300 protein-coding genes, 2 tRNA genes and 8 pseudogenes are annotated in these 350684 nt (G+C 37.8%); 182 read left to right on the forward strand and 128 right to left on the reverse strand.

Features of this window, described 5'->3' with window-relative positions:
- The 3 genes from Q360_RS0106850 to Q360_RS0106860 all read right to left on the reverse strand — a co-directional run.
- Positions 1 to 511, reverse strand: a 511-nt coding sequence (locus tag Q360_RS0106850) for a flavodoxin (protein WP_036195376.1), incomplete at its 3' end; no start/stop codon positions are given.
- A gap of 32 nt (positions 512 to 543) precedes the next feature.
- Positions 544 to 1239, reverse strand: coding sequence for a class I SAM-dependent methyltransferase (locus Q360_RS22650; protein ID WP_051554615.1), 696 nt, complete (start codon positions 1237 to 1239; stop codon positions 544 to 546).
- 2 nt (positions 1240 to 1241) lie between these two features.
- The gene (locus Q360_RS0106860; RefSeq protein WP_027076427.1) at positions 1242 to 1589 is read right to left on the reverse strand and encodes a hypothetical protein; all 348 of its coding nucleotides are present in this window, start codon (positions 1587 to 1589) and stop codon (positions 1242 to 1244) included.
- 442 nt (positions 1590 to 2031) lie between these two features.
- Between Q360_RS0106860 and Q360_RS0106865 the strand changes: the two genes are divergently transcribed.
- The 3 genes from Q360_RS0106865 to Q360_RS0106875 all read left to right on the forward strand — a co-directional run bounded on the left by Q360_RS0106865 (position 2032) and on the right by Q360_RS0106875 (position 4130).
- The gene (locus tag Q360_RS0106865) at positions 2032 to 2385 is read left to right on the forward strand and encodes a DUF6686 family protein (RefSeq protein WP_027076428.1); all 354 of its coding nucleotides are present in this window, start codon (positions 2032 to 2034) and stop codon (positions 2383 to 2385) included.
- A 399-nt stretch (positions 2386 to 2784) separates the two neighbouring features.
- A complete protein-coding gene (locus tag Q360_RS0106870; RefSeq protein WP_156950038.1) occupies positions 2785 to 3510 on the forward strand; it encodes a hypothetical protein in 726 nt (241 codons plus the stop codon).
- Between the two features lie 152 nt (positions 3511 to 3662).
- On the forward strand, positions 3663 to 4130 hold the full coding sequence (locus Q360_RS0106875) for a Fur family transcriptional regulator (protein ID WP_027076430.1): 468 nt from the start codon (positions 3663 to 3665) through the stop codon (positions 4128 to 4130).
- Between the two features lie 682 nt (positions 4131 to 4812).
- Here the strand turns inward: Q360_RS0106875 and Q360_RS0106880 are convergent.
- Together Q360_RS0106880 and Q360_RS0106885 are read right to left on the reverse strand one after the other, a co-directional pair.
- Positions 4813 to 4889, reverse strand: a tRNA-Ala gene (locus tag Q360_RS0106880).
- Between the two features lie 51 nt (positions 4890 to 4940).
- Positions 4941 to 5738, reverse strand: a complete 798-nt coding sequence (locus Q360_RS0106885) for a universal stress protein (protein WP_027076431.1) — start codon at positions 5736 to 5738, stop codon at positions 4941 to 4943.
- 52 nt (positions 5739 to 5790) lie between these two features.
- Between Q360_RS0106885 and Q360_RS0106890 the strand changes: the two genes are divergently transcribed.
- The 6 genes from Q360_RS0106890 to Q360_RS0106920 all read left to right on the forward strand — a co-directional run bounded on the left by Q360_RS0106890 (position 5791) and on the right by Q360_RS0106920 (position 12003).
- Positions 5791 to 6291 (forward strand): GNAT family N-acetyltransferase, encoded by a 501-nt coding sequence (locus Q360_RS0106890; protein ID WP_027076432.1) that lies wholly within the window; start codon positions 5791 to 5793, stop codon positions 6289 to 6291.
- A gap of 9 nt (positions 6292 to 6300) precedes the next feature.
- Positions 6301 to 7629 (forward strand): MATE family efflux transporter, encoded by a 1329-nt coding sequence (locus tag Q360_RS0106895; protein ID WP_027076433.1) that lies wholly within the window; start codon positions 6301 to 6303, stop codon positions 7627 to 7629.
- 230 nt (positions 7630 to 7859) lie between these two features.
- Positions 7860 to 8627: an enoyl-CoA hydratase/isomerase family protein gene (locus tag Q360_RS0106900; RefSeq protein ID WP_027076434.1), complete on the forward strand. Its 768-nt coding sequence runs from the start codon at positions 7860 to 7862 to the stop codon at positions 8625 to 8627.
- A gap of 716 nt (positions 8628 to 9343) precedes the next feature.
- Entirely contained in the window at positions 9344 to 10666 is a 1323-nt protein-coding gene (locus Q360_RS0106910) for a PHP domain-containing protein (RefSeq protein WP_245603208.1), read from the forward strand.
- A 74-nt stretch (positions 10667 to 10740) separates the two neighbouring features.
- Positions 10741 to 11190, forward strand: a complete 450-nt coding sequence (locus tag Q360_RS0106915; protein WP_027076437.1) for a 6-pyruvoyl trahydropterin synthase family protein — start codon at positions 10741 to 10743, stop codon at positions 11188 to 11190.
- Between the two features lie 42 nt (positions 11191 to 11232).
- Positions 11233 to 12003: a UDP-2,3-diacylglucosamine diphosphatase gene (locus Q360_RS0106920; RefSeq protein WP_211251585.1), complete on the forward strand. Its 771-nt coding sequence runs from the start codon at positions 11233 to 11235 to the stop codon at positions 12001 to 12003.
- A gap of 126 nt (positions 12004 to 12129) precedes the next feature.
- Here the strand turns inward: Q360_RS0106920 and Q360_RS0106925 are convergent, their stop codons facing one another.
- The 6 genes from Q360_RS0106925 to Q360_RS0106960 form a co-directional block, all read right to left on the reverse strand.
- Positions 12130 to 12819, reverse strand: coding sequence for a DsbA family oxidoreductase (locus Q360_RS0106925; RefSeq protein WP_036195378.1), 690 nt, complete (start codon positions 12817 to 12819; stop codon positions 12130 to 12132).
- Positions 12820 to 13059: 240 nt separating this feature from the next.
- Positions 13060 to 13539 carry a c-type cytochrome gene (locus tag Q360_RS0106930; protein ID WP_027076440.1) on the reverse strand — a complete coding sequence of 160 codons (480 nt, stop codon included), beginning with the start codon at positions 13537 to 13539 and terminating at the stop codon, positions 13060 to 13062.
- Between the two features lie 341 nt (positions 13540 to 13880).
- Positions 13881 to 15152 carry an MFS transporter gene (locus tag Q360_RS0106935; protein WP_027076441.1) on the reverse strand — a complete coding sequence of 424 codons (1272 nt, stop codon included), beginning with the start codon at positions 15150 to 15152 and terminating at the stop codon, positions 13881 to 13883.
- Complete coding sequence (locus tag Q360_RS26950; protein ID WP_262493211.1) at positions 15149 to 15277, reverse strand: VOC family protein; 129 nt, start codon at positions 15275 to 15277, stop codon at positions 15149 to 15151. The genes Q360_RS0106935 and Q360_RS26950 overlap by 4 nt, the downstream gene beginning before the upstream one ends.
- Before the next feature lie 258 nt (positions 15278 to 15535).
- Positions 15536 to 17224, reverse strand: a complete 1689-nt coding sequence (gene recJ / locus Q360_RS0106950; protein ID WP_027076442.1) for a single-stranded-DNA-specific exonuclease RecJ — start codon at positions 17222 to 17224, stop codon at positions 15536 to 15538.
- 488 nt (positions 17225 to 17712) lie between these two features.
- Positions 17713 to 18141, reverse strand: a complete 429-nt coding sequence (locus Q360_RS0106960) for an OsmC family protein (protein ID WP_027076444.1) — start codon at positions 18139 to 18141, stop codon at positions 17713 to 17715.
- A 118-nt stretch (positions 18142 to 18259) separates the two neighbouring features.
- Here Q360_RS0106960 and Q360_RS0106965 point away from each other — a divergent pair, with 118 nt between their 5' ends.
- A complete protein-coding gene (locus Q360_RS0106965) occupies positions 18260 to 18862 on the forward strand; it encodes a carboxymuconolactone decarboxylase family protein (RefSeq protein ID WP_027076445.1) in 603 nt (200 codons plus the stop codon).
- A gap of 83 nt (positions 18863 to 18945) precedes the next feature.
- Here Q360_RS0106965 and Q360_RS0106970 read toward each other — a convergent pair whose 3' ends face one another.
- The 5 genes from Q360_RS0106970 to Q360_RS0106990 form a co-directional block, all read right to left on the reverse strand.
- Complete coding sequence (locus Q360_RS0106970) at positions 18946 to 19518, reverse strand: uracil-DNA glycosylase family protein (RefSeq protein ID WP_027076446.1); 573 nt, start codon at positions 19516 to 19518, stop codon at positions 18946 to 18948.
- 79 nt (positions 19519 to 19597) lie between these two features.
- Positions 19598 to 20725 carry a DUF819 family protein gene (locus tag Q360_RS0106975; RefSeq protein WP_027076447.1) on the reverse strand — a complete coding sequence of 376 codons (1128 nt, stop codon included), beginning with the start codon at positions 20723 to 20725 and terminating at the stop codon, positions 19598 to 19600.
- Positions 20725 to 21762, reverse strand: coding sequence for a succinylglutamate desuccinylase/aspartoacylase family protein (locus Q360_RS0106980; RefSeq protein ID WP_027076448.1), 1038 nt, complete (start codon positions 21760 to 21762; stop codon positions 20725 to 20727). Before Q360_RS0106980 ends, Q360_RS0106975 begins: the two co-directional genes overlap by 1 nt.
- Positions 21763 to 21793: 31 nt before the next feature.
- Positions 21794 to 22465: a 16S rRNA (cytidine(1402)-2'-O)-methyltransferase gene (gene rsmI, locus Q360_RS0106985; RefSeq protein WP_027076449.1), complete on the reverse strand. Its 672-nt coding sequence runs from the start codon at positions 22463 to 22465 to the stop codon at positions 21794 to 21796.
- A 110-nt stretch (positions 22466 to 22575) separates the two neighbouring features.
- Positions 22576 to 23256, reverse strand: coding sequence for a hypothetical protein (locus Q360_RS0106990; RefSeq protein WP_027076450.1), 681 nt, complete (start codon positions 23254 to 23256; stop codon positions 22576 to 22578).
- Between the two features lie 192 nt (positions 23257 to 23448).
- Between Q360_RS0106990 and Q360_RS0106995 the strand changes: the two genes are divergently transcribed.
- The 7 genes from Q360_RS0106995 to arfB all read left to right on the forward strand — a co-directional run bounded on the left by Q360_RS0106995 (position 23449) and on the right by arfB (position 30918).
- Positions 23449 to 24087 (forward strand): thymidine kinase, encoded by a 639-nt coding sequence (locus Q360_RS0106995; RefSeq protein ID WP_027076451.1) that lies wholly within the window; start codon positions 23449 to 23451, stop codon positions 24085 to 24087.
- Positions 24080 to 25186: an alanine racemase gene (alr, locus tag Q360_RS0107000; RefSeq protein WP_027076452.1), complete on the forward strand. Its 1107-nt coding sequence runs from the start codon at positions 24080 to 24082 to the stop codon at positions 25184 to 25186. The genes Q360_RS0106995 and alr overlap by 8 nt, the downstream gene beginning before the upstream one ends.
- Positions 25187 to 25270: 84 nt before the next feature.
- Positions 25271 to 25678 (forward strand): large conductance mechanosensitive channel protein MscL, encoded by a 408-nt coding sequence (gene mscL, locus Q360_RS0107005; protein WP_027076453.1) that lies wholly within the window; start codon positions 25271 to 25273, stop codon positions 25676 to 25678.
- A 301-nt stretch (positions 25679 to 25979) separates the two neighbouring features.
- Complete coding sequence (locus Q360_RS0107010; RefSeq protein WP_027076454.1) at positions 25980 to 26969, forward strand: aspartate-semialdehyde dehydrogenase; 990 nt, start codon at positions 25980 to 25982, stop codon at positions 26967 to 26969.
- A 92-nt stretch (positions 26970 to 27061) separates the two neighbouring features.
- A complete protein-coding gene (locus Q360_RS0107015; RefSeq protein WP_027076455.1) occupies positions 27062 to 29218 on the forward strand; it encodes a prolyl oligopeptidase family serine peptidase in 2157 nt (718 codons plus the stop codon).
- A gap of 79 nt (positions 29219 to 29297) precedes the next feature.
- Positions 29298 to 30272 carry an ABC transporter ATP-binding protein gene (locus tag Q360_RS0107020; RefSeq protein WP_027076456.1) on the forward strand — a complete coding sequence of 325 codons (975 nt, stop codon included), beginning with the start codon at positions 29298 to 29300 and terminating at the stop codon, positions 30270 to 30272.
- 241 nt (positions 30273 to 30513) lie between these two features.
- Entirely contained in the window at positions 30514 to 30918 is a 405-nt protein-coding gene (gene arfB / locus Q360_RS0107025) for an alternative ribosome rescue aminoacyl-tRNA hydrolase ArfB (RefSeq protein WP_027076457.1), read from the forward strand.
- Between the two features lie 77 nt (positions 30919 to 30995).
- Here arfB and Q360_RS27390 read toward each other — a convergent pair whose 3' ends face one another.
- From Q360_RS27390 to pdxA, 11 genes are all read right to left on the reverse strand, one after another.
- A complete protein-coding gene (locus tag Q360_RS27390) occupies positions 30996 to 31124 on the reverse strand; it encodes a SnoaL-like domain-containing protein (protein ID WP_394331941.1) in 129 nt (42 codons plus the stop codon).
- A 12-nt stretch (positions 31125 to 31136) separates the two neighbouring features.
- A complete protein-coding gene (locus Q360_RS25680) occupies positions 31137 to 31277 on the reverse strand; it encodes a hypothetical protein (RefSeq protein ID WP_156950039.1) in 141 nt (46 codons plus the stop codon).
- A 100-nt stretch (positions 31278 to 31377) separates the two neighbouring features.
- On the reverse strand, positions 31378 to 31848 hold the full coding sequence (locus tag Q360_RS26110; RefSeq protein ID WP_036195381.1) for a GreA/GreB family elongation factor: 471 nt from the start codon (positions 31846 to 31848) through the stop codon (positions 31378 to 31380).
- Complete coding sequence (locus tag Q360_RS0107040) at positions 31838 to 32461, reverse strand: hypothetical protein (protein ID WP_027076459.1); 624 nt, start codon at positions 32459 to 32461, stop codon at positions 31838 to 31840. Before Q360_RS0107040 ends, Q360_RS26110 begins: the two co-directional genes overlap by 11 nt.
- 164 nt (positions 32462 to 32625) lie before the next feature.
- On the reverse strand, positions 32626 to 33741 hold the full coding sequence (locus Q360_RS0107045; protein WP_027076460.1) for an NAD(P)/FAD-dependent oxidoreductase: 1116 nt from the start codon (positions 33739 to 33741) through the stop codon (positions 32626 to 32628).
- Between the two features lie 160 nt (positions 33742 to 33901).
- Positions 33902 to 35254: an acetyl-CoA carboxylase biotin carboxylase subunit gene (gene accC, locus Q360_RS0107050; RefSeq protein WP_027076461.1), complete on the reverse strand. Its 1353-nt coding sequence runs from the start codon at positions 35252 to 35254 to the stop codon at positions 33902 to 33904.
- A gap of 92 nt (positions 35255 to 35346) precedes the next feature.
- The gene (accB, locus tag Q360_RS0107055) at positions 35347 to 35832 is read right to left on the reverse strand and encodes an acetyl-CoA carboxylase biotin carboxyl carrier protein (RefSeq protein ID WP_027076462.1); all 486 of its coding nucleotides are present in this window, start codon (positions 35830 to 35832) and stop codon (positions 35347 to 35349) included.
- Between the two features lie 34 nt (positions 35833 to 35866).
- A complete protein-coding gene (locus Q360_RS0107060) occupies positions 35867 to 36859 on the reverse strand; it encodes a beta-ketoacyl-ACP synthase III (protein ID WP_027076463.1) in 993 nt (330 codons plus the stop codon).
- A gap of 235 nt (positions 36860 to 37094) precedes the next feature.
- Complete coding sequence (rpmF, locus tag Q360_RS0107065; RefSeq protein WP_027076464.1) at positions 37095 to 37292, reverse strand: 50S ribosomal protein L32; 198 nt, start codon at positions 37290 to 37292, stop codon at positions 37095 to 37097.
- 9 nt (positions 37293 to 37301) lie between these two features.
- Complete coding sequence (locus tag Q360_RS0107070) at positions 37302 to 37832, reverse strand: YceD family protein (RefSeq protein WP_027076465.1); 531 nt, start codon at positions 37830 to 37832, stop codon at positions 37302 to 37304.
- A 124-nt stretch (positions 37833 to 37956) separates the two neighbouring features.
- Positions 37957 to 39003, reverse strand: a complete 1047-nt coding sequence (pdxA, locus tag Q360_RS0107075; protein WP_027076466.1) for a 4-hydroxythreonine-4-phosphate dehydrogenase PdxA — start codon at positions 39001 to 39003, stop codon at positions 37957 to 37959.
- Between the two features lie 60 nt (positions 39004 to 39063).
- Between pdxA and Q360_RS0107080 the strand changes: the two genes are divergently transcribed.
- Positions 39064 to 39654, forward strand: coding sequence for a riboflavin synthase (locus Q360_RS0107080; protein ID WP_027076467.1), 591 nt, complete (start codon positions 39064 to 39066; stop codon positions 39652 to 39654).
- A gap of 177 nt (positions 39655 to 39831) precedes the next feature.
- On the opposite strand, the gene Q360_RS0107085 is transcribed toward Q360_RS0107080, so the two are convergent.
- The 6 genes and pseudogenes from Q360_RS0107085 to Q360_RS0107105 form a co-directional block, all read right to left on the reverse strand.
- Positions 39832 to 41028 (reverse strand): hypothetical protein, encoded by a 1197-nt coding sequence (locus Q360_RS0107085; protein WP_027076468.1) that lies wholly within the window; start codon positions 41026 to 41028, stop codon positions 39832 to 39834.
- Positions 41025 to 41861 carry a type 1 glutamine amidotransferase gene (locus tag Q360_RS0107090; protein WP_027076469.1) on the reverse strand — a complete coding sequence of 279 codons (837 nt, stop codon included), beginning with the start codon at positions 41859 to 41861 and terminating at the stop codon, positions 41025 to 41027. The genes Q360_RS0107085 and Q360_RS0107090 overlap by 4 nt, the downstream gene beginning before the upstream one ends.
- A 61-nt stretch (positions 41862 to 41922) precedes the next feature.
- A complete protein-coding gene (locus tag Q360_RS22665) occupies positions 41923 to 42867 on the reverse strand; it encodes a carboxylate-amine ligase (RefSeq protein WP_316931504.1) in 945 nt (314 codons plus the stop codon).
- Between the two features lie 2 nt (positions 42868 to 42869).
- Positions 42870 to 43019: a hypothetical protein gene (locus Q360_RS27110; protein ID WP_316931505.1), complete on the reverse strand. Its 150-nt coding sequence runs from the start codon at positions 43017 to 43019 to the stop codon at positions 42870 to 42872.
- 222 nt (positions 43020 to 43241) lie between these two features.
- Positions 43242 to 44156, reverse strand: a pseudogene (locus tag Q360_RS22670) (ATP-grasp domain-containing protein); the annotation flags it as partial.
- A 130-nt stretch (positions 44157 to 44286) separates the two neighbouring features.
- On the reverse strand, positions 44287 to 44943 hold the full coding sequence (locus Q360_RS0107105; RefSeq protein ID WP_051554616.1) for an alpha/beta hydrolase-fold protein: 657 nt from the start codon (positions 44941 to 44943) through the stop codon (positions 44287 to 44289).
- 201 nt (positions 44944 to 45144) lie between these two features.
- Here Q360_RS0107105 and Q360_RS22675 point away from each other — a divergent pair, with 201 nt between their 5' ends.
- Complete coding sequence (locus tag Q360_RS22675; protein ID WP_211251586.1) at positions 45145 to 45900, forward strand: alpha/beta hydrolase; 756 nt, start codon at positions 45145 to 45147, stop codon at positions 45898 to 45900.
- A 9-nt stretch (positions 45901 to 45909) separates the two neighbouring features.
- On the opposite strand, the gene Q360_RS0107115 is transcribed toward Q360_RS22675, so the two are convergent.
- The 5 genes from Q360_RS0107115 to Q360_RS0107135 all read right to left on the reverse strand — a co-directional run bounded on the left by Q360_RS0107115 (position 45910) and on the right by Q360_RS0107135 (position 50434).
- Positions 45910 to 46278 carry a DUF2237 family protein gene (locus Q360_RS0107115; RefSeq protein WP_027076471.1) on the reverse strand — a complete coding sequence of 123 codons (369 nt, stop codon included), beginning with the start codon at positions 46276 to 46278 and terminating at the stop codon, positions 45910 to 45912.
- Positions 46251 to 46859, reverse strand: a complete 609-nt coding sequence (locus tag Q360_RS0107120; protein WP_027076472.1) for a hypothetical protein — start codon at positions 46857 to 46859, stop codon at positions 46251 to 46253. The genes Q360_RS0107115 and Q360_RS0107120 overlap by 28 nt, the downstream gene beginning before the upstream one ends.
- Before the next feature lie 21 nt (positions 46860 to 46880).
- Complete coding sequence (locus tag Q360_RS0107125) at positions 46881 to 47447, reverse strand: hypothetical protein (protein WP_027076473.1); 567 nt, start codon at positions 47445 to 47447, stop codon at positions 46881 to 46883.
- 2 nt (positions 47448 to 47449) lie between these two features.
- Positions 47450 to 48535: an acyltransferase family protein gene (locus Q360_RS0107130; RefSeq protein WP_027076474.1), complete on the reverse strand. Its 1086-nt coding sequence runs from the start codon at positions 48533 to 48535 to the stop codon at positions 47450 to 47452.
- A 90-nt stretch (positions 48536 to 48625) separates the two neighbouring features.
- Positions 48626 to 50434: a sodium:solute symporter family protein gene (locus Q360_RS0107135; protein ID WP_036195388.1), complete on the reverse strand. Its 1809-nt coding sequence runs from the start codon at positions 50432 to 50434 to the stop codon at positions 48626 to 48628.
- Between the two features lie 93 nt (positions 50435 to 50527).
- Here Q360_RS0107135 and Q360_RS0107140 point away from each other — a divergent pair, with 93 nt between their 5' ends.
- From Q360_RS0107140 to Q360_RS0107170, 6 genes are all read left to right on the forward strand, one after another.
- Positions 50528 to 51265: a sulfite exporter TauE/SafE family protein gene (locus Q360_RS0107140; protein WP_084273386.1), complete on the forward strand. Its 738-nt coding sequence runs from the start codon at positions 50528 to 50530 to the stop codon at positions 51263 to 51265.
- A 94-nt stretch (positions 51266 to 51359) separates the two neighbouring features.
- Positions 51360 to 51551, forward strand: a complete 192-nt coding sequence (locus tag Q360_RS0107145; protein WP_027076477.1) for a hypothetical protein — start codon at positions 51360 to 51362, stop codon at positions 51549 to 51551.
- Positions 51552 to 52219: 668 nt separating this feature from the next.
- A complete protein-coding gene (locus tag Q360_RS0107155; RefSeq protein ID WP_245603209.1) occupies positions 52220 to 52606 on the forward strand; it encodes a thioredoxin family protein in 387 nt (128 codons plus the stop codon).
- On the forward strand, positions 52606 to 53589 hold the full coding sequence (locus Q360_RS0107160) for an FAD:protein FMN transferase (RefSeq protein WP_027076479.1): 984 nt from the start codon (positions 52606 to 52608) through the stop codon (positions 53587 to 53589). The genes Q360_RS0107155 and Q360_RS0107160 overlap by 1 nt, the downstream gene beginning before the upstream one ends.
- Positions 53586 to 53798 carry a DUF4266 domain-containing protein gene (locus tag Q360_RS0107165; protein WP_027076480.1) on the forward strand — a complete coding sequence of 71 codons (213 nt, stop codon included), beginning with the start codon at positions 53586 to 53588 and terminating at the stop codon, positions 53796 to 53798. The genes Q360_RS0107160 and Q360_RS0107165 overlap by 4 nt, the downstream gene beginning before the upstream one ends.
- A gap of 71 nt (positions 53799 to 53869) precedes the next feature.
- Positions 53870 to 55195 carry a DUF3570 domain-containing protein gene (locus Q360_RS0107170; protein ID WP_036195391.1) on the forward strand — a complete coding sequence of 442 codons (1326 nt, stop codon included), beginning with the start codon at positions 53870 to 53872 and terminating at the stop codon, positions 55193 to 55195.
- A 31-nt stretch (positions 55196 to 55226) separates the two neighbouring features.
- Here the strand turns inward: Q360_RS0107170 and Q360_RS0107175 are convergent, their stop codons facing one another.
- Positions 55227 to 55460, reverse strand: coding sequence for a hypothetical protein (locus Q360_RS0107175; RefSeq protein WP_027076482.1), 234 nt, complete (start codon positions 55458 to 55460; stop codon positions 55227 to 55229).
- A gap of 333 nt (positions 55461 to 55793) precedes the next feature.
- On the opposite strand from Q360_RS0107175, the gene Q360_RS0107180 reads away from it, so the two are divergent.
- From Q360_RS0107180 to Q360_RS0107190, 3 genes are all read left to right on the forward strand, one after another.
- Positions 55794 to 57305, forward strand: coding sequence for a sulfatase (locus Q360_RS0107180; protein WP_245603210.1), 1512 nt, complete (start codon positions 55794 to 55796; stop codon positions 57303 to 57305).
- 112 nt (positions 57306 to 57417) lie between these two features.
- On the forward strand, positions 57418 to 58143 hold the full coding sequence (locus tag Q360_RS0107185; RefSeq protein ID WP_027076484.1) for an SGNH/GDSL hydrolase family protein: 726 nt from the start codon (positions 57418 to 57420) through the stop codon (positions 58141 to 58143).
- A 62-nt stretch (positions 58144 to 58205) separates the two neighbouring features.
- Positions 58206 to 58682, forward strand: coding sequence for a GAF domain-containing protein (locus tag Q360_RS0107190; protein WP_051554618.1), 477 nt, complete (start codon positions 58206 to 58208; stop codon positions 58680 to 58682).
- A 67-nt stretch (positions 58683 to 58749) separates the two neighbouring features.
- On the opposite strand, the gene Q360_RS0107195 is transcribed toward Q360_RS0107190, so the two are convergent.
- Positions 58750 to 59838, reverse strand: a complete 1089-nt coding sequence (locus Q360_RS0107195; RefSeq protein ID WP_027076486.1) for a sulfatase-like hydrolase/transferase — start codon at positions 59836 to 59838, stop codon at positions 58750 to 58752.
- Between the two features lie 324 nt (positions 59839 to 60162).
- On the opposite strand from Q360_RS0107195, the gene Q360_RS0107200 reads away from it, so the two are divergent.
- Positions 60163 to 61191: a 3-keto-disaccharide hydrolase gene (locus tag Q360_RS0107200; protein WP_027076487.1), complete on the forward strand. Its 1029-nt coding sequence runs from the start codon at positions 60163 to 60165 to the stop codon at positions 61189 to 61191.
- Positions 61192 to 61277: 86 nt separating this feature from the next.
- Here Q360_RS0107200 and dusB read toward each other — a convergent pair whose 3' ends face one another.
- The 3 genes from dusB to Q360_RS0107215 all read right to left on the reverse strand — a co-directional run bounded on the left by dusB (position 61278) and on the right by Q360_RS0107215 (position 65325).
- Positions 61278 to 62294, reverse strand: a complete 1017-nt coding sequence (dusB, locus tag Q360_RS0107205; protein ID WP_027076488.1) for a tRNA dihydrouridine synthase DusB — start codon at positions 62292 to 62294, stop codon at positions 61278 to 61280.
- 179 nt (positions 62295 to 62473) lie between these two features.
- Complete coding sequence (locus Q360_RS0107210) at positions 62474 to 63883, reverse strand: purple acid phosphatase family protein (protein ID WP_051554619.1); 1410 nt, start codon at positions 63881 to 63883, stop codon at positions 62474 to 62476.
- Positions 63884 to 64098: 215 nt separating this feature from the next.
- Positions 64099 to 65325: a M28 family peptidase gene (locus tag Q360_RS0107215; protein ID WP_027076490.1), complete on the reverse strand. Its 1227-nt coding sequence runs from the start codon at positions 65323 to 65325 to the stop codon at positions 64099 to 64101.
- A 51-nt stretch (positions 65326 to 65376) separates the two neighbouring features.
- Here Q360_RS0107215 and Q360_RS22680 point away from each other — a divergent pair.
- A pseudogene (locus Q360_RS22680) lies at positions 65377 to 66477 on the forward strand (TolB family protein).
- A gap of 30 nt (positions 66478 to 66507) precedes the next feature.
- On the opposite strand, the gene Q360_RS0107225 reads toward Q360_RS22680, so the two are convergent.
- Together Q360_RS0107225 and Q360_RS0107230 are read right to left on the reverse strand one after the other, a co-directional pair.
- Entirely contained in the window at positions 66508 to 68913 is a 2406-nt protein-coding gene (locus tag Q360_RS0107225) for an outer membrane beta-barrel family protein (protein ID WP_027076491.1), read from the reverse strand.
- An 85-nt stretch (positions 68914 to 68998) separates the two neighbouring features.
- Positions 68999 to 71407, reverse strand: a complete 2409-nt coding sequence (locus Q360_RS0107230) for an outer membrane beta-barrel protein (RefSeq protein WP_051554620.1) — start codon at positions 71405 to 71407, stop codon at positions 68999 to 69001.
- A 215-nt stretch (positions 71408 to 71622) separates the two neighbouring features.
- Between Q360_RS0107230 and lepA the strand changes: the two genes are divergently transcribed.
- Entirely contained in the window at positions 71623 to 73419 is a 1797-nt protein-coding gene (gene lepA / locus Q360_RS0107235; RefSeq protein ID WP_027076493.1) for a translation elongation factor 4, read from the forward strand.
- A 71-nt stretch (positions 73420 to 73490) separates the two neighbouring features.
- Here the strand turns inward: lepA and Q360_RS0107240 are convergent, their stop codons facing one another.
- The 3 genes from Q360_RS0107240 to Q360_RS0107250 all read right to left on the reverse strand — a co-directional run bounded on the left by Q360_RS0107240 (position 73491) and on the right by Q360_RS0107250 (position 78143).
- Positions 73491 to 73787 carry a hypothetical protein gene (locus Q360_RS0107240; RefSeq protein ID WP_027076494.1) on the reverse strand — a complete coding sequence of 99 codons (297 nt, stop codon included), beginning with the start codon at positions 73785 to 73787 and terminating at the stop codon, positions 73491 to 73493.
- Positions 73788 to 74017: 230 nt separating this feature from the next.
- Positions 74018 to 75877: a cation:proton antiporter gene (locus Q360_RS22685; protein WP_051554621.1), complete on the reverse strand. Its 1860-nt coding sequence runs from the start codon at positions 75875 to 75877 to the stop codon at positions 74018 to 74020.
- A 64-nt stretch (positions 75878 to 75941) separates the two neighbouring features.
- Positions 75942 to 78143 carry an amino acid permease gene (locus tag Q360_RS0107250; protein WP_027076495.1) on the reverse strand — a complete coding sequence of 734 codons (2202 nt, stop codon included), beginning with the start codon at positions 78141 to 78143 and terminating at the stop codon, positions 75942 to 75944.
- Between the two features lie 107 nt (positions 78144 to 78250).
- On the opposite strand from Q360_RS0107250, the gene Q360_RS0107255 reads away from it, so the two are divergent.
- From Q360_RS0107255 to Q360_RS0107280, 6 genes are all read left to right on the forward strand, one after another.
- Entirely contained in the window at positions 78251 to 79111 is an 861-nt protein-coding gene (locus Q360_RS0107255) for an MBL fold metallo-hydrolase (RefSeq protein ID WP_027076496.1), read from the forward strand.
- A gap of 91 nt (positions 79112 to 79202) precedes the next feature.
- Complete coding sequence (locus Q360_RS0107260; RefSeq protein ID WP_027076497.1) at positions 79203 to 80834, forward strand: S8 family peptidase; 1632 nt, start codon at positions 79203 to 79205, stop codon at positions 80832 to 80834.
- A gap of 19 nt (positions 80835 to 80853) precedes the next feature.
- Complete coding sequence (locus Q360_RS0107265; protein ID WP_394331940.1) at positions 80854 to 82710, forward strand: M1 family metallopeptidase; 1857 nt, start codon at positions 80854 to 80856, stop codon at positions 82708 to 82710.
- Positions 82711 to 82863: 153 nt separating this feature from the next.
- Entirely contained in the window at positions 82864 to 83241 is a 378-nt protein-coding gene (locus Q360_RS0107270; protein WP_027076499.1) for a ribonuclease P protein component, read from the forward strand.
- A 72-nt stretch (positions 83242 to 83313) separates the two neighbouring features.
- The gene (locus tag Q360_RS0107275) at positions 83314 to 84942 is read left to right on the forward strand and encodes a S41 family peptidase (protein ID WP_027076500.1); all 1629 of its coding nucleotides are present in this window, start codon (positions 83314 to 83316) and stop codon (positions 84940 to 84942) included.
- Between the two features lie 123 nt (positions 84943 to 85065).
- On the forward strand, positions 85066 to 87186 hold the full coding sequence (locus Q360_RS0107280; RefSeq protein ID WP_036195398.1) for a glycoside hydrolase family 20 zincin-like fold domain-containing protein: 2121 nt from the start codon (positions 85066 to 85068) through the stop codon (positions 87184 to 87186).
- 167 nt (positions 87187 to 87353) lie between these two features.
- Here Q360_RS0107280 and Q360_RS0107285 read toward each other — a convergent pair whose 3' ends face one another.
- Positions 87354 to 88460, reverse strand: a complete 1107-nt coding sequence (locus Q360_RS0107285; RefSeq protein WP_027076502.1) for an acyltransferase family protein — start codon at positions 88458 to 88460, stop codon at positions 87354 to 87356.
- 377 nt (positions 88461 to 88837) lie between these two features.
- Here Q360_RS0107285 and Q360_RS0107290 point away from each other — a divergent pair, with 377 nt between their 5' ends.
- The 7 genes from Q360_RS0107290 to Q360_RS0107320 all read left to right on the forward strand — a co-directional run bounded on the left by Q360_RS0107290 (position 88838) and on the right by Q360_RS0107320 (position 95657).
- The gene (locus Q360_RS0107290) at positions 88838 to 89935 is read left to right on the forward strand and encodes an SGNH/GDSL hydrolase family protein (protein ID WP_027076503.1); all 1098 of its coding nucleotides are present in this window, start codon (positions 88838 to 88840) and stop codon (positions 89933 to 89935) included.
- A 156-nt stretch (positions 89936 to 90091) separates the two neighbouring features.
- Positions 90092 to 91594 carry a S10 family peptidase gene (locus Q360_RS0107295; RefSeq protein WP_036195401.1) on the forward strand — a complete coding sequence of 501 codons (1503 nt, stop codon included), beginning with the start codon at positions 90092 to 90094 and terminating at the stop codon, positions 91592 to 91594.
- Positions 91594 to 92559, forward strand: a complete 966-nt coding sequence (locus Q360_RS22690) for an MBL fold metallo-hydrolase (RefSeq protein ID WP_084273389.1) — start codon at positions 91594 to 91596, stop codon at positions 92557 to 92559. Before Q360_RS0107295 ends, Q360_RS22690 begins: the two co-directional genes overlap by 1 nt.
- 348 nt (positions 92560 to 92907) lie before the next feature.
- On the forward strand, positions 92908 to 93099 hold the full coding sequence (locus tag Q360_RS0107305; protein ID WP_027076505.1) for a hypothetical protein: 192 nt from the start codon (positions 92908 to 92910) through the stop codon (positions 93097 to 93099).
- 35 nt (positions 93100 to 93134) lie between these two features.
- Positions 93135 to 93845 carry a hypothetical protein gene (locus Q360_RS0107310; RefSeq protein ID WP_027076506.1) on the forward strand — a complete coding sequence of 237 codons (711 nt, stop codon included), beginning with the start codon at positions 93135 to 93137 and terminating at the stop codon, positions 93843 to 93845.
- A 525-nt stretch (positions 93846 to 94370) separates the two neighbouring features.
- Positions 94371 to 94547 carry a hypothetical protein gene (locus Q360_RS0107315; RefSeq protein WP_156950041.1) on the forward strand — a complete coding sequence of 59 codons (177 nt, stop codon included), beginning with the start codon at positions 94371 to 94373 and terminating at the stop codon, positions 94545 to 94547.
- A gap of 618 nt (positions 94548 to 95165) precedes the next feature.
- Complete coding sequence (locus Q360_RS0107320; protein ID WP_027076508.1) at positions 95166 to 95657, forward strand: hypothetical protein; 492 nt, start codon at positions 95166 to 95168, stop codon at positions 95655 to 95657.
- 483 nt (positions 95658 to 96140) lie between these two features.
- Here Q360_RS0107320 and Q360_RS0107325 read toward each other — a convergent pair whose 3' ends face one another.
- Positions 96141 to 97322: an SH3 domain-containing C40 family peptidase gene (locus tag Q360_RS0107325; RefSeq protein WP_027076509.1), complete on the reverse strand. Its 1182-nt coding sequence runs from the start codon at positions 97320 to 97322 to the stop codon at positions 96141 to 96143.
- Positions 97323 to 97415: 93 nt separating this feature from the next.
- On the opposite strand from Q360_RS0107325, the gene dcm reads away from it, so the two are divergent.
- From dcm to Q360_RS0107335, 3 genes are all read left to right on the forward strand, one after another.
- Positions 97416 to 98642 (forward strand): DNA (cytosine-5-)-methyltransferase, encoded by a 1227-nt coding sequence (gene dcm / locus Q360_RS0107330; protein WP_156950042.1) that lies wholly within the window; start codon positions 97416 to 97418, stop codon positions 98640 to 98642.
- Positions 98643 to 98646: 4 nt separating this feature from the next.
- Positions 98647 to 98769, forward strand: coding sequence for a hypothetical protein (locus tag Q360_RS26955; protein ID WP_262493212.1), 123 nt, complete (start codon positions 98647 to 98649; stop codon positions 98767 to 98769).
- Between the two features lie 771 nt (positions 98770 to 99540).
- On the forward strand, positions 99541 to 99915 hold the full coding sequence (locus Q360_RS0107335; RefSeq protein WP_027076511.1) for a hypothetical protein: 375 nt from the start codon (positions 99541 to 99543) through the stop codon (positions 99913 to 99915).
- 26 nt (positions 99916 to 99941) lie between these two features.
- Here the strand turns inward: Q360_RS0107335 and Q360_RS0107340 are convergent, their stop codons facing one another.
- The 3 genes and pseudogenes from Q360_RS0107340 to Q360_RS0107350 form a co-directional block, all read right to left on the reverse strand.
- The gene (locus Q360_RS0107340) at positions 99942 to 100388 is read right to left on the reverse strand and encodes a GNAT family N-acetyltransferase (RefSeq protein WP_027076512.1); all 447 of its coding nucleotides are present in this window, start codon (positions 100386 to 100388) and stop codon (positions 99942 to 99944) included.
- A 2-nt stretch (positions 100389 to 100390) separates the two neighbouring features.
- Positions 100391 to 101232, reverse strand: a pseudogene (locus Q360_RS22695) (cation diffusion facilitator family transporter).
- Between the two features lie 477 nt (positions 101233 to 101709).
- Positions 101710 to 102141 (reverse strand): RpiB/LacA/LacB family sugar-phosphate isomerase, encoded by a 432-nt coding sequence (locus tag Q360_RS0107350; RefSeq protein WP_027076513.1) that lies wholly within the window; start codon positions 102139 to 102141, stop codon positions 101710 to 101712.
- Between the two features lie 626 nt (positions 102142 to 102767).
- On the opposite strand from Q360_RS0107350, the gene rnr reads away from it, so the two are divergent.
- From rnr to Q360_RS0107365, 3 genes are all read left to right on the forward strand, one after another.
- Positions 102768 to 104951, forward strand: coding sequence for a ribonuclease R (gene rnr / locus Q360_RS0107355; RefSeq protein WP_027076514.1), 2184 nt, complete (start codon positions 102768 to 102770; stop codon positions 104949 to 104951).
- A 101-nt stretch (positions 104952 to 105052) separates the two neighbouring features.
- Positions 105053 to 105730 carry a head GIN domain-containing protein gene (locus Q360_RS0107360; RefSeq protein WP_027076515.1) on the forward strand — a complete coding sequence of 226 codons (678 nt, stop codon included), beginning with the start codon at positions 105053 to 105055 and terminating at the stop codon, positions 105728 to 105730.
- 6 nt (positions 105731 to 105736) lie between these two features.
- Positions 105737 to 106414, forward strand: a complete 678-nt coding sequence (locus tag Q360_RS0107365) for a LysE family translocator (RefSeq protein ID WP_027076516.1) — start codon at positions 105737 to 105739, stop codon at positions 106412 to 106414.
- Between the two features lie 47 nt (positions 106415 to 106461).
- On the opposite strand, the gene Q360_RS0107370 is transcribed toward Q360_RS0107365, so the two are convergent.
- The 5 genes from Q360_RS0107370 to Q360_RS0107390 form a co-directional block, all read right to left on the reverse strand.
- Complete coding sequence (locus Q360_RS0107370) at positions 106462 to 106968, reverse strand: OmpH family outer membrane protein (RefSeq protein ID WP_027076517.1); 507 nt, start codon at positions 106966 to 106968, stop codon at positions 106462 to 106464.
- 259 nt (positions 106969 to 107227) lie between these two features.
- A complete protein-coding gene (locus Q360_RS0107375; protein ID WP_027076518.1) occupies positions 107228 to 108055 on the reverse strand; it encodes a class I SAM-dependent methyltransferase in 828 nt (275 codons plus the stop codon).
- A gap of 211 nt (positions 108056 to 108266) precedes the next feature.
- Positions 108267 to 110135 (reverse strand): tRNA uridine-5-carboxymethylaminomethyl(34) synthesis enzyme MnmG, encoded by a 1869-nt coding sequence (mnmG, locus tag Q360_RS0107380; protein WP_027076519.1) that lies wholly within the window; start codon positions 110133 to 110135, stop codon positions 108267 to 108269.
- Between the two features lie 5 nt (positions 110136 to 110140).
- A complete protein-coding gene (gene ybeY / locus Q360_RS0107385; protein WP_027076520.1) occupies positions 110141 to 110560 on the reverse strand; it encodes an rRNA maturation RNase YbeY in 420 nt (139 codons plus the stop codon).
- The gene (locus tag Q360_RS0107390) at positions 110553 to 114011 is read right to left on the reverse strand and encodes a DUF4175 family protein (protein WP_027076521.1); all 3459 of its coding nucleotides are present in this window, start codon (positions 114009 to 114011) and stop codon (positions 110553 to 110555) included. The genes ybeY and Q360_RS0107390 overlap by 8 nt, the downstream gene beginning before the upstream one ends.
- 72 nt (positions 114012 to 114083) lie before the next feature.
- Here Q360_RS0107390 and Q360_RS26540 point away from each other — a divergent pair, with 72 nt between their 5' ends.
- From Q360_RS26540 to gltX, 3 genes are all read left to right on the forward strand, one after another.
- The gene (locus Q360_RS26540) at positions 114084 to 114257 is read left to right on the forward strand and encodes a hypothetical protein (protein WP_245603212.1); all 174 of its coding nucleotides are present in this window, start codon (positions 114084 to 114086) and stop codon (positions 114255 to 114257) included.
- A gap of 119 nt (positions 114258 to 114376) precedes the next feature.
- Positions 114377 to 114622 (forward strand): fatty acid desaturase family protein, encoded by a 246-nt coding sequence (locus Q360_RS26545; RefSeq protein ID WP_245603213.1) that lies wholly within the window; start codon positions 114377 to 114379, stop codon positions 114620 to 114622.
- A gap of 571 nt (positions 114623 to 115193) precedes the next feature.
- A complete protein-coding gene (gltX, locus tag Q360_RS0107410) occupies positions 115194 to 116708 on the forward strand; it encodes a glutamate--tRNA ligase (protein WP_027076524.1) in 1515 nt (504 codons plus the stop codon).
- Positions 116709 to 117376: 668 nt separating this feature from the next.
- Here the strand turns inward: gltX and Q360_RS24585 are convergent.
- The 7 genes from Q360_RS24585 to Q360_RS24590 form a co-directional block, all read right to left on the reverse strand.
- On the reverse strand, positions 117377 to 117607 hold the full coding sequence (locus Q360_RS24585) for a hypothetical protein (RefSeq protein WP_156950043.1): 231 nt from the start codon (positions 117605 to 117607) through the stop codon (positions 117377 to 117379).
- Between the two features lie 209 nt (positions 117608 to 117816).
- A complete protein-coding gene (locus Q360_RS25695) occupies positions 117817 to 117954 on the reverse strand; it encodes a hypothetical protein (RefSeq protein ID WP_156950044.1) in 138 nt (45 codons plus the stop codon).
- A gap of 96 nt (positions 117955 to 118050) precedes the next feature.
- Positions 118051 to 118344, reverse strand: a complete 294-nt coding sequence (locus tag Q360_RS26550; RefSeq protein ID WP_245603214.1) for a DUF418 domain-containing protein — start codon at positions 118342 to 118344, stop codon at positions 118051 to 118053.
- 24 nt (positions 118345 to 118368) lie between these two features.
- Positions 118369 to 119133, reverse strand: coding sequence for a DUF5009 domain-containing protein (locus Q360_RS26555; RefSeq protein ID WP_245603215.1), 765 nt, complete (start codon positions 119131 to 119133; stop codon positions 118369 to 118371).
- A 188-nt stretch (positions 119134 to 119321) separates the two neighbouring features.
- Positions 119322 to 120275, reverse strand: a complete 954-nt coding sequence (gene rlmF / locus Q360_RS0107430) for a 23S rRNA (adenine(1618)-N(6))-methyltransferase RlmF (RefSeq protein ID WP_027076526.1) — start codon at positions 120273 to 120275, stop codon at positions 119322 to 119324.
- Positions 120265 to 121227, reverse strand: coding sequence for a tRNA dihydrouridine synthase (locus Q360_RS0107435; RefSeq protein ID WP_027076527.1), 963 nt, complete (start codon positions 121225 to 121227; stop codon positions 120265 to 120267). The genes rlmF and Q360_RS0107435 overlap by 11 nt, the downstream gene beginning before the upstream one ends.
- Positions 121228 to 121446: 219 nt before the next feature.
- Positions 121447 to 122730: a DUF6090 family protein gene (locus Q360_RS24590; protein WP_156950045.1), complete on the reverse strand. Its 1284-nt coding sequence runs from the start codon at positions 122728 to 122730 to the stop codon at positions 121447 to 121449.
- 239 nt (positions 122731 to 122969) lie between these two features.
- On the opposite strand from Q360_RS24590, the gene Q360_RS0107445 reads away from it, so the two are divergent.
- The gene (locus Q360_RS0107445) at positions 122970 to 123899 is read left to right on the forward strand and encodes an SPFH domain-containing protein (RefSeq protein ID WP_027076528.1); all 930 of its coding nucleotides are present in this window, start codon (positions 122970 to 122972) and stop codon (positions 123897 to 123899) included.
- Positions 123900 to 124174: 275 nt separating this feature from the next.
- On the opposite strand, the gene Q360_RS0107450 is transcribed toward Q360_RS0107445, so the two are convergent.
- Positions 124175 to 125863: a glutamine--tRNA ligase/YqeY domain fusion protein gene (locus tag Q360_RS0107450; RefSeq protein ID WP_027076529.1), complete on the reverse strand. Its 1689-nt coding sequence runs from the start codon at positions 125861 to 125863 to the stop codon at positions 124175 to 124177.
- A 223-nt stretch (positions 125864 to 126086) separates the two neighbouring features.
- Here Q360_RS0107450 and Q360_RS0107455 point away from each other — a divergent pair, with 223 nt between their 5' ends.
- The 6 genes from Q360_RS0107455 to Q360_RS0107485 all read left to right on the forward strand — a co-directional run bounded on the left by Q360_RS0107455 (position 126087) and on the right by Q360_RS0107485 (position 147599).
- Entirely contained in the window at positions 126087 to 128333 is a 2247-nt protein-coding gene (locus Q360_RS0107455) for a T9SS type B sorting domain-containing protein (protein WP_051554625.1), read from the forward strand.
- Positions 128334 to 128340: 7 nt separating this feature from the next.
- Positions 128341 to 130419: a PorP/SprF family type IX secretion system membrane protein gene (locus Q360_RS0107460; protein WP_027076531.1), complete on the forward strand. Its 2079-nt coding sequence runs from the start codon at positions 128341 to 128343 to the stop codon at positions 130417 to 130419.
- 1083 nt (positions 130420 to 131502) lie between these two features.
- Positions 131503 to 146109, forward strand: a complete 14607-nt coding sequence (locus tag Q360_RS22720) for a T9SS type B sorting domain-containing protein (protein ID WP_036195406.1) — start codon at positions 131503 to 131505, stop codon at positions 146107 to 146109.
- Between the two features lie 17 nt (positions 146110 to 146126).
- Complete coding sequence (locus Q360_RS0107475) at positions 146127 to 147071, forward strand: PorP/SprF family type IX secretion system membrane protein (protein ID WP_027076532.1); 945 nt, start codon at positions 146127 to 146129, stop codon at positions 147069 to 147071.
- 45 nt (positions 147072 to 147116) lie between these two features.
- On the forward strand, positions 147117 to 147473 hold the full coding sequence (gene folB, locus Q360_RS0107480; RefSeq protein WP_027076533.1) for a dihydroneopterin aldolase: 357 nt from the start codon (positions 147117 to 147119) through the stop codon (positions 147471 to 147473).
- Between the two features lie 55 nt (positions 147474 to 147528).
- Positions 147529 to 147599: transfer RNA gene (locus Q360_RS0107485), tRNA-Cys, on the forward strand.
- 205 nt (positions 147600 to 147804) lie between these two features.
- Here the strand turns inward: Q360_RS0107485 and Q360_RS0107490 are convergent.
- Complete coding sequence (locus Q360_RS0107490) at positions 147805 to 148203, reverse strand: hypothetical protein (RefSeq protein WP_027076534.1); 399 nt, start codon at positions 148201 to 148203, stop codon at positions 147805 to 147807.
- Positions 148204 to 148225: 22 nt separating this feature from the next.
- Positions 148226 to 149404, reverse strand: a complete 1179-nt coding sequence (locus Q360_RS0107495) for a DNA polymerase III subunit (RefSeq protein WP_027076535.1) — start codon at positions 149402 to 149404, stop codon at positions 148226 to 148228.
- Between the two features lie 128 nt (positions 149405 to 149532).
- On the opposite strand from Q360_RS0107495, the gene Q360_RS0107500 reads away from it, so the two are divergent.
- The 3 genes from Q360_RS0107500 to Q360_RS0107510 all read left to right on the forward strand — a co-directional run bounded on the left by Q360_RS0107500 (position 149533) and on the right by Q360_RS0107510 (position 153485).
- On the forward strand, positions 149533 to 150726 hold the full coding sequence (locus Q360_RS0107500; protein WP_027076536.1) for a phosphoglycerate kinase: 1194 nt from the start codon (positions 149533 to 149535) through the stop codon (positions 150724 to 150726).
- Between the two features lie 116 nt (positions 150727 to 150842).
- Positions 150843 to 152480: a LysM peptidoglycan-binding domain-containing protein gene (locus tag Q360_RS0107505; RefSeq protein ID WP_027076537.1), complete on the forward strand. Its 1638-nt coding sequence runs from the start codon at positions 150843 to 150845 to the stop codon at positions 152478 to 152480.
- A gap of 15 nt (positions 152481 to 152495) precedes the next feature.
- Positions 152496 to 153485 carry a DUF4837 family protein gene (locus tag Q360_RS0107510; RefSeq protein WP_027076538.1) on the forward strand — a complete coding sequence of 330 codons (990 nt, stop codon included), beginning with the start codon at positions 152496 to 152498 and terminating at the stop codon, positions 153483 to 153485.
- Between the two features lie 69 nt (positions 153486 to 153554).
- On the opposite strand, the gene Q360_RS26115 is transcribed toward Q360_RS0107510, so the two are convergent.
- From Q360_RS26115 to tatA, 3 genes are all read right to left on the reverse strand, one after another.
- Positions 153555 to 153731, reverse strand: coding sequence for a DUF6747 family protein (locus Q360_RS26115; protein WP_169734637.1), 177 nt, complete (start codon positions 153729 to 153731; stop codon positions 153555 to 153557).
- 309 nt (positions 153732 to 154040) lie between these two features.
- Positions 154041 to 156473: an OmpA family protein gene (locus tag Q360_RS0107525; protein WP_027076540.1), complete on the reverse strand. Its 2433-nt coding sequence runs from the start codon at positions 156471 to 156473 to the stop codon at positions 154041 to 154043.
- 397 nt (positions 156474 to 156870) lie between these two features.
- On the reverse strand, positions 156871 to 157056 hold the full coding sequence (gene tatA, locus Q360_RS0107530) for a twin-arginine translocase TatA/TatE family subunit (RefSeq protein ID WP_027076541.1): 186 nt from the start codon (positions 157054 to 157056) through the stop codon (positions 156871 to 156873).
- Between the two features lie 204 nt (positions 157057 to 157260).
- On the opposite strand from tatA, the gene Q360_RS0107535 reads away from it, so the two are divergent.
- The 27 genes and pseudogenes from Q360_RS0107535 (at position 157261) to purD (ending at position 184108) form a co-directional block, all read left to right on the forward strand.
- The gene (locus Q360_RS0107535) at positions 157261 to 158130 is read left to right on the forward strand and encodes a M23 family metallopeptidase (protein WP_027076542.1); all 870 of its coding nucleotides are present in this window, start codon (positions 157261 to 157263) and stop codon (positions 158128 to 158130) included.
- Positions 158131 to 158135: 5 nt separating this feature from the next.
- The gene (locus Q360_RS0107540; protein ID WP_027076543.1) at positions 158136 to 159635 is read left to right on the forward strand and encodes a GH3 auxin-responsive promoter family protein; all 1500 of its coding nucleotides are present in this window, start codon (positions 158136 to 158138) and stop codon (positions 159633 to 159635) included.
- A 55-nt stretch (positions 159636 to 159690) separates the two neighbouring features.
- Entirely contained in the window at positions 159691 to 161373 is a 1683-nt protein-coding gene (locus tag Q360_RS0107545; RefSeq protein ID WP_027076544.1) for a DUF6909 family protein, read from the forward strand.
- 4 nt (positions 161374 to 161377) lie between these two features.
- Complete coding sequence (locus Q360_RS0107550) at positions 161378 to 162373, forward strand: hypothetical protein (RefSeq protein ID WP_027076545.1); 996 nt, start codon at positions 161378 to 161380, stop codon at positions 162371 to 162373.
- An 8-nt stretch (positions 162374 to 162381) separates the two neighbouring features.
- Positions 162382 to 163401, forward strand: coding sequence for a dTDP-glucose 4,6-dehydratase (gene rfbB / locus Q360_RS0107555; RefSeq protein WP_156950046.1), 1020 nt, complete (start codon positions 162382 to 162384; stop codon positions 163399 to 163401).
- Positions 163398 to 164255 carry a glucose-1-phosphate thymidylyltransferase RfbA gene (gene rfbA / locus Q360_RS0107560; protein WP_027076547.1) on the forward strand — a complete coding sequence of 286 codons (858 nt, stop codon included), beginning with the start codon at positions 163398 to 163400 and terminating at the stop codon, positions 164253 to 164255. The genes rfbB and rfbA overlap by 4 nt, the downstream gene beginning before the upstream one ends.
- A 286-nt stretch (positions 164256 to 164541) precedes the next feature.
- On the forward strand, positions 164542 to 165555 hold the full coding sequence (gene pseB, locus Q360_RS0107565; RefSeq protein ID WP_027076548.1) for a UDP-N-acetylglucosamine 4,6-dehydratase (inverting): 1014 nt from the start codon (positions 164542 to 164544) through the stop codon (positions 165553 to 165555).
- Between the two features lie 2 nt (positions 165556 to 165557).
- Complete coding sequence (gene pseC, locus Q360_RS0107570; RefSeq protein WP_027076549.1) at positions 165558 to 166706, forward strand: UDP-4-amino-4,6-dideoxy-N-acetyl-beta-L-altrosamine transaminase; 1149 nt, start codon at positions 165558 to 165560, stop codon at positions 166704 to 166706.
- A gap of 108 nt (positions 166707 to 166814) precedes the next feature.
- On the forward strand, positions 166815 to 167096 hold the full coding sequence (locus Q360_RS0107575) for a hypothetical protein (protein WP_027076550.1): 282 nt from the start codon (positions 166815 to 166817) through the stop codon (positions 167094 to 167096).
- On the forward strand, positions 167080 to 167931 hold the full coding sequence (locus Q360_RS22725; protein ID WP_051554626.1) for an aldo/keto reductase: 852 nt from the start codon (positions 167080 to 167082) through the stop codon (positions 167929 to 167931). Before Q360_RS0107575 ends, Q360_RS22725 begins: the two co-directional genes overlap by 17 nt.
- On the forward strand, positions 167924 to 168718 hold the full coding sequence (locus Q360_RS0107585) for an SDR family NAD(P)-dependent oxidoreductase (RefSeq protein ID WP_027076551.1): 795 nt from the start codon (positions 167924 to 167926) through the stop codon (positions 168716 to 168718). Before Q360_RS22725 ends, Q360_RS0107585 begins: the two co-directional genes overlap by 8 nt.
- Before the next feature lie 4 nt (positions 168719 to 168722).
- On the forward strand, positions 168723 to 169547 hold the full coding sequence (locus Q360_RS0107590) for a cytidylyltransferase domain-containing protein (RefSeq protein ID WP_169734638.1): 825 nt from the start codon (positions 168723 to 168725) through the stop codon (positions 169545 to 169547).
- Between the two features lie 84 nt (positions 169548 to 169631).
- The gene (locus Q360_RS0107595) at positions 169632 to 170456 is read left to right on the forward strand and encodes an aldolase/citrate lyase family protein (protein ID WP_027076553.1); all 825 of its coding nucleotides are present in this window, start codon (positions 169632 to 169634) and stop codon (positions 170454 to 170456) included.
- An 8-nt stretch (positions 170457 to 170464) separates the two neighbouring features.
- On the forward strand, positions 170465 to 170920 hold the full coding sequence (locus Q360_RS0107600; protein ID WP_027076554.1) for a MaoC family dehydratase: 456 nt from the start codon (positions 170465 to 170467) through the stop codon (positions 170918 to 170920).
- A gap of 5 nt (positions 170921 to 170925) precedes the next feature.
- Positions 170926 to 171810, forward strand: coding sequence for an HpcH/HpaI aldolase/citrate lyase family protein (locus tag Q360_RS0107605; RefSeq protein ID WP_027076555.1), 885 nt, complete (start codon positions 170926 to 170928; stop codon positions 171808 to 171810).
- Entirely contained in the window at positions 171810 to 172466 is a 657-nt protein-coding gene (locus Q360_RS0107610) for a PglD-related sugar-binding protein (protein ID WP_027076556.1), read from the forward strand. The genes Q360_RS0107605 and Q360_RS0107610 overlap by 1 nt, the downstream gene beginning before the upstream one ends.
- 6 nt (positions 172467 to 172472) lie before the next feature.
- Positions 172473 to 173477, forward strand: coding sequence for a hypothetical protein (locus Q360_RS0107615; RefSeq protein WP_027076557.1), 1005 nt, complete (start codon positions 172473 to 172475; stop codon positions 173475 to 173477).
- Position 173478: 1 nt separating this feature from the next.
- Positions 173479 to 174489, forward strand: a complete 1011-nt coding sequence (pseI, locus tag Q360_RS0107620; RefSeq protein WP_027076558.1) for a pseudaminic acid synthase — start codon at positions 173479 to 173481, stop codon at positions 174487 to 174489.
- The gene (locus tag Q360_RS0107625; RefSeq protein ID WP_027076559.1) at positions 174483 to 175727 is read left to right on the forward strand and encodes a lipopolysaccharide biosynthesis protein; all 1245 of its coding nucleotides are present in this window, start codon (positions 174483 to 174485) and stop codon (positions 175725 to 175727) included. Before pseI ends, Q360_RS0107625 begins: the two co-directional genes overlap by 7 nt.
- On the forward strand, positions 175718 to 176740 hold the full coding sequence (locus Q360_RS0107630) for a polysialyltransferase family glycosyltransferase (protein ID WP_027076560.1): 1023 nt from the start codon (positions 175718 to 175720) through the stop codon (positions 176738 to 176740). Before Q360_RS0107625 ends, Q360_RS0107630 begins: the two co-directional genes overlap by 10 nt.
- A 403-nt stretch (positions 176741 to 177143) precedes the next feature.
- Positions 177144 to 177869, forward strand: a complete 726-nt coding sequence (locus Q360_RS25700) for an O-antigen ligase family protein (protein WP_156950049.1) — start codon at positions 177144 to 177146, stop codon at positions 177867 to 177869.
- The gene (locus tag Q360_RS0107640; RefSeq protein WP_027076562.1) at positions 177870 to 179150 is read left to right on the forward strand and encodes an O-antigen ligase family protein; all 1281 of its coding nucleotides are present in this window, start codon (positions 177870 to 177872) and stop codon (positions 179148 to 179150) included.
- A gap of 257 nt (positions 179151 to 179407) precedes the next feature.
- On the forward strand, positions 179408 to 179647 hold the full coding sequence (locus Q360_RS25705; RefSeq protein WP_156950050.1) for a hypothetical protein: 240 nt from the start codon (positions 179408 to 179410) through the stop codon (positions 179645 to 179647).
- Positions 179634 to 180371 (forward strand): WecB/TagA/CpsF family glycosyltransferase, encoded by a 738-nt coding sequence (locus Q360_RS22730; protein WP_051554627.1) that lies wholly within the window; start codon positions 179634 to 179636, stop codon positions 180369 to 180371. The genes Q360_RS25705 and Q360_RS22730 overlap by 14 nt, the downstream gene beginning before the upstream one ends.
- Before the next feature lie 85 nt (positions 180372 to 180456).
- Positions 180457 to 181809, forward strand: coding sequence for an exopolysaccharide biosynthesis polyprenyl glycosylphosphotransferase (locus Q360_RS0107655; protein ID WP_027076564.1), 1353 nt, complete (start codon positions 180457 to 180459; stop codon positions 181807 to 181809).
- A 6-nt stretch (positions 181810 to 181815) separates the two neighbouring features.
- A pseudogene (locus Q360_RS22735) lies at positions 181816 to 182788 on the forward strand (GDP-mannose 4,6-dehydratase).
- 48 nt (positions 182789 to 182836) lie between these two features.
- The gene (gene purD, locus Q360_RS0107665; protein WP_027076565.1) at positions 182837 to 184108 is read left to right on the forward strand and encodes a phosphoribosylamine--glycine ligase; all 1272 of its coding nucleotides are present in this window, start codon (positions 182837 to 182839) and stop codon (positions 184106 to 184108) included.
- 89 nt (positions 184109 to 184197) lie between these two features.
- Here the strand turns inward: purD and Q360_RS0107670 are convergent, their stop codons facing one another.
- Entirely contained in the window at positions 184198 to 184419 is a 222-nt protein-coding gene (locus Q360_RS0107670; RefSeq protein ID WP_027076566.1) for a DUF6341 family protein, read from the reverse strand.
- A gap of 41 nt (positions 184420 to 184460) precedes the next feature.
- Here Q360_RS0107670 and Q360_RS0107675 point away from each other — a divergent pair, with 41 nt between their 5' ends.
- The 3 genes from Q360_RS0107675 to Q360_RS0107685 all read left to right on the forward strand — a co-directional run bounded on the left by Q360_RS0107675 (position 184461) and on the right by Q360_RS0107685 (position 187202).
- Positions 184461 to 185399 (forward strand): DUF6427 family protein, encoded by a 939-nt coding sequence (locus tag Q360_RS0107675; protein WP_027076567.1) that lies wholly within the window; start codon positions 184461 to 184463, stop codon positions 185397 to 185399.
- A 30-nt stretch (positions 185400 to 185429) separates the two neighbouring features.
- Positions 185430 to 186041 (forward strand): DUF4254 domain-containing protein, encoded by a 612-nt coding sequence (locus Q360_RS0107680; RefSeq protein ID WP_027076568.1) that lies wholly within the window; start codon positions 185430 to 185432, stop codon positions 186039 to 186041.
- 63 nt (positions 186042 to 186104) lie between these two features.
- Positions 186105 to 187202 (forward strand): glycosyltransferase family 9 protein, encoded by a 1098-nt coding sequence (locus Q360_RS0107685; protein WP_051554628.1) that lies wholly within the window; start codon positions 186105 to 186107, stop codon positions 187200 to 187202.
- Here Q360_RS0107685 and Q360_RS0107690 read toward each other — a convergent pair.
- From Q360_RS0107690 to Q360_RS0107720, 8 genes and pseudogenes are all read right to left on the reverse strand, one after another.
- Positions 187192 to 187809 (reverse strand): TetR/AcrR family transcriptional regulator, encoded by a 618-nt coding sequence (locus tag Q360_RS0107690; RefSeq protein ID WP_027076570.1) that lies wholly within the window; start codon positions 187807 to 187809, stop codon positions 187192 to 187194. The genes Q360_RS0107685 and Q360_RS0107690 overlap by 11 nt on opposite strands.
- A 282-nt stretch (positions 187810 to 188091) precedes the next feature.
- The gene (gene arsS, locus Q360_RS0107695; RefSeq protein WP_027076571.1) at positions 188092 to 189147 is read right to left on the reverse strand and encodes an arsenosugar biosynthesis radical SAM (seleno)protein ArsS; all 1056 of its coding nucleotides are present in this window, start codon (positions 189145 to 189147) and stop codon (positions 188092 to 188094) included.
- A 117-nt stretch (positions 189148 to 189264) separates the two neighbouring features.
- On the reverse strand, positions 189265 to 189600 hold the full coding sequence (locus Q360_RS25160) for an arsenosugar biosynthesis-associated peroxidase-like protein (RefSeq protein ID WP_047417834.1): 336 nt from the start codon (positions 189598 to 189600) through the stop codon (positions 189265 to 189267).
- Positions 189601 to 189834: 234 nt separating this feature from the next.
- Positions 189835 to 190470: pseudogene (locus Q360_RS22740) on the reverse strand (metallophosphoesterase family protein); the annotation flags it as partial.
- The gene (locus Q360_RS0107705) at positions 190455 to 191792 is read right to left on the reverse strand and encodes an SLC5/6 family protein (RefSeq protein ID WP_027076572.1); all 1338 of its coding nucleotides are present in this window, start codon (positions 191790 to 191792) and stop codon (positions 190455 to 190457) included. The gene Q360_RS0107705 and the pseudogene Q360_RS22740, both read right to left, overlap by 16 nt.
- 13 nt (positions 191793 to 191805) lie before the next feature.
- Positions 191806 to 193407, reverse strand: a complete 1602-nt coding sequence (locus tag Q360_RS0107710; RefSeq protein WP_084273390.1) for a SusD/RagB family nutrient-binding outer membrane lipoprotein — start codon at positions 193405 to 193407, stop codon at positions 191806 to 191808.
- 11 nt (positions 193408 to 193418) lie between these two features.
- Entirely contained in the window at positions 193419 to 196622 is a 3204-nt protein-coding gene (locus tag Q360_RS0107715; RefSeq protein WP_027076574.1) for a SusC/RagA family TonB-linked outer membrane protein, read from the reverse strand.
- A 57-nt stretch (positions 196623 to 196679) separates the two neighbouring features.
- Positions 196680 to 197369: a TIGR04282 family arsenosugar biosynthesis glycosyltransferase gene (locus Q360_RS0107720; protein WP_027076575.1), complete on the reverse strand. Its 690-nt coding sequence runs from the start codon at positions 197367 to 197369 to the stop codon at positions 196680 to 196682.
- 325 nt (positions 197370 to 197694) lie between these two features.
- On the opposite strand from Q360_RS0107720, the gene Q360_RS0107725 reads away from it, so the two are divergent.
- A complete protein-coding gene (locus Q360_RS0107725; protein WP_027076576.1) occupies positions 197695 to 198480 on the forward strand; it encodes a patatin-like phospholipase family protein in 786 nt (261 codons plus the stop codon).
- Positions 198481 to 198503: 23 nt separating this feature from the next.
- On the opposite strand, the gene Q360_RS0107730 is transcribed toward Q360_RS0107725, so the two are convergent.
- Positions 198504 to 199550, reverse strand: coding sequence for a ferredoxin--NADP reductase (locus Q360_RS0107730; RefSeq protein ID WP_027076577.1), 1047 nt, complete (start codon positions 199548 to 199550; stop codon positions 198504 to 198506).
- Positions 199551 to 199689: 139 nt separating this feature from the next.
- Here Q360_RS0107730 and Q360_RS0107735 point away from each other — a divergent pair, with 139 nt between their 5' ends.
- The 23 genes from Q360_RS0107735 to Q360_RS25710 all read left to right on the forward strand — a co-directional run bounded on the left by Q360_RS0107735 (position 199690) and on the right by Q360_RS25710 (position 220300).
- A complete protein-coding gene (locus Q360_RS0107735) occupies positions 199690 to 201159 on the forward strand; it encodes a DUF5687 family protein (RefSeq protein WP_027076578.1) in 1470 nt (489 codons plus the stop codon).
- Between the two features lie 64 nt (positions 201160 to 201223).
- On the forward strand, positions 201224 to 201919 hold the full coding sequence (locus tag Q360_RS0107740) for an ABC transporter ATP-binding protein (RefSeq protein WP_027076579.1): 696 nt from the start codon (positions 201224 to 201226) through the stop codon (positions 201917 to 201919).
- Positions 201920 to 202024: 105 nt separating this feature from the next.
- On the forward strand, positions 202025 to 202273 hold the full coding sequence (locus tag Q360_RS0107745; protein WP_027076580.1) for a hypothetical protein: 249 nt from the start codon (positions 202025 to 202027) through the stop codon (positions 202271 to 202273).
- Between the two features lie 582 nt (positions 202274 to 202855).
- Positions 202856 to 205408, forward strand: coding sequence for a type IX secretion system periplasmic lipoprotein PorW/SprE (gene porW, locus Q360_RS0107750; protein ID WP_027076581.1), 2553 nt, complete (start codon positions 202856 to 202858; stop codon positions 205406 to 205408).
- A 4-nt stretch (positions 205409 to 205412) separates the two neighbouring features.
- Entirely contained in the window at positions 205413 to 205838 is a 426-nt protein-coding gene (locus tag Q360_RS0107755) for a bactofilin family protein (RefSeq protein ID WP_027076582.1), read from the forward strand.
- On the forward strand, positions 205816 to 206040 hold the full coding sequence (locus Q360_RS0107760) for an AtpZ/AtpI family protein (protein ID WP_027076583.1): 225 nt from the start codon (positions 205816 to 205818) through the stop codon (positions 206038 to 206040). The genes Q360_RS0107755 and Q360_RS0107760 overlap by 23 nt, the downstream gene beginning before the upstream one ends.
- A 15-nt stretch (positions 206041 to 206055) precedes the next feature.
- On the forward strand, positions 206056 to 206445 hold the full coding sequence (locus Q360_RS27395; protein ID WP_394331942.1) for a DUF6168 family protein: 390 nt from the start codon (positions 206056 to 206058) through the stop codon (positions 206443 to 206445).
- A 78-nt stretch (positions 206446 to 206523) separates the two neighbouring features.
- The gene (atpB, locus tag Q360_RS0107770; RefSeq protein ID WP_036195479.1) at positions 206524 to 207702 is read left to right on the forward strand and encodes a F0F1 ATP synthase subunit A; all 1179 of its coding nucleotides are present in this window, start codon (positions 206524 to 206526) and stop codon (positions 207700 to 207702) included.
- A gap of 32 nt (positions 207703 to 207734) precedes the next feature.
- The gene (atpE, locus tag Q360_RS0107775) at positions 207735 to 207923 is read left to right on the forward strand and encodes an ATP synthase F0 subunit C (RefSeq protein ID WP_027076586.1); all 189 of its coding nucleotides are present in this window, start codon (positions 207735 to 207737) and stop codon (positions 207921 to 207923) included.
- Positions 207924 to 208010: 87 nt separating this feature from the next.
- Positions 208011 to 208511 carry a F0F1 ATP synthase subunit B gene (locus tag Q360_RS0107780; protein ID WP_027076587.1) on the forward strand — a complete coding sequence of 167 codons (501 nt, stop codon included), beginning with the start codon at positions 208011 to 208013 and terminating at the stop codon, positions 208509 to 208511.
- 6 nt (positions 208512 to 208517) lie between these two features.
- Entirely contained in the window at positions 208518 to 209057 is a 540-nt protein-coding gene (gene atpH, locus Q360_RS0107785; RefSeq protein ID WP_027076588.1) for an ATP synthase F1 subunit delta, read from the forward strand.
- A gap of 61 nt (positions 209058 to 209118) precedes the next feature.
- Positions 209119 to 210699 (forward strand): F0F1 ATP synthase subunit alpha, encoded by a 1581-nt coding sequence (atpA, locus tag Q360_RS0107790; RefSeq protein WP_027076589.1) that lies wholly within the window; start codon positions 209119 to 209121, stop codon positions 210697 to 210699.
- A gap of 75 nt (positions 210700 to 210774) precedes the next feature.
- On the forward strand, positions 210775 to 211635 hold the full coding sequence (gene atpG / locus Q360_RS0107795; protein WP_027076590.1) for an ATP synthase F1 subunit gamma: 861 nt from the start codon (positions 210775 to 210777) through the stop codon (positions 211633 to 211635).
- A 134-nt stretch (positions 211636 to 211769) separates the two neighbouring features.
- The gene (locus tag Q360_RS22745; RefSeq protein WP_084273392.1) at positions 211770 to 213023 is read left to right on the forward strand and encodes a TCR/Tet family MFS transporter; all 1254 of its coding nucleotides are present in this window, start codon (positions 211770 to 211772) and stop codon (positions 213021 to 213023) included.
- 115 nt (positions 213024 to 213138) lie between these two features.
- Complete coding sequence (locus Q360_RS0107805; protein ID WP_027076591.1) at positions 213139 to 213984, forward strand: alpha/beta fold hydrolase; 846 nt, start codon at positions 213139 to 213141, stop codon at positions 213982 to 213984.
- Positions 213984 to 214478: an RNA polymerase sigma factor gene (locus Q360_RS0107810; protein WP_027076592.1), complete on the forward strand. Its 495-nt coding sequence runs from the start codon at positions 213984 to 213986 to the stop codon at positions 214476 to 214478. Before Q360_RS0107805 ends, Q360_RS0107810 begins: the two co-directional genes overlap by 1 nt.
- On the forward strand, positions 214471 to 215034 hold the full coding sequence (locus Q360_RS0107815; protein ID WP_027076593.1) for a hypothetical protein: 564 nt from the start codon (positions 214471 to 214473) through the stop codon (positions 215032 to 215034). Before Q360_RS0107810 ends, Q360_RS0107815 begins: the two co-directional genes overlap by 8 nt.
- A 167-nt stretch (positions 215035 to 215201) precedes the next feature.
- A complete protein-coding gene (locus tag Q360_RS0107820; RefSeq protein ID WP_027076594.1) occupies positions 215202 to 216659 on the forward strand; it encodes a lipopolysaccharide biosynthesis protein in 1458 nt (485 codons plus the stop codon).
- A complete protein-coding gene (dut, locus tag Q360_RS0107825) occupies positions 216660 to 217094 on the forward strand; it encodes a dUTP diphosphatase (protein WP_027076595.1) in 435 nt (144 codons plus the stop codon).
- Positions 217095 to 217132: 38 nt separating this feature from the next.
- Positions 217133 to 218074: a tetratricopeptide repeat protein gene (locus tag Q360_RS0107830; protein WP_027076596.1), complete on the forward strand. Its 942-nt coding sequence runs from the start codon at positions 217133 to 217135 to the stop codon at positions 218072 to 218074.
- A gap of 2 nt (positions 218075 to 218076) precedes the next feature.
- Positions 218077 to 218862, forward strand: a complete 786-nt coding sequence (locus tag Q360_RS0107835; protein ID WP_036195421.1) for a DUF4292 domain-containing protein — start codon at positions 218077 to 218079, stop codon at positions 218860 to 218862.
- Between the two features lies 1 nt (position 218863).
- Entirely contained in the window at positions 218864 to 220099 is a 1236-nt protein-coding gene (locus Q360_RS0107840) for a murein hydrolase activator EnvC family protein (RefSeq protein WP_027076598.1), read from the forward strand.
- 9 nt (positions 220100 to 220108) lie between these two features.
- The gene (locus Q360_RS25710) at positions 220109 to 220300 is read left to right on the forward strand and encodes a hypothetical protein (RefSeq protein ID WP_156950051.1); all 192 of its coding nucleotides are present in this window, start codon (positions 220109 to 220111) and stop codon (positions 220298 to 220300) included.
- 624 nt (positions 220301 to 220924) lie between these two features.
- Here the strand turns inward: Q360_RS25710 and Q360_RS0107845 are convergent.
- Both Q360_RS0107845 and Q360_RS0107850 read right to left on the reverse strand, forming a co-directional pair.
- Positions 220925 to 221440 (reverse strand): acyl-CoA thioesterase, encoded by a 516-nt coding sequence (locus Q360_RS0107845; RefSeq protein ID WP_027076599.1) that lies wholly within the window; start codon positions 221438 to 221440, stop codon positions 220925 to 220927.
- 155 nt (positions 221441 to 221595) lie between these two features.
- Positions 221596 to 222555, reverse strand: coding sequence for an HU domain-containing protein (locus tag Q360_RS0107850; protein WP_027076600.1), 960 nt, complete (start codon positions 222553 to 222555; stop codon positions 221596 to 221598).
- Between the two features lie 87 nt (positions 222556 to 222642).
- Here Q360_RS0107850 and dprA point away from each other — a divergent pair, with 87 nt between their 5' ends.
- The gene (gene dprA, locus Q360_RS0107855) at positions 222643 to 223764 is read left to right on the forward strand and encodes a DNA-processing protein DprA (RefSeq protein WP_245603216.1); all 1122 of its coding nucleotides are present in this window, start codon (positions 222643 to 222645) and stop codon (positions 223762 to 223764) included.
- 370 nt (positions 223765 to 224134) lie between these two features.
- On the opposite strand, the gene Q360_RS0107860 is transcribed toward dprA, so the two are convergent.
- Positions 224135 to 224398: a hypothetical protein gene (locus Q360_RS0107860; RefSeq protein WP_027076602.1), complete on the reverse strand. Its 264-nt coding sequence runs from the start codon at positions 224396 to 224398 to the stop codon at positions 224135 to 224137.
- 535 nt (positions 224399 to 224933) lie between these two features.
- Here Q360_RS0107860 and Q360_RS0107865 point away from each other — a divergent pair.
- A complete protein-coding gene (locus Q360_RS0107865; protein ID WP_084273393.1) occupies positions 224934 to 225692 on the forward strand; it encodes an FKBP-type peptidyl-prolyl cis-trans isomerase in 759 nt (252 codons plus the stop codon).
- 6 nt (positions 225693 to 225698) lie between these two features.
- Here Q360_RS0107865 and trpS read toward each other — a convergent pair whose 3' ends face one another.
- The gene (gene trpS, locus Q360_RS0107870) at positions 225699 to 226667 is read right to left on the reverse strand and encodes a tryptophan--tRNA ligase (RefSeq protein WP_027076604.1); all 969 of its coding nucleotides are present in this window, start codon (positions 226665 to 226667) and stop codon (positions 225699 to 225701) included.
- 71 nt (positions 226668 to 226738) lie between these two features.
- On the opposite strand from trpS, the gene Q360_RS0107875 reads away from it, so the two are divergent.
- Complete coding sequence (locus Q360_RS0107875; RefSeq protein ID WP_027076605.1) at positions 226739 to 227485, forward strand: lysophospholipid acyltransferase family protein; 747 nt, start codon at positions 226739 to 226741, stop codon at positions 227483 to 227485.
- Here the strand turns inward: Q360_RS0107875 and Q360_RS24595 are convergent.
- The 4 genes from Q360_RS24595 to recA all read right to left on the reverse strand — a co-directional run bounded on the left by Q360_RS24595 (position 227475) and on the right by recA (position 231214).
- Complete coding sequence (locus Q360_RS24595; protein WP_051554629.1) at positions 227475 to 229079, reverse strand: outer membrane beta-barrel protein; 1605 nt, start codon at positions 229077 to 229079, stop codon at positions 227475 to 227477. The genes Q360_RS0107875 and Q360_RS24595 overlap by 11 nt on opposite strands.
- Positions 229080 to 229115: 36 nt before the next feature.
- Positions 229116 to 229679: an RNA polymerase sigma factor gene (locus tag Q360_RS0107885; protein WP_027076606.1), complete on the reverse strand. Its 564-nt coding sequence runs from the start codon at positions 229677 to 229679 to the stop codon at positions 229116 to 229118.
- A gap of 23 nt (positions 229680 to 229702) precedes the next feature.
- A complete protein-coding gene (locus Q360_RS0107890) occupies positions 229703 to 230122 on the reverse strand; it encodes a hypothetical protein (protein ID WP_245603217.1) in 420 nt (139 codons plus the stop codon).
- 84 nt (positions 230123 to 230206) lie between these two features.
- Positions 230207 to 231214, reverse strand: coding sequence for a recombinase RecA (gene recA, locus Q360_RS0107895; RefSeq protein ID WP_027076608.1), 1008 nt, complete (start codon positions 231212 to 231214; stop codon positions 230207 to 230209).
- Between the two features lie 617 nt (positions 231215 to 231831).
- Between recA and trhO the strand changes: the two genes are divergently transcribed.
- The 8 genes from trhO (at position 231832) to Q360_RS0107940 (ending at position 240872) form a co-directional block, all read left to right on the forward strand.
- On the forward strand, positions 231832 to 232863 hold the full coding sequence (gene trhO, locus Q360_RS0107900) for an oxygen-dependent tRNA uridine(34) hydroxylase TrhO (protein WP_027076609.1): 1032 nt from the start codon (positions 231832 to 231834) through the stop codon (positions 232861 to 232863).
- Between the two features lie 346 nt (positions 232864 to 233209).
- A complete protein-coding gene (locus Q360_RS22755) occupies positions 233210 to 234469 on the forward strand; it encodes a PSP1 domain-containing protein (protein ID WP_084273394.1) in 1260 nt (419 codons plus the stop codon).
- Positions 234462 to 234947 (forward strand): gliding motility lipoprotein GldH, encoded by a 486-nt coding sequence (locus tag Q360_RS0107910; protein ID WP_027076610.1) that lies wholly within the window; start codon positions 234462 to 234464, stop codon positions 234945 to 234947. The genes Q360_RS22755 and Q360_RS0107910 overlap by 8 nt, the downstream gene beginning before the upstream one ends.
- 4 nt (positions 234948 to 234951) lie before the next feature.
- A complete protein-coding gene (locus tag Q360_RS0107915; protein WP_027076611.1) occupies positions 234952 to 237294 on the forward strand; it encodes a penicillin-binding protein 1A in 2343 nt (780 codons plus the stop codon).
- Between the two features lie 125 nt (positions 237295 to 237419).
- Positions 237420 to 238121, forward strand: coding sequence for a CoA transferase subunit A (locus tag Q360_RS0107920; RefSeq protein ID WP_027076612.1), 702 nt, complete (start codon positions 237420 to 237422; stop codon positions 238119 to 238121).
- A gap of 3 nt (positions 238122 to 238124) precedes the next feature.
- On the forward strand, positions 238125 to 238781 hold the full coding sequence (locus Q360_RS0107925; protein ID WP_027076613.1) for a 3-oxoacid CoA-transferase subunit B: 657 nt from the start codon (positions 238125 to 238127) through the stop codon (positions 238779 to 238781).
- A gap of 395 nt (positions 238782 to 239176) precedes the next feature.
- Positions 239177 to 239707, forward strand: a complete 531-nt coding sequence (locus Q360_RS0107935) for a GNAT family N-acetyltransferase (RefSeq protein ID WP_027076614.1) — start codon at positions 239177 to 239179, stop codon at positions 239705 to 239707.
- A gap of 13 nt (positions 239708 to 239720) precedes the next feature.
- Positions 239721 to 240872: a serine hydrolase domain-containing protein gene (locus Q360_RS0107940; RefSeq protein ID WP_027076615.1), complete on the forward strand. Its 1152-nt coding sequence runs from the start codon at positions 239721 to 239723 to the stop codon at positions 240870 to 240872.
- Here the strand turns inward: Q360_RS0107940 and Q360_RS0107945 are convergent.
- From Q360_RS0107945 to Q360_RS0107960, 4 genes are all read right to left on the reverse strand, one after another.
- Positions 240869 to 242011 carry a methionine aminotransferase gene (locus Q360_RS0107945; RefSeq protein WP_027076616.1) on the reverse strand — a complete coding sequence of 381 codons (1143 nt, stop codon included), beginning with the start codon at positions 242009 to 242011 and terminating at the stop codon, positions 240869 to 240871. The genes Q360_RS0107940 and Q360_RS0107945 overlap by 4 nt on opposite strands.
- A 184-nt stretch (positions 242012 to 242195) precedes the next feature.
- A complete protein-coding gene (locus Q360_RS0107950; RefSeq protein WP_027076617.1) occupies positions 242196 to 242942 on the reverse strand; it encodes a succinate dehydrogenase/fumarate reductase iron-sulfur subunit in 747 nt (248 codons plus the stop codon).
- A gap of 54 nt (positions 242943 to 242996) precedes the next feature.
- Positions 242997 to 245000: a fumarate reductase/succinate dehydrogenase flavoprotein subunit gene (locus Q360_RS0107955; protein WP_027076618.1), complete on the reverse strand. Its 2004-nt coding sequence runs from the start codon at positions 244998 to 245000 to the stop codon at positions 242997 to 242999.
- A 2-nt stretch (positions 245001 to 245002) separates the two neighbouring features.
- Positions 245003 to 245671, reverse strand: a complete 669-nt coding sequence (locus Q360_RS0107960) for a succinate dehydrogenase cytochrome b subunit (protein WP_027076619.1) — start codon at positions 245669 to 245671, stop codon at positions 245003 to 245005.
- Between the two features lie 584 nt (positions 245672 to 246255).
- Between Q360_RS0107960 and Q360_RS25165 the strand changes: the two genes are divergently transcribed.
- Positions 246256 to 246495, forward strand: a complete 240-nt coding sequence (locus Q360_RS25165; RefSeq protein WP_027076620.1) for a M14 family metallopeptidase — start codon at positions 246256 to 246258, stop codon at positions 246493 to 246495.
- Between the two features lie 500 nt (positions 246496 to 246995).
- Here the strand turns inward: Q360_RS25165 and Q360_RS0107975 are convergent, their stop codons facing one another.
- The 5 genes from Q360_RS0107975 to Q360_RS0107995 all read right to left on the reverse strand — a co-directional run bounded on the left by Q360_RS0107975 (position 246996) and on the right by Q360_RS0107995 (position 252375).
- Complete coding sequence (locus Q360_RS0107975) at positions 246996 to 247424, reverse strand: hypothetical protein (protein WP_027076621.1); 429 nt, start codon at positions 247422 to 247424, stop codon at positions 246996 to 246998.
- A gap of 372 nt (positions 247425 to 247796) precedes the next feature.
- Positions 247797 to 248003, reverse strand: coding sequence for a hypothetical protein (locus tag Q360_RS0107980; protein ID WP_027076622.1), 207 nt, complete (start codon positions 248001 to 248003; stop codon positions 247797 to 247799).
- Positions 248003 to 248389: a DUF2721 domain-containing protein gene (locus Q360_RS0107985; protein ID WP_027076623.1), complete on the reverse strand. Its 387-nt coding sequence runs from the start codon at positions 248387 to 248389 to the stop codon at positions 248003 to 248005. Before Q360_RS0107985 ends, Q360_RS0107980 begins: the two co-directional genes overlap by 1 nt.
- Positions 248390 to 248531: 142 nt before the next feature.
- A complete protein-coding gene (locus tag Q360_RS0107990; protein WP_027076624.1) occupies positions 248532 to 249497 on the reverse strand; it encodes a ThuA domain-containing protein in 966 nt (321 codons plus the stop codon).
- 7 nt (positions 249498 to 249504) lie between these two features.
- A complete protein-coding gene (locus Q360_RS0107995; RefSeq protein ID WP_027076625.1) occupies positions 249505 to 252375 on the reverse strand; it encodes a glycosyl hydrolase in 2871 nt (956 codons plus the stop codon).
- A 231-nt stretch (positions 252376 to 252606) separates the two neighbouring features.
- Here Q360_RS0107995 and Q360_RS26560 point away from each other — a divergent pair, with 231 nt between their 5' ends.
- Both Q360_RS26560 and Q360_RS22770 read left to right on the forward strand, forming a co-directional pair.
- Positions 252607 to 252750 (forward strand): hypothetical protein, encoded by a 144-nt coding sequence (locus Q360_RS26560; protein ID WP_245603218.1) that lies wholly within the window; start codon positions 252607 to 252609, stop codon positions 252748 to 252750.
- A gap of 188 nt (positions 252751 to 252938) precedes the next feature.
- The gene (locus Q360_RS22770) at positions 252939 to 253517 is read left to right on the forward strand and encodes a peptidylprolyl isomerase (protein ID WP_036195427.1); all 579 of its coding nucleotides are present in this window, start codon (positions 252939 to 252941) and stop codon (positions 253515 to 253517) included.
- Here the strand turns inward: Q360_RS22770 and Q360_RS0108010 are convergent.
- Genes Q360_RS0108010 through Q360_RS0108020 form a run of 3 tightly spaced genes read right to left on the reverse strand, consistent with a single transcriptional unit; the run spans position 253514 to position 259914 of the window.
- A complete protein-coding gene (locus tag Q360_RS0108010) occupies positions 253514 to 255238 on the reverse strand; it encodes a M28 family peptidase (RefSeq protein ID WP_027076626.1) in 1725 nt (574 codons plus the stop codon). The genes Q360_RS22770 and Q360_RS0108010 overlap by 4 nt on opposite strands.
- A gap of 46 nt (positions 255239 to 255284) precedes the next feature.
- Complete coding sequence (locus Q360_RS0108015) at positions 255285 to 256736, reverse strand: M20/M25/M40 family metallo-hydrolase (RefSeq protein ID WP_027076627.1); 1452 nt, start codon at positions 256734 to 256736, stop codon at positions 255285 to 255287.
- A gap of 16 nt (positions 256737 to 256752) precedes the next feature.
- Positions 256753 to 259914: a WD40/YVTN/BNR-like repeat-containing protein gene (locus Q360_RS0108020; protein WP_027076628.1), complete on the reverse strand. Its 3162-nt coding sequence runs from the start codon at positions 259912 to 259914 to the stop codon at positions 256753 to 256755.
- Positions 259915 to 260065: 151 nt separating this feature from the next.
- Between Q360_RS0108020 and Q360_RS0108025 the strand changes: the two genes are divergently transcribed.
- Positions 260066 to 261358: an aminopeptidase P family protein gene (locus tag Q360_RS0108025; protein ID WP_027076629.1), complete on the forward strand. Its 1293-nt coding sequence runs from the start codon at positions 260066 to 260068 to the stop codon at positions 261356 to 261358.
- A 44-nt stretch (positions 261359 to 261402) separates the two neighbouring features.
- On the forward strand, positions 261403 to 262173 hold the full coding sequence (locus tag Q360_RS0108030; protein ID WP_027076630.1) for an exodeoxyribonuclease III: 771 nt from the start codon (positions 261403 to 261405) through the stop codon (positions 262171 to 262173).
- A 261-nt stretch (positions 262174 to 262434) separates the two neighbouring features.
- Here Q360_RS0108030 and brnQ read toward each other — a convergent pair whose 3' ends face one another.
- Positions 262435 to 263706 carry a branched-chain amino acid transport system II carrier protein gene (gene brnQ / locus Q360_RS0108040; protein WP_027076631.1) on the reverse strand — a complete coding sequence of 424 codons (1272 nt, stop codon included), beginning with the start codon at positions 263704 to 263706 and terminating at the stop codon, positions 262435 to 262437.
- 256 nt (positions 263707 to 263962) lie between these two features.
- On the opposite strand from brnQ, the gene Q360_RS25170 reads away from it, so the two are divergent.
- Complete coding sequence (locus tag Q360_RS25170; protein ID WP_084273395.1) at positions 263963 to 264181, forward strand: hypothetical protein; 219 nt, start codon at positions 263963 to 263965, stop codon at positions 264179 to 264181.
- A 155-nt stretch (positions 264182 to 264336) separates the two neighbouring features.
- Here the strand turns inward: Q360_RS25170 and thiL are convergent, their stop codons facing one another.
- Positions 264337 to 265386 (reverse strand): thiamine-phosphate kinase, encoded by a 1050-nt coding sequence (gene thiL / locus Q360_RS0108045; RefSeq protein ID WP_027076632.1) that lies wholly within the window; start codon positions 265384 to 265386, stop codon positions 264337 to 264339.
- A gap of 95 nt (positions 265387 to 265481) precedes the next feature.
- On the reverse strand, positions 265482 to 266939 hold the full coding sequence (locus Q360_RS0108050; RefSeq protein ID WP_027076633.1) for a Gfo/Idh/MocA family protein: 1458 nt from the start codon (positions 266937 to 266939) through the stop codon (positions 265482 to 265484).
- Positions 266940 to 267158: 219 nt separating this feature from the next.
- On the opposite strand from Q360_RS0108050, the gene Q360_RS0108055 reads away from it, so the two are divergent.
- From Q360_RS0108055 to Q360_RS0108120, 14 genes are all read left to right on the forward strand, one after another.
- Positions 267159 to 268313 carry a choice-of-anchor B family protein gene (locus tag Q360_RS0108055; protein WP_245603219.1) on the forward strand — a complete coding sequence of 385 codons (1155 nt, stop codon included), beginning with the start codon at positions 267159 to 267161 and terminating at the stop codon, positions 268311 to 268313.
- 3 nt (positions 268314 to 268316) lie between these two features.
- Positions 268317 to 269660, forward strand: coding sequence for a hypothetical protein (locus Q360_RS0108060; protein ID WP_027076635.1), 1344 nt, complete (start codon positions 268317 to 268319; stop codon positions 269658 to 269660).
- Positions 269661 to 269785: 125 nt separating this feature from the next.
- The gene (locus tag Q360_RS0108065; RefSeq protein WP_027076636.1) at positions 269786 to 270115 is read left to right on the forward strand and encodes a HesB/IscA family protein; all 330 of its coding nucleotides are present in this window, start codon (positions 269786 to 269788) and stop codon (positions 270113 to 270115) included.
- Between the two features lie 116 nt (positions 270116 to 270231).
- Positions 270232 to 271677, forward strand: a complete 1446-nt coding sequence (gene sufB, locus Q360_RS0108070) for a Fe-S cluster assembly protein SufB (protein WP_027076637.1) — start codon at positions 270232 to 270234, stop codon at positions 271675 to 271677.
- Between the two features lie 49 nt (positions 271678 to 271726).
- Positions 271727 to 272599: an N-acyl homoserine lactonase family protein gene (locus tag Q360_RS0108075; protein ID WP_027076638.1), complete on the forward strand. Its 873-nt coding sequence runs from the start codon at positions 271727 to 271729 to the stop codon at positions 272597 to 272599.
- 6 nt (positions 272600 to 272605) lie between these two features.
- Positions 272606 to 273358, forward strand: coding sequence for a Fe-S cluster assembly ATPase SufC (sufC, locus tag Q360_RS0108080; protein WP_027076639.1), 753 nt, complete (start codon positions 272606 to 272608; stop codon positions 273356 to 273358).
- Positions 273359 to 273461: 103 nt separating this feature from the next.
- A complete protein-coding gene (gene sufD / locus Q360_RS0108085; RefSeq protein ID WP_027076640.1) occupies positions 273462 to 274778 on the forward strand; it encodes a Fe-S cluster assembly protein SufD in 1317 nt (438 codons plus the stop codon).
- A 58-nt stretch (positions 274779 to 274836) separates the two neighbouring features.
- Positions 274837 to 275448, forward strand: coding sequence for a porin family protein (locus Q360_RS0108090; RefSeq protein WP_169734639.1), 612 nt, complete (start codon positions 274837 to 274839; stop codon positions 275446 to 275448).
- 145 nt (positions 275449 to 275593) lie between these two features.
- Positions 275594 to 276172: a TonB-dependent receptor domain-containing protein gene (locus Q360_RS0108095; protein ID WP_027076642.1), complete on the forward strand. Its 579-nt coding sequence runs from the start codon at positions 275594 to 275596 to the stop codon at positions 276170 to 276172.
- A 112-nt stretch (positions 276173 to 276284) separates the two neighbouring features.
- Positions 276285 to 277499 carry an aminotransferase class V-fold PLP-dependent enzyme gene (locus tag Q360_RS0108100; RefSeq protein ID WP_027076643.1) on the forward strand — a complete coding sequence of 405 codons (1215 nt, stop codon included), beginning with the start codon at positions 276285 to 276287 and terminating at the stop codon, positions 277497 to 277499.
- Between the two features lie 73 nt (positions 277500 to 277572).
- Positions 277573 to 277995: a SufE family protein gene (locus tag Q360_RS0108105; protein ID WP_027076644.1), complete on the forward strand. Its 423-nt coding sequence runs from the start codon at positions 277573 to 277575 to the stop codon at positions 277993 to 277995.
- Positions 277996 to 277998: 3 nt separating this feature from the next.
- A complete protein-coding gene (locus tag Q360_RS0108110; RefSeq protein WP_027076645.1) occupies positions 277999 to 278331 on the forward strand; it encodes an SUF system Fe-S cluster assembly protein in 333 nt (110 codons plus the stop codon).
- Between the two features lie 76 nt (positions 278332 to 278407).
- Complete coding sequence (locus tag Q360_RS0108115; RefSeq protein WP_027076646.1) at positions 278408 to 278914, forward strand: DUF2480 family protein; 507 nt, start codon at positions 278408 to 278410, stop codon at positions 278912 to 278914.
- A gap of 70 nt (positions 278915 to 278984) precedes the next feature.
- Positions 278985 to 279905, forward strand: coding sequence for a DUF3078 domain-containing protein (locus tag Q360_RS0108120; protein WP_027076647.1), 921 nt, complete (start codon positions 278985 to 278987; stop codon positions 279903 to 279905).
- A 259-nt stretch (positions 279906 to 280164) separates the two neighbouring features.
- Here the strand turns inward: Q360_RS0108120 and hflX are convergent, their stop codons facing one another.
- On the reverse strand, positions 280165 to 281376 hold the full coding sequence (hflX, locus tag Q360_RS0108125; RefSeq protein ID WP_027076648.1) for a GTPase HflX: 1212 nt from the start codon (positions 281374 to 281376) through the stop codon (positions 280165 to 280167).
- Positions 281377 to 281429: 53 nt separating this feature from the next.
- Here hflX and Q360_RS0108130 point away from each other — a divergent pair, with 53 nt between their 5' ends.
- From Q360_RS0108130 to Q360_RS0108165, 7 genes are all read left to right on the forward strand, one after another.
- The gene (locus tag Q360_RS0108130; protein ID WP_245603220.1) at positions 281430 to 282431 is read left to right on the forward strand and encodes an endonuclease/exonuclease/phosphatase family protein; all 1002 of its coding nucleotides are present in this window, start codon (positions 281430 to 281432) and stop codon (positions 282429 to 282431) included.
- A gap of 182 nt (positions 282432 to 282613) precedes the next feature.
- On the forward strand, positions 282614 to 284812 hold the full coding sequence (locus Q360_RS0108135; RefSeq protein WP_027076650.1) for a S8 family serine peptidase: 2199 nt from the start codon (positions 282614 to 282616) through the stop codon (positions 284810 to 284812).
- Between the two features lie 228 nt (positions 284813 to 285040).
- The gene (gene katG / locus Q360_RS0108140) at positions 285041 to 287287 is read left to right on the forward strand and encodes a catalase/peroxidase HPI (RefSeq protein ID WP_027076651.1); all 2247 of its coding nucleotides are present in this window, start codon (positions 285041 to 285043) and stop codon (positions 287285 to 287287) included.
- A 271-nt stretch (positions 287288 to 287558) separates the two neighbouring features.
- On the forward strand, positions 287559 to 290381 hold the full coding sequence (locus tag Q360_RS0108145; protein ID WP_027076652.1) for a glycosyl hydrolase: 2823 nt from the start codon (positions 287559 to 287561) through the stop codon (positions 290379 to 290381).
- A 227-nt stretch (positions 290382 to 290608) separates the two neighbouring features.
- Positions 290609 to 291331 carry a hypothetical protein gene (locus Q360_RS0108150; RefSeq protein ID WP_027076653.1) on the forward strand — a complete coding sequence of 241 codons (723 nt, stop codon included), beginning with the start codon at positions 290609 to 290611 and terminating at the stop codon, positions 291329 to 291331.
- A gap of 517 nt (positions 291332 to 291848) precedes the next feature.
- Positions 291849 to 294164 (forward strand): PAS domain S-box protein, encoded by a 2316-nt coding sequence (locus Q360_RS24600; RefSeq protein ID WP_051554630.1) that lies wholly within the window; start codon positions 291849 to 291851, stop codon positions 294162 to 294164.
- A gap of 38 nt (positions 294165 to 294202) precedes the next feature.
- Positions 294203 to 295303 carry a hybrid sensor histidine kinase/response regulator gene (locus Q360_RS0108165; protein WP_027076655.1) on the forward strand — a complete coding sequence of 367 codons (1101 nt, stop codon included), beginning with the start codon at positions 294203 to 294205 and terminating at the stop codon, positions 295301 to 295303.
- Between the two features lie 753 nt (positions 295304 to 296056).
- Here the strand turns inward: Q360_RS0108165 and Q360_RS27400 are convergent.
- Positions 296057 to 296395: a transposase gene (locus Q360_RS27400; RefSeq protein WP_084273396.1), complete on the reverse strand. Its 339-nt coding sequence runs from the start codon at positions 296393 to 296395 to the stop codon at positions 296057 to 296059.
- Between the two features lie 325 nt (positions 296396 to 296720).
- On the opposite strand from Q360_RS27400, the gene Q360_RS0108175 reads away from it, so the two are divergent.
- The 9 genes from Q360_RS0108175 (at position 296721) to Q360_RS0108215 (ending at position 308468) form a co-directional block, all read left to right on the forward strand.
- Positions 296721 to 298565, forward strand: coding sequence for a DUF3857 domain-containing protein (locus Q360_RS0108175; RefSeq protein ID WP_156950052.1), 1845 nt, complete (start codon positions 296721 to 296723; stop codon positions 298563 to 298565).
- Positions 298562 to 300523, forward strand: a complete 1962-nt coding sequence (locus Q360_RS0108180) for a DUF3857 domain-containing protein (protein ID WP_027076658.1) — start codon at positions 298562 to 298564, stop codon at positions 300521 to 300523. Before Q360_RS0108175 ends, Q360_RS0108180 begins: the two co-directional genes overlap by 4 nt.
- A gap of 294 nt (positions 300524 to 300817) precedes the next feature.
- Entirely contained in the window at positions 300818 to 303610 is a 2793-nt protein-coding gene (locus Q360_RS0108185; protein WP_027076659.1) for a S9 family peptidase, read from the forward strand.
- Between the two features lie 242 nt (positions 303611 to 303852).
- Positions 303853 to 304572 (forward strand): DUF6090 family protein, encoded by a 720-nt coding sequence (locus Q360_RS24605; RefSeq protein ID WP_051554631.1) that lies wholly within the window; start codon positions 303853 to 303855, stop codon positions 304570 to 304572.
- 195 nt (positions 304573 to 304767) lie between these two features.
- Positions 304768 to 305112, forward strand: a complete 345-nt coding sequence (locus Q360_RS0108195) for a transposase (protein WP_027076660.1) — start codon at positions 304768 to 304770, stop codon at positions 305110 to 305112.
- A 219-nt stretch (positions 305113 to 305331) separates the two neighbouring features.
- On the forward strand, positions 305332 to 305994 hold the full coding sequence (locus Q360_RS0108200; protein ID WP_051554632.1) for an IS3 family transposase: 663 nt from the start codon (positions 305332 to 305334) through the stop codon (positions 305992 to 305994).
- A 114-nt stretch (positions 305995 to 306108) separates the two neighbouring features.
- Positions 306109 to 307425, forward strand: a complete 1317-nt coding sequence (locus Q360_RS0108205) for an amidohydrolase (protein WP_027076662.1) — start codon at positions 306109 to 306111, stop codon at positions 307423 to 307425.
- Positions 307426 to 307548: 123 nt separating this feature from the next.
- Complete coding sequence (locus Q360_RS0108210) at positions 307549 to 307986, forward strand: DUF3010 family protein (RefSeq protein ID WP_156950053.1); 438 nt, start codon at positions 307549 to 307551, stop codon at positions 307984 to 307986.
- A 194-nt stretch (positions 307987 to 308180) separates the two neighbouring features.
- Positions 308181 to 308468, forward strand: a complete 288-nt coding sequence (locus Q360_RS0108215) for a hypothetical protein (protein ID WP_027076664.1) — start codon at positions 308181 to 308183, stop codon at positions 308466 to 308468.
- Positions 308469 to 308790: 322 nt separating this feature from the next.
- On the opposite strand, the pseudogene miaE reads toward Q360_RS0108215, so the two are convergent.
- Positions 308791 to 309327 (reverse strand): annotated as a pseudogene (gene miaE, locus Q360_RS22785) (tRNA isopentenyl-2-thiomethyl-A-37 hydroxylase MiaE); the annotation flags it as partial.
- Between the two features lie 416 nt (positions 309328 to 309743).
- Here miaE and Q360_RS0108225 point away from each other — a divergent pair.
- Positions 309744 to 310901: a DUF3095 family protein gene (locus Q360_RS0108225; protein WP_027076665.1), complete on the forward strand. Its 1158-nt coding sequence runs from the start codon at positions 309744 to 309746 to the stop codon at positions 310899 to 310901.
- Positions 310902 to 311089: 188 nt separating this feature from the next.
- On the opposite strand, the gene Q360_RS0108230 is transcribed toward Q360_RS0108225, so the two are convergent.
- From Q360_RS0108230 to Q360_RS0108255, 6 genes and pseudogenes are all read right to left on the reverse strand, one after another.
- The gene (locus tag Q360_RS0108230) at positions 311090 to 311323 is read right to left on the reverse strand and encodes a hypothetical protein (protein WP_027076666.1); all 234 of its coding nucleotides are present in this window, start codon (positions 311321 to 311323) and stop codon (positions 311090 to 311092) included.
- A gap of 25 nt (positions 311324 to 311348) precedes the next feature.
- A complete protein-coding gene (locus Q360_RS25715) occupies positions 311349 to 311498 on the reverse strand; it encodes a hypothetical protein (protein ID WP_156950054.1) in 150 nt (49 codons plus the stop codon).
- Between the two features lie 512 nt (positions 311499 to 312010).
- Entirely contained in the window at positions 312011 to 313867 is a 1857-nt protein-coding gene (locus Q360_RS25720; protein WP_051554634.1) for a sigma 54-interacting transcriptional regulator, read from the reverse strand.
- A 120-nt stretch (positions 313868 to 313987) separates the two neighbouring features.
- Positions 313988 to 314320, reverse strand: a pseudogene (locus tag Q360_RS27405) (hypothetical protein); the annotation flags it as partial.
- 3 nt (positions 314321 to 314323) lie between these two features.
- Complete coding sequence (locus tag Q360_RS25725; protein WP_027076667.1) at positions 314324 to 314626, reverse strand: PAS domain-containing protein; 303 nt, start codon at positions 314624 to 314626, stop codon at positions 314324 to 314326.
- A gap of 866 nt (positions 314627 to 315492) precedes the next feature.
- The gene (locus Q360_RS0108255; RefSeq protein ID WP_027076668.1) at positions 315493 to 316029 is read right to left on the reverse strand and encodes a DinB family protein; all 537 of its coding nucleotides are present in this window, start codon (positions 316027 to 316029) and stop codon (positions 315493 to 315495) included.
- A 289-nt stretch (positions 316030 to 316318) separates the two neighbouring features.
- Between Q360_RS0108255 and Q360_RS0108260 the strand changes: the two genes are divergently transcribed.
- The 5 genes from Q360_RS0108260 (at position 316319) to Q360_RS0108280 (ending at position 321607) form a co-directional block, all read left to right on the forward strand.
- Complete coding sequence (locus tag Q360_RS0108260; protein ID WP_036195435.1) at positions 316319 to 317164, forward strand: alpha/beta hydrolase; 846 nt, start codon at positions 316319 to 316321, stop codon at positions 317162 to 317164.
- A gap of 34 nt (positions 317165 to 317198) precedes the next feature.
- Positions 317199 to 318311 (forward strand): adenylate/guanylate cyclase domain-containing protein, encoded by a 1113-nt coding sequence (locus Q360_RS0108265; RefSeq protein ID WP_027076670.1) that lies wholly within the window; start codon positions 317199 to 317201, stop codon positions 318309 to 318311.
- 117 nt (positions 318312 to 318428) lie between these two features.
- On the forward strand, positions 318429 to 319151 hold the full coding sequence (locus Q360_RS0108270) for a sialate O-acetylesterase (RefSeq protein ID WP_027076671.1): 723 nt from the start codon (positions 318429 to 318431) through the stop codon (positions 319149 to 319151).
- A gap of 49 nt (positions 319152 to 319200) precedes the next feature.
- Complete coding sequence (locus Q360_RS0108275) at positions 319201 to 319653, forward strand: cytochrome c oxidase assembly factor Coa1 family protein (protein WP_027076672.1); 453 nt, start codon at positions 319201 to 319203, stop codon at positions 319651 to 319653.
- Positions 319654 to 319879: 226 nt separating this feature from the next.
- The gene (locus Q360_RS0108280; RefSeq protein ID WP_027076673.1) at positions 319880 to 321607 is read left to right on the forward strand and encodes an amidohydrolase; all 1728 of its coding nucleotides are present in this window, start codon (positions 319880 to 319882) and stop codon (positions 321605 to 321607) included.
- A gap of 160 nt (positions 321608 to 321767) precedes the next feature.
- Here the strand turns inward: Q360_RS0108280 and Q360_RS22795 are convergent, their stop codons facing one another.
- From Q360_RS22795 to Q360_RS0108310, 6 genes are all read right to left on the reverse strand, one after another.
- The gene (locus tag Q360_RS22795; RefSeq protein ID WP_245603221.1) at positions 321768 to 322217 is read right to left on the reverse strand and encodes a 2OG-Fe(II) oxygenase; all 450 of its coding nucleotides are present in this window, start codon (positions 322215 to 322217) and stop codon (positions 321768 to 321770) included.
- Positions 322218 to 322393: 176 nt separating this feature from the next.
- Entirely contained in the window at positions 322394 to 323944 is a 1551-nt protein-coding gene (locus Q360_RS0108290; RefSeq protein WP_036195437.1) for a hypothetical protein, read from the reverse strand.
- 18 nt (positions 323945 to 323962) lie between these two features.
- Positions 323963 to 324745, reverse strand: a complete 783-nt coding sequence (locus Q360_RS0108295) for an enoyl-CoA hydratase/isomerase family protein (RefSeq protein ID WP_027076675.1) — start codon at positions 324743 to 324745, stop codon at positions 323963 to 323965.
- Positions 324746 to 324765: 20 nt separating this feature from the next.
- A complete protein-coding gene (locus Q360_RS0108300) occupies positions 324766 to 326181 on the reverse strand; it encodes a sensor histidine kinase (RefSeq protein ID WP_027076676.1) in 1416 nt (471 codons plus the stop codon).
- Between the two features lie 226 nt (positions 326182 to 326407).
- Positions 326408 to 327397 carry a porphobilinogen synthase gene (hemB, locus tag Q360_RS0108305; RefSeq protein WP_027076677.1) on the reverse strand — a complete coding sequence of 330 codons (990 nt, stop codon included), beginning with the start codon at positions 327395 to 327397 and terminating at the stop codon, positions 326408 to 326410.
- A gap of 175 nt (positions 327398 to 327572) precedes the next feature.
- The gene (locus Q360_RS0108310) at positions 327573 to 327950 is read right to left on the reverse strand and encodes a DUF1801 domain-containing protein (protein WP_156950055.1); all 378 of its coding nucleotides are present in this window, start codon (positions 327948 to 327950) and stop codon (positions 327573 to 327575) included.
- 461 nt (positions 327951 to 328411) lie between these two features.
- On the opposite strand from Q360_RS0108310, the pseudogene Q360_RS22800 reads away from it, so the two are divergent.
- The 6 genes and pseudogenes from Q360_RS22800 to Q360_RS26585 all read left to right on the forward strand — a co-directional run bounded on the left by Q360_RS22800 (position 328412) and on the right by Q360_RS26585 (position 332714).
- Positions 328412 to 329002 (forward strand): annotated as a pseudogene (locus Q360_RS22800) (ATP-binding cassette domain-containing protein).
- A 221-nt stretch (positions 329003 to 329223) separates the two neighbouring features.
- Complete coding sequence (locus Q360_RS26565; RefSeq protein WP_245603222.1) at positions 329224 to 329541, forward strand: hypothetical protein; 318 nt, start codon at positions 329224 to 329226, stop codon at positions 329539 to 329541.
- A gap of 474 nt (positions 329542 to 330015) precedes the next feature.
- A complete protein-coding gene (locus Q360_RS26570) occupies positions 330016 to 331044 on the forward strand; it encodes an ABC transporter permease (protein ID WP_245603223.1) in 1029 nt (342 codons plus the stop codon).
- A gap of 57 nt (positions 331045 to 331101) precedes the next feature.
- Entirely contained in the window at positions 331102 to 331335 is a 234-nt protein-coding gene (locus Q360_RS26575) for a hypothetical protein (protein WP_027076684.1), read from the forward strand.
- Between the two features lie 35 nt (positions 331336 to 331370).
- Positions 331371 to 331928 carry a hypothetical protein gene (locus Q360_RS26580; RefSeq protein ID WP_027076685.1) on the forward strand — a complete coding sequence of 186 codons (558 nt, stop codon included), beginning with the start codon at positions 331371 to 331373 and terminating at the stop codon, positions 331926 to 331928.
- Between the two features lie 174 nt (positions 331929 to 332102).
- Entirely contained in the window at positions 332103 to 332714 is a 612-nt protein-coding gene (locus Q360_RS26585) for a hypothetical protein (RefSeq protein ID WP_245603224.1), read from the forward strand.
- Between the two features lie 161 nt (positions 332715 to 332875).
- On the opposite strand, the gene Q360_RS0108360 is transcribed toward Q360_RS26585, so the two are convergent.
- The 6 genes from Q360_RS0108360 to Q360_RS0108385 all read right to left on the reverse strand — a co-directional run bounded on the left by Q360_RS0108360 (position 332876) and on the right by Q360_RS0108385 (position 338720).
- Positions 332876 to 333664: a PhzF family phenazine biosynthesis protein gene (locus tag Q360_RS0108360; RefSeq protein WP_027076687.1), complete on the reverse strand. Its 789-nt coding sequence runs from the start codon at positions 333662 to 333664 to the stop codon at positions 332876 to 332878.
- 26 nt (positions 333665 to 333690) lie between these two features.
- Positions 333691 to 333840 (reverse strand): hypothetical protein, encoded by a 150-nt coding sequence (locus Q360_RS26120; protein WP_169734640.1) that lies wholly within the window; start codon positions 333838 to 333840, stop codon positions 333691 to 333693.
- 11 nt (positions 333841 to 333851) lie between these two features.
- Complete coding sequence (gene hemF / locus Q360_RS0108370; RefSeq protein WP_027076688.1) at positions 333852 to 334754, reverse strand: oxygen-dependent coproporphyrinogen oxidase; 903 nt, start codon at positions 334752 to 334754, stop codon at positions 333852 to 333854.
- Between the two features lie 123 nt (positions 334755 to 334877).
- Entirely contained in the window at positions 334878 to 337589 is a 2712-nt protein-coding gene (locus Q360_RS22810) for a M16 family metallopeptidase (RefSeq protein WP_051554636.1), read from the reverse strand.
- Between the two features lie 85 nt (positions 337590 to 337674).
- The gene (locus Q360_RS22815) at positions 337675 to 338181 is read right to left on the reverse strand and encodes a DUF6973 domain-containing protein (protein ID WP_051554637.1); all 507 of its coding nucleotides are present in this window, start codon (positions 338179 to 338181) and stop codon (positions 337675 to 337677) included.
- On the reverse strand, positions 338178 to 338720 hold the full coding sequence (locus tag Q360_RS0108385) for a GNAT family N-acetyltransferase (protein WP_027076689.1): 543 nt from the start codon (positions 338718 to 338720) through the stop codon (positions 338178 to 338180). Before Q360_RS0108385 ends, Q360_RS22815 begins: the two co-directional genes overlap by 4 nt.
- A 970-nt stretch (positions 338721 to 339690) precedes the next feature.
- Between Q360_RS0108385 and Q360_RS0108390 the strand changes: the two genes are divergently transcribed.
- Both Q360_RS0108390 and Q360_RS0108395 read left to right on the forward strand, forming a co-directional pair.
- The gene (locus tag Q360_RS0108390; protein ID WP_156950056.1) at positions 339691 to 340722 is read left to right on the forward strand and encodes a hypothetical protein; all 1032 of its coding nucleotides are present in this window, start codon (positions 339691 to 339693) and stop codon (positions 340720 to 340722) included.
- Positions 340723 to 340769: 47 nt separating this feature from the next.
- Positions 340770 to 342416, forward strand: coding sequence for a hypothetical protein (locus Q360_RS0108395; protein ID WP_156950057.1), 1647 nt, complete (start codon positions 340770 to 340772; stop codon positions 342414 to 342416).
- Positions 342417 to 343551: 1135 nt separating this feature from the next.
- On the opposite strand, the gene hemE is transcribed toward Q360_RS0108395, so the two are convergent.
- The 3 genes from hemE to hemA all read right to left on the reverse strand — a co-directional run bounded on the left by hemE (position 343552) and on the right by hemA (position 347527).
- Positions 343552 to 344580, reverse strand: coding sequence for a uroporphyrinogen decarboxylase (hemE, locus tag Q360_RS0108410; protein WP_027076692.1), 1029 nt, complete (start codon positions 344578 to 344580; stop codon positions 343552 to 343554).
- A gap of 113 nt (positions 344581 to 344693) precedes the next feature.
- Positions 344694 to 346274: a hydroxymethylbilane synthase gene (hemC, locus tag Q360_RS0108415; protein WP_027076693.1), complete on the reverse strand. Its 1581-nt coding sequence runs from the start codon at positions 346272 to 346274 to the stop codon at positions 344694 to 344696.
- 2 nt (positions 346275 to 346276) lie between these two features.
- Positions 346277 to 347527, reverse strand: coding sequence for a glutamyl-tRNA reductase (gene hemA / locus Q360_RS0108420; protein WP_027076694.1), 1251 nt, complete (start codon positions 347525 to 347527; stop codon positions 346277 to 346279).
- A gap of 192 nt (positions 347528 to 347719) precedes the next feature.
- Here hemA and Q360_RS0108425 point away from each other — a divergent pair, with 192 nt between their 5' ends.
- The 4 genes from Q360_RS0108425 to Q360_RS27115 all read left to right on the forward strand — a co-directional run.
- Positions 347720 to 348607 carry a helix-turn-helix domain-containing protein gene (locus Q360_RS0108425; protein ID WP_036195442.1) on the forward strand — a complete coding sequence of 296 codons (888 nt, stop codon included), beginning with the start codon at positions 347720 to 347722 and terminating at the stop codon, positions 348605 to 348607.
- Between the two features lie 156 nt (positions 348608 to 348763).
- Positions 348764 to 348967: a fibronectin type III domain-containing protein gene (locus tag Q360_RS27410; RefSeq protein ID WP_394331943.1), complete on the forward strand. Its 204-nt coding sequence runs from the start codon at positions 348764 to 348766 to the stop codon at positions 348965 to 348967.
- Between the two features lie 516 nt (positions 348968 to 349483).
- Positions 349484 to 349657: a hypothetical protein gene (locus Q360_RS25730; RefSeq protein WP_156950059.1), complete on the forward strand. Its 174-nt coding sequence runs from the start codon at positions 349484 to 349486 to the stop codon at positions 349655 to 349657.
- A gap of 424 nt (positions 349658 to 350081) precedes the next feature.
- Positions 350082 to 350684 (forward strand): fibronectin type III domain-containing protein (locus Q360_RS27115; protein ID WP_027076698.1); only part of this gene is annotated, 603 nt, incomplete at its 3' end.

Raw genomic sequence — 350684 nt, forward strand, 5'->3', positions numbered from 1 at the left:
CTGTGTGTAGCTGTTTCGTCCATCTGTTGATACGTTCTTCAGAAGCATGTGATTCGTTATCCTCGTCCAAGGCGAGGCCATAAAAAGTATCTTGGTCTACCGATGCCTTGGAAGCTGAAAAGTCATAGTCTTCAGATGGCCAATGCCCAATTATTCTCCCTCCGTTTTTAAGAACAAATTCAGCAAGCATACCTACACCATCGATAAAGTAATCGTCGTAACCGAATTGATCACCCAGACCGAAGATTGCAATAATTTTATTTGTGAAATCAACGGTTTTGAAATCCTCAAAAAAGTCCTCCCAGTCACTTTGCAAATCTCCGTCGTACCAAGTGGATAAACCCAAAATGATAAAGTCGTATTGTTCAAAGTAAGAAGTGTCGATTTTTGAAACCGCTTGTACATCAATCTCCCAAAATTCACATTTCTGAACTATAGCGTGCGTAATCTCCTCAGTAGCACCGGTATCACTTCCATACACTAGCCCAATTTTAGTTCTATCGATTTCCATATCCTTCTATCTTGGTCTGTTAAACATAATGATTAGGAATCCTCCTTTTCTGATTTGTACTTTGCCACTTTTTGAAGGGTAGCCACTAAAAATGGTCTATTTACCACTACACCAGTCTTGTCCTTTACATCCTCGTTTCTTGTCTGAATGTCCAGGCTTTTAAAATGCTGTTCTGAAACTAGATTAGCGAATTTGGCAATATCGTATAGGCCAAAAGATTCATCTACGAACGGCTTGTCTTTCATAAACGATCCCTCGACAAAAGTTACAACACAAATACCATCTGGTTTTAACACCCTATAGATTTCACATAAAAAAGCTTTGGGGTCCTGCCAAAAATAAATAGTGTTTACCGTCAAAATCCGATCAAAGAAATTATGTACATATGGTATCTTGATTCCATCGTATCTTAAAAACAAGGCTATTCTATCGCTTACGGACTTACAATTGATTTTGTTAGCTTCATCCACCATTACTTGAGAAATTTCCAATCCAAAGTAACGTAGGTTTGCTGCTTGCCTAAAGAGAACATTTAGATGGGTACAACTACCAGGGCCTATTTCCAGTATTCTATTCTTGTCTTTAATCCGTAGCGCAGTAATAGAGTCAATAATCATCCCCTTATTACTTTCATACATAATACTACCTAGGTCTTTACCTGCCTCCCCTTTTGGACAGCGTAATTGTTCTGCGAGATTTAGGATTGCAGTATTGGAGGGTACTACCATTGCTAAGAATCCTTTGATGTTACATTATTCTCCTTTAACGTGGCATCCATATTCAACGCAAATTGAGTACCCTTTATTAAATCCTCCATCCTGTGTAAAATTGGTTCGTCAACTTTCAGGCAGATATCGACCAATGGATTCTTACACCAAATCTTATCACATTTTCCACCACATTCAGAACAACCACACGGCCCATGCGATTTTTGAACAATACCCAATAAATATACCAAATCAGCTCTTGACATAAAAAGGCCAACAGTATCTACTACCAATTGCATTTCACATTCTGGATTCTGACTGTTATTTATACGATATGTTGCACCGTAATCATTCTTGTAAATAAGATCCATGAAATTATATTTATTTTATTTCCACATAAAAATACTACTATTTATATTTAATCTAAATAAATTTAATACTTTTAACATGTACTATTTTAATAATGAAATAGCCATACATCTTTAATCTATGCTTTCACAGTAGGTCTACTGACATTGGCTCGCTGGTTGAAGCGGTTTTTCATAAAAGATGGTATTACTTAAGTTGAGTTAGTTTGGGGAGTGGCATGGCGCATTACATGCCACTCTCTTTTTAATCTGGCGGTAAAAGTTTCTTACACTATTAAATGAAGTTCTGTAATCGGGCAATTTAACAGTATAATTGGTTTTTTACTTAGTGACTTGGCCATCTTAAAAATCACCTTTTGCAAAGGGAGATTCTTACTTAATAGTAGCAATATATTCAGATAAGGGAAGGAAAATTATAATAATATAAACTTATAAAACTAAGAGCATGTGCCATAAAGTATGTACGTTATCTAAAAATAAAGATGGGCAACTTACCTATTGTTCTACATGTGATATCTACCATCTATATTTCAATAATATCTACCTAGAATTTAAACAGTCCGAAATGGAATGCTTTAAAAAATTCATTACACATATTAATATCGAATACTGGGAATCCTCAAACGATCGTGTGCTGCAAAAACGCAAGATACCCATACAGACCATGCAACAAAACCTAGCCATGGTGTTCAATAGACGGGAACTTTATTCTCTCAAGGCGATTTTATTTGAAACTAACGATAAAATAGATGCCCCAATTAGTTTATCGGAAATCGATTATGTACAGTATTTGAATTGAAGCAGCCGCACTACTATAGAATTAAAATAGACACATTAAGCAACCTTATGAAGATATTAACGGCAATTTATTTCTCTAAGGAGAGGGTTCGAAGAACAATTGGGCTCCTCCGTACATGACAATTAGTAATGAATAGAGATTGACATTTAAAAAACGATACTGATGTGCTAAAGAACTAGCCGCAAGTGATAGACTGTAGGTTCATAATATTAAAATTCATAGTGTTTTACAGCGATGCTTAACGTGAAATTTGGTTTTGTTTCATCAACTGCGAAGAGGGAACGAGGTCACTCGCCTAACCTGATGAAGTAGAAGTGTTAAACTAGTGTCAATTCACATTTACTCTGATTTTACGGAATGATACTTGATATTATCACAATAAGATTAAAGGCTTATAACATGAAAAAAATTCTCTTTCTTACAACCCTCTTTGCTGTAGTAATCGGTAATGCCAAAGAGCTAGAGGAAGACACTTTAACCGTTCCAACAGAAACATGGAGTGTTGGGGGTAATCTTACATTTAACACCTTTAAGAATATTGCGGGCAACCAACCATTAATCAGTGAAAACAAAACCGTAATCTTTGCCGTTTTACCAAATATCGGACTTACGATTGCTAAAAATACTATCCTCGGCCTAAGATTTAGGTACAGCTTTCAAAACACCGAAAACTCGTTTATAGCGCAATCTACGATCAATAATGCGAATTCTACAGTAACAAATACCTTAGCTATAGCACCTTATGTTACACGCTTTTTTCCCGTTGGCAAAAAGTTAGCTTTCTATCTTCAGGGAGAATCAAACTACGCTAACGCAGTTAGCGATAGGACCGACCAAAACACAGGTCAGCCTATTGGTCAGCAAACGTCCAACAATTATTCGATTGGTATTCGCCCAAGTATCACTTACTATATATCAACAGATTTCGCTTTAGAAACGGGGATAGATTTTCATGAGTATTCACATACGGATTCTGAAACTGGAGACGCCAATAATTTACTACTTGGAACTGGAGAAATGAATGGCTTTAGTTTTAATCTGAATCCGTCTAAACGCCTTTTTGGCTTTCCTTTTATTTTTAATTTACCTCTAATCTCAAAAAAATATGAATTCAAAAATTTGTAAGCTCACGAGCAAATCACATGAACTTAATTACCCACAAAAAGGAAGGGAATAAAAAAGCCCAAACAACAGCGGTAAGTTTATTTTATTTACATGGTGAAACTGTTCATTAAAAAAGAATTTACAAAAAAATATAATTTTATAAAAAAAGTTTTATGGCTTGTATAAGTAGTTTTAATATTATTAAGGGAGTATTTACTGCATTTCTAGAAGAAAACGGACACCGAAAAACACCAGAAAGGTATGCTATCTTAGAAGAGATTTATAGTCTTGATGAACATTTGGATATTGATTCCCTTTATGTTCATATGAAGAACAATAATTTTAGGGTTAGCCGAGCGACACTTTATAACACTATGGATTTATTTTTAGAGAGTGGTCTAGTTCGAAAACATCAATTTGGCGGTAAACATGCACAGTATGAAAAGTCCTTTTTTGATAGAAAGCACGACCATATTATTCTTACCGACACGGGAGAAGTACTCGAATTCTGTGATCCACGAATAGAATCGATAAAGAAAACGATTGAGGAAATTTTTGATATTACAATCGATAACCATTCGCTCTATTTCTATGGCACCAAAAATCAGAATACCGAAGCAGATAACAAACAGGCTAGTTGAGTAAAATAGGTTGGTTTTTTTTAGACACTTGTTAATCCTAAAAAAGTAGTCTGATATAATCAACACTAACTTTAAATAAAGTCTTGACCTAATATTTGGAATAACAAATAGAGTATCTAAAAACCCAAGTATCGCTCTAATGTTTAGTTAAACCTATTTCAACTTAATTGATCTAGTACATTTAAGCCCACCTTTATCTGGACTTTTCAAACCAAAGACAAGTAAACTTGCTTTTTACAGAATACATCTTCCGTAAAAGTTAATATTTTTCAAGTGACCTAAAAGGCTAAGAAATAATTACTTTAAATTATGCTTATAGGTTTTACCATTAGTTGCGAAGTGCCCTCTTAACGTTATTCGATTTCCTTCTATCATCTTTATTCTACGGTTAGCAATAATAAAAAATTTAAGTACTCTTAAAAAATCTGAAGCGAGCAATAGCTTTCCTAAAGAGCAGGTTTTTTCATGACTAGTTATCATTTTTTTATATAACCACCTTATTGAGCACCCGAAATTTAAAATATTCGAAGGATTCCAAGTGTTAGTTTTGGCACCGATAATTATCTAAAAAGGCTTAATTGGTTTTAATGCAGATAGACTTGAATAATACAAGAAATACTTAAAATCAGTGTGTAATGCTAAAATAAAAAAGCTTCCAATTTCTTGAAAGCCCTGCTATCCTTGGTGGAGAATACCGGAGTCGAACCGGTGACCTCTTGCCTGCCAGGCAAGCGCTCTAGCCAGCTGAGCTAATCCCCCCTTTTTGGCTTGAACAAAGAAAATGCTTTTTAGCAAGCTATCAAAGTAATCTTAATCTTTCTTAACGCTTAAAATTAATACAGGAACCGAAGCGGAAAACTCTGATTTTAAAATCGTGCTCTTCTCCCATAATTTTTTAAAGAATCCTCTTTTTCGCCTAAAAACACATAATAAATCTGGCTGTTTCGATTCAAAATGTTGCAAAACACCTTGGTAAGTAGTGGCATTCTCCGTGATACTTAACTCAGAACTAATATCCATTAATGCAGTATCTACTTTAAGGTCGTCATCTGTGTAACCCGGCGTTTTTACCAATAGTACATTTACTTTGCATCTGTGTTTACTGGCAATATGTACCAAAGGGTCCAATATCCTTTTTCGTTTCAATATACCCGACTTAAACGCCACCAATACATTTTTAAAACTTGCGTATTTTGTCCCTTTGGGTACAACCAACGCAGGGATGTCGGTTCGTTTAATAATACCACCCGATGTAGCGCCCAAATACAGTTCCTCTTGAATATCATGGCTGCGAGGCGCTAGAATTATAAGATCTATTCCCATCTCTTTATTCACATCATTTAGGCCATCTACCAATTCCCCATTATAGGTAACCACTTTAATCTCGACGTTTTTCTTTTCTATTTTAGCGATGACGCCTTTTAAACGCTCCTTGCCTCTTTCTGCGATTTTTTCTGTAACATTAGCCAAGGTGCCTGCCTTAGAGACTGCACTAAATACTTCCATTACATAAATACGAGCTCCGAAATCCGAAGCGAAATCTACTGCATATTGCAGGGTTTCGTGTGCGTCCGAAGAGGTGCCGACAGGAACAAGAATATTAGTCATAGTTGGTTTATTGATTATTACTCTAAATTTACAATTAAATTGAATTCAATTTATGATTGAACCTGCAAAGATATGCGAAATTCCAGATATTCTTAAACTATGTGATGCATGCCGCTTACTTATGGAAACCAAGGGTATTTATCAGTGGACCACGGAATATCCAAATGAAAAGCAATTTATAAACGATATTAAACGCAAGGAATTGTATGTGCTAAAGCAAAATGATAGGCTAGTCGGATGTATTGTATTATCCATTGTAATAGATGCCGAATACATTCCAGTTAAATGGTTAACTGATAATGGCAACCATCTCTACATACACCGTTTGGCTGTACATCCCAACTATCAAGGAAAGGGGTTTGCACAACAATTAATAAACTTTGGGGAAAATCACGCCCGCAGCAACCAGTTTACTTCGGTCCGATTAGATACCTTTAGCCAAAACAAACGCAATCAACGCTTCTACGAGCAAAGGGGCTACCAAAAATTAGCCGATATCTATTTCTCCAATCAAAGCGAACATCCGTTTCATTGTTATGAATTGGTACTATAACAACTATTCTTGAGCACGACAATCAATTTTAAAAGTATAAATAAGCTTGCAGTTCCTGCCACTATTGCTGGAATTGCCGAGCCGATATTATCTATAACCGACACGGCCATCGTTGGAAATATTCCTGTAAACGGATTAGAATCTTTGGCCGCTGCAGGTATTGTAGGGTCTTTTTTGTCCATGCTCATTTGGATTCTAGGTCAGACCCGAAGTGCTATTTCAGCAATTATATCCCAATACTTGGGTGCTGGTAAATTAAACGAAATAAAAAATCTTCCTGCACAAGCTATTTATTTAAATATTGGACTAAGTATCTTAATTCTCTTATCCACTATTTTTATCATTGAAGAGATTTTTGAATTACTAAACGCATCCGGGAAAATTTTACAGTATTGTATTAGCTACTACAGTATAAGGGTTTGGGGCTTTCCGTTAACCTTGTTCGTGTTTGCAGTCATGGGTATTTTTAGAGGACTTCAAAACACTTATTGGCCTATGGTCATCGCCATTGTCGGTGCCGTTTTGAATGTTGTTTTAGATTTTATGCTAGTTTTTGGCATAGAAGGATGGATAGCGCCCATGTACTTGGAGGGTGCTGCCTATGCCAGTTTAATCGCACAAGGAGTAATGGCGGTTATGGCCTTTATTCTGCTAGTCACCAAAACCAATATCAGTCTTAAGCTAACCTTTCCTGTGCACAAAGAGCTAGGAAGGTTGGTTGTGATGAGCCTAAACCTTTTTGTCCGGGCTATAGCCTTAAATACAGCTTTAATACTTGCAGTTAGAGAAGCTGCCGCAATGGGTGATAAATATATCGGCGCACATACGATTGCCATAAATATCTGGCTTTTCTCTGCCTTTTTTATTGATGGGTATGGCGCAGCCGGAAACATCATGGGCGGAAGACTGTTAGGGTCAAAAGACTATAATGGTTTATGGAAACTCTCCAAAAAAATTATAATTTACGGCAGTTGCGTCAGCCTTGTGCTTATGGTTTTAGCATTTGCTTTTTATTATCCTATTGGTTCGCTTTTCTCAAAAGAAACTATAGTTCTCGAAGCCTTTTATGGCATCTTTTTTATAGTAATACTTGGACTCCCCATAAATACCGTAGCTTTTGTTTTGGATGGATTGTTTAAAGGAATGGGTGAAATGCGCTATCTTAGAAATACCCTTCTGACCGCAACCTTCCTCGGTTTTGTGCCGATGCTCTTTTTTGCAAAGTATATGGATTGGAGCCTTACGGGAATATGGATAGCCTTTTCTGTTTGGATGCTTATTAGAGGTGGTGCGCTGGTATGGAAATTCAGAAGGAAGTTTAGACCATTACTTTCGTAATGGTATTTTAAACACGTAGCAGTCTGGGCGCAGTCTAATGCTTTAGGAGTTCCTTGTACATCTATACGCGCTTAATCTGTCCTGATAATTGCCTTATAAAAGTGTATACCCTTTTGGGGGGCCACAACAGTACAATGAAATAGATTGATTCTTACCTCGCAATGACGTACTTAGTTTTTAACTTTGTACTTTAAATAGACATCGAGTATCCAACATCAAACGCTAAAAACATGACAACTGACAGACCCAACGGCAGTCTTTACACCAAAATAGAAAGCCGAATCGCAACGGTGGAGTTTGGCCATCCGGCAAGTAATTCTTTTACTTTAGCACTTCTTAATAGGTTAACAGCGGAATTGGACAAACTTTCCAATAATGACGAAGTTACCATGATCGTTCTAAAATCCGAAGGAGAAAAAGCCTTTTGCGCAGGGGCTTCTTTTGATGAATTGATACAGGTGTCCAACTTGGAACAGGGCGAAATTTTCTTTAGCGGCTTTGCCAACGTTATCAATGCAATGCGCCGTTGTAAAAAAGTGATTCTAGGTCGTATTCAGGGGAAAACCGTGGGCGGCGGTGTAGGATTGGCTTCTGCATGTGATTATGTGTTTGCGGTAGAAAGCGCTTCTATAAAATTATCAGAAGTTTCTATTGGTATCGCACCATTGGTTATTGCTCCAGCAGTGGAACGTAAAATAGGTGCCGCTGCACTATCAGAATTGTCCCTAGCTCCTACTGAATGGAAAAATGCGTATTGGGCTAAGGAAAAAGGACTCTACGCTAAAGTCTTTGAAGGGATTGATGCGCTGGACAAAGAAATCGAATTTTTCACACAAAAACTTTCTACCTATAATCCATCTGCCTTATTCGAATGGAAAAAAGCACTTTGGAACAATACCGACCACTGGGATACGCTGTTACCAGAAAGAGCTAAAATTACAGGTAGCTTGGTCCTATCTGAGTTTACAAGAAACGCACTTTCCAAGTTCAAAAAATAGGCTTGCCATTAACAACCAACAAAAAACAGAAGCTGCCTGCTCATACTAAAAAAGGGTTTGATACCGTTTGAACATTAAATTACTGAACAGTACCATGGATATTTTAAATTTTCTAAATAGCGATCTTATATTACCAATACTTGCTCTTATTATCATTGTTATTTATGCAGGTGGTAGAATAAGGAATAAGAAGCGTTACAAACGTTAACTACAAATGCATAGGAGAAAAATGCAGGTTTGGATACTATTTTATTCCGTTTTGTTTGCGCTAGGTTCTGTTCTAGCCTATGTAGCGTGACCATATTACCAAAAAAAGCCAAGACTTATTGAATTAAGGGGAACGAACTCCTGCAGACATGGTAGCCCATAAAATAGCTCAAGGAAAAAATGGAACCTTGTACGCACCCATATTCGAATTTAAAAACCGTTCTCAAGAACTACGCAACTTCACCAGTAGTCTAAATAGTAAGCCAGCTCGGTATGAAATGGACGAAAAGGTAAAAATTATTTACGATAGCCGGAATCCATATCAGCTAATGGTTCTTTCTTTCTGGGTATTGTATCGTTGGTGCGTTATCTTACTTAGGATGGCAAGACCACTTTTAATTATAGGCGGAGCATGCTTGCTCTTTATAAATCGGTAAAATTATTGAGCCTTGCCAGAGAAGGGTCTATTCACCCGCAATTAACATACTAATTACCCGTACGCTAAACCCGTGTTACATTATTACACTATTGTGGGTACTGCAATAGTTATGTTCTACAACAAAATACTATTTAAAAGTCCTACCTTTAAGGATGAATTATATTTAATCGAACCCATGAAAATCCTTAACATAAAAAATACGCTTGGTTTACTGCTATTGACGGTAGCCATAAGTTGTGGCGAAACCAAGCCCGAAACACAAACGGAGACCGCTCAAAATTGGTATAAGGGAAACCTGCATACCCATTCCTATTGGAGTGACGGAGACGAATTTCCGGAAGTAATTCTAGATTGGTACAAGTCCCGCGAGTATCAATTTATGGCCTTATCTGACCACAACACCATTGCTGACGGTGAAAAATGGGTGACTATTCGGGAGGATTCAATTTATAAAAATTCTTTTCAAAACTATCTTAGGGCCTATGGTCCAGATTGGGTAGAATATAAAATAGACTCAGGAAAAACTTTAGTAAAGTTGAAAGCTTATGAAGAATACCGGGATAAACTAGAAGAGAAAGGAGCCTTCCTAGTAATCAGGTCAGAAGAAATCACTGACAAATATGAAGACAAGCCCATTCATATGAATGCGACTAACATTCAAGAAAAAATAGAACCTATGGGTGGTGCGAACGTTGCAGAGGTGATGCAAAATAATATAAATCAAGTTCTTGAACAGCGGAAGAGAACCGGTGTTCCTATGATACCGCACATCAATCACCCTAACTTTCATTACAGTATTACCCTTGATGATATGATTTCATTAAAGGGGGAACGTTTTTTTGAAGTATACAATGGGCATCCCGCTGTTCATAATATGGGTGACTCCACGCGTATCTCTACTGAAGAAATGTGGGACCTTATCAATATATCCTATTTGAAAAACGACAAACCTTTGATGTATGGGCTTGCAACAGACGATTCGCACCATTATCACAATAAAGGAAAATCATGGAGTAATGCAGGAAGAGGTTGGGTAATGGTGCAAGCAGATACACTCTCTGCTGTAAGTTTAATTAATTCATTAGAATCAGGAAATTTTTACTCCAGCACCGGTGTCGAACTTAAAACCTTGACCTACCAGAACAATACAATTTCTGTTGAGATTGAACCAGAGCTTGGTGTTACCTATGAAATAAGCTTTATTGGATGTAAAAAAGGCCAAACCCAGACTGAAACGTTGAGCGTAGTAAATGAATCCGTAGCAGCGTTTGAAATTACGGAAGATTTGCTTTTTGCAAGATGTAAGGTTACATCCTCCAAGTTGCAAGAAAACCCTATAGAAAATATACGATATGAAATGGCTTGGTCTCAACCGGTAACACCCACCGAATAAAACAGCAGATCAACACAGGTAAATTATCAATTTCGTTTTAAAGAATCCCTACCTTTACGGCTCAATAGTTGATTATGAGCAATATTCGAATTACCAAACAATTTAGTTTTGAAACCGGTCACGCCCTGTATGGATATGACGGAAAATGCCGTAATGTACACGGACATAGCTATAAACTTTCTGTAACGGTAATTGGGCAACCTATCACCGATACTTCCCATGTGAAATTGGGAATGGTCATAGATTTTACTGATTTGAAAAAAATTGTAAAGGAAGAAATTGTAGACAAGTTCGACCACTCCACCGTATTCAATAAAAACACGCCGCATATAGAACTGGCAAAAGAACTTACCAATCGCGGCCACAGTGTTATCCTAGCAGATTACCAGCCTACAAGCGAAAATATGGTGATTGATTTTTCAGCAAAGATAATCGCTAGATTACCAAAGAACATCAAGTTACATTCTTTAAGGCTTCAGGAAACGGAAACCTCATTTGCCGAGTGGTACGGCAGCGATAACTAAGTGCCATAATCACCAAAAGGGGAATTATTATCTTTACTACTGATGACAACCATTACGCTACCAAAAGGAAAAAAAGTATATTTCTCCAGTGACAATCACTTGGGTGCACCTACTATGGAGCAAAGTTTTCCTCGTGAGAAAAAGTTTGTGGCTTGGTTGGATGAAATCAAAAAAGATGCAGGTGCGATTTTTTTGCTCGGCGACCTATTTGATTTTTGGATAGATTATAAAACCGTAGTCCCCAAAGGGTTTACAAGGACCTTAGGTAAACTAGCCGAAATTTCAGATTCCGGAATACCCATTTATTTCTTTGTAGGCAACCATGATCTATGGATGAACGGTTATTTTGAAGAAGAACTCAATATTCCTGTATTTCATAAGCCACAGCAATATACGATAAACGGCACCTCTTTTTTTATTGGTCATGGCGATGGTCTTGGTCCAGAGGACAATGGCTACAAACGAATGAAAAAAGTGTTTACCAATCCGTTTTGCACCTGGCTGTTCCGTTGGTTACATCCAGATATTGGTGTTCGGCTGGCACAATACCTATCCGTTAAGAATAAGCTTATTTCAGGCGACGAAGACGCAAAATTTTTAGGTGAGGATAAAGAATGGTTAGTGCAGTATTGCAAACGCAAACTAGATACCCAACACTACAATCATTTTATTTTTGGTCATAGACATCTTCCCTTGGAAATAAAACTTACCGAAACATCTAGATACACGAATCTGGGTGACTGGATAAATTACTACACCTATGCCGTTTTTGATGGAGAACAACTACGTCTAGAAACCTTTAAAACAGATTAAAATACTATTTAATTAAAGAACAAATACCTTACCTCTCGAATGTCTTGCCCTATTTGTTAATGCTTTGAACCAAAAAATAAATAAAATATTGGTGTCTAAAAGTGAGGGGGTCACGAGCGAAATGTACTAACAATCCTCGCCATCAATACCACAGTTTTCTCCATTTTCAAAAACACGCACTGGAGCAACTTGCTGGAATGCTTCTAGAAAAACGGAACTAGACTGTGCTCCACTAATACCGTGTTTATTATTGATAATAAAAAAAGGTACGCCCGAAACACCTAGTTTTTGGTAGTGAGCAATTTCTTGCTTTACTATATAAGCAATATTATCATCCCCAATAATACCTTGTGTTTTTTCGGAATCCCAACCAAATTCAGTCATTATCGTAGTTAAAATTTCCACATTATTCAAGTGTAAGTTTTCTGTAAAATAAGCAAATAAGAAGCGTTCTTTTAGTTGCTCCTTAAACCCTTCTTCCCCTGCTACATGCAACAATTGGTGCAAAGGCAAGGTATTTACCGCTAACCATTGTTTTCCAAAATCAAAATCGATACCCAGTTCTGCGCCAACCTGTGCAATACGGTCGGTCATAGTCTTAGTTTGTTCTAAGTCACCAAATTTAGAAGTAAGATACACATCTCGGTCATACCCTGAAGCAGGAATAGTGGGGTCTAATTGAAACGGATGCCATGTAACTTCCACAGGCGCACCCTTCCATTGCGCCAAAGCGGCTTCTAATCTTCGTTTTCCAATATAGCACCAAGGGCAAGCCACATCGGAGACTACAGCTATCGTTATAGGTTCTTGTTGCATTTTTTTAATTTATCTTTTAGTCTGGTCTTTATTTGAAAACTAACAGGTAAAGGAAAAGATAGGTTTACTTCAATGTAATATGGAAGTCCAAGCAAAAAATATGTAGGATGGAATGATAGTGCCTATGTTCTTATGTTTAACATATGTTGGGGAATAAAAATTTATTCAGTGTGGCTACTTGTTAAAAAAAGAACCCCTTCAAACTGATTGAAAGGGTTCTTATACATCTATAATATGTACTTATATCGTTCGTAGATACTCAGCAACGTTTCTTGTTTCTTCCTCACTGAGGTTTTGATTGAGCATAATTGCGTTATTGTATTCTTTAAGGAGGGCTTTTGCAATTGGATCCTTCTTCAGCATTCCATCAGGATTTATAATCATGTTCAGTACCCATTCCGGACTTCTGCGGTCGTACACTCCTTTAAGAGCTGGTCCTATCATACGCTGTTCGGCCATGTGACAAGCCGTGCATATCGCTTGGAATTTCGCTTGGCCTGCACTTGCCATTTCCGTATTAATTTCGTTATCAAAAGTTACAGATGTAAAGGGGCCTACTCCTTTGTTATCCATATCCACAGGAACACCCGCAGAAGCTACTTCTTTTTTTACTTCTTTTTTGGCACGGTTCATTTCAAAACCATTCTTTTTTTCTTCCTTCTTTTCTCCACAGCTGAGCATTAAGGCACCTAGGGCTACTAACGTAAATAATTTTCGCATTTTTTACTTAATTTTATTCGTTTTTTTTTTAACTAGATAGTAAGATACGAATTTTTATGATTGAGGATGTTTAAAACATTGTTGTAATACGCTTTAAAATTTACTGATTCACCACAAGTTCTATCCTAAATCTCTTTAGTTGCTACAACACCAGAATAGATTACTCAAAATCATAGGCTCAGCTATTTGTTTTGATATAGTAGAGTACTACAATAATCACTGTGACTCAACTATCACTAATAAATGCGTTAAAAACCAATTATTCCCCTTCAAAACCGTGCATATATGCGGTGAGACTTATCCTAAGCTTGAGCACTTGGTAAACTAAGGCAAGCGATTGGTTAGCTCTCTGCCTCATGGTCCTCCACATCCTTGGTCAAATCCAAACGTCTAAACGTAGGAGAAACAAATGCAGTAATACCTACGGTTAACAAAGTCATGGTTCCCCCGAATACCACTGCTGTCACGGTTCCCATAAGCTTTGCTGTCACACCACTTTCAAAAGCGCCTAGTTCATTGGAAGACCCCACGAACATCGAATTTACAGAGGCTACCCTACCCCGCATATTATCCGGAGTCTTTAACTGGAGGATAGTTTGGCGAATAATCATGGAAACGCCATCCACAGCACCACTCAAAAACAAAGCGATGACAGATAGCCAAAAATAAGTAGAGAGTCCGAACACAATAATACACACTCCAAAACCAGCTATAGCCCAAAGTAATTTTTTACCCGCTTTTTTATGTAGTGGAAAGCGTGTAGCACCCAACATAGTAATGGCTGCTCCAACAGCAGGAGCTGCACGTAAAACACCAAAGCCCTCTGAACCTACTTGAAGAATATCTTGCGCAAAAATAGGTAACAAAGCTACTGCTCCCCCAAAAAGCACGGCAATCATATCCAACGTCAACGCTCCAAAAACCGCCTTTGTTTTGAACACAAAATTTAGTCCTTCCCTTAAGCTTTCAAAAACGGGCTCCCCAATTTTGGGATTTAGAATGGGTTTTTTGTCGATTTGAAACAACAACAATAAAGCCATTACCGAAAACCCAACAATAACACACATAGACCAATGCACCCCAATAAAGCTAATAGAAAATCCTGCCAGGGCCGGACCTAATACTGAGGCCATTTGCCATGTAGAACTACTCCATGTAGCTGCGTTAGGATATATTTTTTTGGGAACGAGGAGTGCTACTAAAGAAAATATCGTTGGGCCCAAGAAGGCGCGGACCAATCCGCCCAAGAAAACTAAACCATAAATCCCATACAATATACTTCTGGTGTCCCATTCGTTTTCCAATCCGGGCCAGCTCAATAAAAATAAGCCTAGACTAATGACTGAAAACCCAAGGATACATTTAATCAACAGCGTACGTTTTTCCTTTTGATCTACAATATGGCCAGCAAATAATGCCATCCCTACAGCAGGAATTACTTCCATTAAACCTATAATCCCTAATGAAAGCGGGTCTTTGGTCATCGTATACACCTGCCATTCTATGACAATGAACTGCATGGACCAAGCAAAGACCATGGCAAAGCGCACCCCTAAAAATATATTGAATTCCTTAAAGCGTAATGCTGCGTAAGGGTCTATTGTGTTGCTCATGTACTATTTGGTATTTCTATTCTATTTTCTTCCGGATCAATAACAATACGTTCATAATAGCCATTACCAAGAATTCTAGCGTTTCCGACAACCATAAATCTGCCATTTCCCAGCTTTTCGGTCAACTTATTTACATTTTTTTTGTTCTACGGATACCGCAAAATGACTAGTCCCTAAATATTCTTTTGACCTGTTTCCAATGGTGTGAATCTCTGGTTTTTACATCAAGTCTAACCTGAGGTCATCATCAAAAGATAGGAAGTAGAATGAAAAATTCTATATATCATTATCATATTTTTGCCCTGAAGTTCCATCAAACAAATCGGCATAAAAACGAGGTATCAACTCCAAATCGGATATCCAAATGGCCAAATGCTCTATCTTCATTTTATATCCTTTAATTTTAATTGAAGGCTCACGTTCCCTTTCCATTCGTTCTCATCAATAGAAAATACCGCGTTAAACGGTTTTCTACTCGTTACCAAGGGTAATTTATCCCCTAGATTAAAGCCAATACCTCCAATTTTATAGCTGTCATTTTGTGTTACCGCAAATTTTAAATGTGCTGCATCTTGACCTACGCCTTTAGCATAACCTGTTTCTACTAGATTTTCAGACATAAATGTTGGACTCATATTTCCAGGTCCAAAGGGTGCAAACTGGCGTAGGATACGCATCAGCTTTGGATTAATATCCTTTAATTCTATAATAGCATCTATGCTAATCTCCGGCACCAGCAACTGAGGGTCTATAGATTCCTTAACTACTTTTTCAAACTGATGTTTAAAGTTGTTGTACTGACTTTCCAATAAAGTAAGACCCGCTGCATATTTATGTCCCCCAAATTGTTCTATATAATCAGAACAGCCTTCCAAAGCATTGTACACATCAAAACCTTTTACTGACCTAGCTGATGCAGCCAACTTATCTCCGCTTTTTGTAAATACTAACGTTGGTCTGTAATACGTTTCGGTTAATCTGGAAGCTACAATACCAATAACACCCTTGTGCCATGTATCTTTATATACCACTGTCGTGAAACCTTCTTCTTCACGGTTTTCCTGTATCTGAACCAAAGCCTCTTGAGTAATTTCCTGGTCTAATCCCCTACGGTCCGTATTAAACGTTTCTATTTCAGCAGCGAATTTTGTAGCCTGTTGCATGTCGGTTTCCGTAAGCAAGTTTACTGCATGCTGACCGTGTTTCATCCGTCCTGCTGCATTAATTCGAGGAGCTATTATGAACACTACATCAGTAATGGTCAGAGATGCTTTATTTACTTGGTCTATAATCGCTTTAAATCCTATTCTTGGCGCTTCATTGATAACCTGTAAGCCATAAAAAGCCAATATTCGATTCTCTCCAGTTATCGGAACAATATCAGCCCCAATTGCAGTTGCCACTAAATCAAGATATTGTGTTTGATCGTAGATGGTCTCCCCTTTTCGAGAACCCAAAGCCTGTATCAATTTAAAACCCACACCACACCCGCATAATTCATCGTACGGATACTCGCAATCTGCCCTTTTGGGGTCTAAAACAGCAACGGCATCTGGAAGTTTATCACCCGGTCTGTGGTGGTCACAAATGATAAAATCAATCCCTTTTTCCTTCGCATAGGCGACCTTATCAATCGCCTTTACACCGCAATCCAATGCTATAATTAGAGAAAAATTATTATCCTCCGCAAAATCAATTCCGGTGTACGAAACCCCATAGCCCTCTCCATACCGATCCGGAATATAAGTGGCCACATTAGGATAGTAACTTAATAAATAGGAAGACACTAATGAAACTGCCGTAGTGCCATCTACGTCATAATCTCCAAAAACTAACATATTTTCGTTGTTGGCAATGGCAGTTTCGATTCTGCTCACGGCAATGTCCATATCCATCATCAAAAATGGGTCATGTAAGTCTTCTAATTGTGGCCTAAAGAAATTCTTTGCCTCTTCGTAAGTAGAAATACCCCGCTGTAATAATAATTGTGCAATCAAATGATTGACCTTCAAGGCTTTCGCCAACTGGTCAATTTGTTCTGTTTCGGGTTTTGGTTTTATGGTCCAACGCATGGATAAAGTTCAAGTGTCAAGTTCAAAGCTTCATGCCATGGGCATTATTCAAGTTTAAAAAGTACTTAACGACTTTCGCTTGCGCTTCAAGAATATGAAGTTATTATTTTTTTTCTTTATGATTATCGTAATTATCATGGTTAATTATTCAACTTCATCTAAGAGTATTCTATTTTTTCACAACAACCGCAATCTACTTTACGCAGTGTTTTTAAGTTCACTATTGATTCTTTTAGTTCTTTAAGACGATTCCTGCTTTGTTGATATAATTGCTAGCAGAGCCAGCTCCTTGGGGCTCTCCAAAGATTAAAGTAGCACTTCAAGTTAGCTTTAAAGTTGATTTCCAAAGTACAATCCAGTCATGTCTGAGCGTAGATTTTCAAAAAACAGGGCTGCGTCAGCAGCAAGCTGAACGAACCTATCTTCCAAGTCATACTTTTTACTCGCCATTTTAGTAGTGTTCTGCACTTAGCCTTTACACTTGCGCTTTATTTCTTATGGAATACCGTTTTTATCTCCAATTCTGCAAACCTGCGGAACATTTCAATTACTCCACAATACTTATCCACGGAAAGGTCTACGGCACGTTGTAGCTTTTCTTCGTTTAGATTGGCACCATGGAAATGGTATTCTATAGCAACTTTATCATAATACTTAGGATGCTCATCAGTCAAGTTAGCAATAGTTTCGATTTGGAAATCATCTACTTCCAGTTTCATTTTTTTAATTAACATAGCTACGTCTAGTCCTGAGCAACCAGCGAGTCCAGAGAGCATTAAGGCCTTTGGTCGAAAACCGCTGCCTTCTCCTCCATCTTCGGGACCAACATCTATGTTTACGGTGTGCCCAGATGGATTTGTAGTTTCGAAGGCCATCCCACCTTTCCATTTCGTTGTAATATGATTTGTTGTCGCCATAATTTTTGTGTTTCTTGTAAAGGATAAAAGTACAACATTTTGATAGCTGTTAAAAGGCTGGGGGGTACCCCAAATTATAAATTCGCACTTCTTATTTTTAACTTCTAAATTTTAATAAATGCCCTTAGTAAAACCACTTGATGCAAGTCACAGTTCTGAAACAGCCGAATTAGCAAAATTCTTTAATGAGACCTTGGGTTTCTGTCCAAATTCGGTGCTTACCATGCAACACCGACCGGCTATTTCAAAAGCATTTATAAACCTCAATAAGGCAGTAATGGCGAATGAGGGCAGAGTAACATCGGCATTAAAAAGGATGATAGCATGGGTTAGTAGTAACGCCACCGGATGCCGCTATTGCCAGGCACATGCCATCCGAGCTGCGGAACGTTATGGTGCAGCACAAGAACAACTAGATAATATTTGGGAATACAGAACCCACGCAGCCTTCTCTGAAGCAGAACGCGCCGCTCTAGACTTTTCTTTACAGGCTTCCCAAGTGCCGAATGGCGTGGATGCTGAAATAAAGCAAAGATTATATCAACATTGGAACGAAGGGGAAGTTGTAGAGATGTTAGGTGTTATCGCTCTTTTTGGCTACCTGAACCGTTGGAACGACTCTATGGGGACTTCTATAGAAGAGGATGCTGTTGATAGTGGTAATCAATATTTAGGAAAACATGGATGGGAGAAAGGGAAGCATGATGGGTCTGTTTATTAGATGTAAGATTTTAGGTTTGAGAAAAGAGATAATGAACTTCAAAAAAGGAAAAAGGCCGCCACCCTTGAATTTTACTGTGTGTCCTATTGAAGAACTACGCCTATCAATTCCATTAATTCAGGAACCACATCCGCTTCAAACCAAGGATTCTTACCACGCCAAAAATGATTAATGGGCGATGGATGCGGCAATGGAAAGTACTTTGGAAGAAAATCCGGGTAATTAGCCACATTTTCAGTCAAGTTCTTTTTAGCCTTTCCTCCTAAATATTTGTCTTGGGCATATTTCCCTATCAGCAGTATCAATTTCACGTTTTTAAATTCTTCTAAAACTAAGGGATGCCATAAGGGAGCACATTCTTTCCTGGGTGGCAAATCACCTGTTTTTGCTTTCCCTGGATAACAAAAACCCATAGGCAATACGGCAAAATTGTCAGGATTATAAAATTGTTCCTCCGATACTCCTAACCATTCTCGTAATTTTCTACCGCTAGGGTCGTCCCATGCCCTGTTGTGAATATGAGCCATTTTTCCTGGTGCCTGACTTACCAATATAATCTTTGAATTTTTAGTGCCCAAAATAATAGGTCTGGGCGGCAAAGGCAAATATGCTTTACAGACTTGACAACTTTGTATTTCTGCTAGTAGCTTTTGCATACCAAACTTTTAAACTTCATTCATATGACTGCATTACCCCAGCGATGCATGGCAAAAGCTAAAACATCGTAATACCAAATTATAAGATAACCTTTTTCAATAAGTAGATAGTCAACATACCCCAAAAGGTTCCTGTGGCCGTACTCAAAATAGCCAATACGATGGCGTGTGGCATCCATTTTTTATTATACGCTGCGGTTACGGCTGGGGCGGTAGCTATACCCCCAACATTGGCCATACTGGCAATGGGTACCCAAGCCATATTCACATTAAGGATTTTAGCAACGGCCATCATGAAAATAAAATGCCCTCCTAACCAAATAATTAAAAAGCCTAAAAATTGGAGGTTGAAACCAATTGTTGCCAATTGTAATTTTAAGCCCAAAACCGCCATAACAACGATAATCAAAATACCACCTGCCTTTAATGCAAAAGCATAGTTCCATTTGGGCAGCAAATTACAAAGTACTAAACCGACTAAGGATAATAACACAACTTTTAGAATAAAGCTGTCCAATAGCGCATTAAACAAAACGACTATTCCCAAAAGTATCAGTACCGTTAAGACAGGATGCAGGCGTTTACCCGTTATTTGTCTTAGGTCTTCTGGCAGTCCTACGTCTGTTATCTTTAAAACTTTGTTTAGCCAAGAACTTTTTTTTATGCCTTGGAACATGAGAATGGTCCAAACATTTACCAATAGATTGTCCATAACCAAAACGGTTAAAAATATATTTTCCGGACACTCCACTAATTCCTTCAACACCAATTGGCTTGTACTTCCTCCGATCCAACTGCCTACAATAGGGGGTACTCCCATCCAGTATTGCTCCCCAACCAAAATATCAGCAACTAATGTACTGTCTGTAAAAACCCAAATAAACACTACAGGGAAAACAGCAATGAAGCAAGATCCAGCTACAAAAACTAATATTGGGTTTACTCCAATAGACCTTAGTTGTCCTAAAGAGAGACTGCTCATAACGGCAATGATAGCCAAGGGAATAAAATAATCCTTACTGAACTCATGGATGTTCGCCTGGGCATAATCTACATTAAAAATATAGGAAATAATAGCAGGAATAATATAGGCCAAAAGAATTGCAGGAACCCAATCGAAAACCGATTTGACGTAGGTGTTTTCCCATTTGTCTAGATAGTAAACGGCAACTACCGTACATATTGCTATGAGCCAGGGAGTTACCATTAGTTCAAGATGCCAAAATGAACAATTCGTGAACCTGAAATGGCTATGGGGTTGGTGCTTTTTCCAACAATAATACCATCTTCAGGCGCCTTATATGTAGACACAACGTTTCCAAAAGAGTTTCTGACTAGCGCCATAGTGTCGTTCTTTTTTAGTTTTTGGTTTAGTGTTACTAGAACATCCAAGTAGCCTCCTTTATCCGTGTATACCCAATACGATTTTGAGCATATAGCTATCTTTTTAGCTAACTGGGCATCGCCTTTTAGCAATCCAAGATGCACCATCAGGTTTTGAATCCCGTCTACCCCTCTTTTGGTCATTTCTTTTTGATATACTTGTGGATTTCCATATTCAACAGTAATGGATTTAACTCCTTTTTGTATGGCAAAGGCCCTCATTGTGAGTCCGGAGGCAAAACCAAAACTGGCCTTACCCTTGTTGGAAACGATAATATCTGGTAATATAGCACGAAGCATACCCGCCAAGGTATCGTTTTGCATATCTCCCCTGCCATACAAACTATTTGTTCTGCCAAAACTAGCGGTGTGTAAATCTACATGATAATCTAAAAAAGGAATTATTTTCTGACCAATTTGGTATGCCATTTGCTCAGATTTGTTGCCATTGGCCTTTCCTGGAAAAACGCGGTTCAAATCTACTCCATCAATGAACTCCCGCTGGTTATTGGCTATAGACAATGGATTCAGTCCAGGAATAGCGATTACGGTTCCTTGAAAGTTCTGCGGTTCTAATTTCTCAAAAAGTTGATGTATTATGTCAATTCCGTTCAGTTCATTGCCGTGGATAGCAGCTGTAAGACCTAGAATAGGTCTTTCTGAAATTCCCTTGATAACCACAACAGGAATTTTTATAGGGTTTGATAGATGGTCTTCGCCAAGGCTTAGCCAGAAACTATGTTTTCTTCCATTTTCTAGACCAGCTAGGTCCAATTGCTCCACTATTGGAACATTGGCCTCTTGTGAAAAAAGAGTTGCAGCAATAAAAAAGGGTGCTAACGAGACAAAAAGATGCTTCATAACAAATGCGTTTGTTCGCTAAATATACTCTTTATTTCTTTCCGCCAACCACGATAACAATTTCTCCTTTAGGTGGTTTTTCGGTGTAGTGTTTTAGTACTTCTTCAGCAGTGCCTCGAACGGTTTCTTCGTATAATTTGGTTAATTCACGAGAGACAGATACTTGACGGTCAGCTCCAAAATATTCCACAAAATGGGCAAGCGTTTTCAAGAGTTTATGCGGGGATTCGTAAAAAATGATGGTTCGGGTTTCCTCGGACAATACTTTAAAACGGGTCTGTCTTCCCTTTTTTACAGGCAAAAAGCCTTCAAAAACAAACTTATCGTTGGGGAGGCCGCTATTGACCAAGGCAGGTACAAATGCGGTAGCTCCTGGTAAACATTCTACTTCAATATCATGTTCCAAACATGCCCGCGTCAGTAAAAATCCAGGATCGGAAATTGCAGGAGTTCCTGCATCGGAAATTAACGCTATGGTGTCTCCGTTCTGTAAGCGTTTTATAATACCCTCTACCGATCTATGCTCGTTGTGCATATGATGACTGTACATTTGAGTACCTATTTCAAAATGGTGTAACAATTTACCACTGGTTCGAGTGTCTTCGGCAAGAATTAAATCTACCTCCTTTAAAATTCGAATAGCCCTTAGGGTCATGTCCTCTAAGTTTCCAATCGGTGTTGGTACCAAATACAATTTTCCCATAACAAGCTAATCAAGTAGTCGTTCCAAAAGTAATAAATACAAAGTTTGTTGATAAAAAATAAGACCCAGCAAAAAGCCAGGTCTTATTTTTAAGTATTGTATTGTTTCGCTTATGCAAACCTTCGTGCTATCAATTCCATAAATCGGAGTTCAAACTCTTCTTTACCCTCCCAGTTTTTATAGTCGGGCTTTACCATATTAGCAATAAAAGCAACAGACCGTTCCTCCGTATCTATAGTGCTTAATTGCGATAGCACACGATTATAATCCTCGGTACTCTCATTAAATAAATGTTTAACAAAAGCCAATCTGTTATTTAAATCTACCTTAAGTTCCTTGTTAGAAAGTCGATCATTTAACGATTTTGGCACCGCTATCTTTTTTTTATCCATCGGCATGAACATTTCCGTATCGTTCTTCATTACGTCTGGTTGCCCCATAAACTCATTCAATACGGCATCCAAACTTTCGGAACTGGGCATCTCGGAAACCATATCCTTTATGGTATCCATCCCAGGAATAATAATATCCTCTTGATGTGGATTACTTTCCGGGATTGCGGAGTTGGCACTCAATACCGCATTGGCCATTTGTTCAAATTTTTCAGCAATAACGTTTTTAGAGACATCCACTTGGATGTCGTTCAACTCTTCCTCTATAAATTTGAGTACAGCCAGTTTTTCATACAAGCCTTTTGCTGCTTCATACAACGCAGGAATATCGTTCATGTCCCTAGACGTAATTATGTCGGTAGACATTCTAATCAGTTCTTCTTTTAACTTCTGTTTCATCTGCTACTTTTTATTTCTATCCAAACCATTATGGGGAACATCAATGTACCGTTTTAACTGGTCTGTTTTATTTAATATCAACAGCCTTCATGGAAATGATACATCTACTTATTACGATATCTTTTTTTTAATAATTTTATCGTTATATAACCCAGAACGGAAAAACCGCTTATTTTTGTTTAAAATTACAAAATGTTTCTCGAAAATACTGTTAACCACAAAGAACAGTTCGGCTGGATAGAAGTAATAGCTGGATCTATGTTTTCCGGTAAGACCGAGGAGCTTATTCGTCGTCTAAAGCGCGCGCAGTTTGCAAAGTTAAAGATTGAAATCTTTAAACCTATGGTAGATACGCGTTATAACGACGAGATGGTGGTGTCACACGATGACAACGAAATACGATCCACACCCGTCCCCGCAGCCGCAAATATTCGAATTTTAGCAGATACATGCGACGTAATAGGTATTGACGAGGCACAATTTTTCGATGATGAAATCGTAACTGTTTGTAACGATTTAGCCAATAAGGGCATACGTGTTATTGTTGCTGGTTTGGATATGGATTTTAAAGGAAACCCTTTTGGTCCCATGCCCGCACTAATGGCAACTGCAGAATATGTAACAAAGGTACATGCCATCTGTACCCGAACTGGTAACTTGGCCAACTACAGCTTTAGAAAATCCAGTAACGATAAATTGGTCATGCTCGGGGAAACAGAGGAATACGAACCTCTGAGTAGAGGGGCGTTTTACAAAGCAATGTTAAAAGAACGTGTTAAAACGATAGACGTAAAATCTGAAGAAATAAACACCAAAGGTTCCAATGGCTAAGGCAAGAGAAACGGTCCTTGAACTAGACCTAAAGGCCTTGGCCCACAATTATCATTATCTGCGGGCTAAACTACAACCAGAAACCAAATTTCTGTCCGTTGTAAAAGCTTTTGCATACGGAAGCGACACGCAAGTTATTGCAAAGAAACTTGAAGAACTGGGAACGGATTACTTCGCTGTTGCCTACACAAATGAAGGTGTAGCCTTACGGGATGCGGGGATTACAAAGCCTATTCTAGTGCTACATCCCCAAGAAGTGAGTTTCGATAGCATTATCGAACGATGTCTAGAACCAAGTATTTACTCTAAAAACATTTTAAACGAGTTTTTAAAGACAGCTAAAAAGCATCGCCAAAACAACTATCCAGTGCATCTTAAATTTAACACTGGACTGAATAGATTAGGCTTTCGAAAAGAAGATGTAGCACATATAGCGGCCATTCTCCATGCTAATAATGAGATTAAGGCAATATCGGTGTTTTCACATTTAGCAGCCTCCGAAGACCATTCGGAAAAGGAGTTTACCCAAGACCAAATTAGCCTCTTCCATACCATTGCGGAACAATTAGATATTTTATTACAATATCGCCCTTTTCGACATGTATTAAATACGTCAGGAATACTAAATTATTCTGATGCCCAGTATGATATGGTACGGAGTGGCATTGCCCTTTATGGCTATGGAAACGAAGCCAAAATAGACCGAGAATTAAAACCTGTAGCACGTCTAAAGACCATTATATCACAAATTCACCAGCTAAAACCAAACGAAAGTGTGGGGTATAATAGAAGCTTTGCCGCAAGTGGTCCTAAGGTTACCGCAACACTCCCTTTAGGTCATGCAGATGGTATTGGAAGACACTATGGCAACGGTAAGACTTTTGTAAGTGTCCATGGAAAAAAAGCCCCTATTATCGGTAACGTATGTATGGATATGATTATGATCGATATTACGGATATCGAGTGTAACGAAGGTGATGAAGTTATTATTTTTGGCTCTGAATTGTCTGCTCAAGAATTCGCAGAAACTGCCAATACTATCTCCTATGAGCTGTTAACAGGTATTTCCCAAAGGGTTAAACGTCACATCATTTCTTGAATGCTAAATTAACATTATATTAAGAAGTATTTTTTTTACTACATTGCGATAGGTAATATTAACCATTCGTAAAAACACTAAATCATGTTAAAAGAATTCAAAAATTTTATAATGACAGGGAATGTCATTGATCTTGCTGTTGCCGTAATCCTTGCAGGCGCTGTAGGATTAGTAGTTAAAGGTTTTGTCGCCGATATTATGATGCCTATCATTGGTCACTTTTCAGGCGGTATAAACTTTGCCGATATGAAAGTGATATTAGACGAAGCCGTTGTAACAGCAGATGGAATAATTTCACAGCCAGAGAATGCAATTATGTACGGTAATTGGGTGAACGCAATTATTAATTTAATTATAGTTGGGTCTATATTATTCCTAATCGTTAAGGTCTATAACAAATCAAAAGCGCCTGTAGTAACCGCACCAGCTGCACCAGCAGGCCCTACAGCAGAAGAATTACTTACTGAAATCAGAGATTCCTTGAAAAAATGAGTTGAATGAATATTTCCTGAAATCATTCAGGACATACCGCTGCACGTGCAGTTTAACCTTAAAACCGTCCATAGTTGTTTCGCTAACACTATTGACGGTTCTTTTTTTAATATGATATCCTTTGGTTTAAAATAAATGATTTGTTGCATATTCCTAATTTCAACTCTTTCTTCTCATTCCTTAAAACAATAACAAACTGATATTTATAACAAATTGTTATATTTTTAATATTCCTGATTTGATTTTATGGTCCTACCAAGGGAATGGCGTATTTTTGCTACTTAAATTTAAGTAACAACAAATGAAAGTAGCAGTAGTTGGTGCCACAGGTATGGTAGGCGAGATAATGCTCAAAGTTTTAGCAGAACGTAATTTTCCCGCCACTGAGTTATTACTGGTAGCATCGGAACGGTCTATAGGTAAAACCTTATCCTATAAAAATACGGAACAAACGATTATAGGGTTGGCAGATGCGGTAGCGCAAAAACCGAAAATTGCTATATTTTCTGCTGGTGGGGACACGTCTTTGGAATGGGCTCCAAAATTTGCCGATGTAGGTACTACGGTAATTGACAATTCATCAGCCTGGCGCATGGACCCTGATAAAAAATTAGTGGTTCCAGAAATCAACGCGCATGAATTGACAACTTCGGACAAAATCATAGCAAATCCAAATTGTTCCACCATACAATTGGTTATGGCTTTGGCTCCTTTGCATAAAAAATATAAGATGAAACGGGTGGTGGTCTCTACCTACCAGTCCGTATCGGGTAGCGGTGTAAAAGCAGTAAAACAATTGGAGAACGAAATAGCAGGTATTAAAGGGGAAATGGCCTATCCTTACCCAATCGGAAGGAACGCCTTGCCTCATTGTGATGTTTTTATGGAAAACGGATATACCAAAGAAGAAATGAAACTGGCTCGTGAGCCCCAAAAAATACTAGGTGACCGTTCTTTTTCTATTTCGGCAACGGCAGTACGTATTCCTACAGCTGGTGGGCATTCAGAATCCGTGAACGTAGAGTTTCTGAACGACTTTGAACTAAACGAAGTCCGCCGTATCTTAAATGACACCCCCGGCGTAACCGTTCAGGACAATCCGGTTACAAATACATACCCTATGCCCATTTATGCGCACGATAAGGATGAGGTTTTCGTAGGGCGTATACGCAGAGACGAAACCCAACGCAATACTTTGAATATGTGGATTGTTGCCGATAACCTAAGAAAGGGAGCGGCGACAAACGCTGTTCAGATTGCGGAATATTTAGTGGCCCATAAACTAGTATAAGTTAAAGCTAGTAAGAATGTTAAAACCTTCAAAACAGAAACGTTTTGAAGGTTTTTTTATGGTAGTTTTATACAGATTATTATCTATTTACCATGAAAAAACCAATACTATGCCTAGTCGCACTAATTATACTTGCCGCTTGTAAGACCGAAACTAAAAGAGAACCTATCCCCGTGAACTATCCCACTACCGCAAAAGTTGATACTATTAACACCTATTTCGGAACCGATATACCAGACCCGTATCGCTGGTTAGAAGACGACCGAAGCCCCGAAACAGAGGCTTGGGTAAGTGAACAAAACAAAACTACTTTTGGCTATTTGGAGAACATTCCTTTTAGAAACGATCTTAAAAATCGTTTGGAGAAACTATGGAATTATGAGAAATTAGGTTCTCCGTTTAAGGAAGGTGATTACACTTATTTCTCTAAGAATAATGGTCTACAAAACCAATACGTAGTTTACAGAAAGAAGGGCGATGCAGAAGCCGAGGTCTTCTTAGATCCAAATACTTTTTCCGAGGATGGCACTACCTCCTTGGCCGGACTCAGTTTCACCAAAGATGGTTCCCTAGCCGCTTACTTAATATCGGAAGGTGGAAGCGATTGGCGAAAGGCGTTGATTATAGATACTGACTCTCGTGAAATTATCGAAGATACCTTAGTGGATATCAAATTCAGTGGCCTTTCTTGGAAAGGAAACGACGGTTTCTACTATTCTAGCTACGACAAACCTGAAGGAAGTGAACTTTCTGCTAAAACGGACCAGCACAAAATATATTACCATAAGCTGGGCACTGCACAGAAAGACGATGCCTTAATTTATGGTGGAATTCCCCTCGAAAAGCATAGATATATAAGGGCAAGCGTATCGGAAGATAATCGCTACCTTCATATTTCTGCCTCTGTTTCCACCTCTGGAAACAAGTTGTTTATTCGTGATTTAGAAGATCCTAACGGATTGTTGGTTCCCATCGTGGAGGATACTGAATCTGATGTTTCTATTATCGAAAATGTTGGTTCTAAATTATATATTTTGACCAACAGAGATGCTCCTAACCAAAAAATAGTAACCGTAGATGCAAATAATCCTAGTCATGAAAATTGGGTCGACTTTATTCCCGAAACAGAAAACGTATTAAGTCCTAATACCGGTGGTGGTTACTTTTTTACAGAATACATGGTAGATGCTATATCTAAAGTATTCCAATATAATTACGATGGAAAATTGGTGCGCGAGGTGAAATTACCTGGTCTAGGCACTGCAAGTGGTTTTGGAGGTAAAAAAGAGGATAAAGAATTTTATTACTCTTTTACTAATTATAATACACCAGGTTCTTCCTACATATATAATGTAGAAACCGGAACCTCGGAACAGTATTGGAAGCCTGAAATCGACTTCAGTCCAACCGATTATGAATCTACGCAGGTGTTCTATGCTTCTAAGGACGGTACTAAAGTTCCAATGATCATTACGCACAAAAAAGGCTTGGAGCTCAATGGTAAAAACCCGACTATTCTATATGGTTACGGCGGATTTAATGTCAGCCTTACCCCTTCCTTTAGTATCGTTAATGCCGTATGGATGGAGCAAGGTGGTGTGTACGCCGTTCCAAATCTTAGAGGTGGTGGAGAATATGGAAAAGAATGGCACGATGCCGGTATTAAAACAAAAAAGCAGAATGTTTTCGATGATTTTATTGCTGCTGCAGAATATCTAATCGACAAGAAGTACACTTCTAAGGAATATTTAGCCATTCGTGGTGGTTCTAATGGGGGATTACTGGTTGGCGCCACAATGACACAAAGACCAGGCTTAATGCAAGTAGCCTTGCCAGCGGTTGGTGTTTTGGATATGTTACGCTATCACACATTCACGGCAGGGGCAGGTTGGGCATACGATTATGGAACTTCTGAGGATAATTCAAAAATGTTCAATTATATTAAAGGATATTCCCCTGTTCACAATGTAAACGCAGGCACTTCCTACCCCGCTACATTAGTTACTACTGGTGATCATGACGATCGTGTAGTTCCTGCCCATAGTTTTAAGTTTGTAGCGGAATTACAGGAAAAACAGGCCGGAGACAAACCTACCTTAATACGTATTGAAACCAATGCGGGCCATGGAGCAGGAACACCGGTTAGCAAGACGATTGAGCAATATGCAGATATTTATGGTTTTACCCTATACAATATGGGGTATAATGAATTGCCGAATCAATCGGTTTTAAAGGAATTCAAGGAATAAAACCACACATCAATAAATTATATAAAAATCCGTTCTTGTTTAGGGCGGATTTTTAATGTACTGTATCCAAATTACGACTATGCTTAAAGTAGAAAATGTTTCTTATGCCTATGATAAAGGTCTTGTCTTGGAAAATATTAACCTTACCGTACAGCAAGGGGAACATATAGCCCTGATAGGAGAAAGCGGCTGTGGAAAAAGCACTTTGCTCAAAATTATTTACGGACTACTAGACTTAAAACAGGGTGCTGTTTTCTGGAAAGATGAAGCTGTTCTGGGGCCTGCGTATCATTTAGTTCCAGGAGCGCCGTTCATGAAATATTTATCCCAAGATTTTGATTTGATGCCATTTATTACTGTCAGAGAAAATATAGCTCAGTATCTCTCTGTTTTTTATCCCAAAGAACTACAGGCACGGACACAGGAGCTGCTTGAAATGATAGCGCTAACTGACTTTGCCAACAAAAAAGTAAAGACACTAAGTGGCGGACAACAACAGCGTGTGGCCTTGGCCAGGGTATTGGCACAGAAGCCAGAAGTATTACTCTTGGATGAACCATTTGGGCATATCGACAACTTTCTTAAAAATAGTCTTCGTAGAAACATCTTTAAATACGCCAAAGACAATAAGATTACCTGTATCGTGGCTACCCATGACCATAACGATGTACTTCCATTTATGGATCGAATGATAGTACTACGAGATACCGGTAAAACTGCAGAAGGACATCCTATGGAACTCTATACCAATCCCAGAAATCTGTATATAGCGTCATTGTTTGGCGAGGCGAATAGCATCCCCATGTCCCAATTGAAATCCTACGCCCATTCGGACCAGACGATTATCGTGTATGCGCATGAACTCAAGGTTTCAAATTCCTCAGGATTACCAATTACGGTAAAAGAAAATTATCCAATGGGAAGTTACTACCTAACTAGAGGAGCACTATCCGATGGAGACTTAGTGCTTTTTCATCACCCAACAGCGCTGGAGTTTGGTAAGAAGGTATACCTAAACATCTCCTTAGAAACCATTAACCAAAGAATAGGGTAACTAGTACCATACAATGGTATCTTCTTTACTGATTTTAGAAGCGGTTCATTAAAAATATTAGCCTTTGCACAATACGTAGCTACTTATATCTTGCAAGGGTTCTAATCTGGATTTTTATACCATCAAAAAAATAATTAGTACTAACCTTGATCGTATTTACACCACTAATATTACCACTATTCATAGGCTAGTCAGATAACCCATTATATTTACTTTCGTTATTTTTACTCAAATTAGTGTTTTGAATCGTGAGGCAATTTTATCGGAATTTCAATTTAAGGCTATTCGTAGCAGCGGACCCGGCGGTCAACACGCAAATAAGGTGTCTTCCAAAGTAGAGGTGACTTTTGATATTATTACATCCAAAGGGCTTACAGAAAGAGAAAAAAGCCGACTTCTTTTAAAACTCAAGTCGAAAATATCGAAAAACAGTTGGCTACTATTGCAGTGTGATGAATCAAGAAGTCAGCATACAAACAAATCCATAGTTATTAAGCGTTTGCTCAAACTAATTGAACAAGCACTCGTTATACCTAAAAAAAGGAGACCCTCTAAACCGTCTAGGTCCTACGTAGAAAAAAGGTTGAAGTCTAAAAAGAAGGACGCACTTAAAAAGGAGAATCGAAGCAAACCCAGTCTGGAGTAAAGTATAGAATTAAAGCCCTACTGCGGAGACACTTAGTAAAAGAACTGTGCTTTTTTAATTTGCCCGTTCGCTACTTCCTACACACATAATTCGTCCATTTGTACACGCCCTCTCTGCTTAAAAGTCACACCACTTGTCAGAGGAACTACAAAATGATTTCCGGCCACCACAGGATTTCCCGCACTACCACCGTGCATTACTTGAATAACACTTTGCCACTAGTTAAAACCTTCTAAAATATTCGATTTACATTTGACAATCTGTACGCTACCTACCCAGCCGTCCATTTCCATACTTACTGCATCATCGGCGTACATATTGTAAGCTTCTGGATTCCTCCTATCCTTACAAAGTCGCACTAATTTTTAAGTTACTTCTTCTGTTGTCATGATGTTATGTATTGTTTCGATTGTTAAAAGGTACAAAAAAGGTATCGAACCTAAGTTAAATACATGATAATCAAATGATTATAAGTAATTTATTTTCTTTGGATTGAAAAGTAAAACTATCACCTATCTGCTTACCCATCACTAACTTTCCAATTGGGGTAGCTGGAGAAATACAAAACACCTTCTGATTCTCATAGGCACATTCTCCTGCGGATATTGCGATAAAATATGTACTTGTAGTGGTCTTTACCATGGTGCCCAAGCCAACACTAGCAGAAGTAACATTTGCGGGTACTTTATGTAATAAGGCTTGTATTATTTCCGCATCGGCAAGTTGGATGCCTAGCTTTTCCCGTTCCAATTGTAGCATGGCTCTACCCGTTTCATGCTTGTCACCTGCACTACTTTTGGTTTCGGAAGTGAGAGCGTCAGAAATTTCTTTGGCTTGGCTGTTTAAACGACCTAGCCGTTCAGTTACAAATGTCTGGCAATGTTTAAAGGCAGCTTCTTTAAGCTCGCGAAGTTGGTCGTTATTCCTCAAGATGATAAAGATCGGCCATTTTGTAAATTAGGAAGTTGACTATTTGCGCGTTGGTTTCTCCATGTGTTTTCATATTAGAAACCGCATCTCGGTTTTCAGCTTTAAAATAATCCAAATCTCCAGATTTATTCTCGCTAAAAATATTCCAGGATTTGAGTCCACCCAGCATCGCCTTATGCGCCTTGTACTTTTTGGAAACCATTTCCTTTCTCTTTTTAAACTGCTTATCTAAACCAGATACAGTGCTTTTCTCCTGCTCTTCTAGCATTTTGTACTCAGAAGATATACGTACATCTGCCTTTTCTGCCTCTGTAATTATCTTAAAGTAAGCCCTTGAAACCAAGGACTGATAGTCTTTTTCAAATAACCTATTACCCTTAATAGCAAGCGGTTCATCGACCACTACCATTTCATTATCCGCACTAGCATACAGTTCCTGTTTCTGAGCTTGCTTTTCCAACGATTTCTGCCACGCCTCGGATTTTACCATTTCCCTCCAAATTTTATTATATTCTCGCTGATAAGAGGTTTGAGTAATTGAGCACCCAAGAACAGCGGACAACAATAAACCTAATAAAGCATATGCCTTATACTTTTCAAAACCTTTTTTCATATAGTGTTCAGCTATGTGTATACCATCTTGTAGCGGACTACAAAAGCAAGGTTAAGCGTGTGCTAAATTATCTAAGGTGAAGATTCTGTGGGGACATCAATATAAAAATAATATTTGATTGTATACAATTCTATTGGACTATTTTTAAAAAATTAACGTTGTGCCTATTCAAAAGTAACGGCCAACTGCCTTCCTACAGAAGTTCCAATTGCAATACCCATACCTCCCAAGCGAACACCGCAAGCCACATTATTGGATAATAGTTTAACTATTGGCTTCTTTTGCTTGCCTACCCCCATGACTCCACTCCATGCATAATCTATTTCAAAAGGAGTATCCGATAAAATAACCTCTTTTAGCAAATCGGCTAGTTTGTTCTGAACTAGTTTGGTAGTCCCGAACTCGATAGTTTCCTCCGATTCAAAATCAAGATTTCGTCCACCGCCCAACAAAATTCTATTATCGATATTTCTAAAATAATAATATCCTTCCTGCACATGGAAAGTGCCTTTAATAGCAAGGTTCTTAATCGGTTTCGTAATAATTACCTGTGCCCTTGCAGGCTTTACTTTTTCCCTTATAAGGTCACTCGAAAATCCATTAACGGCAATACATAGCTTTTTGGAAGAAAACGAAAAGGCATTAGTTTCTATGGCTACAACATCCGGATTATCTTGAAAGGATTTTACCGTAACTCCGTTTAAAATCGTAATTCCTTCAGATTGTACCTTTTTCAAAAGGCCCTGCATCATCTTTCCAGTATCTATTTGCCCTTCAAAACCATGAGAAATATAGTTTTGCTCAATACCCTTGAACTTAAAACTATTCTGTGAAAGTTTAAAAGCATCGGAACCAAAAACAGGATATAATAGTTCGTTCGCGATGTCGAGCTCTGAAATACATTTCTCATACAAGGCTTTATCGGCGTTCAAAAAAAGCTCGTGACCTCCATGCAACTGTAAATCTAATATAGAGTCTCCTAAAATTTCTCGTAAAGTATTTATGCCATCCCATCGGTTTTGCACCAATTTCAGCACTTCTTCCTGTGAATGGGTTTTTAAATCAGATAGTATTTCAGAAATGCTTCCAAAGCAAGCGAAACCAGCGTTTTTGGTGCTGGCGCCTTGAGGCATAAGCCCTTTTTCTAATACTACTATTTTAGCCTTGGGATGCTTTTTTTTCAGTTGCAGGGCGCAATTAAGCCCTACAATACCGCTGCCAACTACCGTAAAATCGATGTTGGAAAGCCAAGTTTTATATTCCCAGTAGCTTAAATTCATAGTTAATGGTATAGATACTGTCCTAAACGATTTAAGGATGGTAGAAGTAACCTTATTTGTCCTTTTCGATGCTCTACAAGAGTTGCCGTTCAAAACCAAATTTTTCCCTTTGCTCAGTTAGAACATAAAAAACCTCCGACTATAAAGCCGGAGGTTTATATTATTCCTTTGGTTCTGAATCCATCACAAAATCATTCATGAAGGCTGTGGTGTAATTTCCAGCCAAATAATCTGGATGGTCCATCAGTTGCCTATGGAAAGGTATCGTAGTTTTTATTCCCTCGATTACAAATTCGTCCAAAGCACGTTTCATCTTGTTAATGGCCTCTTCGCGTGTCTGCGCAGTAGTAATTAACTTAGCAATCATGGAATCATAGTTTGGCGGAATGCTATACCCGCTATACACATGAGTGTCCATACGTATTCCATGGCCTCCAGGCGTATGCAAAGTGGTTATTCTTCCTGGCGAAGGTCTAAAGTTATTATACGGGTCCTCGGCGTTGATTCTACATTCAATTGAATGGAGTTTGGGATAGTAGTTCTTGCCCGAAATTGGTACTCCTGCTGCCACTAAAATCTGTTCCCTAATCAAGTCATAATCTATAACCTGTTCGGTGATAGGGTGCTCTACCTGAATACGAGTATTCATTTCCATAAAATAGAACTTCCGGTGCTTGTCTACCAAAAACTCTACGGTACCTGCACCTTCGTATTGTATGAATTCTGCAGCTTTTACAGCGGCATCTCCCATGGCTTCTCGAAGCTTATCCGTCATAAAAGGGGAAGGCGTTTCCTCGGTCAATTTTTGATGCCTTCTTTGTATTGAACAATCCCGCTCAGATAGGTGACAGGCTTTTCCATATTGGTCGCCCACAACTTGAATCTCTATATGCCTTGGCTCTTCGATAAGCTTTTCCATATACATGCCTCCGTTTCCGAAAGCCGCAGTTGCTTCCTGCACCGCACTTTCAAAAAGCTCCCGCATCTCCTCTTCCTTCCAAACAGCACGCATTCCTTTTCCACCTCCACCCGCGGTAGCTTTTATCATTACAGGGTAGCCCATTTTCTTAGCAATTTTTATAGCATCTGCAACATCTTTCAACAAACCTTCGGAGCCAGGAACACAAGGAACGCCAGCTTTTTTCATTGTAATTTTAGCCGTAGCTTTATCTCCCATCCGATCGATTTGGTCGCCAGAAGCACCAATGAATTTAATCTCGTGCTCGGCGCATATTCTTGAGAACTTGGAATTTTCGGATAAGAATCCATATCCTGGATGTATGGCGTCTGCATTGGTAATCTCAGCAGCAGCTATAATATTAGGTATTTTAAGGTAGGATTCGCTACTTGCTGCGGGGCCAATACAAACGGCCTCATCTGCAAAACGTACATGCAGGCTTTCTTCATCTGCCTTGGAATATACCGCAACGGTCTTGATGCCCATTTCCTTGCAGGTTCGTATAACACGTAGTGCAATTTCTCCTCTATTAGCTATAAGTATTTTTTTAAACATAGTATTTTAGTTTAAGAGTTTATGGTTTCGACGTTCATTGGTTTAAAGGCCTTAGGGCTCAACCATAAACTGTAAAACTTCTAAACTTAAAATTATGATGGGTCTACCAAGAATAAAGGCTGGTCAAATTCTACTGGTGAAGAATCATCTACCAATACCTTAACGATTTTCCCGGAAACTTCAGATTCTATATCGTTAAATAATTTCATAGCTTCGATTACACATAACACATCACCAGTTGAAATCGTATCGCCGACCTCAACAAACAACGGTTTATCCGGTGCCGATTTTCTATAAAATGTTCCAATAATAGGAGACTTAATCATAATATATTTAGCATCGTCATTAGCATCTGTTTCACTCGCAGGAACAGCAGCTGCAGCCGGCGTTTCTAACGGAACAGTTCCATGCATCATGGGTGCTTGTGGCATAGGCATTGACTGCACGTAAGTGGGCTCGTTAGAACTAAGACTTCCGGTACGAATAGTTATCTTAATATCATCTGTTTCTAGCTTTACTTCACTTGCGCCAGATTTGGCTACGAACTTAATCAGGCTTTGTATTTCTTTAATATCCATAATGTAAAATATGTTTAGATGGTCGTTTAATATATTAGTAGGCCCATTTTAAATAAATAGAGCCCCATGTAAATCCCCCGCCAAAAGCAGCAAATACAAGGTTATCTCCTTTTTTTAGTTGCTTTTCGTAATCATACAACAATAAAGGTAAGGTTCCAGAAGTTGTGTTCCCGTAACGCTGAATGTTCATCATTACTCTAGAGTGGTCCACGCCCATTCTGTTTGCCGTAGCATCTATAATTCGCTTATTGGCTTGGTGTGGCACCAACCAAGTCACATCAGAACTGATTAAATTGTTCTGCTCCATTATGCGTTCTGCAGCTTGTGCCATATTGGACACAGCAAATTTAAATACCGTTTTACCCTCCTGAAATATATAGTGCTTTTTATTGTTTACGGATTCTACCGTAGCGGGCATAATAGAGCCCCCACCTTCCATACCCAAAAACTGCCTTCCTGAGCCGTCTGCGCGTAAATATTCGTCCTGCAAACCCAATCCTTCTGTATTCGGCTCAAAAAGTGCAGCGCCAGCACCATCACCAAAAATAATACACGTAGTACGGTCTGTATAATCCAAAATCGAGGACATTTTGTCCGCGCCAATTAACAATACTTTTTTATAGCGACCACTTTCTATGTAGGAAGCTACGGTTGACATTCCAAAAAGGAAACTAGAACAAGCAGCCAACAAATCATAAGCGAAGGCATTTTTTGCGCCAATTTCTGAAGCTACAAAGGCGGCAGTAGATGCCACCGTGCTGTCTGGCGTGGCGGTTGCTACAATAACCAAGTCTATTTCAGTAGGATCTAAATTCCGTTTTTCGATAAGGTCATTGGCCGCTTTAATGGCTAAATAAGAAGTGCCTTCTCCCTCTTCCTTTTTAAGGACTCTTCTTTCCTTTATTCCTGTTCTACTGGTAATCCACTCATCATTAGTGTCTACCATGTCCTCAAGCATTTTATTGGTGAGGACAAATTGGGGAACATATCCACCTACAGCGGTAATAGCTGCTGTTATTTTGGTCATATTTTAATTGCTTTTGTATAAAAACCGTTCAAAAACACGTCAAAATTTGTGAAAATTAAGGTTTTTCGGTGACTTTTGACATATAACACGTCGGTTTTTAAAAAAATACTGTAGGTGGAAATAAGATTAAGCAAACGTGCGCATTACAATCTCCGACCTTTAGCAATACTATAAAACGAAAAAAAACTCCCTACCTTTATTAAAGGTGGGAGTTATCCGTTTTGTAGTAAGCGTTTTACGCTTCTACCTCTTCTGTCTTGTCAACAAGAACTTGACCTCTATAATAGAGCTTACCTTCATGCCAGTGTGCTCTGTGGTACAGGTGCATTTCTCCTGTTGTGGAGTCGGTAGCCAAAGTTGGGGCAACCGCTTTGTAATGAGTTCTTCTCTTATCTCTCCTAGTTCTGGAAATTTTTCTTTTAGGATGTGCCATTATAAAACTTTATTTATCCGTTAATAGTTTTTTCAATTCGTCCCATCGTGGGTCGTTTTCTGATGTATTCTCTTCTTTTTCCTTTGGCTGAAGCTCTTGCAACTTCTCTAATACTTCCGATTTTAAAGTACCGTCCTCAATGCCTGGATGTACTCTTTTCTGAGGCACTGCCAATACCGACATTTCATAAATAAACTGCGCAACATTCAACTCGTGCTCACCGTGGGGCAGGATAACGATTTCACCATCCTCATCGTTATATTCATCTCCAAATTTAGCGATTATCCTCAACTCTGAAACTATAGGTTGGTCGTAAGGTTCACTTGTAATGTCACAATTTACATTTACGGTTCCAGAAGCGTCAAAATCAAGCTCCATCATCGTAGATGTCTTATTTAAAAGCACCCCTACATTGATTTTGCAATCGTTAAAATCATCGTATTCAAAAGAATCAAAGAACGTATTATCAATTTCAAAATTAAAGTTGTGCTTTCCTTGTTTCAATCCAGAGAAAGGAATATTATACTCCTTTTGCTTCATTGTGTACAACTTAAATTATAAATATATGCCTTAAAAGGCGGACGCAAAGATACTATTATTTTGACAATTGCCAATAGTTATGAACTATTTATCTTTATAACTTTTAGGCTAAAAAACTACACTGTTAGCGATTCATTCGCTGCTTTTTTAGAACATTTTCTGTAAGCCCACGATACTCCATTCTACTCTTAAAAATATGTATGCCAGTAAATACTGCTTCTTTAAAAGAACTAGGGTCCGCTTTACCCTGCCCTGCTATTTCATAGGCCGTGCCATGGTCTGGGGACGTTCTTACCTTGTCCAAACCAGCGGTAAAATTAACGCCTTTACCAAAAGACAAGGTCTTAAAAGGAATTAACCCTTGATCATGGTACGCTGCCAAAATTGCATCAAATTTCTTATACCCATCGGATCCAAAAAAACTATCTGCAGAATAGGGTCCATATACTAAATGACCATTATTGGCCATTTCCTTAATAACTGGCTTCAACACTTCATCATCCTCTTTTCCAATTACACCATTATCACCACTATGTGGATTTATACCCAAAAGCGCAATCCTAGGTCTGCGGATGCCAAAATCCATCTTTAATGATTTTTCGATGGTATTTACCTTATCACGAATAAGTCTTGGGATAATCGCAGCGGCTACATCCTTCACCGCAACATGATCCGTAAGCAGCCCAACTTTTAAATCGTCGGTTACCATAAACATAAGACTGTCTCCCTCTAACTCCTGCGCCAAATAATCAGTATGGCCAGGAAACTTAAATTCTTCTGACTGAATATTATTCTTATTAATAGGTGCCGTAACTAATACATCTATTACCCCTTCTTTTAATGCCGAAACAGCGGCTTTTAATGATTGTATTGCAAAGCTGCCCGCTTCCTCGGTTGCCTCTCCAAACTGAATATTGGGAATTTCTTTCCAAACATTCACAATATTTACTTTGCCGTCTATAGCTTTTGAAGCGTCGGGGACACCATTAAATATAATGTTCATGTCCAAAACCTTCATTTGATGGGAGATGGTCTTATTCGATGCAAAAAATATCGGGGTACAGAAATCTAACATTCTACTATCTTCAAATGTTTTTAGCGCAACCTCACAGCCAATCCCATTCAAATCTCCTATGGAAATCCCCAACCTAATTTTCCTATTTTCCTCCATGATAATCTTTACCTTTACAATCCAAAACCAGTTCACAAAACTACTTAATAAAAACGATACATGTTTACAGGTATAATTGAAACCTTAGGAGAAGTTGTTGGTTTAGATTCCAACGCCAGCAATCTTAACATTACTATGCACTCTAGCCTTGCTTCAGAATTAAAAATTGACCAAAGCGTAGCGCATAATGGTGTTTGTTTGACTGTTGTATCATTGAAAGATGATACCTACACCGTTACCGCCATCGCCGAAACCCTTCAAAAGACCAATCTTACCGAGTTGCGAGTAGGCAATACCGTAAATTTAGAACGAGCCATGATTTTAGGCTCCAGATTAGATGGTCATATTGTGCAAGGTCATGTAGACCAAACAGGGGTTTGCACTAAAGTAGAAGAAAAAGATGGAAGTTGGTTTTTTTCCTTTGAATATGACGTAGCAAATGGGAACCCCACTATAGAAAAAGGATCTGTTACAATTGATGGAACAAGTCTTACCGTAGTGAATTCTGGCGCAAACACCTTTCAGGTGGCCATTATACCCTATACGTATGAAAACACCAGATTCAATTCCTACAAAAAGGGAACTATCGTAAATCTGGAGTTTGACGTGATTGGGAAGTATGTAGCAAAATTAATGGACGTTAGACGTTAGACGTTAGACGTTGGACAAAATGATTTTTACAAAAGGCAAGCAACCCTAAAGAGTCATTTTAATCGTCTTATCATATCGAGCGCATTAGAGAACCTTGGATGCGACAAATTATCGTGCACCCCTTTCGGTCAAGTAGATAAGATTAGGACTCTCTTCCAAAGGGTCTAACAAGGTAAGCTAATCCTCAAAAAAACCAATAGAGGAGCCTATCCAAGTCTCTTCCGTATTATGAGAAACATTAATCAAATCGCCTTTGCTCATACGTCCTAAGTTTGTTACCGGTTTTAGGCGATTTTTCTTCTCGTCCCAGACGTAAAGAATACGTATTTCGCCTTTGGAATTTTTTTCTGATTTCGTTTTTATCGCAGATGCGTAGGTTACTTTTTCTTGAAGGATATAATTTTCCTTATCCGCAATACCAGCTATTTTTTCTTTGGTTGGGTCTAAATCAACTCCCAAGCCTGCAAAGGAAAATAGTGGCTTTACTACATAGTTTTTTAGATTAGTATCCAAAGGAAAATCATTCAAATAAAAAGAGTTGGGAATGTTCTTATGCTTCAGTTTAGGCATGACGCATTTAGATATCATAAAGAACCAATCCGGATGGGTCACCCACTTCACATCTACGTCATCATTTAAGTTAAATTCGGTTTTTAAATCCTTTGTACGCTCAATTTCATCGAAAATTACCCGGTTGTATATTCTGTTGATTTGGGTTTTGACTCCGTCCTTAACATAGAATAACTTTTTACCCTCTTTGCTGATTTTAGTCATACAAACCACTTCGATACCCAAGGCTTTTTTTGTTGCCCAAAAATCAATTCGTGTTTTTTGTTTTTCTGGATATAACTCCATTAAAATAACATTTTCAGGCTTTTCATCGGCAATAATAACATCTCGCACTTCCTTTATGTACTGTACTTCATCCAAGTCACTAAAGAAATAACGAAATCCCTCTTTAGGCATGGCCGGATAGTTATTCAAAAATGCTTTGCCTAAAAAGGGCTGATAAAAAAATAGGGTTGGGAACGCCTGTAACTCTATTAATTGCGGGGTAATACCACCACTGCCATCTTCACAAAGTCCAAAATCGATGGCCAAAAAGTGCGGTTTTCCTATGTTGGATGGCGATTGTATTTCCTTGGTAACGAACTGATTACGGATTTTATCGAAATCAAATTGCCCCAATTGGTATATGATGCTCTTACAGGCATCAAAAATTTCTTCCTTTACTTGCTTACTGATAAATATCGGTGTTTCCGACAAGCGGAAGGCCGTTCCTTCGCCATAAGTATCCACGATTTCCTTTTTCAGGTTTTCGTAATACTCCTGTTTAAATCCTACATTGAACTGTTCCCTGATTTTTGATATCATACCAACTGTGATTTTTCTTGCTGAATAGCTTCTGCCGCTAATTTTAGAAACCTAGGGATAATAACAGCATTTGTTTTCATAATCTTATCATCATCATTAAGATGTTCCAACATGTTTTTATATTTCCTTGGTCCATGTTTTTTGATTACGACAGCCTTTTTATCCTCGCGTTCAAAATAGCGTGTCATCCCCTCGGCATCTGCCTCTGGATGAAACTGGGTGCCAAATATTTCATTGGAAAAACGAATAGCCATCACAGCGCGCTCTAAGGCTACGTTTGGCCTGTTCTTCTCAATACACAACACCTTTCCGTCTAAAGAGTCAAATTTCCACTCCTTGGGACCCACCACTTGATAATCCCTCGAATCTACAGCGTAAAAAGGGTCGTCCAAATCTTGGAACAACACCTCGTGCTCGCCACTTTTCGTTTTATACATAGGTAAAACCCCAAAGGAAGTAGACCTGCGTTTTGTTACCCTAGCTAAATCCCAATGCAAACATGCCAATTGAAAAGAATGACAAATAAGAAAAAGATGCTTTTTACTGGGTTTAAAAAGATTGTGCAGCAATACGGCATCCAAGAAATTAAAATAGGCATTCTCCCATGGCTCGCCTACAATTAATGGTGTTCCAGGACCACCAGACGATATAAACATATCATAGTCTTTAATTTTGGGTATTTGGTTTTTGACACGAACATCAAAAATATCGTAACTACCTTTAATCGTCTTCTGATCTAAAAACTGTTCTACCAGCATAGTAATACAGCGCATGCCTTCATTAGCGTGCCCAGCATTCATGTCTAGAACAGCAATTTTATATTTTATATTCATCAATTATTTGTCTCTATAGCTAACGTGAAAAAATTGGTTTACGTTTAAACCAAGGTCAGTATTACAATCCTTTTTTTGTCTGGCCCACTACATATTCCATCACTTTCTTAAGGTCATTGGAGTCTTCATAGACCTTTAACTGCCTATCTGCTCCAGAACCTTGTTCCAGCATCTGATATACATAGTTTACTTCGGTACGGCAACCGAGTTCGTCCACAACATCATCAATAAATTCCAACAGTTCGTTAATCAACACAGGAAAGGCCACTTCTTCCTGCCGTCCAAAATCTATAAGTTTAGCATCTACGCCCCAGCGAGCCGCACGCCATTTATTTTCATTAATTAAAATACGTCTATACGACCTAAAACTTTGATTTTTTTGATGCAATTTGCTCAATTTAGCAATGATGCACTGCATTAGGGCTGCAACGCACATGACCTCATCAACCGTCATAATCATATCACAAACCCTAAACTCTACCGTTGGATAAAATGTATGCAAACGAATATCCCACCAAATTTTTTTACCATTATCTATACAATTTGTCTTCACCAAAAGATTTACAAAATCATCGTACTGCGGAACACTGACAAAATAAGGTAGAATTCCAGTCCTAGGGAATTTATCAAAAATCTTGGATCGGAACGATTTGAACTCTGTATCCCTACCTTCCCAAAATGGCGAGTTGTTAGACAGAGCATATAAATGTGGTAAAAAGTAGCGGGCTACGTTCATAATCTGCAAGCCCTCTTCCCTACTTGGAATAGCAACATGCACGTGCATTCCAAAAATGAGGTTGGAACGGGCAACATCTTTCATCTCATGGATTAGCTGATCGTATCTTGGATTTGGAGTAATCAATTGCACACTCCAATGGGAATAAGGGTGGGTTCCTGATGCGGCAACCTCCAAGCCTTCCTTTGCGGCCAATTCAAAAATCTGCTGTCTTAAATAAGAAACCTCATCCCTAGCCTGACTAATATTCTCGCAAATATTAGTGCCCATTTCTACCATGGACTGGTGCGTCTCTTCTTAATACGCTCCTGTAAAAAAACTTTTCCACCATCAATGATTTTTGACATTTGGGAATGAAGCTTTAAGCTATCGCTATCCAGAATCTGAAATTCTTCCTCTATTCCCAGTGTGAATTTGTGCATCTCTCTTTTGCTTTTAAAGATATATCTAAATTATTTTGTTTTTTTTGAAGCAGACTTCACTTTTGCTGGCGTTTTTTTGACGGCTGTTTTTGGTTTTGTATTAGTCTTTTTAGCTGCGGCCGATTTCGTCTCTGGTGTAATCGCTTTTTTAATAACAGTTTTCTTTGCTTGAGCAGCCGTTTTTAATGAACTTTTTTTGACTACAGGCGTTACCGGAGTGGAAGCATCCCTTACATACGAACCCCAAGAAGTTACATTCTTTTTTGGTTTATGGGCCTTTGCTTTTTCAATAGCAAGTTTGGCGGAATGTTCCACAATCCAATCAAAATTCTCTTGCCCAACGGAATTAATATCCGCATCTGAAGCTGGATTACAAAAATCAATAGCATAAGGAATACCATTACGAATAGCGAACTCTACCGTATTAAAATCATACCCAAATGTTTTGTTTAGTTTCAAAGTATAATCGGTAATGGTCTTCATCAATTTTGTATGCTCCGCACCTGTAGTCTTTGGTTTTGTAGCATAACGTGCATGAAATTCGTTCCGTGGCTCATACGGCATAATATGAACCTATTTTTGACCCAAACAGTACACTCTGTAGTTGTCTTCAAACTCAATTTCTTCCTGTAATAACATGACCAACTGTCCGGTTTCTTCCAAACATTCAAAAAGCTTTTCTGCATTCTCTACTTTGTATACATTTTTCCATCCACCACCATCATGAGGTTTCATGTACGCTGGAAACCCGATGTAATCAAACATATACTCCCAAACCAAAGGCGCTTTTAAATTTCTAAAAGAGGTCTCTAAGGTGTCGTCTGGTCGCTCTTTCGACGGCAACAATACAGTCTTGGAGACAGGAACTCCTAATTCCATAGCCAAGCAGTTATTAAAAAATTTTTCGTCGGCACTCCACCAAAAAGGATTGTTGATTACTGCAGACCCCATCAAGGATGCGTTTTTTAAATACGCGCGATAAAAGGGAACACTCTGCGAAATACAATCAATGATTACGTGGTATCCATAATCAATACCCTGTTGTAATTTATCGATTTGGACGGCTTCAGCGATAATTTCGCATTTGCCCATTTCGTTTACCTTGTCTATAAATGCCCATGGGAAAGTGTCTTCCATCCCAAATAATATACCTACTTTTTTTTCATAATTACTTTGATTTTTAGCATTCCTGCAAAAACAGGAATCTCTTTTTTGTTTTTATAAATATTTAGTTTTGCTTGATTACTGCATACAAGAGCAAACTACCTTAAAAGTACTTTCCTAGATATTCTGGGAACATCATTTTCCATAAAGGCCATTCGTGATCTTGCCATTTTTTCTCATCGTACCAATGCGTTATTTCTTTTCTATTCAAAATACCCGACATGTGTTTGTTTTTATCCAAGCAAATATCCCAATCCGAGGTACCCAAAACAATCTGCATGTGATTATATTTCCAAGGTTCCTCATTCTCCATATACTCAGCCGGACAATTGAAATAAATACGGATGTCCTCTGAATACGGAGTCATATTTCTAATGCTAAACACAGCGCTCATCGCTATTAAATGAGAAACCAAATCTGGAAAACGAAAAGCCACGTTAGCCGCATGGAAACCTCCAAAACTAACTGCGGCCACTCCTATCCTGTGTACATTACATTCTTTTTGAACATGCGGAATGAATTCGTCCTTTACAAATTTCATATACAATTCGTAATTATGGGTTTTGGCTTCCAAATCCATATTGTCGTCATAGAAAGACAACATATCTATCGTTTCTACATTGTAGAGTTTAACCTTGCCTTCTTCCATCAAGTGCATGACGGAGGCGTTCAATTCAAAATCTGTATTCTGCGTATATTGTCCGCCGGAAGAAGGGAACATTAAAATGGGATGCCCCCAATGTCCAATAACCTCTACCATTATGTTGCGGCCTAGTGTATTGGAGTAATAAGGAATATGTTCAATTTATCCAAAAGGATTAACAGTCAACTATTTAGGGGCGCAAAAGTAATTTTATTTTTAACACAACAAATTTTATTTTTTACTATTCGTTATACTTACACTCGCTTAATTTAATATATAGATTTTATAAGTGCAAAAGGTCTTTTTTTTTCAGAAAACTTGAATAGAAATGTGGGGTTTCGATTTGTAGCTCCTGGCAACTATAGAAAAAGTAAAGCTTCGTTTCCTGTACTATTAATGAACGATGGTCAAGATTATCAGGCTATAAAGTTGGAAAAAACACTGGTCGAAGCCTTCACAAATACCTGTATAAAACCTTTTTGTTACGTTGGAATATCCTGTAATGATAATAGAATTTGCGAATACGGCACCAGCAGCACACCAGATTTTAAAAACCGAGGTAACAAAGCGGCTAACTATTCCAAATTCATCATTGAAGAATTTATTCCTTTTTTAAAGTCGGCATTCAGACTCTCCAAAAAACCAGCGGACTGGGTGTTTTGCGGAATGTCTTTAGGAGGAGTCTCCGCTTTTGACATTATGTACAACCATCCCACCCACTTTAATAAAGTAGGTGTTTTCAGTGGCTCATTTTGGTGGCGAAAAAAGGAATATGTAAAAGGGGATAAGATGGATAGGAGCCGCATCGTTTTAGACCTTATTAAAAACAGGGGTTATGTTACCGGTCAAAAATTTTGGTTTCAATGTGGGACTGCAGATGAAACAGCCGACCGAAATCATAACGGCGTTATTGACGCTATAGATGACACTATGGATGTTATTAAAGAATTAAAAGGGAAGGGATATTCCTATCCTGGGGACATTACATATCTAGAAATTGATGGCGGTAAACATGATTTGCCAACTTGGGGAAATGCCTTTTCTGCTTTTTTAAAATGGGCATTTAAACACTAGTGGAAACACCTATTCTATTTCATGATTTTTCAAAACTTCCAAGGTAGTATACTCTAGTGCTTTTTTATGCGTAGCCTCCAAGACTATTTTGGGTGCTTTTTCAACTTTAACTGCCGCTAGCCAGCGCATAATGCAAAGGCACCATTTATCTCCTTCTTTTAATCCAGGGAAACTCCATTGTGGTATTGGAGTTGAGAGGTCATTTCCTTTGGATTTAGTGTATTCCAAAAATTCATTAGTCATAATCGCGCAGACCACATGAGTACCATAATCCTCTTCTCCCGTTTTACAAAATCCGTCCCTGTAAAAGCCTGTTTTGGGTTCAAAACAACACGGACATAAATCTGTTCCTAAAACGTTTTTTGATTTCTTTTCCATTCGTTATAAAAAGTAGCGACTTCATGAGCGCTTTTTAATTCCTTGTTTCTAATTTTAACAGCTAAAATAGGACAATCACTAAAAAAAACAGCTAGGCGTTTTTTTCTTAATCCAAAAATACCTTGGGTAGTGCGCACCAACTCGGTACCATTTCTTTTTTTGAAATAGGAGAAATGATCATAGTATCCAGAATCTGCGTCTTGAAATTCTAATACATAATGATTTACATACCCTTGGTTTATTACCCTTATAAATACCCTTTCTTTCTCATTTGAGCTTATATTATAATCTTGATTTAAAAAACCAATTTTACTAGCTAAACCAATGCTTTCAAAAAACATTTCGCCCTTTTTGTATGCTAGTATTTCATGTGGGCCGTACCTCGATTTACCTTTTCCTTTATGTCTAATTTTTTTATATATTTTCCCAAAAGGATCCGGTTTTCGGTCTTTAATTAACCCCGTAATCGTATCTCCGTTATTCAATACAATAAAACCCTCTTCAAAGTGCTTCTGGGCGAGTATCGGTATTGAATAGAATAAAAGTAAGATGCATGTAATACCAAAATACTTATTTCCCATAGTAACGTTTCTTAATGGCCTTTAGAGGTCTATTTTGCAGGTATTGTAAAAATCAACTATTTGAAATACATAGCGAAACTCTCTATTTAGAAATTTTTGAGAAAGTCCTGGGCAATCATTTAATAAGTGTGCAAGTCTCTTTTTTTTAATTCCGAAAACACCTTGACTAGCTCTTATAAAACGAGTGCTCTTTCCCTTTTGAACAAAATCTATATCTTGCACTAGGGATTCGCCTTGCTTTTGAATTTCCATTATATAGTGGTTCAGATACCCTTCTGAACCAACCCTATAGAATATTTTTTTGCTTCCACTAAAAAAACCATTGTACTGCGTGTCGCCAATTTTATACGATTGAATATCGCTTGAGGCAAAACGCTTTTTTCGACTTTTTTCTTTAAATCGAATCTTTTCATAGCGTCCTAAATCGAACCCCTTCGTGTCGCTATCCCTAGTTTTACCGTATAGCGTGTCATTAGAATTAGTAACAATATGGCCCTCTTGAAAATCATCTTGAGCAGTACCATAAGATGAACCAAATAAAATTACAAAGAGAAATAGTCCAAAAAATAAAGTAGTAGCCTTAATCATTTTTATACCTTAAGGAATATCTTTCTTTGGTACAAGAAATATGCCAAGAAGCAATAAAAAGCAACAACAGATAGCGCATACAACAAGGATGACAGTTGCATAGAAACAAAATCATGAACATATATATATTGAAAAAGCCAATTGTGCAATGTAGTGTCACCCACTTTTATCTGGCCCATGATTTTCGCAATAAAACTAGATAAGAAGTAGACAACAATCGCATTAGCACCGGCATATCTGAATATACTTCCAAACTTAATTTTCTTCACATCGGTGAGGTAATAAACAAGAGCCAAGACCAAATTAGCCCATCCTGCGGTGACCAAAACAAAACTACTGGTCCATAAGGCTTTGTTAATAGGAAAAACCAAGTCCCAAAGATGTCCAATAATTAAAAGACCGCCTCCAATACCCATTAAAATAGTTGCTTTTTTAGTTTGCTTAGAGGTTAATATCAATCCCGTAAAAACCCCTAATAGCGCACTGGCTATTGACGGAACGGTACTCAACAAGCCCTCTGGGTCGTAATCTGTTTTATAATTGTGGGTTCCAAAAACTTGTACATCCAACCAATTGGCTAAATTATTAGGTGCCCTATCCAAAGTAGACTCCAATCCGTTAACGGGCACTAGCGTCATCAAAAGCCAATACCCAATCAGTAAGGATATGGTTATAGCAAGAAGTGTCCTCCACTTAAAATTGACAAATAAAATGGCGGTAAAAAAGAAAACCACACCAATACGTTGCAAAACACCTGGGAAACGAATATCGGAGAAATCTTTAAAGAACGGAAAACTGATTAAAAAGGCTCCAAGAAAGAGCCCAAGGCCAATCAACTTTAACGTTCTAATTGTGATTTTTTTATAGATGCCTGAATCTATTGTTTTGTTTTTATAGGAGAATGCGATAGATGTTCCTACTATAAACAAAAAGAAGGGAAACACTAAATCCGTTGGTGTATAGCCATGCCAATCTGCATGCAAAAACGGGGCGTATACGCTAGACCATGTTCCAGGTGTATTTACCAATACCATCAGAATAATAGTTGCTCCTCTAAAAATATCTACCGAGAGAATTCTGTCTTTCATTGGTTTAGCTTTTATTGTTTATTTGCACAGCTGGCCTTCGTCCTTCAACAATTAGACTTGTGCCAAAATGTGTAATGGTCCGTTCAAGTATTATAACAAGTTGTCTTTCATACGATTCCATGCCTTTATAAGCAAGAAGGCTGCAAGTGCTGAGACTCCTGTTAAAATCAGTGCTAAGGTACTTTCTCCATAAATCCAATATCCAGTAGCGAACATCATAGAGTAAACTAAAACAACACTTAAGAGCATTGCTGTAATTCCTGAAGGAACACTCCATTTTTCACCTTTATCTATCACAACACTATCTTCTTTGGCATCGTTAACCACTTTCTGCCATCCTGGACCACCTGGTTGAATTTTTTGATAAAAAGAACGCAAAACGTCTTTTGATTCTGGTTTTGTAACAAAAGTCGCAATTAACCAAATTACGGTAGTGACTATCATTACAAAAGGTACTTCTCCCCATTCTGGAAAAACACCTGTATCAGTTCCAAACAAGAATGCCCCAAGTGAAGTAGCTTGAATGAGTATTGATAAAATCCCTGATGCAAACATCGCCGAGATTTCGGTCCAAGCATTAATACGCCACCAAAACCAACGTAGAATAAATATAAGCCCTGTTCCTGCTCCAAAAAGTATTAACAATTTAAAGATTTGTTCTGCATTTTGCATAGCCAAGGCTAAAACAGCACTTAGTACCATAAGTACAATAGTTGATAATCTGCCAACAGCCACCATTTGTTTTTCAGTAGCGTCAGGATTTACTTGTTGCTTGTAAAAATCAAACACTAAATAAGAAGATCCCCAATTTAACTGCGTGGAAATAGTACTCATATAGGCAGCCACTAACGAGGCTAAAACCACACCCAAAAGACCACTTGGTAATTTAGTTAACATAGCCGAATATGCTAAATCATGACCCAATTTGTCCGATGGGACATTTGGAAATGCCTCTGAAATACTTGCAATGTCTGGATAAACTACTAAGGAAGCTAAAGCTACTAAAATCCATGGCCAAGGACGCAATGCATAATGCATAATGTTAAAAAAGAAAGTTGCTCCAATGGCGTGGTTTTCATCTTTTGCTGCTAACATACGTTGGGCAATATAACCACCACCACCCGGCTCTCCACCAGGATACCAAGAACTCCACCATTGCACAGCCAAAGGAATAACAAGTAATGTAATAACCATTTCCGTATCACCAAAATCAGGTAAAATATTCATTTTTGATTGAACTAATTCGTTAGCCATCATAGCTTCTATTCCTCCAACTTCCGGAATATTTACCAAATAATATGCTGCACCTATAGCACCTGCCATGGCCACGAAAAAAAGAAGAAAGTCGGTGTAGACGACACCTTTAAATCCGCCTAGAGCACTAAATACTACAGTAATTAAACCAGCTCCAACGATAGTTTGCCAGGGCTCTAACCCTAACATAATACCTCCAATTTTTATGGCAGCCAAATTAACCGCAGACATGGTAATTACATTAAAAATCACACCTAAATAAACTGCTCTAAACTTTCTTAAAAAACGAGCAGGCTTTCCTCCATAACGTAGTTCATAAAACTCTAAGTCTGTTTTAACATTGGATTTACGCCAAAGCTTTGCATATATAAATACTGTCAACATTCCAGTTAACAACATACACCACCAACTCCAGTTTCCAGATACCCCAGTTGTTCGAACCAAGTCGGTGACCAAATTAGGGGTGTCCGTTGAAAATGTAGTCGCCACCATGGAAAGGCCAAGCAACCACCAGGGCATGGTTCTTCCAGAAAGAAAGAATTCCGAAGAACTAGACCCCGATTTTTTAGAAACGTAAATTCCAATTCCTAAAACAATCGAGAAAAAAATAATGATAAAACTATAGTCGAGCGTGCTTAATTCCATAATTCGGAAGTTGGTTAGGCTCTAAAGATAAAATTATTTAAGATACTTTTGTGTTTTGTTCGCTCAATAGCTTTTAGGCTCACACTAATGACTATGGAAATTACGCTATCTTCTTGGATTCTTGCTAGTGCTGCCGCTTTCGTAATAGGGCTGTCTAAAGCTGGTATTAAAGGTGTTGCAGTCATAAACGTCACCTTTATGGCGCTGGCTTTTGGTGCCAAAGAGTCTACTGGAATGGTTGTGCCTTTACTTATTCTTGCTGATATTTTTGCCGTTATTTATTACAACAGACACACCCAATGGACGTATGTTTTCAAATTACTGCCCTGGATGATAATTGGCGTTCTCATTGGTGTTTATATCGGCAAGGACCTTCCGGAATCCTTGTTTAAAATAGGCATGGCAATCATTATCCTCATTACTGTTTTTATGATGTACTGGTGGGATAGGAAGAAAATTAAAACCGTACCAAAGCATTGGTCATTTTCTAGTGCTATTGGTGTTGTTGCAGGAATAACGACCATGGTAGGGAATTTAGCTGGCGCATTTTCCAATATCTATTTTTTAGCGATGCGACTACCTAAAAATCACTTTATAGGCACTGCAGCGTGGTTATTTTTAATCGTAAATATTATAAAACTGCCCTTTCATATTTTTGTTTGGGAGACCATTTCTAAAGAAACATTACTCCTGAATGTGAAACTTTTACCAGGAATAATTATCGGCTTTTTGGTGGGTATAAAAATCATATCATTAATTCAAGAAGCGTTCTTCCGTAAGATGATTTTAGTGCTTACGGCCTTAGGGGCATTATTGATTATGTTTCAATAAGACACAAACAGAGATTGCGCATATTTCTTAAATATTTGTTAATATAGAATTTTCAGCCTACCTTTCCATTTGACAATCTAAAGTTTAGAGCCTTATGACACTTAAAGAAATTACGATAGAACCAAAGATGTTCGTAGATATTCTGGCAGTTTTAGGTTTTCTAATAGTTTGTTTTCTCTACATGGAACATTACAACGAAATTCAAAATGAAGTCAATGCAATCTTAACGCGATCTTTAGAGGATTTAAATAGTAATTTGGCCAATACGTCTGCTTCAGGAAAGTAAGTATCGCTGCAACTGATTTAATCTGGAATAATACCTGTGTTATTATTTGTACCCCAATATCTTAATGTTTTTTTCCAAATCCTAGCCCTCACATAATTTGTAAATATTATTATTCTCGTTGCCATATACGATTAAAAAGCTAAGGCTATTTCCGTAGGTATAGGAAGTCTTTAAAATTTGAAAACCCATAGTTTCATTTGTAGTATTTTGTATAGGGCCTAAATAGTGCTAACCAAACAGGTTGGTTCCTATCGTATTCAATGGTATTGGTTATCATCATAAACTTTAACGAAGAATGTTTCCGGTCATCCAATCTTTTATTAGCTGTTGCACCCACATCCATTTTAAAGAATACAGGATATGCCAACTTCCGCATTTGTGCCTCCTAATACACTCATTACCCTATGTTTTACTGGTCCTATGCGATAATTGAATTAAAATAGCCTCAGCTTTTTAATTGGGTCTCATAATCTCCTTAGAGGTTTTCTCTTAAGCTTGACTAGTACTTACACTGTTGACCAGAACAAGTTTTACTACAGTTAAAACAATTTATACCCAAAATGATGGTTTACCTTTAGATAGTAGTGTCATAAAAACCCTTTTAAAAACTAGAAATGTATAGACACCTTACCTTCCTTATATTTTTCTGCTTATTTTGTTTAAGCGGGATGTCGCAAGATTGGGAAACCTCTTTTGAAATTGCAAAAAGCAAATCAAAAAAAACCCAAACACCAATTATACTAGTTTTTCAGGGCTCTGACTGGTGTGCTCCGTGTATAAAATTAGACCGAGAGGTTTGGAGTACTCCCGTGTTTCAAAAGTATGCTGCTAAAAACTATGTAATGCTACAAGCAGACTTTCCAAGAAAAAAGATAAACGAACTTTCCAAAGAACAGACTACGGCCAATAAAATACTAGCCGAAGAGTATAACCAAAAAGGCATATTCCCCTTAGTTGTGCTTTTAAATGAAGATGGGAAGGAACTGGGACAGACCGGTTATAAGCGACTTGTACCTGAAGCATACATAAAAGAACTCGATTCCTATTTAAACTAATTTTGAAAAACATACTCTTCTTCATATTCGTTAGTTCGAACTTTATTGGAGCGGCACAACACCCTTACAAACAAATTGTAAAGTTGATGGGTAGTCGGTTTGAGTTTACTGTTGTGGCCGAAAATGCCATTGCGGGTGACAAGCATATAGCGATGGCAGTTGCTGAGATTTCTAGAATAGAAAAATTAATTTCCTCCTGGGATTCAAATTCCGAAACTTCTGAAATTAATGCAGCAGCTGGCGAAAAGCCAGTAAAGGTTTCGCAGGAGCTTTATGATTTAATAAATCGTTGTTTAAAAATTTCAACACTTACAGATGGCGCATTTGATATCTCCTACGCGTCCATGGATCGGATATGGAAGTTTGACAGCAGTATGAAAAAAATGCCGAGCGAAAAGGCAATTCAGGAATCTGTATCTAACGTAGGTTTTCAGAATATTATTCTTAATAATACGGATACCAGTGTTTTTCTAAAACGCTCGGGCATGAAAATTGGATTTGGCGCTGTAGGCAAAGGATATGCAGCTGACAGGGCCAAAGCTTTGTTACTAGAACAAGGAGTTTCCTCGGGGATTATAAACGCATCCGGTGACATGAATGCGTGGGGCAAACAACCCGATGGCAGCGAATGGAAAGTAGCCCTTACCAATCCTATGGACAAGAACAAAGGATTTGGTTTGCTCCCCGTGGTAAACAAAGCGGTAGTGACTTCTGGTAACTATGAAAAATATGTCGTTTTTAGCGGAAAAAGATATTCCCACATCATTGACCCAAGAACAGGATACCCATCAACAGGTATTTTAAGTGTTACGGTTTTTGCCCCAAAAGCAGAACTTGCAGATGCCTTGGCAACATCAGTTTTTGTTATGGGCAAGGACATAGGATTAGATCGTATAAACCAACTGCCCAATGTGGAATGTATATTAATTGACGAAGAGGGAACCGTCTTTAAATCAAAAAACATCAAAATAAATACCTTATGACACGAACACTAGTTTTAATGGTTTTGCTTACCTGCAGCCTTGGTAGTTGTATCGTAGTAAAGGAATATGAAAAAGTGGCCATACACGACCCAGATATGTTACTCTCGGAGCAGCCGTGTGACCGTAACCTCACTACTATGCATTCATATAGAGAAGCAGCAGCAGGTGCAAATGGAGGAAAAACTGGGGGCGGTTGTGGTTGTAATTAAGTGGTGTTTTTTTAAACAAAACCATTGCATATGAAATCGTTACAAACAAAAGGGGCTTTCCTATATTACCTATGAATAGATTTAAAAAAATCTTATTTTCTATCGTACTACTGACCTCATTCCTAGCGTTTTCACAACAGAAAAACGATAGTGTACAGCGCTATAAAAAGCGTGTACTTGAAACCATAGAGTTTGATTTTTTAACCAGTTACTATACTCAAGATGGCAATAATGCAGCAGTAAGCGGCGGTTTGGGGACAGAAGAACTAACCGATGCCACAGGCACCATAATCGTATCCATTCCTCTAAACGATGATGATGTACTTACGATTGATGCAGGCGTATCTGCATACACCTCAGCTTCTTCAAGTAATGTTGGACCATTTGACGGTAACGGAAACGCTGACCCTTTTGTAGCTAGTTCTGGAGCATCCAGCGCAGATACTTGGGCAAATTTTACAGCATCCTATAGCCATACTTCTGAGGATAGAAACCAAATTTGGTCGGCAAACCTATCCGTAGCAGCAGAGTACGATTATTTTTCTGTTGGTTTTGGAGGTGCCTATTCAAAATTATTTAATAAAAAAAATACAGAGCTAAGTATTCGTGGGAGCGCTTATTTAGATACTTGGAACGCTATTTATCCCGTTGAGCTAAGACCTTTTGAACCAACTGGAAATGGATTAGCAAACGGATTCTTTTTAGACAATACGATAACTGGAAACACGAATTACGATCCGCAGTTTATCCCTTTTGAAAATGAAAATAGAAATTCCTATACCCTAAGTCTTGGGTTTTCCCAAATTCTACATAAAAAGGTTCAAGGCTCATTGTCTCTAAGTTTTATACAACAGCAAGGATTGCTTTCCACTCCTTTTCAACGAGTGTATTTTGCGGATGTAACTGATTCTTTCATTGAAAACTTTCAATTAGCAGATGCCGTAGAACAACTTCCCGATAGTCGATTTAAAATTGCGGTCGGTGGTAAACTAAATTGGTTTTTAAACGAAATAGTTGTCCTTCGTACTTTTTATCGGTACTATTCGGACAATTGGGGTATTAGCTCACATACAGCAAATTTTGAATTGCCTATAAAACTGTCCGATAACTTTACCGTCTATCCCTCTTACCGATATTACCAGCAAACAGCAACAGATTATTTTCGCCCTTTTGAAACAGCCATTTCTACCGAACAATTTTATACCTCCGACTACGACCTTTCCGAATATAAGGCCAACCAGCTTGGGTTAGGGGTTTCTTATACCGATATTTTTACCAAGGCCCATCTCTGGAAATTTGGCTTAAAACGGATAGATTTAAAGTTTTATAAGTACGACAGGGATACGGCTTTTACGTCAAGCATTATAACTGCCGGTTTCAGTTTTGAGGTATATTGATCAGCAACTACCCACATTCAGATGAGCGGCATTACCTAAATCGTTCCTCTCTTCCAATTGGATGGTCCTCGTAAAAATCCGCGAAAGTTTTCTCTGTTTTATAGTTGTCTGTAAGCACCCGGTATACCATCAAAACAATCATAACCTGCCCAATAAGCGTTAAATAAAACACCCAATTAAAAGGGAAATTCATAGCAACCGTAATCGTAACGGTCACTAATACTAAAGTGGTTGAGCCTACCCAAAACATAGCTGCATTTTTCATAAATTTTTATTTTCAAGACAAGGAAAAAACAAAAACTATGTGTTGATGATAAATCAATTGTATTCTTTTCAAGAGAAAGTAAGATAGGTTTAACATGTACACGGCGCTACTATCAAATCATAGGAAGTTAATGAGTAGCGCGTAAAAGTTGTTCAGAACTAACGTGCCACTATGTTTTAGTCCCATAATTCCTTATTATTGAAAAAAGTTACATCAGCCTTTCAATAGCAAATGGTATAATCTCTGTCGTTCATGAAATCTAGTAAATACCTAACATTCTCATTTATAAGCTCCTGGGTGTTCGTTTTTATATCTTGTGAACCTACAAGTAAAGTGTCAACCAAAAAAAAACCCAATATCGTTTTTATATTAGTCGATGATCTGGGTCTCCACGATTTAAGCGTTACAGGAAGTACTTATTATGAAACACCAAACGTAGACCGTATCGCCAATGAGGGCACTGTCTTTACGCAAGGGTACGCTGCGAGCAGGGTATGTAGCCCTTCAAGGGCAAGTATTATGTTAGGGCAGTTTACGGCAAGACACCAGATTACCGATTGGATTGGTGCAAAATCTGGTACTGATTGGAGAAGCCTAAACCGAAACGACAAATTGTTACCGGCAACGTATAATCATGTCCTGCCCAAAAACGACACTACACTAGCCGAAGCATTTGCAGCTAACGGCTACAAAACCTTTTTTGCCGGCAAGTGGCATTTAGGGGCTGAAGGAAGCTGGCCTACAGACCATGGTTTTGAAATAAATAAAGGTGGCTGGGACAAGGGGAGTCCTATCGGAGGTTTCTTTTCCCCATGGGAAAATCCGAATCTGGAAAATACAACTGCAGGCGAAAATCTATCCATACGTTTGGGGAACGAAACCGCCAATTTCATTGAAAAAAATAAAGATTCTACCTTTTTAGCCTACCTATCCTTTTATGCCGTACATGGGCCCATACAAACCACAGAGAAACATTGGGCGAAATACCGTAAAAAAGCGGAAGAACAGGGCATTAAAGACTCCGGTTATGAAATGGAACGCGTATTACCCATCCGAACGGTGCAGGACAATCCAATTTATGCCGGACTAGTGCAACAAATGGACGATGCCGTGGGTATTGTATTGGATAAATTGAAACAGTTAGGACTGGAGAAAAATACCATTATCGTCTTTACATCCGACAATGGTGGCGTAGCTTCTGGGGATGCTTTTTCAACAACTAATTTACCTTTGCGTGGCGGTAAAGGTTACCAGTGGGAAGGCGGCATTCACGAACCTTATTTCATTAAAGTACCATGGATGACCAGCACAAAACAGGTAGATTATCCTGTCTCAGGAACCGATTTCTACCCTACCTTATTAGATTTGGCAGGTATTCCATTAAAACCAAAACAACATGTAGATGGTGTAAGCCTAAAACCGCTTTTAGAAGGAACTGAAATTGAAGCCAGACCTTTGTTTTGGCACTATCCGCATTATGGAAACCAAGGAGGGGAACCGGCATCCATGATTCGTGAAGGCGACTGGAAACTTATTTATTATTATGAAGATGGCCGAAATGAAATGTATAATCTAGCTACTGATCCGGGAGAACAACATGATTTATGGGTACAGCATATGGAACATGGAAAAATTTTGTCAACTAAATTAATTTTTTTTTTAAATGATGTGCATGCCAACAACCCGGCTTCCGACCCAGTATTTGATGCGAAATTGGCCACAAAGCTTCATCAACAAAAAATCGATGTTTTGTTACCCCGGCTTGAAACGCAGCGGCAGAAATTTCTGTCCCCAGACTTTCAACCAAATGAGGCCTGGTGGAGTAGTAAGGGAACCAAAGACTAACGGTGTTGAATGGGAAAGGTCTAGAGAGGCCTTCGTCTTACTACATCAAGCAAGAAAAGAGACCTATATCTAAGTTGGTAATGATGCCAAAGATTAAATAAGTCAAATCAATATGAAACATTCATACACAAAATTTTATGTGATTTTAAGGACTCTTTTAATCATGTTCCTTTCCTCAGAATGCATAGCCCAATCAGAAGAGGAAAGCCTAGGTTATCTAAATTTCCTTAAAACAGAACTCCAAAAAACATGGCCGAACAATAACACCGTTAATCTAGTATTTCACGGACATTCCGTTCCCGCCGGATATTTTAAAACACCTGAAGTAAATACCTTGGCAGCTTACCCTTATTTGGTGTTAAAAAAAGTAAAAGAAAAATATCCAACGGCAGTGGTCAATACTATTGTAACGGCAATTGGGGGCGAACAATCAGAACAGGGCGCAAAACGCTTCAAAGAAGAAAGCTTAATTCACAGGCCAGACGTGCTGTTTCTAGATTATGCACTAAATGATAGAAGAATTAATCTTAAACGAGCCAAAATAGCTTGGGAGAAAATGATACTTGAAGCACTAAATCAAGAAGCAAAAGTAATTTTACTTACCCCTACACCAGATTTAAAAGAATCCATACTTTCCAATAATGCGCTTTTGGAACACCATAGCCAACAAATAAGAGCTCTAGCAGCGGAGCATGGCGTAGGACTAGTAGATAGTTATGCTATTTTTAAAAAAATAGCCAAAACAGAAAACCTACAGCTATTTATGGCGCAGAGCAACCATATAAACAAAAAAGGACATAAATTGGTGGCTGATGCAATTATGGTCTATTTTGATTAATAGTAAAGTTTTCTAAAAGGGTTTAAACCTAGACCCTAAATTAAGAACATAATACAAAACCCATGAAATCTAATAATTCTTCCATACTAAAAACAGTCAATACCTTACTGACAAATACAGAGATAGACTGGCAAAACCTACTTGAAACTGTGGTTTCCAATTTTGACTGTACTACGGGAACACTCCATTTTTTAGATAAAAAAACCCAGTTATTACAGGTGCAAGCCCATGCAGGTGTACCAGATTTTTTACTGCCTAAACTAGCTACTATCCCCATAGGAAAAGGCATGGCCGGTATTGCTGCAGAGCGAAAAAAACCTGTTGAAATGTGCAACCTACAGCGTGATAGTTCTGGTGTGGCACGCCCTGCTGCCAAAGAGACTAAAGTAGAAGGATCCGTAGCCGCTCCGTTGATACTAGATAAAGTTTTATATGGCGTAATAGGTATCGGAAAACGAGTACCTTATGATTTTACAGCCGCCGAAACCCGAGAACTTATGGCTATTGGAGAAGCGATTAGTGGTGTACTTGAAAAATAGATAGCTCATTTCTCTTTTCGAGAGTTATAGCTACTAGGCTGATGAACACTTTACTTTTAACACGCTATTAATTTGTTTTTAACGGTACTAATTTTCCCTCCATTTTAGTTGTCTCATCATTCAAGCCCAAAATCGTTGAAATAGTTGGAGCGATTTGATTACTGTACAGTTGCTCGTTTTTAGCAACTTCACCTTCTGCAGAAACGCCTTTTCCGAAGGCAATGAGCCAAACTTGACCTGCACCATTTACCGAAGAACCGTGCCCTTTCCAAGTATCTAAGGGTTGGGTACCACGACCATGATCTGTCGTAATGAGAAATAACGTGTTGTCTTTATAAAATGGGTCGCTTTGGGTAAGTTCCCAGAGTTCTTTTATCAACGAATCTGTATTTTGGGCAGCATTTAAGTAGGCGTCATACTCCCCATCATGTGCAAAATCATCGGTTTCCCCATAAGCAACATAGATAAGTTCCGGGTGCGTTTTTCTAATATGCTCCACCGCATAGTAATGAGTAAAGGCATCCAAACGCACAGTGCCCCAGGGGCTAGGAACTTTAGGCTGTAATTGATTCAAGAATTTCTCGCGCTCCGTTAGGTCATCGCCATCAGCTAATTTAAATCCTGCATTAACGGGAACACCTGATCGTGTTTCGTTTACGATGTACGGAAACACGTCCCAACTACCAAAAGCGGCTACTTTACCCGCATATCTCAGGTCTTTGTTTGCTATCTCGAGAATTGTTTTATTTGGATTAGGAAACTTATCATTGCTAGTAATGCGGGTGTCATCTGCTTTTCCTGTAAGGATTTCATTGTAACCAGGGTAACTAAACCACATGGTGTTGGTCAAGTCCACTCTACTATCCAGATTCCTATTACCGTGTAACTGACCCTTTTCTGCCACGTGACTCCATAAGAAAGGAAAAAGAACTTGTCGTCTTTCCAATGAACTATCCCTCCAAAATTTATCTTTTAATGCGGTTGTATCGTTTACAAAGTCCGTATTTGAGATTAAAAGTGAATCGGCGCCTGTGAAAAGTTCCTGCCAACGTAGGCCGTCAAGGGTAATTAAAATCACTTTGGTGTTCTCTGTTTGTGCGTTCAGGTGTACATTAAAGCTGAACAGGACTGCTAGTATGAAAAAAATAGGCTTCATAGTATACGTATTTAATAGCCTTATAAAGGCATTAATCGAAAGTAGTGAAATTTTGGAAAACAAAACATAGTTAGGAATTTACAAAGTAAGCTTTAAACAGAATTCATTACTATATTTTAACCTGAGTTCAAATCAGGTAACGCTATAATTGAATCCTAGCTATCGATAAATTATCCGCTATTCGTTTATTTCACCATCACGGGAACATTAAGGATGACCCGACAATATAGGAGACGGACGCTTAATTTTCAAATAAAACCTTACATTTATACGTGCGTTCTAAAAATGAGTGCCTTGGACCAAATTTCAAAACAAACTGAACCCATGAAAAAAGTAGCCTTTACGATTATAGCTGTTTTAATGACCAGTACTTCCCTGTTTGCAAACATCCGTTGCGAGTCTTTAAACGACTCAGAAAATAGTTTTCTTGGTATGTGGGGTATCGATATAAAAGGAGGTGGCGTTGGTTGGTTAAATATTCATGAAGAACAAGGTTTTTTGGATGGGGAACTTTTATGGATTGGCGGCAGTGTAATCCCTGTTTCCGATATTTATGTAGTAGATGACCACACCTTGGTCGTCACCCGTACCGATGAACAAATCCTTAAAAAAGACAGCCTTGGGACAGAACGTAAGCACATTAGAACATGGACCTTCCGCATTACAAAAACAGACAATGAGATTACAGGCACCATGAGCGGGCCTTCTTGGGACGGAACAGGAGAACAAATAAGTGATTTCAAAGGAAAACGGATGCCTCCCGTAGGTCCTAAACCAAACCTGAACACACTTAGTTACGGAAAATCTATACAACTCTTTAATGGCAAGGATATGAATGATTGGCGCCCTGTTAACCCCAATCAACCAAATGGTTTTGAGGTTGTGAACGGTACCTTACGGAATGACCCCGTACAACCCAAAACAGGCGCACATCTATATTACGGGAACCTGCGTACCGAACAAGAGTTTAATGATTTTAATCTTAAACTGGAAGTAAACGTTCCTAAAGGCAATAATAGTGGGATATATCTTAAGGGGTTATACGAAATACAAGTGATGGATTCTTACGGGCTGGCGCTTGATAGCCATAATATGGGTGCGCTCTATAGCCGTATTACTCCAAGTGAAGGCGCAGAAAAGCAGGGAGGCGAGTGGCAAACGTTAGATATCACCCTAGTGGACCGCCATGTAAGCGTTATCTTAAATGGGAAAAAAATTATAAACAACAAACCCGTAATAGGCCCTACTGGTGGGGCAATAAGCTCTGATGTATTTGCTCCAGGTCCCATTTGTTTACAGGGTGATCATGGTAATGTGGCTTATCGAAATATTGTGCTAACTCCCATATTGTAGCGAGCCCAACCGTAGAACAATAGAAGTCGCGAACTACAAGCCTAAGAGTAGAGTTTTTAGTTCCTGTTCAACTCATTTTTTAAGAATCAGTTACTTACGTCTTCCGAAAGCAGCTCAAATTCATGGTTTGCAAACTTTTGCAATACCTCATCAAAAGCTGCAAAAACATCAGCAGACTCATCGCTAGTAACCATTTTCATGCGATATGGTTTAAAATCTGGAATACCTTTAAAGTAGTTGGTATAGTGCCTCCGAGTTTCGAAAACACCCAATTTTTCACCTTTCCAAGCTATAGACATTTGTAAATGTCTTCTGGCAGCATCTACACGTTCCTCCATTGTGGGCGGTGCTAAATGCGTTCTGGTTTCAAAAAAATGTTTCACTTCCTTAAAGAACCAAGGATAGCCAATACTCGCGCGTCCAATCATAGCGCCATCCAAGCCATATTCGTCACGCATTTTCATAGCGGCTTCAGGGGTGTCAACATCACCGTTGCCAAAAACAGGGATGTGCATTCTAGGGTTGTTCTTTACTTCTGCAATTGGTCTCCAATCGGCATTCCCCTTATACATTTGAGCTCGGGTTCGGCCGTGAATCGAAATCGCTTTACAGCCAACATCCTGTAAACGTTCGGCTACCTCAACAATTCTGATAGAATCATCGTCCCAACCCAAGCGGGTCTTAACGGTAATCGGCAGTTTTGTATGCTCTACCATGGCCTTAGTCAATGAAACCATTAAATCAATATCCTTTAAAATACCAGCACCAGCACCTTTGGATACTACTTTTTTTACGGGGCAACCAAAATTGATATCAATAATATCCGGACCTGATTTTTCTACAATCTCCACAGATTGTAACATGGATTCCAAATTGGCCCCAAAAATCTGAATCCCTACGGGGCGTTCTTTTTCATAGATATCCAACTTCATAACACTCTTTGCAGCATCGCGAATCAACCCTTCAGAAGAAATAAATTCCGTATACACAACATCTGCTCCCTGCTCCTTGCATAGGGCACGAAAGGGCGGGTCGCTCACGTCTTCCATAGGCGCGAGCAGTAAAGGGAATTCAGGTAGTTGTATGTCGCCTATTTTGGGCATATTGGTGTTCTCTTTTTTTAGAATGTAAATTTAGGGAAAAATGATTTATGAAAGACTGATCCGTGCACCTGCCTAGTTGAAAATTCGAACGCAAGGTCAAAAATCAGCTTCAACTGTTCCCTAACTGCTTATTGTCTTTCAACCCGGCTTATATAAAATTTAAATTCTTCTAAGCTTACCTATTTCTCCTTCATAAAATCTCGCTTAAAACGTTCTGAGATTTCGGGCTCCCTATTGATTAATTTCTTTTTTCCGCTTTGGTCCTTGACAAGGTCAAAGGCATCATAAAGGCTTCCCAAGGGAGTGTATGCTTGGTATGTAATCGTGTCGCTCTTCACCGTAATAATTTGGAACAACTGGGTAAATTCACCCCTGCGATTCATCCATTCCTGATCTTGTGATTCGTACATCTTTGGTCCACTTACGGAAACCGCATACACAGTTCCTGCATCTTCAAAGAGGTTCATTCCATCCTTTTGATTGGTGGCAGCACCCCTTGCATAGGTGTGGTCATGGCCCTGTAGTACTAAATCTACCCCATATTTGTTAATTAAGGGCAGCAAACTTTCACGCAATTTCTTGTTGTTCCGGCCCTTGGCCGTGGAAAAAACGGGATAGTGCATGGTGAGGGTGGTCCATTTTTTAGTATTGTTAGCCAAAACAGAATCTAACCATTTCACTTGGGCCATTCTGGAATCCTCATCCCTTTGTAGGCTAATGGCATCGATAGAAACCAACTTCATGTTCTTGTAATCTATAGCATAACAGGTTTCCTTTGTAGGCCCACTGGGACCATTCAGGGGCAAGTTAAACTGTGGCCTCCACAGGGCCGAAAGCTTACCCTTGGTGTATTCATGATTCCCTGGGGTCATGATGCTGGGAACGGTAGCATGTATATACCCTCCGGCATGAAACCATTCGCCCCACTCTGCATTCGCTTCACTGTGGTTAATCAAATCACCGGCGTGCAACATAAAATCTACGCTCGGCATCATTTTATACGATTTGCGCACTACCCGTGACCACATTGATTTTACATCGTTTTGGGCATCCCCAAAATAGATGAAGCTAAAAGAAGCGTTGTCATCGGTTCCAGGGGTCTCCAGTTGAAACCACTCGCTCCAAGTAGCATCCTCTTCGGAACCATCACCAACCCGATATACGTAAGTCGTGCCTGGCTGTAGACCTTTCACCAAGGCGGCATGATAGGCGGCCTTAACCAAAGGTTCTTGATCTCTGGTATTCTCGTTCTCAAAAATTTGCGTGGTAGCCTTAATACGCCTTCTATTTCCTTCCAATAAAAAATCAGGACCGTGGGTTTCCTTGGCCACCTCAACATAGCCAACGGACATTTGTTGGTCCGTGCGCCAATTGACGGCAAAACTGTGTGCTGAATCTTCCGTAAGGTTCACAATGATTCTATCTGGAACTTTGGAAGGAAATATGAGTTTATGAGCCGCAACTCCAGAAAGAGAAGGATAGTGCGTATGCCCGTGATCTTCCGAAGTTTGATCTAGACGGGATTGACCCCTACAGCTACTACAGGCCAACAGAAAGGCCAACGGCACAAAAAAAAACGTAATCTTCATAATGATGTAGGGATTTGATTTAAATGTAAATAAAGCTAGACATCTCCAAACACTTTGGCAACAAACATCAATAAAATTAACCTAAACTTGATTTTGTGGCCTAGAAAAAATCTTGGATTTCAAGGGCACGCGCCAAATTCAAAAACAGTAGTAACAATGTGAATGGAAAATATTTCTCTCTTAGCCTTTTAAATTTATCTTGCTTTTACCCTTGCTCAAAACGTCACCTCAGCTTCCACTTTCTTTCCGTCCCTATCCACAACAACTTTTGCAGTGTTGCCTTCTTCAAAAGCGGATAAGGCGCGCATATAACTCATCATATCCACTACCGTGCTATCCCCCAATTGAACAACGATATCACCCTTTAAAAGTCCGGCATTATATGCAGGTCTGTCTTCTGAAACACCATCAATTCGCATTCCCTCACCATCAAAAAGATAATCTGGCATTACACCAAGCATTACTTTAAAGCGAGGCACTTCTTCGCTCTCGTTCTTGGTTGTTCTAAAAGAGAGCTTTGGTTTATCATCAAGTTCGGCAATAACCTCCATAATATAATCACCTATCATTCTCATACCTTCATAATTTAATTTTTCTGCGTCGTCAGAAGGTTTGTGGTAATCTTCATGCTGGCCAGTGAAAAAATGTAAAGCGGGAATATCCTGTAAATAAAAAGAGGTATGGTCACTTGGTCCCATTCCAGATTCACCCAACACCAATTTAAACCCAGGGTTTGTGCTGTTCAATACTTGGTTCCATATAGGCGCAGTTCCTGTCCCTGTGATAGAGAGGGTTTTGTCTTCGCTCAAACGGCCTACCATATCCATATTAATCATGTAATTGGCGAAATCAAAATCTATCGTAGGGTTTTTACAGAAGTAATTACTTCCTAAAAGACCCATTTCCTCGCCCGAAAACCCAATAAAAAGATAGTTACTACCGGTAATAGAGTCTTTCAATTTTTCAGCCAATTGAAGCATAATACCCACACCGCTCGCATTATCATCTGCCCCGTTATGCACAGCTTCACCTTCAGTATAGAGTGAACCTTCGCCACCCAAGCCCAGATGATCATAATGCGCACCAATGACAACTGTTTTTTTAGCCTGATTATCAATATATCCAATTACGTTCGTCCCCGTAATACTTCCATCGCTTGAAACAAACTGAGCCTTGGTATGTGGTTCGGTCTTTGGTTTAAAAGTAAATGTCTGGAAGTAGGTACCTGCATTTCCTTTTGGTAATAGCCCTATGTTTTCCATTCGTTGCTGCAGGTAGTTTGCAACAATTAACTCTTCTGGAGTACCCGTTTCACGGCCCTGTAAACTATCGTTAGCTAAGAAGAAAACATCTTCCTGTAACGCTACTTTTTTAACTAATTCCTTTTTACAAGAAGTCGAAATAACAAAAATCACAAGTAAAAATATAATTATACGAGCCATAGCCTTTATTTTTTATTCAAAAATACATATCAAATAAGAATTCCTTTTGTTATGTTCGTTCTATTTCTAGTAGGAAGCTGTAAAACTGAAACGAAACCAACGGTAGAAACTCCAAAAGAGGTAAAATCTTTAATGGCTGACAGCGATACACTTATCTATCCAGAAGAGAACTATTTTAAGCGTATTCGTCAAATCACGTTTGGCGGTGATAATGCCGAAGCCTATTGGAGTTGGGATGATAAACAGATGATATTTCAATCGTACAACAACGCTTGGGGCATGGAGTGTGATCAAATGTTTTTGATGCATATAGAAGAGGCCTTTAAAGATAAAAAACCGCCTACGGTCAGCACAGGAATGGGGCGTACCACATGTGCCTATTTTCTCCCAGAGAATAAACACTATGTGTATGGCTCTACACATTTGGTAGACAAAGAATGTCCAGATGTTCACTTGCGTAAAAATGGAAACTACGTTTGGCCGGTCTATGAATCCTTTGATATTTTTGTGACCAACCTTGAAGGAAATATTACAGCACAATTAACCAACGAAATAGGTTATGATGCAGAAGCCACGGTGTCTCCCAAAGGTGATAAAATAGTGTTTACTTCGGATAGAAGCGGAGATTTGGAGCGCTACACCATGAGTTTGGACCGTATGGATGTCAAACAAATCATGGACGAGTTGGCTATGATGGCGGTGCCTTCTTCTCTCCTGATGGTAGTAAATTGATTTTTAGAGCATCGCGTTCATAAACGCCCGAAGCAATAAAAGAATATAAAAGATCTCTTGGCTGAAGGCCTGGTAGAACCGACGGATATGGAGTTGTTTCTCTGTAATGCCGATGGTTCTAATCTCAAGCAATTGACATTTTTAGGCAATGCGAATTGGAGTCTATTTTTTCATCCCTCAGGAAATAGAATTTTGTTCTCCAGTAATTTTGAGGCTGAAAAAGGTTTTCCTTTCAACCTCTATTTTATTAATATCGATGGAAAGAATTTGGAACGTGTAACCCATGGCGAAACCTTTGATGCCTTTCCTGTATTCTCAAATGACGGTAAATATTTGGCTTTTCCCAGCAACCGGAATAACGGTAGCACAAGAGATACCAATCTGTTTATTGCAGCATGGCAAGAGGACACAAATGATTAATACAATGTAGTAAGCTAAACCTTAGTGGTTTTAGATTCTATTACGCTCCTCTACCCTTTTTCTCTTTTTGTTGTTCCTTATCTTAGTGTTTCCAAAAGAATACCTAAACCCTATCAACAGCAGTCTATTCTCTCTTCTTACAGAAGATGAATTGTCTTGAGTAAGATATTGACGGGTGAAAAACTGATTGCTCTGATTAAAAACATCCTCAATAGCCAATGAAATACTGGCGCTCTTATTCCAAATGGTTTTTCTCAATGTAAATCCTAGTTCGTTAATGGAGGCCCTTTTGGAATTACCTATGATGATGGGTGAAAAGTAAGTAAAACTAGCATCGGCAAACAAAGATTTATCCTGCAAAAAAGTGACGCTTTGAGTCGTTCTAAAATAGGTTATCCAGGCCGTATTCTCCAATAATTGCCCGGTATCAAAATCCCTAAAACTATTTGCTTGGTAGTAGTGATTAAACAACATATAAGAGGACCACCTGTTCGTGAAATCTTTATTAAATATAGCATCTATCCCATAGCTCTTGTTCTCTTCTAAGTTTGTGGCAATAAAACGCAATAAATTGCCTGAATTATCTTGAGAAACCTGTTGTAAGAAATCGTTAATACGGATTTCATAAAAGGGCCTTAGGGTAAAGCTTTTGTTTAATGTATACCCAAATGAAACAAAATTACTAAAGCTGGGCAAGAGATTGGGGTTGCCCTCTAATACAGTATTATTGTTCTGAAAAAACTGAAACGGATTCAACCAACTATACCTTGGCCTAGTAATACGACGGTAATAATTAAGCTTAAATACATGTTTCTTTTTATGGGTGTACAATACTGAAAGTGATGGGAAAAGTTCCAAATAGTCATTGTCATTACTACTGGTGTCTGTGTCCATCCTACCTTCGGTTTCGGTATATTCTGCCCTAAGCCCCATGTTAACCTTCCATGTGTCCCAGCTGTTGTTCATGCTAAGGTAAGCCGCTGAAATAGCTTCGTCGTAAACAAACTCCCCGGCTTCGGTAGGGTCAATACCAGATTGGCTCCTGTCAAAACCTTCTTGTTCAATAGTGTTATCAGATGCAATGGACGCATATCTAAGACCTGTTTCTAGTTTAGAAGATGTGCTAAGATTGGCGGTATAATCAGCTTGAATACTAAACAACCCTGTATTTTGAACAGATTGTGTGATAAAGTCGTTCTCTCCAATAACAGCTCCGTTCACATCAAAAAAATCAGTATCAATGTCCTGTTCGAGATCATAATCATAAAACGTATAGTGTGTATTAAATGAAAGCTGTGAACCTTCTTTCTTTAATTTATGAACCCAATCCAAATATAGCGACGTATTGTACAATTGAAAATCCGAATCGTTTGTTGTATCAAAAGCAGCATTAGAGATGCCTTGGGTGTCTGTAATATCGGTTTCAGAAGATGAAAACCTATTCGCATCTGGGGTCAAGGAGTTGATTGTAGACAAACTGATGGTGTTTCGTTCATCTACATTATAATCAAAAAATACGCTTATATTATGTTTTTTACTCTTGTCAATATTATTTTGATCTGCTGTCCAAATTTCATTAGGTAGGTTGTTCTCAAAGAAATTGGTTATGTCTATATATCGAGTCAGATGCTTATTGTTCTGAAAGGAATAGGCTAGAGAAAAATCCGTTTTTTTCCCTTTAAAAAAGTGATCAGTTCCCAAGGTATGTTTAGCGAAAACACCTTGTATGTATCTATTATATACAGAGCCATTGTAGCCAGCCACCAAATTGGTCTTCATCTTTATATCTATCAGAAGGCCGCCCTCGGCACTGTATTTTGCTGGAGGACTGGTAATTACCTCTATCGCTTCTACATTGCTTGCAGAACTGCCAGACAATAAGTTAATTACATCGCTTTCAGGAATATTTACCTTTCGCCCGTTAATCAGAATACCTATATTTCCTATGTTATTTACAGTCAACTGGTCGTTAACAATGACAATACCTGGAGTGCGTTTTAATACGTCCCAAATATCACTATCAGACAAGGCTGTGTTTTCAATATTAAAAACATAACGATCAGCCTTTTCTACCAATCTAGGTTTTTGGGAGGTAACCACCACTTCGTCTAGAGCCTGTAGCTCGTTTGAAATAATCAAGTTCCCTACATCTAAGTCTGTTGTTAAAGAAATAGTTAGGGTGTCGGATGTGCTTTCTATGTAACTGGCGAACAAAAGGAATTCACCAGCTTCCACACTATTTAATTTAAAAAGTCCATTTGTATCTGTGGTTGCCCCTTTTACAAGCGTACCATCCGTTGTTTGCAAGAGAACATTGGCAAAAACAAGTGGACTTTGGTCTACATTCAAAACCGTTCCTGTTAATTCAAATTCTTGTCCGCTAACAAACGAAAACGATACAACTAAAAATAAAAAAACTCTAAAATTTAACTTCATTCAATACACTTGACTAAAGATTCTAAAAATAAACAATGTAATGGGAAATATCCTACATACATGTAGTTATTGTAAATTTGGTGGACTATTCCGAGTTCAAACGATCCCGCTCATTCTTATCTATTTCACGGTCATTATCCTTTAATCTAAAGTTTCCAAAATTATAGGTAGCTCCAAAACGGATATATTGAGTTTCCGGAATGGCAAGAATATTATTATCCTGATTCAGATATTTAGATGTTGCTTTACCATTAGCCTTTCCTAACATGTCATTTACGGTGAAACTTACCAAAGCTCTTCTATTCCAAAAGGATTTTCGAACCCCAAAAGTAAGGTTGGTGGTTTCTGCCATAATAAAAGATCCTTGTAAAAAACCGGAAAGATAGGTAAGCCCTAGCTCGCCCTTGAAGGTGCCATCTTTAGAGAGCGTCAAGTAATTAGTAATATCCGCATAAAAGCCATCGAACTCATTTTTAATGGCCACATTACCGCTTTGTGTAGCTAAAAAGGTTTCGTCCTCATGAAAAATAGAGATGTAACTGTACATATACCAATTGTTGGTGATAGATTTTCCGTAGTTAAAATCGAAACCGTAAGAGGTGCTTTCCAATACGTTTTGGGTGATGTTCCTCAAAATCTGATTTTCATTGTCCTGAAAGTAAAGTGTGGAAATAAAATTCCCATTATTACGGTAATACACATCAAAAAACAATTCTTGATTTAAGGTGTAGTTTAGGTTAAAGTTGTTGCTGAAATTAGGCAGCAGCTCAGGGTTGCCTTCTAAAAAATTATTTTCATTGATAAAGGTTCTGAACGGATTTAAATCTTGATAGCGGGGTCGCACCAATTTTCTAGAATAATCAAAGGAAAAACTATGATTCTCATTTCGGTTATGTAACAGATAAAAAGTAGGAAACAATTCAAAATACTCTAAATTGTTGATGCTAGCCAAGGCCAACGATGTTCCGGTACTTTGGGTATGCTCTGCCCTTACCCCTCCTTTTACGCTCCACTTTTCCCAATCATGCGAAAAGCTTGTGTAGGCAGCATACACGTTTTCGTCATACAAAAAACTGTCTGATAAAGCTGGGTCCAAAACCAAGCCGTTATTTGTTGAAAAATAATCCAAAGTACTTTTAGAATCTATAAAAGAGCCTTTTACGCCCACTTCTACATTAGTGGCGCCCAATAGTCCAGAATAGTCGACCTGTGCCGTAGCAATTTCTATATCCTGATTGGCGTCCGTTAGAAAGTTAAAATCCCTTATAAATGCCCCCTCCGGGTTAAAGTAATCAGAGTTGACACGCTGAGAGCGGGACAGGTCAAATGTTGTGTAATGTCCATTTATAAGCAGCGAACCATTTTCCTTGAATGTATGCTTATAGGTAATATCTCCGGATATGTTGTTCTTTACCTCATCCTCAGGGCTTGCCGTAGTAAACGTAGAGTCAATAACATTAATACGATTGAGCATAACCGTGTTCTGCCGATTATCGTATTTTCGATAAGGGGATAATTGTGCGTTTGAGGTAAGGTTTAGCTCATTTCTATCGTCAAACTCATAATCCAATACCAAACCAGCCACATGCGTTCGGAATCTACTTGTATTATCAAAATTTGTTATCCAACGAGAATACGCACCAGTACCATCTATAAAATTAGTTTCACCCTGTACGCCCTTAAAATCTTTTCTGGGAGCAAAGGCATAACTAAGGTTCAGGTTCAGCTTTTTAGTCTTATAAAAATGTGAAGTGCCAAGATTATATTTTGAAAAAACACCTTGGGTGTACGTCGTGTTAATATTACCCTTGTAACCCAAAGAAATATTCTTACTAGTTATAATGTTCAACACCGCTCCTCCCTCGGCATCATATCTCGCAGGAGGATTACTAATGACCTCTACCGATTTTATATTTTCCCCTTGGTAATTTTCTAAAAGATTTCGTACTTCCTCTGCAGACAATTGCACTTTACGGTCATTAATATAGACCGTAGCGGCTTGATTTCTAATTTGCAGTTCGTCCTGCATCGCAATAACCCCGGGAGTTTGTTTCAAAATATCCCAAGATGAACTTTGTGACAGCACCGTATTTTCGACAGTAAATACCAAACGATCTACTTTACGCTCTACTTGTGGTCTATTAGCCGTCACCACCACCTCGTCCAGTTCTTCAGATTCTTGTGTTATGATAACAGCTCCAATAAGAATATCCTTGGAAATGTCCAGCACCATGTTATTGGAAGTCCAACCAATATAACTTGCCTGCAATAGGTAAAGCCCTTTGGGGATATTCGTTATTTCAAAACTTCCGTAATCGTCTGCGGAACTGCCTTTTACCAAAACGGAATCTGAAGAACGCAACAAAAAGACAGAGGCGAAGGGAATCCCTTCGTTCTTTTGGTCTCGAACCTTACCCGAAAGCCCATAGGACTGACCTTGGGCTAATTGACCACAAAACAAGGCCATATAAAAGAGTAGGGGCAATGATTTCACTTTAGTTCTTGGGGTTGGTTCCCAAAACTAATGAAATATTACGGTTTTTCTGTATAAAATATGTAATCCCTTCTTACGGTGGTCTTCATCAAAATGGGCCGTATTTTCAGTTAGTAAGCTTCAAATTGCGCTGTAAATTAGAGTATCTTTGCGGTTGCTTTTGAATCTATTGCTATTGTTACGTTTTAAGCGCAAATTTATTAGTCTGTTTTACTATGAAAAATATTAGAAATTTTTGCATCATTGCCCATATAGACCATGGTAAGAGCACCTTGGCAGACCGCTTACTGGAATTTACCGGTTCGGTTACCGATCGTGAGAGTAAGAATCAGTTGTTGGATAGTATGGATTTGGAACGGGAACGTGGTATTACTATAAAAAGCCACGCCATCCAAATGGAATATACCTATAAGGGCGAAGAATACATCCTTAACCTCATCGATACTCCTGGCCATGTAGATTTCTCTTACGAAGTATCCCGTTCCATTGCGGCCTGCGAAGGTGCTCTTTTGGTTGTAGATGCTGCCCAAAGCATACAAGCTCAAACAATTTCAAACCTCTATTTAGCGCTGGAGAATGATTTGGAGATAGTTCCAGTGCTTAACAAGGTAGATTTACCCAGCGCCAACCCAGAGGAAGTAACAGACGATATTGTAGATCTTTTGGGCTGTAAAGCAGAAGAGATAATCCCTGCAAGTGCAAAAACAGGTATTGGTATAGAAGAAATACTAAGTGCCATCATTGAGCGTATTCCAGCACCCAAAGGAAACTTGGATGAATCTTTACAGGCCCTGGTCTTTGATTCGGTCTATAATTCTTTTCGTGGGGTAGAGACCTATTTTAGGGTCATCAACGGGGAAATAAAAAAAGGACAAAAAATAAAATTCGTAGCTACAAATAGGGATTATTTTGCGGACGAGGTGGGTACTTTAAAGTTAACACAAGAGATTAAGCAAAGTGTAAAAGCAGGTGATGTTGGTTATTTAATAACAGGTATAAAGGATGCGCGAGAAGTTAAGGTGGGTGACACCATAACAGATGCTGCAAATCCTACAAAAAACCCTATTCGTGGTTTTGAGGACGTAAAGCCCATGGTTTTTGCCGGCATCTATCCAGTGGACACCGAAGAGTTTGAGGAATTGCGTAACTCTATGGAAAAATTACAACTTAACGATGCCTCTTTGGTGTTTGCGCCGGAAAGTAGTGCCGCACTAGGTTTTGGGTTTCGTTGTGGTTTTTTAGGAATGCTTCATATGGAGATTATTCAGGAACGCCTGGAACGGGAATTTAATATGACTGTAATTACAACGGTGCCCAACGTAAGTTACCATGCCTTTACCCGAAAAAACCCAGAGACACCTCTAGTTGTAAATAACCCTACAGATTTGCCTGATCCCTCGAGTATAGATCGTGTTGAGGAACCGTATATCAAAGCTACGATTATCACAAAAGCAGACTATGTTGGCAATGTGATGTCTTTGTGTATTGAAAAAAGAGGACAAATTACAAATCAAACGTATTTAACCACGGAACGTGTTGAGCTTAATTTCGATATGCCCTTGGCGGAAATTGTTTTTGACTTTTACGATCGTTTAAAAACGGTTTCCAAAGGCTATGCCTCTTTTGATTATACGCCAATAGGTATGCGACCTTCTAAACTCGTTCGTGTTGATATTTTATTAAATACGCAACCAGTAGATGCGCTATCTGCTTTGCTTCACGCTGACAATGCAGTGAGCATTGGCAAGAAAATCTGTGCAAAGCTAAAAGAACTTATTCCTAGGCAACAATTTGATATTCCGATACAAGCAGCCATTGGCGCAAAAATTATTTCCAGAGAAACTACAAAAGCATTGCGTAAAGATGTTACCGCCAAATGTTATGGTGGAGATATTTCGCGAAAACGTAAACTATTGGAAAAGCAGAAGAAAGGTAAAAAACGTATGCGTCAAGTGGGTAACGTAGAGGTGCCACAGGAAGCTTTTATGGCGGTGTTGAAATTAAATGATTAATAAACTCTTTTGCTATGGATAGCAAAAGAGTTTATTTTAACTGCTTTTATAAGGTCTAAGAATAGTTAGTTTTATAAGCTGCCACATCCATCTTCCAAGGCTTGAACATATTCTGCTGCAGACACCCCTTCATGCTCCTCGGCTGTTAACACTTGAGTCTCTCCTAAAATAGAAACCGTTACAATGTCGTCTCCATTATCACAAGATGCGGTGGTAATAGCTGTTCCTAAAAAATCTACAGAACATGAAGCACATATGTTGTCATCATCATCATCGAAACATCCTACGAACTCTAAACAGGCAACTATAATTAAACTAAATACTAATTTTCTGATGTGATTAGTTTTTCTTATTAAATCTAAAAACAAACTTATAGTAGTTCGTGCTTTTGAAGTAATTTTTGCTGTCTATACAAGAAAATACGTTGTATAATTCAAGGGTTAGTAGCTAAAGGCCTTAGGAAAATGTGCTGACTGAGGAAACAATAGCACTATTATACAGTGCAAAAAGAAAAACGACTAATAGCGTTCTACTTTCACATTATTCCAAAAAAAAAGTTAGAGCATAGTATTTATTTAAGCAACTAAACCATCACAAGCTATTGTTCAGAAGTTACCGCAGCTCCATTTTTAGTTCCTGACGAAAGCATTTTTCCTAAATAAGCTAATTTATAGCCCGCTGTAATGTCCGTAAAATCTTTACTGAATGCTGAGATGATTTTAAGCTCTCCCTCAGGGGTTTTCAGAAACAAGGGTACAATGTCCGCGTCAGCTTTTGTGATTTCTATAAGACCTTCGTAATGTTCCGTATCATTAAGTTCTATTTCATGGATAATAGGGTTCTTTCTTGCAGCTTCCGTCAGTTTAATGAAATCATCGGTATGTGAAAAGAGCCCTTCTTTTGGGTTGTTTTCAGGGTCGTTCATTTCATCAGTATCTACCAATCTATATGAACCATTTTCTCCAAAATCTTTCTGAAGCTTATCTATTGTGTACTTGTTAATATCCGAGTTTCCAGTTAAGGCCATTAAATAACCTACATCGCTCAATTCTATATAATCACTAAGAGTGTCGGCATATATATTAGCTGAAAAAGCCTCTAATCCTAATTTTACAGCTTTATTTATATTAGACTCATTATTATCTATTAACACGGCGTGCCTGTTGTTCTTTAGTAAGTAACTGGCAATAAGCCGTGAAACTTTGGAAGCCCCAATAATAAGAATGCCCTCAGATTTATTCAAAAAGACTTTGACTACTTTGGCAAATAATCTTGCTGTAGTAGCATTGAGCAATACTGTACCTAGGACAATCATGAAGACCAAAGGCGTAATATATTCGGCTCCGGGCACTCCATTAGCAATTAATTTTGAACCAAAAAGAGATGCAATCCCTGCAGCAACAATACCTCTAGGGCCTACCCAACTTATAAAGAGTTTCTCCTTTAATAATAAATTAGAACCCGCTGAGCTTAGAAATACCCCCAAAGGACGAATCAAAAACACAATTACAGCAAATAATCCAACTGTTTTCCAAGTTAGAATTAATTTAAGATCTGAAATATTAATATTGGCTGACAACAAGATAAATAATATCGAAATCAACAAAACACTAAGCGATTCCTTAAAATACAATAACTCTTTTCGGTTGGGCAAGTCCATATTTCCCATAACCATTCCCATAACTACAACAGCTAATAGTCCAGACTCATGCGCAAATATTTCCGACTCTACAAAAACCAATAAGACTATGGATAAGGAAACTACATTTAAAAGATAGTGTGGTATAAAGTTCTTTTTAATGGCAAAAGCCAAACCATGTGCAAACGTGAATCCGAAGGTGAACCCAAAGAGCAATATTTTTCCAAATTCCATCAGCGCGGTCATCGTGTAGCCTTCCCCACCACCAACACTTATGAATTCAAAAACCAATACAGCCGCCAATGCGCCAATAGGATCAATTAAAATTCCTTCCCATTTTAAGATGGTAGAAACATCTTTTTTCAGCGGTATATTTCTAAGAATCGGTGTAATTACAGTAGGACCTGTTACGATAATCAAGGCAGAAAATAAAAATGAAATCTGCCAACTAAGCCCAAATATAAAATGAGCGGCCAAACCTGCAGCTAAAAAGGTAACTAAAGAACCTAAAGTTATCAGTTTGGTAATGACAGGTCCAACATTTTTTATCTCAGAACGTTTTAGGGTAAGACCTCCCTCAAAAAGAATGACACTTATCGCTAAGGATACAAAATAGTACAATCCGTCACCTGGAAACAATCCTTTTTCGCCATTCCAAATGGGTTCTATCAATTTGCCCCCATCTTCTGTATAAAGGGTAGCTATTGGGCCTACAATTAATCCAATTAAGATTAAAGGCAATATAGCAGGCAACTTTAAACGCCATGCCACCCATTGGGCAACAATGCCTAAAATAATGATTCCTGCCAACTCTACCATAGTTTCAGTTTTGGGTAAAAATAATAATTTAAAAACCGAATTTTGCGTTTAGTTTAAAATCAAATTAATGATTCTTCATGGTAAGTCGTAAAACAGAGCAAGCTGATCTTTCTGTATATTTATCCTTGCCTGTGCCAAATAAGATGCTGAGCCAATTATCCTTTTGCGGAGTTCCAAGAATCAATAAATCATAACTGGCAGACATATTTGCGATAGTAGAAATAGAGTCACTATTCCTTTTAATTAGTACTGAGCTTTTAGCGGGCACTTTCTCTAAAAGCTTCAATGAATTCTCACGCATCGCTTTCTCATCTTCTTTACTCATAGTTTCTGAAACAACATGTAATAAGGTTAATGAAGCACCATAAAAAGCACAAATTCTATCCGCTACTGCTATGAAATTTTTGTCTTTACGTCCTGGCCTAAGAGCTAAAAGCACCTTGCCAATATGTCTCACCCCTACATCTTTAAAAAGGGCGAAATCAGAATTTATATTGGTTAACAACCATCCTATAGGATTACTTACTAAAATACCGCTGTGAGCCCTGCCGTTCCAACCCATAACCAACCAATCACAATGGGTTTGATTGCTTAGTTCATGAATTGTATCAGAGATTTCATGTGTAACGGCTGCTTCAAAATCTATAGTGATATTTTTAGAAATGGCTAATTGAGAAATACGCCTTTCCAAGCTATTTATCTTTGGACTTTCTGCTACCATTGCGTCCAAAAAAGTTTGATTTGGAACTTCCGTAATATTGACCGTTTGTATTTTATCTCTTTTGTTTATTGCAGCAGCAATTTCTACTAGCATTTCAGGAGAGGTTTCATTCCCCAAAAGCGGCACCACCACACCAGCATTAGAAGCTAAGTTTCCATCTAAATTCTGTAGTACTTCTGATTGATTGTTCCTATATGTTATCTCTTTACCCTTTCTTTTGTAAAAAAGATACAATGCTGGTCTATGTCCATATTTTCTTAAGATTCCAGTTCTTGTAGCGCCTTTTCCAAAATAAAAATAGATTAATACTCCTATAATTAAAATTGCAATAATGGCCATAAAAGGCCCTAAGCCAAGAAAAATTAATAAGGCAATACCGCTTCCTATACCAAATAATTGTACAAAAGGATATAAAGGAGATTTGTAGGGAGGAGCATACCATTGTGCTGAGGTTTCTCTTAAAACGATAACACAGGCGTTTACGAGAATAAACATCATCACCATGAATGCACTTGCTAATTTTGCAATTTTTTCAACATCTAAGAATAAAATGACCAAGGCCATAACAAAGCAGGTCATTGTGATTGTTACTACTGGAGTTAAATATTTAGAATGTATTTTAGACATAAAATCTGGCAACAACTTATCTATAGCCATCGCAAAAGGAAACCTAGATGCAGCCAGCACCCCAGAATTCGCCATAGATATCAATGTAATTACCCCTACAATAGCTGCTACATAACCAATCACACTTCCTCCCAAAAGATTGGCAATGGTATAAATAGGTTTAATGTCGGTTTTTAATTCCTGTAAGGGAAGGTTGCCTACTAATACGAATGCCACCACAACATATATTGTAGTCATAATAAAGAGCGATAAAATCATCGCCCTTGGCAGGTTAACACTTGGGTTTTTAATTTCACCGGCTATGGCAGCAACTTTAGTTACCCCAGCGTAAGAAATATATACAAACGCTACTGTAGTAAATAGTCCCATATTACCCTTGAGTAAAAAAGGATCTAATAGGGCTGCAGAAGTTCTTGGAAGTCCAAAAATTAAAATGATGGCAAGACTTATTAAACTTATAGATACAACTACTATTTGAACCTTCCCTACCTTCTTTACGCCCAAAATATTTAAAAACAAAATAATCATTAAGAAAACGAGAGCTACATATTTGGTTAGGCCTGGTTCTATGTCCACTAAAACAGTTAGGTATGCGCCAAACCCAACCAAAGCAAAAGCGCTTTTAAGTAAAAGGGAGAGCCAAAGACCTATGCCTGCAATCGTGCCAAAGAGAGGGCCAAAAGCACGTTCAATATAAACATAAGTTCCACCCGATGAAGGCATTGCAGTAGCTAATTCAGACTTTGATAACGCTGCTGGCAAAATACAGACTGCTGCCAAAAGATAAGCCAGCCAAACCGAGGACCCCGTTTTTGCCGCGGCTAAACCAGGAAGCACAAATATACCGCTACCCAACATACCACCTATACTAATGGCAACAACTGATGTGAGGGATAAACTACGTTCTAATTTTTTCAATTTGGATGGGTGTGAAGGCTAAAAATAGGCTTTTTTTCCTACCTAATAAATGATAAACTATTCTTAATACTTTAAGGATTACACAAGGTTTTACTATTTTGCCAGTTATGACGATTTACCCCATAGAAACTGGTAATTTTAAATTAGATGGCGGTGCTATGTTCGGCGTGGTTCCTAAAACCATTTGGCAACGCACTAATCCGGCGGATGCCAACAACCTCATAGACATTGCAGCCAGAAGTCTCTTGATTAAGGATGGCAATAAACTTACCCTTATAGACACTGGTCTGGGCAACAAACAATCCGACAAGTTTTTTGGCTATTATCACTTATGGAGCGATTACAATTTGGATTCGTCCTTGGCAGCACATGGTTTTCAAAGAGATGATATCACGGATGTTTTTATGACCCATTTACATTTTGACCATTGTGGTGGATGCATACAATGGAACAAAAATCGCACAGGATACGAACCTGCTTTTAAAAATGCTAAATTTTGGACGAACGAGGATCATTGGAAATGGGCAACGGAACCCAACCCTAGGGAAAAAGCTTCATTCCTAACCGAAAACCTGCTCCCCATGCAAGAAAGTGGCCAGCTTCACTTTTTGCGCATGAACCAACTTCCGTATATGGAAACTTCCGAATTAGGTTTTGGAATTCATTTTGTAGACGGGCATACGGACAAACAAATGCTTCCTCAAATTAGGTATAAGGGTAAAACTATCGTTTTTGTAGCTGATTTAATCCCCACTGTGGGCCATATCCCTTTAGTTTATGTAATAGGGTACGATACCCGCCCTTTACTTACTTTAAAAGAAAAAGGAGCTTTTTTAAACTATGCTGCAGAAAACAAAATCTATCTCTGTTTTGAACATGATGCCCATAACCAACTATGCACCGTAAAGCATACCGACAAAGGCGTTCGTTTAGATAGTATTTACACTTTTGATGAGCTCTTTAATTAATATCTTTGTCTATTACAGGCTAAAAAAACAACCATAAACCCGCGCTTTGCGTAAAAACAATTTTTAAACACATTCCACTAATAATTAAAATATGAATAGTACTCTTTCCAAATTTGCTTTTCTTCTTTCGTTACTTACCCTAGTAGGTTGTGGAAACACAAGAGGATTAATTCTTACCCCTGTTGAAAACATAGATACTACCCCCTTAAAAATTACCGGCCTTACCACAAAAGAGAAAAAAAATTGGGGTCATTTAGACTTAGTATCGGATACTATTCCTGGGATGAGCGTTGACAAAGCTTACTCGGATATCATTAAAAATAAAAAAGGAAAAAAGGTCATCGTAGCCGTTTTAGACTCAGGCATGGATTTAAGTCATGAAGATTTGGATGATGTGCTTTGGACCAACAAAGGTGAGAAGCCAGGAAATAACAAGGATGATGATGGCAACGGATATGTAGATGACATTCATGGGTATAACTTTTTAGGAGAATCCTATAACGAGCAGCTAGAGTTTGTGCGCATGCTTAGGCTAAACATTGGCGACCCAACAACCTTAGCGAAAGCAAAAACAAAATTGGATAAAGAATATCAAGAAGCCTTGCAGAACAAACGACGGTATGGGCAGATTTTACAAGCGGTAAAAGATGCGGATGCAGCTGTTAAAAAACAATTGGGAAAGGACAGCTATACCAAAAAAGAGGTGGCTACCATGGAAACAACCGACGAAGGTATGCTTAGAAACAAGGCTGTTTTAGCACAAATGTTCGACATAAAAGATACGATTTCAGAAGTAATAGAAGAATTAGGAAGCGGCCTCAAACATTTTACCGGTCAGATAAACTATAACCTCAACAAAGATTTCAATGGTAGAAAAATAGTAGGTGACCACCCTTATAATTGGAACGATACCAATTACGGAAACGGAAACCCGAACAACCGCGTAAAGGACGAAAGCCACGGAACACACGTAGCGGGAATTATTGCAGCGGAACGTAACAATGGTAAGGGTGCGAACGGTGTGGCCAATAATGTTGCTATTATGAGTATCCGTGCTGTGCCTAACGGAGATGAGTACGATAAAGATATTGCTTTGGGGATACGATATGCTGTGGATAATGGTGCTAAGGTTATCAACGGTAGCTTTGGTAAATCATTCTCCCCAAATGCGCAATGGGTGTATGATGCTTTAAAATATGCCGCAGAAAAAGAAGTGCTTTTTGTGCATGCTGCAGGTAATGATGGAGCCAATTTAGATGATTCTTCCAACCCTAACTTTCCAAATGACCAAGTGAATAATGGTGCTGAATTCTCGGATAATGTAATCACGGTTGGGGCCTTGGACCCAAAATATGGCTCGGCGCTTTTGGCTTCCTACTCTAACTACGGAAAAATAAATGTAGATGTATTTGCGCCCGGTACGGATATCTATTCTACCTACCCGAATAACGAATATGAATACTCCCCAGGTACTTCAATGGCTGCGCCTGCCGTTGCGGGTGTTGCTGCCTTATTATTTTCCCAGTATCCCAGCTTAACAGCGTCACAGGTTAAGAAAGTTATTTTACAATCAGGATTGCCCATAAAGGCGAAAGTGGTGTTGGGTGGCAATACTGCCAAAAATGCTACGCTTCAATCTATATCCGTATCCGGTAAAATTGTAAACGCCTACAACGCTTTGATTATGGCTTCAAAAGTAGCCAGCGGCACACTTCAACTTTAATTATAAAACGATGAAAAAAATGCGATTATTAGTAACGATACTCCTAGTTCAGGGATTTGTTTTTTCGGCCTTGGCACAAAATCAAACCTCCTATTGGCAGCAACATGTAGATTATGCTATGGAAGTGGACATGGATGTAGAAACCTATCAATACACAGGCACTCAAAAGTTGGTCTACACCAACAATTCGCCTGAAGAACTAAATAGAGTTTACTATCATTTGTATTTTAACGCCTTTCAGCCAGGTAGCGAAATGGATGTGCGATTGCAGAGTATTACAGATCCGGATAGCAGAATGATGACTGAAAATAAAAAGAGTCGGATTTCGGTATTGTCCGAAACAGAAATGGGCTACCTACACCCGGAAACCTTAACGCAAGATGGGCAAAATGTAAGCTTTAGCGAAGAAGGCACCGTACTCGTAGTAGATTTAGCAAAACCAATTGCTCCTGGTGCGAAAACCACTTTTAATATGCATTTTAAAGGTCAGGTGCCTCTTCAAATTAGAAGGTCTGGTCGCAATAACACAGAAGGTGTTGCACTTTCCATGGCCCAATGGTACCCTAAATTGGCAGAGTACGATTTTGAAGGTTGGCATGCCGACCCATATATAGCTCGTGAGTTTCAAGGTGTTTGGGGCGATTTTGACGTAAAGCTTACGATTGATAAAAATTATACCGTTGGCGGTACAGGATATTTACAAAATCCGCAAGAAATTGGACATGGTTACGAAGCTGCCGGAACTAAGGTGAAGAAGGAAAAAGGAAAAACGCTGACATGGCACTTTAAAGCGCCAATGGTTCATGATTTTATGTGGGCAGCGGATTCGGAATACCTTCATGACACCTTGCAAATGGAGAATGGTCCTACCTTACACTTCTTGTATAAGGACAATCCAAATATTCTGGAAAACTGGAAGAACCTGCAACCAAAAACGGCAGCAGCTATGGCTTTTTTTAATAAAGCTGTAGGGAAATATCCTTATGAGCAGTACTCGGTTATCCAAGGTGGTGATGGCGGAATGGAATATGGTATGAGTACCTTGATTACCGGAGAGCGAAAATTCAGTAGCCTAGTCGGTGTAATGGCGCACGAATTGGCGCACTCATGGTTTCAGTTTGTTCTTGCCACGAACGAGGCTAAGCACGAATGGATGGACGAAGGCTTTACCTCCTTTATTTCCAGCCTCGCCATGAATGAAGTCATGAATCAAGGCAAAGACAACCCTTTTGAAGGTTCCTATAGAGGATATTTTAATTTAGTAGCTTCCGGAAAAGAACAACCACAGAGTACCCACGCTGATCGCTACGATGTTAATTTTGCCTATGGCGTTGCTGCGTATAGCAAAGGAGCTATCTTTTTATCGCAACTAGGCTATGTTATTGGTCAAGATAAATTAATGGCAACCTTAAAAAAATATTATGCTGACTTTAAATTTAAGCATCCTGTACCCAATGATATAAAACGAAGTGCGGAAAAAGTGTCCGAAATGGAACTGGATTGGTATCTAATGGACTGGACGCAAACCACGAATACCATTGATTATGGCATTAAAGAAGTTGCTGGTGAAGGCTCTGAAACCAAGATAACCTTAGAGCGCATTGGTCTAATGCCTATGCCTATAGATATTCTTGTAGTCTATGCGGATGATACCCGGGAAACTTTTTATACGCCCCTGCAGATGATGCGCGGCGAAAAAGACAACCCATACCCTGCTATTCCTCGAACAGTATTGGAAGATTGGCCTTGGACTAATCCAAATTTTGAATTTATCCTTAACAAGCCTATCTCCAGAATTAAAGCAATAGTAATAGACCCCTCTTTATTGATGGCCGATGTAAATGCGGAGAATAACGTTTGGCAAGCTCAGGAATAACAGTGAACAGAATAGCATATGTGTATTGTTTTGTTCGGTTTTTTTAATAGTACTGGCTAAGAGCTGAACAAAATATTAACTTAATAGCAAACTCCTTATTCTTAATAACGGGGCTAGTTACATAAGATAGGATAACTATTAATCGCTTGATACGTGGATTTCGATTACCCTAAAAAGGAAAAACTTAAGAGTAAAATACGCATTACACAGTTGTTTGCAGAGGGAAAAACACTTACCGTTTTTCCTATCAGACTAATTTACCTAAAAATTGACAATCAGGAGGCTTTCATCAAAGCGGGGGTAGCCGTGCCTAAAAAAAGGTTCAAAAGTGCAGTATCGCGTAATCACCTTAAACGACTTTTAAGGGAGTCCTATAGATTAAACAAAGCCTTAGTTTTTAACAATACAGAAGACAAGTTTGCGTTTCTGTTTTTATACCTTGGCAAGGAAACGCTTCCTTTTGAGGTAGTGCAGCATAAAATGACACTTTTGCTGAAAAAATTTAACGCCCATATATCAGAACGTCCTTAAAGGATTTATGATACAAGGCGATGCCACAATTCACATAAATCTATATCAATAGGTTGTCTTAATTTTGTTTAGATGAAAAAGATAATTAGAAAAAGAGTCCTTGTTCCCATCATAGCCCTTACTTTCCTTGCAGTTGGCAGTAGTTTTAAGAGTGACTTTTTTGAGATTGCCAAACAGATAGAGATTTTTACCACCCTTTTTAAGGAGTTGAACATGAATTATGTGGACGAAACTAATCCTGCAGAGCTGATGGATACGGCTATAAAGAACATGTTGGAAGGCTTGGACCCTTATACCAAATTCCTAAACGAGCAAGACGTGGAAGCCTACCGCATTAACAACGCAGGTGAATATTCAGGCATTGGAGCCCTTGTGCGTTCCTATAAGGACAGATTGCTTATCGTGGAGCCTCATGAAGGATATCCTGCGGATAAGGCCGGTCTGAAAGCTGGGGATGAAATCATTCAAATAGGTGATATTAAAGTAGCCGATTTTGAGGATAACGCTAGCGAACTTCTAAAAGGGGCAAATGGCACATCAATTTTTATTACGTACAAACGACAAAATAAGATAAGTAGCACCACTATCAAACGCGAAGGCATAGAGGTAGATGCCGTTCCTTTCTACAGCATGATAGGTGAAAAAACCGGCTACATCGTGTTGTCCAAATTCAATGCAAAAGCGTCTAGCCAAACGAAGTCTGCACTGATAGACTTAAAAGGAAAAGGAGCGGAGAAGATTATTTTGGACCTACGCGATAATCCAGGCGGGCTACTTTCTGAAGCTATAAACGTGACCAATCTCTTTGTGGCACAGGGAGAACTCATCGTTACCACAAAATCCAAAGTAAAAAAATTCAACAGGGAATATAATACAAAAAACAAACCGGTAGATACTGAAATTCCGTTAGTAGTGCTCGTAAATGGCAGAAGTGCATCGGCAAGTGAAATTGTTTCCGGCAGCTTGCAGGATTTGGACAGGGCGGTTATCATGGGCGCACGCAGTTTTGGAAAAGGATTGGTCCAACGCCCTTTAAAATTAACTTACGGCACACAGTTAAAAGTGACCATTTCTAGATACTACACCGCTTCGGGTCGCTGCATACAATCCCTAGATTATTGGAACAGAGACGACAACGGAAAAGCCGTTCGTAATACACAATTCAATGATTTTACAACACGCAACGGCAGAAAAGTACAAGATGGTGGCGGCGTCTTGCCTGATATTGAAATAGCCACTGCAAAAACCAACGACCTTACCAAGGCTTTATTACAAAACAATGTCATTTTTGACTACGCTACCGATTACCACTACGGCAATACCTTAAGCTCTGTTGATGACTTTAAGTTCTCCAGTACAGACTTTAATAATTTTAAAGGCTTTGTAAAAGCGAGCGACTTCTCCTTTGAAACAAAAGCGGAAGAAGCTATTAAAAAGGCGCTTTCTGGGTCAGAAAACGACTTCTTGGGCCCCAACGTAAACGATAGCTATAAGAACCTCTTGGCCAATATTGAAAAAGGGAAGATAACAGCCTTAGACAAATACCAAGATCAAATTCAAAAGAATCTTGAGGATGAAATCGTAAAGCGCTATTTCTACAGGAAAGGCTTGTACTCCTATTACCTCAACCACGACGACGCCATTATGGCAGCTACAGAATTACTAGAAAACGAAAGTAAGTATACTGGAATTTTGAAGTAGGGTATACCAACATAAAAACCACTTTTAGATGCCTTAAAATTTGATTCATATCTTTCTATAAAATTTGATTGTAAAAAGAAAGGTGCTATGTCCTTTTTATTTTAAATATTTTAAGAGCTTTTGATGAAGAAATCGGTGTTACGTGTATTCTGTTTGCTAAAAAGAACCTGTCCTTTGGCCATCGCTCTTGTCCTCCTTTTAGGCTGTACTACTAAGACCAAGGTTGCTGGTAATTTCAACTTACTACCGGTACCACAACAATTTGAGATTACGGGAATAAGCGATTTTGATTGCTCCAATGTTCACTCTTATTTTAACGCAACCAAAAGTTGGCTTCCTGTATTCGACAACCAATTAAAGCATCTAACCGAAGCGAACGACATCAATAAATCCCACGTGGTTTTAAACCTTAATTTGGCTTTAGATTTAAATCCAGAAGGGTATACGCTTGACATTACCGAAGATAAAATAACGATCACGGGTAAAGATAAAGCCGGACTTTTTTATGGATTGATGAGCTTGAGTCAACTGATGGAAGATGCATGCGAACAAAATGCCAATCTACCACTGACCACTATTACAGATTTTCCAGAATTAAGGTATCGTGCTGTCCATTTGGATGTGAAGCATCACTTAGAAAAAACAGAATACTACTACAAACTCATAGATAAGCTGGCGCGGTACAAGGTCAATGGCATTATCACTGAGATGGAAGACAAGCTAAAATTTAAGCGACAACCAATAATTGCTTCTGCAGATGCTCTATCCATAGCAGAGTGGAAAGGTATTAGTGAATATGCAACAGCACGAAATATAGATTTCAGCCCTTTAATACAAGGACTTGGGCACGCCTCCTTTATTTTAAAACATCCTGAATATTATGCGCTTCGTGACAATGTGGAAAGTGACTGGGCATTTAATCCCTTGGACCCAAAAACCTACGAGGTACAGTTTGACCTTTATTTAGATGCCATAGAAGCAACGCCAAACGGCAAGTATTTACACGTAGGTGGAGATGAGGTGCATACCACGGGGAAAGATAGCGGAATATCTTCTTTAGAACTGCAATTGATCTGGTTGAGTAAAGTAAGCAAATTTGCTGAAAAACATAACCGTATCCCTATCTTTTGGGACGATATGCCATTGAAACAGGCCGATGTATACGACCCCATGTTCCGTCCAGAAATGAGTAACAAAGAAGTGGACAGTGTCTGGGTAGAAAACGAACACAAGCTCACGGCGTTTTTGGATCGGTTTCCCAAAAACTGCATTTATATGCGTTGGAACTACAGCTCGCCAGAAGCTATTGGAAACACCAAAGCCATGGAGTGGTTCAGTAGTAATGGACTACACGTTATGGGTGCCACAGCAGGCCAAACCCGCTGGGTGCTTATGCCGCAGGAAGAAGGCAATATGGAAGCGATTAAAACATTTGCAATCAACTCTATAAATACAGGTACGAACGGACTCCTATTAACCCTATGGGACGATGATTCACCCCATTTTGAACTATATATGCGTGGAATTATCGCTTTTTCTGAATATACATGGTCTGGAAATAAGCGTAGTAAAGCTGATATAAAGTCGGCCTACCGGCAACGAGAGTTTTCAAATAAGTTGGCAGATAGTTCTTATGCCTTTATAGGCGAATTAGAAAAACCAGTAGCCTTCTGGAAAAATGTGCTTTTAAAAGGAAACAAACGAAATTATCTATCTACCATGGAGGACCCATTAGTAGAGGGCGTTATTGATTTTCCAGACCCAAAAAACCGAGGCGCTTGGAGTAAAAAACACAAAGATCGACTCGCAGATACTGAGAAGTTTATAGCTAGCTCAGACAGTATTGCAAAAAAAATAGTCATAATGAAATCCAAAGCGGTTCGCAACACCTATACGCTTGATGTCTATGAGCAAGTAAACACTATGGCTGGTTTTGCGCCAAAATTATTATTGGCTTTGAAGGCTTATGATAATTCCGATACACCTAAGGCAAAATCAGAGGCACTAAAATACCTAAACAAACTACAAGAGACGTTTGCCGTACTACGAGAGGAATTTGAATCTGTCTATGCAAAAACTCGTATTCTTGAAAAACCAGAAAACTATAAACTCGACCAAGACCATCATGTGCATTTGGCCAACCAATCCTTAAATTTCGATTGGCAGTTTAAAGCAGAAATGCTATTTTTTGAAAAGCTGGAGAAAGAGTTAGGGGAAGCTGTTTATTTGGAAAGTGCTGAATAAGTGGGAAAAGAGAACAAAGACGAGAGACAAAAAAATTAATTAGGAGATACGATTCGTTGAGTATTTGAACTGAAACCCAGAAGGGGAACCATTTAGCACAAGGTGTAAGGCGAACAGGCTTTTTTCAACTTTAACTTGACTCTTGTACTTCCGATAAAAGCGAGGCCTTACACCTTAAAATAAATCTTCCACTTATCCAGAAAATACGTTATTACCCATAAAAACAAGAGAATCAGCAAGGCTTCAATAAGCAATATCCAGTTTTTATAAGGCAAAAGGATGTCAAAAACACCAGTACTCCATAAAATATCAAATTCACGAAATATCAAATGCCCAAAGGTTTCGGAAAAGAGATAAATAAAAATAGAATTGGTGCCCACCACTGCAAAAATACTTAACCAACTTTTTCGGTAACCTTTAACATCAATCGCCCAGTAAAAAAAGGCTAAAGTTAAAGTGCTAATCCCGCCGGAGGTCAAGGTAAAGGATGTGGTTGCGATGCGTTTTATGATAGGCGTAATTTCCAGCAAATCCATAGCAAATCCTACAGCCGTAATCGCTGTTCCCCAAATTAAAAACAATTTTAAGTTTTGCTTTTCAGAATTTTTAGACAGTAGCAGCTTTCCGCAAATAACCCCCCAAATGGTATGAGACATGGTAGGGATAAAGTTAACGAACACCCAGTAGCCACCATTTGTTTTCCCCATCGTAAGCATATCAAACCAAGCGCCAAAGCTCTCGTGGTTTTGTGCATAAGGCGCTGCAGGGTTATAGGCCCGGTACAGGGCTTCGGTCAAGAGCAAGAGTGCTATGGAAAACCCTATTTGAAACTTGTACGACCGGTTCATAATGGCATAGGCAATCAGTATCGTAAAAGCTAATTGTACCAATACGTTCCACAGTTCCCAAACGGGGCCGTGGCTATATACCCAATGCAGTAATACTCCAAAGGAAAACAATAAAAAGCAGCGCCTTAAAATATGTTTGGTCGCCGCGCGACGGCTTCCGGATGCTAATCGCTTCCGAAGTGAAAAAGGCATGGCCACGCCTACAATAAACATAAAAAATGGTTGTATGAGGTCCCAAAAACGCAAACCGTTCCAAGGGTGGTGTTCTAATTGAAGGCCAAGAGTCTCAAATGCGGTTCCCTCGACAAGACTACCAACACTTTCATGAACGCCGGCAGCTTCCGCAATTAGTAAGAACATAACAACACCACGGAAGACATCTAAAGAAAAGAGTCGTTTGGACGATGCGCTAGAAGATTGTCCCATATAATCTTACTTGGTTAGACAATAGAAAGGTAAGCGAAATTTAAATTTAATTGCTATCTTGAAATCATCACATATTTACAGTACAGAATCGACTATCAAAAGGACATAAATCATTCTTTAAAGCAGAAGGGTACATGGTTATAAAAAACAACTTGTCCTCCAAAGAAAAAACAACTTAAAAAATAGTTCCTGCCACCTTGGTTACAGCATTACGAACGAAACCATTTCATCAAGAAGATGCTAATAAAGCAAAGCGAGTTCAACCAAAGCTAATAGGTATTCGGTGATTGCTGATTTTAGGATTATTAATATGTTTACATAGGAGCATTCACCAAGCAAAAATTATATGGAAGAACAAAAAACTAATATATGGTATTATGAAAAGACCCTTACTTCTTTATCTATTATTTGTCGTATGGAATTCTCAAGTTTCCGCCCAAGAAACCAACGACTATCTTTGGCATAACCCATTGGAAACGCTCACCAAAATTGAAGGTCAAGGTTGGTCAAATCTTGGTTATAACAGATTGCCAGATACTGCAAAAACAGTTGTTAGAAATCCCGTTTGGTCCCTTTCTAGACATGCATCGGGACTCTCTATTCGCTTTATGACCGATGCAGATAGCCTTCAAATAGCATATGAGGTGGGTGGAAATATAGCGATGAACCATATGCCGGCTACAGGCGTTAGTGGCGTCGATTTATATGGAAAGCACGGTGCGGACAAATGGCTTTGGTATCGTGGAAAGAATACCTTTGGGGATACCGTGCAATTTGATTATAAGACAACAAAAAGCCCAAAAGGAGGCAGGGAATATCAGCTGTATCTTCCCTTATACAACACTTGTAAAAATTTGAAAATCGGCATACCAAAGGGAAGCGCCATTACATTTCTTCCGCAACGTAAAGAAAAACCCATTGTGGTCTACGGCACCTCTATTGCCCAAGGAGCATGTGCCTCCCGGCCTGGAATGGCATGGACGAATATTTTAGGCAGGAAGTTGGGCTACCCAGTTGTCAACCTAGGTTTTTCAGGTAATGGACGACTAGAGCCAGAAGTGCTGAAATTCGTGACCGATGTAGTAGCTAAAATCTATGTGCTAGATTGTTTGCCTAATCTGAGTCCAAACAAAACAAACACGGAATCCGAAATTAAAAAACGATTGCGCAAGAGCATCCAACACATCAGAAGCGAAAGACCAGAAGCAAAAATCTTATTAGCCCAACATGCGGGCTATAGCGACGGCGAAGTTGATGGTAATCGAAGAGGTGTTTACGAAACCCTAAATAAGTGGACTACGGATGTTTTTATTGAATTGGAACGAAATGGTATGCGAAACCTCTATATGCTCACCAAAAATGAAATCAATCTCTCCAACGATGCTTTTGTAGACGGAACTCATCCTACCGATTTCGGTATGGAGCAGTATGCTAAGGCTTATGCCATAAAATTGAACGGGATTCTTATAAAGTAAGTGCCCTACATAAAATAGCTTTACGCCATATGTTATATTGTTTAAACTGATAAGCATAAGCCAGACAAGGCATAGCAAAATTTCTCGCGCATTCTTTAAAACCTAAAGGGGTTTCCGTTAAATTCGTAGTGAAACAAATATTACTCAAAACCTATTATGAAAAACATACTATTTCCCATACTGCTTCTCGTTAGCGTAATACTAAGCGCTCAAAAAGAAGATAAAAAGGAAAAAGTCAAGCCCATCCCAAAAGCACAGTCCTTTGTGACCAAGCATCAAGGCGTGTTTGGTGGCAAAACCATCAACTATACCAGTACTGCTGAAGAAACCTATTTGACCAATAAGGAAGGTGATTCTATTGCTACATTCTGGTCGGTCGCTTACACGAAAAGCCCTATGGGCAATGTGGGCAAACGACCTGTTACTTTTGTGTTCAACGGTGGTCCAGGGTCTGCATCTATGTGGTTGCATCTAGGGTTTTTTGGCCCAAAAGTGGTGAAGACCGATTCTGACGCAAAACAAGACGATGGCGCTGCGCCTTATAATTTCGTCCACAACGAACATGGTTTATTGGATTTAACAGATTTAGTTTTTATAGATCCTGTTGGAACAGGTTTTAGCCGTTTAGTGGGAAAAGGCAAGCCTAAAGATTTTTACGGTCTCAAAGAAGATGTGGACTCGTTTGCGCAATTTATCCGCACTTGGGTCACAGAAAACGAGCGTTGGTTTTCCCCAAAGTACTTGGCAGGGGAAAGCTACGGAACGACACGTGCCGCAGCCTTGGGAAAAGCCTTAGAAGGCTCTGGACAAAACATGGCGCTCAACGGCATGATATTGATTTCACAGGCGCTAGATTATGCCGGGTCCACTTCGGCACACCACAACATAACTTCTTACGTGACCTATTTACCCAGTATGTCAGCTACTGCATGGTACCACAAAAAAGCAGGGCAGGGGAAGGCTTTGGAAGACTTTGTAGAAGAAAGTAGAAACTTTACCTACGATACTTATGCGCCAGCCTTGTATAAAGGAAATCTTTTAAGCGCTACAGAAAAAGAAGCTATCGCAAAAAAATTAGCCTATTTCACAGGGCTTGATAAAAAATACATCCTACAGTCTAACCTTCGGATACTTATGGGGCGATTTCAAAAGAAATTATTGGAAGATGAAGGTTTAGCTATTGGACGTTTGGATGGTCGATTTATGGGCGATGAAGCCGATAAAGTTTCTGAACGCCCTCATTTGGGAGACGCGGCCAGCTACAAAATTAGCTCTGCCTATACCGCCTCTTTAAACCATTACTTGGCATCCGAATTAAAGGTGAAAATGGACAGGCCCTATATCACTTCTGGTGGAGGTAGTAACTGGCGATGGAGAACGGTTCCAGATACTCAGTATTGGGAGCCCATGCCCGTAAACACAGCGCCTCATTTAGGCGAGACCATGCGTCGTAATCCCGCTATGAAAGTTATGGTGGCCAGTGGTTATTATGATTTAATCACACCGTTTTTTGATGCGGAATATACATTTGCACGCAACGGCATTGTCACGGACCGTGTTGAAATGACCTATTACGAAGCAGGACACATGATGTACACACATGAACCAGATTTAATAAAGCTTTCTAAAGATATTCGAAAATTTCTAACGGCTGAATAATGTGCTATTTACAACCATTTTTGTTTTGTTTTTTTGCGCTCAATGTGATGTTTTTATCCTTTGGCCAACAAGCTGTCCAAGGAGGTGTTTCGACCCAAAATAAGGTGTCTATTATTGTTTTGGGCACGATACAAGATGCCGGTTCGCCACATATTGCTTGCGAAAAAGAATGTTGTGCTGCATTGTTCAAAAATCAAGATGCGTCCCGTAAAGTAGTGTCTTTCGGAGTAGTGGACCGTAAAGCCCAGAAATCCTTTCTGTTTGAAGCCACTCCAGATATCGCTATACAATTACGCCGTTTACGTACTCATTCCGGATTTCAAAATACCGATATTCCAGATGGCATCTTCTTGACGCACGCTCATTTAGGTCATTATACGGGCTTGATGTATTTGGGAAAAGAAGCAACGAACGCCAACCAGGTTCCTGTTTATACAATGCCAAAAATGATGGGCTTTTTGGAAACTAATGGGCCTTGGAGTCAGTTGGTTTCCAATCAGAACATCACTTTAAGTCCTTTAACAAATAATAGAGAAAGGCAGCTTACAGCAGATTTAAAAGTCATTCCATTTACGGTACCACATCGTGATGAATATTCAGAGACTGTGGGCTACAAAATCATTGGCCCAAACAAGAGCGCCCTATTCATTCCCGACATAGATAAGTGGGAAAAATGGGAGACAGATATTGTTTCCGAAATCGCGAAGGTCGATTATGCGTTTTTGGATGCTACATTCTATGACGGGGAAGAAATCAACAATCGGGATATTTTAGAAATTCCACATCCGTTTGTAATCGAAAGTATCGTCTTGTTTGAAGACCTTCCGCCCTCCGAAAAGAAAAAAATCCATTTTATTCACTTTAACCATACCAACCCCTTGTTGAACACCAAAAGTGAGCAGTTTAAGGGGGTTCTGAAAAAAGGGTTTGATATAGCAAGAAAGGGGCAGGCGTTTGAGCTGTAATGGCTTATGTTCAATGTTGTAGAACACCTGATTGACATCCGAATAGAAAAAGTAAAGCCTATTTCAGAATAGGGTCCTACTGGGCCTTTTTACTAGAAACCAACTCCTAACCAATTTCTACAAGGGCGATTAAAATACCTCAGCATTTGACATGTTTCAAACAAAACAAATCAGATTAAACGCTACTGCAATTACAAAAATAATTGCGGCACTTAAAATTTTGTTTTGGAAAATTGGGAGCCTGTACGTTTTTTTTGATTGAATATATACCGAAACGTCCAACACCATTAATTTGCGGTCTTATACCTAAAAAACGTGTTCGTAAGAATCACTAATCTTTTTCTTTTAATGTGTTTTGTCCTATTTGGTTGTTCTAGAGATGAACCTAAAGAACAAATAGACGAGCATCAAATTTATCTTACAGTCTTGGCTCCTGTTAATTACATTGCCGAAAATGTGGAGACTTGGATTATTACTCATTATAGTTCTGGTGGCGTTCTAGATTCCAAAAAGTTAAAAAATGGAGACCGTTTTTTTTAGAAACAATAAAAACAGAATCCCTAGAAAGTTTTACCTTGGCAACACTGACCGCTACTGCACTTTCATTGAGCACTTCAAGATATTTTTTTGACAGCCCTACCCAAATACCTTATGGAAGCAACAAAAGTTACCGTTCGATTCCTGTTAGCACAAAAACAGAAATAAACGCTCCTCTACCAGGAAAGTTTTCTGTTAGGGTTCAAAACACATCCATATTCGTAGATTTTACAGTATCAAGCAAAGAAAATATTTTTCCTGTTCGCTCATGTTTTCTGAAACGAGGAGGAAGTACGTTGAATATACCTGAAATTGAAATATATGAGGAAGACAGTTATATTTTAAGTATCACAGACGGTAATAATAACCATAAGTACATTGCCTTTGAAAATATTCAGGATGGTCAGCTTCTTGAATTGGACGATAATGATTTTTTAAATTTTGATTCCTACGTTGCTATAGACGTTCCAAATCAGGATATTGAATACACTTATCTTATCGTCGGGTTAGAAGAGAGTGTTGACCATTTTCGTAACGATGTCTTTATTTATCCCAACAACATTCTATTAGGAGGAGAAGATAAAACCCCGTCCAACAAACTGGAATCAGATTATTTTAACAGGTTAAAACTCCCAAAGCACAAAACATTTTTTTCCATAGAAATGAAGGGTATAAGTATTTGTTTAGAGAGCAAAGAGCACCTGCATATGCTATATCTATTCCAGAAAAGGCGATTTTTAATTACGTAGATGATAAGATAGATAATTTTCTGTTTCTATCGAATATGAGAATAGAACCAGCCTTTGGTACTCTTTCGAAGAAACCACTAGACAACCACCCGAACTTGAAGGGGTTAATCCCCATACTACCACTTGGTTAATAAGCTCAGAATCTGACGTTAATCCCAAAATCAATGAATTTCCACAGGTAATTAACGAAAAGTATCCTAATCTAAATCTAGAATCCTTAGAATATCAAAACACTAGCTTTCAATTGTCTAATACTCGGTCAGAATCAGAAGAATAGCAGAACGAACAATACGAAATTGAAACATTAGATATTAATAATAGAAAACGATTTATATCTGCAGTTTTACTAGTTCCACAGAGTCCTTTTTTCTTGGTAAATAAAACGAATATTGATATTCAATGTTTCCTCATGGGCTGCCTTAACGTCATAAACAAACGGTTAATTCACTTTTAAACCAATAAAAACATAAACATCTTACCTTTTTATTATATTGATGTCATTTGTTTTATTTTACAGATATTTTTATGCTAGACAAAAATTACACAAAACATATTCCATTTATTTTTTTGATTGCTCTTCTATTGATGTTTTCCAGTTGTTCAAAAGACGAAACACCTATGTCAAAATCTGTTGGAGAGGAGAAGCCAAATCTAAATTCCGAAGAACCAACCATAATGGAAGATGATATTAATTTTTCTTAGTATGAGAACCCTAATTATATTCTGGATAGTGGGTCGGAAAATGGATGGTGATTCATACTCAAGATGGCGATTTGCTGGACTACAGGGAGTTTAAACGTAGAGATTCACTGCTTTTTAGCAGTACTTCAGAAAAACTTAAACACACTATCCATTATAATCTTAAAGTCTAGCTCTTTTAACTATAACATACACTGTGTTTCAACTGTGACAAATATAAAAATAGGTTCTGTCTGGAGCTGCACTAACACATTAGAAAGAGCTAAACCAACAATTTCCGATCCTCAAGGCGAAGAAAGGTCAAATTATAATATTCTAGTAAACGACATTCCTAATATTTCTTGCAATACAATAGCTTCCTAATCTGATTATTTTGAATTGATGAATACGGACTACCCCCAAGTCAATACCTTAGAAATAAACAACATTACATTCTGACTTTTCTTATACTTTCACGATACGAGACGGAAATGACCAATTGAAATATAGATTCCTAGATTTGCCTGAAAGTGGCGGTGATATCTCGTTAGAGTATTCAGATGGGTTTTTAGTTTATGATAACGTTCTAGAAATAGACTTGCCAGAACATAAAGGATACAATAGCAAGGTATTAGCACGTAATTGGAATACAAATTATCAAAAAGAATTGTACATGAGCATAGACAATTTTTATGGTCAAAACGTGATAAAGCTTTACTTGGCTATTTAGATGGTTTTGATTGGTTTTATACTAACCTAGAGGTGGCCTATGATGACACTTCTCGTTATCAATATCTCGGACCTGGTGATGTGCCAGCACGTATAACTGTGCCTGTTAACCCTCATTTTGAAATTCAAAATAATGATGTTTCTAATTCTAAATGGGCTACAGATGTGGAATTCGCGCAGTATAGTTCCTACTGGAATTACGACGATATCAGTAATAAGTCTTTTGCTTCTTATACCTTGACTGGCAAGTCAGATAGTGAGGCTATACTCGGAACGATGCCAGAAGAACTTTTAGATAAGTATCCTTCTATGAACTTTGATAAATTAGAATATAAAAGAACTACTCTGGGTTATCGTCAAAACCCTAAATTTGATTTTGATAACCAAACAACATTCTTTAAATAATTAAAATTTGGTTTTTTTAAAATCTAGAGTTTTCTGAACCCGAAGATTAGTTTCATTTTAAAATTTAGCAAGAAAAACCAGAGTTGAAAAATTAAACGATAATCTACCGTAATACAAACTGCTGGTCTTTGTAGCGTCTAATAAAACCGATTTTTCCGTTTTACAAAAACATTGTTTATTAATTGAATAATAATAGAAACAATATCTGCAATGAGACGTTGTTAAAAATAGACACCTTAGAACTTCCCTAAAGCAGCTTAGATCGTATTTGCAGCTTTACCCAGTCTGACAGGGGTTGCCTAATGGGGCAAGGGTGTTTTTTAAAAGCGATACGTTAAAATTTGAATTTACACGACGATTTAAGGGACGCCGTTGATAGTCAACGTATTGTTTTAACTGCAGATGTGTCTTTTTGAACCGGAAAGATTATTGAGTTATAGCGTCATTTTCTAGCAAAGATGCTGATGTTTCTGGGAGCGATAATTATTTAAAAATAGAGACTTGCCTCAAATCAATCAAATCTTTATCTTGTTCTTTTAAAATACGTTTAGTGCGTAAGTAACGGTTTACATTATGCTCATCATAATTTTTGGATGCTTTATCAACACTGCTAACCCTAACCATATCAGAGGCGTGAATGAACTCATTGTTGCCAATCCACATGCCTACATGTACTACTTTTTCTTTGGTGGCATCTGTTGCTTTTTTACCAAAAAACAGAAGATCTCCCGGTTCCAAAGCCTCAAAGTTTCCAGTATCGTCAATCGCTTTTCCTGTGTGTACTTGTTGTGAAGCATCTCGAGGGATAATTATTCCATTTAAAAAATAAATGGTTTTTGTAAAACCACTGCAGTCCATTCCCTTGGTAGAGGTGCCGCCCCATAAATAAGGAACTCCCATAAAACGCTTGGATGTGGAGACCAAGACGTCAGGATTATTATTCAAACCCACCAGCCAGTCCTCATATTTTTCTGAATCCGTACGATCTACATATCCCTGTCTTCCATCAGGAAATCTTACAATAAAAAATTTATCAGAATATTTAAGCACCTCTAATAGGTTTCCGGCAACCAAATCGGATATAATTTGCTCCTTGTCCGGCCCAAGATATGCGTGACCATAGGTTTCTGTATAAATAATCTTATCAGCAGATTCCCAATTCTTTATGTCTTGCTCTGTAAATAGCACTATGCCACCCGCATCTACCCATGCCAAATACTTGTCCGGGGTTTGAATGTAATACCAGCCCCCCTCTTTTTTCAATACTTTTACAGGCGTACCTAATGTGGCCTGTGTTGCTAGTTCCGCACTATGTTTCGGTTTACTTCTTAGGTTTGCCACAGATATATTAATGATGGCATGCATTTTATTACCTAACTCTGCAGTTGGTAATACGGTGATACTATCTATAAAGGAAATACTATTAAATGTTAAGGAATCCAACAGCCTTTGAAGGCCTTTAGGTTGGTCGGTCTCTCCTTTTAATATATGGGTGCGAGCACTTTTGTGGGCTTCTATTTGGAACACGGCCACCCTTTTGTCAGGTGCCACTTCTTCTTGCAATGCGGCTATATGCTTTTGAGCCGTGTTTTCCGAAACAGTTTCGGTCTCACAACCCAAACACAACATCAATACTAGTAATATATAACCAAACCTTATCTCCATCGTTTATGATTTTTGTAAAAATACATAATCCACGTATAGGTATTGATTTTTACGTTTTAATCCAACCCTAAAAATTCCTTACTTTAGCAACTGATGAAGAAACTAAAGGTTATTGAACTTTTTGCCGGTGTAGGCGGATTTAGATTAGGACTGGAGCAGACAAAACACTTTGAAATCGTATGGAGTAACCAGTTCGAACCTAGCACAAAAGCGCAACACGCATCCCAAGTTTACGAAGCAAGGTTCGGAGCAAAACATCATAGCAACAAAGATATTTCAGAGGTAGCTACAGCTGATATTCCCGATGCTGATATGCTCGTAGGTGGGTTTCCATGCCAAGATTACTCGGTGGCAACAACACGGCAAAACGCCAAAGGGCTCATTGGTAAAAAGGGCGTGTTGTGGTGGACTATACATCACATACTTTCGGGTAAAAAGAACCCGCCTAAATACTTGTTTCTAGAAAATGTAGACCGCTTACTAAAATCGCCCTCGAACCAACGCGGGCGAGATTTTGCTGTTATGCTCAAAAGCTTAGATGACTTAGGTTATGCGGTAGAGTGGCGTGTCATCAACGCTGCAGAATATGGAATGCCCCAAAGGCGCAGGCGAATCTTTTTTATCGGCTATCACAAATCTACTCCAACGTACAAAAACCTTCAGAATTCAGAGGCATCAGAATGGGTTCATACACAGGGAACTTTTGCAAAAGCCTTTCCTGTTGCAAGCACTTTAACTAAAAAACACTCTTTTTCTATTACAGAAGATTTGGTAGCACTTTCAGAAAGATTCAATATCGGAGAAAAATTATCGCCATTTCAAAATAGTGGTGTATTTATAAGAGGACGCGTTTATACAGAAAAAACGAGTGCTTCCTATGACGGTAAACGAACTGTACTGAAAGATATTCTAATCAAGAAAGAGGTTCTAGACGAATTCTATATTTCCCCTGACGAATATGCAAAATGGGACTATTTAAAAGGGGCTAAAAAGGAAGTGCGAACCGCTAAAAGCGGTTTTGCCTATAATTACAGTGAAGGGAGAATGATTTTCCCAGATGCGCTTGACAATGCCTCAAGAACAATTATAACCGGAGAAGGGGGTAAAAGTCCGTCCAGATTTAAGCACGTAGTGCAATCAACAAAAGGACTGCGTAGACTTGCGCCGTTAGAACTAGAACGGTTAAACATGTTTCCCGACAACCACACAAAACTTGAAGGAATAAGCAATACCAAACGCGCCTTTTTTATGGGTAATGCATTAGTGGTTGGCGTGGTAAAGAAGATTGGAAAAGCACTTCATGAACAAATAAACTCTTAATGTTTTGGCTTTAAAGAGCACATTTACGGCTGACTTAAAAAAAGAACAACAACTTACCCTGCTCTTAGATGCGTATTATGACAAACACCTAAAACACTACCATTTTGAACGCATACAGAATAATTAACAACAGTTTGAGGGAATAGACCTTATTATGACACAAAAAAAACTGGGGTAAGCTATCTTGTTGATGAAAAAGCGAAATGAGCTTAATTAAACGAAGACCTACCCACGTTTGCCTTTGAACTGTCCTATAAAAAAGCAGAAATATTAAAGAAAGGGGGGGTCTTTGATAAAGCAAAAAAAACAGAATTCTACTCCCTGATTACCGGGATATATTCAGATGTACCGTGCACTTTTACCACATGTAACATAACCTTGGTAAACCGATAGAAGCGCACTGCTTTCTTAAAAGGCAAAGGAATTAATGAGTCACAATTAGCTTCCCATACTAATAAACAGGGGAAAACACATGGTAAATTGAGACTAAAGGAATTAAACGATAAAACAGAGGGATATCTTTATATTTCATCAAATAACAAAGTTGAAAAACCAATAAATCTAGTGCTTAAGTTAGATTTTATGATTAAAAACAAGCTTACAAATCGTTTAATTCAGCCTTTTTTTTTAGACTATATAGTTGGTTTATGTTTGTTTAATCGCCCATCTTAGTCCGAATATTGTTGTTTGTGGTATTTTTTAACCCTTTGGGCGATAAAATCATTATGCTCAAGAAAACTAGATTTATTCTAACCAACCGAAGGGTCTAAAACACTCATATACCTTTGCGATTTTAAAAAAACACCCTAGACAAGAATACAGAAGTGTGAAATATGGTAAGTTATTGTTAATCAACAGTAGTTTTGATTTTTGATTTTTTTTTTGTACCTTTTTTGCCATGGTACAAGTAGACAAAACAGAGAACATAGCGTTTTTAGAGAAATCGATTCATCATTTGGAAGCTACTGGTTTTGAAAATATAAAAGCAGACATGGAGGGCTACGAGACTCCAAAATCTTTCACTCGAAAAGGAGGGGACACAAAAATAACGCCAGATATCGTGGCAATGAAAAATGGTAGAAAGTATTTTTTTGAAATTAGCTTGAAATCAGCAAAGCCAAGTTTACTAAAATCAAAATGGCTATTCTTGGATACTTTAAGTAGAATGCGCTCCAATCGCTTTCGAATTATTACTACGCGGGGCCATTATAAATTCACGGATATGATGTTGGAAGATATCAACCTGAGTAATAAAACACCAATACGTATATAAAAAATAAACACCTTAAAAAAGTAGAGCTATGCCCCATTTTTAATCATTGCTATATGCGGTATACCATCTTCTAAATATCCTTCTCCAAGTTCTTTAAAGCCTAATTTATTATAGAAATGTTTTAAATATTCCTGAGCTGATATTTTAATAGTCTCTTCTTTCAAATGTTCCTTAACCGCTTCTATAGAAGCTTCCATTATTACTTTTCCATAACCATATCGTCTTTCTTCTTTGGCAACAACCACTCTTCCAATACTGGCATTATCATAATATAAACCCGCTGCAAAAATACGTGTATAGGCTACTATTTTAGCATTATTAGTTCCTATAACATGTAATGCCTTTTTATCCTTATCATCTACATCTTGATAAACACAGTCCTGTTCTACTACAAAAACTTCAGCACGCAGCCGAAGAATGTTATAGAGTTCTGTTGTGTTAAGTTCCTCAAACCTTTTTACCGTTATGTTCATGTCTAATCCTGTACAATTATCTGTTTACTGCCACATTTTCCAAATTCTGGTTGAATATTTACGTAATTAATACCGTGGTTATGGAACAAGTCTTTTTCAATTTCTTCCAAAATAACATCAAAACGTGACAAGCGTATATTCTCTTTAAAATCTATATGCGCCTCTAAATGTAATTCGTCCTCGTTTAATAGCCAAATATGAACATGACGTACATTCTTAACTGGCACTATCTTCTTTATTGTTTCTACTATTTCTTGTTTTTAAATGGTGTTAGGTGTAAATAACATCCATACCCCGGTAGAATCCTTTAGCAAATCATATCCCATAAAAATCAAATAAATAGCAATTGCTAGCGCTAAAAGAGCCTATACCATTTAAAAAACATCATTAAAAGACCGACTATCAATACCGCTACAGATGCCATTATATCGGATAATAAATGCAAATAAACAGATTTCATATTACTATTAGCATCTTTCTTTAGCAACAGAACCCTGAATCCATTGCCTACAATAACAACTAAAGATAACCAGATAACTAAATTTGACTCTATTTCTTGTGGATTTATAAACCGTACTACTACCTTTTTTATCAATATAAGAGCTACAACGATTAAGGAAGAGGTATTAACAAAAGCAGTAATAATTTCTACGCGTTTATATACAAAAGTCTTATTGGTAGAAGCTTTCCTTCTAGATAGTACGGTCGCTATATAGCTGAAAATAAACGAAATAACATCACTAAAATTATGAAGTGCATCCGAAAGCAGAGAAGGATTCCCGGATAGGAGCCCTCCTATAACTTGAGCCACAGTGATAACTATAGTCAGTAAAATGGAAATAATAAAACTTTAGCCTCTTAAATCGGGGTGTGAATGACTTTTATTTGAATGAAAATGTTTCATTCTTTTTAAATAAAACTACATTTATTGATATATATCTTAGCTATAATCTTTAAAGGTATTGTTCGCTACAATTTGTACCTGAGCTATTTTAACACCTAGTCGTGTTTCAAAAATTAGTAGAGATACATAGGAGTATAAAACAAAAGTCTATTTTCTTTTGATTCTAAATAACCATGCAACTGGGTGTTATTACCTACTATATATTTTCATACACATAACTCATAATCTTTAATTCCATCAGCGGTTACAACGCTAGGTATAGTTTACTTACTTTAAAAAATAGATTTTTAAATATTTTTCCTAATGAAGAGACATTATTAGGCGTCAAAAACAGTAACAATATCAAAAGTCTATTGCATGTGTAATTTATACTTGAACTGGTAGGTAGTACTTTTTCTAAGTTTAAATACATTTCATTTAAACACAGGATATTTTTTCTATACGCCTTTCGTGTCTTCCACCTTCAAATGACGTATTGAGAAAAGTAGTAACCATTTCAAGCGCTTGAGGCAAAGAAATAAACCGTGCTGGTAAGCTTAAAATATTAGCATCATTGTGAGCGCGTGCTAGTTCTACTATTTCGGTTGTCCAACATAATGCAGCGCGTACTTTTTGATGTTTATTAGCCGTCATAGAAGCTCCATTACCACTACCACATATAATAATACCAAAATCTACCTTTGAATCTTCAACATCTTTAGCGACAGGGTGAACAAAATCTGGATAATCTACACTATCCGATCCATCAGTACCATAATTTGTTATTGCTATGTCTTTGGATTTGAGTAACCCTATTACCGCTAATTTATATTCGGTGCCAGCATGGTCATTACCTATAGCTATTTTCATGTGCTAAGTTTTTAGATTATTAAGATAGGGGTCCTTACATACAAATGTACGATATACCATTGTTCACAACAAGAAATCAACAATTCACAACATTATATTTATATTTAATTTTAAAGGTTGTTCATTAGTGCAGTAAAAAACGGGTTAAGTATGTTAACATATGTTAATAAGTCTATATTATAAAATTTGCTAGTTAATATTCTATTCTGCTTACTTTTTTTACACAGTATAAACTAAATTTGTTTTAAGAACTAGTCAAGTAGTTTTAAAGAAAAAAATAGGCTTAGTGAACATAAAATTCTAATAAACTTATTAATAATTTTATGTTTAAATAGGTTATCAACCGCTACTGATAACTTTATTAAATTTCTGATTATCAAACTATCTTATGACTTATGGTCTGTGAACAAGTATTGGTATCTCATAAAATCAAGTAAACCCATTTTTAGTTATACCTGCTATTAACATGCTATAATAAACATCAATAATTTATATAAAATTTAAAAGAAATGGAACAATATGATATTACTGTTGATAAACTTTAAAATAATTATAATACAAGCTTAAAATGACTTAACAATGGTAGTGGAATATAATTCGTAATTTTCCAACAAATTAAAATTTTAATGTCGAATAGAAATAAGAAGGCGAGAAATCATAAAACAAACGAAATTACTAAGGGTATCTTTACAGTTTTAGAAAAGGAACCAAATAATACTTTTAATTATAAGCAAATTGCAGCAAAAATTGGTATTACAGATACTAATGATAGAAATACCCTAATAAAAAGATTGGTTCAGTTAAAGGAAAAAAGGCGCATAACGGAGGTAGATAGAGGGAACTACCAGATGCTTGAGGATACGAAAACATACCACCAAGGTAAAGTAGATATAACGGGTAGAGGAAATGCCTATATAGTGATAGAAGGTATGGATGGTGACGTCTTTGTTCCTAATAATAAGATCAATAAAGCATTTCATAAGGATGTCGTTGAAGTGTTTATATATCCTAGAAAAAAAGGTAAGAAGCTAGAAGGCGAAGTTCATAAAGTAATAGAGCGTAATAAAGTCACGTTTGTAGGTATTGTTGACATGCAGAAAACTTTTGCGTTCGTTAGACCAACTGATTTTAGAATGTACACCGATATTTTTGTTTCCAATGATAAATTGAAGGAAGCAAAAGATGGAGATAAGGTCGTGGTAGAAATTACTGGTTGGCCGGATGATGTAGGCTCTCCTTTTGGTAAGGTTACGGAGGTTTTAGGTAAACCAGGTGAGCACAATACAGAAATACATTCTATACTAGCGGAATATGGGTTGCCCTATGAGTTTCCACTGGAAGTAGAACGTTTTGCAGATGACTTGGATACAAGTATAAAACCAGAAGAAATTAGTAGACGAAGGGATATGCGTGAGGAGTTAACCTTTACTATAGATCCTAAAGATGCTAAAGATTTTGATGATGCCCTCTCATTTCAAGAACTTGAAAATGGTAATTATCAAATTGGAGTTCATATTGCAGATGTTTCTCATTATCTTAAAGAGGATACGGTGCTAGATGATGAAGCATACGCACGAGCGACCTCGGTATATTTAGTGGATCGTGTGGTACCTATGCTGCCAGAAGTGTTGTCTAACAATGCTTGTTCGTTACGCCCCAACGAAGAAAAGTATACTTTTTCTGCCGTGTTTGAACTGGATAATAAGAGTAATGTTGTTGACCAATGGTACGGAAGAACTGTTATAAATTCAAACGAGCGATTTGCTTATGAGGAAGCCCAATACATTATAGAAAAAGAGAATGGAAATATTCCTGGGGATATAAGTATTAGAGATAGTGCTTATAGCGTGGATGATACGGTAGTAACGGCAACGTTGACTATGAATAGGTTGGCGAAAATTATGCGTGCTAAACGGATGGATCAAGGTGCATTATCTTTTGATAAGGTAGAGGTTCGTTTTAATTTAAATAGTGATAATGAACCTGTTGGTGTTTATTTCAAGGAAGCAAAGGATGCCAATAAGCTTATAGAGGAATTTATGTTACTTGCCAATAGAAAAGTGGCCGAGTTCATTGGAAAGCAAAAAAAGACTTTTGTGTATCGTATTCATGATGATCCTAACGAGGATAAGTTAATGGCTCTTAACGGTATTGTTTCTAGGTTTGGACATAAGCTAGATTTTAAAGATAAGAAATCAATTAGTGCATCTTTAAATAAGCTTTTAGACGACGTAAAAGGGAAAAAGGAACAGAACTTAGTAGATACTCTTACCATACGCAGTATGAGTAAAGCGGTGTATACTGTAGATAATATTGGACATTATGGGTTAGCATTTGATTATTATAGTCATTTTACCTCGCCGATACGGAGGTACCCAGATGTAATGGTGCATCGATTGTTGCAACATTATTTAGATGGAGGTAGTAGTGTGAAGTCAGAACCACTGGAGCAGAAATGTAGGCATTCTTCAGACATGGAAGGTCTTGCAGCAAGCGCGGAGCGTGATTCTGTAAAATACATGCAAATTAAATTTATGCAGGACCATGAGGACAAGGAATTTATAGGTGTTATTAGTGGTGTTACAGAATGGGGTGTATATGTAGAAATAATAGAGAACAAGTGTGAGGGAATGGTTCGTATAAGTGATATCAAAGGAGATTATTATATATTTGATGCGAAAGAATATGCTATCGTAGGAGAGCGTACTAAGAAAATATACCAACTTGGAGACGAGGTAATTGTAATGGTAAAAAATAGCGATTTAATAAAACGACATCTAGATTTTGCTTTATTGGGCAAAAACGAATAGTAGGTATTGAAACAGAATTTGACGTAAAGGCGTGTAGTAAAGAACTAGGGTTGTCAAACGGCAATATTATCAAAGCACCGTTTCTCATGTAAACAAACAAAATGAAACATTTTTTAATTCTGTTGTTGCTTATAGGATTTAAGTCCTCTATTGCACAAGATAATAAGGTTACAAAGGTCTTGGATAATTTTAAAGAATTGAAAGGTTTTGATGGTTTATCTATTAACTTGATTAAATCTACAGTAAATAAAGCGGTAATTACTGGAGAAAGCACTGATAAGGTGGATATAGTTAATAATAAGGGAGTGCTTAAAGTTCGTATGCAATTAGGCAAAATCTTCAGTGGCTATAAAACGTTCGTCGATATTTATTACACAAATAAATTAGTAGTTATTGATGTTAACGAGGATGCGTTTATACAAAGTGAAGACGAAATCAAACAAGATATACTTGAACTAAAAGCACAGGAGGGCGGAGAAATTAAAATTAAAGCCTCCGTAGAGCAAATGTTGGTAAAGGCAGTATCTGGGGGGGTTATTCATACAACAGGAATGGCGAAGCTTCAAGATATTCAAATAAACACTGGTGGGGCGTATGAAGGGAAAGAGTTTAAAACTAAATTCACTACTATTAATGTAAATGCAGGAAGTAGAGCAAAAATTTATGCCAGTGATTACGTAAAGGTAAGTGTGAAGGCAGGTGGCGAAGTTCTCTTATATGGAAACCCTTCCAAGGTAGATGAGAAAACTGTGTTTGGAGGGAATATAAAAAGAATGTAATAATTTATGTTTGAAGACGTACAGGCTGCAATACCCTTAGGTTTCTTGTTAAGCTTTATGATTGGTCCTGTATTTTTTGTATTACTAGAGACCAGTGCAATTAAAGGTTTTAGAGCCGCATTGAGTTTTAATATTGGTGTAATCGTTGCCGACACTCTATTTATTTTAGCTGCTTATTTTAGCAGTTACCAATTGTTGGAAAATTTAAGCAATCAACCAGGTCTATACGTCTTTGGTGGTGCCATTCTTTCGGTATATGGGGTTACCACATTTTTTAAACAAGGTGTAAAAGCAGATGCCAGTGCACCTATTAAAGTCACTAAGGGCGACTATTTAGAACTTTTTGTTAAAGGGTTTTTATTGAATTTTATAAATATAGGAGTTCTTGTTTTTTGGTTAGGCGTTATAATTATTGTAGGACCTAGTTTAGATAATGAACCTGTAAGAATACGAGTCTTCTTTGGAACGATGTTAATTGCTTATTTTACGACGGACCTATTTAAAATTTTGTTAGCGAAGCAGTTAAAGAGAAAGCTTACATATAATCGGATACGTATTGTAAAGAAAGGTGTGGGCGTTGTATTGGTCATATGTGGAATAGTACTTATCGTTAAAGGATTCCTTCCCAAGAATCAGTTTACCATAGAAAAAGGCATTGAGAAGATAGAAGGTATCAGAGACTAAAAAACCCGGCACTTTGGCCAGGTTCTAGATTGCAAAACAATATTGTTTTACTTTACGTATTTTGCATTAAGCATTGTAACTACGGCATCTGTTAAATTGTTGGCATCTGTTCCGTAAAGAACGCTACCACCCTCACCACCGCCTAGAATGTAACTGTAACCGTTAGCTTTACCATAGGCTTCAATTTCCTTTTTAACGTTGCTGACAACGCTATCCATTTGGACTTGGCCTTCTGCTTGCAGTTGTTGGTCTTCTTGTTGGAGCTGCTGCCCAATGAATTGACCTTTTTGTTGGAATGCTGCATATTCGTCCTGAGCTTTTTGTTGCGGCATGCTTTGTGCCTTAGCTTGGAAGTCTTGAGCTTCAATTTGGAAAGCTTGAGAAATACTATCTCTTTTTTTTGTAAGCGCATCAGCTTTTACCTTGAAAGTTGCTTCAATATCAATTTTTTCTTGATATTCGTTCATTAACTTTACGTTATCAACGTATCCAATTTTTTCTTGTTGGCAGGCTACGATTGTTAAAACGGCCAAACCAAGGATAATTTTTTTCATTGTTTTTATTTTAATGTTGCGCAAAAGTAATAAAGGTTTTCAAATGCATTCGTTTTTTCTAAGTTTTTATACCCAATAGTGTTATTACGTTAAGTGAAAATTATATTATATTTGATTAACTGATAGTAAATTGGTTTTTGATCAGTTATTACTATCGTTTTATACCTCGTAAAAGTCGTTCTAAAGGAGTTTAAAAAGAATCACACAGATAACATAGGTATGCATCACACAAGGACAGGAAATAACTTGTAAATAAGAGTTATTGCTTTTTTAGAATATAAATGTGGGAGGAATACTCTTTAGAAGCTAATCCTTTCATATTTGATACAAAACCGCGAAATAAAGCAGAAATATATTTATTTTTTCCGTGTTTGTATTTTTCTGAGAGAAGGGAGATATAAAACGCATCAAATAACATAGGCTTTGTTTGTGCTAATTCTAAACCGTGCGGAATCAATAGTTTTACTATTGATTCTTTACAAAAGTGCCAGAGATGTCTAGGAACGTCGAATGCCGCCCAATAGCCTTTGTAGTAGTGGGCATCATAAGATTTATAATTTGGTGCCGCCACAATTAGAAACCCTCCTTTTTTTAAAAGGCTTGTAATGTGGGTTAATTGATTATTTATATTTGGTAAATGTTCAAGTACATGCCAAAGGGTTATAATATCATAACTAGGGTTAGGTACTGCAGAAAGGTTTTCATAAAGAGATATCCCTTTTACGGTTGCATTTGTCCTTGCCAAAGGGTTAGGCTCCACTCCTGTAATATCCCAATTGTCCTTCTGGGCGGCAACAAGAAAATCAGCAGTACCGGCACCTATATCTAATAGGGATCCTTTTGTAGGTAAAAGAGAAGTAAGTAGGTTAACTTTTCGCTTAATACTGTAGTTTTTTATAAGTATATAGAGTTTGTCAATGAGAGATTGCGATTGGTCAGAATGTGAAATATAATTAACGCTTTGGTAATAGCTTGCTAGATTCTCCGGGATAGGGGAGGTAACAAGCATCTCGGTTGTAGGATCAAATAAAACATCAAACTCTTCTTTGGTATAAAAATAGTCTTTAGATTTTAAATATGGTTTCATTTAGATTTTAAAGATAAAAATAAAAGATGAACGAGTATAATGGTTTAATAGGTTTTGATTCTCAGTGGATTAAAATAGCCAACGGTTGCTTAATAATTTTGCTTATAGATATGCCATTTATATCAAAACGGACAATTACAAAACTAATCATAGTTTCATAAGGTTTCTGTATTGATTAGAGTTTAAATTGTTCCACGTGGAACAATTTTAATTACCGTCCTAAGAAGACCAAAAGAACGCTTATATCGCTAGGGGTGACACCGCTAATTCTTGATGCTTGTGAAATAGTGACAGGTCGGATTGCCGATAACTTTTCTCTTGCTTCATAGGATAGTGATTGTAGCTTTGAGTAATCAAATCCATCAGGTATTTTAACGTGCTCCAAGCGGAGAAGTTTATCCGCATTCACTTTTTCTTTAGCAATATAGCCCGAATACTTTACCTGGACTTCGGTTTGTTCTAGCACTTCACTGTCCAGGTCGTTATCAGCTACAAACGACGCAACAGGTGCTAAGCTTAGCATATGTTCCATAGTAACTTTAGGTCTTGAAAAAGCTTTAAACAATTTATCTGATTGTTTAACCGTGGCGGAACCAACACTTTGTAAGATGGGATTAATATCTTTAGGAAGAACACTGGTTTCTTTAAAAAAACGCAGAAACGAATCAGATTTGGAAAGTTTTTTCTCCATGCGTTTTAAGCGTTCGTCAGAAGCGATTCCGATTGCGTGCCCCATTGGCGTTAATCTAAGATCTGCATTATCTTGGCGTAGTAAGGTTCTGTATTCTGCCCTGGATGTAAACATTCTATAAGGCTCTTCGGTGCCCTTGGTAATAAGGTCATCGATTAAAACACCAATATAGGCCTCGTCGCGTTTTAGTATAAACGGCTCTTTTTCGCTTATATTTAGATGCGCATTAATTCCCGCCATAAGACCTTGACAGGCGGCTTCTTCATAACCGGTTGTACCATTTATCTGTCCAGCGAAGTATAGGTTGTCAATCAGTTTTGTTTCTAAAGTGTGTTTTAGTTGTGTTGGGGGGAAATAATCGTACTCTATAGCATATCCTGGTCTAAAGAATTTCACGGATTCAAAACCTACAACTGAACGAAGTGCTTTAAATTGTACATCCTCAGGTAAAGATGTTGAAAAACCGTTCACATAAACTTCTACGGTATTCCATCCTTCGGGCTCAATAAACATTTGATGACTGTCTTTGTCAGCAAATCGATGTATTTTATCCTCAATAGAGGGACAATAGCGCGGGCCTATACTCTGTATTCTTCCGTTGAACATGGGGGACCTATCAAATCCGTCACGGAGCAAGTCGTGAACCACTGCGCTAGTATGTGTGAGATGACAATCCCGCTGTATTTTTAACAATGACGTCTCGGTATAAGAAAATTTTTCAGGATGTGTGTCCCCTGGTTGTACGATCATTTTAGAATAATCTAGTGACCGACCGTCAACACGTGGAGGGGTGCCTGTCTTCATTCTACCACTTTCAAAGCCATAACTAGATAGTTGCTCGGTAATTCCTGTTGCTGCCTTCTCACCTGCTCTACCACCACCAAACTGTTTCTCTCCTATATGGATTAGTCCGTTTAAGAATGTACCGTTTGTCAATACTACTGCCTTGCTTTTTATATCGATTCCTAATGAGGTTCGTACACCTACAATGGCGCCGCCTTCAACGATTAATCCAGAAACCATCTCTTGATAAAAATCTACGTTTGGCGTACGCTCTAGCATCAAACGCCATTCCTCAGCAAAGCGCATTCTATCACTCTGCGCACGAGGACTCCACATTGCAGGTCCTTTGGATTTGTTGAGCATTTTAAATTGAATAGCAGATTTATCCGTAACGATTCCGCTATAGCCACCAAGGGCATCTATCTCCCGAATTATTTGTCCTTTTGCGATACCCCCCATTGCAGGGTTGCAGGACATCTGACCAATGGATTGTAGGTTCATGGTAACCAGTAAGGTTTTAGAACCCATATTTGCTGCTGCCGCTGCTGCCTCTGCACCAGCGTGACCCCCTCCTACTACAATAACGTCGTAATTTTCTCCAAACATAAGCTCTATTGTTCCACGTGGAACATTTTTATTTTTTCATCTTCTTTTGCGCGCATCACAACAATGTGCTCCTGCTCCTTGTCTTTGTAGTCCATTAAATGAAGCAACCCGTGCGCCATCACTCGCAGTAATTCGTTTTGCAAGGAAACCTCGAAACTAACGCTGTTCTCCGAAACCCGTTCAGTCGAAATATAAATATCTCCCGAAAGCACTTTTCCAACCGTATAATCAAAGGTGATGATGTCGGTATAATCATCATGTTGTAAATAGCTTTGGTTGATAGTAAGCAAGTAGGCGTCGCTACAAAAAATGTAATTTAAATCACCCAAGGCAAATCCTTCAGACATACATACATTGCTTATCCAAGCAAGGAATTTGCTTTCGTCCTCCAGGTTAAAATCAGTTTCATAATGGAAATCAGTCATTGCCTTCAAAATAAGCTTTTACCTTGGTCTTAAAATTTTGGCGCAAAGGTAAGGCTTGTCTATTTAAAATTTCAACCTCATTCCGATAATTCTCTAATAGTGAGGGTTTAGTTGTAATAGGATTTGTGAAGTCTTGTTGGTTGGCACTACTCTTTCGTTCCGATTTTTTTCCTTGTTTTAATGCTGCGTTTTCCAGTTTTAGAAGCTCGTACTGTAGGGTGTTGGCTTTATTAATAGCACGCTGGGTAATGCCGTTCTCCAAGAGGTCATTTTCAAAATCTAACATCTGTCGCACTAGTTTTTCTCCTAGGTTGCGATCACCATTGTTTATCATGTTTTCGAGTTGTTTCTCTAGTTCTTGACGGATGCGCTGCTGCTCTTGATAAATCTCATAAATTTCCTGTAGTTCTGCTTCTGACATCCCTTGTCTAGAATCACCCTCATTTCCCTCACCTTTTCCTTTTCCTTCCCCTTTGCCGTTCTCTCCATTTTTACCGCCTTTCCCCTGTCCATCTCCTTCTTTTCCGTTTTGTCCCTGTTCTCCGTCCTTACCTGCTTTACCGTTTTGTCCATCTTTTCCCTCTTGTCCAGATTCACCTTTCTTTCCTTGTTTCCCTTTCTCGCCTTCTTTACCCATTTTTTCGCTAAGAGACTGTTGTCCTTTTATAATATCAGGTAGCTGAAACCCATCTTGCCCTTCTCCCTCCCCTTGTCCAGGCTGCATGCTTTGGTTCATGTTTTCTAACACTTTGGCTAAGAAATCTGCCAAACTATTGGATGCTGTAAGTACATATTTTTGGTAGGATACTCCTTGATACATTTGTCCCTCGGCCATGCTTACCAGCGACTTGTCTATATTATAATAAACCTCTGTAATTTGTTCGTTTACGAATTCTGAAAGTTCTGCTTGTCGAAGGGAAAGGCTAAAAAGGCTATCGTCTACATGTTCAAATAAACCTCTGAGTTCTTTCTGGTCGCGAACGGTTATACCATATTGAGAAACATCTTCTGGATCTTGCACGCTTAATTTATCAAACAGGGTTTCTTGTTTAAAGGAGAAAACAACTAGGTTGTCTAATATCTGACGTAGCATATCCGCGTCTTCCGCAACTGAAGATCCACCACCACCTCCAGACGAAGATTCGCTAAGCACTTCGCTCATTTCCTTCATTTTCTTGGCAGCGGATTTTTGATTTTTCTTGGCACTTGAAGCATTTTGCTCCATCTTCTTCATGTCGGAAGCCTGTTCGTTTCCTTGGTGTTTCGTTATTTCCAGCAGCGCTTTCTTTTGATTCTCTTTCACGCCTTGTTTGACGTCTTCGCTAACGTTAAGGTCAATTGGTTTCTTTAAGGCTTCGTTATCCTTTTGTAATTCATCAAGTTCTTCAGCCAATTCATCAAATAGGTTGTTTAGTATCTCTTGCTCCTCTTCAGTGGTGTTTGGATTAATTTTATCTCCAGCAAGGGCATCCTGCTTGTCTGCTAATTTCTCCAAGTCTTTAGATAGCTGTGCCGCCTTTTCCGTAACATAATACCGTTTTGTCAACTCTACTAGTTGTTCTAGGCTACGTTGGGAAGTCTTTTGTTTTTTACCTATTTCTTCTAACTTCTTCGTTAGCTCTTCTTTGTTTATTTTGTCTGCAATCTTGTTCAGCTCCTCTAAAAGTTTTTCGTTTTTACGTGCTTCTAGTTCTTGTCGTTCCAAGCGTTCTTGTAAAAGCTGGTTAAGCTTGTCGTCTGCATCACTTTTGCTTAGATTTTCTTTAAGTTGCTTACTGAATTTTTGCATGAGCTCTTCTTGCCGTTCTTGCTTTTTAAGAAAATCCTTTACTTGGTTCTTATCATTAAAATTTAAGCTGTTCTTTTCTTTCTGTTGGGCGTTCAATTCTTTTAGGGCATCCTTTTGTTCCTTAACCATTTCTAAGGACTTATCCAAGTTGTTAATTAAGCGCTGTTGAGACTCTAACTCTTTGTCTTTCAGCTGGTTATAATTAAATAACACCTGTCTAAACAGCTGACTCTTAGTGGTTTTACCCATACGGAGACCATCATTATCTGTTACCAAAAAGTAAAATTCATAGTTTTTTCCGGCATCAATGGCCAAACCAGACGGGAAGGTGTAGTAGAACTGTTTAAAATTTCCTTGCGCCTTGCTAATAACAACACGTTTCTTATTTAGCTCTTTTCCTATTTCGTAATACACCAAATCAATAGACGAAACCCCATAATCATCAGCTGCTTCGCCAGAGTAATATGAAATATTGGGACTAATAGAATCCATAATCTGAACGACGGTAACCGTTGGGTATTCATCTCTTATTACCTTAAAGGTATAATCCAATTTTTCATAGTCTGTTACATTTGTGTTTGAGGTAGTTAATTGATACCCCATATCTGCATATACTCGTTTAGAGAGTGCAAACATGTTCTTCTCTTTCGCAAAGGGTAATACGGTATCCTTTGTAATCAATCTAATTTGTTCTGTATCTTGTCCTGTAATTTTCCAAGTAACTTTTGTCCCTTCGGGCAGTAGGGCATTGCCTGTGCTTTTTAGGGTTTCGTTGGGTTTGTTTAAATAGGTGGGATACTGCAGATCAATGTTGAAACCCACTATTGCTGGTGCTTTTAAGGCGGTTAATTGATATTCTTTTGAGCGTACCTTATTCCCTTTAAAACTAAAGATGAATGTGCTTAACGGAGGAGAAAGTGTGTATTGATATTTACCGTTATTTTCTTGTAATAGGATATCCTTTCCGTCCAATACAACATATATATTTTCGGGTTTTATAGGCCCCATCGTCCTAACCTGAAACGTAAAAGGGTCACTTTCTATAACGATAAGGTCTTTTGACAATAGCTCAAATTGAAAAGGAGCCGGGGGTTCGTAGGCCATATCATAGTTGATAACACGCTCATAAGAACTAAAAAAGGAACTCCAAGTGCCTGAAAGCCATAGCAGGCCAACAATGACCAGAGGAATTAGGATGTATTTACTATGGCGCAATGCATCTTTATAGGTTATTGCATTGGAAAACGGAATTGGACTCAATTGCTCAGAGCGTTGCGCTATGCTGGCAAGCAACAATTCTGATCTTTCTGGATTTTCCACTAAATCTAATAAGTTGTAAAGCTTATCTCCCACCTTAGGGAAATGCTTTCCAATGAGCAGTGCCGCATCTTTTGGTGTAATTCCTTTTCTTAGTTTGAACAGATAAAACAGCGGAGTAAGAATGTAAGTGAAGAGCAAAAAAATTTCGGTAGCCAAAAAAAGAAAAAATAGAATCAATCGCCCTGTGGAATTCAACCAAAGTGCATATTCTATACCCATGACCGCTAAAAAGAAAAGAAGCCCAAAAGCGAGGAATAACAAGACACCCTTGATTAGTTTTTGAGTATAATGCTTTCGGATGAACTCGTTAAGCTTATCCAGTATGCTATTGTAAATGCGCAATTTGAAGTATTTTAATACCAAGATACCTCTTATTGAATTTTTCGATTAGAAAAATTTGTTAAAAGCTACCATATGAAGGATTTAAAATACTTTGCCGTGTTGACATTACCTATCTCTGTAATTATTAGTTTCTATTTTAAAGAACATTGGAATTTCTTTACGCCGTTCTATGCTTTTGTAATTGTTCCAATTCTAGAACCACTGTTGCCCCAAAACGCCAGCAATTTACAAGGGGAAGATTGCTAGGAAATAAATAAAAGCAAACTTTTTGATTGGATGCTATATTTCAATATACCCTTAGTATTCGGTCTTTTTGGCTAGTTACTTTATCTACGGATACTTATAAACGCTTCGAATTAGAAAGCATGGGGCTTTCCATCGGAATTGTTTTGGGCACCAATGGGATAAACGTAGCGCATGAATTGGGTCACCGCCAGAACAAGCTGCAACGAACGCTTGCTAAAATCTTAGTATTGCCCTCTCATTATATGCACTTTTATATTGAGTATGATTTTGGACAACATGCCAACGCCGCAACTCCTGAAGACCTAGCTACAGCAAGGCTTAACCAATCGGTATACTCTTTTGTGATAACGGCTACAATACGGTAATATGGTAGTGTTTGGAAATTACAAGCTCAATTATTAAAGCACAAGGGGCTACCCTTTATACCTATAAAGCACTTCATGTCTTGGCACGCTATATTTCAGTCACTTTACCTTGTTGCGGTATTCAAGATGTTTGGCTCCTTGGGGTTGCTGGTTGCATTTTGTTCTGGGGCCGTTGGGTTCTTGATGTTGGAAACAGTCAATAACATAGCACATTACGGCGCTTTGCGTATGTAATTACTCTCTGGCTCTTATGAAAGAGTGTGCGAAGTACATTATTGGAAGCATTGTATTGTACGAGTTAACCCGCCACGATGACCATTATTTAAAATCTTCCAAAAAATATCAGGTGCTGTATCATCATGACATCTCCTCACAAATGCCCTACGGTTATCCAACACCTATGGTATTGTTTTTATACCCTCTTTATGGTTTAAATTAATAACCCCACGTATTCCAAAAGATATGGTGTTGAATAGCTAGTACTGTTGTTGACGCTCTTTGCTCTTGTCTGATTACCCCACGCTTTTCTACTCCTAGTGCATACACTATCTTTGCATTTTAATTATTAGCTATGAGTAAGAAAGTTCGTGTTCGTTTTGCGCCGAGTCCAACGGGACCCCTCCACATTGGGGGCGTTCGTACGGCATTGTTTAATTATTTGTTCGCAAAGAAACATGGCGGCGATTTCATACTACGGATAGAAGACACTGATCAGAACCGATATGTGGAAGGCGCCGAAAAGTATATCATAGATGCCTTGAATTGGTGTGGGATTCCGTTTGACGAAAGCCCCGAAAAGCCTAAAGACAAATTTGGTCCGTACCGTCAAAGTGAAAGGAAGGAACTATATAAGGTGTATGCCGACGAACTGATTGAAAAAGGAAAAGCGTATTATGCGTTTGACACCACAGAAATACTCGATTTTCATAGGAAAGACCATGAAGTAAAAGGAAAAACGTTTATTTATAATTGGCATAACCGATTGAAGTTGGACAATTCTCTGTCTTTAATGCCTGAGGAAGTCGAAAAACGCTTGGCTTCTGGAGTAGATTATGTAATCCGCTTCCTTACGAAGCCAGATGAGAAAGTACCCCTGAATGACATCATTAGAGGGAAGATGGAAATTGACTCCAATGTTTTGGACGATAAAGTCTTGTTCAAGAGTGATGGCATGCCAACGTACCATTTGGCGAATATTGTAGATGACCATTTAATGGAAATCTCCCACGTTATCCGTGGTGAAGAATGGCTTCCATCTTTAGCGCTTCACCAACAATTGTATGATGCCTTCGGTTGGGATGCACCTGAGTTCGCACATCTTCCTTTAATAATGAAACCTGTAGGGAAAGGAAAACTGAGTAAGCGCGATGGCGAAAAAGGTGGGTTTCCCGTATTTCCACTTTCCTGGAATGAATCTGTAGGCTATAAAGAAACAGGCTATTTTCCAGAGGCTGTAGTTAACTTTTTGGCACTTTTGGGGTGGAACCCAGGAACAGAACAAGAACTATTTAGTTTAACAGAACTAATAGAAACCTTTTCCCTTGAGCGCGTAAACAAGTCGGGGGCCCGGTTTGACCCCGACAAGACCAAATGGTATAATGAGCAATATATGCAGTCTCGAAATGACGCAGAATTGGCAAGTAGATTTTTAACAGAGCTTCAGGAATATTCAGATGTAAAAGAACGTAGTCGGACCCCCGAGTATGTTGCTCAAGTTGTTAGCTTGATTAAGGAGCGCGCCACGTTTGTTTCTGATTTTTGGCCACTGAGTGATTATTTCTTTGTTTCCCCTTCGAAATACAATGAAAAGGCTACTAAAAAGCAATGGAAAGAAGGAACAGCTGATATTATGAATCAATTGTTGGAGGTTTTAATAACCCAAACCGACTTTACGTCTGAAACGTTGGAAACCAATGTAAAATCTTGGATAAACGAAAAGGAGCTTGCGTTCGGTAAAGTAATGCCACCCTTGCGACTAGTACTTGTAGGCGATATGAAAGGCCCGCATATTTTTGATATTATAGGCATAATTGGCAAAGAAGAAACGGTGTCTCGAATAGAAAGAGCGATAGCTGTTTTAGGGTGATTAACTTAAGGGTTGCTAGGGAGGGAAGGGGTTAAACTGGCACTACGTATAACTGTTTGGTACAGTATGCTGCAGACCATTCTTGATGCTATTTTACAACGAATGGAAATTCATAATATATCAGTTCAAGTGCAACACTGAAAGCGCTTTTGTTACGAAAACTCTTTGGAGCGAAATTACTTTTTGATACTCTCTATCTACGCTGTTAAAGGCAGCACTACTCTTTGAAAAACTAAGCGCCAAGTGGCTTAAAATGAATAACGGTTAGCATCATTCACCAGAAAAGCACCTTAAAACATGTCGCATCATCTAGCTTGTTTTCTGCCAATGTAGCGTAAAACCTATCTAGTAGCTAGGATGCAGAACTACATGGGGTATGCATAATTCTTTTGATATGTTTAGCGGTTTATTCATTAGCATTTTTTCTAATGTTTTCAAGAACTGCGAATTACTCTTTTGCAACAGCCCCATTACGCCACAAAGAAGTAGCTACAGCAAAGCCTTTTAGCGCAAAATAAGCAGCAGTAGGTTCTGTGCGCTCATAATGCTAGTCGCATATCAAAATATCTTTGGGAATTGTATCAATAGCATGGTGTGTATTGCTTATGTTAACTTCCCACATGCCAAGTCCGGTAGTTTACCCATTCAATAAACGGCCACCCCAATATCTATAGTTTTTTATCTGCTTGTGCCAAGAGGTTTCTGATTTTCGTGGGTTCTCCCGCGAACAGCTTATCTTTATCCTTGCCGTTACAACGAGGGCATTCCTCTTCTCCAAAGTAAAAAACCTCATTCATTCCGGCATGGAAGTTATTTGCTTTAAATACTAGTGTTATTTCATCTACCAAATCAAAAATTATCTCATGTGCTTCTGAGGGCAAGGACAGTTGCTCTTGCAATAAAGACCACCTTCATTTGGCCACTCCTATTTTTCTGGTAGCTGAACACTAGATGTTTTATCAAATTTCGGATACACTTGTAGTCATATTTTCAAATCTTAGTGCCAGGATTGATTGCCTAACAAATTGATGTGTCACAAAATGCTAATGCCATGCTCTTGGCATGCAGCCACTAGCTTATTAACATCATATTGAGAAGGGCTATTTTCTCATACCAATTCTGGGTAGGGTGTATATTGATAGTTATAACCTACCGGCAACACCAATGTGTTAATTGCTCTTGGAGCTAATGCTACATCTATAAATTTTACAAACCGGTCTACGTTTTCCTTAACTGGAACGGACATTGCTAGACCCCTTAACGGCAAAGTATCATTCTGTGCACTGGTGAAAAATCAAATAGAGAAGGAGGCAATGCTAAAAAGTAAATTTTTCATTTCAGTTTAAAGCTTAAGTTGAACATGTACGCTGGATAATAATGAGGCAAAACGAAGCATTATAAAAGCCCATAGCAAAGACCCTGAAACGGCCAACCAAGGCATTTCGGTTTGTTTGTACCACAATATGTTCAGATTAAGCCCCCAAATTATGTAATATAGAGTGTCTGGAGCTAAATAAGTTGTTAAAGAATTTTTACCCGCTGGAAGAAAAGGACTGCTCCAGCGTTGCCATTTTTTAACGTCTAGCACATAAAACAACAGCGCAAATACCAAGACACTAATGCTATTGCACAGCATTACCCACGACGGCGTGCCAATGAGCTAAGAAATAATGAACCAATTACACAAAAAGAAAGCCAGCGCTAAAAAAATAAAACCAATTGGTATAACAAAACTTAAAAACTGTTTATAATCCGCCTTATACCTTTTTATCAATATGCCTATAAGTAGTCCAGAAAGCACAATAGAGGGTACATTCCCGCTTATAACAACGCCAAAGACAGGCTTAATAGGGCTTAGAAATGCAGTATACGGGGTTTGAGCCAAAATATTCAATACAATGAAAACGAACCAAACACCAACAATTGACCATATTCTATCACTGAGCCAAAAGTAGGTAAGTGCTGACACCAAATACCCCCAACCAATTAACCCTTGTATGTCCCACCAGCCTATATGCATCCACCCGGGGTTTTCTAGCGTTCCAGAGCGGTATACGGCGGCCAATATAATTAGGCCTAAAACACCAATGCCTTTTAATATTTTAAAAATGGAATTATATGATGGCGCTTTTGGGTATTTGTTCCAAATTAGAAAGACGGATATGTACACGAGTATAAGCCACAGGTTTTTATTCATTCCTGTTAGCGCTGCATTATAGTCGACTCTGTTTACTATAAAAACACCCATAAGTATCAAACTTAAAAATCTTATGAGGATATGCTTAAGTAGCTGCATATTCGACTGACCTAGTTTTTTCCTAGCCATAAATGCAAATGGAATAGAAAGGCCTACCATAAATAAAAATCCAGGAAAAACCCAATCTGCCAAACCTATCCCATCTTCTTGTATGCTAGTGTGAACCAACCATTTTTGAACACCTAGTAAATAAATCGTTCACAAACAACATTAGAAAGAGGGTGAACCCTCTCATAATGTCAATAGAAGAAATCCGATTGTTTTTGGCTAACATAGCTTTGTATTAGGAGTTGTTTCCCAAGAACTCTTGTTTATTTGAAAAGGGGTTATTAGAGCTCGCTTTACGTTATTTATATCTACCATCTTTTTTCACGCCATGTGGCTTGTTCTTTTTTAGAAAGAAAGGTCCACGCCACAATACGGCTAGATTTATTACCCGTTCCTGTGGAAATTGTTTTGAATACTGTTGCATCAGCGGTTTTTAATAATTTATAAATTCCTTTAAGATGAGATTCTTTAGAGACTAAAGTTGAAAACCAAAAGCAGCTTTTAGAGAACTGTACACTATCTCTTATCATGTTCTGAATAAATTGATATTCTCCACCGTCATAGACAAGCTCAGTATTAACTCCTGCAAAATTGAGTGCAGGCTTTTTCACTTTTTTACCTGATAGGTTTTTTATTTTCCTTCTGGTTCCTTTTTGAGCCTCTTCCATAGAAGCATGAAAAGGAGGGTTGCACAAGGTGATATCAATTTTATCTTCTTTGTTAAGTACGCCTTCAAAAATATGTATTGGGTCTTTCTGTAATCTATAGTCAACCTTGCCCTTTAATGATTCATTTGCGTTGCTAATATGTCGAGCCGATGCAATTGATTCTGCGTCAATATCTGTCCCAATAAAACGCCAACCATATTCCGTAACGCCGATAATCGGATAAATACAACTTGCCCCTACGCCAATGTCGAGGCCGGTGATTTTATTACCGATGGGTATCTTGTTATAGTCCTCGCTTAACAAGTCTGCTATATGATGAATGTAATCTGCTCTGCCTGGTATTGGAGGGCATAAATTTTCATCTGGAAATTCCCATTTCATAAGGCCGTAATAATGGTTTAGGAGTGCCTTGTTTAGAAGCTTTACTGCAATAGGGTTTGAAAAGTCAATTGAAATTACTCCAAACGAATTGGGGCTTACATGCTTTTCCAGTTCAGGGACAGCAATTATTAATGCTTTTAAATCATAACGGTCCCTGTTTCTGTTTCGCAAATGAAGCCTTGGGTTGAGCTGTTCTTTTTTTTCAGGAGGCATGATGTTGTTTTTGAGTAGCAAGAATAGCCCCTACTGCTTGCTTGTATTTGTACGGATTACCCGCTTTTTTAATGGCTTTATAGACTTTCTGGGGATTGTGTGTGGATTGAGAGAAGAACTCCCAAAACCCCAACATTTTCATCTTAATAGGGGTTGGTCCGCAGAGTATAGCGTCATACTGTTCGTAAATGGTATCATGAAATTCTCTAAAAATTTCCCATCGGTCCGCAGGATAGTTCGTAGTTCCCTCCTTTATCATACTGGGGAGAAATGGATCCGCGATAAGACCACGCCCAATCATAAAATGTGCTATAGAGGGGAATCGTTCTCGCATGGCATTAAACTGTGCTACTGTGGTAATATCACCATTGTAGTACAAGGTGTGCTTGGCGGCATCCACACATTTTTGAAAAGCTTCTAGATTTACGCTACCTTTATATAATTGCCTTCCAAGCCGCGCATGAATGGCAACATTTTTAAGTGGGTACTTATCCAGTATTGGAAAAGCATCTAATATTTCATTACTATTTTCATACCCGAGGCGCATTTTCATGGATATGGTGACATCCGTTTCGCTATGTGCTCGGTCTAGAATATGATTTATCTTTTCAGTATTAGAAATAAGGCCAGAACCCATGCCGCTATTGGTAACCATGGGATAAGGACAACCCAAATTCCAGTTAAGTTCGTTGTATCCTAAAGATTGAATATACTTTATGGTATATATGAAGGCATCAGCATCCGCTGTCATTACTTGTGGGATTACAGTAAGTGTGTTGTTTGCTTCAGGATTTAAGTCTCGCTGGTACGATCCCTTTATAACCATCTTTCTGTTATACCGTATGTAAGGCGCATAATAGGTGTCTATTCCTCCAAAAAATTTCTGTTGCGCATTACGAAAAATATAATCTGTAAAGCCTTGCAATGGCGAGGACAGTAAGGAGTAGTTCATTAATAGGTTTTGAAGGAATAAAGATAATGGAATAATACGTGATGATGGTTTGCTGAAGTAATAGTTGCCCAAGACAAACCTATGACTATTTTCACTTAAACAAGGGTGAATTCTTCTGGAGTGTAAAACAAAAACTTTTATAAAGGTGGTGAGATTACGTTAGCTCATAGGGTTTTGATGGGGGCATTACTATTGTTTGCCTCTGGTAATTCATTGAAACTAGTCTTTTTTAAATTGGATGGACCGGACATTTATTTTTAAACCTTTAGAGTCCTCAAAAACGAAGGCTAGCGGAACCATTATTCTATTCATGTCGGCGGTCACGAATTGTTTAGTTTCAATTTCATATAACTTCCAGTGTTCAGTAAGTTGTATTTTAACTCTTGATTCAGTACCATCAGGCGGGTCGCTAACATCTTTCATAGCTATTTCAAATACCTCACCGCCAGCTTCACCTCTCATCTCAATAACCATTTTTGTATATGGAGAAAAGTCCATTTCATTAACTCTTCCGTCAAGTGCATCTACTGAAAAATATAATGACCCCCAATCGTAAGTGTTTGGAGGATATTGTATGGTTAAATAATCCTTTTCACTTGAAAAATGTTTATTAAAGACGTTTGATGCTGCATATTTTATGTCAAAACCAATAGGCGAACCCCCATTAATGAGTACACTCACGATATCGGCATCTCCAATAGAGAATAATATTCCGCTTAATTCAAGTTTAGTTTGTTGGTCAAAAACACTTTTTGAGTCACGTATCATCTCCACAAGCTTCTTTCCCATCAAGATTTGATCTCTATAAATTTGTATGGCGTTCCCTTCGTTATAACCTTTCTCAAATATATTAACGGTATGCTGATCCCTTAAAACTGCTAAAAAAAGAGGACCGGCAATAGCGAAATCGCCCGCCTCCCAATATTGCATAAAAAGGACTTCGCCTTTATTTCTAAAATGAGACTGCCAGCCTTGTTCAAGATTTTTTAAAGATTGATTATGTACATCTTCAAGATTTCTAAGTTTATCAGCAGAGCTATAGTATGTGCTTAATAATAATGCTAAGTCTGTACCTTGAATCTTGCTGAAATACATGGAACTTTTTAAAGATTCAAAGGCACTTAAATTAGTGTTTAAATGAACGGTGTTTAAAATATTTTGAAATGCTAAGTGAATATAGGAAGCTTCTTCAATATTTAATGTTTGCTTATCTGGCTGGCTATACGTATTGAAAATCGAATCTGACTTTATTTTAATGTTTATTCTAGCCGCAGAAACTAAGTTTAATTCTCTTAGGTCCGATTGCACTCCGTTTGCAACACTGTGTAAGATGTCATTTAAATCCTGCTCTTGAATTTTTTCTTCATTCCAATTATTGATTTGAAGCGCGATAAGAATTCCAATGACTACGAGGAATATTTCTCCAAGGGCATAGGTTAGGTATTTGGCAAACTTATTTTGTGCCAACATGTTCTTGCGAATTCTTCTGAAGAAGTTAATCATTTGTACGTTTTTTGATTGGAATATGCACACTGTACTTACTGGTACAAGTGTCGTCTTTACCTACTAAAATACGCTATTTGGGCAAAAGCAAAAAAAAACGATAACTGTCTTATGTTTTTGTAGTTGTGAATTGCTTCTCATATAGCATTACAGTACATATTTTCAACAAAAGGTTTAAAAACCCAACCAACTTGGCGTAAGCTTTTGTATTTTGCTATAAACCTTAAAATAATAAAATTATGGGAGATTTCTTTTTTATACCAATTATAATATTTGTTGTTTTTGTCATTATTTCAGGTGTCTTTACCGTAAAGCAAAAATCAGCCGCAATTATAGAAACTTTTGGTAAGTTTAGCAGTGTTAGGCAATCTGGCCTACAATTTAAGATTCCTTTTGTGCAGCGAATTGCCGGCAGATTGAGCCTTAAGATTCAACAACTGGATGTTATGATCGAAACGAAGACCTTGGACGACGTATTCGTCAGGATTAAAGTTTCTGTACAGTATAAGGTTATCCGGGAAAAGGTGTACGATGCTTTTTATCAACTAGACTTCCCTCAGGACCAAATTACATCCTATGTATTTGATGTCGTACGTGCCGAAGTACCTAAGATGAGGTTGGATGATGTTTTTGTTAAGAAGGACGATGTCGCACTAGCTGTAAAAGCAGAGCTGAACGATGCAATGTCCGGTTACGGCTTTGATATTATAAAGACCTTGGTAACCGATATTGATCCGGACGCTCAGGTTAAGCAGGCGATGAATAGGATTAACGCATCGGAACGAGAAAAAATTGCCGCGCAGTTTGAAGGGGATGCAGCGCGTATTCTTATCGTAGAAAAAGCAAAGGCTGAAGCGGAAAGCAAGCGTTTGCAAGGAATGGGTATTGCCGATCAGCGTCGCGAAATTGCACGCGGACTGGAAGAATCTGTTGAAGTGCTGAATAAGGTGGGGATTAATTCCCAAGAAGCTTCTGCTCTGATTGTGGTGACACAGCATTATGATACCTTACAGTCTATTGGAGAAGCAACAAACACCAATCTTATTTTATTGCCCAACTCTCCACAAGCGGGAAGTGATATGTTGAATAATATGGTCGCTTCCTTTACCGCAAGTAATATGATAGGGGAATCTATGAAAAAAACCACTATTGACAAGCCGAAAAAGTAGTACTAAGAATAAGGACCCAGAAGCCCGAAATACATCTTGTATCTCGGGCTTTTTTATGATTTTAAACAATCACCAATAAAGTTGTATTACGCGAACATTGCATGAAATACAGAGTAATTGCTTCTCGAGAAGACAAATATACTAATAGGTTTAAATTGGTTTAGCTCGCAATAAAACAGCTGTAGAAGACTTGTTTTAAGTAAACTAAACAAACGGGTATTTATAACACTATAGCGCACTTTTTTCGTATAAAATGATATTTTTGATACGATTCGTTATGAATTTTTCTCTTGGATTTTTGCCCAAGAGTCACGGAGACCCACGGTTCTGTTAAATACCAATTGGTTCTCTGTACTGTCTTTGTCTACGCAGAAATAACCCATACGTTGAAATTGGAAGGTGTCTTCTGGTATTGCCGATTTTAAACTTGGTTCTACATAACCGGTGATTACCTCAAGAGAATCGGGATTGATAAAATCCATAAAACCTTTGTCTTTGCGCGTATCCGGACTTTCATCTGTAAACAAGCGGTCGTATAATCTTATTTCTGCGGATACGGCATGTTTGATAGATACCCAATGCAAGGTGCCTTTAACTTTTCTAAGACTTTCCTCGCTACCGCTACCGCTCTTGCTTTTTGGGTCATAGGTACACTGTACTTCTATAATAGTGCCATCAGCATCTTTCGTGCAGCTCTCTGCTTTTATAATGTATCCACTTTTAAGCCTAACTTCTCGTCCCAATTTAAGACGAAAAAACTTTTTGTTTGCTTCCTCTCTGAAGTCGGCACTTTCTATATAGAGTTCTCTTGAAAAAGGTACTTCTCTACTTCCCAAAGTTTCATCTTCTTGGCTGTTTTCTGAAGTCAACCATTCTTCTTGACCTTCGGGATAATTGGTCAACACTATTTTTAAGGGGTCTAAAACGCCCATTACCCGCGGTGCTACTTTGTTAAGGTGTTCTCGAACATGAAATTCCAATAGGGACACATCTATTAAGTTATCCCGCTTGGCAATACCTATGGTATCTGCAAAGTTGCGAATACTTTCTGGGGTGTACCCCCTTCTTCTAAGTCCGGAGATAGTAGGCATGCGGGGATCATCCCATCCGTTTACGATAGTATGTTCTACAAGTTGTGCCAGCTTCCTTTTACTTACAACGGTATGGCTTAAGTTACGCCTAGCAAATTCTCGTTGTTTGGGACGTACTTTTTTTGAATCGTAGACCATATCTAAAAACCAATCGTACAATTCTCGGTGCATGGCAAATTCAAGTGTGCAAAACGAGTGTGATACTTGTTCTATGTAGTCACTTTCCCCATGGGTCCAGTCATACATAGGGTAAATACACCAATCGGTACTTGTTCTGTGGTGGGCCTTGTGTAAAATGCGATACATGATAGGGTCGCGCATTAACATATTAGAGGAAGTCATATCTATTTTGGCGCGAAGTACGTGACTACCTTCCGTAAACTCCCCTTTTTTCATGGATTCAAAAAGCACAAGATTTTCAGCTACAGATTTATTTCTATTTGGACTTTCGGTGCCGGGTTCTGTCGGTGTACCTTTTTGGATGGCCATTTCTTCGGAGGATTGGTCATCAACATAGGCTTTACCGTCTTTAATTAATATGACAGCCCAATCGAATAGTTGTTGGAAGTAATCAGACGCATACCGTTCGGTATCCCACTTGTAGCCTAACCAGATTACATCACGTTTTATAGCATCTACAAACTCCTGTTCCTCTTTGGTTGGGTTAGTATCATCAAAACGCAAGTTTACGGGCGCGTTATGGCGCAGCCCTAGTCCAAAATTTAGGCAAATGGAGCTGGCATGCCCAATGTGGAGATACCCGTTCGGTTCGGGTGGAAACCGAAAACGAAGGTCCTTTTCTGCATATCCATTTTGAAGATCTTCGGCTATGATTTGTTCGATAAAATTCAAAGACTTTGGTGTCTCGCTCATATGCTATTTTTTCAGGCTACAAAAATAACAAAATTGCGGTAACCACCACGTTTAAAATAGACTGACCTTATATTGAACCATTTTCACAACAGTTTTAGGGAGTGCTACAACAATAAATTCCACAAACACGCTAAAAGGAACATATTTGTCGTTGAATAGAAGGTTTGTGAAGATATGCCTTCGATGTTCATAAACGAGTAGGGGCCCAAAACTACAGATTATTATGAAAAATTATTCCAAAATTTACATCCTAACCACGCTTTTATTACTTTGTGCAATTGTGCAGCTCAGCGCTCAAGCTATTGTAGTAAACGCTCCTGCACCTGCTGATAATCCAAACTTGGCTGGAAATTCTCCTTGGCCAGCTATTTGTGCCGGTAATGGAGGTTTTAACGAATACTTTGTAAATATTTCTTGGGCGGGAACAACCAATACTGGCAACGAGTTTATTTTAGAACTATCTGATGCTGCTGGTAATTTTGCCGCGCCAACAACACTTTCTACTATTACCAATAAAAATTCAAATAATGATTTTGACGTAAGCTTTGCAGTACCGCTTACTACTAGGGGGCAGGGTTATAGAATGAGAGTTCGTAGCACCAATCCGGTTAGAATCGGAACGGAATCTGATGCCTACAACATGTATTATATGGATGTAACCTCTAACCTAAACATTAGTGAAGCAGGAGATGGAGTGCCACCAGGAAGTATTTGTAGCACAAACCCTATAACCTTGCAGGTAGATAACATAACCAGTCCTGAAACATATCAGTATTCATGGTACAGAAGCGGAACCTTATTGGCGGGTGAAATAGGTCCCACACTTAACGTTACTCAAAGTGGAATGTATAGTGTATTTATAGATTATGGTCCTATCTGCACAGGATCCGGTAATAGTGATTCTAATATTGTTGATGTTACTATAGGTGCTGGCGGTTCTGGAATAACAATTTCTTCACCTTCCAATACGGCATTATGTGCAGGTGACACAGAAACCTTAGCAATCGCTATTACTGATTCATCTTGGAGCTACCAGTGGTATAAAAACGATGTGGTTATTCCTGGAGCGATAGGAACAACCTATACTGTTAATGCAGCTACGGCAGGTTTTGAAGCTGATTATGCTGTTGAGATATCTGCTCCAGGAGTATGTACTGAGCGCTCAGATGCGATTAGCATAACCAATGCGGACAACTATACTGTAACTAGGGACACCCCTGCAAATGTGGTGATACTACCTTCGCAAACACAAACATTGACGGTGAGTACTACGGCAAACGCCCCTACGTACAAATGGTTTCGTAATACAATTGAAATTGCGGGAGAAACAAATAGCACCTTAACAATCACTCAAGAAGGTGATTATTATGCAGAAGTAACACAATCGGGAGGGGCTTGTGTCAGTTCTTCAAAGAATTCCGAAACAACGGTTGCCGTATCGCCAGCTTCATTCGAACTAATAACGAATTATGCTTCGGCCTACACAAGCTGCGTAAGAACCAATATGGTGTTACAAGTACAAACAATTAATGCTATTGCAGCTGATGGAACCAGTACAGATGTAACTGCAGATTTAGTCGATGCCTTTACATACCAGTGGCAGTGGAATGGGGCTGATGTTGCCGGGCAAAGCGGTAAATCTATAAGCCTTGTTTCTAATACAGAGAATGGAGATTATCTTCTAATAGCAACATTGGCATCGTATAACGAGAGTTCCAATACCTTACCGGTGCAATTACTCACTAGTGAAACGGTGACGATTACAAGTACGAGTACTATATATTGTAGTGTGGGTGATACAGTTACTGTAAGCACAACGGCCGATTTAATTTCTGCCAGTTATGAGTGGCAAAAAGATGGAGTAGCAATTGCTGTAACGCAAGAAACATTAACCATTAGCGCACCAGGCACATACCGTTTGGTATTGCAACGAGACGGTTGTCCTTTAATTTCAAATGAGATTACCATTGCTCCTTTAGACGAAAACCTGATTACTTTAGACCCTGTAGGTGATGTAGTAATACCAGAAGGAACGTCTAGAACAGTTAGGGCTAGTGGGGGAACAGCCTATAGATGGATTAATGTCTCCAATGTTGAAATGAGTACGTCGGACAGTGTTACGTTTACGAAGCCCGGTACGTATACATTAGTAGCGAGCATTGACAATTGTGAGGTGGTAAGGCAGGTTACGGTAAGTGTTTTAGATACGTTTAAAGTACCGAATGTAATTACCGTTAATGGAGATGGCATCAACGACCAGTGGATTATTCCAAACGTGTACTCAAATAAAGCGGATATAAACGTTATAATTTATAACGAACAAGGGGCAGAAATCCTAAACGAATCTAATTATAACAACAACTGGCCGCAGTCTTCTACGTCTTTTCAAAAACAAAATATGGTATTCTACTATAAAATTAGGAATCCCAACGAGGTACTTAAACAAGGTACTATCACCGTAATACGATAACCTTATCATGCTAAAGAAACGTCTTTTATATCTGTTTTTATTACTTCTTGCGCTTACAAAAGTAAACGCACAGGAGGAGAATCCTTTTATCTCTTACGATGTGCCAGCACAGAACCTTTTAAAATACAATAGGTTTTTGATTAACCCTACCTTCTCAACAGTTAGGGAAGATAAGTCATACATCAACCTTTTACACAGAAACCAATCGGTACAGTTTGATGACAATAACCAAAACTACTTTTTGAGTTATAGTGGTCGTGTAAACGACAGAACTGGTTTGGGCTTAAGTTTATACACCCAACGTCAGGGTCTATTGAGCAACTTTGGAGTATTGGCCAATTACGCATATGGGGTGAAGTTAAACGATAAAAGTAACTTAACCTTTGGGGCAAACATGTCATACTATAATAGTGGTTTTGACGAAGGGAGAGCGAGTACAATAGAAATAGACCCCTTGTTAGCTGGTTTACAAGACCAGAGCTTATTGTCTATTCAACCGGGTTTAAACTTGTCTTATGGTAAGTTTGATGTAGGTGTGTTTGCGGAAAACTTATTTGACTATAATCTAAAAACGAGTGAATCTGTTACGGAGTTTAAAGACAAGACTTTTTCGGGACACATACAATATACTCATCAGTTTAAAAATGCATCAGGAATGCTAGAGGAGGGTAGACTTATGCCTTTGGCACGCGCCAGAAAATTAGGTGAGGAAGACCTTACCTTAGGTGGAAGCTTAATCTTAGACCTACCTAAATTAGGATGGTTACAAGCTGGGTACGATAGTTTTTATGGTGCTGCTGCTGGGGTTGGTTTTAACTTAAACAGGCGGATATCTTTAGGCTATACAATGGAAAAGGGTCTTTCCAGTAATTTTGATAATTTTGGGGTCACCCATGAAATATCTGTTGCATATTCTTTTACACCCAATCTTACAGCGGATAGGGTGTTATTTGAAGATGAGGATATGGATAATGTAGAAAACGATTTTGAATTGGATGCGAATACTCTAGCCAGTAATGAGGAGGTTGAGGAGCTAAAACGAAAATTGGTGGAGAACGATGCCATCATTCAAGAATTGATGTTTCGTCAGGATTCACTTGAATCCTCGCGCCACTCAGATTTGGAGCGTCGGTTTAGTATGGTGATGCGTATGGTACGTAATGAAACTAATGGAAACAATCCAGAATTGGAGCGTAGGGCAGAAGCGCTATTTAAGGGAGAAGATAAATCATTAGACGTAGCTTCAATCAAGCCCTCCAATAATAGCAATACTAGTATGGATGGCGGAAATGAGGCTGTAGGAACAGAACCGAATAAAACTAAGCCTGTAAGTATTGTTGCAACTAAACGTGCCCAATATACATCGCTTTCCAATTCAGATACCCAAACAAGGGTATCAATTGTTCAAGATAAGATTAAAAGCAGACGATTTAAGGATTTACCCGAAGTTACCGATGGGTATTATGTGGTTGCCAATGTGTACAAAGGAGTACGGTACATGGACAGCTTTTTGAATAAGCTTAGCGAGACTGGTCTAAATCCGGATTATATAGATAATCCAAACAATGGGCTTAAATATGTGTACTTGAATAGGTTTGACACTTTTGAGCAGGCTGAAGCTGCCGCGAAGGGCAATCTCAATGGAAGGTACAAAGGTCCTACTTGGATTATGAATGTCGATAATAGATATACTAATGAAGCGTATGCGGATAACGTTAATAAGCTAAAGGAGAAATCTTCTAAGTACGACACAGATGTCTTACGTAAAAATGTAATCGTTAAAGATAAGGTTGTTGCCAACAGAGCAGAAGACGATAGCTCCAAACTAAAAGGTCTTGGTTCCGGTTATTACCTCATCGCCAATGTCTTTGCGGTGCCTCGAAACGCGAATCGTTTTGTAGCCCTGTTAAATTCTATTGGCCTTAGTGCAAGCTATTTTATAAATCCAAAAAATAACTATCGGTATGTATATTTAAAACGTCACGATGACTGGAGCAATGCATTGATATCTTATTACTCTAAGTTGAACGATGCCTACGATGACAAGATGTGGATTATGCGCGTTAGCTCAGACCAGATGGCCTAGGGAATAATGGCAACTATTTAATCTTTGCTTAAAACCGAAACATTTTGTTACGAGCGGATGATAACAATAGGATGTTGATGACACATAGCAAATCAACTTTTTAATTTAAATACTACCATTAATAAGCTGTTATAATAAATGTGGATAAGCCGATAAAAACATAATAAAAGATGCTTTCAAAAAGCACCTGTTTTTATTTTAGGCCTAATAAACTAGTCGAAATTATTTTATTTGAATGATACGGCCTTATTTTAAAATTGCTTAGCACGTTATAGTTAGTTAACCTTTTGTCTTTATTTCACTATTTCAAGTTGTAATGTTAGTTTGATTTTCCATTGAAAATAAACCATATTTGCAACCTTTGAAGCATTAAAGCTTTTCGACATCCTTCGATTAAAACAATGCCTAATTACCTTATTTCCAAAAAGCATAAAAGTACGCTTAGAAATTTTCTAACAAATTTCAACAACGTCGTTTAAAATAAATTCACATTAGGTCTCGAAGTAGTAGGCTAAATAAATAGGTTTTTGATGCTTTTTAAATTCTTGCTTATAATCATCAACTGGCACCTATTTTTTGCTAATAAAACAACAAGACATACCAATCTATTCCGATAGCTTAAGTGGGTCAAAAGCTAAAGTTTTTATAGCAACGCATATTCAGATTATCAGTTGGTTGAAAACTATCTGTTGCAAAACAAGGTTCGTAAGATTTCTCTAATTAATATTTCCAAAAGCTCAAATTTCCTTTTAGAAAACTATTGTTTTCTCTGTAATTAGCAGTGTCAAAGACATCAAACAGGGGCTTTTTTAGTTTTCAGTTAGCGCTCAGACAACTGCTAACTCATATAAAAACCTATGTTTTTTGTTTAACATACTATGACAAATCAGTATTTCACAACATAAAAACCGTTCGCTACAACAATAATTTTTACAGGGATTTACTAAAATCAATATTTGTAGTTGGAGGCTTTTATTTCAATTTGAAATTATATCTGTTAGGATACCATAAGTAAAAAGCTATTAAAGAAAAGCACTGAAATAAAAATTCAATAGTAGACAAATAATTTTTGATTTGATCAAAATGAATAAATTTATACCTAGAGCTGTTTTAATCATTATCCTTTTTTTAGGTACGTTGGCTGGGTTTTCACAGGAATTCACATCCTTTACAAGAACCTATCCCTCTGGGGATAATTTTCGGTACCAAACCAACATAAAAGGTGACTTAACCTTCATTGCTAACGACATTGTTAACAGAGATGGTGGCACCACAGATACAGAGCCGGAAGACCCCTACAACGAAACCGGGAGTAGCTCTACCTACAATGATTGGTTTGATATTAGATATATAGATATAGACACGGATATAGATACCTTCAACTCCAGTTCCGCAGATTTTACTTTTGGCCAGCCGGATTGTAACATAATACGCTATGCTGCCCTCTATTGGTCCGCTACCTACGTAAGTAATGAGGATGGAACACGGTCTACAGATTTTGACCAGGTTAAGTTTAGGGTTCCAGGAGGAGCTTATATTGATGTAAATGCTGATGAGGTTCTTTATGATGGTGGTGTGAGTGCAGATGCATCAATGAGTGGCAACAGTCCTTATGCATGTTATGCAGATGTCACGGCAGAGGTGACAGCGTTGGCGGACCCATCGGGCACCTATACTGTAGGGAACATAAGAGTATCTCAAGGTTATGTGCCAGGAGGGGTTTCTGGTGGATGGACTTTAGTTATTGTTTATGAAAACCCAACATTGACGGGGAAACTAATCACTACTTATGACGGTTTTGCAAGGGTTAGAAATCAAAACCCAATACTCGATATTGATTACACTGGTTTTACCACGATACCTTCAGGACCAGTTAGGGCTAACATAGGAGCCGCCGCCCTAGAGGGAGACAATAGAATTACGGGAGATGAAATGGCGATTAGGGCTGCATTAAATTCTGGAGGTTCTTTTTACAGGATTCGAAACGGTCTAAATCCGGTTGACAATTTTTTTAATAGTAACATTACGTTGAACGGAACGCCACTACTTGGGCGCAACCCATCTAGCGTAAATACACTGGGCTATGACACCGACCTTTTAAACCTGCCAACCAATACGATTCCCAATAATGAGACTGCGGCTACCTTCAGATTTACTTCTACAGGAGATCAGTATTTTCCTTTTTTCAACTCCTTTAATATTGAAATTATTGAGCCTGAAATCGTTCTAGAAAAAAGGGTTGAGGATATTGCGGGTAATGACATTACAGGTTTAGGTGTTAACCTAGGACAAAATCTAGATTATGTACTTTCCTTTGAAAACATAGGAAACGATGATGCAGACAACTATACCATACGAGATGTTTTACCCATAAACGTAACCTTGGATGAAGCTAATATGGTACTGCCTTCTGGAGTAGACCCGCCTGTATACGATTCAGCGACGAGAACTGTACTTTTCACTATCCCAAACAATCTAGTTACGGTTACAAGTCCGGTTGCGACCATACGGATGCGGGTTAGGGTAGCCGAAAATTGTTACGATTTTATAGATGCCTGCACCGATCTTATTCAAAATGTTGCATATTCTACCTATCAAGGCATTGAAAATAGTAATCAAATAACGGATGACCCTAGTGTAACCGATTTTGATACCTGTGGTTTTGTGACTCCTGGCGCTACCAACTTCTTATTGGACGATTTATCGGATTGTAATTTTAGGAGAACTATATTGTTATGCGGGGATAATGCCCTTTTGGATGCTGGAGATAATTTTGACACTTATGTTTGGGTACGAGACGACAATAATAATGGAGAATTGGATGCTACAGACACTGTCTTAAACGACGGCGATTCTGATAACGATGCTAGCACTTTATTGGTTACAACCCCGGGCACCTATATCGTAGACAAAATAGTTGCTGATCCTTGTAAAGGCTTTAAGGAGATTATTGATGTGGAGCGCTTTGGAGATTCTGATGTAAACCCGATTATTGATTTTTTTAATAGTTCAAATTCTGATGCGGACCCTACCAATGACATACAAGGTGAAATCGTAAGCTGTTCTGTTGATGGTGATCTGTTACCTAAGATTTTTCTTTGTGGTATTACCGATGCGCAACTGTTGCAGGTAAATATTATAGATGCGCAAAGTATTGTATGGGAACAATTAGATGAGGATAGCTGCACTTCTGCCGGTGATGATTGCGCAAACAAAAATCTTACCTGCATTTGGAACGAAGTAAGCACGGGCAATTCTTTTTCTGCTAACGCTGAAGGCAAGTATAGACTAGTTGTCACCTATCAAAACGGATGTTTTAACAGATTTTATTTTAATGTTTTTCAGAACACACTAGACATTCAATATACGAGTAGGGACGTCGTTTGTGATTCAGATGGAAACATAACGGTCACCAATATTGGAAGTGGTTACGGTTTTCAGTTGATAGATGTAGCGACCAATACCATTGAAGTGCCTTTTAGCGCCAATAATGGACCAGTTTTTAACTTTACATCCAACGGTGCATATAGAGTTGAGGTAACACAGCTAGATAATGCCACAGGCCAGCCTATAGATGACGCCTGTATTTTCAGTACTCCAGAAATAGGTGTTTTAGATAGGGACGTCCAAGTGTACATTACAACTACAGATGCTAATTGTAACAATCAAGGTACTATTCAAATAGACGCACTGGATGTTTTTCCAAATTACAGTTATGAGTTACGAGCGGATGATGGAACACCAACACCGAGTGCTGGAAGTCCAGATTATTACCCTGTACACCCAGGAGGTACACTTATAGATTCCGAAACGGCACAACCAGTAAATACCTATACGTTTACCGTAAATGCAGGTGATTATTTTGTTATCACGAGAACAGAAGATGATTGTTTAGATGTCAAGTCTGTTCGTGTAAATAGAATTCCAGATCCAACCTTGTCCGCATTAACTATTGCGGACATTGGCTGTAGCTCTGGGACGATAGAACTTACTAGAACAGGAGGTCAAGGCAGCCCAGATTTTCAATATGCAATATGGAGTAAAGATGGTGTGTTATTACATGACCCGGGAGGCTCGGCGACGGAACAAGAGATTGTTGATAATGTTGACCCAAATGCTTATCAAAATGAGAACGTATTTACTTTTGGCTGGAGGGACACGGACAACGACACTGTCGACGAATACTTCCCTGGGGAAGAAGGCACCTATGTTTTTGTAATATTAGATGCTAACAATTGCTATGCCATATCTAACCCAACTACGATTAACGATGTAGGTTTGATGACTATCGACTCTGTAGATGAAGTTCAGCCCGCTTGTAGTGGAGATGCTAATGGACAATTAACAATCAATGTATTAGGAGGTATTGCACCTTATCAATACAGTATAGATAACGGAACAACTTATCAACCGACATCTAGTTTTGTAGGCCTTACGGCAGGCCCATACGAATTGCGAGTTTTGGATAGTAGTGGTTGTGATGTTACTTTGCCTTACGATTTAACCGAACCCTTCCCTCTTAGTGCGTCCGCAGGTGTTGTAAGAGACGCTACATGTGACCCTAACGGTGCTGAAGTTCGTGTAACTAATGTTGTTGGAGGTACAGCACCTTACGAATTCAGTTTTGATGGCGGTAGTACTTGGGGAGCTTCATCAACCGAATTATTAGCCCCAGGAGACTATACGGTTTTAGTCAGAGACGCTTTTTGTTCTTTTCCTATGAACGTAACCGTAGAAGGACTACCCGCACCTCCAGATGTAGCATTGACACCGGAAGTAGATTATAATTGTGACGGTAGTGGAACCATTACCGCTTCACCAAGTATTGCTGGGTATGATTATAGGTACGAACTGGATGGTGTGCCAAACGCTCCAGACCCTGAAAGTAATGTATTCAACAATGTTGCTCCTGGAACCTACACGGTAACCACATATTATACTTCTCAAACACCGCCCACACCAAGTTTACTCCTTTCTGAGGATTTTGGCGTAGGTAACGGTACGATACCTAGCCCAGATACTAGAGGGTATGCTTATGAAGACCAAACTACGAGTACCGCGGGCGGGGGAGATACAAACCGGAATATTAATGACTTTCAATATAGCGTAACTAATGAAATCGTCGCACCATTTGGCGCTTGGATTAGCCCTAATGACCATACGAATCCATCCGACCTTAATGGAAGGTTTTTAGTAATTAATGTGGGTACGCCTAGCCCAGGGCAAATCATTTATACAAAACCTATTAATGATATTATTCCTAACAGGCCATTGCGTATATCACTACATATTTTTAATCTTGTTATTTCTTCTAGTACAATTTTAGATCCCGATTTGACTATTGAAATTGTGGATGGTGGCGGTACTGTAATCCAATCAATTAGAACAGGTGATATTGCAAAAAATACAGGACCAGATGATTGGGTTTTGTTTACAACCGATTTTGATCCTGGAGCGAATACTACGCTTGATTTTGTTATTAGAACTGAGAAAATCGGAAATAACGGTAACGATCTTGCTTTAGATGATATTCAAATATTTCAGGCTCCTGAGGTATGTGAATTATTTGTTGAAACTCCGGTAACTGTTTCGCCAGGTCAAACTTTTGGTGGACAAGTACAAAATACTACAAACGTATCCTGTAATGGATTAACGGATGGAACAATAACATTCCAAGTTGAAAACTTTGATACCGTTTCGGGATTTGAATATTCTGTAGATAGCGGCACTAATTGGATTGGCTCAACAACTTCGCCTGTAACCACAGGTCCAGTTTTTGGAGCTGGAACACAAACGATACTACTAAGGAAAGCCAATGAAATCACATGTACAATTTCGATTACTAGAGGTATTACTGAGCCGGTTCCTTTGGTGGCAACAGCAAATACTACAACAGAGCTTACCTGTACGAATGGCGCTACCATTACCGCTGCGGCAAGCGGAGGATCACCAGGATATGTGTATCAATTAGAAGATGGTGTCGGGAATGTAATAGGAAGCTTTGATTTTCTGAACAACGGAAATAATAGAATATTTTCTGGATTATCCGAAGGAGATTACACTATACGCACCAGAGACCTTAATAGCTGCGAAGCGGACACTGATTTGGCCGTTGCTCCTTTAAACCCGGTTGAATTTACAACGACTCCAACAGTTTGCTATGACGGCACCAACAATGCGACCATTCAGGTAGATGTTACCAACGGAAATGGGGGCTATCAGTTTAGAATAAATGCAGGACCATGGCTAACACCTACGCCAGTAGCTGCTACTACATATGTCTTTCAAAACCTTTCTAGTGGTTCGTATGATATAGATGTAAGAGACCAAAATGGGTGTCCATTGACCTTGGCTACACAAACGGTAGTAATCAACCCGGCTTTGACGCTAGCCGCAACGGCGCCGAATATCTCTGCTTGTGATACGGATTCGGACGTTACGATTATAGCCAATGGTGGTGATGGTAATTATACCTTTGCTATTGTTGCAAGTGGAGCTACGCCTTTGGATACTGATTTTAACACGACGAATCCAGTAATTGGTTTTGTGGCCGGAAATTATGATGTCTATGTAAGGGACAATACTGGCAATACTGGCTACTGTTCAGGTAGTTTCCCACTGACCATTACACAGGATGCTCCTATAAACTTTACCCCAACCCCAATAGATGTCAGTTGTTTTGGAGGTGCCGATGGTGCTATTTCGGTTGTAATGGATTCCGGTGGACAAGCACCTTTTATGTACAGCATAGACAATGGTGTAAGTTATAGTACTGGAACAAATTTCCCCAACTTAATTGAAGGAACATACCAAGTACGTATAAGGGATGCTAACTTATGTGAATCTGTTGTAACAGCTATAGTTGTTGATCAGCCAGACGAACTAGTAGCAGAAGCCTTACAAACACAAGACTATACCTGTATCCAGCTGGGACAGATAACGGTCGGCAGCATTACACCAACAATAGGTGGTTCTGGAAATTATCAATACCGTATTAACGGTGGTTCATGGACTGTGAGTACTACAGGAGGACATACTTTTACAGATGTATCCGATGGGACGTATATTATACATGTTCGGGACGCTAGCGCGACAGGTTGTGTAATTACATTAGCAGCTGTTGTAATCGACGCCTTACCTATTGCTCCAATGGTAGATTACTCGGTGGCATATAATTGTGATGGAACAGGAAATGTGACAATTACACCTTTCGACAATACGTTTATATATACATTGAACGGAACCACCCAAGGTCCAGGAGTAGCGGCCAATATGTTTGACAATATAGCCGTTGGCATACAAACGTTGAGGGTTGAGTATAGCCCAGACTGTTTTGTGGACACCTCGGTATCCATACAAGATGGCAATGCTTTTGAAGCGTCTATTACAGCTTTTGACAACCTAGATTGTAATGGAGACAGTACAGGTAGTATCACTATTGATGCCGCTAATTATGGAGCAGGAGGTTTTCAATATAATGTAAATGGCAGTGCCTTTGTTGGTCCTTTTACTTCTATCCAAACAATTACCGCGCTTAATGCACAAACACATAATATAGTTGTTCAGGATGTGAACGAGCCTACATCATGTACCATTCCGCTTAGTCAAGTTTTAACGGAGCCAGCTGCAGTTCAGGTTAACGCTGCCATAACAACGCAATTCACATGTAATAATACAGGTGCTACGATTACCGCTAGTACAACCGGAGGTACACCAACATATCAATATCAATTAGAAATTTGTGATGATGCAGACCTTTCGGCACCTTACAATAGCATTATTTCAGTAGAAAGAACCTATCAAAACTCTCATATTTTCACTAATGTTCCCGCAAGTAGCGTTGGTGAGAGCTATGTAGTTCGAGTTAGGGACACTAATAATTGCGAAGATGTTATCGATGCTGCCATTATAGTAACAGGACCTGAGCTTATTGTTTTTGATACAACGCCTACTGCTTGTTACACCGGAAATAATGACGGTTCTATTGTCGTTAATGTTACCGCTGGAAATAGCGGGTATCAGTTTAGCTTAGATGGTGGTCCTTGGAGAGCTCCAACCCCAACAACTGCGACTACCTATACCTTCGAAGATTTATCCAATGGCACTTATACTATCGAAGTTAGAGATCAGTTTGGATGTCCATTAGTGTCAAATACACAAACAGTTTTTTTAAACCCTAACCTGAATGCAACAGTTGATGTAGTAAATATAAGTTGTGTTGATGGTAGTCTTACTGTAACTGCAATGGGAGGCGACGGTAATTTCGTTTATGCGTTCATGCCAACCGGTAATGTACCAGTGTTTACAGACTTTGGCGCTTCCAATACCTTTACAGTTACCGCCGGGAATGAGGGGGATTATGATGTTTATGTTTGGGACAATAATGGGGTAGATCCACATTGTACATTTATGGTTACCGAAACAGTAGCTCCAGCAGTTGCACTAGCCTATACGGCAACACCAGCAGATCCGCAGTGTTATAATGGCACAGGCAGTATTGCAGTGAATATTACCTCAGGCGATAGTCCTTACACTATTGAACTTATCGATTTGGATAATGGTGGCGCAGCTAACCAAACGAGCACGAATGTAGTCGCTACCGTACAGAACTATTTTAATCTTCCCGTAGGAAATTATACTACTATAATTACGGACGCTAATGGCTGTGATGTTACCCAAACACCAATAACCATTGTTAATCCAGATGAGCTTACGGCAGATATTGAAGGAATAGCTCCTGTAAACTGCGACCCTGACCCGAACATGTATGGGTTTAGATTTATTAATTATCCGATGACCTTAGGTGCCCTAGAATTTAGTGCGGATGGTGGTGCAAATTGGCAGACTAGTGATACGTTTATCGGTGCTGCTTTTGCTTCTGGTACAGAAGTGGAACCTTCCATTAGAACGGTGTCTGGTGCAGTTCAACTCTGTAGAACAGATCTTTTGCGCTATACCATTCCTTATCCTTTGGATGATTTGGATATTAGTATTTCGGCCATTATTGTAGACTGTAATGATCTTCAGGTTACGGTTCAAGGTACGGAAGGATTTGGACCCTATGAATACACCTATACCGAGGACCCAGTTAACTTTAATCCAGCTACTGCAACTTGGCAACCTGGAGGAGCACTTGATCCTGCGGGTAATACTGTTCCAGTAGGGGAGGGCCGTTATATATTTACCGGATTAGTTCCAGGGAGAACATACGTTTTTTACGTTCGAGATTCTAGTCCTTGTGTAAGACAGAGTTCTCAAAACGTAAATATGCTGGCCCCACCACCAGTACAAATTAGTGCAGATGTAACTCCTACCTGTGATGGTGTTACGAATGGTCAGATTACCTATACCGTCACAGAAACAAACCCTGGGGAACTTGGAGGTTCTTTTAGTTGGGATTTTTATAGATTAGACGATGTTGGGCCTATAGGACCTCCTGTATTGGTTTCTTCCGGCACAGAAACCGGCTTTATATCTGGGGATTCATTTGTGGTGCCAGCACCAGCCACTCTAAGCGAAGGAGATTACTTTGTTGAAATAAGTAGCGGCGCTCCCAATAATTGTATTATTGGAAGTGAAAATATACGTTTGGAACAATTGAATCCTATAACATTTACACCAAGTGTATTGGCTCATATTACATGTGCAAATCCGGGATTAATTGAAATCCAGAATCCGCAAGGGGGAGGAGGAACATATACCTATACCCTAAGCAGTCTAAACTTTAGTTCCAATATTGTTACAACAGCAAATCCTATAGAAGTTCCTATTGGCCATTTGGTAGATGCAACTGCAACACCTTTTAACGTGCTTGTAGAAATTGCCGACCAGTATAATTGTCCCGTGACAACTTTACCGTCACATACCATTTCCATGGATATTTCACAGAGCCCTACGGTTACCAGTGTAACTACAAACTGTGCCACTCCATTCGGGATAACGGTAAACGCTAGTGGAGGAACTGGAACTTACTTATATTCTATCAATGGCGGAATAAATTACGTTGATAACGGCGGTGTTTTTAATAACGTTCCAGTAGGCGCCTATGTTATTTCCATAATAGATGCGAATGGATGTACAGCGGCAGATTCGGCGGAAATCTATCCGACCTTACAGGCAAGTGCTATCATAACGAAAACTCTCGACTGTACTATTACTCCAGATGCTATAATCAGTATTTCAGCTACAGATGGCTCGGGCTTGTATGATTATGAAATAGACGGACCTGGAATAAATGATCAGCTAAGAACTGTTTTGCCATCTCCTGGAAATACAGAAGATTGGTCAACGGCAGTAGCTGGAACATATACGGTATTGGTTTATGATAATAACAGACCAACTTGCCCAGCGAGGAGCTTTACAGTTGAGGTTCCTGCCAGATTGGAACCCTTGGTTGATATTATTAACTCAACTCCTGTCTCGTGTATCGGGTATTCTGACGGTACGATTACTATATCTGCCGTAGATAATGCCATAGGGCCTTATACCTTTGAAATTACTTCTTTAGACGGAGCACCGACAAGTATAAGCCCAACAAGCACTGCAAATACGAGTGCAACTTTTACAGGTCTTGTAGCTACTGCAGGGGTAGGTTATATAGTAACCATTACTGCAGATGCTGCAAACGCATGCAGCACTACAAGTGCTCCTATCGTAATAGCGGAACCTGCCGCCATAGCGGTTACTATGAATGCGTCAATAGAATTTGGGTGTACTGTTGGGAACAACGCTAACAACGCCAGTATTTCGGTGCAAAGCGTAACTGGTGGTTCAAATACCTTTGTGCGCTACCAATTCTTCAACAACTTGGATTTGGTAACACCGCTACAAGATGGTTCTAACGACACCTATATCGAAATCAATACTGTAGGAGGTAATTATACTATCGTGGTTTTTGATGATAACGGTTGCCAAGGCACTGCAGCTGCAACTATTGCTCCGTTTGATGAGCAATTGCCAGCAACGGTTACAGTTGACCAGGTTATTTCCTGTATCGCGGGAGAAAATATTACGATAAATGCTTTCGGTACATTAACTGATTCCACTACACCAGCCGGACTTGCTAATTATGAGTTTAGGCTATTACCAAGTGCTTTTGGACCATCAAATGTATTTACAGGATTACCTGCGGGCACCCATACTTTTGAAGTTAGAAATATAAATACCAATTGTGTAGTATCTCTTTCACATACGGTTGGTCAACCCAATAATTTTGAGGTTACGTCAACGGTAGAAAATGTGGTTTGTGACGGAACCGACGGTTCTGTGAGCTTTACGATAAATGATTCAATTACGTCTTATACAGGTGGTTTCTCTTGGCAAATATATAATTCGCAAGGTACAGCTGCTATAGGGGATGATATTATCATCGTCAGCGCTAACGGCACCTCTGCGAACGTTGGCCCAACAACTCCTTTTGCACTTGGAGAGGGTGAGTACAGGGTAGATATTGTTCAAGACAGTAATCCTAACTGTACTATAACCGATTTCTTTACTGTCGCTGGCCCTAACGGTCCAATAACAGGAAACACGCAGGTTGAACCTATCACTTGTGCGCTTAATGATGGCGTAATCGAAATCATTGATGTTCAGGGCGGTTGGGGAACATTTACTTATTTTGTGGCTCCGGGTACGGATCCTGCACCACTAGCAGGAAGTTTTGTGACCAACCCAAGGTTTACAGGTCTTTCCGGTGTTGCAACACCTGGAACGGATTATCAAGTTTGGATTAAAGACCAGAATGATTGTATGCAAAGATTACCGGATGTGACTTTAAGTAATCTGGAACCAATTGCGGCAGACCTACGAGTCAACCAAGGGAATTGTACGGATTTCTCTGGAGAAATTGAAGTTATCAGCGTAACAGGAGGTCAGGGCAGTAATTATACCTTTCAACTTTTGCTAAATGGAAGTGTGTTTGGAGCGCCTCAGCCAACGACAATTTTCTCAGGATTGGGTGCTGGCTCTTATGACGTTAGGATTACCGATCAATTAGCTTGTTCCGTAACAACAACAGCAATAATATTATATGATGTTATTGCACCAAGAGCGGATATTATTAAAACTATCGATTGTAATTCTGGTGGAGAGATTAGGATTACGCAGAGCGGAGGTTCGGGCACTTTTGATTACACAGTGACCTTCCCTGACGCATCAACACCTCAGCCAGCTGTTCTAGCAATGGCATCGGCCACGTTTACTAACCTAACTATGGTCGGGGATTATGTATTCACGGTTACGGATATCGCAACCGGTCATACCTGTAGTACAACCGTAACACAACGATTGGAAGACAGCGTTTTGCCCAACATAAGCATTGATACTTTTACCGATGCAACTTGTAATGGTGCCGATGACGGAACTATAAGTGTAAATGCCAGTCCCGATAACGGAATTGGCCCCTATACCTTTACCATTATATCAGGTCCTGGAAGTACTGCTGTATTCCCAGTTGTAGCTTCAAGTAATACAAATGCTATGGCAGTATTCACCGGTTTGGAAGCAACGGTTGCAGGGATAACATACACGATAAGAGTGGCGTCTCCGAACGGTTGTACAAGGGATATAACCCAAGTCATAACCGAACCTAACGTGATTTCAAACTTTACCATAACAACCGAACAATTTGCATGTACTGTGGGTAACAATGCCAATACGGCAAGTATTTCTGTTGATTTATTAAGTTTATCCGGGGGCTCTAATAATTTTGTAAGATATCTGTTTGTAAATACCACAACAGGTGTTACTGTTCAAAACGGGGCAAACAGTAATTATATAGAAACTAACTATGCTGGTGGTGCATATGAAATTACCGCATTTGACGACAATGGTTGTGCAAGTCCCGTTGTAACGGAAAATATCGACCCATTTATTGAAATTTCCGATCCAACGGTAACCACCTTGTTAGAGCTAACCTGTAACCCAGGAAACGATTCGCAGATACAAGTAGGAATAACTGTAAATCCATCAAGCGCTGCACCTAATTTGGAATATATGTTGAATGGAATCAACGTTATATACACATCCACTAACGCCACTGGATTATTTACAGGGCTAGGTGCCGGAAACTATAGTGTCACCATTACCAATTTGGATACGAATTGTATTATTGATACAGTTCATACAATCGACGCTCCTGAGGAGATGCAGATTGTTGCCACAAAATTAACTGATGAGGAATGTTTGAATAATGGTGTGGACGACGGAAGCTTTAGTGTAGGCATAACCAACTATGCTGGCACGTATGGCTATCAGGTCTTTGATAACACGAATACTCTCGTTGCTGGTCTGTTTGGTAATGGTGATACAGCAAGTGCCTTACCTCCGATTACAAATTTACCAGGAGGTGTTTATTATGTTAGAATAACCCAAACACAGGCTCCTTTTTGTGTTGAAAACTCTAATGTGATTACCGTCTTGGCACCAGATGCACCAATAGCCCTTACTCCGGTTGAAGTGTTGGGCGTTAGTTGTGCTAATGACCAAGGTAGTATATCCGTTATTCCAACGGGTGGAGAGGCGCCTTACAACATAGCTTGGAACAATGCAACAACGGGGCAATCCGGAACACAGGTTAATGTATCGGCCTACGTTTTCAGTGATCTTGCTGCTGGAGACTATACGTTTACAATTACGGATGCCTTTAGCTGTACAGAAACTGCTGCTATCACTTTGGTACGGCCAGATGATATTATTGCAACCATAGCTGCAACGACACTTTCTTGCTTTGGAGATGATACGGCATCTGTTACCGCTACTGTAGCACCAAGAACTGCTGTTGCAACATATCAGTATCAATTGAATGTGTATTCGGATATGAGTGCTGCAGTTCCGTTGCAAACAACGCCAAGGCAAGCTTTGGACATATTTAACAACCTAGGAGCTGGCTACTATAGCATTACTGTTTTGGATGACCTTGGATGTAGTGTAGAGACCCTAAGAGTTCAAATTATACAGCCGACGGAAGTATTCGCCCAACTGTTTAGGACAGGGGAACTTACATGCACGAATCTGGCAGAACTAGAACTCAGGGCAGTAGGAGGAACAGGCCCTTATAGTTACAGCGAAGACGGAATTACATTCTTGTCAATGAATTTATTGAACGGTCCAAATACGCATGTATTCAGTAATATTTCCGCAGGTACATACAGATACTTTGTTAGAGACGCTTTTAATTGTTCTTCTATTATGTCCAACCAGATTACAGAAGACCCTATTATGCAATTGACTTTAACCGTTGATGCTGCTGCCGCTTTTGTAAATTGTGCAGGCGACAGTACGGCTGGTATTGTAGTATCCGCAGACGGGGGATTGGGCAACTATGAATATGCCTTATATACAGATAGCTCTTTGAGTGTAGCATCAAGAATTGTGGGGCCACAAACGCAAGGCGTGTTTAATGGATTAGCAGCAGGCACTTATTATGTAGCGGTAACAAGTGAAGATTGTACCGTAGCTCCTGTGGAAGCAGTTATTATTGAACCTGTTCCCTTAAGCTATGTAGAAGATATCGTAAACATCTCTTGTTTTGGCGAAAATAATGGCAGCGTCACAGTTACCTTGAGTGGTGGTGCAGGAGGATATCAGTATGCTATTTCACCTAATTTGAATCAATTTGATAGCGTAAATACGTTTACGGATTTAAGCCCAGGTGATTATACGGTAATAGCGCAGGATGCGAATGGTTGTTTTGAACAATTATTGTATACAATTACCGAACCTTCATTGCTTATGGTTACCGCAACACCTACCCCAGAGGTATGTGCGGGAAGTGCCGATGGTACCATAACCTTAAATATTGGAGGAGGGGTTGCTCCTTATAGCACAAGTTTAAACTCGAATGCTGCTGCAGATTTTGTACAAGACCGAGTAGCGTTCTCTGGATTAGCAGGAGGTAATTACCTAGTATTTGTTAGGGACGCGAACGGCTGTGATACCAATGTTGTTATTGATATTACTCCAGGAGTAAACTTAAATGCAACCATAACGCCTGTTTACGATTGTGATGGGGATACACCTGATAACTATGTGAACATTACTCTAGAGGACCAAACAGTATTAGGAGAGGTGTTGTACGCTTTGGACTCTACAGATTCAGCGGAGATGCAGTTGAATCCTGATTTTAGAAACACGGCTCCGGGCACACACTATATTGCCATGGCGCATTCTAATGGTTGTGTGCAGACTTTTGAGTTTGAAATAGAAGCTTTTGACCCATTGACCTTAATATTGGAACAGCCCGGTATCAATCAAATAACTGCGAATGTGCTTGGTGGTAGACCTGGTTACACGTATTATTTAGAAGACAGAGAAATGGGAGAAGAGAACGTATTTACCATCTATAGAACGGATACTTATCTAGTTACCGTGGTCGATGAAAATGGTTGTGAAGTGCAAGCGAGTATTTTTGTGGAATTTATAGACGTAGAATTCCCCAACTTCTTTACCCCGGACGGGACAGGTCAAAATGATTTTTGGATACCTAGAAACATGGAAATCTTTCCTGAAATACTAATCATAATATTTGATCGTTATGGTAGGGAGGTACACCGAATGAGTGCAAATGATTTAGGTTGGGACGGTTTATACAAAGAGTCCGAGCTACCTACTGGTGATTATTGGTATGCAGTGAGGCTCAACGGTGTTGAAGACAATAGAGAATTAATAGGACATTTCACATTATATAGATAATGCTTAACCTAAAGAATATGCTTAGAAAATTATTGGTGCTTGCTCTATTTATAGGAGCTTTTGCGCTAAGAGGTCAAGAACTTACGATTCCTCAGTTATCCCAATACCTGGCAGACAACCCTTTTGTGATGTCCCCTACCTATGCAGGTATCGGGGATCATGTAAAAATCAGGATAAACGGTCTTACGCAATGGGTTGGTGTTAAAGATGCCCCAGACACCCAATCTTTGGCAGCCGATATGCGGGTAGGTGAAAAATCTGGTGTCGGCGCCTTACTTTATAATGATAGTAACGGACAGACCAAGCAGCGTGGTGCCCGAATTTCTTTTGCCCACCACTTAACCTTGGATCGCTACGATGATGAGTTTTTATCTTTCGGCATCTCATATAATTTTAATCAGTTTAGAATCGATATAGAAAACTTTGATGCTTTGGATCCAAGTGTAACGGATGACAGGGCTACTACCAACCACAATTTTGATGTTGGTCTACTTTATCGTTATGACAAATTTTATATCAGTGCAAATGCATCAAACCTGTTAGAAAAAGATTTAACAAAATTCAACCCAATCTTTGAACCAAACACATTACGTAATTATTATTTGTACACAGGATATCGATATAGCAAAAGTAAAAACAGCAACTTGGAGATAGAGCCTTCGGTTTTCTTTCAGCTTTTTGAAAGTGATGGTAGATCGGTAACGGATTTGAACGTAAAGTTTCGCTGGTACGATTTTGAAGATTATTACTATGCTGGGCTAACATATCGTTTTTTAAATGACCAGATTGGAGACCCCTTGTACATAGCACCGATCGTAGGTCTTAAAAAGGATAATTTTTATTTTGGTTATTCCTATCAAGTTATTTTAAACGAAATTTTAGGTTATAGTAGCGGTACCCATGTGGTCACTTTAGGGGTAGATCTTTTCCAGGGGATAAGTAATTGTAGGTGTACCTATTAGATTTTGGATGTTTTATCTTAGTTTTGCCAAAATTTTAAGCTATTCATGGGAACCGTACATGTTGAAAATATTAAGGTTTATGCCCGCCATGGCTGCCTTCCAGAAGAAACTATCATAGGTAGCGACTATCTTGTAACGATTCAAGTCAAAACCAATCTTTCCAGAGCGGCGGTAAGCGATAACTTGGCCGACACCGTAGATTACGTTCACATCAACAAAATAGTAGAGGAAGAGATGGCTGTGCCATCCAAACTGTTAGAGCATGTAGCCAAAAGAATAGGTGACAGGCTTTTTAATGAAATCCCAATGGTTAAAAAATCAAAAATATCGGTCTCTAAAATAAACCCTCCAATGAACGGAGATGTAGAAAAAGTAACGATTGTTCTAAAGTCGAAAAGATGAGGATTATATCTTTTTGAAATCTTGAAATAAGGCATTACCTTTACAATCACATTTTGGCATCGTGGCCGAGTGGCTAGGCGCAGCTCTGCAAAAGCTTGTACAACGGTTCGAATCCGTTCGATGCCTCAAAAAAACCCTTCCTTATGGAGGGGTTTTTGTTTTACTGATATTCTGTACAGCGGTTTCCCCGAGACTTCAGGGCGCTCGTTGCCTTTAAGACCAACCTTTTTTATCGATTTTATCTGGTGCAATGCAGAGGTAGGACGACTTTCTGATTGTTAAAAAGTGACATAAACGGTATTTTATATACCTAGCTACAGTACATATGCTATTACATCTGCAAAAGAAAAACCAAGAAAATAGTGGGAATAAAATATACTGCAATCGTTCGAGCACCTTCGTAGTTCTTTGCAATCCGCTGACCGAACAACAACATAAGTAGCGCAATACTGGACAGTATTGCACCATAGAGTGCCAAGGTTGGGTCTTGCGACAGTAAAAGCTGAAAGACACCTAGAAGACAAAGAACTCCGGCAATAACTTCCGTTACGAGTACAGTGCCTAATAGTAGTGGAACCATATTCTTAAAAGGAGTTTCGGAAAAATGCCCCGTTAACCAACCTAGATTTCCTTTCCAGTCTGTAATTTTATCAATACCACTTTGTAAGAAGGTAATGATAAGAAATAGTAGTAATAAAATCTCTGTGGCGTGGGTAAGAAAGTTTTCCATAACGAATTGATTTTTAAAACAATTAAACAGGTGTATTTTTATGTTGTAAGGGACTCTTTTTTTTATGCAGTAGCCTAGTCAACTTAATGGATAGGTCGGTAAAGATAATTTTAGCATTACCGTTTCTTTCGACATGATATATCGCATTCTCAAGCTCTTCAACAATAGGGAGAATATTATTTTCATGTACGAACGGCGCAAATTTTTTCAATTGAAAACCATCTACATGTATTTTCATATATGCAAGTTTCTCAGCGCCATAGTTTAGCAGTAATGCCTGGCGCATTACTATAATACAGTAGTGTAAAAATTTTTTTTGTGTTTCCCTTCCTGTTTTGGCCAGCTCTTCGCTCCAAAGAATCAGTTCATGAATGGCCGCCTTATTGCCTTTTGCCTTAAACGCACTTCGTACCCATTGTACGAACCATTTTTCAAACACTAAGTCTTCAGAATCGTTATGAAACAGGTCTAAGGCTTTATTAAAATTGCCATTTGCTTCATGGGCCACGCGCATCGCCTCTTCTTTTGTGGCACCTTTATCGATTAAACCAGTAACTATGGCTTCTTCTGCCAACGGAGGAAAATGCAATACTTGGCAGCGCGACTTTATGGTTTGGATGATTTGTTCTTCATCTTGGCAAAGCAGCAAAAAGATTGTCTTATCTGGTGGCTCCTCTATCAGTTTTAGGAGCTTGTTTGAAGCGGCGGTGTTCATTCGCTCTGCCATCCAGATGACCATCACTTTGTAACCACCTTCATAGGACTTCAAGGAAAGCTTTTTTAAAACTGCCTGAGCTTCGTCTACCCCTATCTGTCCCTGTTTTTTTTCAATTTCTATGAGCCTATACCAATCAAAAAGGTTTCCGTATGGTTGTTCGGTCATAAAATTGCGCCATTCCTGAATATAATTGTCGCTTACTGCACGTGTTTTTGCTTTCTCCGAGTTTGCAACCGGAAAAGCAAAATGCATGTCTGGGTGCGAAAAAGAATTGAACTTTAGATTACATGCTACTTCCCCTCCTTCATTTTCACTATCCGAGTTATTGCAAATTACATATTGTGCATAGGCCAAGGCCATAGGTAAAAGACCTGACCCTTCTGGTCCTACGAATAATTGGGCATGTGCTATCCTGCCGGCATCGGCACTCAAAGTCAAATGATTCTTAATGTGGGAAAGTCCTAAAATATTTTTGAAAAGCATACTTTCAAATATAGGTGTTTTTAAAGCAGTAGGGAATAACCATTTTAGGCTTTAAATTTACGTTAAGAGAGTTTTATACCCATCCTATTAATCTCTACATTTGTGCCTTATTTGAAAAGCAGAATCTTATGAAAAAACTAGACGATTATAATTTTGAAAACAAAAAAGCATTGATACGGGTAGACTTTAATGTTCCTTTAAACGAGAACTTTGAAGTCACGGATATTAATAGAATAGAAGCTGCAAAACCTACAATCATAAAGATTTTGGAAGATGGCGGCAGTGCAGTACTCATGAGTCACTTGGGAAGACCAAAAGGCGAAAGGAACCCAGACTTGTCTTTAAAACACATCTGTGCAACAGTTTCTGACGTAATCGGTGTTGCCATAAAGTTCGTAGATGATTGTGTTGGAGAAAAGGCAGAAAAGGCCGTTGCTGAGCTTAAAAGCGGAGAAGTATTGTTATTGGAGAACCTAAGATACCATGCAGAAGAGGAAAAAGGAGACAAAGCATTTGCTGAACAATTATCAAAATTAGGAGATATTTATGTGAACGATGCTTTTGGTACTGCACACAGGGCCCACGCTTCTACCGCTATAGTTGCAAAATATTTTACAGATGCAAAGTGTTTTGGATATTTGTTGGCTAAAGAGATAAAAGCGATAGAAAAAGTAATGCGCACAGGAGAGAAACCTGTTTTGGCAATATTAGGAGGAGCAAAGGTATCTTCCAAGATTACCATTATAGAAAACATTCTAGATAAGGTAGACGACCTGATTATCGGCGGTGGAATGACCTATACGTTTGTAAAGGCGCAAGGAGGCCAAGTAGGAGATTCTATATGTGAGGACGATAAAATGGAATTGGCCATGGAGATATTAAAACAGGCCAAAGAAAAGGGGGTTAACGTGCATATTCCTGTAGATGTTATTGCAGCCGACGATTTTAGTAACACTGCGAACACCAAAATAGTTGATGTAGATAAAATTCCGGATGGCTGGCAAGGTTTGGATGCAGGCCCTAGAACCTTAGAGAACTTCAAGAAGGTTATTCTTGGTGCAAAGACCATTCTTTGGAACGGCCCTATTGGTGTTTTTGAAATGGAAAGTTTTGCCAATGGCACTATTTCCGTAGGTAACGCTATAGACCAAGCTACCCAAAACGGAGCCTTCTCTTTAGTTGGCGGAGGAGATTCTGTAGCTGCCGTTAAACAGTTCGGTTTTGAAAACAAGGTCAGTTATGTATCTACTGGTGGTGGTGCAATGTTAGAGAGTCTGGAAGGTAAAACCTTACCCGGTATTGCGGCAATATTAGCATTGTAGGGACGTTATCGATAAACGGGGCTTGTTGAATTTTATTTATTTTAAGGAATAATATTTTATTCTGTCAATAAAATGTACGATTTTCGTGAGTCCCCGCCTATAAAATTTCGTGAGTTATGTGCATCCCAAAATCAAAAAAATTAGTTTTAGTAGGATTGTTTTCGGTGTTGTTTGGCGCTCATGCGCAGCAAAAGGATTCTATACTAGGAACCACACCGCTAACGACTGCTTTACTGGCAGCAACAGATAGCCTCGCTCAAGAGACAGTGTCAGACCAAATAGAAGGACTGGAAGGCGCTAAACTACCAGAAGCACCCTTCTCTCTTTTTAAGACAACTGAGTCAAAGCATTACGATTTAAAAGATCATAAAGCTGCCGCTAAATTCGATAGCCTATGGATGAAAGAGCTGCTGCATAACGCTTCTCTTTTTGACGAAATGTACGAAGAGGTGGTCAGTGTCGATACCGACACTACCAATACGCTTCACATAGAGTTAAACACCGATACGCTTAAACTCCGTTTGGAAAGGTTAAATCATAAAACACCCTTTAATGTCGCCTATAATCCATCTTTGGAAAAAGTCATTAAATCTTTTTTGACGAGAAGGCGAGGTCTCATGGAGCGTATGATGACAGCGAGCCAATTTTATTTTCCGCTTTTTGAACAGAAACTTGACAATCATGATATTCCTCTGGAAATGAAATATTTGGCTATTGTTGAATCTGCGCTGAATCCAAAAGCAAGGTCACGTGTTGGCGCTACGGGGTTGTGGCAGTTCATGTATGGAACTGGGCGCGAAATGAAATTGAAGATAGACAGCTATGTAGATGAGCGTAGCGATATAATAAAATCTACTGAAGCTGCTTGTAAATATTTAAACAGGCTCTACAGTATTTATGAGGATTGGGATTTGGCACTGGCCGCGTATAACTCTGGTCCTGGCAATGTAAATAAGGCAATAAGAAGGTCTGGCGGACACCGGAACTATTGGAACCTCAGGAGCTATTTGCCCAGGGAAACCGCTGGGTATGTGCCTGCATTCTTGGCTACTATGTACATATTTGAGTATGCAGAGGAGCATGGTATACGAGGAAAAAAAGCAGAACGAAATTATTTTGAAACTGATACCATACATGTTAAGAGCCTGATAACCTTTAATCAAATAGCTGAATTAACAGGTATGGACAAAGAGGAGATTGCGCTTTTAAATCCGTCGTACAAGTTAGAGGCAATACCTTATATAACAGGAGAAAAAAACGCCTTGCGATTGCCTTGGGATGTAATGGGTAAGTTCGTTGCCAATGAGGAGGCGATTTATGCCCATGTGAAAAAAGAGTTAAAAAGTAAGGAAAGTCCCTTACCTAAGCTTGTTCAGCAGGCAGAAGGAAACAGGATACGCTATAAGGTGCGTAGTGGTGATTTTTTGGGAAAAATAGCCGAGCGTTACGGTGTGGGTGTTAGCCAACTAAAGCGATGGAATGGTCTTAGGAGTAACAACTTGCGTATTGGGCAACGATTAACCATATATCCGAAAAGAAACGGAAAAATCTCCGTAACACCTAAAAACCCGCCTTCTAGAACAGCTTTAGCTACTAATAGTAAGGTGCACGAGGTACAGAGTGGGGACTCCCTTTGGACCATTTCTAGAAAATATCCTGGAATTAGTATTGAAAATTTACGAAAATGGAATGGTATTAGCGGTAGCAATCTAAAACTAGGCACAAAGTTGAAATTGTGTGATTGTTCATCCTAAACCACAAATCCAAAAATGAAAAAATTACTTACCCTAAGCCTAATTTCAATACTTGTTTTATCTTCTTGTAAAGATGGTGAGAAGCAAGATTACTTACCAAATTCTATCGGAGCTTATAATACCCTTACCATAGTTATAGAAAACGAACTATGGAAAAGTGAGGTAGGGGATAGAATACGAGAAAATTTTGCCGCTCCGGCTCTGGGACTTACTTGGGACGAAGCGTTATTCAGTATTACTCAAGTACCGCCACAAGTATTTACCGGAGCAGTAAGGAACACGAGGAACGTGCTTTATGTAATGGAAGACTCTTTGGATATAGCGCATATGAAGTCAAACATGTTTGCTAAACCACAAAAAGTAGGGGTACTCAAAGGACGTAGTAAGGCTGAGATAATTGAAAACCTCAATGAAATGGCCTCAGAATTTATTGAAACATTCAAAAAACAGGAAATAGAAGAAGCGCAAAGACGCTTTTTAAAGTCTTTGAACAAAGAAAAGGCACTTGAGGAACATTTGGGAATAACATTAAACGTTCCTTCAGCATTTAAAGTAGGAAGGGAGGAGGATAACTTTATTTGGATTGATAGGCAGATACAAAAAGGCACTATGAATATTATAGCGTATAGTGTGCCTTGGAATACGTTCGATAACGATAGCACCTTTGTACAGGATATTATAAAGATGCGTGATTCTATCGGTAAACTATTCGTTCCTGGAGCGGATATTCCTGGAAAGGAGAACTATATGATTACCGAAAAAGCTTTTTCACCCTACGTATTCCCTGCAGAAGTCTCTGGAAGAAAAGCTGCTGAGGTCAGAGGAATATGGGAAATGTCTGGATATCCCATGGCAGGACCTTTTATAACCTATATCATTGATGACAAGCCAAACGATAGAAAACTAGTATTAGAAGGCTTTACATTTGCACCAGCTACAGCGAAGAGAGACTATATGTTTGAGTTGGAGGCCGTACTTAAAACCCTCAAATTCAACACACCATAAGCAACATAAGATTCAAATCATATAAAAAAGCTTTAGGAATCTCCTAAAGCTTTTTTATATGATTTTGTTCTAAAGATTACCAAAGGCAAATCCTGTAGACAGTCTAAAAATAAATGCGTAAATAGTAATTGCAATTAAGGTGAAGCACACAACGGTCCAAATTTTAAAATAGTTTTTTATAATGAGGTGTTTCCAGTTTTTAAATGCTTCAATATAAATTTCTTTTACAAGTAGAATTTTTTCCATAAGTTGAGGGTTTTGTGTTCTTAACAATCAAATATCTATTTTTTTACGGAAGACCGAATATAGATTAGACCAAACCCTTATTTTTTCTGTTGAGCGTATACCTTAATTTTGAAAAATCTGTGAACGGTTGTTTTATCCGATGAAATAGTAGCAGTTTTTCCATTGGTTTATTTTCTGAAAGAAAATGGATTAAAGCCTTTCTTTTTCTAGGGTCAAAGAAACTAAAGATATTTTCAATTACGATAGGATAAGAGAAAGAAACCATCGAGGTATATATCGACGGTTTCAAAATGTATGTGAGGAAATGTTTTACATATTTACTATAATGAATTCTGATCTACGGTTTAGGTAGTGTTTTTCTTTTGAGCAATTAACCCTACCGTTACATTCGTTAAGCAATTGTTGTTCTCCGTAACCTATAGCGCTTTCGATACGCTTGGCATCAATACCTTGGGAGACAATATACTTCTTAGTAGCTTTTGCTCTGTTGTTTGAAAGGTAATCGTTATATACCTTACTACCTCTAGAATCGGTATGGGACCTAATCTTTATGACCATATTAGGATAATCCGTCATTACTTCGATAAGCTTATCCAATTCTCTAATTGCATTCGGTCTGATATAAGATTTGTCAAAATCAAAATGAATCATTCCTATTTTCAACTTTCGAATACCATCTTCTACTGCGATCATTGCCTTGATCTTTTTCATGGCAATGTCTACGTGAGTGGTATCATTTTCCGTAGTAGTTACCTCTAGCTCGTTTACAAAAAATATTTTCTTATTCGTTTTTAAGATGTACTTGGTATCTGCATCTAAATCCTCGAATATAAAGCTACCGTTCTCACCTGTTTCTATTTCCTTCAGTTTAACATTGTTTTCATCTAGGAGTTGTACCAATGCTTTAGGCATAACATGGCTTGTAACGAGCTCTGTAACGACACCCGCTATAGCATTTGTGGTAACTTCTTCTGCGATGAGGTGTTTAAAGGAATAGATGTCATCAAAGCCTTTACCACCTTCGCGGTTAGAAGCAAAAAAACCTTTTTTAGTTTCTTTGTTTATAATATAAGAGAAGTCGTCCTTATTACTGTTAATCGGCTTCCCAAGATTTTTTACTTCCGAAAATCCATTTTCTTTGTCAAATAGCGCTTCGTAAATATCTAAACCACCCAATCCGGTATGACCGTTGGAAGAGAAGTATAATTTGTCATCATTAATAAAAGGGAACATTTCCTTTTGTTCTGTGTTTATTTCAGGGCCAAGGTTTTTAGGGGAAGAAAAGCTGCCATCTCTAAGAACATCAACTACGAAAATATCCGAATCACCCATGCTGCCCGGCATATCTGAAACGAAGTAAAGTTTTTTCCCGTCTTTACTTAGAGCAGGATGGCCTGTGGAATATGAGTCGCTATTAAAAGCAACTTCGGTAGCTTCTGTCCATTCACCATCTACTTTTTGTGCTCGGTAGATTTTTAAATGATTAATCCCCTTACTGTCTCTTTTAAGTTTTTTACCATAGTTATTTCTAGTAAAATACATGGTTGTATTGTCAGGAGAGAAGGTCACCGCAGCCTCATGATATTTTGTGTTTATTTGCTTAGAGAATTTTATTGCATTTTTAATATCGGATGACTCTTCGTTTAGTTGTCCTATATATAAATCTAAATAAGGTTGGTTATTCCATTTATACCTTCTAGTAGTTAAAAAGGATGAATCGTTTGCAGAGGCAAATACAACATCATTTTCATTATGGAACATAGGAGCAAAATCGGAGTATTCTGAATTGACACTCAGATTTAGGATTTCAAACTTCTTAGGAGCGTTTAATATTTTATCCAGTACTATTTCGTTTTTTTCAACTTTAGAGGGAGTCTCGCTTTCGCTTAGCATCTTTTTATTATAAAGACGCATAAGTCTTTTTGATCTGGCGTATTTACCGTTTCCTTTTAAGGAATGTGCATATTTGAAAACATTGTCTGCAGACATTTCCTCTTCGTATTCTTCGTACAAAATAGTATACCATTTATAGGCTTGTTCCATATTGGTGTTAAAGTAGTTTGCATCACCTGCTTTTTCCAACACCTCAAAAGAGTAATTGCTATTATCCTGTAAAGCCTGTTCGTAAAAATACGATGCTTCGGCATACCACATTTTATTAAAATACTCGTCGGCTCTTTTAATAAGTTTATTGACCGAGCTTGATGTAGCAAATGTAGAATCCTTTTTTTTCTCTGGAACACTCGTTTTGACTATTGCGTTCTTGGATGGCACTTCCGTATTAGGTAGGCTATTCGTAACTTCGAGTATCCAAACATCATCCTTAAATTTATTATCGAATTTAGATTGATGGTCTTCTATGGCACTTTCCCAATCGTTATGTCGATTTACATATAGATAGAATAGGTCGTTTTCTGGATTTTTAAAAACCCCTGAATCAAATCCTTTTTTAGAAAGTTTCTTTACTAGCTCGCCTAATCTCTTCGATTGACTAAAAACACCTGAAACTAAGTAGAAGCCCTTATTTACGTTTGGGACATCACTAAATGTTCGCTGTGGTATGCCGTTTTCCAAGGCTGCAATAATAAAAGCATCTTGGTTACTAGGTTCTGCATATTGTGGCTGATACGTCTTAGAGACATTCGCCACGGTATTTTGGCTTGTAGCCTTTATTTCTTGGAAGCTTTGTGCAGATACTAAATAGCAGAAAAGAAGCACATAAGCACTTAAATAATTCTTCATGATTAACGCTTGTGTTTAAAATAAACATCAACTTGTTTAGTTATAATTGATTGTTAATGCTTCTGTGCCACTAAAATAGAGGTATTGGAGGAGTAGAATTATCTTTTGTTGTGAAAGCTTGATAATCTGTAGTGTATAATAATAAAAATGATTTATGGAAATTTAAATAGCATATGGGAAAGCAGAAAGTTTCGCTCGATTCTTCCATAAGAAGACAATATAACATTTGGTATATTGTTTAAAATCAGAACAAATTTAAAGACGTATTTGGGCTGGTGTAACTAAAAGTTTACGACTTGCTTCACGTACAAACATTGCAGGCCAAATAAGAGACTTTAAAATTAAAAAGCCACAAAATGAACTTGTGGCTAAGATTTTAAAAAAAAGTATTGTGCGGCTAGTCTTTTTTTGTTTCGTCTAGCTGCTCATCCTCCTTAGAGGCATCTTTAAATTCTTTGATACCACTGCCGAGACCGCGCATTAATTCAGGAATTTTCTTTCCTCCAAAAAGCAAAAGCACAACCAATACTACGATGCCAATCTGCCATGGACCAATAACTAATATTATGTTTGAAAATGTCATATCGTTATGTTTTTAAACTGTAACGAAGGTAATAAAATCTAATTTATATAGCTAGCATATTAACGTATGTAAATGCGAATTACATATTATGAGGAAAATACGCATCTTTGGGAGCTAAACCTATATAACGTAGGTGCTCCCGTACTATTTATATTTTTTGAACGAATAGCTCGTATTTTAATTTCTAAGTTTATCTTTGTTACAATGACCAAAAAGCAAAAAAAAAGAAAGGAAATCAAACGAAAATTGCTTCACAAGTATCGGTTGGTGATACTTAATGAAAGTACTTTCGAGGAAAAGATATCCTTTAAACTAAGTAGGTTAAATGTTTTTGTTACTGGTTCTTTATTAATGATTGTTCTAATTGGCTTAACTATATTATTAATTGCCTTTACTGCATTGAGGGAATATATACCAGGTTATTCTTCGACCAAACTTAAAAAGCAGGCCACAGAGCTTACGTACAAAACGGACTCCTTAGTGCGAATCCTAAGGTATACCAATAGGTATTTAGATAATATTAGAATGGTGCTCAAAGGAGATATAGAAAATAATGAGGTAAACAGAGACTCGTTATTCCAACAATTTAAAATAGACCCCGCATCTATAGATTTAACGCCAACTAGGCAGGACTCCTTGTTAAGGGCAGAAGTTGCCTTGGAGGACAAGTACAATTTGTTTGAAAGAAATTCAGATAAAAAAAGCATGGTGCTTTTTCCGCCAATAACAGGAAGCGTTACCATGCCCTTTAATGCAGAAGAGAAACACTACGCGGTGGATGTGGTTGCGCCAATAGATACTCCAGTAAAAGCAGCTGCCAATGGCACTGTAATTTTTTCAGAATGGACAGCAGAGACTGGTTATGTTATCATTTTGGAGCATGAGGGCGGCTTACTTACTGTTTACAAACACAATGGTTCCTTGGCCAAATCCCAGGGTGCAGTGGTGCAGGGCGGTGAAGTAATTGCTTCGGTAGGAAACACCGGCGAGCTTACAACAGGGCCACATTTACACTTCGAACTTTGGGACAACGGAACTCCGGTGAATCCCTTAGACTTCATTGATTTTAATTAAAAACTATGTTCCTAAAAGAAGTAGCCGCTAAGGTTTTCGCAAGTTATATACATGGAAAGACCCAAAAATGGGTCAATAATCCAATACAAACACAGCAGAGGGTTTTACGGGAGCTTTTAGAAAAAGCTGCCGATACTAAATTTGGCAAGGATCATGGTTTTAAAACTATTCGCTCTTTTGAGGATTTTTCAAAACAGGTTCCAATACGAGATTATGAAGAATTGAAACCTTACGTAAATAAAGTCGTGGAGGGAGAAAGTGATATACTCTGGCCAGGACAACCGGTATATTTTGCAAAAACATCGGGCACCACTTCCGGGGCTAAATACATCCCCATAACAAAGGAGTCTATTAAATATCAAATTGAGGCGTCTAGAAACGCTATGCTCAATTATATTCATGAAACGGGAAAGGCTGGTTTTGTAAATGGGAAAATGATATTTTTACAGGGTAGTCCGGAGCTTCAAGAAAAAAACGGTGTTAAATTGGGCAGACTTTCTGGTATAGCTGCTCATTATATTCCTAATTATTTACAAAAGAATAGATTACCAAGCTGGGAAACGAATTGCATCGACGATTGGGAAACCAAGGTAAATGCAGTAGTAGAAGAGACCAAGGACCAAGACATGACTATAATTGCAGGAATTCCTTCTTGGGTACAGATGTATTTTGAGAAGCTGCAAGAAAAAACCAATCGGAATATTGGTGAGCTTTTTGAAAATTTTGAACTTTTTATCTACGGGGGTGTAAATTACGAACCGTACCGGAAAAAGTTTGAGAGCCTTATAGGAAAGCAAGTTGCAAGTATCGAATTATTTCCTGCCAGCGAGGGTTTTTTCGCTTATCAAAACTCCCAACAAGACAAAGGATTATTGCTGCTTCTGAATGCTGGAATTTTTTATGAATTTGTTAGGGCAGATGAATTTTTTTCGGAAAGCAGGATACGAATTACACTCAAAGACGTGGTCAAAGATGTTGATTATGTCATGATTATATCTACAAACGCAGGTTTATGGGCATATAACCTAGGAGATACCGTTCGGTTTACTTCTTTAAAGCCCTTTAAAATAATAGTTTCAGGAAGAATAAAACATTTCATTTCTGCTTTTGGGGAACATGTGATTGCAAAAGAAGTGGAAGAGGCTATGGTAGAGGCTGCCGAAAAGACAGGAGCAAGCGTAAACGAGTTCACTGTAGCTCCCCAAATTATACCAGAAAACAATCAACTTCCCTATCACGAATGGCTAATTGAATTTGAAAAGGAACCAAATGATATGGCTGCATTCATACAAATATTAGATAAGGCGCTTCAACTTCAGAATAGTTATTATGACGATTTAATAACAGGAAAAATATTGCAGACTTTGAAAATTACGTCCATACAACTAGGAGGGTTTAGGGCCTACATGAAATCTATTGGTAAGTTGGGCGGACAAAACAAGGTACAGCGCCTTTCCAACGACAGGAAGGTGGCAGAAAAACTATTAAGCTACAAACGAGCGTAAAAAACCAAGCAGTAGCAACTTAAATTTTAATCGTAGTTTTGTTTGAAATCCTAAAATGGGAAAAACAGTAACACCATCACGCGCCCAAGAATCTACGAACGCAATTGAACGTTTGTATATTACCATGCGGCACCTTTTTAACCGAGGTTTTTTCAAACCAAATGGCGTTTCGGGCGAAGCACTTAAAAATGCGCTTTTAGCCTTGCGTCCAGAAATTTATGGTTCGGTTGCAGAGGACAAGGCAGAGCTTAACGGACTTGTCTATGTATTAGAGAGACTTCCTGCGGGTATCGAACAATGCAAATTCATTAATCTTACCTCGGATGAAGGTTTTGGGAATTCGCACATGGATGCTATTATACCACCAAAGCGAAGAAGAAATTGTTATCGCATAGATGACGAACAAATGAATATTGAAATTACCAGGGGAAGATCAGATATTTATGATATCCTTACCCACCTGACCTTCCTTTTTATAGAGTCCGATAAAATTTGCAAACGTGTTTTGATTCCTGATACGGAAAGGACCATACGCGACTGGTCTAAATTGGAAGCAACTATACAAAAGGACGAAATAAACAAAGAAGAAAGGGAAATCGCCTTAATCCATACCGCTAATATATTAGGCAGATCCTTTGAGGAAATACTTGAAATTTACGAGAAGTTCAAAACCGAGCAGAATCCAGAGCGTTTTCTTAAAATAATATATTGGTTGGGCAAATTATCCATAGAAGAAGAGATTACAGGGGAGAAGCGCACGATTACGTTTAGTTCCCTTTTGCGAGAAAGTTTAGGGCATCATATTCATGGGGAACGCTGGGCCAACAATATAAAAGAGGTATTAAAAAAGCACAAATTATTAGAGAGACCATTACATATTATTTCCGCTAACATGCACAGCGTAATGAATTCCTTGTTCGCTAGAAAAGCCCTTACAAGTGATTTTAAAGATGTCAATTCACTCGAAATTTATAAAGCGTTAAGTAGTTCCGATAATGGGGAGTTAAGGGACAAAGTAAAGAAAGTAGCAGAAGAAAATGGAATGATTTCCTTGGACGATACTTCAGGAACCAATATTGACGTCCAGATTTTTGATGTGGCTAAATTTGGTTCTGGAGTTTGTTGTTATGATGTAAAAGAGGAACCGGACGAAACAAAACCCGTTATTTTTGTGATGGACTATGCGTTTGGGGAGCAAGCCTATGAAACTATTGATGAATTGTTGAGGCCCTTTGCCAGTAAAAAGGACAACGCTATTTTCTTAAATGTAGCCTCTATTTCCATTATGGGAAAAGCAGGAATACTTGAAGGGGGGAAAGGAGATTTAATGATTCCGTCGGCGCACATTTTTGAAGGTACGGCTGATAATTATCCATTTAAGAACGAGCTCTGCGCTTCAGATTTTGAAGGGTACGGGTTAAAGGTTTTTGAGGGAACAATGGTTACGGTGCTAGGAACTTCCCTACAAAACAAGGATATCCTAAAGTTTTTTCACAAATCCACGTGGAGTGTCATAGGGTTAGAAATGGAAGGGGTGCACTATCAAAAAGCCATACAATCCGCTTCCAGGATTAGAAAAAGTATACGAGAAGACGTAAAGGTAAGATACGCCTATTATGCATCGGACAACCCCTTGGAAACAGGAAGCACTTTAGCTTCTGGAGGGCTTGGAACTACAGGGGTAAAACCTACCTATTTGATTACAGACAAGATTTTAAAACAGATTTTTAATTCATAGTATAATGGCAGAAAAACAACCAACTAATCCCCAAAACAATTCCGACGAAATAGACTTGGGACAATTGTTCCGTATGATTGGAAAAGGATTTAATAGTTTGTTTAGTCGATTTTTAAGGTTTTTTCTTTATTTAAAGAAAAATGCTATTATCCTCATTGGACTTATTGTTTTAGGTGTTGTTGCTGGTTATGTTTTAAGTAAAGTAACTTCTAAAAAATACAAAACAGAGGTTATTGTAAAGCCTCAAATCGATAGTAAAAACTATTTATACGATGTAATTGATGAATTGACGGCTAATATAAAAGCTAAGGATACTGCTTTTTTTGAAACCATTGGGATGCAAGCTCCTAATTTTAATGGGTTAGAAATTACTATCAATAAAGTAAATGGAGAAATAAGCACAGAAAATGATGAACAATATTTAGAAATGCTTAAAAGTTTTGAAGACACGGATGCTATTGCTGACATTGTTAGAGCTGAACTCCAAAACAAGAGTTCTTATAATCATAGGATTACTTTTTATTATAGGAATAAAGAAAAAAGTAAAGAGTTTATAGAAGGTGTTCTGAGATATATAAATACTAATCAATACTTTAAAGGACTTATTGCCATTTACAGGGAAAATTCCTTATCTAGAATTGAGGAAAACAAACAAGTATTAAAACAGCTTGATGAAATTATTTTTAATTACTCTAAGCAGATTGCAAAATCTGAAAGTTTCGCAGGTAACGATAGAATAATTATGGATAATAAAGAAACTGTAAACATAACGGGTTTGTTTAGCTTAAAGAATAGTTTGATAGCAGATATAGAAAGTAAGAAAATAGAAATAGAGCAAAGAAAGGAAGCGGTTAGAATTATTAATTTAGGAAAGACTCAGCAGGTCCAAAAACAATTTTTCGGAAAAAAAATAGTCTTTATACCTCTGTTTTTAATTGGGTTATTTTTTATGGTGTCAATCGTTAGATTTTTAAATAAAAGAGCTGCTGAAATAATCTGATGTTTAAAATGAGTTTGAACAACCTGCAAAAAACAATATTAGTTACTGGGGGTGCTGGATTTATTGGGAGTAACTTTATTCCCTATTTTTTAGAGGCCAATAAACACCTTAGTGTTTTAAACCTAGATAAACTTACTTATGCAGGTAATTTAGATAACCTTTGTGTTGTAGCAAATAAGAAAAGATATTCTTTTATTAAAGGAGATATAACCAATAGACAAATAGTTGAAAAGGTTTTTAAAGAAAATCAAATAGATGGTGTAATTCATTTTGCGGCAGAATCTCATGTAGATAATTCTATACATAACCCTGGTAGTTTTATAAAAACGAATATAGATGGCACATTTGTTTTGTTAGAAGCCGCTAAAGACAGTTGGGGAGAACATAATATTGATAAACGATTCCACCACATATCTACAGATGAGGTTTATGGTAGTTTAGGTCAATTTGGTTTTTTTACAGAGGAAACACCATATGCTCCAAACAGTCCATACAGCGCATCTAAAGCAGCTTCAGATTTTTTAGTAAGAAGCTATGGTAAAACCTATGGTTTAAATGTTGTTACCACAAATTGCTCCAATAATTTTGGACCAAAACAACATGATGAAAAACTCATACCTACGGTTATTAGAAAAGCAATAGAGCTTGAAAAAATTCCGATATATGGGAATGGAAAAAATATCAGGGATTGGCTTTATGTAATTGATCATTGTGAAGGTATTAATGAGGTTTTTCATAATGGAAAGTCTGGCGAAACGTATTTGTTTGGTGGAAACAATGAATACAATAACCTTCAGATTGCCAATAAAATATGTAGCATATTAGATATTATCAAACCAAGACCATTTGGAAGTTATATGGAGCAGATAACATTTGTCACGGACAGAAAAGGTCATGATTATAGATATGCAATCAATGCACATAAATGTAAAGAAGAATTAGGTTGGGAACCAAGTGGTAATTTTGATTCAGTATTGAAGAAAACTGTTCAATGGTATATAGAAAAATATAATAAGCTAAAAAAATGAAAGGAATTATATTAGCTGCGGGATTAGGAACACGTCTTGCGCCACTTACATTGGTAATAAGTAAACAACTCATGCCTGTTTATGACAAACCAATGATATACTACCCATTATCAACTCTCATGTCTGCTGGAATTACAGAAATTTTGATTATCACTACGGAGACAGATGCACCTTTATTCGTAAATTTATTAGGCGATGGATCTCAGTTTGGCTGTTCATTTAGTTATGCCAAGCAAAAGACTCCTAAAGGTTTAGCAGACGCATTTATTATTGGAGAAGATTTTATTGGAACAGATAAAGTTGCTCTAATTTTAGGTGATAATATTTTTTATGGTTCAGGATTATCAAATATATTACTCTCAAATACTAACCCAGAAGGTGGTGTTATTTATGCTTATCATGTTAATGACCCTAAACGGTATGGAGTAGTAGATTTTGATATTTATGGTAATGCTACCTCAATCCAAGAGAAGCCTAATTCTCCAAAATCAAACTACGCAGTACCTGGCATCTATTTTTATGATAATAAAGTGGTTAATATCGCAAAAAAGATACGTCCGAGTAAAAGAGGGGAGTTAGAAATTACCGATGTAAATAAAGAATATCTTAGAAATGGGAATCTAAAAGTTAGTGTTATGGATAAAGGTATAGCTTGGTTAGATACAGGTACTTTTACTTCTTTGATGCAGGCTTCCCAATTTGTACAAGTAATTGAGGAAAGACAAGGCTTGAAAATTGGTTCAATTGAGCAAGTAGCTTATGAAATGGGTTTTATATCTAAGGACCAATTGCATAGGTTGGCGGAACCATTAAGGAAAAGTGGATATGGTGAATACCTACTTCAACTCCGTTAAACTAAAAAATTATAGTTTTTTATAGTATAAAGGTTTATTCAAAAAGTTGAACTAATCTGGTCAACTCTGTGATTTGCCAACTGTTCACTTATTTCCGTTTTGAATGATTTTCTTTGGTTTAAAGAAATAAAAATCATGAGATAATTCAGAGTTACTATTTGAAAAACAAAAAAAACCTTTTACGGAACATTCTGCAAGAGAATTTGTAGCTTGTTCCTTACTGGAATTATCGTATTTTTGTTAATATACCAACAGCGATGTTTTTACAACAAACTAATTATTACAAATGAATTTTAAAGGTAAATCACTTCTAATAACCGGGGGTACAGGTTCTTTAGGAAAGGCATTAACAACACATATTTTATTTAAATATCCAGAAATAAGAAGGCTAATTATTTTTTCTAGAGACGAACAAAAACAATTTGTAATGGCTCAAGAATTTCCAATAAATGAATTTCCTCAGATACGATTTTTTATAGGAGACGTACGAGATAAAAGTAGACTTGCAAGGGCATTTAAGGGTGTAGATTACGTTATTCATGCTGCTGCAATGAAACATGTGCATTTAGCGGAGTATAACCCAGAAGAGTGTATTAAAACAAATATTGGCGGCGCCCAAAATGTAGTTGATGCATGTTTTTCTACGAATGTTGAAAGAGTGGTTGCTTTATCTACAGATAAAGCTTGTGCGCCAATAAATTTGTATGGAGCCACCAAGTTAACTTCAGATAAATTATTTGTAGCCGCAAATAATATTAAAGGAGATAGCCCTATTCGTTTTTCTGTTGTTAGATATGGAAATGTTATGGGCTCTAACGGTTCAGTAATTCCTTTTTTTATTAACAAGAAAAAAGAGGGCTCATTACCTATAACCGACCCTAACATGACACGTTTTAATATTTCGCTTCAGGGCGGTGTAGATATGGTAATGTACGCTTTAGAAAACGCATGGGGCGGAGAAATATATATCCCCAAAATTCCATCTTACAGGATAATGGACGTAGCAAAGGCAATTGGACCAGATTGTAAAAAACCTATTGTTGGGATTAGACCAGGAGAAAAGGTACACGAAGAAATGATTACCACTTCCGACTCATATTACACTTATGATTTAGGTAGATATTATGCAATATTACCCGCTACCCATAAGTGGACGACAGATGACTTTATAACAACATTTAAAGCCAAAAAAGTAGCTGAAAATTTTAGTTACAATTCAGGAGAAAATGATGTTTGGGAAACTGTAGAAAGTTTAAGATCGCTTATCAAGGAGCATGTAGATTCAAATTTTGAGGCATAGTAATGAGTAATAAAATTATACCCTACGGACGGCAGAATATAGAGCAAGACGACATAGATGCTGTAGTTTCTACTTTAACTGGAGACTTTTTAACACAGGGTCCAAAGGTTAAGGAATTTGAAGATAAGTTTGCAGCTTATGTGGGATCCAAGTTTGCGGTAGCTGTTTCTAATGCTACTGCTGGTTTGCACATAGCCGTTGCCGCTTTAGGATTAAAAAAAGGAGAACGTGTTATTACTAGTCCAATTACATTTGCAGCTTCGGCCAACTGTGTAAGATATTCTGGAGGAGAGGTTTGGTTTGCAGATATTAATCCAAATTCTTATTTGTTATCGTTCGATAGTACAAGACAACTTATAGAAAGCAAACCTAAAGGGTTTTTTAAAGGTATAATTCCAGTAGATTTTGCAGGGTTACCAGTAAACCTAGAAGATTTTCATGAATTAGCTAAAGAACACGGCCTTTGGGTTATTGAAGACGCAGCCCATGCCCCAGGAGGTTATTTCACAGATTCTAATAATCTTAAACAAAATTGCGGTAATGGCATTTATTCGGATCTTACTGTATTTTCTTTTCATCCAGTAAAACATATTGCCTGTGGTGAAGGTGGTATGGTGACAACCAATTCCGAGCTACTTTATAACAGCTTGTGTTCGCTACGAAGTCACGGAATCGTAAAGGAAAATATGAAGGAAAACCACGGCGGATGGTATTATGAAATGCAAGAGTTAGGTTATAACTATAGGCTTACAGATATTCAATCTGCTTTAGGAATTACTCAGCTTGCAAAAAATAATGATGGTTTAGCAAGAAGAAATGAAATAGCGGATAATTATAAAAAGGTTTTTAGAGGTAAGGTAAAATTCCAAAGTTTACCAAAAAATACTTTAAATGCACATCACTTATTTGTTATAGAGGTTGATGATAGAAAAGCGTTGTACGAATTCTTAAGGACAAAAAATATTTTTGCACAAATACACTACATCCCTGTTCATAAACTTCCTTATTACAAGGAGATTGGATATTCAGGAGCAGACTTAAGCCATTCAGAACACTATTACTCTAAGTGTATTAGTTTGCCTATGTATCCAAGCTTAACGAACGATGAGCAGGATTACGTAATTAATTGTGTTCATGAATTTTATAGCTAATACTTTTTAATTCAGCCGAATTTATTTTTTTTCAATTGTATATTATTTGTCGAAACACAGGTATAAGTGATTAATATTATTGGTTGCCATTTAATCTTTCTAAATAGCATGGAAACCAGAATATATTTTACTTGTAATGGGTCATATCTAAGAAACTATATTTTAAATTACCCAGAGGAGGAGACAAAGAAAAAGTTGAATGATGTGTGGTTAGAAAATTCAAATATGGACGATATTTATTTTTTGGATTATAGTAATAATGATAAATTTAATTTGAAAGACTATTATGATTACATACATCTAAATAGTAGGGGAGCGGACAAATTTTCTATTATTTTAAACCAAGACATATCAAATTTATTAAAAGACAAAAATGCTTCTAAATTCTAAAATAGGAATCGGCACTGTTCAATTTGGATTAGATTATGGGATTTCAAATAACCAAGGAAAGACTTTAGTTCATGAAGTATCAAAAATTTTAGAGTTTGCTATAAATAACAATGTTAATTATCTTGACACAGCATATGCATATGGCACTGCTGAGGAGGTAATTGGAAATTTTAACTTAGATAAGTTTAAGATTATTTCTAAATATGTATCTAATTCAAAAAATACACTAGAAGAACAAATAGCAACTTCTTTAACAAGATTAAATCAAAAATCAGTTTATGGATATTTAGCCCATAGACCGTTAGATTTGATAGATAACAATAAAGAAAATTGGAAAAAGTTACAGCAACAAAAAGCTAGTGGTACAATAACCAAAATAGGCGCCTCTTTTAACACGATAGCAGAAATAGAGAAGGTGTTAGATTCTGGTATACAGTTAGATATAATTCAAGTTCCATATAATTATTTAGATTCGAGGTTTGAAAATTATATGAAGATTTTATCTAAGCAGGGTTGTGAAATACACACTCGCTCAACATTTTTACAAGGTCTCTTCTTTTGTAATATAGATAAACTGGATTCGTTTTTTAATACAGTTAAACCTATTTTAAAAGAAATCCAAAAGTTTGAAAACCTATCTGGTTGTTTGTTGCAATATGTTTTAGAAAAAGAATATGTATCCGTAGCAAATATTGGTGTTAATAATTTAGAACAATTAAAGAATAATTTGTTGTTAATTGGAAAGGAGAACAACAGATTACTTAACACGGATTTTAAAATTAAATCTGAAATATTAATGCCTTCTAATTGGCCTAAAAAAATAAACAATGACTAGCATATTTGATTTAACCGATAAAGTTATTATTGTGACTGGAGGTTACGGCCACTTGGGCAGTGGAATAGTAAACTCTTTGTTAGGCTTTGGCGCTAAAGTTATTGTTGCGGGAAGGACAAAAGAAAAATATCAAGAAAAGTTTAAAGACATTAAAAAGGCTAATTTGTTTTTCGAAAAATTTGATATTAGTCAAAGTGGTGAGGATTTCATGAGTCAATTCAAGGAATTTAAAAGTAAATACGGATCTATTGATGTCGTATTTAATAATGCACATTTTGCTAGAGGGTCTAACCAAGAAAATATGTCAGATGAAGACTGGAGCTATACCATGGAGGGTGTATTGGCATCTGTCCAAAAGAGCATAAAGGCTTCCATTCCAATAATGAGAGAGCAAAAGCATGGTAAAATTATTAATATAGCGTCCATGTATGGACATATAAGTCCAAACTTTAAACGATTGTATGAAGGTGATGATTGTGAAAAGTACACTAATCCGCCACATTATGGAGCAGCAAAGGCAGGTGTAATACAGCTTACCAAGTATTATGCTGTTCTATTAGGTAAAGAGAATATTTATGTTAATGCTATTTCTCCCGGACCTTTCTCTAAGGACCAAATTCAAGAAGATAATCCTGCTTTTATAAAAAAATTAGAGCAATCTAACCCATTAAATAGAATTGGACAACCTAAAGATTTAGCAGGGATAAGTGTATTATTAAGCAGTGAGGCTTCTAACTTTATAACAGGACAGAATTTTGCTGTTGATGGTGGTTGGACAATTTGGTAAGATTATGAAAATAGGAGCAGTAATACAAGCTAGGTATGATTCTACAAGGCTTCCGGGTAAAGTTTTAATGAACTTGCCTTTTAACGAGAATAAAACAATTTTAAATCAAATTGTAAATCGTTTACAAAAGGTAAAGTTAATTGATGAAATTATAATTGCTACAAGTAATAACCCAAAAGATGCCGTAATAGAAACTTTTGCACGAGAGCAAAGAATAAAATGTATTAGAGGAGACGAAAACAATGTTCTTAAAAGATTTGTGCAAGTTATTAAAGAAGAGAATTTAGATGTGGTAATCAGAATCACTGGCGATAACCCCGTTGTTTTGATTGATATTCTAGAAAAAGCCTTACAACAACATTTAAAATCGAATTTTGATTATACTAGAAACTTAAACCTTCCTTATGGAACCAGTTTTGAAATCGTCAATGCCAATGTACTTGAAAAAGTTAGTCAAGAGCCCGATTTGAGTGAAAGCGATAAAGAACATGTCACAATTTATATAAAAAATAACAGAAAGACTTTCTCTATTTTAGAACTTGATCACAAGGTTAATTATTCTGATTTTAGGTTTACAGTAGACTATCCATCAGATTACGGCGCTATGAACATTATATATCAGTATCTTTCTACTTTAGATTACAATTATAATTTGAAAACTTTGTTAGAGTTTCTTGAGGATAACAGTTGGATTCAAGGTATAAATAATTCTAATCTTCAAAAAAAACAAGGCAACAACCTTGAAGAAGAATTAGAAATTGCCGTTGGAGTTTTGGGTAGTTTAGAATTGAATAGAGTGGTCTTATTTTTAAAAGATAAATTAGGTTGAAAAAAAATCACTGTTTTAACATTGATAAAGAAACAAAGCAGAATTTTAGAACATAATGGTTACTAAATTAAAATAAGCGATAAAATGGAATCCTTTTTTTTTGTTCCGGCATCTAAAATTAATAAGATACTAGAATTCCGCGGTTTAGAAATTAGTGAATTCATAATTGATTTAGAAGATGCCATAAAGGCTTCTCAGAGAAATGCTTTTTTTTTGGAAATAGACAATTTTGAACACTCTAGAGATTGTTATCTAAGGGTTCCCTTGCATAGTTTAGTAAAACCTATGGAATTGGATTTATCTTTAATAAAGTCATTCATAAACAAAGGATTTAATAAATATGTACTGCCAAAAATAAATTCGGTAACAGAATTGGAGCTGGTTTTAAAAGTTTTGTACAATGATTTCTTAGATGTTATCTTGCTAGTAGAAACACCTATGCTATATTTAGAGCTCTTAACCATGACTTTTAAGAATTCAAAAAAACTCACAGGAATTGGATTGGGTAGTCATGATTTTATGTCAATCATTGGAGGTAAGCATCAATTAGAAAACTTAGAGCTTATACGCCAAAACATATTATATTTAGCAAGGGCTTGGGACATTACTGCGATAGATATTGCCTCTATGGAGATGAATAATGATGATGATTTTAAGAAAGAAATTGTTGATGGGCATGATAAGGGTTATGATGCCAAATTCATTATTCATCCTAAACAGCACAAAATACTTAACAGCTTTCAATTTTATACAGAAGAAGAATATTTATTTGCTCTTAGAGTTAATAAGGTGGTATCTAAATTGGAGAATAATAAGGAGTTTAATCCTATAATCATAGATGGGAAGATAATAGAGCAACCTCATTTAAATAGGATACAAAAAATTATAAAAAATTATAAAAAACTATAAAATATAACATGAAAGCGTTTGAGTTAGGAAACTATTTTGAGGATTTTAAGGTTGGTGAGATTATAAATCACAGCACCTCTAAGACTATTTTTGAGAGTGATAATAATTTGTTCAGTCTTTTAACAATGAACCATCATCCGGTACACACCAATTTAGATTTTGTTAAAGATCATCAGCATAAAAAAATATTAGTAGTAGGAACTTTAGTTTTTAGTTTGGCAGTTGGAATTACTGTTCCAGATATCAGTGGCAAGGCAATTGCTAATCTCGAATATGAAACAGTAAAGCATTTGGGACCAGTCTTTATTAACGACACTATTTATGCGAAAACCAAAATTCTAGATAAATGGATTACAAAATCTAATAATACCAGAGGTATTGTTTACGTAGAAACAATAGCTTACAATCAAAAAAAGCAACCCGTATTAAGTTTTAGAAGAAAAGTGCTAATTCCTAAAAAATAACTCTAATGGACAAGATGTTAATGAGGAGTCTAATGTTTGTTCCTGCTCATAGTGAAAAATTAATGACAAGTGCCACTAAACTATCCGCAGACGTTTTATTGCTAGATATTGAGGACTCCGTACAACCTTTAAAAAACAAACAAATAGCTCGGGATATGGTACTTAAATATCTTGAAGAGGGGAAATTTAAAGGCAAACATATTTTTCCAAGGATTAACGACAGAGAAAGTGGGCAATTGTTAAAGGATGTCACCCAACTTTCAGTAAAAGGAGTAGATGGGTTTATGTACCCAAAAGCAAAAACAGGAAAGGATATCTATTTTTTTGATAAACTTTTAGAAACCATAGAATATGAAAAAGGAATAGAAACGGGAACATTTAAAATTATACCTTTAATAGAGACTGCTTCTGCAGTAATGAATGTCCAAGAAATTTGTTCTGTTTCTAAAAGAGTGATAGCCGTAGCATACGGCTCAGAAGACTTTATAACCGATTTAGAAGGAATACATGACAATGAACATTTGAGTTTGTTTACGCCAAGAGCATTAATAGCTATGGGAGCAAGAGCGCAAAATGTAATTCCTATCGACACAGTTCATGTACGAGTAAAAGATTTAGTGGATTTGGAGGAGAACTTAAAGCTTTCTGTGAAGCTCGGATTTGAGGGAATGCTGGTTTTAAATCCTATAGAACTAGAATTGGTTCACCAATACTATTCTCCAACTCTTGATCAAGTAAAACATTCCCAAACTATTTTAGAATTAGATGAGGAGGCAAAGAAAGACGGGAAAGGAGTAGCGATAATAAAGGGTAAGTTTATTGGCCCGCCATTTGTAGCAAAAGCAAAAAAAATATTAAAAAAGCACAAACTAGTACTTAATAAGAAGTAATGAAAAAGTTAATTATTATCGGAGGTTATGGCAATGGTACTGTTGTTCAATCAACAGTGGAAGATATAAATCAGGTAAAGCCAGAATGGGAGCTTTTAGGTTTTTTAAATGACAACGAAAAGAAGCCTATTAATGGCTATCCTGTTTTAGGGGGAATAGATAAAGTAACGGTAAATAAATATTTATTAGATGACACTGTTTATTTTTTTTACAGCCTCATATCTGTTAAACTAAATCATAAATTTTTATTTAAATTACTTGACCTAGAAATACCAAAAAAGAAATTTGCTACATTAATCCATCCAACCGCAGTGGTGTCTAAACATGCTGAAATTGGTCATGGTGTTTGTATTCAACCTTTTGTGTCAATAGGTCCAAATACAACCATAGGTAATTTTGTGCAAATTTTTGCACAGTCTTTAGTAGGTCATGGCGCTAAACTAGACGATTATAGTTATGTTGCCAACAATGCTTGTATAGGAGCAGATGTACACCTAAAGGAAGGTGCCTATTTAGGCACCAATGCAACTACTTTAGAATATGTTACTCTAGGTAAATGGTCTATAACAGGTATAGGGGCGGTAGTATTAAAGGATGTAGATGATTATACAAAAGTGGTAGGAAGTCCTGCTAGAGTTATTGGTTCAACAAAATAAACTTTATTGAATAAAAAAATACTTTTTAGGGTTGATGCTGGTGAAAAGGTTGGCTTAGGCCATTTTTTTAGAAGTTATAATTTAGCTCAAGCTTTAGCGGAGAAAGCATATTCGGTTACTTTTGCACATGCAAAATCTACCTTTTGGAATAGTATTAAGAACTTTCAATTTCCACATTTAGAATTGGATGGACAAAATATTAATAATGAAACAATTAATATTTGCTTAAATAACCAGTATGATTTGCTTTATGTTGATGGTATTTTGGATTTTGAAACTGAAAGTTTCAAGAAACTCAAAAATAGAACTAAAGTTATTTTTTATCAAAATTTAAGTGAATCTAGACATTTCGCAGATATTTATATTTTACCGTCCATTCACCAAGAGGCATCCTATTTTTTAAAATTTGACAAACTAAAAACAAAAATTTATCAAGGGCTTGAATATTTTACATTTAATGCTAAAATTAACAAGTTAGCCCCAAAACAAATTAACCTTAATAACGATTTAAGTGAAATTGGAATTATATGTGGAGGAAGTGACCCAAGAAATGTAACGAGTAAGCTGTACGATTTAATCGATTTTCCAAAATGGAATACTATTACATTTAATTTCTATTTGGGTGAAAATTATATGTACTCAAATAGTATCCCTCAACCATACTTCATGAATGTTAATTTTTTACCCTATGACATGAATGTAATATATAATAGCGATTTGCTTATAGCTGCATTTGGAGTAAGTACATATGAATTTATGGCCTTAGGTATGCCCATCATAAGTATTGGTCATCAAGAGTCCAATGCACATGCTTCTAAAGTGTTAAATGAAAAAACGAAGGCTATTTTTCATTTAGGTTTAATAGATTTGTTAAAGGCAGACACCCTAAATGAAACGATTGGCGAACTTGTAAATGACACGACCATCCGTAAATTATTAAGCGAGAAATCTAAAGTAATATTAGATTTTAAAGGAATAGATAGAATAGTAGAAATTATAGAGCGTATTTGAAATGATAAATCCAGAAAAAGTATTTGTAATAGCAGAGTTATCCGCCAATCACAATAATGATTTAAACCTAGCAAAAAAAACTATTGATGCCATAGCGGAATCAGGAGCAGATGCAGTAAAGGTACAAACATACACAGCAGATTCACTAACGCTAAATGTGGATAACGAGCACTTTGGACCTAGAAAAGATGGCTTGTGGAAAGGAAAAACCTTATATGAGCTTTTTACGGAAGGGAGCTTGCCCTATGAGTGGCATCCAGAGTTAAAAAAATACTCAGAATCTTTAGGTTTGATTTTTTTTTCATCACCTTTTGATAGGGAAGGAGTAGACTTTTTGGAGTTATTAAATGTAGGTCTCTATAAGATTGCATCTCCTGAAATAACGGACATACCTTTAATTTCATATGTTGCATCAAAAGGTAAACCTATGATTATGTCTACGGGTCTTGCAAGCTTAGCAGACATACAACTAGCTGTTGACACTTGTAGGAAAGAGGGAAATAATGATATTACCCTATTAAAATGCACATCTGAGTATCCCGCAACACCAGACATGGCAAATTTATTAACTATACCTAATCTTAAAGAGACTTTTAACGTTAAGGTAGGATTGTCTGATCATAGTTTTGGGAGCACAGTACCAGTAGTAGCAGTATCACTTGGAGCTACTGTTGTAGAAAAGCATTTTGTTTTAAACAGAGAAAAAGGAGGTATTGATGCAGCTTTTTCAATGGAGCCCCATGAGTTTAAACACATGGTTTCATCAGTTAAAGATGCAAAAGATGCGCTAGGTAGTGTTTCTTATAATTTAACAGATAGAAATAAGAATAGAAGACGATCCATCTTTATTTATAAAGATGTTAAGAAAAACGATAAAATTTCTATTGAGAATGTTAAATGTATTAGGCCTGGAAACGGTCTACATCCAATGTATTACAATGAAATTATAAATAAAAAATTTAGTCAAGATTTAAAAGCTGGAACACCCTTGAGTTGGGAATTGTTATGCTAAATAAAAAAAATCTTGAAAAGGCACTTACACTTGCTTGTAGACTTCTGGGATTAGGGTCAAGATTTCTATTAACTTTTTTAATTACCAAGGAAATATCCTTAGAGTTTCAAGGCGAATATACTTTAGTCACAACAACCGTTGCGTTATTGATAATATTCTTTGGATTTGATTTTTATGTTTATTCAAATAGGTTAATTATTAAAGGGAACGAGCGTAAGATTTTTTACTTTAAAAACTCTCTTATTTTTTACTCTTTTTCCTATGTCTTGTTACTTCCTATTATTTGGACGATATATAATTATGTAACTTTTATTGATTTAGGTTCTTTTTGGGTCTTATATTTTTTGATAATTTTTGAGCATCTAGGACAAGAATTTTTTAGGACCTATATTTCTTTACGAAATCCATTATTTGCAAATATTTTGCTTTTTATTAGAACAGGTATTTGGGCAGGTATTATTGTGATTAATTTAGTTTTTAATCAAGGTTTTACCATAAGTATTGCTGAAATTTTGCAATTATGGTTATGCTTTGCTTTTTTAACATCTGTTCTCGGCATTTGTTTCTATCCTGGAATAACTGGATTTTTTAGCGCTCAAGTAGATTTTTCTTGGATAAAGAAGGGCATTGGTGTAGGCTTAACTATGTTTTTATCCACTATTTGTTTAAAGATAATAGAATATTCAGATCGGTATTTAATTACTTACTTTTTAGGTAAAGTAGATTTAGGTGTTTATGCCTTATATTTCCAATTGGCTAATCTAATTAATGTAATGGTGTTTACAATGTATATATCATTTGTATATCCAGATATCATTCAAGCTGTACATGAGAAAGACTTAACAGGAATTAATAAGGGAATGAAAACGATAAAAAATAAAACATTCTTGTTAATAGGTATCTATGCTATTTGCTCAATAGTATTCATTCCTTTTTTTCTAAATTACATAGGTAAAGAGGAACTATATGCAAACGTTCCAATTTTTTATATTTTATTGACAGGTTGCTTATTGTTAAACTTAAGTTTTTCTTATCATTATTTGATAGTGGGGTATGAAAAGGAGAGTCAGATTTTAAAAGCAACACTCTTAGCTTGCGTTTTTAATGTAGCCGCCAATATCATACTCATTCCTCTTTTAGGAATATACGGCGCTGCTATCTCGCTTTTAATAGGTAATATTTGTCTTTTTATTTTTAAAAGAAAGTATAGTAACAAAATAATAGCACAATGGAAATAAAAAATATTATCATAGTGTTGACGCCGTTTCAGAAGGATACTATGGAGCGATTATTTGAAAACTTATTCAAACAAAAAAGTACATTAATCTACCATAGCGAGCATACATCATTTAAAACGTACAACAGTGAGATACTTACAATTAATAATTTCAAATTTTCCAAAAATAGGTTACTCAATTATAAATATTACTTAGAATGCAAAAAAGCAATAGCTATAATTAGAAAAGAGATAAATGGTTTAGAAGCCAAATATTCGTTTCATGAAAAACTCAATATGTATATTGGTAGTGAAAAAGATATTTTCACACAAATGTTTTTACAAACTCCTTTTATAAACAGTAAATTAAATGACTTAATAGCTATAGAAGAGGGCTTAGGCTACTATAAATATAAATCTAATTGGAAAATAACATTGACAAAGTATGTTTATCAATGTTTGACTCCACTACTTTTTAAGGAAAAATTAAAATACATATATACATTAGGGCTTTATCCTAGAATTAATAAAGTCTATGCAAGATTACCACAGATGCTCCCTATCAAAAGGGAAAATGTAGAGTACTTAAGTATTGATGCAACTAAAAGAAAAGTAACTAAAAAATATAATGCTCATTCCAATAAAATTTTGATATTTTCATTACCTAATCAAGATTATGATCTTAACGAAGAAGAAAAATTTAGAATATTTTCTAAATTAATAAATTCATTTGTAGGAAAAGCAATTATAATTAAACCCCACCCTAGGGAGAATGCACTCTTATTTGATAGATTTTCTAATAATAAAGATGTTCAGATATTAAGGAAGGATGAAATTGGCGAGAGCATTGATTATTTTGAATTTGAGAAGATTTTTAATTTTTCATCTTCAGTGATTATTGATATTTTAACAACAGGGTATCCTAAAAAGGCAGTGCATACCATTTTCATAAAAGGAAGTTCAAATTTGATTTTTTTCAAAGAGACAACTTGTATTAAATTAATAGAACTAGAAAATTATAATTTTGAAAGTTAATTTTGGTATCAATTTTTTCTTAAAAATAGTATTGGCATACCCAATTCTACTTGGACTATTATTTTTTTTTAAAATACAGCCATTTTTTATTACTGCCCCCTATTTCTTTATTGTTTTACTGCTCTTGTCTATAAATATTGGCAAAAAAGACAATTTGATTTTTAAGAAATCTAATAGCCTTAATATTATCCTTACGCTAATTCTATTTGGAATTTCAGTCCTAAACTACTCAACTATCAGATATAGCTTAGTGATCTTATTTTCGTTTTATGTGATGATATTTCATCTGTTTATAATAGTGTTGTCGAAAAACTCCGTTTGTATTGACGAAAAGGTAGTTTTTAAGTTTTTTATTTGCTATTTATTATTGTCCGTGCCATTTCTGTTTTTAGACCAAGGACATATGGAAATTGGAAATCGTTTTGTTGGCTTCACAGCTTCACCAACTACTTTCTCAGGAATATTAGTAGTTATTTTTATACTTGTAGATGCTACACTAAAGCCATTTAGCAGAACAAGGCTTATGCTCTTATTTATAGTTCTATTACTAGTTTATCTTTCTAAGACTAGATTGGTTCTTTTATTTTTAATAGCATACCCATTTTTAGTTTTTTTTATTAAAAAAAAAGCAATGAGTTTGGGTTTAGTTTTTTTAGCTGTTTTTACAACATTGTTTTTTGTTTACGGACTTTATGGTTTGGTAATAGAGAGATTCCCGGAATTAATCACCTTGAGATATGAAGATGCAAGGGATGCTTCTTTTGGTTTAAGATACCAGATGTATAAGGTAGTTGAATTAGATTTTTATTCTGGTACTATTTGGGAAATGTTATTTGGTAAAGGGAACGAGTATTCTAGACTTTTAATTATTGATGAAATAGGGAAAGACTTTTTTCCGCATAATGATTTTATCAGAATCATTAATGATTGGGGTATTGTAGGGGCTTCAGTGTTTTTTATATTTTTGTATCGAATATCAACAAAGAATATTACTGGTTTACTAGTTTCACTGTTATATTTAATTTTATGGTATTCAAATATGATATTTAATTTATTTCTTATTTCTATTCTTCTAATAGCCTCTTTTCAGTTAGTTTCAAAAGAAAATTTAGAATTTAATAGGTCTTAGATGAAACTTAATCAGAGATATTTATCTAGAAAAAAAATACAAAAAATAAGGAAAAACGTTTTTCCTTTGTTTGCATATCTATGTGCTTTTTCTTTGGCTCTTTCACCAATATTTACATCGCTATCGCTGCTATTATTTGTTTTAGTAGCGCTGATGAATATTCATAAAATAGATTTAAAAAAGAAGGAGTTTCTTTCTATTGGATGCTTTTCTTTTCTTTTTATTTTATATGTTTTTGGGTTATTTACTACCGATTTTTTACCCAGAGCAATAGAATTAATAATAAGAATATCTCCAATATTTTTTATTCCTCTACTTATAGTACTTACACAAGCTTACAATAAAATTAATTATACAAAGTTTAGACTTTCATTTTGTATTGGAATATTTATATCTTGTTTGATATCATTTGGGTATGGTTTTGTTCGATATATTTTATATGATGATATAAAGTATTTATTTTATTTTGAATTTACATCATTATTTGATCTTCATCCAACATATTATGCGTTGTATATTATTACTGCTATGTGGTTTGTTAATGAATCTAGTGTTAAGGTCCAGTTTAAAATAATAGGATATAGTGTTTACTTTTGTTGCCTTGTATTTCTTCAGTCAAAAATTGGAATAGTTTTATTTATTTTGTTGCTCTTATATACAATATTAAATAGCGATAATAAGGGTAAAATAGTATGGTTTGTTTTTGGATTTTCATCAATCTGTATACTAATGGCGTTCACTTTCATTAACAAAGAAAGCCGAATTAATGAGTTGTTTAAAACAAGAAATAGTTTAGACGTTGGAACAAATAATGAAGATGGTATATCGCAACGTTTTTGGCTTTGGAATACTGCTATAAGTCAATTAAATGAACGGCCACTCACTGGCTTTGGATTAGGTGCGAAAGAGAAGCTTTTTAGTTGGAAAGTTCAAAAAGATATTTTGGAATCAAATTATGGGTACGCCCACAAGAAAGCTCTAAAGTCAATTTCAAACTTAAACCTTCATAACAATTATATACAATTAGCTTATGAGTTTGGGGCAGTTGGTCTTATTTTATATCTTATTAGTATTATTTATATCGTAAAAATTGCAAGGACTAGTAATAATGTATGTTTCCTTGTAATTTATACTTTTTTTTTAATCGTTCTTTTTGTGGAGGTTGCTTTAAACCGTCAGATGGGAATTTATTTTTTCGCTTATATTTTAGGAATACTTTTTTTTGAGCCAAGAAAGAATACTAATAAAGATGAGAACGAAGTATGTATACTAACAAGTTAAAATCTTTCTTTTTTTTAAAAAGGACATGTGTTTTGGTTTTTCTATCCATTTTGTGTTTCTCGTGTAAAAATAACGCGGACAGAAAAATCCAAATTGAAAACATTGAGAAATCAAAAATAAGTTTAGAAGATGAAAAGTTTCAGAAGGATTTAAAATCCGCAACATTTTTTAAAAATTCGAATGACTTTTGTATCTTATTTACAAAAGAGGTGTTATACATAGTTTCGTCGGATGCTATGAATTTAAAGTATAAATTCATGATGCATTTTATATTGGTAGATAATACCTTTAAAAATTATTCTTTTACGTTTGCTAAAAAAGAGATTAACACATCTTTTGAGAATTTTAGAGTAGCTAAGATTAATATACCACCTGGAGATTTTTTTAAATTTCGCATAGGGCAGTATAATTCAAAGGGTAATATTTGGGCACAAGAATTTTCACCAACAGAGGCTATGGCAAATCCATTGTTAAAATATAATAATGAATTTGAATAAAAAAAAGAATAATATAGCGATTTTAGAATCTAAAATTAACTCGGGAGATAAGTTTTGGGATAATGGCATTACTGCTTATCTGAACCCTTTTAGTTATCTTTTTTACAGAAAGAACATAGTGGTTTTTGCTCAGTTCGATAATATTGCAATAGATGGTCAGTTACTTGTGGTATTGTTAAATCTGTTTGTTAACTCAAATAAAAAGAAACTAAAACGTTTTAGTTTTGATATGACTTCGGTAGCCCCTTTAGTTTTAAAGAAGTGTGTGTATGAAAAAAAATCTATATTATTTATTGGCTCAACTCAGCTCAATATAGTTGGTTTTATCAATCAAATTTCAAAAAAATATACAACTCTGAACATAGTAGGTTATCGAAACGGATATTTTGACACAGAAGAAGATAAAGATTTGTATATAAGGGAAGTTATTGCACAGAAACCTGACTTCGTCATCGTCGGAATGGGTTCGCCCTATCAGGAATTATTTCTATTAAAATTAAAAATAGCGGGTTTTCAGGGGGTTGGTCATACTTGTGGAGGCTTTATGCATCAAACAGCCAAATCGTTTGATTATTACCCTATTTGGACAGATAAATTACATTTAAGATGGGCGTACAGGATTTGGGATGAGCCAGTTTTGTTTAGAAGATATTTTGTTGATTATCCAATTTCAGTATTTTTATTTTTAAAGGATGCTTTGGTCTATAAATTCAGTAAACGGTAGTTCTTAAGAATTTAATAAAGATTTCATGTATTTTGGATTAGTCCTAGTTCTATAAGTTATATTTTAGGCTTAGATTAAAAGTAATATGTTTTTTAACCAACACAGATATTCCAACTTAATATATCCAATTTCATGTGGGATTGACTTATTGGCATTAAATCTTTTTGCTTATTACTTACCAATTAATTTTGTTAACCCATACCTATTCCATACTTATATTACTCTCGCTTGGTTAGTTATATCATTTAAAACTGAATTTTACAAAGTCTATAGATATAGTAAAGTTGTTTATATTTTACGACTTCTTCTTATTCAGTTTGTGTTTTTTTTCTTAATTCTTTACGCATTTATAGGTTTTTTTAAACAGCCTAACATAAGTCGACTTGCATTGGGTCAATACTTTATATTTGTCTTTTTAGCTATATTTTCATTAAAGTTTTTGAATTACGTATTGTTAATGCAGTATCGTGAAAGGGTAAAAGGAAATATAAGAAATGTAGTAGTTATAGGTAAGAGCAAAAAAGCAAATCAACTTATAGAAATATTTAACACAAGAAGAGAGTTTGGGTATAATTTTTCGGAACAGTTTGTTCCGCGAGACAAGGATTTTGATCTTTTGGCATGTTTTCGTTACATTGTCAATAATAATATTGATGAAATTTACTGTTCAGTTTCGGAGTTAAAGAACGCTGAGCTAAACGCGTTCATAAATTTTGCAGATAACAACTTGAAAACGCTTAAGTTTTTGCCAGACAATAAGAATATTTTTGCTAAAAAACTTAAGTTTGAGTATTATGACTACTTACCTATATTATCGCTACGAGATATTCCATTGCACAATTCATTGAATGCCTTATTAAAAAGAGCTTTTGATATTGTTTTCTCTTTATTTGTGATTTTCGGATTGCTATTATGGTTAGGCCCTCTTTTAGCCCTATTAATAAGGCTGGAATCTAAAGGGCCTGTATTTTTTATTCAAAAAAGAACAGGTTTTGACAATAATGAGTTTCAATGCTTTAAATTTCGTTCCATGGCGGTGAATGAAAATGCGGACGCTAAACAAGCAGGAAAGAATGATATGCGCGTGACTAAGATTGGAAAATTTATTAGGAAAACCAGTATAGACGAGTTACCACAATTTTATAATGTATTATTTGGTAATATGTCTGTTGTTGGGCCTAGACCTCATATGCTTAAACATACTGATGAGTACGCCAACAGAGTGGACAAATATATGCTGCGGCATTTTGTAAAGCCAGGAATAACTGGTTTAGCTCAAGTTAGGGGATATCGCGGAGAGATTGAAAATGACATTGATATTCAAAATAGAATAAAATTTGATATTTTCTATGTTGAAAACTGGTCCTTTTTTTTAGATTTGAAAATAGTCGTTCAAACAATTGTTAATGCAATTAAAGGCGAAGAAAAGGCCTATTAGGAATCTATGAAAAAAATACTAATTACAGGTGCAACAGGCTTTTTGGGGTCACATTTATGCGATAGGTTTATAAAGGAAGGATATTATTGGTATGGACAACCTAATAACAGGTGATTTAAAAAACATAGCCCACCTTTTTCCTTTAGAACACTTTGAGTTTCATCATCATGATGTTTCAAATTTTGTGCACTTGGAAGGGAAGTTGGATTATATCCTGCATTTTGTCTCGCCAGCAAGTCCTATAGATTATTTAAAAATACCAATCGAAACACTAAAAGTGGGCTCTTTGGGAACGCTTAATCTTTTGGGACTGGCAAAAGATAAAAATGCACGGATTTTAGTAGCCTCTACGTCTGAGGTTTATGGAGATTCATTGGTGCATCCCCAAAACGAGGAGTATTACGGGAATGTTAGTCCAGTTGGTCCAAGGGGCGTATATGACGAGGCCAAACGTTTTATGGAATCTATTACCATGGCGTACCATAGGTTTCATGGTTTAGAAACACGTACCGTGCGTATTTTTAGTGCTTACGGACCCAGAAGGAGACTTAATAATCGGCGTGTTGCTCTAAGCATTCATGGGATAAGTATTAAGAGGGGAAGATTTAACCGTAATTGGTGATGGTTCTTAGACACGTTTGTCCCGTTATATAGAAGATTTAGCAGAAGGTATATACTGATTGTTATTTAGTGATGATGCTGAGCTTATGAATAGCGGTAATCCGCACGAAACCGCTATTAAGGAATTTGCAGAGGAAATTTTGGCGCTTACAGGAGCGAATCAAATGAAAATCTATAAAGCGTTACCCAAGGACGACCCCACGCAACGGCAACGGGATATGACTAAGGCCAAGGAAATACTAGGATGGGAGTCAAAAGAAGGGCGTTCGGAAGGATTAATATCGTATACGATTATTTTAAGTCACTCACAAAGCCATACTTACAAAAGAAAGAACACCGGAATTTTTCCAATATATAATTTAGTATAAGCAAGGCAAGTACTATGTTTGCTAAAATTTAAAAATAAATGAACATTCTTATCCTTGGCTCCGGAGGCCGTGAACATGCATTGGCTTGGAAACTAAAACAAAGTAACAAGCTAAAGAAGCTTTTTGTGGCGCCAGGTAATGCTGGAACAGCAAGCATCGCAGAAAATATAACGATTGGTGTAAATGATTTTGACGCTATCGGAAAATTTGTAGTGGATATTGGTATAGATATGGTCATTGTAGGCCCTGAAGATCCTTTAGTAAACGGAATACATGATTATTTTCTTAATGACCAAAAGTTAGCGGCTATTCCCCTAATCGGCCCACAGAAAATGGCTGCTACCTTGGAAGGCAGTAAGGAGTTTGCAAAGGAGTTTATGATGCGCCACCATATTCCCACAGCACGTTACGAGAGCTTCACTTCTAAAACGGTGACCCAAGGGTATGAATTCTTGGAAACACTTACCCCTCCTTATGTATTAAAGGCAGATGGCCTTGCCGCAGGAAAGGGAGTGGTAATTCTTAACGACTTAGAAGAAGCCAAGGCCGAGCTTACAGCGATGCTTGTAGACGAGAAATTCGGTTCAGCAAGTGCCACTGTGGTCATCGAAGAGTTTTTGGATGGCATAGAATTAAGCGTTTTTGTGCTAACTGATGGTGAAAATTATAAAGTATTACCCACGGCTAAGGACTATAAACGTATCGGTGAAGGTGATACTGGACTTAATACAGGGGGTATGGGGGCTATTTCCCCCGTTCCCTTTGCCGATGAGAAGCTAATGAATAAGATAGAGCGGCTGATAGTAAAGCCTACCGTAGAAGGGCTTAAAAAGGATAACCTGCCGTATAAAGGTTTTATATTCATTGGGCTAATAAAAGTAGGGGATGACCCCAAGGTGATTGAATACAATGTGCGTTTGGGTGATCCAGAGACAGAAGTAGTGCTGCCGCGTATTAAAAATGATTTGGTGGAATTGTTTCAAGCCGTTGCAAATGGCAGTTTGGATGCGATTGACCTAGAAATTGATCAACGTAGCGCAACAACGGTAATGACGGTTTCTGGCGGATATCCTGGGAGTTACGAGAAAGGAAAGGAAATTACGGGAATAGAGACCATTACCGATTCCCTTGTATTTCAAGCTGGCACAACGGTTAAGGATGGAAAAATAGTAACCAATGGTGGTCGCGTGATAGCCATCACTTCTTTTGGAGAGGATTTTAAATCGGCCTTGAAAACATCGTATAAGAATGTTGGAAAACTTTCGTTTGAGGGTATAAATTACAGAAAGGATATCGGATTTGACTTATAATCCATTCAATCTATAAAAAATAAAAGCATCGTTTGATTATAAATTTAAAACAAAGTAAACGGTGCTTTTAAATTGTAAGGAAAAGCACCTTACAAATAAGAGTGAGAAGTGACAGACTTATCTTCTTCACCCGTATCGTTGTATTTTTTCAACTGTAACATCCAATAAATAAAAGCTGCAGAACCAATCAACATAAAAAACCAATTTATGCTATTGGAGAGTGTCCAGCTTTCCATAAATCGTAAAACATCAAACGGTGTAAATAGCACATTTACAAATAAATCGGCGATACCTTCAAATAATGACTTCATGTTATTCCTATATTTACAATACAAAAATATAAAAATCGTAGATGATTTCAAGCATTTTTGGAAAAACAAAACCTATAAATTTTATAATTTTACTAGGTTTTTTATTCCTTTTTTATTGGACGGTGCAAGTTTACCTTTTCGAGACCGATTTTTCTACCAAGCAAATGGCGGTAGAAATCCTTGTTTTGAGTATTCTTTTGTTCAGTGTTTTTATTGTTGATTTCATAGTAAACAGGAACAAGCTTACTGGGGCAAATTCGTATGCGATATTTTTTTACACGCTCTTGTTCGTAGTTTTTCCAGAAACATTATCGGATAGTAATGCCATCCTATGTAGTTTGTTTCTATTGCTTGCAACCAGAAGGGTGTTGAGCATAAAGTCTTTAAAGAATATAAGGTCAAAAGCTTTTGATGCTACGCTCTGGGTTCTTGCCGCTAGTTTGTTCTATGACTGGGCTATATTATATATGGTTCTGGTCTTTGTTACTATTTATATTTATGAACCTAAGGATATCAAGAATTGGCTGGTAATTTTGTCCGCAGGGTTTTCATTTTTTATGATAACATATGTGGTTTTGGTACTGGCTAACAGTTCTGATTTTTTAATACAACACTATAGCTTCGAGATTGACTATGCGGCTATTTATGCCCCCAAATGGGATTCCAGTATTAAAGTAAGCGCGTACATCAGCATTAATCTGATACTCGCTTTTTGGTGTTTTTTGGCATTAGGGAAAGCCGGTGCAGGTAAAATCATCACCATTAGGCTTGTGGCACTCTCCTTCGTTCTAGGGTTGCTGTTAAATTTATTGGTGCAAACGGAAAGCACCTATGCAATTATGATTACTTTTTTCCCCTCTGTTATTTTTATTTGTAATTACATAGAATCTATAAAAAGGCAAAATATTTTGGAGCTGGCACTTGTGCTAAGTGTCGTAGTGCCCTTGCTTGCATTTTTAGCCAAACTATGGGTTGGGTAATTAGAATTATATTTGTAAAAAAGTAGCCTTATGTTCAGTAAACTTACAATCGATATTTTTGGGGAGAGTATAGAAAAATATCATTTAAAAGACGATGTCTACCAATCGTTTGCCAACCCTTATGAGATGGATAGTATTGAGCATTTACTCTACCGAAAAAACTGGATAGACACAGTTCAGTGGCATTACGAAGATATTATCCGTGATCCGCAAATTGAACCGAATGCCGCATTGACGTTGAAACGTAAGATTGATGCCAGTAACCAAGATAGGACAGATTTGGTAGAATTTATAGACAGTTACTTCTTAAATAAATACCAATCGGTTGAAATCAAAAAGGATGCCACGATAAATACCGAAAGTCCCGCATGGGCCATTGATCGACTCTCTATTTTGACCTTAAAAATATATCATATGAACGAAGAGGCCATCCGTACAGATGCTTCTCCGGAACATTTAGAAAAGTGTAAAACGAAACTTGCCATATTATTGGAACAGCGTGTAGATTTGTCTAAGGCAATTGATCAGCTTTTGACCAATATAGAAGCGGGAAATAAATACATGAAAGTCTACAAGCAAATGAAGATGTATAATGATGATGAGTTAAATCCAGTATTAAGGAAGACAACGAAAGAGAAGTAGAATAACACAAGTTGCTTTATTTTTTGGCACTACTAATTCATAATAGTTTTAATTTTTTGAGTGATGGGTTCGGATTCAAGTTCAAGCACTACTTTGAAACCTTCCAATAGGAACGCGCAACATTTGCTAGTTATTCGTCTTTCGGCGATGGGTGATGTCGCCATGACCGTTCCTGTGTTGATTGCCTTGACTCAAAAATATCCTTATTTAAAAATCACTGTACTTACCAAACCTTTCTTTGAACCTATCTTTGCTCAAATACCAAATGTTACTGTTCACAAGGCTGAGGTAAAGGGAAGACATAAGGGTGTTTTAGGTCTTTGGAAACTATATAAAGAGCTTAAACCTACAGGAATTAATAGTGTTGCCGACCTCCATAACGTACTTAGAAGTTCTATTTTAAAACGATTTTTTAAGTTTCAAGGAATTCCGTTTATACAGGTAGATAAAGCAAGAAAGGAGAAGAAGGCACTGACGGCAACTGAAAACAAAATATTTGAACCTTTAAAACCAATGTATTTACGTTATGCGGATGTAGTTGCATCGCTAGGTTTTCCGGTACATTTAGAAAATAGGCATATACTTTCTAGCTTGGGGTTAACACCTAAGTTAAAGCAAGCTCTTAGCTTACAAGTCAAGCACTATATCGGTGTAGCCCCGTTTGCTGCCTTTTCTGGAAAAATGTATCCTTTGCATCTTATGAAAGAGGCCTTAGAACAATTGAATTCCTTGGGAGCATATCAAATTTTATTATTTGGTGGCGGTACCACGGAAAAGAAACAATTGGAAGTATGGGAACAGGAACTGGAACATTGTGTAAGTGTAGTAGGTAAGATTAATTTTGAAGAAGAACTAGCCCTTATTTCTAACTTGGACCTTATGGTAGCAATGGACAGTGGTAACTCCCATTTAGCTGCCATGTATGGGATTCCAACAATAACACTCTGGGGTGTAACACACCCATATACCGGATTTTATCCCTTTGGACAAGCGCAAGAAAATGCACTACTATCCGATAGAGATAAATATCCTTTGATACCTACATCGGTCTATGGTAATAGATTTCCTAAGGGTTATGACCGTGCTATGGAAACCATAGCTCCGGAACAAGTAATTCAAAAAATAAAAGGAGTATTGCGTTTCGAAGAAACTAAACCGTAACGTTTTTAGCTTCGATTAATCTGAAGTATTGTTTAAGCTGACCCATAAAACGATATTTTCTAGCACTAGGTGAAGCTCCTGCCATTAGTGTTCGTACTCCAAAGTAAGCACTCATTAGGTATGTGGCAACGGCCTCACAGTCTACATGACGGTCTAAATGGTCATTAGACTTTCCTTTTTGTAAGGCATAAACAAGATTTACTTCCCAGATAGAAAGAATATCGTTTAGATGCTTCATAATGGTTTCGTTTCGCCCGTTAAATTCTGATAAAAAATTACTGAGAAGACAACCAAAATCCATCTCGTTATTAACTGCGCTTTCTAGGACATCTTCAAAACATTTGGTAATATTCCAAATAGGGTTCTCATGGCCTTCAATAGGTTCGATTAAAGTGCTGTAGACCTTCCTAGCTAGTAAATTCTGAACAATCTGTATAAAGAAGTCTTCTTTAGAATCAAAGTGATAGTAAAATGCGCCTTTGCTCATAGAGAGCTCCTTTAAAACATCATCTACACTTGTGTTATAGTATCCTTTTGAATAGAATAACTCTAATCCTTTAGCCTGCATACGTTGCATGGTAGCCATGCGTTTTAGTGATTTTTCCATAATTCCAAGATTTGGGTTAATCCGACCATGTGGTCTATACAAAGAACCCTCAGATTGTATTTAGGAACAGGATATTTGGATATGCGGATACAAATAATCGGCCAAAGTGCAAAATATCGATGTACTACCCATTATTTGAAAATAGTTACCGACCGAGTCGTCGGTTTAAGTGACTTATTTTTTGGTTTAAAGGGATTCAAAATTTAGTGATTGCCATAACTAAAGACGCTTTCTAATCTTTTTGATATTCATTATCTATCAAAAACTTAACGTTTGTGACCTTTAAGCAACCGTTCCCTGACAACTACTCCCCGCACCGGCGGTACACCCATAGCAATGTTGAGAGACGATGATATTCCTATCGTTAAGTAGACCTTCGTTATAATCTTTAATGTGCTTTATCTTACTTGCTACTTTCAAATCTAGCATTTGATTAAAATCACAATCGTAAAGCCATCCGTCCCAACTTATGGAAATAGTATTGGTGCACATTACGTTTGCTACTGCAGAGGGGTTATACGCATCTACTAAAGCATACATGTAGTCATCATAGTTTTCCGAAGCTATTAAATAATCCAAGAAACGAGCTATGGGTAAATTGGTAATGGCAAATAAATTATGGAATTGAATATCAAAATCTTCTTTCAAAGCTTTTTTAAAGTCTTTCTCCATAGCTGCTTGGTCACTCGGTAAATATGCTCCTGATGGATTGTAGACCAAATCCAACCGTAAAGAGCTACCTGGCACCCCATATCCTCTTTCGTTTAGTTCCTGTAGTGCTTTTATGGATTTATCAAACACACCTTCTCCTCGTTGTTTGTCCGTTTTACCACGTGTCCAGTGTGGCATAGAAGAGATGACATGCACATTATGTTTTTTAAAGAAATCTGGTAAATGATAGTATTTCTTATTTGCCCTAATAATCGTAAGGTTGGAGCGAACGATAAAGTCTTTAATACCTGCTTCAGCCGCCTGTTCTACAAACCATTCAAAATCAGGATTCATTTCTGGCGCCCCACCAGTCAAATCTAACGTGTGAGCCCCCGTATTTTTAATGACTTCTAGACATTGCGCCATGGTATCTCGGGTCATAATTTCTTTACGGTCCGGACCTGCATCTACGTGGCAATGAGCACATACTTGATTGCACATATATCCTAAATTAAGCTGAAGAATCTCCAGTTTTTTAGGTCTTAGTGGAAAATGACCTATTTCTGAGATTTTATCTTTGAAAAAGGGAAGTTCACCATCGGCAAATAGACCTCCGTTTAAAATATCGAGCTGTTTATTGCTTTGAGCAAGCTCGTTTCCTTTCGCTTTTAATGATTTAGTAGCCATTTTTTTTGTGTTGAGTACAAAGTAGTGTGTATTTAGAATTCACTATACGGACGCTGTTTATAATCTTATTTCTAAAAGCACAGCGGTCTCATATTTTAGAGCGCAGCGTTCTGTCGATTACATCGACAGCTTATCATATTTATTCATCATTTGCACCCCATGCACCAATGTCGCTCCACTTTCAATGGCAGCACCTACATGCACAGCCTCCATCATTTCTTCTTTGGTAATTCCTTTTTGCAAACCATCTTTGGTGTAGGCATCAATACAATAAGGACATTTCACCACATGGGAAACAGCTAGGGCAATTAAGGATTTCTCCCTTGCACTTAGTGCACCTTCTTCGAAAACCTTACCATAATAGTCAAAAAACTTAGTTCCGAGCTCTTCGCTCCATTCAGTGATCTTGCCAAATTTTCTAAGGTCTTTAGGATCGTAATACGAGTCTGCCATTTTTTTGTTTGTTTTAGGTGCTATTGTTTCTTGTTTTGATGTATCTAAACTAATAGGAATTCCCTGCCCCATTTTTTCCAATTCGGGAAGGATTTCCATGTTGTCCCAATTACCGGAAGTTAATGTATCTGCATACGCTTCAGGTAGGTGGTTTTTAAACATTAGTTGTTGCGCTGTGGTGTGGTCATACTCAAAAGACCGATGAGTATAATTTAATTCACCTTGCTGTATTTCCAGTATCATATACCAGACTCTTGTGGTACCGTCATTTGCGGGCATGCCAATAACTCCAGGGTTTAACCACAGCTGTTCTTTTATGGACTGATGAAAAGGGAGTCCGCAATGTCCAGCAATAATAACATCACTTTTGGTTTCTGTAAAGCACTTTTCTTTACTGCTATTGGCGTTGGATTTAAAAACAAATTCTGATGTGTTTCTATAATTCCCGTGAACTACCGTAATTTTTTTATCGCCATAATCAAAACTAATATATTCAGGAACCTCAGAAATCCATTGCAAGGATTCTTTTGATAAATGGCCTTTTGTATAGGGAAACCACAGTTTGGAAAAACTATCGCAACGGCCACCTGCTTTAAAATCACAACCGCAATCTTCACTATCGTTGGCTAATTGTAACTCTACATTACCTGCTATACTCAACGCACCCCATTCACGGAATAATTCAATGGTTTCCTCAGGTTGTGCACAGTATCCAGTAATGTCTCCTGTACAAATACAATTTTCTGGAGTAATGCCTTCGGTGTCAGCAATACCTATTAACTGCTCCAAAGCCTGCAGATTACTATATACCCCTCCAAAGAGTAATAGCTTTCCGTTTTTGGTACCAATATGTGTTATCTCTTTATCCATTTGGGTATAAAATAGAGTGTGATACAACTTAAAATTCCCCAGAAATTAATCCAAAGTAAATCCGCATATTTTCCTGTGGTAAAAATTAATCTTTGTGGAAACCAACTGAAAATCAGTAAAAATCCGAATAAAATTCCACAAAAAACACTTAGGTGAAAACTTATCTTAGGTGCTTTGTCTTTCCAAAATAGAAAAATGGGTGTTAAGCCGATAACCATAGTGCCGCTTATGGTAGTTGCTGATAGTATTTCCGCATTCAAAAAAACAGGGATGGTGCCTAGCGCTGCAATTAAAGCCATAGACCAACGTCCGAATTTAAGTGAATTCCCAAATTTTAAATCGATTGCCAATAGCTTGGAAAAAGAGGAAAATGTGGAGTCTAAGGTAGATGCAGCCGAGGTTATCATAATAAAATTAATACCTAATAAAATAACGATTCCGAAAGCCTTACCGACTTCAACAGCTGCTTGTCCTTGCATTCCCTGCGATTGTGCATATACCCCAACAAAACTGAAAAGTATAATACATAAAGCACCAAGAATACTTGCCCACAGGAAGCTTTTTAGCGTAATTTTTGGACTGCTTAGAAAACCTCTGTCTGTTAGAACTGGATCATGGAACGGATAACTAAACGATTGTAAAACAGCCGCAAAAAGTAAGTTTAAGCCCATATCAAAGGACCAAATCCCTGATATAATAACGGTTTTAGAGGAAAAGTTGGTGTCAGCACTAAAAATGGCTCCTAAAATTACGAGTAGAAGAATAGCGAAAAGCCCCATTTGTATGACATCAGTAAAAATAGAACTGCTCATACCGCCTTTAAGTACATAGGCCAAGGTCAAAGCTGTAAAAACAAGTATGGACCAATAATAAGGACTCGTTCCCATATCTCCAAAATAAGTGCCGATAACCATTGTATTGCTCCAAACCTCATTAAATAGTCGGATAGCGATGAGAATAGAAAAAACGGCCACCGCTCCTTTGCCAAACTTAGACCTAAGAAAATGGTGAATGCTTGTGTATTTGCCGTGTAACCGCATCTTATAAATAACCACACCGGCAACAGCAAATGACACATAATATCCTGCATACGCAACGCCGCCAACAATACCATAGTCTAATCCTAGATTTGTAGCATTAGTAATGCTCTTGGCAAAGATCCAAGAAATGATAAGACTACCCATTAGTATAAATGTACTAGGTTCTTTTTTCTTTTGAACCGCCTTAAAAAACTGATTGGTATTTTTTGCCCATGGGGAAAGCAGAAACAGCACCATACTAGATGCAATTACTAACCCCCATTGCCATAAATTAACCTCAATCATATGTATAACTTTAATCCTCGCTTTTCGAGTCCCACCAAACAGGTGTATTTACACTATTTCCATTTGTTTTAATCGCTGCAGCTCGATAATTAGCAGCATTTAAAGCCTCTTCTTCTGCGGGATACGGCATACGAACGGGTAACAAATTATCGTTTAAACTCGCTGAGATGATTTTCAATTGTGGAAAGCCGGTTCTTCTGAACTCTATCCAACCTTCGTACCCGTTTATCATATTGGAAATCCATTTTTGTGTAATGATATTTTCTAATGCATCCCCATTAGTGTATGCTCCTGTTCCCGTTAAGTAATCCGTTGGGAGATCTACTTTCCAGTAGTTAAAAGCTTGCGCAACTCCAACATTGTAGAGGGCTTGGGCATCGGCGGTGATTAGCCCTTTCTGTGCTGCTTCAGCAAGTAGAAAGTGTGTTTCCATGCTCGTCATGAAGTTCGCATCTAGTACGCCTGTATTTTCACGAAAGATGGTGCCCACTAAAGAGTAATTAGCAAGAATAGCGGCATTTTGAGTGGCATCTATTCCGTTTAACAAGCCATTGAATTCACCTGAATCGCTATTACCGAAAGGTCTGAACAGCTTTGAAATTCTAGTATCGTTCAAGTCGGTTAGTATTTCTTCCATGGTTTCAGAAAGAACAAAGTTGTTAAAATCTCCAATACGCAAACGGGCCAATCTAAAATTATTGGGTTCTCCATCTGTAAAGTCAAAAATGGCGTTTTCAGAATTTTCATCAATAAAATCACCCTCTGCAACTATAGCTTGTAATTGGGAAGCAACATCTATTTTATCTGAAATTCTAATCAGATGCTTAATCCGAAGCGAATTTGCAAAACGAATCCAGCCATTTAGATCGCCTTCAAAAAGAATATCGCCGGCTAAGGCAATACTACCATTATATGCTTCAATTGCTGTAATACCTTTTTCCAAGTTATCCAGAATACCTCCTTCATCCACATATATGGATTCTTGTGCTTCATAAACAGGGGTTACGGTCCCGTTATTTCCTTTAAAAGCTTCCGAATAGGGCACATCTCCAAATAAATCTGTTACCCCTGCACTCATATATGCCTTAAGAATAAGAGCAGGACCTTCATAAACTGCAAAGGTTTCATTTTCTTGGGATAGGTTTAAAATGATTTCATTATCCCTTAGGTTTTTGTAGAAAATAGGCCAAGGATTGCCACCTAATTGGGGCGACTTTAAGTTATGTCTATCAAAAAGGTTAAAATCCAGCGCTGTGGTGTACTGTCCTAATAAATTCCCAGCGGTAAATCCTTCATAGGACATCTGTTCCCCGTAATCATAGATAACCTGGCGTAAGAGCAGACTTGGTTGTATAGTTACAGGTGAATTGGGGTTGGTATTTATTTCTTCAAAATCTTGGGTACAGGCAGAAAATAAGGTCAAAAAAATAGAAATTTTAACCAATAAGAACGCCTCCTGCAGTCCCTTCTTCTTAGCAGGGAGGGTAGAATGCACTCGTTTCTCCTCTAAAAACAGGACGGAACAATGATGATTTTGGGCCAGGTGAAGCGTTGGCAAGAATTTGTAAATTTCAAGTAAAAATGTAATTAGTAGACTATATAATTTTTTCATCTCTTTCCTTCTTAAAAATTAAATCCTGCTTTAAAACCAAAACTACGCGTGGTTGCATAGGACATGTCTTCTACACCACTAACAAAACCTTGCCCTTGAACGGCTAATTGCTCAGGGTCAAAATATGGATTCTCCGTAATGGCGAACAAGTTTCTTCCTATTAAGGACAAACTCAGGCTGGCATCTTGCTTGAATAAGCTGAGCTTGTCAAAGGTGTAACCGATAGAAAACTGCCTTAGTTTAAGGAAAGACGCGTCATACGTATTGTTCTCCTCATGGTTTCGGTCATAAAATTGTCGGTAATAGCTTTCGGCTGATACAGAGACAGTATTTGGTGTGAATACTGGGTTTTCCGTTGTTCCAGTATTTACCACACCTTGTGGGACTATACCTACCTCAGGTCTAAACGAGGTTTCGGCCAGTTGTCCGCCAACATTTCCTAAAGCTCTTGTACGGGAAACAATTATTCCACCTTGCCGCCAATCCAATAGAAAACCAAGGTTCCAGTTTTTATAGGCAAACTGGTTATTGAACCCTAACATAAAATCTGGATTGTAGTTGCCTAATTTTTGGAGCTTGTTATCTGGAATGTATCCACCTTCATCGGTTAGAATAAAATCACCTATATCATTTTTTAAGTACCCTGTTCCGTAAAGGTCTCCAACACGGCCACCTTCTTCAACTTGTAAAAATACCGTTTGGTTTTGACTGTCGTATATTCTAGAATAGGCTAATGTGAGTCGACCTTCATCTTGGGGTAAATCCTCTACAATAGCTCTGCTCGTGCTAAAGTTTAAGGTGCTATTCCATTTAAAATTGTCTGAAATAATAGGAGAGATACCTGCTATGATTTCCAAGCCTTTCGCTCGTACCTTTCCGCCATTTACAACTTGTTGTGTAAAGCCAGATGAGATGCCTATTGGAAGTGAAATAATCTGATCTTCCGTAACAGCATTGTAGAAGGAGATATCAAAACGTAATTGATCACTGAAAAATCGTAAATCAGCACCTACTTCAAAAGAAGAAGTAGTTTCTGGTCTTAGATTAGGGTTCGCAATCGTGTTTTGATTACTAAATGTAGGTTGACCATTAAATGGCGTTTGTGCGACAAAGGCACCTGTAGTTTGATATGGATTGGTATCGTTTCCTACTTGTGCCCAACTTGCTCTAAGTTGTGCAAAGGAAAATGCTTTAGGTAATTTAACGACTTCAGATAGAATAAAACTACTGGAAAAAGAAGGATAGAAAAATGAGGTGTTACCTACCGAAAATGGTGTTGCCAAAGCACTTGACCAGTCGTTCCTTCCCGTAATATCTAAGAATAGAAAATTTTTGTACCCAAACTTCGCTAAACCATAAAAACTATTGATGCGCTTATTGGATTCAAACTCGAACACTTCAATAGGCGATGCGCCATTTGAGAGGCGGAAAATACCGGGTTGCGCTAAGCTTGTAGTCTGTGATTGTGAGGTAAAGGCTTTCTGGTCCAATCTATTTCCACCTATAGAAACATCAACCTTAAAGTCATTGAATTGATTGGTATAGTTTAAAAGAAAGTCGGTGTTTATTTCTCTAAAGAACACATCGTGCTCCGCATAACCACCATTCTGAAAACGATTGGAACTAAACGCACGGCGCAGTTGGCGCAATTCGCTTGAGTAATCCATTCCAGAACGTATGGTTGCCGTTAAATAATCGGTAATATCATAACGGGCAGATATATTTCCAAAAACACGGTCCCTGTTAAAGGAATTACGGTTTTCATTCAGTATAAAGAAGGGGTTATCAAAAAAAGTATAGTTATAAGAATACTGTTGCACGCCTTCTAGACCTGGTTGCCAATAGTCCCTAAGGCTATCTATATTTAGGGAACGTGGCCCCCATGCTACCAAGGAATAATTTACGTTCTCCGAACCATACCCGTTGGATGGGCGGTTATCACTTTGTGAATTCACATAACTGATAGAAGAATTGATGCTTAGCTTATCTGTAGGCATAAAACCTAATCTGGCACTTACTGTCTGTCGGTCTAGATTCACTCCAGGAATAATAGATTCACTTCTTAAATCTGTAAACGAGAGTCGGTAATTTCCTTTTTCAAATCCGTTTGAAATAGCAATATTGTTTATGAGTGTTGTTCCAGTAGTATAAAAATCCTTCAAATTATCAGGATTGGAACGGAACTCCGTGGGTGTAATAGGCAGACCACTATAAAGTGCTGTATCACCACCACGAACTACGGTGCCATCTGTTAAAGTAACCGGACTATCAAATTGAGGAATTAACTTCCCTGCATTTAAACGCGGTCCCCAGCTGTAGGTTATATTGTCACTAGTTCCGCCTCCAAGCCCGTCTACAAACTCGAACACTCCAGATTGTCCTTGTCCGTATTCATTTTGAAAGTCTGGAAGGCGAAATGCAGAATCGACGAAAAAACTAGTGTTATAACTTATACCAAGGCCTTGCGTATTCTTTCCGCTCTTGGTTTCTATAACGATAACACCATTAGAAGCTCGAGTACCATAAAGCGCTGCTGCACTGGGGCCTTTTAATACGGACACTGCCGCGATATCATCAGGATTTACCTCCATGGCCCCGTTTCCAAAATCAATTGCTTGAAAACCAGCTGCAGCCTCATTGGTAAAGTTGAAGATGGAATTATTGTTTATAGGAACACCGTCTACTATGAATAGAGGATTATTGTTAGAAAAAGAAGCTTCTCCACGGATGGTAATCTTAGACGAAGAACCCACTCCTGTTGCCCCTTGGTTGATGGTTACACCTGCTAATTTTCCAGTAAGGTTATCGAGAAAATTAACTGCTTTCACCTCAGTTACTCCCTTAGCATCTAGACTTTGCACGGCATAGCCTAATTCTTTGGTTACCCTTTTTAGACCTAATGCCGTTAATACGACTCCATCTAATTGCTTGAAGGATTCCAATAAGGTCACATCTATAATTCCTATATTATTCATAGGAACGTTTTGTGTTTCATAGCCGAGCACGGAAAATTTTAGCACCCCTAACGAATTAGGGACGGTTAGGCTATACGTACCTTCCTCGTTTGATATAGTTCCCTTATTCGTGCCTGTTAATTGTACGTTTACATATGGGATTGGCATGCCAGACGTATTTGTTATGGTACCCGAAATAGTTTCTTGTGCATTGGTAATGGTTACCATGAAGAAAGTCATGGCTAACAATAAATACTTCATGTATTGGTATAGAATGAGTTAGTACTTTAGATGGATTTGCCCATCGTTTCAATAAAACTAAGAATGAAGTAGTACAGGGGAACCTTTGTTAAAAGGTTGCTGAAGAAAAGTTGCTGAGAATAGAGAAAGCACACTAGTTTGAAGCGCTTTATCTAGCTTTAAAAGTAGTGTCAACAAGTATAGTACAGTTGATGAAATGGAATTCTTAAAATAAGCAAGACGCTTTACATCCTTGATTGTATCTATGTCACTTAGAACAGGTAATTGATAAAGAAGGCTATCGGTTTGGTCTAAAAGCGAAGAAATTTTATTAAATATACTAGATTGTTGCCAGGGTAATCTCTTAAAAGTTTCTTTATCAAAGTTAGATTTATGAATACCCATTAAGTAAAATCCACCATCCAAGGACGGGCCTAAAACGGTTTTTCCAGCCTTTAGAGCGGCTGCGGTTTTTAGCAGGTGTGTGGTTTTTAGTTGAGGTGTATCGTTGCCAATGGTAATGACACACTCAAAACCCTCTTCAAAAACCGTTTGGATCGCGTTTGTAAAACGCTCCCCAAAGGAGCTTCCCTTTTGTTCTTTTTCTGAAATATGAAAATAAGGTAACCCTGTTCTGTTTGCCTTCTGAAGTGTTTCTTGTGTAAGTGTTTGAAACAAAACTTCCCCGTTTGGAATAGCCTTATGTGACAACTCTTCCGCAGCGGAATTGGAAAAGACCAGGATAGCAGTTTTGTGCAAAGAATTCAATGGGCTTCTTTTTCTATTATACGTGGACTTACGATAAAAAGGATATGGTGGTTTGGTCGTAGCGGTACTAAATTCATTACAAATCGTGAAATAGTTTTTTTCTTAAAACTAACGAATCAGTTTGTTTAACAATCTATATTTCTTCTAAATTTAAAAACAAACATCGTTATAGTAGAAGGAATTGAAGGCAAATTTCAGAATAAGCCCTAGAATTAGGCGTTTATATGTCAAAACGGACCGAGTAGTTTAAAATCTAAGCCATAAAACAAACTCGAACACGCTTCTTTCGCCTTAAACGTTCTACTTTTACAGTTCAATTTACGCTATGCAACCACATTCATTACAATCTAAGTCACTTGGCCTTGTACTTTCAGGAGGGGGTGTTCGTGGTATGGCTCACATAGGGGTTATCAAGGCTATGGAAGAGTTTGGATTAGATGCTAAACTTGTTGCAGGAAGTAGTGTGGGTGCTTTGATTGGTGCGCTATATGCCAACGGCAGTTCGGTTTTGGATATGATGCGCTTTTTTAAGGAAACCCCTTTATTCAAGTACAATTACTTTGCCGTAGCAAGACCCGGACTGATAAATACGGAGCGCTACATAGACACATTTAAAGAATATTTTCCTGAGGATAGTTTTGAAAGCTTACAAAAGAAACTTTTGGTGGTTGCCACGAACCTAGAACTGGGGCAGGAGGAGTTTATTTCGAGTGGCGAATTAATAAAACCTCTGTTAGCGTCTGCAGCTTTACCACCCGTTTTTAGCCCCGTAAGTTACAACGGTATGCTTTATGCCGACGGGGGTATTATGAACAACTTTCCGTCGGAAGCCGTAATGGGTAAGGTCGATTTTGTGATTGGCAGTAATGTGTCCATCGTGTCGAAGCTCCGAAGGAAGGATTTGAATAACTCAATCCAATTAGCCGGACGGGTTACGAGCTTAATGATTTACGCCATCAATAGGAAAAAAATTGACACTTGCGATTTGGTCTTTGAACCAAAAGAACTGGAACATATTGGTGTTTTAGACCGTAAAGGCTTGGAAAAAGCGTACGCACTAGGATATGAGACCGCGGTAAGGGGATTTGAAACACTGTGTACTGTGCACTAATACCTTCCTACTAATTCTTTTATTTACACATCGTCAAAATCCACCGTTAAAGTAGCAGTGGTGGGATGCGCTTGGCAGGTTAGTATAAAACCATCTGCTATTTCGCCATCGGTTAGTATTTGATTTTTAACCATTTCTGCTTTTCCCTCTTTAACTTTGGCAATGCAACTACTGCATACACCGCCTTGGCAAGAGTAGGGTGCATCAATGTTTTCCTTAAGAACGGCATCTAACACCAACATCTTTTTATCCATGGTGATTTCAAACTCCTCGTCATCCACAATGACCTTTACCTTCGTTTGTCCTTCAGCTACAATGGGCATTTCCTCCTTTATTTCCGTAGAGGTAAACAGTTCAAAATGAATTTTCTCTTTTGGCACATCGTTTTCAACCAGCGTATCTGTAACCAAGTGAATCATTTGTTCGGGGCCACAAAGATAGTAGCCATCAAAACGGACATCCTTATGTTTGTTTTTCAAAGCATAGTTGACAGTAGACACATCTATACGGCCAAACAATGCGTTATCTTCTTTGGTTTGGCTGTTCGTGAAATAAGCAAAAAACCTATTGTTATAATCTAGTTGTAGTTTTACCAAATCTGTGTAAAACATAGTTTCCTCATAGGATTTATTGCCGTAAACTAAAACGAAAGTGTTTTTGGTATTGCTATCCAATACTGTCTTTGCTATACTCATAATAGGCGTAATTCCACTACCGGCTGCAAAAGCAGCAATATGTTGTACTTCGGCTGATTTAAAGATAAAACGACCCTCAGGAGGCATTACGTCTAATACATCACCAACATTTAGTTTTGTGTTTGCATAGTCCGAAAACCCGCCACGGTCTACTTTTTTAATCCCAATGGTAATATCTTGTTTGCTAGGAGCGGAGCTAATGGAATACGCACGACGTATTTCGGTACCCTTTATTTCCTTTTTAACGGTAATATATTGTCCGGCAGAGAATGCAAAGGTCTGTGCAAGTTCCTTAGTAATAGCTAAGGTTACTGCAACAGAACTTGGAGTTAATTTTTTAATGGAGCTTACCGTAAGGGCATGAAAATCGGCCATAATTTCTTTTCTTTTAAATAGATTGCAAAATTAAGCATTGATAAAGCGATAAAAAATTTCAGGATTAAAAAAAATCACTTTTTTGTAACAAAAACCATTTTTTTATTACCAATCATTAGAACGTTAAAACCAACCGACTATGTTCAAACTATTTACAGGACTTCAATGGAAATCTTTTTTCCGCTCTTCTACGTTTGGTAAGAGCCTTGGGATTAAAATCCTTATGGGTTTTTTCGGAGTGATGATGCTTTTTTATCTAGCTGCAGCCGGTGGTGGTATGTATTTTATCCTTAAAAAGATTTTCCCCAATCAAAGTCCTATGTGGACTATCAGCCAATATTTTATTTATTGGATACTCATAGAGTTGCTTTTGCGATATTTTATGCAAAAACTCCCTGTAATGGATATAAAACCTTTTCTTACTACGCCCGTAAAGAAAAGTGCTATTGCCCATTATATATTGGGTCGTTCTGGAGTATCTATCTATAATTTATTGGCACTCTTTTTCTTTGTGCCCTTTGCAATTGTGTTGTTGTTTCATGGATATCCGGCACTGAATGTACTCTTATGGATCGTGGCCGTTTTCGCCATTGTCCTTTGTGTTAACTATATTAATCTCTTGATTAACAAGAATGATAAGGCTTTGATTACAATCGGCAGCCTCATTGTCATAGGATATGCACTGGATTACTTTCAGGTATTTGATGTAAAGGTATTCTTTGCCCCTATGTTTCACGCCCTATACGCATATCCTTTGGCCGCTCTGGTGCCTGTTGGCTTTGCAGCACTTATTTATTATATCAATTACAAATACCTAAGAACAAAAATTTATTTAGATGCTACTTTAAAGCCCAAAACTGTCAAAGCGAATACAAGCGATATGGCATGGGCCAAGAAATTTGGGGAAATGGGGCCGTTTTTACAGCTAGACCTTAAAATGATATGGCGTAACAAACGCACCAAGAGCCAAGTCTTTATTTCACTGTTGTTCGTGTTCTACGGATTGATATTTTATACCCAAGATATCTATTCTGATATGATACCCATGAAAGTGTTTTTAGGGGTGTTTATGACGGGTATTTTTCTGAGTAATTTCGGTCAGTTTATTCCAGCTTGGGACAGTAGTTATTATTCTATGATGATGTCTCAGAATATTCCGCTTCGTAAGTATTTGGAGTCAAAAGCGACCTTGATATCTGTAAGCGTGGTGGTCATGTTCTTGCTTACCATCCCTTATCTTTACTTTGGATGGGAGGCCTTGGCCATTAATTTTGCATGTGCACTATATAACTTAGGAGTAAACATACCAGTCATTTTATTTTTTGGCTCCTTCAATAAAAAACGAATCGAATTAGATCAGAGTCCGTTCGGGAATATGCAAGGGACGAGTGCTACTCAGTTTTTAATTATGCTTCCGGTATTGATAGCCCCTATTGTATTATTTTCTATTTTTTATTATGCGATTTCCTTCGAGGCTGCCATTATCGTTTTATCTGTGTTAGGGGTCATAGGCTTTGCTTTGAAGAATTACTTATTAAACCTGGTAACCGAACAGTACAGAAAAAAGAAGTATGGTATGATTGCAGGATTTAAAGAGAAGGCGAGTTAATTTTTGAAGAGACAAGAAACAAGAGTTAAATTACAGCAACTAATACTAGATTTATTTTACAGCCATGATAATAACTGAAAAATTAACCAAGAAGTACGGAAAGCAAACAGTCCTTAGTATAGAACATTTAGAAATACCCAAAGGGCAAAGTTTTGGCTTGGTGGGTAATAACGGAGCAGGTAAAACAACATTTTTCAGCCTTTTGTTGGATTTAATCCAGCCAAGTTCTGGTCATATTACGTCTAATGGAGTACAAGTGAATACCAGTGAAGAATGGAAACCTTTTACTTCTTCATTTATTGATGAGAGTTTCTTAATTGGCTACTTGACGCCAGAAGAATACTTTTATTTTATCGGTGATTTAAGAGGAGCTAATAAAGCTGATGTGAATGCGCTATTGGCTCAGTTTCAAGACTTTTTCCATGGCGAAATTTTGGGGCAGAAAAAATATTTACGTGACCTCTCCAAAGGAAATCAGAAAAAAGCAGGTATAGTAGCATCGTTCATTGGAAACCCGGAAGTCGTTATTTTGGATGAGCCATTTGCTAATTTGGACCCCACCACACAGATTCGGCTAAAAGGAATCATTAAGGATTTAGCGGCCAAAGACAATGTAACCGTTTTGGTTTCCAGTCACGATTTAATTCATGTGACCGAAGTCTGCGAACGTATTGTGGTCTTGAACAAAGGTGAAGTAGTAAAGGATATTCAAACATCAACCGAAACCTTAAAGGAGTTGGAGGCGTTTTTTGCGGGCTAGCAATCTCTTTGTGAAAATAATAAACAGAAAAAGAAGGCTTTGTATAACATAGAAAATGCAGACTATGCGCAAGCAAGATGATTATGAGCAAACAATTTTGGATAAATGAAACAAAAAGATTTAGAAGAATTGACAGATGAGGAATTACTTAAGGGAAAAAAGAAAATACAATCAAATAAGGTAGTCAATGCATCTCTTATCGGTTTCTGTATTGGTGTTGTGGTGTATAGTGCTGTGAAAAATGGATTTGAATTTTTTACGTTTCTCCCGTTGGGTTTTGTCTATCTGTTATCAAAGAACGGAAAAAACATCAAGGCATTAGACCAAGAATTAAAGTCTCGAAACTTATTATAGTAAAAGACGAATTACCTTCAAATTTATACGAGTTAGTTTGTATCGTTATTGCGCTCGCGCATGCAAGCCATCATTCCTAAATAGAGAAATAGAGTTGAATAGGGTCTCATATACCCGCAATGCATGCTGTTAATATGATTTTACTCAGCGTTTCTAGGAATACACAGCCCTATTTACAAACGGTCAAGAACGGATTGTCATTTTGAACTTTGACCATAGCTGACAGATTAGAGCTAGATTTAGTGTTGTAGTTTATCGCTTTAATTTAAACCCTCCTATGGTAGGCAGTTTTCACCCTTGAGTTTAAACTCAACTGCCAATCACTCCGTCTGTTTTTAAAGTTTATGTTTCAGCCGAGTCAGGAACAAACATGGACAGCCATCGAAAAAGTATCGGTCACTTGCTGTTTTAGTTGATTTTATCGACTAGAAAAGAACCCAAAAAGACCGCTCGGTCGATAAAAATATAGAATTTGAAAAAGAATAGCTTCTTTCTACAAGAAAATAAATCTCCCTATTATCGATGAACTGTATAATAATATGGTAGTTTTTATGTTTACCATACATACGTATACAGATAATTTTGACGCTTAAACAAAGATACATTACGACCCTACTTTTAGGAACACTGTTATTAAGTGCATGCTCCACAAAAAAGGATGCCGCAATTAACCGTAACTGGCACGCTCTAAACACAAAGTATAATACCTTATACAACGGTAATATTGCTTTTGAGGAAGGCCGTGTCACATTAAATGACAGCTACCGAGACGACTATTGGGACGTGTTACCCATAGAGCGTTTGGAAGTCTCTGGAGAGGTAAAGCTAGATTCCGAAGACAACAATTCTAATTTTTTACTGGCAGAGGAAAAAGCTACGAAGGCCATTCAGCGCCATAGTATGGATATTAAGGATGAAGAGCGTAATCCTCAGACCGATGAAGCTTTTCTGCTTCTTGGGAAAGCACGCTATTTTGACGAACGTTACATTCCGGCCTTAGAGGCATTCAACTACATTCTGAATAAGTATTCGCAAAGCGATAAGCTGAACGAGGCCACCATCTGGAGAGAGAAAACAAATATTAGACTTGAAAACGAGGATTTGGCGATTAGGAATTTGAAGCGCCTTATGAAATACGAGACATTAAAAGACCAGGAATATGCTGATGCTCGCGCTATGTTGGCCCAAGCGTATATTAATTTAAATGTGCCGGATACGGCGATTCAACAACTAAAGATAGCATCCTATTACACCCAAAATAAACCAGAAAAAGGCAGATACTATTACATCATAGGTCAGTTATATAATGAAATAGGCCATAAAGACAGTGCTAATTATGCCTATGACAAGGTCATTGAGCTAAACAGGAAATCGCCAAGGGTTTACATGATAAATGCTGAAATTCAGAAAATAAGGAATACGGTTATTACAGAAGAAAATAAGGAAAAAGTACTGGAATACCTGACATGGTTAGAAGGAAATCGTGAAAACAGACCATTTTTGGATAAAATCTTTCGTCAAGTGGCCGAATTTCATTTGGAGCAAGGTTCTGATAGTTTATCAGTATCCTATTTCAATAAATCGCTTCGCGCGACAGAAAACACGCCCAAATTAAATGCGTTGAATTACGAGAATCTGGCGGAGTACAATTTTGACCGGAACAGTTATAAATATGCAGGAGCTTATTATGATAGTGTTTTGCCCAATTTGGATGAGAATTCTAAAAAATACAGAATCGTTAAAAGGAAGTTGGACAATTTGGAAGACGTTATCAAATACGAAGATATCGTTCAATATACCGACAGTGTGATCACACTTTACGAACTACCAGTAGAGGACCGTATCGCCTATTTTGAAAATCATATCACCGAGTTAAAAAGGGCACAAAAAGCAGCACAGAAAAAGGAAAAAGATAAGATAACAGAAGGATTTGCATCGTTTGCAAAAAGTAAGGGAGGTAAGGAAAACAAAGGCAAATTTTACTTTTATAATATTACCAGTCTTGGTTACGGCCGAAACGAGTTTAAGAATAGATGGGGCAATAGGGAACTTTCCGATGATTGGCGTTGGTCTAACAAAGCCATTGCAAAAGTGTCAGAAGCAACCGGAGAACTTGTTGCCGAACTTCCCTCAGATGCTGAATTGACCCAAGACGAAAAATTCTCCTTGGATTTCTACATGGATCGTGTACCTAAAGAAGTAATGGTTATAGATAGTCTAAGAACGGAACGTAATTTTGCGAATTACCAACTGGGATTAATCTACAAGGAAAAGTTTAAGGAAAATTTTTTGGCGGCCGGGAAGTTAGAGAATGTATTGGCATCTAACCCGGAGGAACGTTTGATTCTTCCATCAAAATATAACTTGTATAAAATATATGAGGAAGAAGGCAGTCCGTTAACGGCTTCTATGAAGGCAGATATAATAGCGAACCATGCAAGTTCTCGCTACGCGGAAATACTCTTGAATCCTCAAGCTGTGTTGGCCAACGATTCCGATAGTCCGGAGAAACGCTATCAAAACTTATATAAAAAATACAACAATCAGGAATTTCTTCAGGTAATTACTGCATCGGAAGAAAACATCAATAGATTTACTGGAGATGCCATAGTGCCAAAATTTGAGATGCTAAAGGCCAACGCTATTGGAAGGCTGCAGGGTTTTGAAGATTTTAAGGAATCCTTAAATTATGTGGCGCTTACCTATCCCAACAATCCAGAAGGTAAAAAGGCAGAGCAGATGATTTCGGAGCAGTTACCTAAGCTAGAACCAAAAGAATTTTCTCCTGAGACAGACTCTAAAGGAACTTCTAATTGGAAGGTAATGTTCCCTTTTAAAAGGAGTAATAACGAAAAAGCCTTACAACTGATGGAGTTATTGGAGAAATCCATTACAGACCTGAGATATAGAAATAGTGTGTCCAAGGATATTTACAATTTAGAAGACCAGTTTATTGTTGTGCATGGCTTTAAATCAAAAGAATTTGCCCTGGGTTACGCAGAGCTTTTAAAAAATAATAGGGATTACCGAGTTGCTGATAAGAATTTTGTAATTTTATCGGAGAATTATAAGGTAATTCAAGTACACAAGAATTTACAGCACTACCTTAATACGCTTATAACCCCAAAACCCTAAATCCATGTTTTCAGACAAACAAAAACCTAAAACTATGAACGAAGTAGGAGGACAACCCAACAGAATTGAGAAAAACACAAAAATCAAAGGAGATATTATTTCCGAAGCCGATTTCCGTATTGATGGTAAATTGGACGGTAACGTAAAAACCTCTGGTAAAGTAGTAATCGGAAAGGACGGTTACATTCACGGAAAAGTAGAATGTGTAAATGCGGATATAGAAGGGGGTTTTAATGGCGAACTATTGGTTTCTGATTTACTATCATTAAAGGCATCTGCGGTAATAGAAGGAACGGTGTCGGTTAGTAAACTTGCCGTAGAGCCAGGAGCTACTTTTAATGCTTCTTGTACCATGAAAGGCAGTGCAGGTGCTATGAGCTCAAATTCTGGAAGTTTCAAAGGGAAGAATGAGCCAGCAAAAGCCTCGTAAAGACAATAAGGACCTTAGAAATGCCGCAAGACTAACTGGCATAGCAATCCAGATGGGTGCTACCATATATTTAGGAAATTTCTTGGGTTCATGGTTAGACGGTAAATTCGATAAAACCTTCTGGGAAACAACCTGCACGCTTTTAGCTATTGTTTTATCTATATACTCCGTTATTAAACAGGCAAATCGACTTAATAGCTAGATTTTGATAAAGAAATTGACAATCTATTTAGTAGCTTTTGGTGTGCTTTTGGTTTGTGGATCCTACGTGCATCTATATTTTTTGGGAGCTGAAGTTAGCTCCTTGAATTTTTATGTAAGTAACATTTACTTATTCCACGCGGTGTTTTCTTTTCTGCTTTGTAGTGTGTTTTATGTGTTGTCTAAAATTCACAAATTTCAACATCAGCTTGGTTTTATTTACCTCGGGGCATTGCTTTTTAAAGTACTGGCCTTTTCGGTTATTTTCTATTCCGTATTGTTCCAGCAGGAAACATTGAGCTATAATGAACGTCTCTCCCTTCTAATTCCCGTGTTTGTTTTTATGGCCCCAGAGCTATACTTTATCTCCAAAATATTGTTGAAAATACACCCAGTTAAGAATTAGGGGAAAAAAATTAGAAAATTATTTTTTAATAGGTATCTTTGCGCGACTTTTAGAAAGACATATTTTGAAAGAATGGCAATGAAAAAAGCATCTACATATTTTAGTAAATTAATTACCACTTTAATTCTTTTAACTGTGGCCACTGGTTTTTCCAATTCAGAGTCTGATAAGGAAGGCCAAGTAGACACTAGTGATGAGATAAAGGAGTACATAAATCATCACATAAAAGATTCTCACGATTTTCATCTATTTTCCTATTCAAATGATGCAGGGGAGCGTAAGCACATCGGTTTTCCGCTACCGATAATCGTTTGGTCTTCTGAAGGTTTAGTCACTTTTATGTCGTCTGCATTTCATCACGATGATAAGGGCGAGATTATTGTAGAGAAAAATGGCACTAAATTCGCGAAATTGCATAGTAAAATATATGAGCTCAATAGCGGTGAATCCTCAATTACTTTTGATGAAGAGGAGCATGCTTCGAATGCAAGTAAGGTTTTGGATTTTTCAATTACAAAAAGTGTTGTTGGAGTTCTTTTAGTCGGACTACTTATGCTTTTAGCTTTTTCATCTTTGGGACGTCAATACAAAAACAAAAAAGTTCCTACCGGTTTTGGTAGAGTATTGGAGCCGTTGGTACTTTATGTACGAGATGAAATTTCAAGGCCTAACATCGGCGAAAAACATTATAGGAAATTCACAGGATATTTATTGACGGTATTCTTTTTTATATGGATACTGAATTTATTGGGTTTAACTCCATTTGGTTTTAATGTTACTGGGCAATTGGCGGTAACGGCTTGTTTGGCAATTTTCACATTAGTTATTTACACATTCAGCGGTAATAAGGATTATTGGATGCATATCTTGTGGATGCCAGGAGTCCCATATCTTATTAGACCTGTATTGGCTGTTATAGAATTAGCTGGAGCTTTGATTATAAAGCCCTTCTCATTATTAGTTCGTCTTTTTGCAAACATATCTGCAGGGCATATTGTGGTAATGAGTTTGATAGCGATTATGTTCACGTTAAAAGAAACGTTGGGTGTAGCAGGAGCAACGCTACTGTCGTTTATTTTATCTTTCTTTATTACATTAATTGAAGTGTTGGTAGCCTTTTTACAGGCGTATATTTTCACAATGCTTTCAGCGCTGTTCATTGGAATGGCCGTTGCAGAACATGATCATGATCATGCACATGATGAGAATACTAATGAAGTTGTGGATGCTGAGGATGTTCGTGAAAATTTTCTTTAGAGTTTTTTTAATTTAATATAAATTTATTTACTATGTACAACATGATTGGAGCCGGTTTAATCGTAATCGGAGCAGGTATTGGTCTAGGTCAGATTGGTGGAAAAGCAATGGAAGGTATTGCTCGTCAGCCAGAAGCTACTGGAAAAATCCAGACTGCGATGATTATTATTGCTGCACTTTTAGAAGGTTTGGCTTTTGGTGCCTTGTTCTTAGGAAAATAAGAACAAAAACTAGTAAAGACATTTTCCTGCAACGGTTGGTTGCAGGGAATTGTTTTAATTGAAAAATAAGAAGTAGAATTTACAGTTATGGAAACTTTAATAAACGATTTTTCTCCAGGGTTATTTATAGTACAGACTATTCTTTTGTTAGGATTGATTTTGTTATTGGTAAAGTTTGCTTGGAAACCTATATTAAATTCATTGAACGAACGTGAGGAGGGTATTACCAATGCTTTAGAAGCAGCCGAGAACGCTCGTAAAGAAATGCAAAACCTTCAAGCTGACAATGACAAGCTTTTAAAGGAAGCCCGTGCAGAGCGTGAAGCCATGTTAAAAGAAGCAAGAGAAATAAAAGATAAGTTAATTTCCGAATCAAAAGAACAGGCAAAGATTGAAGGTGATAAAATAGTACTCCAAGCACAAGCCGCTATTGAGAGTGAAAAGAAAGCTGCTATGGCCGATATTAAAAGTCAAGTTGCCGAGCTATCCGTTGCCATTGCAGAGAAGGTAATTAAGCAGGAACTTTCTAATAAAGAGAAGCAATTGAAATTGGTTGACAATCTTTTGGGAGATATTAAATTGAAGTAAGAAAGCATGAGTGAATCTAGAGCAGCAATACGTTACGCGAAGGCCATCTTGGATTTGGCAGTAGACAAAAAAGCTACGGATGCCGTAGAGAAGGATATGCGTTCTGTTTTGGCTACTATTTCCGATAGTGTCGAGCTACGGCAACTAGTAGATAGCCCAGTAATTTCTGGTCCTATGAAAAAGGATATTCTATTAAAAATATTTAAAGGAAGTCACGCTATTTCAGAAGGATTGATTGGCATGTTGGTAGATAATAAAAGAGTCTCCATATTAAACGAAGTGGCTTTAAAGTTTATTATTCTTAATGAGCAACAGAAAGGGAAAGACGTAGCCTATGTGACTACGGCCATACCAATGGATGCTGCAATGGAAAAAAAGATTTTAAAACAAGTGACTACTATTACAGGGAATAAGGTTACTGTAGAGAATACCGTAGATGAAAGCATCATCGGCGGTTTTGTTTTGCGTGTTGGCGATTTACAGTACGATGCCAGCATTTCCAATAAACTGAATAACTTAAAAAGAGAATTTACAAATAGTCTATAAATAACTATAATGGGACAATGGCGTCTAACGTCTAACCTCTAATATCTAACGTCTAGTAAACATGGCAGGAGTAAAAGCCGCTGAGGTATCAGCAATTTTAAAGCAACAATTATCAGGTTTCGATGCAACCGCTACTTTAGATGAAGTAGGAACAGTATTGCAAGTAGGCGATGGTATCGCCAGGGTCTTTGGTTTGGCCAACGTGCAATACGGCGAATTAGTTGAGTTCGACGGTGGTTTGGAAGGAATCGTTTTGAACTTGGAAGAAGATAATGTAGGGGTGGTTTTATTGGGCCATTCCAGAGAAATTGGAGAAGGAACTACCGTAAAGCGTACACAACGTATTGCTTCCATAAATGTTGGTGAGGGTATTGTTGGTCGGGTAGTGGATACGTTAGGACAACCTATAGATGGTAAAGGACCTATTGCTGGAAAAACGTACGAAATGCCATTGGAGCGTAAAGCACCAGGTGTAATTTTCCGTGAGCCTGTTACAGAACCTTTACAGACTGGAATTAAGGCGATTGATGCCATGATTCCCGTAGGAAGAGGACAACGTGAATTGGTAATTGGTGACCGTCAAACAGGTAAGACTACAGTTTGTATCGATACCATTCTAAACCAAAAGGAATTTTTTGATGCAGGTGAGCCTGTATATTGTATCTATGTTGCCATTGGCCAGAAAGCTTCAACTGTTGCAGGTATTGCCCAGGTTTTGGAAGATAAAGGCGCTATGGCGTATACGACTATAGTGGCTGCAAATGCATCTGACCCTGCTCCAATGCAAGTATATGCTCCTTTTGCAGGGGCATCTATTGGAGAGTATTTTAGGGATACAGGTCGTCCGGCTTTGATTATATATGATGATTTATCAAAACAGGCTGTTGCTTATCGTGAGGTTTCTTTGTTATTGAGAAGACCACCAGGACGTGAGGCATACCCTGGAGACGTTTTCTATCTGCACTCTAGGTTATTGGAGCGTGCTGCAAAGGTTATAAACAATGACGATATTGCTAAGGAGATGAACGATTTGCCAGATGTTTTAAAACCAATGGTAAAAGGTGGAGGTTCGTTAACGGCTTTACCAATTATTGAAACTCAGGCGGGTGATGTATCGGCCTATATTCCAACGAACGTAATTTCTATTACAGACGGTCAGATTTTCTTGGAGCAAGATTTATTCAACCAAGGAGTTCGTCCTGCAATTAATGTAGGTATATCGGTTTCTCGTGTTGGGGGTAATGCGCAAATTAAGTCCATGAAGAAAGTGGCAGGTACACTTAAACTAGATCAAGCACAGTTTCGTGAATTGGAGGCTTTTGCCAAGTTTGGTTCCGATTTGGATGCTGCTACGCTAAACGTAATTGAAAAAGGACGTAGAAACGTGGAAATATTAAAACAAGCGCAAAACGATCCATTTACGGTAGAAGATCAAGTAGCAATTATCTACGCAGGCTCTAAGAACTTGTTAAGAGATGTTCCCGTGGGAAAAATAAAGGAATTTGAAAGAGATTATATAGAATTTTTAAATGCGAAGCATAGAGGAATTTTAGATACACTTAAATCAGGAAAGCTAACGGACGAGGTTACGGATACTTTAACGTCTGTTTGTAAAGAGCTTTCATCTAAATACGTAGGTTAAAAGATAGTAGATAGACAAAAGTATGAAGTAAATAGTGCTTTATACTTTTAACAAATCACTCAATACTGATAGAAAATGGCCAATTTAAAGGAAATACGGAACAGAATAGCATCGGTGTCATCAACGATGCAGATTACCAGTGCCATGAAAATGGTTTCTGCTGCTAAGTTAAAAAAGGCCCAAGATGCAATCACAGCAATGAGGCCTTATGCCGATAAGCTGACAGAATTACTACAGGGACTTAGTGCCAGTATGGATTCGGATTCCGGAAGTAAGTATGCTGATAATAGAACGGTAAACAAAGTATTAATCGTTGCCATTACCTCAAACAGAGGCTTATGTGGTGCTTTCAATACCAATATTCTAAAGCAGAGTACGAATTTAGCGGATACTGTTTATGCGGATAAGCAAGTAGATTTTATTGCTGTTGGAAAAAAGGCAAACGATTTTTTAGTAAAAAAGTATACGGTTCTTTCGAATCATAGTTCAGTTTACGAAGACCTTACTTTTGATAATGTCGCGGAGATAGCCGAGGGTTTAATGGAGCAGTTTACAAATGGTTCCTACGATAAAATTGAAATTGTGTATAACAAGTTCAAGAACGCAGCTACTCAAATCGTAATGACTGAACAGTTTTTACCTATTGTTCCAATGGTAGGTGACGAAAATTCAAGCGCAGATTATACGTTTGAGCCATCTAAAATGGAAATTATAGAGCAGTTGATTCCTAAATCTTTAAAAATGCAATTGTACAAGGCTATTAGGGACTCGTTTGCAAGTGAGCATGGTGCGCGGATGACAGCGATGCATAAAGCAACGGATAATGCTACTGAGCTTAGAGATGAATTGAAATTAACATATAATAAAGCAAGACAAGCTGCTATTACCAATGAGATTTTAGAAATTGTTGGCGGTGCTGAGGCATTAAATAACTAAGATTTCATACTAATTTCGGTCGAAGGGTCATACTAGTAAAAGCTTATAACTAAATATAAACCTCACAAAACGTGAGGTTTTTTTACGGATAAAATGGATATTATACCTCATTTTTATCCGATTTTTGCAATCGCATGAAAGCTAAGAAAACTGCCTTACTTTTTATTTTCATTACCATACTTGTTGATGTCATCGGTATTGGAATTATACTACCCATAATACCGGAGCTAATCATGGAGCTAACCGGTGAAGGAACCCACATGGCAGTTATTTACGGTATGTGGTTGACAACGGCCTTCGCTGGGATGCAGTTCTTGTTTTCTCCGGTGTTAGGAGAGATTTCGGATCGATTTGGTAGGCGACCCATTCTGTTGATGGCGCTTTTAGGATTAAGTATAGATTACCTTATACATGCATGGGCACCTACGATAACATGGTTGTTCATAGGTAGGTTTTTGGCAGGTATTACTGGAGCAAGTTTTACCGTTGCCTCTGCTTATATAGCTGATATTAGTACCAAGCAAGAAAAGGCAAAGAACTTTGGACTCATTGGAGCCGCGTTTGGCTTAGGATTTATCATAGGCCCAGGTATTGGAGGTTTTTTCGGAGAAATTGATATTAGATTACCCTTTTACATAGCCGCCGGACTCACCTTTGCCAACTTTCTATTTGGTTGGTTCTTTGTGCCGGAGTCCCTAGCGGTTGAGAATAGACGACCTATCAATTTGGTTAAAATGATTCCAGGGGTTTCTTTGGTTAGTCTTCGAAATTACAAAGGTGTTTTACTACTTATTTCCGCATTTTTTTTGGCAAACTTGGCGGGGCAGGCCTTACCGTCCACATGGTCCTACTATGGTATAGAGCGCTATGATTGGAGCCCTAGGGATATTGGTATTTCTTTAATGGTTGTTGGCCTTTTCGTTTCCATAGCTCAAGGGTTTTTGGTAGGGGTCGCAGTAAAAAGGTTCGGACGTAAAACTGTCGTTATTTCTGGATTTTTGCTTTGGACCGTTGGTATGTTTCTTTTTTCCTTAGCAGAGGAACCTTGGATGTTATACGCCTTTCTTATCCCTTATGCACTGGGTGGAGTTGCCGGTCCAACTGTACAGGGTGTTATTTCAAATCAGGTTTCGGAAAAGGAACAGGGGAATCTACAGGGAGCGATTACCGGTTTGGTAAGTGTTACCGCTATTTTGGGTCAATTGACTTTCTCACCAGTGTTCTATTATTTTATCCGCCCAGAAAGCGAAATATACTTTCCAGGAGCACCCTATGCCTTAGCGTCCATTTTCCTTCTTGTGGCGCTTATTTTTGCTTCATTAGCCATGAACAGGATGAGTCTTTCTGATGAAGAGGACGAACTATCTTCTGTGGTTTCTTCAAAGTAAGCCAAGAGTTTAGGCCTTCGAGCTGTGCTTTCATGAATAAATAAAAGTTTTTTTAAAGCGGATGTAACATTTGCTAAAAAATGTATCTAAAAGGAAAATCCTAAATACAGATACAATGAAAGCATTGAAAATCACCCATCTCGTTCTAATTATTATTACGTTCAATTGCATAAACGCGCAAGACCACCCTTTTGAAGTACAGGTAAAAGGTGCCGGACAGCCTATTCTACTTTTCCCAGGTTTTACGTGTACCGCAGATGTTTGGGAAGATACGGTTATGGAACTTGCTAAAAATTACGAGTGCCATGTCTTTACTTTTGCAGGTTTTGGGGATGTAGCCCCGATAGAGAAACCTTGGTTTCCAAAAATAAAAACGGGAGTAGAAGCCTATGTAAAAGAACAAAACCTAAAAAACCCAATAATTGTTGGACACAGTTTGGGTGGCACTTTGGGTCTTTGGTTGGCTACGGAAACAGAACATCCCTTTTCAAAAATAATAGTAGTAGATGCATTACCTTCCACTGGAGCACTCATGATGCCGAATTTTAATAGCGAAGCGCTTGTATACGAAAGTCCGTGGAACAAACAAATGTTGGCAATGGATAACGCATCCTTTGCTGTTATGGCTGCTCAAAGGGCTACTGGAATGTCGATGAATAAAGAAAAACAAGGTCAAATTAAAGATTGGATACTTCAAGCCGACAGAGAAACCTATGTGTACGGCTATACAGACCTATTAAAGCTTGACTTAAGAGAAGATATTGGCAAAATCAATATTCCTGTCATTATTTTGGCAGCAGCACAGCCTTATGGTTTGGAAATGGTTAAGAGTACGTATGTAAAGCAGTACAAGAAGCTACAAAATTATGAAATTGAATTTGCAGCCGATGCGGCCCATTTTATTATGTACGACAGTCCTATATGGTTTCAAGAAAAATTAATCACTAGTTTGGGGAATTAATGAATAGCATCGAAAAAAAATATAAAGAGCTGTATACCGCACATTATGCTAAGGTGATGCGCTTATGTCTAGGCTATGTTGCAGGAGATCAAGATTTAGCCAAAGATGTAACCCAAGAAATCTTTATAAAGATATGGGAAAATTTAGAATACTTTAGAAACGAAAGTAGTATCAGCACATGGATTTACAGAATAAGCGTGAACACTTGTCTGTCTAACCTAAGAACTACAAAAAAGAGTTCCAGAACAATTGCTATTGCCGATGTTCCTGAGATTAGTGAAGAACATCCTGATGCAGATAAAGCACATCAACTAGCGCTGTTGTATGCGTGTATAAAGAAGCTATCAGAAACAAACCGTGCTATTATTTTATTAGTGCTAGAAGGACTTCCGCACAAGGAAATATCCGATATCATCGGAATAAAACATGATGCGATTCGTACGCGAATACATCGAATTAAAATGCAATTAACAAAATGTGTATCCCATGTATAATTTTGAAGAGTTAGAATCAAATTGGAAAAATCAACCCGAAATACAAGTAACAGAACAAGGATTTCAAGAGGTGTTGAACGGATTGCGGAAAATTAAAAATAAACAACGCATAACAAATGTAGTATTAGGGATTACCGCAATTATATTAGTGGTGTTTTTCTTTTATATATCAGGATATCGCAGCCAACAAGTCATTCTAGGAATTTCTCTTATGATTGGGAGTCTGCTGATACGTATCCTATTTGAAGTGTTAAGCATGCGAAAACTTAGAAAAATGAATGCGGTAGCACACAGTACGGATTTTAGAAACGGCTTAATCGGATATTATAACAGTCGGAAATTTGTACATTTTGGATGGACACCACTACTTATTCTAAGTTATGTTGCGGGATTTCTAATACTCTTGCCGCTTTTTAAAGCTAATTTGTCTTCGGGATTCTATACCTATATCGTTGTATCTTCCATTGTGTTGTTAATCGTTTTATCAATTTTCATAGCCAAACAAATTAGGATTGAAATGAATAATTTAAAACGATTGCAAGAGGAATTTCTATAGTGTTTAGCCTATTTATCTCGTATGATTTTAGATTGATGTACGCTCATAAGTCGGATAGTGAAAAATTGGATAAAAGAAAAGTGTCCGTTCATTCATAACAGTATCCCTAAAAGTAACTTTGTTTACAGGGTCTAAATAGGTACTTTTAAGGCTTCAATACAATTTGTTTGAATCCACTTAAAAAACTTTTTCAACAAACGGCTATTTATGGGCTGGCAACCGTGTTGCCAAGGATGCTCAATGTCATATTAGTGCCTATTTATACAGCGGTAATGCTTCCTGGGTCTTATGGAGAAGTTATAGTGATATTTGCCTATTTCGCTATTTTTAATGTATTCTTGGCCTACGGAATGGAGACTACTTTCTTTCGGTTCTATAAGGAAGCGGACCAGCGAAAGAAAGTAGTAACAACGTCCTTACTTTCCATTCTAGCTACTACCTTATCCTTTCTGATTATAGGATTTATTTTTAAGGGAGCGTTGTCCGAACTACTGGAGATTAAACCAAAGTATATGAGTTATGTATTTGGCATCCTTACTTTAGATGCGTTGGTAATCATACCTTTTGCTTGGTTACGGGCTAATGAAAAGCCTATGCGCTACGCTATGGTTAAAATAGCCAACGTGGTAATGAATCTGGGGCTAACGGTTTTCTTTTTGATTCTTTTACCCGACCTAGTTTCGCCAGAAGGAACAGGAGTGTTCAGCGCGTTGTATATCGAAGATTTTGAAATTTCATACATACTAATAGCTAATCTCATAGCAAGTGGCATTACGTTTTTATTGATGCTCAGGGTATATATGAGACGCCCATATGTATTCGATGCTGGTCTTTGGAAAAAAATGATGCGTTATGCTATGCCCATTCTAATAGCAGGTGCAGCTTTTACAGTAAATGAAGTTTTGGATAAGATTCTGTTGGAACGCTTACTACCTGATGACATTGCCAGCGCGGAAGTAGGTAAATATGGAGCCTGTATTAAACTGGCTGTTTTTATGACCTTATTTACTACTGCATTTAGAATGGGGATAGAACCCTTTTTCTTTAGTCACTCAGAGACCAAGAACCCTCAAAAAGCCTATGCGCAGATTACGAATTATTTTGTAGTACTGGGGAGTATTATTTTATTGGTAGTAGTGGTGTTTGCAGATGTATTAAAAGAACTTTTTGTCAGAAATGAAGCGTATTGGGATGCCATGCCTGCGGTGCCCATTATTTTACTGGCCAGTTTTTTCTTGGGGATCTATAATAACCTGTCTGTATGGTACAAGGTTACCGACCGTACAAAGTTTGGGGCGTATATTTCAATGATTGGAGCAGTGCTTACCATCATCATCAACTTTGCCCTGATACAGTATTTTAGCTATATGGCTTCGGCTGTCGCAACATTAGTAGCTTATGGCACTATGATGTTGCTTTCTTTTTATTTTGGCCGTATGTATTATCCTATTCCGTATAATTTTAGAAAAATTGGTTTTTATTTAGGAGTATCAATCCTTTTTTCAATCCTGTCGTTTTATATTTTTGATAGGAATTTGATAATCGGCGGCATACTACTGGTCATATTTCTTGGACTGGTTTATAAATTGGAAGCTGATAACCTTAAAAAAGTTTTTTTAAAATAGATGAAAATCAATATAATAAATAAATCGGCACACGAATTGCCGCATTACGAAACAGGAGCATCTGCAGGGATGGATTTACGTGCCAACATATCCGAACCTGTTACGTTGGCGCCCCTTGCAAGAACGATAATTAAAACAGGCCTTTTCATGGAGCTTCCAGTGGGTTACGAGGCACAAGTGCGGCCTAGAAGCGGACTGGCGGCAAAAAAAGGGATTACAGTATTGAACGCGCCAGGTACTATTGATGCAGATTATAGAGGTGAAGTAGGGGTTATTTTGGTAAATCTTTCCAATGAAGCATTTGTAATTGAAAATGGGGAACGTATTGCACAAATGGTCATTGCAAAGCACGAGCGTGCAGAGTGGGAGCATGTTGAACTATTATCTGATACCGTTAGGGGTGAAGGTGGTTTTGGAAGTACAGGGGTTAAGTAAAGTACCCTAACCCCAAATGGGGAAATTGATGTGTAGGTATGAAAGTTGGACATTTCCTTTTACTGTTGCTTTTTGGAATATTATGTGTTCCATTGCATAGCTATACCCAAGAAGCACCCGAAATTCAGGTAGAAGAAAGTGCCGAGGTCTTTCTAGAAGAATATTCTGACGAATTTCAAGAAAATTTCTTTGAAGGACTCAAACAAAAGGGTATTCAGAACTACGATAGGGCCATTAATTTTTTATTGGAATGCAAACGCCTACAGCCCGATAATGAGGCCGTAAGCCATGAGTTGGCCAGAGTCTATTTTTTGGATAAGGATTATGTAAAATCAAAGGGCTATGCTATAGCGGCAGTTTCAGCGGTTCCAGAAAATTATTGGTATCTGAATACCTTAATGACAACTATAAAAAAGCAAGGAAACGATATTGCTTCGGTAACCAATGATATTCCAATGGAGAATAGCAGCATACAGGAAAACTTAGCACGTATATACTATAATCTGGAGAAGTATGAAGAAGCTTTAGCCTTGTTTCAATCTTTTAAAAAATCCAAAAAGGCCATGGTGTTGGAACAGAACATAAAGGACGCGTTAGCAAAAAAGACAAAAAATACCAAAAGCATATCGGTCACCACAGCGGTTGTAAATAGCGATAAACGTGATTTAGAAAGTTATAAGGCAAGAATACGCGGTCTATTTATGACGCCGTCCGATAATTCTATATTGTTGCAGGTTTCTGAAGAGGCGCTGGGAAATTACCCCGCACAGCCTTATTTTTATTATGCCAATGGTTATGCTTTGAGTAAGAAGGGGAAGCATAAAGAAGCCATTGAAATTTTGGAAATAGCCCTCGATTATATGGTCAGTGATATTTCTCTAGCGAATAAGATTTATACAGAACTCTCCACAGCATACAACGCAATATCCAACCCTTCTAAGGCAAATATGTACCTTCGTAAGGTAAAACCCGGATTTTAATTATGGCAAGTAGTTTAACTCAGTATCTAAGGGGATGCGCTTATGGGGTTTTAACCCTATTGGTATTCTCTTGTAAAGGCACCAAAGTACTAAGCAATGGCAGCATAGATGAACGTCTATCTGCAAAAACAATCATTAAGGCCCATTACCAGAACAAAACCAATTTTAAGACGCTAAGAGGAAAGGTGAAAATTGACTATTCCAATGGCGAGGATGGCCAAAGCTTTACGGTTAGCCTGCGGATGGAAAAGGATAAAGGTATTTGGATGAGCGCCCCTTTGGGAATTGTAAAGGCCTATATTACCCCAGACAGGGTTTCTTTTTATAACAAATTACAAAACGATTATTTTGATGGAAATTTTTCATACCTCAGTCAACTTTTAGGCACGGAGGTAGATTTTAATAGTGTACAAAATCTGCTCTTAGGGGAGGCTATCTTCGATTTAAAAAAGGATAAATACGGTATCAGTATAACAGATAATAATTACAGACTTACCCCTAAAACTGCGAGAGAACTATTTAAAGTGCTATTTCAAATAGAGCCCAACAACTTTAAAATGGCTACACAACAAGTTTCCCAACCCATAAAAGGAAGGCTTCTTCAAATCAACTATAAAAACTATCAAAGCGTTGGCCCAACAGTGTGGCCAAATGTAATTTCTATCAGTGCGATAGATGGGACTATAGAAAATGCGATAACTTTGGAGTATAGGAATTTAGAATTGAACCAGAAGCTTAATTTTCCTTATGCTATTCCAAAGGGGTACAAAGAAATCGTGCTAGAATAATATGGGTCTTAAAACAGGGTTACGATTGTGTTTTATATTATTTATGACCTTTACGGTTCAGACTGCCTGTGGCCAGACTACGGAACAAAAAGCACTTGAGGAAAAGCGCGAAAAACTACAGCAAGAAATAAGAGATATTAACCGCTTGCTCTTTGCCGAAAAGAAGGAAAAAGGAAATGTGTTGGATCAAATGGAGGCACTGGATAAAAAAATTACCGTGCGCCAAGAGTTGATTCGGGTCACCAATCAACAATCCAATTTGCTCAACCGGCAAATAAATACGAATATCAGGAATATAGGAAAGCTAAAAAATGAACTCGGACAAGTAAAGGATGAGTACGCCACCATGGTACAAAAATCCTATCAGAACAAATCCAAACAGAATAGATTGATGTTTTTGTTATCCTCTGAGAGTTTTTTCCAAGCGTTTAAAAGACTTCAATACATGAAGCAGTATACGGACTACAGAAGGGAGCAGGGAGAAAAAATCGTTGTAAAAACGGACGATTTATCCCGTTTAAATAGTGATTTGAACGAAGAGCGGAAAGTTAAAGAAGTTTTATTGGCACAAAACCGAAAAGCTAAAGACGCCCTATTTGGTGAAATCCAAGATCAGAAAGCTTTGTTAGGAACTATACGCAAGAACGAGGGTAAGTACTCCAGTGCCATAGATAATAAGAAGCGGGAGGCTAAGAAGATAGATCGGGAGATACAAAAACTGATACGTAATGCCATTGCCGCATCTAACAAAAAAACAGGTATAAAAACCACTAAAAGTTCTAGTAGTGAGTTCCTGTTAACGCCAGAGGCAACGCTGATAGCCAATAATTTTTCGGCCAATAAGGGTAAGCTCATTTGGCCTGTAGAAAAGGGGATAAAAAGTCAGGGTTTTGGTATTTATAAAGACCCTATTTATCCTGGTATCAAGCACGAGAGTAATGGGGTGATTATCGCTACGGATTCCGGTGCCAAAGCGAGGGCAATTTTTGAAGGCGAGGTTATTGCGATTCTTTCTGTCCCTGGCGGAAAAAGAGGGGTGCAGATAAAGCACGGTAATTTTATCAGCACGTATTATAATTTAGATCAGCTCTTTGTTAAAAAAGGAGATAAAGTAGCTATCAAGGAAGAATTAGGAACGGTCTATACCAATGCTTCCAGCGGTCAGACCCGATTAAAGTTTTATCTGTATCAGAACACATTAAAATTAAACCCGGAAGAATGGGTGTATCAATTATAAGACAGTGTTATGCAAACACCTGTAATAACAAATATAAAAGGAGGGTCTACACGTCACAAGGGAGTGTATGTGCACTATTTGGTCCTTTTCACCTATCTCCAATACAACCACAATAAGGCTGCAGAAGCTATTAAAGACGCTTTTAACGTTGGTTATAGGTATACAGATGCTTGTTTGTGTATAAGAATTAAAATGGAATAGGCATAGGTATTAAAGGAAGCCATGTCCCAAGGGAAGCGGTTTTTATAGTTTCCAAAGTTTGGAATGCAGACCAAGGATATGATGCTGCCTTACGGTCGTTTTAGGATAGTTTGTAACGTTTGTAATTAGATTGCCTAGATTTGTTTCATTGGCCAGTAAAAGGTAAATACAATGAAACTTAGCAGGCTTTGGAACAGTTGTACACAGAAAAAAAGTGAGGGCAATAGGCGTAAGCGATTTTTTTCAATAACATTTGGAGGATGTAACGACCGACGCCAAAATAGTACCTATGGTAAATTAGACGAAATTCCATCCCCACTTGGTTCCGCAGTCTCTGCTAGATTTCTGTAAGGAAAATACCTTTAGTATGAAGCTTTGTCTACGTTCATGGGAGGTAAGGTGTTTGCCTCAGATTGGTTAAGAAATACGATAAATCAATTACCTAGGTCTTCCTCTGCTCGAACCTTCAAAAAGGGGAGGGAACTATCCTTAAATCGGCACCTAGTCGCCGCATCTCTTCCAATACCGATATTTTGATTTTGAATTAATTACTGCTGATGTCACTTATTTGGCTAGTTTAAGTCAAAATGAGTGCACAGCCACCCATCCCGTCCATTTTTATGTTTAAGAACCCATAAACAAAGCCTTCAGCTCCGTAGCCTCATCTGGTTTCATTTTGCCTGCAAGAACTAAACTGAGCTGTTTTCTTCGTAAGGCTCCTGCAAAGCGTTCTTTTTCCAAATCAGTTTCTGGGGATAACTGCGGTACTTCGGTAGGCTTTCCTGTCTCATCCACGGCTACAAAAGTATAAATAGCTTCGTTTGCTTTTGTTCTTTCACCACTAAAACGATCTTCCATCCACACATCGATATAGACTTCCATAGAAGTTTTGAATGCACGCGAAACTGCCGCCTCAACGGTAACAACACTACCTACAGGAACTGCTCTGTTAAAAGCAACATGGTTTACAGAAGCCGTAACTGTAATGCGCCTACTATGCCTTCTTGCTGCGATACTCGCCGCTCGATCCATACGTGCTAAAAGCTCGCCTCCAAATAAGTTGTTTAAAGGGTTTGTTTCACTGGGGAGCACCATATCTGTCATGGTAGTTCTAGATGCTGAGGGTGATTTTGATTCCATCAAAAAAATAGTTTTTGCAAAGGTACGGGGCTAAAAAAGGATAGAATACAGAATTAGAGTTAATTTGGAGAAATTGCCTTAACACAAAAAATTAATTTACGATAGCATTTAGTCTCGGTAGAATACCAAGGTACTCTTCAGGGGGTAGGAGTCTCCTATTTTTCAGAAAGCAACCACGCATCGGAAGATTCGCTTCGCTTAATCGCTCTTAAAGCTTCTAGTGCCTCTTGGGGATTATTACTGCGATCATAGGTAACCATATGCAGGCCATACGCATTGGCGCCATAATAAGCAGCATTGTAGCCTTTGTTTTGCAAGCTTACTATTTTTCTATCCGCATTGGCTTTTACTCTAAAGGCACCGGCAACAATATGGTGTTTTGCAGTAGTAATTGTTTTTTCTCGTATGGAAATAGCGTCAACCTTAACGGTAGGAAGTTCTAAGGGGGAGGTATTAAAAAAAGTAGCCTCTTGTATTTGTTTGGTTACTTGGTTTTGGGCGTCTTGTCGAACAACTTCCTCGTTTAGCAGGCCATTATGGTAAAAACGATATCCTGTAAGTCCGGTTGAAAGAGCTAGGAGAAGAATCGCGGCATATTTTAAATAAGGCCTAAAAGAAATGCTTTCGCGCTGCTCCGGACTAATCATAAATGGTATTTTCTCTTCAATAGCGACTATCTCTTCCTTTAAAACTTCCCGAATTACCGGTATAGCGTTAAAAGGTGCCAAACCAAAGGAGGAAGTAAGGTAATTGACTTCCAAAGAAGGTTGAAACTGAATTTTACCTTCGGCATTGGTCCATAATAAACCAATGTGTTGTAGGTCTAACTTTTCTTCAGTGGCCAATTGTGTTTTCCATTGCTTGGCTATCTCCTCTATACCAGACAGGACCGTTTCAAACGAAGTTTTTTCAGCTTCTGCAATGTGAGAAACTAAAAGTCCGTCGTTGGAAGTCAACTGTTGGTTAAAACCAATAGCTTTGGTTGGAGCAAAGAAAGTATTGGTGTTATCATTGATTCGCGCCGAGGTCTTTTGTGTAAGGAAAGCCCCAAATGTTGGGACAGCCACACAGTTATACCTGTAAAGCAATTCGCCGATATAGTGTTCTAGTACCATAGACAACAAATATCAAAAAAATAAGGGGCATAAAAACCCTTGCCCTAACTTTTTATTAACATTAATATTTGTGGTATTTTGCAGATCATGATGAAACAATTCCAACATACTACGGATGAGCTGATTGCAATCTTAAGATTGCAACACGTGCCTAATATTGGAGATGTAATAGCAAAACGACTTATTACGCACTTTGGTAGTCCATCTGATATTTTTGAAGCCAAACGGAGTCATTTATTACAGATTGATGGTATTGGCACGCATACCATTAGATATTTGTTCGATGCTGAACATTTGGAGGCTGCCGAAATGGAGTGTCTGTTTATAACTTCTAATGATGTGGAGTGGACCTACTTTCAAGACGCAGACTTTCCACACTACCTAAAACACTGTATCGATAGTCCCATCTTGCTTTTTAAAAAAGGAAAGATAGATTTAGAAGGACGAAAGCTCATTAGCGTTGTCGGTACTCGGAAAGTTACAAGTTATGGTACCGCATTTTGTGAACGGTTTATTGCGGATATTGCTCCCTTGAACCCAATTATAGTAAGTGGTTTTGCGTATGGAGTAGATATTTGCATACAACGGGAGGCTATAAAACACGGATTACAGACAATAGGCTGTTTGGCACATGGTTTAAACCAGATATATCCTAAGATACATGCCAAATACCAGGCTGATGTTTGCGCTAACGGAGGATTCTTTACGGAATTCTGGAGTACGAGTAGTCCGGAACGAGAGAACTTTCTAAAAAGAAACCGCATTATTGCGGGTATGAGCGAAGCTACTTTGGTTGTAGAATCGGCTGAAAAAGGAGGAAGCTTGGTTACTGCCGATATTGCCAATAGTTACAACAGAGATGTTTTTGCTGTTCCAGGGCGCACGTCTGATACATATAGTTTGGGTTGTAATAACCTTATAAAACAGCAAAAAGCCCATATGCTCACTTCTGCAGCTGATTTGATTTATCTGTTGGATTGGGATTTGGAAGAAATGGAAACGAAGTCCGTACAAAAACAGTTATTTGTAGATTTGGATGAAACGGAACAAATCATTTACACCTACTTACAGCAAAATGGCAAACAATTATTGGACAGCGTTGCCCTCTCTTGTAAGATTCCCATTTTTAAGGCCTCTTCTACCTTATTGACTATGGAAATGAAAGGTGTGGTCCGGCCTTTACCAGGAAAATTATTCGAGGCTATTTAGAAAATTTACCGACTACTCGGTCTAAAACTTACTTTTTCTAATCTAACAAATTATGATATCGTGCAGTTTATCGGGTTTTTGATTTTGGATGACGCTCTATTTAGTCCGTGTCTTATGGGTGGATTTTTCTTAAACCGACCAATTGGTTTATTCTATTTGATACTAATACAAGTTTGTAACTGTTGGCCGCAACATTAAGCATGTATAACAAAAGCCATGTACATCTTATCCCAAAATCCTAAAGGAGATTTCATTAATGATTTTAGCCTCTGTTTTTTAATCTTGCAGATTTTGCCTAGTGAATAAGCTATTTTTAGGCTACCGAGAACAGGTGGCAAAAAATTAATACTATTAAAATCACCATAGATAGTTAGCTGCCAAGATAAATTGAAAAACCAGTTGAAAAATTAATGATCTGATTTACAGTTTGTAAATCAGGTATGTTATTCACACGGCCCTTAAATATAAAAGAAGACCAATTTAAAATTACATCGAAAGTGACCTTATTGCTTAAAGATATTACAATTCCAGCACCACCACCAAATTGAACGATGTTACTCTTAAATAAATTATCGGTAAAATTACTTTCAGTTTTTATAATGCCAATGCCACCAGTAGCTTCCAAAAAAGGCAAAACTTTTCCAGTTTTAAAATATTATCCCCAAAAATTTTGATAAACAATACGGTTAGACTTGTTTTCAAATTCACTTATTCCATTAAATGAATCCTCGTAAGTGGTAGATGTAAGATTTGAATATTGGATATTTGCTCCAACTACAAGGTTGTTTACAATAAAGAAACCAACTGCGGGAGAAATTGAGAAATTAAAGCTTTTGAATCTGTCTTCTTCAAAATCATCAGATGTTACTTTTTCACTATTGCGACCAATGGATATTGCGCCATCGAGCTTAAATAAAAGTTGTCTTTTTCAGTTTGTGCTAAAGAAGAATCAAAAAATTTAACGGAAGTAGTAATTTGGTTATGCTATTCATTTTTTCTGTTTGTGTTAGACTTTTTGAATCTGAAAGAAAAGCTTTAATCCTTATGAGGTTTTAGATATAAGCGATTACTAGGGTTTCTTATTTGAGAACTAGTTGAATATAAAATAAGGAAGGATAAATAGTTATTTTCAGATTTTAGTTATTTTCGCATTCCATAAAAACAAATAAATGCAGAAGTCGATTGTTGTTCTAGTAGTATTTCTTTTTGGTTTAATCAGTTTTGGCCAGAAAAAAAGGGACTTGATTAAAGAAGTAACACAGTTAAAAGTACAAGCTGTCGAAATGCAGTCCCAATTGGATGTAATAGCGAAAGCCAAGGAATTGAACCTACAGGATAGCCTACAAAGGTTTAGCTATGCCTTTGGCACAAGTATTGGGCGCAACCTAAAGACCGTAGGTTTTGATTCGCTATCCTATCATGCCTTCTCCATAGCCTTACAAGATGTTATTAAGGGCGAAGAAAAAATCTCATTTAAAGAGGCGCAAAAACTTATTCAGAACACAATTCAAGGAAAACAAGAGGCATTAGCCGAAGAACAAAGTGCGGAAGGCGAACGTTTCTTGGATGAGAATGGAAAAAGACCCGAAATAGTTACTACCGAAAGCGGTCTACAGTATGAAATTATAAATAAAAGCGATGGTGCCATTCCTCTAGCAACGGACAAGGTAAAAGTGCATTACACAGGAACACTCATTGAAGGAAGGGTATTTGACAGTTCCATAGAGCGAGGCGAACCAACTAGTTTTGGAGTTTCTCAGGTTATTAGTGGCTGGACAGAAGCTTTGTTACTAATGCCGGTCGGTTCTAAATGGAAGGTATTTATACCCCAAGATTTGGCCTATGGACCAAGAGGTGCTGGCGGCGGTGAAATTCCCCCTTATGCCGCATTGATTTTTGAAATGGAATTATTAGCCATCGAAAAATAATGGGTATTAATACCCTAGCTTCTCTCTAACGCGTTCCAAAACCCCATCGGCTACTTTCCTAGCTTTTTCGGCACCTAAACCTAAAGCTTCGTCTATTTCGTTTAAATGGTTCATGTAGTATTCAAACTTTTCACGTGGTTCTTCAAATTTGTTTTCGATAACCTCGTATAAAGCTTGTTTGGCATGTCCATAACCATAATTTCCGGCCAAGTAGTTGGCGCTCATGTCCTCTATCTGTGGCTGTGACGCCAATATTTTATAAAGTGCAAATACGTTGTCCGTACTTGGGTCTTTTGGTGCTTCCATAGGCGTACTATCGGTTTGTATGCCCATGATCTGTTTCCGGAGTTTTTTATCGCTCTGAAAAAGATTTATAAGATTTCCTTTGCTCTTGCTCATTTTAGCCCCATCTGTTCCGGGAATGTACATGGTGTCTTCTTGTACTTTTCCGTCAGGTAATACAAAGGTATCGCCCAATTGTGCATGGAAACGGGAAGCTACATCACGGGTCATTTCTATATGTTGCATTTGGTCTTTTCCTACGGGTACAATGTTAGCATCGTACAGTAGAATATCCGCTGCCATGAGCATAGGATAGGTAAAGAGCCCTGCATTGATATCTTCCAAACGATCAGATTTATCTTTAAAGGAGTGTGCCAACGTAAGGCGTTGGTAGGGAAAAAAGCAGCTGAGGTACCAAGATAGTTCTGTTACTTGAGGAACATCACTTTGTCTGTAGAAAACTGTTTTCTCTACATCTAGTCCAAAGGCCAGCCATGTAGCGGCGGTAGCATAGGTGTTATTTCTAAGTTCAGTCCCATCTTTTATTTGGGTAAGGGAATGCATATCTGCAATAAACAGAAAGGACTCGTTTTTTGGGTTTTGCGCCATTTCTATGGCGGGGATAATTGCACCTAGGATGTTTCCTAAATGTGGAGTTCCTGTGCTTTGGATACCGGTTAATATTCTAGCCATTTGCTTTTATGATAAGAAAGCAAAGGTAAAACAAATCAAAAAATAAGAGCCGAAATACCTATTTTTGATTCATGCTCAAAATGATTAGGCGTATTGGCCATGTATTGTACCGTGTTTGGTTTTATATTATGGTGGCCTTACCCATACTCCTTTTTTTCCCATTGCTGTTGTTATTTGCTTCCAAGCAGACATGGTATCCTCAATTTTTTTGGATGGCACGTAATATATGGGCCAAACCTATTCTGTATGGTATGGGCTGTCCTCCAAAAGTGGTGTATGAGCAACATTTGGTTAAAGGGGAGAGCTACATGTTAGTCGCCAATCATACCAGTATGTTGGATATTATGTTAATGCTCTATGTGAGTAAAAATCCTTTTGTATTTGTAGGTAAAAAGGAATTAGTCAAAATACCCTTATTTGGTTTTTTCTATAAAAGGGTTTGTATTTTGGTAGATAGGGAAGACACCCGCAGTAGAACGGCGGTTTATCGTAGGGCACAAAAAAGACTCAATCAAGGGTTAAGTATTTGTATTTTTCCGGAAGGAGGCGTGCCAGAAGAACATATTTTACTGGATAAATTTAAGGACGGTGCTTTTAGAATGGCAATCAGTCATAACATAGCGGTAGTACCTATAACATTTTACGACAACAAAAAGAGGTTTTCTTTTACGTTCTTCAGTGGAGGACCAGGAATTAGTCGCGCCATAGTCCATGAGTTTCTTGAAACGGGGATTTTAGCCCAAGACGATACATCAACCTTACGGGAAGAGGTAAGAGACGTAATTCTATCCGATTTAAGCACTAGTATTAAAACTTAAAGCTAAGTCCGCTGTAAACACCCAAGGCATAAGGGTTAAATGTTCCATTTGTTTCCGAAAAGGTATTTAGCTGATATTTGAATACAGGTTCAATGTTCAATTGAATATTCTGTGAAAATTTATAGTTAACACCAAGCCCAAAATTTGCACTGAAATTAAGGTCGTTTAAATTATTTGCATCGCCCATTTCTGTAATAAGGTCTCCAGAAGTTAGTGCCACGGAGTTGTCTACCAAAAACAAGGAACTTACTCCACCGATAACATTTAGCCCAAACTTCTTGTCTATAAGTGCGTAATTTAATTCTACCGGAATTTCTAAATAACCCATTTGCTGTGTCATGACACCTTCTTTTTCTACACTTTGAGCAGAAACGTCTAATGAATTAGTGGGAGCCTGTTCAAGAGCGCTTCCACCTGGTTTGCTGGAAATAACTAAATTTTTAGAGGTTACCCGATAGTTTATGTTATCTATTTGTCCGTTAGTAGAGGCTACAGGAGAGGATGAAAAGGCGATATCATTAGTGTCATAACCATAGTCTACTTTATGAATTCCTGAGCGAACTGTAAGTTTAGGACTTATTTCGTATCCTACGGATAACCCATAACTCATATTAATGTTGCCCGATTTAGAATTTGGCACAAAGATAGAGTGCACGGAAGAACCTTCGCCTATAGCATTAAAGTATACAGGTGCTACACTGGGCCCGGCCGACCATTTTTTAGTAGATGCTTTTGCAACAGCGTCTTCTTCTTTCATTTCTATTTCGTCGAAAATAGATTTCTTATTACCCGTATTTAGGCTGTCTTTTTTATGTTCAGCTTCATTTGCTGCTACTTGGTATTCTTTACTCGTAGCATTTAATTTTTCTACCGCATCCGAATCTATTGACCCGTTTGTAGTTGATTTTTTCTGTGCTATTTCAGTATTGTTGATAGCAATCGCTGTTTCCCTGTTACCGGCTATTTTTTCTACCACATCCAAATGTTGCGCAGCATTTGTTTCCTTAGTTGTTTGTTGATGCGATTCTTGTGATTCAGCAATAGCATCCTCGGTTTTCAGTTTATTGATATCCTGATATGCTTTGTTTTTTAGTTTGTTGCTATTTTGGTCCCCTATGTTTTGAGTTTGTACCATAGCCTCTTTTTCTTTAGACCAATCGCTACCAGTTACGTCCTTCTTTTGCTGGTTTGCATCTTGCGCATTTTTAAAAGAATTATTTTGACTATCGTCATTATTTACGACCTGTACTTCGGTTTCTTCTAAAATGAATTTGGTTTTATTATCTGTGGTCACTTCAATGGCTTCTTCGTTATTTTGGTCTATTTTTAATACTCTAGAAGCATCGTTTGAATCTGTAATAGGGTCTGTGTTATTCTGCTCTGTAGTGCTGCTTTTATTGAAGGGATTAAAAATAAGGAACCCTACCAACAAGGCTGCGGCAATACTACCAAGAGACCACCATAAGGGCAGAACTCGTTTCCTTTTCTTTTTGTCCAGCGAAGCTTCAATAGAAGCCCAAACGCTATCGTTGGGAGCTTCCTTGAAATCTGAGAGGGTATCTCGGAACAGTTCGTCTAATTTTTTTTTGTTCATCTTTTTAAGACTTATTTTTATAGCGATTCCTAAGAATCAAAAACAATTTCCAACCAAAACGGCTATGCCTATAATGGTCTGGAGAACTTTCGTTTCTATTTTTTCTTTTAAAAGTATTCGTGCACGCGCAAGATTCGACTTCGACGTCCCTGCCGTTGTCCCTAATAACTCACCAATTTCCTTGTGTGTATGGCCGTCCAAAACATAAAGGTTAAATGTGGTTCTGTACTTGTTCGGAAGTTCTTTAATATACCCCAAAAGGGTCTGCAAAGAGATATCGTTGTCTTGCGTATCTATCGTTACCTCTTCTTCTTTGTTTTCGTTTACAACAGATAAATGCTTTTCTTTCCTGTATTTTTGTAGCACAGTATTAACAGTTATACGTTTCAACCAACCTTCAAAAGATCCTTTAGAAGAAAACTGACCTATTTTTTCATAAATGGTCATAAAACTATCATGCAGACTGTCCTCTGCTTCTGTCTTATTTCTTGAATATTTAACGCATATTCCGTAGAGTACACCAGAATAGGTGCGGTACAGATGCTCCTGCGCCCTACGGTCACCCTTTTTACAATGTAGTATGAGTTCCTCTTGACTCACTAAAAATGGTCGGTTTTTGTGTTTTAGTTTACAGGTACAATTACCTCCAGATATTCATTTTCACCCGCACTATTTTCGCTTTGATAAAATTTAAAGGTGTAAGGCTGGTCATGAATAACGGTAAAATTGAAAGAAGCTTGCGCTTCAATTGTTTCTTCCCTGCAGCCTACTTGATCTGTTCTCACTGAACCAATGGCAACCACGTTTCTTATAGCGGTGTCCTCTTGGGTTACTTCAAATCCATCAAAAAGGGCGCAGTTGTTGGGTAATGTGTAATCTACTACAACCTCATAGGTTTCATTCAGTTCAAATGACTCTGGCAGGTTTGCCGCATTTATCTTAAGGGCGGTAAAATGAAAATTGGGACTATCATCATCTAGTGAGCAACTCCATAGCAACACACCTGCACAAAACAGCAGGAATATTAATTTTTTCCTCATCATAGCACTTTGTTTTTAGTTATAAGATGAAAATAGTTCGTAAGGGTTGCGTAAAAGAGTAAAAAATGAGTGAATAATAGTTCTTGTTTAAGAGTTTACAGCCTTTATGGCCTCACGTATTTTACCATCTAGTTCTTCAAATAGTTCTGGATTATCATTCAGTAGTGATTTTACTGCATCCCTGCCCTGTCCTAGTTTGGTGTCCCCGTAGCTAAACCAGGAACCAGCTTTTTTCACGATTTCATATTCGACCCCAAGGTCAACGATTTCGCCTACTTTCGATATTCCTACACCATACATAATATCAAATTCCGTAGTACGAAAAGGTGGAGCTACTTTGTTTTTCACAACCTTAACTCGCGTCTTATTTCCCTGTACATTGCCATCCGTATCTTTTATCTGTGTAGACCTTCTTATATCTAGCCTTACAGAAGCATAAAATTTAAGTGCGTTACCACCGGTCGTCGTTTCGGGATTACCGAACATAACACCAATTTTTTCACGTAACTGATTAATGAAAATAACAGTACAACCAGTCTTACTTATCGAACCCGTAAGTTTTCTTAAGGCTTGTGACATTAACCGTGCGTGTAATCCCATTTTAGAATCACCCATTTCACCTTCAATTTCACTTTTAGGTGTTAACGCGGCAACAGAATCAATTACAACAATGTCGATAGCCCCTGAGCGTATTAGGTTATCTGCAATTTCTAAGCCTTGCTCTCCGTTATCAGGTTGAGATATGATAAGATTATCGATATCTACTCCTAATTTTTCAGCATAAAAACGGTCAAAGGCATGTTCCGCATCAATAAATGCTGCAATACCTCCATTTTTTTGCGCCTCTGCAATCGCATGCAAGGTTAATGTGGTTTTACCTGATGATTCTGGGCCGTAAATTTCTACTACTCTCCCGCGAGGGTAACCACCTACGCCCAAAGCAACATCAAGTCCCAATGAACCCGAAGGAATCACCTCTACGTCAGCAACAACACTATCTCCTAATTTCATGACAGCACCCTTTCCATAGGTTTTGTCCATTTTATCAAGGGTAAGTTTAAGGGCTTTTAATTTTGCTTCTTTCTCGGAACTCATAGTCTGTTTTTTTAGTATATTGAATACCTATTGGTATAAAGTATTGGAGCTTTGTTCAATTCTCCATCAAGGCGCATAAATTTTGTCTTTATTGTTATCTGATATGGCCTAATCACATATAAATCTTATGAAATGCTAAATTAGCATTTCTTTTTTTTAAATGATTGTTGTGAGGTCAAATTTGTTACAATTATAAAGATGCCCATAATCGTAGTAGTTCAGAAATAAAAACCCTTTAGTACCCCATTTTGGATACTGTTCAAAGATAGTTTTAATACCTAAATGGAACATTACCCGTTGTTGTTCACCATTCTGTTTATTGTAAAAATAATAAACAATTATACGCAACCATTCAAGAACATGGGCATCTTAACAGTAATATTGGTTAATATGGTTGGTTCTGTTGTTTAAACAACAGATATTTTGGTGGCTATCTCCTTTTAAGTATGTGGAAGTATTGCTATGAAGAGGAAAAAATGGAATAGTCAGTAAAGAGTCTTGGGAAACCGAGACTCTTTTTAGGTTATAGCATATGGTGAGTCATAGCACCGGTATCTAATTTCAATTAGTAGTACCTTTACACTTGTAATAATTCTTTAACTTGAAATTGGTATAGCATGCAACTGTACAATACATTAAGTGCAAAGGAGAGAGCTGCTTTGATTGAAGAAGCAGGTAAAGAACGGTTAACAATCTCTTTCTACCAGTACGCACACATAGTAAACACCTCCATTTTTAGAAATCATTTATTCATCCATTGGGATGCCCTAGAAGTTTTGGGACGTATTTACGTGGCGCATGAGGGTATAAATGCACAGCTATCTGTTCCTGCTGAGAATTTTGAAGCGTTTAAGGCGCATTTGGATAGTATCTCTTTTTTGAAAGGAGTACGACTTAACATTGCGGTTGAACAGGATAATATGTCTTTTTTAAAATTGAAGGTAAAAGTGCGGCATAAAATTGTTGCCGATGGCCTTAATGACGCCTCCTTTGATGTCACCAATAAAGGGGTTCACGCAAATGCAATGGAGTTCAATGCACTTATCGAAGATCCGGATACGGTTTTAGTGGATATGCGAAACCATTACGAAAGTGAAATAGGACACTTTGAAAATGCGATTACGCCAGATGTAGATACATTTCGCGATTCTTTGGATATTATAGAAAAAGATTTAGCAGACCATAAAGAGGATAAAAAATTGGTGATGTACTGTACTGGAGGCATACGATGCGAAAAAGCCAGCGCATATTACAAACATAAAGGCTTTAAACAAGTATATCAATTAGAAGGTGGAATTATAGAGTATGCCAAACAGGTAGAAAGCCAGAAATTAGAGAATAAGTTCAAAGGCAAAAATTTTGTTTTTGATAGCCGCCTAGGAGAACGAATTTCAGACGATGTCATAGCCAGTTGCCACCAGTGCGGACAACCGTGTGATGAGCATGTGAATTGCGTTAATGATGCTTGCCATTTGCTATTTATACAATGTGAGGTCTGTTCTGAGAAAATGAACTATTGTTGTTCAGATAATTGTAAGGAGGTACATGAATTGACATTTGAAGAGCAGAAGGCATTAAGAAGAGGTAAAACGGTAAGCAATAAGATATTCAAGAAAGGCCGTTCCGAGGTGTTGAAGTTTAAGAAGTAGTGTTTTGCTACACACTACTTCGAATATATTTTTTTTATTGTCTTCAAGAGGAGGAACTTAAGAAGATTTGGTTACTTAGAGCTAGTAAGATTAATCTGTACTTTCGCTGAGGTTTAAACAGATTGCCTAGGACACTCAGGACCTTCCTAAAAACGTTTATGGAAATAGTAGTAAAAGTAGCGCTAGGTTTGCGCTGGGTATGTCATTGCACTTTATAAAACTATAGGCTGCCCAAGATCTTCCTTTTCCTTCACATCAAAAAAATAGTATCTTTACCGTTAAGATTTAGTTTTTTACGAACCTTAATCCAAAAAACAACTTGTTTTTTGGAGTCAATATATATAATATGGGGTGTAGCAGTTGTTCTACCGGTAAGGATGGACAACCTAAGGGATGCAAGAATAATGGCACTTGCGGTACGGATGGTTGCAATAAATTAACAGTTTTTGATTGGCTTTCAAATATGGCGCTTCCCAACGGGGAAAAGCGTTTTGATTTTGTAGAGGTCCGATTTAAGAATAGCAGAAAGGAATTTTTCCAAAACACAGAAAATCTATCACTTTCTATTGGCGATATCGTTGCTACACAAGCAACTTCGGGTCATGATATTGGTATGGTTACCTTGACCGGAGAATTGGTTCGGGTTCAGATGAAGCGTAAAAAGGAAGATTTTACAAAGGAAGATTTTCCTAAAGTCTACAGAAAGGCCTCCCAAAAAGACATTGATATTTGGCAGAAATGTAGGGATAGAGAAGATGAAATTAAAAAACGCTCTCGGGAAATTGCCATTATTTTACAGCTTCAAATGAAGATTTCTGATGTGGAGTTTCAAGGAGATGGTTCGAAGGCTACATTCTATTATACTGCAGAAGACCGTGTAGACTTTAGACAATTAATCAAGGATATGGCCAAGGCCTTTGGTATTCGAATAGAAATGCGTCAAATCGGTTACAGGCAAGAGGCTCAGCGTTTAGGCGGTATTGGTTCTTGTGGTAGAGAACTTTGTTGTTCCACATGGCTTACGGATTTTAGATCGGTAAGCACCTCTGCGGCTCGGTACCAACAACTGTCGCTCAATCCTCAAAAATTGGCTGGGCAATGTGGAAAACTCAAGTGTTGTTTGAACTATGAATTAGATGTTTATTTAGATGCCTTAAAAGATTTTCCATCGCAGGAAACCAAGCTTTTTACCGAAAAAGGGCTCGCTTTTTGTCAAAAAACAGATATTTTCAAAGAACAACTATGGTTCTCTTACAAAGATGTGCCTGCCAACTGGCATGTACTTTCCAAAGATCAGGTCAATGAGATTTTAGAGAAAAATAGAAATAAGGAAAAAGTGGCAAGTCTAGAAGCCTATGCGGTAGATAATATTATCGAAGAAAAAGTAGTGTTCGAAAATGTTGTTGGTCAGGATAGTCTTACACGTTTTGACAAGCCTAAGGGCAGTAAATACAGCCGAAACAGAAACAAAGGTAAACGCACTACCAATGCCAAGAATAGCAACGCTAATCCTAGCAATAGTAACAACAAGAGCAACAACGGCAATAGCAACAATAATAGTAGAGGAAATAGCAACAATAGAAAAGGAAAGCCAAATAATGCGTAAGCTCAGTTGTCTTGTTATGCTTGGTGTTATGGTAATTTCTTGTAATACCAATATAGTCCGTTCCGAGTACAAAAGCGTGAATGGCTCAGTTTGGAATAAGGATGATGTTAAGGAATTTGCTTTTTCTGAAATGGATTCCCTCCAAGAATACCAGATTTTTATTAATGTAAGGAACGACCAAAACTTTCGGTTCAGCAATCTTTTTTTAATAGCCGCTCTCAATACTCCTGAAGGGGAAGTAGTACAAGACACCCTAGAATATGTAATGGCCTTGCCAGATGGCACTTGGTTGGGAAAGGGCGGTGGTAGTCTTAAAGAGAATAAATTATGGTACAAGGAAAACATCGTTTTTCCTACTTCTGGCGTATATACCTTAAAGCTCTCACATGCAATGCGTAAAAATGGCAACGTATCCGGTGTTATTGGATTGGAAGGCATTACGGATGTGGGTATAGAAATAATAGAAACTAACCCCTAGTTTAATGGCGAAAACGGTTAAAAAGAAGGAACCTCTTGGGTTTTTTAAATACATCAAATGGTTTTGGATACTTTTTGTTTCCGGTATTGCGTTCTTTGCATTGCTTTTTTTATCCGCTTCCTGGGGCTTATTCGGTGATTTACCACCCTATGAGTATCTAGAAAATCCACAGACCAATTTGGCATCGCAAATAGTATCCTCTGATGGAAAGCTTTTAGGAAAATTTTATTTGGACGATAACAGAACCGATGTAACCTACGAAGACCTGCCAGAAAACTTAGTTAATACCCTTATCGCAAGTGAGGATATTCGTTTTAGGGACCATTCAGGCATAGATGCTCGGGGAACTCTTAGAGCGGCATTCTACTTAGGAAAGCGAGGAGGAGCAAGTACTATTACCCAGCAGTTGGCACGCCAACTCTTTGTGGGTGTAAGATCTAGGAATAAGTTGGAGACCATTCAACAAAAACTAAAGGAATGGGTCCTGGCTGCTCGTTTGGAACGCAGCTACACCAAGGAAGAAATCATAAGTATGTATTTGAATATCTATGATTTTGGTAATAACGCTGACGGTATCCGCTCTGCATCCCGAATTTATTTTGGTAAAGAACCAAAGGACCTAAAAGTTGAAGAATCTGCTATGTTGGTGGGTATGCTTCAAAATTCATCGCTTTTTAACCCGTTACGACGAGAAGAGATTACGCTGAATAAACGAAATATAGTATTGGGACAGTTGGCGCGGTACGAATACATTACTGAGAACGAAAAAGATTCGTTACAGGCCTTAAAGATGGATATTAACTTTAATCCGGAAAGCCACCGGGAAGGCTTGGCTACTTATTTTAGAATGTACCTTCAACGTTTTATGAGAGGTTGGATAAATAAGAACCCTAAACCGGCAATGGCAGGGGAACGTGATCGTTATAATTTGTACCTAGACGGATTAAAAATATACACTACGATTGATTCTAGAATGCAGCAGAATGCTGAAGAGTCTGTTTCCCAACACATGGAACGACTGCAAGCTGAATTTTTTCGTCAGAATACACCAGATAAAAATCCCACAGCACCATTTTTAGACCTCACCACAGAGGAAACGGACAGAATTATGGAAAGAGCCATTAAATCTTCGGAGCGGTGGCGAAAAATGAAAGATGTAGGGAAATCTGAAAACGAAATTCGAGAGTCATTTACCAAAAGGACAGAAATGACGGTTTTTGACTGGAAAAGTGATACCAGAGAAAAAGACACGATACTTACTCCAATGGATTCCATCCGGTATTATAAAACCTTCTTAAGGGCATCAATGATGTCCATGGAACCACAATCCGGCCACGTAAAAGCATGGGTTGGGGGTGTCGATTATAAGCATTTTCAGTATGACAACGTGATACAGGGCGCACGGCAAGCTGGTTCTACTTTTAAACCTTTTGTCTATGCCGCAGCGATAGACCAATTGCGATTATCACCATGCGAAACGTTTCCAGATACGCAGTACTGTATCGAGGCAGGTAAACATGGTAATATGGAGCCCTGGTGTCCTAGGAATTCCGATTCCAAGTATTCTGGAAGGGACATGACTTTGAAATATGCGCTGGCAAACTCTGTAAATACAGTTACGGCGCAGCTTATAGATAAGGTTGGGCCAAAATCAGTCGTATCTATTGTAAAGAACTTGGGCTTTACCGGCGACATCTTAGCGGTGCCTGCCATAGCCTTAGGAACAGAGGAAGTAAGCGTATATGAAATGGTAGGAGCTTATGGTGCTTTTGCCAACCAAGGTGTGTATGTAAAACCGGTAATGGTCACCCGTATAGAGGATAAGAACGGCACCGTGCTTTATGAATATGTACCAGAGACTAAAGATGTACTTAGTAAAGAAGTTTCCTATACCATGGTAGACCTAATGAAGGGGGTAACCGAAGGAGGTTCTGGAACGCGTTTACGCCATAACTATAATAAAGATAATTCAGTATATAAGAAAGTGATTACAGGCTATCCGTATGGGCTTACGAATCCTATCGCAGGTAAAACGGGTACTACCCAAAACAATAGTGATGGTTGGTTTATGGGAATGGTGCCTAATTTGGTTACTGGTGTTTGGGTAGGCGGTGAAGAACGTGCTACGCACTTTAAAAGTATTACGTACGGCCAAGGCGCAACCATGGCTTTGCCTATATGGGGCTTGTATATGAAAAAGAACTACGCTAATGAGGAGCTAGCTATCTCCACAGCGGATTTTGAAAAACCTGAGGATATGTCTATAGAAATTGATTGCGATAAATTTAGTGAAAACCAAAGGCAAGATACTGATATAGAGGAGGATTTGGAGGATTTGGATTTTTAGGATTGATGAAGTGAAAGCTACGTATTATACCTAAATAATTTACTGACCTCGCAAAATGCGGGGTCTTTTTTTTGGGAATACATCAATATTAGCGGTACATTGTACATGCTATAATGTAAGGAGCTATGATAAAAAAAACGGTTGCTAATGTGCATGAGGCACTAAAAGGGATAGAGGATGGTATGACCTTAATGTTGGGAGGATTCGGCCTGTGCGGAATACCTGAAAATGCCATTGCCCAACTAGTTGCTTTAGGCGTAACCGATATTACCTGTATTTCTAATAATGCCGGTGTAGATGATTTTGGCTTGGGACTATTGCTACAGAAACATCAGATAAAAAAAATGATATCTTCTTATGTTGGCGAAAACGATGAGTTTGAACGTCAGATGTTAAGTGGAGAACTAGAAGTAGAGCTTACCCCACAAGGTACGCTTGCGGAAAAGTGTAGGGCAGCCCAAGGTGGTTTTCCTGCGTTTTTTACACCAGCAGGATACGGAACCGAAGTAGCAGAAGGAAAGGAAACGCGTGAGTTTGATGGTAAAATGTATGTATTGGAAGAGGCATACAAAGCAGACTTTGCTTTTATAAAAGCGTGGAAAGGAGATGAGGCAGGTAATCTTATTTTTAAGGGAACTGCGCGGAACTTTAACCCGTGTATGTGCGGCGCTGCGAAAGTTACCGTAGTTGAGGTAGAGGAGCTGGTACCTGCAGGAGGCCTCGACCCAAATCAAGTGCATATCCCCGGAATATTTGTGCAGCGTATATTTCAAGGAGAAATCTTTGAAAAGAGAATAGAGCAGCGAACTGTAAGACAAAGGAACTAAGCCATGCTGGATAAAAATGGAATTGCAAAACGTATTGCACAAGAAGTACAGAACGGATTTTATGTTAATTTAGGAATAGGAATACCCACATTGGTGGCCAACTATGTGCGAGACGACACAAGTGTAGAGTTTCAAAGTGAAAACGGCGTTTTAGGCATGGGTCCTTTTCCATTTGAGGGCGAGGAGGATGCTGATATCATCAATGCGGGTAAGCAAACAATTACAACCTTACCCGGGGCATCTTTTTTTGATTCTGTCCTTAGTTTCGGCATGATAAGAGGAAAGCACGTAGACCTGACGATTCTTGGAGCAATGGAAGTTGCCCAAAATGGAGATATTGCGAATTGGAAAATTCCTGGTAAAATGGTTAAGGGGATGGGAGGAGCCATGGATTTGGTCGCTTCGGCAGAGCAAATCATCGTAGCTATGATGCACACGAACAGAGCAGGAGAATCTAAATTATTAAAAAAATGTTCCTTGCCATTAACGGGTGTGGGTTGCGTTAAGAAAATTGTGACTAACCTTGCTGTTTTGGAAATCACCCCTGATGGTTTCTTATTATTAGAGCGGGCTCCTGGTGTTACCGTGGAGGACATTAGAGGGGCTACAGAGGGCAAACTTATTATAAAAGGCGCAGTGCCCGAGATGAAAATAGAGTAGGTTATACTTTTATTGTATCTACAAAAAGTAGCACTTTATTTATTTCACAACATTTTAGAATAGATTACAACAATAATATGATTTTCAAAAACGTTAACTGATATATTAATAGTGTTGAAACTATTATACGACTCAAGAAAAAGCATAAAATCAACCTAATAGGAACTCCATGGCGCCACAAGAAAAACCACAAGTATATCACAATGATTTCTTCAGCGGTATCATTCGGTTGATTAAAAAGTTATTTATGCTATAGCATTCTTTTATAAAAATGATAATGAAAGAGCACCTATCCAAAGGGGCTCTTTTTTTTGTTGCTATTAGTTCACCTATAGTTTTTTTATATCTCGCATGGAAGGGAAACAAATTATTTAGAAATATTTTATCTTTAGTCGGTGGAATTAAATTTTAGACAGTGTAAGGATAATGATATTGATCAGCTCTTGGCGATTTCTAAAAGCACTTTTATAAATGCTTTTGAGAAGGATAACAAACCTGACGATTTTAATACATATATCGGTATTGCGTTTAACGAGAAAGTGCTATTGTCACAGCTACGAAACCCCGATAGCTTTTTCTATTTTGTGTATTTGGATACGCACGTTATAGGATATCTAAAGCTTAATCAAAATCAAGCCCAAACAGAGCTGAGAGTAGCTGAAGGTATGGAGTTAGAGCGTATTTATGTAGTGGAAGCTTTTCAAGGTCGCGGATATGGTCTAGGTATACTTCGAAAAGTACAAGAAATAGCTTTGAGATTAGATAAGCGTTATGTTTGGCTTGGGGTTTGGGAGAAGAATAAAAAAGCCATACGATTTTATCAACGATATGGTTTCTCCAAGTTTGGAACCCATCCCTATTACATTGGAACTGATGAACAGACAGATTGGTTAATGAGGTGTGATTTAACTACCTTACCAAACTAATAGAGGACTACACATGAGATATTTGACCACGGTTTTTTTTCTGCTTTCGTTTATTTTGGTTGGACAGTCACAGGATTATTATTTTCCAGAGCGTAATGCTGTTTGGGAACAGAAATCGGCGAAGGCGTTTAGTATTGATAATTCAAGATTGGAGGAGGCTGTTTCATTTGCCAAGTCTAACGAATATTTGGGCTCTCGGGATTTAAGGATTGCTATTCTTAAAGGATTTGAAAATGAGCCTTTTCATAACATTTTAGGACCAACCAAAAAGAGAGGAGGACCAGCGGGCATGATACTGAAAAATGGGCACATTGTAGCAGTTTGGGGGGATACCAAGCGTGTAGATATGACCTTTAGCGTAACCAAAAGCTTTTTAAGCACCATGGCCGGTTTGGCTTTTGATAACGGCCTTATTGCAAATACAAATGATAAAGTAAGGCAGTACATCTGGGATGGAACTTTTGATGGAAAACATAATTCAAAAGTTAATTGGGAACATTTACTGCAGCAAAATTCTTCTTGGTCGGGAGCCATTTGGGGTGGCAAGGATTGGGCTGATAGGCCACCAAAAGAAGGGGACATCGATGACTGGAAATTCGAAGAACCCAAAGAACCTGGAACTTTTATGGAATACAACGATGTTCGTGTAAATGTGCTAGCTTATGCACTTACCCATGTATGGCGTAAGCCTATGCCCTTGGTGCTGAAGGATAAGATTATGGATAAAATCGGGGCGTCAACAACGTGGCGTTGGTACGGTTATGACCACGCTTGGACTGAAGTTGATGGTATTAAAATGAAATCGGTAACTGGAGGTGGACATTCGGGTGCTGGACTTTTTATTAATACAGAGGATATGGCACGTTTTGGCTTATTATTCTTAAATAATGGCAAATGGAAGCAAGAGCGTTTGATAAGTGAAGATTGGATTAAGAAGGCGATAGCACCATCAAAACCTAACGTGAATTATGGCTACATGTGGTGGTTAAACAAAAAAGGAGATAGACATTGGGAAGGTCTGTCGGAAAACATTTATTATGCTGCAGGATTTGGAGGGAATTTTATTGTAATAGATAAAGAAAACGATATGGTCATAGTGACACGATGGTTAGAACCTAATAAGATTGGCGAGTTTATGATTAAAATAAATGCCGCATTACCTTAAATTCGATTAAGAATGTCAAGAGCTTCTTCTAAAGTTTCACGTTTTTTAGCAAAACAAAAGCGAAGCATCATGTTGTTTTCTTTTTTAGAATTAAATGAAGAAATAGGAATACTGGCTAATTTATAATCTGTAATTAATCTTTTGGCGAAATCTTCATCATGCTCATCTGTAATAGCACTGTAATCTAAAAGTTGAAAATAAGTTCCGGCGCTAGGTTTAAAAGTAAATCTGGAAGCGTCTAGCCCCTCTAAAAATAAATCTCGTTTTTTCTGGTAGAAGTCGTTTAGATGTAGGTAGTGATTTTTATCCTGTAGGTATTCTGCCAAAGCCCTTTGAACAGGATGGTCTACACAAAACACGGCAAATTGGTGGACTTTTCTAAACTCTGCCATAAGGGGCTCTGGAGCTACGCAATAGCCTACTTTCCATCCAGTAACATGAAAGGTTTTTCCGAAAGAAGCACAGATAAAGCTTCTTTTGGCCAAGTCGGGATAACGGCAGGCGCTTTCATGGTCTTTACTGTCGAAGATAATATGTTCGTATACCTCATCGCTTAATAGAAGAATATTTGTAGGCCTTAGAATTGCTTCTAGTTTGAGCATATCTTCGTTTGAAAGTATACGCCCCGTGGGATTATGTGGCGTATTTAGAATAACCATTTTGGTTTTAGCGGTAATCAATTTTTGAAAAGCCTCCCAGTCGATACTATAGTCACGGGCTGGTAACTGCAGATAAACCGGAATACCTCCGTTTAACATAATAGCGGGCTCGTAACAGTCGTAAGCAGGTTTTATAACAACTACCTCGTCGCCTGTATGAATAAATGCTGTAATGGCCGTAAAAATTGCTTGTGTCGCACCTACCGTGATAGTGATTTCTGTTTCGGGATGATACTCATAATTATGAGCTTTTAGAATCTTTCCGGAAATAGCTTCTCGAAGTCCGTAGTGTCCTTGCATGGGAGCATATTGATTATGCCCGTTTTGCATCGCTTTGGAGACTAATTGTATAAGCTTTGGGTCAGCCTCAAAATTAGGAAAGCCTTGGGAGAGATCAGTGGCCTTATGTTTTCGGGCCAAGTTTCCTATCGTGGTAAAAATAGTCGTCTTTATAGTAGGTAGTTTTGAGGAATGACGCATAGCAAAATCAATTTATTTTAAAGATAGTTTAGGTCAGCTGATTTTACCAATGAGCAGTGACTTCGTTTCTAAAGGGCGTGACTATGATGTGTTCTTCACGACATTTTTGGATATATGCTAAAAATAAAAAACCCCATACGTTGATGCATGGGATTTCATATGTATATAAATAAATGGTATCGATTTAACCCTTGACACTGGCACTAAGATATTCACGGTTCATACGTGCAATGTTCTCTAAGGAAATTCCTTTAGGACACTCTATCTCACAGGCACCGGTATTCGTACAGTTGCCAAAACCTTCTAAATCCATTTGACGTACCATGTTCTGTACCCTGTCTACAGCTTCTACCTGTCCTTGTGGTAACAATGCATATTGAGATATTTTAGCTGAGGTAAATAACATTGCGCTTGCATTTTTACAAGCGGCTACACAAGCACCACAACCAATACATGCAGCTGAATAAAAGGCATCGTCTGCATCGTGCTTATCAATAGGAATTGAGTTTGCATCTTGAGTATTTCCAGAGGTGTTCACAGAAATGTAACCGCCAGCTTGTTGTATTCTATCGAATGCTGTACGATCTACAATCAAATCTTTAATAACAGGGAAAGCTTTTGCTCTAAAGGGCTCAATAGTTATCGTATCACCATCGTTGAATTTACGCATATGCAATTGACAGGTAGTGACTAATCTATCTGGTCCGTGAGGTTCACCATTTATTTGAAGGGAGCAGGATCCACAAATGCCTTCGCGACAATCATGGTCAAATTCCACCGGCTCTTCACCTTTGTTATTCAAATTTTCATTAAGAACATCCATCATCTCTAAAAAAGACATATCACCATCTATACCATCTATGGCATAATCCATCATTTTTCCTTTGGAATTAGCATCCTTCTGACGCCAGATTTTTAATGTTAATTTCATAGCTTTTATTTTGTAGTTCGTGGATGATTCTATTTCTAGCGCATCAACACGAAACTATTTATAACTTCTAGTTTTCAATTCGATATTCTCGTACTTCAACTCTTCCTTGTGAAGCACAGCGTCTTTAGGTTCGCCTTTATATTCCCAAGATGACACAAACTTAAAGTTCTCATCGTCTCGTAAAGCTTCACCTTCCGGAGTTTGGTACTCTTCACGGAAATGCCCACCGCAAGATTCATTACGCGTCAATGCATCTTTTGCGAACAATTCTCCAAGCTCTAAGAAGTCCGCTACACGTCCTGCTTTCTCTAACTCTTGGTTCTTGCTGTCTATTGATCCTGGAACTCGCACGTTTTCCCAAAAATCTGCTCTTAAAGCTGATATTTCATCTATGGCCTCCTGCAATTCCTTGACGTTCCTTGACATTCCACATTTATTCCACATGATTTTACCAAGTATTTTATGGTAATAATCTACAGAATGGGTTCCCTTGCCGTTTATTAATTTTGCCATTCGTTCACGAACTTCTTTTTCGGCGGCATCGAATTCTGGAGAATCTGTAGGGATTTTTCCGGTTCTAATATCGTTCGACAAATAATCGCCAATCGTGTATGGAAGCACAAAATACCCATCGGCTAAACCTTGCATTAATGCGGAAGCGCCGAGCCTATTTGCTCCGTGATCACTAAAGTTTGCTTCACCTGCGGCATAACAACCTTCAATTGTGGTTTGCAAGTTATAATCCACCCATAGTCCACCCATAGTATAGTGTACTGCGGGATAAATCATCATTGGTGTTTTGTATGGATTTTCATCTACAATTTTCTCATACATTTGGAAAAGGTTACCATATTTGGTCTCTATCACCTCTTCTCCGTATGTGCGAACTTCTTTGTCTGTTGCTTCTTTATGACCGCTGGTCAAAGCTTTTTCATGACCATATCTTGTAATGGCCGCGTCGAAGTCTAAATAAACAGCTTCCCCTGTTTTGTTGACTCCAAAACCGGCGTCACAACGTTCTTTTGCAGCTCTAGAAGCAACATCTCTTGGGACTAAGTTGCCAAATGCAGGGTATCTTCTTTCCAAAAAGTAATCTCTATCTTCTTCGTTAATTGAAGTAGGTTTTAATTTGCCATCTCTTATTGCCTGTGCATCTGCTTCTTTTGAAGGAACCCAGATTCGTCCATCGTTTCTTAATGATTCAGACATTAAGGTTAGTTTGGATTGATGATCTCCAGAAACAGGAATACAAGTGGGGTGTATTTGTGTAAAGCAAGGATTTGCAAAATGAGCTCCTCTACGGTGTGCTCTCCAAGCCGCCATTGCATTACTTCCCATGGCGTTCGTAGAAAGGAAAAATACATTGCCATATCCACCGGTTGCTAATACAACAGCGTGGGCAGAATGCCTTTCTATTTCACCAGTTATGAGGTTACGTGCTATAATACCTCGGGCTTTTCCATCAATCTTCACCAAATCCATCATCTCATGACGATTAAAAGGTTGAATCTTACCCCGATTGATTTGTCGGTTCATTGCCGAATAAGCACCTAACAATAATTGCTGTCCCGTTTGACCTTTAGCATAAAATGTTCTAGAAACCAAAACACCACCAAAAGAACGATTATCCAATAAACCACCGTACTCTCTTGCAAAAGGGACTCCTTGCGCCACACATTGGTCAATTATTTGACCAGATACTTCCGCTAAACGATAAACGTTAGCCTCTCTAGAGCGATAATCTCCTCCTTTAACGGTGTCGTAGAATAAGCGATAACTACTATCACCATCACCCTGGTAATTTTTAGCCGCGTTAATGCCTCCTTGTGCTGCAATTGAGTGGGCACGTCTAGGAGAATCTTGATAGCAAAACGTTTTTACGTTATAGCCTAATTCAGCTAAGGTGGCGGCGGCAGAACCTCCTGCTAATCCGGTACCTACAACGATAATATCTATGTTCCGTTTGTTAGCTGGATTTACTAGATTAATTTTATTTTTATGGTTAGTCCATTTATCGGCCAGCGGCCCTGAAGGAACTTTAGAATCCAATATGCCCATATTTAATGTGTTATTGGGTTAAGGTGATGATATATTGCGATGAATGCGAATCCTAAAGGAATTCCGATAGCATATATCTTAGTAAATGTTTGTATCGCTGGAGAATATTTGTTGTTTATTCCCATAGTTTGAAAGGAGGAGGCAAAACCATGTAATAAGTGCAATGCCAATAACCCAAATGAGGCAACATATATTACCGTTCTAACAAGTGGCTCAAATTTCTCTACAGTTTCTTCATAATATCTTGTTGGGTCCTCTGGGTTGGCCTCAATATATTTATAGGCCATTTCATGTATCCAAAAATCATACATATGCAAACCTAGAAAAGCGAGTACAACGAGTCCTGTGATGATCATATTTCTTGAAATCCAGGAAGCATTTGCACTCCCTTTGTATTTCGCATATTTCACTGTTCTTGCTCTTGTATTTTGAATTTCTAAAGCAATCCCCATGGCGAAGTGGACAACAACACCAGCGATAAGAATAGGTTGAAGAAGATATTGCACTAAAGGATTGTATCCCATAAAATGGGACCAACTATTAAACGTGTTGGGAGCAATAACAGAAGTAATGTTGATTACAAAATGTTGGCCTAGAAAGAAGACCAAAAAAATACCAGAAAGGGCCATCACTACTTTTCTGGCAATTGAAGATGTTAACAAACCACTCATTTATTGATTTTTTATCTGTACAAATTTACGGTACGGGTTAGTTATTAACAACTTTTATATGGCTTTAGTATCTTATTTAGACACATTTTGATCACATTAAAAAACCTGTTTAGATTTTACTGGGGAAATACCATATTTAAACATATTCTATTAAACAGAAAAAGCAGCAGCCCGCCAAGTGTTTAGCAAAGGAGTCTGAAAAGTGTGCGCTTTGTATAGAAAAGATTGGCCATACGGAGTACTTTATAAATTTAGGTAACACTAGTCTAAAAATTTGTTTTAGGAAGAGGGTATCATCCAATAGGTTAAGAAAATTGCGACAGGTGTAAATTTGGCTAAGAAAATCACAGCATTTATTTAGAAACAAAGAAATCGAAAGAGAAAATAAAACAACAACTATTGGAGGAAATTCTGTTCCTCTTGGCAAAAACAGGTTCGTAAAAATAATCATTGACTGTTTAGCTATCGGAATCTTAATAAATACCTTGGTTTATGTTTTTAATACTAAAATGGCCGGTACCGTGGTACTGGTCTAGGCATGATTACAAGGAAATGTGGTATACGGTGTGGAGATAGACCGTAGTATGTCACACAATGGTAGTTTTAATGTAAATGTAGGGGCAGTTATTGCAGTGCCTATTCTTAATATTTTTGGATGTATCCACTATTCTACACACGTACCAGGCGGTAAGGATGTAAATACAAGTTTTCCTGGAACAAAGTCTGGCTCCATGGCCAGTGGGATAGCCTGTCGCTATTTGAATGGAATACTACCTCAAATAAGTTTGCACACTGGTGGGGGGCAGCGACATAATTATCCCTAAATAAGATATACCAAGGAAGATAAGAAAAGTGATACTTTGGTCAAAATGTTTAATGCGCCGCTAACTTTTTCTTCTAAGTTAATTAAGGGCTTCTTTAGGAATATGGTATTTCGTTTGAACAAGCCGGCTATCGTTTTTGAAGCGGGGGAAAGTATGCGTTCTGATGATTTTTCTATCCAATAGGGGATTTCTGATATCCTTGTGATATTTGAATCTTTAGAAATGTTTTTTGATAGTATTGGTAACGACAAAAAAGGTGATGAATCTATTTATCTGGAACGTCGTAAGTGATTGCGCGCATCAACAGTCGGAATTTTTGTGCTATAGGTTTTTAATGGCGCCAAAGTTGAAAAAGACAAACTTTTAGCTATAGTGTTCGATACTTATGCACAGAAAACAACGCTAATAAAAGCTCCTTTTGACGGTTATATTAGTTGTTTAAACGACTAAGCGGTCGTTAATTAAGGCGATGCTTTATTACATATTGGAATGGTTAAGCTTTAAAGTCGCGCACTATTGTACGCCTCTAGTTTTTCCAAACTCCAAGCTATAGCCTCGTCTAGTTCATTGAACTGCATTAGAGAGCCTTTGAAAAACATTTTTTCTAACAGGGTGCTAGGCAAACTTCCTTTGGTGCTGCCCACTACCGAATAGTATGCTAATTCATGTCTGTGGTTATAAAATTTGAGCCAATCGGTCGGTGCCACGGTATAACTATGAATTCGGTTGGAAATATAGGCAATGGGTTGTTCTTCCTTATAAAACTCCTTAGCGGCTTTAACAGCTTTTTCAGCCATTTTCCATCGGAAGAAAACACCTTTATTTATTTCAGATATAACCAAACCATCGAAAAAGTAGAAACTTCCAAATTCGAACTCTCGTACTTCTCTTATGTTCTTAAAATAATCTAGCTGCTTTACATATTGCATAACTAAAGAGTAGTTTTGACAAGGTCATAAATATATGCATATTATATAAGATTTATTTGATGTAAGTTATTGTTAAACCATTCAGATTTGATTTCTAAGAAATAAGTTTTTTATTCAGTTGTTACCAAATTCAAAATAAATATGTAAAAGTGATGGTATACGTTCGATGAAACGCACTTTTAGAACTTTAAAAAACAAACTATCCAGTCTGTTTTTTTGTCAAAAGTTTTATAAACAGATAGTATTCTGCTCTTTGTGCTCTAAAATATTGCTTTTGTCGACTTCTTTTAATGTATGGTGAAAATCAGTTTAAAAAAACCGACTACTGAGTTGGTTAGTGTATTTTGTCGATAAGGGCTTCTGAAATTTATTTCAAAGTGTAAATACATCTGAGATGTTAGCTATTTCTGCGTATTCACCCTTTAAAATCTTTATTTTTTCTGTATCAAATTCTTCTTGAGTAAGTACGCTTTCACCCAAAAGGTATTTTAAGTTGGTCAATGCTTTTTCTAGAGGTCTATACCAATACTGTTTTAAAGAGGAATGACCCTTTTCCTTAAAGCCACTAAAGACAGCCATTATTCCATATCCTTGAGTTGAATGGAAAGTGCTTTGGTAGATAATTGGACTTCTATTAAACTTAGGACCAAGGAAGTCATCAAAGCCATAAGACTAAAGCCAAAAACTACGTTGGCCAATGTGGAATGTTCTAAGTAAATCAATGCCATCGTAATAACCGCTAATAAAAAACTGAAAATCGCAGTGGCCTGCATATGCTTTATGATGGTTAATCTTCTACTCAGCTTTTTGACTTGTAATCTAACAGATTCGGATGCTGTCTCTTGATATTTTTGGTGTAATTGACGGATTAATGCTGCAATCGCTAGATAGCGCGCGTTATAGGCTAGCATAGTTAAAGAAATAGCTGGAAATAATAGGGCGGGAATACTTAAAGTGAGCTCCATATATTTTACTGTGGATATAAGTTGTTTAATTTTTTTTAGATACTTCATATTCATTCTATAGCTATTGTTTCTTTTAGCAATGAGCGTATCCTTAAAAACCAAACTTAGTAAAACAAAACAATAAGACTTTTTAAGCATATACTCAATACTCGGTTGATAAAGAGCTCGACTTTTCTTCTGAAGGGAAGTTCTCGGGAATTTCTTGGGTTACCTGGCCTGTTGCCGCCCATTCTGTTCCTCTCAACATTGTTGTTATAAAGCCGACACAGGCAACAGAATAATCAGCATGTCCCATAATGTTATGGAATATGCGCCCTTTGCCATAGGTCAGAGTCATTAGGGCCGGTTCGTGCCGTCCCGTGCCTTTGTTATCGGGGTCGGCAAAAGCCGTTGCTAAAATCTCCATATTCTCTGCGGGGCCTCTTAATTTAGCATAGAGTTCGTCCTTGGTATGCATCCATAGGGTAGGCATCCCTTTTGTAATGGGATGTTCTGTAATTCTAAGCTGAATCTGATATTCACTTTGTGGGCCATGTTCACCGCCGTTGCCAGGCTCCGTATCATAGACTAGTTCATCTTCATCGTTATAATAAACGTATGGACCATCTTTTTCATTACGATCGCCCCATCCACCAAGACCGATCATTTTATTATAGACCTCCCATTTTGGGAAAGAGTTGTCTGCTGCATGAAATACAACCAATCCACCCCCATTTTCTATATAGTTTTCAAAGGATTTTTGAGTTGCATCTGTCCAATCCGCTGCATTCCAACCAAAATTGGAGATGATCACATCGTATTTAGAGAATTCTGGACTAAAATTTGAATCAGGTTTTGGATTTTCCAAGGCTTCGGTTTTTTGGTCTATAGGAAATTCTAGGATGAATTCTTCTCCTTTCCAGGTGTAAGCAGAGCGTTGAACATCCACCTTAAAAAGACCACTTTCCTCTAAATAGGCCTTTAGCATATGGGTAGTCTTTGGCCATTGTACATGGTTATTCTGGCCATCGATAATTAATACGTTTATAGTTTTATCTAATCCTTGTGCGTTCGAGTAAACTCCTAGAAATAACAGAAGCATAGCCAGTAATATTTTATGTTGTTTCATGTTATTGTTATTCAATTGTAAATGTTTTGATTTCTTTTGCCCCATTCCCGGCAAGTTCTATGGTATAGGTGCCTTTAGGAAGATAGGTTTTCCCATCTTTTGCCTGCTCCAACTTGGCTTTGTGTTTTTTAAGGTAGTTTATTTTGCCCATTTTGGAGAATGCTACATCGAATGAAAGTACGTTAAGCCCTTTGTCAGCCTTTAGTGCTGTTTCGCTAACCACAATGTTATCATCGGTTTTAACCAATGCTTTAATAGTGTCTGGGTTCGAGGAATAAAAAGTTACGTCTAGTCCCGGTGTATTAGCCTTCATCCAAGAACTCCAAGCGTTGCCCCATCTGCTGGAATGTTTTATGTTTTCCAAATCAAAAACGGAGAGGTCTTTGACTACCATGTTAGGCGTCATGAGTTGCAAGGGTGCAATATTTGATTTATAAATACCTCGGCCGTGGGTGGCTATAATCAAGTGTTTGGCTTCTGGTTGTATGACTAGGTCGTGTATGGCTACATTGGGTATTTCGTTTTGAAAGGTCTCCCAAGATACCCCTTGATTTATAGAGGCATATAATCCGTTATCCGTTCCTACAAAGAGAAGATTTTCGTTTTCTGGGTCTTCGAGGATTACGTTTACTGGGGAATTTGGAATATTGGAGGCAATTGACTTCCACGTGGTTCCATAATCATCACTTTTATACAAATAGATTGTAAAATCGTCATAACGATATCCACTTAACGCTACGTAAACCCGTTCCTTTTTATGGGTTGATGCCAGTACTTGTGCAACCCAAAGCTTTTCGGCTGACTTAAGCCCCGTTAAGCCTATATTTTGTCCTATTTCTTCCCAAGTACTACCGCCATTTTTGGAAATATGTACCATACCATCGTCACTTCCAGCGTATAGCAGTCCAAATTGAAAAGGTGATTCTGAAATTGTAGTCAAAGTACCATACGGTACGTTGCCTTTTTTACCGCCAGCAGTAAGGTCAGGTGAAATAGCCTCCCAAGTATCGCCTTGGTTCATGGAGCGCATAAATTTGTTCGTTCCAAAATAAAGAATATCCTGATTATGAGAGGACAGTAGGATAGGAGATTCCCAATTAAACCGATAAGGTACCTCTCCCAATTTATGGGACGGCTTTATAAAGGTCCGTTTGTCGTTTTCAATATCAATACGGGAATAATAACCAAATTGAGAACCTGTAAATACAATATTTGGATTTCGGCGGTCTATCTGAATTTGCATTCCATCGCCTCCCGCGATACCTTTCCAAGGATGGTGTCCGTTCTGTTGCCAGGCAAAATCGCTTTTGGCATGGTGTGGCCCCATCCAAACTCCATTATCTTGCAGCCCGCCATATACGTTGTAGGGTTCTTGGTGGTCAATGTTAACCGCAAAGAAGGTGCCTACGGATTCGGAATTGTTCTTGGTCCAGTGCTCTCCATCGTCATATGAAATATTTAAGCCGCCATCGTTCCCGTTGATTAAATGTCCAGGTCTTTTAGGGTTCACCCAAAGGGAATGATGATCTACATGCACATTTTCCTTTTGAATGGACGAATAGGTTTCCCCCGCATCGTTAGATTTAATGATAGGAACGCCTAACAGATAGATTTTGTCTTTATTGGAAGCATCTACGCGCACTTGAGCAAACACATACCCATAGCTATAGAACAGGTCGTCTATATAGTCCTTATTTTGCTTTTTCCATGTGTTCCCTGCATCATCACTTCGATATACTTCTGCACCAATAACCGGGGTCTTCGGTGCGTCTGGGTTATCTTCCCCTAAATAACGAGCTATATCCGAAATTTCAATCTTATTTTTGGAAATCATTTCCTTAACTACCGCTGCTGTATATTCCTCAGGAAACCGATTGTCTTTAAAAAAACTATTCAAATCGGTATCACTTAATTTTTGAAAATCATTCGCTGTCATGGAGCTAAAGTCCTTTTTTGATAGACCTTCTGATTTTTTTGATGTGTCGTCCGATTTTTTTGATCTTCTAAACTGATTGTCATGTACTGCATATACTGTCTTTTCATCGTAAACAGCAAAGCCAATTCTACCAACGCCTTCTCCTGTTGGGAACCCACTTTTTGGTGTTGAAATTTCAACCCAAGAGCTACCTGAGTCGGTACTTTTGTAAATCCCCGAAGCATTACCGTTTCCTGTAAAATCCCATGCTTTCCGTTCTTTTTCCCATGCCGCTGCATACTGTATGGAAAAATCCTTTGGCGCATGTGCCACATCGATTATTCCTGTACTGTTGTTTATGTATAAGGTTTTTTTCCAAGTCGCACCACCATCAGTAGTTTTGTACATGCCACGTTCTTCGTTAGTAGTGTAGAGGCTGCCAGTAACACCTACGACTATTTCGTTTTGATTGGTTGGATGCACTAGAATACGACCAAAGTGATGGGCATCTTTTAAGCCTTTTAGCTCCCAAGTTTCTCCGTTATCTGTAGTCTTTAGCATCCCAATACCTGAGTAGGAGGATCGTGAAGAAATATTCTCTCCAGTGCCTACCCAAATGGTTCTGGATGGCCAATGAATCCCTATGTCCCCAACATTGATGCTTGGGGCATTATCCATAATGGGCGTAAACGTAGTGCCATTATTTTTGGTGTGCCAAACGCCTCCTGATGCATAGCCCACGTAGAATTCAGTTGGGTCTTCTGGGTTGACTTCCAAATCAGCAACGCGACCACTCATGACCGTAGGTCCAATGCTGGTTAACGGTATGTTTTTGAATAGGGATTGTTCAGAAAGGGTCGCTTTTGATTTCAGCGCGCTGCTCACTTGCTCAGATGAAGTGGGTTTAATTTGCGCTAGTCCAACGCTCAAACTGAATAAAGTAAGTAGATAAAATAATTTCATTGTTGTGGTATTCAATTTGTAAAGTGGAAGTTAGCGATAAGTTTTAGGGACAGCAAAAATAATAATAATACGGTTAAACGAGAGACTTTAGTTGTCCGTTCCCAATGTGTTTGACTACGCTTTACGTGTTTCCAACAATAACACTGATTTACTATTTCCTTATGCTCAGCTCTAAAGATTACGTATATCATTTTAACAGTGTTAATATGTAACCATTTGATTATCCATATAATGGAAGAATATTTACCTTTAATTATTCAATTAGTCTATGGTGCTGTCGGAGGAGATGTAGTAGCCGAAATATTGTCTAAATTAAATCTAGGTGCGGTAGGGAATTCCTTATCGGGGATTTTAGGTGGAGGACTAGGCGGTTAGCTGCTAGTAATGTTGGGCATAGGTGCAGGAGCTACTGCCGGTACTAATGGCGGTGGCGTACTTATGGCTATTGTTGTTGCTATCAAAAGTGCTATGGGAAAAAGTCAATAATTTAGTACCAACCAAAATTTAGAAAGAGGTCTTGTTAGGCCTCTTTTTTTGTAGTTTTAAAACAGAAATTCCAACATATGAAAAATAGTACGCTTGTCGGTGCACTTCTCATTGTTTTGAGTGCATGTTCAACGGTCAAAAGTTACGAAGTAGGTCAAATTTTAACACCACAAGGGGAGATGTTGGTTTGGCTTTATGAGGAAACGCCAAACCATAAAAAGAGTTTTATAGGGTTAGCGAATGCCGGATATTGGGATCGTCTAACATTTAATCGGGTCATACCTGATTTCGTGGCACAAGCCGGATGCCCAGATACTCCTGAAGGGTTTAATGATCCTGAATACCTATTAGAACCAGAATTCAATGAAAAACTAACACATACGTACGGTGCTTTTGGAGCGGGTAGGGATGGCAATCCGGATAAGTTATCTGCACGTTGCCAGTTCTATATCGTTCAGAATAAGGAAGGCGAACACCGTTTGGATGGCGATTATACGGTGTATGGAAAAGTCATAAAAGGGATGGATGTCGTCGATGCCATGGTTAGTGTTGCTAGGGATAGTTTGGATGAACCATTAACATCCATAACCATCGATGTTAATGTGTTACTAATGACCGCGCAGGATTTGAAAGGGTATGATGTGGATTTGGATTAATATTTTTCAAGCTGGGCTATTTGTCGCGCTACGGATGTTTTTAAAATTTCTTGGGCGATAGTAATTTTTTCTTTTAATTCTTTTGAAGGTTTCTGCTCTAAATCGGTAACCGTTTGCATTGTGTTGAAATACCAATCTTGCCATGCCGTTAATATGGCTCGTTCTTCTTTCAGTTTCCCCTCATTTTTAAGACTTTCTACGCTTAATTGATATTCCGCTTGCAAGCGTTCGTTTGCTCTTTTTTCTATAGTTACAAGTACCTGTTCCGCTGTGGCGGTATTAGCATTTGTTAGTGTCAATGCACTTACTAATGCGCCTATTCCAACGTTTCTTAGGGTTTCTTGGGACACGTTATCAATTTTATCGTTGTCTGTATGGTAGAACTGGTCGGTAAAGTGCCAAAGGAGCAATCCAGGAATATCGGCATTCAAAAAAGGAGTATGGTCGCTGCCGCCTTCAAAGGGATTGGTGTTCACTTCCCAATGAGCAAAGGCTCCCTGATTCTTAAAGTGATCTATCATAAAATCATTGAGGTAATGTGGTTTCATGTCCTCTAAAGACAAGGTTTCGCCTCCCCACTCGGAATGTTTGTCGTTCCCGCGTGTCCAAATTGCACTAGGGTCAGGCATTTTTTCAATCAAGAAACTCCCGCCTGTAATGGCGGTATTTTCGCCTACCATATCCAAACTAATGCCCCATTTGATCCCTTTTGCACGTTCAGCATCTTCTTCGATATACCTTCGGGTAGAGATGATTTCATCGCCCCATAAAAAGGTTAAAGTTCGGTCTAGCTTAATTTGTTGGTTTTTAAATAGGCTAGCAGCCAATGAAGCCATTTCTAATTGTGCACCGACACCAGAAGCATTATCATTTGCTCCAGGTTCCTGAATATGAGCACTAAATACAAGTCTTTCTTTTGGTAATTTCGCACCTCTAATATGTGCAACTACTGTGAGCTCTTCAGATTCATATATTTTGGTTTGGATGTTCACCATTACTTCTACTTTTCCTTTTTCTAAAGCGGACTCCAATCGTTCTTTGGCAGCATAGGAAAGCGCAATACCCCAAAATTTAGTATCGGTTTGGGGGGCTAGGCTTCGGAATTGGATGGAAGTCGTGTTCTTCTTTGGTTGAAGATACCCGGGGTTGTTATACGTAATGATACCCAGAGCACCTTGGTCTATTAATTTTTGAACGAGCCTACGCGCGCTAGCTGCTATGTAAATAACCTTCCCTTTAACTTCGTAATTACGGAGGTCTGCCTCATCTTTTAAGTGGACGACTTCTACGGTTACCCCTTCCTTTGAAGTGGAAGCCGAGTTGAGGTAGGTCATATTGCCATTACTTTCAGAAACCAGTAGCGGAGCTGTTTCCCCTGTAATTTGTAAAGATGCAGAAACAGGTTCCCAAGTAGGATGCTCCATGGCACGCGTTTCAATACGGTAGGTGAGTCGGTCTTTATCTGTCGCCTTACGCTCCAACACATAGCCCGCCTTTTCCAATTGTTCCGAAATCCAATAAACGGACTTATTAAATCCTGTATTTCCTGCCACACGCCAATATTGCGCAACAAAATCTGTGGTTTTATAGGCCAAATCGCCCTCGAATTCAGGACGAATGATATCGAAATATTTTTGGGATAGTGGCTGAGGCTCCACTTCTTGGGAGCAGCTATGCGACACTATTAAAATAGACAATACAAATAATAACTGATTTCTCATCGAACTATATTTTCCTTAATCTAAAACACCTGTAAAGGACTCCTGCCTACGCTCCCCACTTCCAATCTCCACCAATAATCAGTTTTTCTTTCAGATTATTGTCAATCATAAACTGTTTGGTCGTTTCGCTATCCATTTTCATTGCAGGTAAGGTTTCGGCATCGGCTAACCCGTAAAGCATCATGGTCCCAAAGCGCGCGGTATTGGTAATGTGGTCTTTATTAACCAAAGGGAAATCATCGCAATCGCTATGGTAGCATCCATAAATAGAACGGTCTAAATTACTATGCACAGATAAAATAGGAACACCTTCCAGCATAAACGGTTGGTGATCGCTATGCAATCCGGACCGGTTAGAAAATGTATTCTGATAAATGGTGTCCTGCTGTTGTATGGCCGCGCCTAATTCCGTAAAAAAGTTTTCGGTTTCTAATTGTCCACCAGCGTTCATACCAATTGGGTTTCCAGCCATATCCAAGTTCATCATGTATTTAATATTCTCTACGGTATTATTCGCTATGGCTTGATTGACTAAATATTTGGAACCTAATAAACCTTGTTCTTCGCCCATGAACATAATGAATTTAATAGTTCTTTTTGGCTGAAGGTTATTTGCCTTAAAAGCACGTGCAATATCCAATACGGCAAAGGAACCGATACCATTGTCTATGGCGCCCGTTGCCAAATCCCACGAATCTAAATGGCCCCCAATAACGATTTCTTCTTTTGGAAGTTCACTACCTAGTAAGGTAGCCACTACATTTCGTGCTTTAATGACATCACTTTTATTGGTCATTTCTACATGTGCCAAAACTTTTTGACGCTTCAATTTCTCTTTTAAAGCCATCCCGTCTTCCATGCCTATACACACTGCAGGAATTGGAATAAGTGCTCCGGTAACCGATGCAGTTCCAGTCAATAAAACACCATTAGGTACTTGGTTGATGATAATGATTCCAATAGCTCCGTATTTCATAGCTAAGGAAGTTTTTTCGCTACGGTGGAGATTTGTTACTCCTTCCGGACTTCCTTCTAAAATATTGATGTAGACTAAGGAAATTTTGTCCATTACCGCTTCTGGGTTGGCAGCATAATCGGCCTCCAGCCCATTACCCATATCTATAATGTCTCCGGTTACGTCCGCTATTATAGGGGAATGGCCTAATGTTACCACTTTTATAGCTTCGTTGTCTATTTCCAAAGCAACTGTTCCACGCGCCCAAGCTTCTACCTCAAACGTCTGGTAGGCAACGTCGTCATAACCGTATTCTTTGAATTTGTTATACGTATATTCCTCTGCCTTAGACCCATTTTCTGAACCAGTAAGGCGATGACCAATGGTTTCACTAGCCTCTTTTAAGGTACTGTAAGCTTTAGAATTTTGTTGTATTTCCGTGTCGACTCTAGCGAACAGTTCTGCTTGGGTTTCTTCTATTTTTGTTTCAGCGCAAGAGCTGATAAAAATAATGAGTAAGGAAAGTAAGGTTAGTTTTTTCATGTTGTTTTAAGGTGTTTTATGATTTTAATTTTTTATTAGTTCGGATTTCAAGTTCACTTTTCTTCAGTTGGATATTTAATTTTTTAACTTCCATATCCATAAATATTTTGAATTTGGCATCCACATTCTGTAAGCGTTTATTAAATATGGCATATACTTCACGCTGCTGGTTCGTAGGTTTAAAGTCGGCTCCAAATCCGCCTATGTCGCTGGCAAGTGAACTTATACGTCCGTAGAGCTTCATAGGAGACCTAAATGCATCCTCGCGTGCTCCAGTAAGATGGATGTCATAGAGAGAACCGGCAATAGATTCGGCTAACATCCGCAGTTCCTCTGCTTTTTTACGGTCACTGTTCTTCGTCAATTTTGGAATGATTTCGTTGAGCTCTGCTCGGATGGTTTCAATATCATTGATCATGGTTACAGCCAAGTTCATGGCATCACGCAGTTCTAAGGAAAAGGCCACCTGCTCTTTTAGTTCGTTTAAGGTACTTTCTGTATCGGGGTCTTTCAACACGTCTACTTCTCTGATGAATTCCTCTTTGCCAACAATTAATTTTACTTTGTATCGCTTTGGTACTACACGTGGCCCAAATTGTCCGCGCCACAAGTCTAAATCCCAAGTAACCAAAGGCCTCCAACCTTCCCCATTTAACTGTACCCATGGTCTTCCTGGAGGGGTCGACTGTAATTTGGGTTTATACGTAGGTTCATATCTCAAATCCCACATCACCCGATGAATGCCTGCATCGGTTTTGCCTTCTAGGCTTCGGATAAGTTGATTATCCATAGTCAGTATTTCAATAGACACTTTTTGATCTGTGCTGTCCTTTAGATAATAATGTATGTCCGCACCGTAAGACGGATTATTACCCGAATTCATACTTGGACCATCTGTTTTTATGGCTTGCTGGTCTATAAATCGATAGGCAGGTCGCATACTGAATAAATGCGCTTCTTCATCTTTTGCATCCATATCAAATTCTCGTAGGGGAGCTACATTATCCAAAATGTAATAGCCACGGCCATAGGTTCCTACGACCAAATCATCAAAACGTTCTTGGATTTCTAACCAATATACAGGGGCAGGGGGCAGATTGTTACGCAAACGCATCCAATTTTCGCCATCATTATGACTTATATATAGCCCGTTATCTACCCCTAAATATAACATGCCTTCCCGTTTTGGGTCTTCTTTAATCGCATGGACAAAACTGTGCACCGATTTTGGTACCGAGGCAGTAATCAATTTCCAGGTTTGCCCGTAATCCACTGTTTTATAGGCATAGGGGTCAAAATTGCCCATTTGGTGTAAGTCAACAGTTATGTAAGCTGTTCCTTTCTTGTAGCGAGACACTTCAATATTTGCAATAGTACCCCATTTAGGGAGGTCGGGAATATTCGCAGTAAGGTTTGTCCAATTTGCACCTCCATCTTTCGTAAGCTGCACCTGTCCGTCATTAGTCCCTGCCCAGATGAGTCCTGGTTCCAATTTAGATTCCGTAATGCTGAACAGGACAGAACCGTCAAAGGTCATCAAATTATCTACGGCAACACCACCTGAACTCTGTTGGTGTGATTTGTCATTCAGAGTCAAGTCTGGACTTATTACCTGCCAGCTCTGTCCGCCATCATCGCTTTTATGCACGTATTGGCTGCCTACATATACCCGGTGTTTGGTATGGGGCGAAAAAGCTAAGGGGAAATTCCAATGCCACCGGTATTTTAGTTTACCAGGCTCCCATCCATAACCGGCCTCTGGCCAAACCCGAACATCTCTTGCATTACCTGTTTTTGCATCGTACCGCTGTAGCCCGCCATCGTAGCATCCAGACCAAACAATATCATTATCAAAAGGGTCAGGTTGTGCAAATCCACTTTCGCACCCGCCAACACCTTTCCATAAGCCTAAGGGAATATAACCCTGCCTGCTATTGCTTGGCCCCATATAAGAATAGCCATCCTGTCTATTGCCGTATACGTTATAGGGTACTTGATCGTCTACCGAAACGTGATACATCTGTGCAATAGGTAACACAATCCGTTGAAAGCTTTTACCGTGATTTAAACTGATGCTTGCACAGCCATCATGGGCTACTAATATACGATCAGGATTGCTAGGGTCTATCCAAATATCATGGTTGTCGCCACCTGCTCTGTAGCCACTTTTAAACGTTTTGCCACCGTCCATGGTGGTACTGAATTTTACACTGGCAAAATGAACTTCGTTTGGATTATCGGTTCCAACTGCCATACGGGTATAATAAGGAGCACGCTCCGCGATATCATGATTTCTGGATTGTAAGGTCCAAGTTTCTCCAAAATCCGCTGATCGGTATAAGGCTGGGCTATCGATTTCAAAAAGGGCATACACAATATTAGGGTTGGAATGAGATATGGCTACCGCAGTTTTACCCACGGGATTATCCTTACCTCCGGGAAGTCCTTTTGAAGTCATTGCCTCCCATGAATTTCCACCGTCCATAGTTCTGTAAATACCACCCCCGGCACCACCACTTCGCAATCCCCAAGTATTGATATGAATGGACCACATGCCTACTAGGAGTCGGTCTGGATTTTTAGGATCAAGCGCCAATTCTGCTGCTCCCGTATTTTCATCTACAAAAAAAATGCGCTCCCAGTTTTTACCACCATCTATGGTTTTGTAAACACCCCTTTCCTGTTGGGGCCCATAGGTATGACCAAGTGCTGCAGCATATACAATATCTGGATTTGTGGGATGCACGATAACACGTCCAATACGACCCGTTCTTTCAAGCCCCATGTTTTTCCATGTCTTTCCGCCATCTTCAGATTTATAAATTCCGTCACCCATGGCATGTGCAGGGCGTATCACAAAAGTTTCCCCTGTGCCTACCCAAACAATATCTGGGTTGGTAGGTGTAATGGCTAATGAACCAATGGAGGAAACATCTTGGTCGTCAAAGATGGGGTCCCAATTGAGTCCACCATCCGTTGTTTTCCATAGTCCGCCCGAAGCTGCTCCAATATAATTAAGCATGGGGTCGCCAGGAACTCCGGCAATTGCGATAGCTCGGTTGCCTTCCGGACCAATAAAACGAAAGTCTAAGTTTTCGAAGACCGATGGGTCATTTTGACCGAGTATTGAAAATGAAATACTGTATAGGAAAGCAAAGAAAAGTAGTCTTAATTTCATCGGAAGGTCTTTTTGGTCAATTTAAAATAAAAAGAACTAAATATAACCAAGATTTATATAAGAAATATATGTATTTCAATTTTAGAGATTATCTAAGATAAGTTGGGAAGGCATTTTGGAATCCTTAAATTTATACGCAAACGAAATAACAATGAAATACGAACAAATCTCCAATTCACTGTTTATAAAGAACCGTAAAAAATTTATGGCCCAAATGCAGCCAAAAAGTATAGCGGTTTTTAATTCTAACGATATCTATCCTATAAGTGCCGATAGCGTGCTTCCTTTTGAGCAGCATCGGGATATTTTTTACTTGAGTGGTGCCGACCAAGAGGAAACGATTTTGTTACTTTTTCCTGATGCTATAGACAAAAAACATCGTGAAATTTTATTCGTTACGGAGACCAACGACCATATTGCAGTTTGGGAAGGAGCTAAATTGACAAAGGAACAGGGAACCGAAGTATCAGGAATCCAAACCATTTATTGGTTGTCAGATTTTGACAAGGTCTTTTTTAATTTGATGACCGAGGCCGATACCATTTATTTCAACACCAACGAGCACTACCGGCAGGCGGTAGTCAACGAGACGCGTGAAGATCGTTTTATCAAAAAAACCAAGGAACAGTATCCGGCACATAAGGTAGCCAAGAGCAATCCTATTTTACAGGAAATTAGAGGTATTAAGGAGCCTGAAGAGTTAGAATTGATGCAAACAGCTTGTAACATCACGGGAAAGGGATTTCGAAGGTTATTGGGTTTTGTAAAACCTGGGGTTTGGGAACATGAGATTGAGGCAGAACTGATTCATGAATTTATTCGTAATCGCTCCAAGGGGTTTGCATATCCGCCAATAATCGCATCTGGGAATAACGCCAATGTGCTACATTATTTAGAAAATAATAAAGCGTGTAAGGATGGTGATTTAATTTTGATGGATGTTGCTGCGGAATATGCGAATTACTCCAGTGATCTCACCCGTACAATTCCGGTCAATGGAAAATTTACCAAGCGTCAAAAGGAGGTTTATGAGGCGGTTTTACGTGTCAAGAAGGATGCAACCAAGCTTTTAGTGCCTGGGATGCTTTGGGCGGAATACCACAAAGAATGTGGTAACTTGATGACTTCGGAATTATTAGCACTTGGATTGTTGGACAAGGCTGATGTACAGAATGAGAATCCGGATAGGCCTGCGTACAAGAAATATTTTATGCATGGCACTAGTCATCATATCGGGCTCAATACACACGATTACGGTGAATTAAAAAAACCGATGCAGGCGAATATGGTTTTTACGGTTGAGCCTGGCATCTATATTCCAGAAGAAGGTTTTGGAATACGTTTGGAGGATGATGTGGTTATCCAAGAAAAAGGCGAACCCTTTAATTTGATGGGGAACATTCCTATTGAGGCAGAAGAAATTGAGAGTTTAATGAATGCTTAATACTTATTTAGAACATAAGTAGTTCAATTAAAAAAGTAAAAAATATGAAATTAGTGTCTTGGAACGTAAACGGTATTCGTGCTTCTGTAAAAAAGGGTTTTGCCGATGTGGTAGCCGATTTTGATGCCGATATATTTTGCGTTCAGGAAACCAAAGCACAAGATGATCAAGTGAGTGAAGCGCTAACAGAGATTGTCGGGTATGAATTGCATAGCAATAGTGCGGAGCGCAAAGGCTATTCTGGCACAGCAATACTTAGTAAAGAAAAACCACTATCCTTTTCTGTTGATATGGGCAAAGAGGAACATGATATGGAAGGCCGTATTACCCATGCCGAATATGAGCACTTTCATTCTGTAAATGTATATGTGCCCAACAGTGGCAGCGGATTAAAAAGACTGGACTACAGGCAAAAATGGGATGTAGCTTTTACGGTGTACCTAAACAAGTTATCTAAAACGAAGCCTTTGGTCGTTACCGGAGATTTTAATGTAGCACATACGGAGAACGATTTAGCCAATCCAAAATCTAACTACAATAAAACTTCGGGGTTTACCCAAGTAGAAATTGATGGGTTGGATAATATGATGAAAGAATTGAAATTGGTCGATACCTTTAGAGCAAAACACCCTACCACTTTTGATAAATATAGTTTTTGGAGTATGCGTGGTGGTGCCCGTAACCGAAATGTAGGTTGGCGATTGGATTATTTTCTGGTGAGTGAATCGCTTTGGCCTAACGTAATTTCGGCTGAAATCCATGACCAGGTTATGGGAAGCGATCATTGTCCTATTAGTTTGGAACTTAAATTTTAAAGAACATGAGTTTATAAGATGCGGCGGCTATTGAGCAAAAGATGGTGGAAGCTCCCGACATGGCCGTTGAAATTGGCGTGGTCATAGGCACCTATTTGCCTTTTGTGGTTTTGGTACTAATAGCTTATTTGTTTTATTACGTTTCTAAGGAGCGGAAGAGGATGAAGGAATAAGTCCACATCGTTTTCGAATAACGTACAGCAAGGAATATGTTATTAATTATCTAGAATAAAAAACTAATATGTGATTTTACTCAACAGATTATTTTTTTATTTTTAAGATATTCATCAACACAAAAATAACCAAAGCCGGCAATACCCAGCCCATACTATATGTACTTAGGGGGATATACCCTTGTAGAAAAACTAATTCTTCGGAGAGTCCAACCGACCCTAAAAAATCAGGAATACTAAAAATAACCGTGGCTATCACTACAGCCTTAAATACCTTTGCCGACGCGTATTTTTCTGGAATTACATTTAACACAATAAGAACGATGGTAATAGGGTATATAAACATGAGTGCTGGTAAGGCTACTGCAATTATATAGGCCACATTAAACTGACCTATTGCTACACCCAAAATACAACCAATAATAGCGGTAAGGATATAGGCTATTTGAGAATTTTTAAAACGTGATTTTACAAAGTCTGAGGTGCCAGTTACAATACCCACAGCAGTGGTAAAACAAGCTAAGCTTACCAGAATACTAAGGCAAAGATTGCCAAAGGACCCTAAACTTAAGGTGGTCATTCCGCTAAGCAACGCCGTTCTTGATATAGCAGGACCAAACGATCCGTGGACCATAGCGCCAGAAATAATCAATCCTGTATAAATAAGAAAGAGCCCCAACCCAGCCAACCAGCCCGCTTTACGGATAAGCACTTTCTTATCGGCATAAGAGCCTTGGTTGCTTTCTAGGTTTATGGAAATGATAATGACGCCGCCAACGACCACAGCACCAATGGCATCAAAGGTTTGGTAGCCCTCTAAAATTCCATCTGTGAAAGGACTTGGAAATTTGACCTCTGAAAAATCGAAAGGAAATGAAAATAGGATATTGCCTATTAGTAGTAATAGAATTATAATGATAGCTGGGGTCAATACCTTACCAATAATATTTAGAATCTTAGATCTATTGATAACAAAAATGAATACTAGTCCAAAGTAGATGGTACTAGTGAGCCATGAAGGGCTATCAAAAAAAGGTTGGATGCCCATTTCGTGAGTGACGGATGCAGTTCGTGGCGATGGCAAGCTAATAGAAATGGCATATATGATAATAGAATATACCAAGGCGAAGGTGGGGGACACTTTTTTACCAAAATCAAAAATAGTTCCCTGAAGCTTGGCGTGTGCTAAAATACCTGATATAGGAATAATTACTGACGAAACACAAAATCCTAAGGCAACCAACCACCAAACACTACCTGAATTAAAACCTAATAGGGGTGGTAGGATAAGATTTCCGGCTCCAAAGAATAAGGAGAAAAGAGCAAAGGCCGTGACTAGTATTTTTTTGTTAGGATGCATATTAAAAAACTAAAGCGAAAGATAATTTAAATATAGTAAAGAGCACCTCGTAAAATAGTACACCTATACATTTTGGAAGTTGACAACAAGAATAGGACACATCACAACAAATTATGGGTCAGGTGATTAATATTATATATCTTGAAAAAAATAATAAAAACGCCTATTACCAATTGGCAAACACCTAAAATTAAATTATAACCAAAGCATTATAAAGATTCCCAAATCCTGCCGATGCATTCTAAAACCCTACCAAATGAAAAAAATATTCTGTAATATTTTTGGCCATCACTACTCCATCTCAAAAAAAGTAACTTCCCACATTAAAGAGTACAAATGTATTCATTGTCAAAAGCAAGTAACAACGGATGTTAGTGGCAACCTTTCTATATTGACTCCTGAATTACAAGATATCAATAGAACATTGGAACATATTTACCAGAGAAGACATCATGCTGCGCAACAAGTAGCATAATTCACCTGTGTAAAAAACACATAAACCCCATTCCCATGGCTGGAGAAGGAGTTTAATGGTTATTCCCGAAAATTAAGTAAGTAGCTTTCATCTTAACTGTCGTAACGCCCCACAACGGATAAGAAGCAACTGCCCTTGTTTTCGGGATTTTTTATTTACTTACGTTCAAAAGAATTCCACCCCTGAGCGGTCAAAGGGATCTTGGTTTCCGCCCTAGTCACAAGGTGTGCACCCTCTGATTCCTGTGTCATATGACCAATGATAGACAAACTTGGATTGCCTTTTATTTTCAGGAAAGCGGATTGATCTACGGTAAACAGTAATTCATAATCCTCACCCCCGCTTAGCGCGATCATAGTACTATCCACTTTAAATTCTTCACAGCTAGAAATCACAGTAGGGTCTAACGGAATTTTATTCTCAAACAAATTGCAACCCACCTTGCTACTTTTGCAGAGATGTAATATTTCAGACGATAATCCGTCACTGATATCTATCATTGAAGTAGGTTGCACTTCTAATTGTTGCAGTAAATTGACGATATCCTTTCGTGCCTCTGGCTTTAACTGACGTTCTACAATATAAGAATAGGGTTCCAAGTCGGGTTGGTTGTTCGGATTTACCTTAAACACTTCTTTTTCTCGTTCTAATACTTGTAGGCCCATGTAAGCACCACCTAAATCTCCGCTGACGACTAAAAGATCATTTGGTTTTGCTCCTGAGCGGTATGTAATTTTTTCTTCGTCTACTTCTCCAAGTGCAGTAATACTAAGCATTAACCCTGTCTTAGAGGAAGTGGTATCTCCACCAATCAAGTCCACTCCATACGTTTTACAGGCCATGGCAATACCTGCGTACAATTCTTCCAAGGCTTCTAAGGGGAATCGATTGGAAACCGCGATAGATACGGTTATTTGGGTGGCGGTGGCGTTCATTGCGTATACGTCGCTCAAATTTACCACAACCGATTTATAACCCAAATGTTTCAAGGGCATATAGCTGAGGTCAAAATGAACCCCCTCTATGAGCAGGTCTGTGCTAAGTATCGTTTTCTTATTGTTAAAGTCCAAAACTGCGGCATCGTCGCCAATTCCGGTTACTGTAGATGTTTGTGTAATTTCAAAATCTTTGGTCAGATGGGTTATAAGTCCAAATTCGCCTAATTTTTCCAATGAGGTAAGCTCGTTGTTTTTGTTTTCTAGCATGGTGCAAAAGTAAGGAGTTACTGCAAATTGTCGGGTATAAAAAAACTGAAGCTTTTAGGCTTCAGTTTTTTTGTGATATTTTAGGATAAGGACTATTAACCTACGGAATAACCGTCCCTATAAGTACGTTTTACATACTTGTTAGCAGGATCAAAATTGGTCACTTTCATATTTTCTGCGTCCCATTGAAGTCGTTTTCTACCATGGTATTGTTTTCCACCGCCCCAGAAACTTTTGTTTTCGGCAGCTGGATCGATTTCAAAATAAGCTTTTAATGCTAAGTTTCCAATAAGGATACTCTCTGTAAAAGGACCAGCATAATCAAACGAAGAGCTAGTCTCGGCGTTACCATATCCTGCCATACAAGCATTTACCCATTGTAGGTAGTGACCTTCTGGTACACGTGTTATGGTTTCCTCAATTTCAAACTGTTCGTTCAAAGTCAACGGCAATAGTCTTGGATTGCCTCCGTAGCAATCTGCCAGCAGCTTTCCTTTGTCCCCAATAAAGAGCACACCACCGTCCCAGTTACCCAAATCTTCGTCGTCCCCAAGTTCCTCAGGTCTTTCAGGCAGTAGGCCGCCATCCATCCATGAAACCTTTATGTTTCCTTTACCATCCGTTCTTGGATAGCTCAGGTGTATTTTGCTAGAATTCGGAAAACTTTTAGGATAATCAGCCGTTTCGAACTTACCTTTAAAGGAATCAGATACACTACACTCTACGGTATCTGGATATAATATCGGAAGAATACGGTATACTGGGTCCATAATATGGCAAGCCATATCACCTAGCGCACCAGTTCCAAAATCTGACCAGCCTCTCCAGTCAAACGGAAGATATGCGTTATTATAATCGCGCATTTGAGCAGTACCTAACCAAAGGTCCCAGTTGAGTCCTCTTGGAGTTTTATCTTTTTTGGCAGGTGTTTGTAGTGCTTGCGGCCAAATAGCACGGTTGGTCCAGCATTTTACAGTATGAACGTCACCAATGATTCCGCTATCATAGATTTCCTTCATTTTACGCACACCATCGCCAGAACCTCCTTGGTTGCCCATTTGTGTAACTACCTTAAATTCCTTGGCAGCCTCAGTAAGCATTCGCGCTTCCCAAATATCATGTGTTAATGGTTTTTGTACATATACATGTTTCCCCATAGACATGGCCTGGTAGGCTGCAACGGCATGGTTATGATCTGGTGTAGATACGGATACGGCATCGATATTCTTACCTTCTTTATCTAGCATTTCTCTAAAATCATTGTAATAACTAGCTTTTGAGAAGGCTTTTCTAGAAGCTATTGCTTGACGGTCGTCTACATCGCATAAGGAAACAATATTCACATTTGGACTTTCAGCAAAAGAGGAAAGATCACTTTTACCTTTACCACCTGCACCAATACCGGCAATGTTCAACATATCACTTGGTGCTACATAACCTTGGCCGCCCAATACATGTCTTGGTACGATCATAAACCCTGCGGCTGCAATACTAGATTTTTTTACAAATGATCTTCTAGATTCGTTCTGGAGAAAGGAAGTTTTTTTTGGCATAATTATACACTACTTTTTAAAAATGGTTTAAAATCAATGTTCAAGATAATCCAATTATTTGTATTCCAAGACCTATGGCTTAATATATTTCAATTGTCTGCCTATGTATTTGTTATCTTTACAAGGAATATCACACAAGAAAATCGTATGAAAAAGATTCTTTTTTTTAGCATCATAAGCCTATTTCTCTTAGCGTGCTCTAGCTCTAACGATTCTTTTATGATAGATAAAGAGGATACAGAAATGGTAGGTTCTTTAGTGCCCTGCGAGAATGGAATGGCGGGCGAATATCCTTGTAATGGCTACGATTTGTTGGCTCAAATTTCTTTAGCCGGTTTTGAAGCTGCTTCTGGAAATGATATTTGGGGCTGGACAGATACCACTACAGGGAAAGAGTATGCGTTAATGGGGTTGGATGATGGTACCGCCTTTGTTGATATTTCAGACACTGAAAATTTAATCTATTTAGGAAAGTTACCAACAGCTACAACAGCTAGTTCTTGGAGAGATATAAAGGTGTATCAGGACTATGCCTATATTGTTGCTGAAGCCAATAATCACGGTGTTCAAGTATTCGATTTAAAAAAATTGAGGGATGTAAGTGCTGCTCCTATAGTTTTTTCAGCCGATAATCGGTATACCGATATCGGGAATGCTCATAATATCGTTATTAACGAGGCAACAGGTTTTGCTTATCCTGTAGGTACAAATCGAGATGATGCCTTTAATGGTGGCGTTCACTTTTTGGATTTACAAAACCCTGTAGCGCCAATTTCAGCAGGAGGTTGGGGCGTAAACGGATATACGCACGACGCCCAAGTAATTAATTATACCGGACCTGATGCAGACTATAGTGGTGCAGAGATTTTCGTGGGCGCCAACGAAAATCAAGTGGTGCTAGTTGATATTTCACAAAAGGATACTCCGGTACCCTTGTCCACTTTAGATTATCCCTTTATAGGGTATACCCACCAAGGCTGGTTTACGGAGGACCAACGCTATTTTATTTTTGGAGATGAACTGGATGAAATCAACTCTGGTTTCAGATCAAGAACGCTCATATTTGACATGACCGATTTGGATAACCCTATATTACATCACACCTATTTAGGGCCAACCAGTGCTATTGACCATAACGGATACGTGCTCGGTGATGAATTTTTTCTTGCTAATTATACAGCCGGTGTTCGTGTTTTGGATATTTCTGGAATAGCTGAAAAATCAATTTCCGAAATAGGTTTCTTTGACACTTATCCTGCTAGCGATAACACACAGTTTGATGGGGTATGGAGCATCTACCCCTTTTTCGAAAGTGGTAAAATTGTGGTTAGCGACATCAATAGTGGACTTTTTGTAATTAAAAAATCGGACTAAACTATGCGCAACGGTTGTCTCTTATTTTTAGGTCTTTTTTTCTTTTCCTGTGCAAAGGAACAAGGGAATAATGAGCTTATAGTAGCTGAAACTAATTTTTTGGGCGAGTTGGAATGGGTTAAAACGATAGGAGGTAGTGGTGAGGAAACTGGCCAGGCGATTATCAAAACTCTGGATGGCGGTTATGCGGTGTTAGGTTTTACAAATAGCACGGATGGAGATGTTCAGGAAAAATCAAGTTCTGTAAACGATTATTGGCTTTTAAAATTGGATACGAACGGGAGTCTAGAATGGAGCAAGACCTATGGCGGCAGCAAAGACGACAGAGGCCAAAGTTTGGCGCAGACCACCGATGGTGGATACGTTTTAACGGGTTATGCTATGAGCGATGATGGTGACGGTTCCATAAATAACGGATTTCATGATAATTGGGTTTTAAAAGTAGATTCCTCTGGGACTATACTGTGGGAGAAAAGCTTTGGTTTTTCTGGTCACGACCACTCGTATGATATTATAGAAGCTCAGGATGGGGGTTATTTCTTTACTGGTTTTTTGGATATAACTTCGGCACGTTCTGATGGAAATACCGAAAAGGCAGGTTCCTTGACGAGACATGGTGTTGGCGAATTTTGGGGGACTAAAATAGATAAACAGGGCACATTGCAATGGCGGGGTTATTTTGGTGGCACTAATAACGATAGGGCACATGCGGTGGTTCAAGCAGAGGACGGAAGCTTTGTAATGGTTGGCTTTTCAGAAAGTAATGATTTTGATATTACCGACACCCAGGGCAGTTATGATTTTTGGATGGTAAATGTAGATGATAAGGGCAATATGCTTTGGGAGCGTTCTTTTGGGGGTTCTGGGATAGAGATTGCCCATGATATTGCTAAAACAACTGACGGGGGCTATGTAATTGCAGGAAATACGTTTAGTACGGATGGCGATATCTCGCAGGCGAATGGAGAATCTGATTTCTGGCTTATAAAAGTCGATAATACTGGTGGTTTGGTTTGGGAACAAGCCTATGGCGGATCGGGTTTTGATGCTGCCCAGGCCGTAGTTTCCAGTAAAGATGGAGGCTATTTTGTGGTGGGGAATTCAAAAAGCACGGATACCGATGCCAGTATTAATTATGGAGAAAATGACCTTTGGATGATCAAGACCGATGCAGATGGCAACCTGGTCTGGCAAAAATCCTTTGGTGGTAGCGGATTGGATTTTGCCTTTGACATTGTTGAAAATGAGGATGGAAGTGTAATGGTTGTTGGGGAGACTTCCAGTACTGATTTTAAGGGTAGTATGTCAAAAGGAAAGTCGGATATTATTTTGATTAAAGTTAAGTAGCCATTCCTTTATGTCTTCCATAGAAAATTCCTATCAAATTATATGTTATAATAATGTTAGGTTCTATGGAATACACCTACTTATCCCATATATTTGTGTAATTACTTAGACCAAAACCAATTGAGATGATAGAAGTATCTGAAACGGCAAAAAAGAAAGTTATCGACCTCATGACAGAGGGAGGTTTCGATGCAGGCAAGGATTATGTTCGTGTTGGGGTAAAAAGCGGCGGATGCAGCGGTTTGTCCTACGAACTGGATTTTGATAATAAAGTAGAAGAGACCGATAAACTTTTTGAAGATAACAATGTACGTATTATTGTAAATAAAAAGAGTTTTTTATATTTAGTGGGTACTGTTTTAGAGTACTCCGGCGGATTAAACGGTAAGGGCTTTGTTTTCAATAACCCCAATGCACAGCGTACCTGCGGATGTGGGGAGAGTTTTTCCCTTTAAAAACAGTGTTAGTGTAAAAAGTATGAAAACGAATAGGTGAAGATAAGATGTTTTAGGATGACTTATAAGTCGTCTTTAATACGTTATGTTTTTTCACTTTTCACTTAAAAAAAATTATGGCATATACAGAAGAGGAATTAAAGAAAGAGCTAGAAACTAAGGAGTATGAGTACGGATTTTATACAGACCTGAAATCGGAAACATTTCCAAAGGGCTTGAATGAGGCTATTGTTAGGGCTATTTCTAAAAAGAAAGATGAGCCAGAATGGATGACCGAATGGCGTTTAGATGCCTACAGGATATGGGAGCAAATGGAAGAACCGGAGTGGGCTAATGTTCACTACGAAAAGCCAGATTATCAAGCTATAAGTTATTACTCTGCTCCTGTAGTAGCAGATCCGAATAAAACCTTGGACGATGTAGATGCGGACTTGTTGGAAATGTACAGGAAGCTGGGAATATCTGTAGATGAACAAAAGAAGTTGCAAAATGTAGCCGTAGATATCGTGGTTGATTCGGTTTCTGTCGCCACTACATTCCAAAAGAGTTTAGGTGAAAAAGGGATTATTTTTATGCCTATTTCCGAAGCGATACAGAAACATCCAGACCTTGTAAAGAAATACATGGGTACTGTAATACCTAAAAAGGATAATTTTTATGCAGCCTTGAATTCGGCAGTATTTACTGATGGTTCTTTCTGCTACATTCCAAAAGGTGTTAGATGTCCCATGGAACTTTCTACGTATTTTAGGATAAACGAAGGAGGTACTGGACAATTTGAACGCACCTTGGTCATAGCAGATGAGAGTAGTTATGTAAGTTATTTGGAGGGCTGTACTGCGCCATCGCGAGATGAAAATCAGTTGCATGCTGCCGTGGTAGAATTAATTGCCATGGACGATGCAGAGATAAAATATTCTACCGTTCAAAATTGGTATCCTGGTAATAAAGAAGGGAAAGGCGGAGTTTACAATTTCGTAACAAAAAGAGGCCTATGTGAGACCCGTTCCAAAATTTCATGGACGCAAGTAGAAACTGGTTCTGCGGTTACTTGGAAATATCCTTCTTGTATTTTAAAAGGGAATAACTCCGTTGGAGAGTTTTACTCCATAGCCGTGACTAATAACTACCAACAGGCGGATACGGGCACCAAAATGATTCACTTAGGGAAGAATACCAGAAGCACCATTATATCCAAAGGAATATCTGCAGGAAAATCTCAAAATAGTTATAGAGGATTGGTACAGATAGGTTCTAGGGCAGAAAATGCAAGGAACTTTTCACAGTGCGATTCCCTTTTAATGGGTAACGAATGTGGTGCACATACCTTCCCTTATATAGAAGCTAAAAATAAAACGGCTCAAGTTGAACACGAAGCCACCACAAGTAAAATTGGTGAAGACCAGCTTTTTTACTGCAACCAAAGAGGTATAGATACTGAAAAAGCTATTGCTCTTATCGTTAATGGTTTTAGTAAAGAGGTGTTGAACAAGTTGCCTATGGAGTTTGCGGTAGAAGCGCAAAAACTGTTGGAAATAAGCCTGGAAGGTTCCGTAGGATAACAAATCCCACTTGCCCTTAGAGGATAATGTTCAATAGCCGTTAGCGCACATGAAAAGAATACTATATATAGTCCTAATTACCGTTTTAATCTTTGCTTGCAAAGAAGTGAAGAAAGAAAACGGTAATTCTGTTTTGGATGTTCAAAAACCGGTAATTCAGTTATACACGTTTAGTGGTGGCATTGTGATGGTGAACAATTTAGAGCTCTTTTCCCAAGACACAACCTACCAGGGTCAGACCAAGGAATTTGCTAATCCCTTTTATGTGATTAGCCACCCAAAGGGGAATCTTATGTGGGATGCTGGTTTGCCAGAAGCTCTTATAGCAGCTCCAGAACCTATTACGCCAGAAGGAGGCGCGTTTACCATTTCAAGAAAGGATTCGGTACTTAATCAATTAAATGTAATTGGGATGACTCCGGACGATATCGATTTTCTAGCCCTTTCGCACACGCATTTTGATCATAGTGGTCACGCTAATGTGCTACATAAATCAACATGGTTGGTCCAGGCTGCGGAATATGATATGATTACCAGTGATGAAATTAAGAACGGTAAAAATGTTGGACTATATGATGCTATTAAGGAATTAAAGAATGTAGAAAGAATTGAAGGAGATTATGACATATTTGGAGATGGCACCGTAGTTATTAAGTCTATGCCAGGGCATACACCAGGGCACCAAGTATTGTATTTAGAACTTGCCGAGCATGGACCTTTGTTACTGGCTGGGGATTTGTATCATTTATACGAGAACAGAGAACATAAAAGGGTGCCAAGTTTTAATTATGACGTAGATCAGACCCTATCCAGTATGGATGCTTTTGAAGCTTTTGCTAAGGAAAAAAACGCGAAAGTATATCTGCAACATCAAAAAGAAGATTTTAATAAAATGCCTAAGGCACCAGAATATTTAAAGTAGAAACACATGTTGACAATAAAGGATTTACACGCTCAAGTAGAGGATAAAGAAATTTTAAAAGGTATTAACCTAACAGTAAACGCTGGAGAGGTACATGCTATTATGGGACCTAACGGTTCCGGTAAAAGCACCTTAGCATCCGTAATTGCCGGAAAAGAGGAATTTGAAGTGACAAAAGGATCTGTTACTTTGGAAGGTGAAGACCTGGAGGATATTTCTCCAGAAGATAGAGCGCACAAAGGAGTGTTTCTTTCGTTTCAATATCCTGTAGAAATTCCGGGAGTGTCCGTGACTAATTTCATGAAAACAGCTATCAACGAAACTAGGAAGGCAAAAGGTTTGGAAGACATGCCAGCCAAGGATATGTTGAAGATGATTCGTGATAAGGCGGAGCTTTTGGAAATAGACCGTAAGTTTTTGTCACGTTCCTTAAACCAAGGTTTTTCTGGTGGAGAAAAGAAACGTAATGAAATTTTTCAGATGGCGATGCTAGAGCCTAAATTGGCTATTTTGGATGAAACGGATTCAGGACTGGATATTGATGCACTTCGAATCGTTGCTGCTGGTGTAAACAAACTAAAAAGTAAGGATAACGCTGTTATCATTATTACACACTACCAAAGATTGTTGGATTATATCGTGCCTGATTTCGTACACGTAATCCACAATGGGAAAATTGTAAAATCAGGCACTAAAGAATTGGCGTTGGAATTAGAAGAAAAGGGATACGATTGGTTGAAGAACGAAGCGGTAGTTTAACGCTGTATTGTTTTCTTTTTCGCGAATGCGGGAATTAGTTGAAGTAGTATATAAGTTAAATTGAAAAGACTCCCTTCTTCAAGGGAATGACATTAATAGTATTATGGATTTAAAAGAAAAATTAATTTCTTCCTTTATGGCCTTCGAGAATAATGTGGATGTTGAACATCCCGTTCACGATGTGCGTACGGAAGCCATAAAGAATTTTGAGAATAAGGGATTCCCTTCCAAAAAAGAGGAAGCTTGGAAATACACTTCTTTAAATAGTCTTCAAAAAATAGATTTCAGTATTTTTCCAAAACAGGATAATGCGATTGAGTACAAGGACGTTAAAAAGTATTTTATTCACGAAATAGACACGTATAAAATTGTTTTTATAGATGGTGTGTATAGCTCAAATCTTTCTGAAACGACGCATGATGGGGTGGATATCTGTTTGATGAGCTCGGCCCTGACCAAGCCCATGTACAAGCAGATTATAGATGTGTACTTTAATAAAGTTGCCTCCAAGGATGAATCTTTAACGACCTTGAACACTGCTTTTTGTAGGGAGGGTGCTTATATTTATATTCCAAAGAATAAAATGCCTAAAAAACCTGTCGAAATCTTACATTTTGCAACAGGGAACGAGGCATCCATAATGTTGCAACCTCGAAACTTGATTATTGTAGAGGAAAATGCAGAGGTACAGATTATAGAACGGCATCAGAGCCTTACGGCCAATGAGGCGCTTACGAACTCTGTAACCGAAATATTTGCTGCGAAAAGTGCTATTGTAGACTATTACAAGATACAGAACGATACGGCGAACGCATCATTGATAGATAATACATACGTTGATCAAAAAGGCAAGAGCCATGTAAAAGTACACACATTCTCTTTTGGTGGAAAATTAACTCGTAACAACCTTAATTTCTATCAAAACGGCGAGTATATGGACTCTACCCTGAAGGGGGTTACTATTTTAGGTGAAAAGCAGCATGTAGACCACCATACTTTGGTGCATCATATTGAACCGAATTGTGAGAGCCATCAGGATTATAAAGGAATTTATGGCGATAGTTCTACAGGGGTGTTTAACGGGAAGATTATCGTAGATAAGATTGCCCAAAAAACCAATGCGTTTCAAAAAAATAATAATATTTTGATAAGCGACAAGGCTACGATAAATTCAAAGCCGCAGTTGGAGATTTTTGCCGATGATGTAAAATGCTCCCATGGTTGTACGATTGGTCAATTGGATGAAGACGCTATGTTCTACATGCAGACTAGGGGAATTCCTCAAAAGGAGGCAAGAGCTTTATTAATGTATGCCTTTGCTAACAATGTTTTAGAAAGTGTTAGTATTCCGGAGCTAAAGGCAAGAATAAATAAGTTGATTGCTAAAAAATTGGGAGTTAATTTAGGTTTCGACTTATAGGAAAATGATATTTAGTAACATAACATATAAAAGAGCCGTTTTAACAACGGCTCTTTTTATGTTTTTATACCAAGGGGTAACCGCCCAAGAAACCCGCTTTGGTATAAAAGGCGGGTTTAATTATTCTTCTATTGTGGGAGACTTGACAGATGGACTCAAATTTCGATTTTCCGGGCACGGGGGTATTTTCTTGGAAATTGATTTTTCGGAAAAATTCAAGTTGCAACCAGAAGTGTTATATTCTTCTCAAGGATTCCAGTTTAGTACAGATTTGGCGGCTATACAAAACGGAGGCACAGCTGCAGACGATAACGACTTTAGAACCAACGTGCAGTTAAACTTTCTTACGATTCCCATTTTAGGGAAATTTGCTTTGAATGATAAGTGGGATGTAGAATTTGGCCCACAGTTTGGTTTTTTGTTGAATCAGGTTACTAAAATAAAAAGTTTAGACGAATCTCCTAATGTAGATGCAGATAGAAGCGGGTCTATTTCTGGTAATTTTCAGTTGGACTATGGTGCGGCTGTCGGATTAGAGTATAAATTGACCGACAACGTATCGGTTTCTCCCAGGTTTTATGTAGGGCTTCGAAACCGGCTTAACGGGCTAGCAGGCGCACAGAATTACAATGCTGCTATCCAGTTATCGTTGAACTATATGTTCAGATAATTAAACTGGCGTTATGGACTGCTGGTGTTAAATAGGAATGTAATTTTTTAGGATTTTATTGGCTACGATTTAACTTTTTGTTGGATTTTCTTACATCGATTAGGGTTTATATTTGATTTAGGCAAACCTATAAAAACCTATTCTTATGCATGTAAAACAGCTTTTGGGACTGCTTTTCCTCGTTTCTGTAACTACTTTTGCCCAAGACAAAAAATGGAGTGTGGAGGCCAATTATCCTATTTCGATTGCAGGTGATTTGGGTAATGATAATCCAGGAATAGTCGATTTAGGTATCAAGTATCGTTTTCTTGATTTTAAAGTGGCTAAAATTGGGGCAGGATTTAATGTTGGGGCGTTAACGGATAACATCCAATCATTTGACGGTTTTAATGGGATGTCGAACACTACAGATTTCAGGGAGACCAATTGGTTGTTTCAACCCAAAATATTTTCAGAATTTCAGATTTTAGGCGCACCTAAATTTAGTCCTAGTATAGGTGTTGGCTACACTTTTATTAATTCGTATTCTGAAGGACGTGCCGGTGGTGAGACTTTTGACAACACAAATACGGACAGCGGCTTCAATTTTAATGTGGGCCTTTCCTATGATCTTAGCGATAAGTTTTTTATCCAAGGACAGTATGATAATATAAGGCACTCCTCAGGTTTCCGACCAGATTATAACTTAGGATTCTTAAAATTCGGTCTAGGGTTTCGGTTTTAATACCTGTTTTTAGACCACCGCTTGTTTTATGGTTCCTCTTCCTAAAGGAATACCATGAAAGAGACTTTATTTTAGGCTACAGTAAGTATCTTTGTAAATCAATTGAATTGCTATGTTTGATGTAACTAAAATAAGAACCGATTTCCCAATTTTAAAAAGAGAGGTCAATGGGAAACCATTGGTGTATCTAGATAATGCGGCCACTTCGCAAACCCCACAGCAGGTTATCGATGTTATTGTGGACTATTATTCCAATTACAATGCGAATATACACAGAGGGGTGCATGCACTTTCTCAGGAAGCTACCGATAAATACGAGCAGGCGCGAATTAAAATTCAAAAGCATTTCAACGCTAAGCATACCCATGAGATTATTTATACTTCGGGTACTACACACAGTATAAACATCGTTGCCAATGGCTTTTCTGCTTTTATTAAAAAAGGAGACGAAGTTTTGGTGTCTGCCATGGAGCACCACTCTAATATTGTGCCTTGGCAAATGCTCTGCGAACGCACGGGGGCTATCTTAAAAGTTATTCCTATGAATCAGGAAGGGGAACTTTTAATGGATGTATATGACACCTTACTTTCCGATAAAACAAAATTGGTTTTTTGTAACCATATTTCCAATGCTTTAGGCACTATTAATCCTATAGAAGAAATAATAAGCAAAGCGCACAATGTAGGTGCGGTAGTCTTAATCGATGGCGCTCAGGCGGCACCACATTTGGTTGCTGATATGCAGGCCTTAGATGTTGATTTTTATACGGTTTCTGCACATAAAATATGCGGCCCGACTGGGGTAGGCATGTTATTTGGCAAGGAAGAATGGTTAAATAAATTACCGCCCTATCACGGAGGTGGCGAAATGATTGCGGAAGTTACGTTTGAAAAGACTACCTACGCTGGCCTACCACATAAATTTGAAGCGGGTACGCCCAATATTTGTGGCGGTATTGCTTTTGGTGCAGCCGTGGATTATATGAACCACATTGGTTTTAAAGACATAGCTGAGTATGAGCATGAGTTACTGGAATACGCTACGGAAGAACTACTAAAGATAGACGGACTTAAAATTTACGGCACCGCACAACAGAAAACTTCGGTAATTTCTTTCAATATCAATGGCGTTCACCCATATGATATAGGAACTATTTTGGATAAATTAGGAATTGCGGTACGCACAGGTCACCATTGTGCTCAGCCGATTATGGACTTCTATAAAATTCCTGGTACGGTTAGAGCGAGTTTTAGCTTTTACAACACCAAAGAGGAAGTAGATGTATTGGTAGCAGGTGTAAAACGAGCTACAGCTATGCTTGTGTAGTGCTACTCGTTATCATTGTCCTAAAGTATTGAAATCTATCTTTTGTTATTGTATTTTTGTATAAACTGTGGAGATGAATATTAAGGAGATACAACAAGAAATAGTAGAAGAATTTGCCCTATTCGAGGATTGGATGCAACGCTACGAGTACATGATAGACTTAGGGAAGTCTTTACCTCTTATTTTGGAAGAATACAAAACAGATGACAATATTATAAAAGGGTGCCAGAGCAAGGTATGGGTGCATGCCGATTTAGAAACGGATAAATTGGTCTTTACTGCAGATAGTGATGCTATTATTACTAAAGGAATAATAGCAATCTTGATACGCGCCTTCAGTGATCAAAAGCCTCTGGATATTATTGAGGCCGACACGCAATTTATAGACGAAATCGGATTAAAAGAACATTTATCCGCAACTCGGGCCAACGGTTTGGTAAGTATGATCAAGCAGATTAAACTTTACGCCGTTGCCTATCAAACACAATTAAGTTAAGACATGAGCGAAATAGACACAGACACAGATAGTGCCGACTTAGGCGAAAAAATAGTAAAAGTACTGAAATCCATATATGATCCGGAAATTCCGGTAGACATTTATGAATTGGGACTTATTTATGACGTTTTGGTAAACGAGGACAATGAGGTAAAAATACTTATGACGCTTACCTCCCCCAATTGCCCCGTTGCTGAAACCCTTCCTGTAGAAGTAGAGGAAAAAGTAAAATCTTTGAACGCGATTAAAGATGCCGAGGTAGAAATTACGTTTGACCCACCTTGGACTCAGGATTTAATGAGCGATGAGGCAAAGTTGGAGTTGGGAATGCTTTAATTTAACTTTGGTTATGGTTGCAGGCCTGTGCTAAATTTGTTTTAGTAGAGCTGTAATCTGATTTTAATTCGATTTTATGCCAGAAGAAATCATCAATAAAGTAGCCTCAAGCAAACTGATAACGTTTAACCTAGAGGATCACTATCCAAAAGGGGAAAGAATAGTATTAGACGTGAAGGATTGGTTGTATGAAGGCTTTATTTTAAGAGAAAAAGAATTTAGAGGATATATAACGAATCACAACTGGGAACAGTATAAAGGTACATTTGTGGCCCTTAGCTGTTCAACGGACGCTATTATTCCAGGTTGGGCTTATATGTTGGTCGTTACCAAACTGCAACCTTATGCCAAAAAGGTAGTGCAGGGTGGTCTAGTAGATTTAGAAACTGCTATTTATCAAAAAATAATTGATAATTTGGATGTGTCCGAGTTTCAAGATAGACTGGTGATTATTAAAGGATGCACCAACAAACCGGTACCGCCAAATGCATATTTGTTTATTACTGAAAAGCTTTTGAACGTTGCCAAATCTGTTATGTACGGTGAGGCCTGTTCATCAGTTCCGTTATACAAGAGAAAATAAAGTAGGTTTATTCCTTTTAACATAGTGACTATTGATATCTTTGCGTTTGTAAAAAACGCAACACTATATCATGAAAAATATTTTTTTAACTTTTGCGCTTGTGTTCACATGCACTTATGCTTTCTCTCAATCAGAAGAGGAACTTAAATCGCAATTAGGTTCTAAGAAAGATTCTATTTCAGATATCCAGAGCAGGTTAGACGCAATACAAGGTAAAATAGACGCACTTGCAGGATGGAAGAAGGGTGCTTTTGGAACTATTGGCGCCAATTTAAGTAGCTTTAATAATTGGTACGCTCAAGGTTCTCCCAACAACTCAACTGGTAATATTGGTATTACAGTAAATGGTTTTGCAAATTTGAATCAAGAGAAATTTTTCTGGAGAAATGCAGGAAATGTAAATCTTGGATGGGTAAAATTCGACGACAAAGACTTAGCTACGGATGACGATAGCTTTAGACAAGCTGCAGATGTTTTTACCATTTCATCGCTCTACGGCCACAAATTAAATGAAAAGTTTGCAATCTCTGGTTTAGGTGAATATAGAACTACGATTTTGGATAACTTCAATGATCCAGGATATCTAGATGTTGGTGTGGGTGCGACATGGACTCCAATTGCTGATTTAGTTGTTGTTATCCATCCTTTAAATTACAACTTTGTATTCAGTAGTAACGATGTGGTTTTTCAATCTTCTTTAGGAGCCAAAATCCTTGCGGACTATACTAGGAAAATAGGCATGGTAAACTTTAAGACTAATTTCTCTATGTTTCAGAGTTACGAGAACGGAGACTTATCTAACTATACTTGGATTAATTCCCTCGGTTATACAATATGGAACGGAATAGGGCTTGGTTTGGAGTTTGGTTTAAGGAATAATAAGCAAGAGGCGTTGAACTTCGCCCTTAATAATAATCCGACAGCTACGTTTGAAAATGTAGACAATGATTTACAGACCTATTTTCTATTCGGTCTTAATTATTCATTTTAAAGAACAACTTTTTATAATTGAAAAACCCTGCTCGTTAGAGCAGGGTTTTTTGGTTAAGTAAGTATCGTAAAATTTGGGTTTTACTTTAGCGATAAGTTTTTATTAATTTGGGGTCAACACTATCACTTATTACATGTCAAATGTAGGCCATCAAACCTTTTTTTGGGCAATTTATGTTGTGAACACATCCTATTATGTTGTGAAAAATATCAGTGGTTTAAATTGATCGATGAACGACACTAATCAACTCGCTGATATATTAATATTCATCCAAATGTTCTGGATATAAAAAGTTGTTATACGGAAATCGGGTTACGTGAATATCTCTGACTTCATCATAGACTCTTTTTCTAAATTCATCTAGATTTTCTTTATTGAGTGCTGAAATGAATAAGGCACGATCTCCTACTTTTTCCATCCAAGTTTGTTTCCATTCTCCGATGGTAAAGTGGCGTGAGGTGCGCTCCGTGATAAGGTCGTCCTCTTCTATGGTTTCGTGCTCGTAATGGTCAATCTTATTGAAGACCATGATTGTTTTCTTGTTAGAACTCTTTATTTCGTCCAGTATCTTGTGAACAGATGCGATATGCTCCTCAAATTGTGGATGTGAAATATCTACTACATGCAATAACAAATCTGCTTCCCTAACCTCATCCAAGGTGCTTTTAAAGCTTTCTACCAACTGTGTAGGCAGTTTTCTAATGAACCCTACGGTGTCACTTAAAAGAAAAGGGAGGTTTCCTATGACCACTTTTCGTACAGTAGTGTCCAAGGTAGCAAAGAGCTTATTTTCTGCAAAGACATCACTTTTACTAACCACATTCATTAAGGTAGATTTCCCTACGTTGGTATAACCTACAAGTGCAACACGGACCAAGGCACCGCGATTTCCTCGCTGCGTCTCCATTTGCCGGTCTATTTTAAGTAGTTTCTTCTTTAAAAGAGTAATTCTGTCTCGAACGATTCGCCTATCCGTTTCAATCTCTGTTTCGCCGGGGCCACGCATACCGATACCCCCTTTTTGGCGCTCCAAGTGTGTCCAAAGTCCTGTTAATCTCGGCAGTAGATACTCATATTGTGCCAGTTCTACTTGAGTACGCGAATAGCTTGTTTGTGCACGTTGGGCAAAAATATCTAGGATAAGGCTGGTACGGTCAATGATTTTACAGCGGAGTTGCTTCTCTATATTTCGCTGCTGGGTAGGGCTAAGTTCGTCATCAAAAATAACGGAGCCTATGTCATTTTCATGAACAAATGTCTCTACTTCCAAAAGTTTACCACTTCCGATAAGTGTCTTGGCATTGGGGAGGTCCATGCGCTGTACAAAGCGTTTTATTACTTCGCCACCGGCGGTATAAGTAAGGAATTCTAGTTCGTCTAGATACTCGGTTACTTTGTCTTCGGGTTGCTCCCTATTGATGATACCAATAAGGACTACTTTTTCGTACGTTGTTGTTTTCTTTTCTAACATATATGTTTAAAGTACAAAATTAAGCAAAACAGCCTTCCTATTGTAGTAAATTTATGAACTCAATAGCACCAACTATGCATTTTCCCTTTTTTAAAAGAAAAGCTAAAGACCAATTATATACGATTGCTTTTTATAATTTAGAGAATCTCTTCGATGTGGAGAACAATAAAGAGACCTTGGATGAAGATTTTACACCCATGGGATTCAAGGAATGGACTTTAGAAAGATATGTCAGTAAGCGCAGCAAGCTGGCACGCACTATTTTTGATATTGGTAAAGAAGATAACAAATACCCTCCTGTGCTTATTGGGATTTCGGAGGTTGAAAACCAAACAGTTATTGAAGATTTGTTGCGCACTACACCGCTTGATGGCTTGAATTATAGTTATGTCCATTACGAGTCACCGGATGAACGCGGAATCGATACGGCCTTACTGTACAATCCTAAGTTCTTTCAGGTGATTGTATCAGAGGCATTGCCGTTACTAGTAGACAATTTAAATGGAGCTCGAGATACCACTAGGGATATATTATATGTAAAGGGAACTTTGAATACTGAAACCGTTCATGTTTTTGTAAATCATTGGCCTTCTAGAAGAAATGGTGGTGACGTTACCGAATACAAGCGTTTGGCGGCGGCACATGTCATTAAGGAAAAAATAAAAACTATAGAAGAAAGTGAACTGAGCCCTAATTTTTTGGTGATGGGCGACTTTAATGATGACCCGATTTCTAAGAGTATTCAAAACTTAATGCAAGATAGTAGTTTATATAACCCCATGGAAAAGCTGCATTATCCAAAGCAACGGGGCAGTGCCAATTATAAGAAGACTTGGAGCTTGTTCGATCAGATTATCATTTCCCATAATTTCCTTAATTATGAAAAGGGCACTCATAGTTTCTCAAAGGCGAATATTTTTGATGCATCTTTTTTAAAGGAGCGGTCCGGAAAGTATAAGGGTAATCCATACCGTACGTATGCTGGTAGTAAATATTTAGGAGGGTATAGCGATCACTTTCCTGTGTATGTAATCCTAAAATTTAATCTGAAATAAGGAGCTACTAGGGTAATTATCACATAAGAAAAAACCTACAAACATCAAAAAAAGACACTTTCACAACAAGAAAGTACTATTCGGTATGCTATTCATCGAATAAGTAGGTGCTTTAGTCTATTAAATCTTAGTGGGTTCGTATTATTGTAGTCCAAATCTTACAGTTATTAATCTACTTACCTATGGACTTCCAAAAACCAAGGAACTTTTTCCGTTTTGTTTTATGTTTTTTTGTTCTGCTACTAAGCTCCACAGGAATAATTTCTGCACAGTCCGATGCCTCAAAGCAGCTAATTAAGAAAGACTATGATTTTTCTAAAATTGGGGCAATGCACTTCGATTTTGAGGAAAATAGGAAAAAAACCTTGATACTTGCTAAAACAAATCATTGGAAACTTAAAGAAGTGATGCCCGATGGAACCAAAGTAGCCCTGCAAGAAGTAGGAGTGGATGGAAGTCCTCTCTATTACGAAACCTATTCCGACAACGCTAGTCAAACCTCAAGAGCCAATACTTTGCACATCAATGGAATGCTAGATTTGGATTTAGACGGTTCCGGAATGCAGGTAGGCGTTTGGGATTCTGGGGTAGCCCTTACCACGCATCAGGAATATGACACTAGGGCAATTGTAGGGGATGGTAGTACCGAAGCGGATAACCATGCTACGCTAGTTACAGGAAGTCTAATTTCAGCAGGAGTAAAGAAAGATGCCCAGGGCGTTGCCTATGCTGCCAATGTGATAACGAATGACTGGTCTAGAGATAAAATAGAGGTTGCCGAGGCCGCTGCGAACGGATTATTGCTTTCCAACCATTCGTATGGTATTATGACAGACCGTGTACCGGATTGGTATTTTGGGTCCTATATAAAAGTGTCTCAAGACTGGGACAACATCATGTACAATGCGCCGTATTATTTAATGGTAAACGCTGCGGGTAATGCACAAAAAAGAAAGGATAACAAGAACCCCATTTCAGGAAATTCGGTAGATGGCTTTGATCTAATGCTCGGATTTACACTCACAAAAAATAGCTTAACGGTTGCTGCCGCAGACACCAAAATAGCTAACAATGGCGATTTAAGGAAGGCATCGGTTTCTGCTTATAGTAGTTTTGGTCCGGTAGACGATGGCAGGATAAAACCCGACCTAGCTGGCGATGGTTCTTCTATATTTTCAACCGCTGCCCAAACGGATAAAAGTTACGGGGTATCCTCAGGCACTTCTATGGCAACACCAGGGGTAACTGGCGCTTTGCTTCTTTTGCAACAGTATAACCAACAATTATATGGTACTTACATGAAGGCTGCTACACTAAAAGCACTTGCTTTACATACGGCGGATGACGTTGCTGAAACCGGCCCCGATTACAAAATGGGATGGGGTATTATGAACGCTAAAAATGCTGCTGAACTATTACAAAATAAAAAGTATACCAGCATCATAGAAGAAACGAATTTGAAAGAAGGGCATACGTTCTCGCTAACCCTTACCGCCAATGGGGTAGAAAACCTGAATGCTTCCATCTCTTGGACGGATCCCGCCTCCAATCAAACAAACAGAGGAATCTTGAATGATACCACTGCTGCTTTGGTCAACGATTTGGATATCCGTATCACGCAAAACGGAGTCGATTTCTATCCTTGGAGACTAAGTGCTGCCAACGCAACGGCTGCGGCTATAAAAGCCGACAACCGTGTAGATCCCTTTGAACGTATTGAGATACCAAATGCGGAAGGTAGCTATACCCTAACTGTAACTCACAAAGGCAATCTTGAAAACGGCGCACAGGATTTTTCCCTTTTGGTTTCCGGAGCAGCGCTTACCAATTGTATACTTACTGCACCTGAAGGACATATGCTTGCCGATGCCAAGGCCAAGGAGCTAACTGTTCAGTGGAATCCGGTTTTAGATGCGCTTTATGAAGTTCAGTATAAAAATAGTATCGCCGATACATGGCAAACAAAATATGTTTCTGACCCTACCATTACGTTAAAATCATTAGAAATAGATGCGAAATATATAGTGCGAGTACGCACTTTCTGCTCTCAAAATGTGGCGTCTGAATATAGTATGGAGTATGCGTTTACCTTCTTGGGAGAAGCAACAGAATTAGGTCTTTTGGAGGTTTTGGAACCCTTAGGCTTGGAGTCCGATATCAATTTTTCGATTTATCCCAACCCAGCTATTGAATACATCAATCTAAATAACGAAACAAGTGATAATTCGCGCTATTCTATTGTTACCACTTCTGGTACAACGGTAAAGAACGGTGCCGCTAAAAATGCAAAAATCAATGTTTCTGATTTAGCTAGTGGACTTTATATACTGCAAGTACTGGATACGAATGGTAAGCGAAGTACAAAATTCTATAAACAGTAACGAATCCTATAATAGAAACGTTCCCCCGAAATATTAATTCCCCTACTTTAAAAAAAACCTGTTACGTCTAGTCCGTAGCAGGTTTTTTATTATCGTCCTTTACTTTACTAATTATCGGTCAACATAAGAAATATCAATAGTAAAATAGGACAAAACAAGAGTTTAGCTATTCTAGACCAGTAACAATTGTATAACTTTAGAGTGTAAAGTGTAAAAAACATTAGAACAATGGATACGAATAACAACAATCTCGAAGGTACTGCATTGGATACCAATGATTCCAGTAAATGCCCATATTTGGGCGGAGCTCTTAACGAAACTGCTGGCGGTGGCACCAATAATTTAGACTGGTGGCCCAATCAGTTACGCTTAAACGTCCTGCGTCAAAACTCAGCCTTGACGAACCCAATGGATGCTGATTTTGATTATGCCACAGAATTTAAGTCCTTGGATTTGGCACAGGTAAAAAAAGATATTGTAGTAGCGTTAACTACTTCTCAAGATTGGTGGCCTGCAGATTATGGTCATTACGGACCTTTTATGATTCGTATGGCATGGCATAGTGCAGGTACCTATCGTATTGGGGATGGCCGTGGCGGTTCAGGTTCTGGATCGCAACGTTTTGCGCCATTAAATAGCTGGCCGGATAACGGTAACTTGGATAAGGCGCGTTTGTTGTTATGGCCTATTAAGCAGAAATATGGTAAAAAATTATCTTGGGCAGATTTAATGATTCTTACTGGAAACTGTGCTATGGAGTCTATGGGCTTTAAGACCTTTGGTTTTGGTGGTGGCCGTGAAGACATCTGGCAACCAGAAGAAGATATTTACTGGGGTTCCGAAACCGAATGGATGGGGAACGACAAGCGTTTCTCTGATGGGGAATATGTCTTAGAAGCCAATTTGGGCGCTTCTCATATGGGACTTATTTATGTAAACCCTGAAGGGCCTAATGGAGAATCTAATCCTTTAGGATCTGCAAAATTAATGAAAGAGACCTTTGGTCGTATGGCCATGAACGATGAGGAAACGGTAGCTTTGACTGCGGGTGGACATACGTTTGGAAAAGCGCACGGTGCAGCAAACCCAGATGAATATGTGGGCGCTGAGCCAGCAGGCGCAAGTATTGTAGAGCAGAGCATGGGATGGAAGAATTCTTTTGGCACAGGTGTTGGGGATGATACAATTACTAGTGGTATTGAAGGTGCTTGGACACCGAATCCTACAAAGTGGGACCAAGATTACTTTAAAGTGCTTTTAGAAAACGATTGGGAACCCACCAAGAGTCCGGCCGGAGCAAACCAATGGCGACCAACGGCAGCATCTGCCGCTAAAAAAGCACCCCGTGCTGGCGATGCCTCGAAAACTCAGGATTTGATGATGACCGATGCTGATATGGCTTTGAAGTTAGATCCAGATTATCTGAAGATATCAAAACGTTTCTATGAGAATCCAGCAGAATTTGAGGATGCTTTTGCACGTGCTTGGTTTAAATTAACGCATAGGGATATGGGACCAGTAAACCGCTACTTGGGTACAGAGGTTCCAAAAGAAGAATTAATTTGGCAAGATCCAGTGCCAGTGGTAGACCATGATTTGGTTTCCGATGCCGATGTGGCAGAACTTAAGAAACGTATATTAGCTTCAGGCTTAACGGTTTCTCAATTGGTTTCTACCGCATGGGCTTCAGCAGCTACGTATAGGGATTCTGATAAGCGAGGTGGTGCCAACGGTGCACGTATCTGTTTGGAGCCGCAACGGAACTGGGAAGTGAATAACCCTAAGGAATTGAAAAAAGTATTGGAGGTATTGGAAGGTATTCAGAAGGAGTTCAACAATGCGCAATCCGGAAACACGAAAATTTCAATGGCAGATGTAATCGTTCTTGGTGGAAGCGCTGGGATAGAGGAAGCGGCAAAACATGCAGGACATACGGTAGCAGTGCCTTTTATGGCTGGCCGTACAGATGCCACCCAGGAACAGACAGATGTATATTCTTTTGAAGCTTTGGAGCCCGCTGCAGATGGATTCAGAAATTATAAGAATGGAGATTATAAAGCGTCCGCCGAAGCCTTATTGGTAGACCGTGCGCAATTGATGAAATTGACCGCGCCCGAACTAACGGTTTTAATAGGTGGTATGCGCGTATTGGACACCAACTTTGACGGTTCTAGACACGGGGTCTTAACCGATCGTCGTGGGGTATTGACCAATGATTTTTTTGTGAATCTTTTAGATTTGAGCGTAAAATGGGAAGATGCTTCGGATAACGAAACCGTATTCTCTGGGCGCGACCGTAAAACGGGAAGTATAACCTGGACGGGGACACGTGCCGATCTTATCTTTGGTTCCAATACGGAGTTACGTGCGTATGCTGAGGTATACGGTTCTTCCGATTCTAAGAAGAAGTTCGTAACCGATTTTATAGCAACATGGACCAAGGTGATGAACTTAGATCGTTTTGATTTGGCTTAAGTGACATTAAGTGGATACTAGTATAATAAAGTGGCCTGTAATAAGGCCACTTTATTTGTTTACCGATAGCTGTGGTCCAGAAGAATCCAGCGTGCTAAAATGGATTAATTAGTCGTTTGTAGGCGTATATTATAGACATAATATAGCTGTAATACCTTTCTGTTTCCTATAAACACTAGATTATGTATATCTTACGGCTATAAATGGAATATGCCTACTAGTACGTATATCCAGTTGTTAGGGTAAATTAAAACACTAAGATTGATTACATATGAAACGAAGAAACTTTGTTAAAACCAGTATAGCTGCTACATCGGGAGCATTTTTTGTCAACTCAATTTTTGGATGTGTAAATCCGGCTTTGGAAACCGGTTCCCTTGACGAGATTTATCGAGGTTTTCAAAATCCGCCGGTTGATTCACGAGTCTTTGTACGTTGGTGGTGGAACGGCAACCGGCTTACGAAAAAGGAGATTTTACGAGAACTTGATGTAATGAAAGCTGCCGGAATAGGTGGTGTTGAAATCAATCCGATTGCATTTCCTCGTGATACCGATCCGGTGGGGTACAAAGCCCTAACCATTTTTGAAGATGATTGGCTGGATATGTTGCAAACAGCACTTGAGGGAGCAAAGGAACGAGGCATTATCTGCGATATGATTGTTGGTTCAGGTTGGCCTTTTGGTGGCGAGTTTCTGAAAAAAGAGGAGCAGTCGCAAATGGTAACTATCGAAACCATTAATTTAAAAGGAGGGGAGAATTATAAATTCAAAATAAATGAATTACTGGATAGAGTAAATCCCAATGTTCATTCGAAAAATAAAACCGTTTATAAAGATCTGTTAATGGCACGTTTACTTCCAAAAAATTCAACCGAATTTGTTGAGGGAGAAAATTTGATGCAAAGCATAAGTAACGAAGAACTTTCTGTTGATGTGCCGGAAGGTAGTTTTGTTTTGTATTATGTGGTAAAACTTACCGGATATATGGCGGTTATTAACGGTGCTCCTGGGGCAGGCGGACCGGTGTTAAATCATTATAGTAAAGAGGCCACCGAAGGATACCTGAATAAGGTTTCCGGGCATATTTCCGGTAAAATCGGAAATATGGGAGACTACATTCGAGCCATGTTTTGCGACAGCATGGAATTGGAAGGCGCCAATTGGAATGACGATTTACCTGCTGAGTTTGAGAAAAGAAGAGGCTACTCTTTGATTCCCTATTTACCTTTTGTCCTAAAAAAAGTGGGGCACATGGGAAATCCGTTGGATGAGGAATATGGGACAAAATTACCGGAGGAGGTTACAGAACAGATTAAGCGCGTTGATTTGGATTTTTACCAAACCAGGATTGAACTGTTTAAGGAACGCTTTATCGATACTTTTAACGACTGGTGTCATCGCAACCATGTAAAATCCAGAATGCAGGCATACGGCCGTGGCATGCATCCGCTAGAAGCAAGTATGGAGATTGATATTCCAGAGTGCGAAACCTGGTTGTTTAAAGATGTAGGCAGGGAATATCCCGATACAGGTTTAGCTGGCAGAGCACCTAGGATGTGTAATAAATATGTTTCGTCGGGAGCCGCATTGGCAGGGAAAAAGATTGTAAGCTGTGAAGAGATAACAAATACCGCCATGGCGTTTATGGCAACGCTCGAAAACATAAAGGTTGCCGGAGACCAAAGCAATATTTCGGGGGTGAACCACTCCATTTTACATGGTTTTAATTATTCGCCACCAGAGGCTAAATTTCCAGGCTGGATTCGTTATGGAGCTTATTTTAACGAACGAAATACCTGGTGGCCGTATTTTAGAAAATGGGCAGATTACAAGGCCCGGATTTCATATGTACTACAAAATGCCACCCCTCAGGCTAATGTTGCCATTCTTCAGCCCCTTACGGATTTATGGTTAAAGCATGGTCCGCAGCGTGATCCCTTTCCGCAAAAATGGTATCCCGAATATCAAAATAACCTTTGGGAAGCCATCCATCAAAATGGTGGAGGCTGTGATTATGTAAGCGAAAACATTATCAATAATGCTACTTTCAAAAAGGGTAAAATGATATATAATGAACGTAGTTATTCTACCCTGCTGCTCCCCGAAATAGAAACCCTGGATTTAAAAACTGCCCAATCATTAGCTGATTTTGTGGAAGACGGTGGAAAAATTGTCTTTATCGGAAAGAAACCATACAAATCGCCGACGTATATAAACGGCGATGCCAGTGATGAGGCTATTAAAAACATTGTGAATGATTTAATAAAAACTAATAATGGGATTGTATATCCTTCACCGACCGGTGATGTGATTCAGTGGTACGGAGAATTACAGAATGAAATTGGTCTCAGACCTTATGTGAGATTTGACAAAACACATAAATATTTAAGCCAATCGAATTACCTGATTGGAGAGCATTGTCTGTTTTTTATTGTCAATTCAAGTTTGTCGGAACACATATCGGTGAAGGCCGAATTTCAAGTGAAAGAAAAACTCCGTCCCTGGATATGGAATCCCGAAACAGGAGAAAAATTGCTTTATCCAACGAATGGAAGCAACAATAAAATTCAACTGGAACTTCCACGTGCTACCTCAGTAATGATTGTATTCGAGTCAGAAATAGAAGGAGAACAATTCCAGCCAATGAATTTCAACCAGCAGGAAAAGGAATTAGTCGGAGCATGGCAATTGCAGTTAAATCACATAAACGGGGAAAAGCAAAAGTTGGAATTAAATTCATTGACAAATCTGATCGAAATTAAGGAGACAAAAGAATTTGCAGGCGAAGTTATTTACGAAAAAACAATAAATATCGACTCAAACAATTACCAAAAACTCGATTTGGGAGATGTTCAGGGAGTTTCAGAACTGACTGTAAATGGTAAACTTATCGGAACCAAGTGGTATGGGGCTCATGTTTATAACATTAAAGATGTCCTGAAAAAAGGGAAAAATAATATGTCAATTAAATTGATCACCATCACCGGGAATTATATGAAAAGTTTAAAGGATAACCCGGTTGCAATGGGCTGGACAAGACATCAGGATTATTATCCGATGGGGATTATGGGGCCGGTCCGTATGATTAAATAATTAGATATAAACCACCCTAACAAGCGGTCATAAGTAAGGCAGGGGAATGTGTTAAATTTGAAATTGAAAACATGTAACAAACGGTGTTGCAGTTTGATAAGTTGTAGCTTAAAAATCCCGCACTACTGATACCGCAGGCCGTTATGGGCAATTAACACATACGGTCGGAGCAAGCTGAAAATAGAACTCAAACAGGCATAAGCATTTAGAAATAAGTTGCAGTAAAAATGAAAAGAACTATACTTTACTTAATTGGAATCCTAAGCGGATTATTATTTAGTGTAACATCGTGTAATAAAGATTGTGATACGAATCCACAACAAAACACTAATACACTGCAGACCTTAGTTACACGAACTTATACAGGTGTACTTGTTGGCTCAACAGGGGCTTATGAATTGAATTTAATTGAAAATGGTGCAATCGCTTCTGTTGTATTTGATGACGAAACTTATAATTTGTATTCTAACGAAACTTTAGAAAACAGTCAAAGTTTAACATTAAGCGATGGTTCTATTTCATTAACTGTCGAAGTTGATGAAAATGGAGATAACCCAGCAATATCATTTACAATTCCAGGACATAATATTGAAGCAACCATAGTTTTATCAAATCAAACGAATCCAAATCGAAATTATATTGGATCAACAGAAAGTGTTAGTCCTAGTGAAGCAAAAGTTTACAGAACAACGTTTAACCTTACTCTTCACGATGGCAATAAATGGACAGGTATTGAAAGAGTTGATTTAGATATTGACCCTGGTAATCCTAACCATCAAAGTGCTCAAGGGCAAACTATAAAAGTTGATGGAACTTTTATAGAAAATGAGAGTACTGTTATCTTAACTAGGAGTAATTCTATTTATACTCTATACAAAGTTAGCGATGAGTTGAAATTATATCAAGCCGCTGGTGGCACGTTTGAAGTTATGCTGACTCAAGTAAATTAAAAAACCCAATAACAAAAGCTAAGAAAACAGAACCTCCCTTCGGGACGGCGCTATTCCTTAGCTTAGTCGTTGTAAGCAATTTTGGACCGTCCTGAAATATGACCACACAATTACAAAAGGAGCAATAGATGTAATAGGAGCAGAAATAATTATGAAGAGCACTATTGGAAATGGAACCTCTGTTACTCTTAACATTCCAAAAACTTAAATAAGCAGTATGTATAGAATAATAATTATAACAGATAGAAGAAGTTTACGATACTCTCTTAATGGAAGGTTATAGTGTTTTCCCGGCTGAAAGTGAATTTTGTTTTATAGAAGACATTAAAAAACAGATGCATCCAGAAGTTTTAAAACTATACCCTAGTGCAGAGTTACCTCATTTAAAATCAGAAATAAAAAGTAAAAAGATATGTGAAATTATCAATAATCCTGTTGGATTAATTCTTAACAGCCACTTTTTGAGTAGCTCTATGTATTAAGAGTTTTATCATAAATCAAAATACAATATTGTAAAATGAGAGAAAGATCGCGAAACGAGAGGAAGGCGCACTTTTTGGAAACGATTAATGCGTTCGGTTCTATACTAATGCGGACTAGTTCGACGCAAGAGTCCGCTTGGTGTGTTGCGAAGCACGCCGTTGGAGAGTTAGGATACATTGATTGCATTATTTACTTGATCAATGATGATGGAGAACTTTATCAATGTGCAGCTCACGGAAATAAAAATCCCACTGCACAAGATGTTCTGAACCCTATTAAATTGAAAATGGGTGAAGGTATTTGTGGACACGTTGCCCTCACAGGAGTAAGTGAGATTATTGCCAACACTTCAAAAGACCCAAGATATATAGTTGATGATGAAGATCGACATTCAGAGATAACGGTGCCTATTCTTTCGGATGGCCTTGTAATCGGAATTATCGATTCTGAGCATCCAGAGAAAGATTACTTTTCAAATCATGACTTGGATATATTGAATACGATAGCATCTATGCTATCTTTCAAAATTTCTCAATCAAAAGCAATTGAAGAACTGGCCATTATTAACAAAGAACTTGCCATTCAAAACGAAGAGAAACAAAAACGTGCAGACGAATTAGCCATTGCCAATACAGAACTTACCTTTCAAAATGAAGAGAAACAAAAACGAGCAGATGAATTAGCCATTGCCAATACAGAACTTACCTTTCAAAATGAAGAGAAACAAAAACGAGAAAAGGAATTAACTCTTGCTAACAGAGAAAAAGAAAAACAAGCAAATGTATTAACCATCGCTGTCAAAGAGCTTGCCTTTCAAAACGAGCTAGAAAAGACCCGCATCGAAACAGAATCTATTGCTAAGGAATTGCGTCAGTTTATTGAAACGGCCAATGCGCCAATTTTTGGAATAGACAATAAAGGGTTGGTAAACGAATGGAACCAGACTTCTGAAAAAATTACTGGATTTAAAAAAGAAGACGTTTTAGGTCAAAATTTAGTTAAAAATTATATCACCAAAAATTACCAAGTTGCAGTAAAAAAAGTATTAGACAATGCACTAAAAGGTGAAGAAACTGCCAACTACGAGTTTCCGTTATTTACCAAAAGTGGTAAGCGTATAATGGTTTTACTCAACTCATCTACGCGTAGAAATGTAGAGGGTAAAATTATTGGAGTGCTAGGTGTAGGACAAGATATTTCTGAAATGGATAAACTGCGTACCCAATCAGAATCTGTTGCCAAAGAATTGCGCCAGTTTATTGAAACCGCCAATGCGCCAATTTTTGGCATAGATAATAAAGGTAGGGTAAACGAATGGAACCAAACTTCTGTAAAAATTACTGGATTTACAAAAGACGAGGTATTAGGTAAAAATTTGGTCGAAACGTATATCACCCAAGATTACCAAAAACAAGTAAAAGAAGTATTAGACAATGCCCTAAAAGGACAAGAAACTGCCAACTACGAATTTCCGCTATTTACCAAAAAGGGACAACGTATAATGGTATTATTAAATGCATCTACACGTAGAGATACTGAGGGTAAGATTACCGGAGTGCTCGGGGTAGGACAAGATATTACCATTTTAAACGAATACAAAGAAAACTTAGAATCCAAGGTAGAATTCCGTACGCAAGAACTTCAAGAGTCCTTAGAACGTGAAAAGGAATTGGGCCAGCTTAAAACTAGTTTTGTTTCGATGGCATCACATGAATTTAGAACACCACTCACATCGATAAGAGCCACTTCTGATGTGATTCTGAGGTACTTTGATAAGTTAAGTAAAGAGGATATTAACAAGCGTTTGATAAAGATTAAAAACGAAGTAAGTGACATGACCACCATACTAGAAGATATTTTAATTATTGGAAAATCTGATGCACAAAAATTAGACTATAATCCAGAACTTTTGGATATTATTTCTCTAATAAAAGACATCATTACTGAATACCAACTCAGTGAATTCAAAGACAGAGACATAATCTATGATATCCCTTTACCTAAAATTATGATACAGGTAGATAAAAAATGGATTAAACACATGGTTCTTAATCTTCTTAGTAATGCACTGAAATATTCAAAAGATGATACACGAGTTGAAATCAGCATTAAAAAAGAGCAGGACAGTGTTTCTTTTTGTTTTAGAGATCGTGGTATTGGCATTTCAAAAGAAGATATTAAACTACTGCTTAGTCCTTTTCACAGAGGGAACAACGTAGGTGAAATTTCAGGCACAGGATTGGGATTATCTGTTTTACAAAAAGCAGTGGAGTTACATAAAGGTAAAATAGAGATTGAAAGCGAAATTAATATAGGCTCTAATTTTAAAGTGATTTTACCTGTTTTCTGACAGCCAATTAATCGAAATAAAATATACAAAAAACACTTATGAAAGAATCAAGAATTTTAGTCATTGAGGACACTAAGAGTATACTAAATGAACTTAAAGCCATCTTAATTTTTGAGGGAATGAAGGTGATTACTGCAGAAAATGGTCAAGACGGAATTGATAAAGCAAGAGAACACCTTCCTGATCTTATATTATGTGACATTATGATGCCAAAAAAAAATGGCTACGAGGTATATGATGAAATAAAACAGGATTCCAATCTAATGCACACTCCCTTTTTATTCATTAGTGCAAAAGCTACTTCTGAAAATAGACGAGAAGGAATGATATTGGGTGCAGATGATTATATTACTAAACCTTTTGATGTTGACTTACTAATAAAATCTATTGAGACTCGTTTGCGCAAAGAGAAAAAAAGAAAGCAATCAGAAAAAAACAAGTTTAAAACACTGCAATACAATATTAGTTGTGCTATCCCACATGAATTATTGACACCGCTAAATGGTATTATTGGGTTTTCAGGCATAATGAAAGAGCCCGACTTCGAGATAAACGAAGAGGAAGTTAGAAATTTTTCCTTGGCGATTTATGATTCTAGCAATCGACTATTAAGTACGATACAAAAATTTATTTATTATACAGAAATTGAATTGCTACTCAATGATGACGAAAAAAAAGCGGTCTTAAAAGAAGAAATTGCTGAGAACGCAGAATTTGAATTAGAAGAACAAAGTCATATTATAGCTAAAAAATTCAATCGAAAATCTGACATTGAAATAAATATTAAGTCTTTTAATGCCAAAATAAGTTCCTTTCATTTTGAGATAATTATTGCCAATATTTTAGACAATGCCTTTAAGTTTTCAAATAAGGGAGACAAAGTTACTGTTGAGGTAGAACTAAAAGATACCCTAGCTAATATTACAATCATTGATAATGGAGTCGGTTTTGATGGAGTAACACTAGATGAAGTTGGAGCTTTCACACAGTTTAACCGATCAAAGATGGAGCAACAAGGTTTAGGACTTGGATTGATCACTAGTCAAAAACTTATAAACTGCTATGATGGAGAATTGAGTATAAGTAAAAACGAGCCTAAAGGAAGCCGTGTTAAATTATCGTTTTTGATAGCTGAATAAAAAACGGTATAGTAACAATAGGTATGGTGCATTTTACAATGAAAGACCTAAAAATAAATATTATAGCAAAAAATACCATTTACAGCGAGTTGAATAGGAAGTATTATAAAATACCAAACGCAGCATATTTAATTTTTTGTAAACAATAGCTCAAAAAGCGAAAAGATGGATAAATTATTGAAAAGCAATATTTACACAGATATTATTTGGCTACTAATTGGTGTTATTGGAAGTCTATATTATTTCTTTAAACCTAGTTATTGGACATGTGCCATTTTCTCATTTCTCGCTGTTTTATACCTAGTCAAAATAATCAATAACTTAATCCAAAAGAATGGTTCAAATTCCGAATAAATTGTAAGCTAAAAAAGCAAGTTTGTGAACGAACGAACCACTCTATCGAAATCTTTCTACAGATGCATTATTACGCAAATTTGCGCAAATGGACTTCAATCAGAGGCAAATTTTACGCAGAACTTTAATCGGACTGAAAAATAACGGAATTTGACGTGCTTACTCAAACGTGTAGAAACTGATTACAACAGAAGCTATAAGTAATGTGGGCTAAGTGCTAAATCGAAAGGTTTGTGTATTTTGATAAGGTTGAAAAACCTTTAGAATTTTACTTTAGACTAGAAAAAATAAATTAAAATAAAAAGATTTCGCTGAGCGTTATGGCGCGTGGAAATTGCTTCTCTACTCCCGCACTACTTATAAGCACTGTGTCAAAAAGTAAGTTTTTTCTTTAAATTTTCAAGAAACAAGTTGCTGTATCAAGTTGTTATTCTGCACAGCAAGAGCTTCATGCTTTTGCTGCTTTTTCTTTTCAAACCCTGCGTCGTAAACTTCTTCATTCTTCCACAAAGTGTACATGAGGATCAAGCACTTTCTCTGCACTACTATTAAGGCAACTAATGGCTTTGCTTTCTTGGACTTCAATCTATTATAGAATTGTTTCAATGTCAGGTTACACGGAACACAAGTAATCGAAGGCATTTGTAAGGCCGCCCTGATGTGACTGTTTCCCTTTTTACTGTTTCTCGTTTCCCCCTTAAAATTACCAGACTCCCGTAATACGATATCGCAACCGATTTTATAGCAACATGAATCAAGGCGATGAACTTAGATCGTTTTGATTTGGCTTAAGTGACATCAAGTTTTTAATAGTATAATAAAGTGGCCTGTAATAAGGCCACTTTATTTGTCTACCGATAGCTGTGGCCCAGAAGAATCCAGCGTGCTAAAATGGATTAACTAGTCGTTTGTAAGCGCATATTATAGACATACTATAGCTGTAGTACCTTTCTGTTTCCTATAAATACTAGATTATGTATATCTTACTGCTATAAATGGAATATACGTACTAGCACGCATATTCAGTTGTTGGGCTTAATTGCCGCCACAAAAAAATTTCACATTGATCACTAAACTTTCACATTTTCTTTCATTCGCTTTTTTGATTGCAGCATCGTTTCAAATGGTATGTGGCCAAATAGTAAACTATGAAACCAAAGTCACAATTGCTGATGATGGTAAGAAAACGACCCAAAGAACCGTATTAATTCAGATAAATAGTAAAAAAGAAAACTGGCTATCTCATATTGAACTGAATCATAACCCTAAACAAGAATTTAAGTTGAATTATGCTCAAATATTAGATTTTAAAGGAAATACAGTTAGGAAACTAAAGAAGAAAGAACTCATTACTCGCAATGACCTTTCCAACCAAACTTTTTACCAAGACGATCTAGTTACTGAATTTAATCTTTATTGGAGTGAATATCCATATAGAGTTGAATACTCGTATACAATAAAAGAAGAGGAGTATCTATATTTAGCTTGGTGGACTCCTCTTTATAACTCGCATGTATCAACAATTAATGGTTCACTAGAGGTCAATATTCCATCTGATTATTCCTTCCGAATTAACGCTTCCGAAAATCTAATTCTCAAAGAATCTGAATTAGAGGGTAAAAAAGTACTGAGTTGGAAATCTACAATGGTTAAAAGTGAGTCCCGAGATGAGATTTACTCACCTCCAATGGAATTTCCTAATATTAAAATTGTACCTGAAGAATTTAAATATGGTGTACTTGGAAAATCAGAATCATGGTCGTCCTTCGGGAATTGGTTAGATCAATTAAATAAAGGCACTGATCAACTAACCCTACAAGAAAAATGGACTGTTGAAAAACTGATTGATGGTATTAATAATAGAAATGAAATCATTAAAGCCATTTACTATTACCTACAGGATCAAACTAAATATGTCAATGTTGCTATAGATGTTGGCGGACTTAAAAGCTATCCCGCTTCGTATGTCTATGAAAATAAGTATGGAGATTGTAAGGCTCTTACTACTTATATGAAGGCAATGCTTAAAAGTGTAGGGATAGAATCATTTTATACCATTGTCAAAGCAGGTGAAAAGAACACAGAAATTGACCTCGATCTTCCAAGTCAGCAGTTCAACCATGTGATCCTCATGATCCCGTCCGAGATTGATACTTTATGGCTTGAGAATACATCCAGTGCATTACCTTTTGATTACCTCGGAACTTTCACTCAAAACAGGCATACATTGGCTATTAATGGAGAGAAAAGCCAATTGGTCAAAACGCCTGCACTTTCAATCGATGACGTGCTTCTTGAAAGGAGCTATAATTTTCAAGCAACAGATAATAATGAAGTACAGATTGATCTTGATTTAACCTTAAGAGGAAAGGAATTTGAGGATTTTAGATACTTCATTTCTGAGAAAGATGAAGAAAGGCAAGAAGATGAAGTAAGAATGCAAAATGGAGTCAAAGACTTTAAAGTCAATAACTGGAATGTGGTAGGTTTTAATCGTGATAGCGCTTTTTTACAGCTAAGTGTTAAAGGTATTTATTCTTCCATTATACGCCAAATAGGAACATTCCAAGTAATTAATCCACTTAGGATCGCATTGCCAGATTTTGAAAAACCGAATGTGAGGAAACTGGATGTTAGTATCAATTTCCCAATCAATAAGTCCGATAAAAGTACGTACAATCTTCAAAAGTTCATAAGAAACGAAATTCAAGTTCCTGAAAGAATCAATATTGAAAACAAGTATGGTCTATACAGTACCGATTATTCCAAAAATGGTAATGAATTGATTGTCGAAGAGAAATTCACTTTGTTTGTCAACAAGATTTCAATTAAAGAATATGATGATTTCTATGAGTTCATCGATTCAATAAATAATTACAAGAAAAAAGCAGCAATACTTATAAAATGAAAAATCTGTTAATCATTAGTCTTCTTTTGAGTCAACTCGCATATTCCCAAACAAAAGAAATAGAATTCGGAAAAATATCTCAAGGAGAAATTGAAATGAAGAGTTATGAAAAAGATAAAGAAGCAAAAGCAGTAATTCTTTATGATAAAGGAAAATCCTTATTTTTCGATTCTGATAATGGATATGATATTCGATTTACGAGGCATAAAAGAATCAAAATATTCGATAAGTCCGAATCAAAATACGCAGAAGTTTCCATTCCCTATTATGTTGATGGATATGGAAAAACTGAAATTGTTAAATCTATAGAGGCGACAACTTATAATACGATAGACGGCAAGTTGACCCAAAAGCGTTTAGATCCGTCAAAAGTCTATGAAGAGCGAGTCAATGAAAGATGGTACAACAAGAAATTCGTGTTCCCAGATGTACAGGATGGAGCTATATTAGAATATCGCTACGTTTTAGAAACTCCATTTCATTTTAACTTACCGGATTGGACTTTTCAGGACAAGATTCCAACTGCCTACAGTGAGTATCAAGTCAGCATGATTCCTTTTTACGAATACGTATTTCTTATTCAAGGCATCTCCAGATTTGATTATCAAAACTCAGTTATAACACGACAAAAAAGAACTTGGGGGTTTTCTAACCCAATTAAATTTCAGGACTATGTCCATACTTACGTATTAAAAGATGTATCTGCTTTTAAGGATGAATCGTACATCTCTTCTATCAATGACTACATCATCAAAATGGACTTCCAGCTTTCCAAATTTCTTAGCCCAACTGGTGGAACATCCGATATAATATCAACTTGGCCTGACCTTAACGAGTCACTTCTTAAGCATGGCAAGTTTGGCAAGTATCTAAAAAATAGCTCGAAAATTGCTAAAAAAGTCTTATCAGAGGAGTTAAATATAGGAAACGAGAACAATAGAGCAAAGGCAAAACAAATAATTGAGTACGTAAAAAGTAGTTTTGAATGGAATGGCCATTTTGGTAAGTATGCATCACAATCAGCCAAAGACTTCTTCAATAAAAAAAGTGGTAATGATGCCGATATCAATTTATTTATGATTTCTCTTCTAAATGAAGCTGGAATCAAAGCTGAACCACTGATACTTAGCACAAGAGTTCATGGAAAAATACCAAATAACTATCCATTCGATCATTTTACGAACTATATAATTGCTTTGGTAAATAACGACTCTCCTTTCCTTGCAGATGGAACAGAAGACTTACTATCATATAATAAACTTCCAATTAGGTGTAATAATGGTAAAGGACTTATTGTTGAGAAAGCAAATACTTCAAGGTGGATAAGCTTAGATAATACCATATTCTCAATTGAAAAGAACACAGTAAGAATGAGGCTTGACACTATTAGCATGAATGTAATAGCCCAAGTATCAATCCAAAATACTGAGTATAAATCATATTCAGTCCGTAAGAGATTTGGAAATGATTCTTTAAAAATCAAGAAGTATTATTCAGACAGAATTGGAGATATCAGAGAATCAAAAACAGTCGGTTATGATCGAATTGAGTTACCGTACTCCATGCACTTCAAAACCAATTATGAAACAGAGAAATTGGGTGATAACGTTGTAATAAAACCTTTTTTGAACTTGCCTTTATCTACCAACAACTTGACTCAAAAAAAGAGAACTTACCCAGTTGATTTCATCTACCCTTGGGAAGATGTATTTGAAACTACATTTGAAATACCAAGTAATTTTTCAATAACTGATATTCCTGAAGGGTATAAACTTGCTAACGATTTGGCAGAAATCAATCTGAACTATTCACTTGATAACAATATTTTGATCGTAAAGGGAAATTATAAGTTTAAAAAATCAACTTACGTGGCTAGTGAGTACTCTCGAATAAAGTATTATTTGGATCAAATAGTGAGGGAATTTAATAAGCCAATAGTGCTGGAAAAAATTAACTAAGCCCAACAATGTATAAAAATAATAGCCGGGTCAGAAGTAAATTTAGGGGTTGTATCCCGCTTCAACTTTCTTATAACTTGACAGGGATTAAGCCCAGAATCGGCTACTGTTCTTACACTCAAAGTTATGCTTCATTATACTCAATCGCTAACCAATGATTAAATTCTTTAGAAAAAGCAGTCAACAGCTTGTTAAACAGCATAAAGTAGATAAACAACTAATTTTTGAATTGTCAATTCTATCAAGTTTAAATTATATTACATCGAAATTTAACTATCAAACGGAACTACTCACATGAATCTCAATAAAACTAAACGCCTTCTCATTTCTTTATTCGCTATTTCAACAATAGTACTGTTTGTTAATTCTCTAGAAGCGCAAGAGAAAAAATTGATTACCCCAGAAGAATATGGAAAATGGGAGTTACTGGAAAGCAGCGCGATTTCCAAAGATGGCAAGTGGTCTAGCTATCAAGTAGACAAGATGAATAAAGACAGAACAACTATTCTTTATAACATTATAAAGAATAAAACAATCTCTTACGATAACACAGCTAAAGCAAAATTTTCTAAAACTGGTAATTGGTTCGTCTACGAAAAAGTCCTGACTGGTAAAGAACAAAAGATTAAAGATAAGAAAGACAAAAAAGATAAGGAAGATAAGAAAGAAGAGCCTGAGATGAACGACAAAGTTTTGGTCAATTTGTCAAATTCTGACACCTTGCTTCTAAAAGGTGTTATAAAATATAGTTTCAATGAGAAGGATACTTACTTCGCGATGCTTAGGGAAAATGAGGGTGTCAATACCCTCATAATACAAAATCTCAAAACTCAATCACAAATGAGTTTTGGAAATATAAAGTCCTTTGATTGGCAAACGAAAGGAGAGCTTTTAGCAATGATCGTGGAAACAAAAGACTCTATTGCGAATGGCATTCAACTATATGATCCGAATCAAGGAATCTTAAAAGTGTTAGATCAGTCCGCTCAAATCTATTCTCATTTAGAATGGGGTGAAAAATCGGATTATTTATTTGCCATAAAAGCGATAAAAAAAGAGAGGTCAGAAGAAGAATCGTACCAATTACTTCATTGGAAAGACTTTTCAAAATTGAACCCCATATTCTCTAACTTTAATCCCAATAAAACAAAATCATTTCCAGATGCTATAAGAATCTTATCAGATAACATTAAGATTTCAGATGACGGAAACAGCGTATTCTTTGAGACCTATTCTTGGATACAAACTGAGGAAATGCAAAAAAATAAGTCAGAGGAGGTAGATGAAAAAAACGCAAAGGAAGGTGATGATTATGAAGCTCCAGATCTAGAGATATGGCACAGTAAGGATGAATTAATGATTACCCAGCAAAAGAAAAGTACAAATAAGAGCTCTGAGGAACCAATCCAATATGTATGGCACGTTGATAAAAATAGCAATCTGCCTCTAAGCGATAAACTAGTTGAAAATATGCGCTTGCAAGTTAACAATAAGATGATGATAGGTTTTGACCAGTCTCCTTACTCATTTGATGCTATGTTTGGTAGACCTAGCAACGATATTTACATTGTAAATATTGAAAAGGGTGAGAAGAAAAAGGTGCTTACTAACATAAAATATACTTCGCCTGTAAGCCCTAATGGTAAATACTTCGTTTTTGTAGAAGATAACAACTTGCATTTATATGACATTGTAAAAGAGTCATCCACTACTATTACATCTAATTTAGAAGGTACGTTTATACAAGGTGATGCATTCGATTATCCAGTAGATGAAAAACCGCCATTTGATGGTGGATTGTCCGCTTGGAGTAAAGATGGTAATTCATTCCTATTTAATTCTGAATTTGATGTTTGGCAAGGGTTTGTAAATGGAAGTCCTTCAAAACGCCTTACTAAGGGAAAAGAAGATGAAATCATTTACAGACATTGGTTCGTCTATGAAGAGGATAAATTTATTGATTTGCAGAAAGAACAGTTCTTTTCAATGAGAGGTAAGAAATCTAAGAAATCAGGTTACTCAAAAGGAATACTTGGTAAAAAAATGAAGACTTTAATTTATGATGAGGCACGTATTTACCCCTTAGATAAACCTCATCAAGATCTTGATATATTAACCTATAGAACTCAGTCTTTTAATCAATCACCAAATCTAAGTATCACAGATTTAAATTTTTTAAACTCAAAAGGGGTTTCTAATACAAATTCTTTTCAAGACGAATATGCTTGGGGTGAGGCTGAACTGATAACATATACTAATGCTAAAAATAAAAGCGCTCAAGGAATTCTGTACTATCCAGCTAATTATCAAAAGGGTAAGATATATCCAATGATAACTTATGTATATGAAACGCTTTCTGATAGGTTTCATAGATATACTGTACCCTCTAAGACGAACTACTATAACACTACCGTCTGGCAGCAAGAGGGCTATTTTGTGTTGAAGCCAGACATAGAATTTATCGCTGGAGATCCCGGAGTTTCCTCTGCAAAGACATTAGAGAATGCTGTCGCAGCGGTAATAGAAAAAGGTGATGTTGACCCTAAAAAAGTTGGTCTAATCGGGCATTCTTGGGGTGGTTACCAAGCAGGTTTTGTACCTACTCAAACGGACATTTTTGCAGCCAGTGTAGCTGGTGCTGGCTTGACTAATTTTATTTCTATGTATTTAGCAATAACACCCGCATTTGAAGGATCTCCTGAAAATGCCCATTTTGAAATTTCCCAAGAACGTATGATTAGCCCACCATGGAAATCTCCAGAAAATTACCTTCGTAATTCATCTGTAATGAATGTTGAATCATTAAATACGCCAATTCTATTTGAAGTTGGGGACAATGATATGAATGTGAATTGGAGACAAGGAATCGAGTATTACAATGCAGCCCGAAGAGCAGGCAAGCAATTTGTGATGCTTGTTTATGCAAATGAAGGCCATGGTATTAAAGAAGACAAGAATGCATCTGACTATCAACAGAAGATACTAAAGTGGTTTGGCCACTACTTAAAAGGGGAAGAAGCCGAAGATTGGATACTGAAAGGAATTCCTTATAGGGAGCAACTACGCAGGTTAAAAAAAGCGGAATAGCTTGTCCTAAATTATCAATAATCAATTTTGTGTCGACTTGGGATTGATGGAGTTTTTGTACAAGCTTATAAAAAAGAAAATAACGAAAGCACAATAATGTATAAAAACAATAGCCTGTTCAGTACTAAAATCAAGGTTGATAACCACTTTAAACTTTCTTGTAACTTGACGAGGAATGAAGTTTAAACTCGGCTACCATTCTTATGCTTACCGTTCTACTTTATTACACAAACCACTAACCAATGATAAAATTCTTTAGAAAAATCCGTTACGACCTTATGGAACAAAATAAAACAGCCAAATACTTTAAGTATGCCATTGGCGAAATTGTGCTTGTGGTTATAGGTATTCTAATTGCGCTTCAAATAAATAATTGGAATGAATCTAAAAAAGAACGCAGTTATGAAAATTACATATTAACAGAGATTTCCGCCAATTTAGCTGCAGATATAGTCCAAATTGAACATATTTTAACCCAAAGAAGAAAAACACAGAAATCATTATTACGAATTAAATCCTATTTGAAAACTGAAAATATAATTAAAGATTCTCTCATTTATGACATTGTTCAACTATACACTTTTGAGAGATATTTCTCAACTAATACGGCTTATGAAATATCAAAAGCAAAAGGATTACAAATTTCTAATGAATCTCTTAGAACTCAAATAGCAAATTATTATGAACACGAACAGAACAAAGCACATAGTAGTATTCAAGATATTGAGAGAGCGTTTTTAGATGAATTTCTAATAGGAATGAAAGAATTCATATTAGATTATAATTACGGGGTAAGTGTTACATTGAAAAAATTTCCAGATGCTGCATTAAATGATTGGTTACAAAATTATCTTGTGGGATTTGAACCTAATCATAAAGCTTCGCTTGAAATAATTGAATTGTTTAGCGAAGTAAATAAGAACCTAAGACTTAAAGTAGATCAGGAGTTACTTAGATTTTAAAAAAAGAAAACGAAAGGCTAACACGGTGTATAATTAATTGCTTTGGCAGGTGCTTATCTGGAAAATTCCTTCGGAATTTTCTCTAGTCCGTATTTGTTTACTAATTGAGTTACTTAATCACGCAACTAACCATACACGAACCGTTGTGCTTCATTATGACCCGTTCTGAAATATGTATACAAAAATCAAATGTATATGTATACAAATGATGGATATGTGAGACGTTATAGCGAGAGCTTTAAACCCAAAGTATTAGTAGAGCTTACCAAAGGAAACCATTCCAAAAGACAAATTACATTAACTTACGGAGTACGATCTAGTGCGATGAATGAATGGATTAAAAAGTATAATCGTAAGGATCTAATGAACACCCGTCTAACCGTGCAAACAGACGATGAATTATCCCGTATTAAAGCACTTCAAAAAGAGCTAAAACAACTCAAAGACCTTCTTATTAAAAAGGATTTAGAGAAGCTTGTTAACGACAGTTCTCTTGCAGTAGCTGCCCAAGACCTAGGGTATAAAGATGTGGAGAATTAAAAAAAAGTTAAACATCTAGCCCTAATGAAAGTAGCACCTAAGAAGCGACAGGATAGACTGTTCTCCATAGCGATAATTTGTGAGGCCATCTCTTTAAAAAGAGATGCATATTACAAATTCCATAAACGGTATCTAGCTAAAAAAGAGGTGGAACAAATAGTTATTAGCCTCGTTTGAAAAAGTAGAAGAACACTACCTAGAGAAGGCACTAGAAAACGGTTGAAGTCATTACATAGAGACTTTAAAGAACAACACCTGAAAATGGGTAGGGACATACTATTCAGTATCATGAGGGAAAATGAACTGCTCGTTAGAAGAAAAAAACATTCTTCTAGAACTACCAACTCCTATCACTGTTTTTATAAATACAATAACAGGATAAAAAAATTGAAAATACATAGGCCTAATCAAGTTTGGGCTGCAGATATCACCTATAACAGAACCATAAAAGGATTCTGTTATCTGGCACTCATTACAGACTTATACTCGCGTAAGATTGTCGGTTATGACCTTAGTGATAGTTTAGGACTTACCGGCTGCGTAAGAGCTCTTAAGAAGGCCTTATATCAAAACAAAATAACTGAAAAACTGATTCATCATTCAGACAGGGGTATTCAATATTGCAGTAATGTGTATGCCAATGAACTCAAAAGAAAAAAGATAGATATGAGTATGACGGAAGGTAACCATTGCTATGAAAATGCTATAGCAGAGCGTGTTAACGGAATGCTAAAAGATGAATTTTATCTTAATCAAACCTTTTTTAGTGTTGTTCACGCTAAAAAAGCAGCTAAAAATCCAATCAAATTATACAACTCTAAAAGATTGCCTTTATCTTTAGAGTACAAAACACCCAATTACGTGCACCAACATGCCGCTTAAATTTAATATCAATCTATAGCCGTATTTCGGGACGTGACAATTTGTAGTTTTCAACTTAAGAACTTGAAAATGCGGACTAAATATAACCTTAAACGAAATAAAATCGAAACTAAAATGAAAAACACACTTCTATTGCTCCTATTAATCTTGCTTTTGGGTTTTCAAAATACAAACGCCCAATCGAATAGTATCCAAAACAAAATCCAAACTAACGTAAAAGGGATTGAGCAGAAGGTGATTGATTGGCGCAGGGATATTCATCAACATCCTGAATTAGGCAATCGCGAAGTTCGAACTGCAGCTCTCGTGGCAACCCATTTACAATCGCTTGGAATGGAAGTACAAACTAATGTTGGTATAACGGGTGTCATAGGTACTCTTAAAGGTAGTCTTCCAGGCCCTGTAATAGCGTTACGAGCAGATATGGATGCCTTACCTGTCTTAGAAAGAACTCCTGTTCCTTTTGCCTCCAAAGTTAAAACTATGTACGATGGAAAAGAAACGAATGTGATGCATGCTTGTGGTCACGATTCTCACGTAGCCATTCTCATGGGTGTTGCCGAAATTTTGTCTGGCATGCAAAAGGACTTAAAAGGAACCGTTAAATTTATTTTTCAACCTGCTGAAGAAGGGGTTCCGAAAGGGGAAGAAGGTGGTGCCGAACTTATGGTTAAAGAGGGCGCATTAAAAAACCCACAGGTTGATGTTATCTTCGGACTTCATATTAATGCGCAAGTTGAGGTTGGAAAAATCACCTATCGCCCTGGTGGAATGTTTGCAGGAGTTGCTGACTTGAAGATTACAGTAAAAGGAAAGTCGTCACATGGTGCAGAACCTTGGTCTTCAGTTGATCCGATTGTAACGGCTGCACAAATCATCAATAATCTTCAAACCATAATTAGCCGTAATATCAATATTACACGAAATGCTGCTGTGGTTACTATTGGTTCTATACATGGTGGTAACCGTTCCAACATAATTCCTGAACAAGTGGAGATGTTAGGAACGGTAAGAACGTTAAGTGATGCTGATGAAAAATTGATTTTTGAACGTATTTTTCAAATAGCAACTAAAACCGCTGAAGCAAACGGGGCTGAAGCTATTGTGGAACTACCGTATTCATCGCATTATCCAGTTACCTTCAATAACCTTGAACTTACAGCCAAAATGTTGCCTTCCTTACAGAAATCTGCTGGCTTGTCAAATGTGCTGCTGGTACCGGCAGAAACTGGAGCAGAGGATTTTTCATTTTTTGCTAATGAAGTCCCAGGTTTTTATTTTTATATAGGTGGATTGCCAAAAGGGCAAGATTCAGAAACTTCAGCGCCTCATCACACTCCAGATTTTTTTATTGATGAAAGTGGGTTTAGTACCGGGATTAATGCAATGGTAAATTTAGTAGCTGATTATATGGAAATGGGTAAGTTGTAAAAAAATAAAAACGGTACTTAATAATGTTTATGGGGAATTATAAATACATTTTAACTAAACGTTGAAGTTCAGTATGACCCATTGCCCTAACGAATACAAAACTAATTTTGTAAAAAACATAAGATGAAAGTATTAGCAATAGAAGTTATGAGTAATGCAGCAGGGATGCTGCTTATAGATGGCAATCAAAAAACGTATTCGGTAACAAATCTTGGCAAAGCACTATCCATACCAAAAGAAGATACGTCAATAAAAAGCATCATAGCGTTTCAAGCGAATTTCGCTATGCATCTTCAGAATCAAACTATTGATAAGGTTGTTTTATGCGAAGGAGGAAATGACTCAAAGAAAATGAGAGTTAGAATGGAATTTGCAATTCTTAGTGAATGTGAAAAGCAGGCTATTGACAATGTAACCTATCCTACAGGTTCTTGCACACGATTAATTAACTCAACGTATAAAAAAGATACAGGCCGGGAATTTTCAGACGAATTAGCTAGTTTTAAATTGCCTAAATATATGGGGAAATCACTTGCTGCTGGTTGGCGGTTTTTAGAATAATAGCATATTAGGAAGGCATTAAAAATTCTGATTATAGCCAAATAAAAAGAATGCTATGTGATAGGCTTATCACTATTGAGTGGGGAGATGCCATGGCCTATTTCCATAAAGTTCCTATGAAAAATTTAAATAGGATTCTGTCTTTAGGCCTAGTTACGCATTGATTTTGATAGAAAACTCAAGATGTGCGCGCTATGGCTACGGTGACTATAAATTCTTTAAAAGATGAATTTTCAAAGAACAATCCTATGAGCTTTAGGTATAGGTTTCATTTTAAATCAGGAAAATTAGCCAAAATTGAAAACCTAGCCCGTCGTAATGTAAATCGGAAGCTATGGAAGAAAGAAGTGGACTCCTTAGTTAATGGGGTGAAGCTAAACCACCCTGAATTTGAGGGGTTTATTAGCGACTTAGCGATGAAAGGTACATTAAATTACATGAAAGCAATAGCATTATATAAGAACAGAGAAAGCACCCCTTAGCCGATAGTTGCCTGTGAATGTAGCAGCTTAATGCTGCTTTCTCGCCCTTTTATTTCTACTTCTCCTAAAATTCCTGCTGTTTCTTGTAAAGTAAGCGACTACACCCAACCCTACAGCAACAAAAGTGACTGTATACAAGATAGTGTAAGCCTCATTTGGTATATCCATATTCCTAAGATACAAAAAATAGGTAACTTATTGTTTGTTAGCTTAGTGGCGCGGTTTTACGAGGCTTGAACCGTAACATTCAGTCCTGCGAACGTCAAAGCGCTGCCTGTTTTCACTCGTCTACGGTTTCTTCTTCTGTGTAGTTTTGAATCACTTAAACTTTAAATGTACCCAACTCTTGCCAGCGTTTGTCTACCTCTATACCCTTCCCGTATTTGCGATTAAAGCCAATAAAAATGGTATAGTGCCCCGCTTCACTGGTCATAAGGTCATGGTAGAATTTAGAAAGTTCTGGGTCTTTTATTTCTGCAGAAAGTAGTTTAAAGCGTTCACAGCTTCGCGTCTCTATCATGGCAGAGAATAAGAGTCTTTCTGCCATAGATTGTAATCTACTACCCCCTTTGCTCATAAATTTGTAAAGCTCGTTTACATAGCTATCCTTGCGTTCTCTGCCTAAGGTATAGCCGCGCTTCTTTATAATATCATGTGCCATTTGAAAGTGCACCAACTCTTCTTGGGCTAGCAATACTAAATCCGTCACTAAATCTGGGTGTTCAGAATTAAAGGTAATGATGGTAATTGCGTTTGTTACCGCCTTTTGTTCACACCACGCATGATCTGTTAGTATTTTCTCTATGTTCTTTTCAGCAATGTTGACCCAGCGCGGATTTGTTGCTAATTTTAAATGAAGCGTGGGGGTTTATTTTTGTAAAAACAGGGATATATTCTCCGCTGCTCGTAGCTTTAGTCTCCATAAATTACGCTTCAGAATAGCTACTTCAACATGAATAGAATATAAGAAAGGGGAAACCTACAGTTGTTCATTATACTTATTTTATTTAGGCGAACATAAAATTTTAAGTAACACTTTATGTTACGTTAAAGGACTAATCAGTTATCCTCATTTTTTAAATATATAGTGATAGAGATACCAAAACTTATAATTAATTTACAAGGCCATGTGTTACTCGGAATATCCTACGAATTGCGCTAAGGTTTGGTTTCCTTGTTCTAAGTTTGTCGCTTAAACACGCAACAAACCATCTGCCTAAACGAACGTTGTAAAAAATAAATTTGTGAATAATTAATTATCAATCACTTGTACTAATGGAAGACATACAATACTATACGGAACTAAAAAACTCAAGTAAAAATCTTATAGATTTGTTGGAGAGTGAATCCTATTTTTCTGATGTCCCAAATACGTGGCATGTGGTGGTGGTAGACATTCAAAATTCAACGCAAGCTGTTGATGAAGGGAAGCACCATCAGATAAACCTGACTGCAACAGGTGCAATAATATCAGTATTAAATACCATAAGAAAAGAGAAACAACGTACTGAAATACCCTATTTTTTTGGTGGTGACGGAGCTACTTTCATTCTTCCAACTATGTTTCTAAATAAAGTCATACTAATCTTAGAAAATTATAGCCTTCATATTAAAAGAAATACCAATTTAATACTTAGAGTTGGACATATTTCTGTTCAACATTTGGTGACTCGAAAATATAGTCTAAAAATAGCCAAACATCAACTTACACAACAATTATCAATCCCTATTGTTATAGGTAATGGTTTAAAAAAAGCAGAAGAAATTATTAAAACTAATTTTGAAGAAAACAACTTTGCTGTTTTTGAAAAAGACCTTTTAAATTTAGAAGGGATGGAATGCAGGTGGAAACAAATTGATCCTACCCAGGCCAAAAAAAAAGTTATTTGCCTATTATTGGATGCTATAGATGAAACTAATCAAAGAGCTATTTATAGAGAAGTGATAACTAAAATGGATGCTATATTTGGTATATTTAAAAGTAGGCAACCTATAAAGTCTAATACTCTAAAATTAAATTTTAGTTTACTTAAAATATGGGAAGAAATGAAAATTAGTCTGGTTAATAAGAATTTGATTTACTTGCTTAAAAATTGGATTGCAACCCTTACTGGGAAATTCTATTTAAATCTCTCTCGCAATGGAAAACAGTATTTAAAACAAATTGGTCAATTATCACATACTTTTATGCTTGATGGTATGATCAATACAATTTTCACAGCCGAACAGCATAAAATAGACCTTTTTATAGCGTATCTAAATCAACTAGAAAAAGATAAAAAAATAATCTATGGTATTCATATAACACATGCAGCTGTAATGTCATGTTACGTTTTGGATAGAAAAACGAAACATTCACATTTTGTAGATGGGACGGAAGGTGGATATACTTCAGCGGCTAAAATATTAAAGAATAAATCACAAAAAGAATAAAACCTTAGTCCAACCAATACTATAAATTTTAGAACAGAACAAAGAAACAAAGCCTGTTAAATCGCTTAAAGTGAGTTTTCTGACAAACAGAATTAACGAAAGCCTTGCGAATAGGAATATGCTCTTTTCCTAGACCTTAGCGGCATAAAATATTTATTTTATATGGGCCGCCATACATTAGGTATAATCTATTCCATAAAATGTTCGTCACACAAATATTTGTCCTTATCTCTGGTGTTCACACAACCGGTTATGTAGCAAACAAGACTCTCGCTAACATTAGTTATTTTTTTAACGACATAATCTGATAGTAACTCACGTCTCCATAGGTCATTTTCGATAGTCCCTGCAAACTCCATTCCGTCAGCTTGACCCTGCATATCTTGCAAGTCGTCCTTTATCTCACTTTTATCTATTTCCATTTTATTGCGTTTTAACCATTAGAAATCAAACAATATCCTTAACATTATGTGTCTTAAAAGCGTTAAAGAAAAGGGTATCCTGCGCTTCAATGACCAATCGATTTTCCGAACGATAAAAACTCATAAATTTCGCGCGTTGTTCATCATCATGGCTCAATAAAATACTCGTATTCATACTAACAAATATTTGAATCTTTATAGTGGTGCTGTTCTTATACTTTTTAAGACTGGAATAGTCTTAAGGATACTAAGTTGGTGCTATTTTCTATTTAATTCTTGTTATGTATTCTCCAGGCTATTTCTTGTGCTACTTTTCTCATAATAAACCAAAAAAATATTTCTCCGAATTAGAAAAGTACTTGGAAAAAAGGTTAGCCCTCCGATGAATTTAGGCCAAAAACTAGTGACAAAATTCAACGAGGACATTCCCTTGGGGGAAAATTTATAGTTGTAATCATCCAATTTACAATAAGAATATCCTGAGACAGTTTTCCTAATACTACCTTATCATTATTCAATTAGAATGCCAAACTTTATTGTTAGAAACATTCATACATATATAATTGAAAATCAAATACTTAATACGAACTATTGAACTATATAATAAGCTATATTTTTAAAAAAAACTACGACATATCATATTTATACGATATGTCGTAGTTTTGAACACTTCTTCTTAAGCTGTTTTTACCTTTTGATATCTTTTTTTTTCATTCGTGATTCTAAGGTAGTAGGTTGCATTCCTAATAGTTGGGCAGCCCCATTCTTACCACGTATTTTCCAATTGGTTTTCTCTAATACTTTAATAATGTAATCGCGTTCCATAGTTTCCATTGTTTTAAGCTCATCGGAGACCACAGTATCAATACTACTATCCGTAAACCATTTACCCAATCGTAATTGGCTCCCTTGATTCACTATAATAGCGCGTTCGATTACATTTTCTAGCTCCCTTATGTTTCCAGGCCAATTGTAATTCATTAATCGTTCAATAGTTTTTTGATGTACTGTTTTTATTTTATTATTTACTTTAGGGTTGTATTTATTCACAAAGTGATGAACCAGACTTGGGATATCATCAACCCTATTTCTTAGGGTAGGACACTCAATTGGAAAAACATTTAAACGATAGTAGAGGTCTTGTCTGAAATCGTTTTTCAATACCTGTTTCGCCAAATTTCTGTTAGTTGCAGTAATCACTCGAACATTAACTTTTATGGTCTTTTCACCACCTACCCGTTCAAACTCACTTTCTTGAAGTACACGTAACAGACGGGTTTGTAAACCAATAGGTAAATCGCCAATCTCATCGAGGAAGATAGTGCCTCCGTTGGCGAGTTCAAATCGTCCAATTTTTCGATTTAAGGCACCAGTGAAAGCCCCTTTTTCGTGTCCGAAAAATTCACTTTCTATCAAATCTGTTGGAAGTGCAGAGCAATTAACTTTAACCAAAGGTTTGGCTTTTCTGTCACTTGCATTATGAATGGCTTTAGCAATAAGTTCTCTTCCTGTCCCAGTTTCTCCTAAGATAAGAACTGTCGAATCTGTTTTAGCCACCTGTTCTACCTGCTTTAGTACCTTTTTTAGGGATTTGCTAGAACCAATAATTTCGTTAAAACTTCCTTCAAGTTTTAATTCTTCTTTTAAATAAATATTCTCGGCTTCAATTTGTTGCTTTAATTCTATATTTTCATCTAAAGCTCTTTTTAAATCTAATTCTGCAGTTTTACGTTCAGTAATATCCCTTGAGACAATTATAACCTGTGTTATTATACCAGATTTTTCAAGTGGACCCATTTGGGTCTCAAACCATATAGGTTCGCCTTTTAGTCCGTTGCCACGATGTTCAATAATTTCACTGCTTCCGCTGCCAAAAACATTTTCTAATTTATCTTTAAATTTTTCTGAAGTTTCCTTTGGAATCCAAGAGTATACAGAAGACCCAATAACATCTTTTTGTGCTAAGCCTTCAAGCGTTTTATTTATATAATTAATTTTCCCAGTTCTATCGATTTGTAATAAGAAATCCGGTACGTTTTGAGTAAATAACCTAATTCTTTCTTCGCTTTCCTTTAATTTTTTCTCAGATTGTTTACTTTCTGTAATATCTCGATTAACCCCAATTACTTTAACTAATTTACCATCAATAACAATGGGTGTAGCAGATCCGCTTAAATAGCGTGTATCTCCATTTGGTCTAATAATTCTGAAGTTCACATCGTTAATTGATTTTCTTTCGAAAATCTGCTTAAAACAACTGTCAGCATAATTTTTATCATCAGGATGTATTTGGGTACGCCATACTTCTGTATCAGTATTAAATGCTTCGCGCGTTATACCATAAAATTCTAAATGTCTATCATTCCATAAAAGCTCCCCTGAATCAACAGTTAACTGCCATACAGCCAACTTAGCTGTATCGACTGCTAGATTAAGTCGTGCAAGCGTTTCTTTACGATTTTCTTCGTCAAGTTTTCTAAAAGTAATGTCTGTATGAGAAATAACAACTTGTTTCTCTTTTGATTTCATTAAATCAGCGCGCATAGAGAACCATTGTCTTCGATTTAGGGAATGACAAGGATACTCATATTCAAATTCTGTAGTTTTGTTCGCAAATAAATCGAGAAGACCTTCTAATATTATTCTTGAATTAGTATCTTGATTATCTTGTTTACAAACATCAAAATAATTGTATTTAGAATAATAGTCTATTCCTTTAAGTGTTTTATTTGAATCAGCAAACTCCTTCCAAGAATCATTTACTTGAAGTATTTTGCCAGTATCATTTATGACACAAACGCTTGCTGGTAATGAATTAAGAATAGTGCTTATGTTAGCTTCACCTTCCTCTAATTCTTTTTCATAATTTTTTCGGTTTGTGATATCACGAGTTACTCCTATAAGGTACTTGGTCCCATTACTATCAATATACCTTGTCTTTCTAGTGGAAATGATTTTCGTTTGTCCATCTCTTACTGTGAGTGATTCCTCAATTATATTTTAATGACCGGTTTTTAGTACTTGCCTATCAATCTTTAAAAAACCATCCATTTCTTCAGGAGAAATATCTTCAGCGAGCGTTTTGCCTAAAATATTAGCTCGGTCCAAATCAAAGAGTGTGCAAAATGCGTCATTCACTAAAGTCAGGATGCTATTTTCGTCCTTAACAAAAAGAGAATCACCGATATTGTTGATGATATTATCAAGATAATTTTCTTCTTGTTCTTTAATGAGCTCAATTTTGGCATGTTTTTGACCCGTAAAATCCGCTATGGCTCCTTTGCCGGTGTCTTTCTTTTTCATAAATATTTCTCTCTAGATGAAACCAAAATCCCAGAAGAATACATTTATTCAATTATATATACAGTTGAGAACTAGGTTCTAATTTTAGAATAAGTACTATTTTGTTATTGTTGTATTCGTTTAAATCAGAATTGTTAATTTAAACATTTTAAATATCAATTAGGGCTATTATCTTTAATCTTGCCTAAATACAGAGGGTGAATACACCCAATTTTTAAAGTAGTAGAGTGCGAGTCTCTAAAAAATCTATTGGAAACTGTTCTTGAAGCGTTAGGAATATTTAAAGTTCTAGGTATCATCCAAAACCATTCCTTAAAAAAGAGTAAAATCATTAAAACACTAACTTAATATGTGTATAATTAATGGGTTCCATACGAATTACCAAGGGACGCTTCGGGACTTTTTGGATTTTCTATTCACGTAGTATTTAATAAATTAGGTACTTAAACAAGCAATAAACCAAATGACAAATATTAGTGGTAGTAAGGCTATGAAAAATAGGACCAACTTTTAACGATAAGAAATACGAAAATCAAGCGTCTTGTGCAACTACCTGATGCGTCCAATAAAAAAATGCAGATCCCCAGATTGCATAGGATTCTTTGGTCGGTGTCATTGAGTTTGGTGCTGCCGTTAAAGCAAAAGTTTTAGTACCCCATGGTAATGCAACCCAAAAAAAACTCTCCTCATAATGGGAATCAATTAGAATTATTCTCGAAATAGGAATTAGGTAATGCTTGGTCTACAAAGGCTGAAGTTGAATTAAATACGGAGCGAATTGAGATAATTAATTAAAATTAGATTCTCGAAAAGAGTTAACCTAAGCCCATCTTAACAAACCTTAAAAAGGTAGAACTATTCTCTTACTACCAAGTGTATTCCGGTGGTTGTATATTATTCATTCTAAGGTATAAATTTGCTTTAGCCCTATGGTTGGCCATATGATCTTGTACGTAAAAAAAGGCAAATGCTCTGCTCACGGTATTACCACTATGATACATTACGCAAGACTCCTCTAATTGTTCTTGTTCTATGGTATAGATGACATTTGTAGTATATCCGAACCCAGTTTCTAACAAATCAAGGATTTCAGCTTTCGTCATCTTGGAGGCATCTGGCGTATTTGGCTTTACCTCCATTCCTTGTACATATCGTTTTGTAAGTAGCGATACAGTATATCCAATATGGACCATTTGCTCTCCAAAAGACTTACTAACAGCCGTTGGTCTATAAGAATATAATTCTTCTGGCATTGCTTTGGCTATGTCCAAACAGTGTTCACTGGCGGTAAGCCAAACGGCTAAATAGTTTTTGGAAAATGTGGTTTTTGGTATAATTTCAGTTTGCCCATACGTTATAATAGTACAGAGCACACTTATTAAGGATAAAACTAAATTTTTCATATCTAAAAGGAATTAAAGCAGCTACAAGTTATATATTTTAGCGAGTTCAGTGCTACATAAAAAAGTATTTCAATATCTTTTTTATTAATGTCGATGATTATCCACTATAATAGAACCGGTCTAAGGTTCTCTTATAAACTGAACTTTCTAAATGTGGAATAATAACCTTAATTTTAAAAAGTATGGGAAAGCGTATATGTTTACTTTTAAAATAGCGCGTGGTGCAAATCTTAGCTGTAGGAAAGCAGGTAAAATGGCGTAAAGGTTGCTTTTTTATAAAACAATAAAGATGCATAGAAAATATTTTTTGATGCTCTTACTGATTTTACCAGGAGTGCTTTCTTATGTTTATGCCCAAGAACAAATAGGGTATAAGCAGATAGATACTACCCAATTAAGTATGGAGGTGTTTTACCCGAAAAAGCTGGATTCTTCAAAATCGTATCCGGCTATGGTTTTCTTTTTTGGCGGGGGGTGGAACGGGGGTGCTACGTCACAATTTAGAAACCATGCGAGGTATTTTTCTAAAAGAGGCTTAGTCTGTTTTCTAGTCGATTATCGAACTAAAAACAAGCATAATACGACCCCTTTCGAGTCGCTCAAAGATGCAAAATCTGCCATCAGGTTTATTAGAAAAAACGCATCGAATTTTAACATAAACCCTACTAGAATTATTGCTTCTGGTGGTTCTGCTGGCGGGCATCTTGCTGCGGCAACCGCAGTTATAACATCGTATAATGAGGGTAGTGACGACTTAAACTTAAGTTGTATTCCAAATGCCTTAGTGCTTTTTAACCCTGTTATTGATAACGGCCCTGGCGGCTATGGTTATGAAAGAATTAGAGCGGAATATAAAAGCTTTTCACCGCTGCACAACCTTAAAAAAGGAACACCACCAACACTTCTATTTTTGGGAACAAAGGATGATTTAATCCCCGTAGAAACGGCGATGTATTATAAAACAGTAATGGAGAAGGTTGGCAGTAGGTGCGAGCTTCGTTTGTATGAAGGCGAGGGTCATGGGTTCTTCAATTATAAAATCTTTGAAAACTATAAGAAAACGATATCTGAAGCAGATATTTTTTTACAATCACTTGGGTATTTGCAAAAAGAACCTGTGGTAAGGATTGAGTAAGAAAAAGTATATAGAATTAGCTCAAAAAATGTGTATGAAAATTACATCAAGTCAAAGAAGGGATTTTTATAGAATAATCCAGTTTGGATTTCTCTGGGCTCTGGGAGGCACTCTTTATAGTCTTTTAGAATATGGTATTTTGGGCGATTCTAAAATCTACCCATCAACCAAGAATCTATATCAATTTGAGACTTCTATTCTAGTTTCCATCCTAAGTTCATTTCTTACAGGCCTCTTAATTGGAGCTATTGAGACGAAAATAGCCACCAAGTATTTTCAAACTAGAAGCTTTTGGCAGAAAATCGTATTCAAAACAGGACTTTATTTACTATTAATTACCGTATTACTTTTGTTTCCTTTGTTCTTTTTGTTTAGTTCTAGGTTAGATGTTTCCATAGTACACCCAAAAGTGATGGAGTCAATCTTTCAATTTGTTTCTGATTTTTTGTTTTGGAGTATTCTAATTTTTGCTGGATTTATTACGGTTTTAACCCTGTTTGTTGGAGAAGTATCTGACTATTTGGGGGGAGGTATTTTCAATAATTTTTTTATTGGAAAATATCACCACCCAAGAGAAGAGGAAAGAATATTTATGTTTCTTGATATGAATTCTTCTACCACTATAGCTGAAAAAATTGGACATAAGGAATATTTTCAGCTACTTAGAACCTACTATGCAGATATAGCAGATGCGATTATTCAAACAGATGGCGAGGTCTATCAATATGCGGGAGATGAGGTAATTGTCTCTTGGAATTTAAGGAAAGGAGTAGCTAATAATAATTGTATTGAATGCTTTTTTAAAACTAAAGCGATATTTGAAAAATCTGCTGATCAGTATATCAGAAGATTTGGTCTAGTTCCAAAATACAAAGCAGGCTTTCATTACGGCAAGGTTACCACAGGTGAAATAGGGGTGTTAAAAAAAGAAATATTTTTTACCGGGGATGTTTTGAATACCACTGCAAGAATACAATCTACGTGCAGTAAATATGGGGCTGAGATGTTATTATCAAAAAATTTACTCGAGCTTTTAAACACTAAGGGTACGTATGAAATAGTGTCTATTGGGGAATGTGAATTAAAAGGCAGAAATGAAAAGATAGATCTCTTTACAATGAAGTATAAAAATAGCTCCATAGTGTAGTGAACACAGTTTGGTGTTTTCAGTATTGAACTAAGGAGGCAGGTGAAAACGTTAAAACACCGCTACGCACAACATGTTATTTTTTTCGTCTAAGAAATTTTTAAATATAATATAAACATGAAGGTATTTGAAGCAAACAAATTAATAGTGTTGGGATTAGTTGTAATGCTAGTATCCTCTTGTGTACCTCAACCAGAAGCAAAGCATGTCTTTATACTCTCCGGGCAATCCAACATGGCAGGATTAGATTTAAAAGAATCATTTATACCCAAAGTCGAAGCCAAATTTGGAAATGAAAATATAATTGTAATAAAAGATGCAGCAGGAGGCCAACCCATACGGCGCTGGTACAAGGACTGGAAACCATTAGAAGGGAATGAACCAAAGGCACAACCAGATTTGTACGATTCCTTGATGACCAAAGTTAATGCCGCTGTAGGGAATGTAAAAATGAAATCCGTGACGTTTATTTGGATGCAGGGCGAACGTGATGCAAGAGAAAAGTTGGGCGAGGTTTATGAAAATAGTCTGATAGGTCTGTATTCTCAGTTAAGTAACGACCTAAATCGTAAGGATGTGAACTTTTTGATTGGTAGATTAAGTGATTTTGATATACAGAACACAACATACCCCCATTGGGCCATGATTAGAGATATTCAAGTGAAGGTAGCCCAATCCAATCCTTGTTTTGACTGGATTAATACGGATGACCTTAACGATGGTAGGACTAGAGGAGGTAAAGAAATAAATAATGATTTACATATGTCCGCAAAAGGATATGTACTCATGGGGGAGCGTTTTGCAAATAAAGCAATTCAGTTAATTGAAAAGGCCCAATAGAAAATAATACCCCTATGCTTTATACCTGCGATACTCTAAATGCTGTCATATGAATGATTTAATGGAACATAAAAGTTGGTTCCAACGCAAATGGAGGTGGTTAGCACCCTTGTTACTCGTGTTGGTTTTGTTCTTTGGGCTGTTGATCACTTCTAAATTAGGGGAGAATATTATAGGAATTGCGAAGGTCTACTCGGAATCCGAGGTTTGCGATGGCGCATTGGTAATAGCAAAAAAGAATAAAAAAGTAATTACAATATTGGGAGAACTGCAACCGCTTGGGGCCTTAGCAATATTAGAAGGCGCACACAACTACTCGGATAATTTTAATACACTCAACATTACTTTTGATGTAACCGGAGCAAAGCATGAGCGAAACGTACGCAGTAAAATGGATGTTATTGCGCATAGGAATGGCGAACAGTGGAGGTATGCATCCATTCGTATTCGAATTAAAAAACCGAAGGATTTAAAACAGACTATTGAAATAGTAAAAGAATAAAAGGAGACGTACTAAAAATACTAAATAGAGGGGTAGTGACACCTAGTATTTTTAATGCTTCTACTGCTAACTTGTATAGACATATAAATTTTAAATAACACTTAGGATGATATGTCTATTATCATAAGTTGATTTTTGCTATATTTAATATCAACAGGATAATCACCTTCATTAACTAAGCATATGGGGGGTTTTTCTGGTTGCATACTAATTTAAATATATTTTCATGTCGTTAAAAAAATCCATCTTCTGGACTACTACCCTAAGTGTTTTGGTTTTTTCCTCTTGCGTAAAAAATGAACAGGAAGCTGCTACCCTTCTTATTCACGGTGGTACAATTTATACGGTGGATAGCGTGCAGACTACGGTAGAAGCAGTTACCACCAAAGGCAATAAAATTCTTTTTGCAGGAAGTCTTTTGAAAGCAGAAGCATATAAAACGGAGCAAACCAAAGTTATTGACCTACAAGGTAAGACGATGACCCCTGGCTTAATAGAAGGGCACGGTCATTTTATGGGGTTGGGATACAATGAGCTTAATTTGGATCTGATAAATACTACGAGTTATCAGGAAATTGTAGATGCCGTGGCGCAGGCAGTTGAGAGGGTGCAACCTGGAGAATGGATTACCGGCCGTGGATGGCATCAAAGCAAATGGACCGAAATGCCAGAAGAAACGGTAGATGGATTTCAGACCCATGGTTTATTGAGTGCTATTTCTCCTGATAATCCAGTATATCTAAGTCACGCTAGCGGCCATGCTGGTTTTGCAAATGCCAAGGCTATGGAAATTGCAGGAATACAAGTAATGGGAAAAGAAGGAATCGATGGACTTGAAGTAACCGGCGGTGAGGTCATGAGAGATGATTTAGGGCAGCCCACAGGTATTTTTAATGAGCGCGCTCAAAGCTTGATTAGAAAGCACATTCCGGAAACAACGCCTGAGAAAGATGCCAAGGCTTTTGAATTGGCCGTTGCTGCTTGTCAGAGAAACGGAATAACAGGTTTTCATGATGCAGGTATAGGTCAAGAAACGATTTCCCTCTTCGGAAAAATGAAGTCCGAAGGTAAGATGGGTATCCGTTTGTACGCTATGCTTACGGGTTGGGACAAGGAATTACTTACCAAATGGTACGCGCAGGGGCCTATGGTAGATGCAGACCATTTGTTCACCATACGCTCCGTAAAACTGAACTGTGATGGCGCATTAGGTTCACGTGGTGCTTGGTTATTAGAAGAATATACGGATAGACCTGGACATTTTGGTCACGAGACCCTACCAATGGAGTTTGTAAAGGAATCGGCTTTGAACGGATTAAAACATGGGTTTCAGGTATGTTCCCACGCTATTGGAGATCGGGCCAATAAGGAAATATTAGACCGTTATGAGGCTGCTTTTACCGAGTTACCTAATTTAACAAACGACCATAGATACCGAATAGAACACGCGCAGCACTTGCATCCCGATGATATTCCGCGATTTGCAGAATTAGGAGTTATTCCTGCCATGCAGGCCGTGCACATGTCGTCCGATAGATCTTGGGCAATTGATCGCTTGGGTGAAAAACGGATTAAGGAAGGCGCCTATATGTGGCAGGCCCTGTTACAAACTGGCATCCCTATTGTAAATGGTACAGATGTTCCGGTTGAACCCTTGAACCCCATGGCTAGTTTTTACGCAAGTGTGAGCCGTAAAACTTTAAAAGGATTGCCAGAAGGCGGTTACGAACCAGAACAAAAAATGACGAGACAACAGGCGTTGAGGTCTTATACTTTGGATGCCGCCTATGGTGCTTTTGAGGAGGACATTAAAGGTTCCATAACCCCAGGTAAATTAGCCGATTTTACAATTTACGACCAAGATTTGATGACGGTGACGGAAAATAAAATTTTGGATACCCAAGTTACTATGACCATTTTTAATGGGGAAGTGGTATATGAGAAAGGGGAGTAATATTTTTTAAGACTAGAAATTAACCTAGTACCGGAGCTACGCCAGGAGGTAGGTATAGGAACCTATCGCTTATAGTGGAAGGGTCTTTGAAAGACGTAAGAACGGCATGTGGAACTTTGGCGCTTTTGAATAGGACGCAACGTTTTGCCATCGGTGCTATTCATTTGAGTTGTTTGTTGTTATCCAAAATTTCCAGTTGGCCTCCGTGTGCCGGCTGCCAGTCTTCGTTAAGGTATATCACCATAGAAATCGTTCGATTGTTCCGTCCTACAAACTGATTTAAATGACGCACATAATGGCCGCCTGATGGGTCATGTGCCAAATGGAACGCTTTGCCAGACAGACTTAAATAACAATAGCGATTAACAATGAATTTTGTTTCTTCCAAGAGTTGCCAAAAATAATGAAGAGCACTGTCCCCGTTTTTATTCAGCCAATAGGTTCTAGCTCCTCGGATACGCTGTTTAATGACGTGTTGGTTCAGGGTTCCTATAACTGCTTGGTCAAATACATCAATTTTTTCCAATAAGAAATTACGAAGCGTGCCATAAAGGGCATCGTCCAAAAAAGTATCGATAATTACGTAGTCTTGCTCGGAAAGAATATCCATCTAGGAAAGCCAATCCTCAAGATTATGAATTGTTTTCAGCCATAGCTAGAAAAGAGGAATGCATGTAGCTAAAAAAGTAATATACCAGAGATTAATCTCCAAATCGCCGTGAAGTAGCTAAACATAACGCGCCATAGGAATACCTTTATAATCTCAAAAAGAACGGAATAATTGTGTTACAAATACACTTGTACCAGTTGTTTCTTAGAGCCTCGCTTAGCGTAAAATAACAATGCGTCCGCAGTACTATCCTTTAAGGGTCTGGAGACCATGAGCGGTAATCGTACGTCCTTATTGTCAATTGCTTTTTGGAACGTCATTTGTCCGTTTTCATCCAATTTTATCAAAAATATATTTCTATTTCTGCTAAGTCCTTGCTTAAACATAATACGCTCTGCACTCAATTGTTGTGGGTTTTCAGAGGCGGTACTAATAAAGAAATAGGTAGTATTATTCTTTGTGTACGAACAATAAGAGGTGTAGGCGCCATCGCCTTGGGTAACCTCCGTTTTGTTGATGTTACGTGCCCAAACTAAATCTCCATCTGGCTTTAGTTTTACGCTCACAATGTCATTGTAGTGGTAGCGTTTGACCATTAAACGGCCACCGCTACTATTGGACTGTATGCTGCTGCTGGTAAAATATTCTTCTGCGTTAAAAAGGATATGCCCATCCTTGGTAATATCCATTCCTTTAAAAACTAAATCTTTAATGGTGCTTTCATCTTCCCTTCCGAATTTATCCATCATAAACTGCTCCGAGAACGGATTAAATTTTTCTGAAAGTATCGCCAGTGAACTAGGCTGTAATTTATAATAGGCAATACCGTTGTAGCGGTTGTCCTTGCGGTCGGCATAAAATCCAAGGCACAATAATTCATTCCCTTTAAAAACAGGTTTTAGTGCTTCTGGAAACTTTCCAGGCGTATTAAAAGCCTGTATGCTTTTACCTGAGCCAGAAATGCGCACTAACTCATATTGAAACTTACGTTCCTTTGCCGTAAAACGTTTCTTTTTGAAATAAGCTTTACCTATTAAGTATACGTTCTTTAAATCGTCGGAGAACAATACATTTTCAAAAGCATAGTTTCTTTCTTCTACTTGATCCGAGAAATCATGTTCCATCAGCTTTCGTAAACTACTATCGAACACATGGATAACATGTTTATTTTCTTTTCTTTTTTTATAATGAGTGGTGATTACAAAGGCTGATTTTTTATCATTGAACAAAATCGAAGTCGTAAAGCCCGATGCGAAATTTCTATTGTAGTAATTACGGTCTAAGGGCTGCTGTACTGCATCAGAGGCAATGGATAAGAGGACTTCCTTTGTAAAATTGAATGCTGTAAACGGACTCCTATGAACAATATACTCGTAGGCTAATTTGGTATAGTTATATTCTAAAAACAATAAATAAACTTGACCGTTTTTCACGTAGGTCTCTACAAAATTAGCATCCTTGAGTTTGTAATTGTACTCGGACAATAGCGCTAAGTCTTTATTATAATGTTCAACGAGATAGCCTTTTGGCTTAAGTATAATGCCGCTAAAATACGAACGTATTATAACCGTACCGCCATTACCATCTTCCGAAATGGATAATAGATTGGAGTATTGGTGCCTATCTTTAAGCGTTTCGCCAATGGTATACTTTAGTTTGGTGTTTTGCGCTTGGCTTCCCCATACCACTATGGTTAGTAAGATGAAAAAGAAGTTTTTTTTGAACATGATGGGTCCGTTTTAATATTACGAACCGGGAAAATTTGCTTTGCGTTTTTCTAAGAATGCCGATGTACCCTCGGCAAAATCGTCCGTTCCAAAACAAGCGCCAAATGCCTTAATTTCATGCTCGTAACCGTTTACAGTATTAATAAAACCAGCATTTACGGCTTTTATTGCGTAAGAAATGGCAACAGAGGAATTATTGGAAATCCGTTGTGCGAGTTTTGAGCATAAAGGGAGTAGCTCTTCTTGTGAGGTAAGATGATTCACTAAACCATAGGATAGTGCCTGTTCAGCAGAAATCATCCCGGCGGTCATGATCATTTCCATGGCCCTTCCTTTTCCAATAAGTTGAGGTAGCCGTTGCGTGCCGCCATACCCCGGAATTGCGCCTAATGAAACTTCCGGGAGTCCCATTTTGGCATTGTCGCTCGCCACTCTAAAATGGCAGGCCATGGCCAGTTCTAGCCCCCCGCCCAAAGCAAAGCCATTTATTGCGGCAATAACGGGAGTTGAGAGATTTTCAACAAAATCAAACAATATTTTTTGACCTTTTACGGCTAATTTTCTACCTTGTTTTTCAGAAAATTGGGCAAATTCCGAAATATCTGCACCCGCTACAAAGGCTTTTTCTCCGCTACCTGTCAGAATAATAACCTTTATGTTCTTATTCTTTTCCAAGTCGCTAAAAACGTTATGTAATTCCCCAATCGTTTCTTTGTTCAGTGCATTTAACTTGTTTGGACGGTTAATAGTAATCGTTGCTATGGAATGCTCTTGTGTACTAATTATTGTATTGTAAGACATACGGTACGTATTTATTTAAATTAATGTTTTAGTTCTTTTGGAAATTTTACATTAAACACGGTACCCTTATTAGTTTGAGAAGTAAAATCAATACTCCCTTTATAGGTTTCCACGATGTTTTTTACCATGCCTAGGCCTAGTCCCATACCGCTGTTCTTTGTTGTGAATTTAGGTTCAAATATTTTTTCCCTATTAATTTCCCGTATACCAATACCGTTGTCTGCAACCGATATTTTTACATAATCACCATCACTGGCAACGGAGACCAGGATTCTTTGCAAAGGGACTTCAGGAACGGCCTGTATCGCATTTTTAACTAAATTGGTAACCACACGAATCAATTGTGTCCGGTCTAATTTGGCAATGATTTCATCTTCATCCGTTATAAAGTGAATGTAATCTTCGTTGAATATATCCAAAGCTAATTTAACGATTTTAACCACATTCAGGGTCTCGTTCTGTTGTGCTGGCATTTCGGCAAAATTAGAAAATGCTGAGGCAATGCTGCTCATAGTATCAATCTGCTGTATCAGCGTATTGGAATACTCTTTTAATTTTTCTTTTATGTTAGGGTCATTGGGGTCGAATTTACGCTCAAAACTTTGCACCGTCAAGCGCATGGGGGTAAGTGGATTTTTAATTTCATGGGCTACCTGTTTTGCCATTTCTCGCCATGCCTGTTCCCGTTCACTTCTGGCAAGTTTTACCGCACTCTGTCCTAGTTCATCGATCATTCGATTGTACGAGGAAATCAGTTTCTCTATTTCCTCTCCAGGACTATCAATATGTATTTTTTCGTTATTGCGGTTCAAGTTAGTGCGTTCCATCATGTTGGAAATGGTCTCTAAAGATCGAGTGATATATTTGGATATTACAAAAGCCAAGGCTATGGCCATGATCAACATTAAGAGATATACCCCCCCCAAACGCATTAAAAACTCTCGTAATTCTTTATCGTTAAAGGAATTATCCTCGAAATAGGGCAAGTTTAAAATCCCTATGGGCTTGAATTTGCGATCCAGAATAAAGGTGTAGGAGGATTGATAGGTGTCTCCGGCTGCGGAATTTTCCTGCACATAACGCTTGTCTGCGATGGCTTCAAGCGTATTTAGGATTTCCGGGGCTATGCAAAGTGATATAGGGTCGTTTCCAAATTTAGGTCTAGAACTTTTAATCAACGCCCCATCCAAGGTGTACAGGTTGAAGTTCATGTTCTGAACTACAGCAATCTCATAAATATCTTCCATAAAGATGAGTGCTAAGTTGTCCTCGGTAACCGGGTAGGTAGTCTTTGCAATGGTAAGATCTATACTTTGTCTTATTTGTTCTTCCTTGCGTTCCATTCTATTCTGATGGTAATCCACATTTATTTCACGAAACTGATAGATAGTAATGCCCAAAATCAATACAGAGGCAATCAATACCAATAAGATCATTGAAATAAAAATCCGGGACCGTAAGGATAGTTTTTTTAGCAAATGTTTGGTCTTTCCTTCAAAGTTAGCAAATATCGCACCAAAGTGACTTGCATTGACGTATGGATAATAGTCTTAGGTTTTTGGACTTTTACCACTACGAAATAGAAGTCAATAGTCACATATACTGTCTCTTATAGTGCCCTAACTTTTAAGGTGTTTAGTTCTTTCAAACTACTGGCAATACTTAGCTCATTAACTTAACAGCATCTTTTGCAAAATAGCTTGCGATGATATTGGCACCTGCTCGTTTAATCGAAATCAATTGTTCCATCATTACCGCATCGTGGTCCAGCCAGCCTCTTTCCGCTGCTGCTTTGAGCATGGCATATTCTCCCGATACTTGATATACAGCTACGGGTACATCTACTTCGTTCTTTATTTCGCGAACAATATCCAAATAGCATAAGCCAGGTTTTATCATAACGATATCTGCACCTTCGTCAATATCCTGCTGTGTTTCGCGAATGGCTTCGAACCTATTGGCAGAGTCCATTTGGTATGTTTTTTTGTCTTTAGGTATATTTTTCATGTCTACGGGAGCAGAATCCAAAGCATCGCGAAAGGGTCCATAAAACGCACTGGCATATTTGGCGCTATAGCTCATAATACCCGTATTCGTGTATCCTTCGTCTTCTAAGGCTTCTCTGATACTTAGAATTCGACCGTCCATCATATCGCTGGGGGCTACAAAATCGGCACCCGCTTTGGCATGGGATATACTCATTTCTGCTAATACCTCCACGGTTTCATCGTTCAATATTTGTCCGTCTACCACAATACCATCGTGTCCGTAGGAAGAGTAAGGATCCATGGCCACATCGGTCATAACCAACATATCTGGACACGCATTTTTAACTGTTTTGATAGCCAATTGCATTAAGCCATGGTCGTTTAAGGCTTCGGAACCGGCATTGTCTTTTAGATTATCAGGTACCTTTACAAAAAGCAACACTGCACAAAGACCCATATTCCAGAGCTCCTTTACTTCTTTTTCTAGGGTATCCAAACTTAAGCGATAGTAATTGGGCATTGATGCTATTTCCTCTTTTACGCCTTTACCTTCAACTACAAATAACGGCACCAAGAAATCACTTGGCGTAAGGATAGTTTCGCGCACTAAATGACGGATGGCAGTTGAATTTCTAAGTCTGCGATTTCTTATAAGTGGGTACATGTTGTAAGTTTATATGTGAGTCTAAAGCTTTTATTTTTAGTATTAAATTCTTTGCAAATATAAGGTAAGCCTTACTATTTTTCGATTAAAGCAACCTTGCATACTGCGTAATTCTTGTTTTGGAGAGGCACTTGCTCCCACAAACTAATTTATCCTTTGCCTTTCTCAGCGGGTCTTAGTTTTTTTCAGAAATAGACATGATTTTACTTTTTCCTTGGGTATGTTTGTTCCATAGCTCTGAGTTGTGTTTGTCTGAAAGTTCGACAGCTTCTGAAATCAAGATACTTATCTCATTCATAGGGAATGATTTTATATCCTTTATCGAGATATGTCTTATGAGCTTACCTTTTCTATTTAATTTTAGAGTTCCGCTTGTTAGTTCCGCGCCACGATTAAAGCCAAAGGGTACGTATTTTGAATAAATAGCAATGTGACAAAAAGCATCTTTTAACTTTCCAGATTTTACGTATGCTATAGCTACGGCGATATAATTATCCCAGATCAATTCGTTTGCCTGTGGCACCAAGTCGGCAATGAAGTTCCGTAATTCCAAAGTCAAATATTGAATCCTATCCCCATAAGGTGCCATGCATATTGCAAGTGCTGGGTGTGGTTTTATTTTTTATGTTATTAAGCTGTTGTGGATGAGCGCGACATTCTTGATAAGGTTTCAATAGTGGTGTCAATTCTTTTTAATTCTAATAATTTAGGACCTGAGTTGGTATTTGGCTTAATCTTTTTTAAGCACAGGACCTCAGTACTAAAATTTAGATTAATAAGAGTTGTAGCTCTTTAATTAGGTGATTCTTAATATTCCAAATATACTCCAAGTGAAATAATATTTCTTGGAACATATACACCATTAGCCGCTATACTCTTGACCTAAAAAACCTCAGATTACAACGAAAACGATATCTTGACTGCTAATTATAATAACCACCAAACTCCATAACTACCATCTCCATTACAGATTTGAACAAGACCTACCCTAACGGAACCTAGGCTTTAAATAATGTGAACCTTGAAATAGGTAAAGGAATGTTTGGCCTTTTAGGGCCTAACGGCGCAGGTAAATCTGCCCTAAAGCGTACCATCGTTACCTTACAAAATGCAGATATCGGGAGTATCGTTTTTGACGGTATCGACGTTTTTGATACTTCAGATGAGCTTCGGAAAGTATTGGGATATTTACCACAAAATTTTGGAGTCTATCCAAAAGTATCTACCGAAATGATGTTGAATCATATAGCAAAGATAAAAGGCATACAAAAGTAGAGCGACCGGGTTTCCTATGTATCGAACCTATTCAATAAGGTCAGTCTCTATAAATTTAGGAAACGAAATCTAGGGGATTACGCCGGAGCAATGCGACAACGCTTTGGAATCGTACAGGCCTTAATTGTAAACCCAAAACTAATAATTGTAGATGAACCTACAGCTGGTTTGAACCCCTTAGAGCGAGATTTTTTTCATAACTTACTTAGTGATCTTGGTCAGGATGCAGTCGTCATGCTTTCCACACATATTGTAGACGATATGGTCAATTTATACACCAATATGGCTGTTTTTAACGAAGGGAATATACTTGTACAAGTACATCCATAAAAGCTATCTAATACCTTGAATAATAAGGGTTACCGAAAAAATATAAGTAAATATGACAAAGAAAAATACCAATCGGAATACACCGTGTTGTCGACCTACCTAAGAAGTGGAAATTTTAATATAGACGTATACAGTGATACACATCCAGGGGAAGGTTTTTAGCCCGTAAACAACGACTTGGAAGATTTCTATAGCATTAACCAGCCTCAACCCGCATAATCATGAAAGAGATTTTCTTGTTTGAGTTGAAATACAGACTCCGAAGGCCAGCGACCTACATATACCCTTTTATCATGTTTCTAAATCCGTTGCTATTGCCCGTGTTCGATAAAACAATTACAGCGCAATTTATCAACAGCCCCAATGCTATTGTAGGAGTTCTAGGAGGCATGAGTACTTCAGCATTGTTCTTTTATGCTGCTATAATGGGCGTGCCGGTTTTTAGGGACGAGGAACATAGGGCTGCACAAACCTATTTATCTTTCCGGTTTCAGAAAAGAACTATATCCTTGGTCGATTTTGGGGAAGCTTTACGATAGTAACTTTGATGAATCTAGTTGCTGTTTTGGGGGTTATAATAGGATTTGGTTTAGGTGCTTTCTTAGATAGACCAGACTATGGGACCTATACCGATTTTAATTTTCGGTCTTATTTTCTACCTTTTGTTTACTTATTAACGTTTAATGCATTTTTTATTGGGAGTCTCTTCTTTAGTTTGATGACCTTTTTTTTGAACGTTTGCCAATGTTATACTGAGATGGTATTCTGATTTGGTTGGCTACAATGGTCTCGGGGCAGTTGGTAGCGAAATTAGATACGGAATGGCTTAGTATTTATGTAGCTCCTTTTGGAAGAAATGCGTGTGGATTTTTAACGAAGTATTGGAGCATAAGTGAACGGAATACAATGCAATTGCCGCTTGCAGGTAAGATTTAATTAATAGACTATTATGGCTAGGTATGGGTGTGGCTATCTTTTTTGTGACCCTCTTCAAATTTTCCTATAAAGGGTTTTTGGCATGTAAGAAAAAGAGCTCTAAAGAGGATAATGAAGTGTTTGAAGCCGGCGGTTTAATGAATATTGTTCAGTCCTTTTCTAAAAAGGTACAACGTGAAAACCTCTCGTCCTTATGCAAAATCGAATTTTTATCCACCGTAAAGAAATCGGTCTTTTTGGTATTGACCGTCATCGGTATTTTAATTACAGGCTTTGTAGCCTATCAATCCAATCAGAAATATGGTACGCCATTCGTACTCCTAACGCCTTATATGGTGGTTCAAATTGCGGGTGTAATATCTCTTTTCTCTGTGATTATTCTCAGTATTTATGCGGGCGAAGCAGTACATAGAACGCGTAAGAACAAAACCTTCGAGCTCTATGACACCCTACCTGTTAGTAACAGTGCCTTGTATCTGTCCAAAATCACTGCACTCGTAGGAGTGTCGCTAGCATTGACTTTACTAGTAATACTGATTGGTATATTATACCAAACGTTTAATGGATATTTCAACTATGAGCTGGGCATGTACTTTACCTATAATTTCTCAAAAATATTTCCAGGGTATTTGGTCACATTGTTGCTTGCCTTTTTTATTCACGTACTGATAAACAATAAATTTCTAGGCCATTTTATTGTTGTGGCTATTTATATCGGGGTGCTGCTTTTAATGACCTTAGCTTTTAAAATCAGTAATCCATTGGAAATTTTTGGAGAGGTGCCAAGTAGTTTTTTAAGTGATTCAAATGGATTCGGTCATTACCTGTATGGTGAATTTTGGTTAAACCTATATTGGATTCTGTTCACTTGTATTTTAGCTGGTATTGGTAAAATATTTTGGAATCGAGGGTTCTTTTTGTTTGCTAAGGAACGGTGCACATCAGCAAGGCAACGGTTAACAGGAAAGACGATAGCTTATACCTTATTGGTTGTAGTTGCTTTCATTTCTGCTGGGACCCACAGCTTTTATAATTTGAAGATCTTGAATCAATTTGAGGATGGGGATTGTAGTGAAAAGGTATCCGCTGATTCCGAAGAGGATTAGGGGAAGTATATTGATAAGTCACACATTCAGGGAATAGACTTAAAAGCCAACATCGATATGTATCCAGGCGAGCGAAAAGTAGATGCTCGAGGGATATTCACGGGTATCAGTCCGTCGGAACAACCCATAGATACTATTTTAATGGAAATTAAATTCCCAATTTCCGATACTAGGATTGACAAGGTCATCTATAACGAAAAAGAAATTATGCCATTCTTTAGCGACGCCCTATACCGATTCTTTGTATACAAACTCCCCGAGGGCTTGAAGCCCAAGGATACCGCAATTTAGTTGTCGAAACCAAAGAACGAACGCATGGTTTTGACATGGATACAGAAACGGGTATTTTGGACCATGGTACGTTTTTCAGGAATGTAATATTTCCGTCCTTGTATTATGATAGGGCTTTATCTGATAATGGGGTCCGTAAAAAATATGGGCTGGTAGAATCGGATTTTTTATATCCGCCAAGAACAGATATAATGGCACGTAAGAACAATTTATTTAACAAGGATGCCAACTATAGGAACTTTGGGGCCACACTGAGCACTACCAAGGGTCAAATAGCAATTGCGTCTGGTATACTGACGAAAAGATGGGAGGAAGGCTGCCGTAGTTACTATACCTATAAATTAGAAGAAAAATCCGATTACTTCTTCAGCTTCGTGTCCGCCGATTATGCTGTAGTAACAGACGAGTGGATATCCCCAAGTGGAAAAAAAGCAGCTATTGAAATGTACCACTCCCCAAAGCACAAGAATAACCTAGGGTACTTTGTCAAAGGGATAAAAATTTTATTTGATTATAATTCCAAAAATTATTTAGAATACCCTCATTCGGTAATTCGTGTTATAAAATTTCCCGCCCATTCCAATTTTGCATAATCCTTTGCTACCACCATTCCGTATTCTGAGGATTTTGGATTTGTAGCAGACTTCACAGAAGCACAGGATTTTAATTATGCATTTAGCGGCACTTCGCATGAAGTAGCGCACCAATGGTGGGGCCATATTGTTACCCCGAGTAAGACTGCAGGAGCTAATACTATCTCTTAAAATTTGGCAGAATACGTGTCGCTCATGACCATGAAGCAAGAGTATGTGGAAAACGGCATCAATGTCTTTTTAAAAAATTCTTTGGACACCTATTTGTTTAGCAGGCAGTTTAGCTTTAAGCCCGAGCGTTCGCTGATGGAGGTAGAAACTGGTCAGTATATTTGGTATGAGAAGGGTGCTATGGTAATGTACGATTTACAGGATGTTATGGGTGAAGACGTCGTAAATACTGGACTTAATAACTTCTTTCTGGAATTTAAGTATTTTGAAAAAGGGCGCTACGCCAGTCCTGAAGATCTGTATAATACACGCTATTCTGTTTCGCCAGATTCTTTAAAATATAAAGTAGACGACGGTTTTAAGGAAATAGTCTTTTATGAAAACAGGGTCACGGATGCCAAAACAAAAGCGGTGGATAATGGCAAATGGGAAGGCACATTTACCGTAAATTATAAGAAAATCTATTATGATAGCGGTAAGGAAAAAGAAGTTGATGAGAAAAAGAATTTTGTAGATGTTGGTCTTTTTGGAGAAGAGGAAACCAATGAGGATGGCATTCCCATCAAGAAACCGTTTTTCTTTACGCTAAAATTGCTGTCTGCCGGAGACAATTGATTTACTATTACTACGGACGAAAAATCCTTAAAAGCAAGAATTGACCGCTACAACAAGCTTATAGATCGTAATTCTGACGATAACGTAAAGGCAGTGGTGGAGTAGGAACAATAAGCGATAGCAAAATATGAATAGTTAAGGGCAGTTTAAACGGCCCTTAATTATATATTTATCTCACCAACTAAATAACACACTGCATTCCCGGATATTTTTACCCGTTCCCCTAGAAATTCGCAGTTTAGATACCCCCCACGTTCGGACAGTTGCTTTGCTGTCAATGTTGTCTTTGCCAATTCTTTTGCCCAGTACGGAACAAGTGTCGTATGTGCCGAGCCTGTTACCGGATCTTCCGGAATACCACATTTAGGCGAAAAGAAACGCGATACAAAATCGACCTCGCTTCCTTGTGCTGTAACAATGATTCCACGGCAATCTAATTGGTCTAAAAGATGAAAATTAGGGCGTATTCCTTCAATCTGCTCTTGGGTTTCATAGATCAACATATAATCTGTATTGCCTTTAAAGGTTTTTATTGGGTTTAAACCAATGGCTTTGTTAATCGCGGTAACAGTCTCAATAGTAGTTATTTCGTCTGATGGAAAATCCATGGTCATACTTCCATTACTGTTTTTTACAACGCGTAACTCCCCACTTCTAGGAGAAATAAACCGAATAGTATTTTTAGGATGTCCGTAGTAATTAAAAAGTGTGAAAGCGGTAGCCAAGGTGGCATGCCCGCAGAGGTCTACTTCCAATTCAGGTGTAAACCATCTTAATTCATATGCGTCCCCGTTGGGAACAGTAAATGCTGTTTCTGCAAGATTATTTTCGGCAGCTATCTTTTGCATTAATTCATTCGATAGCCATTTTGTTAACACACAAACTGCTGCAGGGTTTCCACCAAAAATGGTGTCCGTAAACGTGTCTATTTGGTATAATTTCTGCTTCATAATTATTTGCTTATTGATAAACTGACCTAATCTTTTTCTTTGGACTTGGTAACAATTGCTTTCAACCGCTCCTTTCGTAAGGCAGCTTCTTTTTTGAGCTTATTTTTCTTACGATCCATCAACTTGCTATGTTTGGCTTTGTTGACGGTGTTTTTTGCTTTTCCTTTCTTTGGCATACTTGCAGTGTTTATATCCAGTCCTTAGGATGTTTTAATACCGCTAAAAGTCGCTCCTCTTCACTACCGCTTTCCGGTTGGTGGTCATAACGCCATTGCACATGTGGCGGAAGGCTCATTAAAATACTTTCTATACGGCCATTTGTCTTTAACCCAAACAAAGTTCCTTTGTCATGTACCAGATTAAATTCCACGTAACGTCCGCGCCTAATCTCCTGCCAGTCGCGCTGATTTTTTGTATACGTTAGATCTTTACGTTTTTCAACAATCGGCACATAGCCATCTAAAAAACTATCCCCGACCGCGGTCACAAAATTATACCAGTCGGTTAATTTTAGTTCCGCGGTTGCTCTACAATAGTCAAAAAAGAGTCCTCCTATGCCTCTTCCCTCGTTTCTATGGGTATTCCAAAAGTAGTCATCGCATCGCTTTTTATAGTTTGTATAAAAATCAGGATGATGCGTGTCGCAAGCATTCTTACAAACGGTGTGAAAGTGTTTCGCATCTTCCTCAAATAAATAATAGGGTGTAAGATCTTGTCCTCCGCCAAACCATTGGTCTACGATATTCCCTTTTTTGTCGTACATCTCAAAATAGCGCCAATTTGCATGTACCGTTGGCACCATTGGATTCGTAGGATGGAGCACCAAACTTAATCCACAGGCAAAAAAATCAGCATCTTCAACACCAAAGTAGGCTTGCATACTTTTTGGAAGTGCGCCATGTACGCCAGAGATGTTTACCCCACCTTTTTCAAAGACATTTCCATTTTCGATTACACGGGTTCGCCCACCACCACCTTCGGGGCGTTCCCAAGTATCTTCCTGAAATGCTGCCTTGCCATCAACTTCGGCGAGTTTAGCCGTAATCGTGTCTTGTAGTTCTTGAATATAGGAGAAGAATTTATCTTTCATTGGTGAAATGTTGCGTTAGCTACACAAAATTACGATTTAAAAAGATTTGATTCGAATCAGGATACATCAAAAAAAAGCAGGAACCTATCGGGTCCTGCTTTCAATCTTATAAATATTTTGTTCTTATTTAAAGTCCCCTGCGTTTACAACAGACCATTTGTCAAATGTTCTGATGTACTTTTTAATAGCGGCATTAACAGCAGCTACAGTAAGTTGAGTCACTTTTGTTTCTAAGTCCTTCTGAAAAGTCATGTCCCTATCGTAGAAAATATTGTTATTGACTAAGCTGGAGAGTTCATTATCCTTTGCTCGGGATACGCTCTGTCCCTGAATCCATCCGTTAACTGCATTATCTAGCTCTTCTTGTGTTATACCGTCCGTTATAAAACGTGCGATTTCTTCTTTAAAACCTAATTGTACTTTATCATAGTTGGCCGGGGCATAAATAGCATAAAGATACATTTGCGAATTTTGGTCTGCCTTATCGCTGTCGGCCTGGAAGCCGGCTCCTGCACCATAACTAACCCCGTCGTTTTGACGTAAACGTTCCGTTATTCTAGAGTTCAGGACACCACCACCTAGAATAGAGCTCGCAATATTTAGTGCTGCGTAGTCTTTGTTATCCTCACTGATTTTTATATCCATAAAGCCTAGCGTCATCGCATTTTGCTTGTCTGGTGTTATAATATTTTCATTGATGATTTTAACCGGTTTGTGAGGGTCACTAATCTTTGTATAGCTGTTTTTGCTCCGAAAATCAGCAAATTCCGTTTCAATAAAGGTAGACAGTTTGGCGGCATCTAAGTTGCCTATACCTACGAGAATTGATTTACCCAATCCATAAAAGTCGTCGTAGAACGTTTTAAGATCTGCGACAGTTAAACTTTTAATGGCCGCTTCTTGTTCGGCTATGCTCATCGCATATAATGGATGACCTTTTGGATAAGAATTGTTGATTTCCGATAGCCGTTGTGAGGCCAAGAACTGCGGCTCTGTTTTGTTACTTTCTAAAGATGCAAGCGCTGCGGTCTTCAATTTTTCTAGCTCAGCAGCATCAAAAAATGGGTTTTTAAGCATGTCAGCCATAAGTTCCATGGCGGGCATTAAATGCTCTTCCGTAGCCGAAATAGTGGTATAAATATTACCATTGGAGCCTCTAAAGCTGATGGAAGACTTTAACTTACTTAATTCATCTTCTATTTGTTGGCGCGTCCTTGTCGTGGTTCCTTTATCCAACATTTGAGCTGTAAAGCGAGGAATCATCCCTTTGTTGGTCAAGGATGTCACATCACCATTTCTACCGCTAAAACTTAGGGTTACGGTATTACCACGATTGCTTTTTTCAATGAGACCGTAATCAACTCCGTTAGCTAAGGTGCCTCCTTTGATTCTACTTTGAATGGCATCGTAAGCCACATCAAAAGCTTCGCCAGCACTCATAACCTCTTTGCCTTTATAATCTTTAACCAGTGCTGCTATATCAGTAGTGTGTGGTATACTTACGCGTACTGGTTCCTTTGTAGGGTAAAAGCGTCCAGAGGTTCTATTGCTAGGTATTAAGTATTTGGTCATTGCAGCATTTACTTGCGCTAAGGTCATTGCCTCTATACGGTCTCTATTAATAAAAGCAAGTCTCCAATCGCCAGCGGCGATAAATTCACTCATATAAGTTGCTAGATAGGACGAGTTTCTATTGATTTGGTCAATTTGTTTCGATAAGTTAGATTTAGCCCTATCCAATTCCTCTTGGGTGATGGAATTATCCTTTAAATTATCCAAGGTGTTTTTTAAAATAGCCTGTACTTCATCTGCATTTTTATCAGAAGGAACATCCACATTGATATACAGAAACCCTGGTTCTCTGGTAAAGGGAATGTAGGACCAAAGGGAAGATGCCTTTTGTGTTTCTACCAAATCTTTATAAAGTCTACCTGATGGCTCGTTTGCAAGCACATCTTCAATGACAGACATGGCTGCGTAGTCTGGATCAGACCCGGCTGGTGTATGGTACAGTGCACTCACCAATTGAAGATCTCCAACGCGACTTACTGTAACTGTTTTTTCACCATCTTGAGCAGGTTCTTCTGTATGGGAATCCCGTAATGGTGTTGTCGGTTTGGCTATTTTACTAAATTTTTTTTCGATTAATGCGAGTGTCTTATCTACTTCAAACTTTCCGGTAACCATCAGCACTGCATTGTCTGGTCGGTAGAATTTTTTATAGAAAGCCTTTAGGTTTTCAATCGGCACACGCTCAATATCAGAACGGTTTCCAATGGTAGAGTTACCGTAATTGTGCCATAGATAGGCACTATTGATGACTTTGTCCATCAAAACACTGGTTGGGTCGTTTTCGCTACTTTCAAATTCGTTCCGTACTACGGAGAACTCTGATTCTAAATCTTTGGCAGCAATATAGGAATTGACCATACGGTCTGCTTCCAAATCCAAAGCCCAGTCCAGATTATCTTCGGTGGCGTTGAAAGTTTCATAATAATTGGTACGGTCATAGTAGGTTGTGCCGTTGGGTCTTGCCCCACGGGTACTTAATTCCTGAGGAATATCGGGGTGGTTAGGTGTTCCCTTAAAAACCATGTGTTCCAAGAGGTGGGCCATTCCTTTTTCACCATAGCCTTCATGACGAGAACCTACTAAGTACGTAATATTTACCGTAATGGTCTGTGCAGAATTATCGGGGAACAATAATACTTTAAGTCCATTGGCCATATGGTATTCCGTAATACCTTCAGCGGAAGCTGCTTTTGTCATTTGTGCTTGAACAAAGGCAACGCAAGCTAAAAAGAATAGGCTTGTCAAATAGTGTTTTGTTTTCATACGTATGTTTTTAGTGTACCACAATATAAGAAATAAAGTCGCTAAGGGTATCTTAATATTATTGTGGCACTAGAGTGAAAACATATTATGCTATTACTTTTGCAGAAGGAGCTATATAAACCAGTAGGTCTGTGACCTTAGATACGTCTTTAATATTTCGTATTTGAATTGCATTTTGCGTCTTATTCAATAGTAGTCGGATAGCTACTTTTAAGGGTTGTGAAGAATTATGAATATATATGTTTCTGCCTATTTCATTATTATGAAAGTCCATTGCACGCGGCAGTTCCCTATTGGGAAAAGCGTTTTCGTGCCAATCGGTAATGGTTTTGGTCCATTGCAGTGTTTTCGATTGGCTGCTGCCCCATTTTGAACAATTATGTGCGATGAGGTAGTTCCAAAAGGCATGCCTAAAAGCGTTGGCAGGTGTATTTTTGTAGTGTTCCCTACCGTAATGCAATGTGGCTATGCGCATACAGGTTATAGTGGCCAGAAACGTTGGATAAAGGAATAGGGGATTTTTAAGGGCTAGGACGATTAGCTGCAGCAAACTATTGGAATTTACGCTTTTTAGCGTAGTCCAAAACTTCATAGTGCCACACGGTATTTTTTATAAAGTTCCATATTCACTACAGTGTCATTGTAGCGTTTATACTCATTTTTAAGGGAGTTCTGCCATGTAAAGCCAAGTTTCTCGGCAATTCGAGTACTGCCGTTGTTGTCTTTGTGTGCAATGATTTGTAGCGTATTCAAACCAAGGTAGTCAAAGGTCCAAGGAATAATTTGGTTTATAAAATGCGTGGTATGCCCTTTACCTTTATATTCGTAACCAATGTAATACGCCAGTTCCGCCTGGCCTTTTTTTACATGAAGTTCTTTTATATAGATCAATCCAAAAATATTCCTATGTTCATCTTCCTTTATGGTAAATAGATATTCTTCTCCGGAAGCAAACTGTTTTGTTTTTTGTTGAACGAATAGTTCGGATAAGGTGGGATTTAAGGTCTGTTTTAGGGTGCCTGGAAAATCGTTCTTAAAGCGCTCACGATTGGCGACCATAAAGTTACAAAGCCACCATGCATCCTTTTCTTGGATGGGCGAAATTTCGAAACCGTTTAGATTAAAGGTCATGGGTGTTGTTTGATTGCTTTCTGATGTATCTATTTCAAATCAAGTTAGCGGAAATGGGGGTTCTACTGCAATTTTCGCTTTTTTAATTCTTCTTGCAAAGCTTTCTTGTTTTTGCCCTTTTTAAGGAATATGTATATTAAAAACAAAGGAAGTAAGGTGACCAAGCCCCACGTATTCTTTACAACGCTGAATACGACAATCCCAATCAAAAAACCGATAAGTACCGCATCTGTAATAGGACTTGATTTAATTTTTTTATCTGCATCAAAGAGTTCTTAATCCGTTAATTCTGATGGTTCTTTCTTCATTGAAGTTGTTTTAATGTGCCGTACTATTATTCTAAAACCCAAATAAAGGTACTGAACAAATATGAAAGCAATGTATTGTGGGCTGCGTAATGCGGCAAGGAGTTTAATGTTTTTGTAGGTAGAGTATCTCTTGCTGTTGAGGCTTATTCAAGTTTTATTACTCTTGCGCTATCCGTAGGGTGACGCTCACACTAGTGGGGAGCACAATTACAAGGATAAAAAAAAGATATAGACATCGGGTTCACACTTTATGAGTTGACCCCAAACGGACAATATTTTCATTTGTACTAAACCATATTTCTTGCCGGGTATGCCAAAGATACTTTAAAAGTCATGTGGTTTTAATAGTAGCTACGTTAGCATCCCTATTTGGCGCGAATGAGTAGTGACTAATATCAGAGATTTTACGGATTACATGTTGAAAAAACGGTGAGTAGTATATCAATTAGAAATAGCGGTTCTATATCTTTAGGAGGCTTAAAGTACCCTAAAATACCATGCCAATATAATCATCATAACTGCAATTACTTTTCAAATGAGATAAAAGTATGCAGCTCTATAAATACATTTTTAGAGTGGTAACCCTAAATTATAAAATTGCACTGGTAATTTTAATTCTCAACTTTTGTAACTTCATCTTTCAATCTATAATCTTTTTGCCCTTGAACAAATTTAGTTTCATTCTTCTTTTTGTTGGTTTTACATGGTGTAATGCTCAGGAAACTATAGCGCAAGATGATTTAGGTACAGCGAATGCCGTTGATGCAGAAAAAATCTACTTGCAATTTACAGGAAGGGCATTTAATACTTCAGAGATAGTTTGGTTTAGAGCTATTGTAATGAATGCGTTTGACAACTCCCCTACAGCCATAAGTAGCGTGCTACATGTGGAATTAATAAATCCTATTGACGAACAAATAGTAGACAGTAAGCTATTGAAATTAGAAAACGGAACAGCCGAAAGCTATATTCAGCTTCATCCTTCTTATTCCGAAGGGAAATATCTGATTAGGGCCTATACCGCATGGAACAAGAACTTTGGTAATGATTTTATCTTTTCTACATATATAGACGTTTTCCATTTTAAAAGACAGGAAGATAGAGTAAACCCTATTCGCGATGTTACCATAACGAAAGACCTGAACAATGAGACCATTTCCATTTCTTCATTGTTATTTCCAAACGAATTAGAGGATCAAAATAAGATAGAGACAATACTGTATCTGAACTGGAAGGATGGTAAAGATTCTATAGAAATAAAACAAAAAAAAGAAGCTCCTGTCTTTATAGAATACAACGTACCAAGTGACGTGAACATTATTAATTATACATTAAAAACTGAACGCAAGAGCTACTCTAAATCCATTATTATCGACAATAACATAGGGGCCTTAGATTTTTTCCCAGAAGGCGGTCATCTAGTGAATGGTATAAAAAGCACCGTTGGTTTTAAATATCTTAACTATAAGGGCAAGGGAGAAAAAGTAAAAGGTACGATTATTGACCAAGACAATAATGAGGTATCCACCTTTGAAAGCAACCATATGGGTTTGGGCAAAACAGTAGTACTTCCTGAAGCCGGGAAAAGCTATTTCGGCATGATACGCTTAGACGATAGTAGCATGTATAGACACCCCATTCCAGCAGCCAAAACCCAAGGTATGGTCATGCGAATTATTTCTAGGTCTCATTAAAACTTTTGGTAATAAATGCTAAGCCAACTAAGTCAGAAACCGTTTACTTGCAACTCTATCATCGAGGAAAGCGTATCCTTAAACTTAACGCCAAACTAAACGATGGCAACTTTAGTTATTCCTTCAAAAAAAGTGAGTTACCAAACGGAATAATAAGAGCCACTGTATACGATTCTGAACATAAACCTATTACAGAACGCCATTTTTACAATCATAAGCCCAATGAAAATCTTAACATAGAAATTGAAACCGATAAACTAGAATATGCAACGCGTGACAGCGTAATAGTGAGGGTTCGCACCCTAAAAGGAAATAGACCGGTACCTGCTTCAGTATCTTTAATTGCGGTTAATAAAGACTACTTCAATGCAACGAACCCCGATAAAAGGAATATACTTTCCTATTTTATGCTAGAGTCGGATATTAGAGGGGAAATCGAGAATCCCTCTTATTATTTTGAAAATGAGAAACAAATGGAACAACTTGATTTTTTGATGCTTACCCAAGGCTGGACAAATTATAAGTATGACGAAGCAAAAAAATCAAAAGTAGTTGAACCTGAAAGAGGACTAGCCTTAACGGGTTCTATAAGCGGTGTACAACGAAGAAAAAAAAGTAAACGCTTACAAGACGAGAAATTCGATGTTGCATTGATAACCTTTGGAACAAAACCGAGGGTATTTAATCAAGAAATCGATAGCACTGGATACTTTAATTTTAATCTTGAAGATAGTTATGGCGATGGAAAAAAGTTTGTAATTGAACCTGTTTCCTCGGTTAGAACCAACGGTACGTTTGAGGTAAAAATCACAACTACGGATATTCCCAAAATAGAATATAAAACAGACTTTATCATCTCGCCTGTAGATAGTATTGTAGAAAAAACGGTATACGAGAGAATTGAAAAAGATATAGCTATTGACTCCTACCTTTTACCAAATATCATTGAATTAAATGAAGTAGTTGTAAGTGATTATAAAATGACCCCAGAACGTGAAGAAATGAAAAACCTGCATGGAATGCCAGATGCGGTAGTTGAAAATAAAGAATTGATGGCTAAAGCGGAAAATTGGACAGGAATCCTATTTAAATGGTTGCAATTTAATTTTCGTGATGACATTTCCGTAAGACGAGTAGGCAATTTACCGGGTTATTTGGAAGCCACCATACCGGGTGCGGATTTTACCTACATTTTAGTGGATGGTATGCCGGTATTATTTGAGAATTATAAGTTGGTGCCAGATATCCCAATTGAAGCGGTAAAAAGTGTAGAGCTCTTAAAGAACGCACCAAAGGCTGCCGTTCGGTATTGGTTAGCCACTTTTCCGCAATCTCTCATTATTTACGCCCCTCAGCGTTCTGCAATTTTGGCTATCTACACCTATTCGGGCAAAGGGCTTTTCGGGGCTTTTCCTGGAAAAACGAATCTAACCATGGACACTGCCACAGAGTTTTCCCCTAAACGAGAATTTTATAGCCCGGCCTATGACAGTGAGGATGAAGATTCCGGTGTCCCCGACCTAAGAAAATTAATACATTGGGTGCCAAATATTATAACCGATACCAAAGGAAACGCCGAGATAAATTTTTTTAATGGTGATATTGTAGGGCAGGTACTGGTCATATGCGAAGGCATTTCCATTGCCAAAGGCGCTGTAGGTCAAAGTAATATGTCTTATGAGATTATTGAATAGGTTCTTAATCCGTGTCACATAGCGAAACTTATTACATCCCCGTTGGAATACGAAGTTGTAGGTAAGGGTAAGCAATGTCCTTTGGATTGTATAATGCGGTAAGGAGCTTAACGTTTTGTGGGCAGCGTATTTCTTATTGTTAAGGGTCCTTCAAGTTTTATTCCCCTTGTGAGTTTACGAGCGTGACGCTCGCACCAGCAGGTGAGGCGTTATAAATTCAGTTATTGGCAAAAGATTTTTTAAAAATAATAATTTCTAAATGTTCTTATTAACTCAGAACGCAAAACGCTTGGTTTTGAGGGCTTTTCTTCATTTAAATCTGTTTTGTTTTCAAATACTATTTTCTCCCCTTTTGACTCGAAAATCAATGTGTAAGTTGTAATGCTATTTTTAGAATAAATTGGCATAGCATTTCCAAGGGTCAAAACCCTTACAGCTAGAATTTTAAGAGCCTGATTGCGATAATTTTTTTCGTTCTCTGAAATCCAGTAACGACATTTATCATCGTAAACTTTGAGTTATTAACTCGAAGTAATGAATCTATTGTGGGAGCTGGACTATGATTTTCAGGTTTTTTATTTATAAAATTTTCAAAAATTAAATTAGCAACTTCATTTTCAAAAGATTTTTGTGCCAGCTGGTCGCTTATTTAAAGCTTTTTCCTGATTCTAAATCTATCAGAATATTCATAGATGATAGAGTCTAATCGATGTGAAACTAATTGAGAAATCGAGTCATTCACGATGGTGCTATTTTATTTACTTGTTAAGTTGATAAAAGCAACTGGCACAAAATAGTCTAAATTATTAATTTTATCCGTGTCGATATTTTTGGTAGCACAAGAAATTAAGATGAGGGAAGAAAGTATGATGGTTGTTTTTCTCATTATTAGATTCTAATTAGCGATTAAAGTAGTATAATTTTCCAGCACTATTAGTTCTAGTTAACCAAAGGAATTAATAGTGTTTCTTTATGTCGAGAGTTGTTGCACCGGTGAGAAAATAAGGAGTAAGCAAATGCAGCAACAAACACCCAAAACTATACTTTCCTAAAAAATGAAATAAAAGAACTTATTAATATCAATTTTCCAAAAGTGAACAATCCAGTCTCAAATCTAATATCACAAATTTTTACTCTACAAAGGTTTATACTCCTTAACAGCTTCAACAAAAGCTCTAGCATTTTCAACAGGGATATTGGGTAGAATACCATGACCAAGATTTACAACGTATTGGTCTTTTCCAAATTCATGTATCATTTGCGTTACCATTTTTTTGATTTCCGCTGGAGGCGATAATAAACGAGAAGGGTCAAAGTTACCTTGTAGTGTAATTTTTCCTCCAGAAAGATAACGTGCATTACGTGCAGAACAGGTCCAGTCAACACCTAGAGCAGATGCACCAGATTTGGCCATATCGCCCAACGCAAACCAGCAGCCTTTTCCAAAGACGATTACGGGTGTTTCCTCTTTTAAAGCATCAATAATCTGCTGTATGTATTTCCAAGAGAACTCTTGATAATCAACCGGAGATAACATACCTCCCCATGAATCGAAAACTTGTACTGCATTTACACCCGCTTTTACTTTTGCCTTTAAATAAGCAATGGTAGTATCCGTTATTTTTTGCAAAAGTTCATGTGCCACAACGGGTTGGGTAAAACAAAGTTCCTTGGCTTTATCAAAGTTTTTACTGCCTTGCCCTTGCACACAGTAGCATAGTATAGTCCAAGGTGAACCTGCAAAACCTATAAGCGGAATGTCATCGTTTAGTTTTTCTTTGGTAGCTTTTATAGCTTCCATAACATAGCCTAAAGCATCATTCACATCTGGTACTATAACGGAATCTAAATCTTTTTGCGAACGTATAGGGTTTGGTAAATAGGGTCCAAAGTTAGGTCTCATTTCCACCTCAATATTCATAGCTTGCGGAATCACGAGGATATCGCTGAAAAGAATGGCGGCATCCATACCGTAGCGTCTAATAGGCTGTACCGTAATTTCTGAAGCCAATTCTGGAGTTTGGCAGCGGGTAAAAAAATCATATTTCGCCTTAATTTCCATAAACTCAGGCAAATAACGACCGGCTTGTCGCATCATCCAAACAGGTGGTCTTTCAACAGTTTCGCCCTTTAGTGCTCTTAGGAATAAATCGTTCTTAATCATAATAGGTTATTGTTATTGCTGCATGCGAGGATTATAGATTTGGGTTAGCGCAATTTAATTACGCAACAATCTTGGATACTTTTGAATAACAGCTGCGCTTCTCGAAACGAAGTTTATTCTTTATAGTTCTCGTTTACCAAATCAATAACACTTTCCACATCGGGAATCTTCGCTATTTCAACCCTGTTAAAATGCTTTCTTGCTTCCTTTGCAGTTGTTTCTCCGATACAATACGCGACTTTATTTGGGGTATTGTTGTGTAAATAACTTTCGATACCTGACGGACTAAAAAAGCATACGCCTTCCACCGCGTCATCTATTTCTTGGCCAGACAGTTTTGTTTTATACGTCTCAACACTGTTTACCGTAATATTAGAAGCTTCCAAGGTTTTTGGAATTTCGTCCAAACTAAGGTTTCCACAAAAGTGTGTGGCTTCTGTACCTTCAATGTATTCTACTAAATAGTTGGCCAAGTCAGCTGCAGTGTTCTCAAAGTGCGTTACTTTTCCTATTCTTTTCTGTATAAGTCGCCTTGTTTTACGGCCTATACAATAGATATTGTCAAAATCCAATTCATTTGCGCTCACATTTGTCAATAGTCCTTCAACAGCATTTTTACTGGTGAATATGGCGTTTTTGACTTTTGTTTTAAGCACCAATGGTGAAACGCGATTTGGACTTATTTTTATGAAATCTTCCGAATCTACACGGATTGAAGTAGCAAACCTTTGTAGTTGTACGTCCGTTAGTTTTTTGGTAGAAAACACCTGTGTTTTTAGTCCACTTTTGGATAACTCGTTCATGAGACGTTTCCCACCACGACTAAGAATACTTTTTGCACAATCGAAACCTAAGCTTTCGTGTTTGCCTAAAGGAGCGGTTAACTCAGCTTCCAGTTTTTTGGAGCCGTCCGCTGTTAATAGCACCCCTTTTAGGGTTACTACATTTTCGTTATTTATATACGCTAGAGCGCCAATGGGTGCAGAGCATCCACCTTCCAATTCTTTTAGGAAATCGCGTTCTAAGCGTGTGCAGGTATCGGTTTCCTCATCATTCAGTTGTGCACAGATTTCGCGCACTTCTTCATCGTTTTCCATGGCTACGACCATGATAGCTCCTTGTGCTGGCGCAGGAAGCATCCATGTAAGTCCGAGCGTATTCTTTGGTTCTAGACCTATACGTTCTAGTCCGGCAGCAGCAAAAATAGCTGCGTTCCAATCGCTATTGTTCAGTTTTTCTAACCTACTGTTTATGTTTCCCCTAAGGCCTACAACAGTATGGGTAGGATATCGATTAAGCCATTGTGCTTTCCTTCTAAGGCTTCCGGTTGCTATTACGCCTTCCCGCTGCCCTAGAAACTCTTCATTGTCATGGAAGGCTAAGATGTCTAAATAATTCGAACGTTTGAGTACGGCGGCTTGCACAATTCCTTTTGGTAGTGCCGTGGGAACATCCTTCATAGAATGCACGGCAATGTCTACATCTCCGTTGAGCATGGCAACATCCAAGGTTTTTGTGAAAATACCGGTAATGCCTAATTCGTACAAGGGCTTGTCTAAAATAAGATCCCCCGTAGATTTTACCTTTATGATTTGTACCTTATGACCAAGTGCTTTTAATTGATCTTTTACTGTGTTGGCCTGCCATAGCGCCAATTCACTGTCGCGTGTACCTATTCTTATGGTTCTACTCATTTTTAATCCAGTTGTATTTGAAAAACTTTTTGGATAAGCTCTAAACTGGAATCAGAGTCTACGTTTTCGTCTTTTAGGTGGTTTGCGAACTGTTTTGTAATTTTTTGAATAATGCGGTCAGATATGATTTCTGCGTGTTCAGGATTAAAGCCGCTTGTTTTTTTGGATTGATAGTCAAGCTCCTCTACCTTCATGGTGTTTAACTTCATTTTCAATGCCTTAATAACTGGGGCAAATTTTCGTGTTTCTAACCATTGGGTAAAATCGACCTTTGCTTCTTCTATAATTACTTCTGCTTCGGGGATAAACTGTTTTCTGCGCTCCAAGGTCTCATCTGTCATTTGTGAGAGTTGGTCAAGATAAACTACGGTTACATGTTCTAATTTAGATACTTCTTCGTCCACATTTTTCGGAACGGATAGGTCTAGTATCAACAACGGTTTCTTAGTATGTATGAGTTCCTTTGATACGGTTGGTTTTTGTGCCCCAGTGGCTACAACCAAAATATCCGTCTTTCGTATTTCTGCCTGTAGGTCACCATAATCCTTAACGGTTAAATTAAATTTTCCACCTACTTTAACCGCTTTTTCCTTGGTGCGGTTGATAAGGGTAATATGTGGGTTTTTGGTATGCTTGATAAGGTTTTCGCAGGTATTACGTCCAATTTTTCCTGTACCGAAGAGCAAAATATTTTTTTCCGCGATATCTGATACATTTTTCATTATGTATTGTACGGATGCAAAAGCTACCGATGTAGCTCCTGAAGAAATCTCAGTTTCATTCTTTATACGCTTGCTTGCTTGTATGACCGCGTTGCACAAACGTTCCAAAAACGGATTGGCAATACCTAAGTTTTTAGAGCGATTAAAACTTTGTTTTATTTGACTTATAATTTCAAAATCGCCAAGGATTTGACTGTCTAGACCAGTACCTACCCTAAACAAATGACCTATAGCTTCATTGTTTTTGTATATATATGCGATATCTTGAAATTCTTCTACCGTGCCATTGGAATGGTCGCAAAGAAGCTTGACAAGCTGATAAGGATGTTGCACAAAACCATGAAGTTCTGTGCGGTTGCAGGTAGAGGTAGCCAAAAGACCATCTAGGCCTTGTTCTTTTGCCGTAGTTAGCAGTTGTGTTATCCCTGCTTCACTAAGACTAAATTTACCACGCACTGCTTCATCCGCCTTTTTGTAGTTAAGGCCGATGGTGTAAAAGGAATTGTGTTCGGAAATGTGGTAGTCCTCCATAAAGCGTTACAAAAATAGAAGCAAGCTTTTTATAAAAGTAACGCTAGAGGAACAATTAATATCGATTAAAGTATTTTTAGGCATAATTTATTATATTTGGGATGAAATACCCTATTTTTATGGGTGGTAATAGGTTTTTAAATCTTATTATTTAGAAAGAATCTAAATAGAATACATCTAAAACACTTGGGAATGAAATTAAAAAATGTCGCTATAGGTTCATTTGATGAAATTTTGGTCGATGACGGATTTTATGTGCTTAAAATTCAGAACGATACGGTTAGTAATGTCCAAATAAAGAGAGAAATTAATAAACGATACATCCAATTTCACTTTTGTCTAAAAGGTAACGGAACTTTTTTGTTCAATGATGGCAATTATACACTCGATGTTTCTGAGGAGAACTCGTTATTACTTTATAACACCAAACAAGATTTACCATTAAATCTTTCTTTGGTACCTGGTTCGTGGATGGTTTCGGTAGTGATGACTATACGTAGGTTTCATTCCCTATTTTCCGAAGAAGCCAGCTATATTCCTTTTTTAAATACAGAGAATAAAGAAAAGAAGTATTACGCTCAGGAGATGGTTACTCCTGCGATTGCTGTGGTATTGAGTCAAATGATTAACTACAATTTGCACCCTACTATTAAAAAATTATACATAAAGGGAAAAGTGTACGAGCTTATCTCGCTCTATTTTAATAAAAGTACCGATGCCGACTTAGAGCAGTGTCCATTTTTGGTAGATGAGGATAATGTAAAGCGCATACGACGCGCCAAGGAACTAATAATCGCCAATATGGCTGAGCCTCCTTCCCTGAACGAATTAGCACAAGAAGTAGGGCTCAGTTTAAAGCGTTTAAAAGAAGGGTTTAAACAGATCTATGGCGATTCGGTTTATAGCTTTTTGTTTGATTACAAGATGGAGTATGCACGTAGATTACTAGATTCTGGGCAATATAACGTAAACGAAATTGGATTGCGAATAGGGTACAGCACCTCTAGCCATTTTATTGCCGCGTTTCGTAAGAAATACGGTACTACACCTAAGAAATATATGACGGAGTTGGCAAATTAATTATAGGGTATGCTCAATCATGGTTTTTGAATTCTAAATGAAACAAAAGTGCTTTTGAGACGTACATACTTTAATTCCATTTAATTATAAAAAAGCCAACGTTTTTCTGTCTTGTAAAATGATGCTAATGTATTGGATGAATTCGAGGCGTTACTTTTGGCACCAGTAAATTTAAGGGCAGTCGAGGTTATATCTCATTCATTCGGTCTTGAATGGACGAATTCGGAAAAATCTAAAATTGTTTCTGGATATAATGTATATATAAATTCAAATCTAATAGAATCGGTTACCGATACTTTAGCAAAAATTTCCGATTTGATGCCAGATAGCAAATATGTCACAAATGTATCCTCAATATGAAGTAGTGCTATGGAGTCTGAATTTAGTGCAGACAAAATAGTGAGGATAACTCTGGCGCTTGATACGGAATCACCATCAATTTCTGAGAGTCTTTCCAGTTCTAAGATTACGTCGGCTTCCGTTAATCTTTCTTGGGAGGCCTTCAATAGATAATTTCGGCGTAACTGGGTATAAGATATATCTAGATGGCACTGAGATGGCACTGAGATGGCATTGAGATGGCACTGAGATGGCGCAAATTAGGAAACTTCATATGGCAACTAGGCTTAGTGTTTGTATTACTTATTTTTTTTGCCTTTTCGGCAATAGATGCTCAAGGAAGTGAATCTGTACGGAGAAAATCAAATTCAGTAACAACAATTATAATAACCAATAAATCAAAAGTTTTGGTTTTACAAAAACCGCTGGGTTTAATCATTGTATTGAAAGTGTAGCTAATAGCTAATAATGAAGACTTTGATATCGTTACCGATACTGATGGTAGCGAATTCAATTTACATTCGAACCTAAATCAATATGGCATTATACTTTTTTTCAAATACCTCTGGAGATTTTTTGAACGCAACCCAAAGAACTAGTGTGAGGGGTCATGCGGAACAAGGAGGTAATTTTATTTTCAATCATGCGGCGAGTGACGCGCATGAGCATAGCACGGCCACTACGATTTCTGGGAATGGGCAAGGACTTTAGGATTGGTATGCCGAGAATAGTATGGGTTGTAGTGTTAATAATAGCCCTAATTATACAACTAATAATTTTGAGGCTACCGTTACAATTTTAAAATATAAATAGCGAATTAAGCAGCGGTATTACTTTTCCTCGGAACGACAATGAAGAATGGTATTATTGGGAGGGAGGTTATTTGAACAGTACTTTTCATGAGCTTTTAAGAGTTTCGGATACGGGTCCTAATTCTTATGACTATACTAGAATCATAGCACAGTTATGGGAGCGGCCAGATAGAGGAACTAGTTTTTATACCAGCATGGGGCACTTGTAAAATAAATATATAGAATTGAATTTCGTACAATTGATGGAAAATGTGATAGACTTTATGTTAGATTGAAAATTTAGAGGTCTAAAACAATAATCTTTATTACTTTCGCTGCCTATTATGCGTAAACTACTTCATTTTCTAAGTGTATTTCTATTTTTATTTAGCTGTAAAGCTGACCAAGATTTATTTGACTTAACTCCGACCTTACCTACTAATTTAGTAGTGTTAGATTATGATACGGATACTATTATTTTACAATGGGACAGCTCATTTGATGATAAGGGAGAAGTTTTTTATAATTTATATAGTAATGGAGATAAATTAATAGAAAAAATTAAAGATACAATTGAAGAGATTGTTGGTTTAACTCCTAATACTGAATATATTTTTGCGGTATCATCAATTGACGAAGCTGAGAATGAGTCTTCTCAGAGTTCAGCAGTATCCGTGACTACACTTTCACCTGCGGACACAGAAGCTCCATCGGCACCTTTAGGACTTTCCAGTTCTAATGTTACGGTAACAGGTGTTGAATTGAATTGGAGCGCATCGACTGACAATGTTGGTGTAACGGGTTATAAGGTTTATCAAGATGGCAGTGAGATAACTCAGGTAACTGGGACAGTATATTCAGTAACGGGTCTTGGTGGTTCGACTACGTATTCGTTTACAGTTTTGGCAATTGACGAAGCTGAGAATGAGTCTTCTCAGAGTTCAGCA

It is taken from the genome of Maribacter antarcticus DSM 21422, from assembly GCF_000621125.1.
In the GTDB taxonomy this organism is placed as follows: Bacteria; Bacteroidota; Bacteroidia; order Flavobacteriales; family Flavobacteriaceae; genus Maribacter; species Maribacter antarcticus.

What these genes read in the sequence shown, in the direction of transcription:
- Q360_RS22650 (WP_051554615.1), bottom strand. Translation starts at nt 1,239, where the DNA reads ATGGTAGTACCCTCCAATACTGCAATCCTAAATCTCGCAGAACAATTA.
- Q360_RS0106860 (WP_027076427.1), bottom strand. Translation starts at nt 1,589, where the DNA reads ATGGATCTTATTTACAAGAATGATTACGGTGCAACATATCGTATAAAT.
- Q360_RS0106865 (WP_027076428.1), top strand. Translation starts at nt 2,032, where the DNA reads ATGTGCCATAAAGTATGTACGTTATCTAAAAATAAAGATGGGCAACTT.
- Q360_RS0106870 (WP_156950038.1), top strand. Translation starts at nt 2,785, where the DNA reads ATGAAAAAAATTCTCTTTCTTACAACCCTCTTTGCTGTAGTAATCGGT.
- Q360_RS0106875 (WP_027076430.1), top strand. Translation starts at nt 3,663, where the DNA reads ATGGCTTGTATAAGTAGTTTTAATATTATTAAGGGAGTATTTACTGCA.
- Q360_RS0106885 (WP_027076431.1), bottom strand. Translation starts at nt 5,738, where the DNA reads ATGACTAATATTCTTGTTCCTGTCGGCACCTCTTCGGACGCACACGAA.
- Q360_RS0106890 (WP_027076432.1), top strand. Translation starts at nt 5,791, where the DNA reads ATGATTGAACCTGCAAAGATATGCGAAATTCCAGATATTCTTAAACTA.
- Q360_RS0106900 (WP_027076434.1), top strand. Translation starts at nt 7,860, where the DNA reads ATGACAACTGACAGACCCAACGGCAGTCTTTACACCAAAATAGAAAGC.
- Q360_RS0106915 (WP_027076437.1), top strand. Translation starts at nt 10,741, where the DNA reads ATGAGCAATATTCGAATTACCAAACAATTTAGTTTTGAAACCGGTCAC.
- Q360_RS0106920 (WP_211251585.1), top strand. Translation starts at nt 11,233, where the DNA reads ATGACAACCATTACGCTACCAAAAGGAAAAAAAGTATATTTCTCCAGT.
- Q360_RS0106925 (WP_036195378.1), bottom strand. Translation starts at nt 12,819, where the DNA reads ATGCAACAAGAACCTATAACGATAGCTGTAGTCTCCGATGTGGCTTGC.
- Q360_RS0106930 (WP_027076440.1), bottom strand. Translation starts at nt 13,539, where the DNA reads ATGCGAAAATTATTTACGTTAGTAGCCCTAGGTGCCTTAATGCTCAGC.
- Q360_RS0106935 (WP_027076441.1), bottom strand. Translation starts at nt 15,152, where the DNA reads ATGAGCAACACAATAGACCCTTACGCAGCATTACGCTTTAAGGAATTC.
- recJ (WP_027076442.1), bottom strand. Translation starts at nt 17,224, where the DNA reads ATGCGTTGGACCATAAAACCAAAACCCGAAACAGAACAAATTGACCAG.
- Q360_RS0106960 (WP_027076444.1), bottom strand. Translation starts at nt 18,141, where the DNA reads ATGGCGACAACAAATCATATTACAACGAAATGGAAAGGTGGGATGGCC.
- Q360_RS0106965 (WP_027076445.1), top strand. Translation starts at nt 18,260, where the DNA reads ATGCCCTTAGTAAAACCACTTGATGCAAGTCACAGTTCTGAAACAGCC.
- Q360_RS0106970 (WP_027076446.1), bottom strand. Translation starts at nt 19,518, where the DNA reads ATGCAAAAGCTACTAGCAGAAATACAAAGTTGTCAAGTCTGTAAAGCA.
- Q360_RS0106975 (WP_027076447.1), bottom strand. Translation starts at nt 20,725, where the DNA reads ATGGTAACTCCCTGGCTCATAGCAATATGTACGGTAGTTGCCGTTTAC.
- Q360_RS0106980 (WP_027076448.1), bottom strand. Translation starts at nt 21,762, where the DNA reads ATGAAGCATCTTTTTGTCTCGTTAGCACCCTTTTTTATTGCTGCAACT.
- rsmI (WP_027076449.1), bottom strand. Translation starts at nt 22,465, where the DNA reads ATGGGAAAATTGTATTTGGTACCAACACCGATTGGAAACTTAGAGGAC.
- Q360_RS0106990 (WP_027076450.1), bottom strand. Translation starts at nt 23,256, where the DNA reads ATGAAACAGAAGTTAAAAGAAGAACTGATTAGAATGTCTACCGACATA.
- Q360_RS0106995 (WP_027076451.1), top strand. Translation starts at nt 23,449, where the DNA reads ATGTTTCTCGAAAATACTGTTAACCACAAAGAACAGTTCGGCTGGATA.
- alr (WP_027076452.1), top strand. Translation starts at nt 24,080, where the DNA reads ATGGCTAAGGCAAGAGAAACGGTCCTTGAACTAGACCTAAAGGCCTTG.
- mscL (WP_027076453.1), top strand. Translation starts at nt 25,271, where the DNA reads ATGTTAAAAGAATTCAAAAATTTTATAATGACAGGGAATGTCATTGAT.
- Q360_RS0107010 (WP_027076454.1), top strand. Translation starts at nt 25,980, where the DNA reads ATGAAAGTAGCAGTAGTTGGTGCCACAGGTATGGTAGGCGAGATAATG.
- Q360_RS0107015 (WP_027076455.1), top strand. Translation starts at nt 27,062, where the DNA reads ATGAAAAAACCAATACTATGCCTAGTCGCACTAATTATACTTGCCGCT.
- Q360_RS0107020 (WP_027076456.1), top strand. Translation starts at nt 29,298, where the DNA reads ATGCTTAAAGTAGAAAATGTTTCTTATGCCTATGATAAAGGTCTTGTC.
- Q360_RS0107040 (WP_027076459.1), bottom strand. Translation starts at nt 32,461, where the DNA reads ATGAAAAAAGGTTTTGAAAAGTATAAGGCATATGCTTTATTAGGTTTA.
- Q360_RS0107045 (WP_027076460.1), bottom strand. Translation starts at nt 33,741, where the DNA reads ATGAATTTAAGCTACTGGGAATATAAAACTTGGCTTTCCAACATCGAT.
- accC (WP_027076461.1), bottom strand. Translation starts at nt 35,254, where the DNA reads ATGTTTAAAAAAATACTTATAGCTAATAGAGGAGAAATTGCACTACGT.
- accB (WP_027076462.1), bottom strand. Translation starts at nt 35,832, where the DNA reads ATGGATATTAAAGAAATACAAAGCCTGATTAAGTTCGTAGCCAAATCT.
- Q360_RS0107060 (WP_027076463.1), bottom strand. Translation starts at nt 36,859, where the DNA reads ATGACCAAAATAACAGCAGCTATTACCGCTGTAGGTGGATATGTTCCC.
- rpmF (WP_027076464.1), bottom strand. Translation starts at nt 37,292, where the DNA reads ATGGCACATCCTAAAAGAAAAATTTCCAGAACTAGGAGAGATAAGAGA.
- Q360_RS0107070 (WP_027076465.1), bottom strand. Translation starts at nt 37,832, where the DNA reads ATGAAGCAAAAGGAGTATAATATTCCTTTCTCTGGATTGAAACAAGGA.
- pdxA (WP_027076466.1), bottom strand. Translation starts at nt 39,003, where the DNA reads ATGGAGGAAAATAGGAAAATTAGGTTGGGGATTTCCATAGGAGATTTG.
- Q360_RS0107080 (WP_027076467.1), top strand. Translation starts at nt 39,064, where the DNA reads ATGTTTACAGGTATAATTGAAACCTTAGGAGAAGTTGTTGGTTTAGAT.
- Q360_RS0107085 (WP_027076468.1), bottom strand. Translation starts at nt 41,028, where the DNA reads ATGATATCAAAAATCAGGGAACAGTTCAATGTAGGATTTAAACAGGAG.
- Q360_RS0107090 (WP_027076469.1), bottom strand. Translation starts at nt 41,861, where the DNA reads ATGAATATAAAATATAAAATTGCTGTTCTAGACATGAATGCTGGGCAC.
- Q360_RS22665 (WP_316931504.1), bottom strand. Translation starts at nt 42,867, where the DNA reads ATGGGCACTAATATTTGCGAGAATATTAGTCAGGCTAGGGATGAGGTT.
- Q360_RS27110 (WP_316931505.1), bottom strand. Translation starts at nt 43,019, where the DNA reads ATGCACAAATTCACACTGGGAATAGAGGAAGAATTTCAGATTCTGGAT.
- Q360_RS0107105 (WP_051554616.1), bottom strand. Translation starts at nt 44,943, where the DNA reads ATGGTAGAGGTTATTGGACATTGGGGGCATCCCATTTTAATGTTCCCT.
- Q360_RS0107115 (WP_027076471.1), bottom strand. Translation starts at nt 46,278, where the DNA reads ATGGAAAAGAAATCAAAAAACGTTTTAGGAACAGATTTATGTCCGTGT.
- Q360_RS0107120 (WP_027076472.1), bottom strand. Translation starts at nt 46,859, where the DNA reads ATGGGAAATAAGTATTTTGGTATTACATGCATCTTACTTTTATTCTAT.
- Q360_RS0107125 (WP_027076473.1), bottom strand. Translation starts at nt 47,447, where the DNA reads ATGATTAAGGCTACTACTTTATTTTTTGGACTATTTCTCTTTGTAATT.
- Q360_RS0107130 (WP_027076474.1), bottom strand. Translation starts at nt 48,535, where the DNA reads ATGAAAGACAGAATTCTCTCGGTAGATATTTTTAGAGGAGCAACTATT.
- Q360_RS0107135 (WP_036195388.1), bottom strand. Translation starts at nt 50,434, where the DNA reads ATGGAATTAAGCACGCTCGACTATAGTTTTATCATTATTTTTTTCTCG.
- Q360_RS0107140 (WP_084273386.1), top strand. Translation starts at nt 50,528, where the DNA reads ATGGAAATTACGCTATCTTCTTGGATTCTTGCTAGTGCTGCCGCTTTC.
- Q360_RS0107145 (WP_027076477.1), top strand. Translation starts at nt 51,360, where the DNA reads ATGACACTTAAAGAAATTACGATAGAACCAAAGATGTTCGTAGATATT.
- Q360_RS0107155 (WP_245603209.1), top strand. Translation starts at nt 52,220, where the DNA reads ATGTCGCAAGATTGGGAAACCTCTTTTGAAATTGCAAAAAGCAAATCA.
- Q360_RS0107165 (WP_027076480.1), top strand. Translation starts at nt 53,586, where the DNA reads ATGACACGAACACTAGTTTTAATGGTTTTGCTTACCTGCAGCCTTGGT.
- Q360_RS0107170 (WP_036195391.1), top strand. Translation starts at nt 53,870, where the DNA reads ATGAATAGATTTAAAAAAATCTTATTTTCTATCGTACTACTGACCTCA.
- Q360_RS0107175 (WP_027076482.1), bottom strand. Translation starts at nt 55,460, where the DNA reads ATGAAAAATGCAGCTATGTTTTGGGTAGGCTCAACCACTTTAGTATTA.
- Q360_RS0107185 (WP_027076484.1), top strand. Translation starts at nt 57,418, where the DNA reads ATGAAACATTCATACACAAAATTTTATGTGATTTTAAGGACTCTTTTA.
- Q360_RS0107190 (WP_051554618.1), top strand. Translation starts at nt 58,206, where the DNA reads ATGAAATCTAATAATTCTTCCATACTAAAAACAGTCAATACCTTACTG.
- Q360_RS0107195 (WP_027076486.1), bottom strand. Translation starts at nt 59,838, where the DNA reads ATGAAGCCTATTTTTTTCATACTAGCAGTCCTGTTCAGCTTTAATGTA.
- Q360_RS0107200 (WP_027076487.1), top strand. Translation starts at nt 60,163, where the DNA reads ATGAAAAAAGTAGCCTTTACGATTATAGCTGTTTTAATGACCAGTACT.
- dusB (WP_027076488.1), bottom strand. Translation starts at nt 62,294, where the DNA reads ATGCCCAAAATAGGCGACATACAACTACCTGAATTCCCTTTACTGCTC.
- Q360_RS0107210 (WP_051554619.1), bottom strand. Translation starts at nt 63,883, where the DNA reads ATGAAGATTACGTTTTTTTTTGTGCCGTTGGCCTTTCTGTTGGCCTGT.
- Q360_RS0107215 (WP_027076490.1), bottom strand. Translation starts at nt 65,325, where the DNA reads ATGGCTCGTATAATTATATTTTTACTTGTGATTTTTGTTATTTCGACT.
- Q360_RS0107225 (WP_027076491.1), bottom strand. Translation starts at nt 68,913, where the DNA reads ATGAAGTTAAATTTTAGAGTTTTTTTATTTTTAGTTGTATCGTTTTCG.
- lepA (WP_027076493.1), top strand. Translation starts at nt 71,623, where the DNA reads ATGAAAAATATTAGAAATTTTTGCATCATTGCCCATATAGACCATGGT.
- Q360_RS22685 (WP_051554621.1), bottom strand. Translation starts at nt 75,877, where the DNA reads ATGGTAGAGTTGGCAGGAATCATTATTTTAGGCATTGTTGCCCAATGG.
- Q360_RS0107255 (WP_027076496.1), top strand. Translation starts at nt 78,251, where the DNA reads ATGACGATTTACCCCATAGAAACTGGTAATTTTAAATTAGATGGCGGT.
- Q360_RS0107260 (WP_027076497.1), top strand. Translation starts at nt 79,203, where the DNA reads ATGAATAGTACTCTTTCCAAATTTGCTTTTCTTCTTTCGTTACTTACC.
- Q360_RS0107265 (WP_394331940.1), top strand. Translation starts at nt 80,854, where the DNA reads ATGCGATTATTAGTAACGATACTCCTAGTTCAGGGATTTGTTTTTTCG.
- Q360_RS0107275 (WP_027076500.1), top strand. Translation starts at nt 83,314, where the DNA reads ATGAAAAAGATAATTAGAAAAAGAGTCCTTGTTCCCATCATAGCCCTT.
- Q360_RS0107280 (WP_036195398.1), top strand. Translation starts at nt 85,066, where the DNA reads ATGAAGAAATCGGTGTTACGTGTATTCTGTTTGCTAAAAAGAACCTGT.
- Q360_RS0107285 (WP_027076502.1), bottom strand. Translation starts at nt 88,460, where the DNA reads ATGGGACAATCTTCTAGCGCATCGTCCAAACGACTCTTTTCTTTAGAT.
- Q360_RS0107290 (WP_027076503.1), top strand. Translation starts at nt 88,838, where the DNA reads ATGAAAAGACCCTTACTTCTTTATCTATTATTTGTCGTATGGAATTCT.
- Q360_RS0107295 (WP_036195401.1), top strand. Translation starts at nt 90,092, where the DNA reads ATGAAAAACATACTATTTCCCATACTGCTTCTCGTTAGCGTAATACTA.
- Q360_RS22690 (WP_084273389.1), top strand. Translation starts at nt 91,594, where the DNA reads ATGTGCTATTTACAACCATTTTTGTTTTGTTTTTTTGCGCTCAATGTG.
- Q360_RS0107305 (WP_027076505.1), top strand. Translation starts at nt 92,908, where the DNA reads ATGTGTTTTGTCCTATTTGGTTGTTCTAGAGATGAACCTAAAGAACAA.
- Q360_RS0107315 (WP_156950041.1), top strand. Translation starts at nt 94,371, where the DNA reads ATGCTAGACAAAAATTACACAAAACATATTCCATTTATTTTTTTGATT.
- Q360_RS0107325 (WP_027076509.1), bottom strand. Translation starts at nt 97,322, where the DNA reads ATGGAGATAAGGTTTGGTTATATATTACTAGTATTGATGTTGTGTTTG.
- dcm (WP_156950042.1), top strand. Translation starts at nt 97,416, where the DNA reads ATGAAGAAACTAAAGGTTATTGAACTTTTTGCCGGTGTAGGCGGATTT.
- Q360_RS0107335 (WP_027076511.1), top strand. Translation starts at nt 99,541, where the DNA reads ATGGTACAAGTAGACAAAACAGAGAACATAGCGTTTTTAGAGAAATCG.
- Q360_RS0107340 (WP_027076512.1), bottom strand. Translation starts at nt 100,388, where the DNA reads ATGAACATAACGGTAAAAAGGTTTGAGGAACTTAACACAACAGAACTC.
- Q360_RS0107350 (WP_027076513.1), bottom strand. Translation starts at nt 102,141, where the DNA reads ATGAAAATAGCTATAGGTAATGACCATGCTGGCACCGAATATAAATTA.
- rnr (WP_027076514.1), top strand. Translation starts at nt 102,768, where the DNA reads ATGTCGAATAGAAATAAGAAGGCGAGAAATCATAAAACAAACGAAATT.
- Q360_RS0107360 (WP_027076515.1), top strand. Translation starts at nt 105,053, where the DNA reads ATGAAACATTTTTTAATTCTGTTGTTGCTTATAGGATTTAAGTCCTCT.
- Q360_RS0107365 (WP_027076516.1), top strand. Translation starts at nt 105,737, where the DNA reads ATGTTTGAAGACGTACAGGCTGCAATACCCTTAGGTTTCTTGTTAAGC.
- Q360_RS0107370 (WP_027076517.1), bottom strand. Translation starts at nt 106,968, where the DNA reads ATGAAAAAAATTATCCTTGGTTTGGCCGTTTTAACAATCGTAGCCTGC.
- Q360_RS0107375 (WP_027076518.1), bottom strand. Translation starts at nt 108,055, where the DNA reads ATGAAACCATATTTAAAATCTAAAGACTATTTTTATACCAAAGAAGAG.
- mnmG (WP_027076519.1), bottom strand. Translation starts at nt 110,135, where the DNA reads ATGTTTGGAGAAAATTACGACGTTATTGTAGTAGGAGGGGGTCACGCT.
- ybeY (WP_027076520.1), bottom strand. Translation starts at nt 110,560, where the DNA reads ATGACTGATTTCCATTATGAAACTGATTTTAACCTGGAGGACGAAAGC.
- Q360_RS26540 (WP_245603212.1), top strand. Translation starts at nt 114,084, where the DNA reads ATGAAGGATTTAAAATACTTTGCCGTGTTGACATTACCTATCTCTGTA.
- Q360_RS26545 (WP_245603213.1), top strand. Translation starts at nt 114,377, where the DNA reads ATGGGGCTTTCCATCGGAATTGTTTTGGGCACCAATGGGATAAACGTA.
- gltX (WP_027076524.1), top strand. Translation starts at nt 115,194, where the DNA reads ATGAGTAAGAAAGTTCGTGTTCGTTTTGCGCCGAGTCCAACGGGACCC.
- Q360_RS25695 (WP_156950044.1), bottom strand. Translation starts at nt 117,954, where the DNA reads ATGTCCGTTCCAGTTAAGGAAAACGTAGACCGGTTTGTAAAATTTATA.
- Q360_RS26550 (WP_245603214.1), bottom strand. Translation starts at nt 118,344, where the DNA reads ATGCTGTGCAATAGCATTAGTGTCTTGGTATTTGCGCTGTTGTTTTAT.
- rlmF (WP_027076526.1), bottom strand. Translation starts at nt 120,275, where the DNA reads ATGCCTCCTGAAAAAAAAGAACAGCTCAACCCAAGGCTTCATTTGCGA.
- Q360_RS0107435 (WP_027076527.1), bottom strand. Translation starts at nt 121,227, where the DNA reads ATGAACTACTCCTTACTGTCCTCGCCATTGCAAGGCTTTACAGATTAT.
- Q360_RS24590 (WP_156950045.1), bottom strand. Translation starts at nt 122,730, where the DNA reads ATGATTAACTTCTTCAGAAGAATTCGCAAGAACATGTTGGCACAAAAT.
- Q360_RS0107445 (WP_027076528.1), top strand. Translation starts at nt 122,970, where the DNA reads ATGGGAGATTTCTTTTTTATACCAATTATAATATTTGTTGTTTTTGTC.
- Q360_RS0107450 (WP_027076529.1), bottom strand. Translation starts at nt 125,863, where the DNA reads ATGAGCGAGACACCAAAGTCTTTGAATTTTATCGAACAAATCATAGCC.
- Q360_RS0107455 (WP_051554625.1), top strand. Translation starts at nt 126,087, where the DNA reads ATGAAAAATTATTCCAAAATTTACATCCTAACCACGCTTTTATTACTT.
- Q360_RS0107460 (WP_027076531.1), top strand. Translation starts at nt 128,341, where the DNA reads ATGCTAAAGAAACGTCTTTTATATCTGTTTTTATTACTTCTTGCGCTT.
- Q360_RS22720 (WP_036195406.1), top strand. Translation starts at nt 131,503, where the DNA reads ATGAATAAATTTATACCTAGAGCTGTTTTAATCATTATCCTTTTTTTA.
- Q360_RS0107475 (WP_027076532.1), top strand. Translation starts at nt 146,127, where the DNA reads ATGCTTAGAAAATTATTGGTGCTTGCTCTATTTATAGGAGCTTTTGCG.
- folB (WP_027076533.1), top strand. Translation starts at nt 147,117, where the DNA reads ATGGGAACCGTACATGTTGAAAATATTAAGGTTTATGCCCGCCATGGC.
- Q360_RS0107490 (WP_027076534.1), bottom strand. Translation starts at nt 148,203, where the DNA reads ATGGAAAACTTTCTTACCCACGCCACAGAGATTTTATTACTACTATTT.
- Q360_RS0107495 (WP_027076535.1), bottom strand. Translation starts at nt 149,404, where the DNA reads ATGCTTTTCAAAAATATTTTAGGACTTTCCCACATTAAGAATCATTTG.
- Q360_RS0107500 (WP_027076536.1), top strand. Translation starts at nt 149,533, where the DNA reads ATGAAAAAACTAGACGATTATAATTTTGAAAACAAAAAAGCATTGATA.
- Q360_RS0107505 (WP_027076537.1), top strand. Translation starts at nt 150,843, where the DNA reads ATGTGCATCCCAAAATCAAAAAAATTAGTTTTAGTAGGATTGTTTTCG.
- Q360_RS0107510 (WP_027076538.1), top strand. Translation starts at nt 152,496, where the DNA reads ATGAAAAAATTACTTACCCTAAGCCTAATTTCAATACTTGTTTTATCT.
- Q360_RS26115 (WP_169734637.1), bottom strand. Translation starts at nt 153,731, where the DNA reads ATGGAAAAAATTCTACTTGTAAAAGAAATTTATATTGAAGCATTTAAA.
- Q360_RS0107525 (WP_027076540.1), bottom strand. Translation starts at nt 156,473, where the DNA reads ATGAAGAATTATTTAAGTGCTTATGTGCTTCTTTTCTGCTATTTAGTA.
- tatA (WP_027076541.1), bottom strand. Translation starts at nt 157,056, where the DNA reads ATGACATTTTCAAACATAATATTAGTTATTGGTCCATGGCAGATTGGC.
- Q360_RS0107535 (WP_027076542.1), top strand. Translation starts at nt 157,261, where the DNA reads ATGACCAAAAAGCAAAAAAAAAGAAAGGAAATCAAACGAAAATTGCTT.
- Q360_RS0107540 (WP_027076543.1), top strand. Translation starts at nt 158,136, where the DNA reads ATGTTCCTAAAAGAAGTAGCCGCTAAGGTTTTCGCAAGTTATATACAT.
- Q360_RS0107545 (WP_027076544.1), top strand. Translation starts at nt 159,691, where the DNA reads ATGGGAAAAACAGTAACACCATCACGCGCCCAAGAATCTACGAACGCA.
- Q360_RS0107550 (WP_027076545.1), top strand. Translation starts at nt 161,378, where the DNA reads ATGGCAGAAAAACAACCAACTAATCCCCAAAACAATTCCGACGAAATA.
- rfbB (WP_156950046.1), top strand. Translation starts at nt 162,382, where the DNA reads ATGAGTTTGAACAACCTGCAAAAAACAATATTAGTTACTGGGGGTGCT.
- rfbA (WP_027076547.1), top strand. Translation starts at nt 163,398, where the DNA reads ATGAAAGGAATTATATTAGCTGCGGGATTAGGAACACGTCTTGCGCCA.
- pseB (WP_027076548.1), top strand. Translation starts at nt 164,542, where the DNA reads ATGAATTTTAAAGGTAAATCACTTCTAATAACCGGGGGTACAGGTTCT.
- pseC (WP_027076549.1), top strand. Translation starts at nt 165,558, where the DNA reads ATGAGTAATAAAATTATACCCTACGGACGGCAGAATATAGAGCAAGAC.
- Q360_RS0107575 (WP_027076550.1), top strand. Translation starts at nt 166,815, where the DNA reads ATGGAAACCAGAATATATTTTACTTGTAATGGGTCATATCTAAGAAAC.
- Q360_RS22725 (WP_051554626.1), top strand. Translation starts at nt 167,080, where the DNA reads ATGCTTCTAAATTCTAAAATAGGAATCGGCACTGTTCAATTTGGATTA.
- Q360_RS0107585 (WP_027076551.1), top strand. Translation starts at nt 167,924, where the DNA reads ATGACTAGCATATTTGATTTAACCGATAAAGTTATTATTGTGACTGGA.
- Q360_RS0107590 (WP_169734638.1), top strand. Translation starts at nt 168,723, where the DNA reads ATGAAAATAGGAGCAGTAATACAAGCTAGGTATGATTCTACAAGGCTT.
- Q360_RS0107595 (WP_027076553.1), top strand. Translation starts at nt 169,632, where the DNA reads ATGGAATCCTTTTTTTTTGTTCCGGCATCTAAAATTAATAAGATACTA.
- Q360_RS0107600 (WP_027076554.1), top strand. Translation starts at nt 170,465, where the DNA reads ATGAAAGCGTTTGAGTTAGGAAACTATTTTGAGGATTTTAAGGTTGGT.
- Q360_RS0107605 (WP_027076555.1), top strand. Translation starts at nt 170,926, where the DNA reads ATGGACAAGATGTTAATGAGGAGTCTAATGTTTGTTCCTGCTCATAGT.
- Q360_RS0107610 (WP_027076556.1), top strand. Translation starts at nt 171,810, where the DNA reads ATGAAAAAGTTAATTATTATCGGAGGTTATGGCAATGGTACTGTTGTT.
- pseI (WP_027076558.1), top strand. Translation starts at nt 173,479, where the DNA reads ATGATAAATCCAGAAAAAGTATTTGTAATAGCAGAGTTATCCGCCAAT.
- Q360_RS0107625 (WP_027076559.1), top strand. Translation starts at nt 174,483, where the DNA reads ATGCTAAATAAAAAAAATCTTGAAAAGGCACTTACACTTGCTTGTAGA.
- Q360_RS0107630 (WP_027076560.1), top strand. Translation starts at nt 175,718, where the DNA reads ATGGAAATAAAAAATATTATCATAGTGTTGACGCCGTTTCAGAAGGAT.
- Q360_RS25700 (WP_156950049.1), top strand. Translation starts at nt 177,144, where the DNA reads ATGGAAATTGGAAATCGTTTTGTTGGCTTCACAGCTTCACCAACTACT.
- Q360_RS0107640 (WP_027076562.1), top strand. Translation starts at nt 177,870, where the DNA reads ATGAAACTTAATCAGAGATATTTATCTAGAAAAAAAATACAAAAAATA.
- Q360_RS25705 (WP_156950050.1), top strand. Translation starts at nt 179,408, where the DNA reads ATGATGCATTTTATATTGGTAGATAATACCTTTAAAAATTATTCTTTT.
- Q360_RS22730 (WP_051554627.1), top strand. Translation starts at nt 179,634, where the DNA reads ATGAATTTGAATAAAAAAAAGAATAATATAGCGATTTTAGAATCTAAA.
- Q360_RS0107655 (WP_027076564.1), top strand. Translation starts at nt 180,457, where the DNA reads ATGTTTTTTAACCAACACAGATATTCCAACTTAATATATCCAATTTCA.
- purD (WP_027076565.1), top strand. Translation starts at nt 182,837, where the DNA reads ATGAACATTCTTATCCTTGGCTCCGGAGGCCGTGAACATGCATTGGCT.
- Q360_RS0107670 (WP_027076566.1), bottom strand. Translation starts at nt 184,419, where the DNA reads ATGAAGTCATTATTTGAAGGTATCGCCGATTTATTTGTAAATGTGCTA.
- Q360_RS0107675 (WP_027076567.1), top strand. Translation starts at nt 184,461, where the DNA reads ATGATTTCAAGCATTTTTGGAAAAACAAAACCTATAAATTTTATAATT.
- Q360_RS0107680 (WP_027076568.1), top strand. Translation starts at nt 185,430, where the DNA reads ATGTTCAGTAAACTTACAATCGATATTTTTGGGGAGAGTATAGAAAAA.
- Q360_RS0107685 (WP_051554628.1), top strand. Translation starts at nt 186,105, where the DNA reads ATGGGTTCGGATTCAAGTTCAAGCACTACTTTGAAACCTTCCAATAGG.
- Q360_RS0107690 (WP_027076570.1), bottom strand. Translation starts at nt 187,809, where the DNA reads ATGGAAAAATCACTAAAACGCATGGCTACCATGCAACGTATGCAGGCT.
- arsS (WP_027076571.1), bottom strand. Translation starts at nt 189,147, where the DNA reads ATGGCTACTAAATCATTAAAAGCGAAAGGAAACGAGCTTGCTCAAAGC.
- Q360_RS25160 (WP_047417834.1), bottom strand. Translation starts at nt 189,600, where the DNA reads ATGGCAGACTCGTATTACGATCCTAAAGACCTTAGAAAATTTGGCAAG.
- Q360_RS0107710 (WP_084273390.1), bottom strand. Translation starts at nt 193,407, where the DNA reads ATGAAAAAATTATATAGTCTACTAATTACATTTTTACTTGAAATTTAC.
- Q360_RS0107715 (WP_027076574.1), bottom strand. Translation starts at nt 196,622, where the DNA reads ATGAAGTATTTATTGTTAGCCATGACTTTCTTCATGGTAACCATTACC.
- Q360_RS0107725 (WP_027076576.1), top strand. Translation starts at nt 197,695, where the DNA reads ATGCAACCACATTCATTACAATCTAAGTCACTTGGCCTTGTACTTTCA.
- Q360_RS0107730 (WP_027076577.1), bottom strand. Translation starts at nt 199,550, where the DNA reads ATGGCCGATTTTCATGCCCTTACGGTAAGCTCCATTAAAAAATTAACT.
- Q360_RS0107735 (WP_027076578.1), top strand. Translation starts at nt 199,690, where the DNA reads ATGTTCAAACTATTTACAGGACTTCAATGGAAATCTTTTTTCCGCTCT.
- Q360_RS0107740 (WP_027076579.1), top strand. Translation starts at nt 201,224, where the DNA reads ATGATAATAACTGAAAAATTAACCAAGAAGTACGGAAAGCAAACAGTC.
- Q360_RS0107745 (WP_027076580.1), top strand. Translation starts at nt 202,025, where the DNA reads ATGAAACAAAAAGATTTAGAAGAATTGACAGATGAGGAATTACTTAAG.
- Q360_RS0107755 (WP_027076582.1), top strand. Translation starts at nt 205,413, where the DNA reads ATGTTTTCAGACAAACAAAAACCTAAAACTATGAACGAAGTAGGAGGA.
- Q360_RS0107760 (WP_027076583.1), top strand. Translation starts at nt 205,816, where the DNA reads ATGAGCCAGCAAAAGCCTCGTAAAGACAATAAGGACCTTAGAAATGCC.
- atpB (WP_036195479.1), top strand. Translation starts at nt 206,524, where the DNA reads ATGAAAAAAGCATCTACATATTTTAGTAAATTAATTACCACTTTAATT.
- atpE (WP_027076586.1), top strand. Translation starts at nt 207,735, where the DNA reads ATGTACAACATGATTGGAGCCGGTTTAATCGTAATCGGAGCAGGTATT.
- Q360_RS0107780 (WP_027076587.1), top strand. Translation starts at nt 208,011, where the DNA reads ATGGAAACTTTAATAAACGATTTTTCTCCAGGGTTATTTATAGTACAG.
- atpH (WP_027076588.1), top strand. Translation starts at nt 208,518, where the DNA reads ATGAGTGAATCTAGAGCAGCAATACGTTACGCGAAGGCCATCTTGGAT.
- atpA (WP_027076589.1), top strand. Translation starts at nt 209,119, where the DNA reads ATGGCAGGAGTAAAAGCCGCTGAGGTATCAGCAATTTTAAAGCAACAA.
- atpG (WP_027076590.1), top strand. Translation starts at nt 210,775, where the DNA reads ATGGCCAATTTAAAGGAAATACGGAACAGAATAGCATCGGTGTCATCA.
- Q360_RS22745 (WP_084273392.1), top strand. Translation starts at nt 211,770, where the DNA reads ATGAAAGCTAAGAAAACTGCCTTACTTTTTATTTTCATTACCATACTT.
- Q360_RS0107805 (WP_027076591.1), top strand. Translation starts at nt 213,139, where the DNA reads ATGAAAGCATTGAAAATCACCCATCTCGTTCTAATTATTATTACGTTC.
- Q360_RS0107810 (WP_027076592.1), top strand. Translation starts at nt 213,984, where the DNA reads ATGAATAGCATCGAAAAAAAATATAAAGAGCTGTATACCGCACATTAT.
- Q360_RS0107815 (WP_027076593.1), top strand. Translation starts at nt 214,471, where the DNA reads ATGTATAATTTTGAAGAGTTAGAATCAAATTGGAAAAATCAACCCGAA.
- dut (WP_027076595.1), top strand. Translation starts at nt 216,660, where the DNA reads ATGAAAATCAATATAATAAATAAATCGGCACACGAATTGCCGCATTAC.
- Q360_RS0107830 (WP_027076596.1), top strand. Translation starts at nt 217,133, where the DNA reads ATGAAAGTTGGACATTTCCTTTTACTGTTGCTTTTTGGAATATTATGT.
- Q360_RS0107835 (WP_036195421.1), top strand. Translation starts at nt 218,077, where the DNA reads ATGGCAAGTAGTTTAACTCAGTATCTAAGGGGATGCGCTTATGGGGTT.
- Q360_RS0107840 (WP_027076598.1), top strand. Translation starts at nt 218,864, where the DNA reads ATGGGTCTTAAAACAGGGTTACGATTGTGTTTTATATTATTTATGACC.
- Q360_RS25710 (WP_156950051.1), top strand. Translation starts at nt 220,109, where the DNA reads ATGCAAACACCTGTAATAACAAATATAAAAGGAGGGTCTACACGTCAC.
- Q360_RS0107845 (WP_027076599.1), bottom strand. Translation starts at nt 221,440, where the DNA reads ATGGAATCAAAATCACCCTCAGCATCTAGAACTACCATGACAGATATG.
- Q360_RS0107850 (WP_027076600.1), bottom strand. Translation starts at nt 222,555, where the DNA reads ATGGTACTAGAACACTATATCGGCGAATTGCTTTACAGGTATAACTGT.
- dprA (WP_245603216.1), top strand. Translation starts at nt 222,643, where the DNA reads ATGATGAAACAATTCCAACATACTACGGATGAGCTGATTGCAATCTTA.
- Q360_RS0107865 (WP_084273393.1), top strand. Translation starts at nt 224,934, where the DNA reads ATGCAGAAGTCGATTGTTGTTCTAGTAGTATTTCTTTTTGGTTTAATC.
- trpS (WP_027076604.1), bottom strand. Translation starts at nt 226,667, where the DNA reads ATGGCTAGAATATTAACCGGTATCCAAAGCACAGGAACTCCACATTTA.
- Q360_RS0107875 (WP_027076605.1), top strand. Translation starts at nt 226,739, where the DNA reads ATGCTCAAAATGATTAGGCGTATTGGCCATGTATTGTACCGTGTTTGG.
- Q360_RS24595 (WP_051554629.1), bottom strand. Translation starts at nt 229,079, where the DNA reads ATGAACAAAAAAAAATTAGACGAACTGTTCCGAGATACCCTCTCAGAT.
- Q360_RS0107890 (WP_245603217.1), bottom strand. Translation starts at nt 230,122, where the DNA reads ATGATGAGGAAAAAATTAATATTCCTGCTGTTTTGTGCAGGTGTGTTG.
- recA (WP_027076608.1), bottom strand. Translation starts at nt 231,214, where the DNA reads ATGAGTTCCGAGAAAGAAGCAAAATTAAAAGCCCTTAAACTTACCCTT.
- trhO (WP_027076609.1), top strand. Translation starts at nt 231,832, where the DNA reads ATGCAACTGTACAATACATTAAGTGCAAAGGAGAGAGCTGCTTTGATT.
- Q360_RS22755 (WP_084273394.1), top strand. Translation starts at nt 233,210, where the DNA reads ATGGGGTGTAGCAGTTGTTCTACCGGTAAGGATGGACAACCTAAGGGA.
- Q360_RS0107910 (WP_027076610.1), top strand. Translation starts at nt 234,462, where the DNA reads ATGCGTAAGCTCAGTTGTCTTGTTATGCTTGGTGTTATGGTAATTTCT.
- Q360_RS0107915 (WP_027076611.1), top strand. Translation starts at nt 234,952, where the DNA reads ATGGCGAAAACGGTTAAAAAGAAGGAACCTCTTGGGTTTTTTAAATAC.
- Q360_RS0107920 (WP_027076612.1), top strand. Translation starts at nt 237,420, where the DNA reads ATGATAAAAAAAACGGTTGCTAATGTGCATGAGGCACTAAAAGGGATA.
- Q360_RS0107925 (WP_027076613.1), top strand. Translation starts at nt 238,125, where the DNA reads ATGCTGGATAAAAATGGAATTGCAAAACGTATTGCACAAGAAGTACAG.
- Q360_RS0107940 (WP_027076615.1), top strand. Translation starts at nt 239,721, where the DNA reads ATGAGATATTTGACCACGGTTTTTTTTCTGCTTTCGTTTATTTTGGTT.
- Q360_RS0107945 (WP_027076616.1), bottom strand. Translation starts at nt 242,011, where the DNA reads ATGCGTCATTCCTCAAAACTACCTACTATAAAGACGACTATTTTTACC.
- Q360_RS0107950 (WP_027076617.1), bottom strand. Translation starts at nt 242,942, where the DNA reads ATGAAATTAACATTAAAAATCTGGCGTCAGAAGGATGCTAATTCCAAA.
- Q360_RS0107955 (WP_027076618.1), bottom strand. Translation starts at nt 245,000, where the DNA reads ATGGGCATATTGGATTCTAAAGTTCCTTCAGGGCCGCTGGCCGATAAA.
- Q360_RS0107960 (WP_027076619.1), bottom strand. Translation starts at nt 245,671, where the DNA reads ATGAGTGGTTTGTTAACATCTTCAATTGCCAGAAAAGTAGTGATGGCC.
- Q360_RS25165 (WP_027076620.1), top strand. Translation starts at nt 246,256, where the DNA reads ATGTCACACAATGGTAGTTTTAATGTAAATGTAGGGGCAGTTATTGCA.
- Q360_RS0107975 (WP_027076621.1), bottom strand. Translation starts at nt 247,424, where the DNA reads ATGCAATATGTAAAGCAGCTAGATTATTTTAAGAACATAAGAGAAGTA.
- Q360_RS0107980 (WP_027076622.1), bottom strand. Translation starts at nt 248,003, where the DNA reads ATGGCTGTCTTTAGTGGCTTTAAGGAAAAGGGTCATTCCTCTTTAAAA.
- Q360_RS0107985 (WP_027076623.1), bottom strand. Translation starts at nt 248,389, where the DNA reads ATGGAGCTCACTTTAAGTATTCCCGCCCTATTATTTCCAGCTATTTCT.
- Q360_RS0107990 (WP_027076624.1), bottom strand. Translation starts at nt 249,497, where the DNA reads ATGAAACAACATAAAATATTACTGGCTATGCTTCTGTTATTTCTAGGA.
- Q360_RS0107995 (WP_027076625.1), bottom strand. Translation starts at nt 252,375, where the DNA reads ATGAAATTATTTTATCTACTTACTTTATTCAGTTTGAGCGTTGGACTA.
- Q360_RS26560 (WP_245603218.1), top strand. Translation starts at nt 252,607, where the DNA reads ATGGAAGAATATTTACCTTTAATTATTCAATTAGTCTATGGTGCTGTC.
- Q360_RS22770 (WP_036195427.1), top strand. Translation starts at nt 252,939, where the DNA reads ATGAAAAATAGTACGCTTGTCGGTGCACTTCTCATTGTTTTGAGTGCA.
- Q360_RS0108010 (WP_027076626.1), bottom strand. Translation starts at nt 255,238, where the DNA reads ATGAGAAATCAGTTATTATTTGTATTGTCTATTTTAATAGTGTCGCAT.
- Q360_RS0108015 (WP_027076627.1), bottom strand. Translation starts at nt 256,736, where the DNA reads ATGAAAAAACTAACCTTACTTTCCTTACTCATTATTTTTATCAGCTCT.
- Q360_RS0108020 (WP_027076628.1), bottom strand. Translation starts at nt 259,914, where the DNA reads ATGAAATTAAGACTACTTTTCTTTGCTTTCCTATACAGTATTTCATTT.
- Q360_RS0108025 (WP_027076629.1), top strand. Translation starts at nt 260,066, where the DNA reads ATGAAATACGAACAAATCTCCAATTCACTGTTTATAAAGAACCGTAAA.
- Q360_RS0108030 (WP_027076630.1), top strand. Translation starts at nt 261,403, where the DNA reads ATGAAATTAGTGTCTTGGAACGTAAACGGTATTCGTGCTTCTGTAAAA.
- brnQ (WP_027076631.1), bottom strand. Translation starts at nt 263,706, where the DNA reads ATGCATCCTAACAAAAAAATACTAGTCACGGCCTTTGCTCTTTTCTCC.
- Q360_RS25170 (WP_084273395.1), top strand. Translation starts at nt 263,963, where the DNA reads ATGAAAAAAATATTCTGTAATATTTTTGGCCATCACTACTCCATCTCA.
- thiL (WP_027076632.1), bottom strand. Translation starts at nt 265,386, where the DNA reads ATGCTAGAAAACAAAAACAACGAGCTTACCTCATTGGAAAAATTAGGC.
- Q360_RS0108050 (WP_027076633.1), bottom strand. Translation starts at nt 266,939, where the DNA reads ATGCCAAAAAAAACTTCCTTTCTCCAGAACGAATCTAGAAGATCATTT.
- Q360_RS0108055 (WP_245603219.1), top strand. Translation starts at nt 267,159, where the DNA reads ATGATAGATAAAGAGGATACAGAAATGGTAGGTTCTTTAGTGCCCTGC.
- Q360_RS0108060 (WP_027076635.1), top strand. Translation starts at nt 268,317, where the DNA reads ATGCGCAACGGTTGTCTCTTATTTTTAGGTCTTTTTTTCTTTTCCTGT.
- Q360_RS0108065 (WP_027076636.1), top strand. Translation starts at nt 269,786, where the DNA reads ATGATAGAAGTATCTGAAACGGCAAAAAAGAAAGTTATCGACCTCATG.
- sufB (WP_027076637.1), top strand. Translation starts at nt 270,232, where the DNA reads ATGGCATATACAGAAGAGGAATTAAAGAAAGAGCTAGAAACTAAGGAG.
- Q360_RS0108075 (WP_027076638.1), top strand. Translation starts at nt 271,727, where the DNA reads ATGAAAAGAATACTATATATAGTCCTAATTACCGTTTTAATCTTTGCT.
- sufC (WP_027076639.1), top strand. Translation starts at nt 272,606, where the DNA reads ATGTTGACAATAAAGGATTTACACGCTCAAGTAGAGGATAAAGAAATT.
- sufD (WP_027076640.1), top strand. Translation starts at nt 273,462, where the DNA reads ATGGATTTAAAAGAAAAATTAATTTCTTCCTTTATGGCCTTCGAGAAT.
- Q360_RS0108090 (WP_169734639.1), top strand. Translation starts at nt 274,837, where the DNA reads ATGTTTTTATACCAAGGGGTAACCGCCCAAGAAACCCGCTTTGGTATA.
- Q360_RS0108095 (WP_027076642.1), top strand. Translation starts at nt 275,594, where the DNA reads ATGCATGTAAAACAGCTTTTGGGACTGCTTTTCCTCGTTTCTGTAACT.
- Q360_RS0108100 (WP_027076643.1), top strand. Translation starts at nt 276,285, where the DNA reads ATGTTTGATGTAACTAAAATAAGAACCGATTTCCCAATTTTAAAAAGA.
- Q360_RS0108105 (WP_027076644.1), top strand. Translation starts at nt 277,573, where the DNA reads ATGAATATTAAGGAGATACAACAAGAAATAGTAGAAGAATTTGCCCTA.
- Q360_RS0108110 (WP_027076645.1), top strand. Translation starts at nt 277,999, where the DNA reads ATGAGCGAAATAGACACAGACACAGATAGTGCCGACTTAGGCGAAAAA.
- Q360_RS0108115 (WP_027076646.1), top strand. Translation starts at nt 278,408, where the DNA reads ATGCCAGAAGAAATCATCAATAAAGTAGCCTCAAGCAAACTGATAACG.
- Q360_RS0108120 (WP_027076647.1), top strand. Translation starts at nt 278,985, where the DNA reads ATGAAAAATATTTTTTTAACTTTTGCGCTTGTGTTCACATGCACTTAT.
- hflX (WP_027076648.1), bottom strand. Translation starts at nt 281,376, where the DNA reads ATGTTAGAAAAGAAAACAACAACGTACGAAAAAGTAGTCCTTATTGGT.
- Q360_RS0108130 (WP_245603220.1), top strand. Translation starts at nt 281,430, where the DNA reads ATGAACTCAATAGCACCAACTATGCATTTTCCCTTTTTTAAAAGAAAA.
- Q360_RS0108135 (WP_027076650.1), top strand. Translation starts at nt 282,614, where the DNA reads ATGGACTTCCAAAAACCAAGGAACTTTTTCCGTTTTGTTTTATGTTTT.
- katG (WP_027076651.1), top strand. Translation starts at nt 285,041, where the DNA reads ATGGATACGAATAACAACAATCTCGAAGGTACTGCATTGGATACCAAT.
- Q360_RS0108145 (WP_027076652.1), top strand. Translation starts at nt 287,559, where the DNA reads ATGAAACGAAGAAACTTTGTTAAAACCAGTATAGCTGCTACATCGGGA.
- Q360_RS0108150 (WP_027076653.1), top strand. Translation starts at nt 290,609, where the DNA reads ATGAAAAGAACTATACTTTACTTAATTGGAATCCTAAGCGGATTATTA.
- Q360_RS24600 (WP_051554630.1), top strand. Translation starts at nt 291,849, where the DNA reads ATGAGAGAAAGATCGCGAAACGAGAGGAAGGCGCACTTTTTGGAAACG.
- Q360_RS0108165 (WP_027076655.1), top strand. Translation starts at nt 294,203, where the DNA reads ATGAAAGAATCAAGAATTTTAGTCATTGAGGACACTAAGAGTATACTA.
- Q360_RS0108180 (WP_027076658.1), top strand. Translation starts at nt 298,562, where the DNA reads ATGAAAAATCTGTTAATCATTAGTCTTCTTTTGAGTCAACTCGCATAT.
- Q360_RS0108185 (WP_027076659.1), top strand. Translation starts at nt 300,818, where the DNA reads ATGAATCTCAATAAAACTAAACGCCTTCTCATTTCTTTATTCGCTATT.
- Q360_RS24605 (WP_051554631.1), top strand. Translation starts at nt 303,853, where the DNA reads ATGATAAAATTCTTTAGAAAAATCCGTTACGACCTTATGGAACAAAAT.
- Q360_RS0108195 (WP_027076660.1), top strand. Translation starts at nt 304,768, where the DNA reads ATGTATACAAATGATGGATATGTGAGACGTTATAGCGAGAGCTTTAAA.
- Q360_RS0108205 (WP_027076662.1), top strand. Translation starts at nt 306,109, where the DNA reads ATGAAAAACACACTTCTATTGCTCCTATTAATCTTGCTTTTGGGTTTT.
- Q360_RS0108210 (WP_156950053.1), top strand. Translation starts at nt 307,549, where the DNA reads ATGAAAGTATTAGCAATAGAAGTTATGAGTAATGCAGCAGGGATGCTG.
- Q360_RS0108215 (WP_027076664.1), top strand. Translation starts at nt 308,181, where the DNA reads ATGGCTACGGTGACTATAAATTCTTTAAAAGATGAATTTTCAAAGAAC.
- Q360_RS0108225 (WP_027076665.1), top strand. Translation starts at nt 309,744, where the DNA reads ATGGAAGACATACAATACTATACGGAACTAAAAAACTCAAGTAAAAAT.
- Q360_RS0108230 (WP_027076666.1), bottom strand. Translation starts at nt 311,323, where the DNA reads ATGGAAATAGATAAAAGTGAGATAAAGGACGACTTGCAAGATATGCAG.
- Q360_RS25715 (WP_156950054.1), bottom strand. Translation starts at nt 311,498, where the DNA reads ATGAATACGAGTATTTTATTGAGCCATGATGATGAACAACGCGCGAAA.
- Q360_RS25720 (WP_051554634.1), bottom strand. Translation starts at nt 313,867, where the DNA reads ATGCGCGCTGATTTAATGAAATCAAAAGAGAAACAAGTTGTTATTTCT.
- Q360_RS25725 (WP_027076667.1), bottom strand. Translation starts at nt 314,626, where the DNA reads ATGAAAAAGAAAGACACCGGCAAAGGAGCCATAGCGGATTTTACGGGT.
- Q360_RS0108255 (WP_027076668.1), bottom strand. Translation starts at nt 316,029, where the DNA reads ATGAAAAATTTAGTTTTATCCTTAATAAGTGTGCTCTGTACTATTATA.
- Q360_RS0108260 (WP_036195435.1), top strand. Translation starts at nt 316,319, where the DNA reads ATGCATAGAAAATATTTTTTGATGCTCTTACTGATTTTACCAGGAGTG.
- Q360_RS0108265 (WP_027076670.1), top strand. Translation starts at nt 317,199, where the DNA reads ATGAAAATTACATCAAGTCAAAGAAGGGATTTTTATAGAATAATCCAG.
- Q360_RS0108270 (WP_027076671.1), top strand. Translation starts at nt 318,429, where the DNA reads ATGAAGGTATTTGAAGCAAACAAATTAATAGTGTTGGGATTAGTTGTA.
- Q360_RS0108275 (WP_027076672.1), top strand. Translation starts at nt 319,201, where the DNA reads ATGAATGATTTAATGGAACATAAAAGTTGGTTCCAACGCAAATGGAGG.
- Q360_RS0108280 (WP_027076673.1), top strand. Translation starts at nt 319,880, where the DNA reads ATGTCGTTAAAAAAATCCATCTTCTGGACTACTACCCTAAGTGTTTTG.
- Q360_RS22795 (WP_245603221.1), bottom strand. Translation starts at nt 322,217, where the DNA reads ATGGATATTCTTTCCGAGCAAGACTACGTAATTATCGATACTTTTTTG.
- Q360_RS0108290 (WP_036195437.1), bottom strand. Translation starts at nt 323,944, where the DNA reads ATGTTCAAAAAAAACTTCTTTTTCATCTTACTAACCATAGTGGTATGG.
- Q360_RS0108295 (WP_027076675.1), bottom strand. Translation starts at nt 324,745, where the DNA reads ATGTCTTACAATACAATAATTAGTACACAAGAGCATTCCATAGCAACG.
- Q360_RS0108300 (WP_027076676.1), bottom strand. Translation starts at nt 326,181, where the DNA reads ATGATCTTATTGGTATTGATTGCCTCTGTATTGATTTTGGGCATTACT.
- hemB (WP_027076677.1), bottom strand. Translation starts at nt 327,397, where the DNA reads ATGTACCCACTTATAAGAAATCGCAGACTTAGAAATTCAACTGCCATC.
- Q360_RS26565 (WP_245603222.1), top strand. Translation starts at nt 329,224, where the DNA reads ATGAAAGAGATTTTCTTGTTTGAGTTGAAATACAGACTCCGAAGGCCA.
- Q360_RS26575 (WP_027076684.1), top strand. Translation starts at nt 331,102, where the DNA reads ATGTATCCAGGCGAGCGAAAAGTAGATGCTCGAGGGATATTCACGGGT.
- Q360_RS26580 (WP_027076685.1), top strand. Translation starts at nt 331,371, where the DNA reads ATGGATACAGAAACGGGTATTTTGGACCATGGTACGTTTTTCAGGAAT.
- Q360_RS0108360 (WP_027076687.1), bottom strand. Translation starts at nt 333,664, where the DNA reads ATGAAGCAGAAATTATACCAAATAGACACGTTTACGGACACCATTTTT.
- Q360_RS26120 (WP_169734640.1), bottom strand. Translation starts at nt 333,840, where the DNA reads ATGCCAAAGAAAGGAAAAGCAAAAAACACCGTCAACAAAGCCAAACAT.
- hemF (WP_027076688.1), bottom strand. Translation starts at nt 334,754, where the DNA reads ATGAAAGATAAATTCTTCTCCTATATTCAAGAACTACAAGACACGATT.
- Q360_RS22810 (WP_051554636.1), bottom strand. Translation starts at nt 337,589, where the DNA reads ATGAAAACAAAACACTATTTGACAAGCCTATTCTTTTTAGCTTGCGTT.
- Q360_RS22815 (WP_051554637.1), bottom strand. Translation starts at nt 338,181, where the DNA reads ATGAAGTTTTGGACTACGCTAAAAAGCGTAAATTCCAATAGTTTGCTG.
- Q360_RS0108385 (WP_027076689.1), bottom strand. Translation starts at nt 338,720, where the DNA reads ATGACCTTTAATCTAAACGGTTTCGAAATTTCGCCCATCCAAGAAAAG.
- hemE (WP_027076692.1), bottom strand. Translation starts at nt 344,580, where the DNA reads ATGATTAAGAACGATTTATTCCTAAGAGCACTAAAGGGCGAAACTGTT.
- hemC (WP_027076693.1), bottom strand. Translation starts at nt 346,274, where the DNA reads ATGAGTAGAACCATAAGAATAGGTACACGCGACAGTGAATTGGCGCTA.
- hemA (WP_027076694.1), bottom strand. Translation starts at nt 347,527, where the DNA reads ATGGAGGACTACCACATTTCCGAACACAATTCCTTTTACACCATCGGC.
- Q360_RS0108425 (WP_036195442.1), top strand. Translation starts at nt 347,720, where the DNA reads ATGAAATTAAAAAATGTCGCTATAGGTTCATTTGATGAAATTTTGGTC.
- Q360_RS25730 (WP_156950059.1), top strand. Translation starts at nt 349,484, where the DNA reads ATGGCATTATACTTTTTTTCAAATACCTCTGGAGATTTTTTGAACGCA.